Origin of the sequence: Bacillus sp. FS02, assembly GCF_024398395.1 — a bacterium.
Lineage (GTDB): Bacteria > Bacillota > Bacilli > Bacillales > Bacillaceae > Bacillus > Bacillus altitudinis.
This window is the reverse complement of sequence record NZ_CP074101.1, coordinates 2,123,186-2,584,558: the sequence shown is the minus strand read 5'-3', so window position 1 is coordinate 2,584,558 and position 461,373 is coordinate 2,123,186. Positions and strand designations below refer to the sequence as shown.

At 41.9% G+C, this 461,373-nt stretch carries 450 protein-coding genes, 1 tRNA gene, 10 pseudogenes, 1 riboswitch and 1 other annotated feature (2 of these 463 only partly in view); of the genes and pseudogenes, 127 read left to right on the top strand and 334 right to left on the bottom strand.

Translation table 11 applies throughout. The features are described 5' to 3' along the window. The 11 genes from KFQ09_RS13045 to KFQ09_RS12995 all read right to left on the bottom strand — a co-directional run. On the bottom strand, positions 1 to 213 hold the beginning of the coding sequence (locus KFQ09_RS13045; protein ID WP_255835738.1) for a hypothetical protein. It extends 1,185 nt beyond the left edge of the window; the window shows 213 of its 1,398 coding nt (coding positions 1-213); its start codon is at positions 211 to 213; its stop codon lies beyond the left edge, outside the window. Continuing rightward, positions 185 to 952 carry an ATP-binding cassette domain-containing protein gene (locus KFQ09_RS13040; RefSeq protein ID WP_017368072.1) on the bottom strand — a complete coding sequence of 256 codons (768 nt, stop codon included), beginning with the start codon at positions 950 to 952 and terminating at the stop codon, positions 185 to 187. Before KFQ09_RS13040 ends, KFQ09_RS13045 begins: the two co-directional genes overlap by 29 nt. Positions 953 to 1,011: 59 nt before the next feature. Beyond that, positions 1,012 to 1,281, bottom strand: coding sequence for a hypothetical protein (locus tag KFQ09_RS13035; RefSeq protein ID WP_017368073.1), 270 nt, complete (start codon positions 1,279 to 1,281; stop codon positions 1,012 to 1,014). Between the two features lie 280 nt (positions 1,282 to 1,561). Continuing rightward, positions 1,562 to 2,854, bottom strand: a complete 1,293-nt coding sequence (gene eno, locus KFQ09_RS13030; RefSeq protein WP_255835737.1) for a phosphopyruvate hydratase — start codon at positions 2,852 to 2,854, stop codon at positions 1,562 to 1,564. 29 nt (positions 2,855 to 2,883) lie between these two features. Beyond that, positions 2,884 to 4,419, bottom strand: a complete 1,536-nt coding sequence (gene gpmI, locus KFQ09_RS13025; RefSeq protein ID WP_144739569.1) for a 2,3-bisphosphoglycerate-independent phosphoglycerate mutase — start codon at positions 4,417 to 4,419, stop codon at positions 2,884 to 2,886. Beyond that, on the bottom strand, positions 4,412 to 5,173 hold the full coding sequence (gene tpiA / locus KFQ09_RS13020) for a triose-phosphate isomerase (RefSeq protein ID WP_144739571.1): 762 nt from the start codon (positions 5,171 to 5,173) through the stop codon (positions 4,412 to 4,414). The genes gpmI and tpiA overlap by 8 nt, the downstream gene beginning before the upstream one ends. A gap of 30 nt (positions 5,174 to 5,203) precedes the next feature. Next, positions 5,204 to 6,388 (bottom strand): phosphoglycerate kinase, encoded by a 1,185-nt coding sequence (gene pgk, locus KFQ09_RS13015; protein ID WP_017359212.1) that lies wholly within the window; start codon positions 6,386 to 6,388, stop codon positions 5,204 to 5,206. 213 nt (positions 6,389 to 6,601) lie between these two features. After that, a complete protein-coding gene (gap, locus tag KFQ09_RS13010) occupies positions 6,602 to 7,609 on the bottom strand; it encodes a type I glyceraldehyde-3-phosphate dehydrogenase (RefSeq protein WP_007500174.1) in 1,008 nt (335 codons plus the stop codon). A gap of 31 nt (positions 7,610 to 7,640) precedes the next feature. Further along, positions 7,641 to 8,678 carry a sugar-binding transcriptional regulator gene (locus KFQ09_RS13005; protein ID WP_008347711.1) on the bottom strand — a complete coding sequence of 346 codons (1,038 nt, stop codon included), beginning with the start codon at positions 8,676 to 8,678 and terminating at the stop codon, positions 7,641 to 7,643. Positions 8,679 to 8,966: 288 nt separating this feature from the next. Next, on the bottom strand, positions 8,967 to 10,352 hold the full coding sequence (locus KFQ09_RS13000) for an amino acid permease (RefSeq protein ID WP_370648329.1): 1,386 nt from the start codon (positions 10,350 to 10,352) through the stop codon (positions 8,967 to 8,969). Between the two features lie 137 nt (positions 10,353 to 10,489). Further along, entirely contained in the window at positions 10,490 to 11,683 is a 1,194-nt protein-coding gene (locus tag KFQ09_RS12995; RefSeq protein ID WP_255835735.1) for an ornithine--oxo-acid transaminase, read from the bottom strand. A gap of 209 nt (positions 11,684 to 11,892) precedes the next feature. On the opposite strand from KFQ09_RS12995, the gene KFQ09_RS12990 reads away from it, so the two are divergent. Continuing rightward, positions 11,893 to 13,335 (top strand): sigma-54 interaction domain-containing protein, encoded by a 1,443-nt coding sequence (locus KFQ09_RS12990; RefSeq protein WP_017368078.1) that lies wholly within the window; start codon positions 11,893 to 11,895, stop codon positions 13,333 to 13,335. A 227-nt stretch (positions 13,336 to 13,562) separates the two neighbouring features. On the opposite strand, the gene KFQ09_RS12985 is transcribed toward KFQ09_RS12990, so the two are convergent. Beyond that, a complete protein-coding gene (locus KFQ09_RS12985) occupies positions 13,563 to 14,300 on the bottom strand; it encodes a FadR/GntR family transcriptional regulator (RefSeq protein ID WP_017368079.1) in 738 nt (245 codons plus the stop codon). A 172-nt stretch (positions 14,301 to 14,472) separates the two neighbouring features. Further along, the gene (gene rpoN / locus KFQ09_RS12980) at positions 14,473 to 15,771 is read right to left on the bottom strand and encodes an RNA polymerase factor sigma-54 (protein ID WP_017368081.1); all 1,299 of its coding nucleotides are present in this window, start codon (positions 15,769 to 15,771) and stop codon (positions 14,473 to 14,475) included. A gap of 70 nt (positions 15,772 to 15,841) precedes the next feature. Here rpoN and yvfG point away from each other — a divergent pair, with 70 nt between their 5' ends. Next, positions 15,842 to 16,057, top strand: a complete 216-nt coding sequence (gene yvfG, locus KFQ09_RS12975; RefSeq protein ID WP_017359206.1) for a protein YvfG — start codon at positions 15,842 to 15,844, stop codon at positions 16,055 to 16,057. A gap of 24 nt (positions 16,058 to 16,081) precedes the next feature. Here the strand turns inward: yvfG and KFQ09_RS12970 are convergent, their stop codons facing one another. The 20 genes from KFQ09_RS12970 to KFQ09_RS12875 all read right to left on the bottom strand — a co-directional run bounded on the left by KFQ09_RS12970 (position 16,082) and on the right by KFQ09_RS12875 (position 36,398). Continuing rightward, positions 16,082 to 17,407: an MATE family efflux transporter gene (locus KFQ09_RS12970; protein WP_213407010.1), complete on the bottom strand. Its 1,326-nt coding sequence runs from the start codon at positions 17,405 to 17,407 to the stop codon at positions 16,082 to 16,084. A 63-nt stretch (positions 17,408 to 17,470) separates the two neighbouring features. Next, positions 17,471 to 18,286, bottom strand: a complete 816-nt coding sequence (locus KFQ09_RS12965) for an ABC transporter ATP-binding protein (RefSeq protein WP_129547824.1) — start codon at positions 18,284 to 18,286, stop codon at positions 17,471 to 17,473. 13 nt (positions 18,287 to 18,299) lie between these two features. Further along, a complete protein-coding gene (gene nikD, locus KFQ09_RS12960; protein WP_197025605.1) occupies positions 18,300 to 19,115 on the bottom strand; it encodes a nickel import ATP-binding protein NikD in 816 nt (271 codons plus the stop codon). A gap of 4 nt (positions 19,116 to 19,119) precedes the next feature. After that, positions 19,120 to 19,953 (bottom strand): nickel ABC transporter permease subunit NikC, encoded by an 834-nt coding sequence (nikC, locus tag KFQ09_RS12955; RefSeq protein WP_255835733.1) that lies wholly within the window; start codon positions 19,951 to 19,953, stop codon positions 19,120 to 19,122. Further along, the gene (gene nikB / locus KFQ09_RS12950) at positions 19,950 to 20,894 is read right to left on the bottom strand and encodes a nickel ABC transporter permease subunit NikB (RefSeq protein ID WP_017368084.1); all 945 of its coding nucleotides are present in this window, start codon (positions 20,892 to 20,894) and stop codon (positions 19,950 to 19,952) included. Before nikB ends, nikC begins: the two co-directional genes overlap by 4 nt. 18 nt (positions 20,895 to 20,912) lie before the next feature. After that, entirely contained in the window at positions 20,913 to 22,532 is a 1,620-nt protein-coding gene (gene nikA / locus KFQ09_RS12945) for a nickel ABC transporter substrate-binding protein (RefSeq protein ID WP_255835732.1), read from the bottom strand. A 164-nt stretch (positions 22,533 to 22,696) separates the two neighbouring features. Continuing rightward, positions 22,697 to 23,860, bottom strand: coding sequence for a DegT/DnrJ/EryC1/StrS family aminotransferase (locus KFQ09_RS12940; RefSeq protein WP_255835731.1), 1,164 nt, complete (start codon positions 23,858 to 23,860; stop codon positions 22,697 to 22,699). After that, positions 23,857 to 24,546, bottom strand: coding sequence for an acetyltransferase (locus KFQ09_RS12935; RefSeq protein WP_046344511.1), 690 nt, complete (start codon positions 24,544 to 24,546; stop codon positions 23,857 to 23,859). Before KFQ09_RS12935 ends, KFQ09_RS12940 begins: the two co-directional genes overlap by 4 nt. Further along, on the bottom strand, positions 24,509 to 25,102 hold the full coding sequence (locus tag KFQ09_RS12930; protein ID WP_017359198.1) for a sugar transferase: 594 nt from the start codon (positions 25,100 to 25,102) through the stop codon (positions 24,509 to 24,511). Before KFQ09_RS12930 ends, KFQ09_RS12935 begins: the two co-directional genes overlap by 38 nt. Positions 25,103 to 25,122: 20 nt before the next feature. Then, entirely contained in the window at positions 25,123 to 26,652 is a 1,530-nt protein-coding gene (locus tag KFQ09_RS12925; RefSeq protein ID WP_255835730.1) for an MATE family efflux transporter, read from the bottom strand. 28 nt (positions 26,653 to 26,680) lie between these two features. After that, a complete protein-coding gene (locus KFQ09_RS12920) occupies positions 26,681 to 27,709 on the bottom strand; it encodes a polysaccharide pyruvyl transferase family protein (RefSeq protein ID WP_255835729.1) in 1,029 nt (342 codons plus the stop codon). Further along, positions 27,709 to 28,737, bottom strand: a complete 1,029-nt coding sequence (locus KFQ09_RS12915; RefSeq protein WP_255835728.1) for a glycosyltransferase family 2 protein — start codon at positions 28,735 to 28,737, stop codon at positions 27,709 to 27,711. Before KFQ09_RS12915 ends, KFQ09_RS12920 begins: the two co-directional genes overlap by 1 nt. A gap of 27 nt (positions 28,738 to 28,764) precedes the next feature. Continuing rightward, positions 28,765 to 29,868 (bottom strand): EpsG family protein, encoded by a 1,104-nt coding sequence (locus KFQ09_RS12910; RefSeq protein ID WP_255835727.1) that lies wholly within the window; start codon positions 29,866 to 29,868, stop codon positions 28,765 to 28,767. Positions 29,869 to 29,882: 14 nt separating this feature from the next. Next, positions 29,883 to 31,013 carry a glycosyltransferase family 1 protein gene (locus tag KFQ09_RS12905; protein WP_255835726.1) on the bottom strand — a complete coding sequence of 377 codons (1,131 nt, stop codon included), beginning with the start codon at positions 31,011 to 31,013 and terminating at the stop codon, positions 29,883 to 29,885. Further along, positions 31,006 to 31,845 (bottom strand): glycosyltransferase EpsE, encoded by an 840-nt coding sequence (locus tag KFQ09_RS12900; RefSeq protein WP_052321045.1) that lies wholly within the window; start codon positions 31,843 to 31,845, stop codon positions 31,006 to 31,008. Before KFQ09_RS12900 ends, KFQ09_RS12905 begins: the two co-directional genes overlap by 8 nt. 2 nt (positions 31,846 to 31,847) lie before the next feature. Further along, entirely contained in the window at positions 31,848 to 32,987 is a 1,140-nt protein-coding gene (locus KFQ09_RS12895) for a glycosyltransferase family 4 protein (protein WP_050826624.1), read from the bottom strand. Next, positions 32,953 to 34,827 carry a polysaccharide biosynthesis protein gene (locus tag KFQ09_RS12890; RefSeq protein WP_052321046.1) on the bottom strand — a complete coding sequence of 625 codons (1,875 nt, stop codon included), beginning with the start codon at positions 34,825 to 34,827 and terminating at the stop codon, positions 32,953 to 32,955. Before KFQ09_RS12890 ends, KFQ09_RS12895 begins: the two co-directional genes overlap by 35 nt. A 165-nt stretch (positions 34,828 to 34,992) precedes the next feature. Then, on the bottom strand, positions 34,993 to 35,676 hold the full coding sequence (locus KFQ09_RS12885) for a CpsD/CapB family tyrosine-protein kinase (protein ID WP_007500133.1): 684 nt from the start codon (positions 35,674 to 35,676) through the stop codon (positions 34,993 to 34,995). Continuing rightward, positions 35,666 to 35,950 (bottom strand): YveK family protein, encoded by a 285-nt coding sequence (locus KFQ09_RS12880; protein WP_255835725.1) that lies wholly within the window; start codon positions 35,948 to 35,950, stop codon positions 35,666 to 35,668. The genes KFQ09_RS12885 and KFQ09_RS12880 overlap by 11 nt, the downstream gene beginning before the upstream one ends. Continuing rightward, a complete protein-coding gene (locus tag KFQ09_RS12875) occupies positions 35,937 to 36,398 on the bottom strand; it encodes a YveK family protein (protein ID WP_255835724.1) in 462 nt (153 codons plus the stop codon). Before KFQ09_RS12875 ends, KFQ09_RS12880 begins: the two co-directional genes overlap by 14 nt. Positions 36,399 to 36,655: 257 nt before the next feature. Here KFQ09_RS12875 and slrR point away from each other — a divergent pair, with 257 nt between their 5' ends. Beyond that, positions 36,656 to 37,126 (top strand): HTH-type transcriptional regulator SlrR, encoded by a 471-nt coding sequence (gene slrR / locus KFQ09_RS12870; protein WP_007500131.1) that lies wholly within the window; start codon positions 36,656 to 36,658, stop codon positions 37,124 to 37,126. A gap of 280 nt (positions 37,127 to 37,406) precedes the next feature. On the opposite strand, the gene KFQ09_RS12865 is transcribed toward slrR, so the two are convergent. From KFQ09_RS12865 to KFQ09_RS12850, 4 genes and pseudogenes are all read right to left on the bottom strand, one after another. Next, positions 37,407 to 37,631, bottom strand: a complete 225-nt coding sequence (locus KFQ09_RS12865; RefSeq protein WP_008347764.1) for a phage holin — start codon at positions 37,629 to 37,631, stop codon at positions 37,407 to 37,409. Positions 37,632 to 37,776: 145 nt separating this feature from the next. Then, positions 37,777 to 38,673 carry an iron-hydroxamate ABC transporter substrate-binding protein gene (locus KFQ09_RS12860; protein ID WP_007500130.1) on the bottom strand — a complete coding sequence of 299 codons (897 nt, stop codon included), beginning with the start codon at positions 38,671 to 38,673 and terminating at the stop codon, positions 37,777 to 37,779. Between the two features lie 16 nt (positions 38,674 to 38,689). Further along, a complete protein-coding gene (locus KFQ09_RS12855) occupies positions 38,690 to 39,691 on the bottom strand; it encodes a FecCD family ABC transporter permease (protein WP_008347766.1) in 1,002 nt (333 codons plus the stop codon). Next, positions 39,688 to 40,622 (bottom strand): annotated as a pseudogene (locus KFQ09_RS12850) (FecCD family ABC transporter permease). Before KFQ09_RS12850 ends, KFQ09_RS12855 begins: the two are co-directional and overlap by 4 nt. Before the next feature lie 427 nt (positions 40,623 to 41,049). On the opposite strand from KFQ09_RS12850, the gene KFQ09_RS12845 reads away from it, so the two are divergent. Further along, positions 41,050 to 42,459, top strand: a complete 1,410-nt coding sequence (locus tag KFQ09_RS12845; RefSeq protein ID WP_129547831.1) for a polysaccharide deacetylase family protein — start codon at positions 41,050 to 41,052, stop codon at positions 42,457 to 42,459. Positions 42,460 to 42,475: 16 nt separating this feature from the next. Here the strand turns inward: KFQ09_RS12845 and abc-f are convergent, their stop codons facing one another. From abc-f to KFQ09_RS12790, 11 genes are all read right to left on the bottom strand, one after another. After that, on the bottom strand, positions 42,476 to 44,035 hold the full coding sequence (gene abc-f / locus KFQ09_RS12840; RefSeq protein ID WP_216942820.1) for a ribosomal protection-like ABC-F family protein: 1,560 nt from the start codon (positions 44,033 to 44,035) through the stop codon (positions 42,476 to 42,478). Positions 44,036 to 44,369: 334 nt separating this feature from the next. After that, a complete protein-coding gene (locus KFQ09_RS12835; RefSeq protein WP_255835723.1) occupies positions 44,370 to 44,882 on the bottom strand; it encodes an ABC transporter ATP-binding protein in 513 nt (170 codons plus the stop codon). Next, positions 44,879 to 45,139 (bottom strand): ATP-binding cassette domain-containing protein, encoded by a 261-nt coding sequence (locus KFQ09_RS12830; protein ID WP_255835722.1) that lies wholly within the window; start codon positions 45,137 to 45,139, stop codon positions 44,879 to 44,881. The genes KFQ09_RS12835 and KFQ09_RS12830 overlap by 4 nt, the downstream gene beginning before the upstream one ends. Further along, the gene (locus KFQ09_RS12825; RefSeq protein ID WP_046527392.1) at positions 45,133 to 45,951 is read right to left on the bottom strand and encodes an ABC transporter ATP-binding protein; all 819 of its coding nucleotides are present in this window, start codon (positions 45,949 to 45,951) and stop codon (positions 45,133 to 45,135) included. Before KFQ09_RS12825 ends, KFQ09_RS12830 begins: the two co-directional genes overlap by 7 nt. Further along, the gene (gene opp1C, locus KFQ09_RS12820) at positions 45,914 to 46,801 is read right to left on the bottom strand and encodes a nickel/cobalt ABC transporter permease (protein WP_046527393.1); all 888 of its coding nucleotides are present in this window, start codon (positions 46,799 to 46,801) and stop codon (positions 45,914 to 45,916) included. The genes KFQ09_RS12825 and opp1C overlap by 38 nt, the downstream gene beginning before the upstream one ends. 5 nt (positions 46,802 to 46,806) lie before the next feature. Continuing rightward, the gene (opp1B, locus tag KFQ09_RS12815) at positions 46,807 to 47,736 is read right to left on the bottom strand and encodes a nickel/cobalt ABC transporter permease (protein ID WP_046527394.1); all 930 of its coding nucleotides are present in this window, start codon (positions 47,734 to 47,736) and stop codon (positions 46,807 to 46,809) included. Positions 47,737 to 47,751: 15 nt separating this feature from the next. After that, positions 47,752 to 49,395: a nickel ABC transporter substrate-binding protein gene (gene nikA, locus KFQ09_RS12810; RefSeq protein WP_073412773.1), complete on the bottom strand. Its 1,644-nt coding sequence runs from the start codon at positions 49,393 to 49,395 to the stop codon at positions 47,752 to 47,754. A gap of 289 nt (positions 49,396 to 49,684) precedes the next feature. Continuing rightward, entirely contained in the window at positions 49,685 to 50,854 is a 1,170-nt protein-coding gene (locus KFQ09_RS12805) for a macrolide family glycosyltransferase (RefSeq protein ID WP_008347787.1), read from the bottom strand. Between the two features lie 167 nt (positions 50,855 to 51,021). After that, positions 51,022 to 51,912, bottom strand: coding sequence for an ABC transporter substrate-binding protein (locus tag KFQ09_RS12800; RefSeq protein WP_255836245.1), 891 nt, complete (start codon positions 51,910 to 51,912; stop codon positions 51,022 to 51,024). A gap of 233 nt (positions 51,913 to 52,145) precedes the next feature. Further along, positions 52,146 to 52,610, bottom strand: a complete 465-nt coding sequence (locus tag KFQ09_RS12795; RefSeq protein ID WP_041091289.1) for a DinB family protein — start codon at positions 52,608 to 52,610, stop codon at positions 52,146 to 52,148. 303 nt (positions 52,611 to 52,913) lie between these two features. Further along, a tRNA-Arg gene (locus KFQ09_RS12790) sits at positions 52,914 to 52,989 on the bottom strand. Between the two features lie 253 nt (positions 52,990 to 53,242). Between KFQ09_RS12790 and clpP the strand changes: the two genes are divergently transcribed. After that, positions 53,243 to 53,839, top strand: coding sequence for an ATP-dependent Clp endopeptidase proteolytic subunit ClpP (gene clpP, locus KFQ09_RS12785; RefSeq protein ID WP_007500118.1), 597 nt, complete (start codon positions 53,243 to 53,245; stop codon positions 53,837 to 53,839). A gap of 55 nt (positions 53,840 to 53,894) precedes the next feature. Here the strand turns inward: clpP and KFQ09_RS12780 are convergent, their stop codons facing one another. Beyond that, the gene (locus KFQ09_RS12780; RefSeq protein WP_255835721.1) at positions 53,895 to 54,473 is read right to left on the bottom strand and encodes an LOG family protein; all 579 of its coding nucleotides are present in this window, start codon (positions 54,471 to 54,473) and stop codon (positions 53,895 to 53,897) included. 136 nt (positions 54,474 to 54,609) lie between these two features. On the opposite strand from KFQ09_RS12780, the gene KFQ09_RS12775 reads away from it, so the two are divergent. After that, positions 54,610 to 54,951: a MazG nucleotide pyrophosphohydrolase domain-containing protein gene (locus KFQ09_RS12775; protein WP_008347798.1), complete on the top strand. Its 342-nt coding sequence runs from the start codon at positions 54,610 to 54,612 to the stop codon at positions 54,949 to 54,951. 230 nt (positions 54,952 to 55,181) lie between these two features. Here KFQ09_RS12775 and KFQ09_RS12770 read toward each other — a convergent pair whose 3' ends face one another. After that, the gene (locus KFQ09_RS12770) at positions 55,182 to 56,804 is read right to left on the bottom strand and encodes a SulP family inorganic anion transporter (protein WP_035701494.1); all 1,623 of its coding nucleotides are present in this window, start codon (positions 56,802 to 56,804) and stop codon (positions 55,182 to 55,184) included. Positions 56,805 to 56,841: 37 nt separating this feature from the next. Then, positions 56,842 to 57,423, bottom strand: coding sequence for a beta-class carbonic anhydrase (locus tag KFQ09_RS12765; RefSeq protein ID WP_017357909.1), 582 nt, complete (start codon positions 57,421 to 57,423; stop codon positions 56,842 to 56,844). 563 nt (positions 57,424 to 57,986) lie between these two features. Here KFQ09_RS12765 and KFQ09_RS12760 point away from each other — a divergent pair. Together KFQ09_RS12760 and KFQ09_RS12755 are read left to right on the top strand one after the other, a co-directional pair. Next, positions 57,987 to 58,964, top strand: coding sequence for a 2-hydroxyacid dehydrogenase (locus tag KFQ09_RS12760; RefSeq protein ID WP_232516902.1), 978 nt, complete (start codon positions 57,987 to 57,989; stop codon positions 58,962 to 58,964). 342 nt (positions 58,965 to 59,306) lie between these two features. Beyond that, positions 59,307 to 59,633: pseudogene (locus KFQ09_RS12755) on the top strand (ribonuclease); the annotation flags it as partial. 52 nt (positions 59,634 to 59,685) lie between these two features. Here the strand turns inward: KFQ09_RS12755 and KFQ09_RS12750 are convergent. The 17 genes from KFQ09_RS12750 to KFQ09_RS12670 all read right to left on the bottom strand — a co-directional run bounded on the left by KFQ09_RS12750 (position 59,686) and on the right by KFQ09_RS12670 (position 75,379). Beyond that, on the bottom strand, positions 59,686 to 60,429 hold the full coding sequence (locus tag KFQ09_RS12750) for an arylamine N-acetyltransferase family protein (protein ID WP_079919152.1): 744 nt from the start codon (positions 60,427 to 60,429) through the stop codon (positions 59,686 to 59,688). A 38-nt stretch (positions 60,430 to 60,467) separates the two neighbouring features. Beyond that, a complete protein-coding gene (locus KFQ09_RS12745) occupies positions 60,468 to 60,725 on the bottom strand; it encodes an HPr family phosphocarrier protein (RefSeq protein ID WP_008348124.1) in 258 nt (85 codons plus the stop codon). A gap of 26 nt (positions 60,726 to 60,751) precedes the next feature. Further along, positions 60,752 to 61,702 carry a DNA-binding protein WhiA gene (gene whiA, locus KFQ09_RS12740; protein ID WP_008348125.1) on the bottom strand — a complete coding sequence of 317 codons (951 nt, stop codon included), beginning with the start codon at positions 61,700 to 61,702 and terminating at the stop codon, positions 60,752 to 60,754. Between the two features lie 17 nt (positions 61,703 to 61,719). Then, positions 61,720 to 62,679, bottom strand: a complete 960-nt coding sequence (yvcK, locus tag KFQ09_RS12735; protein WP_008348128.1) for a gluconeogenesis factor YvcK family protein — start codon at positions 62,677 to 62,679, stop codon at positions 61,720 to 61,722. Then, positions 62,680 to 63,567 (bottom strand): RNase adapter RapZ, encoded by an 888-nt coding sequence (gene rapZ / locus KFQ09_RS12730; RefSeq protein ID WP_182489029.1) that lies wholly within the window; start codon positions 63,565 to 63,567, stop codon positions 62,680 to 62,682. A 39-nt stretch (positions 63,568 to 63,606) separates the two neighbouring features. Next, the gene (locus tag KFQ09_RS12725; protein ID WP_008348133.1) at positions 63,607 to 64,071 is read right to left on the bottom strand and encodes an 8-oxo-dGTP diphosphatase; all 465 of its coding nucleotides are present in this window, start codon (positions 64,069 to 64,071) and stop codon (positions 63,607 to 63,609) included. Positions 64,072 to 64,429: 358 nt separating this feature from the next. Further along, the gene (gene trxB, locus KFQ09_RS12720; RefSeq protein ID WP_029575420.1) at positions 64,430 to 65,380 is read right to left on the bottom strand and encodes a thioredoxin-disulfide reductase; all 951 of its coding nucleotides are present in this window, start codon (positions 65,378 to 65,380) and stop codon (positions 64,430 to 64,432) included. Between the two features lie 234 nt (positions 65,381 to 65,614). Beyond that, positions 65,615 to 66,988: a C40 family peptidase gene (locus KFQ09_RS12715; protein WP_008348136.1), complete on the bottom strand. Its 1,374-nt coding sequence runs from the start codon at positions 66,986 to 66,988 to the stop codon at positions 65,615 to 65,617. A 364-nt stretch (positions 66,989 to 67,352) separates the two neighbouring features. Continuing rightward, the gene (locus tag KFQ09_RS12710; protein WP_019743393.1) at positions 67,353 to 68,813 is read right to left on the bottom strand and encodes a tetratricopeptide repeat protein; all 1,461 of its coding nucleotides are present in this window, start codon (positions 68,811 to 68,813) and stop codon (positions 67,353 to 67,355) included. Between the two features lie 130 nt (positions 68,814 to 68,943). Next, positions 68,944 to 69,573 carry a bifunctional phosphoribosyl-AMP cyclohydrolase/phosphoribosyl-ATP diphosphatase HisIE gene (gene hisIE, locus KFQ09_RS12705; protein ID WP_255835720.1) on the bottom strand — a complete coding sequence of 210 codons (630 nt, stop codon included), beginning with the start codon at positions 69,571 to 69,573 and terminating at the stop codon, positions 68,944 to 68,946. After that, complete coding sequence (gene hisF / locus KFQ09_RS12700) at positions 69,570 to 70,328, bottom strand: imidazole glycerol phosphate synthase subunit HisF (protein WP_165379148.1); 759 nt, start codon at positions 70,326 to 70,328, stop codon at positions 69,570 to 69,572. Before hisF ends, hisIE begins: the two co-directional genes overlap by 4 nt. Then, a complete protein-coding gene (gene hisA, locus KFQ09_RS12695) occupies positions 70,325 to 71,062 on the bottom strand; it encodes a 1-(5-phosphoribosyl)-5-[(5-phosphoribosylamino)methylideneamino]imidazole-4-carboxamide isomerase (protein ID WP_046344536.1) in 738 nt (245 codons plus the stop codon). The genes hisF and hisA overlap by 4 nt, the downstream gene beginning before the upstream one ends. Next, a complete protein-coding gene (gene hisH / locus KFQ09_RS12690; RefSeq protein ID WP_046344538.1) occupies positions 71,059 to 71,697 on the bottom strand; it encodes an imidazole glycerol phosphate synthase subunit HisH in 639 nt (212 codons plus the stop codon). The genes hisA and hisH overlap by 4 nt, the downstream gene beginning before the upstream one ends. Continuing rightward, positions 71,697 to 72,281: an imidazoleglycerol-phosphate dehydratase HisB gene (gene hisB / locus KFQ09_RS12685; RefSeq protein ID WP_008348150.1), complete on the bottom strand. Its 585-nt coding sequence runs from the start codon at positions 72,279 to 72,281 to the stop codon at positions 71,697 to 71,699. Before hisB ends, hisH begins: the two co-directional genes overlap by 1 nt. Next, on the bottom strand, positions 72,278 to 73,567 hold the full coding sequence (hisD, locus tag KFQ09_RS12680; RefSeq protein ID WP_008348152.1) for a histidinol dehydrogenase: 1,290 nt from the start codon (positions 73,565 to 73,567) through the stop codon (positions 72,278 to 72,280). The genes hisB and hisD overlap by 4 nt, the downstream gene beginning before the upstream one ends. Beyond that, the gene (gene hisG / locus KFQ09_RS12675) at positions 73,564 to 74,211 is read right to left on the bottom strand and encodes an ATP phosphoribosyltransferase (RefSeq protein WP_007500071.1); all 648 of its coding nucleotides are present in this window, start codon (positions 74,209 to 74,211) and stop codon (positions 73,564 to 73,566) included. The genes hisD and hisG overlap by 4 nt, the downstream gene beginning before the upstream one ends. Beyond that, positions 74,204 to 75,379: an ATP phosphoribosyltransferase regulatory subunit gene (locus tag KFQ09_RS12670; RefSeq protein ID WP_017368113.1), complete on the bottom strand. Its 1,176-nt coding sequence runs from the start codon at positions 75,377 to 75,379 to the stop codon at positions 74,204 to 74,206. Before KFQ09_RS12670 ends, hisG begins: the two co-directional genes overlap by 8 nt. 233 nt (positions 75,380 to 75,612) lie before the next feature. Between KFQ09_RS12670 and KFQ09_RS12665 the strand changes: the two genes are divergently transcribed. After that, the gene (locus tag KFQ09_RS12665) at positions 75,613 to 76,401 is read left to right on the top strand and encodes a C39 family peptidase (protein WP_008348157.1); all 789 of its coding nucleotides are present in this window, start codon (positions 75,613 to 75,615) and stop codon (positions 76,399 to 76,401) included. 53 nt (positions 76,402 to 76,454) lie between these two features. Here the strand turns inward: KFQ09_RS12665 and KFQ09_RS12660 are convergent, their stop codons facing one another. Next, a complete protein-coding gene (locus tag KFQ09_RS12660; RefSeq protein WP_019743399.1) occupies positions 76,455 to 77,870 on the bottom strand; it encodes a hypothetical protein in 1,416 nt (471 codons plus the stop codon). Between the two features lie 89 nt (positions 77,871 to 77,959). Here KFQ09_RS12660 and KFQ09_RS19545 point away from each other — a divergent pair, with 89 nt between their 5' ends. Next, positions 77,960 to 78,346 carry a UPF0715 family protein gene (locus tag KFQ09_RS19545; protein WP_019743400.1) on the top strand — a complete coding sequence of 129 codons (387 nt, stop codon included), beginning with the start codon at positions 77,960 to 77,962 and terminating at the stop codon, positions 78,344 to 78,346. A 131-nt stretch (positions 78,347 to 78,477) separates the two neighbouring features. On the opposite strand, the gene KFQ09_RS12655 is transcribed toward KFQ09_RS19545, so the two are convergent. The 8 genes from KFQ09_RS12655 to hprK all read right to left on the bottom strand — a co-directional run bounded on the left by KFQ09_RS12655 (position 78,478) and on the right by hprK (position 84,281). After that, entirely contained in the window at positions 78,478 to 79,101 is a 624-nt protein-coding gene (locus KFQ09_RS12655; protein WP_255835719.1) for a DsbA family protein, read from the bottom strand. A gap of 56 nt (positions 79,102 to 79,157) precedes the next feature. Next, positions 79,158 to 79,799, bottom strand: a complete 642-nt coding sequence (locus tag KFQ09_RS12650; protein ID WP_255835718.1) for an NAD(P)-dependent oxidoreductase — start codon at positions 79,797 to 79,799, stop codon at positions 79,158 to 79,160. Positions 79,800 to 79,886: 87 nt separating this feature from the next. Then, positions 79,887 to 80,315, bottom strand: coding sequence for an Rrf2 family transcriptional regulator (locus tag KFQ09_RS12645; protein WP_003213266.1), 429 nt, complete (start codon positions 80,313 to 80,315; stop codon positions 79,887 to 79,889). A 69-nt stretch (positions 80,316 to 80,384) separates the two neighbouring features. Then, a complete protein-coding gene (locus KFQ09_RS12640; RefSeq protein WP_017368116.1) occupies positions 80,385 to 80,903 on the bottom strand; it encodes an acyltransferase in 519 nt (172 codons plus the stop codon). 1 nt (position 80,904) lies between these two features. After that, a complete protein-coding gene (gene ppaX / locus KFQ09_RS12635; protein ID WP_060781456.1) occupies positions 80,905 to 81,555 on the bottom strand; it encodes a pyrophosphatase PpaX in 651 nt (216 codons plus the stop codon). After that, on the bottom strand, positions 81,552 to 82,496 hold the full coding sequence (locus tag KFQ09_RS12630) for a nucleoside recognition domain-containing protein (protein ID WP_216942830.1): 945 nt from the start codon (positions 82,494 to 82,496) through the stop codon (positions 81,552 to 81,554). The genes ppaX and KFQ09_RS12630 overlap by 4 nt, the downstream gene beginning before the upstream one ends. 16 nt (positions 82,497 to 82,512) lie before the next feature. Beyond that, positions 82,513 to 83,337, bottom strand: coding sequence for a prolipoprotein diacylglyceryl transferase (lgt, locus tag KFQ09_RS12625; protein ID WP_007500053.1), 825 nt, complete (start codon positions 83,335 to 83,337; stop codon positions 82,513 to 82,515). A gap of 11 nt (positions 83,338 to 83,348) precedes the next feature. After that, on the bottom strand, positions 83,349 to 84,281 hold the full coding sequence (gene hprK, locus KFQ09_RS12620; protein WP_003212943.1) for an HPr(Ser) kinase/phosphatase: 933 nt from the start codon (positions 84,279 to 84,281) through the stop codon (positions 83,349 to 83,351). 176 nt (positions 84,282 to 84,457) lie between these two features. Between hprK and nagA the strand changes: the two genes are divergently transcribed. The 3 genes from nagA to KFQ09_RS12605 are packed head-to-tail and all read left to right on the top strand — an operon-like array spanning position 84,458 to position 87,117. Beyond that, positions 84,458 to 85,648, top strand: coding sequence for an N-acetylglucosamine-6-phosphate deacetylase (gene nagA, locus KFQ09_RS12615; RefSeq protein ID WP_060832682.1), 1,191 nt, complete (start codon positions 84,458 to 84,460; stop codon positions 85,646 to 85,648). Further along, positions 85,648 to 86,373 (top strand): glucosamine-6-phosphate deaminase, encoded by a 726-nt coding sequence (gene nagB / locus KFQ09_RS12610; RefSeq protein ID WP_255835717.1) that lies wholly within the window; start codon positions 85,648 to 85,650, stop codon positions 86,371 to 86,373. Before nagA ends, nagB begins: the two co-directional genes overlap by 1 nt. An 18-nt stretch (positions 86,374 to 86,391) precedes the next feature. Beyond that, positions 86,392 to 87,117, top strand: coding sequence for a GntR family transcriptional regulator (locus KFQ09_RS12605; RefSeq protein ID WP_129547908.1), 726 nt, complete (start codon positions 86,392 to 86,394; stop codon positions 87,115 to 87,117). Between the two features lie 27 nt (positions 87,118 to 87,144). On the opposite strand, the gene KFQ09_RS12600 is transcribed toward KFQ09_RS12605, so the two are convergent. From KFQ09_RS12600 to KFQ09_RS12580, 5 genes are all read right to left on the bottom strand, one after another. Further along, a complete protein-coding gene (locus KFQ09_RS12600; protein WP_255835716.1) occupies positions 87,145 to 90,999 on the bottom strand; it encodes a lamin tail domain-containing metallophosphoesterase family protein in 3,855 nt (1,284 codons plus the stop codon). 94 nt (positions 91,000 to 91,093) lie between these two features. After that, positions 91,094 to 91,480, bottom strand: a complete 387-nt coding sequence (locus tag KFQ09_RS12595) for a phage holin family protein (protein WP_007500042.1) — start codon at positions 91,478 to 91,480, stop codon at positions 91,094 to 91,096. Next, on the bottom strand, positions 91,481 to 91,675 hold the full coding sequence (locus KFQ09_RS12590) for a PspC domain-containing protein (RefSeq protein WP_008348183.1): 195 nt from the start codon (positions 91,673 to 91,675) through the stop codon (positions 91,481 to 91,483). A gap of 6 nt (positions 91,676 to 91,681) precedes the next feature. Next, positions 91,682 to 92,773, bottom strand: a complete 1,092-nt coding sequence (locus KFQ09_RS12585) for a DUF4097 family beta strand repeat-containing protein (protein ID WP_007500040.1) — start codon at positions 92,771 to 92,773, stop codon at positions 91,682 to 91,684. 11 nt (positions 92,774 to 92,784) lie between these two features. After that, positions 92,785 to 93,120, bottom strand: a complete 336-nt coding sequence (locus KFQ09_RS12580) for a hypothetical protein (protein ID WP_008348186.1) — start codon at positions 93,118 to 93,120, stop codon at positions 92,785 to 92,787. Positions 93,121 to 93,317: 197 nt separating this feature from the next. Between KFQ09_RS12580 and KFQ09_RS12575 the strand changes: the two genes are divergently transcribed. After that, positions 93,318 to 93,548, top strand: a complete 231-nt coding sequence (locus KFQ09_RS12575; protein WP_008348188.1) for a hypothetical protein — start codon at positions 93,318 to 93,320, stop codon at positions 93,546 to 93,548. Between the two features lie 32 nt (positions 93,549 to 93,580). Here KFQ09_RS12575 and uvrA read toward each other — a convergent pair whose 3' ends face one another. The 3 genes from uvrA to KFQ09_RS12560 all read right to left on the bottom strand — a co-directional run bounded on the left by uvrA (position 93,581) and on the right by KFQ09_RS12560 (position 98,986). Then, positions 93,581 to 96,457: an excinuclease ABC subunit UvrA gene (uvrA, locus tag KFQ09_RS12570; RefSeq protein WP_050826647.1), complete on the bottom strand. Its 2,877-nt coding sequence runs from the start codon at positions 96,455 to 96,457 to the stop codon at positions 93,581 to 93,583. A 7-nt stretch (positions 96,458 to 96,464) separates the two neighbouring features. Continuing rightward, positions 96,465 to 98,450, bottom strand: coding sequence for an excinuclease ABC subunit UvrB (uvrB, locus tag KFQ09_RS12565; protein WP_113746940.1), 1,986 nt, complete (start codon positions 98,448 to 98,450; stop codon positions 96,465 to 96,467). A 290-nt stretch (positions 98,451 to 98,740) separates the two neighbouring features. Further along, on the bottom strand, positions 98,741 to 98,986 hold the full coding sequence (locus KFQ09_RS12560; RefSeq protein WP_008348197.1) for a CsbA family protein: 246 nt from the start codon (positions 98,984 to 98,986) through the stop codon (positions 98,741 to 98,743). A gap of 284 nt (positions 98,987 to 99,270) precedes the next feature. Between KFQ09_RS12560 and KFQ09_RS12555 the strand changes: the two genes are divergently transcribed. The 8 genes and pseudogenes from KFQ09_RS12555 to KFQ09_RS12520 all read left to right on the top strand — a co-directional run bounded on the left by KFQ09_RS12555 (position 99,271) and on the right by KFQ09_RS12520 (position 110,467). Continuing rightward, positions 99,271 to 101,796: a PEP/pyruvate-binding domain-containing protein gene (locus KFQ09_RS12555; RefSeq protein ID WP_255835715.1), complete on the top strand. Its 2,526-nt coding sequence runs from the start codon at positions 99,271 to 99,273 to the stop codon at positions 101,794 to 101,796. A 90-nt stretch (positions 101,797 to 101,886) separates the two neighbouring features. Next, a complete protein-coding gene (locus KFQ09_RS12550; protein ID WP_025208046.1) occupies positions 101,887 to 102,459 on the top strand; it encodes a TetR/AcrR family transcriptional regulator in 573 nt (190 codons plus the stop codon). A 40-nt stretch (positions 102,460 to 102,499) separates the two neighbouring features. Continuing rightward, positions 102,500 to 103,833 (top strand): annotated as a pseudogene (locus tag KFQ09_RS12545) (MFS transporter). 268 nt (positions 103,834 to 104,101) lie between these two features. Continuing rightward, positions 104,102 to 105,085, top strand: a complete 984-nt coding sequence (locus KFQ09_RS12540; protein WP_035389645.1) for a YncE family protein — start codon at positions 104,102 to 104,104, stop codon at positions 105,083 to 105,085. Continuing rightward, the gene (locus tag KFQ09_RS12535) at positions 105,082 to 105,768 is read left to right on the top strand and encodes a response regulator transcription factor (protein WP_024719907.1); all 687 of its coding nucleotides are present in this window, start codon (positions 105,082 to 105,084) and stop codon (positions 105,766 to 105,768) included. Before KFQ09_RS12540 ends, KFQ09_RS12535 begins: the two co-directional genes overlap by 4 nt. Beyond that, a complete protein-coding gene (locus tag KFQ09_RS12530) occupies positions 105,765 to 107,183 on the top strand; it encodes a HAMP domain-containing sensor histidine kinase (RefSeq protein WP_046526817.1) in 1,419 nt (472 codons plus the stop codon). Before KFQ09_RS12535 ends, KFQ09_RS12530 begins: the two co-directional genes overlap by 4 nt. A gap of 148 nt (positions 107,184 to 107,331) precedes the next feature. Beyond that, entirely contained in the window at positions 107,332 to 109,443 is a 2,112-nt protein-coding gene (locus KFQ09_RS12525) for an ArnT family glycosyltransferase (protein WP_255835714.1), read from the top strand. Between the two features lie 31 nt (positions 109,444 to 109,474). Next, positions 109,475 to 110,467 (top strand): glycosyltransferase family 2 protein, encoded by a 993-nt coding sequence (locus KFQ09_RS12520; RefSeq protein WP_017368127.1) that lies wholly within the window; start codon positions 109,475 to 109,477, stop codon positions 110,465 to 110,467. Between the two features lie 48 nt (positions 110,468 to 110,515). On the opposite strand, the gene KFQ09_RS12515 is transcribed toward KFQ09_RS12520, so the two are convergent. Together KFQ09_RS12515 and KFQ09_RS12510 are read right to left on the bottom strand one after the other, a co-directional pair. Next, positions 110,516 to 111,865, bottom strand: coding sequence for an amino acid permease (locus KFQ09_RS12515; protein WP_255835713.1), 1,350 nt, complete (start codon positions 111,863 to 111,865; stop codon positions 110,516 to 110,518). Between the two features lie 75 nt (positions 111,866 to 111,940). Further along, positions 111,941 to 112,165: a binding site (T-box leader), on the bottom strand. Positions 112,166 to 112,256: 91 nt separating this feature from the next. After that, positions 112,257 to 112,931, bottom strand: a complete 675-nt coding sequence (locus KFQ09_RS12510; RefSeq protein ID WP_255835712.1) for an NAD(P)H-dependent oxidoreductase — start codon at positions 112,929 to 112,931, stop codon at positions 112,257 to 112,259. A 220-nt stretch (positions 112,932 to 113,151) separates the two neighbouring features. Here KFQ09_RS12510 and KFQ09_RS12505 point away from each other — a divergent pair, with 220 nt between their 5' ends. Then, entirely contained in the window at positions 113,152 to 113,517 is a 366-nt protein-coding gene (locus tag KFQ09_RS12505) for a winged helix-turn-helix transcriptional regulator (protein WP_017357877.1), read from the top strand. A 9-nt stretch (positions 113,518 to 113,526) separates the two neighbouring features. Here the strand turns inward: KFQ09_RS12505 and KFQ09_RS12500 are convergent, their stop codons facing one another. From KFQ09_RS12500 to KFQ09_RS12490, 3 genes are all read right to left on the bottom strand, one after another. Beyond that, positions 113,527 to 114,714, bottom strand: a complete 1,188-nt coding sequence (locus KFQ09_RS12500) for a PDZ domain-containing protein (RefSeq protein WP_255835711.1) — start codon at positions 114,712 to 114,714, stop codon at positions 113,527 to 113,529. 68 nt (positions 114,715 to 114,782) lie between these two features. Beyond that, entirely contained in the window at positions 114,783 to 115,136 is a 354-nt protein-coding gene (locus KFQ09_RS12495; protein WP_007500014.1) for a swarming motility protein SwrAA, read from the bottom strand. 344 nt (positions 115,137 to 115,480) lie between these two features. Then, positions 115,481 to 116,926: a carboxy-terminal processing protease CtpB gene (locus KFQ09_RS12490; RefSeq protein WP_047945633.1), complete on the bottom strand. Its 1,446-nt coding sequence runs from the start codon at positions 116,924 to 116,926 to the stop codon at positions 115,481 to 115,483. A gap of 153 nt (positions 116,927 to 117,079) precedes the next feature. Between KFQ09_RS12490 and KFQ09_RS12485 the strand changes: the two genes are divergently transcribed. Continuing rightward, positions 117,080 to 117,820, top strand: coding sequence for a sulfite exporter TauE/SafE family protein (locus KFQ09_RS12485; protein ID WP_017368130.1), 741 nt, complete (start codon positions 117,080 to 117,082; stop codon positions 117,818 to 117,820). Between the two features lie 48 nt (positions 117,821 to 117,868). Here the strand turns inward: KFQ09_RS12485 and KFQ09_RS12480 are convergent, their stop codons facing one another. The 5 genes from KFQ09_RS12480 to KFQ09_RS12460 form a co-directional block, all read right to left on the bottom strand. Further along, positions 117,869 to 119,131, bottom strand: a complete 1,263-nt coding sequence (locus tag KFQ09_RS12480) for a murein hydrolase activator EnvC family protein (protein WP_072367407.1) — start codon at positions 119,129 to 119,131, stop codon at positions 117,869 to 117,871. A 114-nt stretch (positions 119,132 to 119,245) separates the two neighbouring features. After that, positions 119,246 to 120,136, bottom strand: coding sequence for a permease-like cell division protein FtsX (gene ftsX, locus KFQ09_RS12475; RefSeq protein WP_024719915.1), 891 nt, complete (start codon positions 120,134 to 120,136; stop codon positions 119,246 to 119,248). Then, positions 120,129 to 120,815, bottom strand: a complete 687-nt coding sequence (ftsE, locus tag KFQ09_RS12470) for a cell division ATP-binding protein FtsE (RefSeq protein WP_008348229.1) — start codon at positions 120,813 to 120,815, stop codon at positions 120,129 to 120,131. The genes ftsX and ftsE overlap by 8 nt, the downstream gene beginning before the upstream one ends. A 382-nt stretch (positions 120,816 to 121,197) precedes the next feature. Further along, positions 121,198 to 121,527, bottom strand: a complete 330-nt coding sequence (gene cccB / locus KFQ09_RS12465) for a cytochrome c551 (RefSeq protein ID WP_255835710.1) — start codon at positions 121,525 to 121,527, stop codon at positions 121,198 to 121,200. Between the two features lie 48 nt (positions 121,528 to 121,575). Continuing rightward, the gene (locus KFQ09_RS12460) at positions 121,576 to 122,424 is read right to left on the bottom strand and encodes a YitT family protein (RefSeq protein WP_041091479.1); all 849 of its coding nucleotides are present in this window, start codon (positions 122,422 to 122,424) and stop codon (positions 121,576 to 121,578) included. Positions 122,425 to 122,613: 189 nt separating this feature from the next. Here KFQ09_RS12460 and KFQ09_RS12455 point away from each other — a divergent pair, with 189 nt between their 5' ends. Then, complete coding sequence (locus tag KFQ09_RS12455) at positions 122,614 to 123,348, top strand: alpha/beta hydrolase (RefSeq protein WP_255835709.1); 735 nt, start codon at positions 122,614 to 122,616, stop codon at positions 123,346 to 123,348. A 214-nt stretch (positions 123,349 to 123,562) separates the two neighbouring features. Here KFQ09_RS12455 and KFQ09_RS12450 read toward each other — a convergent pair whose 3' ends face one another. The 24 genes and pseudogenes from KFQ09_RS12450 to KFQ09_RS12335 form a co-directional block, all read right to left on the bottom strand. Next, positions 123,563 to 125,356 carry a M3 family oligoendopeptidase gene (locus tag KFQ09_RS12450; protein WP_046344580.1) on the bottom strand — a complete coding sequence of 598 codons (1,794 nt, stop codon included), beginning with the start codon at positions 125,354 to 125,356 and terminating at the stop codon, positions 123,563 to 123,565. Positions 125,357 to 125,480: 124 nt separating this feature from the next. After that, a protein-coding gene (gene prfB, locus KFQ09_RS12445; protein WP_098680723.1) for a peptide chain release factor 2 occupies positions 125,481 to 126,582 on the bottom strand; the annotation gives its coding sequence in 2 pieces (ribosomal slippage) (positions 125,481 to 126,509 and positions 126,511 to 126,582; 1,101 coding nt in all). Positions 126,583 to 126,649: 67 nt separating this feature from the next. Then, positions 126,650 to 129,174, bottom strand: a pseudogene (secA, locus tag KFQ09_RS12440) (preprotein translocase subunit SecA). A 198-nt stretch (positions 129,175 to 129,372) separates the two neighbouring features. After that, positions 129,373 to 129,936, bottom strand: a complete 564-nt coding sequence (hpf, locus tag KFQ09_RS12435) for a ribosome hibernation-promoting factor, HPF/YfiA family (protein ID WP_007499992.1) — start codon at positions 129,934 to 129,936, stop codon at positions 129,373 to 129,375. 189 nt (positions 129,937 to 130,125) lie between these two features. After that, the gene (locus KFQ09_RS12430) at positions 130,126 to 131,811 is read right to left on the bottom strand and encodes a methyl-accepting chemotaxis protein (RefSeq protein WP_255835708.1); all 1,686 of its coding nucleotides are present in this window, start codon (positions 131,809 to 131,811) and stop codon (positions 130,126 to 130,128) included. A gap of 33 nt (positions 131,812 to 131,844) precedes the next feature. Continuing rightward, a complete protein-coding gene (locus KFQ09_RS12425; protein WP_008348244.1) occupies positions 131,845 to 132,225 on the bottom strand; it encodes a DUF8042 domain-containing protein in 381 nt (126 codons plus the stop codon). Positions 132,226 to 132,238: 13 nt separating this feature from the next. After that, the gene (locus KFQ09_RS12420) at positions 132,239 to 132,580 is read right to left on the bottom strand and encodes a flagellar protein FliT (RefSeq protein WP_142156119.1); all 342 of its coding nucleotides are present in this window, start codon (positions 132,578 to 132,580) and stop codon (positions 132,239 to 132,241) included. After that, positions 132,577 to 132,981: a flagellar export chaperone FliS gene (fliS, locus tag KFQ09_RS12415; protein ID WP_008348247.1), complete on the bottom strand. Its 405-nt coding sequence runs from the start codon at positions 132,979 to 132,981 to the stop codon at positions 132,577 to 132,579. Before fliS ends, KFQ09_RS12420 begins: the two co-directional genes overlap by 4 nt. A 17-nt stretch (positions 132,982 to 132,998) precedes the next feature. Further along, positions 132,999 to 134,513 (bottom strand): flagellar hook-associated protein 2, encoded by a 1,515-nt coding sequence (locus KFQ09_RS12410; RefSeq protein WP_255835707.1) that lies wholly within the window; start codon positions 134,511 to 134,513, stop codon positions 132,999 to 133,001. A 20-nt stretch (positions 134,514 to 134,533) separates the two neighbouring features. Then, positions 134,534 to 134,875: a flagellar protein FlaG gene (gene flaG, locus KFQ09_RS12405; protein ID WP_007499987.1), complete on the bottom strand. Its 342-nt coding sequence runs from the start codon at positions 134,873 to 134,875 to the stop codon at positions 134,534 to 134,536. Positions 134,876 to 135,039: 164 nt separating this feature from the next. Then, positions 135,040 to 135,264: a carbon storage regulator CsrA gene (gene csrA / locus KFQ09_RS12400; RefSeq protein ID WP_008348252.1), complete on the bottom strand. Its 225-nt coding sequence runs from the start codon at positions 135,262 to 135,264 to the stop codon at positions 135,040 to 135,042. Further along, positions 135,258 to 135,692 carry a flagellar assembly protein FliW gene (gene fliW / locus KFQ09_RS12395; RefSeq protein WP_025208061.1) on the bottom strand — a complete coding sequence of 145 codons (435 nt, stop codon included), beginning with the start codon at positions 135,690 to 135,692 and terminating at the stop codon, positions 135,258 to 135,260. The genes csrA and fliW overlap by 7 nt, the downstream gene beginning before the upstream one ends. A 28-nt stretch (positions 135,693 to 135,720) precedes the next feature. Further along, the gene (locus KFQ09_RS12390) at positions 135,721 to 136,299 is read right to left on the bottom strand and encodes a DUF6470 family protein (RefSeq protein WP_216942851.1); all 579 of its coding nucleotides are present in this window, start codon (positions 136,297 to 136,299) and stop codon (positions 135,721 to 135,723) included. A 46-nt stretch (positions 136,300 to 136,345) separates the two neighbouring features. Further along, a complete protein-coding gene (flgL, locus tag KFQ09_RS12385) occupies positions 136,346 to 137,257 on the bottom strand; it encodes a flagellar hook-associated protein FlgL (RefSeq protein WP_008348257.1) in 912 nt (303 codons plus the stop codon). Between the two features lie 8 nt (positions 137,258 to 137,265). Next, on the bottom strand, positions 137,266 to 138,786 hold the full coding sequence (gene flgK, locus KFQ09_RS12380) for a flagellar hook-associated protein FlgK (protein WP_216942853.1): 1,521 nt from the start codon (positions 138,784 to 138,786) through the stop codon (positions 137,266 to 137,268). Between the two features lie 15 nt (positions 138,787 to 138,801). Beyond that, a complete protein-coding gene (locus KFQ09_RS12375) occupies positions 138,802 to 139,284 on the bottom strand; it encodes a flagellar protein FlgN (protein WP_007499977.1) in 483 nt (160 codons plus the stop codon). Between the two features lie 18 nt (positions 139,285 to 139,302). Continuing rightward, the gene (flgM, locus tag KFQ09_RS12370; protein ID WP_003213252.1) at positions 139,303 to 139,566 is read right to left on the bottom strand and encodes a flagellar biosynthesis anti-sigma factor FlgM; all 264 of its coding nucleotides are present in this window, start codon (positions 139,564 to 139,566) and stop codon (positions 139,303 to 139,305) included. Positions 139,567 to 139,645: 79 nt separating this feature from the next. After that, complete coding sequence (locus KFQ09_RS12365; protein ID WP_017357864.1) at positions 139,646 to 140,065, bottom strand: TIGR03826 family flagellar region protein; 420 nt, start codon at positions 140,063 to 140,065, stop codon at positions 139,646 to 139,648. A 56-nt stretch (positions 140,066 to 140,121) separates the two neighbouring features. Further along, positions 140,122 to 140,808: a ComFC family protein gene (locus KFQ09_RS12360; protein ID WP_216942854.1), complete on the bottom strand. Its 687-nt coding sequence runs from the start codon at positions 140,806 to 140,808 to the stop codon at positions 140,122 to 140,124. Then, positions 140,805 to 141,098 carry a late competence protein ComFB gene (locus KFQ09_RS12355; RefSeq protein WP_008348267.1) on the bottom strand — a complete coding sequence of 98 codons (294 nt, stop codon included), beginning with the start codon at positions 141,096 to 141,098 and terminating at the stop codon, positions 140,805 to 140,807. The genes KFQ09_RS12360 and KFQ09_RS12355 overlap by 4 nt, the downstream gene beginning before the upstream one ends. A gap of 64 nt (positions 141,099 to 141,162) precedes the next feature. After that, a complete protein-coding gene (locus KFQ09_RS12350) occupies positions 141,163 to 142,542 on the bottom strand; it encodes an ATP-dependent helicase ComFA (RefSeq protein WP_370648328.1) in 1,380 nt (459 codons plus the stop codon). Positions 142,543 to 142,661: 119 nt separating this feature from the next. Next, positions 142,662 to 143,504: a DegV family protein gene (locus tag KFQ09_RS12345; protein ID WP_144683538.1), complete on the bottom strand. Its 843-nt coding sequence runs from the start codon at positions 143,502 to 143,504 to the stop codon at positions 142,662 to 142,664. Positions 143,505 to 143,715: 211 nt separating this feature from the next. Continuing rightward, positions 143,716 to 144,405, bottom strand: coding sequence for a two-component system response regulator DegU (degU, locus tag KFQ09_RS12340; RefSeq protein WP_008348273.1), 690 nt, complete (start codon positions 144,403 to 144,405; stop codon positions 143,716 to 143,718). Positions 144,406 to 144,469: 64 nt separating this feature from the next. Continuing rightward, positions 144,470 to 145,645 carry a two-component sensor histidine kinase DegS gene (locus KFQ09_RS12335; RefSeq protein WP_003213166.1) on the bottom strand — a complete coding sequence of 392 codons (1,176 nt, stop codon included), beginning with the start codon at positions 145,643 to 145,645 and terminating at the stop codon, positions 144,470 to 144,472. Positions 145,646 to 145,866: 221 nt separating this feature from the next. Here KFQ09_RS12335 and KFQ09_RS12330 point away from each other — a divergent pair, with 221 nt between their 5' ends. Both KFQ09_RS12330 and KFQ09_RS12325 read left to right on the top strand, forming a co-directional pair. Continuing rightward, entirely contained in the window at positions 145,867 to 146,535 is a 669-nt protein-coding gene (locus KFQ09_RS12330) for a YigZ family protein (protein WP_017357860.1), read from the top strand. Beyond that, positions 146,520 to 147,617, top strand: coding sequence for an LCP family protein (locus tag KFQ09_RS12325; protein WP_007499958.1), 1,098 nt, complete (start codon positions 146,520 to 146,522; stop codon positions 147,615 to 147,617). The genes KFQ09_RS12330 and KFQ09_RS12325 overlap by 16 nt, the downstream gene beginning before the upstream one ends. Before the next feature lie 37 nt (positions 147,618 to 147,654). Here the strand turns inward: KFQ09_RS12325 and KFQ09_RS12320 are convergent, their stop codons facing one another. The 15 genes and pseudogenes from KFQ09_RS12320 to KFQ09_RS12250 form a co-directional block, all read right to left on the bottom strand. Beyond that, a complete protein-coding gene (locus tag KFQ09_RS12320) occupies positions 147,655 to 148,722 on the bottom strand; it encodes a glycosyltransferase family 4 protein (protein WP_007499956.1) in 1,068 nt (355 codons plus the stop codon). 133 nt (positions 148,723 to 148,855) lie between these two features. Further along, positions 148,856 to 150,103, bottom strand: coding sequence for a teichuronic acid biosynthesis protein TuaH (locus tag KFQ09_RS12315; RefSeq protein WP_017368143.1), 1,248 nt, complete (start codon positions 150,101 to 150,103; stop codon positions 148,856 to 148,858). Next, positions 150,072 to 150,827, bottom strand: coding sequence for a teichuronic acid biosynthesis protein TuaG (locus KFQ09_RS12310; protein WP_135226382.1), 756 nt, complete (start codon positions 150,825 to 150,827; stop codon positions 150,072 to 150,074). The genes KFQ09_RS12315 and KFQ09_RS12310 overlap by 32 nt, the downstream gene beginning before the upstream one ends. Before the next feature lie 24 nt (positions 150,828 to 150,851). Next, positions 150,852 to 151,529: a teichuronic acid biosynthesis protein TuaF gene (locus KFQ09_RS12305; RefSeq protein ID WP_255835706.1), complete on the bottom strand. Its 678-nt coding sequence runs from the start codon at positions 151,527 to 151,529 to the stop codon at positions 150,852 to 150,854. 61 nt (positions 151,530 to 151,590) lie between these two features. Then, the gene (locus KFQ09_RS12300; RefSeq protein ID WP_144683529.1) at positions 151,591 to 153,057 is read right to left on the bottom strand and encodes a teichuronic acid biosynthesis protein TuaE; all 1,467 of its coding nucleotides are present in this window, start codon (positions 153,055 to 153,057) and stop codon (positions 151,591 to 151,593) included. 39 nt (positions 153,058 to 153,096) lie between these two features. Further along, entirely contained in the window at positions 153,097 to 154,026 is a 930-nt protein-coding gene (locus KFQ09_RS12295) for an NAD-dependent epimerase/dehydratase family protein (RefSeq protein ID WP_017368146.1), read from the bottom strand. Positions 154,027 to 154,039: 13 nt separating this feature from the next. Further along, positions 154,040 to 155,376 (bottom strand): annotated as a pseudogene (locus KFQ09_RS12290) (UDP-glucose/GDP-mannose dehydrogenase family protein). Between the two features lie 75 nt (positions 155,377 to 155,451). Then, positions 155,452 to 156,636: a teichuronic acid biosynthesis protein TuaC gene (locus KFQ09_RS12285; RefSeq protein WP_255835705.1), complete on the bottom strand. Its 1,185-nt coding sequence runs from the start codon at positions 156,634 to 156,636 to the stop codon at positions 155,452 to 155,454. Then, the gene (locus KFQ09_RS12280; protein WP_250026658.1) at positions 156,633 to 158,084 is read right to left on the bottom strand and encodes a teichuronic acid biosynthesis protein TuaB; all 1,452 of its coding nucleotides are present in this window, start codon (positions 158,082 to 158,084) and stop codon (positions 156,633 to 156,635) included. Before KFQ09_RS12280 ends, KFQ09_RS12285 begins: the two co-directional genes overlap by 4 nt. Positions 158,085 to 158,102: 18 nt before the next feature. Further along, a pseudogene (locus KFQ09_RS12275) lies at positions 158,103 to 158,761 on the bottom strand (sugar transferase). A 199-nt stretch (positions 158,762 to 158,960) separates the two neighbouring features. Further along, positions 158,961 to 159,530: a hypothetical protein gene (locus tag KFQ09_RS12270; protein WP_019743577.1), complete on the bottom strand. Its 570-nt coding sequence runs from the start codon at positions 159,528 to 159,530 to the stop codon at positions 158,961 to 158,963. Positions 159,531 to 159,674: 144 nt separating this feature from the next. Further along, positions 159,675 to 161,165: an N-acetylmuramoyl-L-alanine amidase gene (locus KFQ09_RS12265; RefSeq protein ID WP_255835704.1), complete on the bottom strand. Its 1,491-nt coding sequence runs from the start codon at positions 161,163 to 161,165 to the stop codon at positions 159,675 to 159,677. Between the two features lie 132 nt (positions 161,166 to 161,297). Continuing rightward, the gene (locus KFQ09_RS12260) at positions 161,298 to 162,788 is read right to left on the bottom strand and encodes an N-acetylmuramoyl-L-alanine amidase (RefSeq protein WP_008348299.1); all 1,491 of its coding nucleotides are present in this window, start codon (positions 162,786 to 162,788) and stop codon (positions 161,298 to 161,300) included. A gap of 22 nt (positions 162,789 to 162,810) precedes the next feature. Next, positions 162,811 to 164,919, bottom strand: coding sequence for a SpoIID/LytB domain-containing protein (locus tag KFQ09_RS12255; protein WP_008348301.1), 2,109 nt, complete (start codon positions 164,917 to 164,919; stop codon positions 162,811 to 162,813). Between the two features lie 25 nt (positions 164,920 to 164,944). Continuing rightward, on the bottom strand, positions 164,945 to 165,268 hold the full coding sequence (locus KFQ09_RS12250; RefSeq protein ID WP_035701604.1) for a hypothetical protein: 324 nt from the start codon (positions 165,266 to 165,268) through the stop codon (positions 164,945 to 164,947). Between the two features lie 182 nt (positions 165,269 to 165,450). On the opposite strand from KFQ09_RS12250, the gene KFQ09_RS12245 reads away from it, so the two are divergent. Then, the gene (locus KFQ09_RS12245) at positions 165,451 to 166,371 is read left to right on the top strand and encodes a polyisoprenyl-teichoic acid--peptidoglycan teichoic acid transferase TagU (protein WP_008348305.1); all 921 of its coding nucleotides are present in this window, start codon (positions 165,451 to 165,453) and stop codon (positions 166,369 to 166,371) included. 33 nt (positions 166,372 to 166,404) lie between these two features. Here KFQ09_RS12245 and wecB read toward each other — a convergent pair whose 3' ends face one another. Further along, on the bottom strand, positions 166,405 to 167,544 hold the full coding sequence (gene wecB / locus KFQ09_RS12240) for a non-hydrolyzing UDP-N-acetylglucosamine 2-epimerase (RefSeq protein ID WP_017359979.1): 1,140 nt from the start codon (positions 167,542 to 167,544) through the stop codon (positions 166,405 to 166,407). A gap of 268 nt (positions 167,545 to 167,812) precedes the next feature. Here wecB and galU point away from each other — a divergent pair, with 268 nt between their 5' ends. Continuing rightward, complete coding sequence (galU, locus tag KFQ09_RS12235) at positions 167,813 to 168,694, top strand: UTP--glucose-1-phosphate uridylyltransferase GalU (protein WP_008343198.1); 882 nt, start codon at positions 167,813 to 167,815, stop codon at positions 168,692 to 168,694. A 27-nt stretch (positions 168,695 to 168,721) separates the two neighbouring features. Here galU and tagH read toward each other — a convergent pair whose 3' ends face one another. From tagH to tagD, 6 genes are all read right to left on the bottom strand, one after another. Next, positions 168,722 to 170,326 carry a teichoic acids export ABC transporter ATP-binding subunit TagH gene (tagH, locus tag KFQ09_RS12230; protein WP_156060558.1) on the bottom strand — a complete coding sequence of 535 codons (1,605 nt, stop codon included), beginning with the start codon at positions 170,324 to 170,326 and terminating at the stop codon, positions 168,722 to 168,724. A gap of 19 nt (positions 170,327 to 170,345) precedes the next feature. Beyond that, positions 170,346 to 171,173 (bottom strand): ABC transporter permease, encoded by an 828-nt coding sequence (locus tag KFQ09_RS12225; RefSeq protein ID WP_008343200.1) that lies wholly within the window; start codon positions 171,171 to 171,173, stop codon positions 170,346 to 170,348. Between the two features lie 173 nt (positions 171,174 to 171,346). Beyond that, positions 171,347 to 173,713, bottom strand: coding sequence for a CDP-glycerol glycerophosphotransferase family protein (locus KFQ09_RS12220; RefSeq protein WP_017359981.1), 2,367 nt, complete (start codon positions 173,711 to 173,713; stop codon positions 171,347 to 171,349). 182 nt (positions 173,714 to 173,895) lie between these two features. Then, complete coding sequence (locus KFQ09_RS12215; protein ID WP_017359982.1) at positions 173,896 to 176,166, bottom strand: CDP-glycerol glycerophosphotransferase family protein; 2,271 nt, start codon at positions 176,164 to 176,166, stop codon at positions 173,896 to 173,898. 47 nt (positions 176,167 to 176,213) lie between these two features. After that, positions 176,214 to 177,680 carry an alpha-glucosyltransferase N-terminal domain-containing protein gene (locus KFQ09_RS12210; RefSeq protein WP_255835703.1) on the bottom strand — a complete coding sequence of 489 codons (1,467 nt, stop codon included), beginning with the start codon at positions 177,678 to 177,680 and terminating at the stop codon, positions 176,214 to 176,216. A gap of 97 nt (positions 177,681 to 177,777) precedes the next feature. Beyond that, positions 177,778 to 178,167 carry a glycerol-3-phosphate cytidylyltransferase gene (gene tagD, locus KFQ09_RS12205; RefSeq protein ID WP_008343212.1) on the bottom strand — a complete coding sequence of 130 codons (390 nt, stop codon included), beginning with the start codon at positions 178,165 to 178,167 and terminating at the stop codon, positions 177,778 to 177,780. Between the two features lie 370 nt (positions 178,168 to 178,537). Between tagD and KFQ09_RS12200 the strand changes: the two genes are divergently transcribed. Further along, the gene (locus KFQ09_RS12200; RefSeq protein ID WP_007499915.1) at positions 178,538 to 179,308 is read left to right on the top strand and encodes a WecB/TagA/CpsF family glycosyltransferase; all 771 of its coding nucleotides are present in this window, start codon (positions 178,538 to 178,540) and stop codon (positions 179,306 to 179,308) included. 11 nt (positions 179,309 to 179,319) lie between these two features. Continuing rightward, entirely contained in the window at positions 179,320 to 180,507 is a 1,188-nt protein-coding gene (locus tag KFQ09_RS12195) for a CDP-glycerol glycerophosphotransferase family protein (RefSeq protein ID WP_255835702.1), read from the top strand. Between the two features lie 17 nt (positions 180,508 to 180,524). Here the strand turns inward: KFQ09_RS12195 and KFQ09_RS12190 are convergent, their stop codons facing one another. The 12 genes and pseudogenes from KFQ09_RS12190 to KFQ09_RS12135 all read right to left on the bottom strand — a co-directional run bounded on the left by KFQ09_RS12190 (position 180,525) and on the right by KFQ09_RS12135 (position 194,781). Then, the gene (locus KFQ09_RS12190) at positions 180,525 to 183,155 is read right to left on the bottom strand and encodes an N-acetylglucosaminidase (RefSeq protein WP_255835701.1); all 2,631 of its coding nucleotides are present in this window, start codon (positions 183,153 to 183,155) and stop codon (positions 180,525 to 180,527) included. Positions 183,156 to 183,283: 128 nt separating this feature from the next. Then, the gene (gene manA / locus KFQ09_RS12185; RefSeq protein WP_041507862.1) at positions 183,284 to 184,234 is read right to left on the bottom strand and encodes a mannose-6-phosphate isomerase, class I; all 951 of its coding nucleotides are present in this window, start codon (positions 184,232 to 184,234) and stop codon (positions 183,284 to 183,286) included. A gap of 147 nt (positions 184,235 to 184,381) precedes the next feature. Next, positions 184,382 to 185,203 (bottom strand): carbohydrate ABC transporter permease, encoded by an 822-nt coding sequence (locus KFQ09_RS12180; protein ID WP_255835700.1) that lies wholly within the window; start codon positions 185,201 to 185,203, stop codon positions 184,382 to 184,384. Positions 185,204 to 185,210: 7 nt separating this feature from the next. Next, positions 185,211 to 186,170, bottom strand: a pseudogene (locus tag KFQ09_RS12175) (carbohydrate ABC transporter permease); the annotation flags it as partial. A gap of 58 nt (positions 186,171 to 186,228) precedes the next feature. Further along, a complete protein-coding gene (locus tag KFQ09_RS12170) occupies positions 186,229 to 187,497 on the bottom strand; it encodes an ABC transporter substrate-binding protein (protein WP_074041801.1) in 1,269 nt (422 codons plus the stop codon). 99 nt (positions 187,498 to 187,596) lie between these two features. Continuing rightward, on the bottom strand, positions 187,597 to 189,018 hold the full coding sequence (locus tag KFQ09_RS12165) for a response regulator transcription factor (RefSeq protein WP_206115797.1): 1,422 nt from the start codon (positions 189,016 to 189,018) through the stop codon (positions 187,597 to 187,599). After that, positions 189,012 to 190,454: a sensor histidine kinase gene (locus KFQ09_RS12160; RefSeq protein ID WP_255835699.1), complete on the bottom strand. Its 1,443-nt coding sequence runs from the start codon at positions 190,452 to 190,454 to the stop codon at positions 189,012 to 189,014. Before KFQ09_RS12160 ends, KFQ09_RS12165 begins: the two co-directional genes overlap by 7 nt. Continuing rightward, positions 190,451 to 191,452 carry a sugar-binding protein gene (locus tag KFQ09_RS12155; protein ID WP_250026665.1) on the bottom strand — a complete coding sequence of 334 codons (1,002 nt, stop codon included), beginning with the start codon at positions 191,450 to 191,452 and terminating at the stop codon, positions 190,451 to 190,453. Before KFQ09_RS12155 ends, KFQ09_RS12160 begins: the two co-directional genes overlap by 4 nt. A 70-nt stretch (positions 191,453 to 191,522) precedes the next feature. Next, the gene (locus KFQ09_RS12150) at positions 191,523 to 191,978 is read right to left on the bottom strand and encodes a GNAT family N-acetyltransferase (RefSeq protein ID WP_017368165.1); all 456 of its coding nucleotides are present in this window, start codon (positions 191,976 to 191,978) and stop codon (positions 191,523 to 191,525) included. A 109-nt stretch (positions 191,979 to 192,087) separates the two neighbouring features. Next, positions 192,088 to 192,696: a bifunctional 4-hydroxy-2-oxoglutarate aldolase/2-dehydro-3-deoxy-phosphogluconate aldolase gene (locus KFQ09_RS12145; protein ID WP_050826670.1), complete on the bottom strand. Its 609-nt coding sequence runs from the start codon at positions 192,694 to 192,696 to the stop codon at positions 192,088 to 192,090. Then, positions 192,668 to 193,648, bottom strand: coding sequence for a sugar kinase (locus KFQ09_RS12140; protein WP_051005668.1), 981 nt, complete (start codon positions 193,646 to 193,648; stop codon positions 192,668 to 192,670). The genes KFQ09_RS12145 and KFQ09_RS12140 overlap by 29 nt, the downstream gene beginning before the upstream one ends. Before the next feature lie 122 nt (positions 193,649 to 193,770). Continuing rightward, entirely contained in the window at positions 193,771 to 194,781 is a 1,011-nt protein-coding gene (locus tag KFQ09_RS12135) for a LacI family DNA-binding transcriptional regulator (RefSeq protein ID WP_255835698.1), read from the bottom strand. Between the two features lie 257 nt (positions 194,782 to 195,038). Between KFQ09_RS12135 and kduI the strand changes: the two genes are divergently transcribed. The 6 genes from kduI (at position 195,039) to KFQ09_RS12105 (ending at position 200,460) form a co-directional block, all read left to right on the top strand. Further along, the gene (kduI, locus tag KFQ09_RS12130; protein WP_048001909.1) at positions 195,039 to 195,866 is read left to right on the top strand and encodes a 5-dehydro-4-deoxy-D-glucuronate isomerase; all 828 of its coding nucleotides are present in this window, start codon (positions 195,039 to 195,041) and stop codon (positions 195,864 to 195,866) included. A gap of 4 nt (positions 195,867 to 195,870) precedes the next feature. Next, on the top strand, positions 195,871 to 196,644 hold the full coding sequence (gene kduD / locus KFQ09_RS12125; protein ID WP_017359995.1) for a 2-dehydro-3-deoxy-D-gluconate 5-dehydrogenase KduD: 774 nt from the start codon (positions 195,871 to 195,873) through the stop codon (positions 196,642 to 196,644). Between the two features lie 104 nt (positions 196,645 to 196,748). Further along, entirely contained in the window at positions 196,749 to 198,215 is a 1,467-nt protein-coding gene (locus tag KFQ09_RS12120) for a spore germination protein (RefSeq protein ID WP_076821229.1), read from the top strand. 3 nt (positions 198,216 to 198,218) lie between these two features. Further along, the gene (locus KFQ09_RS12115) at positions 198,219 to 199,319 is read left to right on the top strand and encodes a GerAB/ArcD/ProY family transporter (RefSeq protein WP_024719278.1); all 1,101 of its coding nucleotides are present in this window, start codon (positions 198,219 to 198,221) and stop codon (positions 199,317 to 199,319) included. Then, positions 199,316 to 200,308 (top strand): Ger(x)C family spore germination protein, encoded by a 993-nt coding sequence (locus KFQ09_RS12110; RefSeq protein WP_255835697.1) that lies wholly within the window; start codon positions 199,316 to 199,318, stop codon positions 200,306 to 200,308. The genes KFQ09_RS12115 and KFQ09_RS12110 overlap by 4 nt, the downstream gene beginning before the upstream one ends. Next, positions 200,272 to 200,460, top strand: a complete 189-nt coding sequence (locus KFQ09_RS12105; RefSeq protein WP_370648303.1) for a Ger(x)C family spore germination C-terminal domain-containing protein — start codon at positions 200,272 to 200,274, stop codon at positions 200,458 to 200,460. The genes KFQ09_RS12110 and KFQ09_RS12105 overlap by 37 nt, the downstream gene beginning before the upstream one ends. A gap of 199 nt (positions 200,461 to 200,659) precedes the next feature. Here the strand turns inward: KFQ09_RS12105 and KFQ09_RS12100 are convergent, their stop codons facing one another. Together KFQ09_RS12100 and KFQ09_RS12095 are read right to left on the bottom strand one after the other, a co-directional pair. Next, on the bottom strand, positions 200,660 to 202,057 hold the full coding sequence (locus KFQ09_RS12100) for a bifunctional glycosyltransferase family 2 protein/class I SAM-dependent methyltransferase (RefSeq protein WP_255835696.1): 1,398 nt from the start codon (positions 202,055 to 202,057) through the stop codon (positions 200,660 to 200,662). A gap of 136 nt (positions 202,058 to 202,193) precedes the next feature. After that, on the bottom strand, positions 202,194 to 203,558 hold the full coding sequence (locus KFQ09_RS12095; protein ID WP_089374136.1) for a sugar porter family MFS transporter: 1,365 nt from the start codon (positions 203,556 to 203,558) through the stop codon (positions 202,194 to 202,196). 271 nt (positions 203,559 to 203,829) lie between these two features. Between KFQ09_RS12095 and KFQ09_RS12090 the strand changes: the two genes are divergently transcribed. Together KFQ09_RS12090 and KFQ09_RS12085 are read left to right on the top strand one after the other, a co-directional pair. Next, complete coding sequence (locus KFQ09_RS12090; RefSeq protein WP_017360001.1) at positions 203,830 to 204,795, top strand: LCP family protein; 966 nt, start codon at positions 203,830 to 203,832, stop codon at positions 204,793 to 204,795. Positions 204,796 to 205,142: 347 nt separating this feature from the next. Further along, positions 205,143 to 206,024, top strand: coding sequence for a Cof-type HAD-IIB family hydrolase (locus KFQ09_RS12085; protein WP_196297691.1), 882 nt, complete (start codon positions 205,143 to 205,145; stop codon positions 206,022 to 206,024). A gap of 56 nt (positions 206,025 to 206,080) precedes the next feature. Here the strand turns inward: KFQ09_RS12085 and KFQ09_RS12080 are convergent, their stop codons facing one another. The 5 genes from KFQ09_RS12080 to pgsB form a co-directional block, all read right to left on the bottom strand. Then, a complete protein-coding gene (locus KFQ09_RS12080; protein WP_017360003.1) occupies positions 206,081 to 207,304 on the bottom strand; it encodes a C40 family peptidase in 1,224 nt (407 codons plus the stop codon). Between the two features lie 106 nt (positions 207,305 to 207,410). Next, positions 207,411 to 207,581: an extrachromosomal elements maintenance protein EdmS gene (locus KFQ09_RS12075; protein WP_008343253.1), complete on the bottom strand. Its 171-nt coding sequence runs from the start codon at positions 207,579 to 207,581 to the stop codon at positions 207,411 to 207,413. Beyond that, positions 207,578 to 208,744 carry a CapA family protein gene (locus KFQ09_RS12070; protein ID WP_017360004.1) on the bottom strand — a complete coding sequence of 389 codons (1,167 nt, stop codon included), beginning with the start codon at positions 208,742 to 208,744 and terminating at the stop codon, positions 207,578 to 207,580. The genes KFQ09_RS12075 and KFQ09_RS12070 overlap by 4 nt, the downstream gene beginning before the upstream one ends. Positions 208,745 to 208,762: 18 nt before the next feature. Next, a complete protein-coding gene (gene pgsC, locus KFQ09_RS12065; RefSeq protein WP_007497520.1) occupies positions 208,763 to 209,212 on the bottom strand; it encodes a poly-gamma-glutamate biosynthesis protein PgsC in 450 nt (149 codons plus the stop codon). A gap of 15 nt (positions 209,213 to 209,227) precedes the next feature. Then, positions 209,228 to 210,409 carry a poly-gamma-glutamate synthase PgsB gene (gene pgsB, locus KFQ09_RS12060; RefSeq protein ID WP_007497522.1) on the bottom strand — a complete coding sequence of 394 codons (1,182 nt, stop codon included), beginning with the start codon at positions 210,407 to 210,409 and terminating at the stop codon, positions 209,228 to 209,230. A 747-nt stretch (positions 210,410 to 211,156) separates the two neighbouring features. Here pgsB and KFQ09_RS12055 point away from each other — a divergent pair. The 9 genes from KFQ09_RS12055 to rbsB all read left to right on the top strand — a co-directional run bounded on the left by KFQ09_RS12055 (position 211,157) and on the right by rbsB (position 220,608). Continuing rightward, complete coding sequence (locus tag KFQ09_RS12055; protein WP_129547923.1) at positions 211,157 to 212,638, top strand: spore germination protein; 1,482 nt, start codon at positions 211,157 to 211,159, stop codon at positions 212,636 to 212,638. Then, positions 212,628 to 213,725: a GerAB/ArcD/ProY family transporter gene (locus KFQ09_RS12050; protein ID WP_079920195.1), complete on the top strand. Its 1,098-nt coding sequence runs from the start codon at positions 212,628 to 212,630 to the stop codon at positions 213,723 to 213,725. The genes KFQ09_RS12055 and KFQ09_RS12050 overlap by 11 nt, the downstream gene beginning before the upstream one ends. Next, the gene (locus tag KFQ09_RS12045) at positions 213,715 to 214,857 is read left to right on the top strand and encodes a Ger(x)C family spore germination protein (RefSeq protein WP_255835695.1); all 1,143 of its coding nucleotides are present in this window, start codon (positions 213,715 to 213,717) and stop codon (positions 214,855 to 214,857) included. Before KFQ09_RS12050 ends, KFQ09_RS12045 begins: the two co-directional genes overlap by 11 nt. A 117-nt stretch (positions 214,858 to 214,974) precedes the next feature. Continuing rightward, positions 214,975 to 215,961, top strand: coding sequence for a LacI family DNA-binding transcriptional regulator (locus KFQ09_RS12040; protein WP_008343265.1), 987 nt, complete (start codon positions 214,975 to 214,977; stop codon positions 215,959 to 215,961). Further along, complete coding sequence (gene rbsK, locus KFQ09_RS12035; RefSeq protein WP_100324698.1) at positions 215,958 to 216,836, top strand: ribokinase; 879 nt, start codon at positions 215,958 to 215,960, stop codon at positions 216,834 to 216,836. Before KFQ09_RS12040 ends, rbsK begins: the two co-directional genes overlap by 4 nt. Beyond that, positions 216,833 to 217,225 carry a D-ribose pyranase gene (gene rbsD, locus KFQ09_RS12030; protein ID WP_017360008.1) on the top strand — a complete coding sequence of 131 codons (393 nt, stop codon included), beginning with the start codon at positions 216,833 to 216,835 and terminating at the stop codon, positions 217,223 to 217,225. Before rbsK ends, rbsD begins: the two co-directional genes overlap by 4 nt. 15 nt (positions 217,226 to 217,240) lie before the next feature. After that, positions 217,241 to 218,722 carry a sugar ABC transporter ATP-binding protein gene (locus KFQ09_RS12025; protein ID WP_255835694.1) on the top strand — a complete coding sequence of 494 codons (1,482 nt, stop codon included), beginning with the start codon at positions 217,241 to 217,243 and terminating at the stop codon, positions 218,720 to 218,722. Position 218,723: 1 nt separating this feature from the next. Next, positions 218,724 to 219,677, top strand: coding sequence for a ribose ABC transporter permease RbsC (gene rbsC, locus KFQ09_RS12020; protein WP_255835693.1), 954 nt, complete (start codon positions 218,724 to 218,726; stop codon positions 219,675 to 219,677). 13 nt (positions 219,678 to 219,690) lie between these two features. Continuing rightward, entirely contained in the window at positions 219,691 to 220,608 is a 918-nt protein-coding gene (gene rbsB / locus KFQ09_RS12015; RefSeq protein WP_046526705.1) for a ribose ABC transporter substrate-binding protein RbsB, read from the top strand. 231 nt (positions 220,609 to 220,839) lie between these two features. Here the strand turns inward: rbsB and KFQ09_RS12010 are convergent, their stop codons facing one another. Beyond that, a complete protein-coding gene (locus KFQ09_RS12010) occupies positions 220,840 to 221,457 on the bottom strand; it encodes a flavin reductase family protein (RefSeq protein ID WP_171971362.1) in 618 nt (205 codons plus the stop codon). A gap of 59 nt (positions 221,458 to 221,516) precedes the next feature. Continuing rightward, positions 221,517 to 222,404, bottom strand: a complete 888-nt coding sequence (alsR, locus tag KFQ09_RS12005; RefSeq protein ID WP_008343276.1) for an acetoin biosynthesis transcriptional regulator AlsR — start codon at positions 222,402 to 222,404, stop codon at positions 221,517 to 221,519. A gap of 150 nt (positions 222,405 to 222,554) precedes the next feature. Between alsR and alsS the strand changes: the two genes are divergently transcribed. The 5 genes from alsS (at position 222,555) to KFQ09_RS11980 (ending at position 226,822) form a co-directional block, all read left to right on the top strand. Continuing rightward, positions 222,555 to 224,255, top strand: coding sequence for an acetolactate synthase AlsS (gene alsS / locus KFQ09_RS12000; protein WP_057078951.1), 1,701 nt, complete (start codon positions 222,555 to 222,557; stop codon positions 224,253 to 224,255). Between the two features lie 44 nt (positions 224,256 to 224,299). Further along, positions 224,300 to 225,061, top strand: coding sequence for an acetolactate decarboxylase (budA, locus tag KFQ09_RS11995; protein WP_370529243.1), 762 nt, complete (start codon positions 224,300 to 224,302; stop codon positions 225,059 to 225,061). Positions 225,062 to 225,214: 153 nt separating this feature from the next. Then, positions 225,215 to 225,691, top strand: a complete 477-nt coding sequence (locus tag KFQ09_RS11990) for a chromate efflux transcriptional regulator ChrS (RefSeq protein WP_041091432.1) — start codon at positions 225,215 to 225,217, stop codon at positions 225,689 to 225,691. A gap of 37 nt (positions 225,692 to 225,728) precedes the next feature. Next, positions 225,729 to 226,289 (top strand): chromate efflux transporter ChrB, encoded by a 561-nt coding sequence (locus KFQ09_RS11985; protein WP_058337158.1) that lies wholly within the window; start codon positions 225,729 to 225,731, stop codon positions 226,287 to 226,289. Beyond that, positions 226,289 to 226,822 (top strand): chromate efflux transporter ChrA, encoded by a 534-nt coding sequence (locus KFQ09_RS11980; protein WP_007497548.1) that lies wholly within the window; start codon positions 226,289 to 226,291, stop codon positions 226,820 to 226,822. Before KFQ09_RS11985 ends, KFQ09_RS11980 begins: the two co-directional genes overlap by 1 nt. A gap of 40 nt (positions 226,823 to 226,862) precedes the next feature. Here KFQ09_RS11980 and KFQ09_RS11975 read toward each other — a convergent pair whose 3' ends face one another. Both KFQ09_RS11975 and KFQ09_RS11970 read right to left on the bottom strand, forming a co-directional pair. Continuing rightward, a complete protein-coding gene (locus KFQ09_RS11975) occupies positions 226,863 to 228,182 on the bottom strand; it encodes a UDP-glucose dehydrogenase family protein (protein ID WP_255835692.1) in 1,320 nt (439 codons plus the stop codon). A 114-nt stretch (positions 228,183 to 228,296) separates the two neighbouring features. Then, positions 228,297 to 228,440, bottom strand: coding sequence for a YwzD family small protein (locus tag KFQ09_RS11970; protein WP_003214884.1), 144 nt, complete (start codon positions 228,438 to 228,440; stop codon positions 228,297 to 228,299). 186 nt (positions 228,441 to 228,626) lie between these two features. Here KFQ09_RS11970 and KFQ09_RS11965 point away from each other — a divergent pair, with 186 nt between their 5' ends. Beyond that, positions 228,627 to 230,234 (top strand): SWIM zinc finger family protein, encoded by a 1,608-nt coding sequence (locus tag KFQ09_RS11965; RefSeq protein WP_255835691.1) that lies wholly within the window; start codon positions 228,627 to 228,629, stop codon positions 230,232 to 230,234. Beyond that, complete coding sequence (locus tag KFQ09_RS11960) at positions 230,221 to 232,998, top strand: DEAD/DEAH box helicase (RefSeq protein ID WP_017360014.1); 2,778 nt, start codon at positions 230,221 to 230,223, stop codon at positions 232,996 to 232,998. The genes KFQ09_RS11965 and KFQ09_RS11960 overlap by 14 nt, the downstream gene beginning before the upstream one ends. 72 nt (positions 232,999 to 233,070) lie before the next feature. On the opposite strand, the gene KFQ09_RS11955 is transcribed toward KFQ09_RS11960, so the two are convergent. The 3 genes from KFQ09_RS11955 to KFQ09_RS11945 all read right to left on the bottom strand — a co-directional run bounded on the left by KFQ09_RS11955 (position 233,071) and on the right by KFQ09_RS11945 (position 235,620). Further along, the gene (locus tag KFQ09_RS11955; protein ID WP_017368190.1) at positions 233,071 to 233,859 is read right to left on the bottom strand and encodes a YtvA family blue-light photoreceptor; all 789 of its coding nucleotides are present in this window, start codon (positions 233,857 to 233,859) and stop codon (positions 233,071 to 233,073) included. 153 nt (positions 233,860 to 234,012) lie between these two features. Continuing rightward, positions 234,013 to 234,873 carry a Cof-type HAD-IIB family hydrolase gene (locus tag KFQ09_RS11950; RefSeq protein WP_026050164.1) on the bottom strand — a complete coding sequence of 287 codons (861 nt, stop codon included), beginning with the start codon at positions 234,871 to 234,873 and terminating at the stop codon, positions 234,013 to 234,015. Between the two features lie 390 nt (positions 234,874 to 235,263). After that, entirely contained in the window at positions 235,264 to 235,620 is a 357-nt protein-coding gene (locus KFQ09_RS11945; RefSeq protein ID WP_008343305.1) for a hypothetical protein, read from the bottom strand. Positions 235,621 to 235,737: 117 nt separating this feature from the next. Between KFQ09_RS11945 and KFQ09_RS11940 the strand changes: the two genes are divergently transcribed. After that, the gene (locus tag KFQ09_RS11940) at positions 235,738 to 236,148 is read left to right on the top strand and encodes a YwpF-like family protein (RefSeq protein WP_003215215.1); all 411 of its coding nucleotides are present in this window, start codon (positions 235,738 to 235,740) and stop codon (positions 236,146 to 236,148) included. Between the two features lie 193 nt (positions 236,149 to 236,341). Here the strand turns inward: KFQ09_RS11940 and mscL are convergent, their stop codons facing one another. Both mscL and fabZ read right to left on the bottom strand, forming a co-directional pair. Continuing rightward, positions 236,342 to 236,737, bottom strand: a complete 396-nt coding sequence (mscL, locus tag KFQ09_RS11935) for a large conductance mechanosensitive channel protein MscL (RefSeq protein ID WP_008343317.1) — start codon at positions 236,735 to 236,737, stop codon at positions 236,342 to 236,344. Between the two features lie 126 nt (positions 236,738 to 236,863). Then, positions 236,864 to 237,298 carry a 3-hydroxyacyl-ACP dehydratase FabZ gene (gene fabZ / locus KFQ09_RS11930; protein ID WP_007497564.1) on the bottom strand — a complete coding sequence of 145 codons (435 nt, stop codon included), beginning with the start codon at positions 237,296 to 237,298 and terminating at the stop codon, positions 236,864 to 236,866. A gap of 219 nt (positions 237,299 to 237,517) precedes the next feature. Here fabZ and KFQ09_RS11925 point away from each other — a divergent pair, with 219 nt between their 5' ends. Then, positions 237,518 to 238,573: a tetratricopeptide repeat protein gene (locus KFQ09_RS11925; protein ID WP_255835690.1), complete on the top strand. Its 1,056-nt coding sequence runs from the start codon at positions 237,518 to 237,520 to the stop codon at positions 238,571 to 238,573. Positions 238,574 to 238,587: 14 nt separating this feature from the next. Here KFQ09_RS11925 and KFQ09_RS11920 read toward each other — a convergent pair whose 3' ends face one another. From KFQ09_RS11920 to spoIIID, 4 genes are all read right to left on the bottom strand, one after another. After that, positions 238,588 to 239,406: a flagellar hook-basal body protein gene (locus tag KFQ09_RS11920; RefSeq protein ID WP_007497568.1), complete on the bottom strand. Its 819-nt coding sequence runs from the start codon at positions 239,404 to 239,406 to the stop codon at positions 238,588 to 238,590. 29 nt (positions 239,407 to 239,435) lie between these two features. After that, the gene (locus tag KFQ09_RS11915; protein ID WP_017360018.1) at positions 239,436 to 240,275 is read right to left on the bottom strand and encodes a flagellar hook-basal body protein; all 840 of its coding nucleotides are present in this window, start codon (positions 240,273 to 240,275) and stop codon (positions 239,436 to 239,438) included. 134 nt (positions 240,276 to 240,409) lie between these two features. After that, positions 240,410 to 241,411 (bottom strand): cell shape-determining protein Mbl, encoded by a 1,002-nt coding sequence (gene mbl, locus KFQ09_RS11910; RefSeq protein ID WP_007497573.1) that lies wholly within the window; start codon positions 241,409 to 241,411, stop codon positions 240,410 to 240,412. Positions 241,412 to 241,596: 185 nt separating this feature from the next. Beyond that, the gene (gene spoIIID, locus KFQ09_RS11905) at positions 241,597 to 241,875 is read right to left on the bottom strand and encodes a sporulation transcriptional regulator SpoIIID (protein WP_008343327.1); all 279 of its coding nucleotides are present in this window, start codon (positions 241,873 to 241,875) and stop codon (positions 241,597 to 241,599) included. A gap of 347 nt (positions 241,876 to 242,222) precedes the next feature. Here spoIIID and KFQ09_RS11900 point away from each other — a divergent pair, with 347 nt between their 5' ends. From KFQ09_RS11900 to KFQ09_RS11890, 3 genes are all read left to right on the top strand, one after another. Beyond that, entirely contained in the window at positions 242,223 to 242,636 is a 414-nt protein-coding gene (locus KFQ09_RS11900) for a MarR family winged helix-turn-helix transcriptional regulator (RefSeq protein ID WP_026050165.1), read from the top strand. A 15-nt stretch (positions 242,637 to 242,651) separates the two neighbouring features. Beyond that, positions 242,652 to 243,839 carry an MFS transporter gene (locus KFQ09_RS11895; RefSeq protein WP_024718734.1) on the top strand — a complete coding sequence of 396 codons (1,188 nt, stop codon included), beginning with the start codon at positions 242,652 to 242,654 and terminating at the stop codon, positions 243,837 to 243,839. 109 nt (positions 243,840 to 243,948) lie between these two features. Continuing rightward, positions 243,949 to 244,548 (top strand): undecaprenyl-diphosphatase, encoded by a 600-nt coding sequence (locus KFQ09_RS11890; protein ID WP_129547934.1) that lies wholly within the window; start codon positions 243,949 to 243,951, stop codon positions 244,546 to 244,548. A gap of 31 nt (positions 244,549 to 244,579) precedes the next feature. Here the strand turns inward: KFQ09_RS11890 and KFQ09_RS11885 are convergent, their stop codons facing one another. After that, complete coding sequence (locus tag KFQ09_RS11885; protein WP_060832716.1) at positions 244,580 to 245,971, bottom strand: MFS transporter; 1,392 nt, start codon at positions 245,969 to 245,971, stop codon at positions 244,580 to 244,582. Positions 245,972 to 246,147: 176 nt separating this feature from the next. On the opposite strand from KFQ09_RS11885, the gene KFQ09_RS11880 reads away from it, so the two are divergent. The 5 genes from KFQ09_RS11880 to KFQ09_RS11860 all read left to right on the top strand — a co-directional run bounded on the left by KFQ09_RS11880 (position 246,148) and on the right by KFQ09_RS11860 (position 250,273). Continuing rightward, positions 246,148 to 247,035 (top strand): transporter substrate-binding domain-containing protein, encoded by an 888-nt coding sequence (locus tag KFQ09_RS11880; RefSeq protein WP_255835689.1) that lies wholly within the window; start codon positions 246,148 to 246,150, stop codon positions 247,033 to 247,035. A 41-nt stretch (positions 247,036 to 247,076) separates the two neighbouring features. Beyond that, positions 247,077 to 247,754, top strand: coding sequence for an amino acid ABC transporter permease (locus tag KFQ09_RS11875; protein ID WP_081832172.1), 678 nt, complete (start codon positions 247,077 to 247,079; stop codon positions 247,752 to 247,754). Positions 247,755 to 247,764: 10 nt separating this feature from the next. Then, the gene (locus KFQ09_RS11870; RefSeq protein ID WP_045033939.1) at positions 247,765 to 248,505 is read left to right on the top strand and encodes an amino acid ABC transporter ATP-binding protein; all 741 of its coding nucleotides are present in this window, start codon (positions 247,765 to 247,767) and stop codon (positions 248,503 to 248,505) included. 193 nt (positions 248,506 to 248,698) lie between these two features. Continuing rightward, positions 248,699 to 249,907, top strand: coding sequence for an ammonium transporter (locus KFQ09_RS11865; RefSeq protein WP_008343343.1), 1,209 nt, complete (start codon positions 248,699 to 248,701; stop codon positions 249,905 to 249,907). Between the two features lie 18 nt (positions 249,908 to 249,925). Continuing rightward, entirely contained in the window at positions 249,926 to 250,273 is a 348-nt protein-coding gene (locus KFQ09_RS11860; RefSeq protein ID WP_007497589.1) for a P-II family nitrogen regulator, read from the top strand. 85 nt (positions 250,274 to 250,358) lie between these two features. Here KFQ09_RS11860 and KFQ09_RS11855 read toward each other — a convergent pair whose 3' ends face one another. Next, the gene (locus KFQ09_RS11855) at positions 250,359 to 251,255 is read right to left on the bottom strand and encodes a stage II sporulation protein SpoIIQ (RefSeq protein WP_039165313.1); all 897 of its coding nucleotides are present in this window, start codon (positions 251,253 to 251,255) and stop codon (positions 250,359 to 250,361) included. Between the two features lie 127 nt (positions 251,256 to 251,382). On the opposite strand from KFQ09_RS11855, the gene KFQ09_RS11850 reads away from it, so the two are divergent. Further along, positions 251,383 to 251,880 carry a GNAT family N-acetyltransferase gene (locus tag KFQ09_RS11850; protein ID WP_008343345.1) on the top strand — a complete coding sequence of 166 codons (498 nt, stop codon included), beginning with the start codon at positions 251,383 to 251,385 and terminating at the stop codon, positions 251,878 to 251,880. Between the two features lie 234 nt (positions 251,881 to 252,114). On the opposite strand, the gene KFQ09_RS11845 is transcribed toward KFQ09_RS11850, so the two are convergent. From KFQ09_RS11845 to KFQ09_RS11835, 3 genes are read right to left on the bottom strand one after another with little or no spacing between them, the layout of a single operon-like run. Further along, a complete protein-coding gene (locus KFQ09_RS11845; RefSeq protein WP_039165310.1) occupies positions 252,115 to 252,645 on the bottom strand; it encodes a TlpA family protein disulfide reductase in 531 nt (176 codons plus the stop codon). After that, on the bottom strand, positions 252,642 to 253,211 hold the full coding sequence (locus KFQ09_RS11840; RefSeq protein WP_255835688.1) for a MauE/DoxX family redox-associated membrane protein: 570 nt from the start codon (positions 253,209 to 253,211) through the stop codon (positions 252,642 to 252,644). The genes KFQ09_RS11845 and KFQ09_RS11840 overlap by 4 nt, the downstream gene beginning before the upstream one ends. 1 nt (position 253,212) lies before the next feature. Beyond that, entirely contained in the window at positions 253,213 to 255,012 is a 1,800-nt protein-coding gene (locus KFQ09_RS11835) for an ABC transporter ATP-binding protein (RefSeq protein WP_017360026.1), read from the bottom strand. Between the two features lie 98 nt (positions 255,013 to 255,110). Between KFQ09_RS11835 and KFQ09_RS11830 the strand changes: the two genes are divergently transcribed. Beyond that, positions 255,111 to 255,620: a hypothetical protein gene (locus KFQ09_RS11830; RefSeq protein ID WP_017360027.1), complete on the top strand. Its 510-nt coding sequence runs from the start codon at positions 255,111 to 255,113 to the stop codon at positions 255,618 to 255,620. Positions 255,621 to 255,668: 48 nt separating this feature from the next. Here the strand turns inward: KFQ09_RS11830 and KFQ09_RS11825 are convergent, their stop codons facing one another. Beyond that, positions 255,669 to 256,067 carry a hypothetical protein gene (locus KFQ09_RS11825; RefSeq protein WP_007497596.1) on the bottom strand — a complete coding sequence of 133 codons (399 nt, stop codon included), beginning with the start codon at positions 256,065 to 256,067 and terminating at the stop codon, positions 255,669 to 255,671. Positions 256,068 to 256,686: 619 nt separating this feature from the next. Here KFQ09_RS11825 and KFQ09_RS11820 point away from each other — a divergent pair. From KFQ09_RS11820 to rpsN, 4 genes are all read left to right on the top strand, one after another. Beyond that, positions 256,687 to 257,007 carry a hypothetical protein gene (locus KFQ09_RS11820; RefSeq protein ID WP_255835687.1) on the top strand — a complete coding sequence of 107 codons (321 nt, stop codon included), beginning with the start codon at positions 256,687 to 256,689 and terminating at the stop codon, positions 257,005 to 257,007. Positions 257,008 to 257,147: 140 nt separating this feature from the next. Next, on the top strand, positions 257,148 to 257,297 hold the full coding sequence (gene rpmG / locus KFQ09_RS11815; RefSeq protein ID WP_003214771.1) for a 50S ribosomal protein L33: 150 nt from the start codon (positions 257,148 to 257,150) through the stop codon (positions 257,295 to 257,297). Positions 257,298 to 257,376: 79 nt separating this feature from the next. Further along, complete coding sequence (locus KFQ09_RS11810; protein ID WP_255835686.1) at positions 257,377 to 258,573, top strand: GTP-binding protein; 1,197 nt, start codon at positions 257,377 to 257,379, stop codon at positions 258,571 to 258,573. 16 nt (positions 258,574 to 258,589) lie between these two features. Next, a complete protein-coding gene (rpsN, locus tag KFQ09_RS11805) occupies positions 258,590 to 258,859 on the top strand; it encodes a 30S ribosomal protein S14 (RefSeq protein ID WP_008343369.1) in 270 nt (89 codons plus the stop codon). Positions 258,860 to 259,113: 254 nt separating this feature from the next. Here the strand turns inward: rpsN and moaA are convergent, their stop codons facing one another. Beyond that, on the bottom strand, positions 259,114 to 260,121 hold the full coding sequence (gene moaA / locus KFQ09_RS11800) for a GTP 3',8-cyclase MoaA (protein WP_017360030.1): 1,008 nt from the start codon (positions 260,119 to 260,121) through the stop codon (positions 259,114 to 259,116). 10 nt (positions 260,122 to 260,131) lie between these two features. Beyond that, the gene (gene fdhD / locus KFQ09_RS11795; protein WP_224558779.1) at positions 260,132 to 260,920 is read right to left on the bottom strand and encodes a formate dehydrogenase accessory sulfurtransferase FdhD; all 789 of its coding nucleotides are present in this window, start codon (positions 260,918 to 260,920) and stop codon (positions 260,132 to 260,134) included. Between the two features lie 134 nt (positions 260,921 to 261,054). Between fdhD and KFQ09_RS11790 the strand changes: the two genes are divergently transcribed. Next, on the top strand, positions 261,055 to 262,320 hold the full coding sequence (locus KFQ09_RS11790) for an L-lactate MFS transporter (RefSeq protein WP_048002965.1): 1,266 nt from the start codon (positions 261,055 to 261,057) through the stop codon (positions 262,318 to 262,320). A gap of 82 nt (positions 262,321 to 262,402) precedes the next feature. Further along, a complete protein-coding gene (locus KFQ09_RS11785; RefSeq protein ID WP_048002966.1) occupies positions 262,403 to 264,751 on the top strand; it encodes an FdhF/YdeP family oxidoreductase in 2,349 nt (782 codons plus the stop codon). A 51-nt stretch (positions 264,752 to 264,802) separates the two neighbouring features. Here the strand turns inward: KFQ09_RS11785 and KFQ09_RS11780 are convergent, their stop codons facing one another. From KFQ09_RS11780 to KFQ09_RS11755, 6 genes are all read right to left on the bottom strand, one after another. Further along, complete coding sequence (locus KFQ09_RS11780) at positions 264,803 to 265,477, bottom strand: VWA domain-containing protein (protein WP_025208129.1); 675 nt, start codon at positions 265,475 to 265,477, stop codon at positions 264,803 to 264,805. 81 nt (positions 265,478 to 265,558) lie between these two features. Continuing rightward, positions 265,559 to 266,257 carry a VWA domain-containing protein gene (locus KFQ09_RS11775; protein ID WP_008343379.1) on the bottom strand — a complete coding sequence of 233 codons (699 nt, stop codon included), beginning with the start codon at positions 266,255 to 266,257 and terminating at the stop codon, positions 265,559 to 265,561. A 324-nt stretch (positions 266,258 to 266,581) separates the two neighbouring features. Continuing rightward, positions 266,582 to 267,604, bottom strand: a complete 1,023-nt coding sequence (gene spoIID / locus KFQ09_RS11770) for a stage II sporulation protein D (RefSeq protein WP_048002967.1) — start codon at positions 267,602 to 267,604, stop codon at positions 266,582 to 266,584. 257 nt (positions 267,605 to 267,861) lie between these two features. Further along, entirely contained in the window at positions 267,862 to 269,169 is a 1,308-nt protein-coding gene (gene murA, locus KFQ09_RS11765) for a UDP-N-acetylglucosamine 1-carboxyvinyltransferase (RefSeq protein ID WP_007497616.1), read from the bottom strand. A gap of 32 nt (positions 269,170 to 269,201) precedes the next feature. Continuing rightward, positions 269,202 to 269,936: a YwmB family TATA-box binding protein gene (locus tag KFQ09_RS11760; RefSeq protein ID WP_008343385.1), complete on the bottom strand. Its 735-nt coding sequence runs from the start codon at positions 269,934 to 269,936 to the stop codon at positions 269,202 to 269,204. A gap of 128 nt (positions 269,937 to 270,064) precedes the next feature. Further along, the gene (locus KFQ09_RS11755) at positions 270,065 to 270,295 is read right to left on the bottom strand and encodes a DUF1146 family protein (protein WP_008343389.1); all 231 of its coding nucleotides are present in this window, start codon (positions 270,293 to 270,295) and stop codon (positions 270,065 to 270,067) included. Positions 270,296 to 270,465: 170 nt separating this feature from the next. Between KFQ09_RS11755 and KFQ09_RS11750 the strand changes: the two genes are divergently transcribed. After that, positions 270,466 to 270,942, top strand: a complete 477-nt coding sequence (locus KFQ09_RS11750) for a hypothetical protein (protein WP_017360036.1) — start codon at positions 270,466 to 270,468, stop codon at positions 270,940 to 270,942. 42 nt (positions 270,943 to 270,984) lie between these two features. Here KFQ09_RS11750 and KFQ09_RS11745 read toward each other — a convergent pair whose 3' ends face one another. The 21 genes from KFQ09_RS11745 to prfA form a co-directional block, all read right to left on the bottom strand. Next, positions 270,985 to 271,380 carry a F0F1 ATP synthase subunit epsilon gene (locus KFQ09_RS11745; protein ID WP_008343393.1) on the bottom strand — a complete coding sequence of 132 codons (396 nt, stop codon included), beginning with the start codon at positions 271,378 to 271,380 and terminating at the stop codon, positions 270,985 to 270,987. 24 nt (positions 271,381 to 271,404) lie between these two features. Continuing rightward, positions 271,405 to 272,826, bottom strand: coding sequence for a F0F1 ATP synthase subunit beta (gene atpD, locus KFQ09_RS11740; protein WP_008343395.1), 1,422 nt, complete (start codon positions 272,824 to 272,826; stop codon positions 271,405 to 271,407). Between the two features lie 24 nt (positions 272,827 to 272,850). Continuing rightward, positions 272,851 to 273,717: a F0F1 ATP synthase subunit gamma gene (locus KFQ09_RS11735; protein WP_007497628.1), complete on the bottom strand. Its 867-nt coding sequence runs from the start codon at positions 273,715 to 273,717 to the stop codon at positions 272,851 to 272,853. A gap of 88 nt (positions 273,718 to 273,805) precedes the next feature. Then, positions 273,806 to 275,314: a F0F1 ATP synthase subunit alpha gene (gene atpA, locus KFQ09_RS11730; RefSeq protein WP_008343398.1), complete on the bottom strand. Its 1,509-nt coding sequence runs from the start codon at positions 275,312 to 275,314 to the stop codon at positions 273,806 to 273,808. Between the two features lie 16 nt (positions 275,315 to 275,330). Then, positions 275,331 to 275,876 carry a F0F1 ATP synthase subunit delta gene (locus KFQ09_RS11725; protein WP_007497632.1) on the bottom strand — a complete coding sequence of 182 codons (546 nt, stop codon included), beginning with the start codon at positions 275,874 to 275,876 and terminating at the stop codon, positions 275,331 to 275,333. Next, positions 275,873 to 276,385, bottom strand: coding sequence for a F0F1 ATP synthase subunit B (gene atpF, locus KFQ09_RS11720; RefSeq protein WP_007497634.1), 513 nt, complete (start codon positions 276,383 to 276,385; stop codon positions 275,873 to 275,875). Before atpF ends, KFQ09_RS11725 begins: the two co-directional genes overlap by 4 nt. 120 nt (positions 276,386 to 276,505) lie before the next feature. After that, positions 276,506 to 276,718, bottom strand: coding sequence for a F0F1 ATP synthase subunit C (gene atpE / locus KFQ09_RS11715; RefSeq protein WP_003214968.1), 213 nt, complete (start codon positions 276,716 to 276,718; stop codon positions 276,506 to 276,508). Between the two features lie 48 nt (positions 276,719 to 276,766). Continuing rightward, positions 276,767 to 277,438 (bottom strand): F0F1 ATP synthase subunit A, encoded by a 672-nt coding sequence (atpB, locus tag KFQ09_RS11710; RefSeq protein ID WP_370648327.1) that lies wholly within the window; start codon positions 277,436 to 277,438, stop codon positions 276,767 to 276,769. Positions 277,439 to 277,508: 70 nt separating this feature from the next. Further along, positions 277,509 to 277,892 (bottom strand): ATP synthase subunit I, encoded by a 384-nt coding sequence (locus KFQ09_RS11705; protein WP_007497639.1) that lies wholly within the window; start codon positions 277,890 to 277,892, stop codon positions 277,509 to 277,511. Positions 277,893 to 278,390: 498 nt separating this feature from the next. After that, positions 278,391 to 279,020, bottom strand: coding sequence for a uracil phosphoribosyltransferase (upp, locus tag KFQ09_RS11700; RefSeq protein WP_003214553.1), 630 nt, complete (start codon positions 279,018 to 279,020; stop codon positions 278,391 to 278,393). Positions 279,021 to 279,167: 147 nt separating this feature from the next. Then, positions 279,168 to 280,415, bottom strand: coding sequence for a serine hydroxymethyltransferase (gene glyA / locus KFQ09_RS11695; protein ID WP_024718755.1), 1,248 nt, complete (start codon positions 280,413 to 280,415; stop codon positions 279,168 to 279,170). A gap of 177 nt (positions 280,416 to 280,592) precedes the next feature. Beyond that, positions 280,593 to 281,132: a TIGR01440 family protein gene (locus KFQ09_RS11690; protein ID WP_136944605.1), complete on the bottom strand. Its 540-nt coding sequence runs from the start codon at positions 281,130 to 281,132 to the stop codon at positions 280,593 to 280,595. 12 nt (positions 281,133 to 281,144) lie between these two features. Next, the gene (rpiB, locus tag KFQ09_RS11685) at positions 281,145 to 281,594 is read right to left on the bottom strand and encodes a ribose 5-phosphate isomerase B (RefSeq protein ID WP_025208132.1); all 450 of its coding nucleotides are present in this window, start codon (positions 281,592 to 281,594) and stop codon (positions 281,145 to 281,147) included. 141 nt (positions 281,595 to 281,735) lie between these two features. Continuing rightward, positions 281,736 to 282,194, bottom strand: a complete 459-nt coding sequence (locus tag KFQ09_RS11680; RefSeq protein ID WP_017360042.1) for a low molecular weight protein arginine phosphatase — start codon at positions 282,192 to 282,194, stop codon at positions 281,736 to 281,738. Positions 282,195 to 282,257: 63 nt separating this feature from the next. After that, complete coding sequence (locus tag KFQ09_RS11675; RefSeq protein WP_025208133.1) at positions 282,258 to 282,812, bottom strand: manganese efflux pump MntP; 555 nt, start codon at positions 282,810 to 282,812, stop codon at positions 282,258 to 282,260. Positions 282,813 to 282,872: 60 nt separating this feature from the next. After that, on the bottom strand, positions 282,873 to 283,925 hold the full coding sequence (locus KFQ09_RS11670; protein ID WP_081105462.1) for an L-threonylcarbamoyladenylate synthase: 1,053 nt from the start codon (positions 283,923 to 283,925) through the stop codon (positions 282,873 to 282,875). Positions 283,926 to 284,086: 161 nt separating this feature from the next. Then, the gene (locus KFQ09_RS11665; protein ID WP_007497650.1) at positions 284,087 to 284,530 is read right to left on the bottom strand and encodes a GNAT family N-acetyltransferase; all 444 of its coding nucleotides are present in this window, start codon (positions 284,528 to 284,530) and stop codon (positions 284,087 to 284,089) included. A gap of 63 nt (positions 284,531 to 284,593) precedes the next feature. Further along, the gene (spoIIR, locus tag KFQ09_RS11660) at positions 284,594 to 285,244 is read right to left on the bottom strand and encodes a stage II sporulation protein R (RefSeq protein ID WP_017360045.1); all 651 of its coding nucleotides are present in this window, start codon (positions 285,242 to 285,244) and stop codon (positions 284,594 to 284,596) included. A gap of 163 nt (positions 285,245 to 285,407) precedes the next feature. Next, complete coding sequence (locus KFQ09_RS11655) at positions 285,408 to 285,887, bottom strand: hypothetical protein (protein WP_017360046.1); 480 nt, start codon at positions 285,885 to 285,887, stop codon at positions 285,408 to 285,410. Positions 285,888 to 286,024: 137 nt separating this feature from the next. Next, entirely contained in the window at positions 286,025 to 286,912 is an 888-nt protein-coding gene (gene prmC, locus KFQ09_RS11650) for a peptide chain release factor N(5)-glutamine methyltransferase (RefSeq protein WP_255835685.1), read from the bottom strand. Beyond that, the gene (gene prfA / locus KFQ09_RS11645; protein ID WP_008343422.1) at positions 286,902 to 287,969 is read right to left on the bottom strand and encodes a peptide chain release factor 1; all 1,068 of its coding nucleotides are present in this window, start codon (positions 287,967 to 287,969) and stop codon (positions 286,902 to 286,904) included. Before prfA ends, prmC begins: the two co-directional genes overlap by 11 nt. 210 nt (positions 287,970 to 288,179) lie before the next feature. Between prfA and racA the strand changes: the two genes are divergently transcribed. Further along, a complete protein-coding gene (gene racA / locus KFQ09_RS11640) occupies positions 288,180 to 288,731 on the top strand; it encodes a chromosome-anchoring protein RacA (protein WP_065461228.1) in 552 nt (183 codons plus the stop codon). 34 nt (positions 288,732 to 288,765) lie between these two features. Here racA and KFQ09_RS11635 read toward each other — a convergent pair whose 3' ends face one another. The 10 genes from KFQ09_RS11635 to KFQ09_RS11590 form a co-directional block, all read right to left on the bottom strand. Further along, on the bottom strand, positions 288,766 to 289,722 hold the full coding sequence (locus KFQ09_RS11635) for an AEC family transporter (protein ID WP_017368214.1): 957 nt from the start codon (positions 289,720 to 289,722) through the stop codon (positions 288,766 to 288,768). A 91-nt stretch (positions 289,723 to 289,813) separates the two neighbouring features. Beyond that, complete coding sequence (malS, locus tag KFQ09_RS11630; RefSeq protein ID WP_017368215.1) at positions 289,814 to 291,514, bottom strand: oxaloacetate-decarboxylating malate dehydrogenase; 1,701 nt, start codon at positions 291,512 to 291,514, stop codon at positions 289,814 to 289,816. Between the two features lie 279 nt (positions 291,515 to 291,793). Beyond that, positions 291,794 to 292,396 carry a thymidine kinase gene (locus KFQ09_RS11625; RefSeq protein ID WP_017368216.1) on the bottom strand — a complete coding sequence of 201 codons (603 nt, stop codon included), beginning with the start codon at positions 292,394 to 292,396 and terminating at the stop codon, positions 291,794 to 291,796. An 87-nt stretch (positions 292,397 to 292,483) separates the two neighbouring features. After that, entirely contained in the window at positions 292,484 to 292,684 is a 201-nt protein-coding gene (rpmE, locus tag KFQ09_RS11620; RefSeq protein WP_003215407.1) for a 50S ribosomal protein L31, read from the bottom strand. Between the two features lie 130 nt (positions 292,685 to 292,814). Then, positions 292,815 to 294,098: a transcription termination factor Rho gene (rho, locus tag KFQ09_RS11615; RefSeq protein ID WP_007497667.1), complete on the bottom strand. Its 1,284-nt coding sequence runs from the start codon at positions 294,096 to 294,098 to the stop codon at positions 292,815 to 292,817. Positions 294,099 to 294,462: 364 nt separating this feature from the next. Further along, entirely contained in the window at positions 294,463 to 295,428 is a 966-nt protein-coding gene (glpX, locus tag KFQ09_RS11610) for a class II fructose-bisphosphatase (protein WP_007497670.1), read from the bottom strand. Positions 295,429 to 295,460: 32 nt separating this feature from the next. Next, positions 295,461 to 296,750, bottom strand: coding sequence for a UDP-N-acetylglucosamine 1-carboxyvinyltransferase (locus KFQ09_RS11605; RefSeq protein ID WP_007497673.1), 1,290 nt, complete (start codon positions 296,748 to 296,750; stop codon positions 295,461 to 295,463). A 246-nt stretch (positions 296,751 to 296,996) separates the two neighbouring features. Then, positions 296,997 to 297,635 carry a fructose-6-phosphate aldolase gene (gene fsa / locus KFQ09_RS11600; RefSeq protein WP_003215343.1) on the bottom strand — a complete coding sequence of 213 codons (639 nt, stop codon included), beginning with the start codon at positions 297,633 to 297,635 and terminating at the stop codon, positions 296,997 to 296,999. A 111-nt stretch (positions 297,636 to 297,746) separates the two neighbouring features. Continuing rightward, complete coding sequence (locus KFQ09_RS11595; protein WP_007497678.1) at positions 297,747 to 298,604, bottom strand: class II fructose-bisphosphate aldolase; 858 nt, start codon at positions 298,602 to 298,604, stop codon at positions 297,747 to 297,749. Positions 298,605 to 298,782: 178 nt separating this feature from the next. After that, positions 298,783 to 299,157, bottom strand: coding sequence for a response regulator (locus tag KFQ09_RS11590; RefSeq protein ID WP_003214681.1), 375 nt, complete (start codon positions 299,155 to 299,157; stop codon positions 298,783 to 298,785). A 180-nt stretch (positions 299,158 to 299,337) separates the two neighbouring features. On the opposite strand from KFQ09_RS11590, the gene KFQ09_RS11585 reads away from it, so the two are divergent. Continuing rightward, entirely contained in the window at positions 299,338 to 299,868 is a 531-nt protein-coding gene (locus tag KFQ09_RS11585; RefSeq protein WP_008343445.1) for a DUF2529 domain-containing protein, read from the top strand. 41 nt (positions 299,869 to 299,909) lie between these two features. Here the strand turns inward: KFQ09_RS11585 and pyrG are convergent, their stop codons facing one another. Together pyrG and rpoE are read right to left on the bottom strand one after the other, a co-directional pair. Then, positions 299,910 to 301,517 carry a glutamine hydrolyzing CTP synthase gene (pyrG, locus tag KFQ09_RS11580; RefSeq protein WP_216942913.1) on the bottom strand — a complete coding sequence of 536 codons (1,608 nt, stop codon included), beginning with the start codon at positions 301,515 to 301,517 and terminating at the stop codon, positions 299,910 to 299,912. A gap of 238 nt (positions 301,518 to 301,755) precedes the next feature. Continuing rightward, complete coding sequence (gene rpoE, locus KFQ09_RS11575) at positions 301,756 to 302,292, bottom strand: DNA-directed RNA polymerase subunit delta (protein WP_035389808.1); 537 nt, start codon at positions 302,290 to 302,292, stop codon at positions 301,756 to 301,758. Positions 302,293 to 302,669: 377 nt separating this feature from the next. Between rpoE and KFQ09_RS11570 the strand changes: the two genes are divergently transcribed. Continuing rightward, the gene (locus tag KFQ09_RS11570; RefSeq protein ID WP_370648326.1) at positions 302,670 to 303,143 is read left to right on the top strand and encodes a DUF2798 domain-containing protein; all 474 of its coding nucleotides are present in this window, start codon (positions 302,670 to 302,672) and stop codon (positions 303,141 to 303,143) included. 13 nt (positions 303,144 to 303,156) lie between these two features. Here the strand turns inward: KFQ09_RS11570 and KFQ09_RS11565 are convergent, their stop codons facing one another. The 6 genes and pseudogenes from KFQ09_RS11565 to KFQ09_RS11540 all read right to left on the bottom strand — a co-directional run bounded on the left by KFQ09_RS11565 (position 303,157) and on the right by KFQ09_RS11540 (position 310,037). Beyond that, positions 303,157 to 303,354, bottom strand: a complete 198-nt coding sequence (locus KFQ09_RS11565) for a hypothetical protein (RefSeq protein ID WP_135226406.1) — start codon at positions 303,352 to 303,354, stop codon at positions 303,157 to 303,159. Between the two features lie 129 nt (positions 303,355 to 303,483). Further along, positions 303,484 to 304,625: pseudogene (locus tag KFQ09_RS11560) on the bottom strand (acyl-CoA dehydrogenase). Between the two features lie 16 nt (positions 304,626 to 304,641). Next, positions 304,642 to 305,754 (bottom strand): acyl-CoA dehydrogenase family protein, encoded by a 1,113-nt coding sequence (locus KFQ09_RS11555; RefSeq protein ID WP_216099197.1) that lies wholly within the window; start codon positions 305,752 to 305,754, stop codon positions 304,642 to 304,644. Between the two features lie 10 nt (positions 305,755 to 305,764). After that, positions 305,765 to 306,628, bottom strand: a complete 864-nt coding sequence (locus tag KFQ09_RS11550) for a 3-hydroxybutyryl-CoA dehydrogenase (RefSeq protein WP_058213502.1) — start codon at positions 306,626 to 306,628, stop codon at positions 305,765 to 305,767. Between the two features lie 19 nt (positions 306,629 to 306,647). Continuing rightward, positions 306,648 to 307,823, bottom strand: a complete 1,176-nt coding sequence (locus tag KFQ09_RS11545) for an acetyl-CoA C-acetyltransferase (protein WP_255835683.1) — start codon at positions 307,821 to 307,823, stop codon at positions 306,648 to 306,650. Positions 307,824 to 307,925: 102 nt separating this feature from the next. Next, a complete protein-coding gene (locus KFQ09_RS11540; RefSeq protein WP_146270901.1) occupies positions 307,926 to 310,037 on the bottom strand; it encodes a (Fe-S)-binding protein in 2,112 nt (703 codons plus the stop codon). Positions 310,038 to 310,180: 143 nt separating this feature from the next. Here KFQ09_RS11540 and cls (KFQ09_RS11535) point away from each other — a divergent pair, with 143 nt between their 5' ends. From cls (KFQ09_RS11535) to KFQ09_RS11525, 3 genes are all read left to right on the top strand, one after another. Beyond that, positions 310,181 to 311,377 carry a cardiolipin synthase gene (cls, locus tag KFQ09_RS11535; protein WP_041091397.1) on the top strand — a complete coding sequence of 399 codons (1,197 nt, stop codon included), beginning with the start codon at positions 310,181 to 310,183 and terminating at the stop codon, positions 311,375 to 311,377. A 12-nt stretch (positions 311,378 to 311,389) separates the two neighbouring features. Further along, positions 311,390 to 312,352, top strand: a complete 963-nt coding sequence (gene uvsE / locus KFQ09_RS11530) for a UV DNA damage repair endonuclease UvsE (RefSeq protein ID WP_255835682.1) — start codon at positions 311,390 to 311,392, stop codon at positions 312,350 to 312,352. A gap of 73 nt (positions 312,353 to 312,425) precedes the next feature. Next, on the top strand, positions 312,426 to 312,680 hold the full coding sequence (locus KFQ09_RS11525) for a hypothetical protein (protein WP_008343494.1): 255 nt from the start codon (positions 312,426 to 312,428) through the stop codon (positions 312,678 to 312,680). A 217-nt stretch (positions 312,681 to 312,897) separates the two neighbouring features. Here the strand turns inward: KFQ09_RS11525 and KFQ09_RS11520 are convergent, their stop codons facing one another. The 3 genes and pseudogenes from KFQ09_RS11520 to cls (KFQ09_RS11510) form a co-directional block, all read right to left on the bottom strand. Continuing rightward, positions 312,898 to 313,896: a S66 family peptidase gene (locus tag KFQ09_RS11520; protein WP_017360065.1), complete on the bottom strand. Its 999-nt coding sequence runs from the start codon at positions 313,894 to 313,896 to the stop codon at positions 312,898 to 312,900. A 438-nt stretch (positions 313,897 to 314,334) separates the two neighbouring features. After that, a pseudogene (locus KFQ09_RS11515) lies at positions 314,335 to 316,049 on the bottom strand (ABC transporter ATP-binding protein). A gap of 105 nt (positions 316,050 to 316,154) precedes the next feature. Further along, entirely contained in the window at positions 316,155 to 317,657 is a 1,503-nt protein-coding gene (gene cls / locus KFQ09_RS11510) for a cardiolipin synthase (protein WP_025208143.1), read from the bottom strand. Between the two features lie 151 nt (positions 317,658 to 317,808). On the opposite strand from cls (KFQ09_RS11510), the gene KFQ09_RS11505 reads away from it, so the two are divergent. Then, complete coding sequence (locus tag KFQ09_RS11505) at positions 317,809 to 318,777, top strand: S66 family peptidase (RefSeq protein WP_255835681.1); 969 nt, start codon at positions 317,809 to 317,811, stop codon at positions 318,775 to 318,777. A 637-nt stretch (positions 318,778 to 319,414) separates the two neighbouring features. Here KFQ09_RS11505 and argS read toward each other — a convergent pair. The 5 genes from argS to speE form a co-directional block, all read right to left on the bottom strand. Continuing rightward, positions 319,415 to 321,088 carry an arginine--tRNA ligase gene (argS, locus tag KFQ09_RS11500; RefSeq protein ID WP_007497706.1) on the bottom strand — a complete coding sequence of 558 codons (1,674 nt, stop codon included), beginning with the start codon at positions 321,086 to 321,088 and terminating at the stop codon, positions 319,415 to 319,417. Next, the gene (locus KFQ09_RS11495) at positions 321,085 to 321,507 is read right to left on the bottom strand and encodes a YwiB family protein (protein WP_007497707.1); all 423 of its coding nucleotides are present in this window, start codon (positions 321,505 to 321,507) and stop codon (positions 321,085 to 321,087) included. The genes argS and KFQ09_RS11495 overlap by 4 nt, the downstream gene beginning before the upstream one ends. 124 nt (positions 321,508 to 321,631) lie before the next feature. Further along, a complete protein-coding gene (locus KFQ09_RS11490) occupies positions 321,632 to 321,979 on the bottom strand; it encodes a hypothetical protein (RefSeq protein WP_048002978.1) in 348 nt (115 codons plus the stop codon). Between the two features lie 79 nt (positions 321,980 to 322,058). Then, positions 322,059 to 322,931, bottom strand: a complete 873-nt coding sequence (gene speB, locus KFQ09_RS11485) for an agmatinase (RefSeq protein ID WP_017360073.1) — start codon at positions 322,929 to 322,931, stop codon at positions 322,059 to 322,061. 69 nt (positions 322,932 to 323,000) lie between these two features. Continuing rightward, a complete protein-coding gene (gene speE / locus KFQ09_RS11480; protein WP_007497710.1) occupies positions 323,001 to 323,831 on the bottom strand; it encodes a spermidine synthase in 831 nt (276 codons plus the stop codon). 225 nt (positions 323,832 to 324,056) lie between these two features. Between speE and KFQ09_RS11475 the strand changes: the two genes are divergently transcribed. Continuing rightward, positions 324,057 to 326,126 (top strand): transglycosylase domain-containing protein, encoded by a 2,070-nt coding sequence (locus tag KFQ09_RS11475; RefSeq protein WP_255835680.1) that lies wholly within the window; start codon positions 324,057 to 324,059, stop codon positions 326,124 to 326,126. A gap of 125 nt (positions 326,127 to 326,251) precedes the next feature. Here the strand turns inward: KFQ09_RS11475 and KFQ09_RS11470 are convergent, their stop codons facing one another. Both KFQ09_RS11470 and KFQ09_RS11465 read right to left on the bottom strand, forming a co-directional pair. After that, complete coding sequence (locus KFQ09_RS11470) at positions 326,252 to 326,770, bottom strand: YwhD family protein (RefSeq protein WP_046526740.1); 519 nt, start codon at positions 326,768 to 326,770, stop codon at positions 326,252 to 326,254. Positions 326,771 to 326,782: 12 nt separating this feature from the next. Next, positions 326,783 to 327,445, bottom strand: coding sequence for a site-2 protease family protein (locus KFQ09_RS11465; protein WP_050826697.1), 663 nt, complete (start codon positions 327,443 to 327,445; stop codon positions 326,783 to 326,785). 107 nt (positions 327,446 to 327,552) lie between these two features. On the opposite strand from KFQ09_RS11465, the gene KFQ09_RS11460 reads away from it, so the two are divergent. Further along, positions 327,553 to 327,738, top strand: a complete 186-nt coding sequence (locus KFQ09_RS11460) for a 2-hydroxymuconate tautomerase (protein WP_008343530.1) — start codon at positions 327,553 to 327,555, stop codon at positions 327,736 to 327,738. Positions 327,739 to 327,790: 52 nt separating this feature from the next. Here KFQ09_RS11460 and KFQ09_RS11455 read toward each other — a convergent pair whose 3' ends face one another. Next, positions 327,791 to 328,603: a zinc-dependent metalloprotease gene (locus KFQ09_RS11455; RefSeq protein ID WP_035389836.1), complete on the bottom strand. Its 813-nt coding sequence runs from the start codon at positions 328,601 to 328,603 to the stop codon at positions 327,791 to 327,793. 373 nt (positions 328,604 to 328,976) lie between these two features. Between KFQ09_RS11455 and KFQ09_RS11450 the strand changes: the two genes are divergently transcribed. Further along, on the top strand, positions 328,977 to 330,305 hold the full coding sequence (locus tag KFQ09_RS11450; RefSeq protein ID WP_025208149.1) for an LLM class flavin-dependent oxidoreductase: 1,329 nt from the start codon (positions 328,977 to 328,979) through the stop codon (positions 330,303 to 330,305). A 38-nt stretch (positions 330,306 to 330,343) separates the two neighbouring features. On the opposite strand, the gene KFQ09_RS11445 is transcribed toward KFQ09_RS11450, so the two are convergent. Further along, positions 330,344 to 331,228, bottom strand: a complete 885-nt coding sequence (locus KFQ09_RS11445) for a LysR family transcriptional regulator (RefSeq protein ID WP_008343536.1) — start codon at positions 331,226 to 331,228, stop codon at positions 330,344 to 330,346. A gap of 150 nt (positions 331,229 to 331,378) precedes the next feature. Here KFQ09_RS11445 and ssuE point away from each other — a divergent pair, with 150 nt between their 5' ends. Genes ssuE through KFQ09_RS11405 form a run of 8 tightly spaced genes read left to right on the top strand, consistent with a single transcriptional unit; the run spans position 331,379 to position 336,893 of the window. Further along, positions 331,379 to 331,930: an NADPH-dependent FMN reductase gene (ssuE, locus tag KFQ09_RS11440; RefSeq protein ID WP_098680526.1), complete on the top strand. Its 552-nt coding sequence runs from the start codon at positions 331,379 to 331,381 to the stop codon at positions 331,928 to 331,930. Next, entirely contained in the window at positions 331,914 to 332,939 is a 1,026-nt protein-coding gene (locus KFQ09_RS11435) for an LLM class flavin-dependent oxidoreductase (RefSeq protein ID WP_156061385.1), read from the top strand. The genes ssuE and KFQ09_RS11435 overlap by 17 nt, the downstream gene beginning before the upstream one ends. Beyond that, positions 332,939 to 333,193 carry a glutaredoxin family protein gene (locus tag KFQ09_RS11430; protein ID WP_098680525.1) on the top strand — a complete coding sequence of 85 codons (255 nt, stop codon included), beginning with the start codon at positions 332,939 to 332,941 and terminating at the stop codon, positions 333,191 to 333,193. Before KFQ09_RS11435 ends, KFQ09_RS11430 begins: the two co-directional genes overlap by 1 nt. A gap of 34 nt (positions 333,194 to 333,227) precedes the next feature. Beyond that, a complete protein-coding gene (locus KFQ09_RS11425) occupies positions 333,228 to 333,791 on the top strand; it encodes a GNAT family N-acetyltransferase (protein ID WP_008343543.1) in 564 nt (187 codons plus the stop codon). 13 nt (positions 333,792 to 333,804) lie between these two features. Then, positions 333,805 to 334,566 (top strand): amino acid ABC transporter permease, encoded by a 762-nt coding sequence (locus tag KFQ09_RS11420; protein WP_008343545.1) that lies wholly within the window; start codon positions 333,805 to 333,807, stop codon positions 334,564 to 334,566. A gap of 17 nt (positions 334,567 to 334,583) precedes the next feature. Further along, positions 334,584 to 335,426, top strand: coding sequence for a transporter substrate-binding domain-containing protein (locus KFQ09_RS11415; protein WP_008343547.1), 843 nt, complete (start codon positions 334,584 to 334,586; stop codon positions 335,424 to 335,426). A gap of 16 nt (positions 335,427 to 335,442) precedes the next feature. Next, on the top strand, positions 335,443 to 336,153 hold the full coding sequence (locus KFQ09_RS11410; RefSeq protein ID WP_008343549.1) for an amino acid ABC transporter permease: 711 nt from the start codon (positions 335,443 to 335,445) through the stop codon (positions 336,151 to 336,153). Beyond that, positions 336,150 to 336,893, top strand: coding sequence for an amino acid ABC transporter ATP-binding protein (locus tag KFQ09_RS11405; RefSeq protein ID WP_255835679.1), 744 nt, complete (start codon positions 336,150 to 336,152; stop codon positions 336,891 to 336,893). The genes KFQ09_RS11410 and KFQ09_RS11405 overlap by 4 nt, the downstream gene beginning before the upstream one ends. 104 nt (positions 336,894 to 336,997) lie before the next feature. Here the strand turns inward: KFQ09_RS11405 and KFQ09_RS11400 are convergent, their stop codons facing one another. From KFQ09_RS11400 to KFQ09_RS11390, 3 genes are all read right to left on the bottom strand, one after another. Next, positions 336,998 to 337,498: a YwgA family protein gene (locus KFQ09_RS11400; RefSeq protein ID WP_007497715.1), complete on the bottom strand. Its 501-nt coding sequence runs from the start codon at positions 337,496 to 337,498 to the stop codon at positions 336,998 to 337,000. Positions 337,499 to 337,528: 30 nt separating this feature from the next. Further along, complete coding sequence (locus tag KFQ09_RS11395) at positions 337,529 to 338,830, bottom strand: HD domain-containing protein (RefSeq protein ID WP_007497716.1); 1,302 nt, start codon at positions 338,828 to 338,830, stop codon at positions 337,529 to 337,531. A gap of 170 nt (positions 338,831 to 339,000) precedes the next feature. Beyond that, positions 339,001 to 339,222: a YuzB family protein gene (locus KFQ09_RS11390; protein WP_003215259.1), complete on the bottom strand. Its 222-nt coding sequence runs from the start codon at positions 339,220 to 339,222 to the stop codon at positions 339,001 to 339,003. A 242-nt stretch (positions 339,223 to 339,464) separates the two neighbouring features. On the opposite strand from KFQ09_RS11390, the gene KFQ09_RS11385 reads away from it, so the two are divergent. After that, positions 339,465 to 340,265 carry an RsfA family transcriptional regulator gene (locus tag KFQ09_RS11385; RefSeq protein ID WP_007497717.1) on the top strand — a complete coding sequence of 267 codons (801 nt, stop codon included), beginning with the start codon at positions 339,465 to 339,467 and terminating at the stop codon, positions 340,263 to 340,265. Positions 340,266 to 340,300: 35 nt separating this feature from the next. On the opposite strand, the gene KFQ09_RS11380 is transcribed toward KFQ09_RS11385, so the two are convergent. The 15 genes from KFQ09_RS11380 to pta all read right to left on the bottom strand — a co-directional run bounded on the left by KFQ09_RS11380 (position 340,301) and on the right by pta (position 353,495). Continuing rightward, entirely contained in the window at positions 340,301 to 340,534 is a 234-nt protein-coding gene (locus tag KFQ09_RS11380) for a DUF5970 family protein (RefSeq protein ID WP_008343557.1), read from the bottom strand. After that, entirely contained in the window at positions 340,531 to 342,807 is a 2,277-nt protein-coding gene (locus tag KFQ09_RS11375) for a glycosyltransferase (RefSeq protein ID WP_255835678.1), read from the bottom strand. Before KFQ09_RS11375 ends, KFQ09_RS11380 begins: the two co-directional genes overlap by 4 nt. Positions 342,808 to 342,910: 103 nt before the next feature. Further along, a complete protein-coding gene (locus tag KFQ09_RS11370) occupies positions 342,911 to 343,396 on the bottom strand; it encodes a tetratricopeptide repeat protein (RefSeq protein ID WP_249476684.1) in 486 nt (161 codons plus the stop codon). Positions 343,397 to 343,435: 39 nt separating this feature from the next. Further along, on the bottom strand, positions 343,436 to 344,281 hold the full coding sequence (locus KFQ09_RS11365) for an octanoyl-[GcvH]:protein N-octanoyltransferase (protein WP_255835677.1): 846 nt from the start codon (positions 344,279 to 344,281) through the stop codon (positions 343,436 to 343,438). A gap of 236 nt (positions 344,282 to 344,517) precedes the next feature. Beyond that, positions 344,518 to 344,913: an SMI1/KNR4 family protein gene (locus tag KFQ09_RS11360; protein ID WP_079919301.1), complete on the bottom strand. Its 396-nt coding sequence runs from the start codon at positions 344,911 to 344,913 to the stop codon at positions 344,518 to 344,520. Positions 344,914 to 345,082: 169 nt separating this feature from the next. Further along, the gene (locus KFQ09_RS11355) at positions 345,083 to 345,523 is read right to left on the bottom strand and encodes an SMI1/KNR4 family protein (RefSeq protein ID WP_056704175.1); all 441 of its coding nucleotides are present in this window, start codon (positions 345,521 to 345,523) and stop codon (positions 345,083 to 345,085) included. Then, a complete protein-coding gene (locus KFQ09_RS11350; protein WP_056704172.1) occupies positions 345,523 to 347,310 on the bottom strand; it encodes a T7SS effector LXG polymorphic toxin in 1,788 nt (595 codons plus the stop codon). The genes KFQ09_RS11355 and KFQ09_RS11350 overlap by 1 nt, the downstream gene beginning before the upstream one ends. A gap of 11 nt (positions 347,311 to 347,321) precedes the next feature. After that, a complete protein-coding gene (locus KFQ09_RS11345; protein ID WP_052320443.1) occupies positions 347,322 to 347,600 on the bottom strand; it encodes a YwqI/YxiC family protein in 279 nt (92 codons plus the stop codon). Between the two features lie 4 nt (positions 347,601 to 347,604). Then, entirely contained in the window at positions 347,605 to 348,003 is a 399-nt protein-coding gene (locus KFQ09_RS11340; RefSeq protein WP_017368249.1) for a YwqH-like family protein, read from the bottom strand. Positions 348,004 to 348,173: 170 nt separating this feature from the next. Beyond that, entirely contained in the window at positions 348,174 to 348,440 is a 267-nt protein-coding gene (locus KFQ09_RS11335; protein ID WP_255835676.1) for a hypothetical protein, read from the bottom strand. Positions 348,441 to 348,453: 13 nt separating this feature from the next. Further along, entirely contained in the window at positions 348,454 to 349,788 is a 1,335-nt protein-coding gene (locus KFQ09_RS11330; protein ID WP_050826709.1) for a TRAP transporter large permease subunit, read from the bottom strand. A 43-nt stretch (positions 349,789 to 349,831) separates the two neighbouring features. Then, entirely contained in the window at positions 349,832 to 350,710 is an 879-nt protein-coding gene (locus KFQ09_RS11325; protein ID WP_025208161.1) for a prephenate dehydrogenase/arogenate dehydrogenase family protein, read from the bottom strand. A gap of 11 nt (positions 350,711 to 350,721) precedes the next feature. Further along, the gene (locus tag KFQ09_RS11320) at positions 350,722 to 351,393 is read right to left on the bottom strand and encodes an RraA family protein (RefSeq protein WP_017368252.1); all 672 of its coding nucleotides are present in this window, start codon (positions 351,391 to 351,393) and stop codon (positions 350,722 to 350,724) included. 142 nt (positions 351,394 to 351,535) lie between these two features. Further along, positions 351,536 to 352,387, bottom strand: a complete 852-nt coding sequence (locus KFQ09_RS11315; RefSeq protein WP_052320446.1) for a MurR/RpiR family transcriptional regulator — start codon at positions 352,385 to 352,387, stop codon at positions 351,536 to 351,538. Positions 352,388 to 352,523: 136 nt separating this feature from the next. After that, positions 352,524 to 353,495 (bottom strand): phosphate acetyltransferase, encoded by a 972-nt coding sequence (gene pta, locus KFQ09_RS11310; RefSeq protein WP_008343597.1) that lies wholly within the window; start codon positions 353,493 to 353,495, stop codon positions 352,524 to 352,526. A 239-nt stretch (positions 353,496 to 353,734) separates the two neighbouring features. Between pta and hemQ the strand changes: the two genes are divergently transcribed. Beyond that, a complete protein-coding gene (gene hemQ / locus KFQ09_RS11305; RefSeq protein WP_046526757.1) occupies positions 353,735 to 354,505 on the top strand; it encodes a hydrogen peroxide-dependent heme synthase in 771 nt (256 codons plus the stop codon). 67 nt (positions 354,506 to 354,572) lie between these two features. Further along, positions 354,573 to 355,733, top strand: a complete 1,161-nt coding sequence (locus KFQ09_RS11300; RefSeq protein ID WP_017360103.1) for an MFS transporter — start codon at positions 354,573 to 354,575, stop codon at positions 355,731 to 355,733. A gap of 15 nt (positions 355,734 to 355,748) precedes the next feature. Here KFQ09_RS11300 and KFQ09_RS11295 read toward each other — a convergent pair whose 3' ends face one another. Next, entirely contained in the window at positions 355,749 to 356,228 is a 480-nt protein-coding gene (locus tag KFQ09_RS11295) for an Lrp/AsnC family transcriptional regulator (protein WP_008343601.1), read from the bottom strand. Positions 356,229 to 356,373: 145 nt separating this feature from the next. Between KFQ09_RS11295 and KFQ09_RS11290 the strand changes: the two genes are divergently transcribed. From KFQ09_RS11290 to KFQ09_RS11265, 6 genes and pseudogenes are all read left to right on the top strand, one after another. After that, positions 356,374 to 357,606, top strand: a complete 1,233-nt coding sequence (locus KFQ09_RS11290) for an MFS transporter (RefSeq protein ID WP_079919317.1) — start codon at positions 356,374 to 356,376, stop codon at positions 357,604 to 357,606. Positions 357,607 to 357,755: 149 nt separating this feature from the next. Further along, the gene (locus KFQ09_RS11285) at positions 357,756 to 358,361 is read left to right on the top strand and encodes a bacilysin biosynthesis protein BacA (RefSeq protein WP_017368256.1); all 606 of its coding nucleotides are present in this window, start codon (positions 357,756 to 357,758) and stop codon (positions 358,359 to 358,361) included. Position 358,362: 1 nt separating this feature from the next. Continuing rightward, complete coding sequence (locus KFQ09_RS11280) at positions 358,363 to 359,070, top strand: 3-((4R)-4-hydroxycyclohexa-1,5-dien-1-yl)-2-oxopropanoate isomerase (RefSeq protein ID WP_017368257.1); 708 nt, start codon at positions 358,363 to 358,365, stop codon at positions 359,068 to 359,070. Beyond that, positions 359,067 to 359,828 (top strand): SDR family NAD(P)-dependent oxidoreductase, encoded by a 762-nt coding sequence (locus tag KFQ09_RS11275; protein WP_008343608.1) that lies wholly within the window; start codon positions 359,067 to 359,069, stop codon positions 359,826 to 359,828. Before KFQ09_RS11280 ends, KFQ09_RS11275 begins: the two co-directional genes overlap by 4 nt. Positions 359,829 to 359,842: 14 nt before the next feature. Beyond that, positions 359,843 to 361,264 carry an alanine--anticapsin ligase gene (locus KFQ09_RS11270; protein WP_144739644.1) on the top strand — a complete coding sequence of 474 codons (1,422 nt, stop codon included), beginning with the start codon at positions 359,843 to 359,845 and terminating at the stop codon, positions 361,262 to 361,264. Between the two features lie 17 nt (positions 361,265 to 361,281). Further along, positions 361,282 to 362,474: pseudogene (locus KFQ09_RS11265) on the top strand (aminotransferase class I/II-fold pyridoxal phosphate-dependent enzyme). A gap of 15 nt (positions 362,475 to 362,489) precedes the next feature. Here the strand turns inward: KFQ09_RS11265 and KFQ09_RS11260 are convergent. The 12 genes from KFQ09_RS11260 to KFQ09_RS11205 all read right to left on the bottom strand — a co-directional run bounded on the left by KFQ09_RS11260 (position 362,490) and on the right by KFQ09_RS11205 (position 373,527). After that, positions 362,490 to 363,281, bottom strand: coding sequence for an SDR family oxidoreductase (locus tag KFQ09_RS11260; protein ID WP_272870249.1), 792 nt, complete (start codon positions 363,279 to 363,281; stop codon positions 362,490 to 362,492). Positions 363,282 to 363,373: 92 nt separating this feature from the next. Further along, positions 363,374 to 363,829: a dTDP-4-dehydrorhamnose 3,5-epimerase family protein gene (locus tag KFQ09_RS11255; protein WP_035702434.1), complete on the bottom strand. Its 456-nt coding sequence runs from the start codon at positions 363,827 to 363,829 to the stop codon at positions 363,374 to 363,376. Next, the gene (gene rfbD / locus KFQ09_RS11250; RefSeq protein ID WP_144625550.1) at positions 363,822 to 364,676 is read right to left on the bottom strand and encodes a dTDP-4-dehydrorhamnose reductase; all 855 of its coding nucleotides are present in this window, start codon (positions 364,674 to 364,676) and stop codon (positions 363,822 to 363,824) included. Before rfbD ends, KFQ09_RS11255 begins: the two co-directional genes overlap by 8 nt. Positions 364,677 to 364,679: 3 nt before the next feature. After that, complete coding sequence (rfbB, locus tag KFQ09_RS11245) at positions 364,680 to 365,645, bottom strand: dTDP-glucose 4,6-dehydratase (protein WP_108611081.1); 966 nt, start codon at positions 365,643 to 365,645, stop codon at positions 364,680 to 364,682. Then, positions 365,642 to 366,382, bottom strand: coding sequence for a sugar phosphate nucleotidyltransferase (locus tag KFQ09_RS11240; protein WP_079919333.1), 741 nt, complete (start codon positions 366,380 to 366,382; stop codon positions 365,642 to 365,644). The genes rfbB and KFQ09_RS11240 overlap by 4 nt, the downstream gene beginning before the upstream one ends. A 2-nt stretch (positions 366,383 to 366,384) precedes the next feature. Further along, positions 366,385 to 367,413, bottom strand: a complete 1,029-nt coding sequence (locus KFQ09_RS11235; RefSeq protein WP_144739650.1) for a glycosyltransferase — start codon at positions 367,411 to 367,413, stop codon at positions 366,385 to 366,387. Then, a complete protein-coding gene (locus tag KFQ09_RS11230) occupies positions 367,410 to 368,150 on the bottom strand; it encodes a cytidylyltransferase domain-containing protein (protein WP_017360114.1) in 741 nt (246 codons plus the stop codon). Before KFQ09_RS11230 ends, KFQ09_RS11235 begins: the two co-directional genes overlap by 4 nt. Next, the gene (locus tag KFQ09_RS11225) at positions 368,140 to 369,264 is read right to left on the bottom strand and encodes an N-acetylneuraminate synthase family protein (protein ID WP_144739652.1); all 1,125 of its coding nucleotides are present in this window, start codon (positions 369,262 to 369,264) and stop codon (positions 368,140 to 368,142) included. Before KFQ09_RS11225 ends, KFQ09_RS11230 begins: the two co-directional genes overlap by 11 nt. Position 369,265: 1 nt before the next feature. Then, positions 369,266 to 370,141 (bottom strand): GNAT family N-acetyltransferase, encoded by an 876-nt coding sequence (locus KFQ09_RS11220; RefSeq protein ID WP_050826720.1) that lies wholly within the window; start codon positions 370,139 to 370,141, stop codon positions 369,266 to 369,268. Next, positions 370,138 to 371,316, bottom strand: coding sequence for a DegT/DnrJ/EryC1/StrS family aminotransferase (locus tag KFQ09_RS11215; protein WP_050826721.1), 1,179 nt, complete (start codon positions 371,314 to 371,316; stop codon positions 370,138 to 370,140). Before KFQ09_RS11215 ends, KFQ09_RS11220 begins: the two co-directional genes overlap by 4 nt. A gap of 21 nt (positions 371,317 to 371,337) precedes the next feature. Continuing rightward, positions 371,338 to 372,750: a capsular polysaccharide export protein, LipB/KpsS family gene (locus KFQ09_RS11210; RefSeq protein ID WP_255835675.1), complete on the bottom strand. Its 1,413-nt coding sequence runs from the start codon at positions 372,748 to 372,750 to the stop codon at positions 371,338 to 371,340. A gap of 6 nt (positions 372,751 to 372,756) precedes the next feature. Beyond that, positions 372,757 to 373,527 carry a glycosyltransferase family 2 protein gene (locus tag KFQ09_RS11205; RefSeq protein ID WP_017360119.1) on the bottom strand — a complete coding sequence of 257 codons (771 nt, stop codon included), beginning with the start codon at positions 373,525 to 373,527 and terminating at the stop codon, positions 372,757 to 372,759. 175 nt (positions 373,528 to 373,702) lie between these two features. Between KFQ09_RS11205 and KFQ09_RS11200 the strand changes: the two genes are divergently transcribed. The 3 genes from KFQ09_RS11200 to KFQ09_RS11190 all read left to right on the top strand — a co-directional run bounded on the left by KFQ09_RS11200 (position 373,703) and on the right by KFQ09_RS11190 (position 375,892). After that, on the top strand, positions 373,703 to 374,377 hold the full coding sequence (locus KFQ09_RS11200) for a YIP1 family protein (RefSeq protein WP_008343625.1): 675 nt from the start codon (positions 373,703 to 373,705) through the stop codon (positions 374,375 to 374,377). Between the two features lie 223 nt (positions 374,378 to 374,600). Further along, complete coding sequence (gene gerQ / locus KFQ09_RS11195) at positions 374,601 to 375,143, top strand: spore coat protein GerQ (RefSeq protein ID WP_007497781.1); 543 nt, start codon at positions 374,601 to 374,603, stop codon at positions 375,141 to 375,143. Positions 375,144 to 375,274: 131 nt separating this feature from the next. Then, positions 375,275 to 375,892 (top strand): cupin domain-containing protein, encoded by a 618-nt coding sequence (locus KFQ09_RS11190; RefSeq protein WP_045033850.1) that lies wholly within the window; start codon positions 375,275 to 375,277, stop codon positions 375,890 to 375,892. A gap of 42 nt (positions 375,893 to 375,934) precedes the next feature. Here the strand turns inward: KFQ09_RS11190 and KFQ09_RS11185 are convergent, their stop codons facing one another. From KFQ09_RS11185 to KFQ09_RS11175, 3 genes are all read right to left on the bottom strand, one after another. Continuing rightward, positions 375,935 to 376,306, bottom strand: a complete 372-nt coding sequence (locus KFQ09_RS11185) for a DUF423 domain-containing protein (RefSeq protein ID WP_003215282.1) — start codon at positions 376,304 to 376,306, stop codon at positions 375,935 to 375,937. A gap of 67 nt (positions 376,307 to 376,373) precedes the next feature. After that, entirely contained in the window at positions 376,374 to 377,684 is a 1,311-nt protein-coding gene (locus tag KFQ09_RS11180) for a purine/pyrimidine permease (protein WP_216099212.1), read from the bottom strand. 33 nt (positions 377,685 to 377,717) lie between these two features. Beyond that, positions 377,718 to 378,050 carry a YwdI family protein gene (locus KFQ09_RS11175; RefSeq protein WP_008343634.1) on the bottom strand — a complete coding sequence of 111 codons (333 nt, stop codon included), beginning with the start codon at positions 378,048 to 378,050 and terminating at the stop codon, positions 377,718 to 377,720. Between the two features lie 172 nt (positions 378,051 to 378,222). Between KFQ09_RS11175 and KFQ09_RS11170 the strand changes: the two genes are divergently transcribed. Next, positions 378,223 to 379,581 carry an aldehyde dehydrogenase gene (locus KFQ09_RS11170; protein ID WP_050826723.1) on the top strand — a complete coding sequence of 453 codons (1,359 nt, stop codon included), beginning with the start codon at positions 378,223 to 378,225 and terminating at the stop codon, positions 379,579 to 379,581. Between the two features lie 26 nt (positions 379,582 to 379,607). Here KFQ09_RS11170 and KFQ09_RS11165 read toward each other — a convergent pair whose 3' ends face one another. Together KFQ09_RS11165 and KFQ09_RS11160 are read right to left on the bottom strand one after the other, a co-directional pair. Beyond that, a complete protein-coding gene (locus KFQ09_RS11165; RefSeq protein ID WP_129547955.1) occupies positions 379,608 to 380,294 on the bottom strand; it encodes a uracil-DNA glycosylase in 687 nt (228 codons plus the stop codon). Continuing rightward, on the bottom strand, positions 380,291 to 381,118 hold the full coding sequence (locus KFQ09_RS11160) for a glycosyltransferase family 2 protein (RefSeq protein WP_007497795.1): 828 nt from the start codon (positions 381,116 to 381,118) through the stop codon (positions 380,291 to 380,293). Before KFQ09_RS11160 ends, KFQ09_RS11165 begins: the two co-directional genes overlap by 4 nt. 127 nt (positions 381,119 to 381,245) lie before the next feature. Between KFQ09_RS11160 and KFQ09_RS11155 the strand changes: the two genes are divergently transcribed. Continuing rightward, positions 381,246 to 381,551, top strand: coding sequence for a general stress protein (locus KFQ09_RS11155; RefSeq protein ID WP_125589369.1), 306 nt, complete (start codon positions 381,246 to 381,248; stop codon positions 381,549 to 381,551). Positions 381,552 to 381,677: 126 nt separating this feature from the next. Continuing rightward, positions 381,678 to 382,487, top strand: a complete 810-nt coding sequence (locus tag KFQ09_RS11150) for a bifunctional hydroxymethylpyrimidine kinase/phosphomethylpyrimidine kinase (protein ID WP_008343648.1) — start codon at positions 381,678 to 381,680, stop codon at positions 382,485 to 382,487. A 44-nt stretch (positions 382,488 to 382,531) separates the two neighbouring features. On the opposite strand, the gene KFQ09_RS11145 is transcribed toward KFQ09_RS11150, so the two are convergent. From KFQ09_RS11145 to KFQ09_RS11120, 6 genes are all read right to left on the bottom strand, one after another. Continuing rightward, entirely contained in the window at positions 382,532 to 383,608 is a 1,077-nt protein-coding gene (locus KFQ09_RS11145; protein WP_046344729.1) for a chitobiase/beta-hexosaminidase C-terminal domain-containing protein, read from the bottom strand. Positions 383,609 to 383,762: 154 nt separating this feature from the next. After that, entirely contained in the window at positions 383,763 to 384,017 is a 255-nt protein-coding gene (locus KFQ09_RS11140) for a hypothetical protein (protein WP_008359596.1), read from the bottom strand. Between the two features lie 187 nt (positions 384,018 to 384,204). Further along, on the bottom strand, positions 384,205 to 385,662 hold the full coding sequence (locus tag KFQ09_RS11135) for a sucrose-6-phosphate hydrolase (RefSeq protein ID WP_129547957.1): 1,458 nt from the start codon (positions 385,660 to 385,662) through the stop codon (positions 384,205 to 384,207). 19 nt (positions 385,663 to 385,681) lie between these two features. Further along, the gene (locus tag KFQ09_RS11130; protein WP_129547958.1) at positions 385,682 to 387,070 is read right to left on the bottom strand and encodes a sucrose-specific PTS transporter subunit IIBC; all 1,389 of its coding nucleotides are present in this window, start codon (positions 387,068 to 387,070) and stop codon (positions 385,682 to 385,684) included. Positions 387,071 to 387,325: 255 nt separating this feature from the next. After that, entirely contained in the window at positions 387,326 to 388,159 is an 834-nt protein-coding gene (locus KFQ09_RS11125; RefSeq protein ID WP_026050173.1) for a PRD domain-containing protein, read from the bottom strand. A 51-nt stretch (positions 388,160 to 388,210) separates the two neighbouring features. Then, complete coding sequence (locus KFQ09_RS11120) at positions 388,211 to 388,489, bottom strand: hypothetical protein (RefSeq protein ID WP_048002996.1); 279 nt, start codon at positions 388,487 to 388,489, stop codon at positions 388,211 to 388,213. A gap of 501 nt (positions 388,490 to 388,990) precedes the next feature. Here KFQ09_RS11120 and KFQ09_RS11115 point away from each other — a divergent pair. Both KFQ09_RS11115 and KFQ09_RS11110 read left to right on the top strand, forming a co-directional pair. Then, on the top strand, positions 388,991 to 391,414 hold the full coding sequence (locus KFQ09_RS11115) for a S8 family peptidase (protein ID WP_050826727.1): 2,424 nt from the start codon (positions 388,991 to 388,993) through the stop codon (positions 391,412 to 391,414). Positions 391,415 to 391,495: 81 nt separating this feature from the next. After that, positions 391,496 to 391,723 carry a hypothetical protein gene (locus tag KFQ09_RS11110; RefSeq protein WP_050826728.1) on the top strand — a complete coding sequence of 76 codons (228 nt, stop codon included), beginning with the start codon at positions 391,496 to 391,498 and terminating at the stop codon, positions 391,721 to 391,723. An 11-nt stretch (positions 391,724 to 391,734) separates the two neighbouring features. Here KFQ09_RS11110 and KFQ09_RS11105 read toward each other — a convergent pair whose 3' ends face one another. From KFQ09_RS11105 to KFQ09_RS11095, 3 genes are all read right to left on the bottom strand, one after another. Then, positions 391,735 to 392,739, bottom strand: coding sequence for an LLM class flavin-dependent oxidoreductase (locus tag KFQ09_RS11105; RefSeq protein WP_207209293.1), 1,005 nt, complete (start codon positions 392,737 to 392,739; stop codon positions 391,735 to 391,737). Between the two features lie 54 nt (positions 392,740 to 392,793). Further along, on the bottom strand, positions 392,794 to 393,543 hold the full coding sequence (gene nfsA, locus KFQ09_RS11100) for an oxygen-insensitive NADPH nitroreductase (protein WP_008345486.1): 750 nt from the start codon (positions 393,541 to 393,543) through the stop codon (positions 392,794 to 392,796). A gap of 110 nt (positions 393,544 to 393,653) precedes the next feature. Beyond that, entirely contained in the window at positions 393,654 to 394,865 is a 1,212-nt protein-coding gene (locus KFQ09_RS11095) for an FtsW/RodA/SpoVE family cell cycle protein (RefSeq protein ID WP_008345489.1), read from the bottom strand. A 475-nt stretch (positions 394,866 to 395,340) separates the two neighbouring features. Here KFQ09_RS11095 and KFQ09_RS11090 point away from each other — a divergent pair, with 475 nt between their 5' ends. After that, entirely contained in the window at positions 395,341 to 395,604 is a 264-nt protein-coding gene (locus KFQ09_RS11090; protein WP_008345491.1) for a spore morphogenesis/germination protein YwcE, read from the top strand. Between the two features lie 77 nt (positions 395,605 to 395,681). On the opposite strand, the gene qoxD is transcribed toward KFQ09_RS11090, so the two are convergent. The 8 genes from qoxD to KFQ09_RS11050 all read right to left on the bottom strand — a co-directional run bounded on the left by qoxD (position 395,682) and on the right by KFQ09_RS11050 (position 404,949). Further along, positions 395,682 to 396,062: a cytochrome aa3 quinol oxidase subunit IV gene (gene qoxD / locus KFQ09_RS11085; RefSeq protein WP_007497818.1), complete on the bottom strand. Its 381-nt coding sequence runs from the start codon at positions 396,060 to 396,062 to the stop codon at positions 395,682 to 395,684. A gap of 1 nt (position 396,063) precedes the next feature. After that, positions 396,064 to 396,681, bottom strand: coding sequence for a cytochrome aa3 quinol oxidase subunit III (qoxC, locus tag KFQ09_RS11080; RefSeq protein ID WP_007497820.1), 618 nt, complete (start codon positions 396,679 to 396,681; stop codon positions 396,064 to 396,066). Next, the gene (gene qoxB / locus KFQ09_RS11075; protein WP_008345496.1) at positions 396,681 to 398,639 is read right to left on the bottom strand and encodes a cytochrome aa3 quinol oxidase subunit I; all 1,959 of its coding nucleotides are present in this window, start codon (positions 398,637 to 398,639) and stop codon (positions 396,681 to 396,683) included. Before qoxB ends, qoxC begins: the two co-directional genes overlap by 1 nt. Before the next feature lie 27 nt (positions 398,640 to 398,666). Continuing rightward, positions 398,667 to 399,623 (bottom strand): cytochrome aa3 quinol oxidase subunit II, encoded by a 957-nt coding sequence (gene qoxA, locus KFQ09_RS11070; RefSeq protein ID WP_089374137.1) that lies wholly within the window; start codon positions 399,621 to 399,623, stop codon positions 398,667 to 398,669. A 513-nt stretch (positions 399,624 to 400,136) separates the two neighbouring features. Further along, positions 400,137 to 401,219: a M24 family metallopeptidase gene (locus KFQ09_RS11065; RefSeq protein WP_035389879.1), complete on the bottom strand. Its 1,083-nt coding sequence runs from the start codon at positions 401,217 to 401,219 to the stop codon at positions 400,137 to 400,139. A gap of 7 nt (positions 401,220 to 401,226) precedes the next feature. Then, entirely contained in the window at positions 401,227 to 402,747 is a 1,521-nt protein-coding gene (gene galT, locus KFQ09_RS11060) for a UDP-glucose--hexose-1-phosphate uridylyltransferase (protein ID WP_017368287.1), read from the bottom strand. Between the two features lie 31 nt (positions 402,748 to 402,778). Then, positions 402,779 to 403,771 (bottom strand): UDP-glucose 4-epimerase GalE, encoded by a 993-nt coding sequence (galE, locus tag KFQ09_RS11055; RefSeq protein WP_017368288.1) that lies wholly within the window; start codon positions 403,769 to 403,771, stop codon positions 402,779 to 402,781. Next, entirely contained in the window at positions 403,771 to 404,949 is a 1,179-nt protein-coding gene (locus KFQ09_RS11050) for a galactokinase (protein WP_076821544.1), read from the bottom strand. The genes galE and KFQ09_RS11050 overlap by 1 nt, the downstream gene beginning before the upstream one ends. A 181-nt stretch (positions 404,950 to 405,130) precedes the next feature. On the opposite strand from KFQ09_RS11050, the gene KFQ09_RS11045 reads away from it, so the two are divergent. Continuing rightward, complete coding sequence (locus tag KFQ09_RS11045; RefSeq protein WP_035389881.1) at positions 405,131 to 405,976, top strand: AraC family transcriptional regulator; 846 nt, start codon at positions 405,131 to 405,133, stop codon at positions 405,974 to 405,976. Between the two features lie 34 nt (positions 405,977 to 406,010). On the opposite strand, the gene KFQ09_RS11040 is transcribed toward KFQ09_RS11045, so the two are convergent. After that, entirely contained in the window at positions 406,011 to 406,268 is a 258-nt protein-coding gene (locus KFQ09_RS11040; protein WP_008345502.1) for a hypothetical protein, read from the bottom strand. A 26-nt stretch (positions 406,269 to 406,294) separates the two neighbouring features. Continuing rightward, positions 406,295 to 406,678, bottom strand: coding sequence for a GtrA family protein (locus KFQ09_RS11035; protein ID WP_024719496.1), 384 nt, complete (start codon positions 406,676 to 406,678; stop codon positions 406,295 to 406,297). A 458-nt stretch (positions 406,679 to 407,136) separates the two neighbouring features. Between KFQ09_RS11035 and KFQ09_RS11030 the strand changes: the two genes are divergently transcribed. The 5 genes from KFQ09_RS11030 to KFQ09_RS11010 all read left to right on the top strand — a co-directional run bounded on the left by KFQ09_RS11030 (position 407,137) and on the right by KFQ09_RS11010 (position 410,882). Then, a complete protein-coding gene (locus KFQ09_RS11030; protein ID WP_008345506.1) occupies positions 407,137 to 407,277 on the top strand; it encodes an anti-repressor SinI family protein in 141 nt (46 codons plus the stop codon). A gap of 297 nt (positions 407,278 to 407,574) precedes the next feature. Continuing rightward, complete coding sequence (locus tag KFQ09_RS11025; RefSeq protein ID WP_017368290.1) at positions 407,575 to 408,264, top strand: class I SAM-dependent methyltransferase; 690 nt, start codon at positions 407,575 to 407,577, stop codon at positions 408,262 to 408,264. After that, positions 408,257 to 408,925, top strand: coding sequence for a glycosyltransferase family protein (locus KFQ09_RS11020; RefSeq protein WP_035389886.1), 669 nt, complete (start codon positions 408,257 to 408,259; stop codon positions 408,923 to 408,925). The genes KFQ09_RS11025 and KFQ09_RS11020 overlap by 8 nt, the downstream gene beginning before the upstream one ends. Positions 408,926 to 409,032: 107 nt before the next feature. After that, entirely contained in the window at positions 409,033 to 409,347 is a 315-nt protein-coding gene (locus tag KFQ09_RS11015; protein WP_025208191.1) for a DUF485 domain-containing protein, read from the top strand. Then, complete coding sequence (locus KFQ09_RS11010; protein ID WP_255835673.1) at positions 409,344 to 410,882, top strand: solute symporter family protein; 1,539 nt, start codon at positions 409,344 to 409,346, stop codon at positions 410,880 to 410,882. The genes KFQ09_RS11015 and KFQ09_RS11010 overlap by 4 nt, the downstream gene beginning before the upstream one ends. 30 nt (positions 410,883 to 410,912) lie before the next feature. Here KFQ09_RS11010 and KFQ09_RS11005 read toward each other — a convergent pair whose 3' ends face one another. The 4 genes from KFQ09_RS11005 to KFQ09_RS10990 form a co-directional block, all read right to left on the bottom strand. Beyond that, complete coding sequence (locus KFQ09_RS11005; RefSeq protein ID WP_008345523.1) at positions 410,913 to 411,287, bottom strand: nuclear transport factor 2 family protein; 375 nt, start codon at positions 411,285 to 411,287, stop codon at positions 410,913 to 410,915. Between the two features lie 112 nt (positions 411,288 to 411,399). Next, a complete protein-coding gene (gene thiE, locus KFQ09_RS11000; RefSeq protein ID WP_050826731.1) occupies positions 411,400 to 412,089 on the bottom strand; it encodes a thiamine phosphate synthase in 690 nt (229 codons plus the stop codon). After that, positions 412,076 to 412,900: a hydroxyethylthiazole kinase gene (gene thiM, locus KFQ09_RS10995; protein ID WP_035389889.1), complete on the bottom strand. Its 825-nt coding sequence runs from the start codon at positions 412,898 to 412,900 to the stop codon at positions 412,076 to 412,078. Before thiM ends, thiE begins: the two co-directional genes overlap by 14 nt. Positions 412,901 to 412,917: 17 nt before the next feature. Then, on the bottom strand, positions 412,918 to 413,805 hold the full coding sequence (locus tag KFQ09_RS10990; RefSeq protein WP_008345526.1) for a cidABC operon transcriptional activator CidR: 888 nt from the start codon (positions 413,803 to 413,805) through the stop codon (positions 412,918 to 412,920). A gap of 207 nt (positions 413,806 to 414,012) precedes the next feature. Between KFQ09_RS10990 and KFQ09_RS10985 the strand changes: the two genes are divergently transcribed. Together KFQ09_RS10985 and KFQ09_RS10980 are read left to right on the top strand one after the other, a co-directional pair. Continuing rightward, positions 414,013 to 414,354, top strand: a complete 342-nt coding sequence (locus KFQ09_RS10985) for a CidA/LrgA family holin-like protein (RefSeq protein WP_034646846.1) — start codon at positions 414,013 to 414,015, stop codon at positions 414,352 to 414,354. Beyond that, positions 414,348 to 415,028, top strand: coding sequence for a CidB/LrgB family autolysis modulator (locus tag KFQ09_RS10980; RefSeq protein ID WP_007497850.1), 681 nt, complete (start codon positions 414,348 to 414,350; stop codon positions 415,026 to 415,028). The genes KFQ09_RS10985 and KFQ09_RS10980 overlap by 7 nt, the downstream gene beginning before the upstream one ends. A gap of 37 nt (positions 415,029 to 415,065) precedes the next feature. Here KFQ09_RS10980 and KFQ09_RS10975 read toward each other — a convergent pair whose 3' ends face one another. Further along, positions 415,066 to 416,247, bottom strand: coding sequence for a class I SAM-dependent rRNA methyltransferase (locus KFQ09_RS10975; RefSeq protein ID WP_019743483.1), 1,182 nt, complete (start codon positions 416,245 to 416,247; stop codon positions 415,066 to 415,068). A gap of 117 nt (positions 416,248 to 416,364) precedes the next feature. Between KFQ09_RS10975 and KFQ09_RS10970 the strand changes: the two genes are divergently transcribed. Next, positions 416,365 to 416,748 carry a glyoxalase GlxA gene (locus KFQ09_RS10970; protein ID WP_008345541.1) on the top strand — a complete coding sequence of 128 codons (384 nt, stop codon included), beginning with the start codon at positions 416,365 to 416,367 and terminating at the stop codon, positions 416,746 to 416,748. A gap of 91 nt (positions 416,749 to 416,839) precedes the next feature. Here KFQ09_RS10970 and KFQ09_RS10965 read toward each other — a convergent pair whose 3' ends face one another. The 3 genes from KFQ09_RS10965 to KFQ09_RS10955 all read right to left on the bottom strand — a co-directional run bounded on the left by KFQ09_RS10965 (position 416,840) and on the right by KFQ09_RS10955 (position 419,044). Beyond that, complete coding sequence (locus KFQ09_RS10965; RefSeq protein ID WP_025208197.1) at positions 416,840 to 417,568, bottom strand: amino acid ABC transporter ATP-binding protein; 729 nt, start codon at positions 417,566 to 417,568, stop codon at positions 416,840 to 416,842. Further along, positions 417,565 to 418,209 (bottom strand): amino acid ABC transporter permease, encoded by a 645-nt coding sequence (locus tag KFQ09_RS10960; protein WP_007497860.1) that lies wholly within the window; start codon positions 418,207 to 418,209, stop codon positions 417,565 to 417,567. The genes KFQ09_RS10965 and KFQ09_RS10960 overlap by 4 nt, the downstream gene beginning before the upstream one ends. A 70-nt stretch (positions 418,210 to 418,279) precedes the next feature. Next, positions 418,280 to 419,044 carry a transporter substrate-binding domain-containing protein gene (locus KFQ09_RS10955; protein ID WP_045033805.1) on the bottom strand — a complete coding sequence of 255 codons (765 nt, stop codon included), beginning with the start codon at positions 419,042 to 419,044 and terminating at the stop codon, positions 418,280 to 418,282. A 529-nt stretch (positions 419,045 to 419,573) separates the two neighbouring features. On the opposite strand from KFQ09_RS10955, the gene KFQ09_RS10950 reads away from it, so the two are divergent. Then, positions 419,574 to 420,659, top strand: a complete 1,086-nt coding sequence (locus KFQ09_RS10950) for a response regulator aspartate phosphatase (RefSeq protein WP_007497864.1) — start codon at positions 419,574 to 419,576, stop codon at positions 420,657 to 420,659. Between the two features lie 19 nt (positions 420,660 to 420,678). After that, the gene (locus KFQ09_RS10945) at positions 420,679 to 420,828 is read left to right on the top strand and encodes a hypothetical protein (RefSeq protein WP_255835672.1); all 150 of its coding nucleotides are present in this window, start codon (positions 420,679 to 420,681) and stop codon (positions 420,826 to 420,828) included. 50 nt (positions 420,829 to 420,878) lie between these two features. Here KFQ09_RS10945 and KFQ09_RS10940 read toward each other — a convergent pair whose 3' ends face one another. The 5 genes from KFQ09_RS10940 to KFQ09_RS10920 form a co-directional block, all read right to left on the bottom strand. Further along, entirely contained in the window at positions 420,879 to 421,511 is a 633-nt protein-coding gene (locus tag KFQ09_RS10940; protein WP_007497867.1) for a GTP pyrophosphokinase YwaC, read from the bottom strand. A gap of 93 nt (positions 421,512 to 421,604) precedes the next feature. Further along, positions 421,605 to 422,618: an ABC transporter permease gene (locus KFQ09_RS10935; RefSeq protein ID WP_017368303.1), complete on the bottom strand. Its 1,014-nt coding sequence runs from the start codon at positions 422,616 to 422,618 to the stop codon at positions 421,605 to 421,607. Beyond that, positions 422,615 to 424,111, bottom strand: a complete 1,497-nt coding sequence (locus KFQ09_RS10930) for a sugar ABC transporter ATP-binding protein (RefSeq protein WP_236797766.1) — start codon at positions 424,109 to 424,111, stop codon at positions 422,615 to 422,617. The genes KFQ09_RS10935 and KFQ09_RS10930 overlap by 4 nt, the downstream gene beginning before the upstream one ends. Positions 424,112 to 424,183: 72 nt before the next feature. Next, complete coding sequence (locus KFQ09_RS10925) at positions 424,184 to 425,302, bottom strand: sugar ABC transporter substrate-binding protein (RefSeq protein ID WP_007497873.1); 1,119 nt, start codon at positions 425,300 to 425,302, stop codon at positions 424,184 to 424,186. Between the two features lie 173 nt (positions 425,303 to 425,475). After that, positions 425,476 to 425,585: riboswitch (SAM riboswitch) on the bottom strand. A gap of 117 nt (positions 425,586 to 425,702) precedes the next feature. Beyond that, positions 425,703 to 427,130 carry a DUF1565 domain-containing protein gene (locus KFQ09_RS10920; RefSeq protein WP_136944640.1) on the bottom strand — a complete coding sequence of 476 codons (1,428 nt, stop codon included), beginning with the start codon at positions 427,128 to 427,130 and terminating at the stop codon, positions 425,703 to 425,705. Positions 427,131 to 427,489: 359 nt separating this feature from the next. Between KFQ09_RS10920 and KFQ09_RS10915 the strand changes: the two genes are divergently transcribed. Further along, entirely contained in the window at positions 427,490 to 428,581 is a 1,092-nt protein-coding gene (locus KFQ09_RS10915; protein WP_136944641.1) for a branched-chain amino acid aminotransferase, read from the top strand. Between the two features lie 324 nt (positions 428,582 to 428,905). On the opposite strand, the gene KFQ09_RS10910 is transcribed toward KFQ09_RS10915, so the two are convergent. The 13 genes from KFQ09_RS10910 to sigY form a co-directional block, all read right to left on the bottom strand. Continuing rightward, complete coding sequence (locus KFQ09_RS10910) at positions 428,906 to 429,304, bottom strand: hypothetical protein (RefSeq protein ID WP_007497884.1); 399 nt, start codon at positions 429,302 to 429,304, stop codon at positions 428,906 to 428,908. Between the two features lie 117 nt (positions 429,305 to 429,421). Then, positions 429,422 to 430,750 (bottom strand): 6-phospho-beta-glucosidase, encoded by a 1,329-nt coding sequence (locus KFQ09_RS10905; protein WP_007497885.1) that lies wholly within the window; start codon positions 430,748 to 430,750, stop codon positions 429,422 to 429,424. Continuing rightward, positions 430,747 to 431,073 carry a PTS lactose/cellobiose transporter subunit IIA gene (locus tag KFQ09_RS10900; protein WP_008345561.1) on the bottom strand — a complete coding sequence of 109 codons (327 nt, stop codon included), beginning with the start codon at positions 431,071 to 431,073 and terminating at the stop codon, positions 430,747 to 430,749. Before KFQ09_RS10900 ends, KFQ09_RS10905 begins: the two co-directional genes overlap by 4 nt. Before the next feature lie 26 nt (positions 431,074 to 431,099). Beyond that, complete coding sequence (gene celB / locus KFQ09_RS10895; protein ID WP_007497888.1) at positions 431,100 to 432,449, bottom strand: PTS cellobiose transporter subunit IIC; 1,350 nt, start codon at positions 432,447 to 432,449, stop codon at positions 431,100 to 431,102. A 14-nt stretch (positions 432,450 to 432,463) separates the two neighbouring features. Further along, a complete protein-coding gene (locus KFQ09_RS10890; protein WP_007497889.1) occupies positions 432,464 to 432,769 on the bottom strand; it encodes a PTS sugar transporter subunit IIB in 306 nt (101 codons plus the stop codon). Between the two features lie 121 nt (positions 432,770 to 432,890). Then, the gene (locus KFQ09_RS10885) at positions 432,891 to 434,834 is read right to left on the bottom strand and encodes a BglG family transcription antiterminator (protein ID WP_255835671.1); all 1,944 of its coding nucleotides are present in this window, start codon (positions 434,832 to 434,834) and stop codon (positions 432,891 to 432,893) included. A 240-nt stretch (positions 434,835 to 435,074) separates the two neighbouring features. Then, positions 435,075 to 435,689, bottom strand: a complete 615-nt coding sequence (locus KFQ09_RS10880; protein ID WP_213407079.1) for a class F sortase — start codon at positions 435,687 to 435,689, stop codon at positions 435,075 to 435,077. Positions 435,690 to 435,758: 69 nt separating this feature from the next. Further along, positions 435,759 to 437,141: a copper amine oxidase gene (locus tag KFQ09_RS10875; protein WP_255835669.1), complete on the bottom strand. Its 1,383-nt coding sequence runs from the start codon at positions 437,139 to 437,141 to the stop codon at positions 435,759 to 435,761. Between the two features lie 111 nt (positions 437,142 to 437,252). Continuing rightward, entirely contained in the window at positions 437,253 to 437,366 is a 114-nt protein-coding gene (locus tag KFQ09_RS10870) for a hypothetical protein (protein WP_008345567.1), read from the bottom strand. Between the two features lie 83 nt (positions 437,367 to 437,449). Next, the gene (gene gdhA / locus KFQ09_RS10865) at positions 437,450 to 438,820 is read right to left on the bottom strand and encodes an NADP-specific glutamate dehydrogenase (protein WP_255835668.1); all 1,371 of its coding nucleotides are present in this window, start codon (positions 438,818 to 438,820) and stop codon (positions 437,450 to 437,452) included. Positions 438,821 to 439,128: 308 nt separating this feature from the next. After that, positions 439,129 to 439,341, bottom strand: a complete 213-nt coding sequence (locus KFQ09_RS10860; protein ID WP_035389911.1) for a hypothetical protein — start codon at positions 439,339 to 439,341, stop codon at positions 439,129 to 439,131. Beyond that, positions 439,338 to 439,649 carry a YxlC family protein gene (locus KFQ09_RS10855; protein WP_035389913.1) on the bottom strand — a complete coding sequence of 104 codons (312 nt, stop codon included), beginning with the start codon at positions 439,647 to 439,649 and terminating at the stop codon, positions 439,338 to 439,340. The genes KFQ09_RS10860 and KFQ09_RS10855 overlap by 4 nt, the downstream gene beginning before the upstream one ends. After that, complete coding sequence (gene sigY / locus KFQ09_RS10850) at positions 439,649 to 440,179, bottom strand: RNA polymerase sigma factor SigY (RefSeq protein WP_007497895.1); 531 nt, start codon at positions 440,177 to 440,179, stop codon at positions 439,649 to 439,651. Before sigY ends, KFQ09_RS10855 begins: the two co-directional genes overlap by 1 nt. 489 nt (positions 440,180 to 440,668) lie before the next feature. Here sigY and KFQ09_RS10845 point away from each other — a divergent pair, with 489 nt between their 5' ends. Next, positions 440,669 to 441,700: a pectate lyase family protein gene (locus KFQ09_RS10845; protein ID WP_255835667.1), complete on the top strand. Its 1,032-nt coding sequence runs from the start codon at positions 440,669 to 440,671 to the stop codon at positions 441,698 to 441,700. A 57-nt stretch (positions 441,701 to 441,757) separates the two neighbouring features. Here KFQ09_RS10845 and cydC read toward each other — a convergent pair whose 3' ends face one another. The 15 genes from cydC to KFQ09_RS10765 all read right to left on the bottom strand — a co-directional run bounded on the left by cydC (position 441,758) and on the right by KFQ09_RS10765 (position 458,242). Further along, complete coding sequence (gene cydC / locus KFQ09_RS10840) at positions 441,758 to 443,494, bottom strand: thiol reductant ABC exporter subunit CydC (protein ID WP_046526781.1); 1,737 nt, start codon at positions 443,492 to 443,494, stop codon at positions 441,758 to 441,760. Further along, on the bottom strand, positions 443,484 to 445,220 hold the full coding sequence (cydD, locus tag KFQ09_RS10835; RefSeq protein ID WP_052320540.1) for a thiol reductant ABC exporter subunit CydD: 1,737 nt from the start codon (positions 445,218 to 445,220) through the stop codon (positions 443,484 to 443,486). Before cydD ends, cydC begins: the two co-directional genes overlap by 11 nt. After that, on the bottom strand, positions 445,220 to 446,236 hold the full coding sequence (gene cydB / locus KFQ09_RS10830) for a cytochrome d ubiquinol oxidase subunit II (RefSeq protein WP_039963052.1): 1,017 nt from the start codon (positions 446,234 to 446,236) through the stop codon (positions 445,220 to 445,222). Before cydB ends, cydD begins: the two co-directional genes overlap by 1 nt. Then, positions 446,223 to 447,638: a cytochrome ubiquinol oxidase subunit I gene (locus KFQ09_RS10825; protein WP_008345582.1), complete on the bottom strand. Its 1,416-nt coding sequence runs from the start codon at positions 447,636 to 447,638 to the stop codon at positions 446,223 to 446,225. The genes cydB and KFQ09_RS10825 overlap by 14 nt, the downstream gene beginning before the upstream one ends. Before the next feature lie 329 nt (positions 447,639 to 447,967). Further along, the gene (gene isdG / locus KFQ09_RS19485; protein WP_060832757.1) at positions 447,968 to 449,089 is read right to left on the bottom strand and encodes a heme oxygenase; all 1,122 of its coding nucleotides are present in this window, start codon (positions 449,087 to 449,089) and stop codon (positions 447,968 to 447,970) included. A 1-nt stretch (position 449,090) separates the two neighbouring features. Then, entirely contained in the window at positions 449,091 to 450,104 is a 1,014-nt protein-coding gene (locus KFQ09_RS10810; RefSeq protein ID WP_007497907.1) for a FecCD family ABC transporter permease, read from the bottom strand. Beyond that, complete coding sequence (locus tag KFQ09_RS10805; RefSeq protein ID WP_058337093.1) at positions 450,101 to 451,039, bottom strand: ABC transporter substrate-binding protein; 939 nt, start codon at positions 451,037 to 451,039, stop codon at positions 450,101 to 450,103. The genes KFQ09_RS10810 and KFQ09_RS10805 overlap by 4 nt, the downstream gene beginning before the upstream one ends. 18 nt (positions 451,040 to 451,057) lie before the next feature. Continuing rightward, positions 451,058 to 451,807 carry a class B sortase gene (srtB, locus tag KFQ09_RS10800; protein ID WP_052320544.1) on the bottom strand — a complete coding sequence of 250 codons (750 nt, stop codon included), beginning with the start codon at positions 451,805 to 451,807 and terminating at the stop codon, positions 451,058 to 451,060. A 26-nt stretch (positions 451,808 to 451,833) separates the two neighbouring features. Beyond that, on the bottom strand, positions 451,834 to 452,604 hold the full coding sequence (locus tag KFQ09_RS10795; protein WP_024719523.1) for an ABC transporter ATP-binding protein: 771 nt from the start codon (positions 452,602 to 452,604) through the stop codon (positions 451,834 to 451,836). Beyond that, positions 452,591 to 453,577, bottom strand: coding sequence for a FecCD family ABC transporter permease (locus tag KFQ09_RS10790; protein WP_017368325.1), 987 nt, complete (start codon positions 453,575 to 453,577; stop codon positions 452,591 to 452,593). Before KFQ09_RS10790 ends, KFQ09_RS10795 begins: the two co-directional genes overlap by 14 nt. A gap of 33 nt (positions 453,578 to 453,610) precedes the next feature. After that, positions 453,611 to 454,498, bottom strand: a complete 888-nt coding sequence (gene isdE, locus KFQ09_RS10785) for a heme ABC transporter substrate-binding protein IsdE (protein WP_060832758.1) — start codon at positions 454,496 to 454,498, stop codon at positions 453,611 to 453,613. Between the two features lie 76 nt (positions 454,499 to 454,574). Continuing rightward, positions 454,575 to 456,383 carry an NEAT domain-containing protein gene (locus KFQ09_RS10780; protein WP_060832759.1) on the bottom strand — a complete coding sequence of 603 codons (1,809 nt, stop codon included), beginning with the start codon at positions 456,381 to 456,383 and terminating at the stop codon, positions 454,575 to 454,577. 19 nt (positions 456,384 to 456,402) lie between these two features. Beyond that, positions 456,403 to 457,059 carry a heme uptake protein IsdC gene (gene isdC / locus KFQ09_RS10775; RefSeq protein WP_060832844.1) on the bottom strand — a complete coding sequence of 219 codons (657 nt, stop codon included), beginning with the start codon at positions 457,057 to 457,059 and terminating at the stop codon, positions 456,403 to 456,405. A gap of 20 nt (positions 457,060 to 457,079) precedes the next feature. Then, positions 457,080 to 457,538 (bottom strand): NEAT domain-containing protein, encoded by a 459-nt coding sequence (locus KFQ09_RS10770; RefSeq protein WP_007497924.1) that lies wholly within the window; start codon positions 457,536 to 457,538, stop codon positions 457,080 to 457,082. A gap of 371 nt (positions 457,539 to 457,909) precedes the next feature. Next, a complete protein-coding gene (locus KFQ09_RS10765) occupies positions 457,910 to 458,242 on the bottom strand; it encodes a winged helix-turn-helix transcriptional regulator (RefSeq protein ID WP_007497926.1) in 333 nt (110 codons plus the stop codon). A gap of 179 nt (positions 458,243 to 458,421) precedes the next feature. Here KFQ09_RS10765 and KFQ09_RS10760 point away from each other — a divergent pair, with 179 nt between their 5' ends. The 4 genes from KFQ09_RS10760 to fosM form a co-directional block, all read left to right on the top strand. Next, complete coding sequence (locus KFQ09_RS10760) at positions 458,422 to 459,315, top strand: VOC family protein (RefSeq protein ID WP_060832760.1); 894 nt, start codon at positions 458,422 to 458,424, stop codon at positions 459,313 to 459,315. After that, positions 459,293 to 460,054 carry a GTP cyclohydrolase II gene (locus KFQ09_RS10755; protein WP_008345606.1) on the top strand — a complete coding sequence of 254 codons (762 nt, stop codon included), beginning with the start codon at positions 459,293 to 459,295 and terminating at the stop codon, positions 460,052 to 460,054. The genes KFQ09_RS10760 and KFQ09_RS10755 overlap by 23 nt, the downstream gene beginning before the upstream one ends. Then, the gene (ribD, locus tag KFQ09_RS10750; protein WP_046526789.1) at positions 460,041 to 461,132 is read left to right on the top strand and encodes a bifunctional diaminohydroxyphosphoribosylaminopyrimidine deaminase/5-amino-6-(5-phosphoribosylamino)uracil reductase RibD; all 1,092 of its coding nucleotides are present in this window, start codon (positions 460,041 to 460,043) and stop codon (positions 461,130 to 461,132) included. Before KFQ09_RS10755 ends, ribD begins: the two co-directional genes overlap by 14 nt. A gap of 64 nt (positions 461,133 to 461,196) precedes the next feature. Next, a protein-coding gene (gene fosM / locus KFQ09_RS10745; RefSeq protein ID WP_041091552.1) for a FosM family fosfomycin resistance protein crosses the window boundary here: on the top strand, positions 461,197 to 461,373 show its 5' end (the start). 246 nt of this gene lie beyond the right edge of the window; only the first 177 of its 423 coding nucleotides appear in the window; it begins with the start codon at positions 461,197 to 461,199; its stop codon lies off the right edge, out of view.

Sequence of the window (461,373 nt, the reverse complement as noted above, 5' to 3'; positions counted from 1 at the left end):
CATTTTCACAAATTGAAGGTATAAAGCAACTGGTTCGTTCTCCCCTACTTGCATAAAAAAACGCAGGCTCATGACAACGTATATGGAGTAGATCAGCAACATAAAAACGGCTGCGGCGAGAAGCTGCAAAGGATATTTTTTGCCAAGCTGCTTGATTTTCGTTGTGAGCATGCCCCATTCTATTTTATGAAGAACGTGTCGTGTCCAAGTCATTGAGCAACCTCTCCACCTGCATATAGTAATCTTGATTCACTTCTTTATAAATATCCTCAAGTGCTTGATGAGGGAATGTTTTGTTTGTTTCTTGACGTGACATATCCAGCTTGATATCACCGTTTCTTAAGATCATGAGGTGATCATACAATGTCTCACCAAAGCCCAAATGATGGGTAGAAATGAGAATGCCTGCGCCTTGATCTCTCAGCTTCATGAGCACCTTTTTTAAGATGATCATCATATCTGGATCAAGTCCATTTGTAGGCTCGTCGAATACATAATAATCACAAGGCCTAAGGAGCTGTGAAATGATTTGGGTTTTCTTTTGATTGCCATGAGACAACTGGGCAATTGGCTGATCCATATAAGGTTTCAGCTCAAAAAGTTCGACGAAGGCCTCTTCTCGAGGTCCATTTCGTTTGTCTGGAAGCTGGAGTAAATGAAAATATTCTCTCGGCGTTAAATAATCAAACAAAGCATGATCATCAGGAATATAGGAAACATGTTCTTTCAAAAAGGAGATATGTGCTGAGGATTGAAAATTCAGCTGTTTACCATGCAAAGAGACAAAACCCGTAAATGGTGTCAGGCCAAACATAGACTGAATCATCGTGGTCTTTCCTGCACCATTATGCCCCAAAAGCAGAAGCATACGTCCTTTCTCCACATTTAACTGAATATCGCGGAGAGAAAAGGTGCGGCTATACGTTTTTTCTGTTAAGTGTAATGTCAGCATCATGTCCCTCCATTTATTTCAGATAGAACAGATGACCTCGCATCTGTTCTCACCATCTGTTAAAAGCCGCATTTGATTTTAATGTACATGCCTAAAAATTTGAACTCTCCTAAAAATTTCGAGCCTTTTCCAAATGTTTTGCATGCCCAAATCAAAGCGGCAACTGTCACAATGCCTAAGATAGCAGCAAGGACATAAATCCAAAATGCATTTTTCTGTACGTTCTTAGAAGTTAGAATTCGTTGCTTCCTTTCATCATATGCCGCCAGTAGGTGAAGGACATACATGTACACGCCTACTGGAAAACGAAGGCTAAAAGGATTCAGCATCTCATCACCCCCTAATATATGTAAAATGATACCACCCCCATGCAAATAGCATAAGTTCAATTCAGATCATATTTTTAGTAGAGTTTTCATGATTTATTGCTTATAAATCGTCAAGCTCATCGTTTCTCCTCTGACTGAAGGATGATTTTTTACAAAAATAGGATATGACAAAGGAAGCAGAGCTAATTCGCTTGAGCCAGCTTTGCATCTTTATTTCAACATAAAAAAAGCGCTGCGATACGCTCTTTTCAAAAGAGCGCACGCAGCGCGTTACTTTACATTACTTATTCAAGTTGTAGAATGTAGCAATGCCGTGGTATTGAGCTGTTTCAGCCAATTGATCTTCGATGCGAAGTAATTGGTTGTATTTCGCCACACGGTCCGTACGAGACGGAGCACCTGTTTTGATTTGTCCAGCGTTTGTTGCAACTGCAATGTCTGCAATTGTGCTGTCTTCTGTTTCACCAGAACGGTGAGAGATAACAGCTGTATAGCCTGCACGTTTCGCCATTTCGATTGCATCAAATGTTTCAGTTAATGTACCGATTTGGTTTACTTTGATGAGGATTGAGTTACCAACGCCGTTTTTGATTCCTTCAGAAAGCTTCTTCGTATTTGTTACGAACAAGTCGTCTCCTACTAGCTGAACCTTGCTGCCAAGACGCTCAGTTAATAGTTTGTGACCTTCCCAGTCGTTTTCATCAAGGCCGTCTTCGATCGAGATGATTGGGTATTTCGATACCATATCTTCATACCAGTCAACCATTTCAGCAGATGTTTTCACAACACCTTCGCCTGATAAATGATATTTACCGTCTTCTTTGTTGTAGAACTCAGAAGATGCAGCATCCATCGCAAGTTTCACTTCTTCACCTGGTTTGAAACCAGCTTTTTCAATCGCTTCTACGATTGTTTGAAGTGCTTCTTCGTTAGAACCAAGGTTTGGAGCGAATCCACCTTCGTCACCTACAGCTGTGTTTAAGCCTTTCGCGCTTAATACAGATTTCAGGCTATGGAAGATTTGTGCGCCCATGCGAAGTGCTTCACGGAAGTTCGGTGCACCTACAGGCATAATCATGAATTCTTGAATGTCTACGTTGTTATCCGCATGCTCTCCACCGTTGACGATGTTCATCATCGGTACTGGAAGCGTTTTGGAGTTGAATCCACCAAGGTATTGATAAAGTGGAATTTGTAAGAAATCAGCAGCCGCACGTGCTACAGCGATAGATACGCCAAGGATTGCGTTTGCACCTAATTTCCCTTTGTTTTCTGTTCCATCAAGTTCGATTAACATTTTGTCAATTGCTACTTGTTCAGTGACATCAAAGCCTAAAAGCTCTGGTGCAATGATTTCGTTTACGTTGTTTACAGCTGTCAAAACACCTTTTCCAAGGTAACGGTCTTTGTCTCCGTCACGTAGTTCTACTGCTTCATATTCACCAGTAGAAGCACCACTTGGTACTAGTGCACGGCCAAAGGCGCCAGATTCTGTGTAAACTTCTACTTCAACTGTTGGGTTACCGCGAGAGTCTAATACTTCGCGTGCATATACGTCAACAATGTATGGCATCGTTATTTCTCTCCTTTTGAATCAATTTGTTATTTCTGAATCAATGATGTTCCTGTCATCTCTTTTGGTTTTTCAAGTCCAAGTAAGTCTAAAAGCGTTGGAGATAGATCAGCTAAAATGCCGCCTTCTCTAAGCGTCTCACCTTTTTTCGTTACGATGACTGGCACAGGATTCGTTGTATGTGCAGTATGCGGCTTTCCTTCTTCGGTAATGAGCACGTCTGCGTTACCGTGGTCTGCCGTGATGATGGCGTGTCCGCCTTTTGCAAGGATTGCGTCGACTACAGCTCCTAAGCACTCATCTACTGCTTCAATGGCTTTGATTGTTGGCTCAAGCATACCTGAATGCCCCACCATATCTGGGTTAGCAAAGTTCAGAATGATCGCATCATGCTTATCAGCATTGATGTCTGCAACAAGTGCATCCTTTACCTCATAAGCGCTCATTTCTGGCTTGAGGTCATAGGTTGCGACATCTGGTGAATTGATTAAGATGCGGTCTTCTCCAGGAAATTCTTCTTCACGTCCACCGCTCATAAAGAACGTCACGTGAGGATATTTCTCTGTTTCAGCAATCCGCAGCTGCTTCAATCCATTTTGAGAAAGTACTTCTCCTACTGTGTTATCCAAGTTCACTGGTTTGAAAGCCACATAGCCATCTACCGTTTCACTGAAGTGTGTGAAGCAGACGAAGTGTAAATCCTTCGGATGTGCTTCCCCGCGGTCAAACGAGCGGAAATCTTCATTTGTGAATGTGTTTGAAATTTGAATCGCACGGTCTGGACGGAAGTTATAGAAAATCACAGAGTCGCCGTCGTTTACTTTTGCAACCGGCTCACCATTTTCTCTCGTAATGACAGATGGAATAACGAACTCATCGTAGATTCCATTTTCATAGGAGTCATCAACGACATCATAGATGTTTTGATAACTTGGGCCTTCACCATACGCCATCGCGCGATATGCTTTCTCCACACGATCCCAGCGCTTGTCACGGTCCATTGAGTAATAGCGTCCAGATAGTGTTGCCACTTCTCCGACACCGATTTCTTTGATTTGTTCTTCAAGCTGTTTTAAGTACACTTTCGCTGTCTTCTGACCAACATCACGTCCGTCTAAGAAGCCGTGAATGTATACTTTTGTTAAGCCTTCTTTTTTCGCTAGTTTCAGCAAGGCAAAAAGATGCTGGATGTGGCTGTGCACACCGCCGTCTGACAAGAGACCGAATAAATGAAGCGCCTTGTCATTTTCTTTTGCATAAGTCATTGCATCTAGGAACGTTTCGTTTTTCTCAAATTCCCCATCACGAATGGCAACATTCACTCTTGTTAAGCTTTGGTACACGATGCGTCCTGCACCGATGTTCAAATGCCCAACTTCAGAGTTCCCCATTTGACCTTCTGGGAGGCCCACTGCCTCACCTGAAGCCGTTAAGGTTTGATGCGGGAATTCGTTCCAGTAGCGGTCGAAGTTCGGTTTCTTTGCTTGGGCAACAGCGTTACCGACTGTTTCGCCTCTTAAACCGAATCCATCTAAGATGATTAATGCAGCTGGTTTCTTACTCATATTGACCTTCCTCCAATAATTGAACGAAAGACTGAGGTTCTAAGCTTGCGCCGCCTACCAAAGCACCGTCAATATCGGATTCTGCCATATATTCTTTAATATTCGCAGGTTTCACGCTTCCGCCATATTGAATGCGAAGGCTGTCTGCCGCTTCTTGACCAAATTCACTTGCAACCGTTTGGCGAATGTGCGTACAAACATCGTTTGCATCTTTCGCTGTAGAAGATTTACCTGTACCGATCGCCCAGATTGGCTCATAGGCAATCACAGATTCAGCGACTTGCTGCTTCGTTAAACCAGCTAGTGCTTTCTTCACTTGATCAGCGACAAGTTCGTTTGTTTTGCCTGCTTCACGTTCTTCAAGCGTTTCACCTACACAGATGATTGGAACGATGCCATGCTTGAATGCAGCATGTGCTTTTTTGTTCACTGTTTCATCTGTTTCAGCGAAGAATTCGCGGCGCTCTGAATGACCGATCACTGAGTAGCCGATGCCAAGATCTTTAAGCGCAGCAGGGCTGATTTCACCAGTGAATGCACCGTTTTCTTCAAAGTGCATGTTTTGCGCACCAATTTTAAGGTCTGTTCCGTTAGAAAGGCTGTTCAGCTTTTCAAGGAAAAGGGCTGGTGCACAGACAATAGATTCCACTTTGTCAGGAGATGGAATAGATGACTTGACTTCTTCAACGAAACTTACAGCTTCACCAAGTGTTTTGTTCATCTTCCAGTTCCCAGCTATAATTGGTTTTCTCATGATTGACACTTCCTTATAGCAGTTTTGGTCTTATTTATCGTTTAATGCAGTCACACCTGGAAGTTCTTTGCCTTCCATAAATTCAAGTGAAGCGCCGCCACCTGTAGAAATATGGCTCATCTGATCGGCAAGACCAAATTTCTCAACAGCTGCTGCTGAATCTCCACCGCCAATGACAGAATATGTATCTTTTGCTTCTGCCAGTGCTTCTGCGATTGCTTTTGTTCCTTTAGCGAATGCATCGATTTCAAATACACCCATTGGTCCGTTCCAGACAACAAGTTTGCTGTTTTTAATGACATCAGCATACTTCTCTCTTGTCTCTGTTCCAATATCAAGTGCTTCTAGATCACTTGGAATTTCAGAGATTGGCACAATGCTTGTATTCGCATCATTTGAAAAGTCGTCGGCTACCAGAACATCTGTTGGAATCAGGAAGTTCACGCCTTTTTCTTTTGCACGGTCCATAAAGGATTTCGCTAAATCTACTTTGTCTTCTTCTAATAGAGATTTTCCTACTTCGTGGCCAAGTGCTTTGACAAATGTATAAGCAAGTCCGCCGCCGATGATCAGGTTGTCCACTTTATCAAGAAGACTTTCAATTACACCGATTTTATCCTTTACTTTTGCGCCACCGATAATCGCTGTAAATGGGCGATCAGGGTTTGAAATGGCTTTCCCTAGAACCTCAAGCTCTTTTTGCATGAGGAAGCCTGAAACAGCCGGAAGATACGCTGCAATACCAGCTGTGGATGCATGTGCACGGTGTGCAGCACCGAACGCATCATTGACATACACATCGGCTAAATCAGCAAACGCTTTTGATAATTCAGGATCGTTCTTTTCTTCACCAGGATAGAAACGAACGTTTTCAAGCACTAGCACATCTCCTTCTTTTAAGTCAGAGATTTGCTTTTTCACGTTGTCGCCGTAAGCTTCATCTGCTTTTTTCACTTCTTGTCCAAGAAGCTCTTGCAGACGTTTTGCTACAGGTGTCAGACGCAGTTCTTCAGTAACTTGACCTTTCGGACGACCCAAATGACTAGCTAGTAGTACCTTTGCGCCTTGTCCTGTTAAATACTCAATCGTTGGTAATGCTGCGCGAATACGAGTATCATCCGTCACTTTTCCGTCCTTCATTGGAACGTTAAAATCTACGCGGCAGAACACAACTTTACCTTTTACGTCAATGTCTTTTACTGATTTCTTATTCATGCTCGTCAGGAGATCCTCCTTTATTCTGGTTTCCTTACGCATTGGACAAGTCTCTCTTTATCCTTTTCCCATTTTGCCCTCATCAAAACGAGAAATCGTGCAGAACGGATAAATACAGAGAAAAAGGGAAAGGGATGCTTCCCCTTCCCTTGTCCGTCTTCATTATATCGTGTCTCTAGGAAAGAACCAAGTGAGTTCCTTCAGTGTGAGAAATTAAAGACCTTGTTTTGCAATGTAAGCTGCAAGGTCAACAACGCGGTGAGAATATCCACTCTCGTTATCGTACCAAGAAATGACTTTCACCATGCTGCCTTCCATTACCATTGTAGAAAGAGCATCGATTGTTGAAGAGTTTGCATTACCATTGTAGTCACCAGATACTAATGGCTCTTCGCTGTAGCCAAGGATTCCTTTAAGTTCTCCTTCAGCTGCTTCTTTAAGTGCTGCATTTACGTCTTCAGCTGTCACATCTTGATTTAATTCAGCAACAAGATCAACTAAAGAAACGTTAGGTGTTGGAACACGCATAGCGCCACCGTTTAATTTACCTTTAAGTTCAGGCAATACAAGTGAAACAGCTTTCGCAGCACCTGTAGAAGTTGGGATGATGTTTTCCGCAGCTGCACGAGCACGACGGTAGTCTTTGTGCGGAAGATCAAGAATTTGTTGGTCATTTGTGTATGAGTGAACAGTTGTCATCATACCGCGTTTGATACCAAATTTATCGTTAAGTACTTTTGCAAATGGAGCTAAGCAGTTTGTTGTACAAGATGCATTAGAGATGACATCGTGGCTAGCTGCATCGTATTTGTCTTCGTTTACACCCATAACGATTGTGATATCTTCTTCGTTAGCAGGAGCAGAGATGATAACTTTTTTAGCGCCAGCTTCTAAGTGTTTAGCAGCGTCTGCACGTTTTGTGAAGAATCCAGTAGATTCAACAACGATTTCTACGCCTTGTTTACCCCAGCTTAATTTCGCAGGGTCACGCTCAGCTGATACTTCGATTGTTTTACCATTTACTACTAAGTTCGTACCGTCTACAGAAACCTCTGCATCTAGTTTTCCGTGAACAGAGTCATATTGTAAAAGGTGTGCAAGCATGTTAGCGTCTGTTAGATCGTTAACCGCTACTACCTCAACTTCAGGATTGTTTAATGCTGCACGAAATACGTTACGTCCAATACGTCCAAATCCGTTAATACCGACTTTTACTGCCATGATGTTTCCTCCTTTTATAGGTCACAATGTTTTATATTGAGGGATCGATTGACTCCCTTAATAACTCTTTTGCGGCTCCTTCGTCTGTGACGAGAACCGTTCGGCGGGGTTTTTTGAAATAAGCTTCAATGGCTCCAGCCTTTGATGATCCACCTGCAACAGCAATGATGTGTGGAATGCTTTCTAAATCATCTAGCTGCATGCCGACGGAGTGCACTTTGTGGACGACCTCGCCATCACGATTAAAGTAATAGCCAAAAGCCTCTGTCACTGCGTCATGCTCATCAATCTTTTTTAAATCTTCAGCGGGTGTGTTTCGTCTCATCGCCATTGTTTTTGCTTCACCGATTCCATGAATGAGCATCGTGGATGATTTAATCGTTTGAAGCACTTCTTTGACAGACGGCTCTTCAATAATGGAAGAGTAAGCACCTTCTGACAGCTGTCCTGGAACAAACAGCAGTTTGTAAGTACCGGAAGCTTTTTCAGCCATGTGGGCACAAATGGTGTTTGCCTGATTTTTTACATTCTCCCCAAGACCGCCTCTCGCAGGGACAAACATCATGTCTCTGTTTTTGGCATCAGGGGTCATCATTTCGGCAACAGCTTCCATCGTCGTTCCGCCAGTGACGGCGACGATATTATTTCCAGTAAACCTTTTTTTCATACACTGGACAGCAGCTCTTCCCATTTCTTGCTTCACCCACGGGGATTCATCGCTGTCACCAGAAACGATGATGACTTCTTCTAGGCCTAATTTCCTCTTTAATGTATTTTCCAAAAAGGTTAAACCTAAAACGTCCTTCATCATTCCTTCAAGCATTTCAAGCAAAGCATGACCTTCAGTCGTCAGCATCATACCGCTCGTTTTGACATCCAGCAGATTTTGTTCCTTTAAGAACTGAACCTCAGCTCTTAAGATACGTTCACTCAGACCAAGACTTGTCGCAAGACTTCTGCGACCAATTGGTTCAGCTAATCTGATGTACTGCAAAATGTCGTAGCGCTTTTGCATAACTGTGAGAAGATCTGGTAATAATTTTTTTTGAGCTTCCAATAAACGATTCATGGCTAACGACCCTTTCTTTTCACGTTGGACTAAAAACGTCCCACTGTGACAAAAAACGTCCCGCCACAGCCAAAAAAAATCAATCCCTGCTTTCTTTAATTATTTTAACAGGATAATCTTGCATTTTCAACTCTTACAAACACATTTAGACAAAAAATAGACACATTTTGACCGATAACCTGCTTGTCATCTAGCTTTCCGCCATTTTATTTTTTTCAAACTATTTATTTTCTTCTATATTGAATGCATTTGTCTTTGAAAAGGTGCAGGCGGTCAGAAGCCGCCTGCTTATGTTTTCGGTATCGTTTCTTTCTCTTCATTAAATCGTTTCGCATCTTCCTTCGGTTTAATCTTGAGGTAGTAAATGATGTAGCAGGCGGCCATAAATGGAACTCCGCAATAAAGACCAATCCGCTGATCCTCAATAAAGAATAAACTGATAAGAACAATGCCAAATGCGATAAAGCCTGCTAATGGCACAAATGGATAAAAAGGCGTTCGGAAGACAAGATCCTTTACATCTCCGCCCTCTTTTATGAATTGTCTCCTAAAGAAGTATTGGGATAAACAAATCGACATCCAAACCACGACAAGCACCATACCCGAAATGGATATGAGCCAGACATATACCGTTTTTGGTGCTACAACACTCGTAAGCAGTGATAGAGCGGATACACCCATTGTCACCAATAAGGCATTGATCGGGATTTTACGCTTGGATAATTTTTTCGTGAAAACAGGTCCTTTCCCGTCTTTTGAAAGAGCCCAAAGCATACGTGATGATGCATATAATCCAGAGTTCGCTACAGATAAGACGGCTGTAATGATAATAAAATTCATGATATCTGCAGCGTATGGTATGCCGACCTTGTCCAACACCACAACAAACGGACTATCCACTGCGCCGGCGGTCTGCCATGGCAGAAGCGCTGCAAGAACCGCAATCGATAAAACAAAAAAGACCATCGTCCGCCAAATAATATTCCGAATAGAGCGCGGGAGTGTTTTTTCTGGACTTTCACTCTCCCCTGCTGCAATCCCTACAAGCTCTGTTCCTTGAAAGGAGAAATTGACTGTGACCATGGTTAATAAAATCGCAAAAAGACCATTAGGAAAAAGTCCACCATGATCCGTCAAATGACGAAATAGAGGGGCAGGTTCCCCACCTTTCAAATGAATCATTCCGAAAATTGCGCCAATTCCAATGATAATAAACAATAAGATCGCAGCCACCTTGATGGCCGAAAACCAAAACTCTGTTTCAGCGAAGCTGCGTGCCGAGATGGCATTAATAGCAAATAAGATGACGCTAAAGGCAAGACACCAAAGCCAAACAGGGATATCTGGGAACCACCTTTGGAGTAGAATACCTGCTGATGTAAACTCAAGTCCAATCGTACACGCCCAGCTAAACCAATAGAGCCAGCCGATCATAAAGCCCGTCGATGGACCAATATACTTCGTGGCATACTCCTGAAAAGAACCAGCTGTCGGCATCGCCACTGCTAATTCACCAAGACAGAGCATCACCAAATACATGAGCAATCCGCCAATGATAAACGAAAGAATGGCTCCCCCTGGGCCTGCCTGATGAATAATGAGTCCTGACCCAAGGAAAAGGCCTGTTCCAATGACCCCACCTAAGGCAATCATAAAGAGATGTCTACTTTTCATGGAACGCTCTAGTTCATTATGCTGTTCTGGCTTCAAATCCGCTTCCCCACTTTCACTCTTCTATTCATCAACCTTTGACAAAATTCGCCGTTCATTGAAAGAGAAAGGGAGAATTTGAAGGCTTCTCCCTTGATCATTTATGCTTGAAATAACGCTTCGATATGAGCGATTGCCCAATCCAAGTCTTCTTTTGAAATGGTGAGCGGCGGTGCAAATCGAATTACTGTCTCATGGGTTTCTTTGCATAACAGCCCGGCTTGCTTGAGCTTCTCGCAATAGGGTCTAGCTGCCTCAGTCAGTTCCATTCCAATAAATAGTCCACGCCCGCGCACTTCCTTAATGACAGGACTTTGAATGCGTGACAGTTTGTCTTTGAAATATTCCCCAAGCTCCAATGAGCGCTCGGCAAGCTTCTCGTCGATTAAAACATCTAGTGCAGCTAGCGATACTGCGCACGCAAGAGGATTCCCGCCAAAGGTAGACCCGTGAGATCCTGGGTTAAACACACCTAAAATATCACGATTTGCTACAACACATGAGATCGGGAATACCCCGCCGCCAAGTGCTTTACCAAGAATCAGCATATCCGGCTCAATGCCTTCCCAGTCGCATGCAAACATCTTGCCAGTCCGCGCTAATCCCACTTGAATTTCATCTGCGATCAATAACACATGTTCCTTCTCACAGATCGCTTTTGCCTCTTTTATAAAGCCCTCGGGCGGCATGACAATGCCCGCTTCCCCTTGAATCGGTTCAAAGAGAAAAGCTGCTGTTTGCGGAGTGATCGCTTTGCGTAACGACTCAATATCTCCATAAGGGATGAGCTTTATGCCCGGAAGCATCGGACCGAAACCTCTTTGATATTCTGCTTCCGAAGAAAGTGACACAGCCGTCATTGTACGACCATGAAAATTCCCGGTACATGCAATGATTTCTGCCCGATTCTCTTCGATACCCTTGACATCATAGCCCCATCGTCTCGCTGCCTTTATCGCCGTTTCCACAGCCTCTGCTCCTGTATTCATCGGCAATGCCATCTCTTTATTCGTTAATTTGCAAATCTTCTCATACCAAGGACCAAGCTGATCATTATGGAAGGCCCTTGATGTGAGTGTCACGCGGTCAGCTTGTGTTTTAAGCGCTTCTATAATGCGGGGATGGCGATGTCCTTGGTTGACTGCAGAATATGCACTGAGCATATCCATGTAGCGGTTGCCCTCAGGATCAGTCACCCACACTCCCTCAGCCTCTGAAATCACAATTGGCAACGGATGATAGTTCGCCGCACCGTATTGTTCTGTTTGATGAATCAATGCTTTTGTCTGTGTCATCGTGTATTCCTCCTTCTGTAAGCTTGCCTCTTTTTATGGGGTTCATCTTCACTCTTATGTTATGCAAGGATCATGCCAACTTAGTGATCGCTCTGTGCCTAGGATTGTTCTCACCTTTAACGCAGAAATATTTTGCATATGCAAATTTTTTTAGAGGAAACCGCAAAATTTTTCATGTAAAATAGAGGTAATGTCTGGAGGTGGCGCAAGTGAAAAAAGATCAGCATACCGCAAAGCTTGAAAATGAGATTGATCTATATAAACAAATGCTCGATTTAATTGATGTTGGGGTTCACGCCATTGACGAAAATGGCAATACCATTGTTTATAATAAAAAAATGATGGAGATCGAATCTTTAAAACGTTCTGATGTCCTTTATAAAAATGTATTAGACCTCTTTGTGTTTCAGGACGAGATGCACAGTACACTTGTCCAAGCGCTGCGAACCGGGAAACAAACGGTTCATGCAAAGCAGACGTATCACAACTACAATGGAAAAGAAATCACAACGATTAACCATACATACCCGCTCGTTCGAGACGGTTTGATTCAAGGGGCAGTTGAAATTTCGAATGATGTCACGAAACTGGAACGGCTCATTCACCACAATATGAAGAAAAAAGGAAACACACGCTTTACATTTGATTCAATCATTGGGGAAAGTCCTGCCTTTTTAGAAGTAATTGAACATGCGAAACGAGCCACACGTACCTCTTCTTATGTGCTGATTGTTGGTGAAACAGGGACGGGGAAAGAGCTATTTGCACAAAGCATTCATAATGGCAGCAGCCGTTCATCTGGACCATTTATTACGCAGAATTGTGCAGCGCTGCCTGATAACCTCATTGAAAGTCTGCTTTTTGGAACACAAAAAGGGGCTTTTACAGGGGCAACAGATCAGCCCGGTCTATTCGAACAAGCACAAGGTGGTACACTGCTTTTAGATGAAATCAACTCATTACACCCGGCTCTTCAAGCAAAACTATTGCGCGTCTTGCAGGAGAAGCGCGTGAGAAGGTTAGGCAGTACAAAAGAAATCGCCATTGATGTGAGAGTGATTGCTAATATGAATGAGGACCCTGTGGATGCGATCGCAGGTGGACGGATGCGAAAGGATTTATTTTACCGGCTTGGCATTGTCACCTTGTTTATCCCGCCGCTCTCTGAGCGAAAAGAAGACATCCCGACATTTGTGATGCATTTTATTCAAAAATATAATGAACTGTTTCAAATGAATGTGAAGGCGGCTGATGAAGAGGTACTTGCCCTGTTCCAAACTTATCATTGGCCAGGTAATGTAAGAGAGCTGGAGCATGTGATTGAGGCTGGAATGAATATGATGATGGACGAAACATACTTAAGCTTGCATCACCTTCCTTACCATTTCCGATTCAAGCAAGGAGAAGGTCATCCTAGTGAACACATGCAGATGAGTCCGGTGCAGCCTACAGCTGCAGCTGATACCTTCGTCTACACGAGCTCAGAACATACGACTGATTTCCAAACCCAAATGGAACGATTTGAAAAACAATACATCGTCCATTACTTAAATAAAATGGACGACAATATTTCACAGACTGCAAAGATATTGGGCATGAGCAGGCAAAGTCTGCAATATCGAATGAAAAAATTGCATATTTCTCTTCAATAATAGAGCTGTGCCCTTATGCGGCACAGCTTAGATTGTTGACAAAGGGCTAAAATGACCTTTATTTTAGCCCTTTGTCTTCTTTTCAGCGTGATAGAAAACCTTTGCAGTCTAGGAAGGACGAGCACTGGCACGGAGTGAATTTGACATTCGTGAGTACCAGCGCGCAGGACTGACAAAGAATGCGAGGGTTTGTCTACACGCTGAGCTGTGCCGCTTTTCGGCACAGCTTATTGTATATCTGGCTTTCCTTCCTGTTCTTGCAGCACATCACCAAGAAGTTGTTCTACTTTTTCCAAATGTGTGAGCATCGCCCGCTCTGCTTCTTCTGGCTGTTTGTCCATGATAGCTTGATAAATTCGTTCATGGTCCTTGTAAAGCTGACGTATGGACGCTTTTCTTGAGAATAACACGACTTTTCTTGTTTCTCGCATCGTTTCCATTAACAAGGTTGAGACCTGATTCATTAAAGCCTCTAGTAAATGATTCTTTGAGGCTTTGGCGATGGCAAGATGAAATGTGAGGTCTGCCTCCTCACCAATTTCTTTATGCGCTTCTGCACGCTTCATTTGTTCAAGTGCATCATGCAGTCGATGGAGGTCATCGTCTGTCCGCAGCAATGCTGCCTTTTTGACAGCACCTGATTCAATGATTGATCTCACTTCAAGAAGCTGCGCGATATCCTGCTGCTTCATCAAAAAAGCAGGAGATAAACAAAATGTGAGCTGCTCAGGATCGAACTGCTTCACATATGTGCCTTCTCCTTGCTTCATCTCTATTAATCCGATCGCTTTCAGAGCGGACAGTGCCTCTCTCACAGCGGAACGGCTGACTTGAAAGTTTTCAGAAAGTGCTTGAACCGAGTCTAGTTTTTCCCCTGGAAGTAGCTCCCCCGTTCGAATGGATTCGACTAATGCGTCCGCAATTTCTTCATATATTTTTTTCGTTTTAATTTGTTTATATTTCAATTGGTCTCACCTCATCACTGTTGTCTTCCTATCAGCTCATGCCCTATCTTATACTTTACCCCAAAACTCAGATCACACCTCTCCCCTTTTCTCAATTCTCAAGAAATCTTCGATCGCTCTTCCACTCATCAAAAAAGAAGCACGTGCCATTGTTTCTGGCATGTGCTTCTTTTTAATCATAGCGTTTCCGCAGCGTGGAAGACGGAAGGTTCATTTGCTCACGATATTTGGCAATGGTTCTGCGAGAGACACGGATACCAAAGGTTTGTTGAAGCTGCGTCATGATTTGCTGATCCGAATATGGTTTTTTCTTATTTTCTGATTGAATCAGCTCTGCAATGTGCGTCTTTACTGTGTAGCTGGATGCTTCTTCTAGCGAATGCCCTTCTAGTTTCGCTTGAAAAAACTGTTTCATTTCCATTAACCCATAAGGGGTCTGCACCATTTTTCCTTTGACTGTTCGGCTCACTGTCGACTCATGCACTTGTAATATATCTGCAATCCGCTTCATCGTAAGCGGTTTCATTTTATGCTTTCCTGTCAGGAAAAAATCAGTCTGTTGTAAGATAATCTCACGAACGACATTTGTCATCGTTTGTTTTCTCTGCTTCAGCGCTTGAACAAGCCAATTGTACTGCTGCTGCTTTTCCTTTAAATACGTGTATGCTTCATGCCGCTTTTGATCTTGAATCATGGCGAAATACCCTTCATTCATTTCAATGTCCGGAAAAGCACGCTGGTTCAGCTCGAATGTGATGTGACCTCCCGTAGCTGTAATCAACACATCTGGTTCTATATACACATCCTGGTCTTCATAACAGAAATGAAGGCCTGGTCTTGGTTCGAGAAGCGACACCTCATCTTGTATGGCCTGCAAGGTTTTCAAAGGTATACCTGTTTTTGCCGCGATTTCCTTCCAAGCCTTCCTTGCGAAAAGAAAGAAATGCCCTTCGATGATCAGCTCTGCTTCATACCAGCGATCCTTTTTTCGTCTAAGCTGGAGCAGGATACATTCTTGCAATGATCTAGCGCCAATACCGGCAGGCTCTAATGATTGAAGCTGATGAAGAACAGCTTCTACTTCTTCTGCCGAAGCCTGTAAAACAGCGGCCATTTGGTCAACCGGTTCATTTAAATAGCCATTGGAATCAATGGACTCAATCATGAAGTGAAAAATCCTTTGATTCTTTTCACTTAAATTCAAATCAATGGCCTGTCTCTTTAAATACATTTGCAGGCTTTCTTTTTGATGCGTACGATACGGCTCTGTCATTCGATCTTGCGTTCTTTTATGATAAACTGGTTGATAGCTGTCCGTGTCTTTCCGCTCAATCAGAGGGTTCTCAAGCGCTAACTGATCAAGATACTCACCCAGCTCTGCACAATTCAGTTGCAGCAGCGTAATCGCCTGCCTGAGTTCTTGTGTGAGTACCTGCTTTAATACTAGTTCTTGTTGCAGTTTAAGGCTCATTGTCTCCCCTCCCTCTCATCATTTTACATGAAGATTGACGGACCGTATATACGAAATAGGAGTGATTTCCATGTCTGAACTTTTTTCTGTTCCATACTTTATTGATAACTTAAAACAGCACATTGCTATGAATCAACATGAAGACAAGATTCATGCCATGAACGCTTATTATCGTTCAGTGGTTTCTACACTTGTGCAGGACCAATTGACGAAAAATGCTGTTGTCTTGAAGCGAATTCAGCATCTCGATGAAGCGTACCAAAAGGTGAAAAAAGAAAGCGAATAAATGGACGAAAAACAGCACCCTTTGTCACGATTGCAAAGGGTGTTTATCATGTAGGAAAAGCTTTTGATCCAGCTTCGATTTGTACATCATCAAAAAGCCGGACCGCCCTACAGTATAAATGATAAAGGCAAACCATAGTCCGTGATTGTGCCATATCGGAATGACTGCCGCTTGAACAGCCACAAACAAAATCATCGCAAACAGCATTGAATTCCTGACAGGAGCAATTTCTGTCGCACCTGTAAATACACCATAAATCACCAAGCCAAAACAAGCAGCAAACGGATAAAGAACGAGCCAATCGGCATATTGCAGTGTCACATCAAGAAGCTGAGGCAAATTTGTAAACAAGCTCAAAATCGGTACTTTAAAGAAAAAGTAACCTGTCGCAATGACACATGCCATCACAACTGCCCACTGTCTCGAAAGGGTTAATGTTTTATCATAAAGCGCTCGGTCGTTCGCCCCTACTGATCTGCCGACAAGAATACTGGATGCATTGGCAAATCCATCGAACAAATAGGCCATGATGTAGTGAATTTGAAATAAAATGGCATTCGCCGCCAATTGCTCCGTTCCGAAAGACGCTCCCTTCGCTGTAAACATGTTGATCACGACAAGCAGACAGATCGTTCGGATAAACAAGTCTTTATTCACATGAAACATTTTCTTTACTGCACGTGTGTCCGTCACCTGCCGGATAGACGGCATCCGAAAACCGTTTGACGTATGCTTCAAGATGATCCAGGCCCCTAACACAAAAGCAGTGAGTTCAGAGATCAATGTCGCCGCTGCCACACCTTTGACGGCAAAAGAGAACGCATGAACTAAGATCAATGCCAAGATCATATTCATGACATTGATCAAAATTTGTAAAGAAAGGGCTTCTTTCATTTTTGCCATCCCCATCAGCCAGCCGAGTATGACGTAATTCATCAAGGTAAATGGCGCTCCCCAGATCCGAATATGAAAATAGTCCGCTGCATATTCGCGCACATCAGCAGCAGGAGAGATGATCCATAATGCGGATTGAATAATGGGCCATTGAAGAGCAATAAAACAAAGCCCGACAATAATAGCCAGCAAAAAAGGCCTTAGAAAAGCAAGAACACCCTGCTCCTCGTTCTGCGCTCCGTTTGCTTGGGCGGCAAAAGCAGATGTACTTACCCGCAGAAAACCAAACAGCCAGTACAATGTACTAAAAATGAGACTGCCGACTGCGACGCCTCCTATATAAGCGGGGTTGGCAAGCTGTCCGACAACTGCTGTATCGACAGCTCCAAGTAATGGCGTGGTCATCGTTGAAATGGTTAAAGGGATCGCCAAAGCTAAATATGCTCGATGGTTCACGATGCCACCTGCCTTTCATGAAAAATAGCCTCTCTTAAAAGAGGCATTGAGGGAATGAAAAAGTTAACGAACCGGCCTGCCAATCGTTCGAGACAAAGGGTGGCTGGCGAGCGTTGCCTCCTTCATTTTCAGCACAGCTTCGTGCTCTGATATAAAGAAATCATCCTTCGATTGAAACTGAGCCACAAGCTCACCCTGATCAAGAATCGCTAATTGATCACTTAAATGATAGGCCGCTGTCAAATCATGTGTAATAAATAAGTATGCAAGCTTCAGCTCTTTCTTTAATTCGACTAACAAATCTAAAATGACTGCCTGCGTAACCATATCTAAGCTACTGACTGATTCATCCAGCACAATGAGCTTTGGCTGAAGCACCAGTGCTCTGGCGATGTTGATCCGCTGTAGCTGGCCGCCGCTAAATTGGTATGGGTACTTGGACAAATCCTGCTCACTGAGCCCCACTCTTTCTAACCAGTGAATCAGTATATGCTGACGTTTTTTTCGGGTCATTGGTTCATAGTTTTCAAGCGGCTCAGATAGAATTTGTTCCACTGTCCATCTTGGATTCACTGCTGAATATGAATCTTGAAATACCGCTTGTACATGCCGGCGGAAATGCTGATGTGTCCGCTGATCTGCACGAATGATATCCTGACCTTCAAACAGGACTTGTCCGCTACTTGGCTTCTCTAGTCCAAGGATGATGCGGCCGAGTGTACTTTTTCCTGCACCACTTTGACCTAATAATCCAAAACAAGTGCCTTCTTCAATGGTCAAATGGACGTTTTTCAGGACAGGGGCTCTCCCTTTTGTCCTCATCAGAAACGATCGGCTGCCATATGAATGACTAACTGCTTTCAATTCTATTAAATGCAACGGTCTTCTCACCTCAAATCGGGCAAACAGCTGGAATGGATGGACGAGCTGCTAAAAGTTTCTTTGTATAATCATGCTTCGGGTGTTCAAAAAGCTCAAGAACTTCAGCCTTTTCAACGATTTTTCCTTGTTTCATCACCACGACCTGGTCTGCCATTTCCGCAATCACACTAAGATCGTGGGTAATGAGCAAAATCGCCGTTCCGTATTCATGACGAATTTGATTCAAGTGCTCAAGCACCAGCTTCTGATTGTGTACATCTAATGCGGTTGTCGGTTCATCTGCGATGATCAGAGGCGGATGCATACAGGCAGCCATAGCAATCATGACACGCTGGAGCATCCCCCCGCTTAATTCAAAAGGGTACTTACTCAGTAATTGATCTGGATGCGGCAGGTTCATTTTCTCTAAGGCTTCAATTGCCTGGACCCGAGCCTTCCTTTTACTGACAGATGTATGCCGGCGGATTGTTTCAATCAATTGATGTCCAATTGTCCATACAGGCGTAAAGCTATTCATTGGATTTTGCATAATATATGAGAGATCTTTGCCACGAATAGACCGCATATGCTGTTCACTCAAACCGATCAATTCTCGACCTTGTAGAGTGATACTGCCAGTCACTTCCGTTGTTTTTCGATCAAGCATGTTTAAGATCGACATACTTGTCACCGTTTTTCCGCATCCGCTCTCACCAATTAATCCAACAATTTGACCGCGCTTTACCTCAAATGCTATTTCCTGAACGAGAGAAATGGTTCCTTGCGGCGTTTTCGTATGCACATGCAGGTTCTCTATATTTAAAATAGACTCTTCCAACTGACTCATTCCTTTACACACGACGTTTGATGCCATATTTCTCTGAAAGGGCTTCTCCCAGTAAGTTGAATAGAATGACCACAGCCATAATCACAAGGCCCGGATAAAGCATCAGCTGAGGATTTGTTTGAATATAAGATTTTCCTTCATGGATCATCGCTCCCCATTCAGGCGTAGGGGGCTGAACCCCTAAGCCTAGAAAAGACATGGCGGAAATGTCCATAATCGCCCAGCCCATTTCAAGTGTGCCCACAACCGCAAGTGGCGGCAGTACATTCGGAATCATATGCTTTCTCATGATATTCCAATGGGAAGTACCGCTAATCTTCGCAGCTGCAATAAAGTTTTGTTCCTTTAAACTAAGGACCATCCCTCGAAAGACGCGGGCGTAATACACCCACTGCACAAGCATCAAAGCCAGCACAACTTGAGTAAGCCCTGGTCCAAAAATACCGACTAATCCGAGGATCAGTACCAAATTTGGAAATGCCATGACCCCGTCGCACAATCTCATCAATACGTGATCGATCCAGCCGCCTTTATATCCAGAAATCAGCCCTACGATTAAACCGATAGATAGAGAGGAAACAAAGATTAACAACGCACATCCTAGTGAAATACGAGCACCATATAGAATTCGAGATAAATTGCATCTTCCCAATTGGTCGGTGCCTAGAGGATACTCCCATGAAGAACCCTTTAGCTTCATTGCAAGATTGACAGCCGCTGGGTCATGCGGAGCGATCCATGGTGCACATATCGTCACAATGAGCAGGAGACCGAGCAGCAGCACACAGATCGAGATCATCTTTTGATGATAGAAAAGATGTTTTACTTTTGTCATCATGGCTGGCGGCCTTCCTTTCTAGAAATACGGGGGTCAATGAGCAGCAGAAGAAGATCCACTATCAAGCTGCTTAAGATAAAGATACACGCCGCCATCAACACATAAAATTGAATGACCGGCAGATCCCGGTTAAAGATCGCTTCAATAAAAAATCGTCCAAATCCAGGCCATGAAAAAACAGCCTCTACAATAATGGTCCCTGTGAGCAGCTTGCCAAGATTCACGCCAAGTCCTGTCAGCATCGGTGATATCGCCATTCTGAAGACATGTTTGAACATAATCGATTGTTCCTTTAACCCTCTCATTCTCGCATATTGAACAAAAGGCTCGTGAAGCGTCTCACTCACACTCGCTCGCAATAATCTCGTATACATCGCAATTAACGGCACAGCCAGTGTAATGGATGGCAGTACAAGATGTTCCCATGTACCAACACCTTCAACAGGTAAAAGATCGAGTTTCACTGAAAAAAAGAAGATGAGCAAATACCCCAAAACAAAGGTCGGGATAGATGCTCCTAGGAAGGAAATCAACCGGCTCACATGATCTACAACGCCATTTTTTCTCACCCCGCTGAAAAAGCCCAGTGGAATACTGACACAAATTGCGATCAGCAGACTAGTGAACGCCAATTGAATCGTCGCAGGTATTCGATAGATCACCTCATCAAGCACAGGCTGATTGGTCATATACGACCGCCCAAAATCAAGACGGACGACTTTTTCAATCGTATGAAGGTACTGCATGTAAAAAGGTTCATCTAAACCAAATTCACTTCGTTTTTGGGCTAATACCTCATCAGTAGGCTGAATATGAGCCGCTGCTAAATATGCCTCCGCTGGATCAACTGGTGACAGATGAATCATGCCAGTTGTGAACAGTGTGGCTAGTAGAAATACAGGAATGATAGATAACATTCGTTTGATGATATAGCGGCTCATTTGCTTACCTTCCTTCTGTTACTTCAGCTTGATGCCTGTGAAAGGGTGTTCATCTCGATTCGCAGGGAAATCAAAGTCCTTCACATCTTTTTGATAAACAGCTGTCTTTTTAAAATAAGAGATTGGCACAATCGCCCCTTGATCTTGCAAGGAAGATAAGACGGACGAATAAAGTGCTTTACGTTTGTTTTCATTAGTTGTTGATGGAATCTCCGTCATTTCTTTGATCAGCTTATCTTTATTCGGATACGCTGAGATCGCCTCTTTGAATCCAAAACCATCTGATGAGACAACGTTCATAAATGTATGCGGATCATACGGCGCTCCATAATTGCTAAAGAAGTTCATATCAAATTTGTTCGCTTTAAACCGCTGAACCTGCGTCGCCAGCTCGACACCTTCAAGTTTGACGCCGACCCCAATGGCTGCCCATTCTGCCTGCAGTGTTTCAGCCATTGTTTTTTGAACCGATTCTGCTGAGTCATACATCATACTAAACTCAAGCGTTTTTCCGTCTTTTTCCCGTATGGTTTTTCCTTTTGGAAGCGTCCAGCCCGCTTCATCCAGTAAAGCCTTCGCTTTGTCCACATCATATTGGAAAGATTTCACCCGGATGCCTGACGTATATGGCATGTTTGTCGGCAAGATGTGATCTGCTACATCCTCTAAGCCAGAGGTCACACCTTCCACCAATGATGTTTTATTGATCGCATACTGAAGGGCGTGACGCACTTTCTCATCTGACAGCTGATCGACTTTTGTGTTCATGACAAGCTGTCTAGTGGCTATGGGCTCTGACATCTTCGTTTCATACTTGCCGCTCGCCTCTAATTGTTTAAAAGCATCGAGGCTAATCGTTCCTTCTCCATAAAGTAAATCTACATCGCCTTTTTCAAATGCCATCACTCTTGTTTCGGCATCTGGAATGACCTTCACTTTGATTTCTTTGACCTTTGGTTTCTCTCCCCAGTAGTGGTCATTTCGTTCAAAAATCGCGTAATCATCTTTTTTGTACGTCTTTAATACCCAAGGACCTGTCCCCACTGGTTTTTCGATTCCTTTTGACGTATCTCCGTTTTTCGGAAAACCTGCTTCGCCTAGGAAACGAACGGGGCGCACAACAGCTAACTCTTGAACAGTTGGATAATAAGGCTCAGTTAATGTGAGTTTAAACGTTTGCTTGTCCACTGCTTCTGTCTTTTTGATTTTCTTTATGACACCTAACCAGCTATGTACTTCTTTGTTTTTTAAAATCGTATCAAAATTCTTTTTCACAATATTCGCATTAAATTTAGATCCATCTGAGAACGTGACATTGTCTCTAAGATGGAACGTATACACCTTGCCATCCTTGGAAACATCCCATGATTTTGCTAATTCAGGTTTAAGCTTTCCATTTTTTTGATAGCTCACCAATGGTTCGTAAATCATGGATTGGGCAAACAATTGTGATGGATTGTATATGTGCGGATTCATTTCGCCAATATCTCTTGGCCATGCCATGGTGATCATATCGGGATGATCCTTGTCTCCACCTGCTCCATTATTTGCTTGAGAACAGCCTACTAGTAAGAAGATCAGTAGGATAGGTAATATTGTATTTATTTTAATTTTCAGAAATTTATTCCAAATAGACATAAGTTGCTCCCCCTAATTGATGCTGATAATCATTTTCATTTTAAGGAGGAAGGACTCTGTTGTCAATATCATATTTGATACGAAATGACAATGCATATTCCTTATTATTCCATAAATTAAGGGATTTGTTAAAAAGAGAGGCAGGCTGCTGATGAACGAGCAGCCTATGTGGAGGATAATGCTTTCTTTTGCAGGGCGCTGTACAATGTATCAATGACAAGCTCCTGTTCTGCGTCTGTCATGCTTGTACCAGATGGCAGGCAAAGACCTGTCTCAAATAACAACTCAGATGCAGGGACTTCATCGGCTGTTGTATAAAAAGGATAACCATGAAAGAGCGGCTGCTGGTGCAGCGGCTTCCATACACGCCTTGCTTCGATCTGCTTTTGTTCTAAAGCATCTATCATCTCTACTGGAGACATCTGTGCATGATGATCAATGGTGAATGTGGTCAGCCAGCGGTTTGATGTGGTGTCTTGATATTCTGGCATAAATTGAAGGCCTTCAATATCGGCTAAAGCATCTTGATAACGCTCGAAAATGCGGCGTTTTTGCTGAACACGCTCCTCTAACACTTCCATTTGTGCAATTCCTACACCTGCGAGCAGGTTGCTCATTCGATAGTTATATCCCTCCTCTTGATGCTCATAGTGTAGGGCATGTTCTCTCGCCTGTGACGCGAGAAATCGGCAGCGGTCGATCGCTGCTTCATCATCACTGACAAGCATTCCGCCTCCTGATGTTGTAATGATTTTATTTCCGTTAAAAGAGTAAACACCGAACCTGCCCATTGAACCGCTTTTTCTTCCTTTATATATACTGCCTAACGATTCAGCCGCATCTTCAATGATTGGCACATCATATGCCTCACACACTGCTATGATTTCATCCATTTTCGCACTTTGTCCGTATAAATGAACGACAATGACCGCTCGGGGTCTTTTCCCAAGTCGTTTTGTTTCAGCAAAGGCTTTCTCTAACGCCAGCGGACACATATTCCAAGTCTCTTTTTCTGAATCAATAAAAACAGGCGTCGCTTGTTCATATAAAATAGGATTTGCACTGGCAACAAATGTGAGAGTGGAACAAAAGACCATATCTCCCTTTTGAACGCCAAGGAGTTTTAAGGCAAGGTGAATGGCTGCTGTTCCTGAAGATAATGCTGCTCCTCTCTTCACCCCTGCATAATCCGCGACCACTTGCTCAAATTCATTTACAAGCGGTCCTAATGGTGCAATCCAATTGCTTTTAAATGCCTCCTCTATTTTCATCTGTTCTTTTCCACTCATATGAGGAGGAGATAAGTAGATTCGTTTCCTGTCTCTCATGATTTCCCACCTTCTCTTCGATCTTTGATCTCAATTGCAGGAACGCCTACAGCGACTTTCTGATCATGTATATCTCGGGTCACTGCCGCTCCTGCGCCGATTACTGCCCAGCTTCCAATGGTTCTGCCAGGTATGACAGCAGCCCCAGCTCCAATATGAGCACCCTCTCGCACAGAGACACAGCCGGTGAGCACAGCTCCCGGGGATAGGTGCGTAAAGGATTCGAGAAAGCAGTCATGCTCCACGATAGAACCGGTGTTGATAATGGCATGCTCACCGATCACTGCATCTGCTTGCACAACAGCCCTTGCCATCACAACCGTTCCCCCGCCAACCTTCGTTGACGAGCTCACAACTGCCTCTGGATGAATCAGTGTGGCAAATGCCCTCTCTTCAAATTCGAGACGTTCTTTGATCCTCTGTCTGATTTCGTTTTGCCCAATGGCAATCAGCCATTGCATATCAGGTATTTCATCTCTTACCTTTTGACTCATAGAAATCGGACCATACAGAATGCCGGTTTGAGGGTCAGCTTCCTCAAATCGATCGTCTAATACAGCACACAATGAGTACTCAGGATGCAAAAAAATCAACTCCTGAATGACCTTACTGTGTCCGCCAGCCCCTATTAAGCCAATGGGCTGCTCTTTACGTATCAGTTCCTTTGAATTTTTCAGCTGTTGCATGATTTGGCTGCTGCACCCCTTCTGTTTTGATGACTTTCAGCAAGGTCATCCATAAGATTTTCATATCGAGCCAAAACGATTGGTGCTCTACATACCAGAGGTCATAGGTGAATTTCTCCTCCCAAGAGAGAGTATTTCTCCCATTCACCTGGGCCCATCCAGTGATACCAGGCTTCACAAGATGACGCTTCGCTTGCTCCTCTGTGTACATTTGTAAATACTCCATTAAAAGCGGTCTTGGTCCAACGAGACTGATTTCCCCTTTGAGTACATTGACAAGCTGCGGCAATTCATCAAGACTGAGCTTACGAATAAAGGCGCCGGTTTTTGTTAATCGAAGATGGTCTGGAAGCAGTACGCCATGTTCATCGCGTTCCTCGGTCATCGTCCGAAATTTATAAAGCATAAACGGCTGTCCGTACAGACCAGGCCGTTCTTGTCGAAACACCACAGGCGCTCCGATTTTCCACCGAATGAGTCCATAGATGAGAAGGAAAAGAGGACTCCCTGCGATGAGCAGTGTCAGTGCCACGACCACATCTATTATTCTTTTCATCATTGCTTCTCCTTTCCACACTAGCGGGAGACAGCTCGTTCAATAGCAGCTTGTTTCACCTTACGCATGAGCTGTATCCGCTCTTGTTTTGTTCCTGCAAATTGATACAAATAGCCTAAGTAGAGAACGAAACATATTCCGCCAATACAAAATAGCTCCCACCATCTCGTCACATCATACACAGCCTGAATGCCGGCACAGATCCCCCATATGAACAGAGCCCCAAACAGCGGAACGACTGTATGTTTATAAAAGATGGTACTTTTCTGTTTCGTGATCTTGGCTGTATACAATGGGAGAAAGACGATATTTTTCATCAATAAAACAACGGCTCCTGCTGATGCAATGCCATATAACCCGAGCTGAAGTAGGTGAGTCAGTACATAGGCGAACAGGACATTGGAACCGCCTAATATGAGTGTCACAACCGCCGGCACTTTAAATCGGTTAAAGGCAGTCGGTACATAGGTCAGCGGTAAAAACATCAACGTGAAACACAAATAAGCCGCATGAATCATCAGCAGCCATTTCAGCTCCTCAAAGGCTGGTCCAAGCCATAACAGCATGAGCGGACCGGCAAGACCTCCTAACAGAGCTGCGGGGAATGCCACAAATAAACCACTCCATTTCATGGCATTGGCGGCGTATTGAATGAGCCCCTGCTCGTCTTGGTTTGAATATAATTTTGTGATCGTTGGCGCAAACACAATCGCAAGTGTCCCTGCAAGGGTGCGCAATAATAATGGAAATTGTAAAATGGCGGCATACTGTCCAGTCGCTTCTGCCCCAATCAGTAAGTTGGTCATCAATAAATCGATTTGTAAAAACAACAAAATGCCCATTTGTTCAAATGAATGCCACACCCCTGATCGAACCAGCGTGAGACTTGAAGATAAAGAAACGTACCGCCACTTAAACGAAAACCAAGGAATGAGTTTCTTAAAATAATAGAGACCCATTCCCAAAGCGGCGAAACTCCCCATAACGGCTGCAAGCGGAATATGCCAAATAGCTGGTGTCGTCACGGTAAATAGCAGCACAATCACAAGCGCCCTGCCAAACATCTGAATGGCCTGTCCAACACTCGATACATATAATTTGTTCGCATAAAACGGTGCCGCCCCAATACCAGACATGACGAAATTGAGCATAAATAAAAGACCCCCTAACACAAAGGCGATCTGTGTATCTTTTGCAAGATGAGCAGGCACATGGAGCCAATCAACCAGCTGCTGAGACATGAATAGACAAAGTAAAAAAAGACAGATGGATAAAAAAAGAGAACTGACAAAATAGGAAGCGAGATAGCGCTGCGCTTGTTCCATCTCTCCTTTATGAGCGGCAACAGAAAAAAAACGCACCACCACAGCACTTAATGAAGCCGTAATGACCGATAAATAGTTGATCATATTTTGCGTCAGATGAATCAGACCAAACGCTTCCACTCCAAGTGTATGAACAATGTAAGGCGTTAAACAAACAGACATCAGCATCATCAAGATAAACGTCATCACATTTGCACTGACATTGTAAAGAAACGCACGGTTCATGGTGATTTCACGCAGTGTTTAAGGGCCTTCATCCAGCTTCCTCTCCCTTTTGTCCGCTTGTTTTCATATGCTGATGAATGGCCTTTTTCACCGCTTCCTCCGTTGGTTCCTTCAAAAGGGTCATAAATGGCAAGTGCGCTACCCATTCATATCCTTCCATGACTTTATGATCAAACGACCTGATGACAACACACGGTGTATGTGTGATCGCACAAAAGATCATGCCATGCAGTCGATCTGTCACGACGACTTGTGCCTGTCTCAACTGCGTCCATAACATGGATAATTCCTCTAAACGAGTCGTTCGATTCACTCGCTTCCCAATGGTTGTTGTGATAAAACCAACTTGATCATACGTTTCTTTGATATGCTCCTGCAGTTGTTCTCGTTTCTCTTTCGTGAGATATGCCTCCTTATCCTCACGCAGACAAAGCAGCACACCTTTACGGGTTTGACTCTTCGATGTTTCGTCTAATGTCAGGACCATATCAGGCTGTTTCCACACCTCTTTATTAGGAAAATGCTGCTTCATCCATTGATAGGTGGTTTGATCTCTTGCCATCAAGAGAAGCCTCGGGTGTTGTTGATATGCTTGAATGGCGCGGCGTTCTTCTCTTTTCCCTCTCTTTGTTTCTGTAAAATGAGCAGTAGCGGGCAGCTGAATGACGGGATAGGACTTAAAGGCGTTCATGATAAATTGTCTTGTCCATTCTTCATATCGATATAAATCGCCCATGTTGCCCCCACCGATGATACAGACAATGTCCTCTGGGTGCCGCGCGTGCTTCAGTGGACGTGCTAGACGATACATCTCCTGCATGTCTACTTCTATGATTTGATAGTCTGGAAAGTGCTTTTGTAAAAAGCAGTAGCTGGCATAGGCAATCGCGTGATCACCTAAGTTGTCATGTGCCGGCAGCAGCGTGAGAATGATTTTCTTCTGATGACGCAGCTCTGGCAGTCTTTGGCGGCTCAACCTATATTGAAGTGGATACTTGACCTTTAAGAGCAGCCACTCTGCGGCATGTGCTTTTAATTGCTGCAATGTCACACTCATCACCCCGATTTTCTCGTTTGATATTCAATCCATTTTTGATAGCTTGAAGCTGCGGCAGAGAGCGGATACACCCACTGCAGCCTAGCAAGGAATAAGATCATTCGCTTTCGCACAGTCAGCTTCGATGGTTCCACTTGTTTCACAGCCTTCTGAAAAGCTTCATGTGTCACCATTTCACGCATATGACCAAGCTTTTTTTGAAAGGAAAGGGAATTTTGGCTCTTCCATTCATTGAGCATACAATGCAGCGTATGATTCACGATAAAAAAACAAAAAGCCTTCTCATATGGTGTCAGCTCATCATGCTCTTTTAAAAACAAACGCTGCGCGTCATAAAACGCCAGTCCATGCTGAAAATACTGCTTTTGATATCGCTGGACAATGGATGACAAATGAACCCGGTAATAATAAAGCGGCTCATGAACAAAGGCAATGACACGTGATAAAGAAAAACAGCGCAGCGTGACATATTGATCTTCAATATTCTCAAGCTCACCTCTCAACGGAAAACGGATATGATGCTTTTCGATAAATGCCCGCCGATACAGCTTATTCCATGAAAATCCCGTGATCTCACCATGTAATAACGATTCTATTAAACTTGTCTTATCGGCTTTCTGCTGAGCTAACAGCGTCGTCGGTATGATCCGTTTTGACTGTTCAAACTGAATCCAATATTCACTAACAACAAGATCGGCACCAGTGTTTTCGGCTTCTTGATATAAAGCCTCACAGTATTGAGGAGCGAGAACATCATCTGAATCAACAAAGGCAAGATACGTTCCTGTTGCTTCTTCTATGCCCCTGTTCCTCACCGCTCCCAGCCCTTGATTGATTTGGTGAATCACCCGAAATCGCTCATCACGCGCAGCAAACGCTTCAAGGATGTCTCCACTGTGATCGGTAGATCCATCGTTAATGAGGATGACCTCTATATCTGAAAAGCTTTGGTCTGCAATCGATTGAAGACACTGCTCCACATATTGACTAGTGTTATAGACTGCGACCAATAGACTGATAGCTGGCATGACAGCAAGCCCCACCTTTCTTCAAATCTACTTTGTAAAAATCGTTCGGTACGGTAAAACAGAAGAATCAAACGGCATCAGCATGATGCTGTACAAAATATAGCAAACCGCAATTCCGATATACATAAAGAAATTTGTTCGCTGATCAAAAATCCGTGTGAAATAAGGCAGTAAAATGAGCTGATACAGACCAAAGTAAATATGAAATCTTGCATAAATGACATCCTTCGTTGCAAGGATGCCAAACAAAAAACCAAGCAAACAAAAATTCACAATATAATCACTCTCTGGCGTCAGCTCACGAAGTCGTTTTCGACAAAAGAACGCAAGCAATAACGGCAAAATCAAGACACCAATTTTCGTCACATTCATTCCATTCGTATTCGTTGTCAGCCACTCCTCGTAATGACCATAAGAACTCCCTTGCAGCATCACGACAAACACGGAGACAAAGCGGTCATACAGAGCGGTTAAGCCTAGAAAAATCATACATAACACAAGCATCATCCAAGACCATGACTTTGTTCTGACGATGAAATAGACTGGAATCATAATGAGTGCCGATGAATGAAATAGCGCGCATACAAGCACGAGCGGAAAATACCATTTCCACTGACCTTTGATGACAAACCGGATGGCATAAAAAAGAATCGCCGCCACCATATACTGCCGCATGCCATTGAACGAAGCGTAATAATGAAATGTGCCGAGAAATAGTAGCATACTAAGCTCAAATGGCCGTCCATATCGCACAAGTGTTTTGATAATAAAAAAATAGGTGATGATCCCAACTGTGATATACATGATTTGCGGCTCATGTGACAGTTGATTGAGCATCCACAAGATCAATGTAAAGCCCGGATCAGTGGCGGCCTTGTCTACACCGAATCCGAAAATATGCCAAGGCTTGTCATAGTTGACGGAGAACTCATACATTTGTCCATAGGTGACGAAATCAGTTCCTACTTTGTAACGTATGCCCGCCACAATACAAAGAAATAAAAACGGAAAAAACACCAGAAGCTTGTTCGGCCGCCAGCCGCTTTGTATGGTATCATCACGTCTGCCATAAAATGCAGCAAAGCTCGACCATAAATAGACCATGATCATGTTCACCAAATAAACCGCCATCTGCCAATCCTTCCTTACAATCCATACACATTCATCACACGGGTGATGTTCTGTTTCACATCAAATCCTCTAAGGCCAAGCTGAGAAATAATCGTCTCCTGAAGAGGAGGGTCTGCATGGTAGGCTTCTAGTATGGCTTTCATCCACTCATGTGCTGAATCTTGCAAGGATTTCCTTTTCACAAGCCCACAGCCTAAATCGACTTCCTTTGTGATATGATCTGAAATCACACATGGGAGTCCAGATGCCTGCGCTTCCACTAATACGAGCGGAAGACCTTCAAACAAAGACGGCATCACAAACACATCAAATGCTTTCATATACTGCGGAACCTCTGAGACAACGCCCGTAAACACAATGTCTTCCATTAATCCTGCTTTCTCTGCATACGATTCAACCACTGCCCGGAGCGGCCCATCTCCTATGAGAACTAGCTGAAAGGAGACCCCTTGTTTTTTCAGTGTCTGCGCTAATTCGATGAAAAAAACATGGTTTTTCTGCTCATGAAATCGCCCAATATGTCCAATGATCAGTTTTCTCTCGTGAAGATGGAGGTCTTTTTTCATCTTCACCTTCGCTTCTGGCTCCAACTGAAAAAAAAGGTCCAAATCAATCCCATTTGGTAAAATGTCCACTCGTCCATCGTGCATTCTTTTTTGTCCAAATAAAAAGACACCGGCATCTTCACCGCATGCAACAAGCTTCGTAGAAAAGGCAAAGATCAGCTGACGAAATCCTTTGAGCATCAAATGATCAACCCGGCTAGGAGACTGTTTCCAAGCCGTATTATGTGAATGGCAAATGCGTACCTTCACACCTGCCAGTTTCGCAGCAAGGGCAGAAAAGCCCGTTTGAAAATCTGTATGTGCATGCACCGCCTGATAAGGTCCCGTTTGCTTGATCGTCTTCGTCAACGTTTGGACAAACGTCCATGGAGAGGACGCTCCAATACTTGGGACATAAAAAATCCGCCCGCCAAGCTGACGAATTTCCTCATCGTAATCACAGACACCCTCCCGGTGGGTAATGAAATCAAATTGAAGAACATTCCGGTCGATTGCACGATAGATATTCATGATCATCGTTTCTGCACCGCCTCTGTTCATTCCGCCCACAACATGAAGTACACGCTTTGGCTCACTCATCCCGAATCGTCCTCCTTTTCACCATAGATCCTCCAAGTTTCCGCTGATGATAAAACCTCATGATCTTTGGCGACAAACAAGCGCGGATGACCGGCTTAAGCGCAAAGAGATAATCAAACGGCGACAATTTCAATTGCTTGCATGCTTTTAAAACAAGCCAGGCATTATCCATTGAGTATCGGAATTTCCGGCGCTGAAAGGCCGCTTCATCCTCCCTTACAAGGTATAAGGGCTCTTGCAAATTAAAGCCTTTTCTCCCCGCAGCAAAAAAACGAATCCACAGATCGATATCTTCCATCCGTCTGGTTGTTTTGACAGAACGATAGCCATTTAAAGCCTTGTAGGCTGACGCTCTCATCATAATCGTCCCATGACAAAAAGGCGTTCCTCTTGCCAGCACCCTTCGATCAGGCTCTGAGACAAGTGCTCGAACGCCCTTCGTCCCTGACTCATCAAACACCGTCATCGCCGTACCAACTACATCATATTCCGGATGTGCATCAAGGAAACGAACCTGTTTTTCTAATCGTGTAGACACCGATATATCGTCGCCATCCTGTCTTGCAATCAGTTCTCCATTCGTTTCAGTGAGACAACGATTTAAACTGGCGGCAAGTCTTTGATTGTGTTCATTTCGGATGAGGCGAATTCTATCGGGTTCACGCATGGTATAGTGCAGCACTTTTTCATAGGTGCCATCTGTTGATGCATCATCACATATGATGAGCTCCCAGTTTTCATAGGTTTGACGGAGAATCGATTCAATGCTTTCTTCTACTGTCTCTTGGCAATTGTAAACACCCATGATAATCGATACTTTCGGCTGACGCATGCTCACATCACCTTCTCTTTTTGATCCATATACGTTGTGTAAATTTCCTCCATAGCACTTACCGTCTGCTCCTGTGCAAATGCGTGAGCCATAGAACGTCCCGCTTTCCCCATTAGGTGAAGCTGGTCCTTTTTATGATAGAGCTGCTGTAAATAAACGGCTAAACCATTCACATCATGCGGTTTGACTAAAAAGCCGTTCACTCCATGTTTGACGAGCTCACAATGCCCTCTATTTTCTGTTGCAATCACCGGCTTTTCAGCAGACATCGCTTCAAGAAGATTCATCCCAAGTCCTTCTCTCAAGCTGGTTGATACACATACATCGCTCATATGCATCCAATCTTCGATGTGTTTGCAAAATCCCGCAAACTGTACATGTTCCTCAAGATTCAGCTGACAGACCAGCTTTTCATAGGACGACCGACTTGTCCCTTCTCCAGCAAATACAATTTTCACTTGTGGTATATTCCGATACACCTGCGCGCAAGCTTTGATGAGCATTCCTTGATTTTTATTGTCATTTAATTCACCAGCACACAGCACGATAAAATCTTGCGTGGTAAAACCATATGCTTTACGAAGGCGGTCTTTTTCTTTGTCATCAACTGGTGCAAATCGCTTCATATCGACACCCATACCGGGAACATAATGCACAGCCGCCTTCTCTTTTGACAGACGATCGGCTCTTTCATAGTCTTCTCCATTAATGGTGATGAGTGCATCTGTATATTGAACGAGCCATCTCTCAACTGGATAATAAAGCAGCCAATTTTGAAGCGGTGCCCCCTTCCAAAAGTGAAAGCCATGCGCTGTGTAAAGAACTTTCGTCCCTTTTTTGCGTGTTGTTTTCGCCGCTAGCCTGCCAATGACACTCCCCATCGGTGTGTGACAATGGATGAACTGATAATGCTCTTTTTCTAAAAGCTTTTTCAGCTCCACATAAGCAAGCCGATTTTGCAAATGAAAAGGGGAACGCTGAATCGGAATGGAATGCGCTTGATCCACATACGGCAGCTCCAGCTGGCCATTTGCCGCTGTATGCACTTCCCATCCTTGTTCCTGAAACCACCTGAAATACGGGAGATGGAACGCCTTAAAATGATAATCAACCGTTGCGCAAAACAAGACTTTTTTCTTCATTAGCAAGTGGCTCCTCCTCTCGTTGCATCGGTTCAGGCAATACATCATGCGACTCAATGGCGGCAAACAAGGCCTGTCTTAATTGATCGTCACTCATCATGTTAAATTCGTGAATAAAGCGGTTCAGCACATACGGATCACCATCCAAGGCATGGCCGATATGGATTTTCGGGAAAATTTGCTCCTGTGCTTTTTCATGCTGGTTGAGTAACTCCTCGTACATTTTCTCTCCGGGACGAATACCCGTAAATGTGATGGGAATCTGGTCTGTGGTGTAGCCTGAGAGGTGAATGAGGTTTTCTGCGAGGTCGACAATTTTGACTGGCTCCCCCATATCTAAAACAAAAATCTGCCTTCCTTCTGCTAGTGCACCAGCTTGAATAACAAGCCTTGATGCTTCTGGTATCGTCATAAAATATCTTGTCATGGCTGGGTGCGTGACGGTCACTGGCCCGCCTTTTTCAATTTGTTTTTTAAAGATTGGAATGACACTCCCCCTGCTCCCGAGTACATTCCCAAACCGGACGGCGACAAATTTCGTTTCACTGCTTGCCCCCATTTGCATAATCACCATTTCAGCAAACCGCTTTGTGGCTCCCATCACATTGGCAGGGTTGACCGCTTTGTCAGATGAGATGAGGACAAATGTTTCAACTCCGTGCTCATGTGCAGCTTCTGCCACATTTTTTGTCCCGATAATATTGTTTTTCACCGCTTCTTTCGGGCTAATTTCCATGAGCGGGACATGTTTATGAGCAGCGGCATGATAAATCATATCCGGCTGAAAATGACCAACGATTTCACTCATTTTTTGTTTATCTTGAATATCCGCAATTTGTGGATATAGGCGAATGCTATCTCCATACAATTCTTTCAGCTCTAGTAAAATAGAATGAATGCTAAATTCTCCATGTCCCACAAGCACAATCGCCCGAGGGGCAAATACACAAATTTGACGACAGATTTCTGACCCGATAGACCCGCCAGCTCCTGTCACCATAATCGTTTTTCCTTTTAGGTGAACGGATAGACGGCTTGTATCTAATTGAATCGGCTCTCTTCCAAGCAAATCCTCTGGCTGTACATCCCGCAATTGATTCAGCGCATGGGTTCCTTTTAAAATCTGTTCCATTTCCGGCATAATCTGTGTTTTGATTCCAGTCGCTACACATTCCTTATACAGTCCTTTTAATGTGTGACTGCTTTTGGATGGAATGGCGATAATGATTTTTTGAATATCCATCATCACAACAGCCGTTTGAATATGTTCTTTTCCCCCAAGAACAGGCAGCCCCATAATTTCAAGCTTATGCTTTGTTTTGTCATCATCAATGAAAGCGACCGGCTCAATATGTACATCACTCGACTGCTGAAGCTGACGAACGATAATGGTCCCGGCTGATCCAGCGCCAATGATTAGTGCCCGCTCCTTTTCAACTTGATACCGCTTCGCACCATCATGAAACAGCCTGGATGCCATACGAGATGCACCGATGAATAACACATGGAAAAGCCAGACAATAAATAAAAAGCGAAATGGCCATGTCTGCACAAAAATGTACAGCATCGTCATGGAAAATAAAAATGAACACGCAAAGGTCTTCATTAAAGAAAATAGCTCTCTAACCCCTGTATAGGCCCATACTTGCTTGTACACGTGAAAAATATACGAAAACAAATGGTGCCCGATCAGTAGACTGAGCGAAGAAATGACGAGCATTTCAAATGTATATACGGTTAACGCTGCCTCTTGAACAAATTGAAAGCCAAAAAAGACGGCTACTAAAATGAGATATGAATCTAGTGCCACGATGATTGATAATCTTTGGGCGTAAGTCAACGCTCCTCCCCCTTTTTAAAGCATCACTATTCTTACGTAAAATGGGCATCAAACCCGTCCTCACATCCCACTACCGATGACGAGCATCTAAGGCATATGTCATGCCCACAGCAGGATCGAGTGCCTCCGTTGTTAAAGATTAGGAGACATCACCTATCAATCTCTTTAATACATATAGTGCCTTCCCTTTTTCACTTTCTTGCCATTTAGCATCGCCCCAAGCAGTTTCCCTGTCGTCCCCTCTAATACTTCTTTTGATTTCTTCACAGCGGCAATCTTCGTTTTACCGCTTAAAACCACAAGAATGCTTCCATCCGTTCGGTTCGCTAATATTTTGGCATCGGCTACAGGCAGAAGCGGTGTGGAATCCACAATCACCATGTCATACTGCTGCTCAATCTCGTAAAATAGCTGCTTCATCACAGAGGAGGAAAGCAGCTCAGCGGGATTTGGCGGAATGGTCCCACTCGGAAGCAGCTCTAAATGCTCAATCGGTGTAGGCAAAATGGCTTCCTCCAAAGTGCAATTATTTAATAGCACATTGGTCAATCCGGTGTGCGGACTCAGATCAAAATATTCATGAATAGCTGGTTTACGTAAATCAGCATCCATGAGCAAAACCCGTTTTTTCTGCTGTGCAAAAACAGCTGCCAAGTTTGCAGCCGTAAATGATTTTCCTTCCTTCGGCAAGGAGGATGTGACCAATATCGACTTCAGCCTCGTTTGAATCGACGTGAATTCGATGTTCGTTCGGATCGTTCGGAATTGTTCCGCAATGACAGAGTGAGGATTTAATACAGAAATGCAGGATAAATCTCTTTTTTCTCGTTTTTTCCTCTTAAAAATCAATGTTCTGTCCTCCCGTTATGACGGACTGCTTGTCTTTTTTTGCCCTCCTGTCTGCATGCATCTGATAGACACTGCCGAGCGACGGCAATCCGATCTCTTCTCTTATTTGATGTGTTCGTTTTACCGTATCATCGAGTAAATTCATTAAGAAAATGAGTGTCATTCCCCCTAATACAGAGGCGCCTAGTGCCAGAACGATGTGAACGAATTTACGTGAGTTCATTAGTATCGTGTTGGACAGCTTGGCTTCAGACAAAACATTAATGCGATCCATATTCATGGTTTTTTTTGATTTCTTCTTGCAACACCTCTGTGGCTGTATTCGCAATGGCTACTGCCTTCGCTCGGTCCTCATCTTGTACAGAAATATTTATGACCTCTGACTCATTTTCTGTACTTGTGGCAATTTTGTGTTTTAATCCTTCTGCCGATTCTGTAAGATTGAGTGTTTCTTTTACTTTTTCAATGACAATTGGACTTTTTAATAGGACTTGAAAGGTACGTGTATATTGAAGGTTCATCTGAATATCGTTTAAATTCGCTTGTGCATCACTGCTTCGTTTATGAACAAGAATTTGAGTGGTTGCCTGATATACAGGAGTCGAGACATAGAACTGATAGTAGGCTGAAATGCCCGTTACGATCAGGACAATCAGGATCAGAAGGGCCATTTTCTCTTTTATGACAGAAAACAGCTGCTTAAAACCTATATTCTCATTCATAGATACCTCCCGATTTCATCATAAAAAGGTTATATATGGTTTCTTTTTGTTAATGATTGGATTATAAAAGATAATACCCGCAAAGAAAAATGTCATAATAGGTCTTATAGTTCTTTTTAAAGAACGAAATCGTTCGTTTTCTTTTGTTTACTTCCTGTTTCTTACGTTTTTGAATTTTATAAAGAACAATTTATTTCTTATAATGAACGAAAAGGTCACAGAACGATTCGCCGGGGAGAAGGGAGATCATATATCGAATGATAGGCAAGGTGATACGAATTTACCGAAAGAGGAAAGGATACTCAATCCAGCAGTTGGCTGAAGATGCCCATGTCTCTAAATCGTATTTGAGTAAAATTGAGCGTGGTGTCCACCGTAATCCATCTGTCCAGTTTTTAAAAAAGGTATCCTCATCACTAGACATTGATTTACAAGAGCTGTTTGATGCAGAAACGATGATGTTTCATTACGCTGAGGGCGGTGAACAGGAGTGGCGGGATCATATCGTTCATGCCGTCCAATCCGGCATGCCTAAAGAAGAACTGTATCAGCTGCTCCAAACCTACAGAAAGGAGCAGGAAGGAAAGACGTTGCATGTCCATCATAGAAAGCTGACCGACTCAAATATGTCAGAATGGAAGCGTCTCATGAGTGAAGCAAAGGCCATTGGCTTAACCATCGAGGAAGTGAAAGCGTTTCTTACCAATATGGGAGAACACCGGGCGTAAGCCACTGAGATCAAACCAATTTGCGGGGAGAGGCGCTTGTCGCTTCGATGAAATAGAGCCTTTTTATATGAAAAGGCTCTTTTCAGTTTATGGACAAAGGGCTAAAATGAACTTTATTTTAGCTCTTTGTCTTCTTTTCAGCGTGATAGCAGTCTAGGAAGGACAGCTACTTTTGCGGAGCGAATTTGACATTCGTGAGTACCCGCGCAGGACTGACACCGAATGCGAGGGTTTCTCTACACGCTGAGAGCCTTTTTGCATGAAAAGGCTCTGTTTTCTATTATTCTTCTTTTTTCGTTCGTGCTTTTTTCGTAATATCATTGTTCTTCCAATAGGCCCATAGTGATGTGATGCCAAGAAAAGCTAACGTAATGAATTGCTGCACACCTTCTTCATCAATTGGAATTGGGCTTTTTCCTGCAGCAGTGAGAGCGCTGTTCACAAGTGCCAATAAAAGCAGCACAAGCCTCGCAATAGTGCCTGCACTAATTTTTTGAACCTTCAACTGTAACCCCTCCCCTTATCCTTTCATACGGACGATACTGCTCGTTCCCTCTCATATGTATGCAAAAAGCGCATGAATAGAAGAATGAATCAAAAAAAGAGACATCATTCCTAGATGCGGAATGATGCCTTGATTTATGTGCTGTTTATTTAGAGAACATCTTTTTTGCTTCATCCATTGCCATTTTGTTGCCTAGAGCTGAATAATCAAGCCATGGCTGATCGGCAATCGGATACACTTGGTTTTTCTTTACGGCTTTTAGGCCTTTCCAAATCGGTGTCTGCTCTAACTGTTTGAATGCCTGCTGCGCCTTATCATCACGGTTCACGACAACAAAAATAGCATCTGCATCAAAGTCAGGAAGCACTTCTTGAGAAATGACTTCAAATGGACGTTTGCTGTCCAGCTTTTTCACACCATCTACAGGTGTCAGTCCTAAATCATCGTATAAAATTGGCCCCATCGGACGTTTCATACTAAATACTCGAAGCTCTTTTGCTGTTACACGAATTGCCATCACTTTTCCATTCCCAATCTTTTTCTGGATGAGTGATTTGACTTCTTTTGCTTCTTGATTGTAGTCCTTAATATATTGATCGGCTTCTTTTTCTTTATTGACGAGCTTGCCGATTTTTTTCAAGTGATCACGCCATGTGCCATCATTTAAATTGAACACTTCGGTTTTGGCAATTTTTTTGTATTTTGATAAGTCTTGTCCAGCTAGTTCTTCATCAACGTAAATGACATCTGGTTTTAAAGCAAGCAATGACTCCATATCAGGATCTGCTGCGATGCCCAGCTTCTTCGTTTGGCTAAGCTGCTTTTTCGCATGTGGAAGGAAATCTTTTAAGTCTCCCCCTACAACAGAGCCAGCAGGTTTTATCCCGAGTGCTAATAAATCATTTGTTAAATGAATCGACAAGGATGCAATCTTAGGTGTTCCGTTTTCATCTTGATTTGTTGTCTTCTTTGTTTCCTGTTGACCACAAGCGGCCAGAATCAAAAAACAGAGCGTTAAACCAAACACAAGTACTTTTTTCATGATGAGTTCCTCTTTCTTATTTTGTTTTTGTTAATAAATAGAGAAAATAAGGTGCTCCGATAAAAGCCACAACCACACCTGCTGGGATGGCATTTGGGGCAAATATGGAACGTCCGATTGTATCGGCACTGACCAGAATCAACAGCCCAAGCAGGGCACTTACTGGTAAAAAATATTGGTGCAGTGAGCCGACAAGACGCCTCGCCAAATGAGGTGCAACAAGGCCAATAAAACCAATTCCGCCTGTCATCGATACACTTGCACTCGCTAGACCTACAGCTAAGGTGAGTAACAACAGACGTTTACGCTGTACACGTACGCCAACACTTGAGGCGACGGCATCACCTAACGTTAACGCATTGAGTGTGCTGGACTGCATGAGCGTAAGCGGGACAAGACATACGATCCAAGGTAGGAGCGCAAGCACATGAATCCAGTCTCTTCCCCATACATTTCCCACAAGCCACCTTGAAGCGAAGGTGTATGTATCTTCATCCAGTTTCAATGACAAATATAACGTCAATGCACTAAACCCCGCAGCTACGGCAATTCCAACAAGGATCAGCCGGATAGGTACAAGCCCTTCATGCCTGTCGTACGCAAGAAGAACGATGACTGACGCCGCAAGTAGGCCTCCACCAAACGTAAAGAGCGGAATGAGTAAAGATGGATTTCCTTCTAGTACGTGAAAATACGTCACAAAGATGATTAAGCCGAATGCGGCTCCTGCATTCAGACCGATAATCCCAGGATCGGCCAGTGGATTGCGGGATAAACTCTGCAAAATGCCACCTGCGATGCCTAGACCTATTCCAGCTAGTATCGTCACGACGATTCGAGGGAGACGATAATCAAACAGCACCGTCTCACTTTGGAAATCTCCAAAGCCAAATAACGTTTTGACGACAACGAGAGGACTGAGTTTCAGCGTGCCGGTATTTAAACTATACAGCACAACAGCCGCACTCAGACAAAGCAAAACGGCTGTCACGACAAGAGCACGCCGTTTCTCTTTCATGACAGGTTCCTCCCTTCTTTTCTGGCAATATATAAGAAGAAAGGAACACCAACAAGTGCCACCATAACGCCAATGGCAAGCTCTCTTGGCGGATTTACTGTCCGGCTGGCAAGATCAGCGAAGACGAGAAGCATTGCGCCTAAAATCGCTGACATCGGAATGACGAAACGATAATTGACCCCAACCAGCTTTCGTGCAATATGCGGAATGACAAGCCCGACAAACCCAATAGACCCAACCGCCGATACAGAAACGCCTGCCAGCAGAACCGCAGCTGCCATACCTAGTATTCGCACTTGCCGGGTTTTCACCCCTAAATTCGCAGCTACATCTTCACCAAGTGATAATAACGAGAGGGATCGTCCTAATAACATCGCCCAAACGATGACAATGAGAATGACTGGAGCAAGGATCATCAGCTGCGGCCATTTGACACCTGCCACACCCCTGCATACCAAAAAGCCAGATCCTGACTGAGATCAAAGTAAATGGCGATACCCGAGCTTAGCGCATGCAGCAATGCGGCAACAACAGCTCCAGCTACAGTGAGCCGAAGTGGGGTCAGCACGCCGCCAGCCGCCCCAATGGCAAAGATCAGCAGTGTACTGAGAACGGCACCAAAAAAAGAAAATAACATCAATGCCGAATAAGGCATTCCTGGAAAAAAAGCAAAACAGAGAGCGACTACAAACATCGCACCGCCGTTAATGCCTAATATCCCCGCATCTGCCAGCGGATTTCTTGTAATGCCTTGCATGAGCGCACCTGCCACAGCAAACGCCGCTCCAACAAGCGCAGCTCCTAACACACGAGGAAGCCTTAATTCATGAATGATCTGCTGCTCTGTCACATGAGACTGATAGTCAAACACAGCTGTCCAGACCGTTTGCAAAGACAATGACTTTGCACCGTATGAAACAGCCAAAAACATAGCTGCCAATAAACCAATGACAGCGAGAAAAAACAATAAAAAGAACAAAATAGGTGATGATCGTTTTTGTTGAGATGTTCGCTTATCCGGCAAAATCGGTGTCATCCTTTTCTTCATTAAAAGTCAGTTTGAAAATGAGAATCATAATCATCAAAATTATAGCCGTCAGCCTCTGAAAAATCAATGTACGGCTCATTTTTTTAATTATTGAAGGTATTGGTAGACGGCAAATATGAGAATTCTTTCCTTCTGCTTTTTCTCGTTCTAAAAGACCTATCAATTTTTACAGTATTTTAATAGGAAAATAGTTGACATTCCGCATGAAAATCCCCTAAAATTACAAAAGTAAGTCAATTGTTATAAAAATATTACAAACAGATGTCAAAGGAATAAAGAATGACCCGTCATGAGAGGAGAATTGAAAGTTGTGTCAGTAAAGGGAAAATGGAGTATCATCCTATTTGCGCTTGCCATCGTCATTGGAGCAGTTGCATTCTTTCAAAATCAGCAAGCAAGCGGTACAGAGAAGAAAAATGTGAAGCAGGATACGAATTATAAAAATGTTGAAATTGTCACTCTTGTAAATGACGGGAAGTTTATGAGATATGCGGTGAACTATCCACTTTTTCATCAAAAAAAGCTAGATGACAAGATTCAAAGCTATGCGAATTCAGCATTAGAGCATTTCAAAAAGACATTTAGTGAAGCAAAGGACATTGATGAAAACAAACGGTTTGAACTGAATATTGACTATGACATGGTGCACTATGCAAAACAATCTGCGGCCATTTATTTTACGACCTACACATATACAGGTCAGCAAAATGGAACCACTCATCACGTCACAATCAATTTCGATTTTCAGAAAAAAGACTTTCTTGACACAAAAGATTTATTTCAACCCAAAAAGGACTATTTGAAAAAATTATCCTATATTACATACACGGAGCTTAAAAAAGATAAAACCTTGTCTAAGGATCTATCACTCCTTCAAAAAGGAACAGCCCCTACTGATCAAAACTTCAGTCAATTCGCCTTAAAAGAGAAATATATAGAGTTGTATTTCCCAGCTTCTCAATTAGCCGCAAAGGACTTAGGTCCGCAAACGCTGGCGATCAAAAAGACGCTGCTAAAAGATATCTTGAAGCCGGAATACATGAATAAGACCAAAAATCAGAATGAAATCAAAGAACCGAATCCAAAAAGAAAAGCCGTCAAGCTGCCGCAAAAGCCAAAGCTTGATCCGAATAAAAAAGCCATCGCACTCACATTTGATGATGGTCCAAACCCAGCCACAACTTCAACCATTTTAGCAGCGCTGAAGGAAAATAAAGGACACGCCACCTTTTTCGTATTAGGAAGCAGGGTTCAGTATTATCCTGGAATGCTTGCCGACATTTTAAAGGGCGGAAATGAGATCGGAAACCATTCATATAACCATCCTTTATTAACGAGACTCCCTCTAAAAGAAGCGGTCAAACAAGTAAAAGACACGCAGAAGCTGATTGAAAAGGCCAGCGGTTATACTCCTACGCACTTTAGACCGCCATATGGAGGAACAAATCCAGACATCAATCAAGCGGTGGGCATGAACGTTTCATTGTGGGATGTCGATCCTGAAGACTGGAAAATTCGCAACAGCCAGCAGATCACAAACCATGTTCTCTCACATGCAGCAGATGGCAAAACCGTACTCATGCACGATATTTATGACAGCTCTGCTCGAGCAGCGGTGAAGATCATACATGAACTCACCAAACAAGGCTACCAGCTTGTCACAGTCAGCGAACTTGAACAATTGAAAAAAGAACGAAACGAACAGACCCCTGTGCAGTAAACACAGGGGCTTTTTTTTATGACTCTAACAACTTCTTTCTTTTTAACAGCGCTTGAAACGTCTCTTCAAGCTCATGAGAAGGCTCGATGCTTAAACGACTGAGCACTTCAGACAGCTGCATATCAATCAGCAGGAGCTCTTCTTCTTTCTTTGTAGCAGCTGGCTTTTCTTCCTTTTGTTTATATTCTTCATAGGTGCCATCAAAGCGTTCAATGGTACCCTCGTGCACATGAAGAATACGAGTAGCCACCTGCTCAATGAGCCTCCTGTCGTGGGAGACAAACACGACTGTGCCCGGGTAATCTTTTAAAAGTTCTTCAAGCGCTTCTACTGCCGCAAGGTCTAAAAAGTTCGTCGGTTCATCAAGCATCAGTACATTGGCATCACTGACGAGCAGCTTGGCAAGCATCGTCTTCACCCGTTCCCCGCCGCTTAATACGTTCGTCAGCTTATACACATCGTCTCCCCGAAACCCAAGTCTCGCTAAAACGGTGCGCACAATCGTCTCATCTTGAATCGCCTGTTCCAGTGCATTTTGTAAGATCGATTCATCTAGATTCAGTCCTGAAAGATCTTGGCTGAAATAACCGATCTTCACGGCTTCTGAACGAAAAATCCCGGGATGTCCGTTTACAAGCATTCGGAGAAATGTCGTTTTACCGCTCCCATTCTTCCCAATGATCGCGACTTTGTCTCCGCCTCTTACTTCTACATTCGCTTTTTTCCAAAGGACTTTATCTCCTGCCATACCATCTACATGTTCCACACGAAAAATGGTGCGGCTTGCCACTTCCTTCATGGTATGCTGCGTCATTTGAAGAGGCTGGGCTTCCTTTACCTTCTCCACCTTTTCTAATTTCTCCATTCTTGTTTCGATGGATTTGGCTGTTTTTTGAAGCTTTTTTTGCTTGTTTGCATAATAAGGCTTTGCAATTTTAGGCCCCGAGGATTTCAGCTTTGGAGATGGCTTTGTCGCTTTGTCAGCTTTTTTCATTTTCTTTTGCAGTGCATGTTCTAACTGTTTTTTCTTTTGGGTATACGCCTCGTACGCCTCCACGTGCTGGCGATGTTCGAGTTCTTTTTGCCGGGCGAAATCGCTGTAGTTGCCTTTGTATAGTTTGAGCTCCCCATCTTCCAATTCCCAAATGTCTGTACATAACGCATCTAAAAAAGCACGGTCATGCGAGACGACAATCAGAGCACCTTGATGATAACGAAGCTTTTCTTCTAGCCACTCAATATGCTCCGTATCTAAATGAGTCGTCGGTTCATCGGCTAATAAAAGGGCAGAAGGCCGGCTTAAAGCTCTCTCAATATAAGCTTGAGTCATCTCTCCGCCACTTTGTCTGCCATCTCCTGTCTTTAGTTGAGGAAGCAGCGTACAAGTTGTAGTGTGTGCAAATGTGCCGCTGTCTGGTTTTTCCCTACCCGCCAGTACATGGAGCAATGTCGTTTTCCCACTGCCATTCGTCCCTACAAGGCCGATTCGGTCCCCTTGATGAATGGCCAGCTCCTCTATATCAAATAACAAGCGATCCTTTCGAAATACTTTTAATTGGTGGGCTCTCAGTAACATCCAACCCTCTCCTTTCGTATCAGGAGACATGAAAAAGCCTCCCATTCTCAGAATAGGAGGCAAAATGGTGTACAAAAATAAGCGTATCGATACAGAATGACATGAGGTTCATCAAATGAGCACACATCTCCCCCGTATCCATCACTTCAATCTTTGATTCCCAAGCTGTACCATCCTATTCCGAAGCTAAAAAATGAAAACGCAGCAAACATAGCAACACATATCGTTTGCTCACTGCCTTCGTTCTTTCATTTTGCTTACAGGTCATAGGATTAGTACTTCATTGCATTGGGTCACCCTTCCGTCGTTTGTTACGTATACGATAAAAGATTGGTTATTTTTTGTCAAGTTGAAAAGGCATGAGTGAGTCTATTAGCTTGAGCGTAAATGGATGAGTCGCTTCAAACAGCTGGTCACTTTTACATTCTTCCACAAGTTTTCCCTCATGTAAAAAAAGAAGTCGATCACATAAAAAAACGGCTGCCTCTAGATCATGGGTAATCATGAGAATGGTCATATCTAACTCTTGCTTTAATGTCTCAAGAAGCTCCAATATTTGAACTTGGACAGAAACGTCAAGTGAGCTAAGGACTTCATCTAAGATGAGAATGGCTGGATTCGTCGATATGGCTCTTGCTATGCATACACGCTGGAGCTGACCGCCGCTTAGCTGATGAGCATATTGATTTAGCAAAGACGATGGAAGTCTTACTTGCTTGAGCAGGGACAACACTTTTTGGTTCACATCCATGTTTCGCTTTATTATTTGCATGGGTTCTGCTATGATCTCTTTCACTGTAAAGGAAGGATGGACAGAAGATAGATAATCCTGAAAAACAACACTCATTCCCCCCGGTTCATCTTACGCCATGTATGAGCTGGCCATCCACCTATCTTTATCTCTCCGCCGTCTAATGTTTCTAAACCAAGCAGCGTACGTGCTATTGTACTTTTACCACTGCCGCTCTCACCGACTAACCCGACACATTCACCCTCTCCAATCTGAAATGAAACCTGAGCTATGCGTGCTATGGATTCCTCTTTATGAAAAAAGCGTCCTTTATCTTCTCCATGTTTAAGTAGTTGATTTGCTGTGATCAGCATGGGAATGCCCTCACTCTCTTCTGCTGCCTCAGTGCTTCAAGGGGTGCCGATAAGCGAAGCCTCGTTTCTAGTAAATGCCTCGTTTGAGGATGCTCAGGTGATGTAAATATCTCTTTTGCATGACGATGCTCAAGCATCTTCCCTTGGTGCATCACCAACAATTCATCAGCGATTGCCTGAACGACGCCTAAATCATGCGAAATGATGATCAAGGCAGCTCCTGTTTCTTCTTTCAGCCTCTGTAATTGTGTGATGACTTCACGCCGGTTATATGCATCTAATGATGCTGTAGGCTCATCGGCAATGATCACGTCAGGAGAAAGCATGATCGTAATGGCAATCATGACACGTTGAAGCATCCCTCCCGACAGCTCATGAGGATATTTTTTCATTAACATATGCGAATTGTTTAAATGGACACGTTCTAGCCCAGTAATCGCATGTGCTGTTCCTTCTTTGCCACGTAAGCCCAAATGCCGCTGGAACGTTTCAAGTATTTGATGACCAATTGTTTCAATTGGATTGAACGCATTCATAGCATCTTGTGGAATGTAGCCAATTCGCTTTCCTCTCCACTGCTGTGAAGTCTGACTTGTCAATTTTTCACCGTCAAACAAAATGGTCCCAATCATCTCTAGCGAAGGAGGGATAAGGCCAATTAATGCTTTTGCAACGGTTGATTTTCCGCTTCCACTTTCTCCAATAACGCCTAAACAACGTTGTCTATGTAATGTAAACGTGATATTTGCCGCCAAATCCTTTTGTTGAATCGGATCATGTACGGACAGGTTTTTTATCTCGATGAAAGGCAAATCGTCTCCCCCTTTTTTTGTTGCTAAGATGCATGGCAGGGTTCATGACCTGCTGAAGACTGTCTCCTAAAAAATTCAGTGCCATGACCACAAATAAGATCGCAAGTCCAGGCGGGAGCATATGAGCCGGGTGCGTCACCATGACATTCTTCGCCTCGTTGAGCATCATGCCCCATTCCGGTGTAGGTGCACTCACACCTAATCCAAGAAAAGACAGAGCAGAAATATTTAAAATGACCCAGCCTGCGTCAAGTGTAGCAAAGACAGCAATCTCTCCTGAGATGCGAGGAAATAGATGTTTTCGAAGGATATAAAAAGGTGAACCCCCAGATACTTTCGCAAACTGAACAGATGGTTCATTCGTATATTGCAGGACTGACGAACGAATCATCCTTGTATACCAAGCCCATTTTGCAAGGACATTGGCCAAAATAATATTGAAAAGCCCAGGTCCCATAATGCCCACAACGGCCAAAATCATCACCTCTGCTGGAAATGACAGCATGACATCACATATTCTCATTAGAGCTCCATCAACTTTCCCTCTAAAAAAGCCAGCTACAAGTCCAAGTATCGTGCCAATGAACATCGTGATACACATTGTCAGCACGGCAGCAAGCATCGTTGTCCGAATACCATATAAGAGCCGGGACAATACGCATCTCCCCAGCTGATCGGTTCCGAGGGGATATGTTAGACTCACACCAGCATATTTTTGAAGAATGTTCGTGTCAGTTGGGTCATGCGGCGCTAGAAACGGTGCAAACAGCCCAGCTAATGTGACAAGTACCAAAAGCCAGATAGACAGAATAGCCATTCGATCTTTTCTTAATTGATTCCATACGATCAAATTTTTTAGACCTCCTTTCTTAACTGCGGGTTCATGATCATTTGTATGACATCAGCAACGAGGTTGCACACAACGAACAGGCATCCCATCACAAACAAATAGGCTTGAATCATAGGGAAATCGGCGTGAAAAATAGCTGTTACACACAAACGGCCAACCCCTGGCCAAGCAAAGAGATTTTCAATAATGACGGTTCCTGCAATGAGCTTTGGTATTGACATACCGAGTGCTGTTACCGCTAGTTGAAGGGCATGTCTCATCACCTTCAATTGAATGGTTCGTTCCTTTAAACCACGAGCTCTTGCATAAAAAACAAAGGGCTCGTGCTGAAACTTTAGGATTTGATTTCGAATGAGTCTCACATAGGTCGATAAGTAGCCAAACGATAGAGTCATCGCTGGCAAAAGAAGCGATTTAAACCCTTCCATTCCACTCGTGTTGACCCAGTTAAATTTGACTGAAAAAAGCCAGATAAATAAAATGCCCAACCAAAAACTAGGCATGGAAGCTGCAATAAACACAAATGCTCTCACGATTCGATCCAACCATGTATGTGCCGCATATGCACACACCATTCCGAATAACAAACTCAGCACAATAATAAACAAAAGGGACATCCCTGCAAGCTGTAAAGTCGCAGGAAGTGCCTCCATCATCAGGTCAAGTACAGGCTCATGTGTGACATAACTACTGCCAAAATCACCTGTTAATCCGTCTTTAAGCCATGTGACATAGCGTATGAAAAAAGGTTGATCTAAGCCTAACTCTTGACGCATAGATTCAACCATCTCTTCCGTTGGGGTTACTTGGTTCACACGTAAAGCGACCTCAGCTGGATCACTCGCACGCATCGCAAGTAGCACAAACGCAAAAAACGTAATGAATACAATGAGCGGCAAAAGAAGCAATAATCGTTTTATGATATAGCGTGTCATGTCTCAGCCTCCCATTTATGACGAAAAATACATTCGATCAAAGGGAATTTCATACTGAGATACATGAAAATCTACACCTTTGAGGCGCTTATTATAAACGGCCTTTGTCACAGAATAGGAAATAGGGATATACACATTTTCATCATGAATATACGTCAAAATATCTCGGTACATTTGTGCCCTCTTTTTCTCATCCGGCTCCACCAATACTTTCGTAATGGTCTCATCCAACCACTTTTTCTTTTTCAATCCTAACTGAGCTTGATAATCAGCATGGGATGCAACACGGAATGAAGAGACGTATGTTTGAGGGTCATAAGGAAGTCCCCAAGATAGAGAGTACATAAGATCAAACTTTCCTGTTTTTTGACGATCTAAAAATGCCTGTTTTTCTTCACCTCTAATATCCAGCTTGATTCCAACCTGCTTGAAGTCCTGCTGAATCGATTCACTAATCGTTCTTTCACCTGCATTATCCGAATTATAATAAATGGTCACGCTGAGCGGCTTGTCTTCTTGATAGCGATAGCCGTCTTCTTTTAGCTTCCAGCCTGCCTCATCTAATAATGCCTCTGCTTTCTTTTTTTGATAGGTTTTCTTTTTAAGCGGAATATCTGCGTAAGGGACTGATGGGGCGAGCAGTGTATGTGCCACCTGTTCAGTTCCATTTAAAATCCCTTCTGTAATCATCTCTTTTTGAATGGCATATTGAAATGCTTCTCTTACTTTTGGATCTTGTGTTATTGGTTGATTGGAGTTGATCACAATAGATCTTGATCCAACAGGAGGACTCACGGTTACCCCATATTGACCAGCTTCTTTTAAAGCCTGAAATGAATCTCCGTCGATCATGTCACCATCAGCTCCAAATAAGAGGTCGATCTCCCCTTTTTGCAGAGCGAGTAAAATCGTTTGGTGATCCGGCATGACCTTCCATTTCACTGTTGAAATCTTTGGCTTCTTTCCCCAATAGTGATGATTCACTTCAAAAATAGCATATTGATTTTTCTTATGTTCCTTTAACACATAAGGACCTGTACCTGCATAACCTTTGACGCCTTTTGATGTGGTGCCATCAATAAAGCTTTTGGGAGAAATAAAACGGAATGGACGTGTTAAACCAAGTTCTTCTAATGTTGGATAATAGGGCTCCTTCAATGTGAGAACAAATGTATGTTCATCTACAGCCTTTGTGGATTTAATTTCTGACACGAGATTGAGCCAAGCATTTTTTTCAATATTTTTGACAACTGCATCAATATTCATTTTGACAGCCTTCGCATTAAATGGCTCACCATCTGAAAAAGTCACGTTTTCTCGAAGATGAAATGTGTAGGTTTTTCCATCTTTAGAAATATCCCAGCTTTGGGCCAGGGCAGGTTGAATGCCTTTTTCCGTATTCACAACAAGCGATTCAAACACCATATTTTGAGCGGCCATCTCCCCGCCATATAGATGGGGATTAATGTCTCTTATATCTTTTGTACTTGCATACACCAGTTCATCATCTTCTCTTCCACTTAAACTGGAAGAGGTCTTATTTTCAGAACAAGATGCCAATAGAAAACAAGCCATGACTGAAAACAGCATCAAGGTATATGTCACAAAGGACTGCTTTTTCTCGTCCTTTTTCTTTATGTAAACAGGTTGATGATTCATATGTACTTCCCCCAAATGTTCATTTTATCGTAATCATTACGATTATCAATCGAAATGATTACGAATTGAATATTAGCATACAGATCTGGGAAATACAATGTCTTTTTTCACCGAAAAAACAGACTCATGATTGAGTCTGTCAGGTTGTTGACAAAGAGCTAAAATGATCTTTATTTTAGCTCTTTGTCTTCTTTTCAGCGTGAAAGAAAACCTTTGCAGTCTAGGAAGGGCGAGCACCAGCGCACAGACCTGCGGGCGAATTCGAGGGTTTGTCTACACGCTGAGAGACTCATGATTGAGTCTGTTTCGCTTGCATAAACTGATCAATGACACGTAATGCTTTTTCTGTTCCACCTGCTGTTTGGAAACTTTCTTCAATCTTTTCAATTCCAGCACGGTACGTGTCACTTCCCAGTACACTTTCTACAGTATCTCTCAACTGCTTTGCTGTCAGCTGGTCTTTATCGAGTGCACGAGCAGCAGAGAGATCCGTCAGTCTTTTTGCCACCATCGGCTGATCTTTGTCAACCGGAATGACAACCATCGGAACATGATAATGAATACCTTCATTGACACTGTTCATCCCGCCGTGAGTCACAAACACATCTGTCAGTTCAAGGACTTCAAGCTGCGGCACATAAGGCTCGATGAGAAAATGAGATGGCGCTTCTTTTAGGAGAGACATGTCGATTTTTTCACCAGTTGCGAGAATCACTTTTCCATCAAAGTCGGCAAAGGCATCAATACACATATTAAAGAATGCTTCAGTATCTCCAAGAACCGTTCCCATTGAAATAAAGACGACCTTCTCTCCCTCAAGCGTTTCTAACGGGAAATCATGCTGGTCAGCACGTTTTAGAAAGCTAGGTCCAATGAAGACAAACGAATCATCCAATGCATCAACAGACGGCTGAAAATATTCACTTGTATACACCATATTCAGTTCTCCGCGGTTTTTCATGAATTGCATCAAATGGGTTGGCTGAACGCCAAAACGTTCATGTATTTCTTCTAACAGATGAGCCGCCTTCTCATCTTTTCTGTATAGAGGTGTATCAAAATGTGCCTCTTGCAGCACAAAAGAAGGATTCGAACCGATGCCTGGAATCTGTAAGTAATCCCGCACAAGCTCACCTGCTCCAAACATATCAAAATAGACCAAATCAAATGAATGCTGTTGAGAAAGAGTTTCCACCACTTCTAAAATGTCTAATGACGTTTGTAGCATGGCATGAAAAAATGGCTGCATGGATTCCAAATCGTCTTCTTCCACACTTAATGTCCGAATATAATCTGGATGTATATGTATGTGAGCGCCTAAGCGTTTGATCCGCTTTTGATAATGTTCAGTTGTGACCACATGCACTTCATCACCTCGATCAACAAATGCTCTTATCATTCCTAACATTGGGTTCACATGTCCTTCAGCTGGGAACGTAATCATTAAAACCTTCGCCACAAGAATCCTCTCCTTATTGTCAATTCCCTTCCATGTTAATCTTATACAGTGATCGGGCTCAACAAATACGCCTGAAAAGGGCAGAAATGAGTCTTATGGCTAGTATTTTAAGAGGATAGCAGAAAAAAAGACAAAGCCTCCTGTTTAAGTGCTTTGTCTTCTTTTTATTAATTTTTAAGTAGCATTTGTTTAAACGTAGCAGACTGTTTTTCAATTGAGATTGGATCAGCATAGATAAATTCATTGATTGAATAGGTTAGAACATGTCCTTGTTTTACTGCTTTATTTTTCTTCCATACACCACTGCTTGTGATATCAAAATTCGGTGCTTTTCCATCCTTTGTTGGTACAAGTAAATAGTCGCCAGTATACTCGTTCATCTCTTCTAATGAAATGCCGAGATACCCTTCTTTTGGAAGAGCTTTTTCTGCCTTTTCAGGCAAGCTGAACCCATAGCCTTGATAGATGACTGCCCCGCCGCGGCCAAAGTCTGTACCAAATAAGTATACTTGCTTTGGTTCGACGTCCATAATAGAGAACGTCTTGTCATTACCAATTTTTGCTTTAATCTCTTTGCCATCTTTCTTCAGCTGCTCGTCCATTTGTTGTACTTGTTTTTTCGCTAACGCTTCTTTTCCAAGAATCTTTCCGATTTCAATATGCATCTCTTTGAAGCTATGTTCACTTGTTGTGAAAGTAATTGTTTTTGCGATCTTTTTATATTTCTCAACTTGATCATTTTGTGAATAAGCAATGATGAGATCAGGCTTCAGTTTGGCGATTGCCTCCACATTTTCTATCGGCACCCTCTTCACACCTGTTTCATCTAAAAAGGATGATTTAGGATAAACATCTGTCATGCCAACAGGTGTCACACCTAACTTTTTAAAATTTCCAAGCTGCGCTGTTAACACAACAATACGCTTTGGCTTGTCAGGAATGGTGATCTTTTCACCCGTTTCAGTTGTATATGTACGAGTATTTGATTCTTGTTCTTTATTGTCTTTCTGCCCACAAGCCACCAACAATACTGCCAGCAGACTCATAAGCCAAATCATTTTTTTCACTGACGAAACCACCTTTAATTGAGAATGATTATTAATTATATCATAAATAGTTTGGTATAGATGTAAAGTTTTAGAAGTGAACGCCACACAAAAACCCCTCTCTTAATGGAGAAGGGTTTGAGAGACCTTGTTCTATCGTGAACTAGGTCGAGCATGAACTCGAAGAACGTATAATTGACATTACTTGAACCAACACGATGGATGGTTATTTGAATTGAGGACAGTTATTCAAACATAGAAATTTTAGGGTCTTTATCGTAACAGTGAACAAGCATAGCGTGTACTTGCCCCCTATGATGATAAACATGTGCTAATATCTCTAACAACCATTCATACCTTGTATATGTCACACCCCAATAGGAAGTGGTACGAGACAGTAATTCTGTGTCCGATAATTTCATATAATTATTTTTTAATGAATGAAAATTAGTCGTTAAGCCTTTTTCTATCGACTTTACAGTTTTATATGATACATTAGCATAAAATGTTTCCATCTCTTCTTGGGTCGCCTCATTCGCAATACGCCAGTCAGCTTCACAAATGATCGCAATGTGTTCCAGCAACTCTCCGATAGACTGCTTATGAGGTGTTGGTCTTTTTTGTAAATCAGCTTCTTCTAATTGCCTTACTATTTTTATCAATGTTTTAACAGCTACTTCAATTTGATGTAAAACACTTTCACAATTCATTAGTGCCTCCTTATGAATGAATTCTGCCCTTTTCGTTGAACAAGCTTTTAGAATATTGATCAACTGACTTTATACTCCAATAATAGATTAAGTTTACTTGATTGCCTATCATCAAGAAAATTTGTCTTTTTAACAATATTAATCTGTGTTTTTCGATACAAAATGAACTCTCTAATAAATAGTGAAGTTCCTCTCAATTTACTCACACAATACCACTCATAAAAAAACAAAAAAACCCTTTATTTTAAAGGGTTTTCAGCTTCTTTCATAAATGATCAATCGAATCCTATCGGATACTATAGACGCGCTCGGAGGGATTCGAACCCCCGGCAGACGTGGTACCGGAAACCACCGCTCTATCCAACTGAGCTACGAGCGCACGATATGTTTTTTAAACGTCAGCATATCAAATTATAAGGGAAATGCTGCAAGAAAGCAATGATTAATCGCTAGCCCTGTCGATGCATTTTCTTCATTCCCATACATATACTCATATGATGGTTTGAAGTGGAAGAGTTTTGGGGAAAATGGATAGGGGTATTTGATTTTAGGTCAGCATTTTGTTTGACCTTTATTGACCAAAAATGTATCATTGAATTACATACTTACCTAAAAGGTGAAGGAGGAACATTATGAATTTAATACCTACAGTCATTGAGCAAACAAATCGTGGGGAAAGAGCTTACGACATTTATTCTCGTCTTTTAAAAGACCGTATTATCATGCTTGGTTCTGCGATCGATGACAATGTTGCCAACTCCATCGTATCACAGCTTCTCTTCTTAGAAGCCGAGGATCCAGAAAAAGATATCTCTATCTACATTAACAGCCCTGGCGGTTCGATCACAGCTGGTATGGCCATTTATGATACGATGCAATTTATTAAACCAAAGGTATCAACTATTTGTATTGGTATGGCTGCATCTATGGGTGCGTTCCTGCTTGCTGCTGGTGAAAAAGGTAAGCGTTATGCCCTTCCAAATAGTGAAGTGATGATTCACCAACCACTAGGTGGTGCGCAAGGTCAAGCAACAGAAATTGAAATTGCGGCAAAACGAATCCTTTCTTTACGCGATAAACTGAACCAAGTACTTGCTGAACGTACTGGTCAGCCAATTGAAGTCATTGAGCGCGATACAGATCGTGACAACTTCAAAACAGCGGAAGAAGCACTTCAATACGGACTCATTGACAAAGTCTTGACCCGTAATACAGAAGAACAAAAATAATCACAAAACAAACCGTCTGCTCTTTGAACAGACGGTTTTTTGTTATGCATCTATTTTAAGACAGCTCCGTCCATTTCTGCTGCAGAGACGGTGTTTGATAGGAAGCCATCTGTGAAATCAATTCTTCCGGTTCTCCAGAGGCATGTAGCAATTGAAGGTGTGATTCATTCGAAAAACCTTCCTGTACACTAAACTTCACCATGTCTATGAGCGGATTGAAATAGTCATTCACTTGAAACAATCCGATTGGCTTTTGATGGATGCCAATTTGCGCCCAACATAGCACCTCAAATAATTCTTCATATGTACCAAAACCACCTGGCATAGCAATAAACCCATCGGCCAGCTCGCTCATTTTCGCTTTTCGTTCATGCATCCCTTTGACTTCAATGAGTTCAGTGAGCTCTTGATGCACAACCTCTCCTCTAAAAAGCCCTTTTGGCATGACTCCGATCACTTGCCCGCCGTTTTTCAATACCTCATCCGCTATAGCTCCCATTAAGCCAATTCGTGAGCCACCGTATACAAGGCGGATTCCTTGCTCTGCCATATAAGCCCCTAGCTCGACAGCTTTTTGTTTGTAGATGTCATTCACACCTGGATTCGAACCAGCAAACACACAAATCGTTTTCATCAAAACAGCTCCATCTCTCTCTATGATTTCTTCACCCACTCATTTTACTATAATTCATTGTAAAGAAACAGCCGCTCCATCTATATATAGTGTAAAATCAGAAGGTGAACACCATATAAGGAGCTGTATAAAGAGAATGCAAACAACTGAAATGGAAAAATGGATCAAAGATTTCTACAAAATGAGAAATTGGACAGAATACGGGCCGTTTATCAGGTTAGGTTTCCTGATGGAAGAAACAGGTGAACTCGCTCGCGCAGTCAGGGCGGTCGAAATTGGACGCGATCGACCTGATGAGAAAACACAGGAGGATGCCGCGTTAAGAAAGGACCTTATTGAAGAAATGGGAGATGTCTTAGGAAATCTACTTGTTCTAGCTGATCTCTATGATGTAACAGTAGAAGAGGTCTTCTCTTCCCATCAACAGAAACTCACACAACGGTTTTCTAGTGAAAAAGAGCAGGTAAAAAGCCCGTGACCGACATGTCACGGGCTTCAGATTGTTGACAAAGGGCTAAAATGAACTTGATTAGCCCTTTGTCTTCTTTTCAGCGTGATAGAAAACCTTTGCAGTCTAGGAAGGACGAGTACCGGCGCGGAGCGAATTTGACATTCGTGAGCACCGGCACGCAGAACTGACAAAGAATGCGAGGGTTTGTCTATACGCTGAAGCACGTGACCGACATGTCACGTGCTTTTTTTAGCCTTTTATAGCTGCTGTGGTGAAATATCATCCGTTCGTTCAAAGAAATGCTGCTTTCCAATGTGATGGAAAAGACCGGTACGATGCAAAAGCTCTTTTGGCTGTGATTGAAGCCCTACAATCATCAATTTTCCATTGTGATGCTTTAAACGATTAGAAATGTTCATCAGAACCGCTTCTGCTGAGGTGTCCATATAATTCACTTTGTTCATAAGCAAAATGAGTGTTTTCGGCTTTGTCTGAACATGATCCAAAATCGAATTTTCCAATGAATCGGTTGTACCGAAAAAGAGTGGCCCTTCAATCGAATACATACTAATCCCTTTCTGATCGGTCTCCCTTTCTAAGGCAGCTGCGGTTTCGATTTGAGGAACAGCAACATTTGAGGAAATATTCGTTGTCTGGCTCATTTTTTTGATAAAGGCGATAAACGCTAAAATGAGACCTGCAGTCACCCCTATAATCAAATCACCGATGACCGTTAGCAGGAAGGTCACGACAAGCACAAGGGAATCCGCATTTTTGACTTTGACAATATTGATAAACTCCTTTTTCTCACTCATATTCCACGCCACAAACATCAAAATCGGTGCCATGGCAGCAAGTGGAATCATCGATGCATATGGTGCAAATAACATTAAGATGAGCAAGACGACGACACCATGCACAACTCCTGAGATGGGGCTTGCTCCACCATTTTTAATGTTTGTTGCCGTACGAGCAATCGCTCCAGTCGCTGGGATCCCTCCAAAAAGCGGTGCCGCCATATTGGCAATTCCTTGTCCGACGAGTTCTTTATTGCTGTCATGTTTAGAACCTTTCATATTATCAGCTACCATCGCGGACAAGATCGACTCCACGCCGCCCAAAAGCGCAATGACAATAGCCGGCGGCAGCAAATAAATCATTTTTTCAATCGTCAATTCAGGAAAAGCGAAAGTTGGTAGCTGACGAGGGATTTCGCCATATGCAGAGCCGATGGTTTCAACTTGTCCTTGAAAAAAGAGAACAGCTATAAATGTTGAAACGAGTAGACCTAATAGAGCACCAGGTATTTTGGGAATGTATTTTTGTGCCGCCAAAATCACGATGAGCCCAACAATCGCTGTGAGAATGGCGAGACTGTTTGCGGTACCGAGATGGACCACGATTTCTCTCATATTGAGGAAAAAGCTTTCATGTTTTTCAACACCCTTTAATCCGAGGAAGTTGGCAATCTGTCCTGAAAAAATAATGACAGCAATGCCGGCAGTAAAGCCGATGATAACCGGACGAGGAATAAATTTCATGAGCTTTCCTAGTTTGAATATTCCGAATAAGACAAGCATACAGCCTGCCATAAAACCAGCAATGAGTAAGTTTTCAATACCGTACTGGCTGACGATCCCGAATAAAATTGGAACAAATGCCCCGGTCGGTCCGCCAATCTGATACTTTGAACCACCAAACAATGAAATCAAAATGCCGGCAACGATGACTGTGTATAATCCGTATTCTGGTCCGACACCAGATGCAATGGCAAAAGCCATGCCTAAAGGAATTGCCACAACGCCCACGACAAGCCCAGCGATTAAATCGCGTCTAAACTTTGATGAATCATAACCTTCAAATCTTCCATAAAAACGCATGGTATGTGTTGGCCTCCTTCAAGTATGTGTAGATGATTTAGGTATATTGCGGGTCGATCTGTTTATCTTTTATAACGACATCCAGCTTTCCTGTTGCCGGATGAATCACTAGTCCATGAACAGCTACATCACTTGGCATGAGCGGGTGCTCTTTGACTAATTTCACACTTTGGGATACGCTCTCTTCCACTGAATCAAAGCCTGTCAGCCAGCCCTTTAAATCGACACCTGCGCTTTTCACAATGCTCAAACACTTTTCCTCAATTCCCCGTGCTTTTGCCTTTTCAAGTAAAGGGTCTGCCGCAAGGCCTGCCATTCCGCATTCATGATGGCCGACAATGCATACTTCCTCTGCTTTCAGCTCATAAATGGCTAGTAAAATACTCCGCATGACACTGCCAAATGGATGTGTGACGATGGCTCCTGCATTTTTAATGATCTTCGCATCACCATTACGAAGCCCCATGGATTGCGGTAATAATTCCAACAGGCGTGTATCCATACAAGTTAATATAACCAATTTCTTCTCAGGAAATTTTCCCGCCTTGAAAGGCTCATACTGTCTCTCTTTCACAAAATCTGCATTGTGCTGAAGAATCTGTTCTAATGTTGATTCCATCCTGTCATCTCCTATCTTTTTTAAGTGATTGTAACGCCTTACCTGGCCTCCTTTTCCCTTGTGTGTTCTCAAGCATAGAGAAGAAAAATGATAGAAAAAAAAGAAAAAAATGAGAAAACGATGAGAGAATATGTAAGCATTTTCTCTATTTTGCTCTTTGTTCCGCTTCAGCACAGGGGATATGCGGCTTTTGCTTACAAACGATGGCTCACATTTCACCAAAAGACGATGAAAAGGTTTAGTAGAAAATGACCGTCCCGTTTAATACACTGCAAATATAATAAATTTTCTATCAAAAAGTCTCGATCTATTTTCCAGTTTGTCAGATTATCTCCCGAAACATCTAGCATTTTTCTATGACTCATCTACTAATCACTCGTTTTTCTACATCATAAAAAGACATCAGATGGCCATGTCATTTACTCTTTCACTATAAAAATCTCTCCTTTTCCGTTATTTCAGTATATTAAATATTGAGCAGCTCATATTCAAACGTGTACTGCCAAAATGGTTGCTTTATAATAAAAAGAGAAAGATGACCATGTGAAAGGAGCGAGTTGATGATGAAACCACATATTTTTGTCGCCAAACCCTTACCTGCCACTTTTGAAGACATGTTAAAAGAACATTGTACATACGAGGTATGGCAGTCAAAGGACCCGATCCCAAGAGATCTATTATTTGAGAAGCTGCAGAAGGCTGATGGCCTTTTAACATCAGGTACGAAAATTGATCAAGATTTATTAGATCATGCACCTCAACTCAAGGTGGTAAGCAATAATTCAGTCGGCTATGACAATTTTGATCTAGAAGCCATGAGACAAAGAGGCGTGATTGGTACGCACACGCCTTATACACTCGATCATACCGTTGCTGATCTTGCCTTTTCGCTCATTCTCTCTTCTGCGAGGAGAATTGCCGAGCTTGATCGTTTTATCCGCAAGGGAAAATGGACAAAATTTGTTCAAGAGGAAGATATATTCGGCATTGATGTCCATCATCAAACGCTTGGGATCATTGGGATGGGACGAATCGGAGAGCAAGTAGCCAAACGAGCCGCTCATGGTTTTGATATGAACGTCCTCTATCACAACCGGAGCCGAAACGAGAAAGCCGAATCGGCATATGGCGCTGTATATTGTGCACTGGATGACTTGCTGAAGCAAGCTGATATCATTGTGTTAATCACACCGCTGACGGATGAGACGTACCATATGATAGGAGAGCGGGAATTGAAATTAATGAAGCCGACAGCTTTATTTGTGAACATCTCCCGCGGAAAAACCGTCGATGAGAAAAGCCTCATTCAAGCACTACAGGAAGGGTGGATTAAAGGAGCTGGTCTGGATGTGTATGAGCAAGAACCGCTTCAGGAAGATCATCCTTTCAAGGAGATGGACAATGTCACACTTGCCCCGCATATCGGTTCCGCTACTGAAACGACAAGAGATCTTATGCTGAAACGAGCCATTCATAATGTGATTCATGGAATTGACGGCAAAGCCCCTATTGATATTGTGAAGGAGCTTGCCTCATCTTAATTGAAAAAAGGCGCAGGGAATTGCGTCTTTTTGTTTACGTCATCTAGAGACAGTAGGTCAAAAAGCCTCATTTTGTCCAATCTCCTGATTCTTTACATTCTCTTCATATGCCGGTGCTATAATATGAGGTAGACAAGCATCAAGAGGACGGCATCCCATTTCCTTTTGAGGAGGATCAAGATGAAAAAAATAAGTTCGATTTTTACTCTGTTCGCTCTGATTGCTGCCATTCTGTTTTCTGGATTTATCCCGCAGCAAGCCCATGCAGAAACACCACTTACACCAACAGCCACAAATGAAACTGCTTCCGTACAGCTTGCACCAGACCTTCGTACCCTTGCCGTCATTAATACCTTTGATGGTGTAGCAGATTACTTAATCCGCTATAAACGACTACCTGATAATTACATCACCAAATCACAAGCGAGCGCCCTCGGATGGGTGGCATCAAAAGGAAATTTAGCTGAAGTCGCGCCGGGCAAAAGCATCGGTGGAGACGTATTCTCTAATCGAGAGGGACGCCTTCCATCAGCTAGCGGCCGTACATGGCGTGAAGCCGACATCAACTACGTCTCCGGCTTCCGTAATGCTGACCGCCTAGTGTATTCAAGTGACTGGCTCATTTATAAAACAACCGATCACTATGCGACATTTACGAGGATTCGTTAATCATTATAAAAAGACAGCCCTAAGTCAAAAGGGCTGTCTTTTTTCATATTGTTTACGGAAGCAGTTTTTGTACGTACTCCTCAAACGGTTGTGAGAGTGGTTTCTTCGATACTTCTTCCTGTTCATGTATCGTGACATGATCCTCTGTCACGATCACACGACCTGTTGGTGTCAGTTTGGATGCAAGCGGTCTTTTGTTAAAAGGAGAGGCTTCATTTTCATAAATCTCATGCCTCAATTGCACAAGTGTATCTTCACCGACTTCTTTCAATGTGAAAGCATAACCTGTTTCAGCACCTGCTCCCCTATCCAATTGGAGTAGATGGGTTCCTTTTTCTGTTTCCTCTGCGTTCACTCGAAAACGAAGAGACGGTGCTTCCACCCATTCACCTGTAAAAGGGACGGGCTGAAGGGGTAAATTCACACCAAATCCGGCATCAATGAGGTAGCGCTCATGGTGATGTTGAAGGACGATGGCTACATGCGTCCCATCCAGTGCCCACTTCTCTGCTTCTTTGTTATATACGGTCCCTTGAACGAGCTGTACGGCGAGACCTGCCTCTTTTAAGACATAATATAAGAGCGGATTGAGGTCATAGCAAAGCCCACCTCTGCTGCCTTCCAGAAGATGATGCTTCAAACCTTCTTGATCCAAAGCATAGGCGTGTTTACCCACCACAGATCTATTTTCAAAAGGAAAGGTATAAGCCATCTTCCTTAGTAAATCAGGCAATTGTTCAAAGGTAATGGACGAAGCTTCGTATCCAATTTTCTGTAAAAAGGCTGATTGAATCACAACTTTCCCTCCTAAAAAAACTGAGCCCTTGAAGAGACTCAGTTTTCTTGATTGATAAAATCCGTTAACGCATCGATGGCTTCTTGTTCATCTGCTCCATCAGCTATTAGTTTGACGGTGACCCCAGAGCTGATCGCAAGACTCATCAGTCCCATAATACTCTTCGCATTGACCTTTTTTCCATCTTTCTCTAGAAAAATATCAGCACCAAAACGATTGGCTTCTTGAACGAACAAAGCAGCCGGACGTGCCTGCAAACCCGTTTTCAGCTGAATTGTGACCGTTTTTTCCACCATATGATCTGCCTCCCTTTTTTATTTCCCTATTTGAGTGTAACAGCTTGTCCGTTTCTTAATTGTTCTGCAATCTGATCTAGCTTTCTTAAACGGTGATTAATGCCTGATTTGCTGATCTTGCCGCTTTCCACCATTTCGCCAAGTTCCTTTAGTGTGACTTCTTGGTAGTCAATACGCAGTTGCGCAATTTCACGCAGCTTATCTGGCAGGGCGTCTAGTCCAATCTTTTCGTCAATGAATTGAATATTTTCAACTTGGCGCAGTGAGGCACCGATCGTTTTATTCAAGTTTGCTGTTTCACAATTGACGAGCCGGTTCACAGAATTCCTCATATCTCGGACGATGCGCACGTCTTCAAAACGAAGCAATGAGTTATGAGCACCCACAACACTTAAGAATTCCGTAATTTTCTCCGCTTCCTTCATGTATGTGATAAAGCCTTTTTTGCGTTCAAGTGTTTTACTATTAAGATGGAATTGATTCATGAGCTCACAAAGGGCATCATTATGTTCTTTGTATAGTGAAAAAATCTCAAGGTGATACGAAGAGGTTTCTGGGTTATTCACAGAACCTCCTGCTAAAAAAGCACCTCTCATATAGGAACGCTTGCAGCATCTTTTTTTCACAAGTTCTTCTGAAATGTTGCGTTCAAATACAAATTGTTCACCTAATATCTTCAGGTCCTCTAAAATGGTTTTCGCTCGTTCTACCAGTCTGACAATATACACATTATTCTTTTTTAATCTCATTTTTTTACGAACGAGCAGCTCGACAGTCACATCGTATTTCTTTTTCAAAAGGGTATAAATACGTCTTGCAATGGCTGCGTTCTCTGTCTGTATATCTAAAATCAATTTTCGATTAGAAAAAGATAATGAACCGTTCATACGGATGAGGGCAGAAAGCTCTGCTTTTGTGCAGCAGTCCTTCACTTCCAGATTAGTCAGCTCTTTTTTTGTTTCGGATGCAAATGACATCCTTGCCACCCCCATTCCTATTTTTTCTGATGCAGCAAATCGACAAGCAGCGCAGCTACTTTCAGCGTGTCATGACGAATCACATGCTGGTCATATGTAATGATTTCCCCAGGGATGACTTCTAGTCCCATGGCTTTGAGTACATCTGTGTCGAATTGTACAGGCTGCGCCTGCTCTTCTGCATATTTTGCTTTGATTTCTTCTGGAATTTCTTTATTGTTCACAAATATCGTATCGATAAATGGTCGGTCCATATGATCGTTTAGTGCCTGCACATGATCAGCTGCACTGTAGGAAAGCGTTTCCCCCGGCTGTGTCATGACATTACAAATATAGACTTTTTTCGCCTTAGAACGAATCACTTCTTCGCCAATATGCGGTACAAGCAAGTTTGGCAAGATACTTGTATACAAGCTGCCAGGTCCGAGGACGATCAAGTCGGCTTCACGAATGACTTGAATCGATTCTGGGAGCGGTTCAATCGTATCGGGTGTGAGGAACACTCGTTTAATTCGCTCACCATAGGTTGGGATTTTTGATTCTCCTGTTACCACTTGCCCATTTTCTAATTCAGCATGAAGAACAACACTTGAATTCGCTGCTGGCAATACTTTTCCTCTCACATTTAAGACCTTGCTCATTTCTGTGACGGCATGAAAAAAATCACCGGTTATATTCGTCATAGCCGCAAGAATGAGATTGCCGAGAGAGTGGCCTGTTAAGTCATTCCCTTTATTAAAACGGTGCTGAAATAAATCTTCTACAAGCGGTTCGACATCAGAAAGTGCCGCAAGGACATTCCGAATATCGCCTGGAGGCGGAATATTCAAATCATGTCGCAGTCTGCCTGAGCTGCCTCCATCATCAGCAACCGTTACAATAGCGGTAATATCCACTGGCTTTGTTTTTAGCCCTCTGAGCAAAACAGATAAGCCAGTGCCTCCGCCAAGAATGACCACCTTTGGAAGTGTCGTCATCTATTTTCTGCTTCTCTTTTCAATGTCCCGGTGAGTGACATGAGTATAGTAGTCATTTTTAAAATACTCCGATAAGTAGTTCGCTAGCGTCACTGATCGGTGCTGTCCACCTGTACAGCCAATAGCGATCACCAGCTGACTTTTCCCTTCTCGTTTATAGGACGGAAGCATAAAGCTGAGAAGGTCGATTAATTTCTCTGTGAACTTTTGCGTTTCACTCCACTTCATGACATAGGAGCGTACTTCTTCATCATTTCCAGTCTGTGGACGCATGCTCTCAATATAGTAAGGATTCGGCAGAAATCTCACATCAAATACAAGATCAGCATCAATTGGCAGACCGTATTTAAAACCGAAGGACATCACATTCACTGTAAACACCTGCCCTTGGCTTGTGGCAAAGTGTGCGACAATTTTTTCTCGAAGCTGTTTCGGTTTTAAATCCGATGTATCAAAAATCATTTGAGCCCGGCCTTTTAACTCTTCTAACAGAGCGCGTTCCATCTCAATTCCTTCGAGCGGCAAACCTGTTGTCGCAAGGGGATGAGAACGTCTCGTTTCTTTATATCTTGAGACAAGCACCTTATCGTTTGCATCTAAAAATAGAATCCTTGGTGTGATCCAGCCGATATCACTCATCTCATCTAAGGCAGCAATTAAGCTATCAAAGAATTCACGTCCTCGCAAATCCATCACAAGGGCCACCTTGCTCATCTTTGAATTGGATTCCTTCATGAGCTCTAGAAACTTCGGTAAAAGTGATGGCGGTAAGTTATCCACACAAAAGTAACCTAAGTCTTCAAAGCTTTGGATGGCAACGGTTTTCCCCGCACCTGACATCCCTGTAATAATCACAAGCTGAATATCATCTTGTTTGTGCGTATTCATGCCTGCTCCCTCTCCTTCTTTATGAAAACGGTTCATTTATTAGTCTCCTTGAGGATCTAATCGATAAGCAATCAGCTCAAAATCTGGTGTATACGTAAAAGTGCCGTGGAGAAGTCCTTTCCCTTTCAACATGAAGTCAAGAATATGGGAATCTCCTGGAGCCATCGGCAAGCTGGGCACATCTTTTACATCATGCCATTTTAAAATGCCTTCCTCCGACTCTGATACGTTTTTTCCTGTAAAGGAATCTGCCATAAAGGTGAACATCATCCACTCTTGAACGATTTGATCGCCTTCTTTTATGATAAAGGTAAACACGCCTTTTAGCTGAGGATTTAAAATATAAATGCCTGTTTCTTCTCTAAATTCTCGAACGACTGAATCCTTGACCGATTCTCCGCTCTCCATTTTGCCGCCAGGTGCTACCCACCAGCCTCGTCTTGGCTTTTGCAGCAAGAGAACTTGATCTTCGTGATGCAGCACACAATTGGTTACTCGTTGCATCAGCTGTCACCTACTCTTTTATGTCTTTTTCTTATTATACAGGTTCATCATGACTCCCACAATGAACATGCCCGTTCTTCACTGAAAACAGACAGGTTTTCGTATGAATATGGCGACGGGCACTTTCTCTATTCTTTATTTTACAACATGTAACGGTTCTCCATGCGTCATTTGTGAACATCTCGTGAATTTCTGATTTTAAGCAAAAAAAAAGGACACGGATTCACATCCGTGCCAAACATGTATTCCTTATAAAAGGGGGTCAATTACTAGTTTCATCATAACGGATAATTATTTCACCCGTGTTACATTCCAGTTAAAAGCCCGTGACGCAATATTAAGGATTTACGACAGCTGTTTATTTCATTGCTTTTAGCTTTTCAGCAAGCTCTTCTACATAATGCTGTGCACTCTGTGCTGCAATACTTCCATCACCTGTTGCTGTGACGATTTGACGAAGGGTTTTTTCACGAATGTCGCCAGCTGCGAAGATTCCTTCAACTTTTGTTTCCATTCTTTCGTTTGTCTCGATGTAGCCCTCTGCATTTGTAATCCCTAGATTTTCAAATGGTTTAGACAGCGGCAGCATACCGATGTAGATAAAGACGCCGTCTGTTTTGAAGTCTTCTTCCTCACCTGTCACGGTATCAATTAATGTCACACTGCCGACTTTCCCGTTCTCTTCATTGATTTCTTTGACGGTTTTGTTCCACATAAAGTCGATTTTTTCATTATCAAATGCACGTGCTTGTAAGATGCTTTGGGCACGAAGTTTGTCGCGTCTATGGACAATTGTGACTTTAGACGCAAAGCGAGTGAGGTAAACACCCTCTTCTACTGCTGAGTCTCCTCCGCCAATCACGACAAGCTCTTTGTTTTTAAAGAAGGCACCGTCACATACAGCGCAGTATGATACGCCGCGGCCGCCAAGTTCTTTTTCGCCTGGTGCACCGATTTTTTTGTATTCAGCACCTGCCGCAATAATGACAGAGCGTCCTTTGTATTCTTTTGAACCAGCTTTGACGGTTTTGTACTCTTCACCATCTACAATTTCTTTAATATCGCCATACGCATACTCGGCACCGAATTTCTTTGCATGCTCAAACATTTTATTTGAAAGTTCCGGCCCTAAGATGCTTTCAAAGCCCGGATAGTTCTCGACATCTTCCGTATTCGCCATTTGGCCGCCTGGAATTCCTCTTTCAATCATCAGTGTTGAAAGATTTCCCCGTGATGTATAAACAGCGGCTGTCATTCCGGCAGGACCCGCTCCAATGATGATCGTATCGTAGATTTTTTCTTCTGACACAACTGTCACTCCCTCTTCAATTGCTGCTAGCATTTCTTATTAGAATGCCCTTGGGTGATGCTTCCATTCATGACAGAGAGCATCATTTCCACTCTTAGCTTTTATTCCTTACCCATATCCTATTAAATCTGCGGATAATAAGCGAATCATTTGCTCATATCTTCAAAAAAAGAAAAAGCTTCCTTAAACTGCTGTTTAAGGAAGCCTGTTTACGGTTATATAAGAAGTAATGATTTATTCAACGACTCTTCTGACAACGCCATTGAAATATCTCTTCCAATAAGGATTACTCATTGAATCAACTGAAACGCCATGGGAGCTATTATCGTTCAAGAATGTACCGTTTCCTAAGTAAATACCAACGTGTCCATTTACTTTATACGTATCAAAGAACACAAGGTCTCCGCGTTTCATGTCAGATGCACTTACAGCTCTTCCTTTACCTACAAGCGTATCTGTTGTTGTACCGCCAACTGGTCCAAGGTTGATGCCTGCTGATGCAAATGCCCAGCGAACGAATGAAGAACAGTCAAAACGACGTGCGTCAATATCGGCTTGTGATCTGCCGCCGCCCCATTTATATGGAGATTGTCCTACAATGGTAGAACCTGTGCTGATCGCACCTTCGATTCCGCCTACGTTATTGCTGACAGGTGATCCACCGCCAGAAGATGGCTTCTTGCTCGGTGAACTGCTGCTATTGTTATTTGAAGATCCACTGTTATTTGAAGAAGAACCGCTGTCGTTATTAGAGCTGTTGTCTTCAGCTTGAACAGCTGCTTGACGCTGCTGTTGTCTTTGTGCTTTTTCTTCTTTTGCTTTTTGAGCAGCTTCTCTTGCTTCTTTTTCAGCTTGTTTTTGAGCAGCGATTGTTGCGTCTTTTTCAGATGCAATGCTGTTTGCCTCAGTATTTAACTCGCTGATTTGAGAAGAAGCACTTCCTTTTTGCTTTTTCACTTGCTTGAATAGCTTGTCTTTCTCATCAAGCTGTTTATTTAAGTCAGTTTGAAGTGTTTCAAGCTTTGCAAGCGTCTTTTGAACATCTTCAAGCTTTGTGTTTAATTCGTTTTCAGACTTTTGTAATTCCGCTTTGTCTCTTTCTTGTTCTTTAATGATTTCGCTGTCTGCGTTGATTAATGTAGATACAGCACCTGCACGACTGATGAAATCGCTAAAGCTTTTTGCTCCTAGTAATACATCTATGTATTTCGTAGAACCACCGCTTTCTTGAAGCGCACGTACACGCTTTTTCAAGAATTCGTTTCTTTCTTCGATACGTTTTTCTGTATCAGCAATTTCTTTTTTCAGTGCTTTGATTTCTTTTTTTGTTTTTTCGTTTTCTTTTTGTTTTTCTTCGATTTGATCACTTGTTTTTAAAGCTTTTTCGTCAATTTCTTTTAGCTTTAGCGCAAGTGCCTCTTGTTTTGCCTCAAGCTTTGAAAGCTCTTCTTTTTTCTTTTGAAGATTCTTGTTTACCTCTGACTGCTTGCTGTCTAGTTCTTGTTTCTTTTGTTCAAAGTTCTGTGCATTTGCTTCATGAGTAAATGGAATAAATAAACCGCTCGCTCCAATCACCGAAGCTAAACCGAAAGTAATAAACTTTTTCACGTATAGTTCCTCCTTTGACAATTTCCCAAGCGACATGAGAAAGCAGCAAATTCTCTGCGACCAATCTGTGCTTCCTGTGTCTTTCTTCCTGATGATTCAGTCAGATGTTGACCAGATTGTTTCTATCACTAGGTGTTGCATTATGTATAGTAAAATATTTAAATATATGTCTTTGTTTTAATCCACGAGTTTCATTATACATGACACATCGACAAAATGAGCTAATATTTTTATTACATTTATGTTTCAAATAGATGTCGAGATTGTCATACTTCGCCAAATCCTAGCAAATCCCACCTTTTTATCCAAGAAAAAAGCATGACCTTTTCGGCCATGCTGCTGTTATCTGAATCTATTTACCTATTCAAACCATGAACGTACAAATAACATTCTCATATTTTGACAGCGTTTGAACGCTGATCTGAAAAGAAGCTGCGATCTCTTTTTTGCTGACAGCTGATTCTTCTTGTTCATTCATCCATAGATAATAAGAAGCTGCTGCCCATGCACTGGCATTGTTCTTCTCTACGCCTGAAGCGCGTGCTTGCTGAATAATATGGAATAACCAAAAATATGGCATGTGGCTATCAGGCTGCACAGCTTCTTCCAAAGCAGATGCCGCCTGTTTTGCGAAGACCGCATCTTCTGAAAACGATCGTTCTTCCATTTGACCTTCATATAAAAGTAACTCAATAAACTGCTGTTCAAAGGCCGTTTTCGCAGCGCGGGAATCCAGAACAGATTGCAAGACGTCACGTTCACCTTTTTGTTTGCTGACATAGTAGGCAGTGAGTCGTTCCTCAATTGAAACCATTGGCTCAGACTCCTCTGGTTTGTCTTGCCACGGCTTGATTTCATCTGCATCAATATCTTCTTCCACCATCTTATCCCAGACGGTTTGCGCCAGCGTTTTGTGACCCGTATAATAGGCCGCACTTGCTAGCCAGTATAAAAACGTACTATCGCCTTGGAAACCCGTTTTATACAAAGAATAAAGCCATTTAAATGCCCATTCAAATTCTCCAACAAGGGCAAATGTCGCGCCAAGCTTATAACGCTGTTCACTTAATATTGGATACACGTGCGTTAATTGCTTCGCTAACAGATTGACCTTTTCTTCTTCTTTTTCATAATGATAGAAAACAAGCTGATTACAAAGGGCATGCAGATTACCGGGATTTTCATGAAGGACCCGGTTCAACATTTCTTTTGCCTGATCGATTTGGCCAGAATAAAAATAGGCCAAAGCGAGATTATTATACGCTGACCAAAACTCTGGATACTCAACAAGCATCTGTTCCAGCATCTCGATTGCTTCATCCAGCCTGCCGCTTTCTAGCAAATGGTTGGCTTGATCCTGCTTTACAATCAGATCATCCTGATCATAAGGAAAATCTTCATCAACATCGTCACTCATATCAAGCAGATCGAGGAGATCGTCATTTTCATCTGCAAATTCCCCGTCTTCTTCCAGCGCAGCATAAGCAGTGGCGCATCTATATGCCTCTTGAAACAAACCGAGATTCGCATAATTATTGGCTTTAAAGTAGTGACACTCTGACATATTCTCATCCAAGTGTTCAAGGATAAAATCAAGCAGTTCATTTGATTGTTGGTAATGACCCATTTCAGTATAAATAATGGCAAGCTGCGACAGCATTTCTACATTTTCAGGCTCAAGTACGATGGCCCGCTGTATCAGCTTACTTGCCCTAGACAGATTTCTTTCTCTATATGCTTTTAGACCTTTATGAAAAAAGTAATGCCCATCTTGGAATAGCTGGACGACTTGTGTGTGATTATTTTGAGAAGTGTATTTACTCACCGATACCCTCCATTTCGAACAGTGTACCGTGTGTAGTATAACATACTTCATGAGTCGTCACATAGAACAAAAGGAAAGGAAGGATTTGTTTTTCATTTAAAAGCAAAAAGCCGGGGGTACCCCCAGCTTTTCATTCCCCTTGATGACGCTTTTTCAATACCTTTAATACATCATCAAGAGGCAGCTGCTGTTCACGTAATAACACAAGAAGGTGATAAAGGAGATCTGCTGTTTCCCATTTCAATTCTTCTTGATCACGGTTCTTCGCTGCAATGATGACTTCAGAAGCTTCTTCCCCTACCTTTTTCAGGATTTTGTCGACTCCTTTTTCAAATAAATAGGTTGTATACGCTCCTTCTGGCATTTCCGTCTGCCGCTTTGCAATGACCTGTTCCAGTTCATTTAAAATGGCAAAGCGGTTTTGTTCTCCCCTTTGCTGTTTCACGCCTTCTTCCGAAAAACAGCTATAGCTGCCTGTATGGCAGGCTGGGCCGCTTGGTGTCACTAGAACAAGCAGGGCATCTTGATCACAGTCATAGCGAATAGATGTAACACGCTGGGTGTGTCCAGATGTGGCTCCTTTGTGCCAAAGCTCATTTCTCGACCGGCTAAAAAACCATGTTTCCCCTGTCTCTAATGTTTTTTCATAGGATTCTTGATTCATATACGCCAAAGTAAGAACTTCCTTGCTTTGAGCATCCTGTACAATGGCAGGAATGAGACCTGCATCATTAAAGGTTAATTCGTTTGCCTGTTTCATCTTACCTTCACCCCGTGTTCTCTCAAATATGTCTTCACCTCTTGAATGGAGGTTTCTTTATAATGGAAAATAGAGGCTGCGAGTGCGGCATCAGCTTCACCTTTTGTAAAAGCCTCCAGCATATGCTGCGCATTGCCAGCACCTCCTGAAGCAATAACTGGCACTGTGACTGCTTCTGATACAAGCTTCGTCAAACGATGCTCAAAGCCCGTTTTCTCACCATCGGCATCCATGCTAGTCAGCAAGATCTCGCCTGCTCCTCTTCGCACGGCTTCTTTCGCCCAGTCACTCACTTCTAAATCCGTTTGACGGCGTCCTCCGTGCGTATAGACCATGTATGCTTGTTTCTCTTCATCGTATTTCGCATCAATCGCAACAACGATGCACTGTGAACCAAAAAAGTCGGCTCCTTCTGTTATTAGCTCCGGTCTTAAAACAGCCGCTGTGTTCACAGACACCTTGTCTGCCCCCGCTCTTAATATACGCTTCATGTCATCAAGGTGGTTAATCCCGCCGCCCACCGTGAACGGGATAGCGAGAGTGGCTGCCACTTGTTTGACCACATCCACCATCGTTTTTCGGCCTTCATGAGAGGCAGATATATCAAGAAAGACGAGTTCATCCGCACCTTCCTCGTCATAGATCTGCGCTAATTCGACCGGATCACCAGCATCCTTCAACCCTAGAAATTGGATCCCTTTGACCACACGCCCTTCCTTTACATCAAGACATGGAATGATTCGTTTTGTCATCATATGCTGTCAAGCCCTTCAAACGCTTCAGCTAAAGTAAATTGCTTTGTGTACAGCGCCTTGCCAATGATGGCACCAGACACACCTGTCTGCTTTTGTGCTGACAGCTTTTGCAGATCACTCACTGCACTGACACCACCTGAGGCAATGACTTGTTTGCCCGTTGCTTCTGCTAATCGAACCGTACTTTCCACATTTGGACCAGACAGCATGCCATCCATTTGAATATCCGTGAAAATGAAGACCTCTGCGCCTTCCTTTGCCAGTTCCTGACCAAGTTCCTCCGCCTTCACTTCCGACGTTTCAAGCCAGCCTTCAGTCGATACAAAACCGTTTCGTGCATCAATGCCAATGGCGATTTTCTCCCCATATTGCGCCAGCATTTTTTTCACAAAAACCGGGTTTGACACCGCTGAACTGCCAAGAATGACTCTCGATACGCCATTGTTTAAATAAAATGCAACATCTTCTTCTGTCCGAATGCCGCCGCCAATTTGGACATTCACATCTAATGAGGAAGCAATCGCCAGCACATGCTCATGATTCACGCGTTTTCCTGCTTTTGCGCCATCTAAATCAACGAGATGTATCCATTTCGCTCCTTCATTTGCAAACCGTCTCGCCATGTCTAACGGTGAATCTCCATAAATGGTTTCTTGGTCATAGTCTCCTTGCACAAGTCGTACACATTTGCCATTTCTCATATCAATTGCTGGATATAATGTAAAATCACTCATTTGCTCACCCTCTGTTCGTTTGCTAATTGAATAAACTGTTTCAACAGTGCCATTCCTGTTGTACTGCTTTTTTCAGGGTGAAACTGCGTTCCAAACACATTCCCCTTCCCAACAACGGCAGGTACTTGCACACCATAGGGTGCACTTGCCAATAGGTCTTCTGGATTCATGCCACTCACATAATACGAGTGAACAAAGTATGCAAATCCTTCTGGCACACCTTTAAACAATGGAGAGGGCTGATGAAATGTGAGCTCATTCCAGCCCATATGAGGCACCTTCAGCCTTTGTCCATCCTGATCACGATCCTTCAAAAGAACGACACGTCCTTTTAAAAGGCCTAGCCCTTTTGTTTTTCCTGCTTCTTCACTTTCTTCAAACAACAACTGCATGCCAAGGCAAATGCCAAATAACAGCTTTCCTTCCTGCACGACTTGGTGGATAAACGCCTCAAGTCCTGTCTGTCTTAACAGCTGCATCGCATCACGAAATGAACCGACTCCTGGCAAAATATACGCATCTGCCTTTTTCAGCTCCTCTGCTTCAGAAGACACGATATAAGACGCTCCTGCTCGTTCCAGTGCTTTTGATACGCTAAACAAATTTCCCATTCCATAGTCAATGACGCCAATCATTAGAGCATCCCCTTTGTCGACGGAATCCCTTTCACACGCGGATCAATGGTTGTTGCTTCATCTAAGGCGCGTGCCAGCGCTTTAAAAATGGCTTCAATCATATGGTGGGTATTGGTTCCATAGTGAACGATCACATGCAGATTGATTCGTGCTTCAAGGGCAAATTTCCAAAGAAACTCATGAACCAGCTCCGTATCAAAGGTGCCGACCTTCTGACTAGGGAAATCGGCTCTCATTTCCAAATGAGGACGATTGCTTAAATCCACGACTACTTGGGCGAGTGTTTCATCCATTGGAACAAAACTAGAGCCGTAGCGCTTAATTCCTTTCTTATCACCGAGCGCTTCTTTCAACATCTGCCCAAGCACAATGCCAATATCTTCTGTTGTGTGGTGATCATCGACATCTGTGTCTCCTTTTGCATCTACAGTTAAGTTAAAGTGTCCGTGCTTCGTGAATAAGTCGAGCATGTGCGTCATAAAAGGGACATCTGTCTGAATATCTGCTTTTCCTTCGCCATCAATCTCTAGCGCTAACGAAATGTTCGTTTCATTTGTCTGTCTCGCTGTTTCCGCCTGTCTCATTTTGATTCCTCCCGCTTTCTCGCTTCAATCGATCTGGCATGTGCTTCAAGCCCTTCTAATCTTGCAAAAGCCGCAATGCTTTCCCTATGTGTTTCAAAGGCTTCTTTGCTATATGAAATGATGCTCGTTTTCTTTTGGAAATCCGTGACGCCGAGCGGACTAGAAAATCTTGCCGTCCCGTTTGTTGGCAGCACATGGTTCGGTCCTGCGAAGTAATCCCCTACCGGCTCTGGGCTGTAACGCCCTAAGAAAATTGCTCCAGCATGCTTGATTTGACCAAGTAGTGATTCTGGATACGCCGTCAGCACTTCTAAATGCTCTGGGGCTAACTGGTTCACGATATCAACTGCACGATCCAAAGATTCTGTTACGTAAATATAACCATGGTCTTGAATAGATTGTGCTGCAATTGATTTCCTTGGCAAAGTATCAAGCTGCGCTTGCACCTCTGCTTGCACTCTTTCAGCCAGTACCTTAGATGGTGTCACCAAAATACTAGATGCCAATGCATCATGCTCTGCCTGTGAAAGCAAATCAGCTGCCACCTCATGTGCAGTTGCCGTTTCATCTGCTAAAACAGCAATTTCACTTGGACCCGCAATCATATCAATGTCTACTTGACCAAATACTTCCCGTTTGGCAAGTGCTACATAAATATTTCCTGGACCGGTGATTTTATCAACAGGCTGAATACTTTCCGTTCCATATGCAAGAGCGGCTATCGCCTGAGCACCGCCCATTTTGTACATTTCTGAAATGCCCAGCTCCTTCGCAGCTACTAGAACAGCGTCAGACAGACGGCCGTCTTTTCCTGGCGGTGTCACAAGGACAATTCGCTCAACGCCGGCAACAAGTGCTGGGATCACATTCATTAAAACAGATGATGGATAAGCGGCCGTTCCGCCTGGGACATATACACCGACCGCATCGAGCGGTGTTACTTTCTGACCTAGCATTGAGCCGTCCTTTTGGTGATAAAACCAAGAGGAGGTCAGCTGACGCTCGTGGTATGTTCGAATATTCCGGATCGCCGTTTGGATGATTTGGATCATCTCCGGGTCCAAACGTTCGTAGGCTTTTGTCTTTTCATCCTCCGTCACAAGTGACTGTTCAATAGAGACACCGTCAAATTGCTTCGTGAAAGACCGTACGGCTTCGTCACCATTTTTTCTCACTTCTTCGATAATTCGTTGAACAGCCAGTCGCTGCTCTTCCGTTCCTGTATCTAGAGAACGCTTGAGTGAGAGAGTGTCTGTCTCACCTTCTTGTATGTAGGTGATGTTCATGATGTTTCCTCCCCTTCTCCTTCGATGATTCTTGCCAGACGCTGCGCCATTTCATCGATTACCGCATCCTTCATTCGATAGCTCACAGGATTGACAATAAAACGTGACGTAATGTCACAAATATGTTCCGTTTCGACAAGCCCATTTTCCTTAAGTGTTTGACCGGTGGAGACAATGTCAACAATTCGATCGGCAAGTCCGATGAGCGGTGCTAATTCAATGGAACCATTTAGCTTAATGATCTCCACCTGCTCACCTTGTTCTCTAAAATAAGAAGAAGCGACATTTGGGTACTTTGTGGCCACACGCGGCGCAACACCGCCCCAGCTGGCTCCCGGCAAGCCTGCTACAGCTAAATGACATTTGCTAATGTTTAAATCGAGCACTTCGTACACATCCCGTGCTTCTTCAAGCATGACGTCTTTCCCTGCAATGCCCACATCCGCTACACCGTGCTCTACATATGTCGTCACATCCATTGGCTTCGCTAAAATAAAGCGGAGATTTTCTTCCGGTACATCAATGATTAGTTTTCTTGAATCTTCGAATTCCTCCGGCAGCTGATATCCAGCCTGTCTTAATAGCCCTGCTGCTTCTTCAAATATCCGCCCCTTTGGCATTGCCATTGTCAACACTTTACCCATTTTGCTCTTCCTTTCTAGCGCCGATAAAATAAGTCACTTGCTCAAATGCCTTGGTCATGGCATCGATATTTTCAATACCTGCTAAGTCTTGGAGAACAATCCTTTTGCCTTTTGTCCGCTCTTTTTCTGCAAAATCAAATGCTTCAAGCCGTTGTTCTTTACTAAAAATCACAGCCTCTTGGGGCTCATTTATTTCTTTTGCGTCGAGTGCCTCAAGAAGACGGTCTAATCGAAGTCCGAAGCCTGTAGCGGGTGCGGGTGCATCAAAGTGAGCAAGCAATTGATCATACCTTCCTCCACTTCCGATCACAGACCCAACATGATCTGCAAATACTTCAAACAAAATTCCCGTATAGTAGCTCATATGACTGACCATGCTTAAATCCAAACGGATATATTCTGTACAGCCGTAATCTTCAAGTGTCTCCCACAGCGCCTTTAACTCCGCCAGCACTTCTTTGCCCTCTTGTGAGACCACAATTTCTTCAGCCTGCTGGGTCACTTCTTGACCGCCGCGCAGCTCTAAAAGCTGGAGCAGCCTTGTTTTATCGATGGATGAGAGAGGCAATTGTTTGACATGCTGCCTGTAGCCCACATAATTCTTTTCATATAAAAATCGGCGCAATACGTTTGCCCGCTCTGTATTCCCTAGTACATCTAAAAACAAGGTCTCAGCCAAAGCCACATGCCCGATCGCAATTTTGAAGGATTGAAGTCCGGCATTTTTTAATGCAAACACGACAAGCGCTATGACTTCAGCATCTGCACTAATCGAACCATCACCGATCAATTCAATACCGACCTGCTCAAATTCAGAAGGTCTTCCGCCTTCTCTTTCCTGTGCCCGAAACACGTTGGCTGCATAACCGACTCGAAGCGGATATGCCTGTTCGTGAAGCTTTGAGGCCGCCACTCTCGCAATTGGTCCCGTCATATCAGGTCTAAGCACAAGGGTTTGACCATTTTGATCAAGAAGCTTAAACAACTGCGTATCTGTAATCGCTGATTGAACACCGACTGTATCGTAAAATTCAAGCGTTGGCGTTTCCATTAAACGATAACCCCAACCATTCATGACCTCTGTTAAAGAATGCCTAACCCTTTTCTTCGTCTCATACAATCCTGGTAATGAATCTCGCATACCATATGGTTTTTCAAACATGAACATGTTCTTCCGCACCTCCAACACATTAAAACGAAAAATTCCGAATCCTTTAGTTCGCTAATATGATAATATGCTAACAAAATAAAGTGATTAAATCAATCATTTTTATTTTCCCCTTTTTTTCCTTAATCATTTGTTCATATATTACATTAAAATGACACCTAATCCTTTTTGATCTCTTTGCTTTAGGAACATGCTATAATACTTAAAAATATTGAATAACACAGGAGATTACAGTGAAATTCATCCAGACATTAATCTTAACTTTGTTGTGCGCATGTCTTGTTTATTTCGGCTTTATTTACGTTTCACAATTCGACCAAGTCAAGAAAACAACGTCACCGCAAGAAGCCAAAGAAAAAGAAAATGATACCGCACTAGCAGCAGAAGAAACACGTTCTACGAAGAAAACAGAAACGACACATTCTAGTTTAAAAGGAAATAAAAAAGCCATGGACGTCATCCTCTTTAATCAAATGGATGCACCAAAGCTTTATAACGGATGCGAAGTCACGAGCTTAGCCATGCTTCTTCATTACAGCGGCTATGAGCATATAACGAAAAACGCATTGGCAAACGAGATTAAGCGTATCCCACTCAATTATGAGAATGGCTTAAAAGGAGACCCTCATGACGGGTTTGTAGGCGATATGGAGAATGGGCCAGGTCTTGGTGTGTACCATGAACCCATTTATCAGCTTGCGAAAAAATATGCAGGTAATCAAGCGGTGGACTTGACCGGCAAGCCAGTTAAAAAAGCCATTTACCAATCACTTGAAAAAGGTTATCCTGTCTGGGTCATTACAACTTCGACCTTTGCCAAAACAGATAACATTGAAACATGGAATACACCAAATGGAAAAATAGATATCAGCTTTAATATGCATAGCGTGGTCATCACTGGCTACGACAAAGATCATGTCTACTTAAATAACCCTTACGGAGAGAAGAATCAAAAAGTCGATCGTGAACAGTTTGAGGATTCTTGGAAACAGATGGGTAGCCAGGCAATTATCATTATATAATTAAACAGAAAAAGACAGTGAATACTCATCGTGGAGCTTTCACTGTCTTTTATTTATAATGTATTTTTAAATGACTTTCTAGGCATAATCTCAAGTAAATTAATAAAATCATTGGGACTTGTTACAAAAAAAGTATATAGTTGTCTTTTTTGCCCACCCATTGAAGCTAGATAAATCTCATGATTAGGTGCTTTATCATGACTACCACTTATCACCAAAGTTGAATTTGTCATCGTAAGTTTCCAATTTGAATCAATAGAAGGATAAGAAACACCAGGAAAATTTGTATTAAATGGGATTTTCGCAGAATGATAAAACTTAAACCCTAATTTTTTACTACTTGTGTCAGTTACATCTATAAAGATTGCCTTATTAGACGCAACTGCACTTTCTATAACTTTTTTACATGCAGCATCTGAGCATCTATAGGATCTGCCAATTTTTTTTGTTGGCATCCATATAGAAAGGGGATTCTGAAATTGCAAGTTTACTACTGAATGTGTACGACTACTTGTAGCATTTATGTTAAATCCCCGATTATCACCCTTTAAATAGCCTCCTTTTATGAAGTTTGGATCTTTAACAGATTTATATGGGATGAATGTGTTATAAATAATACTATATGCATCATTTTTTGGAAAAGATGCTTTTGTTGATAAAGCTTTAGACTTTCCTTGTTCTCCTTTACTTGTTAATAACCCAAGTGGAGATTTTAATGAGTCCTCTGTCAACTTTGGGATTTCAACAATGCTTGAAAACTCTGCACTAATATTATAGAGTTTTGATTTTTCACTTTTAGATAACTTAGATTTATTAATTTTCCTTTTAGCTAACAACTCGTTCACTTTATTTTGAGACTTCTTGCTTAGTGGAACATTCGTCTCGACTTTATATGTATAATTTTTTCCAGGTGTCACATTAGAATCAAAATAGGTTTTTGACTTTGTCTTTTTCAAAAGTTTGTTATCTCTGTATATAGAGTAAACTCCATTATCTCCTTGTATTTTCCCCCACTTCAGGCGAACACCATCTGAGCTTGAATGAGTATCTAACCCATTTTGATTAATTGAGTTATCTACTATTTCTTGTTCAGGATATAACTCATTTTCATTGTTAGACGAAAAAGCTTTGCTTTTCATATAACTTTTTGACTGTTTTGGTTCCAAATAAGAACTATTGTCGATTTTGATAGCTATTACTTTTTTTAATTTGTTACTTTTATAGACACCCAAATTATATTTTTGTATTTCATCTTTAATTTTCACTTTTATTTCATCTTTTTTACCTTCATAAACTAATTTATCATTATCATAGAGCTTATAATAATCTCCCTTTTCTTTAGCAACAATAGTTGCATAAGTACTATTCTTGCGAATAGATATACCTTGTTCATTAGACGCATAAGCATGTTGGGAAACTAAACAAACAGCAATCAAAACACTAAAGTAAAATATTATTTTTTTCAACATTAGAACACCTCAATTAAGCTTAATATGTTACAATTATTACGTTACCATAATTTAATTTATATTACAATAATTCCTAAGGAGAATAGCGTATGAATAATGACAAGTTTTTCAAAATATTATCTATAATTTTTAAATTTATTTCATGTATGATAATTAGCTCTATTGCATTAAGCTTATTTATAACTATCTATCAATATTTATTTAATGGATTGAGCATCTCCTATTTTATAATTTATTTACCATTTATATCTCTATTTTATTTAATCTTTTGTGTTCCTCTACAATTAATACTTTATAATAAAGTAACAAAATACAATTTGAAGTACCTTCTAATTTATATAATAATATCAGCTATCGTAAATGTATTAATTATTGATGCAACATTTAGAAACAAATTTGAGGTGATATTAACCATAATAGTTAGTTCACTTATTTATTGGTTTTTTGATTCATTATTACTTAGAAAAAAAAAATAAAAAAGCACCTATAGAAATAGAAGATTCTTGGGAACAGATAGGCAGTCAGGCGATTATCATTAAAGCGTAAAAAAACAACCTCTATTCACGTAGAGGTTGTTTTTAATGCTTCATTTTTCTAGTAATTCTTTCTATAATTCCTTCAGGTGGTCTTCAAGCTTTTCAACCGTCATTGCACCTCCGCCTAGGCTGAAGTATTCATCCCCTCTTTTTAATAAAAGTGTAGGATAGCCGTTCACATGAAGTTGATGAACCTTCGCAAAGTCGGCATACGCATCGTTGATCCCTTCTTTTGTTTTCATGCGTTCAATGACTGCCTCAGGATCAAGACGATGCGCCAAAGCGATCTCCCGATACGTTTCTTCATCACTTAGGCTTTTTCCGTCTTGATAAAAGGCCTTTTGCATAGATGAAGCCAAGTACAATGCATGCTCTGGTGCGATGGATCTTAATGCTGAAAATCCAATTGCAGCAGCCTCAGAGTCTAAAATGAATGTTCCGTTTTCTAGCAACTCTTCGTAACGGTCTCCAAATTCGACACCTGTCAGCTGACTGATACGCTCATTTGCTTCTGAAATGTGTGGATAATTCTTTATCGGTAGACGACGCTCTCCTACAAATAAACCGCCCGATACAAGTGTCAGTGGTATCTCAGGGTGATTTTCGAGTAAAGTACGGATGCTGTTTGAAAATCCATAACACCAGCCACAATACGCATCCCATACATAGATAAAAGATTTTTCTTGATCATTCATAAGACAGACTCCTCACTCATCGTTTTTTAGCGACAATGAAACGCATGTTATTCTACTTATTCTGCTTCAGAAACCACAGTAAAACGTTCTCCAACATGAGCATCTTGTTCTATCTCATCGACAAGCGCAACGGCGTAGTCAGCATAACTCACATAGCTTTCACCCTTCGAATTGACGATAAGATGGTCTTTGCCTTTCACATAAGCACCTGTCCGTTTGCCTGCTGGATCAAAGAAGGCTGCTGGACTTAAAAATGTCCATTTTAATCCTTCGGTCTTTTGAAGATCTATTAAATTTTCTCCTTGCTGTGAAGCAGTAGCAAAGTATTCCTTTGGAAACTCCGGTGTGTCCATCAGTCTAGTTGTTTTGGCCTCATCTACAAATAAACTTCCAGCACCTCCCACGACGATTAAACGCGTTTCTGGTGTCTCTTTCAAGAGATGAATGAGTTTTTTCCCTGCTTCTACATGAAGGTGCTCTTGTCCTGCTGGTGCACCAAATGCGTTTACGATCACATCAAAACCTTTGACGTCTCCTGCCTCTAAGTGAAAAACATCCTTTTCTAAAACAGCTGCTGATGAATTGGTCACTTTTTGTGCATCTCGAACGATTGCCGTTACTTCGTGCCCTCTCGATTGAGCTTCTTTTAAAATGTGTTGTCCTGCTTTACCTGTTGCGCCAATGATTCCAATGTTCATGTAAATTCCTCCTACAATATATTGTTATTTTGATCACTTAAGATGTAACCGAAATGGTTACAACAGAGGTAAAAAAAATTGAATAGATCATCCAATTTTTTTGATTAAAACCTGCGTTAATTCACTTAATTTGATCTCAGCAAGCACTTGCTCCATCGCACTTTGAGCACGGCACAAAATTAATTCTAGTACAGCTTGAATATTTGCACCGATCGGACAGTCAGGGTTTGGGCTTTCATGAATTTGAAACAACTCTCCCTCATCCACCACTTCAACCGCTTTATACACATCGAGCAGTGTAATGTCATCCTCACTTCGGTTTAATTGAGAACCGCCTTTGCCAAGACTCGTTGAGATTAGGCCTGCTTTTTTGAGCTTACTCATGATACGGCGAATGACCACTGGATTTGTATTGACACTTCCTGCGATATCCTCCGATGTCTGTAATGATCCTTTTTCAAGTGATAGCAAGGCCAGAATATGGACAGCGACAGTAAATCTGCTGCTGATTTTCATGTTTTCTCACCTCTGTTGTAATCATTATAGTTACACCATGTTAGAATGTCAACAAAAAAGTCTGCCGAGCTACTCAGCAGACGTAGATTGACGTGCTTCCATTTCCTCTTTTGTATATATCATCCGCATTGGATTACCTCCAACAAAGGAGCCTGCCGGAACATCTTTGTTCACAAGAGTTCCTGCCGATACAATCGCACCATCACCAATTGTCACTCCAGGTAGAATCGTTGAATTTGCCCCAATTAAGACTTCATCACCAATATAGACTTCCCCAAGCCTATACTCTTTAATCAAATACTCATGGGACAAAATGGTCGTGTTATAGCCAATCACACTATTTCGACCGACAGTGATTTTCTCAGGAAACATGAGATCGACCATCACCATTAAAGCAAACGCCGTATCCTCCCCGACTTTCATTCGAAGGAAGGTGCGATAAATCCAATTTTTCATTCCCATAAAAGGCGTATACCTTGCCATTTGAATAAAGATAAAGTTTTTCACAACCTTGAGAAAGGGGACCGTCCGATAGACTTGTCTAAGCGAATTGACCCCTTTGACAGGATAACGATCTGTTTTTCTCAACTTAATCAGCTCCAACAATCGCCAAGAGATCACTCATTTTCTGCAGCATATAATCAGGGCGATGCTTTAACAGGGCTTCTTCTCCCTTAATAGACCAAGCAACACCTGCTGTTTTCGTCCCTGCCGCTTGACCAGATAAAATGTCGTGATAGTTATCGCCAACCATGATCGCCTCATGCGGATCACTGCCGAGCTTGGATAATGCCAGCTGAACTGGTTCTGGATCTGGCTTTTCATTTTGTACATCATCAAGTGTGACAATGACCTCAAAAAATGGCTCCAATCCAGTCAGCTTTAATCCCATTAAAACCGTATCACGTATTTTTGTTGTCACAATACCAAGCTTAAACCCTCGATCCTGAAGAATTTTCAACGTATCTAAAACCGTCTCGTACTCCGTCACAAGCAGGTCATGCTGTTCATGATTAAACGTTCGATACATCTGAATCATGTCATCTGTCAGATTCGGATCCATTGCAGAGAATGTATCGAATAATGATGGACCAATGAAATGAAGGATATCCTCACGGCTGTATTGACCAGGGTAATAATGATCAAGCGTATGCTGAAATGAAGCAATAATTAATTCATTTGTATTGATTAATGTGCCATCTAAATCAAATAGCACTGTGTTAATAGTTGATTGGTTCATATAGCTTCCTTTCTAACAGCTGCATGTTCCCGCCTCCGCCAAATATAGCTGATGGCAGCTGTCAATAAAATAGCAGAAATAAGGCGAATAAGAAGAAGCGGCCATACTGGAATACCTAATGGAATGAAAATGAGTGTATCTTCAACCACCGCATGACACGCCACAAGGAAAATGAAAGCAAGCGTTAAATCCTTTTTGCTGACACCGTCCTCTTCCACTGCCTTCATCATGACGCCTGCCCCGTAGGCAAGACCAATGGTTAAACCAGCCACCATCGTCATAGACGTATTTTCTTTCATTCCAAGCATTCTCGTAAAAGGAGACAGCCACTTAGACAGCGTATGGAGCCACCCTAAGTCTCTCATGAATTGAATGATGATCATGAGAGGAATGACAATACAAGCCAGCTGCAGCACACCAAGAACAGCTTTCTGTAAAGCAAGAAGTACGATCATATACCAGCTAGAAGGCACATCAGCCGACTGAGCAGCTGTCAGCAAACCATATTGCGCCGGCTCCTCGCCTCCCTGCCAAACGAGATGAATGACAACTGCTGACACGACGGCAAGACTGATTCTGACTAGCAAAATGACAGACACCCGCAGCCCAACCTTCGCCGCCACTGTTGATTCGATGATCAAGTTGTGACAAAAAGAGAGCATGACCGCTAAAATGAACACTTCCTTCACCGGCAGCTCTAATGTCAAGATGGCTGCAATACCCGCATACAAGTTCAGCATATTTCCTAAAACAAGCGGAATGGCCGCTTCCCCTGAAAGACCAAACAGACCCATAAATGGACGGATGAATTGTATCATCCAATCCATCACAGGTGTATGCTGCAAGATACTAACGAGAATGGTAACCGGAAAAATGACTTTTCCAAGTGTCCAAGTTGTCGATAACCCTGCTTTCAAGCCGTTTTTCCATGTCTCCCTCATCTTTTATCCCCCTTGCTTAATTTGATGAGTTGTTCTCTTTATACGGTATAGATGCATATCCTTTGATTCTTCTAAACACAATCAACAAGATAGCCACTGCAAATATAGCAATTGAAATCATCTGTGCAATTCGAAGGTGCTCAGTCAGCATTAAGCTGTCTGTTCTCATTCCTTCAATGAAGAAACGACCGATTGAATACCAGATTAAATAAGACAAGAACATTTCGCCTCGACGCAATGATGTTCTACGTAATAAGATTAATATCAAAACGCCTGCGATATTCCATAATGATTCATATAAGAACGTAGGGTGATAGTAGGTCCCGTCAATATACATCTGATTAATAATAAACTCAGGCAGGTGCAAATTTTCTAAAAAGGCTCTTGAAACAGCCTCACCATGCGCTTCCTGATTAATAAAGTTCCCCCAGCGCCCGATGGCTTGCCCTAGTAAAATACTAGGCGCTGCGACATCGGCGATTTTCCAAAAGGACACCTTCCTCACTTTAGTAAAGACAATCGCTGTCAGCACCGCCCCTATCAGTCCACCATGTATGGCAATTCCGCCATTCCAAATCTTGATGATTTCATTTGGGTGCTGCTGATAATAATCCCATTCAAAGGATACATAATAAATTCGTGCACAAATAATGGCGATAGGAATGGCAAATAAGATGAGATCAATAAACATATCTTTATTGATGCCTCTTTTTTCACACTCCCTTAATGCGAGCCAGAGTCCAAGCAGCGCTCCGACCCCAATAATCACACCATACCAATGAACCGAAATAGGTCCGAGCTGAAAAGCAATCGGATCAATTGGTTGAATTGCTTCATTCATATAAACAGCTCCTATTCATCCTGGCCATTGTCTTCAATGACATCGGCAAGTTTACTTGTAAATTGTTCCGCTGCATTATGTCCCATTCGTTTCAATCTGAAGTTCATAGCAGCTACCTCGATGATGACCGCTAAATTTCGTCCCGGACGTACAGGGATGGTCAGCTTTGGTACATCTGTATCGATGATTCGCATTTTTTCTTCCTCAAGTCCTAAACGGTCATACTGTTTGCCTTGTTCCCAAAGCTCAAGGTTCATAACAATCGTAATTCTCTTATAGCTTCTGACAGCGCCCGCTCCAAATAAGGTCATCACATTAATAATGCCTAATCCACGGATTTCTAGAAGGTGCTCAATCAGCTCTGGTGCGCTTCCAACTAACGTATCCTGATCCTCTTGCCTGATTTCCACGCAATCGTCTGCAACCAGCCTGTGTCCTCTCTTCACTAATTCTAAAGCCGTTTCACTTTTACCTACACCACTTTTTCCAATTAACAGCACACCTACACCATATACATCTACGAGTACGCCATGAATCGCAGTCGTTGGTGCAAGCTTGCTTTCTAAGAAGTTCGTTAATCGACTCGAAAGTCTTGTCGTCTTTAAGCTTGAGCGTAAAACCGGCACTCCATTTTCGTTTGAAGCTTCGATCAATTCCTTTGGTACTTCACGATCTCGTGACAAAATGATGGCAGGGGTAATATCTGTACAAAGAGACATCATTCTCTGCTTTCGTTCGCGTTCTGGGAGCTGTTCAAAAAAAGAAAGCTCTGTCTTCCCTAAAAGTTGAACTCTTTCTTTTGGGTAATATGTAAAATATCCAGCCATTTCAATACCTGGTCTGGAAAGATCACTGATTGTAATGGGACGATTAATCCCTTCCTCCCCACTTACCAGTTCAAGATGAAATTGTTCCATTATGTCCTTCGTACGAACTTTCGGCACGCTTCTTCCTCCTTTTATCGCAGGCGTTTCAGAAATACAGCTCTATTTTATCACTTTCAATGATGAACCCAAAATAGTATTTTATCCTGATCCTGTTTCATCACATTTACTGGTATAGACAACTATACTTAAAAAAGGTAAACTGAATCTAACGACGAGAATAAGGGGGCACAATCATGAGCAGTTCTTTATTGCTCTCCAATATTCATATTGTGACAAAGACAGAAATCATTGAAAACGGTTTTGTCGGTTTACGCGATGGCAAGATCGACTATATTTCAACATCACCGCCGACAGGAAATTATGAAAAAGTATATATTTCCCGGGAAAACTTTTATTTACTCCCCGGAATGATTGATATTCACATCCATGGGGGATATGGTGCAGATATGATGGATGCGACACCAGAAGCCATGAATACACTTGCTGATCACTTACCCGCAGAAGGAACGACAAGCTTTTTAGCAACAACCATTACACAAAATCATCAAGAGATTGAGCAAGCACTTAAAAATGTCGCACAGTGGAGACCCTATAATGAAAAGCAGGCTGGAAGTCAGGCACAATGTTTAGGCATTCATCTAGAAGGTCCTTTTATTTCTAAAGATAAAGCTGGTGCGCAGCCAGCTCAATGGATTACACAGGCTAACCTTCCTCTTTTTGAGAAATGGCTGAGTGCATCTGATCAGCTGATTCGAATTGTCACTTTTGCACCTGAGGAAGATACTGATTTTGCATTTCTTTCCTTACTAAAAGAAAAAAATATCATTCCTTCTATTGGACATACAAATGCTCATCATGACATGATTGAACTAGCAGCAAAGCACGGTGCGCGTCATGTCACGCATCTTTATAATGCAATGAGTTCATTTCAGCATCGTGAGCCCAATGTTGCAGGAGCTGCACTTACAAACGAAAAGCTTTTGACTGAGCTGATTACAGATGGCATTCATTCACATCCTCTTTCCGTAAAGCTTGCGTATTTGGCAAAGGGAAGTGAACGTTTGATCATGATTACAGACTCAATGCGTGCAAAAGGACTTGGAGAGGGGACCTACGAATTTGGCGGGCAGACTGTGACAGTCGGCGGTGAAAAAGCATTGCTGGCAGATGGAACACTTGCAGGATCGATTTTACAAATGAAAGATGGGGTCAAACGTATGAGACAGATCACACAATGTGGATGGACAGAAATTGCTCAAATGACCTCAACAAATGCAGCCACTCAGCTCGGGATCGATCATCAGCTCGGTTCGATCGAAGTTGGAAAACTGGCAGACTTGGTCATTTGGGATGAAGCTGGCGAACTCATGATGACGATCTGCCATGGACAAATCGTTTATGAAAAAAAGGAGGCCACACACTGATGAACATCATCGAATTTGCAGATAAAGATCAATTAGGAAAAGCAGCTGCTGCTTTCATTGCACGTACCATTAAATCAAAAACAGATGCGGTTCTCGGTCTGGCAACTGGCGGTACACCAATTGACACTTATAAAGAGTTAATTCAGTTGCATCAAACAGAACAATTGTCTTTCAAACAAGCAAGAACAGTGAATCTGGATGAGTACGTGGGAATTGATCCAAATCATGAAAATAGTTATATGACTTACATGAAGTGTCATTTATTTGACCATATTGATCTCCCATCAGATCAATATTTCCTCCCCAATGGTGCTGCTTCTCACTTGGAAGAAGAGTGCTTAAGGTATGATCAGCTCATTGAAGATATAGGGGGCATTGATCTTCAGCTACTTGGTATCGGACAAAATGGACATATCGGGTTTAATGAACCTGGTACTCCCTTTGACTCAAAGACGCATGTCGTCCAATTAGATGAACACACTCGCCAAGCCAATGCAAGGTACTTTTCTTCTATTGATGAGGTGCCTACACATGCCATTACAATGGGAATTGCAAGCATTCTTTCAAGCAAAAAAATTCTCCTTCTCGCATCAGGAAAATCAAAAGCGGACGTGATACAATATTTAGAACGAACAGAGATTCACCCAGACTTCCCTGCATCTGCTCTAAAACTTCATGAAGATGTGACGATTTTTATTGATCGAGAAGCTGGTTCACTACGCTAAACACGAGAGGATTTTCACATGTTTATTGATAAGCAGTCACCTATCCCCATGTACCATCAGATTATGGAGAACTTGAAAAAGCAGATTGAGGATGGAACGTTAGCACCTGATACACTCATTCCTTCTGAAAGAGAATATGCCGAACGCTTTGGTATTAGCCGAATGACTGTCAGACAAGCCTTATCGAACCTTGTGAACGAAGGATATTTATACCGGCAAAAAGGAAAAGGAACATTTGTTAGCCGAAAGAAGTTTGAACAACCGCTTCAGGGCTTAACAAGCTTTACAGAAGATATGCGTCAACGTGGGTTCAACGCTTCAAGTCAGTTGATTGATTTCAAAAAAGTCGCATGCCCAGAGCATTTGCTGCAATCATTACAGCTGTCGAACAGTGAAGATGTCTATGAATTAAAACGAATCCGCCGTGCAAACGATGAACCAATGGCTATTGAAACGAGTTATATACCTGAAAAATTTGCTGGCGAGCTCACAAAGGACCATTTAACTGGATCTTTATATGAATATATAGAAACGAACACAGGTCTAACCATTGCCCATGCCAAGCAGGAGCTTGAAGCCAATGTTGCTTCAAAGGAAGAAGCTGACCTGCTGTCTATTTCATTAGGGGACCCTGTCCTCTCCATTGTAAGAACAACTTATTTTCAAAATGATCTTCCATTCGAGTATGTCATGTCCGTTTATAGAGGGGATCGATACAAACTCACTCACACAATGGAAAGATAAAACTGTGCTCATGAAAGCACAGTTTTTTTATTTCCTAAGAAATGTTGATTGATCATCATTTTTTGTATGAATTTTCCATATAGGCGAAATCGCTTTCCCTTCGAAACGGTCTTTTGCGACAGTGTACCAATAATATTCTTGATTTGACTTTAACCCTTTCCATTCAAAGGTTGCTTTTTTACCACTTTTCACACCTTTGACTTCTCCAAGAAGAACGTTTGTGTAGACATTCAATTCAAAATAATTGGTTTTAACGGATTTCATTTTTGGTGTTAAATCGACATCAATTGAAAATTCATCTTGATCTCCATACGTTTTTGGATCATAAAAATGTTCTTGATTCAAGTAAGGTGAGTATGTGGTGAAATGAAGTTTATTTTTTTCTTGATCTGCAGTGATCAGCCGCATAAAACCTTGACCGCCTTCAGGACCTGACTGGTAATCTGCAAGGATTTGATATACTTTTCTGTCCACTTTTCCATCATGATCATCGTCAATCTCATCTACTTTTCGACTGGCTCCGTGGTAGTGGCCACTAAATACTGCGACAATATTCGGGTGACGCTTTACCACTTGATGGAAGATCAAATCTCCAATTGGGCTTCGATTGCCGCTCACTAACAAATACTCATGGAAATTTAAAATGACAATTCGATCTGGATGTTCAGAAATGACTCGATTTAACCAGTCAATCTCATTTTGCTTGATCCCCCAGCCCATATACACCATCATATAATCATTGCCACCAGCAGAGATAAGATCATAATGACCTCGATTGTTTTGATAGGATTCACCGTAATACGGCTTGTCTTCAAAGCGTTTCGCTCCAAAGTATCTCCCATATTCCCTATAATGGCCGTCTTTGTGTCTGACATCATGATTACCAGCTAATACACCGTAAGGAATCTGATGCTGATCTAACACACGCATAAATGTATCGGCACGATTCCATTGCTTATCCTTTGAATCATCCACAATATCACCTGTATGGAACACATATTGAATATTTAATGGGTCCCTTTGATCTCTGATCCACTCGACCATTTTTTTGAAAATATGAGGATAACTTCTGGCATAATATTGAGTATCAGACATCCACACCATCTTATAAGGCTTTAACGTCTTACTGATCTCATCTTGTACAAGCAAATCAAACGTTTGATTTTTCATATACTGTCTGACTGACAGCAACCCTTTCAGGTAAAATTCCTTTTCATCCTTGGCAAAGTGATGAGTGATTTTATCCCACTTTTCTTGCTGATGATTCCAAGCATACATCGTTACCTTTCTCCCTGATAATGAGCTTCCTTTCCATACAGCCTCGACAACATCCTTTTCACGTACATCGTGATGAACCTTGATTTGAAAGCGATGATAAGGAAAATGCTGTAGATCTTTCGTTTCCACTGATTTACCATCAGCAAATGCAATTCGATTTCTTTCTCGATCAGAAAAAATCATTTCCCTTGTTTCATTTAAATGTTTTGGCGGCTCTGTTTCCGCTGCATATTTGAAAATCTTCATGGACGGATGCAGCGATGTATATTGATAGGCACGGTAAAAGGAGTAATCTAACTGATCATTAGTAGGATCATTGGTTAGCACTGTTTGCTTAGATGATTCCTTTTTTGTCCTATCTGACACTCTCTCTGGCGTTTCAGGGTGTTCATGTACCGTCTTAAAAACCTTTTTCAAAGTTGATTTGTTTCCAGCGGCATCTTTTGCTTTTATCTTCAATGTGTGCTCCCCAGGTTCTAATTCGCTAGAGGACGTTTGATAAGGCAAAGAGATGGGTTTTCCATCTAAATATGCCTTCATCTCCGCTATATCACTCCAACGATCCGTCACCTTTGCCTTTAACGTAAAGACGCCTTTATATTGGTCATTTGCCTGTATATTACTCTTGATTTTCGGACCCGTGTTATCGACTTTCACACGTACAGATTGAGATTCGTCTGCGGTTTTAGCCTGAACAACATGTACTCCTTCTTTCAGCCTTCTTGTATCCCACTGAATATAGCTTGAAGCATATGCTTGCTTCGGGATTTGAAACTGAAATGCTCTTACCTTCTTAGCGCTGCCACCGTCGCCCATTTTCCATTCCTCATGCTGGCTCGCATTTAGAGGCAGAATTTGAGTTCCATTCGATAAAATCATCTGGACATTTTTCAATTCAAAATCATCGTGATTTTCTCCAGGAAATCGGTCAAACGGCGATGACTTCGTCCCAGCATGGAATGATATCGTTTGTGGACCTGCCTTTTCTAAGTGTTTTTCTGGTATTGGTATTGTATAGGTGCGATACACTTTTGTCGAATCATCAAAAATGGAAAGTAAGTGCTTACCTATAGATACACCATTCTTAAAATATAAATTTGTCCCTTTGACATCAAATGCAAGATATGGATCTGCTTCAAGTGCAGGGAATACTTGTCGAATCGGTTTTCCATCTATCATTAATTGTATGCTTTTTTTCTGATCTGCTGTTGCTTTTAAGTTAAATACGCCAGAAACCGTATCTCCTTCTTCTACATTCAATCGAAGGCCGTGAGCTTTGCTTACTTGTTCCACATCAATTGTTTTTTTCATTGTCATTGCTTGATTTTCGCCGTCTGACGCTTCAATCTGATATTCCAATCGTTCTTTACCGATGAGCTCAGGTGAATAAATAATATGGTGAAACAGCCGATCATTATGATCCTTTTGAAGCAGCACCTCTTTAAAATCTTCATGACGATTGGTTCGATATCGCAATTTGACCGTTTTGACGGACTGATCATCCTGCACATCTGCTCTCATTTCAATGCCTTCAGTTGGTTTTATCGGTTGATTGTCTGTCATATCTTCGATCACAGGTTTATGAACATCTTGTGATATTTCTTTTTTTTCAGTTGGAACTTGTGCTTTTAACACTTTTCCGGGTGTCGGCTCTTCCTCCACTTTCGAGATCAGCTTCATTTGTGTCGTTCCATCCATTGGATACTTGAACAGTAACGATCTGTGCTCGCTAAACAATGAAGACTTTAAACGATAGGATGCCGACGATACCTCTTCTCCTATATTTGTTGTGATAGAAACAAGGCGGGATTTAGAATTGGACAATCCTTTACTCTCAATGACCGATAGATGCTCGCCCTCTTTTAAATGGCTTTTGTACATCGCATTAAAATCCGCTACTGTTAAATGCTCCTGTCCTTTTTTTCTAAGCCAAAATACGTACGGTTTTCCAGGAGAAATGGTGATCGGACTTGTGTGGAATGAATATATATCATCCATCTCCACGCCTTGCGCTGGATTGCGATAGCGAAGCTGATAATGTCGAAGTGAAATGGGTGCATGTGTTGTGTTATACACCTCGATGAATTCAAAAGCATCCTTGCCTTTGCGGTTTTTTGAATTCACCACGATTTCTGTCATCAATAGCTCAGGGATTTGTGAGAGATCCTCTTCAAATCCGTTTAAGTGAACAGCTTGTTCGGTTGTTTTGATGACAGACTTCTGCGTCAGGAATTCTGTATAGTAATGAACTGTTGGATTCCACAATTGATCTGTCGGGATTTTCGCTGTAAATTCTGGTTTCATCCCCGGCAATCGTTCCATTGGGATCAATCGATATCCCAGTTCATCACTCTGTTTATAGTACAAGTTTGCAGACAAAATTTGCTCTGACTGACTAATAGATGCCTGAAATTGAAGATCACGGTTTTTTCCTTGAACCGGACGGACATCTACTTGAAATTGATCAAAGATAAAAGGTGAAAAGGGCTTATTTCGTATGTTCACTTGTGTTTGTGTCAAAGATCCTGCTGAAGCAGGCTGACTGAAACAAAAAAGAATGCTCAAAAAAAGCAAAAGAATGATTTGTCTGCTCACATTCACCATCGTGCACCGCCTCCCTTCGGATATTGTGTCTCCTGAAGACGGTTTTTATGACAGATGGAACGGGGAAACGATATAAATTCACACAAAAAAACCGTTAGCTTTTTTTCGCTAACGGTTCCACGATTCCTTTCTGTATGAGCAGATGGAAAATGGATAAAATGACAGCCATCCAAATGGCCGTTCCAAACCCATCAATGTTAAAACTATCTCCCATAAAGCTTGAGGTCATCATCAGTGTGATGGCATTAATGACAAAGAGGAACAATCCTAGTGAAAGTACTGTCACTGGCAGCGTTAAAATGATCAAAAACGGCTTCACTAAAATATTGAGCAAGGACAAAATAATACTTGCTACAATCGCTGCGCCAAAGCCTTCAATATACACACTACCGAGGCCTGGCAGAATGCCTGAATCAAAATATCCAGCAATGACGATTAAAAGTAATGCATTGACGAAAATACTAACGATCCATCTAAGCATTTAGTTAGTGCCTTCTTCCGGAACAACAAAATACCAGATGAAGTAGATCAAGAATATCGGCATAAATGCTGTCATAAATCCGATGATCACCGTTAAAATACGAAGCAGGGATGCATCGACACTTAAGTATTCAGCAAGTCCACCGACAACACCCGCTATTTTTTTATCTGTCGCTGAACGATAAAGCTTCTTCATGTAGAATCACTCCTTGTCTGATTGGTGCTTTACTTGGATTGAGCCTGTTTTTGTTTCTGCAAAAATGGATATATTGTGCTCCGCCTGTTGATTGGCTTTGATCATTTTCTCTTTTTGCAGCGTTTCATTTTTCTCTTTAATCATATTTGCATCAAGCAGCTCATGAGAGATCGATCCGAGATTGCTTTTCAGCTCCGCAGTCACTGCACAAGCACGCGGAATCTGAACGTCCACACTGCCTGTTGTCGTTTTTGCATAGATCGAACGGCATTTCTCATCTGACAGCTGAACAGCAATGTTCCCATTGAAGCTCTGTGCATCAATTGATTCACTTTTCCCACGCAGGTCAATGAGCCCATTAATGGTTTCTACTTCAATCATACCACACTCGTGATCAGCCAGTTTGATTTGCCCATTTGCTGTTTCAATTCCGACTTTTTCTGCTTGTAAAGAGGCAAAAGAGACGACGCCATTTGTTGTTTTTGCAGCCAGTTCTTTTGTCTTTAGCTTTTCCCCGCGAATCGGTCCATTAAACAGTTTGACTTTGATCTTATCGTATTGGATACGTGGTACATACAGGGTGACATTGACCTTCATGGTCTTCTTTTCAGTTCGGATAAAAAATTTGTCCCCTTCAAGCCCGCAATCCAGATGTTGAAGAAATTGCTGTCTGGCCTGCTCTCCATCCTCTGCACGGTAAATTTTCGCATGACACTCTGCCCGAACATCCCCATCATCCCAAGGCATCAAATTGAGACTGCCGTTTGCCAATTGAATATCTAAATGAGATAGTGCAGCGTCTTTGAATTGAAAAATGTGTTCAACGTCAACGGACTGTCCAAAGTTCAAATCAAGATCGACATCTTTGACCTTTTTCACCGCCGAATCTAACCATCCAAACAGCTTTGCACCGAGGTTTTCAGTACCAGTTCCTTTATTCTCTGTGCCAGCTTTTTCTTCATGAAAGGTATGATCAGCCGTTGATTTTTCTAGTGAAATGGACTGATTTTCTTCTAGTTTTTCAAGCAGCGTAATCGCTTCTTTTGCAGATAATGTCCCGTCTTCTACTAATTTTAAAATGCGTTCTTTTTCATTCATACAAAGCCCTCCTACGATTTAATGGATTGAAGCACTTTAATACCTTGAATGATATTCCAAATGACAGAGATCAAAAAGCCAATGGCGACTAAAAAGGACAAGATAAGTACGGTGAACACTGGAACGAGTGAGTCGCTTGCCTGTGTCGTCAATAAAAAGGGGATAGCTCCAAAAACCAGCAGCACACACGCTGCGACTGGCAAAACATGTGACCACAATGCACGCAGCGAATGCCGTTTCGTTTCCTTTTGATCCACTACAAAATATGCCACGATCGGCACAATAAACGGCATGAAAAATACACTAAAATAACAAATAGATGCAATGATCGACTGATCTCTGTTCATATATATTCGCTCCTTCATGATGAAAATTCCTTTCTAACTCATACGTTTATGGCGTATAAAAAGTTTCAAACTCATTCGATTTACATATGACCTTAGACACAAATTATTTCTTTTTGCACCTAAGTGTAGATTCTTTATGGATTACCCTTTAAAATATGTTGAAAAGATGGTGATTATCATTATAGGGGGTAATTATTTTGACAGATCATCATAATGCTAACCACACGGCACAAACGCTTTTAGACCTTATACAGAAACAGAAAAGCATGAACAGCGATATGATCAAGGAGCTAGAGGCCATTCATCCGTCTCATCCGAAGTATGGTGATATCCGTTATTTAAAAGTACTGCTCGATAGTAGCAGCACTCATATTTTAAAGGATTTAACGCACCTCAGTAACTTAATGCCAAAGGAAGATGTGCAATAAAAGGAAAACCCCTCTTTCCGAGGGGTTTTTCTTTATGAGGATGTCACACTTTCTGTTTCTTTGACTAACTGTTTCATTCGCTCACGATCACGCTCTAAAATCGGTTTTAAGTATCGACCGGTGTAAGAAGCTTCTTCTTTAGCAATGTGTTCAGGTGTTCCTGAAGCAATAATCGTTCCTCCACCAGCACCGCCTTCTGGTCCTAGATCAACAAGGTAATCGGCTGCCTTAATAATATCAAGGTTGTGCTCAATGACCAATACCGTATCCCCGTTTTCGACCAAGCGTTGGAGCACTTTTAACAACCTAGCAATATCATCCACATGAAGACCGGTTGTCGGTTCGTCTAAAATATACAAGGATCTTCCGTTTGAACGGCGGTGAAGCTCAGATGCCAATTTCACACGCTGCGCCTCTCCACCAGACAATGTCGTGGCAGGCTGCCCAAGTGTAATGTATCCTAATCCAACATCAAAGATCGTTTGCAGCTTCCGCTTAATTTTCGGGATATTCTCGAAAAATTGAAGTGCGTCCTCTACCGTCATTTCAAGCACATCGGAAATATTTTTCCCTTTATACGTGACCTCTAGCGTCTCGCGGTTATAACGTTTCCCGTGACACACTTCACAAGGCACATATACATCAGGTAAAAAGTGCATTTCAATTTTAATAATGCCATCTCCACGACACGCTTCGCAGCGTCCACCTTTCACGTTAAAGCTGAATCGCCCTTTTTTATAGCCTCGTACCTTCGCTTCATTGGTTTGCGCAAAAACATCCCGCACGTCATCAAATACACCTGTATACGTAGCAGGATTGGATCTTGGTGTACGGCCAATTGGAGATTGATCAATATCAATGACTTTGTCTAAGTGATCCATTCCTTTGATTTCTTTGTGCTGTCCTGGCTTCGCTTTTGCTCTGTGCAGTTTTTGGGCAAGGGATTTCAATAAAATTTCATTCACAAGTGTACTTTTCCCTGATCCTGATACACCCGTCACAGCGGTAAAGACACCTAAAGGAAACTTCGCATTCACGTTTTTAAGATTGTTTTCTTTTGCCCCTTTAATTTCAATGAATCGGCCGTCAGGCTTTCTTCTCTCAATCGGAAGCGGGATGAATTTCTCACCAGATAAATATTGTCCAGTCAACGATTTTGGGTCTTTCATGACTTCTTCTGGCGTTCCAGCTGAAATCACTTCTCCTCCATGAACCCCTGCTCCTGGTCCAATATCAATGAGATAATCAGCGGCAAGCATCGTATCTTCATCATGTTCTACGACAATCAGTGTGTTTCCGATATCACGCATGTTTTTCAATGTCCCAATCAACCGGTCATTATCCCGTTGATGCAGACCAATCGATGGTTCATCTAAAATATAAAGAACGCCTGTCAGTCTTGATCCGATTTGTGTCGCCAAACGAATCCGCTGCGCCTCCCCGCCTGATAATGTGCCAGCAGACCGGCTTAATGTCAGATAATCTAATCCGACATTATTTAAGAAGGATAAGCGCTCTTTGATTTCACGTAAAATGAGCTGGGCAATCTGCAAATCTTTCTCAGACAACTCAATTTTCTTATAGAAATCAAGGGCATCAGATACAGACAAATCGGTCATTTCTCCGATATGTTTGCCATTGATGAGAACCGCAAGCGTTTCTTTTTTCAGGCGATATCCTTTACAGGTCGGGCATGGCTGATTGGCCATATATTTTTCCATTTGCTCCCGAATATAATCGGAGCTCGTTTCCTTGTAACGCCGTTCAATGTTACGAAGCACACCTTCAAACTCGATTTCATTTTCACGGACCTGGCCAAAATCATTTTCATATTTAAAATAAATCAGCTCAGAGCCGCTGCCATATAAAATTTTATCAAATAAATGCGTCGGGATATCTTTTACTGGAATATCCATGTCAATTCCATAGTGTGTACATACGGCCTCAAGAAGCTGCGGGTAATATTGTGAGCTTTGAGGCTCCCATGGGGCAATGGCATGCTGCCGTAAAGTCAAATCCTTATTCGGAATCACAAGCTCTGGATCTACTTCTAGTTTAGAACCAAGCCCATCACAGCTTGGGCAGGCACCGAAAGGGCTATTAAACGAGAACATTCTTGGCTCAAGTTCCCCAATAGAGAATCCGCAGTGCGGACAAGCATGATGCTCACTAAATAACAGCTCCTCTTGTCCAATCACATCAATCATCACACGACCTTCACCAAGTCGGAGTGCCGTTTCAAGAGAATCAGACAACCGTGCCGCCACGCCTTCTTTCACGACAATTCGATCAATCACCACTTCAATGGAATGCTTTTTATTCTTTTCAAGCTCGATCTCTTCTGACAGGTCCTCCATCTCGCCATCAACTCTGACTCGAACGTAGCCCTGCTTCCGAATTTGATCAAGTACTTTCACGTGAGTTCCCTTACGTCCAGATACGACCGGAGCAAGCACTTGTAGTTTCGTTCGTTCTGGATACTCTAAAATGCGGTCTGTCATTTGCTCAATCGTCTGTGATGTAATTTCGATCCCATGAATAGGACAAATCGGTTTTCCGACTCGAGCATATAATAGACGCAAGTAATCATAAATTTCTGTAACAGTCCCAACGGTTGATCGAGGGTTCCTGCTTGTCGTTTTCTGGTCAATACTAATCGCTGGAGAAAGCCCTTCAATCGCATCTACATCTGGTTTGTCCATTTGACCGAGAAATTGACGTGCATAGGCTGACAGTGATTCAACATACCTGCGCTGACCTTCTGCATAAATGGTATCGAAGGCAAGCGACGATTTTCCCGAACCAGATAAACCCGTAATGACCACTAGCTGATCGCGCGGGATATTGACATCAATATTTTTAAGGTTGTGGGCTCTTGCCCCTTTCACCTCTATTCGTTCCATAGCCATCTGGCATTCATCCTTCCGCTTTTAGCTCTAGCAATAGATCTCTTAATTCTGCTGCTTTTTCAAAATCAAGCGCTTTTGCTGCATCTTTCATTTCCATCTCGATGTTTTCGATCACTTTTTCTCGTTCTTTTTTGCTCATTTTTGACAACTTTGGTGCTGCTTTTGTTTCGTATTCTTCTGAATCCTCATGTACTTTTGTTGCCTTGATCACATCTCGAATCTTCTTATGGATCGTTTGCGGAGTGATACCAAATTTCTCATTATACGCTTCTTGCTGCTCACGTCTCCGCTTTGTTTCTTGTATGGCAATGTCCATTGATTTCGTCATATTGTCTGCATACATAATAACCCGGCCTTCTGCATTTCTTGCAGCACGGCCAATCGTCTGGATGAGGGATCTTTCTGAACGTAAAAAGCCTTCTTTATCCGCATCTAAAATCGCCACGAGCGACACCTCTGGAATATCCAAACCTTCTCGAAGAAGGTTGATCCCAACAAGCACATCATATTTTCCGAGACGTAAATCACGAATAATCTCAATCCGCTCTAGTGTCTTAATTTCTGAGTGCAGATAATTGACCTTGATTCCGATTTCTTTCAGATAATCTGTCAGATCCTCAGACATTTTCTTCGTTAAAGTCGTCACAAGCACACGCTCATTTTTCTCAACTCTTGCATGAATTTCCCCAATTAAGTCATCGATTTGTCCTTCAATCGGACGAACTTCAATGATTGGATCAAGCAAACCGGTTGGACGAATAATTTGTTCCACGACCTCTGGCGTTTTATCAAGCTCGTATGGGCCCGGTGTTGCGGATACATGCACAATATGGTTAATGTGCTTTTCAAACTCATCAAATGTGAGTGGTCTATTATCAAGTGCTGACGGCAGACGGAATCCGTGATCAACAAGCACTTGTTTTCTTGCCTGGTCCCCATTGTACATGGCGCGAATTTGCGGGATGGTCACGTGTGACTCATCGACAACAATCATAAAATCATCCGGAAAATAATCAAGCAATGTGTAAGGTGTAGAACCAGGCGGACGTAAGGTGAGATGTCTTGAGTAGTTCTCAATCCCTGAACAAAAGCCCATCTCTCTCATCATCTCTAGGTCATACCTTGTCCGCTGCTCAAGACGCTGTGCTTCAAGCAATTTTCCGTTTTCACGAAGCTTTTCCAACTGTTCCTCAAGCTCTTTTTCAATATTAATAATCGCTTTTTCCATCTTTTCTTCTCTTGTGACGAAGTGAGATGCTGGGAAAATAGCAACGTGGTCACGATCACCGAGAATTTCTCCAGTGAGAGCATCTACTTCACGAATACGTTCAATTTCATCACCGAAAAACTCCACTCTGATACAATGCTCATCTCGTGAAGCAGGAAAAATTTCAACGACGTCTCCTCGAACTCTGAAGGTTCCGCGCTGAAAATCTATATCATTACGAGAATACTGAATATCCACCAGCTTACGAAGAAGCTGATTGCGTTCAATTTCCATTTCAGTTCGTAAAGACAGCACAAGCTCTCTGTATTCTTCAGGAGAACCTAAGCCATAAATACAGGACACACTGGCAATGATGATGACATCTCTCCGCTCAAATAATGAGGATGTGGCGGAGTGCCTTAGCTTATCGATCTCATCATTAATGCTGGCATCCTTTTCAATAAATGTATCAGTTTGAGGCACATACGCCTCAGGCTGGTAATAATCATAATAACTCACAAAATATTCAACAGCATTATTTGGAAAAAATTCCTTGAACTCGCTGTATAATTGTCCGGCAAGTGTCTTGTTATGCGCAATGACAAGGGTTGGTTTGTTCACTTCTTTGATCAGGTTGGATACAGTAAAGGTCTTTCCCGTACCTGTAGCACCTAACAGCGTTTGATGCTGTTTCCCCTGATGGATGCCCTCCACAAGCTTTTCAATGGCTTTTGGCTGATCCCCTTGGGGCTGATAGTTAGAAACTAATTCAAAGCGGTCACTCACATCAAAGCCTCCGTTTCGTTACGAAATCTATCTAATGAATATATTATCATAAAAGAACACAAAAATACGAACTAAAGTTCGGCTCTCACTTGATTTTTATTTCCAATACAACCATACCCTCTCTGCCGTGGCTCATAACCCTCTAAAGAAACCTTCCTTTCAGTATGGAACATTTTGGAGCGAGATATTCGATCAGCAGAAAAACCACAAAAAAGAAAGCTGCACTCACTAGAATCGTAAGCACAGCTCCTGCAATCAAAAACATTTTCTTTTCATCAAGAGGGATCACATCAATGATGTTTTTCAGCCTTCTCTCTTTTTTCGACTTCTTTCTTGGCCATAAACAATGCCCCGGCCACTAAAGAAATAATATCTAATCCTACGATAAAGTAGGTTTCTGTATAGCCTTTCATATACGAAGCAAATAAAAGCGCTGCTGTTAATGCAATGCCAACGTAATGATTATAAGTAACCTTTGAAAATAAAATAACGAGCAAGAAAGGAAAAACAAGTGCAAATATGGCTTTTGTAATCACAAAAACCCTCCCTCTACATGGTCTACTCCCTTGATTATAGTAAAGATTGGCATAATGAACAATTCACAGTTTTCAATTTCAGCTTTTTTCTTCTCGGTTGAAGACTTTTGATATAGATGAGGAGGAAAATTAGTGAAAACGTCCCCTTTCTAAAGATAGGTCTTTACGTCTTTGACAGTTACATCCAATAAATTCTATGATGAAAATGATAGTGCGCACTATCATTTTAAAAAACAAAAAGAGACAAATGAAACCATTGGCTATTTGGATAAGGGGGCATTCCCATGTATTCAGTATTATTTCATGCGGCTGAAGAATCCGCATCACTCGCAGGGGCAAAAGGCGTGAATTTAATTAAATTAAACAATCACGGACTGCCAGTTCCAGATGGATTTATTATTAAAACGAACAGCTTTGCAAGCTTTCTTTCATATCACAATTTCCATCCAACTGATCAAAATCTTGCCCGAAAAATCACAGAAGCTTCGTTTCCTTCACAAATGGAGACAGAATTACTTTCATCCTTTCAATCATTGTTGAAAACATATCCATCCGTTGCAGTGCGATCCTCTTCTGTTGCGGAAGATCTCGAAGGCGCCTCCTTTGCAGGTCAATACGAGACCTATTTAAATATCAAAACAAATGAAGAGTTCTTGCAAGCCGTCAAAGAATGTTGGTCGTCTTACTTCGCAGCAAGAGTCGCAGAATATAAGGAAGAAATGATTGAGAACGAGGAAGAGATGCCGCTCATGGCTGTTGTTGTACAAGGATTGATCCATTCTGACATCTCTGGTGTCATCTTTAGTGAGAATCCTGTATCAGGAAAAACAAACGAAGTCATGATGACTGCAAGCTATGGACTAGGAGAAGCCATCGTCTCCGGCCTTGTGACGCCAGATACATTTATTGTAAACAAAGAAACGTACTCTATTGAAAAATCACTAGGAACAAAAGAAGTGCAAATTGTCCCCTGTCAAGAGGGTGTCATTGAACAACCCGTAGGTGAAGAGATGGCTGGCCAATTTTGTCTTCGAGATGATCAATTGATCCAAATCACGAAAATGACAAAACAAGTAGAAGCCCTTTATGGACATGGAGTAGATATCGAATTCGGCATGTCAGATGGTACTTTTTATTTACTTCAAGCAAGACCGATTACTGCTTCTTTTTCCAATACAGCAAATGGCTCCTCAGGTGCAGCCTTTCAAATGAAACCTGAAGAGCTGCAAGACTTCTGGATCTCAATGGACGATCATATGCCTGGACCCACAAGTCCTCTTTTTTCAAGTTTGATCATACCTGCTTTAAAAAACGGGATGAAGAAAAACGGAGAGAAGTATCAAGTACCAGACCTTAACATTAAAGATATCAAGCTTTATAGAGGCCATTTGTATTCTTCACCGTCTATGCCAGAAGCGTCAGCTGAACCAGTTTTTGACGAGAGTCTATTCGAACTGTTTCCTCGTTTAAGCGAAAGAATGTATCACATTTTAGAGCAAGACTTGTTCCCATTATACGAAAAACTTGATCGGCAAATCACTCAACCGCTAACAATTGAGGAAGCCATTAATGGCTTTCAAGAATTAAAGGAGATTTATCTAAGAGCGTATGACGACCATTTTGATATTGTCATACCTCAAGTCATTCTATCAGCGATCATTGAAGACATGCTTGTCACATATACTGGGGATCAAACACAAGTCGTTCTGCTGCATGAAATGATGATAGGTGTGATGAACAAGTCTCTTGAAACAGATCAAAAACTATCTCACTTGGCAAAAGACGTTCTTCAAGATTCCGAGCTTCTTCAGGCATTTAAAGATCATTCAACGAATGCTGAACTATTATTTGCCCTCAATCACACAGATAAAGGAAAAAACTTCATTTCCGACGTAGAAGCTTTTCTCCAAGTCTATGGTTGGCGGTCTGTTAAAAGCCATGATTTCACAGAGGAAACATGGGTGGAAAATCCTGAATTTGTCTTGGACATCATTAGAAACAACATTCGGAACCAATCTGATTTTGATGAAGAATTTGCACAAGCCGTGATCAAAAGGCAAGAAACGTATGAACAGTTTATCAGTCAAGTGACAGATAAAGCGTTTAAAACAAAATTTGAGGAACTTTATCATTTTGCACTCCATGCAGCCAATATTCGAGATGATCATCACTTTTACATTGATGCCATGTTAGATGCAAAAGCGAGACTCTATCTCTTAAAAATTGGTGAACTTCTTGTTCAAAAAGGAGCGATCCCTCATCAAGAAGACCTTTGGTATCTTTACGATGATGAAGTACTCAATGCGCTCACAACTTCGACCACATACGATTCGATCATTCAGCAAAGAAAAATTGAAATGAAGGAAAATGAATCCATCCAACCACCAGCTTATACAGGAACGCCTTCTGAAGCTGAATTACAGCAAGTAGAAAGAATGCTCGGTTCGCTAAGGGAAAATGAAAACAACACAGACGATGCAATCTATGGAATTGGTGCATCTAGCGGCATTACTTCTGGAAGAGTCAGAGTCATTACATCTGCTGATGAATTTTCACAATTTGAAAAAGATGACATTTTAGTTTGTAAAACAACGACACCTTTATGGACCAGCTTATTTAGAGACGCAAAAGCAGTCATCACCGATTCTGGCGGCATTTTGTCCCATTCCGCTATTATCGCTAGAGAATATATGATACCGGCTGTCCTAGGTACACGGATCGCAACTGAAAAACTAAAATCCGGTGACCTCGTGACAGTAGATGGAGCCAATGGGCGTATCCAGTTATTAAATCAGCATTCACGGGCATAGTCGTCACTGTTTGAATCATATTGGCGGTCACAGATTTTATCGGTATACTTACTTTGTTGCAAACACATTCATAACCTGAGGTGAGTATGCTTGTTAAAATCAACAAATCAACGGATCATTCGCGCAACAATGGAATTATTGTCTGAAAAGGGCTATCAAAAAACAACGACAAAAGAAATTGCGACAAAAGCGAATGTAAGTGAAGCGACAATTTTTCGTAACTTTAAAAACAAACGCGGCGTGATTGCTGCCATTATGAAAATGAAATCAACACCGACCAAAACCCTTGAAGCAGAATTTAAAGACGATTTATACACCGATTTAAAATTTCTCGGTAGCTATTTCCTTGAAGATTTGACTTCAAAAAAAGAATTTATCTATATCAGCATGAGAGAACCCGCTATGTTTAAAGATTTAACAGACCATGAAAAAATTTATCCTCAAGAATTGAGAGACATGCTGATTCATTATTTCAAAAAAATGGGCGCTCAGCATCGTGTATTAGAAGGAAAAGAAGACATCTATGCAGATATATTTATTAGCACGTATTTTGGCTTTTTCATTCAACAGCTAGAGCAAGACATTCAGCTTGTTTTAACAAAAAAAGAAGACTTTATTGAGACATGCACACACATTTTCATGAGAGGAATTTCCCCCACTTAATTGGGTGAAATTCTTCTTTTTTACAAAGGTGGTAAACACATTGAATCTTAAAAAAGAGAACTTGATCATTTATTCTTTGCTGCTTGGAGCTATTTTAGTTCCAGTCAATTCAACCATGATCGCAGTCGCTCTATCATCTATATCAACTTATTACGATCAATCCATATCAAACATTACTTGGGTGGTCACGATTTATCTAATTGTCATGGCAGTCACTCAACCTATTGCGGGTAAGCTGGGAGATATATACGGCCACCGCAGCATGTATTTAGCTGGTGTGATACTCTTTTTGATTGGCTCCATTGGATGTGCTTTCGCACCTAATCTTGCTTTTCTTATTAGCTTCCGATCAATTCAAGCGGCAGGCGGAGCTATATTAACGCCGAACAGCATTGCTTTAATTCGTGCAACAGTATCACATGAAAAGCTTTCTAAAACTATGGGTTTTTTCGGTTTTGGAGCGGGAATTGGTGCCGCACTTGGACCTTTTATCGGCTCTATTCTCATTCAGAGCTTTGACTGGCATTCCATTTTCCTAGTGAATATACCATTTTTGATTCTCACACTTGTGACAGGCGTTTTTATGATTCCGAAGATGAAACATACACGTTTACAAGCCAATGTAGATATCATCGGTTCGTTATACTTAACAATCGGGATCGCCACACTCATTTTGTTTACTAAAAGCCAAGTATTAAACGAATACATGATCTATGGCGTTCTAGCGGTCATTTCCATTCCTTTATTTTTCAAACACGTACGGAAAGTTACAAATCCCATCATTGATTTGACATTATTTAAAAACAGTGCCTTTACGAACGCTAACCTTTCTATCATGCTTAGTAATTTTGTGATGTACGCGATTCTTCTCATTATGCCGCTGTTTATGGAGCAAAAACTCGCGCTTTCTCATACACAAAGCGGGATTTTCCTTTCGATCTTTTCACTCTGTATGTCTATTAGTGGATTACTCGGGGCAAAGCTCCATCCAATAAAAGGTGCCAAAAAAATGATTCGATTTTCATTTCTCTGTCTTACTTTATCCGGTGTTATGCTGATCACACTAAGCAGCTACCCAAATTTACCACTCCTTATCATCACATTAGTCGCTGGGGGATCTCATCAGGTATTGGCATGACTAGCATGCAGATGGCTTCTTTAACATCTGTTGATCAGAGTTTATCTGGTTCTGCATCTGGGATTTTTTCTACCTTTAGATATTTCGGAAGTATCATTTCATCTACTTTAATTGGTATATTAAGTGGTTTTCAATCTTTATTTATCGTATTAATGGGCGCAGGTATTCTTGGTTTCCTCCTCTCTCATCGTCTAAAAACGAAATCCACTTCTCATTCATCTGAACACTCTGCTTAACGACTCCCTTCGCTCTATTTAGGGCGGGGGAGCTATGATTATTTGTTACTGTAACCAATTATGAATACAATGATCAAACTGTGAAAATGATCTTTTACTCATGAAAAAATGTCATATGAATAAACGAAAAAGAAATTTCAGCTTTCATTTACCTCTACTTCCCCACCTAAAAACTTCTTTTCATTTCTTCCAGCATTCATAACTTCGATTTTTTTTCACAATTTTTGTGTTATGCTTTTTGAAAATAGAGCACCAAAGGAGCAGAAGGATGAAACGAGTGAAATATTTTTTAATATGCTTGTCAGTTCTACTATTTTTCCTAGCAGGCTGCGGAAAAGACCAGCAATTTACGCCCCCTGGCAGCTCTCAATCAATTGCTGTCATTTCTCAACTAAAAAAAGCCTCCTTTTCAATCGTTGATTTACAAAAAAATAAAATTGTCTCTTCCGTTGATTTAAAACATCCTCTCACTGATCTTGTTCACATCAACAAAGACGTGATCATTGCATCAAGTAAGGAAGGACAATCTCTTATAGAAATCAATTTAAAAAAAGGAACAGCAGCGGACTATATGGATGTGAATAAAGGTCTGACTTCACTCGCGTATGATGCGGATACCAACACTTTACTTGTGACCGATTCAGAGAAAAATGTCGTTTATTTTATCGATACAGTGCACAAGAAAATAAAAGCAACTGTGAAGACCGGGACATTACCCTCTTCTATGGCGTTGTCTTCTTCTGGAACGTTGTTTGTTTTAAATGCAAAAAGTCATTCTGTTTCAGTCATTGATATTGAAAAGAAAAAAAAGATACGAACGATTTCCGTCCTAGAACGGCCATCTGGCATTCATTTTGATGGGCATTCCATTTGGGTTGGAGGACATGGTAAACCGGGCACATTAAATAAGAGCATTTTTGCTTACGACCCTAAAACAGGTAAAAAACAGCGAGAAATCAAACTAGGTGTTATGCCAGTCGCATTTTTTTCAGAAAAAAACTCTTCTACTTTATATGTATTATGTCATGGAGACCATACACTATATAAAGTAAATACCGATAAAAACAAACTACTTTCCTCTGTTGAGACCGGTCAAAATCCGAATTATATCACTGCTGATTCCTCATCTATATATGTCAGTAACTTAGATGACAATTCAGTATCCGTCATTGACAAACATACATTTATGTTGAAGAACCGACTGAACATCCCAGCAGGACCTTATGCTATCATGTTGGAGGAAAAGAAATGAAAGAACAGATGAATATTTTAATAGTAGATGATGAATTAGATATGCTTGAGTTAATCGGATCCTTTTTGCAGAGACAAGGCTTTCACGTGATAACTGCAAATAATGGCACGGGCGCCTTACATCAGCTTGAAAAAGAGGCCATTGACCTTGTTGTATTGGATATTATGATGCCAGATATGGATGGATTCGAAGTCTGCCAGCGCATCAGGCAAACCTCCCAAATCCCCATTTTATTTTTAACAGCTAGAAGTTATGAAGAGGATCGCATTAAGGGGCTGGAAATTGGCGCAGACGACTACATCATGAAGCCTTTTAGTCTACGTGAGCTTGCAGCTAGAATTGAAACGACATTAAGACGAATTAGAGGTCTTTCTTTAAAGCGCAGTCGAATCATGATTGGTGACTTGGAGATCGATCAAGACGGCAGACAAGTCTATCTCAAGCAAAAGCCCATCAATTTAACAAGAAGAGAATTTGATTTACTTATGTTTCTTCTGCTCAATCAAGGCCAAGTCTTTTCCCGTGAACAGCTCTATCAAAAATTGTGGGAATCACACTCACCTAGTGGCTCTTTAAGAACAGTCGATACACATATTAAAACACTAAGACTGAAATTAAAGGAAGCGGAACGGTATATTAAGACCGTTTGGGGTGTAGGCTATAAGTTTGAGGAGGACAAATGAAGCCATTATCTATTAAAAGGAAAGTGCTTTTCTTAATCCTTTCCGTTATAGGCATCGTTGCTGCCTCAGCTCTTGCCCTGACTTATTACTTATACCAGCACTTATATATAGATAAACAGATTGACTCTTTAAGTTTACAAGGAAAGAAGCTGGCAGAAATCTATCACAAACACGGGAAAGACACGTATTTTACTGACAGAATGAAGTGGGCAAATGACTCAAGTCAGGCAAGTGTTATTTTTACTGATGATCCTATGGAGCTTTCAAGCGGTATTCCTTTCGATACGAATACAAACGATAACCTCATTACGTTTAAAGAACGCCAAAAGCTTCTTCAGGGGAAAACAGTTGTGTTAATTAGAGAACACCCCCAGTTTCATCAAGATATTCTCGGGATTGCCATCCCTGTGTTCTCAAACAAAAATGATTTATCAGGAACCATTTTCCTCTCTATGCCTTTATCTGATGTGTATGAACCGTTTGTTCAAATTCGATTAACGCTTGGCATCTCTATTTTAATTATCCTGCTTTTGATTTTCTTTATTGGATATAAAAGTTCTAATAAAGTCGTAAGGACGATCAATCAAATGAAAGAAATTGCAATGGAAATGGAATCTGGTGATTTTTCAAAACGCATGGCTGTGACCAAAAAAGGGGATGAGCTAAATCAGCTGAGCCGTTCCTTTAATAAACTGTCCTCTACGTTAGAAAAAGTTGAACAGCATCGCAGAGAGTTCCTTGCTAATGTCTCTCACGAACTGAGAACGCCTTTAAGTTATATGAAAGGCTATGCCGAAGGAATTGAAGAAGGCATTATTGATCAAAAGAAAGGCATGCAGATTATTCAAGACGAATCCACACGATTAAGCAGGCTCGTACATGATCTTCTTGATCTCGCGCAGTTAGAGGGGGAATCTTATCCACTAACGATGGAACCAATCGTCTTTGCGCAGCTTATTCATGATGTTCTTGATCAAATGACATTCATTACTAGTCAAAAGGGAATCTCGTTCAACCGAGAACTCGAAGAAGATTGTATTATTTATGGTGATAGCGATCGACTTGAGCAAGTCGTTCGTAATTTATTGGACAATGCCATCCATTACACGCCATCAGGAAAATCGATTTCGATTGAATTATTCGTTCACCAACAAACTGCTGAATTGAGAATCACAGATGAAGGCAGCGGAATTCCAAAAGGAGATCTCCCTCATGTTTCTGAGCGTTTTTATCGAGTGAATAAAGCCCGCACAAGAAAAGATGGCGGCTCTGGTCTTGGACTAGCCATTGTTTATCAAATTATAAAAAAACATCGTGGCACGTTCGTTCTTCAATCTGAACAAGGCCTAGGTACGACCGCTGTTATACAATTACCAAGTGCAGAGAGCACTGAAACTCCGCCTGTCTCCTCATAAAATAAGATGACATCTTAAACAAAACAGCTCTTTTCTAGAGCTGTTTTTATTCAACAGAAAAATAAAGAATTGGCCTTTTTTTATTAACAATTTATTCATATTTGCTTGTTACACTTTTTTCAAGTTAAGAAAAAGGAGTGACAAGCTTTTGATTAGACGCTTTCAGAAATTTGATCTTTATTTATTTTTCATATTGATTTTATCTGCCATTTTAAACATTTATAACATTTGGAACGACGATACGGTGAACGCTTATTATACAGCGGCGGTCACAAGTATGATGCAAAGCTGGCATAATTTCTTCTTTGCTTCGTTCGATCCCTCAGGTTATGTCACGGTGGATAAACCACCGCTCGCCTTCTGGCTGCAAACGATCAGCGCCAAAATTTTTGGCCTGCATGGCTGGAGTGTGATCTTACCCCAAGCTTTAGCTGGCATTGGATCTGTTTATTTAATCTACCGCCTAGTCAAACCTACATTTGGCCTGGCTGCTGCAAGAGTGTCAGCACTCATTATGGCGTGTACACCAATCGCAGTTGCTGTATCTCGTACAAATAACATTGATAGCTTACTCGTCTTTATTCTTTTACTCGCAACAGCCATGATGTTCAAGGCTGTGAAACAGCAGAAAGTGCTTTGGGCGATTGCTTCTTTTGCAATGATCGGTGTCGGTTTTAATACAAAAATGCTACAAGCGTATATGATTGTACCGGCTCTCGTTCTGTTTTACATCATTGCCTATCGAACGACATGGAAGAAAAAGTTGTTATCGCTGATGATTTCAATGATTGTTCTTTTAGGTGTATCTGCTTCATGGTCTATAGCGGTTGATCTCACTTCCAAAGACAATCGTCCTTATATGGGATCAAGTCAATCGAACTCAGCACTAGAATTAGCCTTTGGTTACAATGGTCTGCAGCGGTTGACTGGTCAACAGTCTGGCGGAGGCGGCACAAATCAAGGTGAGGGACAGCCACCTTCACAGCAGGGTGATCAGCAAAATGACAATGATTCATCCACCATGCCTCAGCCGCCATCAAATGGAACTCAAAACAACTCAGACAATTCAAACCAATCATCCAGTCAGGAACAGCCTTCAATGCAAGGACCACCAAGCAATGCAAACGGCACAACACCACCTGATATGCCTTCAGGCGGTAATGGTGATGGACCGCCAAATGGCGGGGGCGGAAAAATGGGAAATGGTTCTGGCATGTTTGGAACAGGAACAAAAGGGCCATTACGTCTGTTCCAATCTGAACTGTCCGATCAAATCAGCTGGCTGCTTCCATTTGCGCTCTTCGGTGCGATTGGTATCTTCTTCTCGACAGCCTTTGAAAGAAGACGCCTCAATACAAAACAAAAAGAAACACTATTTTGGTTAGCTTGGCTTATACCTGTTGCTGCATTCTTCAGTGTAGCTGGATTTTTCCATCACTATTATTTAATCATGCTGGCACCGCCAATTGCTGTCTTAGCAGGAGCCGGATGGGTTTCTATGACTCAATTGTTTCAAACGGGAACTGGCTTTAAAAAATGGCTACTGCCAATTGCGATATTCGTCACAACCGCATTTGAAATCTTTATCCTATCCACTTTTACAAGCACGATCGGTCTTGGACTAAGCATTGCAGTCGGTATCATTGGTGTTGGAAGCACCCTTTCTCTACTCTTGGTAAAAGGGAAAGAAAAACTAAAACAATTCATGTCTCTCATTGCCATCCTTGGGATGCTGATCGCACCACTATACTGGGCAAGCACACCTCTTCTTTACGGAGGAAACAGTATGCTGCCAGAGGCTGGTCCTCAGCTTGCAACTTCAAGTGGCAGCATGAGTTCACAAGTCAATGAAAAGCTGATCAGCTATCTTGAGAAAAACAATACGGGAGAAGAATTCCTATTCGGGACAACAGATGCAACCACTGCTTCGCCTTACATTATTAAAACAGGAAAAGCTGTTATGGCATTAGGTGGATTTAGTGGATCTGATAACATTCTCACGCTTAATGAATTCAAACAGCTCGTTAAAGACGGCAAAATCAAATACTTCTATCTTTCTGGTATGAGAGGCGGCAGCTCTGACATTCTTACTTGGATTCAAAAAAATGGCAAAGAAGTAACTGCTTCTAAATGGCAGAATAGCTCTACATCCAAAACGAACCAGCAAACAGGCAGCCAACAATCCGAACAAAATGATCAGTCAAATGGACGAATGGGCGGAATGGAGAGCGGTACTCTTTATGAACTATCCGTTGATTAATTCATCTATTAAAAGGGAGGAACGATGACTGATGGAAAAGAACATACAATACTCTGTTGTAGTCCCAGTGTATAATGAAGAACTTGTGATCCATGAATCGTATCAGCGCCTCAAGACCGTCATGGATTCGACGGGAGAAGCATATGAGCTTCTCTTCGTCAATGACGGCAGTATGGATCGAACAGCTGAACTGATTAAAGGGTACTGCCAGACTGATCCGCATGTGAGACTTATTGATTTTTCTCGTAACTTTGGGCATCAAATTGCCATTACAGCGGGAATGGATTATGCAAAGGGAGAAGCTGTCGTAGTGATTGATGCGGATTTACAAGATCCACCTGAATTGATTTTAGACATGATTGAAAAATGGAAGGAAGGCTATGAGGTCGTATACGCGGTCCGCACGCAACGAAAAGGCGAAACAGCTTTCAAAAAGTACACGGCTTCCCTTTTCTACCGAGTGCTACGTCAAATCACCGAAGTAGATATTCCTATTGACACCGGCGACTTTAGATTGATGGATCGTAAAGTGTGTCATGAAATGAGAAAAATACGCGAGAAAAACCCATTTGTCCGCGGATTAGTGAGCTGGGTTGGCTTCAAACAGGTTGCGGTAGAATATGTTCGGGATGAGCGGTTGGCAGGAGAAACAAAGTACCCTCTCAAAAAGATGCTCAAGCTCTCGATGGATGGGATCACATCTTTTTCTTACAAACCTTTAAAGCTAGCCAGCGTGGCAGGTATTACCCTTTCAGCTATTGGCTTCATTTCGATGTTTCTAGTTTTATATTTAAAGCTTTTTACAAACAGCACCATCACCGGCTGGAGTTCATTAATTGTCATTCAGCTATTCTTTAGCGGGATCACCCTCTTTATGTTAGGCATGATCGGAGAGTATATCGGCCGAATCTACGATGAAGCCAAGGACCGGCCGCTTTATATCGTCAGGGAGAGCTATGGCCTTCAGGCAAAGCCACATCCCGTTCAATCCCCTGTCCATTTCAAGCAATATAAACAGTATTAAAAAAAGCGTGCGAGACCCTTCAGAAGGTCCTGCACGCTTTTTAATAAATTAGACGGCTGTTTCAAACCGTTTTCTGTTAATAAAGAAAGAAAGTGTAATGATTAAATAAATGCCCATTGTGACCAGCGTTTGAACAATTGGTGTATTGAATACAACGCCGACAAAAATGGCCATGATCGCAATAACGGAAAACCACGTTGTGAAAGGATACAGCTTCACGCGATATCCGGCTGGCTGTGCGACGCTTCGAGATTTCAAATGACCGACGGCAATGATAAACCAGATGAATAGAACTGTGTAACTTAAAGAGCCCATCAAGTAATTAAACGTTTGACTTCCTACAAAAAGAGAAATCAATACAGCTGCATACAAAGTAGATGTACATACAAGGATGGCTCGAACAGGCACCTGCTGTTTTGACAGCTTGGAGAATCCTTTCCATACACGGCCATCCATTGCCTGTGTATAAAGCACCCGTGATGAAGCATACAAGCCAGAGTTCATAGAAGACAAAATCGCTAGTAAGATAATGCCGTTCATGATGTCACTGGCATACGGTACTCCGATCGTTGCAAACACTGTCACAAATGGACTTACTTGCTCATTGTTTACTTGATTCCAAGGGATTAAGCTGACAATGATAAAGAACGGCAGTACATAAAAACCGATGATGCGTACAAACGTACTTTGAATGGCCTTTGGGATGACTTTTTCAGGGTTTTTTGTTTCTGCTAACGTGACCCCAATCATCTCCGTCCCACCATATGAATACACGACAACCAGCATTGCTGCAATTAATCCGCCAGTACCATTTGGGAAAAATCCACCGTGATCCGTTAAGTTAGACAATCCAGGTGCTGCATGCTGTCCGAATGAGACAAATAGCATGGTAAATCCAATGATAATAAATAAGATGATGACAGCAATTTTAATAGAAGCTAACCAATACTCTGTCTCAGCAAACATTTTGACTGAGCAAACATTAATGATTGTGACTACAAGTGAAATGATTAACACAAGTATCCAGATTGGCACTTGTGGGAACCAGTACTGAATAAAGATGGCCGACACAATCGCCTCTGCTGCAATGTTCAGCACCCACATTTTCCAATAGATCCAGTCTAAGAAATAGGCCGGATATTTTCCTAACACAGGTTCAATCAAGTCACGGAATGTTCTTGCTCCAGGTCGTGCAACGGTCATTTCGGCAAGTCCTTGCATAATAAATAATAAAATAAGACCACCAATCATGTATGCCAAAATGACAGCAGGACCCGCAATATCAATGGCAGAACTGCTTCCTTTAAACAGACCAGCACCGATGGCACCGCCAAGCGCAAGCATCATAATATGCCTTGATGTCATTGTTCGTTTTAACTGCACATGTTCCTTTTCCATTTTCTATAGCTCCTTTAAATTTGAATCTTCAGACAAATATGAGATAAAAGCATATAAAAAGGCCAGCCATCTCCTGGAAGAGACGACTGACCTTGCAACCGCGTTACCACTCTTATTGATTCAGCCATGGCTGAATCCAACTTAAAACCCGATAACGGAGGTCACACGTAAAGACTTACTATTCATTCAGTCTTACCGCTCTTTGAGCGAGTTCAATGATTCGTTTTACTGCGTTGCACCGACCCGCAGCTCTCTTAAAAAACGGATGTTCATTTACTATTCTCAAGTCAAAGCGTTTATAGTCAAATTTGTATATTCGTCAAAGATTTTATTTTTTAAATATACTGACTAACCACGCAATTGTCAACAGCCTTTTTCAGACAAACAGCGATTAACGAATCCAAACAGCTACTTCATCCATCGGGCGACGTGTTTTGCCGCGTTTTGGCTCAATGACACGATAACCAAAGGCTGCCATGACAGAGATGTCGTATTGACCATCCTCCAGTAACCCTTCTTCTTCTAAGATACGATGGATGTGATCGTAGCTAAATCCTTCAACTGGGCATGAATCAATGCCGATCTGTGCCGCAGCTGTCATCATGTTACCTAAGGCAATATACGTTTGTTTTGAAGCCCAATCAAATAATGTACGGTCATTTTCTAGTAGATGAAGATCGTTCTCTTGGAATTCTCTGTAGCGCCCCTTGACCATTTCAAACGTTTCGTCTGTCATTCCTTTGATTTGCTTGTTGATGTATTCTGCATATGCTGAATCATAGCGGGCATCTGTTCTTGCCAAGATGATCACAAAATGGCTGGCAGTTGGAAGCTGCTTTTGCGCTCCCCATGTATACTCTTTTAATTTTTCTCTAAATGCTTTATTTTGAACAACGAGGAACTTCCAAGGCTCAAACCCTACAGAGCTTGGAGAAAGTCTTCCTGTTTCTAAAATAAATGCAAAATCATCCTCTGGAATCTTTTTCGCTGGGTCAAACTCTTTTGTCGCATGACGGAATTCATACGCCTCAATGATTTCTTTTTTTAATAGCTCTTTGTCTCGCATGTTATTCATCCTTTCTAATGAACAGGTGTGTTCCCACAATCCAATTTCTTTCCATTCCCTCATAGAAATTGTTATGATAGGAAAACAAACAACCCGAATGTGTGATGTCTATCTCTATGGTAAAAGAAAAGCTTCCATTGATTCAAGTACGCACATTTTTGTTCGTTAGGTACAAACATGTTCGTTTATGACCATTTTCGTTTAAGAAAGGAATGTTGAGATGAGTGCACCATCCAATCCAGTCAGTATTGTGAATCATGGCTGTCCCGTGTCTATCACTACAAATGTCATCGGAGGGAAATGGAAAGGCGTCATCCTTTATCATTTGACTTGCGGTCCAAAGCGTTACAACGAAATACGCCGGCTTCTGCCAAGAATTTCGCAGCGTGTCCTGACGTTGCAATTACGAGAACTTGAACAAGACGGGATTGTTCACCGTGAAGTCTATGAGGAAGTCCCTCCTCGTGTCGAGTATTCACTGACTTCTCTTGGAAATACGTTAAAGCCCATTATCTTTGCCATGCGTGAATGGGGCGAATCCTATGGGAGAGAAACGCGCCCAAAAGAAAAAAGCTGCCATCTCTAGCAGCTTTTTTTAAGATGAAATCGCCGTTGGCTCTTGCTGAGGATCGTCCTTCACAAACAGGATACCAAGCTGGTGATGCTCCCCTTCGTAAGAGGCGCGTTTCTCAAATCTTGTCTGACCATTGAGACCAATGATCTCGAGCTTTGTCAGAGCACGGTTGGTTTGTAGTGCTTCATAAAATTCTGAAACGGTTTTGATCTCGATTCCATTGACCTTTGTAATCATTTCTCCGACCTCAAGCTTTAAATCAGCCGCAGGTGTATTCGGAATGATACCAAGCACCATAAGCCCTTGATTCCGCTTAGAGAAAAAGAATGGTGCAGCGTTGTCATTCACCCTCTGCTTCCATGATAAAAAGGCTCTTCCTGCAATCGCTAGAACAACAGCTCCCCACGCAATCGGCTCAAACCAAATACTTGCCGCACCTACTGCAGCAACAGCTAGACCGAGCATCATAATACGGCGTGACGTAATTTGAATACTCACAATTGGCAGCGATCCTTGAATACGCTGGCCAAAGCCGATGATGTACGGGATCACAATAAATGAAAAGCTTTGATCGTGCACTTGAAGCACAGGCCACCATGGCAGAGAAGAAGTCCATTCACCTGCCGGCATCAGCAAAACAAGTGGTAGAAGCCACAGACGGTTCGCTCGCTGCTGGCCGATCAAAAGTCCTCTCGCACTCATCACCATTGCAGGCGATGTACGTAAATGCGCCGTTCGATAGGCTAAGATGCCTTCGGTCATTAACAGTAGCCCTAACAGGATCACAACGGCTGATGCATTCATCATTGAAAGCTGCGGCAGCCAAGAATGGCTCACTTGAACAGACATCAGTCCAAATGCCGCAATAAAACTGAAACCGAGTGTGTATGCAGACGAAAGCGCACTCGCCTTAAAGAATAAAGAGAAAACGATGGTCATCGCTGCAATCAGCACGATGAATCCAGGCGGAAGGGAAATCCCTAAGCCTACAGATATGATCGATAGACAAATTCCTGGAACCCATCCCTTTGAATATGTAAATTTCAGTTCATCGTAAACATCTTCTATTCTTGTTTGAAACGCTTTTCTCTCCCGCTTTACGCGGATGTAGCCATATAATAGGCTGATTAATATCATAAAATAAAAAAGAGGATGGATTAAAAACAGACCGACCGCTTTTAATCCGGCTCCCATCCACTCCGAGCTCATTATCGTTCACCGCCCAAGTCAAGCATTTTCTCTTATTCTATCAAATAAATCGATGCTTGACATCAGGTTTATTTCTCCTGATTCATCCAAAGTGTGACATTCGACAGTGAAAAATCTTTTAAATAGTGATTCACATCTACATCTAGTATGCCGCCGAGAAGCTGCATGGACCTCTTGATGTCGGTTAAGTTTATACCAAGTCTCTTATGATTATCCATTAAATAATTGAAGTATATCTCAGCACAGTCTTCATCGATCTCGTCGACTGATTCTACCGTTGTGTAATTGACCAAGTACCTGCTTAACAGCATGAGTAGACTTAATGCCTTTGTAGCCGAAAACGTCACATCTTTCGTACGACTCTTAAGCTCCTCTACCAACTCGTAATATTTTTTCTCTCTCACAATACTTGCCCTTTTCAATTGTGTACCCCCATTTACTAGTTCTTTTAAGAAAAGCGCAAACCTCGGTACAGCTCAATGCTTAAGCTGAATATCCGCAAAAAATAAAATATTTAAAATGAGTGCTACTTTTTATTGTAAGAATTATTTATGTAACATACAACTTTCAAAAGTTTCATTTTCATGACATGTTTAAATCAACAGAAAGTCTCTTATATAAATATGTTATCGGGTAAATTCGAAGGAATGTTATGTTTTTTGTAAAATAAATGAATATATTTCTCGATATAATATATTTTTAAGAATAAATTATTACATGTTCGTAACACTTATGAACCAAAAAAAAGAGGCATTTATTCGCCTCTTTATTTTTTGAGATATAGTGCTTTTAGTGCAGTTTGCAGCTGAAGATCATTCTTTTCATAAGATTTCACTTCATCTACCATCTTGTTCATCATTTTCGCTGTCTTTAAATCAATCACACCTGATTTTTCGAGATTGTATGTGCTTTGAAATGCGAGTACAGCCTTTTTCGTTTCTTCGTCAAAATATCCATCTACTCTGCCAGGGTCAAATGATAACCCCTTTAACAATGTCTGTGCTTGTCTGACTTCTTCATTGTTCATATCAAGCTGAAGCGGTTCTTTCAGCTGGAGCGGGCCAACGGTGAAGTAATCTGGTTGATGAATCGCAATGGTCGGCACAACGCCTTTTTTGTGAATCCAATTCCCTTTCGGTGTCAGCCACTTATACAGCGTTAATTTAATGTTACTTCCATCTCCCATTGGTACCGCCTGCTGCACAGTTCCTTTACCAAAGGAAACATCACCTACCACTTCATACTTCCCTGCTTCTTTCATGGCACCAGCCAGAATTTCAGAAGCGGATGCACTTCCTTTATCAATTAAGACATTGACCGGATATGGTTTTTGTTCTTTTCGTTTTGAAAAATATCGTTTTCGATCGCCATTCCGTTCTGCAATTTGAATATATGGCTGATCCTTTGTGATAAAATGTTTCAAAATGTCTTCCACACTTTGTAGATAGCCGCCAGGATTTCCTCTCACGTCCAGCACAAGGCCTTCCATGCCCTTTTTCTCGAGCTTATTCAAGCTTGCCGTGAAATCCTTCGCCGTATCTTCAGAGAAGCTAGAGATCGCAATATAGCCTGTTTTATGACCATTGACCTCTTTCATTGAAGCCGTTACGGTTTCAAGCGGGATTTCTTCTCGTTTGATATGGAATGTTAGCTCTTTTTCAATTCCATTTCGTCTGATTTTCAAGGCGACAGACGTTCCTTTTTTTCCTCTTATTTTCAGTACAGCATCGTTTAGGCTTTTTTCTTTCATCGTCTCACCGTCAATGCTGATGATTTCATCTTTCGGTTTCAGACCCGCCTTTGCCGCAGGGGATTTTTTAAAGGCAGAGACAATGATAATCTTTCCTTCATCCATTCCAACTTCTGCCCCAATTCCTTCAAATGAGGAATCAAGTGAATCCGAAAATTGCTTTGCGGTTTGCTTGTCCATGTATACTGAATACGGATCATTTAAGGTTGAAAGCATTCCTTGTATGGCACCTTCAAGCAGCTTTTGACGATCCACTTCCTCTACATATTCATTCGAAATGAGGTCATAGGCTTTCTCAATTTTCTCCATTCCGTTTTCCTTCGCTCGATCACTTGATTGAGCTTGTCCAGCCACTGCAGCCGCTTTCGGTGACTCCGCTTGAGTCGCCTCTTTATGCGTCATAACCCCTGCACTGATGATGAGAATGACACTTGCCATGATGGATGCGATTTGTTTTTTCATATTTGGCCTCCTTCTTCAACTCTTCCTGATGACCTGAGTTATTATATGCCAGAAGAAGGGATTTCATGTAAAGACATTCTCCTAAGGAGGCTTGACTAATCATTTCAATAGGTGTAATTTTTATTTTGTTATGATCGAGAAGGAGTCTTCGCTATGTATATTATATTGACGATGCTTTTATTAGGAATTTTACTAGGGTTTGTAGGAGCTGGCGGGGCTGGTTTTGTCATCGCATTGCTGACGTTAATCTTTGATGTACCAATCCATACTGCACTTGGGACATCTTTAGCTGCTATGGCATTTACGACTTTATCTGGTGCATACAGCCACTACCGGGAAGGAAATATCCAGCTCAAATCAGGTTTGATTGTCGGTGCACTAGCTTGTATTGCTTCATTTGCCGGAGCAAAAGTGGCTCCTTTTATTCCAGAGGATAGCCTGCACTATTTAACAGCTGGTATGCTCTTTTTATCTGCTGTTTTTATGATGATCAAATTGTTTGTCCTAAAAGAAGATGCTGAGCAGCAGCCGCTTTCTTCACGCCAATTGCTGATCAGGGGCATTATATTAGGCCTTGTATCAGGGATGCTTTCAGGGATGTTCGGTATCGGATCAGCACCATTTATTCAAGTGGGGCTTTTGATTTTGCTGAAGCTGTCTATTAGACAAGCTGTTGGCACAACGATGCTAGTGATTATTCCAATCTCTATTGGCGGTGGAATTGGTTATATTTCAGAAGGCTATGTTGACTTTATCCTGCTCGTTCAGATCTTAATCGGTACCGTATTAGGAGCTTTTATTGGGGCAAAATTTACACGCCTTGCGCCGAAACCTCTCTTAAAATCCGCTGTGCTTTTAACACCTATTATTGCCGGATTACTGCTGTTATTTTAACTTCATCTACATGAAAAAAGCCGATAACATGCTGTTATCGGCTTTTTATTAGCGGATATATTGCGCTGGATTGACTGCATTTGATTTCGCGCCATTCCATAATCCTTTATGAATTTCAAAATGAAGATGCTGGCCATAAGACTGACCTGTGTTGCCCATATATCCAAGGAATTGACCTTGCTCGACTCTTTGACCTGTTGACACACTTCTTGTTGAAAGATGAGCGTATACCGTTTGATACGTTTGGCCATTGATGTTATGTGTAATGAACACCACGTTCCCATAACTCGACGAGTAGCTTGAGTTCGTGACTGTTCCAGATGCGGCTGCAACGACAGATACAGTGCCTTTTGCAGCGATATCTAATCCGTAATGCTGTCCGCCAGAACGTCCGCCAAAGCCTGATGAGAAACGGCCTGCAGCTGGTTTAATGAAACCTGAGCTACTTGCTGGTGTATCTGACACTTGATCAGATCCTCCACTTGGTGCAGGTGCACTTTTCTCAGCAGCTGCTTGTTCTGCTTTCTTCGCTTCTTCTTTTTGACGACGTGCCTCTTCAGACTTTACCGCCGCTTTTTGATTCGCTAAAATTTCTTGTTCATTTTCAAGCTTTCCTAGTTCATCATGTGCATGTTCTTTTTCTTCCGTTACATGACCAAGGACTTTTCCTTTTTCTTTTTGCTGTTTAGATAGGTCCTTTTTCAACGTTTCAAGCTCTTTCAAAGATGTTTCAAGTCCACTTAGCTGTTTATTTAGCTCTGCTTCTTTTTGCTCTACTAGCTCCAAATCATTTTCGTGTTCTGTAATCATGTCTTTATCTGCTTCGACGATGGTTGTAACAGCTCCCACACGACTGACAAAATCACTAAAGCTACGAGCACCTAGCAGCACATCTAAATAGTTGATTGTACCGCCGCTTTTTTGCATAGAACGAATTCGATCTTTGAAAATCGCTTTTCTCTTTTCAATTCGCTCGTTGATGACTTCAATCTCTTTTTTTAGTTTTTTGATCTGTTGTTTCGTCTGTTTGACCTCTTTTTCTTTTTCAGCGACTTTTTCAGTTGCGGCACTTACTTTTTGGTCAATTTTTTCAATTTCTTGCTTGAGCTTTGATTCTTTCTTTTCAAGCTTTGCCAGTTCTGATTTCTTTTTCTTCAAGGTTGATTCAGTCTTCGATGTTTTCTCTTCAATTTGTTGACGTTTTTGATCTAGGTCTTCGTATGCGAATGCACGATTTTCGTTCCCTGGAATGTATAGCCACGTTGTTCCAATAAACGCTGCCATTCCAGCCATCATCAGCTTTCTTTTCAAAACGATATTCCCCTCCCATGACAACTGCCTGCATGAAGAGTCGACCGGATGAATTGGATCAACCGGTCACATCTTCTATAGAATCTTCGAGTGCTGCCATCAATATAAATAGATTTATACTTTCAAGAATTTACGGATGGACGTTAAACTTCCCCACACACCGATAATGGCACCGATTAATAGTAGAATCAGTGATACTTGATAGACAAACGGATTGTATGGAAGCATTGAAATAAATGAACCTTGTACCCTTGGCGCCACCCAGCCGACAGCATATTGATACGTGCCAAGCAATACAGCGATTGGTATAATCGAGCCAAATACACCAAGTAGTAATCCTTCGATGAAGAACGGCCAGCGGATAAACCAGTTCGTTGCACCTACTAGTTTCATAATCTCAATTTCTTTACGTCTAGCAAAAATCGTAATTTTGATCGTATTGGAAATCAAGAACATCGCTGTAAATAAAAGCCCAATAATAAGTGCGATGCCGACATTACGCGCCACTCCGACAACATTAAAGAGTCGGCTGACCTCTTCTTTTCCATAAGTGACTTTATACGTCCCTTTTAGGTTTTCTAATTTCTTCGCTACTTTTGGTGTATCGTGAGGATCTGTTGTTTTTACAATAAACGCATCATTCAATGGATTTTCTTGATCAACCAGTCCCATAGATTGTCCATTTTCACCAAAGCTTTTAATCAGTGCTTTTAGTTCATCATCCTTGGATGAATATTTCACATCACTGATTTCAGGAATCTTCTCAATTTCTGCTTTTAATTCATCCTGCTGCTTTTGATTCGCAGTTAAATCGATGAGAACTTTTACTTCTACTTCTTTCTCAGCGTTCGATGCCATGTTATTCAAGTTGAGCATAATGACAAGAAAAACCCCAACTAAAATCAAAGTGACAGTGACCGCACTAATTGATGCAAATGTCATCCACGTGTTTCTTCCAAGTGAACGGAAGCTCTCACGTAAATGCCGCGAGAGAGTTTTAATCATAAATTCCGTACTCCCCTCTTGCTTCGTCACGCACAATCATTCCATCTTCGATTGCGATGACGCGTTTCTTCATGCTGTTTACAATCTCTTTGTTGTGTGTCGCCATGACGACTGTTGTTCCGCGGTTATTAATCTCTTCGAGTGTCTTCATGATTTCCCATGAAGTATCTGGATCAAGGTTTCCTGTCGGTTCGTCTGCAATGACAACCTCAGGATGATTGACGATCGAACGAGCGATCGATACACGCTGCTGTTCACCGCCGGAAAGCTGATCTGGAAATTGACGAGCTTTGTGCTTTAATTGCACCAAATCAAGTACTTCAAGCACTTTTTTCTTAATAATACTTGGCTGTTCACCAATGACTTCAAGAGCAAATGCCACGTTCTCAAAGACCGTAAGACTTGGAAGCAGTTTGAAATCTTGGAATACTACGCCAATTTCTCTTCTCACATAAGGAATTTCTTTTTCCTTCATCGAGCCTAAATCTTTGTTATTAATTAAGATTTTCCCTTTTGTTGGCTTCTCTTCACGATACATCATTTTAATGAACGTGGATTTACCAGCGCCACTGGGACCAACAACATACACAAACTCTCCTGGATGGATAGAGACATTGATTCCATTGATCGCCTTTACACCATTAGGATAGATCTTATAGACTTCCTTCATTTCAATCATGTAATCACCTAATCTTTTCTTATTCGCTGTCAAACAGCTTATCATGATGTTCTGACACTTCTCGTCAAAAAACGTTATGTATGGTCACGCACATACCCTTCGATACGCACAAGCAATTTATGTCCTTTTCATCCAAAAAGATGAAAAAATTGAATCGTCTAAATTTCAACAACTCCAATTATACGTCATGAATCGACGCAATGGTATTACATTTATATTTCAAAACTTATAAATAAAAGGTAAATAGAGCAACCAAAACCGAAAAACGTGTCTTTTTACCCTTATTTTTTAAATAAAATTTAATATAATACGTTTTCATACTATCCAAAAGTCTTTTTCTACAAATAGAAAATAAAAAAACCTTGTCGATTAGACAAAGGTTTTATTTTTTCTCTGCAAGCCATTTGGCGACTTCTTTTGCTTGTTTTTCATCTACCATTCCGCTTGGCATAGATCCTTTACCGTTCTGGGCAATATCTGCAATTTGGCTTTCATTATATTTCTTCCCGACTTCTTTCAGGCTTGGGCCGCCTCCGCCAGATAAGTCTTTTCCATGACAGCCAATACAGTTTTGCTGATAAATCTCTTCACCACTGCTCACACTTGAAGCACTTTTACTGCCTTCTTTGTCACTGCTACTTGAATTTCCTCCACAGGCCGCAAGTACAAAAAGCATAGCGACAAAAAGAAGCGTTAATCTGCTCTTTTTCATGTATTTCCCTCCCTTACAATCATTTGGTCAACGTTATTATATCCTTGTTTACGCCCTTTTAAAACCCTCACCAAGCACCTCTTTTGCATCCATGACGATGACAAACGCTGATGCATCGATCGCTTTTACCACTTGTTTCAACTTTGTGAATTGTGACTGCCCTACCACACACATTAAAATAGGCCGGTCATGGTCGGTGTACCCACCTACTGCTGAAATCTTCGTTACACCACGATCAATTTGATCAAACACCGCCTGTCTGACCTCATCCTCATGGTCCGTAATAATCATGGCCATCTTCGAGTGACTAAAGCCAGCCTGAACCACATCAATCGTCTTACTAGAAATGAACACTCCGATCACAGCGTACAGTCCTTCTTCAATCCCAAAAACAGTCATGGCCGCCAAAACAATCAAACCGTCCATCATCGCTAAACAAGTACCTAACGTCAGCCCTGTATATTTATTGATGATTTTGGCCGCAAGTGCCGTTCCTCCCGTTGAACCATTGCCGAGGAAAACGAGCCCAATCCCGATCCCAATCACTACACCGCCAAATATTGCGGCGAGCAGTGCTTCATGGGTGACAGGAGCAATGTGTCTTGTTAAGAACACCATTAAAGGTAAAAAGACAGAACCAACGAGCGTTTTTACCCCAAATGTTCCACCTAATAAATAAAAGCCTGCGATAAAGAGCGGAATATTGAGACCCCATTGTACATATGCAGCTTCAAAACCGAATGACTGCATAATGGTACTGATTCCACTCACACCGCCAGCAGCAATCTGATTTGGTAATAATAACGTATTAAAGCCAACCGCCACGATGGCTGATCCTATTAAAATAAGTACATAATTTTTCACTTCAATCCAAAGTTGAGAATGTTCCTGCTTCATGTCTTTCTTCCTCCGTTACTTCTGAATGCACACCTATTTTAAGCCCTCTCATTCAGATTGTAAATAACAGCCAAATGCAGTGCTAATGGATTAATACTTTATCACACAGCCGGATCAGCGTACTTGCCGTTTGGCAGAAGAGTAAATGATGGTATATTTAATATGTACATGAGAAAGAAGGGACATACGATGAAGAAAATACTGAAGGTCACCGGTATTACATTACTTGCACTCATCATCTTAGCTTTTGGTGCTTTCTATACATGGAGCCGCTTTACATATGGACCATCGGAAGCGTTAAAAAAGCAGATGAAGATTGAGCAGGTCGATCATAAAAATGGGGTATATTCATTTGAAGCATCAAAAAGCGATACTGGCATCATTCTCTATCCTGGGGCAAAAGTTGAACCTCTTGCGTATGCCTATCTAGGGAATGCGCTGATGAAGAAAGGCTATTCGGTCTTTATCCCAGACATGCCATTTTCCTTCGCGATTTTTAATACGAAGAAGGCAGAGGATATCCTCAAAAGTCATCCAGTCATCAAGCATTGGTACATTGGCGGACATTCGCTAGGCGGGACAGCTGCCGCTATGTATGCAGAGAAAAATCAAAGCAAGCTGGACGGCCTCTTTTTCCTTGCCTCCTATCCTGCATCAGATGATTTGAAACAGGCTTCCTTGCAAGTATTATCTATTTCAGGCGAAAAAGATGGTCTCGCAACACGAGAAAAAATCAAAAAATCGAAAAAGCAGCTGCCTTCTCAAACGGTGTATCATGAGATAAAAGGTGGTAATCATGCTCAATTTGGCATGTATGGCAAACAAAAAGGGGATCAGCCTGCAGACATTCCAGTCCTCACGCAACAAAAAGACATCGTTCAGACGATGCTGGAATGGGTAAAACCAGCAAAAAAGCTCCCGTAATGGGAGCTGCAAGATTGTTGACAAAGGGCTAAAATGAACTTGATTTTAGCCCTTTGTCTTCTTTTCAGCGTGATAGAAAACCTTTGCAGTCTAGGAAGGACGAGCATCGGTGCGGAGCGAATCTGACATTCGTGAGCACCGAAGCGCAGGACTGACACCGAATGCGAGGGTTTGTCTACACGCTGAAGCTCCCGTAATGGGAGCTTTTCATTTTTTATGCCTTCGTCGCTTCTAAAAACTCTTCAGCATCTGCCACAGCCAGTGAAATGGCCTCTTCCCAAAATGCTTTTTGAGTAAGGTCGACACCTAGGTGCTTATATGCCAAATCTTCTACAGTCATTGACGCTGTATCTTTTAATAGCGCAATATATTTCTCTTCAAATGATGCCCCAGCCTGCAATGCTTTTGCGTAAATACCTAGCGAGAACATGTACCCGAAGGTGTAAGGGAAGTTATAAAACGGGACACCTGTAATATGGAAATGCAGTTTAGACGCCCAGAAATGCGGATGGTATTCATCTAAAGAGTCACCAAAGGCTTCCTTCTGTGCTTCTACCATCAACTCATTCAAGCGGTCAGCTGGCACTTCTCCTTGTTTGCGCTCTTCATAAAAGCGTTGTTCAAATAAGAAGCGTGATTGAATATTCATAAAGAATGCCACACTGCGCTGCAGCTTATCCTCTAGCAAACTGAGACGCTCTTCTTCATTGGCCGCCTCTTTTAATGAAGCATCTGCCACAATCATTTCTGCGAATGTAGACGCAGTTTCAGCTACATTCATCGCATATTTACGATTCAACATCCGAACATCCTGCATGACTTCCTGATGGAACGAATGACCAAGCTCATGTGCTAGTGTCGCTACATTGGATGGAGTCCCTGAGAAGGTCATAAAAATACGTGATTCTCCGCTATCAGGGAAATTCGTACAGAAACCGCCCACTCGTTTGTTTGGGCGATTCTCAGCTTCTACCCAGCGTTCATTAAAAGCTTTTTCAGTAAAAGCAGCAAGCTCTTTTCCAAACCCTGCGAAATGCTTGATAATAAAAGCGGCTGCGTCTTGATAAGAATAGGTTTTTGTCTCACTTCCAATAGGCGCTCCCACATCAAACCAGCTTAGTTTATCAACCCCAAGCATGTCAGCTTTACGTTGTAAATAATCAATGAATGGCTGTTTATGTTCATCAATGACAGACCACATTGTATCGAGCGTCTCTTGTTTCATCCGGCAAATATCAAGGGGCTCTTTTAATATATGATCCCATCCTCTGGCTTCATATACTTGTAGACGAAAACCAGCGAGATGATTGAGTGTGCTTGCAAACAAATGTTCATCCTGTGTCCATGCATGTTCTAAATTATGATAGACGGCTTTTCTCACTTCACGGTCTGAATCATCCATCGCATTTTCTGCTTGGCCTACAGAAATCATTTGTGTTTCACCATTTTGCTCAAATGGAATGGTAATTTTGTTCACCAAGCTAGAATAAAGTTCATCCCACGCATGATACCCATCTACTGCTAGTTTTTGAATGAGTGTTTCCTGTTCAACAGGCAGTTGATCTTTCACATGTTCTCTTCGTTCATTTAATATGTAACGAACATCTGAGAAAGCGGCTGAATCCATTAATTCTTCCCACTGGCTAGTAGGTATCTCAGCAAGTGATTGATCAAACCCTGCTAAAATGGTTCCTAATTCAGCTTCCAGCTTGGCAATAGACCCTCGGAGACTGCCCGCCTTCATATCCTTTGTATTTTGAGATTGTAGACAGGATACAAATGAACCTGCTTGTGCTAATTTTTTATATGTGATTTCATACGTTTCAAGGACAGCTGTTAACTCTTTTTCAATTTGTGTATCTTCTTTTGAAAAGGCATCTACCTTTTGTCGTAACTCATCTAATAGCTGCTGTATGTGCTGTAAGTATGTGATAAATTCTGATGAAGAACTGCCTCCTTTAAAAAAGGCATCTAAATCCCACGTCTCTTGTAATGGTTTTAATCCCAAATTATTTCCCCCTTTAATTGCTAATTTCATCATACAAAGGATATAGAGTCAGTATGGCATATGTATTCCTTTATATTCATTATATTTTCTCACAATTAAAAAAACCCGGCAAGAAGCCGAGTTTTTATGATAATTTTGAACGTAAATACGCATCGATAAAGGAATCTAAATCTCCATCCATCACCGCTTGAACATTTCCCATCTCCGTGTTGGTACGATGGTCTTTCACAAGAGAATATGGGTGGAAAACATACGAGCGAATTTGGCTTCCCCAGCCAATTTCTTTCTGTTCTCCTCTGATTTCATCCAATTCCGCCTGTTGTTCTTCGATCCGTTTTTGATAAAGCTTAGATTTCAGCATTTTCATTGCACGTTCTCTGTTTTTGATTTGGGATCTTTCCGTTTGGCACGTCACGACGACATTTGTTGGGATGTGTGTGATACGAACCGCAGAGTCCGTCGTATTGACGTGCTGCCCCCCTGCACCACTTGCACGATACGTATCCACCTTAATATCCTCTGTACGAATATCGATATCAATTTCTTCATTAAATTCTGGCATGACATCACAGGAAACGAAAGATGTATGTCTACGGCCAGATGAATCAAATGGAGAAATACGGACTAAACGATGGACACCTTTTTCTGCTTTTAAGTAACCGTAAGCGTTATGTCCTTTAATCAGCAATGTCACAGACTTAATTCCCGCTTCATCCCCTGGAAGATAATCAAGGGTTTCAACCTTAAAGCCTCTGCGCTCTGCCCAGCGGGTATACATTCTGAGGAGCATCGATCCCCAGTCCTGTGATTCCGTTCCACCTGCACCCGGGTGAAGCTCAAGAATGGCATTGTTTTTGTCATACGGTTCACTTAAAAGAAGCTGCAATTCAAACTCGTTAAATTGTTTTGTTAAGTTCTTCAGCTCTTTTTCAAGCTCTGCATGAAGATCCTCATCGTAGTCTTCTTTTAATAAATCATGCGTCATTTGCAGCTCATCATGAGATTCACTGAGCTCATGATATGTATTCACATAATCCTTCAGTGCATTGGCTTCATTAATGACACCTTGCGCTTTTTGCTGGTCATTCCAAAAGTCAGCCTCTGACATCGTGGCCTCAAGCTCTGCAATTTTCGCTTCTTTTGTATCGAGGTCAAAGAGACCCCCTAAAATCAGCTAGCCTGCTAGCCATATTTTCAAGCTCTTGTCTAATTTCTACTAATTCCATATCCTTCACCTCATAGATGTATGGGGGCTGACATGAATAGAAAGAGGTTTTCACCTCTTTCCATTACTTATTCTGTCTTCCCATGACAATTTTTATATTTCTTGCCGCTTCCGCAGTGACATGGTGAGTTTCTTCCGATATCCACCACTTTACGCACCGGCTTTTTTTTCACTGTTTTCTCCTCATCGCCTTCTTGAGGCTGATGAGCAGTTGTTTGTCCTTGAACGACTTCTTCACGTTCTAGGTTGTTTTGGATTTCTGATTTTAGCACATATTTAGCGACGTCATCTTCAATTGAAGCGACCATATGCTCAAACATCGCAAATCCTTCCATTTGATACTCACGAAGCGGATTGGTTTGTGCATATGCACGTAAATGGATTCCTTGACGCAACTGATCCATTGCATCGATATGATCCATCCACTTCGAATCTACTGCACGAAGAACGATGACTTTTTCAAATTCACGCATTTGTTCATCGCCAAATGTGTCTTCTTTTGCATCATATTTCTCTTTAATCCGCTCCATGATGAATTCGGTGATCTCATCTGCTTCTTTACCGAAGATATCTTTGACCGAAATGGCACCTTCATCTAAATAGTTCGTGTTGATTAATTCAACAAGACCATCTAGTTTCCATTCTTCTGGAAGTTCTTCTTTCGGCGTGTAAGATCCAACAGCCCGCTCAATAGACGATTGAATCATATTGATCACAATCGATTTCAAGTTATCAGAATCGATGACTTCAAAACGCTGTTTGTAAATGACTTCACGCTGTTGACGAAGAACATCATCATATTGCAGAAGCTGCTTACGGGAATCAAAGTTATTCCCCTCAACACGTTTTTGAGAAGATTCAACAGCTTTTGAGACCATTTTACTTTGAATTGGAGTAGAGTCATCCATACCGAAGCGATCAAGCATCGCCATTGTCCGCTCTGCACCAAATCGGCGCATCAATTCATCTTCCATTGAGAGATAGAATTGAGTAATCCCTGGGTCTCCTTGACGACCAGAACGACCACGGAGCTGGTTATCGATACGGCGTGATTCATGACGCTCTGTCCCAATAACAGCAAGACCGCCTAGTTCTTTCACACCTTCGCCAAGCTTGATGTCTGTTCCACGTCCCGCCATGTTTGTCGCAATTGTGACGGCACCTTTTTGTCCAGCTTCCTCAATAATTTGTGCTTCACGCTCATGGTTTTTCGCGTTTAACACTTGATGAGGGATGCCTTTATTTTTAAGCAGTTTTGAAATCAATTCAGATGTCTCAACCGCAACAGTTCCGACAAGAACCGGCTGTCCTGTCATATAACGCTGTGCGACGTCTTCAGCTACTGCTTTAAATTTGCCATCCATTGTGCGGTAAATTAAATCAGGTCTGTCATCACGCACAACCGGTTTATTGGTTGGGATTGTGACAACCTGCATATTGTAAATGTTACGGAATTCCTCTTCTTCCGTTTTCGCTGTACCTGTCATACCAGATAGCTTTTCATACATACGGAAGTAGTTCTGGAACGTAATGGTTGCAAGTGTCATGCTTTCATTCTGCACTTCAAGACCTTCTTTTGCTTCAATGGCTTGGTGCAGACCTTCACTATAGCGACGTCCTTTCATTAAACGTCCTGTGAAGGAGTCAACGATGACGACTTGGCCATCTTCCACAACATAATCAACATCTTTTTGCATCGCAACATGTGCCTTAAGAGCCTGCGCGATATGATGGTTAAGAGCGACATGTTTGACATCAAACAAGTTCTCAATGCCGAATGCTTTTTCCGCCTTCGTCATTCCGCTTTCCGTCAGCTGTACACTTTTTGTTTTAATATCATAAGTGAAATCGTCTTCTATTTTTAACGTACGAACAAAGGCATTTGCTTGTACGTAAAGTTTCGTCGATTTTGCAGCTTGTCCAGAAATAATAAGAGGTGTTCTCGCTTCATCAATTAAGATGGAGTCAACTTCATCGATGACGGCATAATGAAGTGGTCTTTGAACCATTTGCTCTTTGTACAGCACCATGTTATCTCGTAAATAATCGAAGCCAAGCTCATTGTTTGTTGAATACGTGATATCAGCAGCGTACGCTTCTCTTTTTTCATCTTTGTCTAAACTGTTTAAGTTCAAGCCAACCGTTAATCCAAGAAATTCAAAAATCTTGCCCATTTCCTCTGCATCACGGCTTGCCAAATATTCGTTGACTGTCACAATGTGGACGCCTTTTCCAGAAAGAGCATTCAAATAAACAGGCATCGTTGATGTCAACGTTTTCCCTTCACCTGTTTTCATCTCTGAGATATTCCCTTCATGAAGGGCAATCCCCCCATGAGCTGTACCTTAAATGGGAACATTCCTGTCATGCGGCGTGATGCCTCGCGAACCGTTGCAAATGCTTCAACCAAAAGGTCGTCTACAGATTGTCCTTTTTCAAGTTTTTCTTTAAATTCGATCGTTTTATTTCGTAAAGCCTCGTCAGATAATTTTTCAAAATCTTGAGCGAGAGCTTCGATTTCATTTGCCTTTTTTTCATATCGGCTGATCGTACGTTTCGTAGGATCAAACACTTTGTTTAAGATTCCAAGCATATAATAACGCTCCTCTATTTCATGCAATTTTTCGGCATGTCCAAAAGTTTGACAGGTCCATATTTACCTGCATTTATCATACCATACCTTCCTTGATTTCCAAAGAATTTGCAATGATTTAGCACAAAAAACCCGCCCCTAATGAAGGGAACGGGTTTACTTTTTTTAGGTCATTTTCGGATCAAAAGGAACGAATGATTAAGCGTTCGGCTCAATGAGTCCGTATTTACCGTCATTTCGGCGGTATACCACATTGGTCAAATTTGTCTCAGCATTTGTGAAGACAAAGAAACTGTGACCTAACATGTTCATTTGGAGAATGGCCTCTTCGCTATCCATTGGTTTTAGATTGAAGCGTTTTTGTCTGACGATTTCTGTTTCATCAATTTCTTCGTCATCTTGAACTGCTACTTCGGAAGCACCGTTTCCTCCAGCAAATAAATGCTTTTTCGCACCTTGCTCACGGAATTTACGGTTCACTTTCGTTTTATGTTTTCTAATTTGACGTTCTAATTTACTGGTTGCTAGGTCTACTGCATTGTACATATCCTCATTATGCACCTCTGCTCGAAGTGCTAGATCAGTCATTGGAATGGTAACCTCAACTTTAGATTCTTGATCGTTGTAAAATTTCAAGTTCACGTTGACTGAAGCATCAACATCTGACTCAAAATAACGCTCCAACTTTCCAATTTTTTTCTCGACATGATCTCTTAGTGCAGGTGTTACTTCGATGTTTTCTCCTCGGACATTGTAATTCATGTAAAGAACGCCTCCTTTAAAATTAAGGATATGTAAACTTATTTCTACTTTTCCCTCCTTTTCTCCTGCTCAAACGTAAAAAAAATGTGAATTTTTATTGAAATTTGTCGAATCCTGCGGTGCTTCAGCTTTTACTTGATAGGTGATGAATATATATTCGATTGATTCTTGAAAAAGACCATCGCACTGTTAAATCTTGAAAGATGAAATAGATGTTTTCAGTGATTGAGACAAAGATTTTAAATCTTCCGCAGCTGCTTTCATTTCCTCATTCGCCGCTAGTGATTCTTCAACAGCCGCCGACATGTACTCTGTTTCCTCAGAATTTCGCTTGGCTCCTTCTTCTATCACACCAATTGTTTGAGAAATTTCTTCTGTACTAGCTGAGATTTGCTCTGTCGTGGCAGAAAGCTCCTCTGCTTTCATCGAGATATCACGGATGGATTCCAGAATTTCTTGAAAGCTCTGTTCAGACAATTGCGATACTTTCACACCTTCTGCTACATCTCGTTCCACTTTCGTCATAGATTGAGACGATCTTTCAGTATCTTTGTTCACGTTGGCGAGTAGCTGACTAATTTGATCAGTCAGCTGACTTGATTCTTCCGCCAGCTTTCTGACTTCATCTGCAACAACCGCAAAACCTCGTCCATGTTCCCCAGCCCTTGCTGCTTCAATGGCTGCGTTTAAAGCAAGTAAATTTGTCTGATCTGCAATGGCATGAATATTCCCCAGCAGGTCTTGAATGCCGGTAAACTGTACTTGTACATTGGCCATTGTAGAATGATGTTCATTCACAGATTCTTTAATAGAACTCATTTGTTTCACAAATTGTTGAATGAGGGATGCGCCCTCTTCAGCCTTTTCAGTCACTGAAATTGAGTGTCCCGAAACATCAGACGTATGTTCAGCCGCATTATGCATACCAGTCGAGACTTCTTGAATCGCCGAAGCTACTTTTCCTACTGCATCCGATTGTTCACGTGAAGCTTCACTGACCTGTTCAATCGAGCTAGACGTCTGTTCACTAGCCGAAATGGTTTGACTGATGGTTTCTTCGAATTGAGCAGCAGAATCAGCTAATTGCCTTGACCCGTTTTGCACCTGTAAGATGAGCTGACGCAAATGAGCTGTCATTTGGTTAAAAGCCGTACCGAGCTGGCCAATTTCATTTTTAGAGGTTACTTCAATCTCTTCAAGTGTGAGGTCACCATCTGCCATTCTTCTTGCTGCATGTGTGACAGAGACAATCGGTTTTGTCATACGTTGAACAAACCTTGTGCCAATGACTAAAAAGCCGACTATAATCGCTGCGCTAACGAGAATGAGCGTCAGCAATAATTGGTTACTTTCTTCATTGAGCTGACTGATTTTTTGATCCCGCTGTTTCAATTGTGTTTGAGCAAATTCTTTTGTAAAGGTATGTATTTCTTGTTCGATAGGTTGTAATTCTTGACTGAGGCGGGTGTTGAATTCTTTTTGATTGTTGGTATTCAATGAGATAAATAGCCTTTTCGTGGATTCATAATAAAGCTCATTCTTCTGAGAAATCTTTTCTAACAATTTTTTTGCTTGTTTGACTGTACTCAGTTTTAAAGCATCACCTGTTTTTTTATTAATATCAACATAGGTATCTTCAATATTTTGTGAGACTTTCCTATCCTGCACAACCACATACGTTTTAATTTGTGCTTCCTGCTTTTGTAGCAGTGCCTCTAATTCCAGTGAGGTCTGGTACAGCTTTACTTCTTTGGTGAGAAGTGCTTTATACGATTGATCTGTTTTGTAATAAATAAAACTAGAAAACCCCAAAATACTGACAAACAATACACATATGACAATAAGCCCAAATAAAAATTGATTTTTTAGTCTCATAAATTCCTCCGAATGGTCTGAATTGAACAAAAATTAATGAATGACATACGGCCTCATACAGGCATGTATTTCATCCATCCACTTTCTATATTCAGGTATAAAATATGATGTAAGGAATGACTGGAAGTGATTTGAAGGGAATGTATAGAAAGCTAGTATATCGAAACTTAAAAAAATTTGGTCAAACGATCGAATCGTCTTGGCAAAGTGCTCATTTTCAATAATTGAAAGCAGAAGCGGGTGTGTTGTCTCTAAATGAAAGAAGGCATGGATCAGATCATTAAAGATCCGATCCCCTTCTGTTTTAGCGAAATCCTTCTCAATTTCATCTAAATATTTTAGACTCTCTTCTATCGTATATAGAAGGTCATAATATGTGGTTAATAAAATATAGTCATCTGAACGATACGCCACAGGTCTCACCTATTTATTTCCGTTTATCGTAGTATACGCCGTCACTTGTCATGGGCTGATACGGATTTTGATAATTCAGCTGTTTTGTTTTCTTACGTTGAATGGCTTGAATATCTGCCTTGATCCCATTTTGAATCTCTGTTAATTGCTTGGCCATTATTTGATCTGTTTGAATGATTTCTTTGATTTTCTCTTTTTCTTGAACGGAAAGCTCATGTTGAATGTCTCTCATTAGTTCGTCTCTCTCAACTAAAAAAGCATCAAAGTCTTCAACGAGTGTTTCGCTTTGCGGATTGGCCTCTATTTCCGCTGCCATTTTTAACGTTTGGTCGTGCAGTTGGTCCACAATACTCATAGAGATCCCCCAATAGAGTGGTGACGCCCTTTTCGATCGGTTTGAATGACTTCCTTCCAAGCATCTCGGAAATCAGTCACATATTGCTCTACTTCATTCAGGATCTCTTCGTCATTTTGCAGATTGGCTTCAATCAGTCTTCGATAGATGTAGTCATACATACTTGCCATGCTCTTTGATACATCATACGTACGATTTAAGGTGACATTTAATTCTTGGATGATGTTTTGAGCCTTTTTCAGGTTCAAGTTTCTCATTTCAGCATCTTCTTTTTGAATGCCATGCTTTGCTAATCTAATAAACTTTAAGCATCCTTCATAAAGCATAAGCGTTAACTCGGCCGGTGTTGCGGTCTCAATAGAATTTTTCTGATAGGCGGCATAAGGGTTCTGAATTGCCATATGTTATAAACCTCCAATTATTGTCCAAGCAGTTGAGAAAGATAGCCAGATTGGTTGTTTAGCTTTTGAATCGCACTATCCATGGCGTTAAACTTTTTGTAGTAACGAGCTTCCACCATTTTTAAACGATCTTGGAATGTATCCATTCGTTTTGTCAAAGAATCTAAATCCTTACCAAGTCCATATTCTTTTAGCTCCATTGATGTACTACCAGCTTTTGTTTGAATACTCTTCGTGAAGGCTGATAAGGAATTTTTGACGCGATAGATGATTCCTTGTTCTTTATATTGCTGCTGTGCTTTGTCTTTGTCTTTAGAGTCAACATTTAAAGAACCAGAGATAAACATTTGACTGACCTTTTGTGGGTCTTCTCCAATGGCTTTTCTTAGTTTTTCTTCATTAATTTCAAGCTTTCCACCATCTTTATATTTCGATGATGTAGTAATGCCGATTTGGGTGATTTGAATTTTATTCGCATCGCTTGTCGTAATTTCGGCATAAAAATCACTTCTTAATTTAGCAGTACCTGATCGTAAAATAGAATCACTTCTCAACAAGCCCGACTTAGCTGTTGTTTCCCATAGCTCGACTTCTTTGTCAGACATGGCTTTTTTCTCTTCAGCCGTTAATGGATAATAGTCTCTGTTTCGTTTTTCATTCACTTTACCATTGACCTGTTCAACAAGTTCATTGTATTTATCAACAAATTGTTTAATTTTATCAAAGATGGCATCGACATCTGTTGAAACGTTCAAGCTGACAGGCTTATCTGTTGTTCCTTTCAGCTCATATGTGATACCAGCCTGCGTGAAGGTATTATTGTTATTTTCCATTTTGAGACCATTAATTTCGTATTGCGCTTTCTGTCCTTGAGTGGTGGCAACTAATTTGTTATCTCCATCCACTTGGAAGCCTAGTTGCGTTAAAAATGAAGCAGAATTACCATCTGCCGCCTTAATACTGACACCTTCACCAGTCGTACGCGAAGTCAGAGCGATCGTATCTACGTAGTTGGTTCCATCAAAGATCTGGCCTTTATAAGCCGTGACACCAAGTTGAGAGCTGTTCAATTTTGTCACGATTGTATCAAGGGTATCTGTATCAGTGGTATTAATGGTCACTGTTTTTGGTGTTGTAGAATCTGGTGTCGTCACCTCAAACGTAAACGTACCGTTTGAAGCAGTAAATCCAGATGTACTAGAAGATTTGAATACGGATGCTGTCGCTAATTGGGTCACATTAATCGAGCCAGAAGAAGCATTTGTTGAGCCAGTTGCTGTGACAGCAGATTCATTGGAGCTTGTGACTTTTTTTGCGCCATAAGTACTTGGTAATGTTAAATTTAGTTTGTTAATGAGATCATCTAATTCTTTGACCTTTGAATTGACCTCGCGGTAGCTGTCTCTTTGCCATTCAAGTGTTTGTTTCTGACGTGTCATTTTATCAAGTGGTGCTTGCTCAGTTTTCATTAGCTTTGAGACGATTTCATCAATATCAAATACATTTGAAAATCCAGTAATTCGATTAACCATGGTTTATGTTCTCCCTTCAATTACATTCTTTTATCGACAAATAAACCGACAATTTCTGTCATTGCCGCATAGAAATCAAGCCATTCTTTGGAAGGAATCTCTCTAATGACTTCTTCGGTTTGGTTATCTACGACTTTGACATAATATTCATTGAGTTTTTCATGCAATTCAAATTGAAGATGAAATTGAGTAGGTTCAATCAGCTTATTTGCTCCTTGAAGCGTTTTCTCAATTTCTTCTTTTGAAACGACTTTTCCATTTGCTTGTAAATCAGTGTTTGCATTGTCATTTTGATGATTCGTAACACGGGTTTGAAATGCATCAATCAGTGGCTCTAGCGAAGTCAACTTACCAACAGACATAGTTATTCAGCTCCTGTGCTTTAATCTATCTTTTATATCGGCTTTGAATTATTAAATTAAATATAGATGGACCGATTTGTTAAAGTTTCATATAGATGGTGTCATACCCCTATATAGAAATGATTTTAAACGGAGGTTTAAAGACAAATAGGATAAAAAAATCCTCACTTTTTTTGTGAGGATAATTGAGAAAGTAAATCGAAGGACAAGCTAGCAGCACGGCTGTTTTCTTCTTGAATAGACAGGTATACTTCCTTCCTGTGAATATCAATATGCTTAGGAGCCTCAATTCCGACTTTTACTTGATCGCCTTCAATCGCAATAATTTTAACTTCAATATCGTCGCCTATTTGAATCGATTGATTTAATTTACGAGATAGAACTAACATGAGGAAGCCACCTCTAGCAAATGTTTTGTATGATAGGCTGAATCATGCAAAATGACCTGCTTGGCTTTCATGTTTTTCCGATTCACAATAATAGGCGCTCTTAAATTGGCTGTCGTTTTTTCAATAGAAGATCCCATTGTTAAAATAACCATGACTTCCACATCATTGGCATCTTCTACCCCAAGAATGTCTACAACCGATTCTTCTAAGTCAAATTCATATTGATTGAAGAACAAAAATGGGCTGCTGACAATAAAGCCTAGTTCTGCATTTTTCAAAGATTGAAGAACTAAAAATGGGGATTCCTCTGATAAAGGTAAAATGACAAATTGTTTTTGATCCAGAAATCCTGGTATCCCATTAGAGAAGTGAATGATTTGCTCCTCTTTAATCGTCACTTCACCATGGTATTTTGTTTGAATGATCATAATTCACGACCTTTTTCATTTTTCTTAACTATACCTTATCACCATTTTGACCTGTTTCGTCAACTTCTATTTTTAATTCTGGGAATTGTAACATATCAATATGAACTTTACCTGGCTGGTAGTTAACAATTGGTTTATGAGGTGTTGCCTCTATAATAGCTTTTTGTGGCTCCACATCAATTTTAAGTTCAGATGGCTGATAGTGAATTTTTACACTAAAAAATGAAGGAATCACACCGATGTTGAATTGTTTTGCTGGAGGACTGCCGTTGATTTTCGCAAACTCAGCAATCGCATTCCCACCATTCTCGATCTTGATGAGTTCACTTCCTTCTTCCGCTCTACGCCCCATTCCTTCTCCAATCGCACGTTTCCCCTCAGCCGCCCATTCCTCTGAACGCCTAAAAATCGACTTAATATCCATATCGGCAAATGCCTCGGTTTGATCTATGGTTAATTTCGACGGTGTCCTTGTGATATTCATGACAGCTCTTGGCTGCTGAATGTCAAGATCCGCTCTTGGCTGCTCTACTTCTTGCTTGGAAGGGGTTGTCGACATTTGCAGCTTTGCATAAGTTTGCTCCATTAACAATCTAGGGATTTGCATAGGTTCACCTCCATGATGCAAAAAAGCACCCAACGGATGCTTTTTCTTATCTTAAGAAATCGACAAGGGATGGCTGAATCACTTTAGCTGTCGTCGCTAAAGCAGCTCTATTCACAGTCTCTTGTTGAAGAAGATCAAGAATGGCTTTTTCACTTTCTACATCTTCGGCATCTGATTTAGCCTTTTTCAGCACTTCAAATTGCGAAGTCAAACGGCTCCCGACTAAGTCGATACGATTGGATCTAGCCCCAAGATCTGAACGCTCAGCACTCATCACTTCTTTAAACTGATCGATATTTCCTAATGCATCATCTGAATTTGTAAACGTTCCATTTTTTAATGAGTTTTCTAAATCAGTCAGCATTTCAATGACATTTTGACCACTGGCAGATTGCCCACCAAAAGCTGAAAGAGGATTTGAATTCACATTTAATGTGATTCCATCAGAAATGTTCGACTGAACCACGTTTGCATCTGTATAGTTTTCAAAGTTAAATGTAAACGTACCATCTGCATTCTCTACAACTGGTTTAACATTGGTATTCGTCCCATTAAAAACAAACTTACCTAACATCTGCGTGTTCATTGCATCAATGATTTGATTCTTCATCTGACCAATTTCCACTCCGATAGCAGCTAAATCTTCTGGCTGTTTTGTTCCATTGGCCGCATCGAGTACTTTATCTCTTATATTTGACATGATATCAATGATTTCAGTGACACTTGTTTCAGATGTATCAATCCAGTTTCGTGCCTCATTTAAATTAGTTTGGTATTGCTCATTTCGAAACATGGCTGTACTATATTGAAGACTTTTCACTGCTGCCACAGGATCATCAGACGTTTTTGTGAAACGTTTTCCAGACTGTGCCTGCTCATTAATTTTAGAGAGTTTTTCATAACTTTTACTAATATTTCGAAGTGAATTTTGAGAAATCATACTTTGCGTGACTCGCATCAGTTACCCTACCTTCCTACGACTCCCATGCCGTTTATTATTTTATCTAATACTTCGTCTTGCATCGTCATAATTCTTGCTGCTGCATTATACGCATGCTGAAATTGAATCATGTTCGTCATTTCTTCATCTATAGATACAGCACTAGTTGACATCCTGCGTTCATTGGCTGAATTCACAAGAGCAGCTGAACTGCTTTCAAGGGTCATGTTCTTTTTAGCTTGTATCCCCATTTCAGCAATAACATTCTGATAGTAATCCTGAATCGTAGTGGTAGTTCCGCCGATTGGCAGCTTTAAGTTTTGAATATTAGCTAATTTCGTAGCATTCGAACCATCACCTTGCGTTTGATTAAGAGATGCAGCAATGTTATCTGTCGATGCTAAAATCACGTCACTCACTTTGATACGTGCTGCCAAGCCTTTATTCAAATCATTGTTATTCTCAATATCGAAAAAGTCTTGTCCACTTGTGCCATTTAACGTGTACCCTTGCTTATGGACGTCGTTAAAAGTATCCATAAATACTTTTGCTACTTCATCCAGCTCAGCAAGCATATCCGGGTACATGCCTTTTTCATCTCCATTAGACATATAGCCATACGCCTCAACAAGTGCTTTTACTTTACCATTCACTTGTAATTGATCAGCTGCGATGGTTGTCGTTCCAAATTGGAGTGAGTTAACAAGTCCTGTCGTATTATCATAGGAAAGTTGCAATTCAGATTTTTCATTGGTAATGCCATTTAAAATTGTTCCAGCAGATTGCCCATTAGCACCGATAATGTCGATGTTAACGGTTCCTTCAGCAATTTCCAGAGCATTTCCTCCAGAAGGGTTGTAGCTCACTTTAATATCAACAAGTGAGGAAAGCTGATCTATAAGAGCGTCTCGCGTATCATAAAGATCATTGGGAAGATAACCATTTGGCTCAACTGTTGCAATCTGTTTATTCACTTCATCAATTTGAGTTAATATGGTGTTCACATTTTTTGCCGTTGAATCGAGTTCAGTTTTTAAATTCTTTTGTATCGTTGTTAAAGAAGAATTTAGCAGGCGGAATTGATCTACTAAAGCCTGAGCACTTGTCTTAACAACTGTACGGGCTGAAGCAGTATCAGCATTTTTCGATTCTGATAAGACTTGTAATGATTTCCAGAGATTATCAAAGGCTCTATTCAAGCCTTCATCTGTTAAATCATTCATCACTCCTTCCATTTGTGAAAGAGCATCAGACTTCGTCGCATAATAAGACAAGTTATTGTTATGATCTCTATACTGAAGATCTAAAAAGCTGTCTCGAATTCTTTCAACAGTTCCAACTTGGACACCTGTCCCCATTTGGCCATATGTCTTGCCATCATAAACAGAAATCACTGGGTAAGGATTCTCTGCTTTAAAGGTAACTCTCTGTCTTGAATAGCCATCAGTATTTGCATTGGATACGTTGTTTGATGTGACATAAAGCCCTGCACGCTGGGCTGTGATTCCTCTTTTTGCCGTTTCTAGTCCCATGAATGTAGAACCCATAGATATCCTCCTTGTTTACGCCTTTGAATCAAACAAAGCCCTATGCTGTTTAGGCTTTGAACTCTCAAGACCATTTTGTCCGTAATTCATATTTTCTTTGTTAGGATTCACAAGATCGAATGTCAGTGAAATAAATTGAAGTGACTGCTGAATAAGCTGTTTGTTCAGTTCGTTTACATCTTTCAGTTCCACCATGATGTCATTCAGCTTCTCATATAACGAAATAAGCTCTTCTTGATCCGTTCCTGTAGCTTTTTCGATACATGCGGTGATTGTCGGCGATTGATCACTTTGTAAAAATTGAACTGCTGCTTCAATCCGCTTTTCTTCTAATTGTGAAATGGCCTGAATATATTTTTGCTCAAGGTTCAGAACCTCTGAAAGAGCATCGATCTCATTATTTTTCAGCATTTCTGTTTTATTCTTAGACAGCTTTAGAAGCTGTTCATGTAATCCGTAGAGACGGTGCAGTTCTTCAATCATTATTTTTACTGACATTCACGCTACTCCCTTTTGTTATTGTTGTTTATAAAAATTCAGCATTTTATCTGCAATGCCTTTTGTATCTACTTGATATGTTCCGGCTTCAATGCTTTTTTTAATTTGGTCTATTTTATCTTGACGTTCTTTCATGATATTCGGCACCTTTTGCATTTCGATTGCCTTTTTAGAAATTTCGACTTTGTCAGTTGATTTTGCTTGATTCGATTGCAACGTTTGTTTCTCATATGTTTTCTTGTAAGGATTTACTGGTTGTGTTCCATATCGATTAATTTTCACGGGATTCCTCTCGCTTTCCGTTACAGTCTGTCTTGATTCTATCCATTTTATCGACCAAACTGCAACTTAGTTTAGGGAATCAGTCGTTTTTAGGATTAATGGCATAATAGGTGTCTTTTTTCCTAGATTCAATCTCCCTTTTACGCTCTTCTTCTTGGTCCATTTGGCTGATTTGTGTCTTTATATCCTTTTCACAATGGCTACACAGCTTGTTTTTCCTGATCGGTTGGCCGCATCTTTCACAAGGATAGTTGATATTCGGGAATTGACTAATTTGAAGTCTTTTCAAACGGATAAATTTCAGGATTAATTCTTCATCAACTTCTGTTGCGTCTACTATTTCAGCAATGGTTGATTGTCTATTACTTTGCTTACGCAAGAATTTATAAACGATATCAAAAGAACGTTCTTCTTCTTCAAAGCATTTGTTACAAACCGTTTGGATGGTGGTTTTTAAAAATAACTGATTACATTGTGGACAGTTTGCCAATTGATTCATAACCAAAACCCCTTACGTTATTTTCTTTTCTTAATATCGGTTGATTGTCATGATTTTTAACTACGAATCAACGTAAAAGAGGAAACACTTTTGGCGCCTGCGTCTTTTAAAATTTTTGCTGCATGATAGACTGTCGCCCCAGTTGTATAAATATCATCGATTAATATGATATCCTTTAGAACGATCGGGTTTGACTGCCTTAATTGGAACAAATTCTGTTGATGTAAACGTTCATTTTTTCTTTTCTTTGACTGCTTCCTTTGATGTACTTTTATAAGTGGCTCCAATATAGGTCCGCCAATCATGGAAGCAAGCATCATTGACTGATTGAATCCTCTTTCCTTTAATCTCTCTTTACTCAAAGGAATTGGGACAAGCACCGGTTCTTTGATTGAAAAAGAACGTTTAAACGCTGACTGTACATCTTTTTTAAATAGATCAGCTAAAGCCGTATCACCTCGAAATTTAAATCGAGCTAGAATATCTTTCATAAAGTCGTTGTAAGCATAAACAGACCGATTCATTACAAGAATCTCAGCAAAATCCCGTCGTTTATTCCACCTTGAACAATCTTGACACAATTGATCATTTGATTGCGCTCTTCCGCATTTGGGACAAGTAGGACCTTGAATCTTCATCAGGTGGTTCTTACATGCTACACATAAACGATCTTCATTTAATAGTAGGAATGATTTCCATGTAAAATCAGCCACAAAATGACTCTCACAAATTGGACAAATCAACGCTTTTCTTTGTTCAACGGCAAATGATTTTCGCACCTTGGATATGTAGTGACCGTTGAAGCAGCTTCTGTCAGAATGACGAGCATCGCTGTATTTTTCTGTTTATCCACCATCTCGGATTTACTGTAGGATATTTTATCGATATCTGTTATATATTGCGGTTTCACTTGATTTAGAGAAATGGCTAATACATCTTCTATACATTTTTCACAATGACAAATCATGTTTAATTGATTGAGATATTGATAGAGAATTTCTTTAAGTAGTATTTCTTTTGCGTTGAGTAGCATATTTTGTCTCTCCTGCCATTTGTGTTTTGTGAATATAATGTACCATGATTTAGTTGAACCCACACTATTTTTCAGAAAACTCTTTTTCAGCTGTATTATTCATTTTTACGATATGTTTCTTTGCTTGTTTCATACTTCTCGTTAAACCAAAATGAAAAAAGTACACGTCTCCGTTAAAAAAATCTGGATGTCTCCCTGCTCTACCAGAAATTTGAACAAGTGCACTTTCTGTAAAAATAGGAGATTCCGCACCTAAGACGCCCACTTGAACATCTTGAATGGTAACGCCTCTTTCTAGAATAGTTGTTGTAACCAATACATCGTATCTATGATCTCTGAAATGCTGGACTTTTTGCTTCCTTTCTTGATCATCCGCAGAAACACCCTGTACATTTACATCTTGACCTTGAAGAATATGAGTTACCTTCTTCATAGTAGAAATAGAAGGAACAAAGAGTAACACTCTTTTTTTCTTTGTGATATGTTCATGCAGCCAGTTCATTGTAGATGCTGGAAGCCGATTTCTTTTTAATCTCTTTTTCCAATCTCCAACCCATTGAAATGTTGGGACAGGTAACGGTTTTTGGTGGAAGCGCAGAGGAATTTTGATCGCTTCTAATTGTCTACGAGCAACATCTTTTTGCATTTTTTTAGATGGTGTGGCACTTAAGTAAATTCTAACTCCTGTTTTTTTCATTGACTTTAAAACAGCAAACTGAAGCCGTTCATCGATTGAATAAGGAAAAGCATCGACTTCGTCTACAATGAGGACATCAAAGGCGTTTTTATATCTCATTAGCTGATGGGTTGTAGCGATCATAAGCGGCGCCATTTGAAATCTTTGAGAACTCCCGCCATAAAGTGCAGCTATATTCAGTCCTTGAAATGCCTTTCTCATTCGAGGTTCAAGCTCAAGTACAACATCGGTTCTAGGCGTCGCAATACAAACACTCATTCCGTTATTTAGCGCATATTTTATTCCATGAAAAAGCACCTCCGTTTTCCCCGCACCACAAACAGCCCAAACGAGCAGATCAAATTTGTTTTGGATTGCTTCTACTAGCCTATCGGACGCTCTCTTTTGCCCTTTAGAAAGCTCCCCCTGCCATGTTAATTCAACTTGTCTTGTGTCTTTCTTTTGTGGACCCGTCCATTCGTAGAGAAAGCCACATTCGCTTACTTTTCCCAGCATGATGCAGGATCTACAGTATACACAGTCTTTTTTACATGTTTCACACGGAGAGAGGGCAAAGTAGCGCATGTTTGATACACCGCACCGGCAGCAGATCAAACCACTCGCCACCCTATCGACTGCAGGTGTTCTATGGATAAATCCTTGATTCTCCAGCCACTCCAATTCGGACTGTGTACATTGACATTCAACAGGAAGAAGGTGCCTTGATTGTAGCTTGTGACTGAGTTCCAATGCTTTTTCCAGATTCAATTTCACGCACTACCTTTCCATTCATGTTGACCCATTATGTACAAAGAGAAGGCCTTTCGTCTAATTGTAAAAATAGAAAAACAAATCCCCTTTTCCATGAGAAAAGGGGATTTTGATATCTATCTGATGATCCAGCCAAGTGCTAAAGAGCCTTCGCCTAGATGAGTGCCAATCACGGCACCAAAGTAGCTTTTATAAAATTCAACATGAGGATACTTTTCTAATAAGTGCGCAATTAATTCATCTGCTTCTTCTTCTCTATTACCATGTATCAGAGTTGCTCTCATTGGAACACCACGTGATGCATCTTCATCAAATAATTCAAAAATACGTGAAATGGCTTTTTTGCGTGTACGAATCTTCTCAAAAGGGACAATTAGCTTGTTGTCAAAATGCAAGATAGGCTTTACCTTTAAGAGGCTTCCAATAAAAGCCTGAGCACCATTTAATCTGCCGCCTCGTTGTAAATGAATTAAATCGTCTACCATAAAATAAGCTCTTTGATTTTCTTTCAGATAATTGAGATGGGAAATCACTTCTTCTGGAGAAGCACCATCTTGGATTTTTTCAGCAGCTTCTAACACATAAAAACCTTGCGCCATACAGCTAGTCTCTGTATCAAACGGATAAATGTCGATTCCGTCAACTAGTTCATTTGCTGAGGCCGCACTATTGTATGTTCCACTAATTCCGCTTGACAGATGTATACTAATCACAGCATCATATGTTTCGCTAAGTTTTTCATATAATTCTATAAGTTCACCGAAAGCAGGCTGAGAGGTTGTTGGAAGATCTTTATGTTTCTTGACTTCTTCATAATATGTCTTCCAATCCATTTCTACTTCTTCACGGTATGATTCAGTACCAAAGATGACATTCAGAGGGATCATATGAATATGATGTTTATCACGTAGTTCTTGTGGTATATAAGCAGTACTGTCTGTTACAACGGCTATTTTCATTCTTAAATACCTTCCTTATCCGTTAAGTTGCTTTTTAAAAAAGAATGATCATTGTTTTTCACTAGATTTATAATACTAATCAAAAAAGCTTGCCTAATCAATAGGCAAGCCCGCTATATCCGAAAAAGACTCCTTACCTGCCTATCATTGCTCTCTAACTTGAATGTGAGAGAACTAAAAACAGGCGAAAAAGGAGTACTTGTCCGGAACATTATCTCATTTCTACCCAGCCGTTTTTAATTGCTACAACAACAGCTTGAGTACGGTCGTTTACATTCATTTTTTGCAAGATGTTACTCACGTGGTTTTTGACTGTTTTCTCACTAATAAAGAGCGACTCACCAATACCTCTGTTGCTCTTTCCGTCAGCTAACATTTGAAGAACTTCACATTCACGTCTTGTTAAGATATGAAGTGGTCTGCGAATTTCAGGATATACCTCGTGCTGTGGATGTGCTGAAACGCCGCTTGTTGCTAAGCGTCGGAATTCATTTACTAAGTTATGAGTGACTTTCGGATGTAAATAAGAGCCTCCGTCAGCTACTACTTTTACTGCTTCAATGAGGGTGTCTGCATCCATTTCTTTTAACAAGTAGCCTCTTGCTCCTGTTTTTAATGCATGTGTCACATAGTTTTCATCGTCATGAATAGATAGGATAATGACTTTTGATTCGGGATAAAGCTCTACTAGCTGTTTTGTAGCCTCCACACCATTTACATTCGGCATATTAATGTCCATAATGACAACATCCGGATGATAGTGTTCTACGATACGTGCAGCTTCGTCACCGTCGTCTCCTTCTGCAACTACTTCAAAAGTAGGTTCAAAATCTAAAATCCGTTTGACACCTTCACGGAATAATTGGTGGTCATCGATAATTACAATATTTACTTTAGTCACAAGCTACGCCTCCCCATGTTTATTGTTCTACACCTGAACTTTATGGTCAATATGTCTTTTGTCTCTATTTTACAATTTTATTTTGTAATGTTAACGGTACTCTAATCATGATGAATGTCCCTAGACCTATTTTTGAGTCTATGGTCATTTTACCTTCTAGTAAGTCTACGCGCTCTTTCATACCAAGTAACCCAAAAGATTTGTTTTTATTTGTTTTAACATCCTTCATATCAAAGCCTTTTCCATCGTCTTTGATTATTAAGGTGACAAAGTCTTTCGTCACTTCAACCTTCACAGAGATTTCTTCAGCTTCAGAATGCTTTAAAGAATTTGTGACAGCTTCTTGAGCTAGTCTAAATAGTGCCACTTCAAATTGAGAAGCAATTCTTTCGCTTTCAGTATCACCTAAGCACTGGAACGTAATTTTGGTTTTTCCATCATATTCTTCAATTGTGTTTAAGTATTTTCGCAGTGTCGGAATGAGACCCAAATCATCTAAAGCCATCGGTCTTAAATCATAAATGATTCTTCTCACTTCGTACAGTGCATTTCGCACATTCTGTCTTAGACTTCTAATTTCTTTAAAGCCTTCTTCTGTTCCACGGTCTCTAAAAATCCGTTCTATTAGTTCTGAACGCATCATCACGTTTGCCAGCATCTGAGCAGGTCCATCATGGATTTCTCGTGATACCCTTTTGCGCTCTTCTTCCTGGGCTTCAATAATTCTTAGTCCAAAATCTTGTTTTGCCTGAGCATCTTCAAGTAAAACACCGACCTGACGTAAATCTTGGTTCAAGTAGTTGAGGACGACCGTGATCTGGCTCACAAGCGTTTCTGAACGTTCAATGACATCTTGTAAGCTTAACAATCGTCTTTCGAGATCATCTCTTCTTTCCCTCAGCTGTTTTTCGCGCTGCTGGATCATGGTCAATTCTACTTGCAGGTTATGTGCTTTTTCATAGGCTTCTCGTATTTCTTCTTCGCTGAATTTGTTGAAGTTTCTGCTGACCTCAGATAATCGATTTCTAGCATGTCTCGTATGTACTTCTAGTTTATCCCCAAAATCAATTACTTCGTTGACTTGCTGTTTAATTTGCTTGAGCTCTTCTACTAGGCTTTCATATTGTTGACGGGACTGTTCGCCGATTCTAAATACTTCGTCCTTACTGCCATCAACTGTACTTAGCATTTTCATGATGATTGAATCCAATAACTTCGGATCCATTTTAGGTGTTGTCATGGCTTTTCCCTCCCGTAACAGTGATGTCATCTTTTTTTATTATAAATGTCATTGATCTGCATTTTATGTCGAATTATAATGAAAGAATGCGTATAAATCATGAAATTTTTATGACGACCCTTTTTCCGCTCCTATCATCATAACAAAATACGCTGTAAAATTCTAAAACCAATGCAAATTTTCTCTAGCCTTACAATTTGCTTGTCAGGAGGGTATGTCTTTTGCTGAACCGCTATCTCACAGTCAAAAGCCGTGGCGAGCATGAGATCGTCATTGAAAAATCACGTTTTATTTGTCATATACAACGTGCTGTCTCAGAAGAAGAAGCACAAGCCTTTATACAATCCATAAAAAAACAACATTGGAACGCCACTCATAATTGTTCCGCGTATTTGATCGGTGAACATGATCTGATTCAAAAAGCAAATGATGATGGTGAACCAAGCGGTACGGCAGGGGTACCCATGCTTGAAGTGCTTAAAAAACGCAAGCTGAAAGATACAGTTGTTGTCGTCACTCGTTATTTCGGCGGTATTAAGCTAGGTGCCGGTGGATTAATTCGCGCATACGGAAAATCTGTGTCTGAAGCAATTAATCATGTTGGTATGGTAGAACGCTGTTTAATGCGTACGATGCACACAACAATAGATTATACATGGCTTGGAAAGGTAGAGAATGAGCTTAGAGCCTCATCTTTTCAGCTAAAAGACATCCATTATGCAGAAGATGTGATTTTTGAAACGTATGTAGAAGAAACACAAACAGAGCAGTTCATTGAATGGATGACTGAGTTAACGAATGGAAAGAGTGTTACTAAAGAAGGCGAATTGATTTATTTAGAAAAGGACGTTGGTCCGATAAAGGAGACAGATGAATGGCACAACGAGTAAAAGTGCGTGTACGAAAGAAAAAGAGTAAGAAGAAAAAGATTTTCAAACGGATTCTGGTCTTATTTTTGCTTCTCTTCATCTGCATGGGCGGATTTGCAGTTTATAAGATTGTGAATACACTCCAGGCTGCTGACAAAACTTATGATGAATTAGAGCGTGGGGAGAAATCGAAACTCCGTGATGCTGTCATTGATATAAAGAAAAAACCTTTCTCTGTCCTATTTGTTGGTATAGAGGATTACGCCACAAATGGTGATCACGGCCGTTCAGATTCACTCATCGTCGCAACGATTAATCCTCAGGATAAAACGATGAAAATGGTCAGTATCCCCCGTGACACACGAGTACAGCTTGCTAGTGACACAACGGGAAATAAAGTAAAGATCAATGCGGCATTTGCTAAAGGCGGTAAAGACGAAACGATTGAAACTGTCGAACAATTCTTGCATATCCCAATTGACAAATATGCAACAGTGGACTTTGACGGTTTTAAGGATGTCATTGATGAAGTTGGGGGAATCGATATAGACGTTCCATTTGACTTCAATGAAAAAAGTGACGTCAAAAAATCGAAAAAGATTTACTTTAAAAAAGGGAATATGCATTTAAACGGGGAAGAGGCACTTGCTTATGCGCGAATGAGAAAACAAGATCCACGTGGTGATTTCGGGCGTAACGATCGTCAGAAACAAATCTTACGTGCCATGATTGATCAAATGGCGAAACCTCATAACATTGCAAACGTGGATAATATCGCAAAAGAAGTAAGTGATCATATAACAACCAACTTCCGCATCACAGAAGGACTTGCTCTACAGCAAATTTACAGTGGTTTCAAAGGAGACGATACTGAAACACTATCTATTAAAGGATCAGACCTTTATTTAGGACCAAATCGAACATACTTCTTTGAGCCAGATCAAACCAACTTGGCTGAGGTGCAAAATGAGTTAAGGACGCATTTAAAGCTTCCTGCTGAGTCATCGTCCTCAACTGAAACAAATACACAAACCGATTCATCTTCTGATGCAACAGGGTCAGCCGATACCCAGGCCCCTTCGACCAGCACATCAGGACAATAATAGGAAAACAGCCCGTTCCTTGGAAGCGGGCTGTTTTTTATTGTCTTTTGACCATACGTTTGTAGAATTTCGTAAATGGTTTAAACTCTTCGTTCACCAAACCAGTGACTTCAGCGATAACTTGCATAAACATGACCAGTAAAAAGATGATGATCAATGACAGCCAAATGGTGGCACTTGTCAGCAAAATCGCGCTTAAGCTGAAGACTAAACCAATCATGTAAATCACAATCACTGCCATTCGATGTGATAAGCCAAAGGCCATCAGTCGATGATGGATGTGTGATTTGTCAGGTGCTGAGATAGGCTGTTTATTCAATATTCGTCTTATGATCGCAAAGGTCGTATCAAAAATAGGCACACCTAAAATAATTACAGGGACAACAACACTAAACAAAGTAACACTTTTGTACAATCCTAAAAGTGACAGGACCGAGATCATATAGCCTAAAAATAACGACCCTGTATCACCCATAAATATTTTTGCTGGATGGAAGTTATAAAAAAGAAAACCGATGGTACTGCCAATGACGACAAGAGATAACGAAAGAATCAGGATCTTGTCCGCAGAAAATGCCATGACGGCAATCGTGGTTAAACCGATAACCGAAATTCCGGCAGCCAGTCCATCTAATCCGTCAATTAAATTGATCGCATTTGTAATCCCAACAATCCATAGTACAGTCAGGGGATATGCCATCCATCCTAACTCCAGTCGATCTGTTAAGAAAGGAACAGAGAAAAAGTCCATTTTTAAGCCCGTGCTCACGATTAAGCAAGCAACGAGAACTTGCACAAGAAATTTAAATTTTGCACTTAAATTATATTTATCATCAAATATACCTAAAATGACGATGAGTACAGCGCCAACTGATATAGCTGTAATTTTATTATGTAGAAACAGCCCGCCTGCTAGTGCTCCAGCCGCTACCCCAATAAAAATCGCCAAACCGCCCATTCGAGGCATTACTCTATCATGAACTTTTCGTTTATTCGGCTGGTCCACTGCACCAATCTTAATTGCAAACTTTTTGACGATTGGTGTCACAATTAAAACTGTAGCCAGAGAGACAAAAAACGCTAATAAGGCGCGTTCGTAATCCATAGGTCAGTCTCCTTCTAAATTGAAATCTGTATTTTGTATATTGGCCGCTCTTTCCATTATACAATTGAATATAGGATGATCACAAGCTCCCCTAAGAAGAAGAAACAAATAAAAACGCACAATCCTGAATGAATTATGCGTTTTCTTTAATATTCGTTAATTCCACCATGTTTGTGAACAGTGCGTGCCAATCTTTTTTCTTTGCCCGGCTTTGTCTTAGATGTCTGCATGTCATGTCATCTTTTTTACTGATCACTTTCTGGCAGGCTTCGACGAAGAGAGCTGGATCTTCGCCCTCTACATATTCATACACATCATTCTCTTTTAGCCTTTCCGTTGATGGAAGATTTAAACCAACAACAGGGATTCCGGCAGCTAAAAATTCATACAGCTTGAGCGGAAAAACCGCTTGATTGTAAGGAGACTGTTTGTATGGCATCATCCCTACATCAATTAATTTCATATAAGCAGGCACTTCTTCTGGTGCGACTGCTCCTGTCCATATGACATTGGGCAGTTTGAGTGCATGCTGAAAAGATGGATCTCCATTCGTTCCATCCGGACCGACAAATAAAAATGTCCAATCTGGCTGCATTCGAGCAGCTTGAGCGATCATGTCAAAATCGAGCTTCGGCTTGATCCCACCTATAAAGCCAAGAACCGTTCCCTCTCTTCCCTCTAGCACGTCTTCCCTGCTAGGGAGGTTGCTTTTTGCAAACACATCATACTCGACGCCATTTTCTACTGTAAAGACATCTTTCGGTTCACCCATGAGCCTTTTTTTGATTTGATCATGTAAGTATTGTGAAGAGCATGTAATGCTGTGTGCATATTTAATAATGCGGTTTTCAGCTTTTACAATGACTCGCTGTCTCATATAAGAGAGAATGTTGTTTTTTCCGCTGATGGGCTCTCCCCACAGGTCACTGCAATCATACACAATATGTTTCCATTCAAATAAAGAAGATAAGAGCGGAAATCCCGGAAACGTATACCATAAACAGACGGCTATGCCCTGCTTTTCTTCTTGACGCAAATGCTCAAGAAGAGGAGATAATTTATGAAAATAAAACATATCTTGATAACGGCCAAAGCGAAAAAACTTGCTCTTGAGCACATCAGGAATGGTCATTTGCTTCATTCGATCCGTTATAGGCTGAAAGGGAGTTGAATGACGAGTGGAAGATGGGCATACCCAGATGACCTCTTTCGTTTCTGGATCAGATGCAAGAAATTCCGCCAGTCGATGCCGTCTGTACCTTAAGCCATCGTGGCCCCATTCTCCCGTTGCGACAATCACATGTATGATCGAGTCTGCTTTCACCTTTATCACCTTTTTTCCCTTCTGTTTATAAACGCTTTTTGACAGCATTTGTGGCATAGTGCATAAAACACCAAGATGCTTTCACAAAATGAAGCTGCTCAATTTCTCTATAGACAAACCATGTTTTTTTCGCTGCTTTCCACTTGTTACTAGAAATCGAGTTTCCCACGATGCGATATTCACTGAGCGGCTCACTCATTCCATAGGCAGTAAATCCTTTTTTTAAAATAGAGAGCCATGTGGCTAAGTCCTGCCTTGTTCGAATGTTTGGCATTTCCACGTGTCCTACTTGTTGAAGATCGAGCATCACCGTCAAACAGCCGATAATCGTATTTTTTAAAGCTTCATTGTAGTTCAACTGAGCCGGCGCTGTGACGGTTTTTTGTAACGGCTCTCCATTTTCTGAAATGATGTCATATGCCGTGAAAGTAAAGGCATGATCATTTTCTAACATAAACTTGACCTGCTTTTCGAGCTTTGTCTGTTTCCAAATATCATCGCTATCTAAAAAAGCGATAAAGCGGCCTTTCGCCTGTTTGATGGCTGTGTTTCTAGCAATAGCGGCTCCCCCGTTTTCCTCTAAATAAATGACGTTGATTCTGTCGTCCGTCTGACTTAATTCCCCTAACAACTTCCTTGTGCCATCTGTTGAGCAATCATCTGCAATGATCAGCTCCCAGTTGGAATAGGTTTGGGCAAGGACGGAATGAACTGTATCCGTTAAATAACGTTCCGCATTATACGCCGGTGTAATAATTGATACTAACGGTTGATTGTTCACCTAAGACTCATCTCCAGTTCATCATTAAGATTCTTTGAACACTTCAGGTAACACCACAAACATAAGCGAGATGCTAAGGCCAATGACAAGTCCAAGCAGTGCTCGTTTTTTCGCTGACATCCCTTTGTTCCCTTCATCAAGTACTTGGGCAGGATCGACAATCTTTGCCTGCTTCATCCCGAGCTTTGTCGATTCCAATTCATATAAAAATCGTTCTTTATCGACTTTGGAGTCATTGCTGACAGATTCATCTTCAAGAGCGGATAGTCTTCTTTCAATGACTTGCTGTCTTTTCGTAAATAAGGCTTTGTCCTGCTTTAAAAATGTATCTGACACTTGTTTCACTACCGCCAAAGCTCGAGCTTGATCAGCATCTGTAAACGACAACTGCAATTGTGTATCGGACTGGTTCGTGAGAATCAAACGATTTTTCACACCCTGCCTTTCTTCTTCCTTTACATCACGGAGTGCTTGATTCAGAAATGCATCACTTTTTAATAGAGATGTCACTTCTTCCATATTGTTATACACACCGTCGTCATATTTCCCAAGCGTCAAGGTCACAGCAGCTGTGTAACTAGACTGTTCTACTGTCCCCTTGGCAAAAAAGAAACCAAAAGCAGCCAATACAACGGGCAGCAGCACAAGCCAGACGATATATTTTTTCATTCGCTTCCCTATTCTTAACATAAAACCAGACATGCTCATTCTCCCAACATTGACGTATTTGCTTTTTCACTAGTGTAGCCATACAAACTCAGCATCACACGTTTGCCCACGGCTTGAAGCGCTGTTTATTTTTCATGATATTGACCGCTGCGATCACTAGACCTAGAAACACCCAGTGGAAATATAAATTCGAGACCGAACTCGGACTGATACTTGAGACGAGAAAGCTCAGCATGGCAGCAAATAGACCTTCAATGATCATCTTGGCTGATCTCGTGTCAGCCAATTGGTATTGTTTGTACAGTGAGAACATGAGATAGGCATACACTGAGATATAACCTAGCATGACGGCAAACCCAAAATTCGTCATCACCTCTAGCAGCCAATTGTGAACTTCGACGACCTGATCTGTATCAAAGATAGAAAAGTGAGCTAAGTAATAAGACACATTGCCCGCTCCGACTCCGAAGCCATATGAATTCGTAAAGAAATGCCAGGCGTTTTTGATTAAATTCGCCCGGGCAATGTTGGACGGAAGTGGTTCGCTAAAAGAATGAGCGACCTGAGAAGCGAGAAACAAGTCATCAAAGACAGAATAGATTTTGGCTGAAAAAATGGCGATACAGATGATACCAAGCCCGCCTGCTGCCATGATGGACCACTTTTTTAAAAAGCGAGGCATCAGTAGCCATACATAGATGACCGCTCCAGCTAATATGCCAAGCAAGCTGGCGCGCGATTCTGTTAACAAAATGAGATACAGCGCTAAGATGGCTCCTAGTAATCCGAACGCTTTGATATAACCATTTTTCATTTGGCGCATACACGCCACATATAAGAAAAAGCTAATAGATAAAAACGTCGCAAAGTCATTTTGGTTAAAGAAGACAGCCGTAGGATAGTGCTGTTTGTACGCTGGTCCAAGATACAATGAGGTATTCGGTAAATGATTCAAGGTCAAGTGATTATAGAACCCGATTCCCATCACAAATACAGTCATGACTAGCCAAATACTATAAAAAGTCACGATCTGATCCATTCGCTGAATGTACATGACCACAAGAAAGACAAAACCCATTCCCATCGCAAGAAGAGACATATATTTCAGGCCGTCTGTGACCGAATGAGCCCAAAGCAGTGAGATGAGCCCGTAAAGAAACCATGCAGCGAAAAAACCAAGAATGCCTTTAACACGAATTTGCTGCCACTGGGATATGTACGTTCCTTTGTCTCTCATCCGCCATATGAATAAAGCAAAGACAGCCAAGAGCATGATGCGGTAGAGAAAGAGACTAAAGAACCCAACACTAATAGAGAAAAAAGCATTATTGAGAAATGTTAATGCAATCAAAAGGTAAATGGCTGACATGAATATGTGCTCACCATTCATGTAGAGCTTCATACATATAGCAGCCGCTATGAGCACCACAATCAAAACCGGAATGACCACCATCTTCTTTAACCCGATAGGCTGTGCGGATGCCATTTGTACAAGCCCTATACCCGCTGCTAATAACATACATCCGATCATGATTTGCCATGCTGTTTGTTTCATACTCATACCTATTTTCCTCCTAAGCAACCCATCCGATTTGAGGGATTAAGCCTTTACTTCCTGTTCATAGTAGGAAATGGTACGAGCCAAACCTTCTTGTAAAGTCACAACAGGCTCCCATGCTAAGACTTGTTTCGTTTCCTCATTTGCCAATGTACTATGCACAATATCTCCTGCACGCTGCGGCTTATAAATCGGTTCAAGATCTGATCTCGTGACTCGCTTCATCGTTTGAAACAGCTCATTCACCGTGATGGAATGACCACATGAGATATTTAAACAAACGTTTGATTGAGCTGTTAAAGCTGCAACATTCGCTGCGGCTAGATCGCCTACATAGATAAAATCTCTTGTTTGTTCCCCGTTTCCGAAGATGAAAGGTGCCTCATGTTTTGCAAACTTATCAGAAAAAATTGAGACAACACCACCTTCACCAAGTGCGTCTTGGCGCGGACCATATACATTGCTGTACCGCATAATACAATAGTCCACATCATAGAGTGATTTTGCCATCTCTAAGTATCGTTCAACTGTCAGTTTCGACAAGCCATAAGGTGAGCCAGGCTGCAGTGGATGAGCTGTGTCGACCGGCAGATAGACTGGGTCTCCATAGACTGCTGCCGATGAGGCAAACACCACTTTCTCCACCCCGGCTTCAGCCGCTGCTTTGATCACATGCAGCGAGCCTTTAATATTGACCTCTTCGTCGTAGACGAAATGTTGAACCGAAACGGCTACACTCACTTGCGCTGCAAGATGAATGATATAATCTGGTGCAATGTGTTTGATCAAATCGACCGTTTCTGATTTTGTGACATCTGCTTCAATGCATTGTACGGATAGATGAGCGATATTTTCCTTCGATCCAGTTGAAAAGTTATCAAGAACGATAGGCTCATATCCTTTCTCTAATAAAGCCTCTACCGTATGAGATCCTATAAATCCACTTCCCCCAGTGACCAATACTTTCTTCATCCAAGTTCCCCTATTATTGTGCCTTCGATACCAATTCTGTTTCCCATACGCCTGGGCGGCCGATGGACTGGTAAATAAATCCTCTCTCTTTCATTTCTGCTGGATCAAACAAATTCCTTCCATCAATTAAAATGGGAGAACGAAGCAGCTGCTTGATCTGATCTTTATCCATCTTCTGTACGTCATCCCATTCCGTTAAGATGAGACAAGCATCTGTATCTTTCACTGTTTCATAGAGATCATTGCTGAAGACCGCCTGCGGGCCAAGCTCTCTTTCTGCTTCTATATAAGCAATTGGATCATAGGCTTTGACAAAAGCTCCGAGCTCTCTCAGCATTGGGATAATATCTAGTGCTGGTGCTGAACGCATATCGTTTGTATTTGGTTTAAATGCGAGCCCTAAAACGGAAATCGTTTTTCCTTTAATATCACCGAACACACTCATCAGTTTGCTGACAAGATGGGCTCTTTGGTGGTTGTTTGTTTCAATGACAGATTCGATCAGCTTGAACCGGTAGCCGGCTGTTTCGGCAATTTTGAGAAGAGCCATCGTATCTTTTGGGAAACAAGAACCGCCAAATCCAATGCCTGCTTTTAAAAATTTATGCCCGATACGGCTATCTAACCCAACGCCTTCGCTGACTTTTTCCACATCAGCACCAACTCTCTCGCAAATGTTCGCAATATCATTGATGAATGAGATTTTTGTGGCGAGCATGGCATTTGCCGCATACTTAATCATTTCTGCACTTTCTAGATTGGTCTCAACCACTTCTGTTTGAAACGGATCATGCAATTTTTTAATGATCGTGGATGCATGTGCGCTTGTAGAGCCAATGACCGCTCTCTCCATATTCATCGTATCTTGAATAGCTGAACCTTCCCGCAGAAACTCTGGATTGGAGACGACGTCAAATGGATATTTACTGCGTGAAGCCTTTTGAACAATGGCTTGAACAAGACGTCCTGTTCCAACTGGCACTGTGCTCTTATTCACGATGATTTTGTAGCCATTCAGGTGTTCTCCAACCGTTTGAGCCACAGCTTTCACGAATGTTAAATCCGCTTCCCCTGAGGTGTCATTGGTGTTCCTACCGCAATATAAATAATCTCTGATTCTCGAATTGCAGCGGGAATATTGGTTGTAAAACACAATCTTCCCTCTTCTGTATTCTTCTCAATCAATTCCTTTAAGCCCGGTTCATAAATTGGAACGAGACCGCTTTTTAAGCTGTTGATTTTTGATTCGTCGATGTCACAACAAATGACGCGATTTCCGATATCAGCAAAACAAGTACCCGATACTAACCCGACATATCCTGTTCCAATCACAGCAATTTTCTTCAACATGTTTCATCCTCTCAGTAAAAGCATATTGGTCGTTCCAAACTGTTTATCTATCAGTCTTTGCACATTTCATCCTGTTTAAACGGTGGATGTTGATTGATTCAGCACCTTTTCATATTGCTGAATCAGGAGCGTAGCATTATGTGATGATGAATAATCTGTATGGACGATGTGGTGAAGATCGTTCTTCACTTGCTCGTTCCATCTGTTTTCATAAAGATAAGCGTGAATCGCTTCTTTTAGCTGACTCGTTGAACGCGGTTCAATGAGCAGATGTTGATAGGTAGAAAATAGTGATGGGAGACCACCAACCCGTGTTGCGATGACAGGCAGTTTTAAAGCGAGCGCCTCAAGGACGACAGTCGGCATTCCTTCACTGTAGGATGGAAGGGCAAACAGGTCAGCTGCCATTAAATAATGTTTGACTTGTTTATTCGGCACCTGCCCCGGGAGTATAATGGATTCTCCCGCCCGTTCGGCCAGCTCCTTTGCGAGGGGGCCTTTTCCGACAAAGACGGCTTTTACACCCTCCATCCCGCTGACAGCTTCCGCTAATTCAAGCAAACCTTTCTCTTTGACTAAACGGCCGACAAAAACGACGAGCTTGTCGTGAAGCGGTAAACCGATCTGCTTTCTGATCGCTGTTTGATCCCCTGGTGTTCTAGAAAATGACTTGAGCGGAATTCCCAGCGGGAGACATTGTGCATCCACCTCTGTCATGTCATGTGTTTTCTTTGCCAGCTCTTCACTCACTGTGAGAACAGCAGACGCCTGTTTTACTGCTGCTTCGAAGGCTGCAAGCGCCCCTTGGCCATAGGTTGGATAGACGTTCACATCACTGCCGTGTAAGGTCAGAAGATAAGGGATGTTTGCTTCCTTTTTGATCACAGCTGCTGCGCCGCCAGACGGCATGGCAAAGTGCGCATGGATGAAATCCGGTGACAGTTCATAACGCTCCATTGTGCGCAGGACAGAAGCTGCGATTCGTTTACTCGGCTGAGCCCATTTTAGCTGTCCAGGCAGCGCTGTATAGGGCGGTCTGTAAACCGGCACGCCGCACCTCACTTCCTGCTCGGGAAGATCTTTTCTCTGACGATAGGAAGCTTTAAGCATCCGTAAGATGGGCGGATTGACAGGAGTAGGACAAATCACGCTCACTTCTACGCCTTTTTTGACCAGCTCCTGCACTTGCGTTTCATGGAAGACGCCTTCACTTGGATGTTTTTCACTAGGATATACACTTGTCAGCCATAGCACCTTCATGACGAACGACCTCTTCTCCATAATTTCCCTGCCATCTGCGGATACATTTTGACAAGTAGCAAGCTATATAAAACCGCACTTAAACCAATCGTGAGTAGTAATTGAAGCAGTATATCCGCTGATGTCAGCTTCATCCCTTGATGAACAGTCACTGCGCAGGCGGCCATTAACAGCGTCATGACAGCAGGCTTTACGAGTGATTTTACATACACCTTCATATTTAGCTGAATGACATAAGCCATCAGCCACCTGCCGACAATGAAGTTCAGCAGGCTGACCCCTGAGTAGACCCAAGCTACAGTCAATAGACTGCCGGTATGGACTCCTGCATATAAGGCGCATCCATATACGATGAGCATGCCTGTATCCCAATAAAAAGCTAAGTCAGCTCTTCCTTTTGCAAGAAGGATGGAACCATTTGGATTCATCAGCACACGGAGTAGACCAACAATGCACAAAATATTCAAAACCGGGACCGCCACTAGCCACTTCTCTCCAAACACCACTTCTATAAAGCTATCTGATACGGCAGCAAGACCGATGAGGAGTGGAAAACTAATGAGTGCGAGCATATTCGTCATACTGAGGAAGCCCTCACGCAGCCTAGAATGATCACGCTGACTTTTTGCGAAAACTGGGAAAGCCACTCTCGTCACAATCGGGTTAATTTTCAGCACCGGGATTGTGACGATTTGATAAGCCAGGCTGTAAATCCCTAAAGCTTCTGCTCCAAGAAACCGTCCTATTAAAATCATGTCGATGTTTGAGCCTGCCCGATTGACGAGTCTTGACGCAAGCTGGAAAGCCCCGAAGGAGAAAAACTCTTTCACTTCCTCTAATGCGAAAACGGGTGCCGGGCGCCACTTCTTCCAATAAGCCGCTGCATACATGAGACCTTTTCCTGATTGAAGCAGCACTTGAGAGATCACATAGGCCACAATTGGATTGATAAAAAAGGCTAGGATCAGTAGAACAATCAGCGAAATGATCGTCGCTATCGTCTCAATCGTACTTAAGGTTTTAAAGGCTAAATCTTTCTGCATCATATATTGGTATTGCTGACCAATTGGTGCAATGAGAAACATGATTGATAATAACTTGAGCAAGCCTTCCAGCTCAGGTCTGGCATAAAAGGCGGCAATCAAGGGACTTGCGAGGATCAATACACAAAACAAGAGAATTCCCGTCAGCAAGTTGATCCAATATAATGTAGATAATTGACGTTTCGTCGTTTGTTCCTTTTGAATGATCGCAGCACCGATGCCTAGATCAAGTAAAATCTGTGTAAATATTGTGACCGTTGTGATCATGCCAACGAGTCCAAATTCTTTCAGTGACATTACGTTCCCTAAAAAGGCGAACTGTGCAATTTGGATGATGGTAATGATCAATGCGGACAAGCTTGTCCATTTTGCTCCGCCCAGCAGGCGATTTTTCATACTTGCCATTTCTCTTCCCTACTTTACTTATCTGGCTCCGTCACCAGTCACGATGACTTTTAACGTTTTTACCATAATCTTCGTGTCGAGAGAAAATGTCAAGTTTTGAATATACTGTAAGTCGTGTGATAATTTTTCACTTGGACTCATTTCATATCCCCCATTTACTTGAGCAAGACCTGTCAACCCTGGCTTCACTGTCAGTCTTTTTGTAAAGCCTGGAATCGTCCGATTAAATTCGGCAGTAAACATTGGTCTTTCAGGACGTGGACCTACAATACTCATTTCTCCTTTTAACACGTTGATAAATTGCGGCAGTTCATCAATTCTTGTTTTTCTGATGAATGCCCCACTTTGGTGATACGAGGGTCATTTTTTTGCGCCCATTTCGCTCCTCCGCTTTCTGCGTTGGTTCTCATCGATCTGAGCTTCCATAATTTAAAGTAGACACCGTCTTTTCCGACCCTTTCCTGCATATAAAAGGCTGGCCCTGGTGTTTCTAGCTTAATTAAAAGGGCAAACAGTAAAATGATTGGCGTACTCAACATCAATCCGATGAACGAGAACACGACATCTATGAAACGTTTTGCAAATAAATATCGAACCATATGTTCTGTTAAAGCAAAAGAGTGGTTTCGTCTCACTTCATATTCTCTGTAAAGGTTCATCGCTTTCTCTGCGCTCACTGACCTGCACCTCACCATTCAAAGTAGTTGTTGTGTAAAGAGATGTTCTATGAAAGTCAGTTTAGCAGAGCAACATTAAGCAAATGTAAATGGGCTGTTAAGTCTTGTAAAAGTGTGTTAAGAATGTACCCTTATATCAAGTTATGCCCTTTTAAACGTAAAAAAGACCCGCATTTCTGCGGGTCTACGTGTCTTTTTTTTATTTTGCCTTTACGGATTCGATCGTCTTCAGTCTAAGCGTTCCGTTTGCATCTTTTGTATACGTTACTTTCACTTTTGATTCTTCTTTTAGGCTGTTCACTTGTTTAGAAAATGTATTTCCGAATTGAATGGCTACTTCTTTTCCATCAATGTTGACAGCAATTGTATGTCCATCAGCCAAACCGACATATGTGCCTTCTTTGGTGACTTCATTTTTCTTCGTTGTAGATTCTTTTTTTGTTTTAGATTCAGCTTTTGACTGATCATTTGTCGTTTCTTCTTTTGTGATTTCCTTACTTGAGCTTTCTTTTGCATCTTCATCAGATTGACCTGCTTGGTCTTCTGTTTGAGCAGCTGTTTCTTTGCTTTCATCATCTGCTTTTTCACTTGCAGACTTGTCTTCCGTCTTTTCGTCTGTTGCATTTTCTTTCTTTTGATCTGCTGCTTCAGTTGTTTCTTTTTTGCTGTTATCCGTATTGTTATCGTTTGACTGATTTGATGTGCCGCATGCTGTGAGCATTACACCTAGAAGTAAGACTAAAAACGGCATTGTGATTAATTTTTTCAAGATCGTCACCTCTTCATGATTTGTCGATTTGCTGTCATTGGAAGGCAAATACGTGAAAAATCCACCCTCTATGTTTCGATTATAACAAAAATAACCTGAAATGAAATGTATTTTTAACTTGACATATCATTCATCCGATCTATTTTATTCAAAATATTGAGATACACCTGCTGCGATTCCTGAAGCCAGCCGCTCCTTGGCAGTCGTTGATTTTAATATACTGGCATCAATCGGACTAGTTACGAACCCCGTTTCAAGCAAGATGCTGGGCATTTTTGAATACTTGATCACGTAGAACCCTGCTGTCTTCACACCGCGATCTCTTGTGCCAAGGGCTTTCACCATCTGGGGCTGTACCTTTTGTGCCAGCTTTAAACTATTGGCCGAAGCATACGTCGCATCATAATACGTTTCTGTTCCATTTGCACCGCTATGATCATTTGCATTGGCATGGATGCTGATGAACACATCCGCACCAGCCTGTGATCCTTTGCTTACACGTGTTTGCAAGGAATCAAATGTATCAGATGTTCTAGACATGACCGTCAGCGCACCCGCTTGTTTGAGCCTTGCTTGCAGTTTTAACGCGACATCCAGATTAACGTTTTTTTCAAACAGCCCATTTCCTACCGCTCCAGCATCCTGTGCACCATGACCTGGATCAATAAAGATGGTTTCACCTAACACATGATTTTTCAGCTGTGTGATCACACTGGTTCGTATGGTTGATGTTCCGCCCAACACTGTAAATGTTGAAATCTTTTTAGACCCAATGACACGACGAATCGCATCTGGTACTGATTGAGCGTCTGTAAGAAGAAGGGTTTGCCCTTGCTTGGCTGCCGTACTTGCCGCAGCTGCCGCATCGGCATATGCATAGCCGTTACTCATATACGTTTGGGTTGTCTTCATCGGGTATGTTTTCGCAATTCGGGCTGCCACTTCATACCGATTGGCTCCGCTGATTCTCACGGGTGATGGTAGCTTTTGATAGGCTGCTTGATTGACATTTGTTTCCCCGCCAATCACAATCGTCCGTTTCACCGCTTTGCTTTTTAATAGATTGGCTGTTTCCTGCCGCAGCCCTTTTGCATCGGTTAATAAAATAGGAAAGCCCTGTTTTGCAGCATACGGAGCAATCGCCACAGCATCTGCATAAGCAGAACCATTCACAATCACAGCTGTATCAGCACTCTTCATTTGCTTAGCAACGTTTGCCGCCAATTCATATCGATTCTTCCCTTGTATTCGCGATACGGATAGATTCATTGCTTTTAGCTGCGCTACGACTTTTTGAGAAATGCTTGCGGTTCCGCCAAGAATGATGACACGCTTCGTTTTAAAATGCTGAAGACCTGACTTAGTTGCACCTGAAAGACTGCTAGTATTCGTTAAAAGCACTGGGGCTCCTTGCTGAAAGGCATACGGCACAGCACTTAGCGCATCTGCATAAGCTTCACCGCCTACTAAAACAACTGTATGTGCTGTCGACCAGCCTCGTTTTGCAGCGTTAACTGCCACCTCATATCGATTACTTCCCTCAATTTTCGATACATTGTGCTGCGCAAATGCAGATGGTGCATACAAACATAGTGAAACCACAATCAAAACAAAACATTTGATATAAGAACGCATGAAGTCAACCTCCTTGGTTTTGAACCCTTCACCCCGGAAACACTTCATGTACTTTTGAAAAAAGGCTGCCGAGAGTCGTTTCTCGAGCAGCCTAAGAGGTGTATCTTAGGCACCCCTCATCTGTATGTTTTCTTATCTAAAATAGCCTGAAACACCGCTTGAAATACCTGACGCTAATCGATCTTTATAAGTAGCAGATTTCAAAATATTTGAATCAACTGGACTGGAAACAAAACCAGTTTCTAAGAGAACACTTGGCATCTTAGAATATTTAATCACATAGAAACCAGCTGTCTTCACGCCACGGTCTCTTGTGCCTAATGCACTGACCATTTTAGGCTGAATATTTTGCGCAAGCTTCAAGCTGTTTGTTGCCGCATATGTTTTGTCATAATACGTTTCAGTTCCATTTGCACTGCTGTTATCATTTGAGTTCGCATGGACACTGATGAAGATATCTGCATTTGCTGACGCACCTTTGCTCACCCGTGTTTGAAGACTGTCGAATGTGTCTGATGTTCTTGACATCGTCACAAGTGCACCTGCGTTGTTTAACTTTGTATTTAGACGTTTGGCTACATCTAAGTTTAAGTTCTTCTCATATAATCCGTAGCCTACCGCTCCTGAATCATGAGCGCCATGACCTGGGTCAATGAATACTTTTTTGCCAACGACAGGATTTTTCAATTGATTCACGACAGTTGGTGTCACTGTATTTGTACTGCCAACGACAGTAAATTTGGTGATTTTTTTGCTGCTAATCGTCGCTCTTGTTACCTTTGGCAGCGTCTTTTCATTCGTTAGGAGCAATGCTTTGTTTTGCTTTGCTGCAATTCCTGCCGCAGAAGATGAAGTGGCATAGCCAAACCCTCTTCCTACATAGGTATTATTTGTGCTCATATTGTATTTTTTCACAATATTCGCAGCCACGTCATAACGAGTAGAGCCTTTGATTCGCGTTGGAGATTTTAATTGATTATAAGCTGCTTTTGTGACGTAATTCTCTCCGCCTACGACAATGGTTTGTTTCACATTGCTTGCTTTTGCAACAGAAGCGATTTCAGAACGAAGGCCCTTTTTATCTGTATATAGAATTGGGAACCCTTTTTGTGCCGCTACAGGTGCAATGGCAATTCCATGTGCATAGAATGACCCTTCAACCACAACGACGCCAGCTGGCGTTTTCATTTTTTTCGCGATATTTGCCGATAGCTCATATCGGTTTTTTCCTGAAATACGTTGTGTAGAGATGCCCATTTTCTTTACTTGATTGACCACGTTGTTTGACACACTTGATGTGCTGCCTAAAACAATAACTGTCTTCGTTTTTAAAGCCGTTAAGGCTTTTTTTGTATCTCCAGAAAGGCTTGTACTATTTGTGTAAAGAACTGGTCCATTTTTTTGATGTGCCAGTGGAATTCCTGCTGTTGCATCTGCATATGCAGTTTTCCCCACTAAAACAACTGTACTTGCTGTTCCCCATCCTTTTTTCGCTACGTTTGCTGCTACAGCATACCGGCTCCCACCATCAATTCGGGAGACCGAGTTATCTGCTGAAGCTGTTGGAACAATAACGAAAATGGCGATGAGGCTGAGGATGGCTGTTTTGATCATTGAGCGCATCTTCTGTGTCCTCCCTTAACTTTTAATAGTTTGTTAGTTTTGTACCTGGATAGTAGAACGAAAGTATAGAAGAATACGAGTTTCCAGATTCAGCTCTAGCTTTGGCGCCGTATTGACTCATACCAATGCCGTGACCATAGCCTTTTCCTGAAATCGTGAAATCATTTGTATTATTCTTTACTGACGCAAACGTACTTTTCACCTTTGTTGCGCCCATGACTGTTCTAAACTCTGTCATTTTCATACTTGCCGTTGTACTTTTGTTCACTGTATACGTACCTGTTTTGTTTTTCAGATGGTAATTCAGCTTGATTGAAACGGTCTTCGCACGCTGACCTTTTGTTTTTCCTGAGAATGTCAGGCTTGAAATAGATGCAATTCTCATGTCAGATGCAGCTGTTTCTTTATTTTTCAACAGCCATGATTTTAGACCAGCAAGGTCGGCAGCATTGGCTTCTTTTGCCTTAGACCACTCAGAAGCTGCTGTACTTGCAGTCAACGTAGTGCCTAATTGCTTTTTAGACAACTTCAGTGTCCACGCATTGACAGGATCTTTTGTGTCTTTTTTGGCGACTAAGTATGGCAGTGCATTCCCCCATACTTCTTCACTCGCCTCAGTGTATCCGCCATTACTAGAATAATAGGTGGCTGAAATAAGTTGATTGTTGTATTTCAGAACCTTGCCTTTTGTGGCATCCACAGCTTTTGTCGAATTTGTGTACCAGTTATATCCTCCATATACTTGGAAGGCTGTTGTATCAGGTACGACTTTTCCAATACTTTTCACTGAATACGTTCTAGCGGCAACAGCTTGTGCTTTTAATGCCTCAACATGCCAGCTCGCAGGCATTTCGTTTGGCACAACACCTTTTAGATAGTCTTCAAATGGAATATTTTCATTAGTCGGCCTGATATATCCTGATTCAATGGCAAAGTTGACGTTACCTAAGTAAGGCTTCCCTGCGATTTGAAGGACATTTTTGGTTGAATATTTCTCAGGAACAACTCTTAATGTGTTATACGTCTTAATGCCTTTTAATGAAATTTTTCCGTTAGAAATATTCAATTGGTAGTTTTGATTTTTTTTCAGATAGACTTGTTTGGCTAAAGAATTTTTTAAACTATCTGTAATCGCACTTGTGCTACCAGCAAGATGGTAAGCATATGTACCTTTTTCTTTCAGCAATGCTTTTAATGACGCTGTGACAGAATCCGGCTTCACATACACAACGGTACTGTTAGATTTTGCAGCCAATTGCGACAAAGGCATTGCATAAATATAGCTAGAGGCTTTTGCCAAGTACACTTTATCTGCATTAATGTTTAATTTTTTAATGATATTCACAGATAATTCGTAGCGATTGGCACCGCTGATTCGTGTCACCTGTGAGGTTTTCTTGATTTGATTTTCTACTTTTTGTCCCGTACTTTTTGTACTGCCGATGATAATGACTTTACTTGGCATTTTATAAGACGGAATGGAATCTTTTTTTGTTAATAGGATTGGGTATCCTTTTCTCGATGCATAGGATGCAATTGCAATCCCATTCATGAATGAGTTCCCGCCGACAACAATTGCTTGCTTATAGTTACCCATTTCTTTGGCGATTTTTTGGGAAATTTCAAATTTGTCTTTCCCACTAATGCGTCTCACTTTTCCATACTTTTTGATTGATTTCTCAGCAGCTGTTGAAATACTTTTCGTATTCCCGACAATTAAGATGTTATCAGGATTCATCTTTTTCAACTGATTTTCAGTTGTCTTCGTTAGCTTTTCAATGTTCGTGTACAAAATTGGGGCGCCTAATTTGTATGCTAACGGCGATACAGAAATGGCATGATCAAAAGCATCTCGGCTCACAATCACAACGGTTGAAGGATTTTTCCATCCTGCAGAAGCAATACTATTGGCTACTTCGTAACGATTTTTGCCGTCGTATCTTTTCGTCACAGCGACATTTGATCCTGATAGTTTGTATTCCCCCGTTGTTGAGAAATCCATGCTGTTTTTGTTTCCGATATAGTTAGACAGTTTTACTGAAATTGTCGAGCTGGCCATGGCAGACTGAAAAGGTGCAATTAGTAGTGTCAGTGTCATGAGAACGATAAGTGTAATGCCTGTTTTCTTCAATTTTGTTCATCCCGCCCATCTTTTTTTACTTCTGTTTTTCAATCTTCTGAATTTCTTTTTGACCACTGTCATTGATAAAGTAAGAGATTTCTACTTTGTCACCTGGTTTAAATTCATTTAATACATCTTTAAAATTATCCGTAAATTCATAGCTTAAGGTCGTATTCACTTTTTTCACTTCGACTGTATGTGCATCAGCCATTCCAATAAATTCAGCTTTTTCTTCCAGCACCTGAGGAGTTGAACTGCTTGTCTTGTTTTCTCCTGAGGATTGCTCAGCCGTTCCACATGCTGTGAGCACGATACCTAGTAGTAGTATTAAGAACGGTAAAACGACGATTTTCTTCATTTTTTTCACCTCATGTCTTTGTATCGTCTTATAACTTAATATTTTAAGGTAAATTTAAGGTTTTTTGAAACCTTTTTTTTGTTACAACGTCTATATCTAGGTTCAGAGTAAAAAAATAACTTGTTTATCAAGATTCGTAAACCTATAATCATGGAAGAATCATAGAAAAGGTGAGGGACATTATGAGAGCTGAGAGAAAAAGAAAGAAAAAGAAGGTTCTTTGGATTGTTTTATCGATTATTGGCTTATTCGTATTAGCCACTGGCGGATACGCGTATCATCTTTGGAATACAGCCGCATCCACTGTCGCAGGCATTCAAGAGAACTTAAAGAAGTCAGATAAGCGTGACAAAGATGTCGATTTAAGTAAAAAAGACCCGATCTCCATTTTAGTCATGGGTGTCGATGAAAGAAAGAATGACCGAGGCCGTGCAGATACATTAATATACATGACAGTGAATCCGAAAACGAAAACAACTGAAATGGTGAGTATCCCCCGTGATACGTATACAAAAATTGTCGGAAAAGGCACAATGGATAAAATCAACCACTCTTATGCTTTCGGTGGTACACAAATGGCTGCAGATACAGTAGAGGAACTGCTTGATGTACCTGTGGATTACTTTGTGAAAGTGAATATGGAAAGTTTCAAAGACATTGTCGATACACTTGGCGGCATTACGGTGAACAGCACGTTTGCTTTCAGCTATGATGGCCATTCATTTGGTACAGGAGAAATTAACCTGAACGGCGATCAAGCCCTTGCCTATACAAGAATGAGAAAGCAAGATCCTAAAGGTGATTTCGGCCGTCAGCAAAGACAGCGTCAAGTCATTGAAGGCATCATTGCAAAAGGCGCTAACATTTCATCTATTACGAAATTCGGCGATATGTTTAAAGTCGTTGAAAACAACATGAAAACGAATATGTCCTTTGACGACATGTGGACGATGATGAATGATTATCGTGATGCAAGACAAAATGTGAAACAGCACGAGCTGAAAGGTACAGGCGCACGAATCAATAATATTTATTACTATCAGCTTGATGACAGCAGTTTAGCGAAAGTGAAGAAGGAATTGAAGGATAGTTTGGAGCAGTAAAAAAGAAGACTACAGGAATGTAGTCTTCTTTTTTTATGATTGGAATGGGGCTGGTTTTTCATCACTTAAACCATAACGATGGAGAAGCTCTTCGACAATTCGTTTTGACGCTTGTCCATCACCATATGGATTAGACGCCTTTGACATGTTGTCGTACTCTTTCTGATCGACTAGAAGCTGTTTTGCCATGTTGTAAATGGTCTCTTCATCTGTACCTGCGAGCTTCAGCGTACCAGCTTTCACACCTTCAGGGCGTTCTGTTGTATCGCGCAGCACTAGTACTGGCTTCCCTAGAGAAGGCGCCTCCTCTTGTACACCGCCAGAATCCGTTAGAATAAAGTGCGAGGCAGCAGCGAAGTTATGGAAATCAACTACTTCGAGCGGCTCAATTAAGTGCACACGATCAAGATCACTGAATTCTGTCTGAGCCGCATCACGAACAGCAGGGTTTAAATGTACAGGATATACAACCTGAACATCTTCAAACTCTTCTACAATACGTCTAATCGCTCTAAACATGTTTTTCATCGGCTGGCCGAGATTTTCTCTGCGATGAGCCGTTAACAAAATCATTTTATCTGTGCCTATTTTCTCTAAAATAGGGTGTTGATACTGCTCTGTAACCGTTGTTTGCAATGCATCAATCGCTGTATTCCCCGTCACACAAATCGTCTCTTCTTTTTTATTTTCAATTAAAAGATTCTGTTTCGCCTCATTTGTAGGAGCAAAATGAATATCGGCAATCGTGCCTGTCATTTGTCGGTTCAATTCCTCAGGGAACGGCGAGTATTTATTGTGTGTTCTTAAACCCGCTTCAACGTGACCGACAGAAATTTGGTGGTAGAATGCGGCCAAGCTTCCTGCAAAGGTTGTAGTGGTGTCTCCATGAACAAGGACAATATCAGGTTTTTCCTCTTGGAATAATTGATCTAGTTTCAACAATGCATTTGATGTAATTTCAGATAATGTTTGGCGCTGCTTCATGATGTTTAGATCATGGTCTGGCGTAATAGAAAATGCCTCAAGAACTTGATCTAGCATTTCTCTATGCTGAGCTGTTACAGTGACAATTGAATTTATTTGTGGATGTTTATTAAGTTCAAGGACAAGTGGAGCCATTTTGATTGCTTCAGGTCTAGTACCGAAAATAGTCATTACATTTAGTTTTTTCACTTGTTTATGCCTCTTTCCTAGTATAATACTTTCAATTATACACAATTTGGAGGATAAATTTAATGATATAAAAAAGAAATTTACATTGAATTAACGTTATCATTCACCCTCCTTTACATTTAAAATATAAAATGTAAACTATCTAAAAATCATTTTTAGTGAAATCATTTGTCTTTCCTATGATTTGTAAGTTACACTTTATAAAGACGACCAAGAACTAACATTGATTATTAAATCGGTTATCTATGTAAGGAAGGTGCAAAGTTCATTGAAAAAAGTACGTAAAGCCATAATACCAGCAGCAGGTCTCGGAACACGTTTCCTCCCTGCCACAAAGGCTATGCCTAAAGAAATGCTGCCAATCGTTGATAAACCAACCATTCAATATATTATTGAAGAAGCTGTTGAATCAGGAATTGAAGACATTATTATTGTCACTGGAAAAGGAAAAAGAGCCATTGAGGATCATTTTGATTTTGCGCCAGAGCTTGAGCGCAACCTTGAAGAAAAAGGAAAAAGTGAACTTTTAGAAAAAGTGAGAAAGTCCTCTAATATTGCTGATATTCATTACATCCGCCAAAAGGAACCTAAAGGACTCGGACATGCCGTTTGGTGCGCACGCAACTTTATCGGTGATGAACCCTTTGCTGTTTTATTAGGTGATGATATCGTCCAAGCCGAAACACCTGGACTTCGCCAGCTGATGGATGAATATGAAAAAACCCTTTCGTCCGTGATCGGCGTTCAGCAGGTAGCGGATAGCGATACGCATCGCTACGGGATCATTGACCCTCTTACCCAAGAAGGGCGCCGCTACCAAGTGAAAAACTTTGTTGAAAAGCCGCCGCAAGGAACCGCACCATCCAATTTAGCCATTTTAGGGCGCTACATTTTCACGCCGGAGATCTTTATGTACCTTGATCAACAAGAAATTGGTGCAGGAGGAGAAATTCAGCTGACAGATGCCATTCAAAAGCTCAATGACATCCAGCGTGTATTTGCCTATGATTTTGAAGGAAAACGATATGATGTCGGAGAGAAGCAAGGTTTCATTGAAACGACGCTAGAGTTTGCCCTTCAAGATGAAGAGCTCAAGAAAAAACTCATTCCATTTATGAAACAACTTCTTGAAAAAGAAGAAGTGAATTAAAAAAAGCTGCCGGCATCGGCAGCTTTTTTATTTGATCGCTGAAACGGTCAGCGTATGCTGTTCATTATCAATGACAAACAGGTTATGTTCGCCCTTTACTGCGAACTTCGTTTGTTTCTCATTCATCCAGACATTCTGTTCTGTCAGTCCAAGTGTTGAAGGAGAGATAGGCATGATCTCGCGGAACACCATCGTATTTGCCTGGCCATTTTGAATCACATAATCGGTTTTCTCAGTGGTCAGCCGCTCAACGGTATCACCTTGCTCACTTTTGACCGAGCTAAGTGTTTGCATTCTTTGCTTCAGCACAGACTCTTCTTTTCCAAGGAAAGAAAGTAAGTACTCATACGAACCCGCAGATGCGGGTGATACGTAGGAATTGAACTGTGCTGGTCCGATGGATAACGGCTTCAATTCATCTGCGTTTTGTAGCGCATCAGGTTTCACATAATACGTCTCTGATGCTGTTTTGATTTGAATGGCTTTTTTATTTTTAGCCACAGCCTTTACTTCTTGTCCAAACGATAATGTGACGTCTGCCTTTTTTTTCATGGCCCTGTCTGTATAAACCGTCATTGGATCTGCCTTAACTATGGCCTGTTGATCAATCTTTTTCATATCATCAGGGGCACCTTTTGTCTCATGGTTCGTTGACTGGGGCGCCTCTGTTTTACCTGAAGGAATTGCACCAAATGTTGCCAGTGTACGAAGCGGGCGATCCGAAAACATTGAAAGGGCAAGTAAGATGGTTAAAACAGCTATCATGGTCACTTGAAACGCTGGTCCAAAAAATGAACGTCGTTTCTCGTTCTCATGATAACGAGACACCTTCTCTGTCTTTTGTACGCCTTTTCGACCTTCTTTGTGCTTCAATTGGTATTCCTTTTTTTCTTTCTTGGAAAGCTTGTTAAACCAATCAACAAACTCCTTATACTCTTTCACAACCTTTTTCGTATCATCAAACATACGAAGTTCACCATAATGCATCCAAGCAACCCGATCACAGATTTTTTGGATTTGACTAATGGAGTGACTGACAAAAAAGATCGTCTTTCCTTGTTCTTTGAATTCGGTGATGCGATCCACACATTTTTGATAGAAGGTTTGGTCTCCTACAGACAGTGCCTCATCAATAATGAGGATATCTGGATCTATATGTGCTGAAATAGCAAAACCAAGACGGGATTTCATTCCGCTTGAATAGCTCTTTACAGGCTGGTCTATAAAGTCTCCAATATCCGCAAACTCTACGATTTTTTCATAAAGATCGTCAATTTCCTTATTTGTCAGACCCATCATTAAGCATTTTAAACGAATGTTGTCTTTACCGCTTAACTGATTGTTCAGCCCTGCCGCAATGGCAATTAACGATGGCTGGCCGTCCATATCAATCTCACCACTTGTCGGTGGAATGATTTTCGCTAGAAGGTTCGACATCGTGGATTTCCCAGAACCGTTGATCCCTACAAAACCAATCGTCTCTCCTTCATAGACATCAAACGACACATCACGAACGGCAAAGAAACCTTTTTCATTTTTATTAGGAAAAAACAGCCCTTTGATCTTGTCAGACTGCTTTTTATATAAGACGTATTGCTTGGATACGTTTCGAAACGAAACCTTTAGTTTCATCGTATAATCTCCTTACTTTTTAAAGAAAATCGACAAATTTATCCCTAAATTTCATATGAAGCAATGAACCGACTGTTAAAAAAAGAAGCGTAATCAGCCAGAAATAAAGCGTATATTTCACATCATGGAAGAACCATTCTCCCTTTAACAAGCTATTTCTGAAACCATCAATAATGTAGAAAAGAGGATTTAATCTTAAAATATCTCCTATCCATGCTTTGTCTCCAGTGAGCTTCTCTGAGATATTCCAAAAAATCGGCAGCAAAAAGAAAAGTAAACGTGTCACTGATTGTAAAAGAAATTGATAGTCCCTTACGAGTACACTAATTGTTGAATTAAACAAACTAAACGAAAACATAAACGCGATCATACATATAAGGTAGTAAATATATTGTAGCCAATGCGCGTCAGGATATATGCCATAAGAAATCAGCACAATAAGATAGACACCCATCATGACAAAATAGCTGAACAAGTTGGACATGATGACCACAGACGGCAGCGCACTAATCGGAAAATTCATTTTTGATACCATATTAATGCGTTTAAACACACTGTTTGATCCATCAAGGATCGTCGGACTAATGAAGAACCACGGTATTAATCCAGCAAGCATCCAGATGATAAATGGAACCTCCATGCCTCCAATGACAATTGGCTGTCCTCCGCGAATGCCTAAACCAAAAACAAACCAGTAAGCCAGCATTTGAATCAATGGATTTAAAAACTGCCATAAAACACCTAAATAATTCATCTGATATTTTGATTTTGTTTCATAAACAGCAAGTCGCATAATCAGCGAAAATGAGCTGATTTGCTCCTTCAGTATCGTCAACATTGCGTTCATTCTAATCTTCCTTAGATATAAGTTTTTGGGATCACTTTTTTAAAAAGCACCGCTCATAATTGTAACAGATAACGATTCACATTTCATCTTATAACAAAAGTCGTATCATTTATTCAAGAAACTAAAAATCCCCCTGAATCCTTGCGATCGTAGATTCAGGGGCCCCTCAGATGTTAGATGATTTGATGCTCTTTTAAGAAATCAGTAATTCTTTTTGTATTTTGATTATCGTTAAAGCTATTGATCTTCAAATATTTTTCTTTATACTCATCTTCTACCACATACTGATGATCGATTGCATGTTTGACAATACGAATCAGGTCTTGAGTGTTATATGCAATTGGACCTGGTGCATTCTCTTCGTTCACAGGCGGAATGGCCTTGTACTGTCTAATTAAGTAATCTTTCTCTTCCCAATAAAAGATCGGGTAGGCTCCTCTATATTGCGCATCATAAATAGCAGAAGAATAATCTGTAATAAACACTTTCGACACTTTTAGCGCTTCTGAAGGGTTATCAGAAATAATATGTTTATACTGCGGTAAATTCTGATACACATATTGTGAAAATTTATTATGCGGTACAAGTAAAAGACGATCAAGCAAGCCTGCTTCTTCAAAGCTTTTAATGATTTTAATTAGAACTCTATAATAAGAGGTTTCCTCAATTCTATTCGTATAAATAAGCCCCTCTTCCCAATATCGGTAAGTTGGCATGAAGGCAATCTTATCTGCACCCTTTACTAACTTTGCATGGTCAAAGGTCGCAAGCCCGGTCAAAATTAAATCATCACGGTCATAGTTCATTTTATAAAACTCACCGGCTTCTAATTCAGAGCTGATGACTGATTTATAAATATTGTATTGGTTCTTGTCTTTATGGAATCCAAAAGCCATTGGATTATCAACTGGCTTAGCAAACATAATGCCATGCTGTAAAAATACGAGCGGAACACTCATGATTCTCTCTCTAAGATGATCAATATATAGTCTATCATTCAGAACATGGTTAGATAGCTCACTTGAAATAAAATAACTGGCATTAAAAATACTTAAATAGTGTCTCAGACTATATTTCGGAATGATTCCTTTTCCATATTTCGCCTTCAATGCTGGATATGCACTGGATTTCTTATTGAGAATAAAGTAATTCTTTGAGTCTGTTTGACAATTCTCTTGAACATAGTCATAAACCCTAATAGCTGATTCATCTGCTTTGTCACTCTTTTTCTCAAAAAACAAATTGACACCATATTTTTTGTCTTTATAAAACGATGATAAAATGCTCGCTACTTTTATTTTGACCTTACTAAATAAAGAATATTCCTCAGAATAAGGAATAATAGTTGACGTGACATTTCCAAAAAGATTTGTTCTTAGTACTTGTAGCTTGTCCCCATTCTTTTTCGTGATATATGTCTTAACCTTTTTATCTCTTTTTTTCAATCTTAAACTATGGATAATCCGGTGATCATTTCCTACGAACAAGTTATTGTGGATTCTGCTATCTAAATCAAGATCATTTAACGAAATTTTAAAGAAGCCATATCTTTTCAGAAACTTGATCTTTCTAAATGGTCTTGTAAATTTCGCCAATTGGTGCTCAGAGTTTCTAATATAAAGATATTCATACTTCTGGTCTGAATTATATGCGTAATGAGTCAGTCTTCCATAAACATAGAAGCTATTAAACAAACTAAAAATACGTAATCTAGAAGTGTGTTTTGTGACAAGATATGGATTTCCTCTTACTAAATAAACACCATTTGTTCTTACATATATGTAATATCTTTGTTTATTTATCACTAGAATATTAAGAATGTTATCTTCTTTGAATTGCTCTAATGTATCTTTACCGAAAATCTTAAGCGGCTGATATGTAGGAACGAGTCTAAAGTTGACGATTTTCTTTTGCTCAGTTACCTTATTTAGAATTTTGATTTGATTACGGTTATTTACAGTCACTTCAATCTCTTTATGTTCCTGCATCACATCAAACAAGATTTTTCTAACATTTAGTTCTTTATTTTGACAATCGTACGTAATAACAAAGTGGAAAAGACCATATATGATAAAGGAGATGTCCACAAATCTTTTTTCTTCTCCATCAATGGCTAAATCCATTTTGTAATTTTGATTGATCTCATCTACATTTAGCAGCCCTGAGAATAACAACAGTTCCTTTTCTCCACTGTACAAGCCATAGCGGTCTAATCCTAATTGTTTAACATAGATTTTTTCAAATTGATTGTTAATTTCAATTGAATGTATTTGTTTTGGCTGAATCATGTCAGAGCTTTCTTTCAAGATATACAAATTTTGATCCTTAGCATAGAGATAAATCATTTCATTAGAATGATCTATTGTGGATTCAAAAATCATTTGATCCTTTACATCAATTTTACAAATCCACTTTGAATCGTTTACATTTAACTCTTTAAATTCAAAAGTTGACAACTTCTCTATTTCGTCAATATATATTACTAGCTTATGTTCATCTAAATTTAGAATTTCTATAAAATTATGATAAAGTTTGTACATTGAAGCACCTCTATATTATTTTCAGCATATTTACAATACCGGATAATCTTATCTAAATTTAGCATGTTTACTGTTAAATTTCTATGTTTTTTTATTTTTACCATTACTTTTAAATATGTGTACAATGGAATAAAAAAAACAAAAAAGTACCGTTCTACATGAGAGGAACGGTACTTTTTTTACTATTTTTCAGAAAACACTACTTCCACCACACGCTTCGATGACTCTCCGCTCTCTAGGTAGCAGAATTTTTCATAAAACGGCGTAAATGAAGGTGGTAATGTAAATGTCGGCTGTTCTGTTTCTCTTACCCATTCAATCACGCGTGATGTTTCTTTTACAAGTGGTCCTGGTGCTTCTTGTTCAAAGTCGAAGTAGAATCCTCTGAGCTTGTCACGATATGTTTCGATGTCTGGTACATAGAACAGCATCGGACGTTTAAGGTTTGCATAATCAAAGAACACGGAAGAGTAATCTGTAATGAGTAGGTCGGAAATCATATAAAGGTCTCGAATGTCTTCGTAATGAGAGAAGTCATAGGCAAAGCCTTCATATGGTCCGAGATCAAAGTTTTCCGCTACTAAATAGTGCATACGAAGGATGATGATATATTCTTCTCCGATAGATGCTCGTAGCTCATGCAGATCAAGGTCTAAATCAAATTTGTACTGCCCTTTTTTATAAAATTGATCGTCTCTCCATGTCGGTGCATATAAAATCAATTTTTTATCAAGCGGCAAGTTCATTTTTTGTTTGAGCGCTCTCATTGTTTCTTCATTGTTTTGATTGTGAAGGAAATCATTTCTCGGATATCCTGACTCAATCATGGTCTTTTGGAATTGGAACGCACGGGTAAAAATTTCGGTCGAGTATGCATTAGGAGAAATCAGATAATCCCAATTCGATGCTTCTTTCGTGAAATTCTTTTTGTACTTCTTCGTGTTTGTTCCAGGCATATGCACTTCGTCCATGTCCATCGCCAGTCGTTTTAATGGCGTGCCGTGCCATGTTTGTAAGTATTGGGTGTGTTCTGGTTTTGGAACCCATAGCGGCAAACGACTGTTTACGACCCAATACTCAGCTCTTGCCATTGCAAAAATCCATTTCAATGACAGACGATTGATATAGTAGATGCCTTTTTCTTTAAATGGTGCTTCATGACCTTTTTTAACACTCCAGATCAGCGTATATTCAGGGTGATTTTCTTTCATATATTCATAAATAGCACGCGGGTTACAGCTGAATTGTTTCCCATTAAAGCTCTCAAAAATAACGGTTTTCTTTTTGACAGACAGTTTACTCGCCAGTGTAAAGGTCGTTTGGAAAGTACTTGTCACAAGGCGATTGCGAACTTTTTTAATCTTACCCACTTGCTTCTTGAATTTCTTCCACTTGCTTTTTACGTAGTACTTAGCACGTGTCTTCATGGTGTAATCATTAATTCGGATGCCTAAAGTTTGTCTTTTTTTCTTTCTGTACACTTCATATCGAATCGGTACATCGTTTCTTTTATGAATTTGAACAAGTCCTTTGAGTTTGTTTGAACGATCTCCAAGCACTAAAGAAGTTGTTGTTAACGTTTCTTCCACTCCGTTAACATCGCAAATAAACTCAAAATAGAAGCGATAGACAAACCGTTTGTTTAAGGAATAAGTTAACTCCTCTAAAGGAACTTCTGCTGAAAATTGATACAGTTGTGGTGTTTGATGGTCGTCACGATATTGAATGACTTCATCTTTTTTATGTGTCATCTTGACAGGAAAACGATGCTCAACTGGTTCCTCACCATTTTTCTTCAATAGAAGCTTTACTTCTTTGATCTGATAAGGATGCTCTGCACTTAGAACGCCTGCATACCCAGATAAAGATAGCGTGCATTCTTTGTTGAGCTCGATATGATGGAATTTCACAACTTTGAGCTCCCGTTTGATTTTCAATGAAGCATTGCCTTTGTCTGTACGATATGGAATAACATACAACAGCGCTTCTTTATTTTCTAAAAATGTCAGCTCTGGCGTTTCAATTTCCATTTTCAAACGACGTTTATAATATGGTGTTTTTTCTTCTATTTCGGAAGTTGCGCTGGTATCCGCTTCTTTTGCGTCTTCATCCTCTTCTTCCGAATCAGAATCATAGGCTGAGTCTTCGAGCTCGTCTTCGTCCTCTTCTTTGTTTGCGCTCAGATAGTCCGTGACATATAAGTTGTATGTCTGGCCTTGCTCTAACGCAAGCGGAAGCGATGCTTCACTCAGTACCAATTTGAATAGATTCTCTTCTTGATGAACAAGCGGGAGGAATAGTTCTTGTTTTGAGACCCTTTCCCTCATAAACAGATAAAACTCTCTATCTGCTAATGGCATGTCATCGTAGATGCGAACGAGCATTTCCAATTTTTCATGATGATTTTTTAAACCTTCAACGACACTCTTCTTATGGATTCCCTCTTCAATCATTAATCGTTAATCTCCTCTGTTCAAAAATCTTACCGTTATTTGTATCATTATTTTACTTTCCAAGAATAGTTCCCCTGTTTCGTTTGATACGACCAACCATCAATTGAAGATGGTTTATTGGTAAGGAGCTCTCCCTCTACTTCTAGACGTTGCAAAACTTCTTGAAGTTCTTCTGTTTTAAAGCGGATGTAAAAATCCACAAATTTTGTTTGGTTGGTTTCGATGTTTTTCTTTGTTTGAAAATGACCAATTGGGAAACTGACTTGATCATTCTCATCAATTGTTTGAGAAATGATTTCAGCTCCATTCACTCGATCATATCCTGCAAAATCAATTTCCACATGATCCGCTTGGCTCATTTCGTCTGTCATCTTAAGCTGAAGATGAAGAACATGGTGTTCAGAGCTAAGATCATGCAGCACCCATTTCGTGCGATCCACGATCTTTCTCAGCTCATCTTTACGTATACGGTTTTCCAGCATCTGATGAAGTACTGTTTTCCAAGCTGACATTTCATCAGAAGGCACATGGTAGAAATAAGTTTGTTCTCCTAAAACCTTCTCAACATCTTCTTTATGCTTAGTATCGCCAAAGAAGACGGCATCCACTTGCTGTTTTCTTATTTGTTTAAATAATTCTCCACATTGAGAATTGATATGGTGCGGATTTTCCTCATAATGGGCTTCATGCACAAAAGCAGCATAATAAGTTGATTCCGGTTGATCTATTTTAAACAAGTGGCGGTCCTGGTCCCGGTCCTCTGTGACCATCAGTTTTAACCGGTCATTTTGTAATTGAATGCTGGATAGCCATTGTTGTTTTATATCCGTCTTCTTTGTAAATGTTTGAATTCCTGTTTTTTTATACCAATTAATGTGACGGACTGGATTCTTTTTTGCATCACCAGCATAGATGATCTCCATAAAAATGCTGCCATCGTCCTTGATCAATTCTTCTAAATAGAGAGCACCTGTATGAGGAACAAAGCTTTGAACTCTGCGTAAAGCTCCCTGCCAATTGTATTCTTCTCTCTTCACTAATTGCTGCTCTTCATTATATTGATCAATCATACAGATTGGGGAAGAAGGCAGTTCATATCTCGTCACATGAATGGTCGATGTATCTGCCGGGATAACTGCTTCATTGATGGATTGAGGTACTTCACCCGCAATAAACTCCGAATAATACCTTTTACTTCCGCTCTCTGGCAGAATGTAATGTTCAAATACATTCAGGATGTCAATTTGAGGATGAAAGGTCTCCTCCAAGCGGCGAATACGTTCCTTCACATTTACATCGAAATTCAAAGTTAACATCGCAGTACGTTTATGTTTCTCAGCCAATGGCTCTATTCTTGCTTTTAAAGACTTCGTTAAGCCGTCTTCCTCATTTGGTACGTCACCTACAATAAAGTAGTAGTCCATGTCAGGAATTTCAACTAATGTCATCGTTTCATTTTGTTCAGGTTGATCCAATGTATCTTCAACTTTTTTCTTCATCCAATTTTGAAACAAAGGAAGCTCTCCTTAAAAATCATGATAACTTGCTCATTGTATTTTACATGAAAAAGCACTTCTCACCAAAAGATAAGAAGTACTTTTTTTCGATCTATTAAAGTCCCGCAATTTCTTCCTTAATTTGAGTTGTCGAGATACCTTCTGTTCTCTTCAAGTAAACGACTTCGCAATGCTCTTTCAAGAAATCGAATTTACCTTCCCAGTCATCTCCCATGACAAAGACATCAATGTCATGCTCTTGTACATCGCGGACTTTTTGATCCCAGCTGTTTTCTGGAATGACTTCGTCTACATAACGAATGGTTTCTAAAATCAGCTTTCGATGCTCGTAGCTATGATAAGCCTTTTTGGATTTTTGTAAATTAAATTCATCTGTCGAGATGGCTACCACTAAGTAATCTCCAAGCTGCTTTGCACGCTCTAGCAGCTTAATGTGCCCCCAGTGTAATAAATCAAATGTACCGTAAGTAATAACTTTCTTCATTGCAAACATAAACTCCTTTCTTCATTCCTTATTCGACTGCTTCAAGCAGTAATGTTTATCCGTAATCCTATTATCTTCGATCGTGTTTTTCGCTCTTCGGAACCTCATTATATCACAGCGCCTAACAAACGTTAAGCAGATGTAAAGACAAACTATTTCCAATTTAATGGGCACGGAACGTAAAGTCCGAAAAATCAATGTTTTATGAAGCACCTTCCATATGAAGTTATCAAAATGTCACGAAATTTAAAGGATTGTAAAGTTATTGTTAATATTTCATGGAGCAACTGTGATAAAATGATGAGTAGGCGAAGAATGAATTTACAATGAACGTTTCATAGATAACAAAATGAAAAAGGAGGTCTGAACAATGCAAACAGAAGTGGTCTCTAACCTTTCTTATGTTAATGGTGACTTAGATGAATTTATTAGCTATATCAACCAGCATCATATTTCCCAGAGAAGAGGCGCCATGATTGCGACAGTGAATCCAGAGATCGGCTATGCTGTCATGAAGGATGATGCATATCATCAAGTGGTTTCTTCCGCGGATTATGTACTGCCGGATGGTGTAGGTGTTGTGTTGATGTCACGCATGACGCAAAGTCCATTGAAATCAAGAATTGCAGGTTTTGATGTGTTCATGTCTATGCTTGATCTCGCAAACAAACAATCTAAAAGTATCTTTTTATATGGGGCGAAAGAAGAAGTGCTCGAGGCTGTCAAACAGCGAATTGATACGGAATATCCGAATGTGGTGATTGCAGGGAGCTGTGATGGTTATCAAGCGGATAAACGATTTGTGGCAAAACAAATTGCTCGTTCAAAAGCAGATATGGTGTTTGTTGCTTTAGGTTATCCAAACCAAGAGAACTTTATTTATGAATACCGTCATTTGTTCCCGCAAGCTGTTTGCATCGGTTTAGGTGGAAGCTTTGATGTATTTAGCGGTACGGTGAAGCGTGCACCACGCTGGATGATTAAAACAAATACGGAATGGCTGTACAGACTCATTGTCAATCCGTGGAGATGGAAACGAATGCTGAATATCCCAAAGTACGCTTTTGCCGTATTAAAAGAAAACAAAGGGAAAAAGCGCTACTATCCTGAGCAAGTAAAAGATCAGACGAAGCAGCTGTGAGAGACTGATATATGATGAATATACGCTCAATGATCATCTCATGCTATGCAGCTTTTGTTTCTTTTGCTGGATGGCTCATGAGCGGCGTGAAACCTCGTGACAATCAGGTGACGCTGCTTGTTTCATTCCAAGAGAATGCAGCTGCTCTCATCGATACTTATCAACAACAGGCGAATATGACAATGAAGCTCACTGTCCTCTATACGAAGCATGCTTCCGTGATAGAAAAGGACGTGCCTCATGTGTCATTTCGCTATTTTCATGAAAAAAATCCCTTCCATCTCATTCAATGTATCTATACGATGCTAAAAAGCAAAGTTGTCGTCACAGATAATTATTTTCTGATGACAAGTGTGCTAAGAAATAGACCTTCTACCACTTGTATTCAAGTGTGGCACGCCAATGGTGCTTTGAAAAAGTTTGGTCTTGAAGATGCTTCAAATCATCACCGGAGTTCTCGTGATCTGCAGCGTTTCAAGCGGGTCTATGCGTCTTTCGATTATATCGTTACTGGCTCAGATCACATGCGCGAGATTTTCAAAACTTCATTTGGCGTCAAGGACGATCGTTTTCTGCCAACAGGTGTACCATTCACAGATGCGTACTATGATGAGCGCCCTATTTCCTTTCAGATGGATATTTTTCCAAAAGGCAAAAAAGTGCTGCTGTATGCGCCGACCTACCGGGACTTTGCAATGGACGGTCTTGTCTTACCTTTTTCTAAAGAACAATTGCAGAGTGAGCTGAATGGTGACTATATCCTGCTCGTCAAACTTCATCCTGCAGTGAAACATTTAGCCAAAGCAGAAACAGATGGTGAGTGGATATTTGATGTGTCCGATCAGCCGCTCTTTCCATTGCTCTCTGTATGCGATGTCCTGATTACAGATTATTCGTCCATTGTGTTTGAATATGCGCTGCTCCGAAAGCCTGTTTTGTTCTTCACTTACGATCTAGAGACTTATCGCACAAAACGCGGCTTAGTCGAACGTTATGAAGACATCATTCCAGGAAAGGCTTGCGTCACTCAAGATATGCTCTTAGAGGAGCTTAAGCAGCTAAACGAATCAATTAATCAAGACTTATTGAAAACCTTTGCTGAGAAATGGAACCAATATTCAAAAGGGAAATCAAGTCAGCAGCTTCTTTCCTTTATTGAACATCAGCTGTTACACAAAAAACGTCCGGCTTCTCATTAAGAAGCACGGACGTTTTTTTATTTGTTATACACGGGGATATCATAATACAGCGTATAGTTATCAAGTAAGTTATACAAACTATACATACGAGTGACCTGTTTAGAAGCCCAGCCAATATCCGTTGCATATTGGTGAGTGGCTGTCGCAGACCAGCGCATTTTGTAAATGGTATCTTGTTTGTATGTGGCATTATTGATGTAGCTGTTGCCAATGAATTTTGCTCCGCCAATAATGGCTGCCTCTGGTGTGAACCATTGCTGTTCATACGCATATTTTGCTCCGAGGTAATTCGGGTTACTGTCATATGCACCAATGCCATACATGTTGTACACGATTCTATCATTAAACTTCGTACCGTTCGCTAAAATGGAACTGCCGTTTCCTGTTTCAAGCAATGCATGTGAAATCAGATAGATTTCGTTAATATGATACGTTTTTGCTGCTGTGATAAAGGCTTGTCCTTTTCCGGCAAGAATCCCTTTCCCTGCTAAAATCTTCGTATTCACTTCAGTCGGATTGAGATTTGCAGCTTCAGAGAGTTTGAGAAATTGAAAATAAGATTGAGTGCCCTCCGCGATATTCGCTGGGTCTACATATTTTAATACTTCTGCTGAACTGGCATTTCTCCAGCCGAGGCTGATCTTGATCCAGTTGCCTTCTTTTCCACGCTGCTTCACTTTTGTCCCTTTGTTCAGCTGTGCGACGATGTTGCTAGCCGAACTTGAATCAGGTGTAGAACGGACATTTAGCCCGTCTGTATTCACTGTGGACGTCGCTGGGTCTACATATGTCGCATAGACATAGGCTGCACCATCTGTCTGCGGTGACACCTTCATTTGTTTGTTTACCATCTCATTGACTGTGAGGTTATAATTCGTCTGCATCACCATTGGACCGTTTTTGATTTTTGTCGCTGTGGCTGTCCAGCCGTATTGGCTTTTCACAAAAGCAATGGCTGCATTCGCATTTGGTAACCCTGTAAACTGCTGTGTGATGTTGATTTTATATGCCGGTTTTGTCGTTGTTGTATAAGCAGCTGGTTCATTTCGTTTTTTGAAGAATGTCATGCCTTGGTCTCTTAAGGCAGCAGTCGAAATGACCCCTGTTTTGATCTGATATTGACCATAATCAGTTGCTCCCGTTTTTTGAGCGGCTGCTTTCATTTTTTGTTTGGTTAAATAACTTAAGGCTTGATTCAGTTTTGTCTGATTCACAGTTGCCTCTGTCGTAATACGGTATTGCTTAACAGCTTCTGTTAATGTTTTTGTACTACTGGCAACTCCATTTTTTTTCATGATCTCTTGCGCCTGCTTTACTTTGCTTTGATCATATACAGGAGTTGTCATCAGGCTGTATGCTTTACTGACGGCTTGCCCCTTGCCTGTTGTGATGCTGCTTGTCACCTTTTGTGCTTTTAAGTATGCAGCACCTTTATTTACTTTTGTCTGATCCGTTGCTTGATTCACAACAAGTCGATACGTGCTGTCAGATGCTTTGCCTGTTTTTTTCGTTGTGGCGGATACTTTTTTCTTTTGGAAAAATGCCGTTGCTTTTTTCGCTTGATCATCGCCCAAAAGATTCCCAGTCACTACTTGATATGGCTGTGTAGAGGAGATCTTTTTAGATGTATAGCGCCATTTCTTTTTCTTGAAAAAGGCAACTGTTTTTGCGTAAGTTGTGTCATTTAATTGATTGAGCTTTACGATATAATTTTTCGTTTTTCCTACTCGCTGTACAGTCCCTGACACACCAGCTTGTTTCTTAATCTGAGCCGCCGCTGAGGCTGCTTGCTTACTGTCTTTGAAATAGCCTGATTCCATGCTATATACATTTTTAACAGCTCCAGCCTTCTGAATCTTTCCGCTAATTTTCGCTTCTTTTTGCAGCTGGGTCAGAAGGGTTTGCGCTTTAGACTGATTCGTTTGTGTAGCAGATGTGACGATGTAATACGGTTTGCCTGCTGCTACCGTTTGGAGTACTGCTTTTAAACCAGATTCCTTTTGAAAACCTTGCAGGATGGTATTTGCCTTACTCTGTCCAACAATATTGCCTGAGATCAGCTGATACACGGTGCCGGCCTTGTTTTCAGTTTGGTATGTACTCGTGACTCCGGCCTGTTTTTGTAGTTCGGTTTGAATATTTTTGACTTTCGTTTCAGAATCAATGGCTCCTGAAATGACCTGATAAGATGGTCTACTTTGATTGATAGCTTCATACGTGCTATTGAGTCCTGATGTTTTCGTCAGCTCGAGCGTCAGTTTTTTCGCCTGACTTTCATCGTTGATTGGATCAGATACGATTTTCTGTAAAGGAAGGCGGTCACCTACTGGAGACACCGTACCGCTCATGCCTAACTCTTTTTTTAATGCAGCGGCACTTGCATTAGCTGCTACTTGTGAGTCATATCCTGAGGCAGTCAGTTGATAAGTCGATGTATTTCCTGAAGTTTGATAAGTGGCTGTCCATTTCTTATCCTTTTTCAACGTGTCAACCGCTTTTTTCACTTCTGCTTCTGTTGTAAATACTTTTGAGGTGCTAATCGTATAAATGGATTGATCGACATAGGAGGCTGCTTGCACTTCTTTGCCTGTGTGTAATGTCATACCAAAGGCAGCTGCGAGTAACATAATCTTGATGGTTTTTTTCACGTTCCCTGTCCCTCTCTTAACTTTGCATAATAGTCTACTAATCTCTTTATCGACAAAAACAAGTCTCTTTCAAGTCTTTTATGCAATAGAAAAATAGAGGACTCTCGAAGTCCTCTTCCTCTTTTTCTTTATATATGTGACACAATCAATTCACAAGATCCTTCAATTGTGAAGTTCCCTGTTTCAGCAGGCAGGATAAAATGGGCTCCTTTTGGCAGCGGATATGTATGTCCATTATGCTCTAAGGACCCTTCCCCATTAATAACGCTGCACAGCAAAAACGGATAATCTTGCGATAGCTCTACTTTTTGATCAATTTCCCATTTATACACAGAGAAGTATTCTGCTTCTACAAATGTTCTAATGGTCACCCCTGGACGAGTTTCTACTGATTCATCTGCATAACCGTCTACATGAGGAACCGTGGTAACATCAATGGCCTGCGTGAAGTGAAGTTCACGTTCATGGCCATTTTGGTCTTTTCGTTCATAATCATACACCCGATAGGTCGTATCTGAACTTTGCTGCGTTTCAAGAACCAGTGTGCCTTCACATAGCGCATGAATGGTACCGCTTGGCACATAATAAAAATCGCCCGGCTTAATTTTCACTCGCCGCAAAAGGCCTTCCCAATCTCCGCTGTTCATCATGGTCACAAGCTCAGTTCTCGTCCGTGCATTATGACCGTAGATCATTTCTGCGCCTTCTTTGCAGTCAATGATATACCAGCACTCTGTTTTCCCAAGCTCGCCATTTTCATGTCTTTCCGCATAATCATCATCTGGATGAACTTGAACGGATAAATCTTGGTTTGCATCTAAAATTTTGGTTAAGAGCGGGAAGCGATCGCCTTCTATTCCCCCAAACAATTCTCTGTGATTGTTCCATAGTTCGATCAGCGTTTTCCCTTTATATGGACCGTCTTGCACGACACTTGGTCCGTTTGGATGAGCAGAAATTGCCCAGCATTCTCCCGTTTGATCAGAAGGAATATCATAGCCAAATTGATCCCTTAAGGCTGTACCTCCCCATATTCTCTCCTTCAATTCAGGCAGTAAAAAAATTGGTGACTGCTTCATTCAGGATGACTCCTCCCTTTGCTACCCTTTGATAATCCTTGCCTAGCATAATGAAAACTAGCAAGTCTCAACTTTTATTATGACGCTATCTAAAGAGAAGTCAATCCTTTCAGTACACCGAATGAAAACGATAACAAGAAAATCATTTCACCCTTTGACAGAGCCTGCAAGAAGCCCTTTCACAAAGTATTTTCCGAGTAGAATATAGACCAAAAGTGTCGGCAGCGCAGCCAAGATGGCACCTGCCATTTGAACATTCCATTGCACAATTTGACTGCCTGATAAATTTTGCAACGCAACCATGACCGGCTGATTCTCTGCCGTGGTCATAGTAACCGCAAATAGAAACTCATTCCACACATTTGTGAACTGCCAAATGGCAACCACGACAAACCCTGTGATGGAAAGCGGCAGAATCATATGTCTGAAGATCCCGATAAATCCGGCCCCATCCATCTTCGCTGATTCAATCATTTCATCAGGAATGCTCACATAAAAATTGCGGAACATGAGTGTTGTGATTGGCAGGCCATATACGACATGGACAAGCACAAGTCCCGGAATGGAGTTATACAAGCCGATTTCACGTAAAAATTGAATAAGTGGAATGAGGATACTTTGGTATGGAATAAACATACCGAACAACATGAAGGTAAACACCACTTCTGATCCTTTAAAGCGCCATTTAGACAGCACATAGCCATTCATCGCACCTAATACAGCTGACAATAAGGTAGCAGGAATGACTAGATAAAGAGAATTCATTAAATTGGGTGATAACTTTTCAAAAGCGATTTTGTAGCTTGAGAAATCAAGTGTAGATGGAAGCGACCACATTCGCTCAAGGGTAACTTCACCTAATGGCTTTAAGCTTGTGACGATCATGACATAAACAGGCATGAGAAAAAACAAACTGCACATTATTAATAAAGCATAAAGAACTGGGCGGACAAATCCTCTTGCGGTCATGATGAAGCCCCTTCCGGCTAGACAGGAGATATGGCACGATAAAGACCGCAACAGAAATCAACATAACGATCGCAATGGCGGCACCACCTGCATAATGGTTTCCTCTAAAGGTCATTTCAAACATATAAACACCTGGCACATCGGTGACAAAGTTTGCACCTGGTCCTGTCATCGAGTAAATCAAATCGAAGATCTTTAAAGAAATATGTGCCATGATAATGACGACGCTTGCTGTGATTGGTTTTAACAGCGGAAAAATGATTTTCCAGTAGATTTGCCACTCGGTTGCGCCATCCATTCTAGCAGCCTCTCTCACTTCCTCTGGAATGCCTCTAAGACCAGCCAAATACATCGCAAGTGAGAACCCTGTCATCTGCCACACAGCAGCGATGACAACTGCAATCATTGCTGCCGGTACACCAAACTCAATTTTTCCCCAGACAAATCCAGCTAAAATGTTCGTATCCGTGTACCACTTGGGCTGGATGCCGAGTGTTTTTAAAAACAGATTCACCCCAGTAGATGGATTTAGGATCCATTGCCACACAACACCTGTGACAACAAAGGAAAGGGCCATCGGAAAGAAAAAGAGATTCCGAAAAAGTGATTCCCCCTTGATCTTCTGGTCTAGTAAAATGGCCAGTACAAGCCCAGAAGCAATGACTGCTCCAATAAAGAATAATGTAAAAAAGACCGTGTTTCGAAGATCTGACTGAAAGCGAAAATCTTGAAACAGCATGACATAATTTTTCATACCTGCGAAAGAAAAATCAGGAACAAGCGAGGTCCAGTTCGATAATGAAACATATCCTGTCCAGCCAATAAAGCCGTAAACAAAAATGAATAATAAAACAGCTGACGGTGCTAAAAATAGCAGGGCAAGCAGCTGGTCTCCATTCCATTTTTTCCGAACACGTTTCACTTTTGCTGCTGGTGTTTTTGTGGTCGGCGATGTGTCCATGCGCATGAAGCTACACTCCTTTTTTTAAAAAAGAGGCGGTGCCTAACGGCCGCCTCTTTCATCTTTATTTCATTGAATCTTTTAAAGAAGAAACGAACTGGCTGCTGTCTTTTTGTGTCACGAAAATATTGACGGCTTGGTTCGCCTTCGTGACAAAACCTTCTTCAGCAGCTGAGCCATGCGCAAGAGACGGTGCCAGCTTTGACTCTTTAAACGCCTTCATTGCTGATTTTCCGTATTCATCATATTTTGATACGTCTGCATCCACACGAGCCGGAATTGACCCTTTCAGCGGATTAAACGCATCCTGTCCTTCCACAGATCCTAAGACAGATAAGAATTTTTTCACGTTTTCTGGCTGTTTGACACCCTTCGGCAGTCCGAATGTATCCGTGATGACCATAAAGCTGCCCTCCGTACCAGGAGTTGCCACGTATCCAAAGTCTTTATTCACCTTCAAATCTAGATCATTCACAAAATATCCTTTTGCCCAGTCGCCCATGACATTCATTGCAGCTTCCCCTTTTGCCACGAGTTGTGAGGCATCCTGCCAGTTACGCGAGCTATGATCGTCGTTGACGTATTCGAGCATACGTCCAAAGATGTCTGCCGCTTCCTTCACTTTTGCATCATCCATTTTTAAGTCGCCCGCCCAAAGTTTTTGATAGTCATCTGCACCTAGTACTCCTAGAAGAACGCTCTCAAACAAATGAGTCGCTGCCCAAGGTTCTTTATCCCCAAGCGCAAGTGGTGTAATCCCTTTTTTCTTTAAGGCATCGGCTGTTTTGAAAAATTCATCAAACGTCGTTGGTGGCTGTAAGCCCTGTTCTTCAAATACTTTTTTGTTATACCAAAGCACATTGCCTCTATGAATATTCACTGGAACGGAATAGATTTTCCCGTCTTTGCTCACAAGGTCAATCAGTGATTCTGGAAATTTATCCTTCCAGCCTTCTTTCTCATAAAGGTCATCCAGCGGCTCCATTTTACCTGCGGCTACCCAGCTCTCATTCAGCTCTGCTCCCCCGTGTACTTGGAAAGTAGCTGGCGGATCATCTCCTTGCATCCGGCTTGTTAGAACAGCCTTTGCATTCGTACCAGCGCCACCAGCGACAGCTGCATTTTCAATTGGAATGTCTTTATTTTTCTCTTCAAACAATTGAATGAGTGCCTTCAGCCCGTCTTCCTCACCTGCACCAGTCCACCAAGAGAAAATTTCTAGTTTCTCCGCTCCGCCCTCTTTTTTTGCATCTGAGTTCGTCGATGAACTGCAAGCAGAGACGACCAGCATACAGATTGCCAATAAAGTAAAGCCTAATTTAAACTTCATCATGGATCCCCCATCCCTATTTTGTAAGCGTTATCAAAATAAGTATACTGGCAGATCCTTGCCTTTTTTCAGGCAAACTTCTTCACTTTTTTATGAAATTCTTCATTTTTTTACGACCTGTTTTCGATATTCCTTCGGCGAACAGCCAACCATTTTTTTAAACACACGACTGACGTAATTCGGATCAGTATATCCTGCTTGATAGGTGATTTCTTTTAAACTAAGCGAACTCTCTTTCAGTAGCTTCTTCATTTTATCCATCCTACAGGTCGTCACATATTCTTTAAACGTCAGACCTGTCTCATCCTTAAAGCGTTTGGTGAAATACGTCGGGCTTAAATCAACATAGGCGGCCGTTTGCTCCAGCGTAATATGTTCGCAAAAATGTGTTTGAATGTATCGTTTCGCCCGTTCTATATCATTCACCGTCTGGGTTCTTGCTTCATACAGATCAAATAAATGTTCACAGCATTGGCGGCATCCTGTTTCTGTGGTAATAGCTAGAATCGGCACATCTGCACGAAGTCGTGATTTGAGTAAAATGAGCAGCTCTTTCACATGAGAAATGGTTGCCCCTTCTAATTGGAAGGCATCATAGTAAGCAAGAGCATCATCTCTTCTCCCTTCTTCTAGTGCCAGCATCATGTCATCGGCAAGCTCAGGCAAGTTGATCAATACGTAAGGTTGTCTATCTGTATAGTAAAAGCCATAACGAACCGCACCGTCATCTTTTTTTCGCTGATAATAGGAAAGCTTCGCTTCTGCCGCACTTTTCTGAAGTTGAAGTGGATTTGAGATAGGATGACCCATGCCAACAATGACAGGGGAATGCCGTTCGCTTGTCATAGCAGCGCGAATGGCTTGCAGTACATTCGCCTTTAGATGACCAGGTGATTGATGGCTGTAAATCAAGCATGTAAACAGCTCACCGCTCACTTGGATCGGCACTGCTTGAAAAAGAGCAGACTCCTGCAAATGATTCAGGAGTTGATCCCCACCTGTCCGCTGAACAGCGATCACTAGACCTGCTTGAAAATCCTGAAACAGCCGCTCAAACGCTGTTGAAGTATAAGATTGACCGTTCAACACATGGGCTTCCAGCCATTTTGACTGCTGATTGACTTTCTCCGCCTGCCGCAGGGAGACCTCCTGCTGAATTTCTGCCGCAACAGAACGAATCGCTGTAATGGTTTCGTCTTTATCAGCTGGTTTGACAAGGTATTGTTTGACCCCTTCCTGCATGGCTTGCTTGGCATAATCAAACGTATCGTAGGCTGTCAGCATAATAAATTTAGTATGAGGACAGCTTGCTTTGATCTGTTTGATCGCTGTGAGTCCATCCATGCCTGGCATTTGAATATCCATGAGCACAAGGTCAATTGGCTTAGACCGCGCCAATTCCACCGCCTTTTTTCCATTCGCAGCTTCCCCTGCAATATGACAGTCTGGCAGCCATTCGGTCATGAACTTACGCATCGCCATTCGTTCAATTTTTTCATCATCCACAATCAGCACGTTCAGCATGCTCGTTCCTCCTTGATTGGTATTGTCAATTGAATGGTGGTCCCTTCGTTTGGCTTTGAATCAATTTGAAGGGCATCCTGCACTCCGTAAAACAAACGCAGCCTCGACATCACATTTCGAAGACCAATTCCTGTCGAGTGACCTTTACTACGTGTGTCTGAATGATCTTCTTCCTCTTGCGATAGCAATCTCTTTTTCTCTTGATCACTGATGCCAAGTCCATTATCCCGAATCCGAATCATGACAAAGCCATCATCTCGATCAATAGAGAGCTCTACAAGCCCACCCTCTTCTTTTGGTTCTACCCCATGAATAAAGGCATTTTCAACAAGCGGCTGCAATGTAAGGCTCGGAATGTGAACAGATAGACACGACGCATCTATGGTCGTTTTGCATGTAATACGATCGGAAAATCTTGTTTCTTGTATATGAAAATATTCTTTTACCACTTTCACTTCTTGTTCTAACGTAACAGATGCGCTGAGAGGAGATAGCGAATACCGCATCAGCGTAGAAACGGATTGTATCAATCTCGATGTCGCATCAGCTGATTCTAAGTACGCCATACGTGAAACGATGTTTAATGTATTAAATAAAAAATGTGGATTCATTTGGTTTTGTAGTGTTTTCAGCTTCATGTCTTTAATTTTCTGATCTAAAGCAGCCTTTTGTTTCATCTCTTCAATCATGACCTTCATCTCTCGCCGCATTCGCTCAAAGGCATGATTTAACACAGAGATTTCGTCCTTTGATGACACATGCAAATTCGGACCATCAAAATTTCCTTCTGATACTTCTTTGGCACTTCGAGACAGATGAACGATCGGTCTTGAAATTCCACCCGCAATGATATAGGCCATCCATAAAGCGATTCCTATCGATAATGTAAACAGACATAGAGTAAAAAGCGCATACGTTTGATGTCTTTTTTGAAGGGATTGGTAGAGTACTTGATACTCAGATAATTCATCATCCAAAAGAGTCATTGTCTGTTCTTGGATATAAGAGGACACGGTTCTTACTTCTTTCACACTTGCAGCATATTCTTTGATTTTCCCTTTTTTGACATGATTCATTGTCGCATCACTTTCGTTTATGAGCGTCCGCATCATATATTGATATTTTTCAATGGACGGGATGGCGGCATGAAGCCCAGCATCTTTGAGTAATGCTTGATCATATGATGTCATTTTCCGTTTTGATTTAGCATAGCCCTTGGCAAACGCCTGATCCTTTTCGATGGCAAAGGCGTTGACCTTTTCATACATCGTTTTTGCCTCTGTCGAAATATCATTCAGCAGGAGAAAGGAACGAAAGCTCTTGCTATATTCTGATGTGATTTTTGAACTGCTCCAATACACAAAAAAAGCGGCCACATTACCAAGGAGCACAAGAATTAAAAATGCCAATAATAATTTACTTCGTATTTTTCTCATGGCTGAACCCCCTGTGGTCTTTCTGTTTGATGAAGGGGCAGGTCTCCTCGCCGAATCACACTCGTCCCTGTGTACTGAAGCGGTTCTTGTTTATCCCCTTGTTGCAAACGAACAAGAGATTCAACCGCTTGATAGCCCATTTCATAAGGGTGCTGTACAACCACTGCATCAATTTTCCCATCATCCAGCGCTTGAATCGTATCAGGCAGAGTATCAAATGCGAGCACATAAACATCTTTAGATGAATGATATTGCTCTGTTGCTTGAATAATGCCGACACCGTCTAATGCACTTGTTCCATAAAATGCGGTGAGCTGCGTATGATCATTCAACAATTTATACGCAGCACCGGAAGCACCTGATTTCGTAATCGCCGACTCTTCTATTCCAGCAATATGAATGCGTTTCTCACCAGAAACGGCATCTCGAAACCCCTTCACGCGAAGCTTCTGGTGAATCGCATCAAGCCGTCCCGTCACAATGCCCACATACTGTTCGCCTTTTGTATCGGCGATGAGTGCCTGTCCGGCGATAAAGCCAGAATAATAGTTATCTGTTCCGACATACACTTGACGCTTGCTCCCCTCTGCATCGGTATCGACTGTGACAACATCTATACCTTTCTCTCTTGCTTTTTGAAAGAGCGGTTTGTATTTCTTTGCATCAAGCCCTTGTGTCATAATGCCGTCCACATGACCAGCAATCGCCATATCAATGGTTTTCAGGTGATCATCCAAATCAGCCTGCTTTGGACCTAGGTATTCAAGATACACCCGATGAACTTCCGCCGCATCAGCAGCTCCCTTTTGCACCAATTGCCAATATTCATTATCAAGTTCCTCCGGTACAAGAACAAAGTGATATTGGTAAGTTGATACCGCCTCATCGGAAGCGCTTTCAATTTTAACTAAATCTTGACCTAATACAGATAAAAAAAGAACAGATATAACACAAAATGTGAGAAATGCGCCCATTCCGAACAACTTCGACCATTTCATTCACATTCCCCTCCTTCCATTGTTGCCGCATAAAAAAAGAGCTGCTTATAAAAGCATACTCTCTCGACCTCTATAATTCCTTTGTCATAAATAAACTGTTCGGATCTTCTTGGTATGAACCAAAAGGCGGACAATATCGAAATCCAAAGCTTTCATATAATCTTCTTGCTGGTTCGAAGAAAGCAATCGCACCTGTTTCAAGGCTCACTCTTTTATACCCCCGCCGCTTCGCCTCTTGGAGAAGGTGGGTCAACAGATGCTTCGCCACGCCTTTTCGCATATGGGCTGCTGCCGTCCTCATCGATTTGAGTTCACCATGTTCACTCGATAGCTCCTTGATGGCTCCGCAGCCAAGAAGCACCTCGCCATCCCTTGCACTCCATACTGTGACATCTTGTTTTTTCAGATCGTCTAACGGAAGGGCATGAATGCTTTCTGGCGGTGAATGTTTTTTCATCTCTTCTAAATGAGCTTGAATCAATTGTTCAATTTGACCATCTTTTAGTTCATCTTGTTGAATGTACATATCGACCTCTCCTTTATGCTCATTTTACGTGAAAAGATGCGTCTTCTGAGCTTTTTTGTCAGATAAACGAACAAACAACCGGCAGTCATCCGCCGGTTGTTTATGTGAACTACATGATGGTGGAAGAAAGAACAGCCTGTAATTCTTCTGCTGTACTGCTTTCAAGCTGGCTGCCGACACCTACTGCCACGGCTCCTGCTTCAAGCCACTTTGGCACATCGACTGGATGAATGCCTCCTGTTGGGATGAACTCAATCTCTGGAAACGGGCCTTGCAAATTTTTCATATAGGACAAACCGAAGGCGCCGCTCGGAAAAAGCTTTAACACGCTGTATCCATTTGCTTTTGCCTGCATAATTTCACTCGGGGTCAAAACACCTGGAACGTAAAGTGTATCATGAAAAGATAGGTGCTCTCCGATGACAGGAAGATATCCCGGGCTGACGATAAATTGAGAGCCGGCTTCAATGGCTGATTGTGCCTGCTCAAGCGTTGTAATCGTTCCGGCTCCGACAATCAAGTCGTGGTCATGCTGGTAAGATGCAATGATCCGCTCTGCATTGGGCGTGGTATATGTCACTTCGATGGCCCGCACCCCTTTTTTCTTTAAACGACCAATCATCTCTATCCCCTCTGCTTCACTACCTGCTCTGACCACCGCAATGAGTTTACAAGCTGCGAGCTTCTCTTTAACACTCATACTTGCTGACTTTCCCATACCTCTCATCTCCCTTCATATCGTGTCGCCTTTGATATCGTTTGGCTTCTTTTATAAATGCCTGAAGCTCTTCACGAGTCGGCAGTCCCTCGTGATCTCCTGGGGACATGACTGCAAGTGCTCCAATGGCATTGCCTCTTGCTACCGATTTTTCATATGATAAACCGTCCAGCAGACCGCTCATCACTCCCACTGCAAATCCATCACCAGCTCCGACTGTATCCACGACATGAGACACATGGAAACCATCCACTACACCTTGGCCGGATGCACTTTTGAAATAGGCTCCTTCCGCTCCCAGTTTAATGACCACAAGCTTGACACCTTTTTGTAAATAAACATCCGCAATCGCTTCCGGCTCATGACACCCCGTGAGTCTTTGACCTTCTGCAAGCCCAGGGAAAAACCAATCTACTTGAGCAGCCATCTGATTCACCGTATGAATCATGTCTTCTTCCTCTTCCCATAGTTGAAGTCTCAGGTTCGGGTCAAAGGAAATGGTTTTTCCTGCTTCTTTCATTTCTTTAAGGGCATGAAAAGAAAACGCTCTCATTTCACTAGACACAGCAGGCGGGATTCCGGTCATATGAAGATGTCCTGCCTGCTGAAAATAAGTGGACGGGAAATCGCTTGCGTTCAATGTGCTCGCAGCAGAGCCTTTTCGGTAGTACGTCACATCAGGGTCTCCATCGATGACTTTTGATTTAAGCAATATCCCTGTTTTGGCTCCATCATTTGAACGGAGTACTGCCTTCGTATCGACCCCTTCTTTTTGAAGCTCTTCTAAAATAAATGTACCAAGTGAGTCCGCCCCGACCTTGCTCATCCAGCCAACGCTAAAGCCTAATCTTGCCAAGCCGACCGCAACATTACTCTCTGCACCAGCAAGTGCTTTTTGAAACGTATGCACTTGGTGAAGCTCGCCAATTTCTTTTGCATAAAACATCGCCATTGATTCCCCAAATGTGATCACATCCAATGCTTTCACTGATTTCTCCCCTTTCTTGGTACCGGTTTCAAAACAGTTGAAAAAGAGAGAGCATGCACGTATGTATACTCTTCTCTGCCTAACGTTTATAAAGATTTTCTCACAATGATTTCTCCATCAAGTTGAATGGTCTGGGGTGCACTCTTATCCCCTTCAAGACGCATCTTGATTTTTTGCATCGCCGCTCTCCCCATCTCATGAGATGGCTGCGCCACCGTAGTGATGCCTGGCCCGATCAGCTTATACCATTCTGTATCATCAAATCCGGCAATGCCTATCTCCTCAGGAATCTTCACCCCAAGATCGACGAGTTCACTGATGAGCTTCAGCATGAGTAATCCATTGCCTGCTAAAATCGCTTTTTTCTGATGGTTTGATTGTAAAAAACGACAAATCTCATCTCGCATTTGTTCCTTTTGCTTTAAATTGATTTCTGCAATCATAGGTGTCTTATGTTGACTCATCGCCGTCTGTTCATAGGCTTCTTTTCGTTCTTCACGTGGACTAATCCCATCGACCGGCTCAGTAAAGAAAGCGATATGTTCGTAGCCTTTTTCATACATCTGATGAAGTAGACGAGCCGTGATGTCACGGTTATTCGTTGTGACGGTATCGACCTTGAGTTCAGGTAACTTACGGTCAACAAGAACAATCGGTACACCGTTTTGCTTAAAGTCTTGCAAAATGTCATTGTTTTGACCGGTCGTATTGATGATCAGCCCTTCAATATAATGCGCATTCAGCTTCAGAAGCATTTCTCGTTCTTTTTCTGGACGATTATCTGTGTTGCACACCATGATGCTGTATCCATATTCATCACAAATCTCTTCCACACCACGAAGTGTCGCAACAGAGAACGGGTTCGTAATATCAGCCACAATAAAACCAATGACCTTGCTCTTTCTTACTTTCAATCCTTGGGCAAGCTGACTCGGACGATAATGGAGCTCCTCAATGGCTTTTTTAATCTTTTTTACCTTTTCAGGAGAAATCTCATTTGTTCTGCCATTGATGTATCTGGATACCGTTGATTTTGAGACACTTGCATATGCAGCAACTTCGTTAATGGTGACTTTCGTTTGCTTTTTCTCTTTCATACAAAAAACTCCCAAGATCGATCTTCTCATTTGTTTCGAAACCGATTTCAAATAAACTTAAAAAAAGCATACCACAAGTTGAACTGTATCAGAAGATTTTTTTCATGAAAATGAAGAAAAAAAGCTTTTATAAAATTAAAGAAAGCGATTTCAAATTAACGGTTGACGCCGCTCTCTTTTTCCTCTAGAATTTTCCTTGAAACCGATACCAAATAAAACAATCATATGTTTCAGATGGAAAGGGAGGCTTATCTCAAATGGAAAATCGTTATGCTGTACATCCTGAGCAGGTCAAGCGTTTTACAACAGAGGAACTTCGTCGTCATTTTCATATTCCGACACTTTTTGTCAGTGGTGAATTGAAGCTGTATTATTCGCATGAGGACCGTGTGGTGATTGGCGGCGTTATGCCGACATCAGAATCGATCAAGCTAGATGCCGGCGACTTTTTACGTACAGAATATTTCCTTGAAAGACGGGAAATTGGCATTGTGAATGTCGGCGGCCAAGGTACGGTTACAGTCGATGGTGAGTCATTTGTGCTGCAGCATAAAGATTTCTTATATATTGGACTTGGACACGAACATGTACAGTTTGCTAGTTCATCAGGTGAGCAGGCCAAATTTTATCTTGTGTCAGCCACCGCTCATAGAGCGTATCCGACACAAAAGGCTGCGATCGCTGAATTAACACCGAATCATTTAGGGGAAGCATCCGCCTCGAACGTACGGAATCTGTATCAGGTCATTCATGCAGACGGCATCCAAAGCTGCCAGCTTATGATGGGCATCACTCAGCTTGAAACCAATAACACATGGAACACGATGCCTGCTCATATACATGACCGGCGGATGGAAGTGTACTTATATCTTGATATAGAGGAAGACGCACGTGTCTTTCATTTTATGGGGGAGCCATCTGAAACGAGACATCTCGTTGTAGCAAATGAAGAAGCCGTCATCTCACCTGCCTGGTCCATTCATTCAGGCTCAGGTACCGCAAATTATTCATTTATTTGGGCAATGGCGGGAGAAAACTATACGTTTAAAGATATGGACTTTGTCCCGATGGACCAGCTGAGGTAATGAGATGACGACGACATCCTATGTAGCGTCCCTCTTTTCCCTCGAAGGCAAAACAGCTCTTGTCACAGGTCCTGGAACTGGAATTGGGCAAGGGATTGCCGTAGCGCTTGCTCGTTCAGGTGCAGATATCATCGGCACCTACCACCATACGCCGCTTGATGAAACAAAAGAACTTGTCGAACAGACCGGCAGATCATTTCATGCGATTCAAGTAGACTTTTCAGATCCTAAGTCCGCAAAGCGGGATGTTGATGCCCTTTTAAAGCAGCACACAATTGATATTTTGATCAATAATGCTGGGACCATTAAAAGAGAAGAGGCCGCTCAATATTCAGAGGAAAACTGGCATACTGTGATGGATGTGAATATCAACAGTCTCTTTTTCCTCACGCAAAAGGTCGGACAGCAGATGCTGAAAAAAGGGCAAGGGAAAATTGTCAATATCGCTTCCCTTCTATCATTTCAAGGTGGTGTCTTTGTTCCCGCTTATACAGCAAGTAAGCATGCTGTCGCAGGTTTGACGAAAGCATTTGCAAATGAATGGGCAAGTCAGCATATTCAGGTGAACGCGATCGCGCCTGGTTATATTGCAACCAATAACACGCAAGCCATTCGTGACGACGCGAACCGGAATGAAGAGATTCTGAAACGAATCCCCGCTGGACGCTGGGGAAGGCCTGAAGATCTAGCAGGTGCCGCCGTCTTTCTCAGCTCCCCTGCATCTGATTATATGAACGGGCATATTTTAGCCGTAGATGGCGGCTGGCTGGCGAGATAAACATGTGAAGAGAATTCCTATTTTAGGGGATTCTCTTTTTTCTATTTGCATAATTCTTCTCCTTCCGAGTCACTCTATAAAAAAAGACATGAGGGTGAGGTATTATGAAAAGTCGTATTGAACAAGATATAGAGTCCGTCATTCAGCGTGTCAAAAGCTTTGCCGGCAAAAGTGATGATATCGTGTTCCACTCTTTTTCATTTGGTCCTTCCGCTGTCTCTGCATGTCTCGTGTACGTTGAAGGACTCACAGAATTTGAGATGCTTTCCAAACAAATCATTTCACCTATGCAAAAGGAACTGACCATCACCGAGGTCGACCACACCACACTTTCTTCCCTTTCTAAAACGTTCTTTGGCATTCAAAATGATGTGCTGGAAGATATGAACCTTGCCATCGAGCAGTTATACAGCGGCAGGGCTATTTTATTTGTGGATAGAGCCACTCAAGCGCTTGCGCTCCATACGAATCTTTTTCAATTTAGAGAAGTAGAGGAGCCGCAATCAGAAGTCCTTGTAAGAGGACCCCGGATTGGATTCATTGAAAATCTTGAAAAAAACACGGCATTGCTTCGTGAAAGAGCAAACGATCCGAACCTTGTCATTCAAAAGGTGAACATAGGTACTCGTAACAAGAAATCTGCCGCTCTCGTGTATGTTCGTGATATCGCAGACCCCAAATTAGTAGATGATGTACTCTCTCGCATGAAGCAAATCAAAATGGATGATATTCCTGAGTCCGGCTATATTGAACAGTTGATTGAAGACAGTCATGTCTCTATTTTTCCGCAGATTCAAAATACAGAACGTCCTGATCGGGTGATTGCCTCTGTGCTAGAAGGAAAGGTGTCTATTTTGCTCGATGGGACGCCCTTTGCCCTCATTATGCCGATGACTCTCACTGCCTTGATGCAATCACCGGAGGATTATTATCAAAGATGGACAAGTGCGACTCTTTTGCGTTTGCTCCGTTATATTGCCGTACTTTTGACGATCTTTTTACCGGGACTCTATATCGCCCTTGTTTCCTATCACCCTGGTTTATTACCAACACGAATGGCACTGACCATCGCAGGCAGCCGGCAAAATGTGCCCTTTCCTCCTGTAGTGGAAGCCATTTTGATGTCGTTTACGATTGAACTGCTGCGGGAAGCTGGACTTCGTCTTCCTAGGGCGATTGGGCAGACGATTGGACTGATTGGCGGCGTCATTATTGGACAGGCGGCTGTCCAAGCCAATATCGTCAGTGCCTTAATGGTCATTATTGTGTCTCTGACGGCACTAGCCGATTTCACTGCTCCATCATATGATTTCAGCTTCCCCTTACGCATTCTGCGGTTTATGGCGATCTTCAGTTCAGCCATGTTTGGATTATACGGCCTCATCATGTGTTATTTATTTGTACTTTGTCACTTGATGCAGCTAAAGACCTTTGGTTTTGACTATTTCACACCTGTTTTGTCTTCACCGTTTTCAGATTTAAAAGATACGTACGTTCGTTTACCAATAGGGCTATTTAAATCGAGACCGAAAACAGCCAAGACAAAAAATCTCAAAAGACAAGGAGAGTAAACGATGTACAGAGCTGAGAAGCTATCATTGTTACAAGTCACCATTCTGTGCAGCTCTACAATGATAGGCGCTGGAATTTTAACCATTCCTCGCAGTTCTGCCAATTCAGGATTCCCTGATGGCTGGATCATTGTATTAATACAGGGAGTCATCTTTGCTTTCGTTGCTTTTTTGCTAGGTTGGATTGCGGAGAAGAATGCACCGGATACCATTTTTGAATCGAATACAAAAGGAGCCGGTGCATTCTTTGGCACGATCTTTAACCTAATGCTGATCGGTTATTTACTAGCCATTGTGGGCTTTGAGGCGCGTGTACTGGGGGAAGTGGTTCAGTTTTTCCTGCTGCAATCGACCCCTATGACGGTGATTGTGATGATTTTTTTACTTGTGGCCACCTATCATTTAAAAAGCGGAATTTTTCCGGTAGTGAAAATGGTGACATATATTTATCCGATGACCATGATCATTTACATTGGGCTCATGCTGTTTAGTTTGAAAATATTTGATTTTGATTACCTACGCCCAGTGATGGCGCACGGGTTTAAAGATTTTAGTAATTTGTTCTCTCAAACATTTATTCAATTTACAGGCTTTGAAGTCATTTTGTTTGTCGTACCGCTTATCTATAAAGACAAATGGTCAAAAGCGAAATGGGCCGCAGCGATCGGTGTAGGGATCACCACACTTATTTACTCCCTCACGCTCTTTATTGTGATTGGTTCCATGACGGTTGGAGAAACGAAATCACTCACCTGGCCCACTGTCTCCCTCATTCAAGCGCTAGAACTAGAAGGGGTCTTCATTGAACGCTTTGATATTTTCTTACTGACGATCTGGACGTGCCAGCAGTTTATTTGTATGCTTGGCTTTTTCCAATTTGCTATTAAAGGCTGTCAAACGGTTTTTAAGACAACCAATTTAACGAGACTGCTATGGTTGCTGTTTTTGCTGACCTCAGCTCTCTCTCTTTTTCCGAGAAATATCAATGAAGTCTTTTACTACTCGACTTTACTCGGCTATGCATTATTCGCTGTGTTAGCGATTCCTTTTTTAACAGCTGTTCTGCTCATGATACGTAAAAAATGGGGAGGTCGATCTGCATGAAAGGACGGCGTTTATGGCTCACCTTTCTGTCTTGCTGTCTTTTGATTTTATCGACAGGCTGCTGGGACTTAAAGGATATTGAGAAATTATCGTTTGTACGCGGTGTTGGCATTGACGAGGAAGATGATAACGGAGTCAAACTCACCTATCAAAACCTTGTCCCTAAAATGGGCGGAACACAAGAAGCAGATTCCCCTGGCTATGTGAATGTCGTCTCAAAGGGGAAAAATGTACTGGAAGCAGTCAGCAATGTCGCTTTGAAGGACCCGCCGATTTACAGTGATCACCTCAAAATCTTTTTGTTTGGCAAAAATCAAGCCGAGCATCATGATATTCAAGGAACACTCAACCACTTTATACGAGATGATGAGGTTCGAAGAAGCAGCTACCTCTTAGTGTCACGGCATGAGGCTTCAAAAGTCATCAATCAAAAATTAAAATCACAACAAAAGGTGCCAGTTGAGCATATTTTTGAAACATCAAAAAACCGGAGCTTTAACGGGAAGATTTTACTGCCAACACGTATTGGCCGAGCGTCGGATTACTTTCAGATGGGTACAAGCTTTCTTGTCCAAAGTGTGGATGTCGTAAATGGAGAACTCACCTATGATGGTGCAGGCATTATCCATGGAAAAACACGAAAGCTGATAGGATTCATTCCAGCAAAAGATGTCCAATCTTTAAACTGGGTCATGAATCGCATCTCAGGCGGAGTCGTACCCGCCACCTACAAAGGCTTTCCGATTACGTATGAAATCAAGAAAGCAAAGTCCAAGATTGAACCCTATCTGAAGAACGGAAAGATTTCCTTTAAAATTAGTGTACAAACAAACGGGAAACTATCAGAAGATCAATATCCCCTGAAAACTCATACGATGAGCAATACATCAAACGATTTGAGCGCATTTTTGAACGCAAAATCAAAGAACGCATTCAAAAAGCTGTCCACCACATGCAAAAAGAAGTTGGTGTTGACCCGATCCTTTTAAATCGGCAGGTGCGCATCAAGTATCCAGACTTTTGGGATCAGCACCGCAATGAATGGGATACACTATTTCAAGAAGTAGACATTGCATATGACGTCAAAGTGAGCATTTTGAACTTTGGTGCAGAAGGCGCAACAAAAAGCTTTAAATGGTAGCACAAAAGGCGGTCATCCGCCTTAGATGGTTGACAAAGGGCTAAAATGAACTTTGTTTTAGCCCTTTGTCTTCTTTTCAGCGTGATAGAAAACCTTTGCAGTCTAGGAAGGACGAGTACCGGAGCGAATGAAGGATTCGCGAGCACCGGCGCGCAGGACTGACAAAGAATGCGAGGGTTTGCCTACACGCTGAGGCGGATTACCCGGAGGGGGAACCGCCTTTTTTACGTGCAACGATCAAAAGCTGATAGAGCGTCACTTGATCAGATAATTCTTTTGTTTGAAAGCCAAGTGACTCTCCTACTCTCGCCACTTCGTCAAAAAACAATTGAACGTTTTGATCAATTGGCACATTGATCGGCTGTTCAATCACGCGATGAAACAAATGGTCTGGAAAGAGCGCCCGCATTGTGTTTGGTGTGAAAAATCTCATATGTGTTCGATCTAAAATCCCCACATCTTGATACGTAAAATCACCTGCCATTAAAGGCAGCAGTACTTCCGCATGCATCATATTAGGTAAGCAGCAAATGATCACGCCACCTGGTTTTAAAGACGCATGCGCTTGAGCTATCAACTGCCATGGGTCTGACACATGCTCTAACACATCAGAAAAGATCACAGCATCAAAAAAAGCTTCTTTCTCTGACCAAGGATACGCCTCCGCTTTTGTCTCAATCACTTCTTTGTAATACGCCTTTGCCATCTCTGCTTTTAATGCATCCGCCTCTACTCCGTACATGTCAACGGACTGCCGGTTGATCAGTTCAAGTCCTGTCGCCCCAGCACCACAGCCAACATCCAGCACACATCCGGCATCCTCAGGGAGCAGTGTTGCAAAATATGGATGGGGCGTTATCAGATTTAAATCAATGCCCCATTTATCTAAAAAACGAAGCCTGTTCTCCGCAAACAATGTAGAGATGTTCGTTTCTTCATTGGCATTGAAGGTAGCATGACCGTGATGATGCACAAAAGAATCATGGACGATTTGCAGCTGGTATCCCTTCAGCAACGAACGCAGACAAAGGTCATCATCCTCAAATGATCCATATACAAATCGCTCATCAAATAACCCTACATCCTCGATCAGCTCTCTTTTGACCAGCAGACAAAAACCAACAAGTCTATGCACATATGTTCTTTGACCTTTTCTCGAAGCCGTATATGCCTTCGCAAAGGCAGGAAGCTCCTTCACATCTGTGTAAGATGGCTGAACGAGCTGAGGACCACTCACATAATTGGAGACAGGGCCTACCATGCCAATACGATCTGATGCAAAAAGGGCTTCTCTTAAAGGCAACAGCCAGTTTTCGGTCACAATCGTGTCGTTATTTAAAAAAAGAAGACTATCTCCTGTTGCCTTTTTCGCCCCTTGGTTACAGCCCTTGGCAAAGCCTTGATTCTTCTCGTTGTCAATCAACACGACATCTTCCAGTTGTCTCACATATTCCTTTGTTCCGTCTGATGAAGCATTATCCACGATAATGAGTTCATATTCATCAGGCTGAGTATGCTTCTTGATACTGTCGATACATTTTTTCGTTAGGTGCAGTTCATTGTACGTCAGCATCACAATGCTCGTTTTTCCTTTCATCTCATTTCCACCTTTCGCCCGCCTGTTCCATATGTATGTCATAGGCAGCACGTTCAGAAGATGAGTGATTGTCCTTTCTTGATTAAACGTTTGTTTAACAAAGGAAGACCAGCTGCCTCATGCAGCTGGTCTTTTTTCATACCGTTTCCCCTTCGTCATTGACGACGGCACGGTTTCTCTTTTTTAAATCTTCTTCAATCTCTTCAAGACTTTTCCCTTTCGTTTCTGTGACTAAATATTTCACAAATAAGAAGGCACCTATGCCGATGGCTGCATAAATAAGGAAAAGGTTACTGATGCCAATTGCACTTAACAAGGTCGGGAATGTGAGCGAGATGATCAAATTCCCTGTATGCAGTAGGAAGGTCGATACCCCCGTACCAATTCCCCGGACATGTACAGGGAACAGCTCTGGCAGCATCACCCATACGACCGGGCCCCAGCTGACAGCAAAAATGACGATGAAAAGTCCTAAACATATAATCGTTGTCCACCCTGCAGCTGTTGATCCCTCGAAAAAACGATTGACCACTGCTAGAACAATCAAACTAAGGACCATCCCTACATTTCCAAATAGGAGTAACGCTTTCCGCCCGACACGATCAATGATTTTAATCGCAACAAACGTCATGACAACATTGACTGCACCAATTCCTACAGTTCCTAAAATGGCTGCTGAATCGCCAAAGCCGACACTTGTGAATGTTTTTGGTGCATAATAAATGATCGTATTTGTCCCAATAAACTGCTGTAAAAAGGCTAGACCGACACCAGCAATTAAAGCGGGGCGCACCCATGGTTCGAGTAATTCCTTAAGACCGCCTTTTTCTTCACTTTCTGCTTTTTGAATATCCGCAATTTCGTCTTCAACTTCTTGCTTGCTTTGTCTAAGTTTTGACAATATTTCTTTCGCCCGGTCCGCCTGTCCTTGGACAAACAGCCAGCGAGGACTTTCTGGCATAAACAAAATACCACATAACAAGAGCACAGAAGGAACAACGGCAATTCCAAGCATCAGACGCCATGCCTCTGCATCTGCTAAAACGTAGTTCACAATATAGGCAAGAAGAATACCAAATGTGATCATGAGTTGGTTTAATGAGGAAAGTGCCCCTCTTGATTCCTTTGGCGCAAGTTCAGATAAATACAATGGAACAATCGTCGTCGAGCATCCGACAGCAAGTCCTAGCACGATTCGAAATAAGACCATGACCTCCGTATTCGGTGCAAGGGCTGTTCCAAATCCGCCGATAATAAATAAAATGGCTGCGGCGATTATCGCTTTTTTCCGTCCGAATTGATCTGTCAGTTTTCCAGAAAGAGAAGACCCGAGCATCGCCCCGATTAAAATCGAGCTGACCACAAGTCCCTCTGTAAATGCATTTAAACCTAAATCCTCTTTCATAAATAAGATAGCGCCAGAAATGACACCTGTATCGTAACCATATAAGGCGCCGCCAAGTGCGCCGAAGAAATAAAGCCACCCATTCCGATTTTTCATGATCATAACCCCTCTTTTATCTATGTAATGACTGGATGTTTCTCTATGAAAAATCATTTTCCTCACTTCCTGTCATTTCAAACATTTCGATGTTTTATGACAAATATATTTCATTTGCGTATCATTGAAACTTTTTTAGATAAGGAAACGTCAATTAAGCGTTAGTGAAAAAAATGTCGCACTATATCCCGTTTTAAGGTATATTTGTTTTAGTTTGTAAGCATGAAGAAGGACATCTTTACTATAAAATCATAGCGAGGGTTTAAAATATATGGATCAAACAAGAAGTAAACGCAAAGGCAAAAAGCGTTTAAAACCATGGGTGAAAGTCACTCTTTTTATTTTTGGTATTCTTTTACTGACAACCGCTTCTGTCACCGGCTATGCCTACTATAAAGTGACATCGGCTGCAAAAAAAGCACAAGTCTCTCTAGACCGCGGTGCACAATCTGTAAAACGGATTGAAGCATTTGATCCTGGGAAAGACAGCTTTTCTGTCTTGCTGCTTGGCATTGACAGCAGACCAGGCGAAACCGTCAAACAAGCACGAAGCGATGCAATGGTATTAGCGACAGTAAATCGTACGAATAAAACCGTGAAATTATTAAGTATTCCAAGGGACTCATATGTTAATATTCCAGGTCATGGTTATGACAAAATTACACATGCACACGCATTTGGTGATGCAGACCTCACGGTGAGTACAGTTGAGAATTTACTAGATATCCCTGTCGACTTTGTAATTGAAAGTAATTTCAAAGCGTTTAAGGAAATTGTGAACGAATTAAACGGTGTTTCCGTTAACATTAAAGATGAATATGTTGTGAAACAGATTCTTAAAGATACAAAGGGCAAAGTTCAGCTGCAAACGGGTACTCACACACTAGATGGTAATCAAGCTCTCGCTTATGTGAGAACAAGAAAAGCAGACAGTGATCTCATGCGCGGACAGCGTCAAATGGAAGTTTTAAAAGCCATTTTCGATAAATCAAAATCAGTAACGTCCATTCCGTCTTATGACAATATCATAGATACTCTAGGTGATAACGTCTCAACTAACCTGTCAATGAAAGAACTAGTCGGTCTTTTCCCACTACTCACTTCATTGAAATCTGTTGATACGATTCAACTAAAAGGATCTGATTACCAGCCAAATGGCGTTTATTATTACCAATTGGATCAAAACCAACTGAACGAAGTCAAAACGGAATTGAAGAAACAGCTTGAATTATCATAAAAACAGAAAGCGTCCTTTTGGGCGCTTTTTATGTGTTGAAAAAGGTGTTTGCCCTTTTTCTTCTTTTCACCCTGATAGAAAACCTTTGCAGTCTAGGAAGGACGAGCACCGGAGCAGAGCGAATTGACATTCGTGAGCACCGAAGCGCAGGACTGACAAAGAATGCGAGGGTTTGTCTACACGCTGAAAGCGTCCTTTTGGGCGCTTTTTCTTATATCCTTGATCAATTGACCATTTTTGTTTAGCCTTAAAGAGAGGAATCCACGATCCGACTCTTTCATGAGAATGAAGGAAATCGTACATACTTTGAAGAGGCTATTGCATGAATGAAGGAGGATATAACAGCAATGAAAAAAATGATTGCGATTGATTTAGACGGTACACTCTTAAATACGAAAAGTGAAATATCCGCTCAAAACCGGCAAGCATTGATTCGTGCGAAGGAAGCTGGATATATTGTGACCATTTGTACAGGGCGCGCGACTTTTGATGTAAAAGAGCTTCTTGGGGATTTGGACATTCCCATTATTGCGGCAAACGGCGGGACTGTCCATACAGAGGGATACGAGCTCTTCAGCCGAATCACATTGGACCAAGAAGCGGGCAAGCGCGCTGCTAAGGCATTAGTGGAACGAAACATTTACTTTGAAGTCTATACAGACGATGCTCTCCTCTCCCCTTACGATGGAAAAGAGAAGCTGAAAGCAGAATTTGATCTGATCGAAAGCGCAAACCCAAATGAGGATCTCGCTGATCTATGGGAGGGAGCCATGACGCAATTTAAACAATTTGGCATCAAACCAGTGGATGATATCCGTCAGATTTTTGAGTCGAATGAACCGACCTATAAATTACTCTGCTTCTCGTTTGATATGAACAAACTGACTAAAGCACGAAATCTTCTGGCAGACATGCCCGAGCTTTCATTGACCTCGTCTGGAAAACATATTATTGAGGTGCTGCCAAAAGAGTCTGGAAAAGGACATGCCCTGAAAAAACTCGCAGCCCATTATGGTGTAGACCGCTCACATATTTATGCAATTGGTGACAGCCCAAACGACCTTTCTATGTTCGAAGAAGCAGGCCACCGCATTGCAATGGGGAATGCGGTTGATGTCATTAAAGAAAAGAGCACTTACATCACAAAAGGGAATCATGAAGATGGTGTCGCTTATTTTATTGATCTGCTTTTGCAGAATCAATTTCAAGAAAAAAAGACGCTTGTCTGATCAGCGCCTAGTGAGAAGTCGAGAAGTCCGATCCGAGCATTGATCGGGCTTTTTCTTTATTTTTTGATTCTAACGGCCGTCTCATATTTATCCTTCCAATACGTACTTGTTTTCATATTGGTAATGACAACGCCATTTGAAACCGTCACATGAATGACTTGATTGGAACCAGCATAAATGGCTGGCATCAACGAAGTCCCTTTAAAAAAGACAAGATCTCCTGGCTTTAGTTCCGATCGTTTCACAGGTGTGCCTGCTTTAACTTGTCCCGGCGCATAGCGAGGCATCTCCATTCCAAGCACTTCTTGATAGATATACTGCGTGAATCCTGCTGTATCAAAGCCTTGCTTTGGGCTCGCACCACCTTTTACATAAGGTACTTCTCCAATATACGTAGCGGCTTTTGATACGACTGGGTCTTCTTTCGCTAGTTTCAACTCAGTTAATCGTTTCGCACCTGTCCATTTCTCACGCCAATACGATTCAGACAAATAAGAAATTGTCACACTTTCCGAACGGCTCGCATGAATAAAGCGGTCTCCTCCGATGTACATGCCTACATGTGAAATTCCTTTTTTATACGTGTTGCTAAAAAAAACAAAGTCTCCAGGGCGAATATCGTCTCGTGCTACTTTCTCTCCAACCATCCATTGCTGCTCAGCACTTCTTGGTAAATAAATCCCAAGTGATTTTTCAAATAAATATTGTAAAAAACCTGAACAATCGAATCCTACTTTTGGATCTGATGCCCCGAATACATAAGGGATCCCCAAATATTTCATCGCATCTTTCACAAGTTGATCATCCGACATCTCTTGGGAGACAGGCAGCCGTTTGACCGCATAGAACCGATCGGTCCAATATTTACTTTTGCTGACATCTGTTTTCACCACCCCTTGACTGAGTGTGATGTGGATCACCTGATCATTTCCAGCGTACAAAGCAACATGTGTTGGGATGTCTTTTGTTTCTTCAAGACTGCGAAAATAGACAAGGTCTCCGGGCTTCGCTTTTTCCCATGATACGCTTTCACCGATTTGGTATTGATCAATCACCTTTCGCGGCAAATCAAATGCACCTGTTGTTTTGTATACATATTGTATAAAGCCAGACGCATCAAAGCCCGTTTTCGGATTGATTCCTCCTTTATGATAAGGCGTGCCTATCAGCGTTTCCGCTTGTTTTAAAGGAGATGTTGTTTGAGCAGACACCTCTGTTTGGGACATAAACATGAGTCCTACAATGGCACATCCTCCAAGCAGTATTCCTTTCCATTTCATCCTCTCTTCCTCCTTTCTTTTATAGTTTCGACATGACCCCTTTCATTTTACACCTTTTTCCGTCAAAAAAGAGCACGCCTCGCGTGCTCTTTTCATCATCATTTCTTTATTTACTTGCTTCTGCTTTTGACTGCTTTTGCTGTTCGATTTTCTGCATTTCAACCGAGATCTTTTGTTTCTCATGATCGGTGAGGCTGTCACTAAATTTAAAAGCAGACATAAAGACAAAGACTAAAATTAACGCAACAAACGGCCAGCTTGCTTTAAGGAATTTCATTTTTTATCCTTCCCCTCGTTTTCTTTTAATGTTTGAACTTTATCAGAATGATCGACTTCAAAGAAAATATGTCCGTCTTTTTCTTTCCAATCCGCATTCGTGCCATTTGTCAGCATACGGATAATCGATTTTGATTCAAGAGATCCTGCTTTGACTGGAGCAGGTGTCGCTTCTTTGATGTACATTGGAACCACTTCAAATGTCGCTTTTCCATCTTCATTCAGATGATACTGAACAATGGCAGAATCACGTGTTCTTGACCAGCCTTGGTCAAAAATAAAGTTCCCCAAGCTATAGAAGATCGCTGTTCCGTTATAGACTTCCATCGGCTCAAGAACGTGCGGGTGTGCACCGATAATGATATCAGCACCAGCCTTTGACATCGCTCTTGCCAGCTCTCTTTGTCTGTCGTTTACTTCATTGTTATATTCCTGTCCCCAGTGCGCATGAACGACAACGATATCTGCCTTTTCAGCAGCTTGTGAAATCATCGGAATAAAGATAGATGGATCAGCTGGTAGAATACCTGCCTTGCGATTTGTTGCTTTAAAATCTTTTCCATATACATCTGTAAAACCAAGGGTAGCGATTTTAACGCCATTCACTTCTTTGTATGAAATGTTCTGCTTCGCATCATTGACGTTGCGCCCTGCCCCTGTATAATCCATGTCAGCTTTTTCAAAGGCATCAATCGTGTTATTTAAGCCTTTTTCACCGTAGTCTGCTGCATGGTTATTCGCAAAGTTTAGTACAGAGAAATTCAAATCCTTTAACGCTTGTACAGAATCTTCATCTGTTTTCAAATGAATATTCTTTTGTGCTGCCTGTTCCTTATCTGAAGCCACTGGATGCTCAAAATTCCCAGTTACATAATCTGATACATCAAAATACGGCTTCGCATAGCGGAACAGGTGCTGCTTTCCATAACGGTCTGTTACTTTCTCTACATTTCTTCCAAACATAATATCTCCGACAAACGAAGCGGTCAGGATGTTTTCTGGATTCTTTTCTACAGTTGGTACTTGTGCTTTCCCGATAAATGTAAATAGAAATGTACAAGCAATGACAATCGGTAAAGCAATCAGTACGTGTTTATTCGTCTTTTTCTTTTGGTTCTTTGTGATTTTCAGCAGCTTTTCCTGAAAGCTCAATTTTTTATTCATCATTGGACACACCTTATCTTAAAATAGATAGTAAACATACATGATGGCAAATGTTGCACCACTTAGAAGTAATGTGCTTCCAAGGGTAATCGTAAGACCTTGCTTTTGAATCGTATTCGCAATCAATCCAGGCACGATGATTCCGATTCCGCGGAATTCTGCTATTTCAAACGGAACCACTGGATAGAAGAAATCAAATATGAGCTTTAAGGCAATCCCTGTAATCAGCATCGCCGCAAACTTTCTGCGTCCGTACAAAATCATAAATTTCGATAGACCAAAACGAACGATCACATATGTCAGCAAGCTGACAGATAAAACAACTAAAATGAAGACTGGCTGGTTAAAGACGAGTGCCAGATAACCTGGAACAACCAACCCAGCTGGTACGATTCCTGTTTTTTCTGCAAAAATTAAACTGAGTAGAACACCTAAAATTAACGAGATATAAAGATCTGATCCGAACATTTTCTATATTTCCTCCTAGCTGACAAGCTGCTTAATTTTGTATTCTTGAATTTTTTCGATTAAAGGTTCAGCGGCGCCGTGAATATTGCCGACTCCATAAACCACTCGATTATGAAGCTTTTTCTCAAGCATGTTCATAATTTGTTCTGTAGATTGATATTCAAGGTTGTGTAAGTGGTCAGCCGGAATTTTTCCATCCTCAAATGCCTTCACAATTGGATCTGTCGTTTCACCAATTAAGACAAGATCACTTGCTTCAATATAAGGAAGTACATCCTCCGCAAACTGGATCGTTCTATCTACACGATCCGCACGACAGTTCATGATAATAATCGGTTCATCTGTTGGATACCCAATTTCCTTTACACGCTTCCAAATGTTCAATGTAGATGCTGCGTCATTAGCCGCAAATCCATTTACAAAATGTCCAGGTGTTTTTGCGTCCATTAATGGAAGAATTCTCATCGCTCCTGGATCAGGCGGCGCATTTAACATGCCTCTAAATGCCGTATCTTCATCAATTCCCAATGCTTGTGCGACACCAAGTGCAAGTGAAGCATTATCCGGGAACACCATATACTCAAATTTCCGTAAATACTCATCGGTAATCTTGGAATTATCTGCAACAATCACTTCAGTATTGCGTTTTTTCGCAATCTCTTTAAAGAAATCTGTATATTCACTATCCGTAATAACCAAGTGCCCATTGTAAGGAATTGTCGCTGTAAAGGCTTCAGCTATTTCATCAAGAGTTGGCCCCATCACATCCATATGATCTTCAAGAACGTTTACGATCACGCCAATATTCGCTTGAAGCAGCTCTTCCTGAAAGATAATTTGGTAATCTGGATTCACCGCCATACATTCACTGACGATGGCATTTGCTCCTCTTTCAACTGTTTCTCTCATAACTTCTTTCTGCTCTCCGATATTTGGTCCTTGCGGTTTCCTTTTAATCGGTTTCTCTTCTGGCGTATCCCAATAAATCATTCTTGCATCCGTTCCTGTTGTTTTGCCGACAGTTTTATAACCTGCCTCCATTAAGATACCGGTTGTCAATCTTGTAACGGTAGACTTTCCGCGTATACCATTAATATTGACGCGTACCGGCAGGGCATCGATATTTTTCTGATGACGCTTCTTTTCAATAAAGCCAATCCCTAACATGATGACACAGGCTATAACGATTAACCACATCGCTTATCTACATCTCCTTTTTTTATGAGTGTGATATGTAAATTCAATCAACAGTATATAGGTTCAGCATAAAATCACAATCGGTATTATGTAACATAATCTTTCACTTCCTCGTATGCCAAATTCCTCTAAACAGAAGGCGTATTTGCCTATCTCACGCTCAAATGAAAAGGCCAAAAGACGGACAAAATGACGACTGAATTTCTGCTTCAAACAAGAGAAAGCGTTACCATCAAACAGTGAAAAATCTTTTGTCCTTTTCTCCCTAAATTTTTCGACAATTATTAAGATGTATTTTGAATCAATGTTTTAAAGCCCTTTCATCTCTACGAAATCAGTCATATCAGCGCTTTAAATGAATAGTGCGTGTTTTAGAATATTTTATATTTTTAAATGAACAGGTTAGAAAGTCATCCTCATCGGTCAGAACGCTATGTGTTGACCTATGACAAAGGTCACCTGTCAAAAAATCAAGTCATCTGCTTATTTTCAGGTCACAAAAAATTGGGATAAGATGTCAAAGATTAATCATTTTGTTATAGCCTCTCTTTACGATATTCACTCCTTATGACCTAAACAATGAAACATTATTCATTTCTTTTTATCAAGATTCATCATTTCTTAACATTTTTAATGTGATTTTAGTTGAAAGTTGTCGGTGCATGTCATGCTTTCCCCAAAGATGACGCATAAAATCATCTTCTCGGCTTACACTATGGTTAAAAAATCTGTGAGAGGAGGCTAAAGATGCCAAATACGAATGAGCAAACACGCTTACACTTTTTATCAGGCGGTTTTGAGGAAAAGATTCGGATTCTGAAAAAAGCATTTCAACAAAGCGCTGATTTTGAATACCGGGAATTGATGGTGAATGAAACGAAATCAGTGCTGTTTTTTATTAAAACAAGAGTGGATGAAAGTAAATTAAACAACTTCATTATTGGCAACTTGCTTGGCCCTCCTGGAAAACAGGACTATGCAAAATCTCTTAGTTCACTCGAAACAGGTGACTTGACGCTGATTGTCGACAGCATTATTGCCGGAAGTATTGCCTTCCTTGATGAAAAATCCGCACAGATCAAAATATTTGCTGTTGGGCAGCCGCCGCTGCGTTCCATTTCTGAACCTTCTTCTGAAAGTATTATTGCAGGCGCACATGATGGGTTTGTTGAGAGTTTAGATACCAATTTATATTTGCTGCGTTCACACTTAAATGATCGAAAACTTGCAATCCAGTATCATAAGGTCGGTACAAAATCTGAAACAAAGGTTGCAACGGTTTATATTTCTGATATTGCCAATCAAGAAAAGATAGATGAGGTTAACAAACGAATTTCTTCTATTAAAGTAGACACGCTGCTTAGCCCCGGTTCTATTGTAGAGGCGATTGAAGATGATTCGTATTCCATCTTCCCGCAGCTTATTGACACAGAACGACCTGACAAAGTGAGATCTGCCATTCTTGAAGGAAGAATTGTCGTCTTAATGGATGGCAGCCCAATGGCTATCATTTTGCCTATTACGTTCTTTAGCTTCTTTCAATCACCAGATGACTATAATAGCCGCTGGATTCCGGCTACATTTATTCGTATTCTTCGTTATATTGCCTGTATCATCGCTGTGATTTTGCCTTCTTTTTATATTGCAGTCATCGGCTTTCATTATGAGGTAGTCCCGGATGAATTAGCGATTACGATGAAAAATTCCATTATCGGCATTCCTTTTCCGCCGTTAATTGAAGCAATGCTGATGGAGATTACGATTGAGCTCATACGAGAAGCAGGGGTGCGACTGCCAAAGCCAATTGGTCAGACGATTGGGATCGTAGGCGGTTTGGTCATTGGAGATGCGGTAGTAAAAGCTGGGCTCATTTCCAATGTTCTTATCGTTGTGGTCGCCGTGACCGCTGTTGCTTCCTTTGTTCTTCCTTCGTTTGAAATGACGTCTACCATCAGGATGCTGCGTTTTCCGCTCATGTTCATGGCATCGATGTTTGGGTTTATTGGCATTTCATTCGGTCTGTCGATCGTCCTGATGAATTTATGCCGCCTTGAATCACTAGGTGTCCCGTATTTATCTCCAGTAACTCCATTTAACTGGCAGGATTTAAAAGACACTGTGATTCGATTACCAATGTGGATGTATAAAAATCGCCCTGTTTACTTAAACCCAAAAAAGAAAGAGCAAATTGAAAATTTGAGAGGATGGAAAAATCAAGATGAAAAATAAAATATCTCCATCTCAAGCTGTCTTTTTTATCATTCAATCTCAAATTGGTGTCGGTATTTTAGCCCTGCCTCATTTGCTCATGAAAGATATGGGGCATGATGGCTGGATGGCTATCATTTTGGCCTGTTTTTTTATCCAAATCATCAATACCATTTTTATATATATCATTCACAAATACCCTGAGACATCATTTTTCGAGGCGTTAATTGAGGTTTTTGGAAAATGGGTTGGGCGAATCTTAGTGGCTCTTTATACAATTTATTTCGCCTCAGTCTGTATTGTCGTTCTATCTATTTTCACGAGAATTCTGGGTATATGGGTTTTACCACTTACACCCAATTGGGTCATCAACCTACTACTCATGATATCCATCCTTTACATCGCCAAGGAACAAATTACAGCGATTGTCAGATTCAACTTTATTCTGACTCCTTTTTTACTCTTGTTGTCTCTCATCATGCTGTATTCATTAAAAGGAACCAATATCGACTACCTTATGCCCTTTTTCCAAACGGACTTCTCTCAATTTCAGCTTGGATTGAAGGATGTTGTATTATCTATGAATGGATTTGAGATGATTCTGATCATCTCTCCACTGATGAAAGGCACCATTAAAGCGCGATACAAGGTCATGACCATTGCCAATATATGCACGACTCTTTACTACCTATTTATCACAGTGATTTGTTTTATGTTTTTCAGCCCGATTGAGCTTAAAATCATTCCAAATCCTGTTCTTTATCTGTTAAAAACCATTTCGTTCGGTGTGATTGAGCGGACGGATTTAATTTTTCTTAGTTTCTGGGTATTTGTCATTTTAGCCACACTCAGTAATTATCTTTACTTTTGTGCAAATGGCGTAGCAAGTATTCTCAAGAAAAAAGACCACAAAAAATACGTCTTTTATTTTGCCATTTTGATCTATGCGGCTAGCTGTTACCTTGCAACCGATAATTTTAGAATTCAACGTTTTAATGACTTTACCACCATTGCGCAATATTCATTTATTTACACACTCCCGATCTTTATGGCCATTATCATCTTTATCAAACATCGCAAAGGGAAGGTGAAATCACATGCGTCATAAGTACATACTGACGTTGCTTATGTGTCTTTCTCTCATATTCATGCCTGGCTGCTGGGATCAAAACTTATTAAAGAATATCTCTCTTGTTTTAACCTCTGCTGTTGATCAAGGAGAGGATGACAATGCGAAGTACTCGATTACTTATCGAAAGGTGCAGCAGTCTCAAAGTATGGAGCAAGGAAATACAGGCAGCTTTTTAACCACTCTTCTCACAACGGAAGCACCTACTTTAAGGAAAGCAAGAACCAACTTCAGCCGGATTGTGGATCAAAAAATAGACATGTCGAAAATGCGGGTGATGCTGATCGGTGATGAATTTGCCCAAAATCGTCTTCTGCCCTACTTAGATATGTTTTATCGTGATCCGAAAAGCCCCCTCCTCGCAAATCTCGCCGTTGTTCAAGGAGGGACCTGTGAAGAAGTGATTAACTCGCTGCTGAAGGAAAAGCTCATCGTGAGTGACTATTTAAATAACTTGATCACAACCGCATCCCGCTCCTCCCAAGTAGCACCTAAAAACATTCAAAGTATTCGATCTAAAATGCTCCAAACTGGAGAAGACTTCACACTGCCGTTGATTCATTTCGATCAATCGAAGAAATTAATCAGTGTAAAAGGGGTTGCTCTATTTGATAATGAGAAGAAGAAAGGCGAGTTGTACGGTCAAGATGCAATTCTGCTCACCGTCATGGACGGAAAAATGGGCAAATATGCCAACTTCACAAAAAAAGTGAGAAGCGACATGAAGTCAAAAGAAAACAATTACATCACCATCCAAGTCACTGATGTGAAGAGAGACATCGAGATTCTGAATCCTGATCATCGAAACTTAACATACTCACTCAAATTTGAATTTAATACTTCTGTCCTTGAGTACCCAAAAGATAATCTAGATACAGACAAAAAAATTGAAATGCTGAACAAAAGACTTTCAACCATCTTAACAAAAGAAGCAGAAAAAATTGTTGCTACATTACAAGAAGCAAATTCTGACGTCTTAAGCCTCGGCAGAAAATACAGAGTCAGACATTATGATGAGTATATGAAAATGAATTGGGTCACCGATTATCCAAAAGTGAAGATCATCCCAAAAATCAAAGTGAACATTACCCAAACGGGCATTATTAGTTAAGAAAAGGAAGACGCCCTCTTTCTTTTCTTTTTTTATTTTTTTAAGATTGTCTTTTTAATGCTTTCGTGATAATCTATCTATGTAAACGGTTACACATCAAAGAAGGGAGGCACTCCATTGGCTACAATTAAAGATGTTGCAAAAGCTGCTCAAGTGTCTGTTGCGACTGTTTCACGCGTGCTTAACGATACTGGATACGTCCATATTGATACGAAAACCCGTGTGACACAAGCGATGCAGGAGCTAAACTACTTCCCCAATGAAGTGGCACGATCCCTTTTTAAAAGAGAATCAAGATTAGTTGGTCTCATCTTACCTGATATCACAAACCCCTTCTTCCCTCAGCTGGCTAGAGGCGTTGAGGATGAGATTCATGCAAACGGTTTTCGCTTATTATTCGGAAACAGTGATGAAGATCGGGAGAAGGAAATGGCCTATTTACAAACCTTTAAGCAAAACCAGGTGGTCGGTGTCATCGCTGTCACAAACGAACCTGAATCGGATTTGTACAATGATGATGAACTGCCTGTTGTCTTCTTAGATCGTACCGTTCCAAATGCGCCTTCTGTGTTTGCAGATGCTACGGCAGGCGGGAAAATGGCTGCAATGGAATTAATCAAACGAGGCAGTCAGCAGATCACATTGCTAAAAGGGCCCGCTCATCTTCAAACGGCGCGGCAAAGATTCAAAGGCGCACTTGATGTTCTGACTGAAGAAGGTGCTAACTTTCATGTGATGTCTAACGCTTCTTTTTCTTTTCAGGAAGCCCGAAAAAGCGCCAAGGCTCTTTTCAAGCTGTACCCTGAAACAGATGGCATCATTGCCAGCAATGACATCGTCGCAGCAGCCGTCGTACACGAAGCACTTCGAATTGGAAAAGCCATTCCAGAAGACGTCCAAATCATTGGATTTGATGATATTCCGCAAAGCGAACTGCTCTTCCCATCTCTATCAACGATCCGGCAGCCTGCCTATGATATGGGGAAAGAAGCCGCAAAGCTGATCATTAAAGCCATTCAAAAACAGCCTATAGATCAAGCAGTTATTCAAATGCCCGTCTCTTTTATTGAACGAGAGACCACAAGAAAGGTGGATTCACAATGAGTCAAATAGTTGTCGTAGGAAGTTGTTCCATGGATCTAGTTGTCACATCGAATAAGCGTCCCAATGCAGGAGAAACCGTCCTAGGTGAATCATTTAAAACGGTTCCTGGGGGAAAAGGAGCAAATCAAGCAGTAGCAAGCGCAAGGCTCGGTGCAGATGTATATATGATCGGCCGAGTTGGTGATGACGCATATGGTCAGGACATTATGAGCAATTTGCAAGCACAAGGTGTTCGCACCACCTATATGAAACCGGTTACCGAAATGGAAAGCGGAACAGCTCATATCATTTTAGCTGAAGGAGATAACAGCATTGTTGTCGTCAAAGGAGCAAACAATGAGGTAACACCTCATTATGTAAAAGATGCGCTTTCTTCTATTGAAAATATCGGAATCGTCCTCATCCAGCAGGAAATTCCTGAAGAAACAGTCGAAGCCGTCTGCACCATTTGCAGCGAAAAAGGGATCCCAGTCATCTTAAATCCCGCACCAGCTCGCAAAGTCTCTCAGCAAATATTAGATCAAGCTGCCTATATCACGCCAAACGAACACGAAGCAGCTCTTATGTTTGATGGACTCACCATAGCAGAGGCTTTGCGACAATATCCAAACAAATTACTCATTACAGAAGGAAAAAATGGGGTTCGTTACTTTGATGGATCAAAAGAAGTGTTGGTACCGGGCTATCCTGTGAAAGCCGTCGACACAACAGGGGCTGGCGATACCTTTAACGGCGCTCTGGCTGTAGCACTAACAGAAGGAAAGTCCCTATACGACGCACTTGCCTTTGCCAACTTAGCCGCATCTATCTCAGTCACAAAATTTGGTGCCCAAGGCGGCATGCCAGCAAGAGAAGAATTGGAGAATAAGAAATGAAGAAAAATGGTATTTTAAATAGTCATATCGCCAAGGTACTTGCTGACCTTGGTCATACAGATACGATTGTCATTGCAGACTGCGGCCTGCCCATTCCAGAAGGCCCGGTCAAAATCGACCTTGCATTATCCATCGGCACACCATCCTTTCAGGAGGTTACTTCCCTTCTTCTTGAGGAAATGGCCGTTGAACACATCACGATCGCCAGTGAAATCAAAGAAGCCAATGAGAGAGATCATTTATTTCTAAAGAAAGCGTTCTCACATCCGTTAGATGAAGTCGATCACGAGACGTTCAAAGACATGACCAAACAGGCAAAAGCAGTGATTCGAACGGGTGAAGCCACCCCATACGCAAACTGCATTCTTCATGCCGGTGTCATCTTTTAAAAGGAGGAGCCACTTATGAACATTGAAATGCATAACATCCATAAGGCCTTTGGAAAAAACACCGTTCTCGCCGGGGTCTCCTTTGACCTCGTCACAGGCGAAGTCCATGCACTTATGGGTGAAAACGGGGCAGGAAAATCAACGTTAATGAATCTGCTGACAGGACTCTATTCCCTGGATCAAGGAACGATTCAAATCGACGGAAAAGAAACCGCTTTCAAAAATCCGAAAGAAGCCGAGCAGAACGGGATTGCCTTCATTCATCAGGAGCTGAATATATGGCCTGATATGACGGTACTCGAGAATTTATTTATCGGGAAAGAAATCTATACAACACTTGGTCTCCTAGACACCAAGAAAATGAAAACCCTCGCCCAAGCGCAGCTCGACCGATTGTCTGTCAACCTCTCGCTCGATCAAGAGGCAGGAAGCTGTTCTGTCGGACAAAAGCAGATGATTGAGATTGCGAAAGCGTTAATGACCGATGCGAAGGTCATCATTATGGATGAACCAACAGCTGCTCTCACAGACCGTGAGATTGAAAAGCTATTTCAGGTCATTGATTCACTCAAAAAAGAAGGCGTATCTATCGTCTACATTTCTCATCGCATGGAAGAAATCTTTGCCATCTGTGACCGGATTACGATCATGCGTGACGGAAAAACGGTCGATACGAAAGCGATACCAGACACGAATTTCCATGAAGTCGTCAAAAAAATGGTCGGCCGCGAATTAACCGATCGTTACCCTGAGCGCACACCTTCTACTGGTGATATCGTCCTAGAGGTGAAGCAAGCAACGAGGAAAGGCCGCTTTCAAGATGTCAGTTTTTCCGTCAAAGCTGGGGAAATTGTCGGTGTTGCAGGCTTAATGGGCGCTGGCCGGACGGAAATGATGCGGTCGCTCTTTGGACTCGATCCCCTGGATCAAGGAGAAATTTGGGTTCATGGGAAAAAGGCTGTCATTAAAAAACCAAGTGATGCGGTCAAGCTTGGCATCGGTTTTATCACAGAGGATCGCAAAGATGAAGGACTGATGCTGGATGCATCCATTCGGGAAAACATCGGGTTACCTAACTTAGACAGCTTCTCTCCAAAGGGGCTGATTGATAAGAAAAACGAACAGGATTTTGTTGACCTGCTCATCAAACGACTCACGATTAAAACCGCTTCATCTGAAATTTCTGCACGCAGCCTGTCCGGTGGAAATCAGCAAAAAGTCGTCATCGCCAAATGGATCGGCATTCAGCCGAAGGTGCTGATTTTAGATGAACCGACAAGAGGTGTCGACGTCGGGGCGAAACGAGAAATTTATCAGCTCATGAACGAGCTGACAGATCGAGGTGTTGCCATTTTGATGGTCTCCTCTGAGCTCCCAGAAGTTCTTGGGATGAGCGATCGAGTGCTTGTCATCCATGAAGGAACCATCAGCGGAGAATTAAGTAAAACAGAAGCTACACAAGAACGAATTATGACACTAGCTACAGGAGGGAAGTAACATGAAACCACTTACTTCAAATGGACGATTTGACAACATCATGCAAAAGCTTGGGCCATTCTTAGGACTCATCATCCTTGTCGCCATTGTTTCTATCTTAAATCCGGCCTTTTTAGAACCATTAAACATTTTAAACTTACTCAGACAAATCTCCATTAACGCCCTCATTGCCTTTGGCATGACATTTGTTATTTTAACCGGAGGAATTGATTTGTCTGTCGGTGCCATTCTAGCGCTGTCTAGTGCTCTGACTGCCGGCTTTGTTGTATCTGGTTTGGACCCAATTCTTGCCATCATCGTTGGATGTATCATCGGTGCCATCCTTGGAATGATCAACGGTCTTTTAATCACAAAAGGAAAAATGGCTCCTTTTATCGCAACACTTGCGACGATGACGATTTTCAGAGGATTGACGCTTGTTTATACAGACGGAAACCCTATTACAGGGCTTGGCTCTAACTATGCATTTCAGCTATTTGGCCGTGGATATTTCTTAGGCATTCCTGTTCCAGCGATCACCATGCTTCTCACCTTTATCGTACTTTGGGTCTTGCTTCATAAAACACCTTTTGGCAGAAGAACGTATGCCATTGGCGGAAATGAAAAAGCAGCCCTCATCTCAGGTATTAAAGTACCACGCGTCAAAATCATGATTTACTCATTAGCCGGCTTTATGTCTGCTTTAGCAGGTGCGATCTTAACATCTCGTCTCAACTCAGCCCAGCCAACAGCTGGTACGTCGTATGAACTTGATGCAATTGCTGCCGTTGTACTTGGCGGGACAAGCCTATCCGGTGGAAGAGGGCGAATTGTCGGTACTCTCATCGGGGTACTCATTATCGGTGTCTTGAACAATGGTATGAACTTACTTGGTGTTTCATCATTCTATCAGTCTGTTGTGAAAGGGATTGTCATCTTGATTGCAGTCCTACTCGACAGAAAGAAATCTGCTTAAGGAGGCAGCTGCTATGAAAAAATATGTAATCCTGATCGTGACTCTCTCATTATTCATGCTTTCTGCCTGCTCGCTCGAACCGCCAGAGTGGGCCAAATCAACAAAGGATGGCAAGAAAAAAGACATAAAAATCGGACTATCGATCTCGACTTTAAATAACCCATTCTTCGTTTCTCTTAAAAACGGTGTGACAAAAGAAGCGAAAAAGCTTGGCATTGAAGTTGTCATTGCCGATGCACAAAATGATTCAGCCAAACAAACGAGTGATGTAGAAGATTTAATTCAACAAGGGGTTGATGCATTACTCATTAACCCAGCCGATTCCTCTGCCATATCAACGGCTGTCGAATCTGCGAATGCTTCAGACATACCGGTCATCACATTAGACCGCTCGGCAGAAAGCGGAAAGGTTGAAGCGCTCGTTGCTTCCGATAACATCAAAGGCGGCGAAATGGCCGCTAACTTTATTATCGACAAAGTCGGTAAAGGAGCAAAAGTGGCTGAACTAGAAGGTGTACCAGGTGCTTCTGCGACACGTGAACGAGGAAAAGGTTTCCACCAAATCGCAGACAAACAGTTAGATGTCACAGCAAAACAAGCCGCTGACTTCGACCGGACAAAAGGGCTCAACGTGATGGAAAACCTTCTTCAAGGAAACCCTGACATCAAAGCCGTTTTTGCCCACAATGATGAAATGGCACTTGGCGCACTAGAGGCCATCCAAAGCTCTGGAAAAGACATTCTTGTCGTCGGTTTCGACGGTAACGAAGATGCACTCAACTCGATCAAAGCAGGAAAACTATCTGCAACAGTCGCGCAGCAGCCAGAGCTGATCGGTCAACTGGCAGTCGGCGCTGCTGACGATGTATTAAAAGGAAAAAAGGTAGAAAAAAATATCGCCGCACCATTGAAACTAGAACAAAAGAAATAAACACTAAACCCCCGATAGCCTCGGGGGTTTAGATTGTAGACAAAGTGCTGAAATGAACTTTATTTTAGCACTTTGTCTTCTTTTCAGCGTGATAGAAAACCTTTGCAGTCTAGGAAGGGCGAGCACCGGAGCAGAGCGAATTGACATTCGTGAGCACCGAAGCGCAGGACTGACAAGGAATGCGAGGGTTTGTCTACACGCTGGACCCCCGATAGCCTCGGGGTTTAGATGTTATTCCGGCCTCTTCAGTACAAATGGCGTGCCTAAATGGGCATAATCATTCCCCGCTAAACGTGCAACTGGCTTTAATTCATTCGTAAAAATATATCCTTTTTCCGCATTATAGACGGATTCATCTAAATGCGCACACACCACCCGGCCAATGATATGATCGACTGTGATCTCCCCTTCATCATTTTGAAAGGTCAGATGTTTTTCCAGCTGACATTCAAAGCGAATGCGTGCTTCCTTGATTCCTGGCACTGACACCACGCTGCTCTTCACTTGATGAAGACCGGTACGAGTCAGCTCACTCTCTTCCTCTGGCAAAGTAGCAGCTGTTTCATTAATATCTTCAATCATCGCTTCATCACTCACATGGACAACAAATTCTTCCCTGTCGATGATATGTTTTGCTGTATCTTTCATCTCTCCTTGACGACGTCCAATAGAAACAGCGATCAGCGGAGGATGACCGCTGATGACATTAAAGAAACTAAATGGTGCAGCATTGACGATTTCTTCTTTAGAAAGGCTTGTAATAAATGCAATGGGTCTTGGAACGACGGAACCAGATAATACTTTATATGCTTCTTTTCGTGACAACTGATCCATTTGTAATGTAATCACTTCAGACATGCCTCCTCTTGTATGTAACGACATCATACCATACCCCGTTCTCTCTTCCCTTATTCCGGCTCAGCACGATGGAGAATATGATGGACAAGATGAAACAATGCCGGATTATGATTTTCTCGTCTATAAGAAATGGTCCATTCCGCGAGTAGCTGCTCACCTTCAATTGACCGATACACCACATCTAAATTAAATAAACGCCGGGCCGATGTTGGAATGATAGCAATTCCGATTCCCGCTGTGACAAGACCAATGACCATTTGATATTCTGCTGCTTCCTGCACGATATTGGGTGAAAATCCGTACTTTTCACAAAGTAGGACAAAATGCTGATAAAGGGACGGCCATGATTCCTTTGATAAAGAAATAATCGGCTCATCACGAATATCTTCAATCGTGACCGCTTCTTTTTCCGCCAGCGGATGGTTTTTCGGAATCGCAAAAATACATTCACTTTGCTTCATTAAACGACTGACCAATTCTTCTTGCGGTGATGTAGGATGCAAAAAACCAATATCAATCTCACCATTCAAAAGCGCCTCAAGCTGCTGCGGGACAGAGAGCTGTTGCAGCTCAATACTGACAGAGGGGTACAGCTCTCTGAATTCACGGACAACTGGCGGCAGAATATCATATGTCGCTGTACCAACGAAACCGATGATAATCTTCCCAAGCTCCCCTCTTGCCGTATGCCGGGCATGATCAACGGCTTTATCAAGCTGATGCAGCACCCCCCGGACCTCATGTAAAAAAACCTTTCCAGCAGCTGTTAACTCCACCACCCGTTTAGACCGGTGAAACAAAGGAAATCCCAATTCTTCCTCAAACTGCTTAATTTGCTGACTAAGTGGAGGCTGTGTCATGTTCAATCGTGCGGCCGCTCTGCCGAAATGCAGCTCCTCCGCGACTGTGACAAAATACTGCAAATGTCTCAGTTCCATCCTTTCACTCCTCAAACACTTATTCGTGAAACATATTAAAACTACGTTAAACATATATTGGAAAATTTATTTTGTGAAATGTATAGTAAATCATATCATGAAAATATATTTTCATAAAAAATTTTACTTGCCGAAAGGAGTGCGGGGTAAATGAATTCTCAAACACAACCCCTAACAAAACGAGGAGCAGAGTTGATTGTCGATACGCTCATTGCCCAAGGTGTGACCCATGTTTTTGCGATTCCAGGTGCAAAAATTGATGCAGTATTTGATGTATTAAAAGACAGAGGTCCAGAGCTTGTGCTATGCAGACACGAACAAAATGCGGCATTCATGGCAGCAGCTGTCGGTCGTTTAACTGGCAAACCAGGCGTTTGTCTCGTCACATCAGGTCCTGGCGCATCCAATCTAGCGACAGGTCTATTAACAGCCAATACAGAAGGTGACCCTGTTGTTGCAATTGCTGGAAACGTCATCCGTGCGGATCGACTCAAACGAACACATCAATCACTCGACAATGCGGCATTATTCAAACCAGTGACAAAATATAGCGTTGAAGTACAAGACGTAAACAATATACCAGAAGCATTAACAAATGCTTTTCGCGCGGCACAAAGAGGTCAAGCTGGAGCAGCATTTATCAGCTTTCCACAAGATGTCGTGACCGAACACACCACACAAACACCAGTGTCTGCTCACCTTTCTCCAGAACTAGGTCCTGCACCGGATGCTCTCATCAGTTCGGCCATCGCCAAAATTCAAAATGCGCACTTACCTGTTGCAATTGTGGGAATGAAAGCTAGCCGTCCAGCTGCGGCAAATGCGACAAGAACATTATTAAAAACACTTGGTATCCCATTTGTCGAAACGTACCAGGGAGCCGGCGTTCTCTCAAGAGAGCTTGAGCCTCAATATGTGGGCAGAATCGGCTTATTCCGTAATCAGCCAGGGGACCTTCTCATTGAGAAAGCGGATGTGATTTTAACTATTGGCTTTGATCCAATCGAATACGATCCGAAGCATTGGAATTTGAAACCGCAGCAGCGTCAAATCATTCATGTGGATGACATGCAGGCAGATATTGACCATTTCTATGAACCGACGCTTGAGCTTGTGGGCAATATATCTGAAACGGTGCAACATCTAGCCCACGACAGCGTTCCACTTTCATTATGCAAAAAGAACGTAGATCTGGTCACAGAATTACAAGAGCTGTTAAGTGATATCGAAAAAGCACCAGAAAGAGAAAGTCATTTATCACACCCGCTGGATGTCATTCATACGTTGAGACGTATCATCCCAGATGACACGAAAGTGACATGTGATATCGGATCTCATGCCATTTGGATGTCTCGCCACTTCCGTGTTTATGAACCGAACACGTTCCTAGTGAGTAACGGAATGCAAACACTTGGCGTGGCTTTACCATGGGCAATTGCAGCCTCCATATTGAATCCAGATGAAAAGATCATTTCAGTCTCAGGTGATGGCGGTTTTCTCTTCTCCGCCATGGAATTAGAAACAGCCGTGCGCATGAAAACAAATCTCGTTCATCTCGTTTGGAACGACAGCACATACGATATGGTGGCATTCCAGCAGGAAATGAAGTATGACCGTACGTCTTGTGTTGAGTTCGGTCAGATCGACTTAGTGAAATATGCAGAAAGCTTTGGAGCAACTGGATTACGTGTCAACTCACCTGAAGAGCTTTCAACTGTCCTTCAAAAGGGTATAAACATAGAAGGGCCCGTTATTATTGATATACCGATAGACTATCAAGACAACCCAGACCTCGCCAGTCAAAAATGGCCAGAAGTCTTTCGTGAAAAACACACAACGAACGTCAGATAAGACTTCGATACATTACGTTAAAGGAGTGAGCGGACATGGGTATGATGCACCCAATGAATCAACAAAACAACACAATACCGCAGGACAAAAAGCAAGAGGTCTATCAAGTATCAACCATGACCTCCTTGCTGGAAGCCGTATACGATGGAGATTTCTCCCTATCACATATTCCCGAGCACGGTGATTTTGGCATTGGCACATTCAATCAATTAGATGGGGAACTAATCGGCTTTGATGGCGCTTTTTATCGACTGCGCTCTGATGGAACAGCCACACCAGTAACAGATCAAGATTATTCACCATTCTGCTCTCTAGCATTCTTTGAAACGGACATCGTTCATCGAATTGATGCACCGATGACGTCCAAAGAGCTAGAGGAAGAAATCGACCGAATCTTACCGAGCAAAAATGTCTTTTATGCGATCCGCATCGATGGGTCATTCAAAAAGGTTCAAACCCGTACGGTTGAAAAACAGGAAAAACCTTACGTTCCGATGGTAGAAGCAGTTAAGTCACAGCCTATTTTCGATTTCGAAAATATTCGCGGGACAATCGCAGGATTCCGAACACCGCAGTACGCACATGGCATTGCGGTAAGCGGATATCATCTCCACTTTATTGATGATGATCGCAGTGTCGGCGGGCACGTATTTGATTACACTGTGGATCAAGTGACCATTCGAATTTCCCAAAAACGTCACATGAATTTACACCTTCCAAATACGCAGGAGTTCTTCCAAGCAGACATTGATCGTGCTGACCTTGCACAACAAATTGCCAGTGCGGAAAGTAGCCCAGAAAAATAAAATGAACACACCCCGGTGATGCCGGGGTGTTTTTTTATGCAAAAAGATGTTTTATATTCCTTTACCATTTCATTTCGTTACTCAATTGAAAATCAAACATTCTATTCGCAATAAAATATGATAGAATATCAACAGAAGAAAGGTGGTTATACGATGGCACATGAATATCGCATTCCAAACTTAACATTAGATGAAAGAGATAAACAAATTCTTTCCTTAGTACACGAGGACGGGCGTATGTCCTATACAGATTTAGGGAAACAAGTCGGCCTTTCCCGTGTTGCAGTACAAGCCCGTATTCAGCAGCTTATTGAAGCAGGTGTCATTGAACGATTCACCGCTGTCATTAATCCAGCAAAGATCGGCATTCATGTCTCTGTCTTTTTTAACGTAGAGGTTGAGCCGAAATGTTTAGAAACAGTCGCCCTTCAGCTTGAGCAGGAAACAGCCGTCACAAGCCTTTATCATATGACAGGACCAAGCAAACTGCATATGCATGGCATTTTTCAAAATGAACAGGAAATGGAGACGTTCCTGACAAAGAAGCTGTACCCACTTGAAGGCGTCGTCAGTGTTGACTGTCAAATGCTCATTAAACGATACAAAAGCCGAATGGGCATGAAATTGTAGATAGGAGTTGAACCACTTGCAATCATATCTTGAACTCATGATCGCCATGGTGCGAACCGGTATTCTGGGATTTGGCGGAGGACCTTCTGTGATCCCGCTCATTCGCCATGAAGCGGTCGTCAAATACAAATGGATCAATGATGACAAATTTGGAGAAACACTCGCCATCGCCAACGCATTACCTGGACCGATTGCTACGAAAATGTCGGCATACCTCGGCTATCGATTAAAAGGTGTATCTGGCGCCATTGTTGCAACAGCTGCACATATTTTACCGACATGTCTCGCTATGGTGGCACTTGTTACACTTGTCAGCGTCTTAAGCTCTTCAGTCATCATTCAAAATATGATCGGTGCTGTGACACCAGTGATTGCCGTTCTGTTAGGAATGATGGCATATGAATTTGGACAAAAAGCGTTGAAGGGCTTCGGCATGATCTTCGGAATCGCCCTATTCCTTTTGGCATTTGTCGGTCTTCAAGTACTCTCGATTCATCCAGGAATCATTGTCATCATCTTTTTATGTTATGGTGCCTTTCATTTTAGACTGAAAGATCGCTGGAATCGAACAAATAAAGAGAAAGGAGTGTCTTCGTGATGCTGATTCTCTTTTTATTCTGGGCATTCTTCTTATCCAATCTGTTAGGGTATGGTGGAGGACCTGCCTCCATTCCACTCAATTATGAAGAAATCGTCAATCATTTTCATTGGATGACAAACGAAGGGTTCTCCAATATGCTCGCATTAGCCAACGCACTTCCAGGTCCAATCGCTACGAAAATTGCGGCTTATGTAGGCTATGATGTCATGGGATGGCCAGGCTTTATCGTTGCACTGCTTGCGACGGTCCTACCGTCTGCTATTGGATTGATTTTATTGCTAAAACTCATTGATCGTTTTCGCCAATCTTCTGTCGTCAAAGGCATGACTCTATCTGTACAGCCTGTCATTGCGATGATGATGCTTTTATTAACATGGGAAATTGGCGGAGATGCCGTGAAAGCCATTGGCTGGACGCAATCACTTGCCATTGCCGCCATTTCATTTTTCTTTATGACCAAATTCAAATTGCACCCTGCTTTTCTAATAGTGGCTGCATTTTTATATGGCGGATTCATTCTTCCGCATTAACGCAAAAACCGATAACACGTGAAGTTATCGGTTTTTCTCATTACATATAAATAGGAGAGACAGGCCTGCGCCCAATAGAATGATACTCGACCCCAGCTGCTTCTGCCGCTTCAAGCGTATGACAATTCCGGCCATCAAAAATGATCGGCTGCCTCATGAAATCTTTATAAGCTGAAAGTGGAAAGGACTGAATATCCGCCCACTCTGTTAGTATACAGACAGCATCAGCATCCTTTATCGCCTCTTCAATCGTTTGAGCAAAAAAGACTTGATCAGGCAGTTCTTGAGCTGCATTGCGGGCGGCAGCAGGATCATAGGCCACGATCTCCGCTCCTAATTGATGGAGCTGATGAGCGATTGGGATCGACGGCGCCTCTCTTATGTCATCAGTATTCGGCTTAAATGAAAGGCCAAGAAGGGCCATTCTCTTCCCTTCCAAGTTTTCTCCCATTCGCTCCTTCACACTTCGAATATAAGTAGCCCGCTGCTCATTGTTGACTTTGATGACAGCCTTCAATAGCTCAAAATCATGGAACACATGCCCTGCAATTTGAACAAGGGCATTTGTATCCTTCGGAAAACAGGAACCTCCGTAACCAATGCCTGCCCTAAGAAACGAAGCACCAATCCGCTGATCGAGTCCCATCCCCTCTGCAACTCTCTCAACATCAGCTCCCGTTTTTCCACAAATCGAAGCAATTTCATTCATAAAGCTGATTTTTGTGGCAAGAAATGCATTTGATGCGTATTTGATCATCTCTGCGCTTTTCCGATCTGTTCTCACGAATGGAATGTGGAAATCCGCATACATAGACTCTAGCTGATCTAATCCGTTCTTTGTTTCGGCTCCAATCACCAGTCGATCCGCTCGCAGCGTATCTGAGATAGCAGACCCTTCTCGTAAAAATTCTGGATTAGATGCGATAGATAATGGCTCCTTACGACCTAACACGTGATGAATCAAATGATCAATTTGATCGCCCGTTCCGACAGGCACTGTACTTTTCACGACAAGCACTGCGCCTGGCTTTGCTTGTAAGCCCATCTCCTTTGCCGCTTGAAAGACATACTGCAAATCAGCTTGACCGTCTGCCTGTTGCGGGGTACCGACAGCAATCATTAACACGTCAGCCTGCGAATAGGCTGACGCTCCATCAATATGAAAACGAATGCGTCCTTGCTCCATATTCCGTTTGAGCAGTTCTTTTAATCCCGGCTCGTACATCGGAGGATTCCCTTGCTTCAGCTGCATGACCTTCCGCCGGTCAATATCCATACATGTCACGTCGTGACCCGCCTCTGCTAAACACACACCTGTGACAAGCCCTACATACCCACAGCCTGCAATCGCAACCTTCATGACACATCAGCTCCCCCTACTCCTTATGCTTGTAATGTCATCGTATGCCGGGGATTTTCGTTCCATTCATAAAAGCATACAAAAACCCCCTGCTGAGAGAGCAGGGGGCTACTTTTATGAAACAAGGCCATTTCGAATATGAGCAATCAAATTTTCAAGCATTTCTTTTGTTGTGACATCATTTGAATTTTCACCAATATCATGAGCGTACATCAAAATCTTTAAAAACTCTTCTTGATTTAAACCCTTATTATCCATGTCTGTATCCTTTCGATTCCACTAATTTCATTATTATATGCTGTATGGTTGGTTTATGCAATACTCTAATACATCATTCGACAGCTTTTGAAATTTATGACCATTTTCATGAAAAACTTTTTTATAAATCACCATTGAGCTATAATAAAAGAATTGGAATCTTTTACTTGGTTAGGAGCGGATCAAATGCTTCAGCACAACATCAACGAAGAAGAAATCAAACAAACAGCCGAACAGATCAAAGAACTTCTTCCTGCAACAGATGAAAACAAGCAACTCATCAAAAAAGCATTGATTACTTATAGACAGGACAGCGTATATCGGCTCAAGCAAGAGTCTGATACCGAATGGTCAGCTTATGTACATGATGTCGTGGCAGCAAGAGTCCACCTTCATGTGCTGTTTCCAGTGAGAAGCAGCTGCTCATGTCCAGCTGATGGACTATGTAAACATATCCTCGCTGTCTTCTTTTCGCTATACGCTCAAGTAAAGAGTGTGACCGGCTTTACAGAAAATTGGTCAGAGAAGGATGAATTACAGCGCAGCAAAGAACTCATTCGCCAGCACTTCCAAGTGAAGCGCCCAGATGAACAATCACTTCAGAGCTGGTTGAATTTTTTCCAGGAGGAATTTCACCTCTGGCTGAAACGGACACCGAAGCACCAGCAAACACCACAGCATTTGTATTACGGCTATTTATCGATCCTGAAAAAACACGCACCCACTTCACCTGAATTCAAGAGTTTGTATGCGATTCATACGTCCATCGATGTGTGGTTAAGGCTCCATGAGCTAATCGATCTCGGCCGTCTTGATGCCGAAAAAGACTTTTATTCGATGAATCCATATGTAGAACAGCTCATGAACACCATTTTTGATTCAGTGGATCATTTGAGGACATACGCCCTTTCCTTTTCCCTCGATCCGTTTCTTGAAAACACACCAACTGCCGTTCGGACACTTCTTCAAATCAGCGGACCTTTCCAGCATGAACGAGTTGCGGTCTTTATGGAAATGTGGGGAACTATATTAAATAGAGGGAAATGGGTCAAAAAAGAAACAGAACTACTCAAGAGCGCCCAACAGCAGGAGCAAACGGTTGAGCGCACCATTGGGCTGATGCATATGGATTATTTGCTAAAAGAAGACGAAAGACTCTTCCAGCAATTAAAATTGCTCAATGCAGATATGCTGCCGAATGTGCTCAATTGGCTAAAGGATCTCACAAACCGCAAGGACTGGAAGCGTCTCAAACTTTGGTATCAAGAGATCACATATGTATTAGAAGAATATTGCCAGCTTGACCTATCTTATAGAGAACTGCGTGGAGCCGTCAGCGATTTCTTCTTTTATTTAGACGCGTACTTTAAACAGACGAAAGATCATTTCTTGTATGAACGCTATCTCCAAATCTGTATGCCTTATGCATTTACTGAATATAGTCAGCTCTTATATGCACAAGAACGCTATGCAGAATGGATTGAAATACACAGCCTCGTTGGTTTCTCTATCAGTGAGTTGGAGAAAGAATTAATAAAACAGATTGCAAAGGAAGAGCCTGAAGCACTCATTCCTTCATACCACCGGGAAATCTCACTGCTTCTCGATCAAAAGAATCGAAGTGCTTACCGGGAATCTGTGAAAATGCTCAAGAAACTGCGTACGCTTTATCATAAAACGAAGAAAAACGCGGTGTGGGAAAGATATGTACAGCAGCTGCAAGATTCAACAAAACGGCTGCGTGCGTTCCAAGAGGAAATGAAGAAAGGAAAATTAATTGATGACACGCCATAAACAAATTGTCATTCATGCAGAACAAACCGAAGATTTCTCTTTCACCATTTCAGCGCAAGCAGAGGACGGACAGCCTGTACCGCTAAATGAAATGAAGAGGCAGCTTTTCCAATGGCACGAATCATCTTTTTACGGAACATTCTTAGAAGATGTGAGCTTTATTGGCACACCTGCCTTCCTGTTAAGTCCTTGGATGACCGTTGAATTGTTAGGGAAAAATTCATTCAATACTTTCAGCCATGTGACGTTAACGGATGAAACAGAGCCGCTTATGAAAACAGCCTCAACCATTTACGAATTCATCGAGGATGAAGATTTTGTCCCAGATTTCGAGGCTTGGACAAAAGGGATGCTTCGCTTTAAAGACAAAGAAGGCCTGTTAGATGGCTACACAGCTGATTGGTTCTCCTTTGCCGTACAGGATTACATTCAATATGATGATGCCTTGCAGCACAAATGGAACCGAATGACTGCACAATCGCCTGCTCTTTCCTCCTTCCAAGGTCATTTTTTAGATGAACAGGATTTCTTGGAAACGATCGGCTGGATTGATGATGAGACGCCTTTCACTGTCGGCTTGCGTTTAAATGAGCCTGATTTCGACGGAGATGATTGGAAAATTGAATTGTTTTTGCGTGATAAGAAAAACAGTGATCTGCATTTCTTTGAAGGCATCCGTTCTTTAAAAAAATCATGGCGTCCGTTTCAAGAAAAAATCACCAGAGAGCTAGAGCGGTTCGGTCAGATTGTCCCTTGGCTCTCATTTACATCTGGTACCACCCTCATGTCAGAAGAAGAAGCGTGGCTCTTCCTATCTGAAGCGAGTGAAACACTTGTGAACATGGGGATTGAGATCCTGCTTCCATCATGGTGGCAAATCGTCAAAGAAAGCACCATGATGCTAAAAGCACGGATTTCCTCCACACCACGAGGCGAATCGCACGTTGGAATGGATGCCCTTATGGACTTTAATTGGCGCTTTGCCACAAATGGGATTGAGCTGACAGAAGATGAGTTCAACGAGCTTGTTCAAAGTAAACGTCGTCTTGTCAACATTCGTGGACAATGGATTAAAATTGATCCGACCTTTATCCAGCAAATGAAGAAATGGATGGAGCGCGCTGAGAACGAAGGACTTCATATGTCGGATATTTTATCACGTGAACTCGCAGACCAAGAAGCCTCTTCTGAGTCGATTCCTGAGCTGCTAGACAGTTCAGCCTTTGCCCATATTCAATTTGAACTTTCGTCTCAATTACGAGGGCTTGTTCATCAGTTAAATGATACACAAGAACTGCCATCCTATGAGATGAGTGAGTCCTTTAAGGGCACACTGCGCCCGTATCAGCAACACGGTGTCAACTGGCTTCTGTTCTTAAGGTCTCATGGATTCGGGGCTTGTTTAGCAGATGATATGGGGCTTGGAAAAACGATTCAAATGATCGCTTATTTCACCTATTTGAAGGAGCATCAACAAGACGCTGCTCCATCTCTCATCATTGCACCGACTTCCGTATTAGGGAACTGGCAAAGAGAGCTTGAAACATTCGCACCACATTTGAATGTCGCTCTGCATTATGGACCGTCACGTCCACAAGGTGAGAACTTTACAAAAGCGTACGAATCAACAGATATCGTCCTCACTTCGTATGGTCTCTCACATTCTGACCGTGATGAATTAACAGCAGCCAAATGGAATACCATTTGCTTAGACGAAGCCCAGAACATTAAAAATGCCCATACGAAACAATCGAGAGCCATTAGGCAATTAAAAGGACAGCACCACATTGCCCTCAGCGGGACACCGATGGAGAACCGCTTGACAGAGCTTTGGTCTATTTTCGACTTCGTGAACAAAGGATATCTCGGCAGCCTGACCAGTTTTCATAAAAAGTTCGTCCTTCCGATTGAAAAAGACCGTGAAGAAAAAAGAATCCAACAGCTGCAGCAGCTGATCAAGCCATTCTTATTAAGACGAACAAAACAAGATGAAGAAGTCGCACTCAATCTGCCAGAGAAACTAGAAGAAAAAGAATTCATCCCGTTATCTGCAGAGCAGGCATCTTTATATGAACAGCTGGTCAAAGATACATTCGAACATATGGCCTCATTAACAGGGATGCAGCGGAAAGCCATCATTCTAAGTATGCTTGGCAGACTCAAACAAATTTGCGATCACCCTGCTCTTTATTTAAAAGAGAGCGGAACAGACGTGAAATTGTTGAAACGTTCATTAAAAATGGATAAATTAGCAGAGCTGTTAAAAGCCATACACGAACAAGGAGAAAGCTGTCTCATTTTTACGCAGTATATTGAAATGGGCAACATGATCAAACAGCTGGCTGAAAAGATGTTTGGAGAACCAGTTCAATTTTTAAATGGGAGCTTATCAAAACATGATCGGGACAAAATGGTGGAACGCTTCCAGAAAAAAGAGTTCAACATCTTAATTCTTTCTTTAAAAGCAGGAGGAACCGGACTAAACTTAACCGCCGCCAATCATGTCATTCACTACGATAGATGGTGGAATCCTGCTGTAGAAAACCAAGCAACAGACCGTGCTTACCGCATCGGGCAAAAGCGGTTTGTTCACGTCCATAAGATGATCACAACCGGCACGATAGAGGAAAAAATTGATCAAATGCTCGAAACAAAACAAACGTTAAATGATCAAATTATCCAAAGTGAAAGCTGGATTACAGAGCTGTCAACGAACGAACTAGAAGATTTATTCACGTTAAGTGCAGCCGCTCAATCATCGTAATGACAGCAAAAAGAGGACTTTTCTCAAACTTGATGAAAAGTCCTCTTTTTTTAATCTCATATAAAGGAATGCTTAAATTTGTAGCTTTTTCAATGCAGATTTCACATTCATATACGTATTCAACTCACGGAAGTCCTCTCTCATTTCTCCCATTTTCTTCGCAAGATTTGGTTTAATACCTGTCACGATCAGTTCAGTGCCAGTCATTAAAATCAAATCGTTCAGCTTAAAGATCGCATCCGCCACAAATGAATCCACCTCTAATAAACCAGACAGATCCACAATGAAGTAATCATCTTTGGATTGAGAGATATAAGTGGAGACCGTTGAGATGATTTTATCAAATCTTGGCGCTGTTAACGTACCAATGATCGGCAGTACAGAAATACCATCCTTCACCGGAACAATCGGGACAGAAATATTCAATACTTCATCAATAGATTGCTCAAGAAGCTCTTGCTGTTCCTTCTCTTTCGTAACATCCTTTTGCAGACCGACGAAATAAAGGCGTTTCCCTTCATTTTCATCAATCCATAGAGGCGCCACACTTAACTCGTTCCAAAACATTTGACCAGATTTTTTATAGTTTTTCAACTGTACAGTGACAGCCTCTTTGTTTTCAATGGCTGCCCTAATTTGTTTGAGAGCAATCTGTTCAGTTTCATCTCCTTGAAGGAAACGACAGTTCTTTCCTAATACTTCGGTTTCTTGATAGCCTGTCATATCTAAAAAGCCCTTGTTCACATATATTAAAGGATTATCAGGTAAAGACGGGTCCGTCACCGTCAGGCCAACCTGAGTATAGTCTAAGGCTTCCTTGATTAAATGCAGATTGTCGGACTTATAAGATTCCAGCGCCATTCGTTTACTCTCCTTAACTTCCTTACAAGCGGGTTATATTCATAATTAAATTATATGATGTTCCATAGCAGGTGTAAATAGAAGTAGTTCTGAATTCCTCTTTTGTAGAATGCGCTTCATCCTATGTCATTTATACAAATACATACGATTCAATTATTTCAAAAGATGTTGAATCATATGTGCCACACCATGTTCATCATTTGTTAACGTGACGTGATCAGCTAATTCTTTTATATCCTTTCTCGCATTCCCCATTGCAATTCCAACCCCAGCTGCCCGAATCATCGATTCATCATTTAAACTGTCTCCTACAGCCGCTGTTTGGCTTAATGGAATACCGAGGTTTTCTGCCAGCCTCGTTAACGCCTGCCCTTTCGACGCTTCCTTTGCTCCAATTTCAAAGTTATGATCAGCCGAACTAACCAATGTTAATTCAGAATCATGTCCAAACGCATCCCATCCGGCTTTCAATCTGTCTTGAAAAAATGAGAAACCTAAGATGTTATAAAATGAAAGCTTCTGATCCTCACGAAACAATTCTTGATATGTATCAATATAAGCAAAACCTGACTGGCTGTATTGAACTTCAGCCGCTTGCTCAAGAACACGCTGATCCGTTTCTGGATTTGCACTCTTTAAGCGGTCCATTTCTATCGCCAGAAGCTCCCTGCCGCGGTTTGGTGTGTAAATGGCTTCATTCGTAAACACTTCATAGTAATAATCACGCTCTTCAAGCCATGATAAGATGTGTTTTGCTTTTTCTTCTTCTAGAACAGCCGAATGATATACTTGACCTTCTGGATCATGAATCACAGCTCCATTTGCACTGATGACCCACGTATTCATCCCAAGCTGATCAAAAATAGATTTCACATCAAAATACGCTCTTCCTGTTGAAACGACAACCTCAATCCCACTCGCCGCTGCTTCCTTTAACGCCTGCTCGTTTTCCTGACTCACTTTGTGCTCACTGTTCAATAAAGTTCCGTCTAAATCCGTTGCGATTAATTGAATGTTTGTCATCGGTCTCTCCTTTTTTGCCTGCATTTTCAGTTGACCTTCCGTTTATCAAATCCATCATCATTATGAAATGAGTATCCACTATTTGCAAGGAATGATCGGCTTATCAATGAATATAAGAGTACCCGGTCACGCTACATGACCGGATACGCATAAGGGGATTCACAGGGGACACATGACTGATACAAAGAAACCTTGGTTCTACTATTACGCAGTGAATATGTGTACAAGGCAAAGTCTATCAGCTATAGCTAGAGGGGGCCACGAGATGCTAGACCTTTGCCTTTTGCCTCCTTTCCTTTCAGCTAACCCTAGTCTACTGAGAAATAGCACAAGAGACAAAAAACGAAAATGACAAAATCGTTCTTCAAATTCTTTATTTCCTCAATCATTTTTACTTTTTACCGCTTGTGTATAAAACATCATCTTATTTTGTTTGACGAAATACTTATTTTTCATAAATTGATAAAAAACATCTGAATGAATCCAATTACTAGAAGGCATGTGAATATAGTCAGACCCGTCCCACGCGAACCAATAAAAACAAAGCCTTCCATCATGAATTGACAATTGAAATTCAAAACAGTCCATTTGATCGTCTGTCACGTATTGAAAAGTGAGGGACTCCCCTTCTTCCATATACACATCACAAAATGAGAGAATATCTCCCCATGTATAGACCCTCACATTGCTTTCCTTTTCCTCACCAATATGTATGTTTCGAAGTTGATAGGACTCCATAAAACATCTCCTTTCACTTATATGCAGCTAGTTCTGAGTAGGCAGCGGTTTCATTTATACAGATGTTGTATGCTATAATGATACTTACGAATAATGAACGCTTGTGAGGTGATAAATATGAAAACCTTTAGGCTGATTGATTTAAAAATCGAACTTGATCCAAAGCAAGATAAAATGTCCAGCATTCCCCTTCGTGACGGCTTAATCATTAATAAAGAAGATGGCGAAAATCACTGGATGATCGAGGCACTGATTCCAAAGAAGCATAGACAAGTGTTTGAGGTGCTCTTCCAGCAGCATACAGAAGTAAAGATTCTCGTGACGATTACAAAAGAAAACAACCGCCCTGTTCATCTATCGGTCCAAGTCAAAAACATCGTTGCCTTAGAAGAAAACATATCTGTATTACTCGACGGTAAAATGATCACAAATCGTTACAGAACAGAAACCGAAGAAGTATTAAAAGACCTCGTCAAAGAGGGGCTATCAGGAGAAAAACTGCTGGATGCTTTTAAACAGAACACATAAAAAAGAGCGGGATGAGCCGCTCTTAGATGGTTGACAAAGGGCTAAAATGAACTTTATTTTAGCCCTTTGTCTTCCTTTTCAGCGTGATAGAAAACCTTTGAAGTGTCTAGGAAGGGCGAGCACCGGAGCACAGCCCTGACAAAGAATGCGAGGGTTTGTCTACACGCTGAGAGCGGGATGAGCCGCTCTTTTTCTATTGCACATCTTTCGATTGGCTTTGTTTTTTCAATAAATCTCTAATTTCGGTTAACAACACTTCCGTTTGATCTGGCGTTTCAACCACTTCTTCTTCCTCTACCTTTTTCCGTTTTAATTTATTTAAATAACGAATAAAGATAAAAATGGAAAAGGAGATAATCAAGAAGTCGACCACTGTTTGAATGAAACTTCCATACAAAATTTGAGCAGAACCGATTTTAATAGACAATCCACTAAAATCATGCCCCCCAACAATAATACCAACAAGCGGCATAATTAAATCATTCACAAGAGAAGTGACAATTTTGCCAAATGCTCCCCCGATGATGACACCGACAGCCAGGTCAATTACATTCCCCTTGACGGCAAACTCTCTAAATTCTTTCAGCATTCTTTATCACCTTCATCTTTTTTTGTCTAATATGACGTTTTTTTGTCAAAAAAGCAAGTCCTTATCCGCTTGGGCTGAATGTTTCCATATAAAAAACGGTTCATACATGATGAACCGTCAGACATATTACGATACTTTCGGACCGATAGAAAATGTCAGTTCTGCTTCACATGCCACTTCGCCATCTACTGTTGCAACTGCTTTTCCTTTGGCAACTGGACCGCGAAGACGCGTGACTTCAACCTCTAAACGTAGCTGATCGCCGGGCTTGACCTGTCTTTTGAATCGGCAGCTGTCAATCCCTGCAAACAAACCAATTTTCCCTTTGTTCTCTTCTTTACCTAACATGATGACCCCAAAAACTTGAGCGAGCGCTTCTACAATAAGCACACCTGGCATGACGGGGTATCCTGGGAAATGGCCATTAAAAAATTCTTCATTTACTGTGACATTTTTGATTCCAACCGCTCTTTTCTCACCATCAACTTCTAAAATACGGTCAACCAATAAAAATGGATAACGGTGTGGAATAATGTCTTGAATTTGCTGAGCATCAAGCATGTCTTGATCTCTCCTTCTTTTCTATATCGCTAATCTTCATTTGATTCCTATTGAAGTATATTATGAATGCAGTCATTTTTCAATGTCTAGCCAACAATTATGGTAAAAAATAACATCTATTATTACCTATTGTCATGAAATATAATCCACTCTACACTCATCGTTTTTTCACAAATATGGTAATATATATTACATCATTGATTGAATAAGAGGGTAAAAATGAATTTTATAAGCGATAAATCCATTAAAAAACTTCTCCATTCGTGGTATACAATGCTAAAACATCGACACTTTTCGAAGGCTGAAGAGATCAAAACGTCCTTAACCAAATATAAACGTAGATTGTCAAAGAAACAGGAGCTTCATTTACATTATCAGCTTATGCTTTTTCGCCATCAGCTCTGGATGAACCAAACAGAAGACTTAGAAAAACTGAAGCATGAACTCATGCTCCAAAAAGATCAAATGAACGATCAACTACAATATTATTTTTACTTTTTTCTCGGTTTATACGAATCTTTAAAGAGCGATCAAAATGATGCCATTCATTATCTTGAAAAAGCAGAAGAAAAACTGCCCCTGCTAGACGATGAGCTAGAGGAAGCGGAGTTTCATTTCCGTACAAGTGGTGTTTATTATAACAACCGCTATTCACTGTTATCCATTCGACATGTTGAAAAAGCCATGGATATCTTTGCAAAGCACGGGGATATCCACAGCATTTATCGGTGCAAAATTGTGCTCGCACTTAACTTTAGTGATCAAAAAAAATATGAAGCAGCAGAAGCTATTTTTATTGAAATTATCGAATACGTGAAAATGATTGATGACCAAGAACTGCTTGGTATCGTGTATTATGACGCTGGTTTTATCAAGTCAAGACAAAACCGTCATAAGGAAGCACTAGAATACTTTAAAAAAGCGCTTCGGCTCCCAGCATACCGGAAATCTGCCCACTCCTATGTATCGTGTCTCTATGAAACTGTGCGTTCCTGCTTTAAAGAGAATTTAACTGATGAAGGAATGAAGTATATTCAAAAAGGACTAAAAGAAGCCGTTGATGCCCAATTTGATCTATTAAGAATCAAGTTCCAAATTTTATTCCTTCTCTACAGCCAAACGCCCAAGGCAGATGAACAGATTGCTACACTCGTCACATGTCTTGAACGAAAAGAAGCCTGGATTGATCTTGAAGATCTGCTTGCAGATGTCTCAGATTTTTATAAAAAAAAGGGCGACTTTGAGCGAGCCGCCTTTTTTATCATGAGAGGCTGACATCCGCCTGCTCATTATCGAATGGTATTAATGAGTCCTAGCATCTGATCGCCCATCGTAATGGTTCTTGAGTTCATCTGATACGAACGCTGTGTTGTCATGAGGTCTGTTAATTCTTTAGACATGTCCACATTCGACGTTTCAAGTGCACCTTGCTGAAGTTGAATGGCCTGACGGTTTGCCCCATTCAGTGCCGTTAAAGCGCCTTGATAGTTGCCGTCGACTGAGAACAAATTTTCTCCTTCAGAGATGAGTGCTGAAGAATTATTCACTTGAACAACCCCAAGGTTCACCTGCTGATTCGGTTGATTGCCTCGAGAAATAGCTGTAAGCCGGCCATTTTTATCGATAGAAATATCACGGAAATTCGCATTTAAGACAATCTCATTCCCGTTTTCGTCAAGAATCGGATGGCCTTCGCTTGTCACCAGCTGGACTTGATTCCGATTATTTCCTGGCTGTAAATAAAGAGAGCCATCTCTTGTATACCGGATGTTACCGCCAGCATTGACCTGCAAATACTGAGATGGCGCACCAAATGCAACATCAAGGTCACGGCCTGTTTCTTTAATAGACCCTTGCAATGAGTTAATGGATGCATTGACCATTGTTCCAGTTCCAAGCCTTAAACCAGCAGGTGTCAGACGACTGTTTGCCACCTGCTCATTTTTTTCATCTACCTGATTAAACTGTTGTCTGACCAGCTCTGAAAAACGGGTGTTTTTCGCGCGATACCCTGTTGTTTCACTGTTTGCGATGTTATTACTAATGATATCAAGCTGCTTTTGCACCTCGTTCATCGACACAGCTGCATTGATCATCGTTCTAAGCATGAGAATCCTCCTCTCTCTTCATTTCTTCATTAATACACTCTTCCGATTTCGTTCACTGCTTTTTCTAAACTCTTATCATATGCCTGAACCACTTTTTGGTTTGTTTCAAATGCGCGGTAGGCTGTTGTCATTTCTGTATATGATTTCGTCACATCAACGTTCGACAGCTCTGATACACCTTGGCTTAATGTATAGGACATTTGACCGTTATTGACCGCACTTGGAAGAGGCTGATTATCAGCTGTACGGTATAAATCATTTCCTTCACGCGCAAGGTTTCTTGTATCCATTGCAACACGTACATCAATTTGTCCAAGGTTTTGTCCGTTTTCACTCACGGTTCCATCTGCGTTCACTTTGAAATTCTCACTTTGAACGGTAATCGGCTGGCCCGTCACGGAAAGAAGGGCACGTCCATTGATCGTCAACTGATTTTGATCATTCAATGTAATGGAACTGCTTTTCGTATAACGAACGCCTTCTGGTGTATTCACAGCATAAAAAAGCGCTGACTTTTGATTTGTCTCTGGGTTGATGGGTACATTATTTTCTACTAATGCGATATCCGTTGTTTGATCCGTTGTTTTTAATGTTCCTTGTGTAAATTGAGGAATTAACTCCTGCATGTATGTTCCCGTATTAATTCCGCCAATCGCCGTTTGCTGCGGGATACTAAAGCCTTTGCCTGAAGATGTTTGGAAACGTCCTGATTCCATTCGGCTTAGAAGCATTTCTGGAAATGCGCGCATGGCCCCTTCATCTGCTTTATAGCCTGGAGTATTCGCATTTGCGATATTATTTGAAAGCATTTCTGTCCGCCGCTCTTGAGCGATCATGGCAGATGTTGCGGTGTATAGTCCTTTTAACACGTGCTCACCTCATTCAAATTCTTTCACATGACCTAAAATCATCAGTACACAATCTTCTATGAAATATATCGGCATATTGGCAGGCTTCTTTAATAAAAATCCCCCATTCTTTCTAAAAAGAATGAGGGAAATCATTAGCTGAGTTTACGCTTTGGCAGCTTGTCCATATTATCAAGCATCACGCCAGTACCAACTGCTACACAATCCATTGGATTTTCTGCAACGAAAACTGGTACTTTCAGCTCTTCTGCAAGCAATTGATCAAGCCCGTTTAGAAGCGCTCCGCCACCAGTAATGATGACGCCGCGGTCAATGATATCAGCTGATAATTCAGGTGGTGTTCTTTCAAGAACTTGTTTCGCAGCCTGAACAATGGCAGATACAGATTCACGTAATGCTTCTTCTACTTCTTTGCTTGTGACGGTAATCGTTCTTGGTAATCCTGTCACCATATCTCGTCCACGAATCGAGATCTCTTCGTGACGTGCGTCTGGGAATACCGTTGCAACTTGGATCTTAATGTCCTCTGCAGTTCGCTCACCGATCAACAGCTTGTACTCTTTTTTGATGTAGTTGAGAATTTCCAGATCAAATTTGTCTCCAGCCATTTTAATAGAAGAGGCGGTTACAATGTCACCCATCGAGATGACAGCGATATCTGTCGTTCCGCCTCCAATATCTACGACCATGTTTCCACTTGGCTGAAAAATATCCATACCAGCACCAATTGCTGCTACTTTTGGCTCTTCTTCAAGAAATACATGCTTCCCGCCGCTTTTTTCAGCAGCTTCTTTGATTGCCTTCTGCTCAACAGATGTAATGTTTGTCGGGCAGCAGATGAGCATACGCGGCTTAGAGAACAGCCCTTTCACATTCAATTTGTTAATAAAATGCTTGAGCATCGCTTCAGTTACTTCAAAATCAGCAATTACGCCATCTTTTAATGGACGAATCGCAACAATATTCCCAGGCGTACGTCCAACCATACGTCTCGCTTCTTCTCCAACAGCTAATACTTTCCCACTGTTTTTATCAAGAGCGACAACAGATGGTTCATTTAACACAATTCCTTTTCCTTTGACATGAATCAGTACATTTGCAGTACCAAGATCAATTCCAATATCCCTAGCAAACATCTATATATATCCTCCTTGAAAATCTGTTTCCATAGCAAATACCACATTCTGCCCTAATTATATATTCTATCATAATTTGCAGAAAAAAAGATATTTCTTTACAAAAGTCTTTACAAAATTTGTGGTTAGAAACTACCGATAAGAGGAAGATATATATATCATGTTTATGAACAAAGAACTAAAGCTTACTGTTTTACAGGCTCACCTTCTAAAATTTCTTCTTTTTTATACTTTAACTTTGTGGCTTCTCCCCCTCGCAGGTGACGGATTGATTTATGATAATCCAGTATCTCCTTCACTTCGTTAGCCAGATCTGGATTAATTTCTGGCAGTCTTTCTGTTAGATCCTTGTGTACAGTACTTTTAGAGACTCCAAATTCTTTCGCAATTACACGAACGGTTTTCTTTGTCTCCACGATATACTTTCCTATCTTGATTGTTCGCTCTTTGATGTAATCGTGCACACCACTCGACCTCCCTAAAATGGATGTGAGAAGTGTGAAATGAGATCCGTATCAATATTATCCATTTTCAGCGGCGCTTGTTCGTCTTAATTTCTCATCCATTAGGTAGCAAATGCCAAACACGATCCCTCACCTCAAACACTCTCTTTGTCAGGTTTGTAACAGTGTATTAGCATTGCATAGGGAATATGCTAAAAATGAAGATGGGACAAGGGATTTATCAGAAAAGACAAAACAAAAAATCATTTCGAGTGCCGAAAATTTTCACTTTACAAGCATCGGTGTAACACGTAAAATAGGAAAGGTGATTTTATTTACCTAGATAAATAATGAATAAAGGTGAGCCTATGGATACGTTAAACAGAGAGTGTTTACATCAAATACATCAAAGCGCGCGGCTGCTGTCTAAAAAAGCGAACGAAGCGCTTGCTGCTTATGACTTGTACATGTCCCAGTGGACTGTACTTTTTTGTTTGGATACATTCGGTCCTAAAACGCAAAAAGACATTTGGACCTATTTGAACGTTGAAGCACCGACGATTACCAGAACCGTGACGCGTCTAGAAGCAAACGGCTGGGTGAAACGAGTCCAAGGAAAAGACAAACGTGAGAATCTCATCGTCATGACAGACGATGCAAAAGCAAAGTTTAAAAAAATCAAACAGACGATGGAACAATTTGAAGAAGAATGTCTTTCAGATTTTACCTACGAAGAAAAACAACTCCTCCATACACTTTTACACAAATTATCAACTGAATAGGAAGTGACTTACACCATGAACGAACGCATTTGGACAAAAGACTTTATCATGATTGTCCTGGTGAATTTATTTACATTCACCTCTTTTTATGCCCTTTTGACACTACTCCCCATATACACAATGGATGAATTAAATGGAACAGAATCACAGGGCGGCCTCCTTGTGACGGTCTTCTTATTATCAGCAATTGTGACAAGACCATTTTCAGGGGCCATTATTGAGAAATTCGGCAAGAAACGCATGGCGATTTTTTCTTCAACGGCTTTTGCCCTGCTCACTTATTTATACATTCCAATTGATCAATTCCAAACACTTCTCATGTTGCGTTTCGTGCAAGGAATCTTCTTCAGCATTTTGACAACCGTAGCAAGTGCTATTGCAGCTGATATGATTCCGAAACATAAACGAGGAGAGGGTCTTGGATACTTTGTGATGTCGATGAACCTCGCCGTGGTCATCGGTCCGTTTATCGCACTGAATCAAGTCGGAAAAGTAGGATTCCATTCTTTATTTCTGCTCTTTTCCATCATCGTCTCCATCGGCGCAGCTTTCACGATGCTGATTAGACAACCAGAGCCTGAAAACGGCGGAAGTGTCATCTTTCGATTCACTTTTTCTCACCTGTTTGAAAAAGGTGCTTTAAAAACGGCAGCAGTTGGAATCATTATCTCCTTCTGTTACTCGCCGATCATTTCATTTATTTCAGTCTATGCCAATTCACTTCACCTGATGGGTGCAAGCAGTTATTTCTTCATTGTTTTTGCAGCTGCAATGCTTGGATCACGTCCATTTACAGGCAGACTGTTTGACCGAGTCGGGCCTCATATTGTGATCTATCCATCTATTGCTCTCTTTGCGATTGGTTTATGGATGCTGACCGCTACCCAAACAGCCACCATGCTTCTTTTATCCGGCGCTGTCATCGGCCTTGGCTACGGCTCTTTGGTGCCATGTCTACAAACACTTGCGATACAGCACTCACCAGCACACCGTACAGGCTACGCCACAGCAACTTTCTTTACCTTGTATGATACGGGGATTGCCGCTGGATCCTTTGTCTTCGGACTGCTTGTCAGCTTCACAGATTTTTCAAATGTATATCTCATTGCTGGCGTTGTCGTGTTACTCAGCATGGGCGTTTTTTATTGGAGCGAACGAAAACCGCAAGAAGCAAAAGCACAAAAGGTTTCCCTATCAGAATAGGATACTGTTTTAAACTTCACTGAAAACATGCTAAAATATAGGATATTTCAAATGAACAGATAGGTCTTTTGAAAAATAGTTGGCGTTAAGCGAAAGTATAGGTGATGTTTTGAATTACGAATTGTTTAAAGTCATACACGGGATGGCTCATCATTCTGAGTTTTTAGATCAGACCATGATTTTCATTACGAAAAAGGCCATTCTCGTATATGCCCTCGTCTTATTGATTTGCTGGTTTTTAGGTAATCACAAATTTAAGAAGCATGTCTTCTTTTCCGGTGTAACAGGCATCGTGGCACTCATCGTCAATTTTGCCATTACACTGTTTTATTATGAAGAGCGGCCGTTTGTGGCGCACAAAGTCGACACACTCATCCCGCACTCAGCAGACGCTTCCTTCCCAAGTGACCACACAACAGGTGCACTGGCTCTTTCACTAGCCATTCGATCCCGTAATAAAAAACTCGGCAATATGTTGCTTGTTTTTGGATTACTGACAGGGTTCTCCCGCATCTGGGTCGGTCATCATTATCCATTTGATGTATTAGGCAGCTTGATCGTATCGATTGTGGTTGTCTTTATCATGAATAAATTATGGAAGTTCTTTGACTCTCCTATTGATCGTATCGTGACATTTTACGAGAACATTGTGGGCAAAATTTTCAGAAGGAAGCAAAAGGACCAAGGATCAGACCTGTCCAACTCTTAAGCGGCTTGCGATAAAGTATGGAAGACCTCTTCTACTTTATCCCAGCCGCTCTTTTCATTGTTTGTTTTCCTCTGACCATACTCGAAAAATAAAGGCTGACGCTAATGCCGACAAGGGAAATCATGATCAATGTCCAGCCTAATTGTTCAAAATGAGAACCTGCAATTTCCTCACCAAACAGCATGCCAAGCACGGCAGATGACAGAATGGAACCAAGGTACCTGCATGTTTGAAAAAGCCCAGAGGTCGTGCCAATCATTTGTTGAGGGCTCGCTTTTAACATCGCAGCTTGAAGCGCAACATTTCCAATCCCGTAACTGAGTCCAAGCAAAGCAAGAACCAGTCCTTTCCCCCAGAATGGCGCAGGAATAAAAAAGAAAGTCATGGCGGAAGCGCCGGCCAGCATCAGCACAGCACTTGCCAAAACAGGGTGCCGTTCATCGCCGCGATCTACCCACTTGCCAGTCAGCGGCGATACCATAATGCTCACGCCAGACATGCAAAGCATAAAGAGACCCGTCATCTCCACACGCCAGCCCAATTCATCTTGAAAATAACTTGGCAAGCCAAAAAAGAGACAATAGAAGAAAATATTCAAAATGATAAATTGCACATACACAAGTGAAAGCCGTTTCTCCTGCCTGAACATCCGAATTTGGATAAATGGTTCATCCACCTGATATTCCCACCATATAAAAGCACCCGCACTCACAAGACAGAGAATGCCCTGTACATACTGAATACCATCAGATAGTGATAATAAAAAAGAAAGCAAAAGGACAATACAAACTGTAAATAGAAACATCCCTGGCAAATCAAGCTTTCGGACAGTGTCTCCGATACGCAATTTTTTCTTCTTCTCCTTAGGAAACAAGGAAAGGCCTAGAAAAAAACTGATCAATATGAATGGCAGATTCACTAAAAAGATCGCCGGCCAGCTGCCGATCGTCATCAAAAACCCGCCAAGTGTCGGACCAAGTGCTGTCATCGCTGAAGCAAAAATAGACAATACCGCTAAAGCAGAAGCTTGTCGTTCCTTCACATGATCCCGAATCAGTCCAACACCTGAAGGATAGATCGCACTACTTCCAATCGCCTGAAGAAGCCGGATCACAATCAGCACCGCAAAAGTCGGGGCAAACGGCGCACAAATGGCTGAGACTGCCACTAGAACTAGTCCAAATAAAAATAAAGTTCTCCGGCTCATCACATGATCTCCAATTCGTCCACTCACCGGCTGCGTGACCGCACTAGCCAAATAAAAGGTTGAAATGAGCCAAGATACCGTCGTAAATGACAAACCGAACTCATGCTGAATTTGATGCAAGGCTAAAGAAATCATCGAGGAATTCAGTGGATTTAACATCGTGCCAAAAGCAATCGCCGTTAAAAAGACTTTTCGGTTGTTTTTCCATTTGATCATACACCCGCCCCCTTCTTTTGACATACACGTTCTTTGTCTATCTCCTCGTTATTATGAGATTCATTTCCCTTTTTTACCCTTAGCAATTCAAGTTCTCTCTCCGAAAAGCAAGACATACATTCTAAAAAGGGCAAGTGTTGGAAAAGCGCATATAAAATTGAGAATATGAGGAACAAATGGTAAGATGCTACACATATTTAAAAGCCTACTTTCTCCTTATACGGAGAACGGCTGAAAAGGAGGAGAAGCTTATTATTAAAAAAAGACGGTTTTGGGTCCCAGCCCTTTTCTCGGTTGCAGTATTACTTCTGTCTTCGTGCGGTTCAAATGAAACAAATGGGAACGGAGATAAACGTAATTCTACAGCGAAAGGGTCGCCGATTTTGGAAGATGGGAAATTTATTTTTGCAGCATCAGGTGAATTCCACCCATTCAGTTACATGGATGGAAACCAGATGTCCGGCTTTGATATTGATGTCGGCAATGCGATTAGTGACAAGATGGGCCTAGAGCCTGTACAGAAAAAATATAAATTCGCAGGCATCGTCGAAGGCGTCAAAGCAGGTAAATTTGATGCGGCCGTTGCAAGTCATACCATCAACGAGGAACGAAAAAAACACGTCCTTTTTTCTCAACCGTATTACTACTCCGGTCCGCAAATCTTCACAAGACCCGGCGCAGACATTCACAGTGCAAATGACTTAAAAAACAAAGAAATCGCTGTCTCTAAAGGTTCGTCCTATGCGGATATTGCCAAAGAACATAGCGGGCAGGAACCAAAATATTACGACAGTGATGTTGTCGCTTTAGAAGCACTAGCCAACGGCAAACACGATGCGGTCGTCACTGATTTTGCCACAGGTGCAGAAGCCATGAAGAAAAAACTTAAAATTGAAGCACAAGAAAGACTCGGGCAAAGTGAGCAAGCAATCGCTGTCTCTAAAGACAATAAAGAGCTCATAAAAGAAATCAACGATGCGATTGACGCACTTAGAAAAGACGGAACATTAAGACAAATTAGCGAAAAGTATTTTGACGAAGATATTACCGTCAAACAGGATTAAAACCACGATTGTGCGCCTTTCTCTAGGCGCACTTTCTTCAAATGGAGATGATTGTTTTGCCTACCTTATCACACTTTTTTCAAACGCTGATTGATTCTAGAGGCGTTTTCTTAGAAGGAATGCTGCTCACCTTACAACTCACTGTCATCAGTATTTTCATCGGCATGTTCATCGGGCTTTTCTTTGCCTTACTAAAAATATCCCACGTAGCCGTTTTCGGTTATATCGCAAATGCCTATATCTTCCTTGTACGCGGGACACCACTCATTGTGCAGATTTTTATCCTGTATTTTGGGCTGACAGAATTAAATATACCCGACTTTTGGGCAGCCTCTATTGCGCTTGCCTTCCATAACGGTGCCTATATAGCAGAAATATTTAGAGGTGCGATTCAATCAATCGATCAAGGTCAAAAAGAAGCAGGACGTTCTCTTGGCATGGGGCGATTTCTAACCATGAGACGTATCATTCTCCCGCAAGCGATGCGGCGTGCCCTTCCCCCGCTCGGCAATCAGTTTATCATCGGCTTAAAAGATTCATCACTTGCTGCCTTCATCAGCGTCAATGAACTCTTTAACATAGCCACCACTCAAGGCTCCAACAGTTTTGACAACATGACGTACTTACTTGTCGTGGCTGTCTATTACTTAGTTCTTGTCCTGCTGTTAACATTCGCTGTGCAAACCGTTGAGAAAAAACTATCAGTCAGTGATCATTAGGAGGAGAAGCATGACAGAATCAAAAGAGATCATTCGTGTTGAAAAACTGAATAAACACTTTGGAGAACTGCATGTCTTAAAAGATATCGACCTCACTGTATATGAAAATGATGTCGTCGTCTTAATTGGTGCAAGCGGCTCTGGGAAAAGCACCTTACTCCGTTGTATGAATTTTTTAGAAATAAAAAATGACGGTCAGATCATCATTGATGGCAGTCCCGTTCATCCAAAACGAGATCAATTAAACGAAATGAGGCAGAAAATAGGCATGGTGTTTCAGCATTTTAATCTCTTCCCGCACAAAACCGTGCTTGAAAACATCATCGAAGCACCGGTTATGGTGAAAAAAACAAAGAAAGCACAAGCGATAACTGAAGCCAATGTCTTATTAGAGAAAGTCGGACTAGCGGATAAAGCAAAAGTGTACCCTTCAAAGCTATCAGGCGGTCAAAAACAGCGCGTTGCCATCGCACGAGCTCTCGCCATGAAGCCCGATGTCATGTTATTTGACGAGCCTACTTCTGCGCTGGACCCAGAGCTTGTAGGCGAAGTGCTGCAAACCATGAAAAGTCTTGCCAAAGAAGGCATGACAATGGTCATCGTCACTCATGAAATGGGCTTCGCAAAAGAAGTAGCTGACCGAGTTGTTTATATGCATGAAGGACGAATCGTCGAACAAGGTACCCCATCAGAATTATTTGATTCTCCTCAAGAGGAGCGAACCAAATTGTTTCTCAGTTCGATTTTATAGGTCAAACGCCCTTTATTTTTCGTGATTCATGCACGTTTATTCTCATTTTTTACGAACTTTTCATCCATTTATATTGATAATGACCAAAAAACCATGTTAGATAAACTTACATGAATATGTTATATATGACTTTTCTCTCTATAATGAAGAATTAAGAAATCTATTAATTCTGAATGATTCGGGGGAATGCAGCATGCAAATGGGTGATACAGTATTTATGTTCTTCTGCGCACTACTCGTGTGGTTAATGACACCGGGTTTAGCCTTATTCTACGGAGGACTTGTGAGAAGTAAAAACGTGTTAAGTACGACAATGCACAGCTTAACCTCACTAGCCATTGTCTCTATCGTCTGGATCGTGTTTGGCTATTCACTGGCCTTTGCGCCAGGCAATGCATGGATCGGAGGCTTTGACTGGGTTGGACTAAAAGGCGTTGGCTTTGAACCTGGTTCATATAGTGACACGATTCCACATTCATTGTTCATGATGTTCCAAATGACCTTTGCCGTCCTCACAACAGCCATTATCTCTGGTGCGTTCGCTGAACGTATTCGTTACTCAGCGGTGGTCGTGTTTACACTCCTTTGGGTCACATTTGTATACGCTCCAGTCGCACACTGGGTATGGGGCGGCGGCTGGATTGGAGAAATGGGAGCACTTGATTTCGCCGGCGGAAACGTCGTCCACATATCATCCGGTGTGGCTGGTCTAGTCGTAGCCATTGTTCTCGGGAAGCGAAAAGAAGCGGCAAGTTCTTCTCCGCATAACTTGATCTACACACTTCTTGGCGGAGCTGTGATTTGGTTTGGCTGGTTTGGGTTTAACGTAGGAAGTGCCCTCACATTAGACAGTGTCGCCATGTATGCCTTTATTAACACCAATACAGCAGCTGCTGCAGGAATCATCGGCTGGCTGTTAGTCGAATGGATGATCAACAAAAAACCAACGATGCTAGGTGCAATCTCTGGCGCCATTGCAGGCCTAGTAGCGATTACACCTGCCGCAGGTTTTGTCACACCATTTGCTTCGATTATCATCGGAATCATCGGCGGAATCGTTTGTTTCTGGGGCGTCTATTCACTCAAAGCCAAGTTCGGCTATGACGATGCACTGGATGCATTCGGTCTGCACGGAATCGGCGGTACGTGGGGAGGCATTGCTACAGGCCTTTTCGCCACTACATCTGTCAATGATGGCGGAGCCAACGGCTTATTTTACGGCGATCCAAGCTTACTTTGGAAACAAGTTGTCGCCATCGTGGCCACATACGTCTTTGTTGCAGTTGTCACATACGTGATCATCAAAGTCGTCAACATCTTCTTCAAGATTCGCGCAACTGAAGAAGAAGAATCAGTCGGTCTTGATTTAACGATGCACGGCGAAAAAGCATATCAAGATTAAAGAAAAAGGGGTGTCTCTATGAGCAAAATGTATAAAGTGGAGATTGTCACACGTCCAGCTAATTTTGAAACATTAAAGGTGGAGCTTGGAAAGATTGGTGTCACCTCGATTACCTTTTCCAATGTGCACGGCTGCGGATTACAAAAGGGACATACGGAACTATACCGTGGCGTCAAAAAGGAAAGCAATGTGTACGAACGTTTAAAGATTGAAATCGTCTTAAGCAAAGTACCTGTTGAACAGGTCGTGGAAACGGCTCAAAAGGTACTTCGTACAGGCGAACCAGGGGATGGGAAGATTTTTATATATGAGATAGAAAATACAATCAACATTCGGACAGGTGAAGAAGGACCTGCCGCCTTATAGCATCCCTCCGCCATATGGCGGAGGTTTTTTTAAAGACAGAAAAAAACCTCTGTGCATTTATCTACACAGAGGATCTGACATGACATTAAGATTGTTTTGTTTCTTCTGACTGACTGCGGTCTTTAGAGGAATCAGAAGACTTTTCTTGATCAGAGGATTTCCCCTTCTCATCAGACTTATCTTCAGATTTTTCTTCAGCCGGCTCTTTTGCCTTATCGTCAGCAGCAGGTTCCTTCGTTTTTTCATCAACTTTTGGCTGAGCAGGTTCTTTTGCTTCTTCTGTCACTTCTTGCGCTGCTTTTTCAATGGAAGAAACAGGCTTATCAATGAAGCTAAGTGGATTAAGCGCTAAACCTTCCATACGAATTTCAAAGTGAACATGGTTGCCGCTTTCAGCACCATATAGATTCTTACCAGAAGCACCGATGACATCATTCTGCTTTACTTCATCACCTTCTTTTACACTCACTTGAGACAACGATTGATAAACAGTAGACAATCCATCTTCATGTTCAATTTCAACAACGTGACCGAGAACTGGATCTTTTTTCGCCTGAACGACTGTTCCACTAAGAGCAGCTGTGACATCAAACACTTTGCCATCTTTATCTGCAAGATCAATACCTTTGCTTAAGGTATAGGTGTTATTATAGTTTACAAGTGCTGCTTCTTTTTCTTTTTGATCAGCATCTGCTTCATAGAACTTTTTCACGACAGAAACATTCTCAGAATTCTGGACCGGCATAGCGACATTTTCAATTGGCTTTCCAACTTCAACGGCATCATCACGCTGTTCTTGTCCTGTTTGATTTCCATCAGATAGTTGGTCTTTCACATCTTTCGATACAGCTTGATACCAAAGAACGGCTGTTAACACGACCGCTGCGCTGACCAAGTAAATAGCAGGGAATACCCAGCGCTTACGGAAAAATTGCTGAACTTTTGTGATTTTGGAAGTACGTTTCTTTTCTTCCTCTCTCATTTTTCATCACCTCAGCAACATTCTGAACACTTTTCAAAAAATATATACACACGAAATCATTTTTCTTTTTATTTTGCGCAATCGCATCAATAATATGTATGATGAATGAAAAAAGATGGGGGTACATATGGTGAAAACTTTCAACCGCATGGCAACAGAAGATGACCTCAAAGAGATCGTCGATATCTACAATTCTACGATTGCTTCAAGAGAAGTAACGGCCGATACAGAACCTGTTACAGTAGAAGACCGCCGTCAGTGGTTTTTGAATCATTCAGAGAAACGTCCTCTCTATGTGAAAACAGATGAGGAAGGAAATATCTACGGCTGGCTCAGTTTTGAAACGTTTTACGGCAGACCTGCATACAACGGTACTGTTGAAATGAGTATTTATTTGAACCAAAACTATCGTGGAAAAGGTTTAGGGTCATTGTTCTTACAAGAGGCGCTTGAATTGGCACCCTCATTAGGCATCCGAACGTTACTTGCCTTTATTTTCGGTCACAACGAAGCCAGCATCAAATTATTTAAGAAGCACGGCTTTGAGACTTGGGGACATTTGCCACGCATCGCAGAAATGGACGGAAATCGGTACGACTTAGATATTTTAGGAAAAGAATTATAAACGGAGCGTCTCTTGAAGAAAGAGACGCTTTAGATTGTTGACAAAGGGCTAAAATGAACTTGATTTTAGCCCTTTGTCTTCTTTTCATCGTGATAGAAAACCTTTGCAGTCTAGGAAGGACGAGTACTGGTGCGGAGCGAATTTCACATTCGTGAGCACCAGCACGCAGGACTGACAAAGAATGCGAGGGTTTGTCTACACGCTGGAGCGTCTCTTGAAGAAAGAGACGCTTTTTTATGAAGCATGCACCAACTGCTCAAATTGCTTCGCATTTTGAAGCGATTTTCTTTTCAGAATGATACCATGTTCATCAATCAGAAGCGCTTGCGGAACAACTGTTACTCCATACAACTCCATAATTTGTGATGAGCGCATATAAACAGCTTGCTCCGGCAGCAATTGAAGAAGCGAGGCATCATCGGCTTGTTCATCTCCATTTATAACAATCACATGAGCATCATCATGTGAAGTTTGAGGCTGCAAATCAGACAAAATACTTTTACAAGTCATACAAGTAGAATTCACAAATAACAGCATCACAGCTCGCCCATTTTGCAAATACTCCTTCAAGATCACCTTTTCACCTACATGCGAATAACTGCGAAATAACGGAGCCGGGTCACCAATATCCGCTTCCTTCAATTCAATTCCATCAAGGGACTTTATTTTATTCATAAATCTCCCGATAAAACGGGCAAGCAAAAACACGACAGCCAGCTGGGCAATGACAATTAATAACACAATGATTAATAAAATATCTGTCATTTCATTTTATCTCCTTCTATAATTGATTCATCTGCAAACTGGAATGAGTCGATCCACTTTCGCTTCAATAGCACAATTTCTTGGCTGACCGCTATGATCAAACAGACAGCCGCTGCAATGAGAAAACAAATCATTTTCAACCGCAATGAAATCATTTCAACACTAGGATGTACATAATATAACCCTGCCACAAGAGTAAGCATCAGCAGATTGCGAATCACAATCCCCCAATGCAGGCGATCGTTTTCCAGTAATCCTCCACAACCGCACGAAATATCACGATGCCCCCTCATTAAATTGAACGTAACCGCTCCAGTATAAATACATAACAGGGCTGTAAGGCCAATTGCAGGCAGGATAGACATGTTCCATATAAACAAATGAATCAAACAAACCAACTCAATCGACAAAAACACATAAAACATGGGTGCCGCGAAAGAAGGCGGCAGCAGCCGATAAGCATTGATCTGCTGAACATGTGCCTTCTGTTTCCTTGCTTTATCCAGCCATGCACCTGCAAAAATGATTCCTAGTAAATAGACGCCTATGAAATAAAAGACACTCACCTTACACCATCTCCTTTTGTTGAAATAGTTGAGATTGTGCCTCGTAAAGCCTTCTGTACTCTCCGTGCAACGCCATCAGTTCATCATGGTTGCCCTCTTCAATAAAAGCACCATCTTTCATGACGATGATACGGTCTGCTAAGCGGGCCGCTCCCATACGATGTGTAATAAACAAAACACCTTGATCCTGCGTATGATCGAACAACTTTCGAATGAGTGAGATCTCCGACAATGGATCGAGAGCAGAGGTCGGTTCATCTAAAATAATAAAATCACTTTCTCTAAAGAAGGTTCTCGCCATCGCAAGCTTTTGCCATTGTCCGCCAGACAATTCATGTCCCTCTTCAAAAAAGCGACCTAGCTGCGCATCATATGTGTCTTCCATTTCATTAATTCTTTTCTCTATACCTGCTTGACGGGCGGCTGAAATCAACCGCTCTTCCTCTTCTATATCATCAATACGGCCAAACCCTATGTTTTCTCTCACAGTGAATTCGTACTTCATAAAATCTTGAAAAAGAACAGCCATTCTCGCATGATAGGTCTTTTTATGGATGGTGGAAATATCCTCTCCATTGACTTTGTGCATATTCTGTTGATCTGGATCGTATAAGCCGGTTAAACATTTGATTAAAGTGGTTTTACCGGACCCATTATCTCCTACTAATGCAATTCGTTCACCTTTATTCATATGAAAATGAATATGCTCAATCGCTGGTTTTTTCATATTCGGATAAGTAAAAGAGAGATTGTCTAATGTAATGGACTGGATATGCTCAATTCCCTGAAGCGACGCTGCCTCTTCCGTCTGTTCATGCATTTCCTCTTCTCTCTTTAGAAAAGCTCTCATTTCATCAACATATAGGCTCGTTTCATATAAACTAGAACATTCCCTCGTTAAATCTTGAAACCCACTTTGAATGTTTTGTACAGCTTGTAGCACTGCAACAAACGTACCCGCAGCTAATTTTTTTTGAAAAATAAGAAAGACAATCAATAAACCACAGCACACATAGGCCAATGTCATGAGCAACCCGCCTGCCATCTCCCAGCGCACTTGGCGTTTCAGCAAATTATATTTTTCATCTGCACTTTTAACGTAGTGACCTCTCCACTTTTGAAGAAGATAATTCCCTATTCCATATAAACGAACTTCCTTTAAAGAATCTCGCTGTGCGACGAGATCAGATACATACATTTCTCTTCGATCATTAGCCGTTAACAAACGATTTAATCGATAACGTGCGCCTCCAAAGAAAAGTTCAATCCATAATACAGGCAAGGTAAACAAGAACAATATGACCGCTAAGCCCCAATGAATACCGATCATATAAATAAGAAGTGATACAACAGTAATCAACGCGCTCATCATTGTAAAAATACTTCTCACCATACTGAGAACATGCTGATGACTGTTCATCACACGTTGACTTTCATTGTAAAAGGACGGGTGCTCAAACGTAATAAACGGCAGTCTTATCGCTTTTTGAAGCAATTCACCTTTCAAATGCAGACCAATCAGATTTGTCGCTTTCTGTTGACTAAGCTGAAGAATGAATTGAAGTCCATATCCTAAAATCACAATGACCATTTGCAGTCCAAATAACCACAAAACCTTTTGGATGTCACCTGAAGACGTCATAAATAAAATAATTTCATTAATCAAAGTTTGAATAATCCAGACACTAGCCAAAGGCATAAAACCAACGATCACTTGAATGAACAAAGTTAAAAGAAGATAAGAACGACTTTTTTTCCAAGTATAGGAGATTGCATATAAACAATGGTTCACTGTACTCATGAGATGCTCCACCTTACACCATTTAGTATAATTGACATATTTTTGATATTTGTAATATGATAGCTTTGCGTAACTTCACTTTGAGAGGACGATATACGATGAATTCAATTTTTCTTATACAGCTCGCTCTTATGATTTGCAGTCTTCTATTAACGGCTGGAATTATCATCTATTTAAAACAACAGATGCAGCTTATCATTTTACCTATAGAACACGTGGGGCAGAAACTTGCGCATCCACTTCTCGAACAGCCATCACCCATTCACATGAATGATCTGCTGCAAACAAATCGTACACAACAATTACTGATCTTCACTGACACAGCATGTCCGCACTGCATTCCATCACTCGAACAATTCCTAGAAACAAAAAAGCAGCGTAAACTAAACGTTTCATTGAGTATTTTGTTGAAAAACGGGCAAAAAAAGGACCAAGAATTATATCGTGATAACGAAACAAACTTGCGAATTATTCCGGTAGACGAACAATTGATAAACGCATTCCAAATTCAGGAGTTTCCGTTCTACATCATGGTAGAAGACAATGATACCATCTCATATGCAGCACCTTTTCCAGACGGTCTTTATTCAAGACTAGCTGCAAACTAAAGATAAATGAGGCATGTGAAGAGCATCAAACACATGCCTCATTTTTTATTACTGTGAATTTGGCTGAACATCCTTCCCTTTTTCCTCTGCAGCGATTTCATTAGCTTCGCTTGAAGCGGATGTTTGTTCCTCAGCTTGTTCAAACTCACTGCGAGCTTCATTTGAAATGTCAACTTGATCACCGTGCTGATTCACAGTAACGGAAGAAGACCCCTCTTTTTGAACCTCTTTCTCTAGTTCCTTTAATTTAGAAACATGAAGCTCTAAATCTTTTCCTTGCTGAACTAAAGTCAGTTGTTGAAATAACGCCTTTCTCTCTTCTGGAGAATGGTCGCCTTGAACAATTTGCGCTGCTTGGGTCAAAAAAGAATTTGATGTATGGCCTGCTTGACGCTTATTTGACGTCTGCATAGCATTTGTTACTAATGAAATTGGAGTTATGCTCATGCGTTCACACCCTAATAAATAAGATACTTAAATTTAGCAGCCACATTTAACGCGTTCTTGGCTAGTACAAATCTCACCTGTGTCACGATCCACATAGTAACGGAAAGTTCCAACGCCTTGAAGGAAACAAGTTGGTGCTGATTGGCAAGAAGTTACCAATCTTTGCAAAATACATCTAGCAGCTGCAGGTTGAACATTGGTCATTTTGTTTAAAATTCGATCTAACATATGAATTCCACCTTCCAATTTTTATGGTAATACAATACAATAATAACCAATTGATAGACAACTAACAACATATTTTGATAAATTTTCTAATTACTTCAAACTACTTTTCTTATTTACGACAAAATTTTTCGATTATAATTGTAGTAATTGTTACTTTTTTCGTATTCGAAAATAATTTATTTATCCATAAAAAGTAAATAAAAGATAGAAATAAGGTCAATTCACTCTTCCTAAAGTACTACTTGCTCAAGTATGATATAGAGTGAATACATAAAGGAGTGAACACAATTGCAACAAACTGAGAAAATCATTCAATCTCTTCATTCAATAACAAAGTGGGGAAAGGTTGGGAGCATCTTTCTCTATATTTCAGGTGGTCTATCCATCCTCAGTGGGTTTTGGCTTGTTCTTCCTGCTGCCATTGGCGTTTTTTCTGATTATGATGGGAATTCATGTCCAAAAATCCGTGAAAGCAGCTGAACAATTGATTCAAGCGCCTGATACTTCTTACGAAGAATTATTGGAACAATATGCTAAAATGATGAAAATGCAAACACTGTTTGCGATTTCAAGTATTGCCGCCGTTATTCTCTCATTCATCGCGATTGTTTTGATGTTTATACTAGGCGGACTAGCCTTTCTCCAAGAACTCCCTACCGATGTCCAACAGTACGAAGATTATTACGAAGAAGAACTTGGTGACTTTTATTAATAGAAAGGGGTATCAATGAAATACGATACCCCTTTTTTATTTGAGTTGGCATAGACTTGATACTAAACTTGACAATCAGCCTTTATCATTTTAAAATACAAATCGTAATCATTACGAAATAAAGGAGGATTATAGCAATTATGCGCGTGAAAATCACCTTAGCCTGTACTGAAACAGGTGACAGAAACTATATCACTACAAAAAATAAACGAACGAATCCAGACCGATTGGAGTTAAAAAAATATTCTCCACGATTAAAGAAATACACCCTTCATCGGGAAACAAAATAATTTTAAGATTTAAATCGTAATCATTACTATATAAGTGAGGCGGCATACAAAATGAGCATGTTCAAAAGGACTAAATCAAATGGATAAAAGAATACCTGTCACAGTTCTAAGCGGCTTTTTAGGAGCTGGAAAAACCACGATATTAAATCATGTTCTTCAGAATCGTAAAGGGCTAAAAGTAGCTGTTATTGTCAATGACATGAGTGAAATAAACATTGATGCGGAATTAGTTAAGCAAGGTGGCGAACTCTCTCGATCAGATGAGAAACTGGTTGAACTATCTAATGGTTGTATTTGTTGCACATTGAGAGAAGATTTATTAATTGAAGTAGAACGCCTTTGTAAGGCTGGGAATATCGATTATATTGTCATTGAATCTACAGGTATTAGTGAACCAATTCCTGTCGCTCAAACTTTCTCTTACATTGATGAAGAAATGGGCATAGATTTGACACGTTTTAGCAGATTAGACACGATGGTAACGGTGGTAGATGCAAACCGTTTCTGGACAGATTTCCAGTCAGGAGAAAGTTTATTGGATCGTAAAGAAGCAGTTTCAGATGATGATGAACGAGAGATTTCCGATTTACTTATTGATCAAATTGAATTTTGTGATGTGCTCATTATCAACAAATGTGATCTTGTATCAGCATCAGAACTAGATCGGCTTGAGCACGTGTTAACCAAACTTCAACCAGAAGCAACCATTATTAGAACCTCTAAAGGTAATGTACAGCCTAGTGATATTTTGAATACTGGTTTATTCAATTTTGAAAAATCTAGTGCTTCTGCGGGCTGGATCAAAGAAATTAATGCTGGACACTCTCAGCATACGCCTGAAACAGAAGAATACCAAATCTCATCTTTTGTTTATGAAAGAAGGCTTCCTTTTCATACTGGCAGACTGAATGCTTGGTTAGATCAAATGCCAGAGCAAATCGTTCGAGCGAAAGGATTTACATGGCTAGCGACACATCATGATTTAACCATTTTAATTTCACAAGCCGGAAAATCTGTGGCAATTGAACCAATCGCATACTGGATTGCTGCCTTGCCTGAGCAAGAACGATCACGGATCTTAAATCAGGAACCAGACATTCTAGATGAGTGGGATGCAGAGTTTGGTGATCGACATACAAAACTTGTCTTTATCGGTGTAGATTTACCTAAAGCAGATATTATTCGTACACTAGATCAATGCTTACTCACACCTGAAGAATTTGTTCAAGATTGGACAACGTTTGAAGACCCCTTTCAATGGAACATACACACTTAAACCAGGAGGGTTTTAAATGGCAAAGAAATCAAAAATTGCAAAAGAAAAAAAGCGGCAGCAGCTCGTTTTGAAATATGCACAATTAAGGAAAGAGCTAAAAGAAAAAGGTGACTATGAAGCTTTGCAGAAACTACCTAGAGACTCTTCACCCACTCGCTTAAAAAACCGCTGTGAATTAACTGGCCGTCCTAGAGGTTACTTGAGAAAATTTAAAATGTCTCGAATTGCTTTTCGTGAGCTTGCCTATAAAGGACAGATTCCAGGAGTGAAAAAATCGAGTTGGTAAAGATTGATTTGATCTTAGCATAGTTCCTGTCAATGTAAAGCAGGACAAAATGAATAAAAGTCTCTTTTTCATCCTTACTCCGTCAATTTTGAGGTACAAAATAGCATTTTAAAAAAACAGCAGAATCTCTGCTGTTTTTTTATAGGACCGAGCTTATAGGAAAAATTGTCCTGATGTTAAAAGAAGATTTTCAACAGTGATTATAGCATTTTCTCTTCTTTTCAAAAATCGATGATCATGATACTTTGTTGTCATTACCCGCCGATGTAGGACATCTCAACTTTTTTCTGATCTTTCTTTTGCTCTCTCTCAGCTGAATATTGATCCTGTCTGTTTGACCAAAGTTCCTTCAATATGTTCACTAGATATTCATCATTTTCTGAATTACGGATGAATCGTCTCAGATCAAAGCCCGATGATGCAAAAAGACAGGTGAATAATTCGCCACGTGCAGATAGTCTAGCTCTATTACACGATCCACAAAAAGCATCTGAAACGGAAGAAATAATGCCAATCTCTCCTGACCCATCCTCATAAAAATAACGCTTGGCTACTTCACCTTGATATCGAGGGGGTTCTGGTTTGATAGGGTATTTTGAATGAATTAGCTCCATAATCTCTTTTTTCGTCAATACATGCTTGAGATTCCATTTGTTCGTATTGCCAACATCCATGAATTCAATAAATCGTAGAATGTGTCCTTCTTTTTTAAAATAGGCTGCCATTGGTAAGATATCTTGATCATTCACACCTTTTTGGACAACCATATTGATCTTAATAGCAAGTCCGGCTTTTTTTGCAGCCTCTATCCCATCAAATACTTTTTGGATAGAAATGTGTCTTCCATTCATCTGCTTAAAACGATCTGGATTTAAAGAATCTAAACTAATGGTGACTCTATTCAGACCTGCTTTCTTTAGCTTATCTGCGTACAAAGGTAACAGCGTTCCATTGGTTGTCATCGCGATGTCTTCAATACCTGGAATTTTTGCGAGTTTTTCTATCAAAACGGGCAAATCTTTACGCATTAAAGGTTCACCGCCCGTAATACGTAATTTCACCACACCTAATTCCTTTGCAAAAAGCGCAGCAAGTCGTTCAATTTCCTCGAAGCTAAGCAGCTCTTCTTTATCTAAAAAAGGATAATCTGGTCCAAAGATTTCAGCAGGCATACAGTACGTACATCTAAAATTACAGCGATCTGTTACGGATATTCTTAAATCGCGCAATGGTCGATGTCTTTTATCCAAAATACTGACCATACTTAGCCTCCTATTCTGTAATACGCTGATGATGAGTATAGATATTAAAAGATTCTCCTCTTACGAATCCAACTGTTGTTATATTTAATTCTTCTGCCATTTTAAGTGCTAACTCAGTAGGAGCTGATTTTGATATGACGATTGATACCCCTAATTTTGCTGCCTTCAACAGAACTTCAGACGATATCCGGCCGCTAAATACAAGGATTTTATCTCTCAGTGGGATTTTATGAAGTAAACAATATCCATAGATTTTATCCAACGCATTATGCCGTCCTATATCCGTCCTAGTGATGAATAGCTTTTCTGTATCACACAGTCCAGCATTATGGACACCACCAGTATGTTGAAATAACTGACTTTCCTCCTGTAAACATTTCATTAAATAAATACAAGTTTCAGCAGAAATACTGATTCGGTCAATGGCTGTTTTTGCCGTCTTCACATCTTGGAGAAAATAAAAATGTCTTCCTTTCCCACAGCAAGATCCGATCACTCGTTTTGTAAAATCTGAGGATTGGAACTGAGTTGAGTGATGTAAGTCAACATATGCAAAACCCATACTTTCATCTATTGTAAACCTTTTAATCTCTTTTTCAAATCGAATGACTCCTTCTGAAGCTAAAAAACCGATCACCAATTCTTTCAAATGATCCGGTGAACAAACGAGTGTGACAAACTCTTCACCATTCACCAGCACGGTTAAAGGGAATTCTTCTACAACTTCATCTGTTTTACATGTCATTTGACCACTGCGATATTGGTGTATGCGTCGTTTCGTTTTAACAGAAGGATTCATGATCTGATCTTCCTTTCAACACAAATTTAGTTATATGAACCAGACGAATTGTGATATTATTTTAAAAAGTCATAAAAATGTAACATATTTCTATCTTATCAAACTTTTTGTTTGCTTTATATGGAGGGAACACAATGAATAAAACAAAAAATCGTTGGCTGATTGCTACAAGTGCTGTGGGGATTCATTTATCTATCGGATCTGTTTATGCATGGAGTGTTTTTACGAATCCTTTACATCAAACCTTTCAATGGTCATTAACAGAAATAAGCCTGACATTTAGCATCGCTATTTTATTTTTAGGTTTATCGGCTGCCTTTATGGGGCATTTCGTTGAAAAGTATGGGCCGAGGGCATCAGGGCTCTTCTCAGCTATTTTCTTCGGCATTGGGATGACTGGATCAGGGTTTGCTGTCCACATGTCTTCATTACCTCTCCTCTATTTATTTTATGGTGTACTCGCTGGAATCGGATTAGGTGTAGGCTATATTGCTCCAGTATCAACATTAGTCAAATGGTTTCCAGATCGAAGAGGACTCGCAACGGGTTTAGCCATTATGGGCTTTGGGTTTGCTTCTCTGATTTGCAGTCCCATTATTCAATTTCTCATTGAAAAAGTTGATATTGCAAACACCTTCTATATTCTCGGAATCTCTTATTTTATCATCATGGTCGTTTCATCTCTTTATTTATCACCACCAACACCTGATGATGTCAAACAATTTAACGTGCTAAAAACAAGCCAAAGGAAAATTCCTCAAGATTTATCACAGCTCACCGCAAATGAAGCCATTAAAACACGGCGCTTTTATTATTTGTGGATCATGCTCTTTATCAATATCACATGCGGAATTGCTATTATTTCTGTAGCATCACCGCTTGCTCAAGAAAATGTTGGTTTCACGGCCGGTGCAGCAGCTACTCTTGTTGGAATTTTAGGTGCTTTTAATGGGCTAGGACGGATCGGATGGGCATCCTTCTCTGATTATATCGGAAGGCCAAATACGTATACGATTTTCTTTACTATACAGCTCATTGCTTTTCCCTTACTTCCCAACTTAAAAGAACCGCTCATCTTTTCAATCGTGATGGCAATCATTTATACGTGCTACGGAGGAGGGTTTGCTTCAATTCCAGCCTATATCGGAGATTTATTTGGTACGAAGCAGCTAGGTGCCATACACGGTTATATTCTCACCGCTTGGGCCGCTGCTGGTTTAGCAGGACCTTTATTTTCCTCCTTTATTCGTGACATTACAGGCAATTACACACAAAGTCTCATGGTCTTCTCCGGCCTATTTTTCATTGCGTTTATCATATCTCTTCTCATTCGGAAGGATATTAAACAACTTCGTGAATCAAATCTTACTGCTCCTTCTTCTGTCACGGTCCGCTCTTAATATGAATTTGACAGAATGACAATCTACAGGTAATTTTTAGATATGAAAACGCTTTACAAAGTGATAGGAGGGTGACGATATCATGGGAAAAACAAAACACAAGGGGCCTATTAAACTCAACAAAAAACCCTCACCAAAGCTATGGGCCTCTTTTGCTCCTATGGGGCTCGGAAAAGTAAAACCGAAACACATTCGAGACACGATGAAAGTGGCATGGGAGAACAAAGATAATCTCCCCTATGCGTACCGTATATTGACTCAGGGCGTTTGTGACGGCTGTGCTCTTGGTGTATCAGGTTTATACGATCAAACACTAGCAGGGCCCCATATATGCACTACAAGACTGAATGTGCTACGGCTTAACACAATGCCAGCAATTGATCCAAAATGGTTCGAAGATATTGAGCGGCTCAGACAAATGGATAGCACGTCTCTTCGAAAACTTGGGCGTATTCCTTATCCCCTGATTCGAAAAAAAGGTGAGAATGCCTTTACACGCATTTCTTGGGATAGTGCATTAGGTCAAATCGCCGCTAAAATCAAATCGATTGATAAACGTCAGCTTGCTTTCTATTTAACGGCTAGAGGGATTACAAATGAAGTGTACTATACTGCGGCGAAAGCTGCGCGATTTATTGGAACAAATCATATCGATAATGCTTCTCGTATTTGCCATTCACCAAGCAAAACCGCTCTTAAACGCTCCCTTGGTATAGGTGCATCCAGCTGTAATTACAGTGATTGGATTGGAACAGATGTATTGATATTTTGGGGCTCTGTTGCAGCAAACAACCAGCCGGTTTCGACTAAATATATGTACGCCGCTAAAAAGAAAGGAACCAAAATCATTGTCATCAATCCATATAAAGAGCCTGCAATGGAAAAATATTGGGTCCCTTCTATCCCAGAAAGTGCTTTATTCGGCACAAAAATAGCGGATGATTTTTATCAAGTCAATATAGGCGGCGATATTGCGTTTATGAATGGTGTCATCAAACATTGGTTTGATATGGAGGAGCAAGCGCCCCATTCCGCTCTTGACCATGAATTTATCCAAGCCAATACAACCGGCATAAAAGATGTAAAGCAGCATGTCACTCAGTTAAAATGGTCGGATCTCGAAGCATCGTCAGGCTTATCTAAAGAAAGAATGAAGGAATTCGCTGTACTGCTTGCCAATGCCAATTCAGGGGTGTTTATTTGGAGTATGGGTCTCACTCAGCATCGCTTTGCAACTGATAATATATCACAAGTCGCAAACCTTGCCATGTTACGCGGATTTATTGGCAGAAAACATTGTGGCGTTATGCCGATTCGTGGCCATAGCGGTGTCCAAGGTTCAGGCGAAATGGGTGCCGATCCATTCGTATTGCCCGGAAGTGATTTTGATGAAGAGAATATTAAAAGAATCGAGAAGATATGGGGATTTGATATTCCAAAATGGCATGGTGACACGATTGGGCAATCATTTGAAAAAATGGCTCTTCCAAAAGAACACCCGCAAAAGCTGAAGATGCTGTTTACTAGCGGTGGAAACTTTTTAGAAACGATGCCAAATCCTGAAGCGATTGAAAAAGCACTATCCGAGCTTGAACTCCGTGTCCATCAAGATATTATTTTGAACACCTCTACACTGGTAGAAGCAGAAGAGACTGTGATTGTTCTGCCTGCAATGACAAGATATGAACAGCCAGGCGGCGGTACATCAACCAGTACGGAACGCATGGTGTATTTCAGTCCGGAAATTGAAGGACCTCGCATTGAAGAAGCTAGAGCTGAATGGGACATTTATATTGACCTAGCAAAAAGAGTTCGCCCAGAAGACGCGAAGTTGATTCATTTTGACCATGCTGAAGACATTCGTCGTGAGATCGCCATCGCAAATCGGAACTATGATGGGATCCAGCATTTGCGTCATAAAGGGGATGTCTTTCAATGGGGTGGTGCATGGCTTTGCGAAGATGGGGTGTGTCCAACACCGGATGGAAAAGGACACCTGCTCCCAGCACAGCTGCCTCAATATCGAAAAACTGAGGGGCATTTCAATATCACGACAAGACGAGGCAAGCAATTCAACTCTATGATTTACAGTGAAAAGGATGCCTTTAATGGTGGAAAGCGGCATTCTATCTTGATGAATGAAGAAGATGCGAAAGAGCTTTACGTCCAAGAAGGCGATCCCGTTGTCCTTTTTAATCAATATGGATCCTACCAAGGAGTTGCTCAATTCGGAGAGCTGAAACGTGGAAATATCGCAGTTTATTGGCCTGAAGGAAACGTGTTAATACCAAAAGGAGTTTACGAAAGCTATTCCCAGATTCCAGAATACAATACCACCGCAATATTAGAAAAAGCCGAAACCTTTCATGCAAGAAAAGATCAGCACTACGTGGAGAAACGGATTGATGAATTGGAGACGACTTTAAATTGATCCTTAATGAAAAAACAGCTGGGGGTTTCTCCCCAGCTGTCTATTCACATCCTATTGACCAAAAGAGTTCGCTTCTTTTTGAAGAATATGATTCAATTCTTCTGCATTTGCTGCTGGTTGATATTGTCCACCACCAGCTTTGGCAACAGATTTTAGACTTTTTGCTTCTTTTTCATTTACATCGAAGCCAATGATATTGACGATTGTGTCAATACCTTCTTCATGTAATTGCTTTGCTGCTTGTGATGGGCTTCCGCCGCATGTTTCCTCACCATCGCTGACAACATATACAATATTTTTTCCTTTAGCTTGGTGATCTTCAAAATCTTGTTTCGTATCAGTTAATGCTTTGGCAAGTGGTGTCCAGCCTGTTGGACCATACACATTTAGCGCTTGTTGAAAGGTTGCTTGCTCATATGTTCCAAATCCATAAACTGCTTCGGAACTTGCACAAGAAACGGCTTTTCCTGCATTTTTATTCGTTCCTTCATGACCAAAAACACGAAGCAAGACTTGTGTATCTTCTGATAAAATACTTGCGAAACTTTGGATCGAGCGTTTTGCGATATCGATTTTCTTTTCGCCTTCAACCGATTGTGCCATGCTTCCGCTTAAATCAAGTAAAATCACCACATGAGCAGGCTCCTTTTTCGTTACAGCATGAGCTGGTGAAGAAAGAAGCAGAACAAGACTCGCTAAAATGGTTAATATAATATTTCTTTTCATTAAAAAATCTCCCTTTTTTTCATTTGTACAGAAAAAGAGAAACGAAAGCATCAATCAATCGTTTCCCTTTTCTTCAGCAAGTTATTCGTGTAGTTTTAATGATTCTGCTGTAAGGATAGAACCCATTTCTTTCCCAGTGCTTGCTTGGTAGTAATGACCTTTACCAGCTTTAGCTACTTGCTTCAATTGACCTTCATAGCCATCGTTAAAGTCTAATCCAATCACATTGACTACAGTAGATCCTTTTGAGTTATGAAGCTCTTTCGCTACTTTCACTGGATCTCCACCACAAGTTTCTTCACCATCAGTAATTAAGTACACAATGTGTTTTGTTCCCTTATGAAGCTGTTTATCCGCTTGCTTTGCACTTTCAAGAGCACGTGCAATCGGTGTCCAGCCATTTGGTCCAAGACCGTTTAGAGAGTTTTCGAAACTATCCTTTTCATAAGGCTGAACGCCATAAACGCCTCTAATGACTTCACATGATTGAGCTTTACCTGAGTTTTTGTTGTTTCCTTCAGACCCAAACAAACTCATACGGATTTTAGCATCTTTCGGAAGAGACTGAGCAAATTTAAATACCTCTTGTTTTGCTAAATCGAATTTGCGCTCTCCATCCACTTTTCTTGCCATACTTCCACTTGCATCAAGTAAGATGGTCACTCTTACATCTTTCTTATGTTTTTTGGCTGATGCTGCTTCTGCAAATACTGGTGAAGAGATTGACATTGATAATGTCAATACAGCTAAGGTTACGAGTGTAAATACTTTTTTCAACATGCTTTTCCTTCCTCCTTATGTATTTGATTGAAACATCTTAATCGTAAAATATTCTGTCTTGGAATGGTATAGGACTCGATCCCTTTTTCTCTTTCATCAAAATCACTAAAATTCTGTCAGATGTCTAGATATATTCACCTAGCGACTCTTTTGTCACCCACGTTTTCTCATTCTTTCGAGGGGCTTTGTATCGGCCATCGGTTCTTGTCGGGATGTAAATGTTTAAGATTTCCTGAGGTGCGCCTTAAGTCGCAATTTGTCACATTCTGTTCATACCTCTTCACACATAAAAAAAGATGCCCCCATTTTGAGGCACCTTTGCTTTTATTTCTTAGCCATATATGTGTTCAGAAAGCGATCAGCTGATTCAATTTTTATCCCTTGATAATAATGTTTCACGATCGCCTCTACTTTTTTGCCTGACTGTGCCATATAATGTGCACCATACTGACTCATGCCCACACCATGACCATACCCTTTTGTCGTAATCACGATTTGCTGACCCTTTCGTTCCCATGTAAAGTCTGCAGAGTGCAATCCTAGTGATTCGCGAATGTCTCTGCCCGACAATGTTTTTCCGTTAATGACGGCTTTGGCTACTTGATTGCCTGGTGTTCGTTCTACAATTTCTCCCACCTGCTGCTGGCCAAGGGTCACACCCAGTTTTTGCTGAAATTCGCTCACTGTGATGTTTTTCTTGTTTTGGAATTTGGGTGATTTTTCGTCCCATTTGCTTGAGACGCTTTTCAAATAAGGGATTTCATTTTTCCAATAAGCTTCTGCATTTTCGGTTTTCCCATTACTTGTCGAAAAGAAGGAAGCATCAATTGGTTTTTCGTCATACGTCAGTACTTTCCCTTGTGTACTGGCAACCGCTTCTGTGACCTTTTTTAATTTCCAATTGTACGCTTTTCCCCAAATTTTCTTCAGTTCCTGTTTATTTTTGTACACTTGGAACATTTGGGTGTCATCTACAAGGGAACCCTGTGGAGATTTGACGGTTTTATCAATGATCATTTGTCTGACGATATACGTTCTAGCGGCGAGTGCCTGTGCCTTGAGCGCCTCTATTTCAAAATCGGCTGGCATTTCAGAAGCGACGACACCGATCACATACTCTTCTAAGGGGATGTTTTCTACCTGCTGATGCGCTGAACGGTAGACGGGAATGGAGACGGGTGATTGTTTCAATTTGACTGAACCTTTCACTTCTTTTTTAACTGATGGTTCTGCTGCTACGTGTTGGCTGGCTGCTGGTTTTCCTTGGAACGTCGGCAACACGAGTAAGGTTGGAATCATTAAAATGATGATGCAAATTCCTGCGATTGTCCATATCATTGGTTTCATATTGGCTGCCCCCATTTGTCATTGAATCTCTTTTATCCTATGGGCAAGGACAAGCTAATATGACAGCTTCTTTCATTCATTGGACAAGTCTTTTGGTGATATGTTTGTGCTCTTCATCATTTGATTTACTGTTCGTCTTTATGAATAAAATTTAAAACGATTGGATACACTAATGATAAGCTTTTGAAAATGAAACCAGACTATGATTCTAAAAAAAAATCAGCATGCCCAAATGGACACACTGATTTCTTTTATGATTATGCGTTTAGATCTGATACAACTTGTTCTTGTGTCACATCTGCTGATTCATCATTTACTCTTTCAATGTCTGCACCGATTGCTGCTAGTTTTTGGTGGAAGTTCACATATCCACGGTCAATATGCTTCAATTCAGTGACACGTGTATGACCTTCGGCCACTAATCCAGCAAGTACAAGTGCTGCTCCTGCTCTTAAATCAGTCGCTGCCACTTCAGCACCTTGAAGTTGAACAGGTCCATTGATTATCACAGAGCGACCCTCAATTTTAATATCGCCATTCATGCGGCGGAATTCTTCAGCATGCATAAAACGATTTTCAAACACAGTTTCTGTGATCATGCTTGTTCCGTTCGCACGAAGCAATAGCGCCATCATCTGAGATTGCATATCCGTTGGGAACCCAGGATGCGGCATTGTTTTTAGATCGATTGGCTTGAGCTCAGATGGTCCAATGACTCTTAAACCTTCTTCTTCTTCAATGATCTGAATACCCATTTCTTCCATTTTTGCCACAAGTGAAGTCATGTGCTCAGGCACAGCGCCTTTTACAAGAACATTTCCTTCAGTAATGGCTGCTGCCACCATAAACGTACCAGCTTCAATTCGGTCAGGGATGATGTTGTGTTTTGCACCGTGAAGTGTTTCTACACCTTCGATTTTGATTGTACCAGTTCCAGCCCCGCGAACCTTACCGCCCATGGCATTGATGTAGTTTGCCAAATCAACAATTTCAGGTTCTTTTGCTACGTTTTCTAAAATCGTCGTTCCTTCAGCCAATGCTGCTGCCATGATGATGTTTTCAGTTGCCCCTACACTTGGGAAATCCAAATAGATTTTTGCACCTTTTAAACGGCCATTTACTTCAGCCTCGATGAAACCATTACCTACTTGAATTTTAGCTCCCATTGCTTCAAAGCCTTTTAAATGCTGATCAATTGGTCTTGAACCAATCGCACAACCACCAGGTAATGCAACTCTTGCATGACCTGTTCTAGCTAAAAGTGGTCCCATGACGAGCACAGATGCTCTCATTTTACGGACGTACTCAAACGGAGCCTCAGTTTCTAGTGCATGAGATGCATCTACTGATACTTCGTTATTTTCAAAATGTACTTCTGCTCCTAAATGACGTAACACTTCATTGATTGTATATACATCGGAGAGCGTAGGTACATCACAAATTACGCTTTTTTCTGTACTTGCTAACAAAGATGCAGCGATAACTGGTAAAACGGCATTTTTTGCGCCTTCTACTTTAACTGTGCCGTTTAACTTTTGACCGCCGCGGACGATGATTTTTTCCAAGGTCTTCCCCTCCGCGTCCCAAATTCTCTATATTAATATTCAGTCGTTACGATTGGTGTGCCAACCGTAATCGTATGATTTTCGTTCATTTCCGAACTTCTGATGGCAATTTGAACATTCATTTTATCATTTGAAGTCATAATGAACTGTTCCCACTTCTCTGTGTAAGCGGAAAGCGACACAAAATTAGACTCAACGAGATACTCAACTGGTTTTGCTTGAAATTCATTTGCTATCATTTCAGCTTTTTTTTGCAAAACAACATCCATCATACCATTTACATGACCATCGAGACAAGTAAAAATCACAAATTTTTCTTGTAATATGCTTTTTGCATGACGTACGAACTGATCATATGTATGCTCCCAGGTATTCAGTGGGCGAGCACCTTTTTGCTCATATAATAAATACGACTTTTGGTTTGATTTTGTGTCGGTCTTCACGAGTAAAATTTTCGATAATGTATCATTTTTTTCATCTTTGTAAATTCCTGTGACTTTGGTGACATGTTTCTCTTTTTTTTCGGTCCACTCATACTGTCGTAGTTCGTCTTTCAAACGTTTCACTTTTTTTGAAAATTGTTCGGATGAAATGTCTATATTTGTTTTGGCATGAAGCGTCCATCCACTTACTTCGATTTGCTGGTTTTTCATACCTTCTGCTATTTGGGCGAGCGTGGATGTTTCTTCCGCCCGAACACCTTGAATCATCAGAACAAAAAAAAGAATAAATGCAAATAATGGCCAACCTTTTAAATACTTTCTCACTTGTCATTCCCCCTTGCTACAAGTGTTGCCGCAAGGAGGTCAATGCATACGTGGAAAAGTCATCAAAGGCCATATTTTTGACACTTCTTTTTACGTTCCCGCAGAAGGCAGTGACCAAACCTTTTATGTTAAAACATATAAGGGATTTGTCTGGAGAAATTTAAATAATCAAGGAAGAAATTGCTGACTGCCGATGCAATAGCAATCGTGAGCAGCATCATGAGCAATCTAGCTTGAATAATTTTTCCTTTTTTAATCAGTGGATCAATATTCACCGCAAGCAATGCCCACCACGTAATGGCGATAAAAAATAGGTGGATCACAATACTGACAATTGCTTGTTGTCCTACGTCTTCCATACACTTGAATCCTCCTTTTATTGATTTCTGTAAAGGAAAACTCCCTTTCATTATATCCTCCAAAATCGGAAAGATGAATCATTTGGAAAAAAGAGCTACATTTAGAGTGAATCCCCTCTTATTCTGATGCGAAGGAGATGATATACTGCGGTGGAAGGAGCTGATCATATTTGAAAGATTCTTTTCCTGACTTTGTTGATTTGTACGGAGAACTGGTTCCCTCATTTGAACATGAATGGGAAGCCATTGCTTTCTACTTTGATTATAGACAGACACAGCTAGAAGAATTAGCACAATTGTGTCATTTTCATAACATTTCTTTGGATTACTCAGAGGAAAGCCTTTATCAGTTAGAGTCATTATACTTCGATGCCTTCCGTCAGCAGCTTTTTGCTGAGTGGAAAATGCCTATTGATGCATTGGAAGCGATGTTGAGTGTGTACATGGGAGAGGTTGTCATCAAGCATCATTCAGATGCTGATTGGGTCGTGCGGCCTTATATGGACTCTTCGCATCAATATACCCTTGGCTTGCGCCGAAACAATAAAACATGGCATTGCAGTACGCAATTTTGCGAGCAGTTATATCTTGAAAAGCAAGCATCTCATCCTTATGTGTCGATGTATCAATCTCTCATGTCATCCTAAAAAAAATCCTTCTTATCACAGTGATAAGAAGGATTTTCTGTTTTATTTCCCTGCTACATTTAAACGGTTTAATGCCCGTTTTAATGCGAGTTCCGCCCTGCGTACATCACTTTCATTCGGGTGGTTCAAATGCTCTTCAGCACGCTGTTTCGCTGATTTTGCACGATCTACATCAACTTTGTCTGATGTTTCAGCAGCCTGAGCAAGAATGGTTACTTTTTCGGGGCGAACTTCAACAAATCCACCGCTTACTGCAACCAATTCAGTTGATCCACTATGTTTTAAGCGAACTGCACCGATTTTTAGCGGAGCAACCATTGGAACGTGGCCAGCTAAAATCCCAAGCTCACCGCTTTCTGCTCTTACACTGACCATTTCCACATCCGCTTCATACACTGGGCCGTCGGGAGTAACGATATTGACTTGAACGGTCTTCATGCTTTTACCCTCCTAAGGACCAGATTAGGCCTCTACACCCATCTCTTTGGCTTTTTCAACCACTTCTTCAATGCGGCCGACTAAGCGGAATGCATCTTCTGGAAGGTGATCGTATTTACCAGATAAGATTTCCTTGAAGCCTTTAACAGTTTCTTGCAATGGCACATAAGAACCTTTTTGGCCAGTGAACTGTTCTGCTACGTGGAAGTTTTGAGATAGGAAGAATTGAACACGACGAGCTCTGTGTACCACAAGCTTATCGTCCTCAGATAATTCATCCATACCTAAAATGGCAATGATATCTTGCAATTCTTTATAACGTTGCAATGTTTGCTGAACTTCACGTGCGATCGCATAATGCTCTTCGCCAACAATCTCAGGTGCAAGGGCACGAGATGTTGAAGCAAGTGGATCTACCGCTGGATAAATCCCCATCTCTGTCAACTTACGCTCAAGGTTTGTCGTTGCATCAAGGTGAGCGAACGTTGTAGCTGGAGCTGGATCTGTATAGTCATCCGCAGGTACATAAATCGCTTGAATCGATGTAACCGATCCTACGTTTGTAGACGTGATACGCTCTTGAAGCTGACCCATTTCTGTTGCAAGAGTTGGCTGATAACCTACCGCTGAAGGCATACGTCCAAGAAGGGCTGATACTTCAGAACCTGCTTGTGTAAAGCGATAGATGTTATCGATGAAGAACAATACGTCTTGACCTTGTTCATCACGGAAATGCTCTGCCATTGTCAAACCAGTTAGAGCTACACGCATACGTGCACCTGGTGGCTCGTTCATTTGGCCGAAGACCATCGCTGTTTTTTCGATAACGCCAGAATCTTTCATTTCGTAGTAAAGGTCATTTCCTTCACGTGTACGCTCTCCAACACCAGCGAATACAGAAATACCGCCGTGTTCTTGTGCGATGTTGTTGATCAATTCTTGAATCAGAACGGTTTTACCAACACCGGCTCCACCGAATAGACCGATCTTTCCACCTTTGATGTAAGGAGCAAGAAGGTCAACAACTTTGATACCTGTTTCAAGAATTTCAACTTCTGTAGAAAGTTGATCAAAAGAAGGCGCTTGTCTGTGGATTGGGTCTCTTTGCGCTTCCACACCAAGTGGCTCATCTAAGTCAATGTTATCTCCCAGTACGTTGAATACACGTCCAAGTGTTACGTTACCAACTGGTACTGAAATTGGTTTTCCAAGGTCTACAGCTTCCATACCGCGCTTCACACCGTCTGTTGATGCCATTGCGATGGTTCTCACTGTATCATCACCTAAATGTAGTGCTACTTCTAAAGTTAAGTCGATATCAACTTCACTTTCGCTTTCCGCTTTATGCGAAACTTTGATCGCATTATAAATCTCAGGCAAGTGACCGTCTTCAAAACGAACGTCTACGACTGGTCCCATGATCTGACTGATGCGTCCTGTTTTCATTGCATTCCCTCCTGACAATTATTTCTATTCTAAGGCAGCTGCTCCGCCGACAATTTCTGTAATCTCTTGTGTAATCGCTGCTTGACGAGCACGGTTGTAAGAGAGTGTCAGGCTGTCGATCAATTCTTTTGCGTTGTCTGTTGCACTCTTCATTGCTGTCATCCTTGCAGCATGTTCACTTGCTTTGCTGTCAAGAAGCGCACCGAAAATCAAACTCTCTGCATATTGAGGAAGGAGAACTTCAAGAATTTCTTCTTCAGAAGGCTCAAACTCATAAGATGCGGAACGTTTATTTGGTGTCGCTGCGGCCGAAAGGTCCGTTAGCGGCAATAATTTTTTCTCTGTTACTTCTTGTGAAATGGCACTGACGAAATGGTTATAGAACATGTAAAGCTCATCAAACGCTTCATCAGAGAACATTTGCACTGTACTGCTTGCTAATTCTTTAATATCAGCAAACGCTACTTCGTCTCCAAGCCCTGTTACTTCAGAAATAACTGGAATACCACGCTTTTTGAAGAAGTCGCGTCCGATTTTACCAATCACAATCACCGCATATTCATCAGCAGATTGATGACGAGATTGAATGGCTTGGTAAGCGGCACGTAAAATCGAGCTGTTAAAAGGTCCTGCAAGTCCTCGATCAGATGTAATGACGAGATACCCTGTTTTCTTAACAGGTCTTGAAAGAAGCATTGGGTGCTTAGCACTTGTTCCAGTTGCAATTGCCGCAACGACTTCTTGGATTTTCTCCATGTAAGGAACAAAGGACTTCGCATTATTTTCAGCACGATTCAGTTTCGCAGCTGATACCATTTGCATCGCTTTTGTGATCTGACTCGATTTTTTTGTTGACGTGATCCTTGACTTAATATCGCGTAATGAGGCCAAAGATTTCACCACCTTTTTTCAGGAATCCGTGTTCATTTACGTGAAAAGAGAGAAAAAGAGAATCTTTTTCTCTCGGAAAGATTACTAATTAGTTGCTTGGTGCAAACGTACGTTTAAAGCCTTCGATCGCTGCTTTCCACTCTTCATCAGCAGGCATGTTTCCTGTTTGAGAGATTGTGTCAAACAAGTCTTTATGGTTTTCTTCAATGTACATGAATAACTCAGCTTCAAAGCGTTTGACATCAGCAATCGCTACATCATCTAAGTATCCTCTTGTCAGTGCATAAAGAATCGCTACTTGTTTTTCAACTTTCAGCGGTTTGTTCAAGTCTTGTTTTAAGACTTCAACTGTTCTAGCACCACGGTTTAATTTGGCTTGAGTCGCTTGGTCTAGATCAGATCCAAACTGAGCGAATGCTTCAAGCTCACGATAAGAAGCAAGATCCAGACGAAGTGTACCTGCTACCTTTTTCATCGCTTTGATTTGTGCAGAACCACCTACACGAGATACAGACAATCCTGCGTTTACCGCTGGACGTACGCCTGAGAAGAAGAGGTCAGATTGTAAGAAGATCTGGCCATCTGTGATTGAGATAACGTTTGTTGGGATATATGCAGAGATATCACCAGCTTGCGTTTCTACGAAAGGCAATGCTGTGATAGAACCGCCACCCTTTTCATCACTAAGCTTCGCTGCACGCTCTAATAAACGAGAGTGAAGATAGAAAACATCACCAGGGAATGCTTCACGACCTGGAGGACGACGAAGCAATAATGAAAGCTCACGGTAAGCTGCCGCTTGTTTAGAAAGGTCATCATACACTACAAGCACATGCTTGCCGTTATACATGAATTCCTCACCCATCGTTACACCTGCATATGGAGCAAGGTAAAGAAGTGGAGCTGGCTGTGATGCAGAAGCTGTGACAACGATTGTGTAGTCAAGCGCACCATGCTTACGAAGTGTTTCAACAACACCACGAACAGTTGATTCTTTTTGTCCGATCGCTACATAGATACAGATCATGTCTTGATCTTTTTGGTTCAGGATCGTATCGATTGCAACAGATGTTTTACCTGTTTGACGGTCCCCAATGATCAATTCACGCTGTCCGCGTCCGATTGGAATCAAGGCATCAATTGCTTTAATTCCCGTTTGAAGCGGCTCATGTACCGATTTACGATCCATAACGCCTGGTGCTTCACTTTCAATTGGACGTGTTTTGCTTGTTAAAATTGGACCTAGTCCATCAACAGGCTGACCAAGTGGGTTCACAATACGTCCGATTAACTCTTCTCCTACTGGAACCTCCATGATACGACCTGTACGTTTTACGTCGTCACCTTCACGGATATCTTTGTAAGGTCCTAAGATTACGATACCTACGTTAGACTCCTCAAGGTTTTGAGCCATACCCATTACACCGTTAGAGAACTCAACAAGCTCTCCTGCCATAATGTTGTCAAGGCCATGTACACGCGCGATACCGTCCCCTACTTGAATGACTGTACCGACATCTTTTACTTCAATTTCAGATTGATAGTTTTGGATTTGCTGCTTTATCAGCGCGCTAATCTCTTCAGCTTTGATACTCACTAAGGTTTCACCCCTTCTAACGATTTTCGCCTGCAAGCTGACGTTCAATGCGGGAAAGCTTTCCGCTGACACTGCCGTCATAAATGCGGTTTCCGATACGGATTTTCACTCCGCCTATTAGATCCTTGTCAATCACGTTTTCAACACGCAGTGATGTGACTCCGGCTTTTTTGGCAAATACTTCAGATAAAGATTGAATTTCAGCTCCGCTGAGCGGTTTAACTGAATACACGATCGCATCGTCTATTTGTTTCGTACGGTTTGCAAGTTTCACAAACTCAGACGCCATTTCAGGAAAAATATTCGTGCGTCCGCGGTCAATCAGTAAATACATTGTGTGCAAAACATATGTCGAAACACCTTTGAAAGCTTCTGCAATCAGATGTTTCTTTTTGTCTGCCGTAATCTTCGGATGAACAAGAAAGTCATTTAATTCTTGGTCAGCCTTGAGAACTTTTTTGATCTCATTCAGCTCTTTTTCAGTTTCGTCTACTGCCGAAGAAGCAAGAACGATGTCAAAAAGAGCAGAAGCGTAACGCTTAGAGACAATAGTCACGCTCATCGGCTTTCGCCTGCCTCTTTAAGATACTCTTGGATCAATTTCTCTTGTGCTTGCTCATCAAGTTCTTTTTCAATCACTTTAGAAGCAATTAATACAGATAGTGATGCAACTTGCTCGCGCAGTGCAGCCACAGCTTGTTCTTTTTCTTTCACGATTTCAGTTCTAGCAGACTCTTTCAAGCGCTCTGATTCTTGACGCGCTGCTTGAATGATATCTTCTTTTTGTTTCTCACCAATCTTTTTCGCATTTTCGATGAGTGTATGTGATTCTTCGCGTGCTTCTTTCAATAAGACACGTTGTTCTTCAAGAAGCTTTTCAGCTTGAACGTGCTTTTCTTCAGCACTTGAAATTTCATTTCCTATATAATCTTCACGCTGTTTCATAATCCCTAATAAAGGCTTAAGCGCAAATTTCTTTAAAAGTGCAAGCAGGATGAGCATAGCGATCAGCTGGAATATGATATCTCCGGTGTTTAGACCTGCTCCTAAAACTACTGGTAACTGAGACATTTAGTACGGCAACTCCCTTCTTTAAATAATATGTTAAGAAACAAAACATAAAGGAATGGCGAAGTTTCGAACTAATCTGATCTTCGCCATTAAAATTCATATTAGAACGCTTCTCACATATTAACCAAAGAATGCCAAGAATGCGATAACGACAGCGATAATTGGAAGTGCCTCAACTAAAGCTACCCCGATGAACATAAGTGTTCTTAGTTCTCTACCAGCCTCTGGCTGACGAGCGATTCCTTCAACTGTTTTAGATACGATTAGACCGTTACCAATACCTGCTCCTAGTGCTCCTAAACCGATTGCAATTGCTGCTGCTATTAAATTCATTAAAAAGCTCCTCCTTTAAAATAACGTCCTTTTTGGACTCTCAATTTTTTAGTGTTCGTCGCTGACTTTATGGGAGATATACACCATTGTCAGCATGGTGAAGATAAATGCCTGGATGGTTCCGACAAACAAACTGAATGCCTGCCATACAATCATCGGCACGATGGCACCTAATGTACCAATGATACCTAGTGCAAGGTTTTGCGAATAGAAATTAGTCGCAAGTCCTGCAAGTAAACCAAGAAGAATCTCTCCAGCGAAAATATTTCCATAAAGACGCAAACCAAGTGTTAATGTGTTTGCAAATTCTTCAATAATTTTCAGCGGTACTAAGAGTGGGATTGGTCTAAAGTAGTCTTTTGTATATTCCTTGACTCCTTTTGCTTTAACACCATAGTAGTGTGTCAATCCCATGACCATAACCGCTAGTGTCATTGTGATTGCAGGATCAGCAGTTGGTGATTTCCACCATAAGTTGTGATCGACCGTAATCGAGAATGGCAGTCCAAGCATGTTTGAAACAAATATGTACATGAGTAATGTAACGCCAAGCGCTAGAAATGGGGCTCCTGTTTTCATGTCCATCGAACTACCTATGATATTTCGAACAAAATCAACAATCCATTCCATGAAGTTCTGCGCCTTTGTCGGACGAATAGCCAGAACACGAGTAGTCAGCACCGCTATGAGAAGAACGATGATACTAGCAATCGTAATCATGAGAACATTGGATAAATTGAACGTTAACCCTAAAAATTCTGTAGTTTTTGAACTGTGACCCAAAGAGTATTCACCTCTCTTCCATAGTAGAACGTTTAAGTTGAATGAAGGAATCTATCATAATGACAGGATATATTGTCATTAATCCTATAACAACACCTGCCAGATGAACTTCGTTAGGGTAACGCCAAGCAATCGCTACTGCGAGAATTGCGTTGGCCCACCTGGCTGTACTTCCCATTGAACGAATAGATTTTCCTTTTTTAACTGCTCGATCAAAAGCATGCATTCTCCGAATAAGCAGGAATAAATTAAAGAAAGCAAAAATTGTGCCGATAATGAAACCAAGAAACAGTGGTTTAAAACCAGGCATGGCATAGCCAAACACAAAAATTGCCAATAAATAGAACATATATTTACTCTGTCTGCGGAAAATGACGTTTGGATCGTTCATTCATCTGACTCCCGATGAAAAATATTGTAAAAAAGGTGATAAATGGTGATGAAAACTGCGTAGAAGACGCTTATAATAAGCCGTCCTGTTTGAAAAAAATCAATCACCCATCGGTCTAATTGTGCAATCAGACTTGAAATCTTTAGATCTATGGGATTCTGCTTCATTCGCTGATACAAACCCTGATTATTAAAGGGTTCACAATGAGGATTAGTAGAGTGCTATAGGCTATGAAAACCTTACCATAATACCCTCGTTTAGCATACAATAGCGTCTATGATGTGTCAATCCGTTGAAAGTTAAAAAACTTTTCTATAATGAGAGAGCACACAAAATGTTCACAATTTCATCAAACTTTAGGAGAGTTGTGACATTCATTCAAAAAAACTGCTAATGTTCAGTATACATTGATTTTTCTAAGAACGATATCAACCGTTTGTCATATTTTTCAAAAAAAGCCCACATGCACGTTTGCATGTGGGCTTTTCATAATCATTCTTATTTTGTTCCATACATACGGTCACCAGCATCACCAAGACCTGGGATGATGTAACCTTTTTCGTTTAACTTCTCATCTAATGCTGCAATGTAGATATCAACATCTGGATGATGCTTTTGCATTTCTTCTACACCTTCTGGCGCAGCAATCAGACACATGAAGCGGATGTTTTTCGCACCGCGTTTTTTCAAGCTGTTTAATGCTTCTACTGCTGATCCGCCCGTTGCAAGCATTGGGTCTACTACGATAAATTCACGCTCTTCCACATCAGATGGAAGCTTCACATAATATTCAACAGGCTTTAATGTCTTCGGATCACGGTATAAACCGACATGTCCCACTTTGGCAGCTGGAATGAGTTTCAAAATCCCGTCTACCATTCCAAGACCTGCTCTTAAAATCGGCACAACTCCGAGTTTTTTACCTGAGATCACGTTTGATTTAGCGACTTGTACAGGTGTTTCTACATCTACCTCTTCAAGCGGTAAGTCTCTTGTGATTTCAAATGCCATTAATGTTGCGACTTCATCCACTAGCTCTCTAAATTCTTTTGTTCCTGTATGAACGTCACGAATATATGTAAGTTTGTGCTGAATAAGCGGGTGATCAAATACATAAACCTTTGCCATTGCTTGCTACAACTCCTTTTCTGTCATCTTCCGGTGAACTTTGCACACTTCCTACAATTCTACATAAAAAGACATCATCTTTCAATATGATTCGCAAATCCTACAAAAAAAACCCACATGCCAAAAATAGGCAAATGGGTCTGCATCTTAATAATCTAATTCTTGATATAGAGGGAAACGAGCTGTCAGATCAGATACACGCTTTTTCGCCTCTTCTAATTTCGCTTCATCTTCATGATGTTTCAGAGCAAGCGCAATAATGGAACCGACTTCTTTCATCGCTTCTTGATCGAAGCCACGGCTTGTCACTGCTGCTGTACCTACACGTACACCACTTGTAACAAATGGTTTCTCTGGATCATATGGAATTGCATTTTTGTTCACCGTGATACCAATTTCATCAAGAACGTTTTCTGCAATTTTTCCTGTAATGCCAAGAGAGCGCAAGTCGATGAGAACAAGATGGTTATCTGTTCCACCAGATACAAGCTGAATATCCTCAGATAAAAGTGTTTCAGCTAGTTGTTTTGCGTTATCAATCACGTTTTGTGCATATGTTTTGAAATCTCCGTTCAATACTTCACCGAAAGAAACAGCTTTTGCAGAGATCACATGCATGAGTGGTCCACCTTGAATACCAGGGAAGATCGATTTGTCGATCTTTTTACCAAACTCTTCACGGCATAGAATCATTCCGCCGCGAGGTCCGCGCAATGTTTTGTGAGTTGTCGTTGTCACAAAATCAGCGTAAGGAACTGGATTTGGATGAAGACCTGCTGCAACAAGACCCGCGATGTGAGCCATGTCCACCATAAAGTAAGCACCGACTTCATCGGCAATTTCACGGAACTTTTTGAAATCAATTTGACGTGGGTAAGCACTTGCCCCCGCTACGATTAGTTTCGGCTTATGCTCACGTGCTTTTTCAAGTACATCTTGGTAGTCGATATGTTGTGTTTCTTTATCTACACCGTATTCTACAAAGTTGTACTGTACGCCGCTAAAGTTTACAGGGCTTCCATGTGTTAAATGCCCGCCATGTGATAAGTTCATGCCTAGCACTGTATCGCCATGCTCAAGGATTGTAAAGTATACGGCCATATTCGCTTGAGCTCCTGAGTGAGGCTGTACGTTCACATACTCAGCGCCAAAAATTTCTTTTGCGCGGTCACGTGCGATATCTTCTACAACGTCTACATGTTCACAGCCGCCATAGTAGCGTTTACCAGGGTAACCTTCTGCATATTTGTTTGTTAAGACAGAGCCCTGTGCTTCCATGACTGCTTCGCTTACGAAGTTTTCTGATGCAATTAATTCGATTTTGTCCTGCTGGCGTTTCCGCTCTAGTTGAATTGCTTTGAATACTTGTGCGTCTTGCTCAGGTAAATGTTTCATCAGCGAAATCCTCTCCAATCTATTTCCATTCGATGTTTTCACCATCTCATTGTACACGGTTTTTGAGTAAAATGTAAAAGTTTTTTTTGGAAAATCGACTTCTTTTTTATGAAAACCCGAATATTCAAAGGGTGAAGCGTCTTCATCATTCAACATTATATTAGAAATATATCCGAACTATGATCTTGTATAAACGGCTCGTTCTCCGCCAATCAGCTTTGGACGAGTTTTTGCAAACGTCACATGTGCTTGTCCTAATTGATGACGGCTGAGACGGACCGGTACGGCTACCCGCTTTAAGTGCATGCCGATGAATGTATCACCGATATCAATCCCTGCATGTGCTGAAATGGATTCAACCAGCACAGGGTGTTCCATTTGCTGATACGCATGCGCCGCCATAGAACCACCCGCCTGACGGACAGGTACAGCCGCTACAATTTCTAAGTTAAGCCGGTACGCCACCTCTTCTTCCACAACGAGGGCACGATTCAAATGCTCGCAGCATTGGAAGGCCAATTCAATTCCTGTCTCGCGTCTCAGTTGATCGAGCTCTTGATAAATAGCTTCAGCAATTTGCTCACTTCCCGCTGTCCCAATGTGCTCGCCAGCCACTTCTGATGTACTGCAGCCAATTACTAAAATGTGGCCGGCTCGCAGTTCAACTGTTTGATGAAACTCTTTTAACATCTCAAGCCAATCTTGACTAATGTTCATGTTAAGCGCTCCTTACAGGTGCTTTTCTTCGTAATCAGCGATTTTACCAATCCGCACAGCATGACGTCCTGCAGTAAAATCCGTTGTCAGCCAAATGTGAGCAATCTCTCTTGCCAATCCTGGTCCAATGACTCGTTCTCCCATCGCAAGAACATTTGTATCGTTATGTTCTCTCGTCGCCTTTGCACTGAATGTATCATGCGCCAGTGCACAGCGGATGCCTTTCACTTTGTTTGCTGAAATGCTCATACCGATACCTGTCCCGCAAATCAAAATGCCTCGATCGACTTCCCCGTTTGCCACCATATTGGCTACAGGAAAAGCATAGTCAGGGTAGTCTACAGAACCTGATCCACATTCACAACCCATATCAATGTATTCAATCTTTAATTCATCCATTAGTTGTTTGATTTCTTCACGAATATTCGTTCCGCCGTGATCGGATGCAATGGCTACTTTCATCGGGCAATTCCTCCTAAGGGTGAGTTAATCTGTCATGTCTTACATTCATTCTTTATTTACAGTTATATTTTAACCTCTACCTAGTCATTTGCAAACAAAAGCAGAAAAACCGTTTGCGCAACGGTTTTACAGGTTGTCCATTTATGAGGATTTGTGATCCTGTTTAAGCTTTTTAGCAAGTTGATACAATAGCGTTTCTAGTTCATCTCGTGTCTCCTGATAAATGGAGAGACTCCCTCCAAATGGATCCGACACGTCACCTTCTGATCCTGTCGCAAATTCTTTTAGAGTGAAGACCTTGTCTTTCACATGAGCATATTGCTCCACAATCAACTGCTTATGCTGAATCGTCATGGTGAAGACATAATCTGCTTCATGAAGAAGTTCTTCTGTTAGTTTAGACGACGAGTGATTCAGTGGAATGCTTTTCTCAAATAATGCTTCGACTGCTTGAGGAGAAGCCTTCCCTGCATCAGAGGCGAAGATGCCCGCTGATTTTACAGTGACCTGTAAGCCTTTTTCATCTGCAATGGAGGAAAAAAGGGCTTGAGCCATCGGACTTCTGCAAGTATTTCCCGTACAAACAAATAAGATATTCATCTTTCGACCTCCTTTTCTTCTATTATATAGCATTTCATTCTACATGTTATGTAAGGAGACTGGCTAGAGCGGAAATAATAATTTGATTCCAAAGGCTAGTAAAATCAATCCGCCAAGCGCCCCGCTGTATGAACCTACCCATGACCGAACCTGTTTACCGAGTAATAATCCAAGCCACGTGAGCATCATACTAAAGAAGCCAAACAATAAAATGGTCATCAACACCCGAGAACCGTAAATCCCCAGGCTTAAGCCAACGGAAAAACTATCTAAACTCACACTTGTTGCAAAAAGAACGAGACCGGCCCCAACAGGTGCGATAAATGGCTTATCTTCTTTTCGGATAGAAGCGATGATCATTTGCAGACCCAGCACCAAAAGCAGCGCCCCGCCTATATAGGTTGCTAGGAGCCCAAGCCAGCCAGATAAAAGCTGACCTGTTAGCATGCCAAAAAGCGGCATAAACATATGAAATATCCCAATGACAAGTCCAATATAAAGGATCTGGCGGAATCTCAGCTGAATCATCCCCATGCCGAGTCCAACCGAAAAGGCATCCATTCCAAGTGCAAAAGCCATGATACTGAGTGTCAGCAATTCGCCAGCTAGTTCATTCATGTAAATCCCCCTTGGACACGCATTCTCCTTTAACCTATGTTTGTCCAAGAGAGGTTAGAACTATTTGAATGAAGAGAGAGTGCGCCCTCCTGCCGCTTTTTGCAGACGGTTCATGATCGCAGAACCAACTCCCTGCTCTGAGAAGGCTTCTGAAATGATCAAGTCTACATCCGTTTCATCAAATTGTCTCAGCACACGATATAAGTTTGCCGCAACCGTTTCAGGCTTTTCTCTCCATCCACAGCTAAAGATAACATCTGCCGCAAACCATTCCTTCTTTTCTTCTGTTGTCAGCACACCTACTTTTAGCCCTTCAGCTCGGTACTTCTGAATGTGCAGCTGCATGTCTTCATCACTTCCATGAAATATATACATTTGTGCTTCAGGTGCATAATGTGTGTATTTCATTCCCGGCGATACTGGTGCCTCATCCTTTTTCGTCAGCCCTGGATCCATGTTGACCGTTCCTACGACCTCTTCTAACGCTTCTTTTGTAATACCGCCCGGCCTTAAGATCACTGGAATCTCGTCTATACAGGATACAACCGTTGACTCCACGCCAATACCTGTTGAACCACCATCGACAATGCCAGCAATTTTCCCATCAAGATCACTCGCGACATGATCCGCAAGTGTCGGCGACGGTTTTCCCGAACGGTTGGCACTAGGCGCGGCAATTGGCAGACCAGCTGCTCGGATGAGTTCAAGCGCAACAGGATGATCAGGCATTCTTACGCCTACTGTCGTTAAACCTGCCGTCACCTGCTTTGATAATGTGCCCGGCTTACAAGGTAGAACAATGGTGAGAGCGCCTGGCCAAAAGGCATCCATCAGCGCTGTTACTTTTTCATTTTCTATTTGCGCAAATTCATGAAGCTGTTGAACATCCGCAATGTGAACAATCAACGGATTATCACTTGGGCGTCCTTTCGCTTCATAAATTTTCTTCACAGCCTCTGTCTCTTTTGCATTTGCCCCTAGTCCATAAACCGTTTCTGTCGGAAAAGCGACCACTTCATTCTGCCGCAACAACAGAGCTGCTTGTTCAATTTGTGGATAGTATGTGGATAAATCCTTTTTTAAATCCACAGACCACCTTTTTGTATTTAACATCATACAAACTCCTTTTAAAAAAGATAAAACTGTTGATATATCTCAATTATCCTTTTGAAAGTATAAAAGATGATGCTAAATAAAACAAGCGTTGTCCACAATTTGTGGATAACGCTTGTTTTACAGTGGATAAGTATGTGAATAAGTCCGGTGTTATGTGATTAACTCGCTGTTTTTTGCAGCACAACCGCCTGCTCTTTTCCCAACGACTCTTTTGCATGCGCAGATACCCACACACTTTCTGGGATTTCCTCTATAGGCGTAAAGCCCATCAGCGCTAAAAAATCATGTGAAGAGGAGTGATTGGCTACAACATAAAAGGTGTCCACACCTTGCTTTTCCCCTAGCGTTTGAACACTTTGGAATAGAGAAACGATATGCCCCTGACCAAGTTTATCTGATATCACAAGTGATCTTAGCAATCCTTCTTGTTCATTTAGTCGTTCAAGACCTAAACAGCCTGCAAGCTCACCGTCTGCATCTTCCATGACCACAAATGACGTACGCTCTGCAATCGTCACCCCGCCTTTTGCTTGGCCTTTTTCAAGAAAAGCATTAATGGCCGGGGCATCTTCTTCTGTCGCTATTCTTAATTGATAATACATGCTTTCACCTCTTTTTGTTCTCTTACTTCAACTCTATGAGGCAAAAACAGATTTAGACCTTTTTTAAGAGAAAAGACTAGAGACCCATTCGAACAGAAAGAATTTCACTTCACCCGTCTCTTCTTCTTTTACCACTTCATTGACAGATTCATTTGATGGCTCTGCGGCTACCTGCTCTTTATCATCTCCTTCTGGTGAGGCGATCGCTTCTCCGTTTGAAAAATCGATAAAGCAGAGCGGTGGGAATAACACACACCACCAATTGGCTCCGTCTCCTTCCCCTAACGTAATCAAAATGGCTTCATATTTCCCAGCAGGATAAACAAAGTTGCCATATAGCTTTGTTGGAAATGAGGCTTTTTGAAAGCTGACCGATACGGATTGATCAATGTGTTGTTCCTTTAATTTTGCTTTGGCAATACGATTGATGTCTGGAAGCTTTGAACGAATCACACGTCTAGCTTCTTCAATGGATGTGAGGTCTTTCACCCACTCCGTTATATTGGCATTGACCTCATCTCGAATACTTCGTTTCACATCTTGATCTGCCGACTGGTCACTGTTGGCTAAAATGCGTAAACGAATAGCTTCATCTGGAATCACAACAGGCTGATTAGCAGAAGCAGCCGCCGTCTCCTCTTTTCCAAGGTTTGCAAAAGCACCACATAATAATAGAAACATATAAAGACAAATCATCATTTTACTTTTGAACATGATGTGTTCCCCCCACTTTTTCTCTTTGCTACAAACATTGTGTCCAGGAAACGCATCTCGTAAACAGCAAAAATGATTTTTTTAATAGATTATGAGTAAAAAACAACTACATGAGGTGAGCGAATCAATGTTTTTTCTGCATGCAAAAAAGCCACTCAACAACTTATGAACGGCTTTTTAGTGAGGATTGGTAATCGGAAGGGTACAGTCTCCCATCCCAATCTCGGCTGATTTTTAATCCCGAATCTGTTTTGATAACTGTCATTGCACCTTTTTTCTCAATTTCCTTTTTGACCTTTCCTTTATGGTCAATAAATTGAATGATCATTTCATAGTCAAATTCAATCCTGTCATCGCTTTCATCTGAAGGTGTAAACGTAATTTTTTTCAGTTTAATTTGACAATCTTGATCTTTTGCTGCTTCTAATACACTTGGAAACATGCTGTCTTGTGTATATTCTTGATATTCATGCTCGGTTAAATAATCCTTCAACTTCTCCTTCATGTCAGATAGGTCATCCGTCCGATTCACTGTGTATTGTGCTTTTTTATAGTTTTCCCCAAATGCTGCTGCTTCTTTTTTAAAGCTCGGTTTACCGCAAGCACTCACAATCAATAGTACACTGACGATGACCAACACCATCGCATACCTTCTGTTCACACCATTCGCTCCTTCAAAACAAATTTATGTAAAAAATCATGATCAGAATGTTCATTCTTCTATATATACGTTTCCCTTTTACCATAAGTTTCATCTTTACATAATAAAATAGTCCGACTTTATTCAGCCGGACTTCCGTTTTGAATGTGTGCGCAAACCGCTCGATCCTTTCCGTTGATGTCCTTGATGATATGAACATCAGCTGAAGGGAACGCCTGCAAAAGAAGCGCTTTTACATCTTGTGCTTGTGTATGTCCTATTTCAAGGACAACCACTGCTTGCTGATGAAGTACCTTGTGGAGATCACAGGCGATACGCTCATAAAACCACAGGCCATCACGCCCATCTGTCAGCGCATTGACAGGTTCATGCTTTGTGACAACCTCTGATAAACCATCCATTTCTTCTGCCGCAATATAAGGCGGATTGGAAATAAACACATCGACTTTGATGCCTTGAGCCATAATCGGTTCAAGTAAATCCCCTTGGACAAAATGAACGTCTGCACCAAGCGTTTCTTGATTTCGCTTTGCTACTTCAAGTGCTTCATGTGAAATATCCGTCGCTGTCACAGTGAGAGATTCTTTTTCAAGAGCTAACGTAATCGCAATTGCACCGCTACCTGTTCCTACATCAACCGCTTTGAGCGGCTGATCATCAGGAAACACACGATTCATCATGTTCAATGCCGCCAGCACCACTTCCTCCGTTTCAGGACGAGGAATCAGAACGTGTTTGTTTACCTCAAAAGGACGCCCATAAAAAAATTCAACACCCGTTAAATGCTGCACAGGCACTCCACGCTTGTGCTGCGCGACGAACTCGCTGAATTGTGAATCTTGCTCCTCTGGCAGTGGATCATGAAAACGGGCAAGAAGTTCACTTCTGCTCCATCCAAGCACATGCATCAACATTAACTCTGCTGCGTTTTGGTCTCTGCCCGCTTCCTTTAACAAAGAAGAAGCCCATTTAAGGGCTTCAAAGATCGTTCGCTCTTTATTTTGCATTTTGAAGTTTTCTTGCTTGGTCTTCCATAATTAATGCATCAATGACCTCGTCAAGTTTTCCTTCTAAAATTTGATCAAGCTTTTGAATCGTCAATCCGATGCGGTGGTCCGTCACGCGGTTTTGCGGGAAATTGTACGTACGGATACGCTCTGAACGATCCCCTGTTCCAACAGCAGATTTACGGGTTTGGTCATATTCAGCTTGTGCTTCACGCTGGAATTTATCATAAATTCTCGCACGCAAAACTTTCATCGCTTTTTCTTTGTTTTTGATTTGTGATTTCTCATCCTGACAGGAAACCACTACACCTGTTGGAAGGTGAGTCAAACGAACAGCAGACATTGTGGTATTAACACTTTGTCCCCCTGGTCCGCTTGATGCAAATGTATCCACACGAATATCTTTTTCGTGGATATCAATTTCAACTTCTTCAGCCTCTGGTAATACAGCAACTGTCGCTGTTGATGTATGAATTCGGCCGCCTGATTCTGTTTCAGGAACACGCTGCACGCGGTGTGCACCGTTTTCAAACTTTAGTTTAGAATATGCACCTTTGCCACTAATCATAAAGATGATCTCCTTATAACCGCCAGTTCCAGTGACACTCGCTTCCATGACTTCCGTTTTCCAGCCTTGCATTTCAGCATAACGGCTGTACATACGGTACAGGTTTCCTGCAAACAGTGCAGCCTCTTCTCCGCCCGCTGCACCACGAACCTCCACAATAACGTTCTTATCGTCATTCGGATCTTTCGGGATGAGCAAGATTTTCAGCTCGTCTTCTAAACGTTCTGTTTCCTCTGTGAGCTCTGAAATTTCTTCTTTGACCATGTCGCGCATATCGGCATCGAGCTTATCTTCCAACATGGCTTTCGCATCACTTAGCTGATCGTATGCCGCACGATATTGTCTATATACCTCAACAGTTTCTTGAATATCAGATTGTTCCTTAGAATATTCACGAAGCTTCTTAGGGTCGTTCACCACTTCAGGGTCACTTAAATATTCATTTAGCTTTTCATAGCGTTCTTCAATTGATTTTAAACGGTCTAACATGGTCTTCACCTCTGTTTTGTGCGTAACAGTCTAATTATAGTATAGCGGGGTATGACAGTCAAAAAAATTTCCAAAACAATTGATTTTCTGCAATTTTTCACTAGAAAACACGATCTTTGGCGATTGGTTACTTGTTTTGTCTAACGTGAAGGAACGGATGCTCACGAAAGAGAATGGTACTTGTAATTGAAAAAAGGGAGGGCATTTGGTTTGAATACAAATGAGGTTGCAAAGGAAATTGGTGTATCTTCAAAAACCATTCAGCGCTGGGTCAAACAGCTCAACATCCCTGTCGCCCGGAATGAACTTGGACATTACGAATTTCATGATGACATTGTCCAGCTGCTCAAAGAGGTCCAACACCAAATGAACGAAGGTGTGATTCTCCATGACATTAGACTGCCGATCCATGAAGAAACCGCCCAGCAATTATCACCTACTGTAGAAACTTCTGACTCATCAAAACGGATAGAAGCCTTAGAAGAACAAGTGAAACAGCTCCTTCAAGAGCAAACACATGCCAGTCATATTGAAGCCCGTTTTCAAGAATTAGAACGGAAACTCGCTAAGAAAGCAGATGAAGGCGTTTCCTACCAGCTCCTCCAGCACAGAAGAGAAATTGAAGAATTAACTGCAAAATTAGAACGCCTCACAGCCACATTGACAAAACCAAAACCATCAAAAGAAGAAGAAAAGGAAAAGGCACACCCCGAAATGAAAAAAAAGCGTGCGCTCTTCCCTCTGTTTCATTCATTTCGCTAAGAAAGGCTGCCTATAAGGCAGCCTTTCTACTATATTATACGGTAAGTGCAATAATGATCGGTAATGTAATGAGTGACATGATCGCACTGATCACAAATGCGGATGCTGTTTCTGCTTCCTGTTTCTCAAATCGAGTGGCGATCATAGCCGCAACAGCTGAACCTGGGAAGGCAACAAGCAATACAGCTTTTGTAATTTCATCAGCCGAAAGTCCCATAAGAATGGCGATAAAATACATAAGTAACGGTTGTACAGCTACTTTGAGCAATGCGATACTGAAAGCTGGTAAGCTCAGTTTAATTTTGCGGATACCGACTGTGACACCGACTGCAAAGAGCGCAACCCCTGATGTCACACTTCCAATTTCCTCTAGCATTTCATGTCCGATTTCAGGAAGTTTAAATCCTAAAAGAACAAGAATGATACTTGCTAACGGTGCAAGCGCAAGCGGCTCTGATAAACCGTGCAAAATCGCTTTCGTCGTCATTTTTAGGAAACTTTCGCCGTCTTTGGCTTTTCCTTTTGTTTTTTCACCGACAGTTGACACAATAATAGCAATTGGATCAAGCAATGCATTTACAACTATTCCGGTAATAGCAATCGGAATTGCAACTTCTTGAGCCCCAAATAAACTGCCCAAGACCGGAATCCCCATAAATGCAAAGGTCGGTTGTGCTGAGTTTAATGAGAAAACAGATGAATCTGTTAAATCATATTTAAAAGCAAATTTCGTAACTAAAAGGATAATGATATAAAAGCCTACGATTCCGAAAATCAATGCAACGAAAAATGGAATTTGACTATAGAATTTATCTTTTGGTGTTGACAGAATGCTGGCGATAAAGTGCGCTGGCAAAGCATACTTTGTAACAAGTGTACTTACACCTTTTGCAGATTTAGCGTCATAGCTGCCGAAGTTCCCTGCGAACCAACCCAGCGCGATAACGAAAAAAATCGGTGCTAGGAGGATCAAAATATTTAAAAAGTCCATCTTACTATTCCTCCTTGAATCCTTTACATGTTTCTTATTTTATAGCGGCATTGCTTACATTACCCGAAACAATGCCGCGTTACACATTTTATTATGCTCTTACAATTTTTTTATATTCAGGAATCCACATAGCATCTTTCACAGCTTGTTCAATGTTTTCAGGTGTTTTTCTTGCGACACCATCTTTAATTGCTGCTTTTGCCACTTCAATAGCTACTTTGATAGAAACTTCTTGTAACTTATCAATGCTTGGAAGTAGACCAGCACCTGGTTTATCATGATCAACCATTTCAGCAATCGCATCCGCTGAAGCAACGAACATGCCTTTTGTGATGATTTTTGATTCCGTTACGATTGAACCAAGACCAAGTCCAGGGAAAACGAACGCATTGTTTGATTGTCCGATTTCATGTTCAATTCCGTTATACTCGACATTTTCGAATGGGCTTCCAGTTGCAACAAGCGCACGACCGTCTGTCCATTTGAATAGATCTTCCGGTACTGCTTCAGCAAGTGGAGTTGGGTTAGACATCGGCATGATCACTGGACGCTCTGTATGAGCTGCGATTTCTTTAATAATTTCTTCAGTGAATGCGCCGCCTTGACCTGATGTACCAATAAGAATGGTTGGCTTCACCTTGCGAACAGCTTCAGCAAATGAGATTTGTCCTTTTTCATCACGAGCCCAGCCTTCTACTTCATCAGAAGAACGAAGGTATGGTTTTTGGAAATCAAGCACTTCATCTTCAAACTGATCTGTTAGTAACCCTCTGTAGTCTAACGTCCAGAATGCATTGTTTGCTTCTTCTTCACTTAGACCTTCAAGAACCATTGTGTCACGCATTTGATCGGCGATTCCGATTCCAGCTGATCCAGCTCCGAAAATCATCACACGGTGATCTTTCAATTGAGTACCAGTTTTCTTGACAGCTGCAAGAACACCCGCTAAAGTAATGGCACCAGTACCTTGGATATCATCATTAAATGTTAAGATGTTGTCGTTGTATTTTTTCATGATGTTACGCGCATTTTTGTTTCCAAGGTCTTCCCAGTGAAGCAATGCTTTCGGGAAGAATTTAAGTGCTGCTTTTACATACGCATCAATGAACTCTTCGTATTTTTCACCTTGTACACGTTTGTGGTGGTTCCCGATGTACAATGGATCATTTAATAATTTTTCATTGTTAGTTCCAACATCTAATACAACTGGAATCACGCGGCTTGGATCAATTCCTGCTGCAGCCGTGTAAACAGCTAGTTTACCGATTGCGATGTTGATACCACCAACACCCCAGTCACCAATTCCAAGAATACTCTCAGAGTCAGTTGCTACGATGAGGTCGATGTCGCCTGCTGTTGCATGTAAGTTTTCAAATGCTTTCTCAATACCGTCAATGTTGTCGATTGAAAGGTAGACACCATGAGGTCTTCTGTATTCATGGCTGTATTCTTGAATCGCTTCACCAACAGTTGGTGTGTAAACAACAGGAAGCATTTCACGAAGCTTGTCCGTTAGAAGCTTATAGAATAATACTTCGTTACGGTTTTGCAAATCACTTAAGTATACGTTTTGACGAAGACGATCTGGCTGAGCTAGAAATTGCTTGTATGCTCTCTCTGCTTGCTGTTCTAAAGTCAGAACAGTTGGAGGAAGTAATCCTTCTAGTCCAAGCTCTTGTCTTTCTTCTTCAGAGAAAGCAACGCCTTTGTTCAACGTTGGAATCGATAATACATCTTTACCTGTCAAAGTGGTTTCGAGGTACCCTTCTTTTGTTTTCTTCACGTTGTTCATCAAAAACTACCCTCTTTCTAAAATATAAATAAAGTGAACTATTAATACAAAGAACGATCAAGGAGAAAAATCCTTAATCAAAAAAATTATGACAAGAAATCGAACTTTTCGTTTAAATGCTTTACACTACAGTTAGTCATTTTATGCCTGCTTATACCAAAACGCAAGCGTTGAAAATTAGATAATTTTTTCGTAGCGTTATTTAATTTATTTAAGTACAAATGATGGGTGTTCAGCCAAAATCTCGAAAAACGAAACACAGCGGCATTTGCTATTTTTTTAATTGTCAAGTGTTGTACCAACATCTAATTTTGGTACTTCATGGTGATGTCTGCATCGTGCTTCGTATGATTCCTGCGCACCTACTAAAATAATGGGATCATCATAAGATGCGGGTTTACCGTCGATCAAGCGTTGTGTTCTACTCGCTGGGGAGCCGCATACCGAACAAACTGCTTGAAGTTTTGTTACAAGCTCTGCACATGCCATTAAATGCGGAACAACACCAAATGGCTCTCCTCTGAAGTCTTGATCAAGGCCTGCAACAATGACTCGGTAGCCTTTATCAGCCAATTGAGTGACAATATCAATGATTGTCTCATCAAAAAATTGCACCTCATCAATGCCAATGACATCGGTTCGTTCTGATATGTGCGTTATTATGTCTTTTGGTGAGGTTACTGCAATCCCATCGACGGATGAACCGTTATGTGACACAACTGAGTTTGTGCTATACCGGTTATCAATCGCTGGTTTGAATATTTTTACTTCTTGTTTGGCAAAGGTGGCTCTTTTGGCTCTCCGAATCAATTCTTCCGACTTTCCAGAAAACATACTTCCGCAGATGACTTCAAGCCAACCGCTTTGTTTCATCACATACATAAGGTCTTCTCCCCCGTTTTAAAGTTCCATCAATCCACGTAAAAAAACAGGCAAGAACGGATTCCTGCCTGTTTATTGTATCTATTATTACTTAAGACCGTATTTTTTGTTAAAGCGGTCAACACGTCCATCAGCAGAAGCGAATTTTTGACGGCCTGTATAGAAAGGATGGCACTCAGAGCAAATCTCGATGCGTACCTCTTCTTTTACTGATCCAGTTTCAAACTCATTTCCACAAGCGCATTTGACTGTAGCTTTTTTGTAGTTAGGATGAATTCCTGTTTTCATCTACTGTCATCTCCTTCCGCCCTGAATCCAATTCGGAAACAGAGTTAATATCTCAGAATAAATTCTGAAACGCACATGATAAAATTATAACAGTGTAAGTCTATGATTGCAAATGTATTTTTTCAGGAAGCTATCTTCTTGATGCAGACATATTTGCTTGTTTCCACTCTTGCGTTAAAATATCGAAAAATTCTTGGTTTGTCTTTGTTTTTCTCATTTTGCGCATGAATTTCTCAGCGAAATCAGGTGTATCTGACATTGATTTTCTCATCGCCCATAGACGATCAAGATGCTCTTTAGGCACAAGCAGTTCTTCTTTTCTTGTACCGGAACGACGAATGTCGATGGCTGGGAAAATTCTTCTTTCTGCAAGAGAACGGTCTAAATGGAGCTCCATGTTTCCTGTTCCTTTAAACTCTTCATAAATCACATCATCCATACGTGATCCTGTATCAACAAGTGCAGTAGCTAAAATGGTCAAGCTTCCACCTTCTTCGATGTTACGCGCAGCACCAAAGAAGCGTTTTGGACGGTGGAAAGCAGCTGGATCAATACCGCCGGAAAGCGTTCGGCCGCTTGGCGGGATGACCAGGTTGTATGCCCGAGCAAGCCTTGTGATGCTGTCCATTAAGATGATGACATCTTTTTTATGTTCAACTAGACGCATCGCACGCTCTAATACAAGCTCTGCTACTTTAATGTGGTTTTCCGGTACTTCGTCAAAGGTTGAACTAACAACATCCCCTGCAACAGAACGTTCGATATCTGTTACTTCCTCTGGACGTTCGTCAATAAGAAGAACAATCAGTTCTGCCTCTGGATGATTTTCAGAGATACTGTTGGCAATTTCTTTGAGCAAAATGGTTTTCCCAGCCTTAGGCGGTGCAACAATTAAACCACGCTGTCCAAACCCAACTGGTGCCATCATATCCATAATTCTAGTAGACAGGTGATTAGGCTGTGTTTCAAGAATCATTTGACGATCAGGGAATAGCGGCGTGAGTGCAGGAAAGTGAACACGTTCCTTAGCTGATTCTGGGTCGTCCCCATTTACCGCTTCGACATGAAGGAGGCCATAGTAGCGTTCATTCTCTTTTGGAGGTCGTACCTTTCCAGACACCTTATCACCATTTCTTAAATCAAAGCGTCTGATTTGTGAAGCAGAAATATAAATGTCTTCAGAGCTTGGGGAATAGTTAATTGGTCTTAAGAAACCAAATCCCTCTGACTGAATAATTTCTAGAACCCCTTCCATAAATAAGAGATCCTCTTGCTCAGCGTTTGCCTTTAAGATAGCAAAAATTAATTCTTTTTTTGTTAGTTTGCTGTAATAAGAGATTTTGTACTTTTTTGCTAACTCATACAGCTCTTTTAATTTCATATTTTCCAAAGATGAAATCGAAACATCTTTCAATATGGACACCACACTTTTCTAGTCAATGTATTTCATTACAAATGCATGACTATTGTATTTGATTAGCTTTTAATTCCGTTTTTGTTGGAATGACCTCGCTCTCATGGTAACGCTCCCACTCGTTTTATCGTAAAGATAGGAACAATGTGAAATTGAGCTTTGTCAACATAGAGAAGGATAATGAGTATATCGTCATGATGCGGCAGTATTTAAACTTGTTGAAGCTTAAAAGAAGTAAATTCGCAGAAAATTTCGCAGCACTCTTTAGTTTTACCTCATTTGCAGGGAATATTCAACTTTAAAAAGAAAATGATATATATTTGACACCTATATGAAAAGCGGGTAAAGAATACCCGCTTTCAGATTACGGACGAATGACAAGATTCGGTTTTTTCTTTAAACTGTGTCTGCCATCGACGAATCGAACAGTACCTGATTTCGCACGCATGACAACACTATGTGTTGTTCCAACAGAGCCTTTAAATTGAACACCTTTTAATAACTCGCCATCTGTTACACCTGTCGCTGCAAAAATGGCGTCATCGCCTTTCACGAGGTCTTCCATTCTGAGGACTTTTCCAACATCCAGTCCCATTTTCTCACAGCGTCTCAGCTCTTCTTCACTTTGTGGAAGAAGCTTACCGTGGATTTCTCCACCAAGTGCTTTAAGCGCAACAGCAGAAAGGACACCTTCAGGCGCTCCACCTGAACCAAATAGAATATCAACACCTGTGTGATCAAATGCTGTATTAATGGCTCCTGCAACGTCACCATCATCGATCAGCTTGATTCTTGCTCCAGCTTCTCTCAGCTCAGCAATGATCTTTTCATGTCGCTCTCTGTTTAAAATTGTCGCAACAACATCTTCAATATCTTTGTTTTTCGCTTTTGCAACAGCACGAAGATTGTCAATGACAGGCGCTTCAATGTCGATGCAGCCTACCGCTTCTGGACCTACTGCGATCTTATCCATGTACATATCAGGTGCATTCAGCAAGTTGCCATGATCAGCAACAGCGATAACAGCTAAAGCATTCCAGCCACCGCTTGCCACAATATTTGTTCCTTCCAATGGATCAACAGCAACATCCACGCGAGGTCCATATCCGTTTCCAAGCTTTTCCCCAATATAAAGCATTGGCGCTTCGTCCATTTCTCCCTCGCCGATGACCACAGTTCCCTTCATCGGAATCGTATCAAATACATCACGCATGGCACTTGTTGCAGCATCATCCGCTTCGTCTTTCAAACCTCTACCCATCCAACGAGCAGATTTTAATGCAGCTGCTTCTGTCACCCGTACTAGTTCCATCGATAAACTTCTTTCCATTTTTGTCCAAATCTCCTCTCACAGTCAAAGCCTTATGAATTTTGAAGTTCTTCTATTTCTTGGTCATTCAGCTTTTCACGCCAGATGGTTGCACCCAAGCCTTCAAGCTTCTCCTCAAGCATACTATATCCTCTGTCTATATGTTCAAGCCCTGTGATTTCGGTCACACCGTCTGCCATTAACCCTGCAACAACGAGACAAGCACCTGCTCGCAGATCACTTGCTTTGACCTTTGCACCTTGAAGCTGCGTTTGACCTGTAATAATGGCAGATCTTCCTTCCACCTTCATGTTAGCACCCATTCGACGCAATTCGTCAATGTGTTTAAAGCGAGCAGAGTAAATGGTATCTGTCACGACACTCGTGCCTTTCGCTTTTGTTAACAAAGCCGTCATCGGCTGTTGAAGATCGGTCGGAAAGCCCGGATACACAAGGGTTTTGATATCGACAGGCTTGAGTCCTTCATTTCTGCCAACGATCAGCATTTGATCGTTGCTTGTTTCAATTGTGAATCCCATCTCTCTAAGTTTCGCCGTAATTGATTCTAAATGAGTTGGGATCACATTATCAAGCACAACTTCATCCCCCATCGCTGCACCTGCAATTAAAAATGTACCTGCTTCTATGCGGTCAGGGATGATGGAATGCCTGCAGCCATGAAGAGATTCCACACCTTCGATCCGAATCACATCCGTCCCCGCACCTTTGATTTTAGCTCCCATGCTTGCAAGCAGTGTCGCTACATCAATAATTTCGGGTTCTTTTGCGGCATTTTCAATCACTGTTTTCCCTTCAGCAAGCACGGCTGCCAGCATGATGTTGATGGTCGCACCTACACTGACAACATCAAGATAAATACGGGCTCCGACTAATTTTTCAGCGCGCAAATAAATCGCACCCTGTTCGTTTGTCACCTCGGCTCCAAGTGCTTCAAAGCCTTTGATATGCTGATCGATCGGTCTAGGTCCTAAGTGACATCCTCCTGGTAATCCAATGACAGCCTGCTTGAATCTACCGAGCATGGCGCCCATTAAATAATAGGATGCTCGTAGTTTCTTCACTTTCCCATTAGGAAGCGGCATACTGATCATGGAGGCAGGATTGACAACCATCTCACCTTTTTCAAATGTGACCTTTCCGCCAATCTCTTCTAACAGATCTCGTAATGTGTCAATATCTGAAATATGCGGAAGGCCTTCAATGGTTACTGGAGAATCAGCGAGAATCGTGGCAGGAATCAGTGCCACAGCACTATTTTTCGCACCACTAATATGTACGGTCCCGCGCAAGGGGTCACCGCCGGCAATGTTTAACTTTTCCATATTTGTCTCCCTTCTTAAAGAAGATCACTGTTGGAGTTATACTGTTTGTGGATGTCGCGCTTTAAAAGGTCTTGTCCAAAATTTAGCCAATATCAAGAGAAAGAATACAGGTTAAACGAAATTTGTCGGAAGAAAAATAATCGAAGCTTTGCGAGGCTGTGATGTTCTCTTCTTTGCACAAAACATTTCTTAGCGTATTTAAGGAAAACTGCGGCAAACGGATGCGTATCCGTCTGCCACAATCACTTATTTATTCCAGTCTGCTAAAAATTGCTCAATGCCTGCATCCGTTAATGGGTGTTTTGTCAGCTGCTTGATGACTTTCAGCGGCATTGTGCCGATATGAGCACCTCTAAGCGCAGCTTCTGTCACATGTTGCGGGTGACGAATGGATGCAGCAATGATTTGTGTATCTAATCCATGAACATCAAAAATGGTTTTCACTTCACTAATGAGATCAAGACCATTTTGGCCAATGTCATCTAAGCGGCCGAGGAATGGAGAGACATACGTCGCACCAGCTCTAGCTGCAAGAAGTGCCTGGTTTGCACTAAAAATCAACGTGACGTTTGTTTTAATCCCAAGGTCTGTTAACGCTTTGACTGCTTTAAGACCGTCTGTTGTCATTGGGATTTTCACTGTGATATTTGGTGCAATAGCAGCCAGCTCTTTTCCTTCTTCAATCATTTCTTCTGCTTTGAGAGAAATGACTTCCGCACTAACTGAACCTGATACCACGTCAGTGATTTCACGAAGGCGGTCGTGGAACGATACGTCCTTTTCTTTCGCTACTAAACTAGGGTTTGTTGTCACGCCTGCTAAAATGCCAAGCTCGTGTGCCTCTTTGATGTCTGCGATATTCGCTGTGTCTACGAAAAATAACATAACTGTGCCACTCTCCTATCAATAAATTGTCTGAAATGTAAATTTGATTGCGCTTTCTCATGATATGGAGAAAACCGCCTGTGGCTCAGGCGGCTTTCGGTTCTCATCAAATTATGCTTGGTTAGAAGAACCAAATTCACGCATTTTGCCGATAACAGTCGCTTTAATTGCGTCACGAGCTGGTCCAAGATATTTACGTGGATCATACTCTTCTGTTTTTGCAGCAAGTGTTTCGCGAACTGCTTTCGCAGAAGCAATTTGGTTTTCAGTGTTTACATTGATTTTTGCTGTACCAAGTGAAATCGCACGCTTGATGTCAGCAGTTGGGATACCTGTTCCGCCGTGAAGAACAAGTGGAAGTCCAGTTGTTTTACCGATTTCTTCCATTTCAGCGAAACCAAGGTTTGGTTCACCTTTGTATGGACCATGAACTGAACCTAGTGCAGGCGCAAGGCAGTCAATACCAGTACGTTCTACAAGCTCTTGGCACTCTTTTGGATCAGCATAAATAACGCCCTCAGCGATGACGTCGTCTTCTTGTCCACCAACAGTTCCAAGCTCAGCTTCTACAGATACACCGTGGAAATGTGCAAGCTCAACCACTTTTGCAGTTGTCGCTACGTTCTCATCAAATGGATGGTGAGAAGCATCAATCATCACAGAAGTAAATCCTGCATGAATCGCTTTTGCACAAGATTCAAAGCTTGAACCGTGATCTAAATGAATCGCAACAGGAACTGTTACATTATATTCTTCGATTAACGCTTTTACCATTGCGACAACTGTTTTGAAGCCGCCCATGTAGCGTCCTGCTCCTTCAGATACTCCTAAGATAACTGGAGATTTCTCTTCTTCAGCAGCTTGTAAAATCGCTTGCGTGAATTCTAAGTTATTTAAGTTAAACTGTCCAACAGCGTAACCTTTTTCCTTTGCGTCTTTCAACATTTCTGTCATTGAAACTAAAGGCATGATGAAAAATCCTCCCTATGTAGCTAATTTGCTTACTAAAAAAAGCTCTCCACCCTAGCATGACCAGAATTTCTCGCCATATGTAAACTTTCAAAGTCAGATCGCTTTCTTCTTCTTATCTAGAATACCAATTATTCGACAAATCGGCAACAGAATGACTTGATTCAATCATTTCCATCTAGCCATTTGTTTCGAGCGGCAAGTATTCTTTTACTGCATCACGGATTTCATCAATATCAAATGGTTTAGCAAAATGCGTTAATGCACCGAGCTCTTTAGACTCTTGAATCATATCTAGTTCGCCATAAGCTGTCATAATGATCACGCGGATGTCTTCATCAATTAATTTCATGCGTTTTAAAATCTCAATGCCATCCATTCCGGGAATCTTCATATCAAGCAGGACGAGGTTTGGTCTATGGTTTTTCACAATATCTAATGCCTGTAGTCCATTAGCGGCTTGAAAGGTTTGATAGCCTTCTTTATGAAACACTTCATTCAGCAATATTCTAATACCGTACTGATCATCGACAATTAAAATTTTCTCATTCATCTGTTACACCCCATTGCTTTCATTTTTCGCCATAAAAAGAGCTGTTGTTAAATAATTCTGTTTGATTTTCACATTTCCTTTAATTATAATAGTTTACTTTACGACATTTTCTGAGCATTTTTCCTAATATTCTCTTTATATTCTATTATAAAATGATCTGACAGAAGGAGGAAATGAGTCTTGTTAAAAATTTTCACTACCCAATTATCAGGTATTTTTTCACGTATTGGAGATAAGCAGGCCGAAGCGATCGAAGACGGTGCACGCCTTCTTGCTCAGGCCGTTGTCAGTGGACATGCCGTGTATTTTCATGGCAAGAATGAACTGGCGGCTGTAGCCTTAGAGGCATCTGAAAGCAAGGAGCCGTTTCCGGGTGCGAAGGTTCTGCCGCTGGATCAAAAGGAGCGCAGCTTACTTCATCCAAGTGACAGGGTGCTTTTATTTTATTCAGATCCAGAAGATCAAGAGATTCAATCCCTTGTCAAAGAGCTGCACGAACAAGGTACACCTATTGTCGGGGTCGGTCCTGCACAAAAGGAGACGTCATTCATTGAAGAGCATTGTGATGTCCACATTGATTTTCAGCTCAAAAAACCACTTGTGCCTGCTGAAGATGGAACAAGGTTCGGCTATCCTGCACTGATGACCTGCTTATATGTCTACCATGCTCTATCGTTTACTGTGAAAGAAATCGTTGAGGAATATGAATAAAAAAACTGCCGAGAAGATGATATTCTCGGCAGTTTTTTGTTTTATTTTGATTCAGATGCCTGTAGTGAAGCACCAACGAAATCTCTAAATAATGGCTGTGGTCTTGTCGGTCTTGAAATGAATTCTGGGTGGAACTGAGAAGCAAGGAACCATGGGTGATCCTTCAGTTCAATGATTTCAACAAGGCGTCCGTCTGGGCTTGTACCAGAGAAGACAAAACCTGCTGCTTCCATTTGCTGTCTGAATTCGTTATTAAACTCATAGCGATGACGGTGGCGTTCGTACACGACTTCGTCATTGTATGCAGCAAATGCTTTTGAGTCTTCGTTTAATTTACAAGGGTATAGGCCGAGGCGAAGTGTTCCACCTAAGTCATCAACATCCTTCTGTTCTGGAAGAAGGTCGATGATTGGGAATGCTGTTTCTGGATCAATTTCAGCGGAATGCGCTCCCTCTAAACCTAGTACGTTTCTCGCATATTCGATAGATGCGACTTGCATACCTAAGCAGATTCCGAAGAATGGCACTTTGTTTTCACGCGCAAATTGTGTTGCAATGATTTTCCCTTCTACTCCGCGGTCTCCGAAGCCTCCAGGAACAATAATGCCGTCTACATCTTGAGCGAAATCAGCCATATTTTCTGCTGTGACTTCTTCTGCGTTGATCCATTTGATTTGAACATCCGCATCAAATGCATAGCCCGCATGACGAAGGGATTCAACGACAGAAATGTATGCATCCTGCAGCTCAACATATTTCCCTACAAGACCAATCGTGACTTGTTTTGAAAGGTTTTGCACTTTATCAACAAGCGCCGTCCACTCCGTCATGTCCGCATCTTGACAGTCAAGCTTCATGTGCTCACATACAAGCTTGTCTAATCCTTGTTTTTGTAAATCAAGCGGAATCGAATAAAGGGTATCTGCATCCTGACATTCGATGACTGCTTTCGTATCAATATCACAGAATAGCGCAATTTTGTCCTTCATGTCTTGTGCCAATGGCATTTCAGTTCTGACTACAATGACGTTTGGCTGAATACCAAGACTGCGAAGTTCTTTTACACTATGCTGTGTTGGTTTTGTTTTCAGTTCGCCTGCAGCACGGATGTAAGGAACAAGGGTACAATGAATGTACATCACGTTTTCACGGCCGATGTCACTCTTCATTTGACGAATCGCTTCTAGGAATGGAAGGGATTCGATATCTCCTACTGTTCCACCGATTTCTGTAATGACCACATCTGCACCCGTTTCTTTTCCGGCACGGTACACACGGTCTTTGATTTCATTTGTAATGTGGGGAATAACCTGTACTGTTCCACCTAAGTAGTCGCCACGGCGCTCTTTCTTCAAAACAGTAGAGTAGATTTTACCTGTTGTAACGTTGCTGTACTTATTTAAGTTAATGTCAATGAAACGCTCGTAGTGACCTAAGTCAAGGTCTGTTTCAGCACCGTCATCTGTGACAAATACCTCACCGTGCTGGTATGGACTCATTGTCCCTGGGTCTACGTTGATATATGGATCAAATTTTTGAATGGTGACATCCATCCCTCTATTTTTCAGAAGGCGGCCTAACGATGCAGCCGTGATCCCTTTTCCAAGTGAGGAAACAACTCCTCCTGTTACAAAAATATACTTTGTCATTTCGTATGCTCCTCTCTTTTTTACCCTTGCATGACTAGACATGCACAGCTTCATCCTTTTAGAGTGTATCCCTAAATCTCTTGAAAAATAAGAAAGCTCCCTTTCAAATAAATGAAAGGGAGCGTAAATGAACGTATCTTTACGTACTCTTTTTTAGAGAGCCCAAAATACATACTACATAGTTCGCTCTGGAAAGTCAAGACGGTTTTGTCCTGTTTTCAGGACCGGTTTGTGAGGGTTATTTGTCTTCCTCATCATCGTCTAAATCGTCTTCATCAATTTCCGTTAAGCCGTCATCATCTTCATCATCATCTTCGTCGAAGTCTTCTATCTCTTCATCGATTTCTTCATCATCTAGGTCAAGGTCCTCGTCGTCTTCAACAAGATCAAGATCTTCTTCAAGCTCGTCGATTTCTTCTTCCTCTTCAATATCATCGAAGTCTTCTTCAACGACAGCAGCTTTTGTTTTTTTCTTTTTCGCTTTTGTTTTCACAGCTGGCTGAACTTCTTCTTCGATTTGATCAACTGGATACCAGCTGCGAAGTCCCCATCTCTGATCACCTAACGAAATAAAGCGGCCATCTATATTTAAGTCTGTATAAAATTGAGCAAGTCGATCATCAAGATCAGATTTTTGTATCCCTTGCAAACGGACCATTTCATCTATTAACTCGGAAAACGTAATCGGCGTTTTGCTGTCTCTGAAAATTTCATAAGCAAGTTCAACTAAAGACATTTGTTTGAGCTGTTCCTGTGAGTATTCTTTCAAACTCAAGGTCAGACACTCCCTTTCTATTACATGTATGTATCCATTTATCAGTGAAATAATAAGTATTTATACCTTATTCTTACGACAAACCATACCTCTCATTATAAACAAATTAGGGGAGTTTATGCCACCTTTATTGATGTTAATTTTTGATTTTTTCACAAGAGGAGCCTCTAGCAGTCAATCATTTGTGCCGAATTGACACAATTCATGTGTGAAGCACACGTTTTGCATGCTTTTTTGTCTTCTCTTTTAATGAATACAAAGTCATTTACTCTTCTTAAAAAAGGGGAATTATTCCTTCACAAAATGTTCACTTACGACGAATTGAAACAGAAATCTATAATAAATAGACTAATTTTGAGAGGTTGATCGAATTGCCAATGACAAAAAAAGAAGATATACAATTTGGTGTCTTGATGTGTTTTAGTATGTTTTCAGTGATGTTCTTTTATAACCTATTTCTAAATGGACGGCTTGGACATATGACATGGTTAGAAGGTGTACTCACCTATGTGATCGGTTTTGCCATCACATTGTTGATTGAGATGTGTATTGTTGGGCCTTCAGCAAAAAAAGCAGCCAACCGTTTTGCCCCAAAAGGCAAGAAAATCTATTTTATTCTCACTCTTTCTATCTTTATCGTGTTTGGAATGGTGTGTCTCATGTCTTTATGCGGATATGTCGTTCAAAGCATCAGCACAGGATTTCAAACACAATCGATTCTATCTGATTACTTAACGATTTTCGGTCATAATGTCATGTTGGCGTTCCCTTTGCAGATGTTGATTATGGGACCGCTTGTCCGTTTTGTTTTTTTCAAATGGGTGAAATTAAAACAGACAGCAGCGGTTTAGTCGAATGGATAGGTTACAGCTGGATATTCTGAATGAGTGAAAAAACCAAAGGTACGGTGAATAAAGTGCCCGCAGACACGAGTACAATGAGTTTTCTGCGGCTGTTTTCTTTTTCTCCCTTCCTTTTTGGAGACTTTGAAAGCTCTGTGGAGACCATAATCCATATGATCATCGTGACGATTCCTAAAATGCCAATAAATGTTGTGTTCATCATGATAACCTCCATTCTGGTTTTTCCTAATTTTACCATAGTGATCAGGTGATATGAGATCATATTGGAGAGATTTCACATTTGATACAAAAACAGACCACCTCACATCAGGTGGTCTTTGCTTCGTTTCTACATATCTAGCAGTTTCCGTGAGATGACCAGCCGCTGGATTTCTTGTGTACCTTCATAGATTTGAGTGATTTTCGCATCACGCATGTAGCGTTCGACTGGGTAATCCTTTGTATAGCCGTACCCGCCGAAGATTTGTACAGCTTCTGTCGTCACCTTCATGGCTGTATCACCGGCAAAGAGCTTGGACATAGCTGATTCTTTTCCATACGGAAGCCCTTTCGTTTCAAGCCATGCTGCCTGATAGGTGAGCAGTCTTGAGGCCTCAATTGCCGTTGCCATATCCGCTAACTTAAAAGCAATGCCTTGCTGCTGAATGATTGGTTTACCGAATTGTTTGCGCTCCTTTGCATAATTGACTGCTGCATCCAGAGCACCTTGAGCAATACCAACAGCTTGTGCGGCAATACCGTTTCTGCCGCCGTCAAGTGTCATCATCGCTATTTTAAATCCCTCTCCTTCTTGACCAAGCCGGTTCCTTTCGGGTATACGACAGTCTTCAAAGATGATTTCTGTCGTTGGCGATGAGCGGATGCCCAGTTTGCTTTCTTTTTTGCCGATCGAGAAGCCTTGCGACTCTTTTTCTACGATAAAAGCGGTTGTATTACGCGATGAAGCATCCTGGTCAGTAACAGCAAACACAATATAATAATCCGCAATGCCTCCATTGGTAATAAAAATCTTTGCCCCGTTCAAAACGTATTCATTCCCTGCTTTTACTGCTGTTGTTTTCATTCCGCCGGCATCTGAACCCGAGCCGCTCTCGGTCAGTGCGTATGCGCCGATCTTCTGTCCCTCTGCAAGCGGCTTTAAATACGTCTCCTTTTGCTCATCTGTTCCGAATGTATAGATTGGCCATGAGGCGAGTGATGTGTGAGCAGATAGGGTGACGCCTGTTGAGGCGCACACTCGTGAGAGCTCTTCAACCGCTATGACATAGGCCAAATAATCACTACCAATCCCCCATTTTCTTCTGGCCAAGGGATTCCCGTTAAACCAAGCTCCGCCATTTGACGAAAAATAGCGGGATCATACGATTCTGTTTCATCTCGCTCTGCTGCTGTTGGCTCCACTTCATTTTTCGCAAAATCTCTCACCATTTTTTGTATCATTTCGTGTTCGTCACTTAATTGGAACTGCATCATGAGCCACCTCACTTCATATTAGCTGTTTACAAATAACCAGCCTTTGTATTTCACTTGTTCCTTCATAAATCTCACAAATTTTCGCATCACGAAAGTACCGCTCTGCTCGGTATTGCTTCGTGTAACCGGCTAGACCAAGCAAATGGATGACTTCTGTACTAATATCAACCGCTGTTTTAGATGCAAATAACTTCGCCATCGACGCTTCCTTCGTGACAGGGCGATTGGCCTCTTTATAAGAAGCCGCTTGATAGACAAGAAGTTTTGCCGCTTCCAGCTTGGTGCCCAGATCGCCCAACCGAATGGTCGTTTCAAGGCCAGCTGGATGCTGCTTTAAATACGTCACCGCCTCAGCTAATGCGGCTTCTGCAATACCAAGGCTTTGAGCCGCAATGCCAATTCTCCCCGCATTTAAGCTAGACATGGCAATCCGAAAACCATCTCCTTCTGCACCGAGCAGCTGTTTTTTTGGAATTCGAACACCGTCAAAATGAAGTGTGACTGTTTTTGATCCATGCAGGCCCATCTTTTTCTCATCTTTTCCGATCGTAAATCCTGGTGTCCCCTTCTCCACAATGAATGCTGATATATTTTTCTTAGCAGAAGCAGGGTCTGTCACCGCAAATACAAGATAGACTTCCGCTTCACCGCCGCTTGTGATAAAAATTTTCGTTCCATTTAACACATAGTGATCGTTTGTGCGCTCTGCTTTCAACTGAATACTAGAGGCATCTGATCCTGCCTTCGGTTCAGTTAGACAAAATGCGCCCAGCTTCTGCCCGGACGCAAGCTTGGGAACGTAGGATTCTTTTTGTTCAGTCGTTCCAAACGCCAAAATCGGCATCGTCACAACAGATGTATGAACGGATACAATGACACCGACGGTTGCACTTACTTTGGATAATTCATGAATCGCCATGATATAGGTTGTGAAATCTGCCCCTAATCCATGATACTTATCTGGGATCGGAATGCCTAAAAAGCCTTGCCGACCCATTTCAGCTAAAAGCGTTTTCGGGAACACGCCCTGTTCCATCGCTTCTATTTCAGGGAATACATGCTGGCGTGCAAATTCTGCTATTCGTTTTCTCCAAAGACGTTGTTTTTCTGTCAGCAACACATCCATCTTGACTCCCCTATGAGTGGTCGTGGTAAGTGTAAAAACCTCTCTTTGTCTTTTTGCCCAGCCAGCCTGCGTTCACATATTTTTTCAAAAGAGGACAAGGTCGATATTTGCTATCTCCAAGACCCTCGTGAAGGGTATTCATAATAAATAAACAAGTATCGAGCCCGATGAGGTCGGCGAGACGAAGCGGGCCCATTGGATGGTTCATTCCAAGCGTCATGATGCCGTCAATACTTTCTACATCTGCCACGCCTTCATAAAGGGTATAAATGGCTTCATTGATCATCGGCATCAAAATGCGATTTGACACAAACCCAGGGAAGTCTTCCACTTCAATTGGGGTTTTGTCTAATGTCTTTGCTGTGTCAAAAACAAATTGGTACGTGGCATCATCCGTTTGCAGCGCACGGATCACTTCCACAAGTTTCATCACGGGAACTGGATTCATAAAATGCATGCCAATCACTTTCTCTGGCCTGTTCGTCACGGCTGCTAATTCTGTGATCGACAAGGAAGACGTATTTGTCGCAAATATCGTGTCATCAGGTGCAAATTGATCGAGGGTTTCAAAGATTTGTTTTTTGATCTTCATTTGTTCAGATGCGGCTTCAATCACTAAATGCGTCTGCTGTACATCCTTTAGATCTGTTGAAACAGCCAATCGCTGTGTAATATCACGGACTGCCTGATGTGCCAGCTTTCCTTTTTCTGCTCGTTTCGTCAGTTGTTTGGTCATAGAGGAAATGGCTCGATGAATCTGCTCCTCTTCCGTATCATGGAGCAGGACGGTATAACCTGACTGTGCAAATACTTGGGCAATACCCGAGCCCATTTGACCAGCCCCAACGACCATGACGGTCTCTTCTATACTCATGACAATGAACGCCTCCCTTTTAATCCACTTTGATCATGATCGCATCACCTTGACCCCCGCCGCTGCAAATCGCCGCAATGCCGATCCCGCCGCCTCTTTGTCTGAGTGCATGGATCAAGGTCAATATAATACGTGTTCCGCTTGCTCCAATCGGGTGACCAATCGCGACTGCCCCTCCGTTCACATTCATTTTCCGCCGATCCAGCCCAAGCATTTTTTCGCATGCCAATGCCACCGCTGAAAAAGCCTCATTGATTTCAAACAAATCGATATCCTCTACTCGCTTCCCTGTTTTCTTTAACACTTTTTCGATGGCATAGGCTGGTGTTTTCGGAAAGTCCTTTGCCTCTACTGCCACTTGCGCATGCCCAAGCACAACTGCTAGAGGTTTTTCACCTTGCTGCATGGCGTATGTGTCTTTCATTAATAGAAGCGCACTTGCACCATCATTGACACCAGGTGCATTGCCAGCGGTGATCGTACCTGCCTGATCGAAAACGGGCATCAGTTTTGACAAACGTTCATATGACGTATCACGCCTCGGGGCTTCATCTTCTGAAATCAGCTGATCTCCTTTTTTATTCTTGACGGTAACGGGGATGATCTCATTTTTAAAAAAGCCGCTTTTTTGCGCCTCAATGGCTCGTTCATGACTTCTTAACGCCCAAAGGTCTTGTTCTTCTCGTGTGATGCCAAGCTCTTTCGCCGCCATGCTTCCATACTCACCCATATGAACACCTGTAAACGAACAGGTTAATCCATCTAAAATCATGGCATCTTGTACAGCACCATCTCCCATTTTGTAACCCCATCGTGCTTTTTTCAGAAGATAAGGAGCATGAGACATGGATTCCATGCCGCCTGCCACGATCACATTGGCATCTCCCGCTCGAATGATTTGATCGGCTGTCGTGACACTGCGCATTCCTGAAGCACAGACTTTGTTGATGGTTTGCGTCGGAACCGACCAAGGGAGATCTGCATGTCTAGCTGCCTGTCTTGAAGGAATTTGACCTTGTCCTCCTTGAAGGACACTGCCCATAATGACTTCATCCACTTCATGGACATTTGAGGCTCTTTCCAGCGCAGCTTTTATCGTCATCCCGCCTAATTCTGCAGCAGTCAAACGACTTAAAGTTCCACCTAGTTTTCCAAATGGTGTTCTCGCCCCAGATACAATGACCGTCGTGCTCATTTCTTTCCCCTCCTGTTTGTTACCGCTTACATAAATGCTAGACAGCTTTTAAATATCGGTGTCCACTGGCCGATGAACAGTCGATCCATCGGCCTGACACCTTTATGAAGCCTGCGTTCTCGTTTCGCCAAACACTGATTTTTCAAGAAGTTCTGCAACATCAAATGTGCCGACCTGTTCTTCTACTTCCTTCGCTTTCGTCCCATCCCCAAGCATGGTTAAACAATATGGGCACCCTGAGCTGATGATGGACGGCTGTACCTGTAAGGCCTGCTCCGTTCTCGCTGTGTTAATCCGAGTACCTGTCTCTTCTTCCATCCACATTAAACCGCCGCCGGCACCGCAGCACATCCCGGATTCACGATTCCGTTCCATTTCTTTCAGTGTCACACCCGGAATGGATTTTAAAATATCTCTTGGCGGATCATAGACCTCGTTATATCTGCCTAGGTAGCAAGAATCGTGGAAAGTAATGACCTCGTTCACTTCATGAATAGGCGTTAATTTCCCCTCTTTTACTAGCTCTGCCAGTAATTCTGTATGATGGTACACCTCTGCCTCGAGCCCGAAGTCTGGGTATTCATTTTTAAATAAATTGTAAGCATGCGGATCGATCGTGACAATTTTGGTTACGTCATTTTTTTGGAATTCTTCGATGTTCTTTGCAGCAAGTTCTTGGAACAAAAATTCATTCCCAAGTCTTCTCGGTGTATCGCCTGAGTTTTTCTCTTTATTGCCTAGGATGGCAAAAGAAACCCCTGCTTCATTGAGCAGTTTTGCGAAGGCAAGAGCAATCTTTTGGCTTCTATTGTCATATGCACCCATCGATCCAACCCAGAATAAATAGTCGAAGGTCTGATCTGCTTTTTTCAGTTCTTTCACCGTCGGTACGTGCACATCTTCTCTTAGATCACGCCAGTTTTCTCTTTCTTTTCGGTTCAATCCCCATGGGTTCCCTTGGCGCTCGATGCTTGTCATCGCACGCTGTGCATCTGCATCCATTTTTCCTTCTGTCAGCACTAAGTATCTGCGCATATCAATGATTTTGTCGACGTGTTCGTTCATGACAGGACACTGATCTTCACAGTTTCGGCATGTCGTGCATGCCCAGATTTCTTCTTCTGTAATGACCTCACCAATGAGAGAAGGATGATACATTGCGCTCGCCGCAGATTCTTCCGCTCCAGCTCCTCTTGCCTGCATCGCCAGCTGATTTCCTGTCGTCTGCTTGAAAGCAAGCTGCGGAACCCACGGTGTCTTTGAAGTAATGGCAGCCCCTTTATTTGTTAAATGATCTCTTAATCGTAAAATCAAATCCATTGGAGACAGCATTTTCCCCGTCCCTGTCGCCGGGCACATATTCGTACAGCGCCCGCACTCCACACAAGCGTAAAGATCGATCAGCTGAGATTGACGGAAATCTTCAATTTTCCCAACGCCGAACGTTTCTTGTGTCTCATCTTCAAAATCAATTTTTTGCAGTTTGCCTGGCGGGTCCAATCTGCTGACAAATACGTTGACCGGGCCAGCGATGAGATGGGCGTGCTTAGACTGCGGGACGTACACTAAGAACGTCAGTAAAATAAGAAGATGCACCCACCATGCGACATAGAACACAATTGTTGCTGCAAGTGGTGACAGCCAGCCCAGCAAGAAAGCAATGCCGGAAGCAATTGGCTCAGTTGCTGATAGTGAGTGCCCATGCCAAATGATGTTCATTCCGTTTCCCAGTAATACGGTCAGCATCAATCCGCCAATAAACAAAAGGACAAGCCCTGATTTAAAGCCCCTTTTTAAACGGACTAACTTCTCGACATATCTTCTATGGAACGCCCAAACCACCGCCACTAAAATGAGAAGTGTGACTACCTCTTGGAAGAACGTAAAGACACCGTAAAGCGGACCTAATGGTAGCCCGCTGTCTGGAACAAGTCCCTTCATAATAAAATCAAGGGCTCCGAACTGCACTAAAATAAATCCATAGAAAAACAGCACATGAATGATGCCGCTCTTCTTGTCCTTGAGCAGTTTCTTTTGCCCAAACACATTCACCCAAACACGTTCTAAACGTTTTTTCATGTCTTTTTGAAATTCTTCTTTTTTGCCAAGACGAATATACGCGGCTCGTGTTCGAATGAGATAAATAAACAAATACACAGCGTAAGCGGTCACTGCCGCAAATGCAATCAAGTTAACAATTAAAAGGCTATTCATCTTGCTCCCCCTTTCATTCCCCAAGACCCACTTTGTTCCGTTTCCATGTTGTACCTCTATCATAAATAATGAATGAGTATTCAGTCAATATTTTTTGCCCATTTGGGTACACTATCGTCATATGTAAAAAAGGAGGAACCTTCATGATCGCATGGATCATTTTACTCGTCGTCTTCGTCATTGTTCTACTCGTCAGGCTAGATCTTTATATAGGGAGAAAATATTTTTCTACCCATGCTTTTGAACGGTCTTTTGACCAAACAAGCGGCGATGCAGCCTTTTATCATGATGGCGAACCACTGTTTGATCAGCTTCTTACGGATATACAGCAAGCCTCTTCTTCTATTCATATGATGTTCTTTATTGTAAAGAACGACAAGATTGGGCATAGGATTCTGCAAGCACTTAAAGCGAAAGCAGAGCAAGGTGTTTCGGTTTTTTTGCTCACTGATCGGTTAGGCTCCTATTCATTTGATCAAACATCCATTCAGATGCTAGAAAAAAGCGGCATTCAATTTTACTTTTTAAATAAACCACGTTTTCCTTTTTTCATTTATCGCTTGAACATGAGAAATCACCGGAAGATCACGGTGATCGATGGGAAGATCGGCTACATTGGCGGGTTTAATATTGGCGATGAATATGTAGGGAAAAACGGTAGGTTTGGCATTTGGAAGGACTATCACCTGCGCATGACAGGACAGGTTGTCGCAGACCTCCAGCATGTGTTTCTGAATGATTTGTACCGCTCATCTGGTATTCAACAGCTGCAATACGAGGTTTTTCCTACACTGGAACCGGGAACATTACAGTGCACAACACGTGCGACGGCAGGTTTTTCTTTAGAGGCCTTATTTCTTCACGATATTCAACAGGCGAAAAAGCAAATCACCATCTGCACGCCCTATTTTATTCCATCTGCTCCTCTTCTAAGCGCCCTTCTTGACGCACGGAAGCGAGGCGTGACTGTCGACATCATCATCCCAATGAAGGCAGATCACCCGCTTGTGAAAGAAGCTGGATTTCATTATTTGAAAGATCTGATCGCTGCCGGATGTCTTGTGTATCGTTTTTATAAAGGGTTTTATCATGCGAAAGCCATTCTCATCGATCATAGCCGTTGTATGATCAGTACGGCGAACTTTGATAAACGAAGTTTGTTTTTCAACGAAGAAGTGGATGTGGCCATTGATGATCCCGCCTTCACCGCACATGTAGAGGAAAAGATTCGTGAACACATGGAAGTTTCAGAACTGATGACTGAAGAAAAATACAAACAACGCCCACTTCTCACGCGTCCAATTGAGTGGATAGGCGCCCTGTTCTCGTATTTTTTATAAAGGAGTTGACCTATGCGTTATCGATTTGGTTATGTATCCAACGCCGTCACTTTATGGGAAGCTTCACCTGCCAAGTCGCTGACCTTTGCAAGATACAGTAAGCTCTCAAAGGAAGAGAGGACAGAGGCTCTATTACGAACGACGAAAGCCAACCTCGTCAATACATTAAGAACGCTTTATTTTGCGATGGCCCATGATATTCCGCTTTACCGTTTTTCAAGCTCGATTGTCCCGCTCGCCACCCATCCTGAGGTGCGGTGGGACTTTGTGACACCCTTTCGCAAAGAATTTCTGGAGATTGGTCAACTCGTAAAGCGTCACGGATTACGAGTGAGCTTTCACCCCAATCAATTTACTTTGTTCACAAGTCCAAAGCCATCTATTACAGAAAACGCCGTCATTGATATGACCTATCATTATGAAATGCTTGAGGCCATGAAGCTTGAAAAGGAAGGCTATATGAACATTCATGTCGGAGGTGCATATGGCGACAAGGCATCTGCTTTACAGCGTTTTGATGAAAATATAAAGCAGCTTCCTGCACATATCAAGGCGAGAATGACGCTTGAAAATGATGACAAAACCTATACGTCATTAGAAACGCTTGATGTTTGTGAAAAGCATGGCATCCCGTTTGTATTTGATTACCACCATCACATGGCAAACAAAGATGATGATGCGGCACTTGATGACATTCTGCCAAGAGTGTTTGACACGTGGGCAAACACTGGCATACCGCCTAAAATCCACTTATCCTCACCAAAATCAGAAAAGGCGATACGGAGCCATGCGGATGGAGTGGAGATGTCTTTTGTATTGCCACTTTTTCAAGCTTTAAAGCCGTATGGTCGTGATGTGGATTTTATGATTGAGGCAAAGAAAAAGGATCAGGCCTTACTCCGTCTTGTTGAGGAGCTGTCAGCGATCAGAGGCAATCGGCGGACGGGCGGAGGCACCATTGAGTGGAAATCGTAGAGAAAGGTTTACCTCTATCGCAACGGGGGTAACAAAGCTATTGTGAGAAAGTATTTAACAGGAGGATATGAAGATGTCACAAATCTATTCAATCCGAATTGCTGCGAAAGCATTGAATTTACATAAGCTTATTTCTCTATACGAAAAGTGCCAGCACGCTCAGCATCGTTTATATGTATATTCTAAAAAAACAATGTGCAACATTAAGAACATCGTAGAGCTAGAAACCTTTAGGCTCACTCATTTAGAATCAGACTATTTAATCGTGGTAGAAGGAAAAGAGGCACAAGACCTTCTTCAGCCATTTGAAAAAGAGAATGCTTCGTAATCGTAAAGAAAGGCAGTCTTAGGCTGACAAAGGGATAAAATGAACTTTATTTTATCCCTTTGTCTTCTTTTCAGCGTAGTTAAAAACCTTTGCAGTCTAGGAAGGACGAGTACCGGCGCGGAGCGAATGTCACATTCGTGAGCACCGGCACGCAGGACTGACACCGAATGCGAGGGTTTGTCTACACGCTGGGGCAGCCTTAGGGCTGCTCTTTTTCTTATATCCATGCTTCTGTCAGCCAAACCTCTCCTGACGTTGCATTCATTTTTACTTGTGTACCGATTGGCATCGTGAGCATCGGATGCGTATGGGCACTGTCAAATTCTGCGATGAGCGGCCTCTTTGTATCTCCCAGTACTTCAAGTAAGAGATCGTGCGGCCTTTTGCCCGTTCCTTCATCATCAAACAGCTCATGTTTCCCTAAGAGGATACCAGATACCCGTTCAAACACACCATTTATCTTTAACAGAGAGAAGTTCTTTTCGACGATGGAGGCTGTTTTCATACAATCTTCAATGAGAAGGATATCGCCTTTTTGGATTTGAGGCATGAATTCACTTCCCCATATGCCATACATGGCATTTAGGTTCCCGCCGATCAGTCTGCCTTCTGCCTGCCCTTCAATGACGCACATCCACTCGTTTGGACGTTTTTCTTTTTCTCGTATTTTCTCTTCCCAGTTGATCCGTTCTTCCGTCCAGAAGGGCGGTTTTTTCACCTGATATGGGATGGGCTGCGGATGAATGAGAATGTCCTCGAAAGATTGATATGTATGATTGACAAATGGTTCAAACTCTCCAAAAGACGGCACAAGTGCAGGCCCGTAAAAAACAGGCAGACCCGTTTTTTCATAAGCCGCTAAAAGAATTGCCGTCGCATCTGAATAACCAATCATGATTTTCGGATGCTTCATCAGCAGCTCAAAGTCGAGATAAGGAAGCAAACTATTCGAGTTCGTCCCCCCAATCATCGACATGATACAGGACAAATCTTCTCTCGCCATCAGCTCATTCAGCTCAGCTGCTCGTTCTTGAATTGTTCCCGAACGATAGTGATCCTCTTTCCCTTTTAATGATCCTGGTACCACAATGAATCCTTTTTGTTCAAGCCATTCCTTCGCCCGCTCATACCTAAGAGGCGAGGTGGCAGATGCTGGACTTGAGGGAGAATAAATACCTATTTTATCGCCCTTCTGTAAACGCCGAAGCCCCTTCATTCCATCAGATCCTTCCTACACGAGTTTTTACTATCCTAGCAAAAAAAGCCCTTTTTCAAAAGGGCTCAGATTTAATATAAGAGCTTAAACAGCCCAAACAATATGACAGCAAAACTGATGGCCAGCGTCGCAAATATCTTTTTTTGCTCAGAGAACTATCTATGACGCTCACTCCAGTATTGATGCCAAACAAAATCATTCCCACATAAAAAAAGACTGGATTGAGTCCAGCGGGAATGATTAAGATAAATAAGCCAACGAGCGTCACGTAGTGAATGCTTTTGATCATGACTGTTTTTGCCGTTTCACTCAAGCCATCCTCTCCTTTTGAATCCAATTGCCTTATAGTATATCAACATTCCATTTAAATGGAAAAGAAGATTTTATCCTATCAAAAAGAGCCCAGCTTAATAACTGGACTCATTCAATCACTTCTCTTCAATGACCAAACTGCGCTTCGTGCAGTCTGCTATAGACACCGCCCATTTGGATTAAGTCTTGATGGCGGCCTTGTTCTTGGGTGCCTTCCTCTGTCACGACGATGATTCGGTCTGCATGTTTAATTGTCGCAAGGCGGTGAGCAATGACGAGTGTCGTCCGACCGACTGCCAGTTCGCTTAGTGCGTCTTGGATCGCTTTTTCTGTTTCTGTATCAAGTGCTGACGTCGCTTCATCCAAAATAAGAATAGACGGGTTTTTCAAAAACATCCGTGCAATTGACAGGCGTTGCTTTTGACCGCCGGATAGCTTAACGCCGCGTTCACCAATGACCGTATTCAACCCTTCTGGGAACCGCTGAACGAGCTCCTCTAAATGGGCACGTCGCACCGCCTCCCAAATGTCTGAATCACTCGCTTCTAGGTTGCCGTACGCAATATTCTCACGAATGGTGCCTGAGAATAAAAAGACATCCTGCTGCACAATGCCAATCTGCTGTCTTAAAGAGGACAAGGTCATCGATTTTGTGCTCACACCATCAATGGTGATGTCTCCTTCGTCCACATCATAAAAACGAGGCAGCAGACTGCAAATGGTCGATTTCCCCGCTCCTGATGGCCCGACAAACGCAACAGTTTCCCCTTGTTTGATCTTTAAGTTGATATCCTTCAATACATGACTGTGCTCATCGTAGCCAAATGTCACGTTTCGATACTCAATTTCACCTTTCAAGCCGTAAATATCACGTGCTCCTTCTGTATCCTTCACATCTGGCTCTGTTTCAAGCAAATCGACATAGCTTTTAAAACCGGCAATGCCTTTTGGATACATTTCAATCACCGTGTTGATCTTATCAATTGGTCTGAATAACACATTTGTGATCAAGACAAAGGCGATAAATCCGCCTGCCGTTAATTGACCTTGAAGAACAAACCATGTACCTGCCAGAAGGACAAACAGCGTCACAAGCCTTGTGAGAATATAGCTGATTGATCCGTTAACCGACATAATTTTATAGGAAAGAAGTTTCGCTTTTCGAAAGCGGTTGTTATTTTCAGCAAAGCGCTTTTTCTCAAAATGTTCATTTGCAAAGGCTTGAACAAGACGAATACCGCCAATATTGTTCTCAACCCTTGCATGAAAATCTCCAATGTCATTGTTGAGTTGTGTAATTGCCTGTGTCATTTTTTTATTAAAATGAAGGGCTAACCAGATGATGACTGGCATAATCAAGAACGTTAAAATGGCAAGCTGCCAGTTAATCATGAGCATAACGGCAAAAGCGCCAAGAATGGTCATAATCGCAATAAACAAATCCTCAGGTCCGTGATGCGCCACCTCACCAATGTACATGAGGTCATTGGTCATTCGAGACATAAGCTTACCCGTTTTGTTGTTATCAAAGAACTTAAATGAGAGACGCTGAAAATGATCAAACAGCTTCTTCCTCATATCTGTTTCAATATTTATGCCAAGCATGTGCCCCAGTACGACACAATAAATTGCATCACTGAGCTGAGTGCGTAAATGACAAACAGCGCAAGTGCGGTCCAGGCAATGACCGTCCAGTTCCCTGTCGGCAGTAATGTATCAATGAAGTAGTTCACGATCAGCGGGAAACCTAGTTCCATGAGTCCGACGGCCACAGCGCAAAAGAAATCTAAAAAGAACAGACCACGATAGGGCCTGTAATAGGCAAAAAAGCGTTTTAGCATATGTAAAAGAACCTCACTTCCTCTATAATTGATAATCATTTTCAATTATAGAGGAATCATTATAGAAATACTAGATCAGGAAATGATTTCTTCCCCTGGATTCCCTCACAATACACCTGAAAACAACCGAGCAAACGATTCCTTTAAACGTTCCTTTAAGCCCCTTTTATAAAAATGAACCGGCCCCATTTGCTCACATTCCTTCATATCTTCCTCATAATGAGCCATCAATTGCTCGATCGGTTTCTTTGCCGCTGTAAAGACATTGACCTCAAAATTGAGTTGGAAGCTTCTCATATCAACATTGGCCGTTCCGACAGAGGCAAGCTCTCCGTCTGCAATCATGACCTTTTGATGCATGAATCCTTTTTGATAGTGATACACCTTGATGCCTTCTTTCAAAAGCTCAGAAAAATAAGATCGTGTGGCGTATTGCGTGAGAAAGCCATCGTTTATCTCAGGCACCATCACACGCACATCCACCCCTCTTGTGGCCGCAATTTTTAACGCTGTGCGAATGGATTCATTTGGGACAAAATAAGGCGTCGCAATCCAGACAAATTGCTGTGCATTCGAAATGAGTGCGTCATATAAATCACTCATACTTTCCTTCATATCAGGTCCAGTCGGCACGACCTGTATGACATCTTCTCCTGTCACAGGATGCGGGGTGTGATACTTGGGATCATCAATTAACACTTCATCTGATACATACTCCCAGTCCAGCATAAATATGGAGTGAAGTGTCTGAACGGCTTCACCCTTTAACATCGTATGCGTATCACGCCAAAAGCCGATGTTTTCATCGCGTCCTACATATTCCTTCCCCACATTGAGCCCACCAACAAATCCTGTTTCTCCATCAATAATCACGATTTTTCGGTGATTTCGGAAATTGAATTTTTGATTAAAGAATCCGTATTTTAATGGCAGAAAAGGAGCGACCTTTATCCCCGCCTGCTTCAATCGTTTAATATCTTTTCGTGAGAAGCGAATGCTGCCAGCCGCATCATAGATGAATCGAACCTCTACTCCTTCTTTCACTTTTTCAATCAAGATCTCCATCATCCGGTGACCGAGAAAATCAGATTTGAACATGTAATATTCTATATGGATGAACGTTTTTGCCTTTTTTAATTCTTCAAAAATACGTGGAAAGGTTTCCTCTCCATTCTTTAAAATCTCCATATCACTATTTGTATTTACATGCATCCCTGTTGCTTTTTCTGTGTAATGAAAAAAAGCACGCTGATTATCGGTTAAACGCGTCTCATCCGGCTTACTCTCAAGCTCTGATATTCTGCGTAATTTTTCTCGGTTATACATTCTCTTTGATTTAAACAAATGTCCTTTGACATAAAGCTGCCCCGAGAACAAATAAAACATATAGCCGATGATCGGGAAAAAGATCAGTACATACATCCATAACAGCGTGTGCTGTGATGTCCGGTTCTCTAGCATAAGCGAGATAATACTAAATAAAATGATGGCGATATAACTAGCTGCGTAAAGCTGAAAACCCCACGCTGGAACCGGCCACCAAAACACCACATATGCCCCAAATATCATGAAATATAAAAATAGAAATTCCAGTCTCCTCTTTTTCACATTCTCCGCCCTCATTCTGTCTTTTTCTTTTCCATACCCTTTGCACAGCTCGTCTGAAACGCACGGTTTGCTGCTTTCTTTTAGCTTTTACAGACTGGAGCGTTTTGATCCGATATAATGGAAAATATGTGAAGGAAGGGACGAATGACTGATGCGTACACCATCTGCTTTAAAAAAGGGAAGCCACATTCGGGTAATTGCTCCAAGCCGAAGTGCCAGCATTTTATCAGAAGAAGGAATGGCTCAGGCGAAAAAACGTTTAGAGGCATTAGGGTTCACTGTTTCTTTTGGACAACACGTGTTTGAATGTGATCTGCATTCCACTTCTTCTATTGAACACCGTTTATCTGATCTACATGAGGCATTCTCAAATGATGAAGTCGACGGTATTTTGACAGCAATCGGCGGCTTTAACTGCAATGAGCTTTTGCCTTATATAGATTATGATTTGATCCGTCAGCACCCAAAAGTTCTTTGCGGCTACAGTGATATTACCGCACTTGCAAACGCCATTACCGCCAAATGTGACATGGTGACGTACTCAGGTCCTCATTTCTCCAGTTTCCAAATGGAACAAGGACAAGAGGAGCAGACAGCCATGTTTCAAGCGTGCGTGATGAGTAGCGAGCCATTTGATGTCACCCCTTCTACAAAGTGGAGTGATGATGCGTGGTATCTTGATCAAGCAAATAGGCAGTTTCATCCGACAACATGGGGGATTTATCAGGAAGGAACAGCTGAAGGCACCTTGTATGGCGGAAATCTTTGTACACTGAACTTATTGCAAGGGACACCCTTTATGCCTCACCTCAAGGATGACATCTTATTTGTGGAGGATGATGACTTGGTCTTTCCTGAAATGTTTGCCAGAGACCTTGCCTCGCTCTTGCAACATGCCGAATCCATTAAAGGGTTAATCATCGGACGTTTTCAAAAGAAATCCAAGATGACAGAGGAACATTTGAGGTTCATTCTAGATAAGCACCCAATGCTTCAACACATTCCAGTGATTTACGATGTCGATATCGGACATACACAGCCAGTCTTCACCTTGCCGATTGGCGGGAGTGCCGAATTATCCTGCGACGGCGGGCAAATCCAATGGCGTGTTCATGCATAAATAAAACCTAAAAAGCACCCACATATGAGGGTGCTTTTTCTATGCCTTTATTTCTTTTTAAAATTTTTTTAGAAAAAGTGATCCAATCCTTCATCCCCTTCGTTAAGTAGATGTAAAAAGAAAAGAGAGGAGGCAAAAACATGTTCTCTGATGTACTTAGCCAATTATTCGATTCTATCTCTAACATTATCAATACACTTGGATAATCCCATTAACGCACACATACTACATGCTTGCCGAAGGGAGGATACAAACTATGTTCTCTGATGTACTTAGCCAATTATTCGATTCTATCTCTAACATTATCAATACACTTGGATAATCCCATTAACTTACACATACTACATGCTTGCCGAAGGGAGGATACAAACTATGTTCTCTGATGTACTTAGCCAATTATTCGATTCTATTTCTAACATCATTAACACACTGGGGTAATTCCTATGACACGCACATACTACATGCTTTCTGAAAGGAGGATACGCTCATGTTCTCTGATGTACTTAGTCAATTATTCGATTCTATTTCTAACATTATTAATACGCTTGGTTAATGTTCAAAACCCGCTATCTCTAGAGAATAGCGGGTTTTTTATATAAAGAAGCCCCGCTCATAAAATAGAGCGGGGCTTTTTGCATTACATTTTTTCCGGAGCCGATACGCCAATGAGTTTTAATGCATTCGCAAGCGTGATTTGTGTCGCCTTCATTAGTGATAGACGTGCTGTTGTTTTTGTTTCATTTTCAACATCAATGACCTTCTCGGCGTTGTAGAAGCTGTGAAGGGCTGATGCTAGATCATAGATATAGTTTGTGACGCGGTGCGGAATACGTTTTTCTGCTGCTTCTGCTACAACCTCTGGGAAGCTGCCGATGATTTTCAGAAGATCGTATTCTTTATCGGACTGAATGTGAGAGAAATCTGCTTTTTCAAGGTTTGGCTCGTAGCCTTTTTCTTCCCCTTGACGGAGCATGCTGCAAATTCTCGCATGTGCATATTGCGCGTAGTACACAGGGTTTTCGTTAGACGTAGAAATCGCTAAGTCTAAGTCAAAGTCCATATGTGTCGCCGCACTTCTCATCGCAAAGAAATAACGAGTGGCATCTAAGCCCACTTCTTCAATCAAGTCACGCATTGTGACGGCTTTACCTGTACGTTTACTCATCTTCATCTTTTCACCGTTTTTGTAAAGGTGAACAAGCTGAATGATTTCGACTTCCAGTTTGTCCTCTGGATATCCGAGTGCTTGGATTGCCGCTTTCATTCGAGGAATGTAGCCGTGATGATCCGCTCCCCAAATGTTGATGAGCTGGTCAAAACCTCTGTCTAATTTGTCCTTGTGATATGCGATATCTGGAAGCAAGTACGTGAAGCTGCCGTCTTTTTTAATCAGGACACGGTCCTTGTCATCACCAAAATCAGTTGAACGTAACCATGTTGCGCCATCTTCTTCAAAGACATAGCCTTTAGCGCGAAGTGTTTCTAGCGCTGGTTCGATTTTTCCGTTTTCATATAAAGACGTTTCAGAATACCACACATCAAATGGGACACGGAAATTCTCTAGGTCGACACGTAGTTTTTCTAGTTCATATTTTAAACCGTACTCACGGAAGAATTTCATACGCTCTTCTTCTGGTTCATGCACGAAACGGTCACCAAATTCATCCGCAAGTTTCTGCCCGATGCCTTTGATGTCTTCTCCTCTGTAACCGTCCTCTGGCATTTCTTTTTCAAGACCGAGCGCCTCAAAGTAACGTACTTCTACAGATAGAGCAAGGTTATTGATCTGATTGCCAGCATCGTTGATATAGTATTCACGGCTCACGTCGAAGCCTGCTTTATCAAGGATGTTGCAAAGAGAATCTCCTACAGCTGCACCGCGGGCATGTCCAAGATGAAGGTCACCTGTTGGGTTGGCTGAGACGAATTCGACTTGTACTTTTTGACCGCCGCCTGTATTCGTTTCGCCATAAGCCTCTTTTGCCTCAAGAACTGCCGGAATCAGTTTCGTTAAATACTGATTGTTCATATAAAAGTTGATGAATCCTGGACCTGCAATATCCAGTTTTTCAATTGACGCTTTGCCTTTATCAAATGCATTCACAATGTCCTCGGCGATTTGACGAGGTGCTTTTTTCGCAATGCGTGCCAGCTGCATCGCCATATTGGTGGAATAATCACCGTGAGTTTTGTCTTTTGGCACTTCCAAAAGAACATCCGGCACCTGGCTTTCATCAGCAAGTCCTGCTTTGACGACTGCCGCAATGATTTCTTCTTTTAACGCATCTTTGACCTGTTCTGCGATATTCATGAACGTAAATCCTCCTTATATGAAATCGATAATGTATGTAAATGCTTTTGATCTTCACCTGTCAGCATATCGTACGTAATGTGCAGAAGCCCATTGTCTACATCAAGATCAATGCCATGTGTGTGCACATCGAGCTGAAGTGTGCCAAATGGCATCGTGTAATGTGTCACGGTCGTTTCTCCAATGAGAAAGCGCTGCTTCATTTGAATTGCACCTGATCTCATGACAAAAATTTCTTTTTCACTTATTTTGACAACAGTTTTTACTTGACCCATTTCATGTTCTTCATGGTAAGTGAGATACGTTTTGTCATTCTTCTCTTGATACGTCCCAGTTGTGCGGAATTCGATCGTTTCAGCCGGTTCCGTCTCTGGTTTCATCACTGACTTTACATGAATTGAAATTTGGTTTTGTGTCATTTTGCACTTCCTTTGCTAAGACCCGTTTAACTAAAATAGTATACCATAATCCCGATTGCCTATCATCCCATCATTTCTCATCTTCGTGTGGATGAAACCCCATTTTTGATCTTCACATGTCTCTTTAGAATAAAAGAAAAATGAAGCTCACCCCTATCACGAGTCCAGTCTTAAGCCCTGCGCTTTTTCGATTGATGAGATAAAACAGTGCTTGGATACCTGAACTTGCCAAAAATGCCTGAAACAAATCAAATGGGAGAAGATGCCCTTGCTTATAAACAAACTGCAGCAACAGCGCAATGCCAGTGAGATAGAAAAAGCCTCGATCCTGAAACAGATGAACCATCTCATCCTTTGCCTCTTTTTTCGAGGTAAAAGTAGGCGGACTCGCTGCAAGCTCTCTTTTCAGCGTAAGAAAGCCTGCCGCTAACACACATAAAGCGAGTAATACCATCAATACAGAAGAAAACATGACCTGCCTCCTTTATCATGTCACCCATGTAAAAAAAAGAGCTTGTCCATATGAGATGACAAGCTCCTCTATCAAGATGTTATTTCACAAATCCAAGCAGCATTTCTCGTAAAAGTTTGCTTGCTGTATTCGCCGTTTGATCGGAATGATCATATACAGGCGCTACCTCTACAAGGTCTGCACCGACGACATGCACATCAGAACCAGCAATGGCATGAATAGATGCCAGCAGTTCTTTTGACGTAATACCGCCAGCATCTACCGTTCCTGTACCAGGCGCATGAGCTGGGTCAAGTACATCGATGTCAATTGTCACATAAACTGGACGGCCTTTCAGCTTTGGCAATACTTGCTTCAATGGCTCCAGCACTTCAAATTTAGAAATGTGCATGCCTGCTTCTTTTGCCCATTCAAATTCTTCTTTCATCCCTGAACGGATGCCGAAAGAGTATACATTTTCAGGTCCAATAAGTCCTGCAACTTTACGAATCGGTGTCGAATGTGAAAGCGGCTCACCCTCATATTCCTCACGAAGATCGGTATGTGCGTCCATATGGATGATGGCCAAATCAGGGTATTTCTTATACATCGCACGGAAAACCGGCCAAGACACAAGATGCTCTCCGCCCATTCCTAATGGAAACTTCCCTTTTTCTAAAATGCTGTCGACATACTCTTCAATTAAATCTAAGCTTTTCTGTGCATTGCCAAATGGAAGCGGGATGTCGCCAGCATCAAAGAATGGCACCTCGTGCAGTTCACGATCTAAATAAGGACTGTATTCCTCTAATCCAATGGATACTTCACGAATACGGTTCGGGCCAAAACGTGAGCCTGGACGGTAACTGACGGTCCAATCCATCGGCATCCCGTATAAAATGACTTTTGCATCTTCCCATGTCGGATGACTTCCAATAAACACTTTTCCTGAGTAAGCCTCGTCGAATCTCATGCAAGATTCCTCCTTTTACGCTTCAAAAAATGCGCAAACTGACATTTGCGCATTTCCATTTCGCTTGATTTATTTGATTAAATCGCTCACAAATTTCGGCAGAACGAATGCCGCTTTGTGCAATTCTTTTGTGTAATATTTCGTATCAATATCAAAGAAGCGGCTGTCTTCTACAGCAAGTGGATCATACTTCTTAGAACCAATGGTAAATGTCCAAAGACCGCTTGGATATGTTGGGATATTCGCTGTATATAACATGGTAATCGGGAAAATTTCTTTTACATCACGCTGTACATTTGTAATTAACTCAGGTGTGAACCAAGGGTTGTCCGTCTGTGCAACGAAAATACCGTCTTCTTTTAGTGCTTTTGAGATTCCTGCATAGAAACCTTTAGAGAACAAGTTCACAGCTGGTCCAACTGGCTCAGTTGAGTCAACCATGATCACGTCATATTCGTTGTCGGCTTCCGCAATGTGCATAAAGCCGTCTCCCACTTTCACCTCTACACGAGGATCGTCTAGTTTCCCAGCAATTGAAGGAAGGAACTTCTTCGAGTATTCAATGACCTTGCCATCAATATCAACAAGTGTCGCTTTTTTCACACTTGGATGCTTCAGGATTTCACGAATAACACCACCGTCTCCTCCGCCTACGACAAGAACATTTTCCGGGTTTGGATGAGTGAAAAGAGGAACATGTGCCACCATTTCGTGGTATACAAACTCATCTTTCTCTGATGTCATCACCATACCGTCTAAAAACAGCATATTGCCAAACTCTTCTGTTTCCACCATTTCTAAATGCTGAAAATCTGTTTGTTCTGTGTGAAGGGTTTTGTTCACCTTCAATGTAATGCCAAAATTCTTCGTTTGCTTCTCTGTATACCAAAGTTCGCTCATCGTTCATCTTCCTCTCATCCAATAATAAACAAACATCTATTGTTAGCGCCTTTTATCGGCTATGACTATATCGATTGTCCAAGAAAAAAGTATAGTGGATTCGTATCAAATTGTAAAGAACCGCATGAGATAACTTCATTTTTAAAGCACACCCTTGCAGTCACCTGTTTAAAACGGTTTTCTTTGTCCCATACTGATAAAAAACCGTCAAAATGGGGGCTTTGCATGGACACAATCATGAGTAATAAAAAAATCCGCATGACCGTGAAAACGATTCGGGCCTGTTTTTTTATCGGCTTGCTCGCTTTTCTATTTGCAGGCACAGTCTTTTTGACGATTCTTTTACTTGCTAAGTGGCAAGGCGCTCCCTCTGTTCAAGTTCCCCAATCCACGACCATTTATGCAGCCGATGGGTCTAAACTTGGCGAATCAAGCTTTGGAGAAAAGAGATATTGGGTTCCGTTAAAGGACATGTCCCCTCATATACAGCAGGCAGTGGTCGCGGTTGAGGATAAAACCTTTTATCAGCATCACGGCTTTGATGTGAAACGAATGGCAGGTGCTGCGGTGGCAGACATTCGTGCAATGGCAAAGGTACAAGGCGCCAGCACGATCACCCAGCAATACGCACGAAATTTATATTTAGATCATGATAAAACATGGAAGCGAAAGTGGAATGAAGCCTTTTACACGATCCGCTTAGAACAAAACTATACAAAAGATGAGATATTGGAAGGATACTTGAACACCATTTATTATGGCCACGGCGCATACGGCGTGGAAGCGGCATCCCGCCTTTACTTTGGAAAAAAAGCGAAGAACTTAACTTTAGCTGAGTCTGCCTTGCTTGCCGGTATTCCTAAGGGGCCTTCTCTCTACTCCCCTTATGTGAACGAAGAAAGAGCCGAAGCAAGAAAAAAGATGATCCTACAGCAAATGCAAGAGGATGGCATGATCACGAAAAAAGAGGCTGCTGATGCCAGCAAGGAAAAGCTGTCCTATCGCCCGCTCAAGCAAAAGCAGCTGCAAGCAAAGTTGGCCCCATATTTTTATGATGATGTGATTCGTGAACTAAAACAAACGCTGGGCTTAACCGAGGAACAAATTGAAACGTATGGTCTTCATATCGAAACGACCTTACAACCTGAATTACAAAAAATCGCTGAAAAGACTTTAACCAACATCATGGATGCTGAATCAGATATCCAAATCGGCTTTGCTGCCATCCATCCCCAAACAGGGCATGTACTCACCCTCATAGGCGGGAGAGATTACGAGAAAAGCCCATTCAACCGGGTCACACAAGCGAAAAGACAGCCGGGTTCAACAATGAAACCACTTCTCTATTACATGGCTTTGCAAAATGGGTTTACACCAGCAACCGTGATGCGCAGTGAAGAAACTGTTTTTGAACTCGATGAGCAAGGAAGCGGCGCCGCTTATTCACCAAGCAACTATCATGGCTATTACGCCAATGACGGTATTACGATGCTTCAGGCTTTGGCTCTATCTGATAACATTTATGCGGTCAAAACCCATCTATTTTTAGGAATGGAACAGCTTGTACGTGCAGGCAAAACGTTCGGGATTCACGAAAAACTAGATCAAGTACCTTCACTTGCGCTAGGTACTTCACCTGTCAAACCAATCGAAATGACCAATGCTTACGCGATGCTGGTCAATGGAGGAAAACGTGTCAAGCCTACCTTTATTACGAAAGTAACGGACGCAAAGGGCAACGTACTCTTTGAGGAGAAACAAAAACGAGAGCAAGTACTAGATGAAAAAGCAGCATTTGTCACCACTGACATGATGTCAGGGATGTTCAATGATCAATTAAATGGCTATACAAGTGTCACAGGTCGTACCATTTCAAAAGATCTTACCAGAACGTATGGAGGGAAATCGGGGACGACAGGCGCTGACAGCTGGATGATCGGCTTCTCTCCCCAGCTCGTCACAGGTGTGTGGACCGGCTATGATAAAGGACGTACCATTGACTCGGTCAAAGAAACCGCCTATGCGAAAAAGATATGGGCTTCCTTTATGGAATCAGCCCTCTCAAACCAGCCAGCCTCCTCCTTCATGCCGCCAGACGGTGTAAAAGGCGTATATATCAATCCAAAAACGGGTGATCTCGCAGGCCCAGGATGCGAATCAAAGGTATTTACCTATTTTATAGAAGGAACGGAGCCGACCGGTGTCTGCTATGGTGCCGAGAACAAAGCATCTGAGCAAGACACGGCTCAGGATCAACAGCCTAAGAAATGGTGGGAAAAGTGGCTGAAGCGTTAAAAATGGACATGAAAAACCCCGAGATCTGCATCTCGGGATTCTCCATGTCCTAGCTTTAACACCAGTTTACTGAAAAAACGACTGGAATTGGTATCCATTCATCATTCTTCACAAAAATTTCACAATTACTCAGGAACAGCCAATCCTTCTTTTAATTCATCTGTGGATGCTTCCCATAACGCCTCATTGTGACTCTTCAAGAAATCAGCGAGCACCTTTTTCGAACCATCATCCATATGATTGACAACGATTTTACGCTTCATGGATTTATCCATTAAATTCACATGCTCAGGAAGCGACTTATATCCTCTGCGGATCGAGCGGTCAACCGTCATTTCACAAGCTGTGACGCCTGCATAATATGGCCCCTCTTCTCTGCGGTCAATCGTCACCCATACGAGCCAATACGGTTTTCCGTTAGGTACCTCTTCTTTGGTTTTTAAAAATTTAATTCCTTTTTCGACGGCACTTCTTGCATGCATCGCACCAATATCAATGACGGCTTCCTTTTCCTCCACATCAATGATGACTGGCGAGATATTATCAAGGCTGAGGGCACCTGCCCCAAAACCTCCATGTCCATCCGTTGCATCTGTTTTTTTAATGATATTAAAACCAATTGGTTTCTTCTTTTTACCTTCCATTCATTAAACCTCCTAAAGCAGCGGCTTCAAAATAAGATTAAACCAGTATATGATTTGATCCCGCATTCCGATCAACGGAACAAAAACAAACTGACCTAGCGGTGTGATGACAAAGATGAGGAAAATGATGATTCCATACTGTTCAAACTGCGTCATCTTTGCACGGATGCCGGGACTGACAACATCCTCAATAATACGATATCCATCCAGCGGCGGGATCGGTAATAAGTTAAATAGGAACAAAATCACGTTCAAGTTAATAAAGATTTGGAAGAAATAATCGACCCCCGGCTCAAAGCGAATGAGCGACTCCCCACCAAATTTCTGAAGAAGCGCATACACACAAAAGCCCAAAAATGCCAAAACCAAATTGCTTAATGGTCCAGCGATCGACACACATATCCCTGCGAGACGTGGGTTTTTGAAATGGTACCGATTCACAGGTACAGGCCTCGCCCAGCCAAACCCAGCCACAAAGATCAAGATCGTCCCGAAAACATCAAGGTGCTTCAATGGATTGAGCGTCAGTCTCCCTTGATTTTTAGCTGTCGGATCTCCAAAACGATACGCAACATATGCATGCGCCAGCTCGTGCATCGTAAAAGCCACAACAAGCGTAATGGCGACATATGGAATCAGTTCTAATGGATAAACAAGAAATTGGTCCAAAGGCATGAATCCCTCTTTCTTTCTATACAATGATTTACTTCATTCAGTATACTATAAGAAGTCCCTTAAACTAAAGGGAAGCGTAGCATGAAAGGAAAAAGGAGGTTTTCGCCATGCCAATTATCACCGTTCAAATGCTTGAAGGAAGAACAGATGAGCAGAAAAGAGCTCTTGTGGAGAAAGTCACAGATGCCGTTGTTGAAACAACAGGCGCAGGTGCAGAAAAAGTCTCTGTCATTATTGAAGAAATGAAAAAAGAACATTATGCTGTAGCAGGAAAGCGAATGAGCGACCTGTAAGCATATAAAAAGGACAAACACTTTTTCGGTGTTTGTCCTTTTGTCTCTTACCTTATCTGTACCAAGCTTTATTACGGTTCACTTGATTTTTATGAGCCGCATCGAAGTAATCGACAGTGTAAGAATAATCATAATTCATTAAGCAGACAATTCCGCTGCCTTGAGGGTCATGCGGCAAACCAAAGTTATGGCCGTATTCATGTGTAGCCGCTTTTGCTGTATTCGCTGTTCCTTGATCAAGGTTGACACTGAATGCACTTCCGCTCGGTGCACTATTGTAAACATAAGCGATTCCGCCAGCATCAAAGTTTGGATTTGCTGTAAATCCTGTGACAAAATCGTATCCTCTGCCATCAAAGCTGCGCTGAAGGTTAGACAAAATTTGTGATGCATTTGATCCTGAAGACGTCCAAGACCCTACGGCTTGTACGACAAAGTCCACATCATGATCACGGTTAAATGTCACATCCGCTTGCTCAATGATGCTGACAATGCGCGTCTGCCAATCACTATATTTCGCACGATACTGCGCATCAGCTACTGCATAGACGGTCACTTTCTGACTGCCTGTACTAGCTTTTGTTGAAATCGAATCTCCTGTATTTGCTTTAAAGGTTCTAGACCCTACCTGTTTACCAGACTCGTCTAAAATTTTTGTTGTCACATCTCTTTCAATAGGAGGTGCCTTCGTCAAATCTTTAAAATCGTTTGCCTTTGGCAACCCTTCACTAATATGTGTTTCGAACGGCGCATGACCATGATCATGCCCATGACCTGCACTTGCAACTGGTGCTGAAGCTGAACTTACCCCCGGTAACAAACTACCTACCAATAAAAATGACAAAAAGACTGAACGCTTTTTCATTCCTATCCTCCTTTGTTTTTCACAAGGTTATATATTCACTGAAAATTCACCATTTTCCTTCTATTCAGTCAAAAACAGGGAATTTGATATACAGGAAGAAAGTCGAATCATGTCATTTTCACTAATTTTCCGGATATTTTGACACACATTTCATCAAAAAACAGAACTTTTGGTCTGGGTCATTTACATAGTAATCATCCGCCTTTTTCTAAAATGATGTCATAGACCCAGCCACATCATATAAGGGAGAAAAAATTGATATTAGAAAAGATAAAGTCAGACTTTACTGATACGAATTATACTTCTTTGCGATTCTCCCTTATGATGAAGAACATAAAAACAATGCTACTTCAAAACAGAAGGGACGATCCACATGTCTGAAAAAAAGCACATACAATTTGGATTAATGTTACATGGTCCAGGAGGTCATATGAATGCATGGAAGGATGAATCCGTTCCAGCAGATGCAAGTGTGAACATTGATTATTATCAAGCAATGACAAAAAAGGCAGAAGCAGCGGGTTTCCGTTTTGTCTTTGTCGCAGATGGCTTATATATTCATGAACATTCAATTCCTCATTTCTTGAACCGATTTGAACCATTAACCATCTTATCCGCTCTTGCAGCGGTCACGAAACAGATTGGACTTGTGGGCACCGTATCCACTTCTTACAGTGAGCCCTTTACCATTGCACGGCAATTCGCATCCCTAGATAAATTAAGTAAAGGCCGGGCCGGATGGAATGTTGTGACTTCCCCACTTGAAGGCTCTGCTGAAAATCACATCATTCGTCCGCATCCAAGCCATTCACTTCGATATGAAATTGCAGAAGAATACTTAAAAGTAGTGAACGGCCTATGGAGCTCATGGGAAGAAGATGCTTTTATAAGAGATCGATCAACAGGGGTTTTCTTCGATCGGGATAAACTGCACACATTAAACCATCATGGCAAACACTTTTCTGTCAAAGGTCCTTTGAATATCGAACGATCTGAACAAGGTCAGCCCGTGATTTTTCAGGCAGGTGCGTCAGAGGCAGGAAAGGATCTAGCCGCAAAAGAAGCGGACGCAGTATTTACGAATGCAGACTCACTTGAGAAGGCGAAAGCATATTACCGCGACGTGAAAAATAGAGCCGCAGCGCTGGGCAGAAATCCAGCTGATATCAAAATTTTCCCTGGCATCCACCCGATTACAGGGAGAACAGTCGAAGAAGCAGAAGAAAAATATGAAGCCATTCAACATCTGGTTTCTATTGAAGAAGCCCTTCATTACCTGGGCAGGTTCTTTGATCACTTGGACTTCAGTCAATTTCCACTTGATGAGCCATTTCCTGATATCGGTGATGCCGGTTCAAACAGCTTTCAATCCACAACAGAATCGATTAAAAAAATGGCGAAAGAACAAAACTTGACCTTAAGAGAAGTCGCTCTACGAGTGACCACTCCCAAAAGTGCTTTTTTCGGAACTTATGAACAAGTGGCAGACCAGCTGATCCAATGGATCGAAGAAGATGCCGCAGATGGATTTATTTTTGGCGCGCCTATTCTAGCAAGCGGTTTATCTGAATGGACGGAACACGTCATTCCGATATTAGTAGAAAGAGGATATTACGACCCGAATTATCCAGCTCATACCCTTCGTGAAAATTTGGGTCTGCCTATTAAGAAAAATCAGTTTCTTAAACAAACCGTGAAATAAACATGAAAAGAGGGGTTAGCTCAAAGGCTACCCTCTTTTCATGTTGGTTGATGAAGTCGATTTTCGATGAGATCAATGAATTGAAGTACGGCTCTTCCTGGCGAATCATTTGTTTTCCTCAATAGACCAACTGGCGGGGAAACATGAATGCCCTTTATTTCTAATACCTTGGTGCCTGGAAGGGTAAAGGAATGAGCAGTTCTTGTAAAAAGAGAGACACCTAATCCAGCCTGAACATAATGTTTATGGGACATGCTGCTCGTAATCTCTAACTTATTGTAATTGGTCCCAATGACATCGACGATTTGTTGTTCAATTTGAATACGGATGGGGCAATTGTGTGGCGTGAATAAAATGGTCTCATCCTTTAAATCTGTCACCTCCACTACCCCTTTTTCCGCTAATCGATGGGAAGACGGGACGAGCAGCACGATATCATCTTGAAAAAGAGGCTTATAGCTATTCTCCATCGAAGCTTCTGGTGCTCCGCAAATCGCAAAATCAATCTCATCATGAGAAAGTAAGGAACTCAACGTATTCGCATCCGCTACTTGCACAGAAAATTCTACATTAGGAAACCTTTCCTTGAATTCTGCAATAAGTGCAGGAAATTCTAAGCTGGCTGTAGGCTCAGAAACACCGATGCGAATGAACCCCGCAATGCCCACTTCTAAATCTTGGAGTGTTTTCGTCAATTTCTCATATTCATTGAGTAAAGAATTGGCTCTTTCATAAAAAAGCTGTCCTGATGCTGTTAACTTTAAGGTCTTCCCTCTTTCTAGAAGCTTCTCTCCAATTTCCTCTTCTAAATGTTTGATGTGCAAAGTGATGGTTGGCTGAGAATAATTCAGCGCTTCTGCTGCTTTTAAAAAATTTCCGTATTTCACGATCGTGGCAAAGGTGCGTATCGCTCGAATCTCCATGAAAACCCCTCTTCTCCCTGTATTTTAAATATCTGAATCGTGTATTTATGATTACTAATTATACTTTTCTATTGGTTTGCCTTATTATAATTTATATTATCAACTATTCCAAGTTGTTTAGAAGGAATTATCAGAAATGGAGGAGACGAATTGGCAAAAGTAACGATTATAGCAGGCGGGCATTCCGTCCAATCTCGGTTAACCGGTGTCCTGCAACACATCCATCATCGTTTGGCGTTACATGGGATTGATGTTCATGTCATTCAAGTCCACCAGCTTCCTAGCAGTGCCTTAATAGGAGCAGATTTTTCAAACGAAGACATTGTCAAAGCCATTGAGCTTGTGAATGAGAGCGACGGTGTCATTGTGTTAACACCTGTCTACAAAGCGTCTTTTTCCGGTATTTTAAAAACTTTTTTAGATCTACTCCCCCAGAAAGCGTTACAAGGGAAACCCGTTCTTCCCTGTGTTTTAGGAGGAACATACGGACATTTACTCGTCATTGAATATGCACTTAAACCTATTATTCATCAACTCGGTGCAACCGTCGTTCAATCTGGTGTGTATGTTGTCGATCAACAGGTCACAAAGCAGGATTCAAATAGCTATGTGCTTGATCCAGATGCCACAAACAGATTAAACCTCGCACTATCTCAATATCAAAGTCTAATAGGAGGAACAGCCAATGTCGCTCACCCTTAGTATTCTTGATCAAAGCCTCGTCAGTGAAAACGAGAAAGCAGAGACCGGTATTCAGCATACTGTCAGATTGGCTGAAGCAGCAGATCAGCTTGGTTATCACAGGTTTTGGGTGTCTGAACATCACAATAATTCTCAAGTGGCAGGATCATCCCCTGAAGCCCTCGCCGGTTATCTTTTAGCAAAAACGAACCATTTGCGAATTGGGTCTGGCGGTGTCATGCTTCAGCATTACAGCCCGTTTAAGGTGGCTGAAACATTTCATGTACTGGCATCACTAGCGCCTGGCAGAGTCGATTTAGGCGTTGGGAAAGCACCGGGAGGGTTGAACCTCTCGACACAAGCGCTTCAGGAAGATTATCAAGCGTCACGGAAAGACTTTTCTCAAAAATTAGTGGATCTCAAAACGTATCTTACTGAACAAGCAAATGAGTTAAATGCTCAGCCAATTCCTAGCGTATCACCCGACATGTTCCTTCTAGGCGGCAGTAAAGAGAGCGCGGAATTCGCAGCGAAACTTGGGATATCCTTTGTGTTTGCCTATTTTATTAACGGGGATGACGCATTATTAAAAGAAGCAAGAGAGACTTTTCAAAAATTCAAGACACAGAACACGCACCAGCAATTTCTTCTCGCCATCACCGTATCTGTAGCGGAAGACCACAAACAAGCCATCTCGTACATCAAGCAAAAGGAAACAGTAAAGGTCTCCTTTTCCGATGGAAGAAAGCTTAATGTGACGTCACTAGAAGATGCAGAAAAGCTGGTGAAAGGAACAAAAAAAGAACACTACAACATTCACGTTCAAAAAACCGGTTATACCGCTGGCACAAAAGAAACCGTTCATCACCGGCTGACTGAACTAGCCGAGACATATGAGATCAACGAGTTCATTGTGCTATCTCCGATTGTAGACATTGAGGCAAGAATAGCGTCTATCACATTATTAAAAGAAGCATTTGATCATGAACTAACAGCCAAAAACCAAATAAACCAAGAGGTGAGCGTCTAATGTCAAATAATCAAAAAATCATTTTATGGAGCAAAAAAGGATGCAGCTATTGTCAGGACATTCAGTCCTATTTCAACGAACAGCACATTACTTATTCAACCATTGATGTAACAGAACATGATCATTACAGAAATATTTTAGAAGAAAAATACGGCGTCCGTTACGTGCCAGTAGTAGAAATCAGCCGTGATCCCCACGTGTATCAAGCATTGCTGAATCCAGATATCGATGCTTTACGAAAAGCGTTGAGCTGATATTACACACTACCCTTTTGATTGGAGGTTTGTCATGAGTCGAGATATTTTTCGCATCGCTACCGAAGAAGATGCACCGGCTTTTCTAGAATTGCTGTCCAGTGCATTTAAACCGCTTGGAGAAATGGGCATTGATTGGCCATCCACGAACGCCACACTTGAAATGGTCACAGAAAACATCAAACAATCTGTTGCTGTTGTGTTAGAACGAGACGGGCGTCTCATATCAACCATCACCATACGTTTTCCATGGGAGAGCACTCAACCGGTTTCAGGCTATCCATTTGTTTGGTGGTTTGCCACAGCTCCTGATTTAGCCGGTCAAGGGATTGGAAATAAGCTGCTCGATTATGTAGAAAACACCTTGCTTCGGCAGACATTTAAAGCACCAGCATACACACTGGGTACTTCTGGCCGGAAACACCCCTGGCTTCTAGAGATGTACGAACGAAAAGGCTATACAGCATATATTGAACGTGAAGCCGATAATGGCGACTTAGGTGTATTAATGTATAAAGTCCTCATCCCTGAACGGTTCGATGCCGCCATATTAGGCGCACCGCCCTCAGAAGAAAAAGTCCAAACGACTTCAACATAGGAGGTGATTCAACATGGGGGAGTTTTTCAAATGGGAGTATGTCGTCACACTCTTCCCTAAAGTATTGTCAGCCCTTCCAACAACCTTACTGATCGTTTTATTTGCCACTTTGATTGGCAGTTTTCTTGGATTCATTCTTGCTTATTTTCGAATTGAGCGTATTCCCATCCTGCATCAGCTCAGTGCAATTTATGTCTCATTTATTCGCGGAACACCTATCCTTGTTCAAATGTTTATTGTGTTTTATGGCCTGCCTGGTGTGCTTGCAACAATTGGGCTTGATATCTCCATGTGGAACAAATTGATCTTTCTGTATATTACATATGGACTCAATACAGCTGGGTATTTTTCAGAAATATTCCGATCTGCCCTATCGAGTGTCCCAGCATCTCAATATGAAGCGGCCGCCTCGATTGGACTGACGAAATGGCAGATTTATAGAAGAACGCTTATTCCTCAAGCAGGGAGAATCGCCCTTCCTAATATCGGCGTGGCCATTGTCAACTTATTACAAAATACCTCCCTCGCCTTTACATTAGGTGTGATGGACATGATCGGAAAGGTTCAAACATTAGGGGCTTTATACTATCGCGTATTAGAAGGATACTTTATTGCTGCCGTTATATTTATCATTTTAAGTATGGTGTTAGAAAAATCATTTGACCTATTGGAAAAACGGATCAATACACCGAAAACAAAAAAACAGCGTCAGACGGCATTGCTTCCCTTAAAAAGAGCCGAAGCGGCCTTTACTGTAGAAAAACGTGCAAAATAAACTGAGGAGGAATTCACATGAAAAATAACAGAATATTCAGTAATCATTACATCATCGGCCTGCTTCTACTTGGTTCATTGCTCCTTGCCGCCTGCGGAAATAATGAGCAATCGGATGAAATCAAAGCAGAAGCAAACAATAATGACCCGGATGCAAAAGAAATCGTCATTGGGACAGGGAACGCCTATCAACCCTTCGTTTACTTAGATGAAAACGGCAAATTAACAGGCTACGAGAAGGCTGTATTAGATGAAGTGGATCAGCTGCTACCACAATATAAGTTTAAATATGAATCCTTTGAGTTTAAAAATATTCTGCCTGCTTTAGATGCCGGTAAAGTTGATCTCGCTGCACACCAATATGAAATCAATGACGAGCGTCAGAAGAAATATCTATTTGGAAAAGTTGGCTACACAGATTATACAAGCTATGTGGTGGTAAATAAAGCATCCGGTCATGACTTTCAAAGCCTGGACGATTTAGCTGGACACAAAGTGCACACCTCTACAGGAAGTAATTTCGCTTATCTTCTAGAGCAATATAACGCAAAGCATGATCGGAAAATTGACATTGTCTACGGGGATGGCGGGAACGAAATTTTAGTCAAAAACCTGCAGAATGGCACGGTCGATGCTGCCTTACTCACAAAGTATGACGTCAATAAGCTAAACAAACAGTTCAATGCTCATCTTGTGACATCCGGAAAGCCTGTAAACGTATCTAAAACGTATTATTTATACCAAAAAAACAATACGAAACTTCAAAAGGACATTGATCAAGCCCTGCAAAAACTGATTGATAACGGCAAGCTCGCTGAATTGTCTAAAAAAATATTGGGCGGAGACTTTACTACATCATAAGAAAGGAGCGATCTGAGTGGATTTTGACGTTGCTTTTATGTTTCAGGCCTTTGTAGCCGCACTTCATTATTTGCCAACGACGCTGCTATTAGGCTTTCTTCCGCTAGTATTCGGCTCCATCTTTGGCTTTGGTATTGCCCTTATCCGTTTTTATCAAGTGCCTGTATTGTCTCCATTGTTCAAATGGTTTGTGGCGATTTTTAAAGCCATTCCTGTTGTATTAATCTTGCTCGTATCTTATCTTATTTTTTCCGATTCGCTCGATCAATTGGCTGCATCTCTTTCGTTGCCCATCCGTTTTAGCGATTTAGATAGACGATGGATTGCCATTTTCGCCCTTTCTTTATATGCCGTCAGCGGGTTATCAGAGATATTTCGAAGCTCTCTTGCGTCCATCCCAAAGGGTCAATTTGATGCCGCTCTATCCGTTGGTTTCACAGGCAGGCAGGTGTTGCGAAGAGTGATCATTCCACAAGTCTTTCCCATCTCTCTTCCTTTACTGAACAACATGCTCATCAGTTTAATCAAAGCCTCTTCTCTCGTCTCTATGGTATCTGTGGTCGATATTTTAAACGGTGCTTTAATTAAAGCCAATGTGAACTATCGTTATCTTGAAGCATACATTGCTGTTGCCCTTATTTACTGGGCTTTGTGTGCCTCTATTGAAGCCATCACTGCTGGATATGAGAAATATGTACACAAAAGTAAAAGGGGGCGGTTCGCATGATTCACATCAAACAAGTGCATAAAGCATTCGGTCAAAACCAGATTCTAAAGGGAATTGATTTAACGGTAGAAAAAGGCGAAGTCGTTGTCATTTTAGGTCCGAGCGGCTCTGGGAAATCAACATTTCTCAGATGCTTAAATTTTCTTGAGCGTGCGGATCAAGGTGAAATCAGCATTGATCAGACCACTGTCACATTCAATCAAGCAAAACCGAAAGACATTCTAGCAATTCGCAGAAAAACAGCCATGGTCTTTCAGCAATACGACCTGTTTATTCATAAAACAGCACTTGAGAATGTCATGGAAGGCTTAGTCATTGCCCGTAAACAACCGAAAGACCAAGCCTATGACACAGCACTCCAATTGCTCAAAAAAGTAGGATTACTAGAGAAAAAAGATGCCTATCCGCATCAATTATCTGGCGGACAGCAGCAGCGAGTAGGCATTGCAAGAGCACTTGCATTGAATCCGGAGGTCATTTTGTTTGATGAACCGACCTCCGCTTTAGATCCCGAGCTTGTAGGTGAAACACTTGACGTCATTAAACAAGTGGCACAAACAGGCGTCACCATGATCATCGTCACGCATGAGATGAGCTTTGCCTATGATATTGCCGACAGGGTCATTTTCATGGAAGATGGTGTGATTGTCGAAGCAGGCACACCAGAAGAAGTCTTTGAACAGACGAAAGAAGAACGGACAAAACAATTTTTAGCAAGATTTTCTTATCATCATTCCTAAAAAACAAGTCGATCCATGAGGTCGACTTGTTTCTGTTTCTATATGCGTACAAAATAAAAACCAGTCTGTTCTAGCCATTGGCTATCACAAACTGGTTCTTGTCGTTAGTTCAATTCCTTCAACTGATCAATATAAGCAAGAGCTGCCTCAAATTCTTCGTCCGTATAGCGCTGCTTGCTTTTAATGGTGAAGACCTTTTCCTTTACCTCATCTTTTGGCAGATCATCAAAGTATAAAATCGTTGAGACAAGCTCTAGAAAACGAGACGATTGCTCATTCATCTGCTGCGTCAGCACTTTGAGGTCAGGCATGTCCACTTCACACTGATCGAGAAACTCTTTCCCATTGTCCGTCAGCGAATAACGATATTGATAGTATCCGCCCTTTTTTTCCTTCATTTCGTCCAAGAATCCAAGGTTGCACAGCTCTTCAATTCTGAGCGTCAACTCCTCTGAATAGGGGCCATAAAAATGAAAATCGTATTTCTCGTAAAAAGGCAAATCTAGCTTTTTTGCTATGTAAATCATTTTTTGCAGCTTCTTCCGTCCAACGATTTCCCCAGATTCAGAGAACACCTTCATCAACTTTGCATGCTCTTTCAACAAATTCCCGACATCTCCTTTTTCAGTACTTCCTTATCCCAATCCAAGCAGCTTCATGATCGCCTTCTTTTCTTCAGCTTTTTCCGACATATCTACAATTAAGTCCATCGGGAAATAAAGTTTATGATCGGTTCTTCGTTTACCGGAAATGGCGTCAACAATATCTGACTGTCTCGACAGTTCTTTAATATGACCACTTTGCGTCAAAAGGTGGATCGGCAGCCGCTCTTCTTCTTCGCCCGGTCTATAAAAGTCATAAGGCAAATCAGAGGAAGAATCGACCACTAAATAATAGTCAGGATCAATTCCTGCTTCTTTGAACAAAGCAGTCAGCTTGAAATATTTCGTCATTTCTTCGTTAGGATTAAACTCTGTATATTGGAATAAACGGCGGTTCATAAAACGGCGGCACAAATCAGCCAGCACGTGATCTTCTTCATCTTCCCACGCCTGAAAATAAAATAAGACAATGGATTCATCCAGCTTAATATAGTCCTCTGTGGTGACATTTCCTTCAAAAATTGAATAAAAATGAACCGGGGCATGTGTAAAAATATATCCCGTTTCATGCAGCTCTTTTGCACGATGGAGGATTTTTGTTAAAATGACTTCCGCACTGCGTGTCACTGGGTGGAAATACACTTGCCAGTACATTTGATAGCGGCTCATAATATAATCCTCTACGGCATGCATCCCGCTCTGTTTCATCACAATCTGATCTTCTCTTGGACGCATCACGCGTAAAATACGTTCCATATCAAAGTGACCATAGCTGACGCCTGTATAGTAAGCATCGCGCTGCAAGTAATCCATTCGGTCGGCATCAATTTGACTTGAAATCAAACTGACCACCTGTTTGTTTTGATACGTTTTGGCAATGACTTCTGCTACATGCTTTGGAAAATCGTCACTGACCCGGCGCAGCACTTCATTGACTTCCGTCTGCCCTAAAATGATATCTCTTGTAAACGATTCATGATCTAAATGAAAGACCTTTTCAAAGGAATGAGAAAACGGACCATGTCCAAGGTCATGAAGCAGGGCGGCACTCAGTACAAGCTCACGCTCCCCTTCATCCCATTCGGGTCTTCCTTTAAACACATCATCCACAATTCGTCTGACAATCTCGTATACACCGAGTGAATGATTAAATCGGCTGTGTTCTGCCCCATGAAACGTTAAATAAGTGGTGCCTAGCTGTTTAATTCGTCTAAGGCGCTGGAACTCTCTCGTTCCGATTAAATCCCATATCAATGCATCCCGTACGTGAACATAGCGGTGCACAGGATCTTTAAATACCTTTTCTTCGGATAATTTCCCTTTTGGATACGCCATCGTTTCGTCCCTCTTTTTTTAAGACGTGTTTCTATTATATCGGGTAACTTTTCCCGAAAACATCCTTGAATTTGCTGGCGAATGTGTTCTCATAGATTGAACGGACGTAAAAAGCCCGACCTGACAGGGACGGACCTCTTTTTAGGTCGACTGAACACATTCAGTGACATTTATTTGACTTTTTTTTGAACCTTTTCGAGTAACTCATCTTCTGTTGGTGCGGATAATGGGCGATTGTTCACAAACGCAAAAGCCTTTTTTCGTCCTGGACCGCAATACGATTGACAGCCAATCTCAATTTTTGCATCAGGGTCAACCGATTTAAGTCGAGGCAATAACGTTTTTAGGTTCGTCGCATCACAATCGTCACATACGCGAAACTCATTAGCCATGTTCTTACGCTTCCTTTCAATGATGAAACTTCATTCTATATGAAACAGTTGGACAACTAAGAGTGAATAATATACCACCCAACATTGTACATCGAAGCGACTGGAGTTGCAAGACGCATTGTCAGCACAGAGACGTATTCACATAAAAGCTAGTATTTTCCACTATCCTTTTAGCAAACTTGTATAAACCTTCTTCAACTTGGCTAATCTAATACCATCAAATCTTATGGGGGTTTAAACACATGTCAAAACAAAGACAAGATGCTTGGTCAGAGGAAAATGATCTCCTTCTGGCAGAAACCGTCTTACGTCACGTCAGAGAGGGCAGTACACAACTGAACGCATTTGAAGAAGTTGGAGACAAGCTAAACCGTACCTCAGCGGCATGCGGATTTAGATGGAATGCTGTCGTGAGGCATCAATATGAAAAAGCATTGGCACTTGCCAAAAAACAGCGTAAACAACGCATGCGTGCACTCGGCAATGGACAGCCTGCGAAAAAACGTTTGCTCTATCAGCCGCAAGTTGAAGAAACGATCACACAGGAAGAGTTCTCTCAAGAACTGGAACCTGCGCAAGAAGAAACATTTGCACCTGCAGCCGAAACAGCCGAACAGCTTCAGTTTGTGGATCAAAGCTACAATGAAGAGTTAGCTAGTTTATCACATTTATTGTCACAGGCTTCTCAAGTGACAGAGAAAAAGCCAGAAGCCAATCCATTTGGGCAGCGCCAAGAGTTAACCATTGAGGATATCATTGATTTCTTACGCCGCTATGAAGGCGATGGACAGCAATCATCTGCCTTACGGATGGAAAACAGCCGGTTAAAACGAGAAAACAACGAACTTTCACATAAAGTGTCTCAACTAGAAGCTGAAGTGAAAAAGCTTGAAAAGGATCAGCTCACCATTCAAGAAGATTATGAAACACTCGTCAAAATCATGAACCGTGCAAGAAAACTAGTTTTGTTTGAAGAGGACGACAGTGCCGCACCAACCTTTAAAATGGACCGGAACGGCAACCTTGAAAAAATGGCAGAATAACCAAAAAGTGCTCCCCACCTGCGGGAAGCACTTTTTTAAATATCCAAAAATAGCATCACGCTAAAAAGGACATTGATCAAGAAGACGAACATAAAAATGTACCTAACTTGCCTCACCTGAAAATCACCAAAGATAAAAATATAAAGCCCTGCGATACCAAGCGTCAGTACAGGCTGAAGAAACGGCACGAAAAGCGAAATGCCGTAGCCGGCTCCTATGATGACAGGAAGCCATAGTAAATAGAGGTAACCGCCATTTTTAGATTTCAAGAAACCACTCCCTCTCTTTCTTCTATCTGCTTGATTTCAGGCTGAACAAACTTGAGTCCGGCCATTGTACGACCTCGCTTTTGTGATGTCCAAATCGCAATCGCCGGCTGATCCGTTAGAGATTCTGTGTCAATGGTGATCAGCACTTGCCCATTTAATTCAATTGAATCTTCAAACTCAATTTTGCACCCAGATAAACTGATATCATGTATGATCACCGGCATCTTCTCTGCTAGTCGGTCCTCATAGGCGATCGTGCCTGTCACACCTTGCAATGGCCTTCTCATCCATTTGCGCCGTAGAGCCTTTGGTACCTTCTCCGTTTCTCTTAAAAAGCGGAGAAACGTCCGAACAGCATACGATTTTTTCTCACGATCCGTCACCGCTACATGCTCTCGTGTGAATAAGAAACGGATCAGTGATAAATACTCTGATTTTTGTGTGTCAGTAAAAGCAACACCAACCATCAGCTTGTCTCCCTCTGGATAGCTCCAAACCACGTCACACGACACACTTTCATTCTCTGAAAAAAATAATTGCGTTTGTCCTTGATATAGAGAAGACGCTTTGTCCAATGGAATGGATAGACGTGCACCTGAATCACTCATATCTAGTAGAAAACAAGCCATCGACTGATCTTGATGATCAGAACGAAGATGCCCCTCTTTTTCAATGATAAATCGCTCTGATTTCCGATAACGCGGTCGATCAAACGCCACAAGCAGTGCCATGAATAAGCCTGCACCGTTATAAAGCACCCAAAAAATATTAATCAACATGAGATCAGCGTTCATCGTCCCATTTACCTTCACATCGTAACCTATTTTCACAAGGGCAAGCAATGAGAGCAGCAAGAAGATCAGATGGGGAATCATCGTTTTCAGATGAAAATGCCTTTTGTCCGTTTGAATTCCCTTCGGTGTCACCAGAAATTCAACACGTTTTTTCAAGAACAGTTCACTGAGTGCCACACCAGCTAAGTGGAATGCCATTGAACTTTCATAAATATGACTCCAAAACATACTTCTTTTTTGATTCGACACAAGTTTAAATGCTAAATACGAGCTAAAGAACGCCGGCAGCCAAAACATGAAAACGGACTGGAAATCTGCCCAGAAACTTTGAATACCAAACAATAAAAACAAAATCGGTGTGAGAATATAAATCATTTTAAACAAACCGTTAAACCAATACACAATGCCATCTAAATAAAGAACTCTCTGCATCAGCGTTAAGCCGCGCACCTTCAAAGGATTAAACTTACGGGCACACTGAATGTTCCCTCTCGACCAGCGATCTCTTTGCTTTAACAGATCAAGCCAGCTTTCAGGTGCCAGACCGACGGCTAATACTTCTCCGACAGACACAGATTTGAATTTCCCCTGGAGAAGCATTCCTGTTGCCATGTCTTCTGTAATCACTCCAGTAGCAAATCCGCCAATTTCATCTAATGCCGTTCTTCTAAAAACCGTATTACTCCCAACATACATGACGGCATTAAACCGATCCTTACCAGCTTGGAGAGTTTGCATGAAGAAGTCCTGCTCATTTGGAATTCGATCTTTCGAGAACATATTATATTGGAAAGGATCTTCGTTATAAAACGCCTGTGGAACTTGAACAAACGCAGTTGCTCCATCATGAAAATAGGGCACTGTTTTTTCTAAAAATGAAGGAAGAGGGACCATATCTGCATCAAGCGTCAGAATCAGCTCCCCATCCGTTTGAGACATCGCATGATTTAAATTACCTGCCTTAGCAAATCTGTTATCTGTTCTTGTCAGATAATGAACACCAAACTCAGAAGCAAGCTGCTCTACAACTTCCCTATTGCCATCATCACATAAATAAATTTGAACGCTTTCCTTCGGATAAGAGAGATTCAAACAACCTGCAACAGTGCGTTTCAGCACCTCAATCGGTTCATTATATGTAGCTATGAAAATATCAACTGTTGGCAGCCTGTCAAGATCACTGATCATGACTTGTTTCCGATTTGAAGGCTTCCAAACCAGTGTATAAAACACAAGCAGCTGGATAAACCCAATGCATTCACAGGCAACAAGCAAAATGCCCATGACAACATTAAAAGTACCTTCATGCGGCAATGTAAAGAAGAGACGCCAGCAAATATAGGCAGCATTTGTTAACACACATAGCACAATGATGACTTTTTTCACAGTAGAGGCCATTGGCTGGATACGATATATCATATACAACAGAGACAAAATACAAAGCATAAACAGCGGGTAATACGTGGTGATGAGTGACAAAACATTTTCCTTCTTTCTTATGTCATAAAGGACTATCACATATAAAATGTCATAGCAAAGGAGGGGATTCTTCCATTACATTGCCCCTCCATTTCTATATAAATCATTTCCACAATCGATCTAACTGATTTGAATAAAAATCAATGGCCTTTCGATAACTCAAAATAGCAGGATCATTTGTCGTTTCAGTTAAACAGTTCAATAGTATTTCCATGGCTTTGCTATGTTCATTTAAATTATACAAAGTCATGGCATAAAACGTTTGAATGGCTTTATTATGCGGAAAAGCTTCCATCGCATGGAGGAATATTTGTTTTGACTTTTCATATTCCCCTAAGGTTCTGTATGTACTTCCTAATCCTAAGAAAGCATCTTCTCTTTCTTCTGAAGACAAACCTAGTTCAAGGGCCCTCTCATAAAAAAAGACAGCTTGTTTTTCCTTCCCTAACACATCATAGCTCCAAGCACATTGATAGTGAATGGAGGCATGATCTGGATACTCTTCTACAAGACGGATGAGCATGTCATTGGATTCTTGAAGATGTCCATTTTCTCGAAGTTCAATCGCTTTCAGAAGTTTCATTTCCATTACATCACCCCTATTTTTAAGATGGCTGGAAAGATATGTTTACGAGAACACTTTCTCATTCCGCTCAATCATCCGCGTCATGTTTTTCTCAAACTCCAGTTGTTCCTCGGTGGTCAACCCTGAAGCGGTCAGTTGCTCGCTCAGCTTTTGAAGTTCTTCTAGTAAAAGACGCATGAGAAGCGCACAATCAATGGGTTCTCCAGTTAATTCTGATAGGGATGCCATCGTATCAGGCTGTATATCAGGGAATACCGCTTTCACCTCATGCCTTCTATCCTTTAAGGCCGCCTCATAAAAACGGCGAATCAAATCAGCTCGTTCCCGGCCGCTTCCATCTGCACACAAATAGATTTGCACAGCGACCCCTCCGCGTAATCTACGCTGAGAAATGCCGGCAAATTTCTTTCCATTGATGCTCAAATCGTAGCTACCTGGACAGTAAGAGCCGACAATTTCATAGGCTTCAATGTCCACTTCATACATCGACAACATCCGGCGGATCAATTCCACCATCGCATCATATCCTCGGTCAATATCAATGCCCTTCTTTTGTTCCGCAAAGATTAAAGACACATTTAGTACGCCTTCATCCAGCACAACAGCAAGACCGCCTGAATTGCGCACAATGACGCGATATCCCTCTTCCTCAAGAAGCTTTACACCATCTTGGAGAAATGGAAGTCTTGTATCCTGAATCCCAAGAACGATCGTATTGTGGTGCACCCAAGAACGCGCTGTCGCTGATGAGAGTCCTTTCCCAACCGACGCACAAAGCGTATCATCCATCGCAAAAGATTGCTTTGGGTCTACATAGAGACCAAGGCTCGATTGATCTATGATTCGCCATGTCGGCTGCGTCAATAACTCAATAGGTTCATTTTTCATGTCCTGCATATCCTCTCGTTCATAAACTGTGTTTATTATAACATGGAGGGAGAATGAGCGAGAAAAAAGCTCTATGACAAGGAACGTCACAGAGCTTTTCAACTGGATGCTTTGGTTTTCTTGCTCTTCCTTTTCGAAATGAAATAAACAGCTGCAATCAAAACGACAGGAACCCCAACCACGAGGCATGCAGCGATCAATGTGTTCCACGGCAAATCGATCATCTCCTTAATAGACTAAACTTCTATGAAACAGCCGTGACTTACCCAGCTTAACAAGTCTTCAGCCACCAATTCCGCATGCTGAGGGTCCATCACACCAGCATCGACGATCCACACTTTTTTCTCTTCTTCTGCCTGCCGCATAAGAAATACTCGCCCGCCGCCATCGTCACCAATGGCTACATAGCCGCTGGCATAATGATGGACTTCCCATGTTTTATTGCGTTCTACTATGTCCTCAGTTCCGTATAGAAGAACATCGCCTTCGACGGAACATCCATTTGTCTGTTTCAGCAAGGTCTTATAAGCATGGGGCAGCAGCATGTTTAGCTGGGATTCTGCCTCTTTGATGTTTATATCAGTTTCTGGTTTGTTGATGATTAAACCTGGAATTTGGGTTACATCGATCATGTGAATCCTCCTCGATGAGTGCTATGTTTATAAATTTTTTGATTTATCTTTAAATTTTACTTAACAGGTCACTCAACCCATACTACTTATATTCCAAATTATAAATTTCGACTTTTGCAATTCTCATCTATTAGCTAATCAATGCAAAGTAACTTTTGAAAGGCTTTTATTAGTCTGCCAGTAAATCTAGATAATATTTATCATCCTCTTGTATTTTGGTTAAAAATTCTTCCAAAGAATTAGCGATTTTTATATCATAATAATATATTGCGCTTTTATCCTTTTCATTCAATTCAATTGACATTAATGCTGTCTCATTTGCTTCAAAAAAGATTAATTTGTTATTCTCAAATTCATCATAGATTTCAATGTCAGGATAAAATTCAAAATCATTAGCCCTTAATCGAAAGTCTCTTACAGAATAAGGGTCCATGATGCGATTAGTGTTAAACTCAGACCCATTAATAAAACCGTAACCTACCTCTATATAAAAACGAATTAACTCCTTAGGAAACTTTAAATCAAGTTCCTTTTCAACATCTAAGATTTCTTTTTCAGTTACTAAAAAAAAACTATTTTCTTCGTTTTTCTTAATAATTTCATATCCCATTATTTTTTAACTCCTTTAAATAATGTATTTGCGGGTGAACCTGCTCCATGTATACCTGCTTGATGCTCATTTGGAAATTTTGCAGGATGCATATTCCACCACTCATGCTCTCCTCCAAAAGTATTTTCAATTATATGGTGAGCATCATACTTATCTCCTTTTTTTCTAATTACTTTACCAGTTTTCCCTGAAATAATATTTTCATTATACACTGGCCACTTTTGTCCAGTATTTCTTTCCCACTCTTTGATTACTTTATTTTTCACACTATCAAATTTCGCCCGATGCTTAGCCGTTTCTATAGGTGACATTTTGCTATACTCTTTATTTCTTAATGCTGCTTTCAAATTATCTATTTGGTTTTTAGGTAACTCTCTTCCTGTTCGTCCTTCTATATCTCTAACATATTTTTTTATTGTATCAGAATCTATCTTACTCCCTGTACTAGTAGTAATCCTCTTTACCGCACTCTTCCCTTGATCTATCTTAAAAACATATTTCCCTATCTTCCCTATTTTCGCGATTGGGATAATTGAAGCTGCGGACAGTGCTTGTTCTGTGCTACTAATATTTTTGCTGGTTTCTGGGTCTTTGCCGGTGACGGCTCGATAACCGTCATAGATTCCGCTGTATTCTAGGATGATGTTTTCGGTTGTTGAGACAACTTCACCGTCTAATATGCGTTTCGCATTGCCACGGCTGCGGCTTTCTGGAATTTTGTCGACTTCTTCTATTTTTACTTCGCCGTTTGCGATATACGTTCGGATGATTTGTTTATTGGCGTAAACGGTGTATCGACCGCCAATAAAATCAATATCGGATGAGTCGGTGACGACTTCATCTGCTATATCGAATTCTTTTAATTTTTTAATGCCTTTGACGTTGTATAGTTTACCATTTATGACCCTGATGTCTCTATGAATCTTGTTTTTCCCGTTCACAGCTTCCCTTTGCAATGTCGTAAGTGATGGATCGTTTGCTGTGACTTGTTGATTAATATTTTTATGAGATTCGTCCCGAACCACCGTCTCCACATCCGCCTGTTGTTTCTCTCTCAGCTTCTTCAACATGATCATCATCGGATTGTCTTTCGTGTTGTCTATTTTGTCATTCAATCCGCTGATCGTGCTGCTTATTTTTTCTTCTTTTCCATTTTTGAAAATAGACCCTTTTTGATAGCTCGTGATGTCGATTTTGGGACCGGTGAACATGGTGCTTAGCGTGTTGATGTATTGCTTCATTGTTTGCAATGCACTTGTTGTTTCATTCATAGCACTTGTTTGTTCTCTGTCAAAGGCATGGAGCAGTCCAATGGTTCTGGATGTCTCAAGCCACGCTTTTTGATAGCTCTGTTGAAAAGCAGACTCGTCTACATGAGGCAAGTGAACGATATGACTGACCCTGCCGATCGCCTGGCTCACATCTGAAACAATGTCAGAAATCGCTCGCTCTGCTTTTTTTAAACCTGAATCAAGTTCGTGTTCAATAAATGCTTGTGATATAAAGCCGTGCTGATTTGATTCAAGGGTATGAAGCGCCTGCTTTGTTTGTTTGAGCGCAGAGCTGTATTCCTCAATGACAACCTGAAAAAATTGCAGGAAGGGAATATGGCATTCTGTATAAAAGGAGCGGATGGCTTGTCCCGCCTCTCCCTTTAGTGCGCCATCAAGTGAGATGATCTGTTGGATTTGTTTTTCAATGGAGCTAATCTGTTGTGATTGCTGCTTTAATGTATTCAGCGTTTGGTCAATTCCGTTTATTAGCGCAAAAGCATCAAGGGTTTTCATTGCGTTCTCCTTTATTTTCTTTTACTGCTGGAAGCAAGCGCCTGGTCCGTTTCGATCATGGTGTTCACCGCTTGTTCTGTTTGTACAAGTTGTTTCTGAAGAATGTCTATATAGGATGTACTTAATTCGTTCAGCTGCTGATTGATTTTTTCTAATGTGTCTGCCGTCAGGAGCTGATTTCTTCCTTTGATGGTTGTTGGAAGTGTTGCATTCATTTGAGCGCCTGATTGTTTTGCATGCTGTAATACTCGTTTGACCTGACTGGCATCTATTTTAATTTCTCTACTCATGTGACTACCCTCTTTTTTCTTCCAGTTGTTTCTGCTTTTCTTTCTCTATTTTTCTTTCAACCGAATGAATTTCATGTTCTAATGAATGGATCTCTGATTTTAAGTCGCTAATTTTCTCATCAATTCGATTCACTAGATTGGTCAGCTGTACACTTTTTATCTCTTGACTGGCGGATGCCATCTCGTCTCGAATGTCATCAAACGTATCTGCGAGATGGCCAAACCATGTATGTGATGTCAGTTCTGGATGAGTCATTTTCTTGTTAGCATCTGCCAGAGCAGACTTTGCTTCTTTGATTTCTTTTCGACACATGTTCAGTTCTATGATTTGTTCTTTTTTTATGGATATGTCTGCCTTTAACGAATACAAGGCTGTTGTATAACCGATGATAGCTCCAGACATCGTCAAACACCTCTATTCCTCAAATAGTCCTCCGTTATGTTACCATTTACTAGCACAAGAGGCATATGATTGAAAACGAATTTGCTTAAAAATGAATCGTATGTATTGGGTTTTTATACCTAATTCACATAAAAAAGCTGAATCCTTCGATAGGATCCAGCTTTTGATGGTTATTTTAAAGTTTCAGTGACTGATGCTGAGTCATGATCGTTACATGCAGCGTCTTTCTTCTCAGGGATATAATGGAGTGAAAACCCGACAAGGCTAAAAAAGGCACTTAACACCAGTGTTGGGTTTTTAAATAGGTTCGTACTAGCAATGATCATATCTCCCTTTTGCAAGAGAATTCCTAGTATTTGACCGAATACCAACAACGTTCCTGACGTTAGAAATAGGACAAGCAGCACTTTAAATAACAATTCCATCAATACTCTCATCTGTTTCTCCTTTCTATACGGGAAGTATCTCCATTCCAATGAGCCAGCCAATACCAACGATCGGAAGCATATAATAGAGGATCAGTGGGATAAAGGTTTTTTCTGGTCTGGCCCCTGCAAGACCAGAAGCGATAAATATGGACCCTGATGCAGGCGGGGAAGCGCCTTCAGTTGATGAAAAAGCAAGAATGGCAACTACAGCCACAACTGGGTCCACTCCAACTGAGATTAAAGCTGAAAATGAGACAAGCCCAACTGCTGTTAATGTCGCTGTTGAAGATAGAGGGCCAGCCACCAGTGTGACAAGAACACCCACAATGAGCACCATGAGCCATTTCGGAATGGCAAGTACTGATGTGATTTGCGTCAAATCATCTGCGAGCCCTAATTCTGCAAGTACTTGACTAGCAGCCACTGCAAACAGCATCAAGGCTCCGATCGTTGTAAACTTAGGAATAGCCGACTTGAAAAACTGAGACCAATCAAGTGCAGACGCCTTTTTTCTTCCAATTGTTAGACTAATTAATATCATGAGAATCGGAATCCACGTAATTAAAGAAATTTGATCCATTGCCTCCGGTCCGATGTTTGGATTACTTTTTAAGTAGTTTGCAAACGGACCAATGGTGATCATGATAGGAATCAAGGCACCGAAAAAAATAAAGATCGACTTCCACCCTTGTTTTACCGCTTCCCAGAAAGGAAGAATATCATCTGGCGGCATGGCCTGAATTTTATTCTTTTTCACCAGAAGATACACCAAAATAAATCGGTATACGACTTGATACAGTCCTCCTATTAGAAGGGCAATATATAAATCTCCCTCAGATACAAGGGCGGCAACTGGTGCAAACCCAAGCATGATAAACATGGAAGAGTTCGGAGGCAGTGCCGCTCCAAGTCCGCCATTCCCTGCTAGAATCGTGGCCGTATGGGTCCGGCTCCACCCGGATTTAATCATCCAAGAGGCCGTGATAGAGCCAGTCGCAGCTGTGTTTGCAGAATTTGAACCTGAAAGAGCGCCTAACACTGCTGAACCTAACGTACTCATATAAGCCGCTCCACCAGGAAGTTTGCCTACAACCGAATTTAGGATTCGTAAGAGTGCATGAATTAATTCCAACTTTTCGATTAAATAGGCCATGAATACAAATGCGACAGCTGCATAAAGCACCTCATATGTGGATGCAAATATTAAACCATCCCAGAAAAGTCTTAACGCATCTAATCCGCCAAATAATGTGGTCGCAATAAAGCCTAGTAGCATGGCTTCTCCCATATTCCGTTTCACCATAACATTCCATATAATGATGACAGCTATGAACACAATCAACGCAATAAAACCCATATCGTTTCTTCGCCTCCCCTTTATTAAATAAAACGCTTACAATTTATTCCCCTTGCTGCATCACGTCAATGACTTCTTCCCAGCTAGCAGGTTTTACCCCGTCAAATCGTTCAGCAAAGTGAAAGTCTGCTAATCTCTCAAGCTTCTGTTGTGCTGCCCGAGACATACTGGCATCAATCTCTGCTTCATCTAGCATTTCAATAGAGCCAAGCAGCTCAACCGCCCGTCTTTTTGCATGCAATGCACTCCCTGTCACAAGACGGTTCATGGTCTCTTCAAAACTTTTGCTATCGATTGTATCGCTTAGTGAAGAAATCACTTGATGTTCCACATTATATTTTTTGGAAATTTCCAAAAATTCAATCAAGAGACCGACAATCCCCTTCATATAAATGCTTCTGATTAGCTTTAGTGCCGAAGCATCTCCTGGCTGGTCACTAATTTTTGTGATATTCATGCCATAAGCATTCATCACTTTCATGAATTGGTCAACTCCACTGCCGCTTGCCGTGATCGGAACCTTGTGTTTGTTGATTGGAAGAGGCCCTAGCATGGCGGCATCTACAAATAGAGCTTCTTGCTTTTCAATTTCGTTTGCTACTTGTTTTTTGATGTCTGGTGTTGATGCCGATACATCTACATATAATTGATTCTTTTTCAAACTTCCCGATACGGATTGTGCCACTTCTAAGGTTTTATTCGCTGGCACAGCTGCAATCACAAGATCAGATTTCTCAATGACTTCGCTAATACTGCTCGTTAATTGAACGCCTGTTTGCGATGCTTTTTCTTTCAACGAGCCAGCTAATTTCTCACTTAGTAATAGGACATCATACGCATAAAATTGGTCTAATCCTTCTGTTTTCAATCCCGTTGACAGCTCATATGCTGCTTCACCATATCCGATAAAGCCTATCTTCATCACAGATTCCCCTATCCTTGAAATTTTTTCATTCTGCCTTCCAGCCATGCCGGTGCTAAGAGACTGATGTCCTGCTTTCCTTCGTCCACATACTGTTGAATCGTTTTTAATCTCTGATGTTCATACGCTTGTTTCTCTTCCGCTAGTGTCAGCAGGTGTTCCGCCTTTTCCTTTGGAACGATGACGACTCCATCATCGTCAGCAATGACTAGATCACCTGGTGCTACTTTGACACCGCCGCACGAGATGGTTTGATTCAATTCCCCAGGACCATCTTTATAAGGTCCGTTTGGCATAAATCCCTTACTGTAGATTGGAAAAGCCAGCTCCTCTAAAGAGAGTTTGTCGCGAACAAGCCCGTCAATCACGATTCCTTCTATTCCTACAGCCTTTGCTGAATGTGCCATCAATTCCCCTAAATAGGCATGACCCTTATGGTCTTTCCCATCAACAATCAGTACATCTCCTTCTTTAGCAGAGTAGATCGCTTGATGAAGAAATAAATTATCCCCTGGCCGTAAGCTAACAGTAAAAGCTGTGCCGACTACATTCATGCCTTTCGCAACTGGTTTGATTTGATGATCCATCGCGCCGGTGCATCCCATTACGTCTGACAGCAAGGTCGAGTTAAGCTTTTTTGCCCTAGCGATAAGATCATTTGACACGAAATGAACAGTACTCATTGTTTCCATCATCCCCTTTGAGTTATATTCATTACACTTACTTTTCTTAAAGTAATATTTATTACTTTTGTGATATGATCATACCACCTCATTTTCAATTAGTAAAGCGCTTTCAAAAAATAAAAAAATGAGTTCCACACGACTAATGTGTTGTGTGGTAACTCATTTTCGTTAACATATGATTGATTTGATCTAAACGTGGTTTTGTTCTTTCAGGATCATTCATCGCTAAGGCACTTAAAATGTAATCGACGATAAAGATAGCAGATACGACAGAGTTATGAGAGCCTACACTTGCTGAGGAACATGGTAATACATATTGTGCATATTTGGTTAATGGAGAGCTGTAGCTGTCTGTGATTAAAAGCACTTCCACCCCATAAGACTTCGCTACTTCGAGCAAGTCCTTCATGCGTTTTGCATAACGCGGATAGCTGACCGCTATAATGAAATCACTAGAGTTGAAATGAACCAAATCATCCACCCAGTCGCTTTTGTCTGCATCAATGTATTGGCAATTCCCCAATAACCGATTGATTCCGAGTGACAGATACTCACCAACAGGTCTTCCACTTCGAACACTTGTACACAAAACGTGGCGTGCGCTGGCTATTTTCCCAACAATCTGCTGAAAGGTTTCTTCCGTGATATTGTCTAGTGCATACTGGATATTTTGAAATTGCAGTTCTACATGGTCATGCAGGAGCTTATTCTTATTTGAATGCTTGAGATTCGCTTCAAGTCTCGTTTGAGGGTCGGCTTTATGCTTCATAGCTGACTGAAGCTCTTTTTGGAACTCAGAAAAACCGGAATACCCCATCGCAGCAGAGAAGCGCATGATCGTTGCTGTACTCGTCCCGACTTTTGACGCCAATTTATCGACAGTTAAAAAAGCGACTTCCATTGGATTTTGTACGATATAATCTGCAATTCTCCTCTGCGCATCGGTTAAAAATGCGACCTTATGCTGAAGTTTATATATTAAATCCTCCATTATAGCACCTGCCTATCCTATCGGCTTTATCTACGATTCGTGTTTTCTTTTCACCCTTTATTGTACACATTTGGACAAAATAAAAAAACAGCCAGCACGAATCTATCGTACTGACTGCTCTAGTCGAGATGCTATTTTATAGTGCTTGAGCTGCTGTAATCAGCGCAAGATTATAAACGTCTTCGGCATTACAGCCTCTTGAAAGATCGTTTACTGGCTGATTTAGACCTTGCAGGATTGGACCTACAGCTTCAAAGTTACCTAAGCGCTGGGCAATTTTGTAGCCAATGTTTCCAGCTTCAAGGCTAGGGAAAACAAATACGCTAGCATCGCCTTTGATGACGGAATCTGGTGCTTTTTTCGCTGCCACTGAAGGAACGAAAGCTGCATCGAATTGGAACTCTCCATCAAGAACAAGCTCAGGTGCTTTTTCTTTTGCAATGCGAACCGCTTCAGATACTTTGTCTGTTTCGTCTGATTTTGCTGAACCTTTTGTAGAGAAGCTAAGCATTGCTACACGTGGTTCGATGTCAAACATTTTTGCTGTGTTTGCACTTTCGATCGCAATTTCAGCAAGATCTTGGCTGTCTGGTGCAATGTTGATCGCACAATCAGCAAACACATATTGCTCTTCGCCGCGAGCCATAATGAAGACGCCAGAAGTTTTCTTTACGCCTTCTTTTGTTTTAATGATTTGAAGTGCTGGGCGCACTGTATCAGCAGTTGAGTGAGCTGCTCCGCTTACAAGGCCGTCTGCAAGACCTTTATACACAAGCATTGTACCGAAGTAGTTTTCATCCAGTAATGCTTTTCTCGCTTGCTCTTCTGTCGCTTTGCCTTTACGTCTTTCAACGAAAGCTTGCACAAGATCTTCAAAACCTTCATATGTATGAGGATCATACACGTCAACACCATCAAGTGTAAGACCTAATTCTTTTGCTTTTGCTTCTACTTCTTCTTTCTTACCTACAACAATTGGCTGCAATACTTTGCCATCTGCTAGTTTTTGAACGGCTGTTAGAATGCGTTCGTCCATTCCCTCAGGAAAAACGATCTTAACTCCTTTACCTGCAACCTTTTCCTGAACTGTTGAAAAAATATCTGCCACTTCAATACCCTCCTTGATTTTACAAAAAAAGCGTTCTCTTTTAAGCATACTCTTCTTCTACATAAATTCAAACTACCAACTTACATTATAGCGCTTACAATTTAAATTCTTATTTTTCAAACTAATTAAATCAATTTCTAGAAAAGCGTTTTCGTCGTTCAAGTTTTGATCACATCTTCATTTGGACAAACTGTGTTATAGTTGGAACAGATGGAAAACTGTAAATAGGAGTGAAATAAATGAGCGAACAACATACAACAAATGAAGCAGCTCAAACACTAGATGGCTGGTATGCGCTGCATGATTTTAGAACGATCGACTGGACGGCTTGGAAGCTGCTGACAAGCGATGAGCGTCAAGCCATCATTCATGAGTTCACAGGTCTATTAGAAAAATGGAAAACAGCCGAGCACAATCAGGCTGGAAGCCAAACAATCTATAGTATTGTCGGCCAAAAAGCAGATATTATGCTCATGATTTTACGTCCGACCATGGAAGAACTAGGTGAAATTGAACTTGAATTCAACAAGACACGACTAGCTGAGTTTACGATTCCAGCTTATTCTTACGTGTCAGTTGTTGAACTCAGCAACTACTTAGCAGGAGGCGGAGATGGCGGAGACCCTTACGAGAACCCACATGTACGTGCGCGCCTCTATCCTGAGCTTCCTTCTTCTCAATATGTCTGTTTCTATCCAATGGATAAAAGACGTTCTGGCAATGACAACTGGTACATGCTTTCAATGGATGAACGTAAATCCCTTATGAGAAGCCATGGCTTAATTGGCAGAAGCTATGCTGGGAAAGTAAAACAGATCATTACAGGTTCTGTTGGCTTTGATGATTATGAGTGGGGCGTCACTCTTTTCGCTGACGATGTGCTTCAATTTAAAAAATTGGTTTACGAAATGCGATTTGATGAAGTGAGTGCACGTTACGGCGAGTTTGGTTCCTTCTTTGTTGGAAACCGATTAGCAAACGAGCAGCTAGCGTCTTATTTCCATGTATGATAAACTCTTAAGGCTTCGGATCTCTCCGAAGCCTTTTTATGTATTTGTTTAGAAAGGTGATCTCATCATGAAAAACTTCCCCATCGCTATTTTTGCGTTAACGCTCGGTGCGTTTTCGATTGGCATGACTGAATTTGTGATCATGGGTCTTTTGCCAAATGTCGCAAATGATCTCCATGTATCTATTTCTGCTTCAGGTCAACTGATTACCGGATATGCACTCGGTGTCGCAGTTGGCGGCCCTATTTTAACGTTATCAACTGGAAAAATGTCGAGAAAACGTCTCCTCATCCTATTAATGATTCTTTTCGTGGCGGGAAATGCTGTCGCCGCTGTATCGACTTCTTATGGTCTGTTGATGGCTGCACGTATTTTAACGTCATTTGCTCATGGTACCTTCTTTGGTGTCGGCGCCATTATGGCTGCACGGCTTGTACCTAAGGAGCGAAGCGCAAGTGCGATCAGCTTCATGTTTACAGGACTGACAGTAGCCAATGTACTGGGTGTGCCATTTGGTACCTTTATAGGAAATCAATTCGGCTGGCGCATGTCATTTCTCGTCATTGCCGTCATTGGTCTCATTTCCTTAATCGGTATTATCAGTTTAGTACCAAATCAATCGAAAGAAGAAGTATTAGATATTCGAAATGAAATATCGGTGTTGAAAAAGCCGCAGGTCCTCGTCTCCTTTGCGATGACGATTTTTGGTTTTGCGGGTGTGTTTACCGCCTTTACGTATATCAGCCCGATCCTGCTGCAAGTGACTGGCTTTCAGGAAAACGGGGTCACCCTCATTCTTGTCCTCTTTGGGCTTGGGGTCACCATTGGGAATTTAGTCGGCGGAAAGCTTGCCGACTGGAAGCTGATGCCGAGTATTATCATCACATTGATCTTGCTGATGGCTGTTCTGTTGTTATTCACATATACATCTGCCTTTAAAGTGCCTGCCGTGCTGACGATTTTTGTGTGGGGAATTATTTCATTTATTCTCGTTCCTACCTTGCAATTCCGCACGATGAACATGGCACATGAAGCCCCGACACTCGCATCAACGCTCAGTCATTCTGCCTTTAATATTGGAAATGCCGGCGGTGCAGCGCTTGGCGGTCTTGCTATTGAAATCACACATTTACAGCTTGTCCCGCTCTTTGCGGCAGGTGTGACATTCATTGGATTGATCATTACGATCATGAGCTATCAGTCAGATAAACGAATCAAAAGGACCTGAGGGCAGGTCCTTTTTCTATTTCACCACGGTCATTTCTGGCTCTTCTATTTGTTTCACACGTTCCTGAATGGGATGGGTAAAGGAATGCTCTGATAAGACAATATGGGAGACCGTTTTTGTAAAGCCAGACACATCTTGAATAAAGGCTTCAATTTCTTCAAGAGAAGAAACAGACAGCTTAATGAAAAAACAGGACTGTCCTGCCACTCGATAAGCAAAGAACGCACGTGGATGCTGGTTCATAAATGTCACAAAACGCTGATACTCCCCATTTAATACGGTGACTTCCAGTAAACAGTCTATCATCAGACCCAGCTTTTTATAATTGACTTGAACAGAATACCCTTCGATAATCCCTGCATCCTCTAGTTTTCGCACTCTTTCTGCCACCGCAGGTGCTGATAAATTCACTCGTTTGGACAATTCCCTCATTGATAAGCGGGCATCTTCTCTCAATTCGTTTAAAATATGCACATCCACATCGGTGATTTTCATTCGTTACGCTCCTATCCCAAAATCGTTCCATTTGAAAAGTATTTTATGATGATACTTATGATACGAAATGTAAAATAAAACTAAATAATGGTAGAATTTATTTTAACGGAATTGAATGAAAAAGCAAGTATGGAGGGATCACTTGATGAAAGAATCTTTAGACAGCCAGGCTTCTAAAACATTTCCCATCACACTTGCCATTGCACTCACACTTGGCGTTTTTGCGGCGGGATCGGAGGAACTGGTGATTTCACCACTGCTGCCTGATTTATCAAACTCCTTTCAGCACTCTCTTGATGTTCTGGCTCTTTCCATCAGCATTTATGGGTTAGCTGTGCTGGTTGGAGCTCCACTGCTCGTTCCTTTAGGAGACCGATATTCAAGAGAGCTGTGTTTGATAATTGGGCTGTCCTTCTTTTTAATCGGAACAGTGATGTGTGCTGCTGCCCCAAATTTGGCCGTGTTTTTTGCAGGCCGTGCTATTTCTGGGCTGGCAACTGGTGTATTCGTGCCAACAGCCTATGCTCTTGTGGGCGACCGGGTTCCATACGAATATCGCGGCAAAGTGATGGGACTCATTGTATCGAGCTGGTCTCTTTCTCTTGTCCTTGGTGTGCCCATTGGCGCCTTTATCGGCCAGAGTTTAAACTGGCGCTGGACGTTTTGGATCTTCGCTATGATGAGTCTCATTGTCCTGCTGCTTGTCATCCTTGAATCAAGAAAACAAGTCAGAGCAGCTGATCCGAAGGCACCTCAAGCTAGAGAGAAAACAGGCGCTTTATGGGGAGCTTTGAAAATCGATCGTGTGCCTGCCTATTTGACTGTGACGTTTTGCAATATGCTTGGATTTTACGGCATGTACTCGTTTTTAGGTGCTTATTTGCAAAGTCTGTTTGATGGCGGACAATCAACAGCTGGACTTCTTATTATGGCTTATGGCGTCGGCTTTTCTATGAGTATGTTTACTGGAAAATTAGCAGACTGGTTCGGTAAAACTCGTTCCCTTGTCTTTGTGCTGGGTGGAATTGCGCTTGTTCTAGCCTTGCTTCCTTATGCGCCATTCTCGTGGATGTTGCTGATTTTCGCCCTATTTATTTGGGGTGCTATGCAAAGCTTATCTGTCACGCTTCTAAGCACCGTTCTAAGCGACTGTTCTCAAACCCATCGCGGGAAAGTGATGGCTTTTTACAGCCTGGCCTCCAACTTTGCTGTTATGCTCGGTTCCGCACTGATGGGACCCGTTTATGTCCATTTCGGATATCATACGGTAGGTCTTGTCTGTGCATTGATCACACTTGTTGGTTTTATCATCAGCTTTGGCAGCTATAAACGAGAACGTGCCTTACAGAAAAAACAGCCAACTACTCTTGAAACGTAAGCACATTTCACTGCACATCTCGATATGTGCAGTTTTTTAGATCAATTTTTAATATCATCATATATTACATTTTTTATAAAATTTGTTGACAATTACCAATTTTAAATTTTATAATCTAGTAAAAATTTGAAAAAGATTGGATGGTAAACATGATCCTAAAGAATGATGATGTGTTTCATTTCAAAGAAGAGCCAAGCCCTTCACCTAAGATGTTTACAGTCAACACACTAGGCCCTAAGGGGACAAGCAGTGAATACGCAGCAAAACATTTCATCTCTCAATCCACCACTACACTCGGCACTCATACGAAACTATCCCTTTATGACACATTCGAAACTTGCATTGAACATACTCTCTCTCAACCACTTCAATTTACTCTCGTTCCACACGCATATGAAGGCATCAAACACTTCTACATGAGACCAGATCTACAGCTTTTACAAATTTTCAGATGTGACACGCCCATGTATGGTTTGGCTGTCAGACCTGATTTCCCATTCAATGAACAAATGCTCCACCAATTAAAAATTGTCTCACATCCTGCACCTGTCAATTTAATTCAATATTTCATTCACCAAAATGCTGAATTTGAACTTGTTAATTCTACAAGTACTGCCGCACAGAAAGTAAGGGACGGCGAATTTGATTTTGCTTTAACGAATGAGGTGGCAAGAGCCACATATGGCCTCATCTTCATTCGAACGTTTAAAAGTATACCCATGAGCTGGTCCATATTCGGAAAAGGAGAGATATAAGATGCAAACTGAACAAAAGACGCAAGAACGATATTTTCCTCAAGCGAAAAAATTAGAATGGGATAATGGCGTTATCCAATATTCCACTGTAAGAGGCGGTACGGAAGTGTTAATTTCATACGTCCCTCCCCGCACGATCATTGAACCTCACGAACATCCCGAAGCACAAATCGGCATTGTATTAAAAGGTGAGCTTCAAATGACTGTCGGCCAATCGACTCAACTGCTCACCCCATTAGAATCAGCCTATATCGCACCACCGTTTGTCCCTCATGGCGCTTCAAATCTGACAGATGAAGAAGTGATCGCCATTGATATTAAGAGATTAAAGGATGACGAAGAATATACAGCTCCCCCCACTTATTTCTTAGACATTTTCAAAACACGGGATTTACTCCCTGGCATGGAAGTGACTTTTTTTGTGGAGGATTGGATGGAGCTGATGATTGCCAATATCCCTGGAAACGGTGGAGAAATGCCTTTTCATAAACATAGAAATGAACAAATCGGCATTTGCATCAGCGGAGGGTATGATATGACAATCGAAGGCTTTACAGAAAAGATGGAATTTGGCACCACCTATTTCTGTGACCCACGGGAAGATCACGGGGCCATCAATCCAAAGCCAGAAGCTTCAAAGTCTATTAATCTCTTCTTCCCTCCCCGCTATAATCGCTTAAAACCAAAAGCATCTAAGGTGAAGAAATGAAGTTAGACGGAAAAGTTGTCCTCATTACAGGAGGTGCGTCGGGGATTGGGCTTGCTGCTGTCAAGCTCTTCCTCGAGCATGGAGCAAAAGTAGCTGTCGCTGACATCAATGAAAGCAGCGGCAACCAACTCATTGAGTCATTACCGCATGAGCACCTTGCATTTTTTAAAACAGATATTACGAAGGAGTCTGACTGTCACCAAACCGTTCAGAGCGTGCTGAGCCGATTCGGTGCCATTGATGTCCTCATTAACAATGCAGGCATCGAAATTGTCTCACCCATTCATGAGATGGCACTGGAGGATTGGCATCGTATTCTTCAGGTCAACCTGACCGGCGTCTTTCTCATGAGTAAGCATACATTGCCGCATATGCTTGAAAAGAAGAGTGGAAGTATTATCAATACTGGATCTGTCGGAGGTCTTGTGGGCTGGCCTGACATTCCGGCATACAATGCAACAAAAGGCGGTGTCATTCAGCTCACCAAATCAATGGCCATCGACTATGCCGCTCATCAAATCAGGGTGAATTGTATTGCCCCTGGCATCATTGATACACCATTAAACGAGAAGTCCTTTTTAGACAATCACACAGAAAGTCTCGAGATCGTCAAAAAGGAAAAAGCAAAGGTGAATCCTATGCTACGGCTTGGAAAACCTGAAGAAATTGCTGGCGTGATGCTGTTTCTCGCCTCTGACCTATCCAGCTATATGACTGGAAGTGTCGTCACTGCAGATGGCGGTTACACCGCTAGATAAAAGGAGTGCTTTCATTGAGTAAAAAAACTGTACTTGTCATTGCTGACTTAGGAGGGTGCCCGCCCCATATGTTTTATGAAAGCGTGGCGGCATCATACCATATCGTTTCTTATATCCCAAGACCCTTTGCGATTACAAAGGGACATGCCGAGCTAATCGAAAAATACTCCATTGCGGTCATCAAAGACCGTGATTATTTTGAGACACACCCTTCTTTTGAACACCCTGATTCTATTTACTGGGCACATGATGATTATCCAAAATCAGAAGAAGAGGTTGTGGAAGACTTCATTCAAGTGGCTTCCTTTTTCAAAGCAGATGCAATCACGACCAATAATGAATTATTCATTGCACCGATGGCAAAGGCCGCTGAACGTCTTGGGCTACGAGGTGCCGGTGTCAAGGCAGCCGAAATGGCGCGTGATAAAAGCCAAATGAGGGCTGCATTCAATGCCTCTGGCGTCAAAGCGGTGAAAACTCAGCCTGTCACGACTTTATCTGATTTCCAACAAGCCATTGAGTCTATCGGAACACCGCTCATTTTAAAGCCTACATATTTAGCCAGTTCTATTGGCGTCACCTTGTTTCATGACAAAGCCGGAAGTGATGACTTGTTTTTACAAGTACAATCGTATTTGGAAACCATACCAGTCCCAGACGCTGTCACGTATGAAGCACCGTTTGTCGCTGAAACATATTTAGAGGGTGCTTACGAAGATTGGTATGAAGATGAAGGATATGCTGATTATGTCAGTGTAGAAGGGCTGGTCGTAGAGGGCGAATATCTCCCTTTTGTCATACATGATAAAACCCCTCAAATCGGCTTTACAGAAACGGCTCATATCACTCCGACGATCTTAGACAATGAAGCCAAGCAAATCATCATTGAAGCAGCAAGGAAGGCAAATGAAGGGCTAGGTCTTGAACATTGTGCAACCCATACAGAAATCAAACTCATGAAAAATCGAGAAACTGGACTGATCGAGTCAGCGGCTCGATTCGCTGGCTGGAATATGATCCCGAATATTAAAAAAGTCTTTGGCGTCGATATGGCGAAGCTATTGATTGATGTATTAGTTGATGGTAAAAAGGCTGTACTGCCAAAACAGCTGCTTTCTGGACATACATTTTATGTAGCGGACTGCCACCTGTACCCTCAGCATTTTAAAGAGAGTGGGCTTATCCCACCTGAAGCCACACATATTACCATTGATCATGTGTCTATTCCGCAGGAAGCATTCGTTGGAGATACTGCGATTGTCAGTCAATCATTCCCTGCCAAAGGGACTATTGTGGATCTTGAATTATTTGAAGCTTTTAATGGAATCGTATCTCTTGAATTAAAAGGATCATCCTCACAAGATGTTGCCGCGTCCATCCGCAACATTCAGAAACAGGCAACGATTCAGTTAATGGATGAATTAGTGAAGGGATAGAAAGAGAGGCTGCTGTGGTGAAAATGTTAGCATCTAAAATGATTGAACGGCTGCCTGAACAGAAATTCGGCACCGTTTTTGAAAAAATAGCTCAAAAGACAAAAAACGGAGCAAACATCATGAATCTAGGTCAGGGGAACCCTGATCTACCAACTCCTCCCATATCGTGAGTGCCCTACAGGAGTCAGCGGATGTTTTGCCATTTCAACAATATGCCCCTTTTAGAGGCTTTGACTTTTTCAAACAAGCCATTGCAGATTTTTATAGATCGGAATTCGGTGCTGAGATTGATCCGCAGAAGGAAATTGCTCTTTTCACTGGCGGAAAAACGGGGCTGTATGTCATGAGTCAGTGTCTGCTTGATCCAGGAGATATCGCACTCGTTCCCGATCCAGGATACCCTGAATATCATTCAGGCATTTTGATGGCGGACGCCAAGCCATACAGTATCAAACTTGAAGAGAAAAATGGCTATTTACCAGATCTCTCCTCAATTGATCCTGACATAGTCAAAAAAGCAAAAGTACTGTTCTTGAATTATCCGAATAACCCCACGGGCGCTGTTGCAAATGAGGCATTCTTTGAAGAGGCTGCTACCTTTGCGGACGCTCACGAGCTGTATGTTATTCATGATTTCGCCTATGGTTCATTTCATTATGAACAAACACCCGTGAGCTTCATGAATACTCCTCTCGGGAAAAGTGTAGGAGTGGAATTATATTCTCTATCAAAGACATTTAATATGGCAGGATGGAGAGTCGCTTTTGCTGTTGGAAATGAGGAGATCATCCAAGCCATCAATACCTTTCAAGACCACGTGTTTGTCAGTATGTATGGCGGATTTCAACACGCTGCGACTGCTGCCTTGCAAAGTGATGACTGCCATATTCAATCATTAAAGGCGATATACCTTGAACGAATCAATTTCTTCATCCGGCAAGCGGCGAAAAAGCTTGGCTGGACAATCGAACGTCCACCCGGCGCCTTTTATTTATGGGCTCCGATTCCTGATGACTTTGAACATTCTCATGCCTTTGCTGACTATTTACTCGAACATGCCGATGTTGTCGTCACGCCTGGAGGAGTATTTGGAGCCAATGGAAGCCGTCATGTACGCATTTCAATGGTTGCCCCGATTGAGGAGCTTGCTCTCTTTATCGATCGCCTGTCCATCCTCCCCATTCGATTTCATCAAAAAACCCGCCAATAGCGGGTTTTTTTCAGTTTATATACTTTTCATCGTTCCACCGTCTACTGAGATTTGTTGACCTGTGATATAAGAAGCTTCCTCTGATGCCATAAAAGCTGCCAATGACGCCATCTCACTCGCTGAACCCACTCTTTGCATTGGGATACCTGATGCGACAGCTTGTACAGCCTGCTCTCGTGACAATGCCTGCTTCGTCATCATATTGCCGATAAATTGTTCATACCGATCGGTTGCAATAAAACCTGGATTTAAACAATTTACCGTAATACTAGACGACGCAAGCTGTGTGGCTGCATTTTTACTGGCATTAATAATCGCTGCATTCATCATACTATTCGTAAACATTTGTTCACCAGGTTCCTTCCACAGGTTCCCGACAATTTGAATGATCCGTCCATATTCATGTCTTTTCATCAATGCGGCTGCACGCTTCATTGTATCGACGTAGGCGATGGCTTTTTGGGAGAAAGCATCCAGCATCTGGTCAGTTTCACATGAATCAAATGTATCTGGCTTTCCTCCTGGAATGTTATTGATCAGCACATCGAGTCTGCCAAACTCCTTTTCTATTTTCTCAAAGGCTTCCGACCTCACCGCTTCAACCGACATATCTCCACAGAATAGAGACAGCGGTTCCTTTGTTTCTGTCATATCTTGAATGTGCTGTTTCGTCTGTTCAAGTGAGGCCATATTTCTAGAGTTGATGATCACCTTCATATCGCTCTGAGCGGCAAGTTTTATTGCGATTGCCTTTCCAATGCCTGTACTTGCCCCTGTTACAAATGCAATTCTTTTAGACAAACTCATCCACATCCCTTTTCATCAATATACATAAAATGACACATACAGAATGTATTTCAACAAAAAAAGACCTTTCTCCTGCGAAAGGCCTCTCTTCTCTATTTAAATGTCGTTTCCCAATTAAATCCGATCGCCTCATCATTCCACGCAATTCTCTTCTCATCTGGGTTTTTTGGGTCGTACGATTCTGTTGTAAAATACACAATCTGCAGCGGCGTCTCCCCTAATACGCGGTAGCCATGGGCAACTCCCTTTGGGATGAGGAGCAGCATCGGATTATCTTCTCCCATATAATACACATCGGTTTGATCCTTTGTCGGAGAATCTTCTCTCAAATCGTATAAAACGACCTGTGCATGACCTGCTGGGAAAAACCAAACATCGTCTTGTTTTTCATGATAATGAAAGGCTTTGATGACTCCTGGGAAACTTTTCGACCACGACGCCTGCCCAAAGCGCTTCAGCATCGGTTCGTCATCTCGAATAAGCTCTGCGAAAAAGCCGCGATCATCACAATGTTTCATGAGTTTTTTCGTTTGTACACCATCAATCATGCTGCTCGAATCTCCCTTCTTTCTGCAAGTATTCGTGAAGTGCACCCTTCCAATGTCTTGGCTTCCAGCCTGTCGCTTCAATCGATTGCAGGTCTAAAACAGAGTAGGCGGGCCGAGGTGTTTGGAAACCATACTCTTCAGTGGAAATGGGTTCAATTGTCGTAGACAGACCGCTTGCTGCCACAATTTCTGTCGCAAAGTCAAACCATGAACAGCTTGCTCGGTTACTGACATGATAAATACCTGCTTTCTGGTCAAACAAGTGAATCAAAGCTTCTGCGGCATCCTTTGTATAAGTAGGAGACCCTAACTGATCATTGACGATGCGCAAATGATCCTTCGTTTCAGCCAGTCGAAGAATGGTATTCACAAAATTATGTCCCTCATGTCCATAAAGCCACGATGTCCGAATGATCTTCACTTCATCTGATACAAGATGAATCAATTCTTCTCCAAGTTTTTTACTCTTTCCATAAATGGTTTGTGGATCTGCTTGTGCGTCGATTTGATAAGGGGTATCCGCTTGCCCATCAAATACATAATCTGTGCTGACATGTAACACATCTGCCCCTACGTTTTTAGCTTCAAGCGCTGTATAGTAGGCGCCAATCCCATTCACAAGATAGGCTTTTTCCGTTTCTGTTTCGCATTGATCGACAGACGTATAAGCAGCCGCACTGACAACAATATCCGGACGGAAATGTCTCATTGCATGTCTGACTGCCTGTTGATCTGCGATATTCAGCATACTCCTTGTTAAAGCAATGACGGTGATGTCTTTTTCTTTCAGCTGTTTCGTCAATTCTTTCCCTAATTGGCCGCCTGCACCGGTGATTAAAACTTTCATCGGTCACCCTTCTTCACTTTGATCATATTTGGCACGGTACCAATCGATCGTTTTTTCGATACCTTTTTCGAATGAAGTTGCCTGCATCCAGCCGAGCTCTTCTTTTAGCTTACTGGCATCAATGGCATACCGCCTGTCATGCCCTTTCCGGTCTTGAATAAACGCGATTTGATCATGAGAGATGCCTAGATGTGTGAGAATGGTTTTGGTTAAATCAAGATTTGTTTTCTCGTTGCCGCCGCCAATATTGTACACCTGACCGGCTGTTCCGTTTTCTACTACTTGTTTTACGGCTCTCGCATGATCCTCTACATAGAGCCAATCGCGAATCTGCTGGCCGTCTCCGTAAATCGGAATCTTTTCACCATTGACCGCTTTTCTAATAATGGTTGGGATTAATTTTTCTTCATGCTGATAAGGTCCGTAGTTGTTGCTGCATCTTGTGATCATGGCGGGTAATTGGTGGGTGTGGATATAAGATTTCACAAGCAGGTCTGAACTTGCCTTGCTTGCTGAATAAGGATTATTCGGTGAGAGTGGTGTTTGTTCTGTGAAAGCAGGATCATCCGGCTCCAAATCTCCATATACTTCATCTGTGGAAATATGAATGAGTTTATTCGCCTTTCCCTTTAAGACAGCTTCAAGCATACGATAGGTACCAAGGACATTTGTTTGGATAAAGGGTTCTGCTGACTCAATACTGCGATCGACATGTGATTCTGCTGCGAAATGAATGATGGCATCATAGGCTTCATCAAATACTTGATCTAGTTCGTCTTGCAGCGTGATATCTCCTTGGACAAAACGGACATGAGGCAGCTTTGATAAATATTCCATCTCCTCTGGATGACTGGCATATGTTAATTTATCAAACACGGTCAGCCGGACATCGGATTCTTGAAGCAGCAGCTTCACAAAATTCAGTCCAATAAACCCTGCTCCACCTGTAATTAAATAAGACTTCGTCATTCGTATCCCTCTTTTTCCTTCATCGTTTCAAACATTTTTGTTGATGCTTCGTGGAGAGATTCATGTGTTCCTGCATCAATCCACCACCCTTTTAACATATCATAGGTCAGCTGGCTATTTGAGATGTAGAGATTGTTCACATCAGTAATCTCTAGTTCACCTCGATCTGACGGCGAGATTTCCTCGATATATTGAAAGACGTCTTGATCATAAAAATAGATGCCCGTGACGCAGTAAGATGACCTCGGATGCTCTGGCTTTTCTTCTATTGATAAAATTCGATGATGAGCAGGATCAATTTCTGCAATGCCAAACCGTTTTGGATCTGCCACCTCTTTCAATAAAACCTTGGCTCCGCTTTCTTGTTGCCTAAAGGCGTCGACAAAAGGGCGTAATGAATCTTCAAATACATTATCACCAAGCATCAGCACAAATTTTTCCCCTTGAGCAAAGGGCTTTGCATAGGATAAACCATCGGAAATACCAGACGCTTCTGGCTGTACTTGATACACAATGTTCATCCCAAGTTCACGATCATCTTCCAGTAACTTTTGAAACAACGGAATTTGTTCTTCCTGTGAAATCAGCATCACATCTACAATTCCTGCTTCTTTCAGTTTGAATAATGACCAATAAATCATCGGATATGGACCAACCGGCAGCAAGTGTTTGTTGAAAATCTTCGTTAATGGTGCCAGCCGTGATCCCTTTCCTCCTGCTAAAATAACTCCCTTCACATCTACACATCCTTATGTTCTTTTTGGTGTGAATTCATGAGGTGTATAAGAATGTTTTTCACTCGTTCGATTCCTTTTCCATCAATGAGTGAACGTCCATTAAGATGAATGCTTCTGCGGAGAAAATAGCTGTCAAACAGTTTTTGAACAGCTTGCAACAGGTCTTTTTCTTCCACAAGGTCACCTATCCCAAGGTGAAAACAAGCGCCCTTTTGCGCAAACATGCTCGCTGTCACTGCTTGGTGATCTACTTGCGATAGGACAATGCTGGGCACCCCGATACAAATTACCTCATATAACGTCATACCGCCTGCTACGATAGCCACATCAGCTTCTGATAAAAGAACCGGTAGTTGATCTGTATGTTGGATGAATTGGATATGTTCCGCCTCTACTTGCTCTTTGATGTGAGAGGCTTTTCCTGCGACCGCTAAAATGTCTAGGTGATTTGTTTGAAGAAGCGCCGATACAGCCTTTGATAACAGGCCGCACGGATCACTTCCGCCAAGGCTGATGACCACCTTTTTACATTCTTTCCGAACCTCATATGTGTCTTTGAATCGATTAATCTCGTGATCTAACAATAAATAGGGCGTTCCATGATAATAAGCCGTGCCATTAACCTGCTCGTGCTTCCCGTCCAGACCGCCATAAATGCCGTTTATGACCGTGTCTGCAAGCTGACAGGCTTCCTCTCTTTTTTCCTCAAATAAGACCAACCTCGCACTGCCACAGGAATCTTTGATCGTTTGAAGAAACTGAAGATCACAATCAAGAACATCTATGACTAAAAGGTCAGGTTTTAGCTTTTTGATGTCTTGTTGGACCTGGAGAAGCGCATTCGACTCATGCACCATCTGAACGTGCCACTCTGGGTGCGAAAGCATTTCTACACAAATCTGATCATTTGTATAGAAATATAAGTCGTTCCCTTCCTGAAGCAGTTCTTTTGCCAAACGTTTCATTCTGACGACATGACCCATTCCTCTTAAAAAACCCCCATAAACAACAATCATGATTTTTTTGTTCATTCAGCATCCTTCTGTCTCACAGATTGATTCAAACGAACAATGTCTGGATGTTGTTCACAGATGGAAATGAGCTCAGCTGTCGGCACAGCAATAGAACCACCAGCTTTCTCTAGTAAACGGGTAGCAAACACATAATCTTCTTCTGTATCAATCGTGAATCGATAAGCAGGATATGCAAGTTCTTTGGGCGGTGTAAATAATTGAAGGGAAAATTGCTCGGGATGCTTTCTGATATACAGCGTGACATGCTCACGTTCTGAATAAGTGAGGGGAAATTTGTCGATTTCACATAAAATAGATGCTTCAATCATTTCCCCGGAAATACCGAGTGGTGTTCCGTTCGTATACGTGTAATCAGCCTTTTCCTGTCTATGTTTTTCAAGCATTTTCGACAAAAGCGAAGGATCTATAAATGGATTGTCTCCCGTTAAACGTACGACCGTTTTAGGTTCAAATTGGCGGACAATCTGCGCAAACCGCTCAAGCACATCTGCCTCACTGCCTCGAAACACCTTATAGCCCTTTGACATACAATATTGAGCCAAATAGTCATCCTCTGGCTCGACCGTTGTGGCAATCATAAGGTTTTGCATGTTGTGATGGTAATCATCTGATTGCTTCACCCGCTCCACAATCAAATCAATCAGCGCCATGCCGCCGATCGGTTTCATCACTTTTTTGGGCAGTCTTGTTGACCCCATCCTAGCCTGAATGACAAAAAGCACATCATGCATCATCATGAGACTCCTGCGTGAGTACGTCTTTCCACGAAACGCCTGTATGAGCTGGGATGTCTCTCACAGCCTTTGTGCCAAGTAAAATTGGCATATATCGCGGATGCAATCCCTGATTTTTTTGTCCGGGGCGCAGCACGGCTACATTTTCTGACGTGAGGGTCTCACCCTTTGCAATGCCTTTTGTCGTAAAAATTCCTCGATACGCAAATTCTCGAATCTGTCCTTCAATGGCTGTTGTCGTTTTATAAGAACTGCCAAGAAGCTCCTCTGGTAATGAATGAACGTCTATTTCTGCTTGATTCCGCTGCTTTTCTGCCGCTCGAATGTGCTGAACCATTTCCTTTAATTCTTCAGGATCAAGAGCAAAGGAATGATCCGCTCCGGGTAATGTTTTATCTATTGTAAAATGTTTTTCAATCATTGCTGCCCCGAGCTTCACAGCGGCTACTGGCGCTTCCGTCGGGTGTTCACTATGATCTGAGAAGCCAATGACTGCTTCAGGGAAAGCGGATCTTAAGGTTTGAATCACCCGCAGGTTCGTATATGCTCTAGGCGCTGGATACTTTGCCACACAATGCATGATGGCGACTTGCTTATTTTGCTGGCTCGTAATCGTTTCGTATGCTTCATGAACATCTGCAATGGTGGCTCCAGCTGTTGAAAAAATGATCGGCTTTTGAAAAGAAGCCGTATGACGCAAAAGAGGCAAATGGTTGATTTCATAGGATGCCAGTTTAAAAGCAGGCGGATTCGTTTGATTCAATAAATCAGCCGATTCTTCGTCACACACGGTGCTTAAAAACATCAGTCCTTTTTCCTTACAACGTGTCAATAAGACAGGCAGCCATTCTGGCGGCATCTCCATTTGTTCCACTAAAGAAAAAATAGACACTTCTTCTCCTTTGGCCGTTTCGTATAACCCCGGTTCCTTTTGATACATCCGATCCGCTTGAAACATTTGAAACTTCACCGCATCAGCCCCTGCTTCTTTTGCCACATCAATTAAAGCAAGTGCCTGATCCAGCTTTCCATCATGATTAATGCCTGCCTCTGCAATGATAAAGACAGGCGCATCATCTCCCACTTTGCGATCTCCGATATAGAAATGCGCCATCTTACCTCTCTCCTTTTTTCGGCCACACATGGTAATACAAAAAGGCATTTGTTGTCCTAAACCCCATCTTTTCGTACAGCTGGATGGCTGTCGTATTATGAAGCTGTGTCCCCGCAGAAATGAAGTGATGCCCTCTGTGATGAGACACTTTCATCATCTCAATAAACAGCTTTTTTCCGATCCCTTTTCCTTGAACATCCGGTCTAATCGCAAAAAGCTCAAGCCCCATCTCATGCCCCTTTGTCATACCTTGAATCAAGCCAACCACTTCATCATTTACCTTGGCAACGAGGTTGATATCTGCGCGTCCGAGTAGGTTGTTTCTCATCCACTCCTGATAAAAATGCTGAACAACACGCTGGTCTAAATATGGGTCAAGGGCATAACGGCTTTTCACAAAAGCCCGATCACCTAGTAAGACCGCCTCATCGTAATCCTTTTCATCTGGCACACCCATCACCACATCTTGATCTGATGATGGCATCTCCATGAGGGCAGGCGGTGCCTCAAGCCTAGTGAGACCACCGACATAATACACATGAGATAGTTTTTGAACAATGCGGTTTTTTTTAAGATCAGCCGCCTCAAGACGTAAAAAGAAAAAATCACATTTTTCTGTTCTCATCCAATTGATGAATCTCTCCATCAATTCTTTAAAGAGCTGCGCTGATTCAGCTTCCACAAACTTCACATGAAAAATATGCTTGTCAAAAATACCGCTCTCCCATTTGGACCATTCGTATAGCAGCACTGCTTTGAGCTTAGCGCCGCTGACAAGAGCAAACTGCTTGAATCCTGCCATGCGTTCCGCTTCATGATCATATGTTTTCAGCCAAGCTGCCAGCACCTGATCGTCTATTGCATGAACGACTTTCATGAAGAGGCCTTCTTGTCTTTTAAAATTGACACAACTGCGGTGATGACATCCTGCACATCTTCATCTGTCATACTTGGATAGAGCGGGAGCGAAAGCGTTCGTTTGTAATAAGTGAGTGCCTCAGGGAAATCCTCTGGTGAATGGTTGTAGGTCTCTTGATAATATGGATGCAAGTGAACGGGAATAAAATGAACACTCGTGCCGATTTTATATTCCTTTTGCAGCTGATCAATCATGTCATCGCGTGTGATCAGTGCTTCTTTTGGATCAACTTGCAGCACATATAAATGCCACGCATGTCTTCCCTCATCATGTACAGGCGGCAAGATGAGACCAGCTTCATGTTGAAATGCCTGATTGTATGTCTTCGCAATCTGTTCTCTGCGTGTCTGCATCTCCTTCAACCGGCTTAGCTGAACGAGCCCTAACGATGCTTGCACGTCAAACATGTTCATTTTATAGCCCGGTTCCTCGACCTCGTAATACCATGTTCCCTTTTCTCCATAACGATTCCACGCTCCCTTACTCATCCCGTGAAGCGCCAGCCTTCTGATTCTAGCCGCAAGTGCATCATCATTTGTCGTCAGCATGCCGCCTTCACCAGTCGCTATGTTTTTCGTTGCATAGAAGCTAAAAGCGGTCGCATCACCAATTGATCCAATCGGTTGATCGTGATAGGTCGTATAAAGGGCATGAGCGGCATCCTCCAGCACGAACAAATCATACTTTTTGGCTATCGCTAAAATTTGGTCCATATCACACGATTGACCAGCAAAATGTACAGGGACAACCGCTTTTGTATGTGGTGTAATGGCCGCTTCTAATTTTTTCGCATCTAGATTGAGTGTCGCCGGATCAATATCGACGAAAATAGGGGCTGCCCCCGTATGGATGATCGTATTGGCTGTTGCGCAGAACGTCAGAGGCGTTGTGATGACCTCATCACCAGCTCCAATGCCTCTCGCCTTTAACGCTAAAAATAGAGCAGCTGTACATGAATTCACTGCTATTGCGTGCTTTGCTCCAGTCAGCTGCTTAAACTCTTCTTCAAACTGTCTCACTTTTGGTCCGGTGGACAACCAGCCGGACTTTAATGTTCCAATGACTTCATCAATTTCTTCCTGTTCAATAAAAGGCAGTGCATAAGGAAGAAATTGTGCTCTCTTTTGTCCCATATCGCTTGCACACCCCTATCTTCATCTCTGAAAATCCACGCCTGTTTTTGTTTTGAGCAGAGAAAGCAGAACATCGGTCGATTGTGCATGCGGATAATGTTCTTGAATGAAACGAGCCCCTTGCTGTTTCGCCAGCTTCATTTCTTGTTCATCCGATAAAATACGGATCGCTTTCTCGGCCAGCTCAATAGGGTTTTCCATGTGGCAGCTGCCAAGCGACTCGTAATAAGGGTATCTTCTGCCTTCTGTCATTTTTCCAATCAGTACACTCTTTTTAAAGAGCATTGCTTCCAAACCAACTGTTGATGTGAGCGTAATGACCATATCCATATACGGCAGGAGGTCATACAAGTCGATCTCTTTTTTAATTAATCTCACATGGTTCCCCGCACGCTCAATCGCTGTATAGTCATTTAAACGATTTCGAGCGATTTCCCACGGATGCGGCTTCATAATCAGTTGAATGTCTTTCCGTTTTGCAATCGTTTCAAGAACATCACCGTAAAAGGCTTCTGAAAACGGCTGTGTTGCCACGAGCACAGTCTTTTTGGCAGGATTGAAGTTCAATTTACGAAAGACCATTTCCTGTTGAAGCGGTGTTCGCTCCTGCACCAAATCAAATCTCGGGTGACCTGTGATCTCCACCTGCTCAGGCTGACAGCCTTTATCTACATACCAGTCCTTTTCATATTTTCCAAACACTCCGTGGCAGGTGGTGAAAATCGGCAAAAAGGCTTCGTCTCCCATGAGCGCACCGTGCTGAAGACAAATACTTGTGAGATGGCGCTTCACGGTTTGCAAGGCGAGCACACGGCTATATGCATCCTCCGTCGTACCAACAACAACAGCAGCAATAGGCTGCATCTCAAATAGCGTTTCTATTTGGTCAATCACATCAATAAATTGCACAATGTCCTTCCGAAGCTTTTCTCTAAAAAAAACATTGCCAAAGACAGGATGGTGGGCGTAAGGTTTCAATAGAGCATTTGCTTTTTCAATATATTCAACATGGGCTTCTTTATTAACCTCTCCGGCTAATTCCGGCTTGCTGATCACCGGTAACCCGAAATAATCAGCCTTCTTCCAGCGCGCGAGCACCACTGTTTGGTTCGGATGAAACCGCGTGTAATTTTGTTCAGTAAAACGTAAGTGTTCAAAGTGAAGAAGCACCTTTCCATGACTCGGACGATAAGGGGTACGCTTGATCTGCTGTTTATGCTGATCAAAAAAGGGCTGAATGTCTTGCGGCTTTGGACAAGTCGTTGTCAGCTCTTCACCAAACGCCTCATCTTCCATACGTTCCCTCACTTCAGGACTGATGTATTGATAAAAATTACTGATTAACCCAAGGGGTATGTGGCGATAGGATAAGTCTTTCATCAGATTCACATACTCAAAGTACACTTGCCAATAATGATGAATATAATGCGACACTTAAGGTCACCTCCCATGTCTTTGTTTTAATATATGGCGGAGCTCCCTGCAGGTAGACTGCGGAGGAAGTGCTTGAATAAAATCGCTTTTCTCTTCTTCTGCCAACTGATAATGAATAGACTGTTCTGTGATGTAGTTTGTATCCAATACCTCATCAAAAGGGTAGAACGGATAAAAGTGATTTAATCTAAAAAAGAACCGGGCATCTCCTATTCGATAAAAATGCGGACTCTCGTCCCAGTAGGATCCAAACTCAGCACGAATCTTTGTTAAAATGGATGCACGATGTACAACCGAGCAGTGATCAATGGCACAAGGTGCATTCCACTGCACCGTTTGCGCAGGTCGAATCGTTTCCTTTACTGGCTCTTTTTCGCTATTTAAATAGATAACTTTTGAACTAGAATAGACAATTTCTTCATTCGGACGAGCATCTAAATATTTCGTGAGCTTCTCTAAACGGTCTGGTGCATAGACATTGTCATCTGTGGCATAGGAAATATACTCGCCCTTTGCCTGTTCTAATGCTTGATTAATGAGGACGGCATAGCGTGTTTTCGCCGTTCTTTCCTCCAGCGTTTTCACCCCGCTTTGGATAAAATGGACGCGTGGATCTTTACGGAAAGGCTCAATAGCAGCAAGAGTTTGTTCGTTTGATCCATCATCCATGATAAAAAGTTCAAGGTCTGACAAGGTCTGCTGCAGCACCGCTTCAATTGATCTGCCAACGTAGGCCGCTTTGTTGTAGCTCGTCATAATGACCGTTACTTTCGTCAATGTTTTCACCTCGGTCTCTTTTAAACTATGGTTATCATATGTGTCTCCTCTTAAAGAGACTGTAGAGTGACCTATTTTTTATAAAATTGGATTTTTTTCATGATCTATCTTTGAAAAACGTAAAAATTTTGGTAATATAAGTAATCATTTATGTGTATTAAAGGAGTAAAGAACATTGGAGTATATGAAGAGTGATCTCTCCCAAGAAGAGGAAGCAAAAGGTTTTTTTCGATTCTTTAAAATTTTTGTCGCGACAAAAACGATTATTCGCTCATATGAACATACCTCTATTCCCATGTGGCTGATGATACTCCTTGCAAGTATCGCTGGTACAAGCTGGATGTACGAAGGGTATTTTAGTGAGTATATGGGCAATCATATTCCATATCCTTTTATTCTGTTACACGGAGCAGGTTTTGGTATTTTAGTAGGCAATTTTCTTCTATTTTTCGGTTCATTCATTTTACAGTGGTTAGGACGACTGTTTTTTGGCAGTAAAGCGCCGTATCGAGATGTGCTCAAAGCTTGCACACTGACGGTCATTTTTCCTTCCACCTTATTTGCTCTTACTTGGATTATTACTGTGGGGTTGCTTGGTCCGTATACATTTGTGAAAATCTCACCCTATTTAGACCAGCACTATGAAGTATGGTATTATCTCAGCGTTTTACCACTGGTTGATGCGTATACCAAGGCATGGATATTTGGGATGGCTGTTTTAGGCCTTGTTGCTGTGATGAAGCTGAGAATATGGCAGGCCTTTATCATTGCCATCGCACCGATCGCCTTATTTTTTCTCACGATGACCCTTCTCTATGACGTCCAGCGGGCTATGAATTGGTTGATGTAAAGAGGCATTCCTTAAATTGTTGGAAACCTTTGCAATCTAGGCAGTACGAATAAGGGGTTTGTCTGAATACTGAGGAACTGCACAAAGCAGTTCCTTTTTTTCGTTCAATGTACATATTCTCTCTTCCTGTCTCATAGTGTGAAAGAGAAAAAGAATGCTATGGAAACAACAGGCGCTTTTCTGCCTTCTGTTTAGAACACCATGAGGAAAGAGGAGGAACGTTATGAAATTGAAAAATCAATTTGGGCAAGGTTCGGGTTTCGAAGGTCAAGATTTTCGCCAGCAACAATATGGAGCAAATCCGTATCCTGCGCAGCAGATGGGTTATTCAGTCCCTCCCCAAACGCAGGGTCAAATGCAAGGTCAAATGCAGCAGGGGTATTCGCCAATGCCGTCTACTGGTACTTCACAAGGAGGCCAAGGTGGGCAAAGTGGCGGGCAGCCCTATCAAATTCCTTCGGGACCGATTTATCAGCAGAACGTCACCGGTCAGCTGCCGCTTGAGCAGTCCTATATTGAAAATATTTTACGATTAAACCGCGGCAAAGTAGCCACGATCTATATGACGTTTGAGGCAAGTAAAGAATGGAACTCAAAGATTTTTAGAGGGGTCATTGAGGCTGCAGGACGTGATCACATTATCATTAGTGATAACAAAACGGGGACACGATACTTATTGTTAACAATCTACCTTGATTACATTACGTTTGATGGGGAAATTCAATATGACTATCCATACTCGATGTCTACGTATTCTCCGAGATAACCTCAAGGTCATATCAGCAGCAAGGTGCAGACGCCCTTGCTTTTTTCTTTTGTCTAGGTTTTTGACACACCTTCGGGGGAAGGCTCATAAGATGCCTAGTAGTTTTTATTAAACGCCTAGAGGTGACATCAATGACTGTTGAGCTGGATTATACATCGCCGAATGTTAAATATTCATTTGATTTGAATCAAAGCCCCCTTGTGAAATATGATCAACACAATCTGATTAATGTTTTAGGAAAAAAACAATTAAATTCGCTCGATCAAGTATCTCTGCTGGATATATATTTGAGTAAAAGCAAAGTAGTAGAGCCTCATTATCATCAAAATGCTGCCGAGCTTGTTTATTGTATCGCCGGCTCTGCTGCTGTATCCATGTTGAACCCTTTTACAAAAAAGCTGTCCACCTACACCATTACCCCTGGGCAGGTAGCCAATGTGCCACAAGGCTGGTGGCATTATGAAGTCGCCTTGCAGGACAAAACCCATTTGTTAGCCATTTTTAACGCATCGACGCCAGAAGTCATCTTAGGTTCAGACCTTCTAACCCTCACGCCTTCACACATCATGGCACATACTTATTGCATGAACGAAACGCAGTGGAAGCAGGCGACGCATCCTGTGAAGCCTGGTGTGTTTATCGGGCCTTTCTGCCACCGGGAGGAAGAGACACAAACGCACCCTGTCCCGCCTTCTCACTATGTACCTTATTATCAAGCACCTCCGAACTATTCTCCTTATTGGAGTTAAGAAAAAAACCGATGCCCCTATGAGAGCATCGGTTTTTCTGGCTTATAAATTTTTTGCTGCTGCAATCACTAGCATGATCCAAGAAGCGATAAATGCCACTCCGCCAATTGGTGTAATGGCACCTAGAATCTTCACCTGAGTCAAGGCAAGCACATAAAGGCTTCCTGAGAAGAAAAGAATGCCTGCCAGCATCACCCAGCCAGCGGTCGGCACTAGGGAAACACCTGACAGTTTATCTGCCAGAAAGGCGACAATAAATAGGCCAATGGCATGGAACATCTGATATTGAACCCCTTTATTCCATATCTCAATATACTTTTCAGGAATTTTCCCTTCCAGTCCATGTGCACCGAAGGCTCCAAGACCAACCGCAAGCATGGCGTTAATGGCACCTAATATGAAAAATAGTTTCATTCGTCATTCTCCTTATCTCATCAATTATGTTTATCATAGCGCGGGTCTCATCCAACATTCAACTTTCCTATGATGCTGACACGAGATTGTCGGATTTCTTCTTCTTTCGCAGTAGCACTTGATCGACCACAATTGCAATCAGCGTACCAAGCACAAGACCATTGCTCAATAAAGAAATCAGCACAGGATGCATGCCTTTCAATGCCCCCTGCGGCACAAACATTGCGCCCACGCCTGCTAAAACAGCGATGCCAAGCACAAATCGAATGCGCGGGATGTCTTCTTTTTCATACTGATCGAATTCAGACATGGCAATCCCAATCATAGAAGAGAACACCACAAAGTTCACAGCCAGCCCCACAGGTGAAGGCAATGCAGAGAAAAAGCTCATCAATAATGGAAATAAACTAATGAGGACAATGAGCAGACTGCCAAGGAAAAATGGCTTTCTCGATGGAATTTTGGTTGTTTGTATAAAACCCGCTGCCCCTGAAATAGGGACAGGCGCAATCGCACCAATCAGTCCGCTTAGCAAATGACCAAATGAGGCGACAAAACCAGCCGGTCTGGCTCGTTTCCGCTCACGCAGTTCACCAAATGCCTTGACGGAACTTTCCACAATTCGAATACTTGCCAGCATATTCACAATGAGTAAGATCGTAATAAAAAAGGACGTAACAAGCAGTCCACTGTCAAAGACTGGCATGCCAAATGGAAATAGCTTTGGAAACTCAATGATCTGCTCAGGAATGCGAACAGGCTTCGCTAGTCCGAGTAAAGCAAATAACAGCCAACCGCCTGCAAGTGCGAATAACACAGAAAACTGTCTTAAATAATGCCATTTTGAGCGGCTGATCATGAAGGTGATGACAATAATCAAGATCGATAGACAAAAGACAAGCCCATCTACCTGATTTCCCCGATAACCGATCCCCATCAGCCCTTTCATGATTGGCTGACTTAACTGCACAACAAGCAGCAGCAAATAAATACCTGTGACAACCGGCGTAAATAAAGACGCGAGCCAATTAATGATTTTAAAGAGACTAAAAATAAAAAAGAACGCTGCACTAAAAATTAACGCCCCTTGTAACGCTTGCAAGGTTTCAGGATATGTAGCAAAAATCGTCCCTGTCATGCCTGCATAAAGGGTATATACCCCCCACCACAGCCCTGCTGGACTTTCATTGATCGGCAGCATATGACCGCATAAACACTGCACCATCGCCACAAGTCCAAGTGAAAAGAATGTACTCTGAATCAGTTCCGCCGACTGCACTTGATTTAATTCAAATGCTTGTGCAATCGCAATCGGCACAGCAATAGAAGCTGCGATAAAAAATGCCATCCACTGAATGGCGCCCAAAAATAGTTTCAACCCGATCACCTTCCCTTTGTCGTGACAAGACCATTAAAAATCAAAAATAGAGTCACCGTTGCCATCTTTCTCTTGTTGACCCTCTTCTTTATGCTGAAATTTCTTTGCACCGCTAGTGCCCATCAATTTCTCTAGCATGGCTTGATCCGTAGACACAGCCGGTGCAGATGGTGTCTGTATAGATGGAGGTGGTGAAATAACCGAAGACTGCGGCATTTGCACCTGTGATGATGTGTCGAGAATGACATCACATAGTGAAGAAATGACCGCCGCTTGACGTTTCACCTCTTCATCATTTCCACTTTGTTTTGCTTTTTGAATGGCTTCCTCCATTTTTTGAAGCAGACTTGATATATGAATATTCAAGGGTAGACCCTCCAATCTAAAAAATTCGTTTTCCAACATTATTTTACCAAATGAACAAACCGAATGGGCTCATTTTTTCAAAGCTGTGTGCTTCTGTTCATCTGATTTGACCCTTACCCAAGATTCACACATAATAAAAAAGAAACAATATCGTCTTTGAAAGGACTGAAAGATGAACAAACTCACTGAACTCATTCACAAACAAAAAAACGTGCAAACACCAGCGGTTCAAGATCGAATCCGTCTTCTTAACGATTTGAAAAAAGCCATTAAACATCATGAAAAGGACATATTACAAGCCTTAGCCCATGATTTACATAAATCCGAACAGGAAGCCTATACAACAGAAATTGGCATGGTATATGAAGAGATCAATCATACCGTCAAACATCTTCACAAATGGGCCAAACCATCTCGCGCGAAAACACCTCTGACCCATATCGGATCAAAAAGTATGATCATTAAGGAACCGTACGGAAGTGTTCTGATTATTGCCCCTTGGAACTATCCTTTCCAATTGGCCCTCTCGCCATTAGTTGGAGCCATTTCTGCGGGAAATGCCGTTACTTTAAAACCGTCAGAATTAACGCCGCACGTCTCAAACGTGATTGGCACGATTGTGGAAAGCGTGTTTCAAGAAGATCTTGCAGCGGTCGTTGAAGGCGGTGTGGATGTCAGCACAGAGCTTCTGAAACTACCTTTTGATTATATTTTCTTTACTGGGAGTGTAGCCGTCGGCAAAGTCGTCATGGAAGCGGCCGCAAAACATCTCACACCTGTCACACTTGAGCTCGGCGGAAAAAGTCCATGCATTGTCATGCCTGATGCAGACATCAAGCTCGCTGCGAAACGAATCACCTTTGGTAAATTCACGAATGCTGGTCAAACATGTATTGCACCAGACTATTTACTTGTTCATGAATCGATCAAAGAGGACCTATTGCGTGAAATGACGACCTGTATCCGAGACTTTTACGGGGACCAGCCTGAAACAAATCCGCATTTCGGAAAAAATGTCAGCCAGCGTCATTTTGATCGACTTTCACAATTTCTCTCTAATGGCACGATTGTGACAGGTGGACAGCGCAATGAACAAGAGCTCAAAATCGCACCGACCATTCTAGATCACATTACATGGGAAGACCCTGTGATGCAGGAGGAAATTTTCGGACCAATTTTGCCTGTCATCTCATTTGACTCTCTTCAAGAGGCAGCTGACATGATTAAGGCAAGACCGAAGCCGCTCGCTCTTTACTTATTTACAACAAATAAAGAAACAGAAGCCTATATTCTAGACAACCTCTCATTTGGCGGAGGCTGCATCAATGATACGCTGATGCATGTCGCCACTCCATACTTACCATTTGGCGGCGTTGGTGAAAGTGGTATCGGACGATATCATGGAAAAGAAAGCTTTTTCACCTTTACGCATGAAAAAAGCGTCCTGCGCCAGACCAATCGCTTTGATTTTTCTTTCCGCTATCCAAATGCGAAAAACGGACTCGACATTGTCCGCAAATTTTTAAAATAAACAGGACGAAGGGATTTTCCCTCGTCCTATTTTGATTCGATGTCCTTGATACACCAGTTGATTTCATCGATCCCCATTTGCTTTAAATAGGCGTTTACTTTTGAGAACGGACGACTGCCAAAAAAGCCGTTTCTTGCGGAAAAAGGACTTGGATGAGGTGACTCAATGATGTAATGCTTGCTTTGATCAATGCGTTCTTTTTTATTTTGCGCATGTCTGCCCCAAAGCACAAAAACGACTGGCTGATCTCGGTCATTCAGGACGTCGATGACGCAGTCTGTCACACGTTCCCAGCCTTTGCCTTTATGCGAGTTCGCTTCTCCTTTTCTTACAGTGAGCACAGTGTTTAACAGCAAGACACCCTGCTCTGCCCAGCTGACAAGCGAGCCATGGTTAGGGACCGGACAGCCGAGGTCATCCTTTAGCTCCTGAAAAATATTTCTCAAAGATGGCGGATGTTTGACACCAGGCTGAACAGAAAAGCTTAATCCGTGTGCCTGTCCTGGCCCATGATAAGGGTCTTGTCCCAAAATCACGACCTTCACATCTTCATACGACGTCAAATGGAGGGCACGATAAATGTCATCTGGCTTTGGAAACACGATCTGCGTACGATATTCTTCCTTTACCCACTCACGTAATTCCTGATAATACGGCTGTTCAAATTCACTTTTCATCACAGCCCACCAGCTATCATTTAAAAATGGCTTCATTGCGGTTGTCCTCCTTCTGTCTGCTGTGCCAATCTTGAGATCATCGGTTTTCCATCCCATACAATCTCACTCTCTGATTCTCGTTTTTTCATCGCTGGTTCTTCTAATAGGACAGCAAAGTTCGCTGTCGGCAAATCACCGAGCCCATGCTTTTCACTCAGATCATCTAAATAGTTCTTCCTTGTTTCACCAAGATCACTCGACTGATTGCCCCCACCATCAAAGAACGCATAGATCACACTGGCAGCTGGCACTCGTTTGGCTCGTGCATGCTGCGTAACACGCAGGAAAAAGTCCCAGTCCCAGTAGTGATGCATCGCTGGATCAAAATAGCCGATCTCATCATGTATGCGGCGTTTGTACATACTGCCAGAAGGAACATATGTAGAAAAAACACGCATGTCCTCAATGTCCGCTGTATAAGCAAACAAACGTCTTGATACTGGAAAACGAGTCGCACCTCGTTCTTCAAACGAAACAATTTCCGCATCCGAAAAGACAAAATCAGCGTCTTCCAGCGCCTTGCTCATACGTTCAATATGACAAGGTGTAAAATAATCATCGTCATCACTCAGCATAATGACGTCACCTGTCAGCTCCCGCACCCCAACATTTCTTGCGTTCACATGCTGGACATTCTCATCTAAATGAATCAAGCGGATTGGCAGCTCGGGATAGAGTTCCTGAATCACGTCCACTCGCTCTCCTGCATCATTTACGACCACAATTTCAAAAGGCTGTACGCTTTGTCTCGAGATGGATTCAAGCAGTTCACACAATGCGCTCAGCCGGTTATGTGTCACAATTAATAAAGAAATCTTCATATCGGCCTAACTCCTTTAATAGATTCGTCTTTTTCATTAAAACATAAATCGGCTTTCTTCTCATGATATAAAAGGCGGTTTGATTGATCGAGAAAATGGGAATTTTTGATGAAAAGGAGTGATGACGATGGAATTTTTCACGGTTGAGAATAGTAAAGAAGCCAAACAGACGATCGAACAGATACAATCCACAAAGGACGATGTGTTTGTTTTTGCGTATGACCCCGAACGCTCTGATACCGTTACTGAGTACACGGAAGCAAAGAGCATGACAGCTGTCGATCAAGGGATTTTAGATCAAATCGCCAATATCATTCGCACCAGGGATGATGAACTGATGGCCAAAATCATGTCGACCGGCGCCGATCAAGAATTAGCCTTAACGCTTTTAGAGGAGCTGAAAAAAGGGAAATTGGTGATTTGTAAAAGATAAAGAATGAGGCGTTCCATGAAGAGTGGAACGCTTTTTTGTGCCGTTTCATTGTGATAAATGGAAAAGCTGATTATAATAAGGGATAGAACAGTAACTGTTACACATCACATTGGAGGTTCAGCAACTATGTCTATGAATAAAGCACTCACCATCGCAGGTTCGGATTCAAGCGGCGGTGCAGGTATCCAAGCAGATTTAAAAACGTTTCAAGAAAAAAACGTCTACGGGATGACAGCTTTAACCGTTGTCGTTGCAATGGATCCTCATAACAACTGGGATCATCAAGTGTTTCCAATCGATACATCAACAATCCGCGCGCAGCTCTCGACGATCGTGGAAGGCATCGGTGTAGATGCGTTAAAAACAGGTATGCTGCCAACAGTTGACGTCATTGAACTCGCAGCTGAAACGATCAAAACATATGAGCTGAAAAATGTCGTCATTGATCCTGTTATGGTATGTAAAGGTGCGAACGAAGTCCTTTACCCAGAGCACGCTGAAGCATTGCGCGAAAAGCTCACGCCACTAGCAACAGTTATCACACCTAACCTTTTCGAAGCAGGTCAATTAAGCGGCATTGGCGAGATCAAAACGATGGAACAAATGGAAGAAGCCGCAAAACGCATCCATGAACTTGGTGCAAAGTATGTGGTCATCACTGGCGGCGGTAAGCTAAGCCCTGATAAAGCGATTGACTTGCTTTATGATGGACAAACCTTCGAACGCCTTGAAACAGATAAGATCGACACAGAATACACACACGGCGCAGGCTGCACATTCTCAGCCGCAGTCACAGCTGAACTAGCAAACGGCTCAGACGTGAAAGAAGCCATTTATGCAGCAAAAGAATTCATCACAGCTGCCATTAAAGGCTCTTTCCAACTAAACGAATACATCGGACCAACGAAACATTCCGCACATCGTTTGGATAAATAAAACGATAAAAACCGATCCGCCGCTTGGGTGAATCGGTTTTTTTGTTATCGTAAACTAAGTCTCTGTGCAAATAACCAATCTGTTAATCCTGGCGTCTCATAAGCAGGCGTCCATGATGCATGATCATACCCATACTTGCTAGCATACTCGGTATAAATCGGTCTTCCACCAGCTTTTTGAATCGCTTGAATTGTATTTCTCGCATAACTGATAGGAATAATGGAATCATCCTCTGCATGAAATGCCCATATTGGCTTGTGCGCTAAAATTCTTGCCTTGCTTGGATCTGCACCCCCCGCAATAGGAATCATCGCTGCAAACAAACGAGGATATGTGATGTTCAACTGATACGAGCCAAATCCGCCTTGAGATAAACCAGTCGCATAAATCCTTTTCTGATCAATCTTATAAGAAGTTAACACATGCTGAAGCACTTCATACGCTTTGTGTAAATCTGGTGAAAATTGAAACACATTTGTCAGGTCGATCTCATTTTGCGCGTTTCTTGTTAAAGCAAAACCCCCATCCACAGCATTTCGAGCCTGAGGTGCTAGTACGTATGCAGGATGCTTCTTTTGAACTTCAGGAGAAGCCCATAAAACTGCACCATCATTTGCAAGTAACTGCTTTTGATTATCGGTCCCCCGCTCCCCTCCTCCATGTAAGAACAGGACGAGAGGATAAGCTTTACCCCTCTTATGATTTTTCGGAATGTATAACCGATAAGGCATTCCTTGATATTCAAAAGATAAAAAAGATGAGGCAATGTCCTCTCGTGTGACAAAACGATAGTTGTACGTAGACGTAGCAAGGCGATGCTTATTTTTGTAAACGCTTACTTTTAAAGTCGTATCGGTATCAATTTGAATAGGCTTTTTATATCGCTGACTTTGAGTTGTCGGCTGGCTGCCATCTGTTGTGTAATAAAGAGAAGCTTTTGGCACCTGAGAATGGAGTGCCACCTCTTGCGAGCGATAATATTGACCAGATGGTACGGAGGCAGTAGGTGTAAAAAATGATGTGTGTTGCGTTCGGGCAGATGAAACGGAAGGATGAAGAAAACTCATAGAAAATAGCACAATGATAAAGGTGATCAGACATTTCTTGGTTGCATGGTTCATATCGTTCCTCCTGTATATGCTCAGATGAATTTTTATTTATTTTGTATCATGACAAACAGAATGTCAACGCTTTCATTTATATTTCTGAATACTCTGACTAAAATAAAAAAAGCATACCCGCACCCAGGTACACTCTTTCACCATACTTTTTTACCTACTTTTGCTGATCGGATTCTTTCGCCATTTTTCGAATAAAGGCTTCAATGGATTCAACAAATAAGGCATATTCTTTCATTTGTTTATACGTATCTGACAGCTTCTCTTTTAATTCTTCCTGCTCTAGAGAAGGTTCACCGAGAATAGATTGGACTTGAATCAGCAATTCTTTATATTCTTCACGTTTATCTTCAACATGATCTGCCATTGTCTCCAAGCGTTTTCTAGTCGTCGGCTGCTGTTTTGAATTCAAGTAAACAACCCCTTTTTGTCCTACCGCATTTGGATAAACGTCAGCCTCAGCTGTATATATTTTAAAATGATACCATAATTGAACCTGTTATCATATATGTAAAACGTCATCAAACCGCTTTAGGCCAACCTTGTATATACATGATATAGGCTTTAAGATACAGGCTGATCTCACTAGAAAAAGCAGATCATTGATCTGCTTCTTTTTGCAAATGCCACGTCTTCAATTTAAGCTTCGTTTCATTTCTACCACTGATGGAGATTGATTTATTTCCCGGGGAAGGAAAGTAACGTGCAGTAAATACTTCCCGGCCTCCGTTGACAAAAATCTCAATCGATGATGCATCAATAAAGATATGCAGATCCTGTAATTCCTCAATTTCTACTGCACGAACTTCCTTTGTTCGATCTTCAAATCGATCTCGCTCTAACGTTAGTTTGCCTTCATCTTTATCATAAATGATACGAGCAGCAGCACGGATACAGCATTCAAACCCTTTTTGTGTTTCAATTTGATCAATGAATACCTCTGCGCTCGTCATATCTTCAACAGGAATGGAATGAACAGATCGTTTAACGTGAAAAACATGCTCCTGCTCATTTGTCCGCATAGATCGAAGTTCACTTACCGGCTTTTGAATAAGACGTCCTTCATCATCTAAACGAAGCTCTCTCGGAATCGTCAAACAATGGATCCATTGATAAGAAATGGTTGGATGATGCTCTTCCCCTTGATCTGGTACACCCATCCATCCCATTAAAATGCGTCTGCCCGATTCATCTTGGAAAGTCTGCTGTGCATAAAAGTCAAAGCCACGATCCAGCTCCTCAAACGCTCCATGCGTATATTGGTAGGTACGATCATCGAATGTACCAACAAAATAACCAGATTGATGTGTATTGTTGTATTTAAATCCATCAGGCTTCAGCCCCTGTGGTGACACGATCAATACATCCTGACCGTCTAATTCAAACAGATCTGGACATTCCCACATGTATCCGAAATGGTCTAATCCATTCTTTCCACTGCCTGCAATAATGCCTTGAAACGTCCAATTGTCTAATGTATCAGATGTGAATAAAACAAGATGTCCTTTGAGATCTTCACTTTGTGCTCCAAGGACCATGTACCACTTTCCATTCCGCTTCCACACCTTCGGGTCACGAAAATGTGCAGTGAATCCCGCTGGCAAAGTCGCCACGACACCTTTTTTCTCAAAATGAACCCCATCCTCTGACACAGCTAAACATTGATATGTCTCACGATTCCCTTGCTCGTCACGGACATTTCCGGTATACATCACGTACATACGACCATCGTCAATGACTGCACTGCCAGAATAACAGCCATTTTGATCAAACCAATCACTTGGCGTGAGGGCAGCCTCTTCATGCTGCCAATTCACTAAATCGGTTGATGTGTAGTGACCCCAGAATTTTGCCCCATGTCCTGTTTTAAATGGCTGCCATTGATAAAACACATGGTAGACTCCCTTCCACTGAATCAATCCATTCGGGTCATTTAAAAGACCGACTGGCGGCATTAAATGGAAGTTCTGACGGTACACATCTTTTTTCACCAAATGCTCATAGTTTCGAATACGATCTGTTACCTTTTGACGAAGTGCTGCGTCCGTTGTTGTCATCACTGTGACCACTCCTTGATTATTTTTCGACTTCTTTGACTTTAAAGATGATGGTAAGAATAAATGAAACAGCAACAGCTATTAACATACCAATAACATAATTTACCACATTTTGTAAACCAAATGGAGCTGCAATGGCAATCATCGGAATCCCTGTTAAACCATAAGCGTTGGCGGCTACCTTCGTGAAGACGACAAACGCCCCGCCTAATGCACCTCCGATCATTGCAGCAATAAATGGCTTACGATAACGAAGATTCACACCGAATATGACCGGCTCTGTAATACCTAAGAAAGCAGAAAATGCTGCTGGTAAAGCAATTTCTTTCGTTTTTGCACGCTTTGCTAAGAAAAAGACCGCTAGCCCAGCTCCGCCTTGAGCGACGTTGGACATGGCCCAGATCGGCAGCAAATAATTCCGTCCAATATCATTCAGAAGTCCTGCCTCAATCGCATGGAAGCTATGATGAACACCTGTCAGTACAATTAAAGAATAAGCACCTCCGAAAATCAGTCCAGCTAAGAATCCTGCATGGTCATAAACATAAGTGAGTGCATTCGAGATCCCTGTACCGAGCATTCTCCCTAGCGGTCCTACAGCAATAAACGTCACAAATCCAGTCACAATCACCGTCACAAACGGCGTCACAAGTAAATCAATACTGTTCGGCACAACTTTTCTTAAGTTCTTTTCAATCACGCACATGATATACACAGTTAATAACACGGGAATGACCGTTCCTTGGTAACCAAGAAGCGCAATATCAAAGTTGAATAGATGCATATATTCTGGTTTTGCGTCTGTCAGTCCCCATGGATTCAGCAAGCTCGGGTGAATCATAATGCCCCCAATGACAGCTCCTAAATATGGATTTCCACCAAACTCTTTGGCTGCACTAACCCCAATTAAAATCGGTAAAATGATAAAGGCAGCACTTGAGAACATATCTAGCATTTGGAAGATGGCAGAGCTTGGATCAGCCCATTTGAAGGCTTTCATCATACCTAATAGGCCCATTAATAAACCGCTTGCTACAATCGCTGGAATGATTGGTACAAAAATATTCGATAGCGTCTTGGCAAAACGTGCAAGTGGATTCATTTTTTGCTTCACGGCTTCATCATGGCTGGCTGGTTTTTGATTCTCGTCGTCTGCCTCAAGACCCGCCTCACGCGCAAAACGCTCATATACTTTGTTGACAGAACCTGTTCCAAATATGATCTGGAATTGACCCGAGCTTGAGAAGGCACCCTTCACACCCTCAAGTTCTTCAATGGCATCTTTGTCAATCAACGCCTCATCTTTCATCACCAATCGGAGTCGTGTGGCACAATGTGTTGCGCTAATGACATTTTCTTTGCCGCCTAATAATGTTGTTAATTCTTTGGCTGTTTTTTGATAATCCATGTTGTCTCCCCCTTTTTTTAAAACAAAAAAGACCTAAAATTCACTAACGATGAAAGGACATACACGTCCCCTCGTTACGCAAATTTTAGGTCTTGCCTGCCTGACAGTCACAATCCCACGATATTGGTTTTTGATTACGCTTTCATCATAGTATAAGAGCGTGACCTGCGTCAACCTATTTTTTCGAATCAAATGACCCATATACACTAATTAGAGTAGTGTGCATAAAAAAAAGCCTGCGGACAGGCACAACCTTTACACCAATTCGGCATCCTGCAGACGCTGGACATGCAGCGTGATGTAGCCGATCTCCGATTCAGGGAGATGAAGTCCATATTCTTTTTTCAGCAAATCAGCCAGTCCAAGTGCACACCGGTAAGCCGAATCATACTTTGTTTGGATAAAAGTCAGCATGTCATCGTCCATGATTTGAAATGCTTCATTCGATTCCAACCTGCCTAATGCATACCTCAAATGTGTCACAAGGCGCTGATATGAAATACTATCCTCATCAATCGAGCGCTCAAAAACGCTTTCGATATGCTCGATCATTTCTTTGATCATCGTTGTGTATTTGACCGTCTTCTTCATGGACTCCGTATTCATTTTGGCCGTATGAATATGAAGTGCCACATACCCTGCCTCATCGTCCGGCAGGTCAACCCCAAGCCGCTCCTTTACATAACGAATGGCATACTTTCCAATATCATATTCCTGCTTATATAAGACTTTGATCTCACCAAGCAATTTATTATATAAGACAATGCCTTTTTGAACGCGTTCAATGGCAAAGGATAAATGATCTGTCAGTGAAATGTGGATATGATCACTGAGCGGCATCATGAGTTCACCCTCTGCATAACTAATAATATGCTCTGCCACCTCAATATGCGCTTCTGGCAATGTCGCAAGAATTTGTTTGAATTTCTCATTTTCTTCACGCACAACAAAAATCTTCTCTATTTTTTGAACGGGAACGACGTCATTTTTCCCCTTCTGAAAAGCAATTCCGGGCCCCATCACAATTTTCTCCTGATCACCCTCCTTTACAACCACTGCATTGTTATTCAATATTTTATATATCTTCAAGGGGCATCCTCTCCCACAGATAACGTGTCTTATGTGGGATTTTACCCTGTTTCAACTTTTCTGTAAAGATAAGAACGGACCGGCACGAGCCTCTCTCGTTGTCTTTTCATCAAGCATCATCAGACTTTCTTGAAACGGCTTTTCTATCCTGCGCTTCTTCTTCTTTTCAACTGCCAGTTTCTCTAGCTTTCTCTCATTCACCGCAAGAAAGAATCCTCCATCCACTGCTGTCACTTTCACCCCTTGCTTCTTCAGCAGCTCACCAGGATTCACAAGCACATTCATCACAAAACCAAACCATACACTCAGCCAGTTCTTCCATTTCTTCACTGAACATCCCTCCGCTTTCCTTAGAATCTAGCAGTTCTAGCAAATTAACTGTTCCTATCATATCCCGAGAAAAAAGAGAGGTTTGTCACAATCTGGGTGAAAAAACGAACTAGTTTTCAGAAGTTTTGTTGAAAAGTGCAGAAGATGATCATGTTCCACAATGTTTCTATGAAAATTTTATACACACACTATCCCAAAGATAAGCACATCTTATCAACAGGGTTTATCCACATATCAACACCCTCTTACTAGATTTTGTGTATGAGATTTTTTTATTTTCCATATATATATCTGAATAATCGAGTTATCAACAGATTATTGTGCATAAGTGTGACTTTATAAACAAAATAGTTCTTTATGACTATGTAAAATAAGACCATTTCAGTAAAGGAATTGGTTTCATCGTATGGAATACTTAATAACGGGCAGTGAATCTTTCCTATTTATCCACAAAAAGAAAGGCTATCTCCCTAAATACACAGCTAGAAAGGGGAAAATTAATTGAAAAAAGTAATCTCTCGTTCTTCTGTTCTATTGTTCTCCACTATTTTTACCTTATCCACATTCTTTTCAGGTCAGGCTGCTGCCGCTCCATCGAACAAACAGGTGGAACTGGAAAAAGCAGAAATCTTCGGCGAAATCAATGTTAAGTCTAGAAAACACACCACTGTCATTGTTGAATTAAAGGAAAAATCCTTAGTTGAAGCCAAGCAAGAAGGCGAAGCACAAACAAAAGCCTCCCTCAAAAAATCTCGAACGAAAGTAAAGAATGCAGCACTCAAAAAGTTAGATAAAGCGAGTGTTCGTCAAGAATATGAAAAAGTCTTCTCTGGTTTCTCTATGAAACTTCCTGCAAACGAAATCCCGAAACTGCTCGCAGTTGACGGAGTAAAAGCCGTTTATCCGGATGTTACATATCAAACAGATGAAGTGAAAAAGAAAAGCGTCCAGCTTCCTAATGAGGATGTCTCTCCACTCATGGATAAAAGTGCTCCATTTATCGGTGCCCCAAAAGCATGGGATGCCGGCTACTCTGGAAAAGGGGTAAAAGTCGCTGTCATTGATACTGGAGTAGACTATACCCACCCTGATTTAAAAGGAAACTTCGGATTATACAAAGGCTATGACTTTGTTGATAATGACTATTCTCCACAAGAAACACCAAAAGGAGATCCTAGAGGCGAATCGACAGATCATGGTACACACGTCGCAGGAACAATTGCGGCAAATGGACAAATTAAAGGTGTCGCTAAAGACGCTACCCTTCTCGCCTACCGTGTCCTTGGACCAGGCGGATCAGGAACAACTGAAAATGTCCTTGCAGGCATCGACCGGGCTGTCACTGACGGAGCCGATGTCATGAACCTTTCTCTTGGGAACAGTGTGAATAACCCTGATTATGCAACAAGCATCGCACTGGATTGGGCCATGTCTGAAGGGGTTGTTGCTGTGACATCAAACGGAAACAGTGGGCCAAACAGCTGGACCGTTGGATCTCCTGGGACATCAAGAGATGCTATTTCTGTCGGAGCCACTCAGCTTCCGTACAGTTTATACAACGTGAAATTCCCGAACTATTCAACAGCAAAAGTGATGGGCTACTATCAAGAAAATGATTTAAAAGCACTTGACCAAAAACAAGTCACACTCGTCCAAGCAGGCATCGGTGACGAAAAAGATTTTGAAAACATCGATGTCAAAGGAAAGGTGGCAGTGATTGAACGTGGAGCCATTGCCTTTGTTGATAAAGTGGACAATGCGAAAGCTGCTGGTGCGATCGGCGTTGTCATGTACAACAATACCGATGGAGAAATCCCTGTGGATGTACCAGGTCTAGCACTTCCGACGATTAAGCTGTCAAAAGCGGAAGGAACAGCACTTGTTAAAGCCATTGAGGCTGGTAACAATACAACAACTTTCTCGATTCAATTTGTGAAAGAGTTAAGTGAACAAGTCGCTGACTTCTCATCTCGCGGACCTGTTGTCGATACGTGGATGATCAAACCAGATCTTTCAGCACCTGGCGTGAGTATTGTCAGCACCATTCCGACACACGATCCTTCTCAGCCATACGGCTATGGATCGAAGCAAGGAACAAGCATGGCATCTCCTCATGTAGCCGGAGTAGCAGCGATTATTAAACAAGCAAAACCATCGTATTCTACAGAGCAAATTAAAGCGCTGATGATGAATACAGCAGAAACATTGTATGACCCAAATGGCAGCCAGTTCCCTCACAATACGCAGGGCACAGGCAGCGTTCGAATCATCGAATCACTTCAAGCGTCTTCTATTGTGTCTGATGCAAGCTATTCGTACGGCACTTTCTTAAAAGAAAAGGGCGTTCAAATCAAAACGAAGAAGTTCAAGGTAGAAAACCTGTCAAAAGCACCGAAAACCTATACCATTGATTACAAGTTCGATGGCAACGGCATTAGCACAAACGGCACGAAAAAAATCACAGTAAAAGGGAATTCCACAGGGTCCTTTACTTCCGCAGTACAAGTGAATTATGGAAAAACGAAAAAAGGAACGTACCAAGGCAGTATCACCATTCGCGAAAATGGCAGAAAGGTCACTGAAATCCCTACTTTATTGATTGTAAAAGAGCCTGATTACCCGCGCGTCACTTCGGTTTCCGTAGAGCCGGATAACCGTGCTGGAAGCTATGTCATTAGCAGCTATCTCCCAGGCGGTGCTGAAAATCTTGCATTCCTCGTCTACTCGACAGATGGAGAGTATTTAGGTGAAGCAGGAGTTTATCAACATGTTGATAAAGGAGAGCATCGTGTGAAATGGAATGGCACGATCAATAAAGGACAGAAGTTAGAAGCAGGTGAGTATACAATGCTTGCGTATGCAAGCCTGAAAGGCAAATCAGATACGGTTCAAACGAAAGAACCATTCGATATTTATCCTGAATAAATAAGAATCACATAAAAAGCCTTGTATGAGCCCATCAGCTCAACAAGGCTTTTCTATCATGTATGGAGGAAAGAGAAATTCATGTTGATATTGCTATGGATCGTTTCTTTTATGACGGCTTTTTTTCTCACGATCACCTTGGTTTATTTTTTTACCTTTTTACATGCAAAACAGCCTCGTCCTTTTCATCAAGCATGTGAACTGACTGTCTATACCACCTGCATTTATCCGCTTAGCTTGGCGGTGACAGCTGCCTTTATTCTCACCATGATGCTCCTCTATCCCTTTTATTGGCTGCGCGGTCGGTAAAGTTACATACGTTATGCATCAAAAGCTTCTTTTAATAAACGATACGATGTGAGACGGTCTTGCATGTGGTGTGTGATGGTCACAGCGATCACTTCATCTGTACGATACGCCTTTGAGAGTGCTGTCAGCTGCTGCTTCACAGAGGATGGCGTACCAACAACCATTCTCTGTCGATTGGCTGCTACTCGTTTTTGTTCATATGGACTGTAGGAATAGGCCTTTGCCTGTTCAAATGAAGGAAAGCCGCCAAGGTTCTGTCCTTGTTCGTTAGCTAATAATGATAAATCTAAGCTAACAGCCAATTTTTCTGCCTGTTCCTCTGTTTCTGCACATAAAACGAAGACCGCAAGACTGACACGCGGCTCATCACCAAATTCCGAAGGTTCAAATCGGCTGATATACTGTGACACAGAGTCTTCTCCGCCTTCTCCATTAATGAAAAGAGCAAACGTATAGCCTGCACCTGCTTTTGCGGCAAGCCGTGCACTTCCTCCAGAAGAACCTAACATCCATACCTCTGGGGCAGTTTCTACTTTCGGAGAAGCGGTCAGGTGAGGCAGCGGATAAAATTCATCGGCTAAATCATGTAAATACACCTTCAATTCTTCTACCTGCTCAGGGTATTGATCACCAAGTCGCTTCCGTTCTCCATGATGAAGGGCAATGGAGGAGATCGGCATACCTCCAGGAGCACGTCCAATGCCAAGATCAATTCTGCCCGGAGCCAAGGCTTCGAGCACTCTGAAGTTCTCTGCTACTTTATAGGCACTGTAGTGGGGCAGCATGACGCCACCTGAACCAATACGGATATGTGACGTCACAGCTGATAAATGACCGAGAAGCACCTCTGGACTCGATCCTGCGAGCCGGTTTGAAAAGTGATGCTCTGATACCCAAAATCGATGATAACCCCATTTCTCTGCCTGCTTCGCCAGCTCGACTGTTTGCTTCAGCGCCTCAGCAGGCGTCGCATCTCCAATTAAAGGAGATTGATCCAGTATACTTAATTTCATGATGTCGCACCTCTTACAGAAATCCCCCTCTCTCACTCGAAAGGGGGATTTCCTGATTTATTTTCGATTAAAGCCCTTCTCTTTCACAAAATCTCCGAGGAAGGCACGTTTTGGCTGGCTAAAGCCTCGAAGCATTTGCTCAGACCATGTATCTTTTCTCTCACCGTTTGTTCGTTCTTCATAATATGATGAAATACGATCATCGTATTCTTTTAAATAACGATCCACATGAGCTTCGTCTTGCTGATATGTGTTTTCATGGTAGATCAGCTCAACGGGCAGCCGTTCCTTTTGAGATGATGGATTGGCAGGATGTCCTATGGCCAGGCCGAATAGCGGCAGCACATAGGAAGGCGTTTCAAGTAATTCGGATACTTCCTTCAGCTGATTACGCAGTCCGCCGATATAGCAGATGCCAAGTCCCATAGATTCTGCTGCGACACTGACATTTTGCGCAGCGAGCGCCGCATCAATCACACTGATAAGAAAGGCTTCAGTATTCTCAAGCGCTTCTTGATGGTTTTTCCCTGCTTTTTTTGCGATATAGTCGTGGCGTTTCAAGTCTGCACAGAAAACAAAAAAATGCCCATTCTTCTCAACGTATGGCTGATTTCCAGCCAGTTCAGCAAGCTTCGCCTTCTTCTCCTGATCTGTTACACCAATGATACTATACGCCTGTACATAGCTTGATGTCGAAGCAGCCTGCGCACTTTTGATAAGTGTCAGCACTTCTTCGTCTGTCAGACGCTCATCTGTAAACGAACGGATGGACCGATGATTTAAGATGGTTTCTATCGTTTTATTCAATTCGAAGACCTCCTTCACTCCTACTATCATAAGTCAAATGAACATTGCTTTTCAAAAGTTAGAACTCACGCCAAAAAGGCAGCCTACGCTTAGACTGCCCTTTACCCGTTTTATTTAAATAAATAACTTTGATATTTCGTTAACTGAACACTTGCATTATAGGCGATACCAAATCCAATCAGAACTGATAAAACTGAGCTTCCCCCGAAGCTGATGAATAAGAGTGGTATCCCCGTTACAGGCATGACGCCTATGTTCATGCCAATGTTCTGGAATGTATGGATGACAATCAATGCTGTATATCCTACACAGAAAAATGACGCAAACCGGCTATAAGGATGGATACGGTCAATCAGCACAACAAGCCTGTAAATCAGGAAGAAGAACATGATCACCACAAATGCGCAGCCGACAAAACCAAAGGCTTCCCCTATGATAGAGAAAATCATATCTGTCTGAGCTTCTGGAACATATACTTTTAAATTTTTAACACCGTTCCCGAAAATTTGTCCTGCCCCAATTGCCATAATGGCTTGCTCGACTTGATATTTATCCGATCCAGATGCATCTTGTGTCTGGGCTTGGTTGGCTGTCGAAGAACTATCAGGCAGCCAAGCGGTAATCCGGTTGATCTGATACTGCTGAATCCCGATCTTTTGTGCAAAATCAGGGAATAGAATAATCACGGCTAACACAGCGGCAACTAAGAGCACAACCACTGAACCGATGAGAGAGATCAATTTCCAGTTGACCCCTGATAAAAAGACCATGACAACGACAATAAACATACATACCGCAGCCGTACCTGCATCTTGCAAAAAGATGAGTCCGACTGGTACAGCAGCCACGCCGGCAATTTTTAATAGTAGGAAAATATCATCTTCTAATGTTCGTTTTCCTCTTGGGGTTGCCTTCCCAATGACAGAGGCGAGCATCATAATCAAACCAATTTTCATGAACTCTGAAGGCTGAAATGTTCCAATTCCCGGTAACACAAACCAACTTTTTGCACCATTTTTAATTGGAGCAAAATCATGACCTGCAATTTGTGCAGGAGCAATTTTTAAAAGAATTAAGAGCATAATGCCGCCTATAAAAATATATAGGCTTAACTTTTCTAATTGTTCCAGATCGAAGTAATTAATAGCCACAATACAGATGACCCCGACCATGTAGTAAATGATCTGTCTGGTCCATGCATTAGATCCATATTGCCCAAACTGTCCCGCAGCATAAATAGCGATGACACTGATGGCAAAGAAGGCTAAAAATATAAAAATCAAATCTCCTTGATAGTAAGGAGATGTATTCTGCTTGTTCATGAACTAACCACCCTTATTACAAAACATAAAAGCCCTTATTTATATTAGATTGAAATTTTCACAAAAGCAACTCACCTTAAATATGACGGAAGTGACACCTGAAAGGTTCCATTCTAATTTCAAAAAATGAAATACTTTTCATCCTAAAAATAGAAAAAAAATCCTTTCCACTCTATCATGACAACCGATCATAAGTCCTTTAAAAAGATTATTTTACAGATTTTAAGGGGAAAATTCAATGACTTATGTGGCGATATGAAAGGTGCACATCTTGCCAGCATAAGCTTAACTGAGGTATAAGAAAAAAACAATTTCTGCGGAATAAGGCCCATTTTCCAATTATTGAGTTTACTTCAAAGTCAATTGTGGTATAATATTTGTAACAAAATGTTCACAATATCTCCTAAAAACAGACACAATTGCATCCTGACCTCTCATTTGAATTGAACATCAACTTACAAAGGAGTTGGATACGATGGATATGTTCTTTGCGTACCTATGTATTGCAACAGCTACACCCCTGTTTTTATGGTTGGAAAACAGAAAGATTGCATTAGCATCTATTCCACCCATCATGATTATGTGGATTTTCTTCGGTCTTTACATGACAAGCAGTTTATCTCCAGCAGGACATACCTTCATGATCGCATTCTTTGCCATTAACGTGATTCTGGCTCACATTGCAGCTTTCCTCATCTATGGACTTCCATTCATTCGCAAAAGATTCAGCAGCAGATAGATATCGCATCATCAATTGGAAGCGTTATCACAATCAGCATAAAAACCACTCACCTATGAAAGATGAGTGGTTTTTTATTATTTCTCTGAATGCTCAGACTGCTTTGGCGCAGATGGTGAATAACCGTCTTTGCTGTTCTCTCCGTGGCTGTAGTGAGCCGCAAAGATCCAAACAGACCCGATGACGAAAATGATCGCACAGAACAGACCAAACAAAGTATTTCCGACTTGAACAGTTCCGTTCTCACTCTCTGTCATGTGCATGAACATGAACAGCTGCAAGAATGCTTGAATGAAGGCAAAACCAAAGATAATCCATAGTTTCGCAGAACTGCCAATTTCAGCTCCGATGGCAATCCAGAATGCTAAGATGGTTAGCACAATGGAGAGAATGAAGCCGACTACGTGTTTCCAAGGGAAGTGTTCGTGCTCTGCTGAGGAATGTGTTTTTCCAGCCATATCACAAAAGCCCCCCTAATCCGATCAAGTACACAGCTGTGAAGATGAAAATCCATACAACATCAAGGAAATGCCAGTATAGACTTGAGATAAAGATCTTCGCTGCTGTTTGTGGTGTTAATCCACGTTTTTTAATTTGGAACAAGACACCTGTAATCCAGAAGATACCGATGGATACGTGTAATCCGTGAGTTCCTAAAAGAACAAAGAATGCAGACCAGTATGCACTTGTATGGATGCTCGCACCCTCATGTACATAATGGAAGAATTCGAAAATCTCAAAACCAACGAAGCCTGCACCTAGAAGCAGTGTCAGAATCGTCCAAATGACAACCCCTTTTGTACTTCCACGGCGCATTTCATGAACGGCAATCCCGCATGTAAATGAACTCACCAATAGCAGGAATGTCATGATCAATACAAGCTTCATATCAAATAGCTCAGCTGGCAAAACGCCGCCAGCTGTTCTGCCATGAAGAACAAAGTAGGTCGCAAAAAGTGTTGAGAATAACACGATTTCCGCGCCAAGGAATATCCAGAAACCAAGGATGTTTAAACGTCCTGTTTCAGACTGATATTCAAGCGGTGCATTTGCATAGCTGCTATCATTATGTCCCATTACTTCTGCGCCTCCTTATTCTTTTTCTCTGTTTCAATCACTTCTTCAACAGGAATATAGTAGCCATCGTCATATTCAAATGAACGTAAAATCATTGTTGCGAATACACCGATTAAGCCGATAACGCCAATCCAGTACCATTCAAATACAAGACCGAATGCACCAAGTCCGAAGAATGCAGACATGATCAGCGGTCTGCCTGAATTGTGCGGCATGTGAATTTTCTTGAATTCTTTTTCAGGATGAACGTCTACATTGTTTTGCTTCCAATGATGGAATGCATCTGGTGACGTCACTTCTGGAAGTGCTGCAAAGTTATAATGCGGCGGAATTGCAGAAGATGTCGCCCAGTCAAGCGTACGTCCTTCTCCCCAGCTGTCTCCAGACACTTCACGTTTCGCGTGTCTCCAGCTGTAGTAAATGTTATAGCAAAGGATGATGAATCCGATACCCATCATGAATGCACCAATTGTTGAAATAAAGTTTAGTGCAGTCCAGCCATCTTCTGGTCCATACGTATAAATACGTCTTGGCATTCCTTGCAGTCCTAAGAAGTACTGCGGGAAGAAACAGATGTTAAATCCGATCATGAATACCCAGAAGAACCATTTGCCGATTCGTTCGTTTAACTTGTAACCAAACATTTTCGGATACCAGAAAACAAGACCTGCAAAACAGGCAAATACAGTACCTGCGATTAATACATAGTGGAAGTGGGATACTAAGAAGTACGTGTTATGGTACTGGTAATCCGCAGCTGCCATCGCAAGCATAACCCCAGTCACACCACCGATTACGAAGTTCGGGATGAAACCAAGTGCCCAAAGCATTGGGGATGTAAAACTGATACGGCCTCGATACATTGTAAAGAGCCAGTTAAAGATTTTCACACCTGTTGGTACAGAAATCGCCATTGTTGTAATCGAGAAGAATGAGTTAACCGCTGCACTGTTCCCCATTGTAAAGAAGTGGTGAACCCACACAAGGAAACTAAGAACAGAGATTGCCACAATCGATACAACCATCGCTTTGTAACCAAACAACTGCTTTCTTGAGAACGTCGCAAAGATTTCTGAGAAAATACCGAAAGCCGGCAGGATAACGATATATACCTCAGGATGTCCCCAAATCCAGAAAAGGTTCGCCCAAAGCATTGGCATACCGCCCGCTTCGAGTGTAAAGAATGCTGAACCGAATAAACGATCGAATGTCATAAGTGCTAAAGCAACTGTTAAAACAGGGAATGCGAAAACGATAATGACAGACGTGATCAATGTTGTCCATGTAAACATCGGCATACGCATAAGCGTCATACCTTTTGTACGCATTTTTAAGATGGTCACCATGAAGTTAATACCTGTCATTAGTGTACCAATACCTGCAATTTGGAGCCCGAGCAAGTAGTAGTTCTGTCCAGGTCCTGGTGAGAAATCATTTCCGGCGAGCGGCATGTAACTCGTCCAGCCTGCACTTGGTGATCCTCCAATAACGAAGGAAATGTTGAACAGCATTGCTCCGACCATAAATGTCCAGAAGCTCAAGTTGTTCAAATACGGGAATGCAACGTCACGTGCACCAATTTGAAGAGGAACCACGACGTTGATTAAACCAATTAAGAATGGCATCGCCATGAATAAAATCATGATCGTACCATGCGTTGTGAAAATTTCATTATAGTGGTTTGAATCTAAAAACGTATTATTAGGAAGCGCCAGCTGCGCGCGCATCATCAGTCCGTCTACCCCACCGCGGAAGAACATAATCACAGCAGCAAGGATATACATGATTCCAAGCTTTTTATGATCAACTGATGTCAGCCATTCTTTCCAGAGCCATTTCCACTTTTTGAAGTAGGTTAAAACAAACACAATGGCAATGGAAGTAAGAGCGATAGAAATTTGCGCACCAAGAATTAATGGGTCTCCAGTTACAAAAAACTCATCCCATTTTAAATGCATAACGGCCTCCTCCTTTCCTTAGTCAGTTTATTCGTTTTCTAATTTTCTTTTATAGTTCTTCACATTCTCGAAAGGATCTGTCTTGGAATGCGGAGAAACTGATTGGTAACCTAAACGTTTGCGTGCTTGGAGTGCATATTCAGAATCCTCTCCGTGCTTCGCAAAAGATAAATGTGTTGATGAGAATGTCTGCACATCTGCAGCATCAGGAAGCATCAAGTAGTCATACGTTTTCTTCGTTAACTTTGGTGCTTCTTTTTTCGTTTTATTTACCCATTTATCATAGTCAGACTGCGTCATCGCATTGACTTTGAATTTTTGCTGAGCAAAGCCTTCGCCTGTGAAGTTGGCGTTTCTTCCTTCATATGTGCCTACTTCATCAGCTTGAAGATATTGTTCCATTTCCATTCCAGCCATCGCATACTTCTCCCCGCCTAGCTGAGGAATCCATAGAGATGCCATTGTATCAGCGGAAGTGATTTTGAATAAAACCGGCTGATCTTTTGGAATGTTTAAGTAGTTCACTGTTTCAATATTTTCCTCTGGATAGCTGAAGATCCATTTCCAATCAACTGCTGTAGCATAAACGACAAGTGGATCTTTATGACTTGTTGCTTGAGGCGCCTCTTCCAAAGAGTAAATGGTTTTTACAGTTGGAACTGAAAGGGCAGCAACGATTAATATTGGGATCACTGTCCAGACAACTTCTAGAAGCGTATTCCCGTGTAGTTCTGGGTTATAAGAGGCGTTTCCAACGTCCTTACGCTCACGGTATTTAACCAAAATGATGGTAAACAGTACAAATACCGCACCAACGATAAAGAGCATGAATCCAATAGATAAAAGGATTAAGTCTTTTTGTTGTGCTGCGACTGGTCCTTTAGGATCTAAAACAGCGATATTGCTGCAACCTCCTAATACAAAAACACTCACGAGCATCGCTAATAAAAGCATAGGTTTAATGGCTCTGAACAAGAAGATCACCATCCTTCCTTAAATAATGTATAAATTGCTGAATAATTGTGAAAAGCCATCTGCCTTCGAAAACTTTTCTTCCCTTTGTAATGCTATCAAAATCTGTTGGAGTTAGCTCCCCTTTTTTCAAAAGTTCATTTATTTTTCAACAGATTTCTATTGAAATGTCATAAATTCGCCATAAATTTATATTATTGCACACACAATAAATTTCTAGGATTTTGAAAAGTTGAGAGTTGAAGGCAAAGGACATACAATCAAGAACTTTGTCAAATTTAGGTTTACCACAATAAAAAAGTTTGGTCAAATTTCAATTTAACTTTATGAAATTTTATCTAGGTAAACAATTCTGAAATAGGTATCCCCATATTTAACAAAAACCTTACTCATTTTAACGCAAGTCGACAAGAAAAGAAAGTATCGATCCTCCGCCTATGCGCTGTAATGATTGGTAATGGTGATAAATGAGTGGAAACTCACTAAAGACTTCCAGCAAAAAACCGGCTCATCGCCGGCTTCTCATTATTCGTCTCTCACCAAAATGTCTGGTCGTCTATAGATGCTTCCTTCATGTTCTATGTCTATATACGTCCACTTGCCTGTATAGGTTAAAAAGCGATTTCCTTCTTTCTCGACGACCATCGTATCTTCTGATTTCAATCCTGGTAAGGAAGGATTCCAAGTGAATACTTGATGAAGCTGGATCTCTTCCACCGATGTAGGAACTGCAATGATCTCTCTAGACACAAATCCAGTCTTGCCTCCTTGGTGAAGCTTTTTCCAGCTATCAGGAAATCCTTCTTTTTCATATTGAGCAATGCCGGCCTTCAATACATCTCCAATGGTGTTCCCTGGACGAGTAGCCGCATTCATGACCGTGTCGATTCGCGCAAGCCTTTCCTTGTTTTCTTCAAGCTCCTTTGGTAGCTGTCCAAAGTAAACGGATCTTGTGACATTTGCCACGAGTCCATGCCGTTCAGCACAAAGGACAACCAGTGCATGCTTTTGAAGTGCTTTTTCTGTTGGGATCGGATGGCGATATTGATGAATCCGGTCATCTGTCGCCACAAGCAGCACTTCTATCGTCATTCCCTGCCCGATCGCTCTTTGAGCAACAAGCGAAGCAATTTCATGCTCCGTCTGTCCTGGAACGATTTCTTGACAGACACTTTCTACAATAACAGCTGTGTCATGACAAAGGGTTTCGTATTGGCTGAGCTGTGGCGCTGAAAGAATCGATCGAACACGAGACAAATCGGGTTCGATCCATTCCACTCCTTCCATTTGAATGTCCGCACCGATTCGTTTGTCTTTTATGAGTGTTTGAATGTAAGGAGTCTCATCCTCAAACCAATCCATTGTGACGACTTGAAAGGGATGGTCAAAATACGCCATTTCTTCTTCAATGATTCGTTTTTCTTCCATTTGATTCACAACTAGGACAATATCGTCTTTCAACACAAGTAGCTGACAAACGCCCTCTGGTGTGTTTAACACAATGTGGTTTCTTCTTCCTCCTGTAAGCCAAGAAAAGTTATTACGCTTTTGAATCAGAACACCGTCGAGTTGTTTTTCTTCCATTAAAGTTCTTACCTGTTCAATCATCAACTCATCACCTGCCTGTATGGAGTGTTTGAATGAAACGTTTAAATGCTGTTTTCCCTTGCTCTGTTCTTTTAAACACACCCGCCTGCGCGAGTATACGAGAAAAAATGAGGCCGATTTCTTTTTGTAAAATGGCTTCTACGTTGTCCTTCGTAAAGGTATTCTCTTCGATCAGACGCTCTGCCCATGACTCGTGCTTCATGATAGGCGGACAGGCTTTGATTTCTTCAAGAGGGTTTTTGGATAGCAGCGCCGCTTTTAGCTGGCTTAATTCCGCTGCTAATCTTCCAGGAAGCACGGCGAGACCCATGACTTCGATTAATCCGATATTCTCTTTTTTAATATGATGAACTTCTTTGTGCGGATGGAAGATTCCGCCTGGGTGCTGCTTGTCTGTACGATTATTTCGTAGCACGAGATCTAATTCGTACTCATCCCCATGGCGGCGTGCGATCGGTGTAATGGTATTGTGCGGGGTCTCTCCTGTATGTGAGAACAGCCCCGCTTCTGGATCTGAATACATTTTCCACTCATGTAATATAAAATCCGCTGCCTCCGCAAGCGTCTGCTGGTCGCTGCTTTGAAGCCTGATCACTGACATCGGCCATTTCACAATACCCGCCTTCACCCTCGGAAACTTTTCGAGAGAAAACACTTCTTCCATCTTTGCTTTCGCCATCGGAAATTCATGAGCACCACCTTGAAAGTGGTCATGACTTAATATGCTGCCTCCAACAATGGGAAGATCCGCATTTGATCCTATGAAATAGTGCGGATATATAGATATGAAGGAAAGCAGACGCTCGAAGGTCTTTTTAGATATCTGCATTGGTTCATGCTCGCCCTTGAACACAATACAATGTTCGTTGTAATACACATACGGCGAGAATTGCATAAACCACGACTCATTTGTAAGTGTTACCGGAATAATCCGGTGATTCTGTCTTGCTGGGTGATTGATGCGTCCCCCAAACCCAACGTTTTCTTTACAAAGGAGACAAAGAGGATATTGCTTTTGACTAAGCTGTTTGGCTTCAGCGATCGCTTTTGGGTCCTTTTCCGGTTTCGATAGATTAATCGTGATCTCAAGCTCACCATCTTCTGTCGGTGTAAACCACTGCACATTTTTGGCGATTCTGCCTGTATGAATATAGTGGGCATGCTGCTGCATTTCATAAAACCAGCTTGTCGCTGCCTTTGGTCCGCAATGCTTGCGTTTCTCTTCAAACTTTGCATAGATGACACTCGGAGGCGCCACCAAGCAGCCCATGATTTTGGCATCTAATAAATCACGATACGTATCTGTCCCGTCAGGAATAAGACCTGTTTCAACTGCCCAATCGAGCATCGGCATTAAGATGTCTTCAAGGTCGCTGTCTCCTGAGACTGTTCTTGCCTCAGCATCATCGAGACCAAGCACCTCTAGCAGCCGGTTCCTTGTATAATCCATATCTAGTGGTGATATCAGCTCTTTATTAACCCCATATTGAATCAGCTGTTCTAGCTTTTCAAAAATATCAATCGCCATTCCCTTTGTCTCCTCCCCTGCCTGCTACACGTTACTCACTTTGATAGCCATCTGGATGTTTCTGAAACCAATCCCATGCACTTTGAATGATGGTGTGGAGATCTGCATATTGCGGCTTCCATCCTAGTTCTTTCAGCGCTTTTTCTGATGAAGCAATCAGCTTAGCTGGATCACCCGCACGTCTTTCTGCCACCTGTGCTGGAATGGCATGCCCCGTCACTTCTCTTGCAGCTTCTACGACCTGCTTCACAGAGAAGCCTGTGCCGTTCCCTAAGTTGTACGTCGCACTTCCTTTTCCTTCACGCAGACGCTCAACCGCTAGAATGTGCGCCTCTACTAAATCCATGACATGAATGTAGTCTCTAATGCATGTGCCATCCTCTGTTTCATAATCCTCACCGTAAATCATGATTTGATCACGTTTTCCTAATGCCACTTGCAAAATAATTGGGATTAAATGCGTTTCTGGCTGATGATCTTCCCCGACAATCCCTTCTGTATGAGCACCGGCTACATTAAAATAACGAAGCACAACATATTCAATACCATATGCCTGCTCAGACCACTTCAGCATTTTCTCAATCGCGAGCTTTGTTTCCCCATAAGGATTTGTTGGGTTCGTCTCATCCGTTTCAACGATCGGTACACGCTTTGGTTCACCATATGTCGCAGCAGTTGAAGAGAATACAATGCGTTTCACATCAAATTCATTCATCACCTGAAGTAAAGCCGTTGCCCCTCCGACATTGTTGTCATAGTACTTCAGCGGGTCTGTTACACTTTCTCCAACAAGTGAATCTGCCGCAAAGTGCATGACCGCTTCTATGTCATGCGTTTGAAAAACCCGTCTTAAAAAAGCATGATCCCTTAAATCTCCCTCTTCTAATACGGCACCCTTTACGACTGCCTCTTTATGACCTGTCTGCAAATTATCCACAATTACTACTTGTTCTCCTTTAGCCAAAAGAGCCGCTACCGCATGACTGCCAATAAAACCTGCTCCCCCACATACTAAAATTGCCATCAAAATTCCTCCTTCGTTAATTCTCTAGCGCCGCCTCCAATTCCAGCTGTGTAAAAAGAGGCTTGAATGCCTGTTTTTTCTTGATAAATCGCACCTGTTTCTTCTATAAATGAGTCCAGTAGCTCTTCTTTCACAATGCTGACGGTACAGCCCCCAAAGCCAGCACCTGTCATACGGGAACCAATCGCCCCTGGATGTTGCCATGCGGCTTCGGCCAGTGCATCTAGCTCATGCCCAGTGACTTCATAATCATTCTTTAAAGAAAGGTGAGATGCCTTCATGAGTGCACCTAGTTCTTCCATTTTATCATCTTTCAGAAAATTTACTGCTTTCATGGTCCTCTCGTTTTCCGTGATGGCATGTCTTGCACGTCTTCTACACGTTTCATCTTGTATCAAATGTTCATGCGTAGCGAATTCATCCACCGTGAGCTCACATAAATGACCGATATCTAATTCTTTTCTAAGATCGTTTAAAGCAGATTGACATTCTGAACGGCGTTCATTGTATTTGGAATCTGCAAGTGTTCGTTTTTTATTTGTATTGGCAATGACAAGTGCCAGACCCTCTTGCCGAAATGGGCTGTATTCAAAGGAAAGCGTGTCACAATTGAGCAAAATAGCGTGACCTTCTTTTCCAAGACTAATTGAAAATTGATCCATAATGCCGCAGTTCACGCCAATAAACTCATTTTCAGCACGCTGCGCAAGAAGGGCTAGGTCGATTTGCGTTACGCCGAATGACGACCATTCATTGATCAAGACAGCCGTGACGAGCTCAATAGAGGCAGAAGATGACAGACCTGCGCCATTTGGAATATTGCCAGCATACACAATATCAAAGCCTTCTTTCACATCCATGCCTGCTTCGATAAACTGTTGGAATACTCCCTTCGGATAATTCGCCCAGCCGTCCGATTCTGAGAAAGCGATTTCAAAAAGGTCGAACTCTTTCACACCTTCTTCTTCAAAATTCAAGGAATACATTCTGACGCGTCCATCTGATCGTCTTGCTCCCGCAGCATATGTACCAAGAGTGAGTGCACATGGAAAGACATGGCCCCCATTATAATCTGTGTGTTCACCAATCAGATTGACTCTGCCTGGGGCGAAAAAATAGCGGAGTTCTTGCTGATCTCCAAATTGCTGGTGAAATGCTGCTCGTAATGTGTCGATCATATCCATTCCCCTTTTCTCTTCTGATAATCTTATTTTAGTTGCCCCATCAGCTGAAGTTCAATGGTAAAAAAATCGTTAAAAAATACCCTTTTTTTGCTGTGAATGGTACGATGTGATATGAGGTGTAACATGATTCAAAATAGAAAAAGGTTGTTTTTTGCTGTGAAGGAGGGTTTCCAATTTGAAGAAGGAAGCATTTGCATTTCGTTTTCACCATTCTGATGTGACATTGCCGGCCCAAATCTGGTCTGTTGGCTGGGAAGTTCAATCATCTTCGTTATACAGCTGGAATGGCGTAGAGCGGAAGGATCAGGGCAAGTGCATCTTTCAGCTCACACTGTCTGGACACGGCATGATTGAAATCGGACAGAAACGATTCAAAGTATTGCCTGGACAGGCCTTTCTGGTGAAAAGCCCCAGTGCTTATCAATACTATTTTCCAGAAGACAGTGAACATTGGGAATTTCTCTATTTAACACTTTATGGGGAAGCCTGTAACCTTTGCTTTGATCAATTTATCGATCAAGGAAAGCAGGTCATGCGTTTTCATCCGAATTCCAAACCGATCCGCCTGCTAAAGAAGATTTATGATGAAGCCAGTGAAAGACGGATTACCAATCCATTTGAGGGGTCTAGCCTTGCTTATCAATTTGTCATGGAACTGTATTCATATTTGCCAAAGCTTGAGGGACAAATGGAGAAATGGCCTGAGCCCATCGTCCAAGCGGCCTTATTTGCAAGCCACCATTTTCACGAGGAGATTGGGCCTGACGATATGGCAGCTGCGGCACGTTTATCCAAAAGTCATTTTACGAGGGAATTCAAAAAGGCAACTGGCTTCACACCGATTCATTATTTAACCAATATTCGTTTAGAAAAGGCGGAAACGTTACTGAAAACAACGAAATACTCGATTGAAGAAATCGCCATACAGTGCGGCTACCGAAACGCGAATTACTTGAATAAAGTCTTTCGAAAGAAAATCGGCATGTCTCCAAAGCAACTCCGGGAAACAAGCGATGCATAATAAAAAGCAGCCGCTTTTCAATTGGCTGCTTCTTTTACGCTTTCGTCAGGTCAACACGAATTCTCCCTTGTCTTAAAACAATGGTCATTTGCGTATCAGGGGTCATTAAATTTTCTAAAATGTCCGTCGCTGTTTGAAGCGCAATGTCCATTCGGTTGATCTTTTCCTTTTCTTGTTCAGAAAATGCTTCTGGATGTGCGGTCATTTCTTTGACTAGCCTCAACACTTGTTCATGCTGCTTTTCTGTTTGTTGATATATGGCATCATATAATTCGTCTGGCCTGCTGCTCATTTCACATCACCTATCTTTTTCATGTGTTAAATCGCATCTTCTTTTGTTTTCTTGAAGACGAACCATTTACTAGCGACATAATTGACCACGACAATCACAAAGTTAACAAGAATTTTTGCGACGGTTTCGTTGAGCGCCATTTGGCTCACAAATAAAATCATCAGCCCCAGATCTACACCTAGAGACATGAGACGGACACTAAAAAATGAAGAAAGCTCACGCATCAGGCTTTTTGTGTCACGAGCCTTTTGCTTGAAGACATACTTCTTATTGGTGATATAAGCAAAGAGCACAGCAAATACCCATGAAACAACCGTTGCTGTTTTGTAATCCATAGAAAACATCTCAACGAATAAATAGAAGCTGACTATGTTGACAATGGTTGTACACACACCCATGATCAGATACATGACAACTTCTTGATACTTTTGAAAAAGGCTATACATGTCTTTCTTCATTCCTTCTTGGTGAATTCTGTTTCTTTTAGAATACCATCTTAAGAAGAACTTCCCAAACGAACAATATGTGCGTCCTGTAAAGATGAAATTTGTTCTCGCTGATGGCATATGTCAACCTTATGGGTTTATATGAGTCAAATGATTTAGGTCTTTATCATTATTTTAATTTATAATCTTTTAACTGACTTTACAATTGTTTATTATGAGAAGTAAGAATTCAATATTTATGGGTTTTTTAGTCATTTTTTTAGGGACGTGGTAGGTGATAGATTTTACAAAATAGGTTAAATGTCATCATTTTTCGACAAAAATCTATTTTTGTACTCCATTCACATACACGTACAGTTACTAGACGGTTTGTTCAAGTCATTGGTTGCAGATGAATATGTCTTATTGAACTGGAGGATATTATGGATACGCAAGTGAAAAGAAGAGTTGACGAAGAGTGGGTTTATTTGATTCAAGAAGCGAAAAAAATTGGACTAGGCATCGAGGAAATACAAGCTTTTTTAACATCCAACGGTGATCAGAAGATGATAAACAAACCGTAATCAACGCCGTTATCCTTTGTCTTTCAGATTGCTTTGGCTAAAGTTCTAACCTGTCAATTGACCTTTAAACATCCTTTCATGACGATACGCTACAATAATTGAACACCTCATCATACCAATCCCTTCCACTCAATGGGGTTCTGTCTTTCTATTTTTAGGAGGACAGTCCGTTCCCTGTTCTTTATATGACCCCTTTTTAGCTATCATTCATGAAAATTGCCCATTTTCGTTATAAAACCAAGCTCCCCACCCATATATTAAGCATAAGACACAAGAAAGAAGAAAGGTGGGTGGCGCGTGAGTTCAGATTCCCTATCTTATTATCATCAAAAGAAGGATCAATATTATCACGGTGTGAACCCTGTGATTGTCCATCGTATTCGTAAGGAATGGACGTCTATCTTGGATATCGGATGCGGCACAGGCCAGCTTGGCAAAGTCCTAAAACAACAAGACCGTACCATATATGGAATTGAATCTTTTGAAGATGCGGCAAAGCAAGCTGAGAAAGCGCTGGATCATGTTTTATGCGGCAATATTGAACAGATGGCGCTGCCTTATCAACATGAACAATTTGACTGCATCATTTTCGGAGACGTCCTTGAACATCTATTGGACCCTTGGGCCGTTTTAAAAAAGGTCAAACCTTTTCTGAAAAAGGAAGGGGTCATCTTGTCTTCCATTCCGAATATTGGTCATATTTCAACGGTTTTAGAATTACTGGCTGGGAGATTTTCTTATACAGATGCAGGATTAATGGATCAAACACATTTACGCTTCTTTACCCTTCACGAAATTCATGCCCTCTTTCAGTCAGCCGGGTTTCATGTTCGTGAGCTTGAAACCATTCGTGTACAACACCCTTCCTATACGGGCGTCATGAATGATCTACATGAATTACTCGTAAAACATGGCATCCGTTTTGATTTTAACGAGGCAGCGACTGCCTATCAATACGTGGTTGAGGCGGTTCAACTCAATGAGTAGCCCCACCATCTTATTTGTTTTATGTGTAAATGATGAGTCGATGTTTCAAGCTTGCTTCCGGCAGCTCGCTTCACTTCCTGCTCCGCACGGGTATCATGTAGAGGTTTTGCCTATTAGACATGCATCAAGTATGGCCTCTGGATACAATGAAGCTCTCACTCATCCTGCACAGTTTAAAATTTATCTTCATCAAGATACACTCATCGTCAAACAGCATATGCTTCTCGAGCTGATCCCACTTTTCTTGCAGAATCCGTCACTTGGCATGCTTGGGGTAATAGGTGCAGAAAGTGTGCCAGACAATGGAATCTGGTGGGAGAGCCATGATTGCAGAGGGAAAGTCATTGAATATCGGCACGACACCTATCAGCTACTGACGTTTGAATCTGGTCATCCACAGACAGAGCCCCAAGGTTATATCAAAGCTTCTGCTATTGACGGTCTTTTTATGGCAACACAATATGATATCAAGTGGCGTGAGGATCTTTTAGACGGCTTTCATTTTTATGATGTGTCACAATCTTTTGAGTTTGCACAGCAAGGATATGAGGTTGGGATTGCAAGGCAAGTGGAGCCCTGGTGTATTCACAAATGCGGAGATCATTTTGATGCAGAAGCATATGAAAAAGCAAGACAAACATTTCTTGCGCATTATCGGTAGAAAGCACCCTTTTCGGGTGCCTTTTTTATGATATACTGTCATAAACAACCAGATCGTTTCATATGCATTGGAGTACCTTGTCCCTAATTCGTACAAAGGAGGAAACAATGGCAGACAAAAACGTTCATTATAAGAAGGTTGCCGCTTCAAAGGATTTTCGAAAACTTCTTGAGGAAAAACGCAGATTTATCGTACCGATGACGATTTTCTTTTTTCTCTTTTACTTTTCACTTCCGGTTGCTACATCCTACTTCACCTTTTTGAACACGCCAGCAATTGGAGCGATCACGTGGGCTTGGTTATTTGCCCTCACGCAATTTGTGATGACATGGGTTTTATGTGGGCTTTATGCAAAAAAAGCAGCTCAGTTCGACAAATATGTAAGCGCTTTAAAAACTGAATCTAGAGGTGATGACGAATGAGTATGACCGCTTTTATTTTATTCATAGCGATCGTAGGGCTCACATTGGTCATCACGTATTTTGCTGCGAAAAAAACAAGCAATGCGAGCGATTTTTACACCGCAGGCGGCGGATTGACTGGATTTCAAAATGGCCTTGCCATCGCCGGGGACTATATGTCTGCTGCTTCATTTTTAGGGATCGCCGGCATGATCGCCTTAAATGGATTTGACGGCTTTTTCTATAGTATTGGTTTTCTTGTAGCGTATCTTGTCGTCCTTTATGTCGTGGCTGAACCGCTTCGAAATCTAGGAAAATATACGATGGCTGATATGATTGCTGCACGATTCAAACGCCCTGCCATTCGAGGGGTAGCCGCATTTAACACAATCACAGTCTCAACTTTTTATATGATTGCACAGCTTGTTGGGGCAGGTGCATTAATCAAACTGCTTCTTGGCATTGATTACTGGATTGCGGTGCTGATCGTAGGTGTCTTGATGACCATTTATGTCGTGTTTGGCGGCATGATCGCAACCAGCTGGGTACAGATCACGAAAGCTGTGCTTCTCATGCTGGGCACGCTGATTATTTCGCTGCTTGTGTTTGCCAAGTTTGATTTTAGTCTGCTGAAGATGTTTGAGCAGATGAAAACAGCGACCCCGCTTGGTGGGGCATTTCTTCACCCGGGAAATAAATATGATGTGCCTTTAGAGACCTTGTCTCTGAACCTTGCACTTGTGCTTGGAACAGCAGGTTTGCCGCATATTTTAATCCGTTTTTATACGGTGAAGGATGCCATTTCTGCGCGTAAATCTGTTCTATCCGCTACGTGGATCATCGGGATTTTTTATTTAATGACGGTTTTCCTCGGCTTCGGTGCCGCTGCTTTTGTCGGAACAGATGCAATTACGGCAGCCGATGCAGCAGGAAACATGGCAGCACCACTGCTTGCACAGGCCCTAGGGGGAGATTTTTTATTTGCCTTTGTTTCCGCTATTGCCTTTGCGACCATTTTGGCAGTGGTGACCGGTCTTGTTTTATCCGCCGCGTCTGCCTTTGCCCATGATTTTTATAGCCAGATTATCCGCAAAGGAAAAGCGAGTGAACGGGAACAGGTGAAGGCGGCACGCTTTGCTTCCATCGGCGTGGCCATCCTTTCCATCATTCTTGCATTATTTGCGCAATCTTTAAACGTTGCTTTTCTTGTGTCACTTGCCTTCGCAGTGGCAGCAAGTGCGAATTTACCGTTGATTATCTTCACTGTCTTTTGGAAACGATTTAACTCAACAGGTGCTATCGCAGGAAGCTTAACAGGTCTTCTGAGCGCACTCCTGATCGTGTCACTCAGCCCAAGCGTCTGGGACCCATCAGGGGCAGCAATTTTCACAGGAGAGCCGCTTATCCCACTATCGAACCCTGGGATTATCTCGATCCCGCTCGGATTCCTTGCGGCTTACTTAGGCACCATTTTTTCCTCTGAAAAAGCAGATGAAGACACCTTTACAGAAATTCAAGTAAAAGCACACACAGGCATGCATATGGATACAGATTGATGAGAAAAAGCCGGCTGCTCTGCCGGCTTTTTAATATCGCTGGAATAACTCTGGGTTTTTCGGGACGTTTTCTAAATAAACGATCTTTCCTTGATCATCCAGCTCCGCAATATCAATGCCTTCTGCTGTATATACACGACCGTCTGTTAACTTTCCGCAAACAGCCCAGTTTGTTTCATACTTCCCATCTTCTCGTTTCACCCAGCCATCCCACATGTGCTTAATGTCTTCATGTACGTGGAAAAATGTGTTCAAAAACTGTGTGAACGCTTGGATGCCAGGCTTTTCAGCACCATTTAAGACAATCATGACATCATCAGAAAACAATGCCAGCAATTCGTTCATTTGCTCTTGCCCTTTTCCCGCTTCATCATATCGGCGAAAATACGTATCGAGCACTTCCATGATTCATTCTCCTTTATTTACCTGTCATTTCGAAAACAATCAAACAATTAGATTGTACACAATTGTATCTCTTCTGTCTATTTTTCACGCAGGTAGAAAAGACATGGATGAGTCAATCCATGTCTTTTAGAGATGAAAGAGCTGCTTTCTCTGACTCGACGAGAGATGTTAGTTCTTCCGCAGCTTCTTTCGGATCAGCGCTTTGGCTAATGGCGCTGATGATGCTAATGCCATCGGCTCCCGCTTGGATGACTGGTGCCGCATTTTCATACGTGATCCCGCCGATGCCCACAATAGGAATGTGAAGACCATGTTGACGTACTTCGTTGATTAAAGAAACACCCTGGACACTGCGTGTATCCTTTTTTGTTTCTGTAGGATAGACTGGACCCATCCCAACGTAGTCTGCCCCGTCCTTCATCGCTTGCCTCACTTCATCTAGATTGTGCGTGGACACGCCTAATATTTTATTCCCGATTCTTTGCCGTACATCTTGTGCAAGTGTATCTTCCTGCCCAACATGGACACCATCTGCATCAAGATCGATTGCAAGTTGTACATCATCATTTACGATAAAGGGAATATTCGCTTCTTGGCAAAGTGCTTGAATCTGCTGAGCGATTTTTTTCTTTTCTTCACCTTGCAGAGCACCTTCACCCTTTTCACGAAACTGAAACATCGTGATCCCGCCTTGAATGGCCTCTTTCACCACATCAAGCGGATGCCGGCTTGTATTCGCTGTTCCCATAATAAAATAAACCGATAATTGCTGTTTGATTAGCTGCTGATCAACCTTCGTCATGCAAAACTCCCCCTATTTTTCCTAACGTGATTACATCTTGACCATTTGTATTGGACAGCGCGTTTAGCAATTCGATTTGAAAGGTCCCTGGCCCTTTCTCATCTGTCTGCTGAGCTGCCTTTTCTGCAGCGACACCATAAAACAGCAGAGCTGATGCCGACGCATGAATTGGACGTTCCCCTGTTGCACAAAATGCCCCTATGACAGAGGTGAGTAAACAGCCAGTCCCTGTCACCTTGGTTAACCATTCGTGTCCATTATGAATAGATAGAACCTCTTCTCCATCTGACACGACATCCACTTTCCCCGTAATCGCCACAACGGTTTGAAGGGCTTTTGCCGCCTGCTTTGCTAAAGACGATACATCTCCATTTGCCCCTTTTGCATCAACCCCTTTTGACTGCCAGCCATTCACTCCAATTAAATGAGCTATTTCAGCAGCATTCCCTCTGACAATAGTGATGTCCACTTGCTGTAACAGCTGTTTCGCCGCACTCGTCCGAAACGTTGTCGCACCAACACCAACAGGATCTAATAGAACTGGTACACCTTTTTCATTGGCCGCTTGTCCAGCAATGATCATTGCCTCCACTGTATCCTTTGTTAGTGTGCCGATATTCAGCACAAGTGCATCCGCTAATTGCGCCATTTCTGCCACTTCTTCTTTGGCGTTTGCCATGACTGGAGAAGCACCTAAAGCAAGCAGTCCATTCGCTGTAAAGTTCGTCACAACTTGGTTGGTGATATTATGGACAAGCGGATTTTCCGCTCGAACCTTTTCCAAAAGATGAGACACGCAGCTTAATTTCATCTGTATCGTCCTCCCTTTTACTCTGCATCCCACACATAGGATTTTGTATGCTTTAACCATTCTCTTGCAGCAAAGGACAAGTAGCGGTCCTTTCGCCAAATGACACCCAAATGCCACGGAATAGACGGATTTAAGGAAATGATCCTCACTTTATCAGGATCTAGATCACGGCAAATCCGTTCAGGCAGAAGCCCGATTCCAAGGTTCTCAGCAACCATTTCACTGATGAAATCCCATTGTGACGTTTCATAAATAACGTTTGGCCTGAATCCCGCATTCATACATTCATTTAAGATTCGGCTGTGCAGAACGAAATCTTCTCGAAAGAAAATAAAAGACTCTTCCTTTAAATCAGCCAAATGAACCTCATCACGTCCTGCCATCGGATGTGATGGATGGGTGACAAGCTTCATATTCTCTTTAATGATGGTGTATGTATGAAAAATTTTATCATTTGCAGGTAGAACAATGACACCAATATCTAATGATCCATCCTCTACCCCTTCCTCTACTTTAATGGAGCCGTGCTCCACCAATTGAAAGGTGACATCTGGATACTGCTGGCGGAATTCCCCCATCACATTTGGGAAAAAGCTTGATCCAATCATGGGCGGCAGTCCTATTCGGATATGTCCTTTTTTCACATTCATTAAATCATTTAATTCACTCGTTAAATTCTGAAAGGATTGTGTGATTTCACTCGCCTGTGTATACATGGTTTGTCCAGCATCTGTCATTTCAACCTGTCTGCCATTACGGTAAAACAACTGCACACCTAGCTCATCCTCTAGGTTTTTGACCATCTTGGAAATGGTCGGCTGCGACACATAGAGCGATTGCGATGCTTTCGTAAAACTCTTTAACCGTGCCACTTCTAAAAAATATGTTAAATGTCTGATGTCCACATGGTTCACCCTTTCTATAGACAAAAGGAATACTAACTATTCGATATATGTATTTTACCTATAATAGAACGTACTGTACACTTTAAAGTAAGCTCACTAATTAGAACGTTGTGTTGTTTTTGTGAAACAGTGAACAATTTATATAGAAAAAGGAGTGAACAGAAAGTGCAATTGCTCAAAACGTCGCTGATTGCTACCCTTCAGATTATGGCTTTATTTGCTTTTGCGAAATTGATGAATGTGCTGGCGGCCTTTTTGCATTTAAGAATTCCGGGCACGATCTTAGGCATTCTTGTCATTTTCTTATTACTTCATTTTAACATCATTAAATTAAAATGGATTGAACTTGGCGCCGTATGGCTGCTCGGAGAACTGCTGCTCTTCTTTATCCCTTCAGCAGTAGGTGTAATTGATTACGGAACATTACTTTCTCAATCTGGCACAAGTATTGTCCTTGTGGTTTTACTTAGTACCTTTGTGGTCATGCTCTCGACTGGCATAATGACGCAGATGATTGCGAAAAGAAAGGAGCGAAAAAAGCTATGTTAGTTGGTGGACTATTCTTGATCCTAACCATTCTGATCTATCTCGGATCAAAAGCGGTTTATAAACGTCATCCGAAAGTCTATGTCTCCCCTTTACTTGTAACACCGGTTGTTCTTGTGGTCTTGCTGTTAATCGTGAACATTCCTTACGATGCTTACAATCAAGGCGGAAAATGGCTGACAAATATGCTTCAACCTGCGACTGTGGCATTTGCCATTCCTTTATATAAGTATTTTCACATTCTGAAGAAGCATGCAGTAGAAATTATTTTAAATGTGGCTTGCGGTTCTATCGTTGCGATTTTATCAACAGCGTTTATCGCCAAATTGTTTCATTTGGATACGAGTCTGATCGAGAGCCTCGTCCCAAGATCCGTCACAACACCCGTTGCGATGAGTGTGTCTGAAATGATTGGCGGGATGCCGTCCGTTACGGCTGTATTCGTCATTTTAACAGCATTATTTGGCTCAATCATTGGACCATTGGTTATCCGTTATTTCCGTATTGATAATGACATTGCAATGGGCGTTCTGCTTGGTACAGGAGCACATGGTGCAGGCACATCGAAGGCCTTTGAACTGAGCTCGGTCTCAGGCACGATCTCAAGTGTGTCCATGATCATTTCGGCCATTATTACATTATGTGCAGCGCCTATCCTGATGTCGTTTGCCCTATAGAAAAAGCCATTTCCCTCTATCGGAAAATGGCTTTTTCTTATGCTTGGATGAAGACAACCTTTAAATAGTTCCCCTCAGGATAATTTTTCGTTGTACGGAAGTCCTCAGGAAGTGTATATTCCTCAAGAATACGATACGTTTTCCCAGATTCTTTAAAGGCCTGTGCAATAAATCCTTTAAACTTTTTCATCCCAAATGCACTGCTATTGGTTGACGCCACAATGACGCCGTTCTCAGCTGTGATCTGGATGGCTTCTTTTAATAGTTTCTTATAATCCTTCGCTGCACTGAATGTGTGTTTCTTCGTTCGTGCAAAGGATGGTGGGTCCAAGATCACAACATCATAGCTCCAGCCTTTTTTCGCCGCAAACGGGAAATATTTAAAGACATCCATGACTTTGATATCCTGCCCGTCTACATCAATGCCATTCACTTCAAACTGCTCAGATGTTTTTTTCAAACTGCGGTTTGCAACATCTACACTTGTTGTACGGCTTGCCCCGCCAAGCGCTGCTGCTACAGAGAAAGCGCCGGTATAAGAGAACGTATTAAGGACGGTCTTTCCTTTTGCATAGCGATCTCGAATTGCTTTTCGCACATGACGCTGATCAAGGAAAATACCTGTCATCGCACCATCATTTAGATAAACCGCCACGTTCATCCCATTTTCTTTGACGATAAGAGGAAATTCACCTTTCTCCCCTTTTACAAAATCGTCATCTTCGATATATTGTCCAGACGTATCAAATCGTTTCTTTTCATAAATGCCTTTATAGTCAGGGTACACCTGCTCAATCGCAGCCAATACATCTTCTTTTAATGTATAAACACCTTCGCTATACCATTGGATGAGATAGAATCCATCATAATAATCAATCGTGATTCCACCAATTCCATCCCCTTCTCCATTGAACACACGGAAAGCCGTCGTCTGTGCATCACGAAATAGATGCGTTCTGCTTTTGGATGCCTGTTCAAGTTTAGAAACAAAAAAGGCCTGATCTATTTTTTCGTTAGCGTCAAAGGAAAGCACCCAACCGATGCCTTTATTTTGCACACCATAATATCCTTTCCCTAAAAAAGAGCCTCTTTCATCTACCCATTCAATGAGCTCGCCTTCCTGTACACCGTTCACACGCGACACAGCATCTTTTGAAATAAGCGGATATCCCTTTTTCACTTGTTCTGCAAATGTTTGTTTTAATGAGATTTTTTTCATTTGTGTCATCCTTATCCTAAATTGACTCTCTCTATCCTACCATATGAATGTATACGTTACTTCTATTATGATAAGATGAGGAGAAAAATATCAACTCGACATAGAGGAGGCTCTTTTTTGACAACATTACGCTTAGATCATACAGGAATTATGGTGACAAATATTGATCAGTCCATTGATTTTTATGAAAAAGTGGTGGGCATGAAATTAAAGGATCGCATCACTCATACAAACGGAGTCATTGAACTTGCCTTTCTTGGCTTTAAAGACGAAGCGGAAACGGAAATTGAACTCATTCAAGGGTATAGCAGTGACCTTCCATCTGAAGGAAAGGTCCACCATCTCGCCTTCACAACAGATAATATTCACGCTGAATTCAACCGTATTCAAAAGCTGCAAATTGAGCTAATAGATGAAGAAATCACAACATTGCCCAATGGCTATTGCTACTTCTTTTTCCGAGGGCCAGACCAAGAGTGGATTGAGTTCTTCCAACGATAATATTTCCTAGGAAATGCATGTGAATCGGTATATTCATTCTCGTCACAAAAGAAAAAGAGTAAGAGCATGTGTACCTGCTCTTACTCTTTTTTTATAGCACCTTACTAAGAAATGATTTGGTACGCTCATGCTGCGGGTTTCCAAAGAGTGCTTCTGGTTTGTCTTCTTCGACGATATATCCGCCATCCATAAAGATCACGCGATCTCCCACTTCTCTTGCAAAGCCCATTTCATGTGTGACGACAATCATCGTCATTCCTTCGACTGCTAATTGTTTCATAACAGCTAATACATCCCCAACGACCTCAGGGTCAAGAGCAGATGTCGGTTCATCGAATAAGAGCACTTTTGGGTCCATCGCCAAGGCTCTTGCAATGGCAACACGCTGTTTTTGTCCACCAGATAATTGGTTAGGGTAACTTTTGGCCTTGTCTTTCAAACCGACCTTTTCAAGCAAGTCTAATGCTTTATCGACTGCGGCTTTCTTCTCCATCCCTTTTACTTTCACCGGTGCGATCGTGATATTTTCTAACACGGTTTTATGAGGAAATAAATTAAAGTGCTGAAACACCATGCCAACTTCTTGTCGTACTTTATTGATATTCACTTTTGGGTCTGTAATCGTATGTCCGTGGACAACAACTTCCCCAGCCGTAATATCCTCTAATTTATTGAGACATCTTAGAAATGTGCTTTTCCCTGATCCTGAAGGACCAATGACACATACAACCTCTTTTTCCTCGATGACTGCATTAATATCCTTTAAGACTTCGTTATCACCAAAGGATTTCTTCAAGTTTTTCACCGTAATCATACTCATTTCACATCAAATCTCCTTTCTGCGTAGCTAGCCAGTAGAGAAAGTAAATAAATGATCACGAAATAAATGACACCGACAATAAGCCAGACATTCAAAGGATCAAATGTAGCCGATGCTTGAACTTGTCCCCGCTGCATGATATCAGCAATACCGATAATCGATAAGAGAGAGGTGTCCTTCAAACTGATGATAGCTTGGTTAGTAATGGCTGGAAGCATACGGCGGAATGCCTGTGGAAGAACGATAAAACGCATGTTTTGTCCACCTGTGAATCCTAAAGAGCGTGCGGCTTCTGTTTGTCCTTTATCAATGGACTGAATCCCTGCACGAATAATTTCTGAGAAATAAGCCCCTGCATTAATCGCTACTGTAATAATCCCTGCTGGCACTCGATCAAGCGAAATGAATTCAAGTGTATTAAGCCCAAAATAAATGAAGAATAGCTGTACGATAAATGGCGTACCTCGAATGGCATTGACAAAAACGAGTGAAATAAAGTTCAAGATTTTAAATGGTGACAGGCGGAATAGCGCCACAATCAACCCGATGATAAAACCTAAAATGATAGCAACAACAAAGATATATAAAGTGGTTTGCAAACCATCCATTAAATACGGAAATGCATTAACAATCGTATCCATGTTTCTCCCTCCCTAATTCACATACGGTTGACACATAAAGAAAGCGCGCTCTGAGCGCGCCTCGCTTGTGTTATGACTTCAAATATTTCTCAATAATTTTGTCATATTCACCGTTTTTCTTTAGGTTTTCAAGCCCTTTATTGATTTTCTTCAATAAGTCCTGATTTTTCCCCTTCATGACTGAGATCCCGTATTGGTCGCCATTCAAGCGGTCTCCAACTGTTTTCAATTTCAAGTCTTGCTGTGCGATCGCATACGTAATGACAGGATAATCCTCAATTAAAGCATCTGCATTTCCATTAGATACTTCTTGGAACATAGATGGACTGTCATTGAATTGAACTACTTCATACCCATATTTGTCTGCGTTATCTGATGCAAATTTTGCACCTGTTGTCCCATTTTTAACAGCTAGCTTTTTCCCCTTTAAATCATCAATCGATTTGATGCTGCTGTCCTTTTTCACAACAACTGTCAGACCAGCGTCGAAGTATGGATCTGAAAAATCCACTTTCTTTTTACGCTCATCTGTAATACTCATACCACCCATTCCAACATCAAGCTGACCTGCTTGCATCGCTGGAATGATCCCTGAGAAATCCATTGCTTCAAGCTTCACTTTGAAGTCTTGGTCTTTCGCAATGGCGTTAATTAAATCAACGTCTATTCCCTCATATTTACCGCCCTTTTCAAATTCAAATGGCGGATATGTTGTATCTATCCCGATTTTATATGTGCCTTTGCCTTCTCCCGAACCGCTGTCCGATTTTGAACCACAGGCTGCCATGACGAGCACAACAATTAGTCCCATGATCAGTAACATCGATTTCTTCATAAAACACGACCCCCAATTGTCAGTTTTGTCTAAATATTCGCAACAACAATCTTACTATACCACGCTAAAGCTATACTGTGTGATATTTTTTATCAATACCAAAGATCCATACAATTCTAGATCGATAGTCTCTTTAAATTTTACTTTTTTGCGAATAACTCATTTTATTCTGAAAGAATCATGTTTCACAATATTCATGTGATATAATCTCACAAAAAACCGAGAACACCCCTTTATCAATACCACTTCTTTCTCACCTATGAAAAAAACCTCTTTCACTGTCTCTCTTCCCCTATTGATATCCTGATATATTTTTTCCAACATCCTCTTTTTACCTAAAAAAATGTAAGCGTATACAATTTGATCGCTACTCCCTATTTTTTTCACTACTGGTTGAATTTACATCAAAAAACATGTTTTACAAATTGAGATAGACCGCTTAAAATATAAGAAGATACTTAATATGGAAAGATGATTCAGACAAATAAGAATCCGCAGAAATGAATAGGTGAAGAAAGGAGGATACCAATTGGCAGAAACAGGTGTTTTGTCATCCGTTGATGTAGCAAATATGCTAAATGACTGGTATGTCTTGATGAAAAAAAGAGACATACAAGAAGCCATACAGCTAAAAGAAGAGATTCTTCAAGCATTTGATCGAATGGAAGAGAATCAAGACGTCTTACTCTACTATCAACTTTTAGAATACCGTTTCAAAGATTTAGTCGAAGATACAGCTTCGTTAGATCACAGTCTTTTTGTGGATGAAAATGCGATTCGTACAGATGATATGCTCAGCTACTATTTCTATTTCTTTAAAGGCATGTATGAAATGCGCAGAGGGAATCAAGATTCAGCATTTCACCATTTGAAATTGGCAGAGGATAAATTAGATCTCGTACATGATGACATTGAAAAAGCAGAATTCCATTATAAAACAGGCTGTCTATACTATAATATAAGATCCACACTTCTCTCCATCCACCACTTAAAAAAGGCTTCGTCTATTTACGACGCAGATCCATGTTATGTGAAAAAATCAATCAGCTGTCAAATGATGCTTGCTTTGAATTATGCGGATCAATCGAAATATGAAGAGGCAGAAACTTTGTTTGGACAGGTGATTCACTCACTAGAACAGATGGAGGATCCAGATTTACTTGGTCACGCATATTGCAATGCAGCCTTTATTAAAAGTCTAAGAAGTGAATACAGTGAAGCTGTGCCGCTCCTAGAAAAAGCTTTATTGATTGAGGCATTCGAAACTTCTTCTCCAGGCGGTTATTTACTGGCCTTGTATGCCTACACGAAAGCGCTATTTAAGCTGAAAAAGCCTGGTTTGTTCCACTATTATGTACAGCTTTCACTTCAAAAAGCAGAAAATTTAAAACAACGAAACATTTCACTTAAATTATCCATTTTAGAAACATTGATGCTCCAGCCAAACAACATGATTGAGCAGATCATTTCTTATTGTGATCAATTAGAATCTATGAATTTCCTTGTTGATCTTGAGGCTATCTGTCAGGATGTAGCCGCCTACTTAACTGAAAATGGTCTTCCGAAAGAAGCAATGTATTTTCAGAACAAGGCATTGTCATTCAAAACTTGTTAAGAAGATGGAGTGATGTATGATGAAAAAATGGCTGATCTCAAGCGCGATTTTTGCGCTCTTGTTCACAGGTGTTTGGATTGGTACTTCTACACAAAAAGACAGCCCGTCTGCACAATCGCAAGATGACGGTACGATCATTCAAAAGAGAGATCGAGGCACCAACCCTTAATAAGACTGAAAAGAGTAGCTGTCATTCAAAACAGCTACTCTTTTTATTGGTTAATCAATTTCTCGTTTGATATTTTGCATTTTTTCATCTAAGTAGTGAGCGATATCTGCCGCTTCCTTTAGTTCATCGGTGAGCTGATGAGGAACATCGTTTTGCAGTTTATAATAGATTTTATGTTCGAGACTCGCCCAGAAATCCATCGCAATGGTCCGTACCTGAATTTCAACCTTCACATGCTCCACACGATTCGTTAAGTAAACAGGAATCTCAACAATTAAATGAAGACTTCGATAGCCATTTGGTTTCGGATGCTGAATGTAATCCTTCACTTCAAGGATCTTTAAATCCTCTCTTTGCCTCAGAACATCAATGATGTTATAGATATCTTGAATAAACGAGCAGATGATGCGGACACCAGCGATATCATGTATGTACTCCTTGGCACATTGTGTGGTGATGTCACATCCTTTTCTCGCTAGTTTATTCACGATGCTTTCAAAGGATTTGATCCGTGATTTTGTATGCTCTATTGGGTTGTGTCCATGGATTAAATTATATTCCTGACTAATAATCGAAAACTTTGTATCCATTTCATCTAATGCAAATTTATATACTAATAATTCATTTTTCCAGTCTTCCATGACACTTTTCAAATCTTCTACATGAGTTGCTGACATATTCATTCTTTTTGTCATCTCCTTTTGGCAAACAGCTGTTACACTGCTTTCCGTTTACTAGACGGAGAGAGGACGCAAATGGTTTTAAAAAAATACATCTTAGCCACGCTGTTTGTAATAAGTCAGCGCGAGTGCCAGTGCAAGCACAGATCCTTTCACGATATCCATTGCATAATACGGGACAGACATCATCACAAGTCCATTTTGCAAAATACCGATGAGCACCGCACCAATAAACGTACCGAATGCGTTTGGTTTACCTGCTCCCATGACTGAAAACCCAATAAAAGCAGCAGCTACCCCATCCATTAAATATGGCGTTCCTGCGTTAATTTCTGCTGTCATCACCCTTGATGCCAGCACGATACCACCGATCGCCGCAAATAAGGCAGACAACAGATATGCTGCGATTTTGTATTTATTCACATGAATACCAGACAATCGGGCGGCTTCTTTATTTCCACCAATGATATACATCAACCGCCCATGCTTTGTGTAAGTCATAAAAACATGTGCAAAAAGCACAATGGCCGCCATAATCAAAATGATATAGGGGACCTGCCCAATCTTGCTGAAAAAGGCAGGGATGGTGCCAGTTGAAAAAGTGCCATCAGGCAGCACCATATTTTCAGAAATGGTCGCACCTTTCGTATAGGTTTGTGCGAGCCCTTGAATGATAAACATCATGGCTAGTGTCATGAGCATATCTGGAATCTTCATTTTGACAATCATCCAAGCATTCAGCAAACCGACAATAAGAGAAGCCGCCAGCGCAGAAAGGATCGCAATGAGTGGGTTTTGCGAGAACCATACAAACATGGAAATCACAATTGCATTTGATAACGTTGCAACTGAACCTACAGATAAATCAAAGCCATTCACTGCTAATGAGATCGTCAGCCCTACTGCAATGATGGTTACAATCGAGATCGATCGTAAAATGTTGATGATATTTCCTGACTGTAAAAATGCCGGATTGGCTGCCGCAAAGACAACAATCAATACGACAATCGTTAAGATGGTGCCATATTGATAAAAGAAATCAAACAGATGAAAGGATGGCCGCTGTTTCTTGATTTGTTGAACTGGGGCTGAAACTTGTCGTTCACTCATGATTGTCCTCCTGTTGAATGATATAAAAGCTCTTCTTCAGTCATTGGTGCCGTCATTTCCCGGGCAATGCTGCCATCATATAAGACGTATACTCGGTCGGCAATTCCTGCAATTTCTGAAAGCTCACTTGAAGCATAAATAACCGCTTTTCCTCTTGCAGCTAGTTCTGCAATGAGGGAGAAAATGTCCTTTTTGGCTCCAACGTCTACACCTTTGGTTGGTTCATCAAAGAGATAGACATCTGCCTCAGCCAACAGCCATTTTCCAATCGCAATCTTTTGCTGATTTCCACCAGAGAGATGCTTCACCTTCGCTTCAAGAGAAGGTGTCTTGACGCCAAGCCGCTTGACGATTCCATCTGCTGCCTTCCGTTCCTTAGAACGATGTAAGAAGCTGAACGGCCGTGTAAACGAACGTAGACTTGCAGCTGTTACGTTCCATCCAACAGTCTCTTCTGTTAAAATTCCTTCTTTTCTCCGTTCCTCAGGCACAAGGGCAATACCCGCTCTCACAGCGTGATGAGGCGACTTGATATGAATGGTTTGACCATGCAACTGCACAGTGCCTGACTTTTTTTCTGAGGCGCCGAATAGGGCTTTGCACAATTCTGTTTTACCAGCACCGACTAGTCCTGCAATCCCGAGAATTTCTCCTTTTTTCACATGAAGATGAATGTTGTTTAATTTATGCTGGTCATGCAACTCTTTCACGTCAAGCACAATCGGTGCATCCTCAAGCGGTGTACGAGATGGGAATTGATCCTCTAATGGTGCGCCAAGCATTTCTTCAATGACCTGCTTTGGATCGGTTTCTTTAATGAGGTGCGCCGCCACATCGGTTCCATTCTTCATCACAGTCAGTTCATCACAGATGTTGAAAATTTCTGGCATGCGATGCGAGATAAAAATGATGCCTGTGCCGTTCTTTTTCAATTGATGAATCATTGAGAATAGCTTGCTTGTTTCTGCATGACTAAGTGGAGCGGTTGGTTCATCTAAAATTAAAATGCTGCATTTGATCGACACAGCCTTGGCAATGAGCACCATTTGTTTTTCTGCCAGTGTCAAATCACTCACAAGACGCTTCGTCGAGATGTCAATATTCATCTCTTGTAACAGCTGTGCTGCCTTGCGGTGAATCTCTTTCCAACGGACGAATGGTTTTTTCTCCATTTCATGAATCATCATATTTTCGCCAACACTTAAATATGGCACTAGAGCTGTATCCACTTCTTGATGTACGGTCTGCACACCGTATGAGGCCGCATCCTTTGGTGTATGAATGGTCGCCTCCTCGCCATTGATGTGGATGGTTCCTTCAAAATGTGAATGAGCACCAGAGAGAACTTTCATTAACGTTGACTTCCCAGCACCGTTAGCCCCAATCAGGGCATGGACTGTGCCTTTTTTTAATGTGAAATTTGCTTGATCTAACGCTTTGACTCCTGGGAATTCAATCGAGATGTTTTTCATATGAACAAGCGGCGTTGTCATAGGTGTCCTCCTTCTCTCCTGATCGTCAATTGAAAAACGAAACACCCTCTATGAAAAGAGAGTGCACGTGGTTTATTTTGCATAATGCTTCTTCAAGGTCTTCATCCAGTCTTCTTCAAAAGCAGTCGAAGAACCGAATCCTTTTACTTCATCTGCAAGATTGACCATATTGATGGCCTTTCCTGCATCCTGAAGCTGCTTTTGTGAAATGAGAGAGGCCTCAAGGTCATAGGAAGATGGCGTTTTCTCGCCAGCTAGTTTCTTCGCAAGAATCCTTACGTCAATTGCGCCAATGAGCTTCGGATCGACAGCGGCAGTGTACTTCCAAGGACTGTCTTTCGCAGTCATTTCTTGCAGATCGGCATTAGACACATCAATACCGTATATTTTCACTTCGGTTCTTCCTGCTTCTTTTAAAGCTCTTGCGGCACCAATCGCAAATGCATCCCACGTGGCAAAAATCGCATCCAGTTTACCCTTTGGATATTTATTCAGCATAGCCGCAACCGCATTTTGTGTTTGAACTGATGTATCAGAGGCCGCAACGCCAAATCGGTCAAGTTCCTTGATCCCTGTATGCTGTTTGAGCGTTTCTTGGTACACCTTGTTTCGTCTCACCATTGGAGGGAATCCATCTACCCAAAGATACGCAATATTTGCTTTCCCTTTAAAATCAGCCACGAGTGCATCTAATGATTTTTTCGCTAATTGCTCGTCATCTTGAGACGTCACTGTGACTCCTTTGATATCCTTCAGCTTCGGATTTGAATCAAACGCCACAACTGGAATGCCTTTCGCTGTGATCTTCTTCACATCAGCGACTGTCGCCTCATCATCCCCATGAGAGATGATAAAGCCATCATAGTTTTCTTCTAGTGCTTGAGAAATGGCATCATGAAACTTCGCCGTATCACCATTTGCCGTGTAGACATCTACTGTAAAGCCTAGCGCTTCCCCTTCTGCCTTCGTTCCTGCTAAAAACTGAGCAGTATGATCGTCCCCGCCAATTTTACGGATGACTTTAATTTTTGCTCCCTGTCCTTTTGCAAATCGCTTCGGGACATTGTCAAAGGAAACCTTTTCGTTTGCATTAGCCTTTGAGCCTGCGCTTGATCCCGTACCGCAACCAGATAATAGCACGGTCAGGACCGTCAATAATACAAGAGATGATGTCCAATATTTACGTTTCATTGCTGTTCCTCCTCAAGTTGTTTTATTTTTCACATCGGAAAACTAGGTAAAAAAGTGGAAATATGCCTGTGAACCCCGTCGTTTGATTCTCAAAAAAGAGATCAAAAAAAGCCTCTCTTGATAAAGAGAGGCTTGATCACCGTTGCATGAAACATGTATCGGGAAGTCTTCCTCTCTTATCTGTCAAAGCTGTAACAGCTTTGCAGGAATTAGCACCAATTTCTTAAATAGAAACGGTTGCTGGGCGTCATAGGGCCAGTCCCTCTGCCTCTCTTGATAAGAGATCCGTTATGAAATTTGATTTAGTTGAAATGTCTTCTTTACTTTAATGTGATGTCTCATCAATGTCAATGACTTTTTTGAAAATTTCTAAAATGATCATTTACACCGTATACCTTGTTTAACTGCCGATGATTTTCTTAGCAGGTGAAGATGCCTTAAGACGGAAATCATATTTTTTCTCATTCACAAATTGGGGATTGAGGTGTGCTGATCCTTTATCTTGACCGCTTTTCGAGCGATACGTTTTGTAGCCTTCCATCCATTTCCCTCGCCATACCCACTGAGAGGCTTTTGCACCTTTGCGGTCATCGTAGACATTCTTTTGGAATGTATTCTTCTTGTTCACTTCGTAGAGATTCACGACTAAGTAATGCGAAGCACTGGCTGTCATGATATTATTCGTGATTCGATTGTTCACCGATTGATATTGCATGAGCAATTGACCGCCTTCTAAGCCGGCTGTGTCATTTTTATACAAAATGTTATGGGAGATGGTCGTGTTTGTCGTTCCGCCGCGCTTCTTGTCATATCCGCCAATGGAGATGCCTGTATAACGATTTAAATATACTTGATTGTGCTCAATGCGAATGCGTTCGGCCATCTTCCCTTTATGTTCACTTGTGACCTCAATCCCAAGGTCATTATGATGGCTGATGTTATGATCAATCACGATGTCTTTCCCGCCATCCACATAGATTCCTCCTGCGGAGATATCCTTGCCGTACGCTGGATTCCCAACACTCGTAATCTCATAAACTTTGTTTCTAGATACGACACCATTTCTCACTTGATCATACTTTTTAGAAGGTGCGACATTTTCAAAACCAATTAAATCAATCCCGATATTGTCCGTATGCCGGACTGTATTATGTGTCACGCGGAATTTTTTAACGTTTCCGTTTAGCACAAGGGCTTCACTAAAACCTAGCTTTAACTTTTCCACAGTGTTTCCTTTGATTTCAATGTCTTCAATGGCTGCAGGTGCTTTCGTTCCATAGACCGCAATGCCATGAGCATTCCCATTTTGATGTGTCGTCTGAATGTCGTACACACGGTTGTTAAGCAGTTTGACGCCTTTGCCGCTTCCTGTGATGAATATACCGATGGGTGTCACATCTTCTTGATTCGTTTTAATATGACCGACTGTCAGCCCTTTCAGGGTGATATAGCTTTTTTGATCAATCTTCACAAGACCACCGTCTGCTTGATTTCCTTTAAGAGATGCTCCGCTAATGACAGGCTTCTCTTTTCCATACGCTTGAAAAACAACTGGTGCTTTCTTTGTTCCAGAATGGCGGACAATCAATTTCTCTTTGTATGTACCGCCTCTCATATAAACTGTTGTCCCAGCTTTCGCGATACTTGCCGCTTTTTTCAGCGTACGGAAAGGCTTTTGCTTTGTCCCTGGATGTTTGTCGTTCCCATTTGCTGCGACGTAATAGGCAGTACCTTGCTTCGCACCAGCCTCCTCCGTCATCGCTTGACAGCCAAAACTAATGGCGGTCATCAATAAAATCAATAAGGCGCCTGATATCATTCGTTTCATCTCGTTGTTTGCTCCCTTCCACTCTCTTCTACCTTTATCGGTTAAAAAAAAGAGGATTAAAATATGGCAATGCCCCTTGCAATGTACTAGTCAAAAGGTGTATGGTTGAAAGAATATCTTACAGGAAAACAAATCGCTTTTAAATTGTCAGATTAATCAGTTAATAATGAAATTGGATTTTATTTCTAAGGGGAAACTTCAGTAAAAACACGACAGAGAGGAGGAAAGCGCTTTAACAGATTTTTCTTGTCTGAATTCCAGAAAACCTATTGCTAATATTTTGTGAAGGTATAGAATAGAATCATAATTATTTCATATTATTAGAATTTTCAAATAATCAAACAGCAAGGAGATTTACGATGCCAAAACAACCCATCCGCGTTGAACTTAGTTCAACAAAAAAACCAAAACCTCAATCTGATCAACTTGAATTCGGAAAAATCTTCACAGACCACATGTTTGTGATGGATTATTCAATTGATAAAGGCTGGTATGATCCGAGAATTATCCCTTATCAGGCGATTCCAATGGACCCAGCTTCTATGGTTTATCATTATGGCCAATCTGTTTTTGAAGGCTTAAAGGCGTATGTGTCTGAGGATCAAAAGATTCTTTTATTCCGTCCCGAAAAAAATATGGAACGCTTAAACAGATCAAATGACCGTCTATGTATCCCGCAAATTGATACAGAAACGGTTTTAGAAGGCTTAAATGAACTCATTCGCATTGATAAGGATTGGGTACCTGATGCAGAGGGCACTTCTTTGTATATTCGTCCATTCATTATTTCTACTGAGCCCTATTTAGGTGTTGCACCGTCAAGCACCTATAAGCTGATCATCATTTTATCTCCAGTAGGTTCTTATTATAAAGAAGGCATCCATCCGGTCAAAATTGCGGTGGAAAACGAATTTGTCCGCGCCGTTAAAGGCGGAACAGGGAATGCCAAAACAGCTGGAAACTATGCATCGAGCTTGAAAGCACAGCAAGTTGCTGAAACAAAAGGATTTTCACAAGTCCTGTGGCTTGATGGCATCGAGAAAAAGTACATTGAAGAAGTCGGCAGTATGAATATCTTCTTTAAAATCAATGGAGAAATCGTGACGCCTGAACTGAATGGCAGCATTTTAGAAGGGATCACACGGAATTCTGTGCTTGAGCTGTTAAAGCATTGGGAAATCCCTGTGACAGAACGTAAAATTTCAATTGATGAGTTAATTGAAGCACATCAATCCGGTGAACTTGAAGAAATCTTCGGGACAGGAACGGCAGCCGTCATTTCTCCTGTCGGTGAATTAATTTATGACGATCAGCCATACGTCATTCAAAATGGTCAAACAGGCGAAGTATCGAAGAAATTGTACGAAGCGATTACCGGAATCCAAAAAGGAACTCAGCCAGATATCTTCGGCTGGACAGTAGAAGTCGATTCGGTCGTCAAGCAGGCATAAGCAAGCGAAAGAACCTTTCATTTGATGAAGGGTTCTTTTTTTGTTTCTTTATCTCCTTCACTACCTCATAATGGAAAATATGGATCTATTCCACGCTTAAGGAGTGATGATATGTTTTTTACTTATTTACTAGCGTTCTTTGGGATTTGCATCGGATCAATCATCATCGCTACAGGTTTCGATGATTCATCGTTCTTCACCCGTTTTCTATTTAAGTTTCTCGGAATTTCTATCTTTGTTCTTTCCATTACTTTTGTAAAAGTGAGGCGAAAGAGGTTACGCAACAAAAAGGCGAAAAAGACTTAGATGTCCATCAGCCTCTCATCAAAGCGTGCACCAAAACAAGACCGATATCCCCACAATGGCCCCTGCATATATCCACTGTTTCCCTTTGATACTCCGCTTTCTCTCGATCAGTAAAAAGATCTCTGGTAAAAAGACGATGATGATTTCTAGGATAAAAACAAGATGATAAACTGGCGGCATCGGCTGGAAATCAAAGTCTCTTTCATCTCCACCGATGGTTGCGAAATACATTAACAGATTGGTTACTGGAATAGTAAAACAAACGAGCAGGCGGAGAACATACATCCACACATCCTGTCTATGCCGAATCAGGCCAATAAATGAAGCGATGATTCCATACAAAAACAAAACCACTGTGCCGTAACTAAGTAGAGGTTGAACGATAAAGCCGTAAAGCATTAACCCAATTGCCACCATATTCTAACCGTCCTTTCTTTGAAGCAGTACATGTTGTTTTTTCTATCATACACTGCTTTCTCCGGTTTCCATATGAAAAAATCATAAAAAACGACCCCATAAAGGGGCCATTTTATTTTACGCATTCACTGATTTGAAGAACTGCGGTAAATATTCACGGTGCGCTTCAAGCATTTCATCTAAGATTTGCTTTGCAATTTCGTCAGAAGGAACGAGTGGATTGATGGTCATGGCGACAAGAGCCGTCTCGTAATCTCCTGTCACAGCTGCTTCAGCTGCCACACGCTCGAAAGACTTGATTTGTTGAACGAGTCCTCTCACAGCCACAGGCAGATCACCTGTCGCGATTGGTTTTGGTCCGTCCTTTGTAATGATACAGTTCACTTCAACCGCTGATTCGGCCGGAATGCTGGCAATCGCTCCTCTGTTCACTGTGTTTACCGGTTGAATGTCATGTTTATCATTATAGATGGAGCTGATCAAATTACATGCTGCATCGCTGTAATAAGCTCCGCCTCTTTTTTCGAGTTGCGGCGGTTTAATCGATAAATCTGGGTCTTTATATAACTCAAACAATTCATGCTCGACTTGCTGCACAACCTCTGCTCTTGTTCCTTTTTCTTGAGCCGCTTTTTGTTCTTCCTCCAGCATATCTTTCGTTTTATAGTAATAACGATGATACGGACATGGAATAACCCCTAAGCCTTTGACGAAAGAAGGCTCCCAGTTTTTCGCTTCAATATTCCTCATCGACCACTGGCTATTTGGATTTCCTAATTCATCGAGCACTTGATCCATAATGCTGACCCCGTCTAAATACACATCTAAGCCATAGACCATGTGATTGAGGCCTGCAAATTGTACTTCAATGCGTTCGACATCGACATCCAGCGCTTTTGCAATGCCCATTTTGATTCCAATCGGCACATTGCATAGACCGACCACTTTTTTCAGATTCGTGTAGCGTAACACCGCCTCTGTGACCATGCCTGCTGGATTTGTAAAGTTCACCAGCCAGGCATCTGGGCAAAGCTCTTCCATATCCTTCACGATGTCTAGAATGACTGGAATGGTGCGTAGACCTTTAAATAAACCGCCTGGACCATTCGTTTCCTGTCCAATGACGCCATATTTAAGTGGGATTCTTTCATCCTTGGCTCTGGCTTCGAGCAGTCCTACACGAAATTGTGTCGTGACAAAGTCCGCATCTTTCAGAGCTGCCCGGCGGTCAAGGGTGAGGTGCACTTCAATCGGCAAACCCGCTTTTTCAACCATACGTTTTGCAAGGGCACCCACGATGTTCAACTTTTCCTGACCTGCTTCAATATCCACAAGCCATAATTCCTTTACAGGCAATTCTTGATATCGTTTAATAAACCCTTCGACGAGCTCAGGCGTATAGCTTGATCCACCGCCTATTGTGACAATTTTGATTCCGTCTTTCATGAATTGACACCTCCGAATTGCTTCATTTTTTCATGGAGCTCAATGATTTCAGCTGCAAGCTCCTTGACGGTCATAGCGTTCATCAGATGATCCTGTGCATGAATCATCAAGAGACTGACGTCGGTTTTCTCTCCTCTGATTTCTCCTTGGATTAGCTCTGTCTGTGCGTGATGCGCCTCATTTAACGCGTCTTGTGCTTCCTGCAATTTTTGCTTCGCCTCATCAAAATTGCCTTGCTTTGCACATGTAATGGCCTCCATGGCCGAGCTTCTGCCATTACCACCGTGCAAGATGAGTTGAAACACAATTTGTTCCATTTCCATCGGCCGCATCCCCCTTGTTCCCTCTATTACATGCTGACGACATTTTCATCTGTTGATGCTTTTGCTTCAAGCTCATTTTCTTCTTTCAATTTCTGCTTATCCCACATTCTAAAGAATGGATAGTATAGCGCAAATGACAAGGCAAGGTTAATCAGCTGCATGACCGCGCCAGAGATTTTCCCGCCTGTTGCGAGATAGCCTGAAATGATTGGCGGCATTGTCCACGGGACAGCGATCCCTGCCGGTTTTGCTACAAGTCCTGTGCTCATTCCGATATATGTGGTGATGATCATCATAATTGGCGTAAGGATAAACGGAATGAGAAGCATTGGGTTCATCACAATCGGCATTCCAAAAATGATCGGTTCGTTGATGTTAAAGATGGCTGGCCCAATCGCAAGACGGCCAAGCTGTTTCATTTGTTTACTTCTCGCACGCAAGATCATGGTCAGTACCAAAGCAAGCGTCGCGCCGCTTCCGCCGACATTGATAAAGATTTCAAAGAACTGCGCTGTGAAAATATTCGGCAGCACTTCTCCTGCTTGGAAGGCAAGACGGTTTTCATCCATCGCACCGAGCCAAATCGGACCCATGACTCCGCCGACAATGGTGGCTCCGTGAATACCACATGCCCAGAGGAGCATTTGCACACCGATGGCAACGATACTTCCGCCTAAGCTTCCACCAAGAATGGATAGTGGTGTGCCGATTAAGACCGTGATGATATTATGAATACTCTCAAAAGGTGTCATCTCAATCAGAAGCCTAGCGACCCAGATCAGCGTGATGACCACAAAACCTGGAATAAGTGCGATAAACGATTTACTAACTGCTGGCGGTACACCATCAGGCATTTTGATGACAATATTCCGCTGTACAATAAAGCGGTAAATTTCGGTGGAAAGCATGGCAATAATCATGGCAACGAATAGCCCTTTACTGCCCATCAGTGTGACGGGAATACCGCCATTCACGAGGATAGCTTCTGTTGATCCTTCAGGTGTGAACGGGACTTGATAAGGTGTGGCTAGAAGGAAAGCTGCGACAGCAATTGCACCAGATGACAGTGCATCGACTGCATACTTTTCAGCTAACCTGTACGCGATCCCAAAGGTCGCAACAAGTGCCATAATGTCAAAGGTGGCATTCACAGGATAGGATAGTTTCGTGGCCCATTCGGCTCCGAAGACACTTGCCATAAAATCGCTGTATCCTGGAATCGGAAGGTTGGCTAAAATGAGAAACAGTGAACCGACGATAATGAGAGGCATGGTTAAAACAATTCCGTCACGCAATGCTTGTAAATGTCTTTGAGCGGCAATCTTCCCTGCAAACGGCATAACCTTCTCTTCTAGAAATCGGTTGAATCCATTCATCCCTTCCGCCCCCTTTATCCGTTCACTAACTGTTCAGCAGATTTTAAAACCTCAGCACCATTACATACGCCATAATGCACGGTATTAATCACGTCTACTGGAATTCCTTTGTCTTCTCCGAGTTTTTTCATTTGCGGTAATAAATAACGAACTTGAGGTCCTAATAAAAGCACATCGGCTTGATCAATATGATTTTTTGCAGCATCTCCAGATACTGCCCAAATACGATAGTCTTTTCCTTGTTCTTGTGCACTTTTCTCCATTTTTGTGACAAGTAAGCTTGTTGACATACCTGCTGCACAAACTAATAAAATGTTCATTGTAAACGCCCCCTTTTTGAAGTATGAAGCTTTTCTTTACACATTCATCATATTATGAAACCGCTTTCATAAACACCCATACTTTTTCCTTTAGGAAGCGGAAAAAGTTAATATCACACCATTAGTTCTTGTACGAAGGCGCTTTTTTATCCATGACATCCAGCATGTCTTCAAAGGTGTCACAGGTGATGAGGTGCTGAATAAATTTCACATGATGGACAAGCTCTCCAAGCAGACGGTACATGCCTTTTAAGTCTTTGGCGTTCTCTTTTTCGACACAAAGCAAGCAGACAAATTGAACTTTTTTCTCTCCCCAAATAATCGGTTTTTCTAATGTACAGATCGCCCAAAACGTCTCTTCTGTTAGCGGGGTCATCGGATGTGGAATCGCTGTATAATGCCCAAATGAAGTTGGTGCAGACTCTTCTCTTTCCATCACAGATTGTGTAAGTTCTGCTGGCGCTAAGCCCATGTCAATGACCTTTTGCGTGAGAAAGTGTATGACCTCTTCCTTTGTTTGAAAGGCGCATTTTGTAAAGACCAATTCCTTTTTCATATATTGCGTGGCTAATGTCACTCTTGTTTCACTTGTCAAAGCTTCTTCTATTTTTAAAAAATCACTGCCTCCTAAAATCGTGTTCACTTGAATGACAGGAATCGGTAAATCCATATGAATGGGAATGGTCGTAATAATTAAATCCAATGCATGTAAAGAGACATGCGGAAGGGAATAAAGCTCTGCTGTGCCTAAAATGGTCAGCTTCGACCCAAATTGTGACCGCAAACGATCTTGAAGTAGCCTTGCACTCCCTGCACCAGACGCACAGACAATCAGGCATCGCTTCGGTGGTATCTCCATTTTCCTGCGCTCTAAGGCCGCACCAAAATGAAGTGCCATATAGCCGATCTCATTTTCATGAATGGACAAACCTGTCTCTTCTTCAATAACCCTGCTCGCCACAATCCCTGCTTCAAAGGCAATTGGATAGCCCGCTTTGATCTCATCTAGCATTGGATTTCTTAAATTCATTCCATACTTACACCGATTGATCGCTGGCTTTAAGTGCAAACTGAGGCCAATCAGCAATTCCGCATCTCCCGCTAAATCCAGCTGCAATTTTTGATCAATGGCTTTCAGCATCAGTTGAACAAGACGGCTCGTGTCATCATCCACAATTTGTTTTTGACCGCCCGTTGAAAAAGACTGTACCATTTTGGCTGTTCCTAGCAAATGGATGGCGATATAAACGATTTCCTCTTGTGGAAATGAGACATCCAGCAGCCCTTCAAGACGCTCAACCATTTTTTTGGCTACCTTGTATTCTTTTGCCCTTGGGATTTCGTTGATTTCTTCAGGCAGCACAGATACATAGTTTCCGTGTCTAATCCGTTTACAGGCAATAGCAATATGAACAATTAAATTATTCATGCAAATGTCTGATAGATTCATTTTTTCCTCGTTGATATAATCAATCATGGTTCTCTGAATCAATTCCAGCTCATGTTTTGACAAAATCGTAACCGCCGTGTCCAGCATTGTTTGATAGGAACGCCGTTCATTGAATAAATATTCTGACATGCAATAACGGATTTTCATCTCAGATCCTTTAATCCGGCAGCCTTTATTCGGCTTTGCTTCCAGCTTCAGATCAAAGGGTTCGAGCTTACGTTTGACCCATTTCATGTCATTACTCATCGTCGATTTACTAATAAACAGCTGCTCCTGTAAGTCTTCCAGCTTCACATATGATTCCGCTAGAAGCAGCTTTTTCAAAATAAATCGAACTCGTTCTTCTGGAAGAACAGCAAGCGGTTCTTCCTGTTCGACTTCTTCCTTCATAAAACGGCGAAAGGCATTCTCATCGTTGATCAACAGCTCATAGCCAGCGCCTCTAACAGCTGATACAGCTGCTTGATAAGGGGCTAGACGCTCATTCAGTTCCTTGATGTCTGTTCGGATGGTGCGGCTTGTCACTTGTAAACTGACAGAAAGCGCTGCGCTCGTGAGAGGAGTCTCAGCTGCCATCAGCTGACTTAAAATGTGCGCCAGTCTTTTACTCAGCATTAGATCGGCCTCCTTCATTTAGGGTGGAGAATCTGCCTTGTTTGGACAGGTTGTATACGCTTACAGTTCTCTTCATTACTCATATTCTACTGAAAAGAAATAAAAATTGCCAACTCATTTATATGACAAACGCCCCTATTTATACAACCAACCATATCTAATGACCTATGAATCTTCTTCTAAGATGCTGTTGTGGAAATCATGAAAAAAGCGTTACACCTCCGTGTATCCGCCTTTTTCTTATGAGGAAATCAGTTGTGTAAAGACAACCAATCTTTTTTCATGTGTACCGGCTGCATGATCAAAAGTTCCCGTACATGTGATGAAATTGAGATTCCGTGTAAAGGCGTACCCGAAAAAAGCATTTGGTTTCTCTTCGCGCGGATAGCTTTTCACCTTGAGAACCTCAAAGGTTCGCTTTTCCCCTGACGAGGATGTCACAATGACTTTGTCTCCCTTTTTTAGCTCCTTTAGTCGATAAAAAACAGCTGGACCCCATTTATTATCAACATGACCATTTATGACAGCATTCCCTTTATCACCAGGCTTCGGACCATCTTTAAACCAAGCTGTGTGATCTGTATTTTGTGGAACACCCATACTGCCATCCTTTGATAAAGTCGTTTTCTCCACTTTTGCTTGGACATCAATCGCTGGAATGGAGATGTCAGCGGGAACAATACCCGATGGCTCATCTTTTAACGTGTCGTGTGAATGAGATTGATTCTTGGCTTGTTTTGCTGTCATTGGCTCAGGAGATGATGCAGTTTCAGAGGATGACTTTTCATCTATTGATTGGGATGCGCAGCCCGTGATGATGAGAAGCGTAAGAATACTAAACAGCCATCTTTTCACGCAAGTCGACCTCCTTTTGAAGAAAGGAACGGCACGATTGTGCACGTTCCCTCTTGTCTTGACGCCTGCTTAATTTGATGGTTTACGGCGAATGAGGAAGAACGCGCCCACTGCACCTCCGGCTAAGATGAGACTTGCCATCATCCCAGCAAATGCTTCATATGACATACCTAATGGACCGGCTGTGCCTCCCATACCTGTTTTCGGCATCTCATTTGGCATGTTGGATTTGAATAATTCAGGATGCTGATCGACAATAGCTGATGCGACATCTTGACCAACCATGAACATATGGCCGTATGCTTCTCTGACAGTCGGGTACAGCTGATCATATTCACCATGATGATAAGACGTGTACGTTTTGATGAGCTCATCAATATGCGTTTTCAACCCAGCTTCTAAGTCAGCCGCCTTCAATCGTCCATCTGTCGCTTGATCTAAAAATTTTGCTTGTTTCATACGGTAAGCATCTAAATCTTTGACAGCCTTTTCTTTTGCTTGCTCGTCTCCTGATGCATCTGCTTTAACATAATCAACTAAATATCCGATATGACTTGACCAGATCGTTTTAAATTGTTTTCCTGCATCTTTTCCATAAACAGAAGCGATCGCATCTGATAAATCATTTGTATTTTCATTTAAGGCTGCTGCCGCTTGGTCAAAGTCCTTGCTGCCATCATTCCCTTTTTGCATAGCCACTACCGCGAGTGCCAAATGCTCTGAGAACAAGTAGTTTAAATCCTCACGAAGATCTGCGGCTGGAGTATCCACTGATTTTTGATCAAATTTCCCAGGAAATTGATCTGTAATCGCCCATGATACGCCTTTACCTACTTCAAACATATGATGAATGGATTTTCTGACCGTTTCATAGGTTGTATCAAAATCCTTTTCTGTGTAACTGTCAAAAGCTTTTAGCAGTTCATTGACGTGCATTTTTAAACCTTCTTCAAGTTCACTTGCTTTCAATCTTCCATCCGTTGCTTTATCAAGCATATCAGCTTGTTTCATGCGGTATTGATCAAGCTCTTTGACCGCTTTCTTTTTACCTGCTTCATCTTTTTTCGCTGTTGCTTGTACATAGTCAACAAAGTAACCGATATGGCTTGACCAAATCTCTTTGAATTGTTTCCCTGCTTTTTTTCCATACACAGAGGTGATCGCATCCGATAGATCATTCGTGTTTTCATTTAACGCTGCGGCTGCTTGATCAAAATCTTTACTGCCGTCAATTCCCTTTTGCATCGTGATCACTGCTAAATAAGCATGCTCTGAGAACAGCTGATCAAGCGCTGCGCGAAGATCCGTTGCTTTATTTGACACCTCTTGTGATGATGACGACTTTTTTGCATCCCCATGCATATGTCCTTCGTGTGCACTTGCCATTTGAGCAGTTGGTAATAATAATGCTGCACTAAGCGGGATCGTTAAAAATGCTTTTTTCATTTTCATCTGTTTTGCCTCCTCTTTCCGTTTGTTATGTACTTAACGGAGAGAGAAGTGAAATGGATCATTCACACAGCATATTTTTTTGTTTCATTCATTTCATAAAAAAAAGCCGGATTACCCGGCTGATACGTTACGACTTTTGGATGCTTTTCGTTCTTTGTATATTTTCCTCACCACTGGATAAATCACTGGTGCCCATTTGACAATTTGTTTCAGCCACTTTTTCATTTTCTCCCGCGCCTCCTTATTGTCATTCTTACAAGACGATTCCCGATCTTGTCATGAAATAAACAGGTGCGGGAGAGCAGGAGTTAAATGACGCCTTGTGCGATCATGGCATCTGCCACTTTGCGAAATCCTGCAATATTTGCGCCTACCATTAAGTTTCCAGCGTATCCGTATTCTTCAGCTGTCTCAGTACACTGACGATAAATCGACTGCATCATTTGTTTCAACTGACCATCTACTTCTTCAAAAGTCCAAGACATTCTCGCACTGTTTTGCGCCATTTCTAACGCCGAAACACCCACTCCCCCAGCATTTGCTGCTTTTGCTGGTGCAAACAAAATATCATGTTGTTCAAATACTTTGACGGCCTCAAGTGTGGACGGCATATTGGCCCCTTCTCCTACAGCGATGACACCGTTTGCCACTAGCTGCTGTGCTTGCGACTCTGAAATTTCATTTTGGGTCGCACATGGCAGCGCAATGTCACAAGGGAGAGACCAAATTTGTTCGCAATCTTCAATCAATTCAGCATGCGGGTGAATGTCTATGTAGGCACTAATTCTCTGGTTATCGACTTCCTTCAGCTGCTTCACTGTCTCAAGTGAAATGCCTTGAGGGTCGTAAATGGCTCCGCTTGAATCACTACAAGCCACAACCTTTCCGCCTAATTCCAATACTTTTTCCATCGCATAAATCGATACATTTCCTGACCCAGACACAACAACAGATCGTCCTTCAAATTGCATTCCGTGGGCTTTTAACATTTCTTCCATAAAGTACACCAGTCCATAGCCGGTCGCTTCTTTTCTCGCTAAGCTGCCTCCAAAACCAGGACTTTTTCCTGTCAGGACACCGGCTTCATACGCACCACGCATTTTTTTGTACTGGCCGAACATATAGCCAATTTCGCGTGCACCTACACCAATATCTCCTGCCGGTACATCTTGATCAGGTCCAATATAACGACTGAGTTCACTCATAAAACTTTGAACAAAACGCATGATTTCTCCATCAGATTTCCCTTTAGGGTCAAAATCTGATCCACCTTTTCCTCCGCCGATCGGCAAACCTGTCAGTGCGTTTTTAAAGATTTGTTCAAACCCTAAAAACTTGATGATGCTGGCATTGACCGATGGGTGAAACCGAATGCCCCCCTTATAAGGACCGATGGCACTATTAAATTGAACCCTGAATCCTCTGTTCACCTGTACTTTGCCTTCATCGTCTACCCACGGTACACGAAACATCACAAACCGCTCAGGCTCAATTAAGCGTTCTAAGATCCCCTGTTTTTCATACTCTGGGTGTTTTGCAAAAACCGGGACGAGGGATTCCAGAATTTCTTTTACGGCTTGTTGGAATTCCGCCTCGCCTGGATTCCGTTTTTCTACATCCTCTAGCACACGGTGGATGTAGCTTTGTGCTGTTTGTGCTGCTCGATCTAAGGTCAACATGTCTCATCTGCCTCCTTGTCAATATCTCACTCTTTGGTTGTTAGATTTTCTAACGCATATTGAGATTAATTTAACACCATTTGTAAAAACTGATCAATATTGATAACAGATGAAAACGATGCCGAAATGAGATAGATTAAGCAGAATCACCTTCCGTCATGAAAATGACGCGCTCAAAGAATGACTATCGTGCTAGAAATGACGAACTGGACGTTCAACATCCCGCTTTCTTTGACACATTCATGAAACTTTCACTTTTTCTAGATGATGATCATTCAAAAAAAAGGTCAAAAGTTTTACAACGTCTTTCAATTTTTTCTGAGCTTTTCTCCTCTTTTACGATCAGGTAAGACAACACACAGCCAATATAAAATAGAAGAAGATGGGAAGTTGATTAATCCAATGATGCCCCAGAACCATTTATAACGCCCTCTTTTCTTAGCATCCATAAATAAGAGAAATCCTTGTGCAAACAGTAACGGTAATGCGCACAATAAGATGATCATTTCCGTATGACTCATAAGGAGGACCCTCCTTTAATATGTTGATATTCCTTGATGCCGACAACCACACAGAGCGGCACACTCACCACTTGGAGAAGAATGAAGATGATGGGCAAATGAGTAATGGCAGCTGCAAAAAGTGTCATGATGGTCAGACTGACGATGATGTACGCCAGCACTTCTTGTTTAAAACGTTTTTTCTCTTTTTCCTTTGCCTGCTTTAGCATCAACATCAAAGCTTGTTCACTCGGCTTTTCTACTTCGATTTGTTCATCGAGCTCCTGCAGCTCCTCTTTTAAACGATCGGCGAAACGATCTTCTTTCATCAGTCCCACTCCTTTCGAATTTTCTTGATCCCATGATGAACCCTCGATTTCACCGTACCTTCTCTCACCCCGAGCATCGAAGCGATTTCAGGGTAAGTAAAGCCATAATAGTAATGGAGAAGGATCGGTGCTCTCTCCTGAGCCTTTAACTCATTTAAAGCATCCCACATGTCATGCCAAGTATGGCCTTTTTGCTGAACATCCCATTTGAACCGGCGGATGGCTTCTTGATTCGCCTTTCCTTCTCTCGTTTGTTCACGTTTTCTTTTCTTTTGATGATCTAAAAATTGTCTAGATGCAATGGACATGAGCCATGTTGAAAATAATGAATCTCCTCTAAAAGAAGAAAGTTTCATGTACGCTTTGAGCATCGTTTCTTGCATGATCTCCTCTGTCAGCTCTTGTTGAAGGGTCAATTTCATCAAATAACGGTAAAGAAACGAATAATGATGCCGATAAAGGGCGGTAAATGCGGCATCATCCCCCTGTTTTGCCCGCTTGATCCATAAAGTCTCCTCGGTCTGCTCCAAACACGTCCCTCCTTCCTTTCTATCTCTTATTGATTAGACGACACCGGTGATCGCATCGTTTAAAATAGACCTTCTTTTTTTAAATTGGAGCCTTTTCTACCTACTGTTTAGCGCATGGATCTATTTGATATCCAATTTTTTCTTATGTAATGATTATGACATGTCTTTGTCTCTAACAAAATGACGCTTTCGTAATCATCTTGATTTTCCTTGAAAAAAAGAACGTCCTTTTCATAATCACTAGGTTACCCCAATACCTATCGTCAATGATCCTTGTCTCATGTAGATAAATTGAAATAATCATTGCCTTAGTTTCCTTGAAAATCGTGGAATACTTCGTTCCAATTCTTAGCCGATGATACCTTTTTGCGTGCTATGCTCTTCCTACATTCCGAAAGAGGCGATGCTGGCGAAGGAAGGAGGAGCGGTTGAATCGCAGCTTATTTTGGAAACGTTTACATTAAAACAAAATAGAGAATGGAGATGTTCATGTTGAAGAAAAAAGTTCCAATGTTAGCTGGTGTGTTAGCGGTTGGTCTCGTGACTTCATTATTTGCGCCAAATGGGGAGGCAAAAGCAGCAACGAAATATCCAGAAAGCCCTTCGATTATGGCCAATTTTAATCAGCAAGGATTCTCCACATTAAATGGCGGTACAACAGGCGGTGAAGGCGGTAAAACGGTGACGGTGAAAACCGGAAATGAACTATTAGCTGCCCTCAAAAGCAAAGGAACAAATGAAAAATTGAAAATCGTGGTAGACGGAACCATTACTCCTTCTAATACTTCAGCCAATAAAATTGATGTGAAAGATACAAACAATGTCTCCATCGTCGGTAAAGGGACAAACGGCGAATTTAACGGGATTGGTATTAAAGTATGGCGCGCCAATAACGTCATCATCCGCAACCTCAAAATCCATCACAGCAAAATCGGTGATAAAGATGCCATCGGAATCGAAGGTGCCTCTAAAAACGTATGGGTCGACCATAATGAACTCTACAACACTTTAAACTCTGATAAAGATGACTATGATGGGTTATTCGATGTGAAAAATGACTCTGATTACATTACGTTCTCATGGAACTATGTCCATGACAGCTGGAAAACGATGCTGATGGGCAGCTCCGATAACGATAACTACAACAGAAAAATCACGTTCCACAACAACCGTTTTGAAAACTTGAACTCTCGTGTACCGTCTATGCGCTACGGAGAAGGTCATGTGTATAACAACTACTACAAAGGCATCCATACAACTGCGATTAACTCTCGTATGGGCGCAAAAATGAGAATTGAGCACAACGTATTTGAAAATACAAACAATGCCATTGGCAGCTGGGACAGCCGTCAAGTCGGTACATGGCATGTCATCAACAACTCATATATTAACAGCACAGGTAGCCTGCCAACGTCTTCAACAGGTACGTACAACCCTCCTTATAACTACTCTTTGCTTAACGTGAACAATGTGAAATCAGAAGTTGTATCAAATGCGGGTGTAGGAAAAGTAAATCCTTAAGCTCAAAAAAACGTTCGGGCAGAAATCTTCTTTCCGAACGTTCTTGTCGTTCAATTTTTACACGACCGAAAATGGACGATCCATTTCATACAGCTTTTGATAACGCACATTTTCTTTCAGCAAATCATGATGGTGCCCTTCCATCTCAATACGTCCACCTTCAATAAACATCATACGGTCACATGCCTCACAGCCAGTGAGATGATGGGTGATCCAAATGACTGTTTTTCCTTTTAACACACGGAAGATTGTTTCAAGCAATTCACGCTCTGTGCGTGGATCAAGCCCGACGGTTGGCTCATCTAATACAACAATCGGTGTGTTTTGCAGCAAAATCCGTGCTAGAGCCATACGCTGTCTTTCTCCACCAGAGAAACGAACCCCTGTCTCTTGTACACCTGTGTGATAACCTTCTGGCAAAGACTCAATGTAATCGTGCAGCTGCACTTGCTGCGCGGCTTCTTTTACTTGCTCTTCTGTCGCTTCTGGAGAACCTAAGCGAATGTTGTTTAAAACAGACGTATCGAATAAATAGGGCTGTTGATTGAGCACAGACACATAAGAGGATATCTCCTCTTGAATGCTTTGTACCGGTTTCCCCTGAATGCTGACAACCCCTTGATTTGGCACGACTGCCCCTTCTAACAGTTTTAAAATGGTCGATTTGCCTGCACCGCTTTTTCCTAAAAGAGCGAGCGATTCACCTTGCTTCATGGAAAACGAAAAATGCTTTAGTACATGTTGATCTACTTCATATCCGAAGGTGACTTGATCAAAACAGACCGCTTCAACGCCATCAGAGACGGGTGTCTCGTCTGCTGCCTTCCTCTCCACTAATCCTTCATACGACTGCTCTTCATAATGATTTAATCTGCTGACGGCATGCTGATAAACAGGAATATCGCCTGCTGCATCTGACAGTGGAAGAAAGGCTTCTGTTAATGGAAACAGCACAAGCACAAAGGCTGCGATGAGCGTGTGCGGCATAGAACCAGCCTGAACGACTGAGCCGCTCCAATACACGACAAGGACGACTGCTCCTCCAATGACTAGCTGTGCTAAAAATTGGCGCAGACGGATAAACCGGTGCTTTGCCGATTCGAGTGCTAATAGCTTTGCTTCTTTTCGTTCATAGCCCTCAACAAAATCGTTCTGTCTGCCGCTAAACAACCAGTCACTCACGCCCATGACAGCATCTGTTAAATGGCTGTACAGTTCATTTCTGCCTTTCTTCATTTGAATTTGTCGCGCCCGGTTCACAAGTACTGTGATGTATGGGAATACAAATACGAGCAGCGCCATATAAAGCAGCATCAACCCGGCAAAAGGCCATGAGAAAAGCCCAAGTGCTCCAATCGAAGCGGCATATAAAAGCAGCGCACCGATGGATGGAAAAATTGTTTTTAAATACGCATCCTGTAATCTCTCCACATCTTCTGATAACAGCCCAAGCATTTCACCTGTTCCAAGCTTCGTCTGTTTGGCACTTCGTTCAGCCATGTCATAAAGACGTACCCGCATTTTTTCAATCATCGTCAAAATGAGCTGATGACTCGCTAGTCTCTCTGCATAACGAGCAGCTGAGCGTGAAATACCAAAGGTACGTACTGCCACGATGGGGACATAGACCATCAAGATATTCTCAGGTCTTGTGGCAGCTTTTGAAATGAGGAACCCTGACGTATACATGAGCATAGAAGCAGAAAACACCGCAATCGCCCCTAAAAAAAGCACCAAGGCAAACAGCTTTTGATTCTCCTTGATATAAGGTATAAACCAGCCTTTACTGACCATGTGTGACCGCCCCCATTTGTTCCTGTACCAATTGATAGTACACACCTTTTCTTTCCATTAATGATTCATGAGTCCCCATCTCTGCAATCGTCCCATGATCCATCACAATGATTTCATCCATATCCGTCATCCAATGAAGTCTGTGTGTGGCTAAAAACACAAGTTTATTTTCAAACAATGGAAGCATTGTTTTCTTTAATTCATACTCTGTCTCAATATCCAGATGAGCCGTTGGTTCATCTAACAGCATAATGGATCGCTGGCCGAGCACTGTGCGAGCGAGTGCAATCCGCTGCGCTTGTCCGCCGCTCAGTCCTCTGCCCTGTTCGCCAATGACCTCATCCAGTCCATTGGGGAGTTCCGCTACGAGATGAGACAAACCTGCCTCTTCCACCGCTCTTTCGACGTCTTCATCGGTTGCATTCGGTTCATAAAAACGAATATTTTCTCTCAGTGTCATGTGAAATAAATAAGGATGCTGCGGCATATAAACGACTTCTTTTTGCCATGCCGCCAGCTGTAAATGAGCAAGCGGCTTTCCGTTTAGGATGATTTCACCTGCAGACGGTTCAACAAAACCGCCGAGAACATCCGTTAACGTCGATTTCCCCGAACCACTGGCACCGATGATCCCAATTTTTTTCTTTCCTTTCACAGTGAGGTCCACATCCTGAATCGAATATGGTGCATGCTCATCATGCAAGACACTGACATCTTGCAGTGTGAGCTCAGATTGCTCATTCCACTCGTTCAGCTGCACGGATTGTGTCTCCTGCTCTCGGAAGCCCTTTTCCTCTAAAATCACTTGAATCGCCTCATTCGCTTCTTTACCGTTTAACGTCGCATGATAATCATTCCCCACTTCACGGACTGGCAAAAAATATTCTGGCGCAAGCATTAGTGCGGTCAAAGCGGGCAATAACAAAAGATCTCCTTCAATTAAGCGCAAGCCGAGAAATACAGCGACAGTCGCAATGGACAGCATAGAAAAGAAATCGAGAGCAAAAGATGAAAGAAAGGCGACTTTCAGTGTGCTCATCGTCGCCTTTCGATAACGCTTTGAGACCTCTGCAATATTGCGAGAATGCTTTTTGCTAATCCCTAAGTAGCGAAGCGTTTCAAGGCCACGGAGAGAATCAGTAAAATGATTGGATAATTTCTCATACGATCTCCATTGTTTGGCCGCTTTACGCTGAGCGACAAGTCCTAGCAAAATCATAAAAACAATTAAAATTGGCAGCGTGACAATGAGAATGACAGCAGATGTTTCATCTAATGTCCAAACATAGACAAGCACCATCACCGGAATAACTGCCATGTTCACCATTTTCGGCAAAAACAGCTGTAAATACTGACGATATTGGGCAATGCCCTCCATCGCCAATGTCACAAGCTTTCCTGTTCCTTTTTTCTTCGTGAAAGCTGGCCCTAAACGGAACAGCTGGTCCAACAGCTGCTTTCTGACGTCTGCTCCAATTCGGGAAGAATAGGTGAACATGACCTTCTCCCGCATCAAGGTGAGACCGTGCCGCACCAGAAAGGCAGCAAGAAACAGCAAGACATAAGGTGTTGCCTGCATGAGGCTCTTCCCGTCAAACAGCGTTGTTATGGCATGTGCCAGCCACTGTGCTTGAAAAATAATACTTGCTCCTTGGATGATTGACACAATACCTAAGAGGGCAAGAAGCCCCCTCATTCCTTTTAGTTGAAGCAAACGTTTATCCATTAGTAGGTCATTGGCTCCTTACCGCTTACACGTTTACGGAAGACATAGTAGCTCCAGATTTGATACCCAAGCACAAAAGGCAGCAAAGAAATGGCAACAATCGTCATGACCGTCAGTGAATAAGATCCTGATGCAGCGTTTTGAATGGTGAGGTCGAATGCATGGTTGATCGAACTAATCATGACACGCGGGAATAATGCTGTGAAAAGCATGGTCACGGTCACCATAATACCTGCACCTGTGAATAAAAATGTCCAGCCATCACGCTCTTTTCTCATAAAGAATAGAGCCGCTACATAACAAACCACAATGAGTACAGTTAAAGGGATTGTGATGATCGGACGTACGGTATAAATGTCTGTTTCAAGAATAGACACACCAACAAATAGAACAAGAACTGGTAGTGCAATCAATAAAACACGCTGGCCGAGCTTTCTTGCACGATTTCTTAAATCACCCTCAGTGCGGAGTGTGACGAAAATCAATCCATGCAGAAGGCAAAGAACCGTCACGGCTACCCCGCCGATCACTGAATAAAGATTCACAAAGTCTGTAAATCCAGCGTACATATTCATGCTTTGATCAATGGGCATTCCTCGTAAAATACTTGTGAATAGCACGCCGAGTAAAAATGGCGGAAGCAGGCTGCCAAAGAAGATCACCCAGTCCCACGTTTTGATCCATGAAGCCTTCTCGACCTTCCCTCTAAATTCAAAGGCGACCCCCCGCCCAATGAGTGCTAGCAGGAGAACCGTAAACGGAATATAGTATCCGCTGAACATCGTAGCGTACCAGTGAGGAAAAGCGGCGAAAATAGCTCCGCCTGCTGTAATCAACCAGACCTCATTCGCATCCCAGAAAGGGCCAATCGTATTGATTAAAATGCGGCGCTCGTGTGCATCTTTTCCAAGAAGCTGCATGGACATCCCGACACCAAAATCAAATCCTTCTAAGAAGAAAAATCCAACAAACAGTACTGCGACAAGAATAAACCAAATCTCGTTAAGATATGCCATGATATGCGCCTCCATCAAATGGATCTGTAGACAGGTCCGTTTCATCCTTTTGATCTGTATTCTCTTCAGAATGTGCACCTTTTTTAATTTCTCGAATGAATAAGTAGGCAAGCACGATGGCAAGAATCAGATAAATGGTCGTAAAGCTAATGACTGAGAATAGCAACATGCCGTACGATACGTTTGGTGAAATGGATTGTGCGGTTGTCATCATACCAAAGACTGTCCACGGCTGACGCCCAATTTCCGTCATGATCCAACCAGCTGAGTTTGCAATAAACGGGAACGCAATCATCCATACCATGAAGCGTAAATACCATTTGTTTGATTCTAGTTTTTTTCTAAAGCTCAAATACAAACCAATCATACTAGCAAAAATCATCAACATGCCGGCACCCACCATGATTCTAAAGCTCCAGAAGGTTGTTTTGACTGGAGGAATGTAATCTCCAGGACCAAACTTGGCTTCATATTCTTTTTGAAGGGTCAGCATGCCTGGCACATCTCCACTAAACTTCGAATAAGCCAAGTAACTTAAAGCAAACGGAATATTGATCTCCGCAGAGTTTTCTTTTTTATCTGTGTCAATGTTGGCAAATAGTGTCCAAGCCGCTGGATCTCCACTATCCTTCCAAAGGGCTTCACTTGCTGCCATCTTCATCGGCTGTGATTCCATTAAGTGCTTTGCTTGATCATGTCCAGAGAACGCCACACCTAAGCCAGAAATGAAAGCAAGCACCATGGCAATCTGAAAAGATTTTTTGAAAAAGGTCACTTCTTGTTTTTTGATCATTTTATAGGCACTGACACCCGCGATAAAGAAAGCACCGGTTGCCAATGCACCAAACAGAACGTGCGGGAACTCTACCCAAAGTTGCGGATTTGTCACGAGCGCCCCAAAGTCATTCATTTCTGCACGGCCATTTTTAATCACAAATCCAACTGGCTCCTGCATAAATGAGTTGGCGAGTAAAATCCAAAACGCCGAAAAGATCGTACCAAGAGAAACAAGCCAAATACATAACAAATGAATTTTTTTCGGCAGACGGTCCCAGCCGAATATCCAAAGGCCAATAAAGGTCGATTCAAGGAAAAAGGCCAATAGCGCTTCAATGGCAAGCGGTGCACCAAAGACATCACCGACAAACCTTGAATAATCAGACCAGTTCATCCCAAACTGGAATTCTTGCAGAATCCCTGTCACCACACCTACTGCAAAGTTAATTAAGAAAAGGTGACCCCAAAATTTCGCCATCTTTTTATAAATCTCTTTTTTCTTGACGACATAAAGGGTTTGCATCAATGCCACGATAAATACCAAACCTATAGACATAGGAACAAAAATAAAATGAAATAATGTCGTTGAGGCAAATTGAAATCTTGCTAAAAACAGCTCACTCACAGCCTTACATCCTCCCTTACTTTCGCATGCCGAATGATTCGAGATATTTATGCTCACCATTTCACAAAAAGTTCACTATTTGTTCAATGATTCACAAATGAAAGTCCATTTGATATAGTTCACTCGGTGAAATTTTACTCTTGATTTTCATTCGGTTAGTTATTTATACCTGTACTTTACACCCATGCGCTTCAAAAATAAAGTAAATTTTACCTAAAATTTGGATAGGATTGTGTCAGTTGTTTGAATACTTTGTCAAAAATATGTGACGGAAAGAGACAATCACAAAAAAAATAGCGCTGCTTCTTCGCTGCAGCGCTTTTGAATATTTAGGCTTTTTTCTGTAAAGCGGGTCTTGTGACTTGCACTTCATAGTACGTAATTTTGTTTTTTAACAGGCCTTCAGGTTTCGCCTTTCCATGAGCGTGCGCATCACCAAATGCCTGAGATTTTGTCCAATTCACAAAGTCTTCTTTTCGATTCCAGCGGGTGTGAATGGTCACTTCATCGTAATCAGTTGTCTGTTGAGTGACCCATACTTCCATTCCTAAAAAGCCTTCCATAAATTCTACTTGTCCCTGCTTGTTAAACCGTTTAACAAGGTGGTCTGCACTGCCTTTTTCTACTCTTACTTGGTTGTTTACAATAATCATGTTTGGTTCATCTCCCTTTTGTTGTTGAATGGAGGCAATGGGGATAATGAGCGGATGCGGTCCGTCTAAGTGAACCTCCGCCTGAATCCCAAAAACCTCCTTGAAAAAGTCTTCTGTTAACACTTCATTTGGTGAGCCAATTTGATGCACCTGACCTCGCTTCATAGCAATGAGACGGTCACAATATTTTGCGGCCTGCTGCAAGTCATGGAGAACCATTAAAATGGTGATGCCATGTGTTTGATTCAGCTGTTTGAGCAGCTCCAGTAATTCAAGCTGATGCGCAATGTCTAAATAAGTGGTTGGCTCATCCAGAATGATAGTCTCTGTCTTCTGAGCCAGTGCCATTGCAATATATGCCTTTTGTCTTTCTCCGCCTGATAATGTATGGAGCATTCTGTTTTCATTCATGCGGCTATTCGTCACCTCAAGCGCCCACTCAATCGCTTCATGATCTGACGTACTGCTTTTTTTCCAGATGGAACGGTGCGGACTGCGTCCAAGTGCGACCAGCTCACGTACTGTCATCGATGGGATGGCGGTTCTCGTTTGCATGAGAACCGCCACCTCCTTGGCGATCTCCTGTGCCGTCATCTCTTTTTGCGGGATGTCGTGAATGTAAATCATGCCGCTTTCGATTGAGGTCAGTCGTGCGGCCGCTTTGATAAAAGTCGACTTACCTGACCCATTCGGGCCAATGATTCCGGTCACACTCCCTTTAGGAACAGCTGCTGAAATGGAAGACAGCCGAAAGCCGCCTTGACTGAGACTCACGTCATCCATTGCAATGACATCCATCTTAACCCCTCCCTTTCTTTTTTAATAAATAGAGGAAGAAAGGTGCACCGATGCAGGCAAGCAAGATCCCTACAGGCAATTCAACCGGTGTAAACCAGACCCGTGCCGCTGTATCGGCAAAGACCACAAGCACGCCCCCTCCAAGCATTGAAATCGGTAGCAAATACCGGTAGTCATCTCCGATTAAAAGACGGATAAAATGGGGTACAACAAGCCCGACAAAACCGATTAAACCGCTGACACTGACAGCTGCTCCAGCTAAAAGAGCGGCCAGCGCAATGAGAAAAAATCGAGTCCGCTCTACTCGAAGGCCCAATAGCTGAGCCGATTCATCGCCAAGCAAAAGGAGATTGGACGGTTTAATGGCGAAAAAACAAAGACATAATCCAGCCAGCGCATATGGCGACACAAAGCTAAGATGATGCCAGCTCCGTCCGTTTAATCCCCCTGATAGAAAAGGCAAAACAGCCTGCACACGCTCACTGTAAAGCACCATAAATCCATTCATCACCGCACCGAGCAAGGCATTGACGGCAACACCTGCCAAGATCAATTTAAGCGGTGAAACCCCTTGATCAAATGACAGCATATACACGACAAGAGCTGCTAATAAGGCGCCCAGAAAAGCGGCTGCCGGAAGCAAATACGTGAATTGTGGAAGAACAATCATGCTGAGTACAGCAGCTAACCCGCCGCCCGCAGTCACACCAATGATCCCAGGGTCAGCCAGTGGATTTCGGACAACTCCTTGTAAAATCGCTCCTGATGCTGCGAGACAGGCCCCAACGAGAAAACCAATGAGCACACGCGGCAACCGTAAATCCATGACAATTTTTTCATGAACAGGCAGACCTGATCCCGTGAACACAGCCATTAAATCCGGTAGCGACAATTGGACAGAACCTACCGCAAGTCCTAGACAGACGCCCACACATAAAGAGAGAAACAATCCTGGTAACAGCCATTTTCGTCTTGACTGCCTTTTTTGAAAATCTAGTTCTGCATTCATCTTCATGATGACAATCGCTTCAATTTCTTCTCTAATTCATCGATCGCTCTGATGACTTCTGCGCCTGGATTTGTCCCAAATAGGTCACTTGGTAGAATCTCAACGTGTCCATTTTTGACAGCTGATACATCGTGCCACGCCGCATTTTGCTTCATTTCACTCATAAAGCCTGCTTTGACATCTTCAGGATTGCTGTGTGTCATCAGCAAAATGAGATCTGGATCGGCCTCGATTACCTTTTCTGCATTGATTTGTGCATATTGCGGAAACTTTTCGAGTGCTGGTTCATTTTCAGCAATATTCGCCCCACCAGCGATCCGCAGCAGATCACCGCTTAAAGATTGCGGAAGTGCCGCCATATATGTGCCGGGTGCACCATACACAACGAGCGTCTTTACTTTTTTCTCAGGCTGCTTCACTTGCTTGATCCGCTGATCGATTTGAGCATTGAGCGCTTTGGCCTTTTGCTGCTTTCCAAGTAAATCACCAAATAAAGTAACTTGACGCTGGATGTCCTTCACTGAGTTGGCACTTGTCAAAAGAAGCTGTGAACCAATTCCTTCTATAGTAGAGATATCCTTGCTGTTTAATGATTCATTCCCAAGCACCACATCGGGCTTTAAACTCGTGATCAGCTCGACATCAAATTGATGGGTTGTGCCAATTGATTGTACGGACTTTGCCTTTTGTAGATTGTCTGGCAATTCGGCAGTTGGCCGGCCGACAACCTGGCCACCTAAGGCATAAATGATGCTCATGTCGCCAGTTGACAATGAGACGATTCGTTCAGGTGATTCATGAAACGATAATGTTCTGCCGGCAAAATCCTGAATGTTGAGCGCACCTTGCTTGCTCCCATTCTCGGCCGGCGCCGCCTGGCTGCATCCGCCGAGGAGAAGCACGACGACGAGTCCTGCCCAAATCACATGTAAACATTTCAACCGTCTGTCTCTCCTTTTCTAGTAAACTTTCTTTAGCTTCGCCTGTACCACGAGACGTTTGTTTTTAGGTGCCAGCACATGATCACAGGTCGATAATGTGAGAATCAAGTCATCTGTGGATACGTCTGTTTTCGTTTGATAGATGGACTTCTTACGAACAGCTTGCAAGTAGTGTGCATATTCACCAAGATCCTGAAAATCAGTCTGAATATAATCAAAGTCGACTGTCGTTTCATACACAGCAAAAATCTCTGCTTCATAGCTTTGGTACAGCGTATCGTACTGAAATGTGCGATGATCTTGGAAGAAATCTTTTTTTAAATAGTTTGTGAGACCAGCAAACATAGACCCATCCCTCATCCGGTGACCGTACACCACTGTATTGGGACTTTCATGCAAGACGTCATTACGATAATCCATAAAGATACTGCCTGCCCGTGTGTCATCCCTTACATAATTACGAGTTAAATAGAATGCATTATCGTTTGACTGAACAATTGGATACTGAATCATCGTGTCCTTCATATCAATCCAACCGACAATGTCTTGATTCACCTTTCGCAAATCATCAAATGACTGACGGATTTCTCCAGGTTTTCGCTGTTTCATTCCATCCTCGTGTGTGTAAAGTGTCTGAGCCTTTGCAAGCACCTGACGATTTTGATAATAGCCAAAGAGCTCCAAGCCAATGGCAGTACCGCTATATAGAAAAACACCTAAACAGACGATCGTCAGCATTCGCTGCCCGATCCTTCTCCCTCGTTTCACACTGTCTCACCTGCTTTTTGCACAACTTATATGCCTACAGGCACGATATACATCCCTGTTTCTGCATCCTGCTTAATTGTGACGGACACATGATAAATGTGCCGCACCATCTCTTCTGTTAACACATCATTTGGCCGTCCTTCGCGAATAATTTGTCCATCTTTCATGGCGATGATGACATCACTATAGCGAATCGCCTGATTCATATCGTGCAGGACCATCACGATGGTTAATCCATGCTCGACATTGAGCTCTCGAATGAGCTCCAGAATGTCAAATTGATAATACATATCCAAATAAGTCGTCGGTTCATCTAAGAAAAGGATCGGTGTTTTTTGCGCTAAAGCCATGGCAATCCATACACGTTGTCGTTCTCCACCTGACAATGAGGCGAGAGGCACCTTTCGCTTATCCGTCAGCTTTGTACAGGACAGTGCCCACTCAATTGCTTTCTCATCCTCTTCCTTGTCACTGCCGCGCATCGTCTGGTAGGGCGTTCTCCCAAATGCCACGACTCGTTCGATCGTTAAATCGAGCGGCGCTTCATTTTGCTGATGTACGACTGCCAGCTTTCTCGCGAGTTCCCTTGGCTTGAACGCATTCAGCTCTTGTCCATCTAAATGAATCTGTCCTTTATGTGGACAATGGTTATGTGCCATCAAGGAAAGCAGCGTGGATTTGCCCGAGCCATTTGGACCGATAATGGTCGTAATTTTCCCTTTTTCGATCTTCGTGGTGACCGATTGAACAATGTCCCTCTGTCGATCATAGGAAAACGACACCTCACGAATGTCCATGCAGACGATCCCCCCTTCTTAATAAAAAGATCAGAAACGGCCCGCCAATGACAGCCATGATTGTAGAAGCAGGGATTTCATTTGGTGCCACAAGCGTTCTGCCGAGCGTATCAGCCGTCAAAATGAGCAAGGCCCCGCTTAACGCAGAAAATGGAATCAGTACCCGGTGGTCCGAACCGACGAGCCTTCTAGAGATATGGGGAATGAGCAAGCCGACAAAGGCAATCACGCCCGCTACCGCAGCAGTCACCGCTGCTAATAACACCGCCGTGATTGAAATCAAAAGGCGCATTCTGGTCACACGCAATCCTAAGTTTTTCGCCGTCTTATCTTGAAGGGCAAGCAAGTTACACCATCTGCTAAAGAAAAGCGCAACCACAAGCCCAATGAGGCCATAGACACCGATTAAACGGACATCTCCCCACGTTTTCATCGTGAGATTCGACTGTCCCGACTGATTAATGGTGATATTGAAATAGCTGCAAATGGTCACAAACGCTTCTGCCATCCCTGTAAACATGGCATTGATGGCGATCCCCACCAAAATCATTCGAATCGGGCTTAAGCCGCCTTTCCAAGACAACACGTATACGAGGAAGCAGGCAATTGCCCCGCCTAAAACTGAAAATAAAGGAGAGTAGAAATAAAATTGAGGAAGCGCTGTAATTGCCATTAAAGAAAAGAAGCTAGCTCCCGATGAAATACCAATAACACCGGCATCTGCTAATGGATTCCTCATCACAGACTGCAAGAGGACACCGGAGACAGATAAAGCCGCCCCTGTAAACATCGCAATGAGCATGCGAGGGATTCTTAAATCTTTAATGATTTCTACCTGTGCATGTTGACCGGTCATAAGCCCTTCCAATAATTCAATCGGTGTAACATGAATGCTCCCCGTAATGGCGGAATAAATAAATACGCCGGCTAGTAAGAGACTGACTATCAGAAATAAAATCCCTGTTTTTTTCATCTTGAACGTCCTTTTATCATTAAGATTCGCCGCTTATGACGGATACAACATACGAGTCAATTCATCTAATGCCTCTGCTGCCTTTAAGTTGCCTGTTGTCCCGAATAAGCTTTCTTCGAGGTCGTACACCCGGTCTTGTTTGACCGCATGGAAATGTTTCCAGATGTCATTTGTTTTAAATTCTTGATCAAACATTTTGACGACTTCATCCGGCATCCCATGTGCGGCTCGGAGAATGATATCTGGATTGGCTTTTTGTAAATACTCCGTATTGGATGCCAAATACTCCATTTTCTCACCTTTTACGATGTTCTTTCCTCCTGCAATACGCACAAGATCACCGATATACGAATTCTCTGTTGCCACTAAATAACTGCCTGGTACACCAAGCAAAATGAGAACGGATGGCTTCGTCTTTCCCTTCGTTCTCTCTTGTATGTCTTTCTTTTTTTGTTCAAAATCACCCACAATGCGTTTCGCTTGTGTCTTTCTATCATATTTTTCTCCAAGCTTTGTGATGGCGTTCTCCATCTTGTCCAGGCTCTCAAGGTTGAGGTATGTCGCAGGGACAGAAGCTTGTTGAAAAGGCGTTTCTAAATCATATTGAAGGGTCGTGACAGACAGGACATCTGTCGGTTGAAGTGATTGGATGATTTCCATGTCCGGGCTCATTGGGTTACCGACTGCTGGGAGTCCTTTGTATCGAGCCGGCAAAGATTTTTGACTTGTTGGCACCCCGACAAGATCTACCTCTAGCGCATCCATGATCTCAGCAGCAGCTACAGTCGTTGCCACAATGCGGGCACTTGATGCTGCGCTTTTTTTGCCTTTCGCTGAGCTTTCAGCTGATTGTGAGCAGCCTGCTAAGAAGACGCACACACATAGAGCCGTGATCAGGGTACATAACATTCGATGCTTCAAAAAACAGAAGCCTCCTTTCGAAAAAAGGAAGTGGATGCGCCGAGATGAATGGCGCACCTCACTTAACATAGATTCTTTATCTTGTACGAGTTTGATACTTTCTGACGAGCACGAATAGTGATCCGCCGAATAAAAGAATGTACACCCAAAGAAGTGAAGTATCTCCTGTTTTTGGGTTCAGCTGACCTGTCTCAGACTTGGTTTGGTCATCTGATGGTGTAAAGGTCATCTGCTCTGCACCCGTTTCCTCAGGGGCGAGATTCGCAAGCTGGTTTGGTTGAGAATCGTGATCATTCGGATTTTTCACAAAGCCGATGCTCTCATCGTCTCCGATCACCGTCGCAATTCCGCTTCCTTCACCACTTGCGATACCTTTCGTATCATAGACAAGTTTGACATCGTACTGCTCATGATAATTGGCAGCTGGAATGTCAATTTTCACGCGTGCTGCCTGATCACTACTCAAACTTTTTGCTTCATATTGAATCACTCGTGTATCTGCTTTTTGATCAGCCTTTGCAACTAGCGTCTCTTCAAATTTACCGCCGGTTCCTACTTGGAACGACGTGATGGCTGAGCTGTTCTTCACAGTGTATGAAACGAAATGGCGGCCATTTTTCACCACCAATGTCGCAGGGCTCACGACGTAATCGTTCATGCGAGAAAGCTCATCTTTGTCTGCTTTCTTCATTGAAAAAGGAAGCTTGTACACTCCGTCTTTTAGCTGAACTGTCTCTTGATTCGTTCCGCCGTTCGTTGTGTCTGGTGCTGGTTTATTTGGTTTTGGTGTTTCTGGTGTAGCCGGGGTTTCTTCCTCTATTTGACCGTCCTTCAGTGGAACGATACTTTTTGAATCAAATTGAAAACGAATATCGTACGTTTGATCATAGTGAGCGGCTGCTACTACAATGTGTACTTTTCCGTTAACTGCTTTTTTCAGATCAGACACTTCAAATGAAACCACTCTTGTGTTCTTTGCTTGATCTGTGCTCACGTTTTTCACTTCTTGATAAGAACCGTTTCTCTCTATTTTCAAAGAATCAACTGACGTATGATCCTTCACCGTAAAGGAAACGGTTTGCGTTCCATTTTTAACGGTTAACGATGCTGGATGTGAGAAGTATTGGCTCATCCGAGATGCCTCATCCTCATCGCCCTTCAGCACACTGTAGTTGATACGATACACACCATCTTTTAATTGGTTCTGCGTCGAATCAACTGGTGTTGTGCCGTTTTGATCATCTGGCTTTGTTTCGCTGTCGCCTGGCGTCGTGCCACTTTGATCATCCGGCTTTGTTTCGCTGTCGCCTGGCGTCGTACCATTTTGATCATCCGGCTTTGTTTCGCTGTCGCCTGGCGTCGTACCATTTTGATCATCTGGTGTTGTTTCGCTATCGTCTGGCTTCGCAGGCGTGACAAGTGTGAGACTGCTCTCGTCGAAAGCGAGCTGTACGTCATACGCCTCATCATAAATAAAGCCGCCTAAGTCCCAGTAAATTTTGACCCAGCCATTTAATTTGGCTGATACATCGGCTACATCAAATTTGATTACACGCGTATTTGCTGTCTCATCTTCACTGACCGTTTCAGTGGTGACGAGAGAGCCATTTTGTTCGACCTTGAAATCTGTGATTTCTTTGCTTTGCTTCAGCGTAAGATAGGCAGTCGTCTTGCCATTTTCGATGATGAGCTTAGCTGGCTTTTCTGTATACGTATCCATCATGGATGCTTCAGTGCTGCCATTTTTTAAAATGGTGAATCTGGCCGTATATTCACCATCAGCCAATGATGCCGCCTGAGCCGTTCCTTGAGGCAGCTGAAACGCAGTCAACAAACTGAATAAAACGAGCAGAATAGCTGTCTGTAGATGAAAAAGACGTTTCAAAAGATGACACTTCCTTCCGTTAATGCTTGTTGATCCACTTTCTCGCTAAAAACCCGCCTGAACATAAGACAAGCACAAGGAGCCATCCCATCTGGCTTGTATCACCAGTTTGAGGATTTTCTTCTTGTTTTGTTTTGGTGGATGAATCAGTTGTTTTGATTGTTTCCTTTGATGATTCTTGATGTTTTGCTGCACCTGCTGTTTCTTTTGAACTGTCAGAAGAAAGTGACTTGATGCTGCTTTCATCGAATTTCAGTTGGATGGTATAGTCGTGATCATAATCAGCCGATTTGACTGTGACATGGATTTTTGACTTGATTGGTTTAGACAAACTCTGTGCTTGGAATTGAACGAGCCTTGTATTGGCTTTCTTATTCGTTGATAGAACCGTCGTATCGACATAGCCGCCATTTCCTGGCACTTTAAATTCCGTTACCCAGCTGCTGTTTTTAATGGTCATTTGCACCGTTAGCTTGCCATTTTTCACGATCACTTTTGCCGGCTTCAGCCAGTAATCATTTGCCATCGAAACGGCAGTCCCTTCGGCCTTCATCACAGTGTAATTGACGGAGTATGTACCATCATTTAATGAGGCAGCCTGTGCATTTGAAAAAGGCAGTATAAGTGCCAGAAGCAATGCAGCCATGAAGGCTGGCATCCTAATCCATTTTTTCATCAAACGAATTTCCTCCCTTTTTATTGAACAGTTGCTGCATCAAACTTGACGCGAATATCGTAATTGCCTGTATATCCAATGACCGGTACAGTCACACTCACTTTAGCTGGTACAACATCTGTCAGGCTGTTGACATTGAACTCTACCGTTCTCTTATTGGCAGCTGTGTTTGTACTGATCACCTTCGCATCTTTGTAGACACCTTGATCCAATGTTTTAAAGCTTGTAATCCAAGAGCTGTTCGTTAACGTGACTTGCGCTTTGATTTTTCCGTCCTTCACAACAAGCTTAGCTGGTTTTTCAAAATACGTATTTGCTGTTGACGTTGAATCACTGTCTGCTTTCCATACCACATATTGTGCTGAATATTGACCATCTGCTAAGCCTGCAGCTGAGGCAGAGCTAACCGGGGCTAGAGCAAACAATAGAACAAAGCTAAAGAATAATAAGACGTGTGATGCTGAACGAAGTGATTTCATATATATCCTCCTAATTGATATTGATAATTATTCTCAATAGACAATAAAAAAAATAACCTTTATCAGCGTATGATTCACACTCATAAATGATTATGATAATCATTATCAATAGAGACCAAAAAATAAATCTTTGCTTTCGACAAGTCAAAGATGTCTGTTGCTACATGATGTAGTGATACACGGTTTAGGTAATCTGTCCCATTCATGATACCATGGCATAACCTCCCCATTCCATTACAGGGAAAAGAACCCTCTTCTCCTTGATATTATATGATGAATGAATTTATTGTCAACATCATTTTTCATACTATTGACTTAGATTTCTGGAAAATCACAAAAAAAAATCGATCAGGGACACTGATCGAAATCGATTAAGAAGGGACATGTTCACCCTTTTCACTATTTTTGCGCTCTAAAGACCAAGCATACATTTCCCGTATGACTGGTTCAATTTTCTTTCCTTGTTCTGTTAGTTCATATTCAATCCGCACGGGAATGTCGGGATATACTTTTTTCTCAACAAGGCCTTCAGCTTCTAAATCTTTCAGCCTTTCTGATAATAACCGTCCGCTGATGTTCATTTCATTTTCAAGCTGACAAAAACGTTTTGGCCCTGTCAAAAGCTGATTGATGATGAGAATCACCCACTTCTTCCCTAAAATCTCCATGGCATCTGTAATTGGGCAGCCATCTACTTGAGCCATACTTTACTCCCTCCTGCTTTTCTCTACTTTTTTTCATTATAACATAATTAATTACTTGAAATAAGTTACTAACTATTATATAGTTTAGTTACTAAAAGTAACAAGGTAATCATTTTTATCAATTTTCAATAAACCATTGAACATGCAGATGCATATAACATGAAGGAGATGACCGAGCTTTGAATACAATAGAGCAGGTAAGATTAGGTGTAACAGAATTACATGTGTCCAGCTTTGAGCGTTCTTTGCCTTTTTATACAGACATTTTAGGTTTTACTTTATTAGAACAGACGGATTCTACTGTCACGCTTGGCAGCAACGCAAAGGAACCAATCCTTGTGCTGAAAGAAGATGTGCAGCTGAAAGATAAGCCGGATCATGAGCCAGGACTTTATCATTTTGCGGTTTTATTACCTACCAGAAAAAACCTGGGCACATGGCTGGCGCATGTGATCAAAAAAGGCTATCCTTTAATTGGAGCAAGCGATCACTTTTTCAGTGAAGCCATTTATTTAAGTGATCCAGATGGCATCGGCGTTGAGATTTATGCTGATCGTCCTCAGGACATATGGGTAGGTGAGCATGGAGAGCTGAAAGGTGGCGGAAATGCTCCGCTTGATGGAGATGGTCTCCTGCAAGAAGCCGCTGATTCCACTTGGGAAGGACTCCCGGCTGGTACAGTCATGGGACACTTGCATTTCCATCTCAACCCAGAAGAAGCCGATTCCTTTTATGTGAACACGCTCGGTTTTCATATCCGAATGGCTCCCCCAGCCAGCTTATTCGTTGCTGGTGGCGTCTATCATCACCACCTTGCCTTTAATGCATGGGGACGCGGGAGAAAAGGAGCCATTGATCCACGTTTTTCAGGAATTAGAAGCTATACACTGGTTTTCCCAAAAGAAGACGATAGAACATCCGTCGTCGAACGTCTGACAAAAGCAGGTGTTCACATGAACACGACAGGAAAAAGTAACGAATTTGTTGATCCATTTGGCGTTCTCGTTCGTTTACAGATTGAAGAAACAGACAAAAAAGAAGGTGTAGAATATGGACAAACACACAGAGGTTAAAACAGCCATTTTAAAAGATAAAATCAAACGAGTACAGCAAGAAGACGGATTTATATATATCACTGGACCTATTAAACTGCCAGTGAATTTAGACGGTAGAACGGTCATGTTTAACTGGTATTCATGGTTAAAAGACGATGGGAAAGAACCATTATCAGATGAAGCTTTAATCGAAAGCCTTTCCTCCCGTGAGCTTGCAGATCACCAGCAATCAAGTGTCCTTGTTTACGGAGATTTCGAGCATGCTGATGAAGCGCTGATCCGCATGCATTCCATCTGCCACACCGGCGATATTTTCGGAAGCAAACGCTGCGATTGCGGGTTCCAATTGAAACAGTCTATGCGAATGATTGAGGACAATGGAGCAGGCGCACTGTTTTATTTAGCCAACCATGAAGGACGCGGGATCGGTCTTTTCAGTAAAGCCATGGCCTACATCTTGCAAGAAAACGGCTACGATACAGTAGAAGCAAACGAAGCACTAGGCTTTGAAGATGATACACGTCAATATGAAGAAGCGATTGCTGTTCTTCAAACATTGCGTACAAAGCCAGTCAGACTTATTACCAATAATCCGAAAAAGACGGATGCTATCAGTCATGCAGGCCTTTCTCTTTCTGGACGGATTCCACTTTGGGGTGATGTCTCTGAGTTCAATGAAAAATACTTGCAGACAAAAATTAACCGCTCAGGCCATATGAAGGCGGATCAAGAGGTGCGTACGATTGCCACATCATGAGCGATATATGAAACTAGCCCTTGAAAATGCCGAAGCAATGAAAGGTCAGACATCTCCCAATCCGCTTGTCGGGGCTGTGATTGTGCGAGAAAATGAAATTGTTGGGGTCGGGGCGCATATGAAGGCCGGCGAACCACATGCAGAAATTCATGCGCTCAAAATGGCTGGAGAGAAGGCAAAAGGTGCCACGATCTATGTGACACTAGAGCCTTGTTCCCACCATGGCCGCACAGGCCCATGCGCTGAAGCACTTGTGAAAGCTGGCGTAGAAAAAGTTGTCGTTGCTGCACTAGATCCGAACCCGCTTGTTGCCGGGCGTGGGATTGCCATTTTACAAGATGCAGGCATTCAAGTCATCACAGGCGTCATGGAGCAGGAATCCATTCTCATGAATGAAGTGTTCAACCACTTTATTACGAAAAAAACGCCTTTCGTGACACTCAAAGCAGGCATTACGTTAGACGGAAAAATTGCATCTGCTACGTCTGACAGCAAGTGGATTACATCAGAAACGTCCCGTTATGATGCACATCACATTCGCAGTATCAACGATGCCATCTTGGTCGGTGCGCAAACCGTCATTCACGACGATCCTTCATTAACAGCACGGATTCCAAACGGTCATCATCCAATTCGAATTGTCTTAGACTCTAAGCTGTCTATCCCGCTGACGGCAAAGGTGGTCACGGATCAAATGGCGCCAACATGGATCTTTACAACAAAACAAGCCGATGAAGAAAAACGAGCTGCTTTAGAAGCAGCTGGCGTCAGCGTCATCATGACGGATAGCGATATCCGGGTGCCCTTACAAGAAGTACTTCAAGTGCTTGGAGAAAGAAATATCTCCTCCCTGATGATTGAAGGCGGCGGGCAAGTCAATGCCTCATTTTTAGAACAGCAGCTTGTCGATAAACTCGTCATCTACATGGCGCCCAAGCTCATTGGCGGACGACTCTCTCCTTCTTTTTTCGGAGGCGAAGGCATACGCCTCATGAGTGATGCAATTGAACTTGATCAACTCTCTCTTGAACCACTCGGAAAAGATATAAAGATAACGGGTTATCCTGTTTATCAATAAACAACAAAGCTTGTAGATTGAGTCTGCAAGCTTTTTTCTCATCATTGAATTTGAGGTGATTAAATTGAACATCAAAGGAATAAACCATTTATTATTTTCTGTTTCTGATTTAGAGACATCTATTGATTTTTACACAAAGGTCTTTAATGCCAAATTGTTAACAAAGGGCAGAACGACAGCTTACTTTGATTTGAACGGCCTGTGGCTTGCCCTCAATGTAGAAAAAGACATTCCTCGTCAA

Bases quoted from the DNA above. Each gene is read 5' to 3' on its own strand.
- KFQ09_RS12050 (WP_079920195.1), top strand. From the start codon at position 212,628: ATGAAAAATAAAATATCTCCATCTCAAGCTGTCTTTTTTATCATTCAA.
- KFQ09_RS11920 (WP_007497568.1), bottom strand. From the start codon at position 239,406: ATGCTTAGAACGATGATCAATGCAGCTGTGTCGATGAACGAGGTGCAA.
- KFQ09_RS11960 (WP_017360014.1), top strand. From the start codon at position 230,221: ATGACACGCCATAAACAAATTGTCATTCATGCAGAACAAACCGAAGAT.
- KFQ09_RS10965 (WP_025208197.1), bottom strand. From the start codon at position 417,568: ATGAGTATGATTACGGTGAAAAACTTGAAGAAATCCTTTGGTGATAAC.
- KFQ09_RS11465 (WP_050826697.1), bottom strand. From the start codon at position 327,445: ATGCCTTTGGACCAATTTCTTGTTTATCCATTAGAACTGATTCCATAT.
- KFQ09_RS11425 (WP_008343543.1), top strand. From the start codon at position 333,228: ATGAGTCGAGATATTTTTCGCATCGCTACCGAAGAAGATGCACCGGCT.
- KFQ09_RS12215 (WP_017359982.1), bottom strand. From the start codon at position 176,166: ATGATTGAAGAGGGAATCCATAAGAAGAGTGTCGTTGAAGGTTTAAAA.
- KFQ09_RS12910 (WP_255835727.1), bottom strand. From the start codon at position 29,868: ATGGCGGTTTATTTGGTGAACATGATCATGGTCTATTTATGGTCGAGC.
- KFQ09_RS11040 (WP_008345502.1), bottom strand. From the start codon at position 406,268: ATGAGCAGCAGGCCAGACGAATTATATGATGCCATATATCAACAAACA.
- tagD (WP_008343212.1), bottom strand. From the start codon at position 178,167: ATGAAGAAAGTTATTACTTACGGTACATTTGATTTATTACACTGGGGG.
- KFQ09_RS11565 (WP_135226406.1), bottom strand. From the start codon at position 303,354: ATGAACACAACATTTATTGGCATTTTAGGAATCGTCACGATGATCATA.
- rpiB (WP_025208132.1), bottom strand. From the start codon at position 281,594: ATGAAAGTAGCCATTGCATCCGATCACGGCGGAACGAATATTCGTGAA.
- qoxC (WP_007497820.1), bottom strand. From the start codon at position 396,681: ATGGGACATAATGATAGCAGCTATGCAAATGCACCGCTTGAATATCAG.
- KFQ09_RS10910 (WP_007497884.1), bottom strand. From the start codon at position 429,304: ATGGTGGCAATTGGGTTAATGCTTTACGGCTTTATCGTTCAACCTCTA.
- KFQ09_RS12555 (WP_255835715.1), top strand. From the start codon at position 99,271: ATGTATTCAGTATTATTTCATGCGGCTGAAGAATCCGCATCACTCGCA.
- KFQ09_RS10935 (WP_017368303.1), bottom strand. From the start codon at position 422,618: ATGAGTGAACGACAAGTTTCAGCCCCAGTTCAACAAATCAAGAAACAG.
- KFQ09_RS11390 (WP_003215259.1), bottom strand. From the start codon at position 339,222: ATGGCTAATGAGTTTCGCGTATGTGACGATTGTGATGCGACGAACCTA.
- KFQ09_RS11005 (WP_008345523.1), bottom strand. From the start codon at position 411,287: ATGGAAGTGCTCGATACGTATTTTCGCCGATATGATGAAGCGGGAAAA.
- KFQ09_RS11290 (WP_079919317.1), top strand. From the start codon at position 356,374: ATGAAAGAATCTTTAGACAGCCAGGCTTCTAAAACATTTCCCATCACA.
- rpsN (WP_008343369.1), top strand. From the start codon at position 258,590: ATGGCAAAGAAATCAAAAATTGCAAAAGAAAAAAAGCGGCAGCAGCTC.
- KFQ09_RS10955 (WP_045033805.1), bottom strand. From the start codon at position 419,044: ATGAAGAAATCGATGTTACTGATCATGGGACTAATTGTTGTGCTCGTC.
- KFQ09_RS11970 (WP_003214884.1), bottom strand. From the start codon at position 228,440: ATGGATAATAAGGGTTTAAATCAAGAAGAGTTTTTAAAGATTTTGATG.
- KFQ09_RS11965 (WP_255835691.1), top strand. From the start codon at position 228,627: ATGCTTCAGCACAACATCAACGAAGAAGAAATCAAACAAACAGCCGAA.
- KFQ09_RS11030 (WP_008345506.1), top strand. From the start codon at position 407,137: ATGGATACGCAAGTGAAAAGAAGAGTTGACGAAGAGTGGGTTTATTTG.
- hisH (WP_046344538.1), bottom strand. From the start codon at position 71,697: ATGATTGGCGTCATTGACTATGGAATGGGAAATTTGTTTAGCGTATCA.
- gap (WP_007500174.1), bottom strand. From the start codon at position 7,609: ATGGCAGTAAAAGTCGGTATTAACGGATTTGGACGTATTGGACGTAAC.
- KFQ09_RS11780 (WP_025208129.1), bottom strand. From the start codon at position 265,477: ATGAAAAGAAATATTATATTAACCATTTTAGCGAGTCTTGTTCTGCTT.
- KFQ09_RS11860 (WP_007497589.1), top strand. From the start codon at position 249,926: ATGAGCAAAATGTATAAAGTGGAGATTGTCACACGTCCAGCTAATTTT.
- KFQ09_RS12830 (WP_255835722.1), bottom strand. From the start codon at position 45,139: ATGCTGATCACAGCAAATCAACTACTTAAACATGGAGAAGATAAAGGA.
- spoIIR (WP_017360045.1), bottom strand. From the start codon at position 285,244: ATGTTCAAAAGTAAAATGATGATTTGTCTTTATATGTTTCTATTATTA.
- KFQ09_RS12140 (WP_051005668.1), bottom strand. From the start codon at position 193,648: ATGGCGATGTTTTATGCAAAAGAAATTGGCGAGCTTCACCAAGTGCAT.
- KFQ09_RS10890 (WP_007497889.1), bottom strand. From the start codon at position 432,769: ATGAACATTTTATTAGTTTGTGCAGCAGGTATGTCAACAAGCTTACTT.
- KFQ09_RS11350 (WP_056704172.1), bottom strand. From the start codon at position 347,310: ATGAAAACCCTTGATGCTTTTGCGCTAATAAACGGAATTGACCAAACG.
- KFQ09_RS11495 (WP_007497707.1), bottom strand. From the start codon at position 321,507: ATGACACAAAACCAAATTTCAATTCATGTAAAGTCAGTGATGAAACCA.
- KFQ09_RS12250 (WP_035701604.1), bottom strand. From the start codon at position 165,268: ATGAAGAAAATCGTCGTTTTACCGTTCTTAATACTACTACTAGGTATC.
- KFQ09_RS12940 (WP_255835731.1), bottom strand. From the start codon at position 23,860: ATGAGAGACAGGAAACGAATCTACTTATCTCCTCCTCATATGAGTGGA.
- KFQ09_RS11775 (WP_008343379.1), bottom strand. From the start codon at position 266,257: ATGTTGAAAAAAGTATTTACACTCGTAACCTTAGCTGTATTGACATTA.
- KFQ09_RS12630 (WP_216942830.1), bottom strand. From the start codon at position 82,496: ATGAGGGAGACATGGAAAAACGGCTTGAAAGCAGGGTTATCGACAACT.
- pgk (WP_017359212.1), bottom strand. From the start codon at position 6,388: ATGAATAAGAAATCAGTAAAAGACATTGACGTAAAAGGTAAAGTTGTG.
- KFQ09_RS12160 (WP_255835699.1), bottom strand. From the start codon at position 190,454: ATGAGAAAAATACGAAGTAAATTATTATTGGCATTTTTAATTCTTGTG.
- KFQ09_RS12535 (WP_024719907.1), top strand. From the start codon at position 105,082: ATGAAAGAACAGATGAATATTTTAATAGTAGATGATGAATTAGATATG.
- KFQ09_RS11130 (WP_129547958.1), bottom strand. From the start codon at position 387,070: ATGGATTATCAAAAAACAGCCAAAGAATTAACAACATTATTAGGCGGC.
- opp1B (WP_046527394.1), bottom strand. From the start codon at position 47,736: ATGACACGCTATATCATAAAACGATTATTGCTTCTTTTGCCGCTCATT.
- KFQ09_RS12995 (WP_255835735.1), bottom strand. From the start codon at position 11,683: ATGACACAGACAAAAGCATTGATTCATCAAACAGAACAATACGGTGCG.
- KFQ09_RS11405 (WP_255835679.1), top strand. From the start codon at position 336,150: ATGATTCACATCAAACAAGTGCATAAAGCATTCGGTCAAAACCAGATT.
- rbsD (WP_017360008.1), top strand. From the start codon at position 216,833: ATGAAGAAAAATGGTATTTTAAATAGTCATATCGCCAAGGTACTTGCT.
- KFQ09_RS11790 (WP_048002965.1), top strand. From the start codon at position 261,055: ATGAATAAAACAAAAAATCGTTGGCTGATTGCTACAAGTGCTGTGGGG.
- pyrG (WP_216942913.1), bottom strand. From the start codon at position 301,517: ATGACAAAGTATATTTTTGTAACAGGAGGAGTTGTTTCCTCACTTGGA.
- KFQ09_RS12530 (WP_046526817.1), top strand. From the start codon at position 105,765: ATGAAGCCATTATCTATTAAAAGGAAAGTGCTTTTCTTAATCCTTTCC.
- KFQ09_RS10905 (WP_007497885.1), bottom strand. From the start codon at position 430,750: ATGAAAGACGGAATCAAAATTGTCACAATAGGCGGTGGATCAAGCTAT.
- KFQ09_RS11925 (WP_255835690.1), top strand. From the start codon at position 237,518: ATGAATTTTATAAGCGATAAATCCATTAAAAAACTTCTCCATTCGTGG.
- malS (WP_017368215.1), bottom strand. From the start codon at position 291,514: ATGAACAACGTGAAGAAAACAAAAGAAGGGTACCTCGAAACCACTTTG.
- KFQ09_RS11745 (WP_008343393.1), bottom strand. From the start codon at position 271,380: ATGAAGACCGTTCAAGTCAATATCGTTACTCCCGACGGCCCAGTGTAT.
- pgsB (WP_007497522.1), bottom strand. From the start codon at position 210,409: ATGTGGTTAATCGTTATAGCCTGTGTCATCATGTTAGGGATTGGCTTT.
- KFQ09_RS11835 (WP_017360026.1), bottom strand. From the start codon at position 255,012: ATGAGTACAGTGAACCATTGTTTATATGCAATCTCCTATACTTGGAAA.
- mscL (WP_008343317.1), bottom strand. From the start codon at position 236,737: ATGCTGAAAGAATTTAGAGAGTTTGCCGTCAAGGGGAATGTAATTGAC.
- KFQ09_RS12780 (WP_255835721.1), bottom strand. From the start codon at position 54,473: ATGAAAACGATTTGTGTGTTTGCTGGTTCGAATCCAGGTGTGAATGAC.
- manA (WP_041507862.1), bottom strand. From the start codon at position 184,234: ATGAAGCAGTCACCAATTTTTTTACTGCCTGAATTGAAGGAGAGAATA.
- cccB (WP_255835710.1), bottom strand. From the start codon at position 121,527: ATGAAAAAGAGCAGATTAACGCTTCTTTTTGTCGCTATGCTTTTTGTA.
- KFQ09_RS11555 (WP_216099197.1), bottom strand. From the start codon at position 305,754: ATGGATGTGTTGCTGACAGAAAAACAACGTCTTTGGAGAAAACGAATA.
- KFQ09_RS12045 (WP_255835695.1), top strand. From the start codon at position 213,715: ATGCGTCATAAGTACATACTGACGTTGCTTATGTGTCTTTCTCTCATA.
- KFQ09_RS12760 (WP_232516902.1), top strand. From the start codon at position 57,987: ATGAAACCACATATTTTTGTCGCCAAACCCTTACCTGCCACTTTTGAA.
- KFQ09_RS10930 (WP_236797766.1), bottom strand. From the start codon at position 424,111: ATGACAACGCCGCTTGTTCATATGAAAAACATCTCGATTGAATTCCCA.
- KFQ09_RS11980 (WP_007497548.1), top strand. From the start codon at position 226,289: ATGCTGATTCTCTTTTTATTCTGGGCATTCTTCTTATCCAATCTGTTA.
- KFQ09_RS10975 (WP_019743483.1), bottom strand. From the start codon at position 416,247: ATGAAAAAAATCTCATTAAAACAAACATTTGCAGAACAAGTGAAAAAG.
- KFQ09_RS11145 (WP_046344729.1), bottom strand. From the start codon at position 383,608: ATGAACCATGCAACCAAGAAATGTCTGATCACCTTTATCATTGTGCTA.
- KFQ09_RS12900 (WP_052321045.1), bottom strand. From the start codon at position 31,845: ATGCGTCAGCCGAAAGTATCGATTATCATGGGTGTTTACAATTGCCAA.
- gpmI (WP_144739569.1), bottom strand. From the start codon at position 4,419: ATGAGTAAGAAACCAGCTGCATTAATCATCTTAGATGGATTCGGTTTA.
- KFQ09_RS12605 (WP_129547908.1), top strand. From the start codon at position 86,392: ATGTTTATTGATAAGCAGTCACCTATCCCCATGTACCATCAGATTATG.
- tpiA (WP_144739571.1), bottom strand. From the start codon at position 5,173: ATGAGAAAACCAATTATAGCTGGGAACTGGAAGATGAACAAAACACTT.
- KFQ09_RS11020 (WP_035389886.1), top strand. From the start codon at position 408,257: ATGAGTAGCCCCACCATCTTATTTGTTTTATGTGTAAATGATGAGTCG.
- KFQ09_RS12655 (WP_255835719.1), bottom strand. From the start codon at position 79,101: ATGAATGATCAAGAAAAATCTTTTATCTATGTATGGGATGCGTATTGT.
- clpP (WP_007500118.1), top strand. From the start codon at position 53,243: ATGAATTTAATACCTACAGTCATTGAGCAAACAAATCGTGGGGAAAGA.
- KFQ09_RS11895 (WP_024718734.1), top strand. From the start codon at position 242,652: ATGAACGAACGCATTTGGACAAAAGACTTTATCATGATTGTCCTGGTG.
- KFQ09_RS10860 (WP_035389911.1), bottom strand. From the start codon at position 439,341: ATGAGTCATACGGAAATGATCATCTTATTGTGCGCATTACCGTTACTG.
- KFQ09_RS12775 (WP_008347798.1), top strand. From the start codon at position 54,610: ATGCAAACAACTGAAATGGAAAAATGGATCAAAGATTTCTACAAAATG.
- KFQ09_RS12745 (WP_008348124.1), bottom strand. From the start codon at position 60,725: ATGGTGGAAAAAACGGTCACAATTCAGCTGAAAACGGGTTTGCAGGCA.
- KFQ09_RS11445 (WP_008343536.1), bottom strand. From the start codon at position 331,228: ATGGAGATTCGAGCGATACGCACCTTTGCCACGATCGTGAAATACGGA.
- KFQ09_RS11450 (WP_025208149.1), top strand. From the start codon at position 328,977: ATGTCTGAAAAAAAGCACATACAATTTGGATTAATGTTACATGGTCCA.
- KFQ09_RS11220 (WP_050826720.1), bottom strand. From the start codon at position 370,141: ATGAAAGTCGTTCATGCAATAGACGATCAGGTGCTGGCAGCTTGGCTG.
- KFQ09_RS11940 (WP_003215215.1), top strand. From the start codon at position 235,738: ATGAAAACCTTTAGGCTGATTGATTTAAAAATCGAACTTGATCCAAAG.
- atpD (WP_008343395.1), bottom strand. From the start codon at position 272,826: ATGAAAACAGGACGCATCAGTCAGATCATGGGACCAGTCGTAGACGTT.
- KFQ09_RS12195 (WP_255835702.1), top strand. From the start codon at position 179,320: ATGATGAATATACGCTCAATGATCATCTCATGCTATGCAGCTTTTGTT.
- KFQ09_RS12285 (WP_255835705.1), bottom strand. From the start codon at position 156,636: ATGAAGGTGCTATGGCTGACAAGTGTATATCCTAGTGAAAAACATCCA.
- KFQ09_RS11035 (WP_024719496.1), bottom strand. From the start codon at position 406,678: ATGTATCTGATCATGGGTGTGTGTACAACCATTGTCAACATAGTCAGC.
- KFQ09_RS11590 (WP_003214681.1), bottom strand. From the start codon at position 299,157: ATGAATGAGAAAATTTTAATTGTCGATGATCAGTACGGTATTAGAATA.
- KFQ09_RS11540 (WP_146270901.1), bottom strand. From the start codon at position 310,037: ATGAATAGCCTTTTAATTGTTAACTTGATTGCATTTGCGGCAGTGACC.
- KFQ09_RS12200 (WP_007499915.1), top strand. From the start codon at position 178,538: ATGCAAACAGAAGTGGTCTCTAACCTTTCTTATGTTAATGGTGACTTA.
- flgL (WP_008348257.1), bottom strand. From the start codon at position 137,257: ATGCGAGTCACGCAAAGTATGATTTCTCAAAATTCACTTCGAAATATT.
- KFQ09_RS12915 (WP_255835728.1), bottom strand. From the start codon at position 28,737: ATGCCAGCTATCAGTCTATTGGTCGCAGTCTATAACACTAGTCAATAT.
- isdG (WP_060832757.1), bottom strand. From the start codon at position 449,089: ATGGATGTCATTGCAATGGATGACGTGAGTCTCAGTCAAGGCGGCTTT.
- hisB (WP_008348150.1), bottom strand. From the start codon at position 72,281: ATGAGACAGGCGGAAACAGCGAGACAGACAAATGAAACGAACATTTCG.
- KFQ09_RS10945 (WP_255835672.1), top strand. From the start codon at position 420,679: ATGAAAAAATGGCTGATCTCAAGCGCGATTTTTGCGCTCTTGTTCACA.
- KFQ09_RS11525 (WP_008343494.1), top strand. From the start codon at position 312,426: ATGTCACAAATCTATTCAATCCGAATTGCTGCGAAAGCATTGAATTTA.
- moaA (WP_017360030.1), bottom strand. From the start codon at position 260,121: ATGGTCAGTATTTTGGATAAAAGACATCGACCATTGCGCGATTTAAGA.
- abc-f (WP_216942820.1), bottom strand. From the start codon at position 44,035: ATGTTACTGAGAGCCCACCAATTAAAAGTATTTCGAAAGGATCGCTTG.
- nikA (WP_255835732.1), bottom strand. From the start codon at position 22,532: ATGTCTATTTGGAATAAATTTCTGAAAATTAAAATAAATACAATATTA.
- KFQ09_RS12095 (WP_089374136.1), bottom strand. From the start codon at position 203,558: ATGAAAAATCGGAATGGGTGGCTTTATTTCTTCGGCGCACTTGGCGGC.
- KFQ09_RS12770 (WP_035701494.1), bottom strand. From the start codon at position 56,804: ATGCGTTTTTATGGAAGATTTGAAGGTTATGATTCATCAAAGTTTAGA.
- KFQ09_RS11300 (WP_017360103.1), top strand. From the start codon at position 354,573: ATGAAAAACTTCCCCATCGCTATTTTTGCGTTAACGCTCGGTGCGTTT.
- KFQ09_RS11545 (WP_255835683.1), bottom strand. From the start codon at position 307,823: ATGAGCACGACGGTCATTGTATCTGGGGCGAGAACACCATTTGGAAAA.
- KFQ09_RS11900 (WP_026050165.1), top strand. From the start codon at position 242,223: ATGGATACGTTAAACAGAGAGTGTTTACATCAAATACATCAAAGCGCG.
- argS (WP_007497706.1), bottom strand. From the start codon at position 321,088: ATGAATATCGCAGAACAGGTCAAAGATGCGTTAAAAGAAGAAATCATT.
- KFQ09_RS12905 (WP_255835726.1), bottom strand. From the start codon at position 31,013: ATGAGTGAGCCAAAGCGTGTACTTCATGTTGTGGGCGGAATGAACAGA.
- KFQ09_RS11945 (WP_008343305.1), bottom strand. From the start codon at position 235,620: ATGGAGTCCTATCAACTTCGAAACATACATATTGGTGAGGAAAAGGAA.
- KFQ09_RS12765 (WP_017357909.1), bottom strand. From the start codon at position 57,423: ATGGAATCAACATTAGAACAGATTCTTCAGCACAATGCAGATTTTGTG.
- KFQ09_RS11845 (WP_039165310.1), bottom strand. From the start codon at position 252,645: ATGACAGATATTTTATTAATCATTGTGTTATTAATTGTCATTGCCCAG.
- uvrA (WP_050826647.1), bottom strand. From the start codon at position 96,457: ATGGCTATGGAACGAATAGAGGTGAAAGGGGCAAGAGCCCACAACCTT.
- gerQ (WP_007497781.1), top strand. From the start codon at position 374,601: ATGAAATTGAAAAATCAATTTGGGCAAGGTTCGGGTTTCGAAGGTCAA.
- isdC (WP_060832844.1), bottom strand. From the start codon at position 457,059: ATGAAAAAATGGATTAGGATGCCAGCCTTCATGGCTGCATTGCTTCTG.
- KFQ09_RS11170 (WP_050826723.1), top strand. From the start codon at position 378,223: ATGAACAAACTCACTGAACTCATTCACAAACAAAAAAACGTGCAAACA.
- KFQ09_RS11360 (WP_079919301.1), bottom strand. From the start codon at position 344,913: ATGATCGATGTAACCCAAATTCCAGGTTTAATCATCAACAAACCAGAA.
- KFQ09_RS12375 (WP_007499977.1), bottom strand. From the start codon at position 139,284: ATGTCAGTAAAAATAATGATTGAAGAACTGCACCGTCTCTACGGATTA.
- KFQ09_RS11680 (WP_017360042.1), bottom strand. From the start codon at position 282,194: ATGAATATCTTATTTGTTTGTACGGGAAATACTTGCAGAAGTCCGATG.
- KFQ09_RS12580 (WP_008348186.1), bottom strand. From the start codon at position 93,120: ATGAACAGAGATCAGTCGATCATTGCATCTATTTGTTATTTTAGTGTA.
- KFQ09_RS11830 (WP_017360027.1), top strand. From the start codon at position 255,111: ATGAATTCAATTTTTCTTATACAGCTCGCTCTTATGATTTGCAGTCTT.
- nikB (WP_017368084.1), bottom strand. From the start codon at position 20,894: ATGAGCCGCTATATCATCAAACGAATGTTATCTATCATTCCTGTATTT.
- KFQ09_RS11865 (WP_008343343.1), top strand. From the start codon at position 248,699: ATGCAAATGGGTGATACAGTATTTATGTTCTTCTGCGCACTACTCGTG.
- mbl (WP_007497573.1), bottom strand. From the start codon at position 241,411: ATGTTTGCTAGGGATATTGGAATTGATCTTGGTACTGCAAATGTACTG.
- KFQ09_RS11825 (WP_007497596.1), bottom strand. From the start codon at position 256,067: ATGAGCATAACTCCAATTTCATTAGTAACAAATGCTATGCAGACGTCA.
- cydB (WP_039963052.1), bottom strand. From the start codon at position 446,236: ATGGCATATCTTAACGAGATTTGGTTTATTCTTGTCGCAGTACTGTTT.
- KFQ09_RS12245 (WP_008348305.1), top strand. From the start codon at position 165,451: ATGAGAGCTGAGAGAAAAAGAAAGAAAAAGAAGGTTCTTTGGATTGTT.
- ftsE (WP_008348229.1), bottom strand. From the start codon at position 120,815: ATGATTGAAATGAAGGAAGTCTATAAGATCTATCCTAATGGTGTAAAG.
- KFQ09_RS12105 (WP_370648303.1), top strand. From the start codon at position 200,272: ATGCAAAAAGAAGTTGGTGTTGACCCGATCCTTTTAAATCGGCAGGTG.
- KFQ09_RS10845 (WP_255835667.1), top strand. From the start codon at position 440,669: ATGTTGAAGAAAAAAGTTCCAATGTTAGCTGGTGTGTTAGCGGTTGGT.
- KFQ09_RS11235 (WP_144739650.1), bottom strand. From the start codon at position 367,413: ATGAACAAAAAAATCATGATTGTTGTTTATGGGGGTTTTTTAAGAGGA.
- KFQ09_RS10925 (WP_007497873.1), bottom strand. From the start codon at position 425,302: ATGAAACGTAAATATTGGACATCATCTCTTGTATTATTGACGGTCCTG.
- KFQ09_RS11160 (WP_007497795.1), bottom strand. From the start codon at position 381,118: ATGAAGATTTCTTTATTAATTGTGACACATAACCGGCTGAGCGCATTG.
- alsR (WP_008343276.1), bottom strand. From the start codon at position 222,404: ATGGAACTGAGACATTTGCAGTATTTTGTCACAGTCGCGGAGGAGCTG.
- KFQ09_RS10810 (WP_007497907.1), bottom strand. From the start codon at position 450,104: ATGAAGATGAATGCAGAACTAGATTTTCAAAAAAGGCAGTCAAGACGA.
- lgt (WP_007500053.1), bottom strand. From the start codon at position 83,337: ATGAATGAAGCAATTCAACCAATTGATCCGATTGCTTTTCAGCTCGGA.
- galT (WP_017368287.1), bottom strand. From the start codon at position 402,747: ATGGCGATTGATATTTTTGAAAAGCTAGAACAGCTGATTCAATATGGG.
- ftsX (WP_024719915.1), bottom strand. From the start codon at position 120,136: ATGATTAAAACTCTCTCGCGGCATTTACGTGAGAGCTTCCGTTCACTT.
- KFQ09_RS10940 (WP_007497867.1), bottom strand. From the start codon at position 421,511: ATGAATATGTCAGCAACTCATGTAGAAGATTTGAAAAGTGTCATGGAA.
- KFQ09_RS11975 (WP_255835692.1), bottom strand. From the start codon at position 228,182: ATGAAGGTTGCGATTGCAGGCTGTGGGTATGTAGGGCTTGTCACAGGT.
- prfA (WP_008343422.1), bottom strand. From the start codon at position 287,969: ATGTTAGACCGTTTAAAATCAATTGAAGAACGCTATGAAAAGCTAAAT.
- KFQ09_RS12505 (WP_017357877.1), top strand. From the start codon at position 113,152: ATGAGTGCACCATCCAATCCAGTCAGTATTGTGAATCATGGCTGTCCC.
- KFQ09_RS11550 (WP_058213502.1), bottom strand. From the start codon at position 306,628: ATGAGTATAGAAGAGACCGTCATGGTCGTTGGGGCTGGTCAAATGGGC.
- KFQ09_RS11165 (WP_129547955.1), bottom strand. From the start codon at position 380,294: ATGAAGCCATTTTTAAATGATAGCTGGTGGGCTGTGATGAAAAGTGAA.
- KFQ09_RS11635 (WP_017368214.1), bottom strand. From the start codon at position 289,722: ATGGACTTTTTAAATATTTTGATCCTCCTAGCACCGATTTTTTTCGTT.
- KFQ09_RS12260 (WP_008348299.1), bottom strand. From the start codon at position 162,788: ATGCGCTCAATGATCAAAACAGCCATCCTCAGCCTCATCGCCATTTTC.
- rfbD (WP_144625550.1), bottom strand. From the start codon at position 364,676: ATGAAAGTTTTAATCACCGGTGCAGGCGGCCAATTAGGGAAAGAATTG.
- speE (WP_007497710.1), bottom strand. From the start codon at position 323,831: ATGAGCGAACTTTGGTATACAGAGAAGCAAACGAAGAATTTTGGCATT.
- KFQ09_RS12800 (WP_255836245.1), bottom strand. From the start codon at position 51,912: ATGATTTGGCTTATGAGTCTGCTGGCAGTATTGTTGGTGGCTTGTGGG.
- KFQ09_RS12305 (WP_255835706.1), bottom strand. From the start codon at position 151,529: ATGTCTGGTTTTATGTTAAGAATAGGGAAGCGAATGAAAAAATATATC.
- KFQ09_RS10795 (WP_024719523.1), bottom strand. From the start codon at position 452,604: ATGGACATTCGTGAGGTGTCGTTTTCCTATGATCGACAGAGGGACATT.
- fabZ (WP_007497564.1), bottom strand. From the start codon at position 237,298: ATGCTTGATGCTCAGCAAATTCAAGACATTATTCCACACCGTTATCCA.
- KFQ09_RS10765 (WP_007497926.1), bottom strand. From the start codon at position 458,242: ATGGCTCAAGTAGATGGCTGCCCAATTACAGATGCCATGGAGATTTTA.
- spoIID (WP_048002967.1), bottom strand. From the start codon at position 267,604: ATGAAACCAATGATATGGACAATCGCAGGAATTTGCATCATCATTTTA.
- eno (WP_255835737.1), bottom strand. From the start codon at position 2,854: ATGCCATACATTGTTGACGTATATGCACGCGAAGTATTAGACTCTCGC.
- KFQ09_RS10855 (WP_035389913.1), bottom strand. From the start codon at position 439,649: ATGAAAGAAGATCGTTTCGCCGATCGTTTAAAAGAGGAGCTGCAGGAG.
- KFQ09_RS11985 (WP_058337158.1), top strand. From the start codon at position 225,729: ATGATCGCCATGGTGCGAACCGGTATTCTGGGATTTGGCGGAGGACCT.
- KFQ09_RS12860 (WP_007500130.1), bottom strand. From the start codon at position 38,673: ATGAAAAAAGTACTTGTGTTTGGTTTAACGCTCTGTTTTTTGATTCTG.
- KFQ09_RS11065 (WP_035389879.1), bottom strand. From the start codon at position 401,219: ATGATTGAACAGGTAAGAACTTTAATGGAAGAAAAACAACTCGACGGT.
- uvsE (WP_255835682.1), top strand. From the start codon at position 311,390: ATGCGTTATCGATTTGGTTATGTATCCAACGCCGTCACTTTATGGGAA.
- rpmE (WP_003215407.1), bottom strand. From the start codon at position 292,684: ATGAAAACAGGAATTCATCCTAACTACAAAAAAGCTACAGTCAAATGC.
- yvcK (WP_008348128.1), bottom strand. From the start codon at position 62,679: ATGACGACACTTCCAAAGGTGGTCATTCTTGGCGGAGGCACTGGCTTA.
- KFQ09_RS11260 (WP_272870249.1), bottom strand. From the start codon at position 363,281: ATGAGTTTGTCTAAAAGAATTGCATTTGTAACAGGGGCAAGTACAGGC.
- KFQ09_RS11755 (WP_008343389.1), bottom strand. From the start codon at position 270,295: ATGGAAGACGTAGGACAACAAGCAATTGTCAGTATTGTGATCCACCTA.
- fliW (WP_025208061.1), bottom strand. From the start codon at position 135,692: ATGATCATTCAAACAAAATACCATGGTGAAGTGACGATTAAAGAGGAG.
- KFQ09_RS12345 (WP_144683538.1), bottom strand. From the start codon at position 143,504: ATGAAAATAGCCGTTGTAACAGACAGTACTGCTTATATACCACAAGAA.
- KFQ09_RS11850 (WP_008343345.1), top strand. From the start codon at position 251,383: ATGGTGAAAACTTTCAACCGCATGGCAACAGAAGATGACCTCAAAGAG.
- KFQ09_RS11365 (WP_255835677.1), bottom strand. From the start codon at position 344,281: ATGAAAAATGAACCTATTGAGTTATTGACGCAGCCGACATGGCGAATC.
- KFQ09_RS11230 (WP_017360114.1), bottom strand. From the start codon at position 368,150: ATGATGCATGATGTGCTTTTTGTCATTCAGGCTAGGATGGGGTCAACA.
- KFQ09_RS11330 (WP_050826709.1), bottom strand. From the start codon at position 349,788: ATGGGTTTTATTGCGTTGATTGTGTTCATAGCTGTCATCATTATATGG.
- KFQ09_RS13035 (WP_017368073.1), bottom strand. From the start codon at position 1,281: ATGCTGAATCCTTTTAGCCTTCGTTTTCCAGTAGGCGTGTACATGTAT.
- KFQ09_RS11010 (WP_255835673.1), top strand. From the start codon at position 409,344: ATGAGTATGACCGCTTTTATTTTATTCATAGCGATCGTAGGGCTCACA.
- KFQ09_RS11285 (WP_017368256.1), top strand. From the start codon at position 357,756: ATGATCCTAAAGAATGATGATGTGTTTCATTTCAAAGAAGAGCCAAGC.
- rpoN (WP_017368081.1), bottom strand. From the start codon at position 15,771: ATGAGCCTTAAACTGCAACAAGAACTAGTATTAAAGCAGGTACTCACA.
- KFQ09_RS11430 (WP_098680525.1), top strand. From the start codon at position 332,939: ATGTCAAATAATCAAAAAATCATTTTATGGAGCAAAAAAGGATGCAGC.
- KFQ09_RS11190 (WP_045033850.1), top strand. From the start codon at position 375,275: ATGACTGTTGAGCTGGATTATACATCGCCGAATGTTAAATATTCATTT.
- upp (WP_003214553.1), bottom strand. From the start codon at position 279,020: ATGGCAAAGGTTTATGTATTTGATCACCCGCTTATTCAGCACAAACTT.
- KFQ09_RS12895 (WP_050826624.1), bottom strand. From the start codon at position 32,987: ATGAAGAAAAAAGTCTTGTTTTGCGCAACGGTTGATTATCATTTTAAG.
- KFQ09_RS12090 (WP_017360001.1), top strand. From the start codon at position 203,830: ATGGATCAAACAAGAAGTAAACGCAAAGGCAAAAAGCGTTTAAAACCA.
- rapZ (WP_182489029.1), bottom strand. From the start codon at position 63,567: ATGAATACGCACAAACAAGATGATATTCAGCTTGTGATTATTACAGGG.
- KFQ09_RS10885 (WP_255835671.1), bottom strand. From the start codon at position 434,834: ATGCTGAGTAAAAGACTGGCGCACATTTTAAGTCAGCTGATGGCAGCT.
- KFQ09_RS11670 (WP_081105462.1), bottom strand. From the start codon at position 283,925: ATGTTAAATACAAAAAGGTGGTCTGTGGATTTAAAAAAGGATTTATCC.
- KFQ09_RS12645 (WP_003213266.1), bottom strand. From the start codon at position 80,315: ATGAAAATCAGCAGCAGATTTACTGTCGCTGTCCATATTCTGGCCTTG.
- nikD (WP_197025605.1), bottom strand. From the start codon at position 19,115: ATGAGTCAGTTGGAAGAGTCTATTTTAAATATAGAGAACCTGCATGTG.
- KFQ09_RS10870 (WP_008345567.1), bottom strand. From the start codon at position 437,366: ATGAAAAAGTGGCTGAAACAAATTGTCAAATGGGCACCAGTGATTTAT.
- KFQ09_RS12165 (WP_206115797.1), bottom strand. From the start codon at position 189,018: ATGCTGAACGTGCTGATTGTGGATGATGAAAAAATTGAACGAATGGCG.
- KFQ09_RS11675 (WP_025208133.1), bottom strand. From the start codon at position 282,812: ATGAATGAACTAGCTGGCGAATTGCTGACACTCAGTATCATGGCTTTT.
- KFQ09_RS11570 (WP_370648326.1), top strand. From the start codon at position 302,670: ATGACAAAAAAAGAAGATATACAATTTGGTGTCTTGATGTGTTTTAGT.
- KFQ09_RS11295 (WP_008343601.1), bottom strand. From the start codon at position 356,228: ATGAAAATCACCGATGTGGATGTGCATATTTTAAACGAATTGAGAGAA.
- KFQ09_RS12300 (WP_144683529.1), bottom strand. From the start codon at position 153,057: ATGAGTATGAAACAAACAGCATGGCAAATCATGATCGGATGTATGTTA.
- nagB (WP_255835717.1), top strand. From the start codon at position 85,648: ATGAACATCATCGAATTTGCAGATAAAGATCAATTAGGAAAAGCAGCT.
- prmC (WP_255835685.1), bottom strand. From the start codon at position 286,912: ATGCAAAATAAAGAGCGAACGATCTTTGAAGCCCTTAAATGGGCTTCT.
- KFQ09_RS11435 (WP_156061385.1), top strand. From the start codon at position 331,914: ATGTCGCTCACCCTTAGTATTCTTGATCAAAGCCTCGTCAGTGAAAAC.
- KFQ09_RS11320 (WP_017368252.1), bottom strand. From the start codon at position 351,393: ATGAGTACTGTTCATTTCGTGTCAAATGATCTTATCGCTAGGGCAAAA.
- KFQ09_RS12320 (WP_007499956.1), bottom strand. From the start codon at position 148,722: ATGGATTACGAACGCGCCTTATTAGCGTTTTTTGTCTCTCTGGCTACA.
- KFQ09_RS12055 (WP_129547923.1), top strand. From the start codon at position 211,157: ATGCCAAATACGAATGAGCAAACACGCTTACACTTTTTATCAGGCGGT.
- qoxD (WP_007497818.1), bottom strand. From the start codon at position 396,062: ATGGCTGGAAAAACACATTCCTCAGCAGAGCACGAACACTTCCCTTGG.
- flaG (WP_007499987.1), bottom strand. From the start codon at position 134,875: ATGTCTGTTGGTAAGTTGACTTCGCTAGAGCCACTGATTGATGCATTT.
- KFQ09_RS11015 (WP_025208191.1), top strand. From the start codon at position 409,033: ATGGCAGACAAAAACGTTCATTATAAGAAGGTTGCCGCTTCAAAGGAT.
- KFQ09_RS11990 (WP_041091432.1), top strand. From the start codon at position 225,215: ATGGCACATGAATATCGCATTCCAAACTTAACATTAGATGAAAGAGAT.
- atpB (WP_370648327.1), bottom strand. From the start codon at position 277,438: ATGATTACGATTGCTAGTATCATCGTTCTTCTCATAGCGGTGCTGACT.
- KFQ09_RS10900 (WP_008345561.1), bottom strand. From the start codon at position 431,073: ATGGAAATGGAACAAATTGTGTTTCAACTCATCTTGCACGGTGGTAAT.
- KFQ09_RS11090 (WP_008345491.1), top strand. From the start codon at position 395,341: ATGGATATGTTCTTTGCGTACCTATGTATTGCAACAGCTACACCCCTG.
- KFQ09_RS12835 (WP_255835723.1), bottom strand. From the start codon at position 44,882: ATGAGTGTTGTTTTTCAGGATTATCTATCTTCTGTCCATCCTTCCTTT.
- KFQ09_RS12225 (WP_008343200.1), bottom strand. From the start codon at position 171,173: ATGAACGCAATGTTGACGATACTGAAGGAGCAAATCAGCTCATTTTCG.
- KFQ09_RS11455 (WP_035389836.1), bottom strand. From the start codon at position 328,603: ATGAAAAAGCGTTCAGTCTTTTTGTCATTTTTATTGGTAGGTAGTTTG.
- KFQ09_RS12220 (WP_017359981.1), bottom strand. From the start codon at position 173,713: ATGTACAAACTTTATCATAATTTTATAGAAATTCTAAATTTAGATGAA.
- KFQ09_RS11225 (WP_144739652.1), bottom strand. From the start codon at position 369,264: ATGGCGCATTTCTATATCGGAGATCGCAAAGTGGGAGATGATGCGCCT.
- KFQ09_RS11855 (WP_039165313.1), bottom strand. From the start codon at position 251,255: ATGAGAGAGGAAGAAAAGAAACGTACTTCCAAAATCACAAAAGTTCAG.
- KFQ09_RS12080 (WP_017360003.1), bottom strand. From the start codon at position 207,304: ATGAAATGGAAAGGAATACTGCTTGGAGGATGTGCCATTGTAGGACTC.
- KFQ09_RS11625 (WP_017368216.1), bottom strand. From the start codon at position 292,396: ATGTATGTGATGAAACAAAGCGGTTGGCTTGAAGTCATCTGCGGAAGT.
- speB (WP_017360073.1), bottom strand. From the start codon at position 322,931: ATGAGATTCGACGAGGCTTACTCAGGAAAAGTGTTTATTGGAAGTCAT.
- celB (WP_007497888.1), bottom strand. From the start codon at position 432,449: ATGAATGGATTCAACCGATTTCTAGAAGAGAAGGTTATGCCGTTTGCA.
- nikC (WP_255835733.1), bottom strand. From the start codon at position 19,953: ATGATGACAAAAGTAAAACATCTTTTCTATCATCAAAAGATGATCTCG.
- fsa (WP_003215343.1), bottom strand. From the start codon at position 297,635: ATGTTATTTTTCGTAGACACAGCGAATATCGCAGACATCAAAGAGGCA.
- KFQ09_RS11050 (WP_076821544.1), bottom strand. From the start codon at position 404,949: ATGATCGACACATTACGAGCAGCATTTCACCAGCAATTTGGAGATCAG.
- KFQ09_RS12855 (WP_008347766.1), bottom strand. From the start codon at position 39,691: ATGAAAGAGAAACGGCGTGCTCTTGTCGTGACAGCCGTTTTGCTTTGT.
- KFQ09_RS10790 (WP_017368325.1), bottom strand. From the start codon at position 453,577: ATGAAAAAAACAGGGATTTTATTTCTGATAGTCAGTCTCTTACTAGCC.
- KFQ09_RS11475 (WP_255835680.1), top strand. From the start codon at position 324,057: ATGGACACAATCATGAGTAATAAAAAAATCCGCATGACCGTGAAAACG.
- gdhA (WP_255835668.1), bottom strand. From the start codon at position 438,820: ATGTTGACCTTAGATCGAGCAGCACAAACAGCACAAAGCTACATCCAC.
- KFQ09_RS12485 (WP_017368130.1), top strand. From the start codon at position 117,080: ATGTATATTATATTGACGATGCTTTTATTAGGAATTTTACTAGGGTTT.
- KFQ09_RS10920 (WP_136944640.1), bottom strand. From the start codon at position 427,130: ATGAAACGAATGATATCAGGCGCCTTATTGATTTTATTGATGACCGCC.
- KFQ09_RS11605 (WP_007497673.1), bottom strand. From the start codon at position 296,750: ATGGAAAAGTTAAACATTGCCGGCGGTGACCCCTTGCGCGGGACCGTA.
- pgsC (WP_007497520.1), bottom strand. From the start codon at position 209,212: ATGTTCGGATCAGATCTTTATATCTCGTTAATTTTAGGTGTTCTACTC.
- thiE (WP_050826731.1), bottom strand. From the start codon at position 412,089: ATGACGAAGGTTGATCAGCAGCTAATCAAACAGCAATTATCGGTTTAT.
- KFQ09_RS10985 (WP_034646846.1), top strand. From the start codon at position 414,013: ATGGCTTTATTTGCTTTTGCGAAATTGATGAATGTGCTGGCGGCCTTT.
- KFQ09_RS12925 (WP_255835730.1), bottom strand. From the start codon at position 26,652: ATGAACCGTGCGTTTCTTTACAATGTCAGTGCAAATGTGATGACGTTT.
- KFQ09_RS11690 (WP_136944605.1), bottom strand. From the start codon at position 281,132: ATGAACATTAGTCAAGATTGGCTTGAGATGTTAAAAGAGTTTCATCAA.
- KFQ09_RS12420 (WP_142156119.1), bottom strand. From the start codon at position 132,580: ATGAGTATTGTGGACCAACTGCACGACCAAACGTTAAAAATGGCAGCG.
- KFQ09_RS12880 (WP_255835725.1), bottom strand. From the start codon at position 35,950: ATGGATCGCATTAATGTTTTGTCTGAAGCCAAGCTGTCCAACACGATA.
- KFQ09_RS11280 (WP_017368257.1), top strand. From the start codon at position 358,363: ATGCAAACTGAACAAAAGACGCAAGAACGATATTTTCCTCAAGCGAAA.
- KFQ09_RS12150 (WP_017368165.1), bottom strand. From the start codon at position 191,978: ATGTACATTCAACAAGATGAACTAAAAGATGGTCAAATTGAACAATTG.
- KFQ09_RS11315 (WP_052320446.1), bottom strand. From the start codon at position 352,387: ATGGAGGATTTAATATATAAACTTCAGCATAAGGTCGCATTTTTAACC.
- KFQ09_RS10980 (WP_007497850.1), top strand. From the start codon at position 414,348: ATGTTAGTTGGTGGACTATTCTTGATCCTAACCATTCTGATCTATCTC.
- KFQ09_RS12590 (WP_008348183.1), bottom strand. From the start codon at position 91,675: ATGAAGAAGCTTTATCGTTCAGCGACAGATAAAAAAATAGCGGGTGTT.
- KFQ09_RS12410 (WP_255835707.1), bottom strand. From the start codon at position 134,513: ATGGTTAATCGAATTACTGGATTTTCAAATGTATTTGATATTGATGAA.
- csrA (WP_008348252.1), bottom strand. From the start codon at position 135,264: ATGTTAGTTCTATCTCGTAAATTAAATCAATCGATTCAAATAGGCGAC.
- KFQ09_RS12335 (WP_003213166.1), bottom strand. From the start codon at position 145,645: ATGACAACACCTAAAATGGATCCGAAGTTATTGGATTCAATCATCATG.
- KFQ09_RS12725 (WP_008348133.1), bottom strand. From the start codon at position 64,071: ATGCAACGAGTAACCAATTGTGTGCTGCATCACGAAGATCAAGTTCTC.
- tagH (WP_156060558.1), bottom strand. From the start codon at position 170,326: ATGAAACTAAAGGTTTCGTTTCGAAACGTATCCAAGCAATACGTCTTA.
- whiA (WP_008348125.1), bottom strand. From the start codon at position 61,702: ATGTCATTTGCATCCGAAACAAAAAAAGAGCTGACTAATCTGGAAGTG.
- KFQ09_RS12460 (WP_041091479.1), bottom strand. From the start codon at position 122,424: ATGAAGCAGGAACATTCTCAACTTTGGATTGAAGTGAAAAATTATGTA.
- KFQ09_RS11150 (WP_008343648.1), top strand. From the start codon at position 381,678: ATGTCTATGAATAAAGCACTCACCATCGCAGGTTCGGATTCAAGCGGC.
- KFQ09_RS11420 (WP_008343545.1), top strand. From the start codon at position 333,805: ATGGGGGAGTTTTTCAAATGGGAGTATGTCGTCACACTCTTCCCTAAA.
- KFQ09_RS12110 (WP_255835697.1), top strand. From the start codon at position 199,316: ATGAAAGGACGGCGTTTATGGCTCACCTTTCTGTCTTGCTGTCTTTTG.
- KFQ09_RS11505 (WP_255835681.1), top strand. From the start codon at position 317,809: ATGCGTACACCATCTGCTTTAAAAAAGGGAAGCCACATTCGGGTAATT.
- atpE (WP_003214968.1), bottom strand. From the start codon at position 276,718: ATGAATTTAATAGCAGCAGCAATTGCAATCGGTTTAGGAGCACTAGGA.
- KFQ09_RS12280 (WP_250026658.1), bottom strand. From the start codon at position 158,084: ATGGCAAGTATGAAAAATCGCCTGCTGGGCGGAGCAAAATGGACAAGC.
- nikA (WP_073412773.1), bottom strand. From the start codon at position 49,395: ATGAATCATCAACCTGTTTACATAAAGAAAAAGGACGAGAAAAAGCAG.
- KFQ09_RS11880 (WP_255835689.1), top strand. From the start codon at position 246,148: ATGGTAAGATGCTACACATATTTAAAAGCCTACTTTCTCCTTATACGG.
- KFQ09_RS12795 (WP_041091289.1), bottom strand. From the start codon at position 52,610: ATGAATTGTGAAAGTGTTTTACATCAAATTGAAGTAGCTGTTAAAACA.
- flgK (WP_216942853.1), bottom strand. From the start codon at position 138,786: ATGGGTTCTACATTCATGGGACTAGAAACGGCAAAAAGAGGAATCACA.
- KFQ09_RS12920 (WP_255835729.1), bottom strand. From the start codon at position 27,709: ATGAGTGTGACATTGCAGCAATTAAAAGCACATGCCGCAGAGTGGCTG.
- KFQ09_RS12085 (WP_196297691.1), top strand. From the start codon at position 205,143: ATGAAAAAAATGATTGCGATTGATTTAGACGGTACACTCTTAAATACG.
- nagA (WP_060832682.1), top strand. From the start codon at position 84,458: ATGAGCAGTTCTTTATTGCTCTCCAATATTCATATTGTGACAAAGACA.
- hisG (WP_007500071.1), bottom strand. From the start codon at position 74,211: ATGGGTAAAGTGTTGACAATGGCAATGCCAAAGGGGCGGATATTTGAA.
- hpf (WP_007499992.1), bottom strand. From the start codon at position 129,936: ATGAATTACAATGTCCGAGGAGAAAACATCGAAGTAACACCTGCACTA.
- KFQ09_RS12515 (WP_255835713.1), bottom strand. From the start codon at position 111,865: ATGGAAAAGGAACATGTGCAGTTAAAACGAACAATGACATCAAGGCAT.
- rpmG (WP_003214771.1), top strand. From the start codon at position 257,148: ATGCGCGTGAAAATCACCTTAGCCTGTACTGAAACAGGTGACAGAAAC.
- hemQ (WP_046526757.1), top strand. From the start codon at position 353,735: ATGAGCGAACAACATACAACAAATGAAGCAGCTCAAACACTAGATGGC.
- rbsC (WP_255835693.1), top strand. From the start codon at position 218,724: ATGAAACCACTTACTTCAAATGGACGATTTGACAACATCATGCAAAAG.
- KFQ09_RS12670 (WP_017368113.1), bottom strand. From the start codon at position 75,379: ATGTTCATGTTTGAAAAACCATATGGTATGCGAGATTCATTACCAGGA.
- KFQ09_RS12935 (WP_046344511.1), bottom strand. From the start codon at position 24,546: ATGCAACAGCTGAAAAATTCAAAGGAACTGATACGTAAAGAGCAGCCC.
- KFQ09_RS11490 (WP_048002978.1), bottom strand. From the start codon at position 321,979: ATGTTTTCTTCTGTATTGATGGTATTACTCGCTTTATGTGTGTTAGCG.
- KFQ09_RS11875 (WP_081832172.1), top strand. From the start codon at position 247,077: ATGGAGATGATTGTTTTGCCTACCTTATCACACTTTTTTCAAACGCTG.
- atpF (WP_007497634.1), bottom strand. From the start codon at position 276,385: ATGTCTCAGTTACCAGTAGTTTTAGGAGCAGGTCTAAACACCGGAGAT.
- slrR (WP_007500131.1), top strand. From the start codon at position 36,656: ATGATAGGCAAGGTGATACGAATTTACCGAAAGAGGAAAGGATACTCA.
- KFQ09_RS12170 (WP_074041801.1), bottom strand. From the start codon at position 187,497: ATGATGAAGTTTAAATTAGGCTTTACTTTATTGGCAATCTGTATGCTG.
- KFQ09_RS11655 (WP_017360046.1), bottom strand. From the start codon at position 285,887: ATGGTGTTGGTCATCGTCAGTGTACTATTGATTGTGAGTGCTTGCGGT.
- rfbB (WP_108611081.1), bottom strand. From the start codon at position 365,645: ATGACGAAGTCTTATTTAATTACAGGTGGAGCAGGGTTTATTGGACTG.
- KFQ09_RS12490 (WP_047945633.1), bottom strand. From the start codon at position 116,926: ATGAAAAAACAAATCGCATCCATCATGGCAAGTGTCATTCTCATCATC.
- fdhD (WP_224558779.1), bottom strand. From the start codon at position 260,920: ATGAATCCTTCTGTTAAAACGAAACGACGCATACACCAATATCGCAGT.
- KFQ09_RS12145 (WP_050826670.1), bottom strand. From the start codon at position 192,696: ATGGGAAAGTCAGCAAGTATGAGTGTTAAAGAGAAGCTCGCAGCTTGT.
- galE (WP_017368288.1), bottom strand. From the start codon at position 403,771: ATGGCAATTTTAGTATGTGGGGGAGCAGGTTTTATTGGCAGTCATGCG.
- fliS (WP_008348247.1), bottom strand. From the start codon at position 132,981: ATGGCAATTCAGAACCCTTATGCCGCCTATCAGAAAAATTCTATTGAG.
- KFQ09_RS12540 (WP_035389645.1), top strand. From the start codon at position 104,102: ATGAAACGAGTGAAATATTTTTTAATATGCTTGTCAGTTCTACTATTT.
- KFQ09_RS11460 (WP_008343530.1), top strand. From the start codon at position 327,553: ATGCCAATTATCACCGTTCAAATGCTTGAAGGAAGAACAGATGAGCAG.
- KFQ09_RS11345 (WP_052320443.1), bottom strand. From the start codon at position 347,600: ATGAGTAGAGAAATTAAAATAGATGCCAGTCAGGTCAAACGAGTATTA.
- KFQ09_RS11325 (WP_025208161.1), bottom strand. From the start codon at position 350,710: ATGAAGATAGGCTTTATCGGATATGGTGAAGCAGCATATGAGCTGTCA.
- hisD (WP_008348152.1), bottom strand. From the start codon at position 73,567: ATGAACATCACCTACATACAAGAAGGTGAGACAGACACTCTCTCACTC.
- KFQ09_RS11370 (WP_249476684.1), bottom strand. From the start codon at position 343,396: ATGGAAATGAAACTTCTGAAAGCGATTGAACTTCGAGAAAATGGACAT.
- KFQ09_RS11385 (WP_007497717.1), top strand. From the start codon at position 339,465: ATGTCAAAACAAAGACAAGATGCTTGGTCAGAGGAAAATGATCTCCTT.
- alsS (WP_057078951.1), top strand. From the start codon at position 222,555: ATGAATTCTCAAACACAACCCCTAACAAAACGAGGAGCAGAGTTGATT.
- qoxB (WP_008345496.1), bottom strand. From the start codon at position 398,639: ATGCATTTAAAATGGGATGAGTTTTTTGTAACTGGAGACCCATTAATT.
- KFQ09_RS13000 (WP_370648329.1), bottom strand. From the start codon at position 10,352: ATGAAAAGTAGACATCTCTTTATGATTGCCTTAGGTGGGGTCATTGGA.
- rbsB (WP_046526705.1), top strand. From the start codon at position 219,691: ATGAAAAAATATGTAATCCTGATCGTGACTCTCTCATTATTCATGCTT.
- KFQ09_RS11705 (WP_007497639.1), bottom strand. From the start codon at position 277,892: ATGAACGATCCAAACGTCATTTTCCGCAGACAGAGTAAATATATGTTC.
- KFQ09_RS12115 (WP_024719278.1), top strand. From the start codon at position 198,219: ATGTACAGAGCTGAGAAGCTATCATTGTTACAAGTCACCATTCTGTGC.
- KFQ09_RS11595 (WP_007497678.1), bottom strand. From the start codon at position 298,604: ATGCCTTTAGTTTCAATGACAGAAATGTTGAAAGACGCAAAGGAAAAA.
- KFQ09_RS11185 (WP_003215282.1), bottom strand. From the start codon at position 376,306: ATGAAACTATTTTTCATATTAGGTGCCATTAACGCCATGCTTGCGGTT.
- KFQ09_RS11415 (WP_008343547.1), top strand. From the start codon at position 334,584: ATGAAAAATAACAGAATATTCAGTAATCATTACATCATCGGCCTGCTT.
- hisA (WP_046344536.1), bottom strand. From the start codon at position 71,062: ATGAGTGATTTTACATTATATCCAGCAATTGATATGAGAAATGGCAAA.
- KFQ09_RS11725 (WP_007497632.1), bottom strand. From the start codon at position 275,876: ATGAGCGTGACTATTGTCTCTAAGCGTTACGCTTCTGCTCTTTTTGAC.
- glpX (WP_007497670.1), bottom strand. From the start codon at position 295,428: ATGGAAAGAAGTTTATCGATGGAACTAGTACGGGTGACAGAAGCAGCT.
- KFQ09_RS12355 (WP_008348267.1), bottom strand. From the start codon at position 141,098: ATGCTACTCAACGCAAAAGAAATACTACTTAAAGAAATTCTCTATCAA.
- KFQ09_RS11135 (WP_129547957.1), bottom strand. From the start codon at position 385,662: ATGACAACAACGGACGCAGCACTTCGTCAAAAGGTAACAGATCGTATT.
- KFQ09_RS12510 (WP_255835712.1), bottom strand. From the start codon at position 112,931: ATGCGAGACAAAGAGCTATTAAAAAAAGAAATCATTGAGGCGTATGAA.
- cydD (WP_052320540.1), bottom strand. From the start codon at position 445,220: ATGGATAAACGTTTGCTTCAACTAAAAGGAATGAGGGGGCTTCTTGCC.
- KFQ09_RS12595 (WP_007500042.1), bottom strand. From the start codon at position 91,480: ATGCTTAGATGGATCGTTAGTATTTTCGTCAATGCATTACTTTTAATC.
- KFQ09_RS11885 (WP_060832716.1), bottom strand. From the start codon at position 245,971: ATGATCAAATGGAAAAACAACCGAAAAGTCTTTTTAACGGCGATTGCT.
- KFQ09_RS11955 (WP_017368190.1), bottom strand. From the start codon at position 233,859: ATGGCGCTGGAATCTTATAAGTCCGACAATCTGCATTTAATCAAGGAA.
- KFQ09_RS10770 (WP_007497924.1), bottom strand. From the start codon at position 457,538: ATGAAATCACTTCGTTCAGCATCACACGTCTTATTATTCTTTAGCTTT.
- cydC (WP_046526781.1), bottom strand. From the start codon at position 443,494: ATGGTCAGTAAAGGCTGGTTTATACCTTATATCAAGGAGAATCAAAAG.
- KFQ09_RS12650 (WP_255835718.1), bottom strand. From the start codon at position 79,799: ATGAACATTGGAATCATTGGCGCAACAGGTAAAGCAGGACAACACATT.
- KFQ09_RS10915 (WP_136944641.1), top strand. From the start codon at position 427,490: ATGCCAAAACAACCCATCCGCGTTGAACTTAGTTCAACAAAAAAACCA.
- hisF (WP_165379148.1), bottom strand. From the start codon at position 70,328: ATGATGACAAAACGAATCATTCCATGTCTTGATGTAAAGGAAGGGCGT.
- glyA (WP_024718755.1), bottom strand. From the start codon at position 280,415: ATGAAACATTTACCTGAGCAAGACGCACAAGTATTCAAAGCAATTCAA.
- KFQ09_RS11110 (WP_050826728.1), top strand. From the start codon at position 391,496: ATGTTGATATTGCTATGGATCGTTTCTTTTATGACGGCTTTTTTTCTC.
- KFQ09_RS12430 (WP_255835708.1), bottom strand. From the start codon at position 131,811: ATGAGACTAAAAAATCAATTTTTATTTGGGCTTATTGTCATATGTGTA.
- KFQ09_RS11520 (WP_017360065.1), bottom strand. From the start codon at position 313,896: ATGAAGGGGCTTCGGCGTTTACAGAAGGGCGATAAAATAGGTATTTAT.
- KFQ09_RS11395 (WP_007497716.1), bottom strand. From the start codon at position 338,830: ATGGCGTATCCAAAAGGGAAATTATCCGAAGAAAAGGTATTTAAAGAT.
- KFQ09_RS13040 (WP_017368072.1), bottom strand. From the start codon at position 952: ATGCTGACATTACACTTAACAGAAAAAACGTATAGCCGCACCTTTTCT.
- KFQ09_RS12180 (WP_255835700.1), bottom strand. From the start codon at position 185,203: ATGACCGCAAGAGGATTTGTCCGCCCAGTTCTTTATGCTTTATTAATA.
- kduI (WP_048001909.1), top strand. From the start codon at position 195,039: ATGGAAAATCGTTATGCTGTACATCCTGAGCAGGTCAAGCGTTTTACA.
- KFQ09_RS11340 (WP_017368249.1), bottom strand. From the start codon at position 348,003: ATGTCTGGAGCTATCATCGGTTATACAACAGCCTTGTATTCGTTAAAG.
- KFQ09_RS12120 (WP_076821229.1), top strand. From the start codon at position 196,749: ATGAAAAGTCGTATTGAACAAGATATAGAGTCCGTCATTCAGCGTGTC.
- KFQ09_RS12500 (WP_255835711.1), bottom strand. From the start codon at position 114,714: ATGAGCTCGGAGTGGATGGGAGCCGGATTAAAAGCGGTCGGTCTGTTT.
- KFQ09_RS12390 (WP_216942851.1), bottom strand. From the start codon at position 136,299: ATGCAAATCCCTAGATTGTTAATGGAGCAAACTTATGCAAAGCTGCAA.
- KFQ09_RS12075 (WP_008343253.1), bottom strand. From the start codon at position 207,581: ATGAAATTCCTTAAAGCAAGCTGGCCGTTTGTTGCGTTAATTTTAGTC.
- KFQ09_RS11335 (WP_255835676.1), bottom strand. From the start codon at position 348,440: ATGAGAGTATTGATGGAATTGTTATTTAAAGTGCTGCTTGTCCTATTT.
- KFQ09_RS12325 (WP_007499958.1), top strand. From the start codon at position 146,520: ATGGCACAACGAGTAAAAGTGCGTGTACGAAAGAAAAAGAGTAAGAAG.
- KFQ09_RS13005 (WP_008347711.1), bottom strand. From the start codon at position 8,678: ATGAATCGTTTATTGGAAGCTCAAAAAAAATTATTACCAGATCTTCTC.
- kduD (WP_017359995.1), top strand. From the start codon at position 195,871: ATGACGACGACATCCTATGTAGCGTCCCTCTTTTCCCTCGAAGGCAAA.
- ppaX (WP_060781456.1), bottom strand. From the start codon at position 81,555: ATGAACCAATCAACTATTAACACAGTGCTATTTGATTTAGATGGCACA.
- KFQ09_RS11870 (WP_045033939.1), top strand. From the start codon at position 247,765: ATGACAGAATCAAAAGAGATCATTCGTGTTGAAAAACTGAATAAACAC.
- KFQ09_RS12660 (WP_019743399.1), bottom strand. From the start codon at position 77,870: ATGTTGAAAAAAATAATATTTTACTTTAGTGTTTTGATTGCTGTTTGT.
- KFQ09_RS12265 (WP_255835704.1), bottom strand. From the start codon at position 161,165: ATGCGTTCTTATATCAAATGTTTTGTTTTGATTGTGGTTTCACTATGT.
- KFQ09_RS12585 (WP_007500040.1), bottom strand. From the start codon at position 92,773: ATGAATGAAAAAGAACGCATTTTAAAATTAGTAGAAGACGGGACATTA.
- KFQ09_RS11155 (WP_125589369.1), top strand. From the start codon at position 381,246: ATGGAATTTTTCACGGTTGAGAATAGTAAAGAAGCCAAACAGACGATC.
- KFQ09_RS12875 (WP_255835724.1), bottom strand. From the start codon at position 36,398: ATGAATGAGAATATAGGTTTTAAGCAGCTGTTTTCTGTCATAAAAGAG.
- rbsK (WP_100324698.1), top strand. From the start codon at position 215,958: ATGAGTCAAATAGTTGTCGTAGGAAGTTGTTCCATGGATCTAGTTGTC.
- KFQ09_RS11665 (WP_007497650.1), bottom strand. From the start codon at position 284,530: ATGTATTATCAATTAAGAATAGCGACAGAAGAAGATGCCCCGGCCATT.
- KFQ09_RS11215 (WP_050826721.1), bottom strand. From the start codon at position 371,316: ATGGGACAAAAGAGAGCACAATTTCTTCCTTATGCACTGCCTTTTATT.
- KFQ09_RS12295 (WP_017368146.1), bottom strand. From the start codon at position 154,026: ATGAAGAAAGTATTGGTCACTGGGGGAAGTGGATTTATAGGATCTCAT.
- KFQ09_RS11785 (WP_048002966.1), top strand. From the start codon at position 262,403: ATGGGAAAAACAAAACACAAGGGGCCTATTAAACTCAACAAAAAACCC.
- KFQ09_RS12070 (WP_017360004.1), bottom strand. From the start codon at position 208,744: ATGAATAAAAAATTGAGCTTTCAGGAAAAGCTGCTGAAAATCACAAAG.
- cls (WP_041091397.1), top strand. From the start codon at position 310,181: ATGATCGCATGGATCATTTTACTCGTCGTCTTCGTCATTGTTCTACTC.
- KFQ09_RS19545 (WP_019743400.1), top strand. From the start codon at position 77,960: ATGAATAATGACAAGTTTTTCAAAATATTATCTATAATTTTTAAATTT.
- budA (WP_370529243.1), top strand. From the start codon at position 224,300: ATGCACCCAATGAATCAACAAAACAACACAATACCGCAGGACAAAAAG.
- KFQ09_RS12135 (WP_255835698.1), bottom strand. From the start codon at position 194,781: ATGAAAGAGAAAAAGCAAACGAAAGTCACCATTAACGAAGTTGCTGCA.
- KFQ09_RS11095 (WP_008345489.1), bottom strand. From the start codon at position 394,865: ATGAACAAGCAGAATACATCTCCTTACTATCAAGGAGATTTGATTTTT.
- KFQ09_RS12025 (WP_255835694.1), top strand. From the start codon at position 217,241: ATGAACATTGAAATGCATAACATCCATAAGGCCTTTGGAAAAAACACC.
- KFQ09_RS12315 (WP_017368143.1), bottom strand. From the start codon at position 150,103: ATGCCACAAATGCTGTCAAAAAGCGTTTATAAACAGAAGGGAAAAAAG.
- KFQ09_RS11275 (WP_008343608.1), top strand. From the start codon at position 359,067: ATGAAGTTAGACGGAAAAGTTGTCCTCATTACAGGAGGTGCGTCGGGG.
- KFQ09_RS12600 (WP_255835716.1), bottom strand. From the start codon at position 90,999: ATGGTGAATGTGAGCAGACAAATCATTCTTTTGCTTTTTTTGAGCATT.
- hisIE (WP_255835720.1), bottom strand. From the start codon at position 69,573: ATGAAACAGGCAAACGAATTAACCTTTAATGATGCAGGTCTCATTCCT.
- thiM (WP_035389889.1), bottom strand. From the start codon at position 412,900: ATGAAATTAAGCTGCGTGTCTCATCTTTTGGAAAAGGTTCGAGCGGAA.
- KFQ09_RS11810 (WP_255835686.1), top strand. From the start codon at position 257,377: ATGGATAAAAGAATACCTGTCACAGTTCTAAGCGGCTTTTTAGGAGCT.
- KFQ09_RS11255 (WP_035702434.1), bottom strand. From the start codon at position 363,829: ATGATTGATGGTGTACAAACGAAAAAACTCATGAAACATTGTGATGAT.
- KFQ09_RS12520 (WP_017368127.1), top strand. From the start codon at position 109,475: ATGGAAAAGAACATACAATACTCTGTTGTAGTCCCAGTGTATAATGAA.
- KFQ09_RS12930 (WP_017359198.1), bottom strand. From the start codon at position 25,102: ATGAAAAGAATAATAGATGTGGTCGTGGCACTGACACTGCTCATCGCA.
- KFQ09_RS12455 (WP_255835709.1), top strand. From the start codon at position 122,614: ATGAAGAAAATACTGAAGGTCACCGGTATTACATTACTTGCACTCATC.
- KFQ09_RS10755 (WP_008345606.1), top strand. From the start codon at position 459,293: ATGGACAAACACACAGAGGTTAAAACAGCCATTTTAAAAGATAAAATC.
- KFQ09_RS11355 (WP_056704175.1), bottom strand. From the start codon at position 345,523: ATGGGATATGAAATTATTAAGAAAAACGAAGAAAATAGTTTTTTTTTA.
- KFQ09_RS10875 (WP_255835669.1), bottom strand. From the start codon at position 437,141: ATGAAAATGAAAAAAGCATTTTTAACGATCCCGCTTAGTGCAGCATTA.
- KFQ09_RS10960 (WP_007497860.1), bottom strand. From the start codon at position 418,209: ATGGATACGATTGTTAATGCATTTCCGTATTTAATGGATGGTTTGCAA.
- KFQ09_RS12100 (WP_255835696.1), bottom strand. From the start codon at position 202,057: ATGAAAGGAAAAACGAGCATTGTGATGCTGACGTACAATGAACTGCAC.
- KFQ09_RS11470 (WP_046526740.1), bottom strand. From the start codon at position 326,770: ATGGAAGGTAAAAAGAAGAAACCAATTGGTTTTAATATCATTAAAAAA.
- KFQ09_RS12365 (WP_017357864.1), bottom strand. From the start codon at position 140,065: ATGAATCAATTGGCAAACTGTCCACAATGTAATCAGTTATTTTTAAAA.
- yvfG (WP_017359206.1), top strand. From the start codon at position 15,842: ATGTCTGAACTTTTTTCTGTTCCATACTTTATTGATAACTTAAAACAG.
- KFQ09_RS12155 (WP_250026665.1), bottom strand. From the start codon at position 191,452: ATGAAATGGTCGAAGTTGTTCGGAATGGGCGCATTTCTCACATTTTGT.